421 protein-coding genes, 6 tRNA genes and 2 pseudogenes (1 of these 429 only partly in view) are annotated in these 455,178 nt (G+C 69.1%); 180 read left to right on the forward strand and 249 right to left on the reverse strand.

Going from position 1 to position 455,178, the window contains the following annotated elements; all coding sequences use genetic code 11:
- The first annotated feature begins 486 nt into the window (after window positions 1-486).
- On the forward strand, window positions 487-2,193 hold the full coding sequence (locus AC4D2C_RS08240) for an HNH endonuclease signature motif containing protein (RefSeq protein WP_490914783.1): 1,707 nt from the start codon (window positions 487-489) through the stop codon (window positions 2,191-2,193).
- A gap of 26 nt (window positions 2,194-2,219) precedes the next feature.
- Here AC4D2C_RS08240 and AC4D2C_RS08245 read toward each other — a convergent pair whose 3' ends face one another.
- The 7 genes from AC4D2C_RS08245 to glmS form a co-directional block, all read right to left on the reverse strand.
- Window positions 2,220-3,425 carry a GGDEF domain-containing protein gene (locus AC4D2C_RS08245; protein ID WP_490914070.1) on the reverse strand — a complete coding sequence of 402 codons (1,206 nt, stop codon included), beginning with the start codon at window positions 3,423-3,425 and terminating at the stop codon, window positions 2,220-2,222.
- A gap of 190 nt (window positions 3,426-3,615) precedes the next feature.
- Window positions 3,616-5,373, reverse strand: a complete 1,758-nt coding sequence (gene treZ, locus AC4D2C_RS08250) for a malto-oligosyltrehalose trehalohydrolase (protein ID WP_490914072.1) — start codon at window positions 5,371-5,373, stop codon at window positions 3,616-3,618.
- Window positions 5,370-7,685: a malto-oligosyltrehalose synthase gene (treY, locus tag AC4D2C_RS08255; RefSeq protein ID WP_490914074.1), complete on the reverse strand. Its 2,316-nt coding sequence runs from the start codon at window positions 7,683-7,685 to the stop codon at window positions 5,370-5,372. The genes treZ and treY overlap by 4 nt, the downstream gene beginning before the upstream one ends.
- A gap of 112 nt (window positions 7,686-7,797) precedes the next feature.
- Window positions 7,798-9,984: a glycogen debranching protein GlgX gene (gene glgX / locus AC4D2C_RS08260; RefSeq protein WP_490914076.1), complete on the reverse strand. Its 2,187-nt coding sequence runs from the start codon at window positions 9,982-9,984 to the stop codon at window positions 7,798-7,800.
- A gap of 108 nt (window positions 9,985-10,092) precedes the next feature.
- Window positions 10,093-11,697 carry an NAD(P)H-hydrate dehydratase gene (locus tag AC4D2C_RS08265; RefSeq protein ID WP_490914077.1) on the reverse strand — a complete coding sequence of 535 codons (1,605 nt, stop codon included), beginning with the start codon at window positions 11,695-11,697 and terminating at the stop codon, window positions 10,093-10,095.
- 44 nt (window positions 11,698-11,741) lie between these two features.
- Entirely contained in the window at window positions 11,742-12,113 is a 372-nt protein-coding gene (locus AC4D2C_RS08270) for a holo-ACP synthase (RefSeq protein WP_490907513.1), read from the reverse strand.
- A gap of 54 nt (window positions 12,114-12,167) precedes the next feature.
- Window positions 12,168-14,108 (reverse strand): glutamine--fructose-6-phosphate transaminase (isomerizing), encoded by a 1,941-nt coding sequence (gene glmS, locus AC4D2C_RS08275; RefSeq protein WP_490914079.1) that lies wholly within the window; start codon window positions 14,106-14,108, stop codon window positions 12,168-12,170.
- A gap of 61 nt (window positions 14,109-14,169) precedes the next feature.
- On the opposite strand from glmS, the gene coaA reads away from it, so the two are divergent.
- Window positions 14,170-15,147 (forward strand): type I pantothenate kinase, encoded by a 978-nt coding sequence (gene coaA, locus AC4D2C_RS08280; RefSeq protein ID WP_334210659.1) that lies wholly within the window; start codon window positions 14,170-14,172, stop codon window positions 15,145-15,147.
- 2 nt (window positions 15,148-15,149) lie between these two features.
- Window positions 15,150-16,019 (forward strand): M15 family metallopeptidase, encoded by an 870-nt coding sequence (locus tag AC4D2C_RS08285; RefSeq protein ID WP_490914080.1) that lies wholly within the window; start codon window positions 15,150-15,152, stop codon window positions 16,017-16,019.
- 124 nt (window positions 16,020-16,143) lie between these two features.
- On the opposite strand, the gene AC4D2C_RS08290 is transcribed toward AC4D2C_RS08285, so the two are convergent.
- Window positions 16,144-16,902 (reverse strand): SDR family NAD(P)-dependent oxidoreductase, encoded by a 759-nt coding sequence (locus tag AC4D2C_RS08290; RefSeq protein ID WP_490914082.1) that lies wholly within the window; start codon window positions 16,900-16,902, stop codon window positions 16,144-16,146.
- A gap of 336 nt (window positions 16,903-17,238) precedes the next feature.
- On the opposite strand from AC4D2C_RS08290, the gene AC4D2C_RS08295 reads away from it, so the two are divergent.
- From AC4D2C_RS08295 to AC4D2C_RS08305, 3 genes are read left to right on the forward strand one after another with little or no spacing between them, the layout of a single operon-like run.
- Window positions 17,239-18,651 (forward strand): MFS transporter, encoded by a 1,413-nt coding sequence (locus AC4D2C_RS08295; protein ID WP_490914084.1) that lies wholly within the window; start codon window positions 17,239-17,241, stop codon window positions 18,649-18,651.
- Window positions 18,652-18,654: 3 nt separating this feature from the next.
- Entirely contained in the window at window positions 18,655-20,817 is a 2,163-nt protein-coding gene (locus tag AC4D2C_RS08300; RefSeq protein ID WP_490914086.1) for a molybdopterin oxidoreductase family protein, read from the forward strand.
- Window positions 20,814-22,382, forward strand: a complete 1,569-nt coding sequence (locus AC4D2C_RS08305) for an FAD-dependent oxidoreductase (protein WP_490914088.1) — start codon at window positions 20,814-20,816, stop codon at window positions 22,380-22,382. The genes AC4D2C_RS08300 and AC4D2C_RS08305 overlap by 4 nt, the downstream gene beginning before the upstream one ends.
- A gap of 45 nt (window positions 22,383-22,427) precedes the next feature.
- On the opposite strand, the gene AC4D2C_RS08310 is transcribed toward AC4D2C_RS08305, so the two are convergent.
- From AC4D2C_RS08310 to nirB, 3 genes are read right to left on the reverse strand one after another with little or no spacing between them, the layout of a single operon-like run.
- Window positions 22,428-23,549, reverse strand: a complete 1,122-nt coding sequence (locus AC4D2C_RS08310; protein ID WP_490914090.1) for a uroporphyrinogen-III synthase — start codon at window positions 23,547-23,549, stop codon at window positions 22,428-22,430.
- Complete coding sequence (gene cobA / locus AC4D2C_RS08315) at window positions 23,546-24,571, reverse strand: uroporphyrinogen-III C-methyltransferase (protein ID WP_490914092.1); 1,026 nt, start codon at window positions 24,569-24,571, stop codon at window positions 23,546-23,548. The genes AC4D2C_RS08310 and cobA overlap by 4 nt, the downstream gene beginning before the upstream one ends.
- 3 nt (window positions 24,572-24,574) lie before the next feature.
- Window positions 24,575-27,253 carry a nitrite reductase large subunit NirB gene (gene nirB / locus AC4D2C_RS08320; protein WP_490914094.1) on the reverse strand — a complete coding sequence of 893 codons (2,679 nt, stop codon included), beginning with the start codon at window positions 27,251-27,253 and terminating at the stop codon, window positions 24,575-24,577.
- Between the two features lie 228 nt (window positions 27,254-27,481).
- Here nirB and nirD point away from each other — a divergent pair, with 228 nt between their 5' ends.
- Together nirD and AC4D2C_RS08330 are read left to right on the forward strand one after the other, a co-directional pair.
- Window positions 27,482-27,844, forward strand: a complete 363-nt coding sequence (gene nirD, locus AC4D2C_RS08325; RefSeq protein WP_490914095.1) for a nitrite reductase small subunit NirD — start codon at window positions 27,482-27,484, stop codon at window positions 27,842-27,844.
- A 125-nt stretch (window positions 27,845-27,969) separates the two neighbouring features.
- Window positions 27,970-28,095: pseudogene (locus AC4D2C_RS08330) on the forward strand (sirohydrochlorin chelatase); the annotation flags it as partial.
- 134 nt (window positions 28,096-28,229) lie between these two features.
- Here the strand turns inward: AC4D2C_RS08330 and AC4D2C_RS08335 are convergent.
- The 4 genes from AC4D2C_RS08335 to rplM form a co-directional block, all read right to left on the reverse strand.
- Window positions 28,230-28,847 carry a DinB family protein gene (locus AC4D2C_RS08335; RefSeq protein ID WP_490914097.1) on the reverse strand — a complete coding sequence of 206 codons (618 nt, stop codon included), beginning with the start codon at window positions 28,845-28,847 and terminating at the stop codon, window positions 28,230-28,232.
- Window positions 28,848-28,906: 59 nt separating this feature from the next.
- On the reverse strand, window positions 28,907-30,265 hold the full coding sequence (glmM, locus tag AC4D2C_RS08340) for a phosphoglucosamine mutase (protein ID WP_490914098.1): 1,359 nt from the start codon (window positions 30,263-30,265) through the stop codon (window positions 28,907-28,909).
- 141 nt (window positions 30,266-30,406) lie between these two features.
- The gene (rpsI, locus tag AC4D2C_RS08345; RefSeq protein WP_490907459.1) at window positions 30,407-30,904 is read right to left on the reverse strand and encodes a 30S ribosomal protein S9; all 498 of its coding nucleotides are present in this window, start codon (window positions 30,902-30,904) and stop codon (window positions 30,407-30,409) included.
- A 40-nt stretch (window positions 30,905-30,944) separates the two neighbouring features.
- Entirely contained in the window at window positions 30,945-31,388 is a 444-nt protein-coding gene (gene rplM / locus AC4D2C_RS08350; RefSeq protein ID WP_334210673.1) for a 50S ribosomal protein L13, read from the reverse strand.
- A gap of 621 nt (window positions 31,389-32,009) precedes the next feature.
- On the opposite strand from rplM, the gene AC4D2C_RS08355 reads away from it, so the two are divergent.
- From AC4D2C_RS08355 to AC4D2C_RS08395, 9 genes are all read left to right on the forward strand, one after another.
- Window positions 32,010-32,258 carry a Flp family type IVb pilin gene (locus tag AC4D2C_RS08355; protein WP_490914100.1) on the forward strand — a complete coding sequence of 83 codons (249 nt, stop codon included), beginning with the start codon at window positions 32,010-32,012 and terminating at the stop codon, window positions 32,256-32,258.
- 80 nt (window positions 32,259-32,338) lie between these two features.
- Entirely contained in the window at window positions 32,339-32,731 is a 393-nt protein-coding gene (locus tag AC4D2C_RS08360) for a TadE/TadG family type IV pilus assembly protein (RefSeq protein ID WP_490914102.1), read from the forward strand.
- A 29-nt stretch (window positions 32,732-32,760) separates the two neighbouring features.
- Window positions 32,761-33,759 carry a pilus assembly protein TadG-related protein gene (locus AC4D2C_RS08365; RefSeq protein WP_490914104.1) on the forward strand — a complete coding sequence of 333 codons (999 nt, stop codon included), beginning with the start codon at window positions 32,761-32,763 and terminating at the stop codon, window positions 33,757-33,759.
- Window positions 33,756-34,520 carry a Flp pilus assembly protein CpaB gene (gene cpaB, locus AC4D2C_RS08370; RefSeq protein WP_490914106.1) on the forward strand — a complete coding sequence of 255 codons (765 nt, stop codon included), beginning with the start codon at window positions 33,756-33,758 and terminating at the stop codon, window positions 34,518-34,520. The genes AC4D2C_RS08365 and cpaB overlap by 4 nt, the downstream gene beginning before the upstream one ends.
- Window positions 34,517-35,713 carry a CpaE/TadZ family protein gene (locus tag AC4D2C_RS08375; protein ID WP_490914108.1) on the forward strand — a complete coding sequence of 399 codons (1,197 nt, stop codon included), beginning with the start codon at window positions 34,517-34,519 and terminating at the stop codon, window positions 35,711-35,713. The genes cpaB and AC4D2C_RS08375 overlap by 4 nt, the downstream gene beginning before the upstream one ends.
- Window positions 35,710-37,149, forward strand: coding sequence for a TadA family conjugal transfer-associated ATPase (locus AC4D2C_RS08380; RefSeq protein ID WP_490914110.1), 1,440 nt, complete (start codon window positions 35,710-35,712; stop codon window positions 37,147-37,149). Before AC4D2C_RS08375 ends, AC4D2C_RS08380 begins: the two co-directional genes overlap by 4 nt.
- 4 nt (window positions 37,150-37,153) lie before the next feature.
- On the forward strand, window positions 37,154-38,089 hold the full coding sequence (locus tag AC4D2C_RS08385) for a type II secretion system F family protein (RefSeq protein ID WP_490914112.1): 936 nt from the start codon (window positions 37,154-37,156) through the stop codon (window positions 38,087-38,089).
- Between the two features lie 10 nt (window positions 38,090-38,099).
- Complete coding sequence (locus AC4D2C_RS08390; RefSeq protein WP_490914114.1) at window positions 38,100-38,981, forward strand: type II secretion system F family protein; 882 nt, start codon at window positions 38,100-38,102, stop codon at window positions 38,979-38,981.
- Between the two features lie 103 nt (window positions 38,982-39,084).
- On the forward strand, window positions 39,085-39,462 hold the full coding sequence (locus AC4D2C_RS08395) for an Hpt domain-containing protein (protein WP_490914116.1): 378 nt from the start codon (window positions 39,085-39,087) through the stop codon (window positions 39,460-39,462).
- 48 nt (window positions 39,463-39,510) lie between these two features.
- Here the strand turns inward: AC4D2C_RS08395 and AC4D2C_RS08400 are convergent, their stop codons facing one another.
- The gene (locus AC4D2C_RS08400; protein WP_490914117.1) at window positions 39,511-40,302 is read right to left on the reverse strand and encodes a response regulator transcription factor; all 792 of its coding nucleotides are present in this window, start codon (window positions 40,300-40,302) and stop codon (window positions 39,511-39,513) included.
- Between the two features lie 196 nt (window positions 40,303-40,498).
- Between AC4D2C_RS08400 and AC4D2C_RS08405 the strand changes: the two genes are divergently transcribed.
- Together AC4D2C_RS08405 and AC4D2C_RS08410 are read left to right on the forward strand one after the other, a co-directional pair.
- Window positions 40,499-42,181, forward strand: coding sequence for a sensor histidine kinase (locus tag AC4D2C_RS08405; RefSeq protein ID WP_490914119.1), 1,683 nt, complete (start codon window positions 40,499-40,501; stop codon window positions 42,179-42,181).
- The gene (locus tag AC4D2C_RS08410) at window positions 42,182-42,805 is read left to right on the forward strand and encodes a prepilin peptidase (protein WP_490914121.1); all 624 of its coding nucleotides are present in this window, start codon (window positions 42,182-42,184) and stop codon (window positions 42,803-42,805) included.
- A gap of 25 nt (window positions 42,806-42,830) precedes the next feature.
- Here AC4D2C_RS08410 and AC4D2C_RS08415 read toward each other — a convergent pair whose 3' ends face one another.
- From AC4D2C_RS08415 to AC4D2C_RS08610, 40 genes are all read right to left on the reverse strand, one after another.
- Window positions 42,831-43,847 carry a tRNA pseudouridine synthase A gene (locus AC4D2C_RS08415; protein WP_490914123.1) on the reverse strand — a complete coding sequence of 339 codons (1,017 nt, stop codon included), beginning with the start codon at window positions 43,845-43,847 and terminating at the stop codon, window positions 42,831-42,833.
- 22 nt (window positions 43,848-43,869) lie between these two features.
- The gene (rplQ, locus tag AC4D2C_RS08420) at window positions 43,870-44,511 is read right to left on the reverse strand and encodes a 50S ribosomal protein L17 (protein ID WP_490914125.1); all 642 of its coding nucleotides are present in this window, start codon (window positions 44,509-44,511) and stop codon (window positions 43,870-43,872) included.
- Window positions 44,512-44,576: 65 nt separating this feature from the next.
- Entirely contained in the window at window positions 44,577-45,587 is a 1,011-nt protein-coding gene (locus AC4D2C_RS08425; RefSeq protein ID WP_104050943.1) for a DNA-directed RNA polymerase subunit alpha, read from the reverse strand.
- A gap of 148 nt (window positions 45,588-45,735) precedes the next feature.
- Window positions 45,736-46,137 (reverse strand): 30S ribosomal protein S11, encoded by a 402-nt coding sequence (gene rpsK / locus AC4D2C_RS08430; RefSeq protein ID WP_026531448.1) that lies wholly within the window; start codon window positions 46,135-46,137, stop codon window positions 45,736-45,738.
- Window positions 46,138-46,276: 139 nt separating this feature from the next.
- Window positions 46,277-46,654, reverse strand: a complete 378-nt coding sequence (gene rpsM, locus AC4D2C_RS08435; RefSeq protein WP_043440660.1) for a 30S ribosomal protein S13 — start codon at window positions 46,652-46,654, stop codon at window positions 46,277-46,279.
- A 163-nt stretch (window positions 46,655-46,817) separates the two neighbouring features.
- Complete coding sequence (gene rpmJ, locus AC4D2C_RS08440) at window positions 46,818-46,931, reverse strand: 50S ribosomal protein L36 (protein WP_043440658.1); 114 nt, start codon at window positions 46,929-46,931, stop codon at window positions 46,818-46,820.
- 21 nt (window positions 46,932-46,952) lie between these two features.
- Window positions 46,953-47,174 carry a translation initiation factor IF-1 gene (infA, locus tag AC4D2C_RS08445; protein ID WP_019481515.1) on the reverse strand — a complete coding sequence of 74 codons (222 nt, stop codon included), beginning with the start codon at window positions 47,172-47,174 and terminating at the stop codon, window positions 46,953-46,955.
- Window positions 47,175-47,402: 228 nt separating this feature from the next.
- Window positions 47,403-48,230 (reverse strand): type I methionyl aminopeptidase, encoded by an 828-nt coding sequence (gene map / locus AC4D2C_RS08450; protein WP_490914127.1) that lies wholly within the window; start codon window positions 48,228-48,230, stop codon window positions 47,403-47,405.
- A 9-nt stretch (window positions 48,231-48,239) separates the two neighbouring features.
- Entirely contained in the window at window positions 48,240-48,803 is a 564-nt protein-coding gene (locus AC4D2C_RS08455) for an adenylate kinase (protein ID WP_490914786.1), read from the reverse strand.
- A gap of 5 nt (window positions 48,804-48,808) precedes the next feature.
- Window positions 48,809-50,119: a preprotein translocase subunit SecY gene (gene secY / locus AC4D2C_RS08460; RefSeq protein ID WP_490907414.1), complete on the reverse strand. Its 1,311-nt coding sequence runs from the start codon at window positions 50,117-50,119 to the stop codon at window positions 48,809-48,811.
- 221 nt (window positions 50,120-50,340) lie between these two features.
- Window positions 50,341-50,838 carry a 50S ribosomal protein L15 gene (rplO, locus tag AC4D2C_RS08465; RefSeq protein ID WP_490914129.1) on the reverse strand — a complete coding sequence of 166 codons (498 nt, stop codon included), beginning with the start codon at window positions 50,836-50,838 and terminating at the stop codon, window positions 50,341-50,343.
- On the reverse strand, window positions 50,838-51,056 hold the full coding sequence (rpmD, locus tag AC4D2C_RS08470; protein WP_104050948.1) for a 50S ribosomal protein L30: 219 nt from the start codon (window positions 51,054-51,056) through the stop codon (window positions 50,838-50,840). Before rpmD ends, rplO begins: the two co-directional genes overlap by 1 nt.
- Complete coding sequence (gene rpsE / locus AC4D2C_RS08475; protein WP_334210692.1) at window positions 51,056-51,760, reverse strand: 30S ribosomal protein S5; 705 nt, start codon at window positions 51,758-51,760, stop codon at window positions 51,056-51,058. Before rpsE ends, rpmD begins: the two co-directional genes overlap by 1 nt.
- A 29-nt stretch (window positions 51,761-51,789) precedes the next feature.
- Window positions 51,790-52,173, reverse strand: a complete 384-nt coding sequence (gene rplR / locus AC4D2C_RS08480; protein ID WP_334210693.1) for a 50S ribosomal protein L18 — start codon at window positions 52,171-52,173, stop codon at window positions 51,790-51,792.
- A 2-nt stretch (window positions 52,174-52,175) separates the two neighbouring features.
- Window positions 52,176-52,712, reverse strand: coding sequence for a 50S ribosomal protein L6 (gene rplF, locus AC4D2C_RS08485; protein WP_490914131.1), 537 nt, complete (start codon window positions 52,710-52,712; stop codon window positions 52,176-52,178).
- Between the two features lie 18 nt (window positions 52,713-52,730).
- Window positions 52,731-53,129 (reverse strand): 30S ribosomal protein S8, encoded by a 399-nt coding sequence (gene rpsH, locus AC4D2C_RS08490; protein ID WP_043440638.1) that lies wholly within the window; start codon window positions 53,127-53,129, stop codon window positions 52,731-52,733.
- A gap of 87 nt (window positions 53,130-53,216) precedes the next feature.
- Window positions 53,217-53,792 carry a 50S ribosomal protein L5 gene (gene rplE / locus AC4D2C_RS08495; RefSeq protein WP_490907405.1) on the reverse strand — a complete coding sequence of 192 codons (576 nt, stop codon included), beginning with the start codon at window positions 53,790-53,792 and terminating at the stop codon, window positions 53,217-53,219.
- Window positions 53,792-54,166, reverse strand: coding sequence for a 50S ribosomal protein L24 (gene rplX, locus AC4D2C_RS08500; RefSeq protein WP_490907402.1), 375 nt, complete (start codon window positions 54,164-54,166; stop codon window positions 53,792-53,794). Before rplX ends, rplE begins: the two co-directional genes overlap by 1 nt.
- 3 nt (window positions 54,167-54,169) lie before the next feature.
- Window positions 54,170-54,538: a 50S ribosomal protein L14 gene (gene rplN, locus AC4D2C_RS08505; RefSeq protein WP_049829173.1), complete on the reverse strand. Its 369-nt coding sequence runs from the start codon at window positions 54,536-54,538 to the stop codon at window positions 54,170-54,172.
- A gap of 346 nt (window positions 54,539-54,884) precedes the next feature.
- Window positions 54,885-55,196 (reverse strand): 30S ribosomal protein S17, encoded by a 312-nt coding sequence (rpsQ, locus tag AC4D2C_RS08510; RefSeq protein ID WP_334210696.1) that lies wholly within the window; start codon window positions 55,194-55,196, stop codon window positions 54,885-54,887.
- The gene (rpmC, locus tag AC4D2C_RS08515) at window positions 55,193-55,534 is read right to left on the reverse strand and encodes a 50S ribosomal protein L29 (protein WP_104050955.1); all 342 of its coding nucleotides are present in this window, start codon (window positions 55,532-55,534) and stop codon (window positions 55,193-55,195) included. Before rpmC ends, rpsQ begins: the two co-directional genes overlap by 4 nt.
- 2 nt (window positions 55,535-55,536) lie before the next feature.
- On the reverse strand, window positions 55,537-55,953 hold the full coding sequence (gene rplP, locus AC4D2C_RS08520; RefSeq protein WP_049829176.1) for a 50S ribosomal protein L16: 417 nt from the start codon (window positions 55,951-55,953) through the stop codon (window positions 55,537-55,539).
- Window positions 55,954-56,799, reverse strand: coding sequence for a 30S ribosomal protein S3 (rpsC, locus tag AC4D2C_RS08525; RefSeq protein WP_104179309.1), 846 nt, complete (start codon window positions 56,797-56,799; stop codon window positions 55,954-55,956).
- Window positions 56,800-57,165 carry a 50S ribosomal protein L22 gene (gene rplV / locus AC4D2C_RS08530; RefSeq protein ID WP_105032923.1) on the reverse strand — a complete coding sequence of 122 codons (366 nt, stop codon included), beginning with the start codon at window positions 57,163-57,165 and terminating at the stop codon, window positions 56,800-56,802. It lies immediately after the preceding gene.
- Between the two features lie 37 nt (window positions 57,166-57,202).
- Window positions 57,203-57,484, reverse strand: coding sequence for a 30S ribosomal protein S19 (gene rpsS / locus AC4D2C_RS08535; protein WP_026549122.1), 282 nt, complete (start codon window positions 57,482-57,484; stop codon window positions 57,203-57,205).
- Between the two features lie 12 nt (window positions 57,485-57,496).
- Window positions 57,497-58,336 carry a 50S ribosomal protein L2 gene (gene rplB / locus AC4D2C_RS08540; RefSeq protein ID WP_104050959.1) on the reverse strand — a complete coding sequence of 280 codons (840 nt, stop codon included), beginning with the start codon at window positions 58,334-58,336 and terminating at the stop codon, window positions 57,497-57,499.
- 31 nt (window positions 58,337-58,367) lie between these two features.
- Window positions 58,368-58,673 (reverse strand): 50S ribosomal protein L23, encoded by a 306-nt coding sequence (rplW, locus tag AC4D2C_RS08545; protein WP_026531955.1) that lies wholly within the window; start codon window positions 58,671-58,673, stop codon window positions 58,368-58,370.
- The gene (gene rplD, locus AC4D2C_RS08550; RefSeq protein WP_104050960.1) at window positions 58,670-59,293 is read right to left on the reverse strand and encodes a 50S ribosomal protein L4; all 624 of its coding nucleotides are present in this window, start codon (window positions 59,291-59,293) and stop codon (window positions 58,670-58,672) included. Before rplD ends, rplW begins: the two co-directional genes overlap by 4 nt.
- A gap of 4 nt (window positions 59,294-59,297) precedes the next feature.
- Window positions 59,298-59,954 (reverse strand): 50S ribosomal protein L3, encoded by a 657-nt coding sequence (gene rplC / locus AC4D2C_RS08555; protein WP_104050961.1) that lies wholly within the window; start codon window positions 59,952-59,954, stop codon window positions 59,298-59,300.
- A gap of 16 nt (window positions 59,955-59,970) precedes the next feature.
- Complete coding sequence (gene rpsJ / locus AC4D2C_RS08560) at window positions 59,971-60,279, reverse strand: 30S ribosomal protein S10 (RefSeq protein ID WP_026531952.1); 309 nt, start codon at window positions 60,277-60,279, stop codon at window positions 59,971-59,973.
- Between the two features lie 420 nt (window positions 60,280-60,699).
- Window positions 60,700-64,461, reverse strand: a complete 3,762-nt coding sequence (locus AC4D2C_RS08565; protein WP_490914134.1) for a hypothetical protein — start codon at window positions 64,459-64,461, stop codon at window positions 60,700-60,702.
- 194 nt (window positions 64,462-64,655) lie between these two features.
- Window positions 64,656-65,846 (reverse strand): elongation factor Tu, encoded by a 1,191-nt coding sequence (gene tuf, locus AC4D2C_RS08570; RefSeq protein WP_490907375.1) that lies wholly within the window; start codon window positions 65,844-65,846, stop codon window positions 64,656-64,658.
- 185 nt (window positions 65,847-66,031) lie between these two features.
- Window positions 66,032-68,146, reverse strand: coding sequence for an elongation factor G (gene fusA, locus AC4D2C_RS08575; protein ID WP_490907373.1), 2,115 nt, complete (start codon window positions 68,144-68,146; stop codon window positions 66,032-66,034).
- An 87-nt stretch (window positions 68,147-68,233) separates the two neighbouring features.
- Window positions 68,234-68,704 (reverse strand): 30S ribosomal protein S7, encoded by a 471-nt coding sequence (rpsG, locus tag AC4D2C_RS08580; RefSeq protein WP_043440595.1) that lies wholly within the window; start codon window positions 68,702-68,704, stop codon window positions 68,234-68,236.
- 1 nt (window position 68,705) lies between these two features.
- Window positions 68,706-69,080 carry a 30S ribosomal protein S12 gene (gene rpsL / locus AC4D2C_RS08585; protein WP_087076907.1) on the reverse strand — a complete coding sequence of 125 codons (375 nt, stop codon included), beginning with the start codon at window positions 69,078-69,080 and terminating at the stop codon, window positions 68,706-68,708.
- Between the two features lie 368 nt (window positions 69,081-69,448).
- Window positions 69,449-73,342, reverse strand: coding sequence for a DNA-directed RNA polymerase subunit beta' (locus tag AC4D2C_RS08590; protein WP_490914136.1), 3,894 nt, complete (start codon window positions 73,340-73,342; stop codon window positions 69,449-69,451).
- 174 nt (window positions 73,343-73,516) lie between these two features.
- On the reverse strand, window positions 73,517-77,026 hold the full coding sequence (rpoB, locus tag AC4D2C_RS08595) for a DNA-directed RNA polymerase subunit beta (RefSeq protein WP_490907369.1): 3,510 nt from the start codon (window positions 77,024-77,026) through the stop codon (window positions 73,517-73,519).
- Between the two features lie 285 nt (window positions 77,027-77,311).
- Entirely contained in the window at window positions 77,312-78,931 is a 1,620-nt protein-coding gene (gene crtI / locus AC4D2C_RS08600) for a phytoene desaturase family protein (protein ID WP_490914137.1), read from the reverse strand.
- Window positions 78,928-79,827 (reverse strand): phytoene/squalene synthase family protein, encoded by a 900-nt coding sequence (locus AC4D2C_RS08605; RefSeq protein WP_490914139.1) that lies wholly within the window; start codon window positions 79,825-79,827, stop codon window positions 78,928-78,930. The genes crtI and AC4D2C_RS08605 overlap by 4 nt, the downstream gene beginning before the upstream one ends.
- Window positions 79,828-80,895 (reverse strand): polyprenyl synthetase family protein, encoded by a 1,068-nt coding sequence (locus AC4D2C_RS08610; protein WP_490914141.1) that lies wholly within the window; start codon window positions 80,893-80,895, stop codon window positions 79,828-79,830.
- A gap of 119 nt (window positions 80,896-81,014) precedes the next feature.
- Here AC4D2C_RS08610 and idi point away from each other — a divergent pair, with 119 nt between their 5' ends.
- Both idi and AC4D2C_RS08620 read left to right on the forward strand, forming a co-directional pair.
- On the forward strand, window positions 81,015-81,623 hold the full coding sequence (idi, locus tag AC4D2C_RS08615; protein ID WP_490914143.1) for an isopentenyl-diphosphate Delta-isomerase: 609 nt from the start codon (window positions 81,015-81,017) through the stop codon (window positions 81,621-81,623).
- A gap of 77 nt (window positions 81,624-81,700) precedes the next feature.
- Complete coding sequence (locus AC4D2C_RS08620) at window positions 81,701-82,900, forward strand: acetyl-CoA C-acetyltransferase (protein WP_490914144.1); 1,200 nt, start codon at window positions 81,701-81,703, stop codon at window positions 82,898-82,900.
- A gap of 132 nt (window positions 82,901-83,032) precedes the next feature.
- Here AC4D2C_RS08620 and rplL read toward each other — a convergent pair whose 3' ends face one another.
- The 8 genes from rplL to AC4D2C_RS08660 form a co-directional block, all read right to left on the reverse strand.
- Window positions 83,033-83,410, reverse strand: a complete 378-nt coding sequence (gene rplL, locus AC4D2C_RS08625; RefSeq protein WP_334210706.1) for a 50S ribosomal protein L7/L12 — start codon at window positions 83,408-83,410, stop codon at window positions 83,033-83,035.
- Window positions 83,411-83,467: 57 nt separating this feature from the next.
- A complete protein-coding gene (gene rplJ, locus AC4D2C_RS08630; RefSeq protein ID WP_490914146.1) occupies window positions 83,468-84,082 on the reverse strand; it encodes a 50S ribosomal protein L10 in 615 nt (204 codons plus the stop codon).
- 286 nt (window positions 84,083-84,368) lie between these two features.
- The gene (locus AC4D2C_RS08635) at window positions 84,369-85,475 is read right to left on the reverse strand and encodes a GNAT family N-acetyltransferase (RefSeq protein ID WP_490914148.1); all 1,107 of its coding nucleotides are present in this window, start codon (window positions 85,473-85,475) and stop codon (window positions 84,369-84,371) included.
- A 103-nt stretch (window positions 85,476-85,578) separates the two neighbouring features.
- Window positions 85,579-86,283, reverse strand: coding sequence for a 50S ribosomal protein L1 (rplA, locus tag AC4D2C_RS08640; RefSeq protein ID WP_104050973.1), 705 nt, complete (start codon window positions 86,281-86,283; stop codon window positions 85,579-85,581).
- A 147-nt stretch (window positions 86,284-86,430) separates the two neighbouring features.
- Window positions 86,431-86,862 carry a 50S ribosomal protein L11 gene (rplK, locus tag AC4D2C_RS08645; RefSeq protein ID WP_087030133.1) on the reverse strand — a complete coding sequence of 144 codons (432 nt, stop codon included), beginning with the start codon at window positions 86,860-86,862 and terminating at the stop codon, window positions 86,431-86,433.
- A gap of 122 nt (window positions 86,863-86,984) precedes the next feature.
- Complete coding sequence (gene nusG, locus AC4D2C_RS08650) at window positions 86,985-87,914, reverse strand: transcription termination/antitermination protein NusG (RefSeq protein WP_490907347.1); 930 nt, start codon at window positions 87,912-87,914, stop codon at window positions 86,985-86,987.
- A 92-nt stretch (window positions 87,915-88,006) separates the two neighbouring features.
- Window positions 88,007-88,264, reverse strand: a complete 258-nt coding sequence (gene secE, locus AC4D2C_RS08655) for a preprotein translocase subunit SecE (RefSeq protein WP_490907344.1) — start codon at window positions 88,262-88,264, stop codon at window positions 88,007-88,009.
- 153 nt (window positions 88,265-88,417) lie between these two features.
- Window positions 88,418-88,490, reverse strand: a tRNA-Trp gene (locus AC4D2C_RS08660).
- A gap of 258 nt (window positions 88,491-88,748) precedes the next feature.
- Here AC4D2C_RS08660 and AC4D2C_RS08665 point away from each other — a divergent pair.
- Window positions 88,749-89,984, forward strand: a complete 1,236-nt coding sequence (locus AC4D2C_RS08665) for a pyridoxal phosphate-dependent aminotransferase (protein ID WP_490914150.1) — start codon at window positions 88,749-88,751, stop codon at window positions 89,982-89,984.
- A 13-nt stretch (window positions 89,985-89,997) separates the two neighbouring features.
- Here the strand turns inward: AC4D2C_RS08665 and AC4D2C_RS08670 are convergent, their stop codons facing one another.
- Window positions 89,998-90,678: a LuxR C-terminal-related transcriptional regulator gene (locus AC4D2C_RS08670; protein ID WP_490914152.1), complete on the reverse strand. Its 681-nt coding sequence runs from the start codon at window positions 90,676-90,678 to the stop codon at window positions 89,998-90,000.
- A 159-nt stretch (window positions 90,679-90,837) separates the two neighbouring features.
- Complete coding sequence (locus tag AC4D2C_RS08675; RefSeq protein WP_490914154.1) at window positions 90,838-92,358, reverse strand: ATP-binding protein; 1,521 nt, start codon at window positions 92,356-92,358, stop codon at window positions 90,838-90,840.
- 124 nt (window positions 92,359-92,482) lie between these two features.
- Here AC4D2C_RS08675 and AC4D2C_RS08680 point away from each other — a divergent pair, with 124 nt between their 5' ends.
- From AC4D2C_RS08680 to AC4D2C_RS08695, 4 genes are all read left to right on the forward strand, one after another.
- On the forward strand, window positions 92,483-94,291 hold the full coding sequence (locus AC4D2C_RS08680) for a PspC domain-containing protein (protein ID WP_490914156.1): 1,809 nt from the start codon (window positions 92,483-92,485) through the stop codon (window positions 94,289-94,291).
- Window positions 94,288-94,533: a hypothetical protein gene (locus AC4D2C_RS08685; RefSeq protein WP_490914158.1), complete on the forward strand. Its 246-nt coding sequence runs from the start codon at window positions 94,288-94,290 to the stop codon at window positions 94,531-94,533. The genes AC4D2C_RS08680 and AC4D2C_RS08685 overlap by 4 nt, the downstream gene beginning before the upstream one ends.
- A 58-nt stretch (window positions 94,534-94,591) precedes the next feature.
- On the forward strand, window positions 94,592-94,831 hold the full coding sequence (locus AC4D2C_RS08690) for a PspC domain-containing protein (protein ID WP_490914159.1): 240 nt from the start codon (window positions 94,592-94,594) through the stop codon (window positions 94,829-94,831).
- 84 nt (window positions 94,832-94,915) lie between these two features.
- Window positions 94,916-95,731, forward strand: a complete 816-nt coding sequence (locus tag AC4D2C_RS08695) for a carotenoid biosynthesis protein (protein ID WP_490914161.1) — start codon at window positions 94,916-94,918, stop codon at window positions 95,729-95,731.
- A gap of 17 nt (window positions 95,732-95,748) precedes the next feature.
- Here the strand turns inward: AC4D2C_RS08695 and AC4D2C_RS08700 are convergent, their stop codons facing one another.
- A complete protein-coding gene (locus AC4D2C_RS08700; RefSeq protein ID WP_490914163.1) occupies window positions 95,749-97,263 on the reverse strand; it encodes a phytoene desaturase family protein in 1,515 nt (504 codons plus the stop codon).
- On the reverse strand, window positions 97,260-98,126 hold the full coding sequence (locus tag AC4D2C_RS08705) for a UbiA family prenyltransferase (RefSeq protein ID WP_490914164.1): 867 nt from the start codon (window positions 98,124-98,126) through the stop codon (window positions 97,260-97,262). The genes AC4D2C_RS08700 and AC4D2C_RS08705 overlap by 4 nt, the downstream gene beginning before the upstream one ends.
- 267 nt (window positions 98,127-98,393) lie before the next feature.
- On the opposite strand from AC4D2C_RS08705, the gene AC4D2C_RS08710 reads away from it, so the two are divergent.
- Complete coding sequence (locus tag AC4D2C_RS08710) at window positions 98,394-99,419, forward strand: 6-phosphofructokinase (RefSeq protein WP_490907322.1); 1,026 nt, start codon at window positions 98,394-98,396, stop codon at window positions 99,417-99,419.
- 3 nt (window positions 99,420-99,422) lie between these two features.
- Window positions 99,423-100,148 carry a GNAT family N-acetyltransferase gene (locus tag AC4D2C_RS08715; RefSeq protein WP_490914166.1) on the forward strand — a complete coding sequence of 242 codons (726 nt, stop codon included), beginning with the start codon at window positions 99,423-99,425 and terminating at the stop codon, window positions 100,146-100,148.
- Window positions 100,149-100,170: 22 nt separating this feature from the next.
- Here AC4D2C_RS08715 and AC4D2C_RS08720 read toward each other — a convergent pair whose 3' ends face one another.
- From AC4D2C_RS08720 to AC4D2C_RS08735, 4 genes are all read right to left on the reverse strand, one after another.
- Complete coding sequence (locus AC4D2C_RS08720; RefSeq protein ID WP_490914788.1) at window positions 100,171-100,638, reverse strand: ankyrin repeat domain-containing protein; 468 nt, start codon at window positions 100,636-100,638, stop codon at window positions 100,171-100,173.
- 41 nt (window positions 100,639-100,679) lie between these two features.
- The gene (gene ygfZ, locus AC4D2C_RS08725; protein WP_490914168.1) at window positions 100,680-101,765 is read right to left on the reverse strand and encodes a CAF17-like 4Fe-4S cluster assembly/insertion protein YgfZ; all 1,086 of its coding nucleotides are present in this window, start codon (window positions 101,763-101,765) and stop codon (window positions 100,680-100,682) included.
- A 79-nt stretch (window positions 101,766-101,844) separates the two neighbouring features.
- On the reverse strand, window positions 101,845-102,444 hold the full coding sequence (locus tag AC4D2C_RS08730) for a nitrobindin family protein (RefSeq protein WP_490907316.1): 600 nt from the start codon (window positions 102,442-102,444) through the stop codon (window positions 101,845-101,847).
- 198 nt (window positions 102,445-102,642) lie between these two features.
- Window positions 102,643-103,395 (reverse strand): hypothetical protein, encoded by a 753-nt coding sequence (locus AC4D2C_RS08735; protein ID WP_490914170.1) that lies wholly within the window; start codon window positions 103,393-103,395, stop codon window positions 102,643-102,645.
- 183 nt (window positions 103,396-103,578) lie between these two features.
- Here AC4D2C_RS08735 and AC4D2C_RS08740 point away from each other — a divergent pair, with 183 nt between their 5' ends.
- The 6 genes from AC4D2C_RS08740 (at window position 103,579) to AC4D2C_RS08765 (ending at window position 109,888) form a co-directional block, all read left to right on the forward strand.
- Window positions 103,579-104,286, forward strand: a complete 708-nt coding sequence (locus tag AC4D2C_RS08740) for a winged helix-turn-helix transcriptional regulator (RefSeq protein WP_490907310.1) — start codon at window positions 103,579-103,581, stop codon at window positions 104,284-104,286.
- 207 nt (window positions 104,287-104,493) lie between these two features.
- On the forward strand, window positions 104,494-105,450 hold the full coding sequence (gene mshD, locus AC4D2C_RS08745; RefSeq protein WP_490914172.1) for a mycothiol synthase: 957 nt from the start codon (window positions 104,494-104,496) through the stop codon (window positions 105,448-105,450).
- Window positions 105,451-105,537: 87 nt separating this feature from the next.
- Entirely contained in the window at window positions 105,538-107,757 is a 2,220-nt protein-coding gene (locus tag AC4D2C_RS08750; protein ID WP_490907305.1) for an RNA degradosome polyphosphate kinase, read from the forward strand.
- Window positions 107,757-108,722: an NUDIX hydrolase gene (locus tag AC4D2C_RS08755; protein WP_490914174.1), complete on the forward strand. Its 966-nt coding sequence runs from the start codon at window positions 107,757-107,759 to the stop codon at window positions 108,720-108,722. The genes AC4D2C_RS08750 and AC4D2C_RS08755 overlap by 1 nt, the downstream gene beginning before the upstream one ends.
- Window positions 108,723-108,856: 134 nt before the next feature.
- On the forward strand, window positions 108,857-109,102 hold the full coding sequence (locus AC4D2C_RS08760) for a hypothetical protein (protein WP_490914176.1): 246 nt from the start codon (window positions 108,857-108,859) through the stop codon (window positions 109,100-109,102).
- 45 nt (window positions 109,103-109,147) lie between these two features.
- Window positions 109,148-109,888: a 4'-phosphopantetheinyl transferase family protein gene (locus AC4D2C_RS08765; RefSeq protein WP_490914177.1), complete on the forward strand. Its 741-nt coding sequence runs from the start codon at window positions 109,148-109,150 to the stop codon at window positions 109,886-109,888.
- Between the two features lie 81 nt (window positions 109,889-109,969).
- On the opposite strand, the gene AC4D2C_RS08770 is transcribed toward AC4D2C_RS08765, so the two are convergent.
- Both AC4D2C_RS08770 and AC4D2C_RS08775 read right to left on the reverse strand, forming a co-directional pair.
- Window positions 109,970-111,376, reverse strand: a complete 1,407-nt coding sequence (locus tag AC4D2C_RS08770) for a M1 family metallopeptidase (RefSeq protein WP_490914179.1) — start codon at window positions 111,374-111,376, stop codon at window positions 109,970-109,972.
- Complete coding sequence (locus AC4D2C_RS08775; protein ID WP_490914181.1) at window positions 111,373-115,290, reverse strand: Pls/PosA family non-ribosomal peptide synthetase; 3,918 nt, start codon at window positions 115,288-115,290, stop codon at window positions 111,373-111,375. Before AC4D2C_RS08775 ends, AC4D2C_RS08770 begins: the two co-directional genes overlap by 4 nt.
- 132 nt (window positions 115,291-115,422) lie before the next feature.
- Between AC4D2C_RS08775 and AC4D2C_RS08780 the strand changes: the two genes are divergently transcribed.
- From AC4D2C_RS08780 to AC4D2C_RS08800, 5 genes are all read left to right on the forward strand, one after another.
- Window positions 115,423-116,244 (forward strand): thymidylate synthase, encoded by an 822-nt coding sequence (locus AC4D2C_RS08780; RefSeq protein WP_490914789.1) that lies wholly within the window; start codon window positions 115,423-115,425, stop codon window positions 116,242-116,244.
- Window positions 116,241-116,834: a dihydrofolate reductase gene (locus tag AC4D2C_RS08785; RefSeq protein ID WP_490914183.1), complete on the forward strand. Its 594-nt coding sequence runs from the start codon at window positions 116,241-116,243 to the stop codon at window positions 116,832-116,834. The genes AC4D2C_RS08780 and AC4D2C_RS08785 overlap by 4 nt, the downstream gene beginning before the upstream one ends.
- 181 nt (window positions 116,835-117,015) lie before the next feature.
- Window positions 117,016-118,155 carry an aspartate-semialdehyde dehydrogenase gene (gene asd, locus AC4D2C_RS08790; RefSeq protein WP_490914185.1) on the forward strand — a complete coding sequence of 380 codons (1,140 nt, stop codon included), beginning with the start codon at window positions 117,016-117,018 and terminating at the stop codon, window positions 118,153-118,155.
- Between the two features lie 98 nt (window positions 118,156-118,253).
- Window positions 118,254-118,700 carry a DUF6194 family protein gene (locus tag AC4D2C_RS08795; protein WP_490914187.1) on the forward strand — a complete coding sequence of 149 codons (447 nt, stop codon included), beginning with the start codon at window positions 118,254-118,256 and terminating at the stop codon, window positions 118,698-118,700.
- A gap of 71 nt (window positions 118,701-118,771) precedes the next feature.
- Window positions 118,772-119,200 carry a hypothetical protein gene (locus AC4D2C_RS08800; protein ID WP_490907271.1) on the forward strand — a complete coding sequence of 143 codons (429 nt, stop codon included), beginning with the start codon at window positions 118,772-118,774 and terminating at the stop codon, window positions 119,198-119,200.
- A gap of 112 nt (window positions 119,201-119,312) precedes the next feature.
- Here the strand turns inward: AC4D2C_RS08800 and AC4D2C_RS08805 are convergent, their stop codons facing one another.
- The 8 genes from AC4D2C_RS08805 to AC4D2C_RS08840 all read right to left on the reverse strand — a co-directional run bounded on the left by AC4D2C_RS08805 (window position 119,313) and on the right by AC4D2C_RS08840 (window position 125,090).
- Window positions 119,313-120,392: a UDP-N-acetylmuramate dehydrogenase gene (locus AC4D2C_RS08805; RefSeq protein WP_490914790.1), complete on the reverse strand. Its 1,080-nt coding sequence runs from the start codon at window positions 120,390-120,392 to the stop codon at window positions 119,313-119,315.
- Window positions 120,393-120,400: 8 nt separating this feature from the next.
- On the reverse strand, window positions 120,401-120,841 hold the full coding sequence (locus tag AC4D2C_RS08810) for a MaoC family dehydratase (RefSeq protein ID WP_490914189.1): 441 nt from the start codon (window positions 120,839-120,841) through the stop codon (window positions 120,401-120,403).
- Window positions 120,842-120,843: 2 nt separating this feature from the next.
- Complete coding sequence (locus AC4D2C_RS08815; protein ID WP_490907265.1) at window positions 120,844-121,293, reverse strand: FAS1-like dehydratase domain-containing protein; 450 nt, start codon at window positions 121,291-121,293, stop codon at window positions 120,844-120,846.
- A gap of 89 nt (window positions 121,294-121,382) precedes the next feature.
- Window positions 121,383-121,613 (reverse strand): hypothetical protein, encoded by a 231-nt coding sequence (locus tag AC4D2C_RS08820; protein ID WP_490914191.1) that lies wholly within the window; start codon window positions 121,611-121,613, stop codon window positions 121,383-121,385.
- A 34-nt stretch (window positions 121,614-121,647) separates the two neighbouring features.
- Window positions 121,648-122,592 (reverse strand): DUF2797 domain-containing protein, encoded by a 945-nt coding sequence (locus AC4D2C_RS08825; protein ID WP_490914192.1) that lies wholly within the window; start codon window positions 122,590-122,592, stop codon window positions 121,648-121,650.
- Between the two features lie 50 nt (window positions 122,593-122,642).
- The gene (locus AC4D2C_RS08830) at window positions 122,643-123,692 is read right to left on the reverse strand and encodes an ATP-dependent DNA ligase (RefSeq protein ID WP_490914194.1); all 1,050 of its coding nucleotides are present in this window, start codon (window positions 123,690-123,692) and stop codon (window positions 122,643-122,645) included.
- A 136-nt stretch (window positions 123,693-123,828) separates the two neighbouring features.
- Window positions 123,829-124,395, reverse strand: coding sequence for a type 1 glutamine amidotransferase domain-containing protein (locus AC4D2C_RS08835; RefSeq protein WP_490907251.1), 567 nt, complete (start codon window positions 124,393-124,395; stop codon window positions 123,829-123,831).
- A 110-nt stretch (window positions 124,396-124,505) separates the two neighbouring features.
- Window positions 124,506-125,090: a helix-turn-helix domain-containing protein gene (locus AC4D2C_RS08840; RefSeq protein ID WP_490914195.1), complete on the reverse strand. Its 585-nt coding sequence runs from the start codon at window positions 125,088-125,090 to the stop codon at window positions 124,506-124,508.
- A 90-nt stretch (window positions 125,091-125,180) separates the two neighbouring features.
- On the opposite strand from AC4D2C_RS08840, the gene AC4D2C_RS08845 reads away from it, so the two are divergent.
- From AC4D2C_RS08845 to AC4D2C_RS08870, 6 genes are all read left to right on the forward strand, one after another.
- Window positions 125,181-126,347: an NAD(P)/FAD-dependent oxidoreductase gene (locus AC4D2C_RS08845; RefSeq protein ID WP_490914197.1), complete on the forward strand. Its 1,167-nt coding sequence runs from the start codon at window positions 125,181-125,183 to the stop codon at window positions 126,345-126,347.
- Window positions 126,337-126,966, forward strand: a complete 630-nt coding sequence (locus AC4D2C_RS08850; protein WP_490914199.1) for a class I SAM-dependent methyltransferase — start codon at window positions 126,337-126,339, stop codon at window positions 126,964-126,966. Before AC4D2C_RS08845 ends, AC4D2C_RS08850 begins: the two co-directional genes overlap by 11 nt.
- 72 nt (window positions 126,967-127,038) lie before the next feature.
- Window positions 127,039-128,208 (forward strand): RtcB family protein, encoded by a 1,170-nt coding sequence (locus AC4D2C_RS08855; RefSeq protein WP_490914201.1) that lies wholly within the window; start codon window positions 127,039-127,041, stop codon window positions 128,206-128,208.
- Window positions 128,209-128,268: 60 nt separating this feature from the next.
- Window positions 128,269-128,730 carry a hypothetical protein gene (locus tag AC4D2C_RS08860; RefSeq protein WP_490914203.1) on the forward strand — a complete coding sequence of 154 codons (462 nt, stop codon included), beginning with the start codon at window positions 128,269-128,271 and terminating at the stop codon, window positions 128,728-128,730.
- Window positions 128,727-128,897, forward strand: a complete 171-nt coding sequence (locus AC4D2C_RS08865) for a hypothetical protein (RefSeq protein ID WP_490907229.1) — start codon at window positions 128,727-128,729, stop codon at window positions 128,895-128,897. The genes AC4D2C_RS08860 and AC4D2C_RS08865 overlap by 4 nt, the downstream gene beginning before the upstream one ends.
- 225 nt (window positions 128,898-129,122) lie before the next feature.
- Window positions 129,123-129,713 carry a dihydrofolate reductase family protein gene (locus AC4D2C_RS08870; RefSeq protein ID WP_490907227.1) on the forward strand — a complete coding sequence of 197 codons (591 nt, stop codon included), beginning with the start codon at window positions 129,123-129,125 and terminating at the stop codon, window positions 129,711-129,713.
- 200 nt (window positions 129,714-129,913) lie between these two features.
- On the opposite strand, the gene AC4D2C_RS08875 is transcribed toward AC4D2C_RS08870, so the two are convergent.
- Complete coding sequence (locus AC4D2C_RS08875; RefSeq protein WP_490914205.1) at window positions 129,914-130,078, reverse strand: hypothetical protein; 165 nt, start codon at window positions 130,076-130,078, stop codon at window positions 129,914-129,916.
- A 194-nt stretch (window positions 130,079-130,272) separates the two neighbouring features.
- Between AC4D2C_RS08875 and AC4D2C_RS08880 the strand changes: the two genes are divergently transcribed.
- Together AC4D2C_RS08880 and AC4D2C_RS08885 are read left to right on the forward strand one after the other, a co-directional pair.
- A complete protein-coding gene (locus tag AC4D2C_RS08880) occupies window positions 130,273-131,193 on the forward strand; it encodes a tyrosine-type recombinase/integrase (protein ID WP_490914207.1) in 921 nt (306 codons plus the stop codon).
- A gap of 788 nt (window positions 131,194-131,981) precedes the next feature.
- Window positions 131,982-132,758: a hypothetical protein gene (locus AC4D2C_RS08885; RefSeq protein WP_490914209.1), complete on the forward strand. Its 777-nt coding sequence runs from the start codon at window positions 131,982-131,984 to the stop codon at window positions 132,756-132,758.
- Window positions 132,759-133,235: 477 nt separating this feature from the next.
- Here the strand turns inward: AC4D2C_RS08885 and AC4D2C_RS08890 are convergent.
- The 8 genes from AC4D2C_RS08890 to AC4D2C_RS08925 all read right to left on the reverse strand — a co-directional run bounded on the left by AC4D2C_RS08890 (window position 133,236) and on the right by AC4D2C_RS08925 (window position 141,121).
- Window positions 133,236-133,309 (reverse strand) — tRNA-Met (locus AC4D2C_RS08890).
- A 955-nt stretch (window positions 133,310-134,264) separates the two neighbouring features.
- A tRNA-Met gene (locus AC4D2C_RS08895) sits at window positions 134,265-134,338 on the reverse strand.
- A 54-nt stretch (window positions 134,339-134,392) separates the two neighbouring features.
- Window positions 134,393-134,464: transfer RNA gene (locus AC4D2C_RS08900), tRNA-Thr, on the reverse strand.
- Between the two features lie 126 nt (window positions 134,465-134,590).
- Complete coding sequence (locus AC4D2C_RS08905; RefSeq protein WP_490907216.1) at window positions 134,591-136,510, reverse strand: DEAD/DEAH box helicase; 1,920 nt, start codon at window positions 136,508-136,510, stop codon at window positions 134,591-134,593.
- Between the two features lie 335 nt (window positions 136,511-136,845).
- The gene (locus tag AC4D2C_RS08910; RefSeq protein ID WP_490914211.1) at window positions 136,846-137,502 is read right to left on the reverse strand and encodes an MOSC domain-containing protein; all 657 of its coding nucleotides are present in this window, start codon (window positions 137,500-137,502) and stop codon (window positions 136,846-136,848) included.
- Window positions 137,503-137,547: 45 nt separating this feature from the next.
- Window positions 137,548-138,222: a response regulator gene (locus AC4D2C_RS08915; protein ID WP_490914212.1), complete on the reverse strand. Its 675-nt coding sequence runs from the start codon at window positions 138,220-138,222 to the stop codon at window positions 137,548-137,550.
- Window positions 138,219-139,784 carry an ATP-binding protein gene (locus tag AC4D2C_RS08920; RefSeq protein ID WP_490914214.1) on the reverse strand — a complete coding sequence of 522 codons (1,566 nt, stop codon included), beginning with the start codon at window positions 139,782-139,784 and terminating at the stop codon, window positions 138,219-138,221. Before AC4D2C_RS08920 ends, AC4D2C_RS08915 begins: the two co-directional genes overlap by 4 nt.
- Window positions 139,784-141,121, reverse strand: a complete 1,338-nt coding sequence (locus AC4D2C_RS08925) for a glycosyltransferase 87 family protein (RefSeq protein ID WP_490914216.1) — start codon at window positions 141,119-141,121, stop codon at window positions 139,784-139,786. The genes AC4D2C_RS08920 and AC4D2C_RS08925 overlap by 1 nt, the downstream gene beginning before the upstream one ends.
- 145 nt (window positions 141,122-141,266) lie before the next feature.
- Here AC4D2C_RS08925 and AC4D2C_RS08930 point away from each other — a divergent pair, with 145 nt between their 5' ends.
- Both AC4D2C_RS08930 and AC4D2C_RS08935 read left to right on the forward strand, forming a co-directional pair.
- Window positions 141,267-142,472 carry an amidohydrolase gene (locus AC4D2C_RS08930; RefSeq protein WP_490914218.1) on the forward strand — a complete coding sequence of 402 codons (1,206 nt, stop codon included), beginning with the start codon at window positions 141,267-141,269 and terminating at the stop codon, window positions 142,470-142,472.
- A gap of 9 nt (window positions 142,473-142,481) precedes the next feature.
- Window positions 142,482-142,898: a hypothetical protein gene (locus AC4D2C_RS08935; RefSeq protein WP_490914220.1), complete on the forward strand. Its 417-nt coding sequence runs from the start codon at window positions 142,482-142,484 to the stop codon at window positions 142,896-142,898.
- Window positions 142,899-142,965: 67 nt separating this feature from the next.
- Here AC4D2C_RS08935 and AC4D2C_RS08940 read toward each other — a convergent pair whose 3' ends face one another.
- The gene (locus tag AC4D2C_RS08940; RefSeq protein ID WP_490914222.1) at window positions 142,966-144,126 is read right to left on the reverse strand and encodes a cystathionine gamma-synthase; all 1,161 of its coding nucleotides are present in this window, start codon (window positions 144,124-144,126) and stop codon (window positions 142,966-142,968) included.
- Window positions 144,127-144,156: 30 nt separating this feature from the next.
- The gene (locus AC4D2C_RS08945; RefSeq protein ID WP_490914224.1) at window positions 144,157-145,533 is read right to left on the reverse strand and encodes a cystathionine beta-synthase; all 1,377 of its coding nucleotides are present in this window, start codon (window positions 145,531-145,533) and stop codon (window positions 144,157-144,159) included.
- Between the two features lie 154 nt (window positions 145,534-145,687).
- Here AC4D2C_RS08945 and AC4D2C_RS08950 point away from each other — a divergent pair, with 154 nt between their 5' ends.
- The 3 genes from AC4D2C_RS08950 to AC4D2C_RS08960 all read left to right on the forward strand — a co-directional run bounded on the left by AC4D2C_RS08950 (window position 145,688) and on the right by AC4D2C_RS08960 (window position 148,191).
- On the forward strand, window positions 145,688-146,770 hold the full coding sequence (locus AC4D2C_RS08950; protein WP_490914226.1) for a tartrate dehydrogenase: 1,083 nt from the start codon (window positions 145,688-145,690) through the stop codon (window positions 146,768-146,770).
- Window positions 146,771-146,916: 146 nt separating this feature from the next.
- Entirely contained in the window at window positions 146,917-147,891 is a 975-nt protein-coding gene (locus AC4D2C_RS08955; RefSeq protein ID WP_490914227.1) for a DNA-3-methyladenine glycosylase family protein, read from the forward strand.
- A gap of 9 nt (window positions 147,892-147,900) precedes the next feature.
- Window positions 147,901-148,191: a putative quinol monooxygenase gene (locus tag AC4D2C_RS08960; protein ID WP_490907188.1), complete on the forward strand. Its 291-nt coding sequence runs from the start codon at window positions 147,901-147,903 to the stop codon at window positions 148,189-148,191.
- 60 nt (window positions 148,192-148,251) lie between these two features.
- Here AC4D2C_RS08960 and trxA read toward each other — a convergent pair whose 3' ends face one another.
- A complete protein-coding gene (trxA, locus tag AC4D2C_RS08965; RefSeq protein ID WP_104051025.1) occupies window positions 148,252-148,641 on the reverse strand; it encodes a thioredoxin in 390 nt (129 codons plus the stop codon).
- A gap of 51 nt (window positions 148,642-148,692) precedes the next feature.
- Here trxA and AC4D2C_RS08970 point away from each other — a divergent pair, with 51 nt between their 5' ends.
- Complete coding sequence (locus AC4D2C_RS08970) at window positions 148,693-149,163, forward strand: DUF1810 domain-containing protein (protein ID WP_490914229.1); 471 nt, start codon at window positions 148,693-148,695, stop codon at window positions 149,161-149,163.
- A 54-nt stretch (window positions 149,164-149,217) separates the two neighbouring features.
- Here the strand turns inward: AC4D2C_RS08970 and AC4D2C_RS08975 are convergent, their stop codons facing one another.
- A complete protein-coding gene (locus AC4D2C_RS08975) occupies window positions 149,218-149,655 on the reverse strand; it encodes a MarR family winged helix-turn-helix transcriptional regulator (RefSeq protein ID WP_490914231.1) in 438 nt (145 codons plus the stop codon).
- A 93-nt stretch (window positions 149,656-149,748) separates the two neighbouring features.
- Here AC4D2C_RS08975 and AC4D2C_RS08980 point away from each other — a divergent pair, with 93 nt between their 5' ends.
- Window positions 149,749-150,267, forward strand: coding sequence for a DUF6314 family protein (locus AC4D2C_RS08980; protein WP_490914233.1), 519 nt, complete (start codon window positions 149,749-149,751; stop codon window positions 150,265-150,267).
- Here AC4D2C_RS08980 and AC4D2C_RS08985 read toward each other — a convergent pair.
- Window positions 150,194-151,384: an acyltransferase family protein gene (locus AC4D2C_RS08985; RefSeq protein ID WP_490914235.1), complete on the reverse strand. Its 1,191-nt coding sequence runs from the start codon at window positions 151,382-151,384 to the stop codon at window positions 150,194-150,196. The two genes, AC4D2C_RS08980 and AC4D2C_RS08985, sit on opposite strands and share 74 nt — an antisense overlap.
- A gap of 579 nt (window positions 151,385-151,963) precedes the next feature.
- Between AC4D2C_RS08985 and AC4D2C_RS08990 the strand changes: the two genes are divergently transcribed.
- Window positions 151,964-152,893 (forward strand): tyrosine-type recombinase/integrase, encoded by a 930-nt coding sequence (locus AC4D2C_RS08990; protein WP_490914237.1) that lies wholly within the window; start codon window positions 151,964-151,966, stop codon window positions 152,891-152,893.
- An 84-nt stretch (window positions 152,894-152,977) separates the two neighbouring features.
- Window positions 152,978-153,313, forward strand: coding sequence for a histone-like nucleoid-structuring protein Lsr2 (locus tag AC4D2C_RS08995; RefSeq protein WP_490914239.1), 336 nt, complete (start codon window positions 152,978-152,980; stop codon window positions 153,311-153,313).
- Between the two features lie 43 nt (window positions 153,314-153,356).
- Here AC4D2C_RS08995 and AC4D2C_RS09000 read toward each other — a convergent pair whose 3' ends face one another.
- From AC4D2C_RS09000 to AC4D2C_RS09010, 3 genes are read right to left on the reverse strand one after another with little or no spacing between them, the layout of a single operon-like run.
- The gene (locus AC4D2C_RS09000) at window positions 153,357-154,037 is read right to left on the reverse strand and encodes a hypothetical protein (protein ID WP_490914241.1); all 681 of its coding nucleotides are present in this window, start codon (window positions 154,035-154,037) and stop codon (window positions 153,357-153,359) included.
- 26 nt (window positions 154,038-154,063) lie between these two features.
- Entirely contained in the window at window positions 154,064-154,297 is a 234-nt protein-coding gene (locus AC4D2C_RS09005; protein ID WP_490914243.1) for a helix-turn-helix domain-containing protein, read from the reverse strand.
- A gap of 48 nt (window positions 154,298-154,345) precedes the next feature.
- Window positions 154,346-154,948, reverse strand: coding sequence for a hypothetical protein (locus AC4D2C_RS09010; protein WP_490914244.1), 603 nt, complete (start codon window positions 154,946-154,948; stop codon window positions 154,346-154,348).
- A 533-nt stretch (window positions 154,949-155,481) separates the two neighbouring features.
- Between AC4D2C_RS09010 and AC4D2C_RS09015 the strand changes: the two genes are divergently transcribed.
- Both AC4D2C_RS09015 and AC4D2C_RS09020 read left to right on the forward strand, forming a co-directional pair.
- Window positions 155,482-155,706, forward strand: coding sequence for a hypothetical protein (locus tag AC4D2C_RS09015; protein ID WP_490914245.1), 225 nt, complete (start codon window positions 155,482-155,484; stop codon window positions 155,704-155,706).
- Window positions 155,707-155,830: 124 nt separating this feature from the next.
- Entirely contained in the window at window positions 155,831-156,268 is a 438-nt protein-coding gene (locus AC4D2C_RS09020) for a hypothetical protein (protein ID WP_490914246.1), read from the forward strand.
- 773 nt (window positions 156,269-157,041) lie between these two features.
- Here AC4D2C_RS09020 and AC4D2C_RS09025 read toward each other — a convergent pair.
- The 3 genes from AC4D2C_RS09025 to AC4D2C_RS09035 all read right to left on the reverse strand — a co-directional run bounded on the left by AC4D2C_RS09025 (window position 157,042) and on the right by AC4D2C_RS09035 (window position 161,715).
- Window positions 157,042-158,808 carry a glycosyl hydrolase family 28-related protein gene (locus AC4D2C_RS09025; RefSeq protein WP_490914247.1) on the reverse strand — a complete coding sequence of 589 codons (1,767 nt, stop codon included), beginning with the start codon at window positions 158,806-158,808 and terminating at the stop codon, window positions 157,042-157,044.
- 452 nt (window positions 158,809-159,260) lie between these two features.
- Complete coding sequence (locus AC4D2C_RS09030) at window positions 159,261-160,781, reverse strand: FG-GAP repeat domain-containing protein (protein ID WP_490914249.1); 1,521 nt, start codon at window positions 160,779-160,781, stop codon at window positions 159,261-159,263.
- 652 nt (window positions 160,782-161,433) lie between these two features.
- On the reverse strand, window positions 161,434-161,715 hold the full coding sequence (locus AC4D2C_RS09035; RefSeq protein ID WP_490914251.1) for a hypothetical protein: 282 nt from the start codon (window positions 161,713-161,715) through the stop codon (window positions 161,434-161,436).
- A 647-nt stretch (window positions 161,716-162,362) separates the two neighbouring features.
- On the opposite strand from AC4D2C_RS09035, the gene AC4D2C_RS09040 reads away from it, so the two are divergent.
- Window positions 162,363-163,202: a tyrosine-type recombinase/integrase gene (locus tag AC4D2C_RS09040; protein WP_490914253.1), complete on the forward strand. Its 840-nt coding sequence runs from the start codon at window positions 162,363-162,365 to the stop codon at window positions 163,200-163,202.
- 71 nt (window positions 163,203-163,273) lie between these two features.
- Here AC4D2C_RS09040 and AC4D2C_RS09045 read toward each other — a convergent pair.
- Both AC4D2C_RS09045 and AC4D2C_RS09050 read right to left on the reverse strand, forming a co-directional pair.
- Window positions 163,274-163,355, reverse strand: a tRNA-Tyr gene (locus tag AC4D2C_RS09045).
- 88 nt (window positions 163,356-163,443) lie between these two features.
- The gene (locus tag AC4D2C_RS09050) at window positions 163,444-163,815 is read right to left on the reverse strand and encodes a hypothetical protein (protein WP_490914255.1); all 372 of its coding nucleotides are present in this window, start codon (window positions 163,813-163,815) and stop codon (window positions 163,444-163,446) included.
- 157 nt (window positions 163,816-163,972) lie between these two features.
- Between AC4D2C_RS09050 and AC4D2C_RS09055 the strand changes: the two genes are divergently transcribed.
- Window positions 163,973-164,461: a YajQ family cyclic di-GMP-binding protein gene (locus AC4D2C_RS09055; RefSeq protein ID WP_104051037.1), complete on the forward strand. Its 489-nt coding sequence runs from the start codon at window positions 163,973-163,975 to the stop codon at window positions 164,459-164,461.
- Window positions 164,462-164,575: 114 nt separating this feature from the next.
- On the opposite strand, the gene htpX is transcribed toward AC4D2C_RS09055, so the two are convergent.
- The 3 genes from htpX to AC4D2C_RS09070 form a co-directional block, all read right to left on the reverse strand.
- On the reverse strand, window positions 164,576-165,454 hold the full coding sequence (gene htpX / locus AC4D2C_RS09060) for a zinc metalloprotease HtpX (RefSeq protein WP_490914257.1): 879 nt from the start codon (window positions 165,452-165,454) through the stop codon (window positions 164,576-164,578).
- Between the two features lie 125 nt (window positions 165,455-165,579).
- On the reverse strand, window positions 165,580-166,866 hold the full coding sequence (locus AC4D2C_RS09065) for an MFS transporter (RefSeq protein WP_490914259.1): 1,287 nt from the start codon (window positions 166,864-166,866) through the stop codon (window positions 165,580-165,582).
- Between the two features lie 51 nt (window positions 166,867-166,917).
- The gene (locus AC4D2C_RS09070; RefSeq protein ID WP_490914261.1) at window positions 166,918-167,622 is read right to left on the reverse strand and encodes an esterase/lipase family protein; all 705 of its coding nucleotides are present in this window, start codon (window positions 167,620-167,622) and stop codon (window positions 166,918-166,920) included.
- 101 nt (window positions 167,623-167,723) lie between these two features.
- Between AC4D2C_RS09070 and AC4D2C_RS09075 the strand changes: the two genes are divergently transcribed.
- The 3 genes from AC4D2C_RS09075 (at window position 167,724) to AC4D2C_RS09085 (ending at window position 170,332) form a co-directional block, all read left to right on the forward strand.
- The gene (locus AC4D2C_RS09075) at window positions 167,724-168,185 is read left to right on the forward strand and encodes a Fur family transcriptional regulator (RefSeq protein ID WP_490914792.1); all 462 of its coding nucleotides are present in this window, start codon (window positions 167,724-167,726) and stop codon (window positions 168,183-168,185) included.
- A 28-nt stretch (window positions 168,186-168,213) separates the two neighbouring features.
- The gene (locus AC4D2C_RS09080; protein WP_490914263.1) at window positions 168,214-169,701 is read left to right on the forward strand and encodes a catalase; all 1,488 of its coding nucleotides are present in this window, start codon (window positions 168,214-168,216) and stop codon (window positions 169,699-169,701) included.
- 214 nt (window positions 169,702-169,915) lie between these two features.
- Window positions 169,916-170,332, forward strand: a complete 417-nt coding sequence (locus tag AC4D2C_RS09085) for a hypothetical protein (RefSeq protein ID WP_490914265.1) — start codon at window positions 169,916-169,918, stop codon at window positions 170,330-170,332.
- On the opposite strand, the gene AC4D2C_RS09090 is transcribed toward AC4D2C_RS09085, so the two are convergent.
- From AC4D2C_RS09090 to AC4D2C_RS09105, 4 genes are read right to left on the reverse strand one after another with little or no spacing between them, the layout of a single operon-like run.
- Complete coding sequence (locus AC4D2C_RS09090) at window positions 170,319-171,323, reverse strand: glycine betaine ABC transporter substrate-binding protein (protein WP_490914267.1); 1,005 nt, start codon at window positions 171,321-171,323, stop codon at window positions 170,319-170,321. The two genes, AC4D2C_RS09085 and AC4D2C_RS09090, sit on opposite strands and share 14 nt — an antisense overlap.
- Window positions 171,320-172,084: an ABC transporter permease gene (locus tag AC4D2C_RS09095; protein ID WP_490914794.1), complete on the reverse strand. Its 765-nt coding sequence runs from the start codon at window positions 172,082-172,084 to the stop codon at window positions 171,320-171,322. Before AC4D2C_RS09095 ends, AC4D2C_RS09090 begins: the two co-directional genes overlap by 4 nt.
- 58 nt (window positions 172,085-172,142) lie before the next feature.
- Entirely contained in the window at window positions 172,143-173,402 is a 1,260-nt protein-coding gene (locus AC4D2C_RS09100) for an ATP-binding cassette domain-containing protein (RefSeq protein ID WP_490914796.1), read from the reverse strand.
- A gap of 37 nt (window positions 173,403-173,439) precedes the next feature.
- A complete protein-coding gene (locus AC4D2C_RS09105; protein WP_490914269.1) occupies window positions 173,440-174,081 on the reverse strand; it encodes an ABC transporter permease in 642 nt (213 codons plus the stop codon).
- A 254-nt stretch (window positions 174,082-174,335) separates the two neighbouring features.
- Between AC4D2C_RS09105 and AC4D2C_RS09110 the strand changes: the two genes are divergently transcribed.
- Entirely contained in the window at window positions 174,336-174,974 is a 639-nt protein-coding gene (locus AC4D2C_RS09110; protein WP_490914271.1) for a YitT family protein, read from the forward strand.
- Window positions 174,975-175,038: 64 nt separating this feature from the next.
- Window positions 175,039-175,563, forward strand: a complete 525-nt coding sequence (locus tag AC4D2C_RS09115; protein WP_490914273.1) for an NUDIX domain-containing protein — start codon at window positions 175,039-175,041, stop codon at window positions 175,561-175,563.
- A 50-nt stretch (window positions 175,564-175,613) separates the two neighbouring features.
- On the opposite strand, the gene AC4D2C_RS09120 is transcribed toward AC4D2C_RS09115, so the two are convergent.
- Complete coding sequence (locus AC4D2C_RS09120) at window positions 175,614-178,202, reverse strand: MMPL family transporter (RefSeq protein WP_490914275.1); 2,589 nt, start codon at window positions 178,200-178,202, stop codon at window positions 175,614-175,616.
- 45 nt (window positions 178,203-178,247) lie between these two features.
- Window positions 178,248-178,895, reverse strand: coding sequence for a TetR/AcrR family transcriptional regulator (locus tag AC4D2C_RS09125; protein ID WP_490914276.1), 648 nt, complete (start codon window positions 178,893-178,895; stop codon window positions 178,248-178,250).
- A 171-nt stretch (window positions 178,896-179,066) separates the two neighbouring features.
- Between AC4D2C_RS09125 and AC4D2C_RS09130 the strand changes: the two are divergent.
- Window positions 179,067-180,050: pseudogene (locus AC4D2C_RS09130) on the forward strand (aldo/keto reductase).
- Between the two features lie 417 nt (window positions 180,051-180,467).
- Window positions 180,468-182,249 (forward strand): N-acetylglutaminylglutamine amidotransferase, encoded by a 1,782-nt coding sequence (locus AC4D2C_RS09135; RefSeq protein WP_490914278.1) that lies wholly within the window; start codon window positions 180,468-180,470, stop codon window positions 182,247-182,249.
- Here AC4D2C_RS09135 and AC4D2C_RS09140 read toward each other — a convergent pair.
- A complete protein-coding gene (locus AC4D2C_RS09140) occupies window positions 182,242-182,826 on the reverse strand; it encodes an ANTAR domain-containing protein (protein ID WP_490914279.1) in 585 nt (194 codons plus the stop codon). The genes AC4D2C_RS09135 and AC4D2C_RS09140 overlap by 8 nt on opposite strands.
- A 42-nt stretch (window positions 182,827-182,868) precedes the next feature.
- Between AC4D2C_RS09140 and AC4D2C_RS09145 the strand changes: the two genes are divergently transcribed.
- Window positions 182,869-183,783: a cation diffusion facilitator family transporter gene (locus tag AC4D2C_RS09145; RefSeq protein ID WP_490914281.1), complete on the forward strand. Its 915-nt coding sequence runs from the start codon at window positions 182,869-182,871 to the stop codon at window positions 183,781-183,783.
- Between the two features lie 2 nt (window positions 183,784-183,785).
- Window positions 183,786-184,136, forward strand: coding sequence for an ArsR/SmtB family transcription factor (locus AC4D2C_RS09150; RefSeq protein ID WP_490914797.1), 351 nt, complete (start codon window positions 183,786-183,788; stop codon window positions 184,134-184,136).
- A 51-nt stretch (window positions 184,137-184,187) separates the two neighbouring features.
- Here the strand turns inward: AC4D2C_RS09150 and AC4D2C_RS09155 are convergent, their stop codons facing one another.
- The 5 genes from AC4D2C_RS09155 to AC4D2C_RS09175 all read right to left on the reverse strand — a co-directional run bounded on the left by AC4D2C_RS09155 (window position 184,188) and on the right by AC4D2C_RS09175 (window position 190,914).
- A complete protein-coding gene (locus AC4D2C_RS09155) occupies window positions 184,188-184,616 on the reverse strand; it encodes a DUF779 domain-containing protein (protein ID WP_490907108.1) in 429 nt (142 codons plus the stop codon).
- Between the two features lie 8 nt (window positions 184,617-184,624).
- On the reverse strand, window positions 184,625-186,148 hold the full coding sequence (gene exaC, locus AC4D2C_RS09160; protein ID WP_490914799.1) for an acetaldehyde dehydrogenase ExaC: 1,524 nt from the start codon (window positions 186,146-186,148) through the stop codon (window positions 184,625-184,627).
- Between the two features lie 106 nt (window positions 186,149-186,254).
- Window positions 186,255-187,946 carry a M23 family metallopeptidase gene (locus tag AC4D2C_RS09165; protein WP_490914283.1) on the reverse strand — a complete coding sequence of 564 codons (1,692 nt, stop codon included), beginning with the start codon at window positions 187,944-187,946 and terminating at the stop codon, window positions 186,255-186,257.
- A gap of 131 nt (window positions 187,947-188,077) precedes the next feature.
- Window positions 188,078-189,430, reverse strand: coding sequence for an AfsR/SARP family transcriptional regulator (locus tag AC4D2C_RS09170; RefSeq protein ID WP_490907104.1), 1,353 nt, complete (start codon window positions 189,428-189,430; stop codon window positions 188,078-188,080).
- Window positions 189,431-189,492: 62 nt separating this feature from the next.
- Window positions 189,493-190,914, reverse strand: a complete 1,422-nt coding sequence (locus tag AC4D2C_RS09175) for an FAD-dependent oxidoreductase (RefSeq protein ID WP_490914285.1) — start codon at window positions 190,912-190,914, stop codon at window positions 189,493-189,495.
- Between the two features lie 191 nt (window positions 190,915-191,105).
- Here AC4D2C_RS09175 and rarD point away from each other — a divergent pair, with 191 nt between their 5' ends.
- Complete coding sequence (rarD, locus tag AC4D2C_RS09180; RefSeq protein WP_490914287.1) at window positions 191,106-192,068, forward strand: EamA family transporter RarD; 963 nt, start codon at window positions 191,106-191,108, stop codon at window positions 192,066-192,068.
- 22 nt (window positions 192,069-192,090) lie between these two features.
- Here rarD and AC4D2C_RS09185 read toward each other — a convergent pair whose 3' ends face one another.
- The 6 genes from AC4D2C_RS09185 to AC4D2C_RS09210 all read right to left on the reverse strand — a co-directional run bounded on the left by AC4D2C_RS09185 (window position 192,091) and on the right by AC4D2C_RS09210 (window position 198,124).
- Entirely contained in the window at window positions 192,091-193,311 is a 1,221-nt protein-coding gene (locus AC4D2C_RS09185) for a saccharopine dehydrogenase family protein (protein WP_490914289.1), read from the reverse strand.
- Window positions 193,311-193,460, reverse strand: a complete 150-nt coding sequence (locus AC4D2C_RS09190; protein ID WP_490914291.1) for a hypothetical protein — start codon at window positions 193,458-193,460, stop codon at window positions 193,311-193,313. Before AC4D2C_RS09190 ends, AC4D2C_RS09185 begins: the two co-directional genes overlap by 1 nt.
- A 49-nt stretch (window positions 193,461-193,509) precedes the next feature.
- Window positions 193,510-194,061, reverse strand: coding sequence for a MarR family winged helix-turn-helix transcriptional regulator (locus tag AC4D2C_RS09195; RefSeq protein ID WP_490914293.1), 552 nt, complete (start codon window positions 194,059-194,061; stop codon window positions 193,510-193,512).
- 219 nt (window positions 194,062-194,280) lie between these two features.
- Window positions 194,281-195,804 carry an APC family permease gene (locus AC4D2C_RS09200; protein ID WP_490914294.1) on the reverse strand — a complete coding sequence of 508 codons (1,524 nt, stop codon included), beginning with the start codon at window positions 195,802-195,804 and terminating at the stop codon, window positions 194,281-194,283.
- Window positions 195,801-196,694 carry a universal stress protein gene (locus AC4D2C_RS09205; RefSeq protein ID WP_490914296.1) on the reverse strand — a complete coding sequence of 298 codons (894 nt, stop codon included), beginning with the start codon at window positions 196,692-196,694 and terminating at the stop codon, window positions 195,801-195,803. Before AC4D2C_RS09205 ends, AC4D2C_RS09200 begins: the two co-directional genes overlap by 4 nt.
- Window positions 196,695-196,696: 2 nt before the next feature.
- Window positions 196,697-198,124, reverse strand: coding sequence for a flavin monoamine oxidase family protein (locus AC4D2C_RS09210; RefSeq protein ID WP_490914298.1), 1,428 nt, complete (start codon window positions 198,122-198,124; stop codon window positions 196,697-196,699).
- Between the two features lie 136 nt (window positions 198,125-198,260).
- On the opposite strand from AC4D2C_RS09210, the gene AC4D2C_RS09215 reads away from it, so the two are divergent.
- Together AC4D2C_RS09215 and AC4D2C_RS09220 are read left to right on the forward strand one after the other, a co-directional pair.
- Entirely contained in the window at window positions 198,261-198,932 is a 672-nt protein-coding gene (locus tag AC4D2C_RS09215) for a TetR/AcrR family transcriptional regulator (RefSeq protein WP_490907082.1), read from the forward strand.
- A gap of 233 nt (window positions 198,933-199,165) precedes the next feature.
- Window positions 199,166-199,762 (forward strand): GNAT family N-acetyltransferase, encoded by a 597-nt coding sequence (locus tag AC4D2C_RS09220; RefSeq protein WP_490907080.1) that lies wholly within the window; start codon window positions 199,166-199,168, stop codon window positions 199,760-199,762.
- Window positions 199,763-199,842: 80 nt separating this feature from the next.
- Here AC4D2C_RS09220 and gabT read toward each other — a convergent pair whose 3' ends face one another.
- Entirely contained in the window at window positions 199,843-201,225 is a 1,383-nt protein-coding gene (gabT, locus tag AC4D2C_RS09225; protein ID WP_490914300.1) for a 4-aminobutyrate--2-oxoglutarate transaminase, read from the reverse strand.
- Window positions 201,226-201,252: 27 nt separating this feature from the next.
- A complete protein-coding gene (locus tag AC4D2C_RS09230; RefSeq protein WP_490914302.1) occupies window positions 201,253-202,683 on the reverse strand; it encodes an aminobutyraldehyde dehydrogenase in 1,431 nt (476 codons plus the stop codon).
- 167 nt (window positions 202,684-202,850) lie between these two features.
- Here AC4D2C_RS09230 and AC4D2C_RS09235 point away from each other — a divergent pair, with 167 nt between their 5' ends.
- Window positions 202,851-204,371, forward strand: a complete 1,521-nt coding sequence (locus AC4D2C_RS09235; protein ID WP_490914304.1) for a PucR family transcriptional regulator — start codon at window positions 202,851-202,853, stop codon at window positions 204,369-204,371.
- A gap of 123 nt (window positions 204,372-204,494) precedes the next feature.
- Window positions 204,495-205,739, forward strand: coding sequence for a sensor histidine kinase (locus tag AC4D2C_RS09240; RefSeq protein ID WP_490914306.1), 1,245 nt, complete (start codon window positions 204,495-204,497; stop codon window positions 205,737-205,739).
- A gap of 39 nt (window positions 205,740-205,778) precedes the next feature.
- On the opposite strand, the gene AC4D2C_RS09245 is transcribed toward AC4D2C_RS09240, so the two are convergent.
- Window positions 205,779-207,458: a sensor histidine kinase gene (locus AC4D2C_RS09245; protein WP_490914308.1), complete on the reverse strand. Its 1,680-nt coding sequence runs from the start codon at window positions 207,456-207,458 to the stop codon at window positions 205,779-205,781.
- 222 nt (window positions 207,459-207,680) lie between these two features.
- Between AC4D2C_RS09245 and AC4D2C_RS09250 the strand changes: the two genes are divergently transcribed.
- From AC4D2C_RS09250 to AC4D2C_RS09260, 3 genes are read left to right on the forward strand one after another with little or no spacing between them, the layout of a single operon-like run.
- Window positions 207,681-208,781 carry a SpoIIE family protein phosphatase gene (locus tag AC4D2C_RS09250; protein ID WP_490914310.1) on the forward strand — a complete coding sequence of 367 codons (1,101 nt, stop codon included), beginning with the start codon at window positions 207,681-207,683 and terminating at the stop codon, window positions 208,779-208,781.
- Between the two features lie 60 nt (window positions 208,782-208,841).
- Complete coding sequence (locus AC4D2C_RS09255; RefSeq protein ID WP_490914312.1) at window positions 208,842-209,174, forward strand: STAS domain-containing protein; 333 nt, start codon at window positions 208,842-208,844, stop codon at window positions 209,172-209,174.
- A complete protein-coding gene (locus tag AC4D2C_RS09260) occupies window positions 209,167-209,622 on the forward strand; it encodes an ATP-binding protein (RefSeq protein ID WP_490914314.1) in 456 nt (151 codons plus the stop codon). Before AC4D2C_RS09255 ends, AC4D2C_RS09260 begins: the two co-directional genes overlap by 8 nt.
- Window positions 209,623-209,676: 54 nt before the next feature.
- Here AC4D2C_RS09260 and AC4D2C_RS09265 read toward each other — a convergent pair whose 3' ends face one another.
- The gene (locus tag AC4D2C_RS09265; protein WP_490914316.1) at window positions 209,677-210,645 is read right to left on the reverse strand and encodes an alpha/beta hydrolase; all 969 of its coding nucleotides are present in this window, start codon (window positions 210,643-210,645) and stop codon (window positions 209,677-209,679) included.
- Between the two features lie 162 nt (window positions 210,646-210,807).
- On the opposite strand from AC4D2C_RS09265, the gene AC4D2C_RS09270 reads away from it, so the two are divergent.
- The 3 genes from AC4D2C_RS09270 (at window position 210,808) to AC4D2C_RS09280 (ending at window position 212,409) form a co-directional block, all read left to right on the forward strand.
- The gene (locus AC4D2C_RS09270) at window positions 210,808-211,443 is read left to right on the forward strand and encodes a trimeric intracellular cation channel family protein (protein WP_490914318.1); all 636 of its coding nucleotides are present in this window, start codon (window positions 210,808-210,810) and stop codon (window positions 211,441-211,443) included.
- 64 nt (window positions 211,444-211,507) lie between these two features.
- Window positions 211,508-211,933, forward strand: a complete 426-nt coding sequence (locus tag AC4D2C_RS09275) for a hypothetical protein (RefSeq protein ID WP_490907044.1) — start codon at window positions 211,508-211,510, stop codon at window positions 211,931-211,933.
- A complete protein-coding gene (locus AC4D2C_RS09280; RefSeq protein ID WP_490914320.1) occupies window positions 211,933-212,409 on the forward strand; it encodes an HIT family protein in 477 nt (158 codons plus the stop codon). Before AC4D2C_RS09275 ends, AC4D2C_RS09280 begins: the two co-directional genes overlap by 1 nt.
- 41 nt (window positions 212,410-212,450) lie before the next feature.
- On the opposite strand, the gene AC4D2C_RS09285 is transcribed toward AC4D2C_RS09280, so the two are convergent.
- From AC4D2C_RS09285 to AC4D2C_RS09295, 3 genes are read right to left on the reverse strand one after another with little or no spacing between them, the layout of a single operon-like run.
- Window positions 212,451-213,542, reverse strand: coding sequence for a polyprenyl synthetase family protein (locus tag AC4D2C_RS09285; RefSeq protein WP_490914322.1), 1,092 nt, complete (start codon window positions 213,540-213,542; stop codon window positions 212,451-212,453).
- A gap of 9 nt (window positions 213,543-213,551) precedes the next feature.
- Window positions 213,552-214,868, reverse strand: a complete 1,317-nt coding sequence (locus tag AC4D2C_RS09290; RefSeq protein ID WP_490914324.1) for a geranylgeranyl reductase family protein — start codon at window positions 214,866-214,868, stop codon at window positions 213,552-213,554.
- Window positions 214,869-215,630, reverse strand: coding sequence for a demethylmenaquinone methyltransferase (locus AC4D2C_RS09295; protein ID WP_490914326.1), 762 nt, complete (start codon window positions 215,628-215,630; stop codon window positions 214,869-214,871).
- Window positions 215,631-215,741: 111 nt separating this feature from the next.
- Between AC4D2C_RS09295 and AC4D2C_RS09300 the strand changes: the two genes are divergently transcribed.
- The 4 genes from AC4D2C_RS09300 to AC4D2C_RS09315 all read left to right on the forward strand — a co-directional run bounded on the left by AC4D2C_RS09300 (window position 215,742) and on the right by AC4D2C_RS09315 (window position 219,725).
- Window positions 215,742-217,082 (forward strand): isochorismate synthase, encoded by a 1,341-nt coding sequence (locus AC4D2C_RS09300; protein ID WP_490914327.1) that lies wholly within the window; start codon window positions 215,742-215,744, stop codon window positions 217,080-217,082.
- Window positions 217,083-217,202: 120 nt separating this feature from the next.
- On the forward strand, window positions 217,203-217,991 hold the full coding sequence (locus tag AC4D2C_RS09305; RefSeq protein WP_490914329.1) for a transporter substrate-binding domain-containing protein: 789 nt from the start codon (window positions 217,203-217,205) through the stop codon (window positions 217,989-217,991).
- 184 nt (window positions 217,992-218,175) lie between these two features.
- Window positions 218,176-218,961, forward strand: coding sequence for an amino acid ABC transporter permease (locus tag AC4D2C_RS09310; protein WP_490914331.1), 786 nt, complete (start codon window positions 218,176-218,178; stop codon window positions 218,959-218,961).
- Window positions 218,961-219,725, forward strand: coding sequence for an amino acid ABC transporter ATP-binding protein (locus AC4D2C_RS09315; RefSeq protein WP_490914800.1), 765 nt, complete (start codon window positions 218,961-218,963; stop codon window positions 219,723-219,725). Before AC4D2C_RS09310 ends, AC4D2C_RS09315 begins: the two co-directional genes overlap by 1 nt.
- Before the next feature lie 6 nt (window positions 219,726-219,731).
- On the opposite strand, the gene menD is transcribed toward AC4D2C_RS09315, so the two are convergent.
- From menD to AC4D2C_RS09335, 4 genes are all read right to left on the reverse strand, one after another.
- Complete coding sequence (menD, locus tag AC4D2C_RS09320) at window positions 219,732-221,546, reverse strand: 2-succinyl-5-enolpyruvyl-6-hydroxy-3-cyclohexene-1-carboxylic-acid synthase (RefSeq protein WP_490914333.1); 1,815 nt, start codon at window positions 221,544-221,546, stop codon at window positions 219,732-219,734.
- Between the two features lie 129 nt (window positions 221,547-221,675).
- Window positions 221,676-223,793 (reverse strand): PhoX family protein, encoded by a 2,118-nt coding sequence (locus AC4D2C_RS09325; RefSeq protein WP_490907017.1) that lies wholly within the window; start codon window positions 223,791-223,793, stop codon window positions 221,676-221,678.
- Between the two features lie 131 nt (window positions 223,794-223,924).
- Entirely contained in the window at window positions 223,925-224,725 is an 801-nt protein-coding gene (locus AC4D2C_RS09330; RefSeq protein ID WP_490914334.1) for a gamma-glutamyl-gamma-aminobutyrate hydrolase family protein, read from the reverse strand.
- 123 nt (window positions 224,726-224,848) lie between these two features.
- Window positions 224,849-225,895: an o-succinylbenzoate synthase gene (locus AC4D2C_RS09335; RefSeq protein WP_490914335.1), complete on the reverse strand. Its 1,047-nt coding sequence runs from the start codon at window positions 225,893-225,895 to the stop codon at window positions 224,849-224,851.
- A 144-nt stretch (window positions 225,896-226,039) separates the two neighbouring features.
- On the opposite strand from AC4D2C_RS09335, the gene AC4D2C_RS09340 reads away from it, so the two are divergent.
- The 3 genes from AC4D2C_RS09340 to AC4D2C_RS09350 all read left to right on the forward strand — a co-directional run bounded on the left by AC4D2C_RS09340 (window position 226,040) and on the right by AC4D2C_RS09350 (window position 228,816).
- On the forward strand, window positions 226,040-226,957 hold the full coding sequence (locus AC4D2C_RS09340; RefSeq protein ID WP_490914336.1) for a phosphatase PAP2 family protein: 918 nt from the start codon (window positions 226,040-226,042) through the stop codon (window positions 226,955-226,957).
- Window positions 226,958-227,064: 107 nt separating this feature from the next.
- Complete coding sequence (locus tag AC4D2C_RS09345; protein WP_490906999.1) at window positions 227,065-228,213, forward strand: zinc-dependent alcohol dehydrogenase; 1,149 nt, start codon at window positions 227,065-227,067, stop codon at window positions 228,211-228,213.
- A 9-nt stretch (window positions 228,214-228,222) separates the two neighbouring features.
- Window positions 228,223-228,816: a hypothetical protein gene (locus tag AC4D2C_RS09350; RefSeq protein WP_490914337.1), complete on the forward strand. Its 594-nt coding sequence runs from the start codon at window positions 228,223-228,225 to the stop codon at window positions 228,814-228,816.
- A gap of 168 nt (window positions 228,817-228,984) precedes the next feature.
- Here AC4D2C_RS09350 and AC4D2C_RS09355 read toward each other — a convergent pair whose 3' ends face one another.
- The gene (locus tag AC4D2C_RS09355; protein WP_490914339.1) at window positions 228,985-230,226 is read right to left on the reverse strand and encodes an MFS transporter; all 1,242 of its coding nucleotides are present in this window, start codon (window positions 230,224-230,226) and stop codon (window positions 228,985-228,987) included.
- A 116-nt stretch (window positions 230,227-230,342) separates the two neighbouring features.
- On the opposite strand from AC4D2C_RS09355, the gene AC4D2C_RS09360 reads away from it, so the two are divergent.
- The 4 genes from AC4D2C_RS09360 to AC4D2C_RS09375 all read left to right on the forward strand — a co-directional run bounded on the left by AC4D2C_RS09360 (window position 230,343) and on the right by AC4D2C_RS09375 (window position 233,913).
- Entirely contained in the window at window positions 230,343-230,936 is a 594-nt protein-coding gene (locus AC4D2C_RS09360; RefSeq protein ID WP_490914341.1) for a sulfite oxidase-like oxidoreductase, read from the forward strand.
- Complete coding sequence (locus tag AC4D2C_RS09365) at window positions 230,933-231,649, forward strand: ferredoxin reductase (RefSeq protein ID WP_490914343.1); 717 nt, start codon at window positions 230,933-230,935, stop codon at window positions 231,647-231,649. The genes AC4D2C_RS09360 and AC4D2C_RS09365 overlap by 4 nt, the downstream gene beginning before the upstream one ends.
- An 11-nt stretch (window positions 231,650-231,660) precedes the next feature.
- Window positions 231,661-231,945, forward strand: coding sequence for a DUF6510 family protein (locus tag AC4D2C_RS09370; protein WP_490906991.1), 285 nt, complete (start codon window positions 231,661-231,663; stop codon window positions 231,943-231,945).
- 99 nt (window positions 231,946-232,044) lie between these two features.
- On the forward strand, window positions 232,045-233,913 hold the full coding sequence (locus AC4D2C_RS09375) for an HNH endonuclease (RefSeq protein WP_490914345.1): 1,869 nt from the start codon (window positions 232,045-232,047) through the stop codon (window positions 233,911-233,913).
- 155 nt (window positions 233,914-234,068) lie between these two features.
- Here the strand turns inward: AC4D2C_RS09375 and crcB (AC4D2C_RS09380) are convergent, their stop codons facing one another.
- From crcB (AC4D2C_RS09380) to AC4D2C_RS09395, 4 genes are read right to left on the reverse strand one after another with little or no spacing between them, the layout of a single operon-like run.
- Window positions 234,069-234,464 (reverse strand): fluoride efflux transporter CrcB, encoded by a 396-nt coding sequence (gene crcB / locus AC4D2C_RS09380; RefSeq protein ID WP_490914347.1) that lies wholly within the window; start codon window positions 234,462-234,464, stop codon window positions 234,069-234,071.
- Window positions 234,461-235,165, reverse strand: a complete 705-nt coding sequence (crcB, locus tag AC4D2C_RS09385; RefSeq protein ID WP_490914348.1) for a fluoride efflux transporter CrcB — start codon at window positions 235,163-235,165, stop codon at window positions 234,461-234,463. The genes crcB (AC4D2C_RS09380) and crcB (AC4D2C_RS09385) overlap by 4 nt, the downstream gene beginning before the upstream one ends.
- Window positions 235,155-235,901 carry a dienelactone hydrolase family protein gene (locus AC4D2C_RS09390; RefSeq protein WP_490914350.1) on the reverse strand — a complete coding sequence of 249 codons (747 nt, stop codon included), beginning with the start codon at window positions 235,899-235,901 and terminating at the stop codon, window positions 235,155-235,157. The genes crcB (AC4D2C_RS09385) and AC4D2C_RS09390 overlap by 11 nt, the downstream gene beginning before the upstream one ends.
- Window positions 235,898-236,305 (reverse strand): DUF1801 domain-containing protein, encoded by a 408-nt coding sequence (locus AC4D2C_RS09395; RefSeq protein WP_490914352.1) that lies wholly within the window; start codon window positions 236,303-236,305, stop codon window positions 235,898-235,900. Before AC4D2C_RS09395 ends, AC4D2C_RS09390 begins: the two co-directional genes overlap by 4 nt.
- A gap of 231 nt (window positions 236,306-236,536) precedes the next feature.
- On the opposite strand from AC4D2C_RS09395, the gene AC4D2C_RS09400 reads away from it, so the two are divergent.
- The 3 genes from AC4D2C_RS09400 to AC4D2C_RS09410 all read left to right on the forward strand — a co-directional run bounded on the left by AC4D2C_RS09400 (window position 236,537) and on the right by AC4D2C_RS09410 (window position 238,598).
- Entirely contained in the window at window positions 236,537-237,073 is a 537-nt protein-coding gene (locus tag AC4D2C_RS09400) for a GNAT family N-acetyltransferase (protein ID WP_490914354.1), read from the forward strand.
- A 159-nt stretch (window positions 237,074-237,232) separates the two neighbouring features.
- Window positions 237,233-237,571, forward strand: coding sequence for a hypothetical protein (locus AC4D2C_RS09405; protein WP_490914356.1), 339 nt, complete (start codon window positions 237,233-237,235; stop codon window positions 237,569-237,571).
- A 31-nt stretch (window positions 237,572-237,602) separates the two neighbouring features.
- Window positions 237,603-238,598, forward strand: coding sequence for an NAD-dependent epimerase/dehydratase family protein (locus AC4D2C_RS09410; RefSeq protein ID WP_490914358.1), 996 nt, complete (start codon window positions 237,603-237,605; stop codon window positions 238,596-238,598).
- Window positions 238,599-238,806: 208 nt separating this feature from the next.
- Here the strand turns inward: AC4D2C_RS09410 and AC4D2C_RS09415 are convergent, their stop codons facing one another.
- Window positions 238,807-239,328: an anthrone oxygenase family protein gene (locus AC4D2C_RS09415; protein ID WP_490914360.1), complete on the reverse strand. Its 522-nt coding sequence runs from the start codon at window positions 239,326-239,328 to the stop codon at window positions 238,807-238,809.
- Window positions 239,329-239,460: 132 nt separating this feature from the next.
- On the opposite strand from AC4D2C_RS09415, the gene AC4D2C_RS09420 reads away from it, so the two are divergent.
- Entirely contained in the window at window positions 239,461-240,114 is a 654-nt protein-coding gene (locus AC4D2C_RS09420) for a nucleoside/nucleotide kinase family protein (protein ID WP_490914361.1), read from the forward strand.
- 58 nt (window positions 240,115-240,172) lie between these two features.
- Here the strand turns inward: AC4D2C_RS09420 and AC4D2C_RS09425 are convergent, their stop codons facing one another.
- The 6 genes from AC4D2C_RS09425 to AC4D2C_RS09450 form a co-directional block, all read right to left on the reverse strand.
- Window positions 240,173-241,081 (reverse strand): aldose 1-epimerase family protein, encoded by a 909-nt coding sequence (locus AC4D2C_RS09425; RefSeq protein ID WP_490914363.1) that lies wholly within the window; start codon window positions 241,079-241,081, stop codon window positions 240,173-240,175.
- Window positions 241,078-242,589 (reverse strand): arabinosylfuranosidase ArfA, encoded by a 1,512-nt coding sequence (gene arfA, locus AC4D2C_RS09430; RefSeq protein WP_490914365.1) that lies wholly within the window; start codon window positions 242,587-242,589, stop codon window positions 241,078-241,080. Before arfA ends, AC4D2C_RS09425 begins: the two co-directional genes overlap by 4 nt.
- A 51-nt stretch (window positions 242,590-242,640) precedes the next feature.
- Window positions 242,641-243,564 (reverse strand): carbohydrate ABC transporter permease, encoded by a 924-nt coding sequence (locus tag AC4D2C_RS09435; protein ID WP_490906965.1) that lies wholly within the window; start codon window positions 243,562-243,564, stop codon window positions 242,641-242,643.
- Window positions 243,565-243,567: 3 nt separating this feature from the next.
- The gene (locus tag AC4D2C_RS09440) at window positions 243,568-244,518 is read right to left on the reverse strand and encodes a carbohydrate ABC transporter permease (RefSeq protein WP_490906962.1); all 951 of its coding nucleotides are present in this window, start codon (window positions 244,516-244,518) and stop codon (window positions 243,568-243,570) included.
- Window positions 244,519-244,618: 100 nt separating this feature from the next.
- A complete protein-coding gene (locus AC4D2C_RS09445) occupies window positions 244,619-245,971 on the reverse strand; it encodes an ABC transporter substrate-binding protein (protein ID WP_490914366.1) in 1,353 nt (450 codons plus the stop codon).
- A 307-nt stretch (window positions 245,972-246,278) separates the two neighbouring features.
- Window positions 246,279-247,295 (reverse strand): LacI family DNA-binding transcriptional regulator, encoded by a 1,017-nt coding sequence (locus tag AC4D2C_RS09450; protein ID WP_490914368.1) that lies wholly within the window; start codon window positions 247,293-247,295, stop codon window positions 246,279-246,281.
- A 167-nt stretch (window positions 247,296-247,462) separates the two neighbouring features.
- Between AC4D2C_RS09450 and AC4D2C_RS09455 the strand changes: the two genes are divergently transcribed.
- Window positions 247,463-248,740, forward strand: coding sequence for an FAD-binding protein (locus AC4D2C_RS09455; RefSeq protein WP_490914370.1), 1,278 nt, complete (start codon window positions 247,463-247,465; stop codon window positions 248,738-248,740).
- Window positions 248,741-248,822: 82 nt separating this feature from the next.
- Here AC4D2C_RS09455 and AC4D2C_RS09460 read toward each other — a convergent pair whose 3' ends face one another.
- From AC4D2C_RS09460 to yczE, 3 genes are all read right to left on the reverse strand, one after another.
- Window positions 248,823-251,165: a mannitol dehydrogenase family protein gene (locus tag AC4D2C_RS09460; RefSeq protein ID WP_490914372.1), complete on the reverse strand. Its 2,343-nt coding sequence runs from the start codon at window positions 251,163-251,165 to the stop codon at window positions 248,823-248,825.
- A 136-nt stretch (window positions 251,166-251,301) separates the two neighbouring features.
- The gene (locus AC4D2C_RS09465) at window positions 251,302-252,162 is read right to left on the reverse strand and encodes an MBL fold metallo-hydrolase (RefSeq protein ID WP_490914374.1); all 861 of its coding nucleotides are present in this window, start codon (window positions 252,160-252,162) and stop codon (window positions 251,302-251,304) included.
- 163 nt (window positions 252,163-252,325) lie between these two features.
- Window positions 252,326-252,946, reverse strand: coding sequence for a membrane protein YczE (yczE, locus tag AC4D2C_RS09470; RefSeq protein ID WP_490914375.1), 621 nt, complete (start codon window positions 252,944-252,946; stop codon window positions 252,326-252,328).
- 61 nt (window positions 252,947-253,007) lie between these two features.
- Between yczE and yczR the strand changes: the two genes are divergently transcribed.
- On the forward strand, window positions 253,008-254,417 hold the full coding sequence (gene yczR / locus AC4D2C_RS09475; RefSeq protein WP_490914376.1) for a MocR-like transcription factor YczR: 1,410 nt from the start codon (window positions 253,008-253,010) through the stop codon (window positions 254,415-254,417).
- 157 nt (window positions 254,418-254,574) lie between these two features.
- Here yczR and uvrA read toward each other — a convergent pair whose 3' ends face one another.
- Both uvrA and AC4D2C_RS09485 read right to left on the reverse strand, forming a co-directional pair.
- Entirely contained in the window at window positions 254,575-257,115 is a 2,541-nt protein-coding gene (uvrA, locus tag AC4D2C_RS09480) for an excinuclease ABC subunit UvrA (RefSeq protein ID WP_490914801.1), read from the reverse strand.
- 207 nt (window positions 257,116-257,322) lie between these two features.
- Window positions 257,323-258,096 (reverse strand): hypothetical protein, encoded by a 774-nt coding sequence (locus AC4D2C_RS09485; RefSeq protein ID WP_490914378.1) that lies wholly within the window; start codon window positions 258,094-258,096, stop codon window positions 257,323-257,325.
- 861 nt (window positions 258,097-258,957) lie between these two features.
- Here AC4D2C_RS09485 and AC4D2C_RS09490 point away from each other — a divergent pair.
- The 6 genes from AC4D2C_RS09490 (at window position 258,958) to AC4D2C_RS09515 (ending at window position 262,367) form a co-directional block, all read left to right on the forward strand.
- Window positions 258,958-259,560 carry a helix-turn-helix domain-containing protein gene (locus tag AC4D2C_RS09490; protein WP_490914379.1) on the forward strand — a complete coding sequence of 201 codons (603 nt, stop codon included), beginning with the start codon at window positions 258,958-258,960 and terminating at the stop codon, window positions 259,558-259,560.
- A complete protein-coding gene (locus AC4D2C_RS09495; RefSeq protein WP_490914381.1) occupies window positions 259,553-260,293 on the forward strand; it encodes a B3/B4 domain-containing protein in 741 nt (246 codons plus the stop codon). The genes AC4D2C_RS09490 and AC4D2C_RS09495 overlap by 8 nt, the downstream gene beginning before the upstream one ends.
- Window positions 260,294-260,340: 47 nt before the next feature.
- Window positions 260,341-261,162 carry an EamA family transporter gene (locus AC4D2C_RS09500; protein ID WP_490914803.1) on the forward strand — a complete coding sequence of 274 codons (822 nt, stop codon included), beginning with the start codon at window positions 260,341-260,343 and terminating at the stop codon, window positions 261,160-261,162.
- Window positions 261,163-261,190: 28 nt separating this feature from the next.
- A complete protein-coding gene (locus AC4D2C_RS09505) occupies window positions 261,191-261,391 on the forward strand; it encodes a hypothetical protein (RefSeq protein WP_490914383.1) in 201 nt (66 codons plus the stop codon).
- Window positions 261,384-261,998 carry a GNAT family N-acetyltransferase gene (locus AC4D2C_RS09510; RefSeq protein WP_490914385.1) on the forward strand — a complete coding sequence of 205 codons (615 nt, stop codon included), beginning with the start codon at window positions 261,384-261,386 and terminating at the stop codon, window positions 261,996-261,998. Before AC4D2C_RS09505 ends, AC4D2C_RS09510 begins: the two co-directional genes overlap by 8 nt.
- 96 nt (window positions 261,999-262,094) lie before the next feature.
- Entirely contained in the window at window positions 262,095-262,367 is a 273-nt protein-coding gene (locus AC4D2C_RS09515) for a hypothetical protein (protein WP_490914387.1), read from the forward strand.
- Here the strand turns inward: AC4D2C_RS09515 and AC4D2C_RS09520 are convergent.
- Genes AC4D2C_RS09520 through pdhA form a run of 3 tightly spaced genes read right to left on the reverse strand, consistent with a single transcriptional unit; the run spans window position 262,262 to window position 266,447 of the window.
- On the reverse strand, window positions 262,262-264,190 hold the full coding sequence (locus tag AC4D2C_RS09520; RefSeq protein WP_490914389.1) for a dihydrolipoamide acetyltransferase family protein: 1,929 nt from the start codon (window positions 264,188-264,190) through the stop codon (window positions 262,262-262,264). The two genes, AC4D2C_RS09515 and AC4D2C_RS09520, sit on opposite strands and share 106 nt — an antisense overlap.
- Window positions 264,187-265,269 carry an alpha-ketoacid dehydrogenase subunit beta gene (locus tag AC4D2C_RS09525; RefSeq protein WP_490914391.1) on the reverse strand — a complete coding sequence of 361 codons (1,083 nt, stop codon included), beginning with the start codon at window positions 265,267-265,269 and terminating at the stop codon, window positions 264,187-264,189. The genes AC4D2C_RS09520 and AC4D2C_RS09525 overlap by 4 nt, the downstream gene beginning before the upstream one ends.
- Window positions 265,266-266,447, reverse strand: coding sequence for a pyruvate dehydrogenase (acetyl-transferring) E1 component subunit alpha (pdhA, locus tag AC4D2C_RS09530; RefSeq protein WP_490914392.1), 1,182 nt, complete (start codon window positions 266,445-266,447; stop codon window positions 265,266-265,268). The genes AC4D2C_RS09525 and pdhA overlap by 4 nt, the downstream gene beginning before the upstream one ends.
- Before the next feature lie 205 nt (window positions 266,448-266,652).
- Here pdhA and AC4D2C_RS09535 point away from each other — a divergent pair, with 205 nt between their 5' ends.
- Window positions 266,653-267,096, forward strand: coding sequence for an Lrp/AsnC family transcriptional regulator (locus AC4D2C_RS09535; protein ID WP_334210860.1), 444 nt, complete (start codon window positions 266,653-266,655; stop codon window positions 267,094-267,096).
- 151 nt (window positions 267,097-267,247) lie between these two features.
- A complete protein-coding gene (locus AC4D2C_RS09540) occupies window positions 267,248-267,817 on the forward strand; it encodes a CE1759 family FMN reductase (protein WP_490914394.1) in 570 nt (189 codons plus the stop codon).
- A 126-nt stretch (window positions 267,818-267,943) separates the two neighbouring features.
- Here AC4D2C_RS09540 and AC4D2C_RS09545 read toward each other — a convergent pair whose 3' ends face one another.
- The 6 genes from AC4D2C_RS09545 to paaA all read right to left on the reverse strand — a co-directional run bounded on the left by AC4D2C_RS09545 (window position 267,944) and on the right by paaA (window position 272,569).
- Window positions 267,944-268,720, reverse strand: a complete 777-nt coding sequence (locus AC4D2C_RS09545) for an enoyl-CoA hydratase/isomerase family protein (RefSeq protein WP_490914805.1) — start codon at window positions 268,718-268,720, stop codon at window positions 267,944-267,946.
- 62 nt (window positions 268,721-268,782) lie between these two features.
- Complete coding sequence (gene paaE / locus AC4D2C_RS09550; protein WP_490914396.1) at window positions 268,783-269,913, reverse strand: 1,2-phenylacetyl-CoA epoxidase subunit PaaE; 1,131 nt, start codon at window positions 269,911-269,913, stop codon at window positions 268,783-268,785.
- A complete protein-coding gene (gene paaD, locus AC4D2C_RS09555) occupies window positions 269,913-270,419 on the reverse strand; it encodes a 1,2-phenylacetyl-CoA epoxidase subunit PaaD (protein WP_490914397.1) in 507 nt (168 codons plus the stop codon). The genes paaE and paaD overlap by 1 nt, the downstream gene beginning before the upstream one ends.
- Entirely contained in the window at window positions 270,419-271,243 is an 825-nt protein-coding gene (gene paaC, locus AC4D2C_RS09560) for a 1,2-phenylacetyl-CoA epoxidase subunit PaaC (protein WP_490914399.1), read from the reverse strand. Before paaC ends, paaD begins: the two co-directional genes overlap by 1 nt.
- A complete protein-coding gene (gene paaB / locus AC4D2C_RS09565) occupies window positions 271,240-271,587 on the reverse strand; it encodes a 1,2-phenylacetyl-CoA epoxidase subunit PaaB (protein WP_490906921.1) in 348 nt (115 codons plus the stop codon). The genes paaC and paaB overlap by 4 nt, the downstream gene beginning before the upstream one ends.
- 1 nt (window position 271,588) lies before the next feature.
- Window positions 271,589-272,569, reverse strand: coding sequence for a 1,2-phenylacetyl-CoA epoxidase subunit PaaA (gene paaA, locus AC4D2C_RS09570; protein WP_490914401.1), 981 nt, complete (start codon window positions 272,567-272,569; stop codon window positions 271,589-271,591).
- Window positions 272,570-272,688: 119 nt separating this feature from the next.
- Here paaA and AC4D2C_RS09575 point away from each other — a divergent pair, with 119 nt between their 5' ends.
- The gene (locus AC4D2C_RS09575; protein WP_490914403.1) at window positions 272,689-273,300 is read left to right on the forward strand and encodes a TetR/AcrR family transcriptional regulator; all 612 of its coding nucleotides are present in this window, start codon (window positions 272,689-272,691) and stop codon (window positions 273,298-273,300) included.
- Between the two features lie 61 nt (window positions 273,301-273,361).
- Here the strand turns inward: AC4D2C_RS09575 and paaZ are convergent, their stop codons facing one another.
- Genes paaZ through AC4D2C_RS09595 form a run of 4 tightly spaced genes read right to left on the reverse strand, consistent with a single transcriptional unit; the run spans window position 273,362 to window position 278,330 of the window.
- Window positions 273,362-275,449 carry a phenylacetic acid degradation bifunctional protein PaaZ gene (paaZ, locus tag AC4D2C_RS09580; RefSeq protein ID WP_490914405.1) on the reverse strand — a complete coding sequence of 696 codons (2,088 nt, stop codon included), beginning with the start codon at window positions 275,447-275,449 and terminating at the stop codon, window positions 273,362-273,364.
- Between the two features lie 54 nt (window positions 275,450-275,503).
- On the reverse strand, window positions 275,504-276,379 hold the full coding sequence (locus AC4D2C_RS09585) for a 3-hydroxyacyl-CoA dehydrogenase family protein (protein WP_490914407.1): 876 nt from the start codon (window positions 276,377-276,379) through the stop codon (window positions 275,504-275,506).
- Window positions 276,376-277,122, reverse strand: coding sequence for an enoyl-CoA hydratase/isomerase family protein (locus AC4D2C_RS09590; protein ID WP_490914408.1), 747 nt, complete (start codon window positions 277,120-277,122; stop codon window positions 276,376-276,378). The genes AC4D2C_RS09585 and AC4D2C_RS09590 overlap by 4 nt, the downstream gene beginning before the upstream one ends.
- Window positions 277,122-278,330 (reverse strand): thiolase family protein, encoded by a 1,209-nt coding sequence (locus tag AC4D2C_RS09595; RefSeq protein ID WP_490914410.1) that lies wholly within the window; start codon window positions 278,328-278,330, stop codon window positions 277,122-277,124. The genes AC4D2C_RS09590 and AC4D2C_RS09595 overlap by 1 nt, the downstream gene beginning before the upstream one ends.
- Window positions 278,331-278,511: 181 nt before the next feature.
- Here AC4D2C_RS09595 and AC4D2C_RS09600 point away from each other — a divergent pair, with 181 nt between their 5' ends.
- Window positions 278,512-280,707, forward strand: a complete 2,196-nt coding sequence (locus AC4D2C_RS09600) for a S9 family peptidase (RefSeq protein WP_490914412.1) — start codon at window positions 278,512-278,514, stop codon at window positions 280,705-280,707.
- Here AC4D2C_RS09600 and AC4D2C_RS09605 read toward each other — a convergent pair.
- From AC4D2C_RS09605 to AC4D2C_RS09625, 5 genes are read right to left on the reverse strand one after another with little or no spacing between them, the layout of a single operon-like run.
- On the reverse strand, window positions 280,638-281,717 hold the full coding sequence (locus tag AC4D2C_RS09605; RefSeq protein ID WP_490906899.1) for a LacI family DNA-binding transcriptional regulator: 1,080 nt from the start codon (window positions 281,715-281,717) through the stop codon (window positions 280,638-280,640). The two genes, AC4D2C_RS09600 and AC4D2C_RS09605, sit on opposite strands and share 70 nt — an antisense overlap.
- Window positions 281,717-283,183 (reverse strand): GH1 family beta-glucosidase, encoded by a 1,467-nt coding sequence (locus tag AC4D2C_RS09610; protein ID WP_490914414.1) that lies wholly within the window; start codon window positions 283,181-283,183, stop codon window positions 281,717-281,719. Before AC4D2C_RS09610 ends, AC4D2C_RS09605 begins: the two co-directional genes overlap by 1 nt.
- Window positions 283,180-284,094 (reverse strand): carbohydrate ABC transporter permease, encoded by a 915-nt coding sequence (locus AC4D2C_RS09615; protein ID WP_490906897.1) that lies wholly within the window; start codon window positions 284,092-284,094, stop codon window positions 283,180-283,182. The genes AC4D2C_RS09610 and AC4D2C_RS09615 overlap by 4 nt, the downstream gene beginning before the upstream one ends.
- Window positions 284,091-285,080: a carbohydrate ABC transporter permease gene (locus AC4D2C_RS09620; RefSeq protein ID WP_490914415.1), complete on the reverse strand. Its 990-nt coding sequence runs from the start codon at window positions 285,078-285,080 to the stop codon at window positions 284,091-284,093. The genes AC4D2C_RS09615 and AC4D2C_RS09620 overlap by 4 nt, the downstream gene beginning before the upstream one ends.
- 3 nt (window positions 285,081-285,083) lie before the next feature.
- A complete protein-coding gene (locus AC4D2C_RS09625; protein WP_490914417.1) occupies window positions 285,084-286,376 on the reverse strand; it encodes an ABC transporter substrate-binding protein in 1,293 nt (430 codons plus the stop codon).
- Between the two features lie 457 nt (window positions 286,377-286,833).
- Between AC4D2C_RS09625 and AC4D2C_RS09630 the strand changes: the two genes are divergently transcribed.
- Both AC4D2C_RS09630 and AC4D2C_RS09635 read left to right on the forward strand, forming a co-directional pair.
- Entirely contained in the window at window positions 286,834-287,265 is a 432-nt protein-coding gene (locus AC4D2C_RS09630) for a PaaI family thioesterase (protein WP_490914419.1), read from the forward strand.
- A complete protein-coding gene (locus AC4D2C_RS09635; protein WP_490914421.1) occupies window positions 287,262-288,143 on the forward strand; it encodes an SGNH/GDSL hydrolase family protein in 882 nt (293 codons plus the stop codon). Before AC4D2C_RS09630 ends, AC4D2C_RS09635 begins: the two co-directional genes overlap by 4 nt.
- A 120-nt stretch (window positions 288,144-288,263) precedes the next feature.
- On the opposite strand, the gene AC4D2C_RS09640 is transcribed toward AC4D2C_RS09635, so the two are convergent.
- Window positions 288,264-288,944 carry a TetR/AcrR family transcriptional regulator C-terminal domain-containing protein gene (locus AC4D2C_RS09640; RefSeq protein ID WP_490914423.1) on the reverse strand — a complete coding sequence of 227 codons (681 nt, stop codon included), beginning with the start codon at window positions 288,942-288,944 and terminating at the stop codon, window positions 288,264-288,266.
- A 107-nt stretch (window positions 288,945-289,051) separates the two neighbouring features.
- On the opposite strand from AC4D2C_RS09640, the gene AC4D2C_RS09645 reads away from it, so the two are divergent.
- The 5 genes from AC4D2C_RS09645 (at window position 289,052) to AC4D2C_RS09665 (ending at window position 293,491) form a co-directional block, all read left to right on the forward strand.
- Window positions 289,052-289,792 (forward strand): DUF4386 domain-containing protein, encoded by a 741-nt coding sequence (locus AC4D2C_RS09645; protein ID WP_490914425.1) that lies wholly within the window; start codon window positions 289,052-289,054, stop codon window positions 289,790-289,792.
- Between the two features lie 178 nt (window positions 289,793-289,970).
- Window positions 289,971-290,408: a VOC family protein gene (locus AC4D2C_RS09650; protein ID WP_490914427.1), complete on the forward strand. Its 438-nt coding sequence runs from the start codon at window positions 289,971-289,973 to the stop codon at window positions 290,406-290,408.
- 49 nt (window positions 290,409-290,457) lie between these two features.
- Window positions 290,458-291,411, forward strand: a complete 954-nt coding sequence (locus AC4D2C_RS09655; RefSeq protein WP_490906888.1) for a 1,4-dihydroxy-2-naphthoyl-CoA synthase — start codon at window positions 290,458-290,460, stop codon at window positions 291,409-291,411.
- A 7-nt stretch (window positions 291,412-291,418) separates the two neighbouring features.
- Window positions 291,419-292,549, forward strand: a complete 1,131-nt coding sequence (locus AC4D2C_RS09660) for an AMP-binding protein (protein WP_490914429.1) — start codon at window positions 291,419-291,421, stop codon at window positions 292,547-292,549.
- A 57-nt stretch (window positions 292,550-292,606) separates the two neighbouring features.
- Window positions 292,607-293,491: a 1,4-dihydroxy-2-naphthoate polyprenyltransferase gene (locus tag AC4D2C_RS09665; RefSeq protein WP_490914430.1), complete on the forward strand. Its 885-nt coding sequence runs from the start codon at window positions 292,607-292,609 to the stop codon at window positions 293,489-293,491.
- A gap of 21 nt (window positions 293,492-293,512) precedes the next feature.
- On the opposite strand, the gene AC4D2C_RS09670 is transcribed toward AC4D2C_RS09665, so the two are convergent.
- Window positions 293,513-293,818 carry a DUF4229 domain-containing protein gene (locus AC4D2C_RS09670; RefSeq protein WP_490914432.1) on the reverse strand — a complete coding sequence of 102 codons (306 nt, stop codon included), beginning with the start codon at window positions 293,816-293,818 and terminating at the stop codon, window positions 293,513-293,515.
- Window positions 293,819-293,848: 30 nt separating this feature from the next.
- Between AC4D2C_RS09670 and AC4D2C_RS09675 the strand changes: the two genes are divergently transcribed.
- The gene (locus tag AC4D2C_RS09675; RefSeq protein WP_490914433.1) at window positions 293,849-294,310 is read left to right on the forward strand and encodes a PLD nuclease N-terminal domain-containing protein; all 462 of its coding nucleotides are present in this window, start codon (window positions 293,849-293,851) and stop codon (window positions 294,308-294,310) included.
- A 289-nt stretch (window positions 294,311-294,599) separates the two neighbouring features.
- Here AC4D2C_RS09675 and ccsB read toward each other — a convergent pair whose 3' ends face one another.
- The 5 genes from ccsB to AC4D2C_RS09700 form a co-directional block, all read right to left on the reverse strand.
- Window positions 294,600-295,634: a c-type cytochrome biogenesis protein CcsB gene (gene ccsB / locus AC4D2C_RS09680; protein WP_490914434.1), complete on the reverse strand. Its 1,035-nt coding sequence runs from the start codon at window positions 295,632-295,634 to the stop codon at window positions 294,600-294,602.
- Window positions 295,634-297,352, reverse strand: coding sequence for a cytochrome c biogenesis protein ResB (resB, locus tag AC4D2C_RS09685; RefSeq protein WP_490914435.1), 1,719 nt, complete (start codon window positions 297,350-297,352; stop codon window positions 295,634-295,636). Before resB ends, ccsB begins: the two co-directional genes overlap by 1 nt.
- A 52-nt stretch (window positions 297,353-297,404) precedes the next feature.
- Window positions 297,405-298,121, reverse strand: coding sequence for a cytochrome c biogenesis CcdA family protein (locus AC4D2C_RS09690; protein ID WP_490914807.1), 717 nt, complete (start codon window positions 298,119-298,121; stop codon window positions 297,405-297,407).
- 114 nt (window positions 298,122-298,235) lie between these two features.
- A complete protein-coding gene (locus AC4D2C_RS09695) occupies window positions 298,236-298,856 on the reverse strand; it encodes a TlpA family protein disulfide reductase (protein ID WP_490914437.1) in 621 nt (206 codons plus the stop codon).
- Window positions 298,857-298,895: 39 nt separating this feature from the next.
- Window positions 298,896-299,570 (reverse strand): histidine phosphatase family protein, encoded by a 675-nt coding sequence (locus AC4D2C_RS09700; RefSeq protein ID WP_490914439.1) that lies wholly within the window; start codon window positions 299,568-299,570, stop codon window positions 298,896-298,898.
- 232 nt (window positions 299,571-299,802) lie between these two features.
- Between AC4D2C_RS09700 and AC4D2C_RS09705 the strand changes: the two genes are divergently transcribed.
- Window positions 299,803-300,360: a YceI family protein gene (locus AC4D2C_RS09705; RefSeq protein ID WP_490914440.1), complete on the forward strand. Its 558-nt coding sequence runs from the start codon at window positions 299,803-299,805 to the stop codon at window positions 300,358-300,360.
- Window positions 300,361-300,604: 244 nt separating this feature from the next.
- Window positions 300,605-301,270, forward strand: a complete 666-nt coding sequence (locus AC4D2C_RS09710) for a hypothetical protein (RefSeq protein ID WP_490914441.1) — start codon at window positions 300,605-300,607, stop codon at window positions 301,268-301,270.
- A 40-nt stretch (window positions 301,271-301,310) separates the two neighbouring features.
- Here the strand turns inward: AC4D2C_RS09710 and AC4D2C_RS09715 are convergent, their stop codons facing one another.
- Entirely contained in the window at window positions 301,311-302,018 is a 708-nt protein-coding gene (locus tag AC4D2C_RS09715; protein ID WP_490914442.1) for a redox-sensing transcriptional repressor Rex, read from the reverse strand.
- Between the two features lie 135 nt (window positions 302,019-302,153).
- Window positions 302,154-302,408: a glutaredoxin family protein gene (locus tag AC4D2C_RS09720; protein WP_490914809.1), complete on the reverse strand. Its 255-nt coding sequence runs from the start codon at window positions 302,406-302,408 to the stop codon at window positions 302,154-302,156.
- A gap of 90 nt (window positions 302,409-302,498) precedes the next feature.
- Here AC4D2C_RS09720 and AC4D2C_RS09725 point away from each other — a divergent pair, with 90 nt between their 5' ends.
- Complete coding sequence (locus tag AC4D2C_RS09725; RefSeq protein WP_490906868.1) at window positions 302,499-303,311, forward strand: HAD family hydrolase; 813 nt, start codon at window positions 302,499-302,501, stop codon at window positions 303,309-303,311.
- 148 nt (window positions 303,312-303,459) lie between these two features.
- Here the strand turns inward: AC4D2C_RS09725 and AC4D2C_RS09730 are convergent, their stop codons facing one another.
- The 4 genes from AC4D2C_RS09730 to AC4D2C_RS09745 form a co-directional block, all read right to left on the reverse strand.
- Window positions 303,460-303,558 (reverse strand): 30S ribosomal protein bS22, encoded by a 99-nt coding sequence (locus tag AC4D2C_RS09730; protein ID WP_003792170.1) that lies wholly within the window; start codon window positions 303,556-303,558, stop codon window positions 303,460-303,462.
- A gap of 185 nt (window positions 303,559-303,743) precedes the next feature.
- Window positions 303,744-303,956, reverse strand: a complete 213-nt coding sequence (locus AC4D2C_RS09735; protein WP_490906867.1) for a helix-turn-helix domain-containing protein — start codon at window positions 303,954-303,956, stop codon at window positions 303,744-303,746.
- Window positions 303,957-304,159: 203 nt separating this feature from the next.
- Window positions 304,160-304,684: an ArsR/SmtB family transcription factor gene (locus AC4D2C_RS09740; protein WP_490906865.1), complete on the reverse strand. Its 525-nt coding sequence runs from the start codon at window positions 304,682-304,684 to the stop codon at window positions 304,160-304,162.
- A 54-nt stretch (window positions 304,685-304,738) separates the two neighbouring features.
- A complete protein-coding gene (locus tag AC4D2C_RS09745) occupies window positions 304,739-305,935 on the reverse strand; it encodes an acetoin utilization protein AcuC (RefSeq protein ID WP_490914443.1) in 1,197 nt (398 codons plus the stop codon).
- A 173-nt stretch (window positions 305,936-306,108) separates the two neighbouring features.
- Between AC4D2C_RS09745 and AC4D2C_RS09750 the strand changes: the two genes are divergently transcribed.
- Genes AC4D2C_RS09750 through AC4D2C_RS09760 form a run of 3 tightly spaced genes read left to right on the forward strand, consistent with a single transcriptional unit; the run spans window position 306,109 to window position 309,560 of the window.
- Complete coding sequence (locus AC4D2C_RS09750; RefSeq protein ID WP_490914445.1) at window positions 306,109-307,521, forward strand: TrkH family potassium uptake protein; 1,413 nt, start codon at window positions 306,109-306,111, stop codon at window positions 307,519-307,521.
- Window positions 307,514-308,182: a potassium channel family protein gene (locus AC4D2C_RS09755; protein ID WP_104116380.1), complete on the forward strand. Its 669-nt coding sequence runs from the start codon at window positions 307,514-307,516 to the stop codon at window positions 308,180-308,182. The genes AC4D2C_RS09750 and AC4D2C_RS09755 overlap by 8 nt, the downstream gene beginning before the upstream one ends.
- A 31-nt stretch (window positions 308,183-308,213) precedes the next feature.
- Window positions 308,214-309,560 carry a glycosyltransferase 87 family protein gene (locus AC4D2C_RS09760; RefSeq protein WP_490914446.1) on the forward strand — a complete coding sequence of 449 codons (1,347 nt, stop codon included), beginning with the start codon at window positions 308,214-308,216 and terminating at the stop codon, window positions 309,558-309,560.
- Here AC4D2C_RS09760 and proC read toward each other — a convergent pair.
- The 6 genes from proC to trhO all read right to left on the reverse strand — a co-directional run bounded on the left by proC (window position 309,526) and on the right by trhO (window position 317,902).
- A complete protein-coding gene (gene proC / locus AC4D2C_RS09765; protein WP_490914448.1) occupies window positions 309,526-310,383 on the reverse strand; it encodes a pyrroline-5-carboxylate reductase in 858 nt (285 codons plus the stop codon). The two genes, AC4D2C_RS09760 and proC, sit on opposite strands and share 35 nt — an antisense overlap.
- A gap of 233 nt (window positions 310,384-310,616) precedes the next feature.
- On the reverse strand, window positions 310,617-311,417 hold the full coding sequence (locus AC4D2C_RS09770; RefSeq protein WP_490906860.1) for a sugar phosphate isomerase/epimerase family protein: 801 nt from the start codon (window positions 311,415-311,417) through the stop codon (window positions 310,617-310,619).
- Between the two features lies 1 nt (window position 311,418).
- Window positions 311,419-312,432 carry a Ppx/GppA phosphatase family protein gene (locus tag AC4D2C_RS09775; RefSeq protein WP_490914449.1) on the reverse strand — a complete coding sequence of 338 codons (1,014 nt, stop codon included), beginning with the start codon at window positions 312,430-312,432 and terminating at the stop codon, window positions 311,419-311,421.
- Window positions 312,433-312,491: 59 nt separating this feature from the next.
- Entirely contained in the window at window positions 312,492-315,239 is a 2,748-nt protein-coding gene (gene topA / locus AC4D2C_RS09780; RefSeq protein WP_490914451.1) for a type I DNA topoisomerase, read from the reverse strand.
- A 120-nt stretch (window positions 315,240-315,359) separates the two neighbouring features.
- Window positions 315,360-316,976, reverse strand: a complete 1,617-nt coding sequence (locus AC4D2C_RS09785; protein ID WP_490914453.1) for a DUF7059 domain-containing protein — start codon at window positions 316,974-316,976, stop codon at window positions 315,360-315,362.
- Window positions 316,976-317,902, reverse strand: a complete 927-nt coding sequence (gene trhO, locus AC4D2C_RS09790; RefSeq protein WP_490914455.1) for an oxygen-dependent tRNA uridine(34) hydroxylase TrhO — start codon at window positions 317,900-317,902, stop codon at window positions 316,976-316,978. Before trhO ends, AC4D2C_RS09785 begins: the two co-directional genes overlap by 1 nt.
- An 86-nt stretch (window positions 317,903-317,988) precedes the next feature.
- Here trhO and AC4D2C_RS09795 point away from each other — a divergent pair, with 86 nt between their 5' ends.
- From AC4D2C_RS09795 to AC4D2C_RS09810, 4 genes are all read left to right on the forward strand, one after another.
- Window positions 317,989-318,639: a GNAT family N-acetyltransferase gene (locus AC4D2C_RS09795; RefSeq protein WP_490914456.1), complete on the forward strand. Its 651-nt coding sequence runs from the start codon at window positions 317,989-317,991 to the stop codon at window positions 318,637-318,639.
- A 48-nt stretch (window positions 318,640-318,687) separates the two neighbouring features.
- Complete coding sequence (locus AC4D2C_RS09800) at window positions 318,688-321,054, forward strand: DEAD/DEAH box helicase (protein ID WP_490914458.1); 2,367 nt, start codon at window positions 318,688-318,690, stop codon at window positions 321,052-321,054.
- Window positions 321,055-321,296: 242 nt separating this feature from the next.
- On the forward strand, window positions 321,297-322,628 hold the full coding sequence (locus AC4D2C_RS09805) for a BTAD domain-containing putative transcriptional regulator (protein ID WP_490914460.1): 1,332 nt from the start codon (window positions 321,297-321,299) through the stop codon (window positions 322,626-322,628).
- Between the two features lie 15 nt (window positions 322,629-322,643).
- Window positions 322,644-324,053, forward strand: coding sequence for a sensor histidine kinase (locus AC4D2C_RS09810; protein WP_490914461.1), 1,410 nt, complete (start codon window positions 322,644-322,646; stop codon window positions 324,051-324,053).
- A gap of 339 nt (window positions 324,054-324,392) precedes the next feature.
- Here the strand turns inward: AC4D2C_RS09810 and AC4D2C_RS09815 are convergent, their stop codons facing one another.
- From AC4D2C_RS09815 to ssd, 7 genes are all read right to left on the reverse strand, one after another.
- Window positions 324,393-324,779: an Rv3654c family TadE-like protein gene (locus AC4D2C_RS09815; protein ID WP_490914462.1), complete on the reverse strand. Its 387-nt coding sequence runs from the start codon at window positions 324,777-324,779 to the stop codon at window positions 324,393-324,395.
- Window positions 324,772-325,134 carry a TadE family type IV pilus minor pilin gene (locus AC4D2C_RS09820; RefSeq protein ID WP_490914463.1) on the reverse strand — a complete coding sequence of 121 codons (363 nt, stop codon included), beginning with the start codon at window positions 325,132-325,134 and terminating at the stop codon, window positions 324,772-324,774. The genes AC4D2C_RS09815 and AC4D2C_RS09820 overlap by 8 nt, the downstream gene beginning before the upstream one ends.
- Window positions 325,135-325,298: 164 nt before the next feature.
- Window positions 325,299-325,847, reverse strand: a complete 549-nt coding sequence (locus AC4D2C_RS09825) for a DUF4244 domain-containing protein (RefSeq protein ID WP_490914464.1) — start codon at window positions 325,845-325,847, stop codon at window positions 325,299-325,301.
- Between the two features lie 146 nt (window positions 325,848-325,993).
- Entirely contained in the window at window positions 325,994-326,605 is a 612-nt protein-coding gene (locus AC4D2C_RS09830; RefSeq protein WP_490914466.1) for a type II secretion system F family protein, read from the reverse strand.
- Window positions 326,605-327,393: a type II secretion system F family protein gene (locus AC4D2C_RS09835; RefSeq protein ID WP_490914468.1), complete on the reverse strand. Its 789-nt coding sequence runs from the start codon at window positions 327,391-327,393 to the stop codon at window positions 326,605-326,607. Before AC4D2C_RS09835 ends, AC4D2C_RS09830 begins: the two co-directional genes overlap by 1 nt.
- The gene (locus AC4D2C_RS09840) at window positions 327,390-328,703 is read right to left on the reverse strand and encodes a TadA family conjugal transfer-associated ATPase (protein WP_490914470.1); all 1,314 of its coding nucleotides are present in this window, start codon (window positions 328,701-328,703) and stop codon (window positions 327,390-327,392) included. The genes AC4D2C_RS09835 and AC4D2C_RS09840 overlap by 4 nt, the downstream gene beginning before the upstream one ends.
- Window positions 328,700-329,776 carry a septum site-determining protein Ssd gene (gene ssd, locus AC4D2C_RS09845; RefSeq protein ID WP_490914471.1) on the reverse strand — a complete coding sequence of 359 codons (1,077 nt, stop codon included), beginning with the start codon at window positions 329,774-329,776 and terminating at the stop codon, window positions 328,700-328,702. The genes AC4D2C_RS09840 and ssd overlap by 4 nt, the downstream gene beginning before the upstream one ends.
- Before the next feature lie 103 nt (window positions 329,777-329,879).
- Between ssd and AC4D2C_RS09850 the strand changes: the two genes are divergently transcribed.
- Entirely contained in the window at window positions 329,880-331,577 is a 1,698-nt protein-coding gene (locus AC4D2C_RS09850) for a bifunctional 3'-5' exonuclease/DNA polymerase (protein ID WP_490914810.1), read from the forward strand.
- 8 nt (window positions 331,578-331,585) lie between these two features.
- On the opposite strand, the gene AC4D2C_RS09855 is transcribed toward AC4D2C_RS09850, so the two are convergent.
- From AC4D2C_RS09855 to AC4D2C_RS09865, 3 genes are all read right to left on the reverse strand, one after another.
- On the reverse strand, window positions 331,586-332,290 hold the full coding sequence (locus AC4D2C_RS09855; RefSeq protein WP_490914472.1) for an NUDIX hydrolase: 705 nt from the start codon (window positions 332,288-332,290) through the stop codon (window positions 331,586-331,588).
- Window positions 332,283-333,086, reverse strand: coding sequence for an endonuclease III (nth, locus tag AC4D2C_RS09860; protein WP_490914473.1), 804 nt, complete (start codon window positions 333,084-333,086; stop codon window positions 332,283-332,285). Before nth ends, AC4D2C_RS09855 begins: the two co-directional genes overlap by 8 nt.
- 66 nt (window positions 333,087-333,152) lie before the next feature.
- Window positions 333,153-334,655, reverse strand: coding sequence for a hypothetical protein (locus AC4D2C_RS09865; RefSeq protein ID WP_490914475.1), 1,503 nt, complete (start codon window positions 334,653-334,655; stop codon window positions 333,153-333,155).
- A gap of 258 nt (window positions 334,656-334,913) precedes the next feature.
- On the opposite strand from AC4D2C_RS09865, the gene acs reads away from it, so the two are divergent.
- Window positions 334,914-336,872 (forward strand): acetate--CoA ligase, encoded by a 1,959-nt coding sequence (gene acs, locus AC4D2C_RS09870; RefSeq protein WP_490914477.1) that lies wholly within the window; start codon window positions 334,914-334,916, stop codon window positions 336,870-336,872.
- Window positions 336,873-336,928: 56 nt separating this feature from the next.
- Here acs and AC4D2C_RS09875 read toward each other — a convergent pair whose 3' ends face one another.
- Window positions 336,929-337,351 carry an organic hydroperoxide resistance protein gene (locus AC4D2C_RS09875; protein ID WP_490906815.1) on the reverse strand — a complete coding sequence of 141 codons (423 nt, stop codon included), beginning with the start codon at window positions 337,349-337,351 and terminating at the stop codon, window positions 336,929-336,931.
- A gap of 112 nt (window positions 337,352-337,463) precedes the next feature.
- Between AC4D2C_RS09875 and AC4D2C_RS09880 the strand changes: the two genes are divergently transcribed.
- The 5 genes from AC4D2C_RS09880 to AC4D2C_RS09900 all read left to right on the forward strand — a co-directional run bounded on the left by AC4D2C_RS09880 (window position 337,464) and on the right by AC4D2C_RS09900 (window position 343,064).
- Window positions 337,464-338,045 (forward strand): TetR/AcrR family transcriptional regulator, encoded by a 582-nt coding sequence (locus tag AC4D2C_RS09880; protein ID WP_490914479.1) that lies wholly within the window; start codon window positions 337,464-337,466, stop codon window positions 338,043-338,045.
- Between the two features lie 149 nt (window positions 338,046-338,194).
- Window positions 338,195-339,520 (forward strand): MFS transporter, encoded by a 1,326-nt coding sequence (locus AC4D2C_RS09885; protein WP_490914481.1) that lies wholly within the window; start codon window positions 338,195-338,197, stop codon window positions 339,518-339,520.
- 7 nt (window positions 339,521-339,527) lie between these two features.
- Complete coding sequence (gene aroQ, locus AC4D2C_RS09890; protein WP_490914483.1) at window positions 339,528-340,055, forward strand: type II 3-dehydroquinate dehydratase; 528 nt, start codon at window positions 339,528-339,530, stop codon at window positions 340,053-340,055.
- Window positions 340,056-340,111: 56 nt separating this feature from the next.
- The gene (locus AC4D2C_RS09895; protein WP_490914484.1) at window positions 340,112-341,986 is read left to right on the forward strand and encodes a dipeptide ABC transporter ATP-binding protein; all 1,875 of its coding nucleotides are present in this window, start codon (window positions 340,112-340,114) and stop codon (window positions 341,984-341,986) included.
- An 82-nt stretch (window positions 341,987-342,068) separates the two neighbouring features.
- The gene (locus tag AC4D2C_RS09900; protein ID WP_490914486.1) at window positions 342,069-343,064 is read left to right on the forward strand and encodes a DUF5996 family protein; all 996 of its coding nucleotides are present in this window, start codon (window positions 342,069-342,071) and stop codon (window positions 343,062-343,064) included.
- Window positions 343,065-343,227: 163 nt separating this feature from the next.
- Here the strand turns inward: AC4D2C_RS09900 and AC4D2C_RS09905 are convergent, their stop codons facing one another.
- The 3 genes from AC4D2C_RS09905 to AC4D2C_RS09915 form a co-directional block, all read right to left on the reverse strand.
- Window positions 343,228-344,169: an ABC transporter permease gene (locus AC4D2C_RS09905; protein WP_490914488.1), complete on the reverse strand. Its 942-nt coding sequence runs from the start codon at window positions 344,167-344,169 to the stop codon at window positions 343,228-343,230.
- Window positions 344,166-345,170: an ABC transporter permease gene (locus tag AC4D2C_RS09910; RefSeq protein WP_490914489.1), complete on the reverse strand. Its 1,005-nt coding sequence runs from the start codon at window positions 345,168-345,170 to the stop codon at window positions 344,166-344,168. The genes AC4D2C_RS09905 and AC4D2C_RS09910 overlap by 4 nt, the downstream gene beginning before the upstream one ends.
- A 99-nt stretch (window positions 345,171-345,269) precedes the next feature.
- Window positions 345,270-346,964: an ABC transporter substrate-binding protein gene (locus AC4D2C_RS09915; protein ID WP_490914491.1), complete on the reverse strand. Its 1,695-nt coding sequence runs from the start codon at window positions 346,962-346,964 to the stop codon at window positions 345,270-345,272.
- Between the two features lie 210 nt (window positions 346,965-347,174).
- On the opposite strand from AC4D2C_RS09915, the gene AC4D2C_RS09920 reads away from it, so the two are divergent.
- Complete coding sequence (locus AC4D2C_RS09920) at window positions 347,175-348,179, forward strand: DUF2332 domain-containing protein (protein WP_490914492.1); 1,005 nt, start codon at window positions 347,175-347,177, stop codon at window positions 348,177-348,179.
- A gap of 15 nt (window positions 348,180-348,194) precedes the next feature.
- Here the strand turns inward: AC4D2C_RS09920 and AC4D2C_RS09925 are convergent, their stop codons facing one another.
- A complete protein-coding gene (locus tag AC4D2C_RS09925) occupies window positions 348,195-349,394 on the reverse strand; it encodes a MarP family serine protease (protein WP_490914494.1) in 1,200 nt (399 codons plus the stop codon).
- A gap of 235 nt (window positions 349,395-349,629) precedes the next feature.
- Here AC4D2C_RS09925 and AC4D2C_RS09930 point away from each other — a divergent pair, with 235 nt between their 5' ends.
- Window positions 349,630-350,307 (forward strand): Crp/Fnr family transcriptional regulator, encoded by a 678-nt coding sequence (locus tag AC4D2C_RS09930; RefSeq protein ID WP_104050098.1) that lies wholly within the window; start codon window positions 349,630-349,632, stop codon window positions 350,305-350,307.
- Between the two features lie 159 nt (window positions 350,308-350,466).
- On the opposite strand, the gene AC4D2C_RS09935 is transcribed toward AC4D2C_RS09930, so the two are convergent.
- Genes AC4D2C_RS09935 through sp36 form a run of 3 tightly spaced genes read right to left on the reverse strand, consistent with a single transcriptional unit; the run spans window position 350,467 to window position 352,031 of the window.
- Window positions 350,467-351,381: an NUDIX hydrolase gene (locus AC4D2C_RS09935; RefSeq protein WP_490914495.1), complete on the reverse strand. Its 915-nt coding sequence runs from the start codon at window positions 351,379-351,381 to the stop codon at window positions 350,467-350,469.
- Between the two features lie 3 nt (window positions 351,382-351,384).
- Entirely contained in the window at window positions 351,385-351,873 is a 489-nt protein-coding gene (locus AC4D2C_RS09940) for a RidA family protein (RefSeq protein ID WP_490914497.1), read from the reverse strand.
- Window positions 351,874-351,875: 2 nt separating this feature from the next.
- Entirely contained in the window at window positions 351,876-352,031 is a 156-nt protein-coding gene (gene sp36 / locus AC4D2C_RS09945; RefSeq protein WP_108724255.1) for a Sp36 family protein, read from the reverse strand.
- A gap of 35 nt (window positions 352,032-352,066) precedes the next feature.
- Here sp36 and AC4D2C_RS09950 point away from each other — a divergent pair, with 35 nt between their 5' ends.
- The 5 genes from AC4D2C_RS09950 to AC4D2C_RS09970 all read left to right on the forward strand — a co-directional run bounded on the left by AC4D2C_RS09950 (window position 352,067) and on the right by AC4D2C_RS09970 (window position 359,292).
- A complete protein-coding gene (locus AC4D2C_RS09950; RefSeq protein WP_490914499.1) occupies window positions 352,067-354,370 on the forward strand; it encodes a transglycosylase domain-containing protein in 2,304 nt (767 codons plus the stop codon).
- Between the two features lies 1 nt (window position 354,371).
- Complete coding sequence (locus AC4D2C_RS09955; RefSeq protein ID WP_490914500.1) at window positions 354,372-355,319, forward strand: metallophosphoesterase; 948 nt, start codon at window positions 354,372-354,374, stop codon at window positions 355,317-355,319.
- A 111-nt stretch (window positions 355,320-355,430) separates the two neighbouring features.
- On the forward strand, window positions 355,431-357,266 hold the full coding sequence (locus tag AC4D2C_RS09960; RefSeq protein WP_490914502.1) for an ABC transporter ATP-binding protein: 1,836 nt from the start codon (window positions 355,431-355,433) through the stop codon (window positions 357,264-357,266).
- Window positions 357,263-359,131 (forward strand): ABC transporter ATP-binding protein, encoded by a 1,869-nt coding sequence (locus AC4D2C_RS09965; RefSeq protein ID WP_490914504.1) that lies wholly within the window; start codon window positions 357,263-357,265, stop codon window positions 359,129-359,131. Before AC4D2C_RS09960 ends, AC4D2C_RS09965 begins: the two co-directional genes overlap by 4 nt.
- Window positions 359,132-359,218: 87 nt before the next feature.
- A tRNA-Pro gene (locus AC4D2C_RS09970) sits at window positions 359,219-359,292 on the forward strand.
- 55 nt (window positions 359,293-359,347) lie between these two features.
- Here the strand turns inward: AC4D2C_RS09970 and AC4D2C_RS09975 are convergent.
- The 3 genes from AC4D2C_RS09975 to purD form a co-directional block, all read right to left on the reverse strand.
- Window positions 359,348-362,476 carry a hypothetical protein gene (locus AC4D2C_RS09975; protein WP_490914506.1) on the reverse strand — a complete coding sequence of 1,043 codons (3,129 nt, stop codon included), beginning with the start codon at window positions 362,474-362,476 and terminating at the stop codon, window positions 359,348-359,350.
- Window positions 362,477-362,674: 198 nt separating this feature from the next.
- Window positions 362,675-363,574, reverse strand: a complete 900-nt coding sequence (locus tag AC4D2C_RS09980) for a phosphoribosylaminoimidazolesuccinocarboxamide synthase (protein WP_490914508.1) — start codon at window positions 363,572-363,574, stop codon at window positions 362,675-362,677.
- Complete coding sequence (purD, locus tag AC4D2C_RS09985) at window positions 363,571-364,863, reverse strand: phosphoribosylamine--glycine ligase (protein WP_490914510.1); 1,293 nt, start codon at window positions 364,861-364,863, stop codon at window positions 363,571-363,573. Before purD ends, AC4D2C_RS09980 begins: the two co-directional genes overlap by 4 nt.
- Window positions 364,864-364,966: 103 nt before the next feature.
- Between purD and AC4D2C_RS09990 the strand changes: the two genes are divergently transcribed.
- A complete protein-coding gene (locus AC4D2C_RS09990) occupies window positions 364,967-366,673 on the forward strand; it encodes a molybdopterin-dependent oxidoreductase (protein WP_490914512.1) in 1,707 nt (568 codons plus the stop codon).
- 114 nt (window positions 366,674-366,787) lie between these two features.
- Here the strand turns inward: AC4D2C_RS09990 and AC4D2C_RS09995 are convergent, their stop codons facing one another.
- Entirely contained in the window at window positions 366,788-370,117 is a 3,330-nt protein-coding gene (locus tag AC4D2C_RS09995) for a S8 family serine peptidase (protein ID WP_490914513.1), read from the reverse strand.
- Window positions 370,118-370,326: 209 nt separating this feature from the next.
- On the opposite strand from AC4D2C_RS09995, the gene AC4D2C_RS10000 reads away from it, so the two are divergent.
- From AC4D2C_RS10000 to purM, 6 genes are all read left to right on the forward strand, one after another.
- Window positions 370,327-371,331: an asparaginase gene (locus tag AC4D2C_RS10000; RefSeq protein WP_490906783.1), complete on the forward strand. Its 1,005-nt coding sequence runs from the start codon at window positions 370,327-370,329 to the stop codon at window positions 371,329-371,331.
- 12 nt (window positions 371,332-371,343) lie between these two features.
- Window positions 371,344-371,709, forward strand: coding sequence for a sterol carrier family protein (locus AC4D2C_RS10005; protein ID WP_490906781.1), 366 nt, complete (start codon window positions 371,344-371,346; stop codon window positions 371,707-371,709).
- A complete protein-coding gene (locus AC4D2C_RS10010) occupies window positions 371,706-373,208 on the forward strand; it encodes a DUF2079 domain-containing protein (protein WP_490914515.1) in 1,503 nt (500 codons plus the stop codon). The genes AC4D2C_RS10005 and AC4D2C_RS10010 overlap by 4 nt, the downstream gene beginning before the upstream one ends.
- Window positions 373,209-373,227: 19 nt before the next feature.
- Window positions 373,228-373,665, forward strand: a complete 438-nt coding sequence (locus AC4D2C_RS10015; protein ID WP_490914517.1) for a hypothetical protein — start codon at window positions 373,228-373,230, stop codon at window positions 373,663-373,665.
- A 116-nt stretch (window positions 373,666-373,781) separates the two neighbouring features.
- A complete protein-coding gene (gene purF / locus AC4D2C_RS10020) occupies window positions 373,782-375,341 on the forward strand; it encodes an amidophosphoribosyltransferase (protein WP_490906778.1) in 1,560 nt (519 codons plus the stop codon).
- Complete coding sequence (gene purM, locus AC4D2C_RS10025) at window positions 375,338-376,450, forward strand: phosphoribosylformylglycinamidine cyclo-ligase (protein ID WP_490914519.1); 1,113 nt, start codon at window positions 375,338-375,340, stop codon at window positions 376,448-376,450. Before purF ends, purM begins: the two co-directional genes overlap by 4 nt.
- A gap of 102 nt (window positions 376,451-376,552) precedes the next feature.
- Here the strand turns inward: purM and AC4D2C_RS10030 are convergent, their stop codons facing one another.
- Window positions 376,553-379,588: an endo-1,4-beta-xylanase gene (locus tag AC4D2C_RS10030; RefSeq protein ID WP_490914521.1), complete on the reverse strand. Its 3,036-nt coding sequence runs from the start codon at window positions 379,586-379,588 to the stop codon at window positions 376,553-376,555.
- Window positions 379,589-379,749: 161 nt separating this feature from the next.
- Complete coding sequence (locus tag AC4D2C_RS10035) at window positions 379,750-380,895, reverse strand: endo-1,4-beta-xylanase (protein ID WP_490914523.1); 1,146 nt, start codon at window positions 380,893-380,895, stop codon at window positions 379,750-379,752.
- 179 nt (window positions 380,896-381,074) lie between these two features.
- On the opposite strand from AC4D2C_RS10035, the gene AC4D2C_RS10040 reads away from it, so the two are divergent.
- The 3 genes from AC4D2C_RS10040 (at window position 381,075) to AC4D2C_RS10050 (ending at window position 384,960) form a co-directional block, all read left to right on the forward strand.
- Window positions 381,075-382,112: a LacI family DNA-binding transcriptional regulator gene (locus AC4D2C_RS10040; protein WP_490914525.1), complete on the forward strand. Its 1,038-nt coding sequence runs from the start codon at window positions 381,075-381,077 to the stop codon at window positions 382,110-382,112.
- Between the two features lie 121 nt (window positions 382,113-382,233).
- A complete protein-coding gene (xylA, locus tag AC4D2C_RS10045; protein ID WP_490914527.1) occupies window positions 382,234-383,424 on the forward strand; it encodes a xylose isomerase in 1,191 nt (396 codons plus the stop codon).
- A 3-nt stretch (window positions 383,425-383,427) separates the two neighbouring features.
- Window positions 383,428-384,960 (forward strand): FGGY family carbohydrate kinase, encoded by a 1,533-nt coding sequence (locus AC4D2C_RS10050; protein WP_490914528.1) that lies wholly within the window; start codon window positions 383,428-383,430, stop codon window positions 384,958-384,960.
- A gap of 104 nt (window positions 384,961-385,064) precedes the next feature.
- Here AC4D2C_RS10050 and AC4D2C_RS10055 read toward each other — a convergent pair whose 3' ends face one another.
- The gene (locus AC4D2C_RS10055; protein WP_490914529.1) at window positions 385,065-385,967 is read right to left on the reverse strand and encodes an alcohol dehydrogenase catalytic domain-containing protein; all 903 of its coding nucleotides are present in this window, start codon (window positions 385,965-385,967) and stop codon (window positions 385,065-385,067) included.
- A 102-nt stretch (window positions 385,968-386,069) separates the two neighbouring features.
- Between AC4D2C_RS10055 and AC4D2C_RS10060 the strand changes: the two genes are divergently transcribed.
- Complete coding sequence (locus AC4D2C_RS10060; RefSeq protein WP_490914530.1) at window positions 386,070-386,561, forward strand: MarR family winged helix-turn-helix transcriptional regulator; 492 nt, start codon at window positions 386,070-386,072, stop codon at window positions 386,559-386,561.
- Between the two features lie 135 nt (window positions 386,562-386,696).
- On the opposite strand, the gene AC4D2C_RS10065 is transcribed toward AC4D2C_RS10060, so the two are convergent.
- Window positions 386,697-387,314 (reverse strand): hypothetical protein, encoded by a 618-nt coding sequence (locus AC4D2C_RS10065; protein ID WP_490914531.1) that lies wholly within the window; start codon window positions 387,312-387,314, stop codon window positions 386,697-386,699.
- Window positions 387,315-387,635: 321 nt separating this feature from the next.
- Between AC4D2C_RS10065 and AC4D2C_RS10070 the strand changes: the two genes are divergently transcribed.
- The gene (locus AC4D2C_RS10070; protein ID WP_490914533.1) at window positions 387,636-388,460 is read left to right on the forward strand and encodes a DUF2382 domain-containing protein; all 825 of its coding nucleotides are present in this window, start codon (window positions 387,636-387,638) and stop codon (window positions 388,458-388,460) included.
- Between the two features lie 229 nt (window positions 388,461-388,689).
- On the opposite strand, the gene AC4D2C_RS10075 is transcribed toward AC4D2C_RS10070, so the two are convergent.
- From AC4D2C_RS10075 to AC4D2C_RS10090, 4 genes are read right to left on the reverse strand one after another with little or no spacing between them, the layout of a single operon-like run.
- A complete protein-coding gene (locus AC4D2C_RS10075) occupies window positions 388,690-391,026 on the reverse strand; it encodes a beta-xylosidase/alpha-l-arabinosidase (RefSeq protein ID WP_490914534.1) in 2,337 nt (778 codons plus the stop codon).
- A gap of 2 nt (window positions 391,027-391,028) precedes the next feature.
- The gene (locus AC4D2C_RS10080) at window positions 391,029-391,847 is read right to left on the reverse strand and encodes a carbohydrate ABC transporter permease (RefSeq protein WP_490914535.1); all 819 of its coding nucleotides are present in this window, start codon (window positions 391,845-391,847) and stop codon (window positions 391,029-391,031) included.
- Window positions 391,847-392,794, reverse strand: a complete 948-nt coding sequence (locus tag AC4D2C_RS10085) for a carbohydrate ABC transporter permease (protein WP_490914537.1) — start codon at window positions 392,792-392,794, stop codon at window positions 391,847-391,849. Before AC4D2C_RS10085 ends, AC4D2C_RS10080 begins: the two co-directional genes overlap by 1 nt.
- 8 nt (window positions 392,795-392,802) lie before the next feature.
- Window positions 392,803-394,104, reverse strand: coding sequence for an ABC transporter substrate-binding protein (locus tag AC4D2C_RS10090; RefSeq protein WP_490914539.1), 1,302 nt, complete (start codon window positions 394,102-394,104; stop codon window positions 392,803-392,805).
- Window positions 394,105-394,269: 165 nt separating this feature from the next.
- Here AC4D2C_RS10090 and AC4D2C_RS10095 point away from each other — a divergent pair, with 165 nt between their 5' ends.
- Window positions 394,270-395,328, forward strand: a complete 1,059-nt coding sequence (locus AC4D2C_RS10095) for a LacI family DNA-binding transcriptional regulator (protein WP_490914541.1) — start codon at window positions 394,270-394,272, stop codon at window positions 395,326-395,328.
- 84 nt (window positions 395,329-395,412) lie between these two features.
- Window positions 395,413-396,576: an ROK family transcriptional regulator gene (locus tag AC4D2C_RS10100; RefSeq protein ID WP_490914542.1), complete on the forward strand. Its 1,164-nt coding sequence runs from the start codon at window positions 395,413-395,415 to the stop codon at window positions 396,574-396,576.
- A 149-nt stretch (window positions 396,577-396,725) separates the two neighbouring features.
- Here AC4D2C_RS10100 and AC4D2C_RS10105 read toward each other — a convergent pair whose 3' ends face one another.
- Window positions 396,726-396,965 (reverse strand): DUF3073 domain-containing protein, encoded by a 240-nt coding sequence (locus AC4D2C_RS10105; RefSeq protein ID WP_490914545.1) that lies wholly within the window; start codon window positions 396,963-396,965, stop codon window positions 396,726-396,728.
- Between the two features lie 300 nt (window positions 396,966-397,265).
- Here AC4D2C_RS10105 and AC4D2C_RS10110 point away from each other — a divergent pair, with 300 nt between their 5' ends.
- Window positions 397,266-398,654, forward strand: coding sequence for a septum formation family protein (locus tag AC4D2C_RS10110; RefSeq protein WP_490914546.1), 1,389 nt, complete (start codon window positions 397,266-397,268; stop codon window positions 398,652-398,654).
- Between the two features lie 68 nt (window positions 398,655-398,722).
- Here the strand turns inward: AC4D2C_RS10110 and clpB are convergent, their stop codons facing one another.
- On the reverse strand, window positions 398,723-401,347 hold the full coding sequence (gene clpB, locus AC4D2C_RS10115) for an ATP-dependent chaperone ClpB (RefSeq protein ID WP_490914548.1): 2,625 nt from the start codon (window positions 401,345-401,347) through the stop codon (window positions 398,723-398,725).
- 211 nt (window positions 401,348-401,558) lie between these two features.
- On the opposite strand from clpB, the gene AC4D2C_RS10120 reads away from it, so the two are divergent.
- The 5 genes from AC4D2C_RS10120 (at window position 401,559) to AC4D2C_RS10140 (ending at window position 409,865) form a co-directional block, all read left to right on the forward strand.
- The gene (locus AC4D2C_RS10120) at window positions 401,559-403,511 is read left to right on the forward strand and encodes a penicillin-binding transpeptidase domain-containing protein (RefSeq protein ID WP_490914549.1); all 1,953 of its coding nucleotides are present in this window, start codon (window positions 401,559-401,561) and stop codon (window positions 403,509-403,511) included.
- Between the two features lie 143 nt (window positions 403,512-403,654).
- Window positions 403,655-405,142, forward strand: a complete 1,488-nt coding sequence (locus AC4D2C_RS10125; protein WP_490914551.1) for a flotillin family protein — start codon at window positions 403,655-403,657, stop codon at window positions 405,140-405,142.
- Window positions 405,143-405,395: 253 nt separating this feature from the next.
- Window positions 405,396-406,946: an APC family permease gene (locus AC4D2C_RS10130; RefSeq protein ID WP_490914553.1), complete on the forward strand. Its 1,551-nt coding sequence runs from the start codon at window positions 405,396-405,398 to the stop codon at window positions 406,944-406,946.
- A gap of 157 nt (window positions 406,947-407,103) precedes the next feature.
- The gene (locus AC4D2C_RS10135; protein WP_490914812.1) at window positions 407,104-408,135 is read left to right on the forward strand and encodes an agmatine deiminase family protein; all 1,032 of its coding nucleotides are present in this window, start codon (window positions 407,104-407,106) and stop codon (window positions 408,133-408,135) included.
- A complete protein-coding gene (locus AC4D2C_RS10140; protein ID WP_490914555.1) occupies window positions 408,135-409,865 on the forward strand; it encodes an amidase in 1,731 nt (576 codons plus the stop codon). The genes AC4D2C_RS10135 and AC4D2C_RS10140 overlap by 1 nt, the downstream gene beginning before the upstream one ends.
- Before the next feature lie 20 nt (window positions 409,866-409,885).
- Here the strand turns inward: AC4D2C_RS10140 and AC4D2C_RS10145 are convergent, their stop codons facing one another.
- Window positions 409,886-410,287 (reverse strand): YccF domain-containing protein, encoded by a 402-nt coding sequence (locus AC4D2C_RS10145; protein WP_490906754.1) that lies wholly within the window; start codon window positions 410,285-410,287, stop codon window positions 409,886-409,888.
- A gap of 100 nt (window positions 410,288-410,387) precedes the next feature.
- Window positions 410,388-412,064, reverse strand: coding sequence for a DEAD/DEAH box helicase (locus tag AC4D2C_RS10150; RefSeq protein WP_490906753.1), 1,677 nt, complete (start codon window positions 412,062-412,064; stop codon window positions 410,388-410,390).
- Window positions 412,065-412,438: 374 nt separating this feature from the next.
- Between AC4D2C_RS10150 and trmB the strand changes: the two genes are divergently transcribed.
- Entirely contained in the window at window positions 412,439-413,317 is an 879-nt protein-coding gene (gene trmB, locus AC4D2C_RS10155) for a tRNA (guanosine(46)-N7)-methyltransferase TrmB (RefSeq protein WP_490914557.1), read from the forward strand.
- A 173-nt stretch (window positions 413,318-413,490) separates the two neighbouring features.
- Window positions 413,491-414,522 carry a DUF695 domain-containing protein gene (locus tag AC4D2C_RS10160; RefSeq protein WP_490914559.1) on the forward strand — a complete coding sequence of 344 codons (1,032 nt, stop codon included), beginning with the start codon at window positions 413,491-413,493 and terminating at the stop codon, window positions 414,520-414,522.
- 302 nt (window positions 414,523-414,824) lie between these two features.
- Here AC4D2C_RS10160 and AC4D2C_RS10165 read toward each other — a convergent pair whose 3' ends face one another.
- A complete protein-coding gene (locus tag AC4D2C_RS10165; protein ID WP_490914561.1) occupies window positions 414,825-415,964 on the reverse strand; it encodes an EAL domain-containing protein in 1,140 nt (379 codons plus the stop codon).
- A gap of 26 nt (window positions 415,965-415,990) precedes the next feature.
- On the reverse strand, window positions 415,991-416,167 hold the full coding sequence (locus AC4D2C_RS10170; RefSeq protein ID WP_490906741.1) for a DUF1059 domain-containing protein: 177 nt from the start codon (window positions 416,165-416,167) through the stop codon (window positions 415,991-415,993).
- 354 nt (window positions 416,168-416,521) lie between these two features.
- Here AC4D2C_RS10170 and AC4D2C_RS10175 point away from each other — a divergent pair, with 354 nt between their 5' ends.
- Window positions 416,522-416,917 (forward strand): iron chaperone, encoded by a 396-nt coding sequence (locus tag AC4D2C_RS10175; RefSeq protein WP_490914563.1) that lies wholly within the window; start codon window positions 416,522-416,524, stop codon window positions 416,915-416,917.
- A 197-nt stretch (window positions 416,918-417,114) separates the two neighbouring features.
- On the opposite strand, the gene AC4D2C_RS10180 is transcribed toward AC4D2C_RS10175, so the two are convergent.
- Both AC4D2C_RS10180 and AC4D2C_RS10185 read right to left on the reverse strand, forming a co-directional pair.
- Window positions 417,115-418,602 carry a glutamine synthetase beta-grasp domain-containing protein gene (locus tag AC4D2C_RS10180; protein ID WP_490914565.1) on the reverse strand — a complete coding sequence of 496 codons (1,488 nt, stop codon included), beginning with the start codon at window positions 418,600-418,602 and terminating at the stop codon, window positions 417,115-417,117.
- A gap of 349 nt (window positions 418,603-418,951) precedes the next feature.
- Complete coding sequence (locus tag AC4D2C_RS10185; RefSeq protein ID WP_490914567.1) at window positions 418,952-419,176, reverse strand: DUF6480 family protein; 225 nt, start codon at window positions 419,174-419,176, stop codon at window positions 418,952-418,954.
- Window positions 419,177-419,570: 394 nt separating this feature from the next.
- Here AC4D2C_RS10185 and AC4D2C_RS10190 point away from each other — a divergent pair, with 394 nt between their 5' ends.
- From AC4D2C_RS10190 to AC4D2C_RS10235, 10 genes are all read left to right on the forward strand, one after another.
- Window positions 419,571-420,029 carry a hypothetical protein gene (locus tag AC4D2C_RS10190; protein ID WP_490914568.1) on the forward strand — a complete coding sequence of 153 codons (459 nt, stop codon included), beginning with the start codon at window positions 419,571-419,573 and terminating at the stop codon, window positions 420,027-420,029.
- Window positions 420,029-421,705 (forward strand): sensor histidine kinase, encoded by a 1,677-nt coding sequence (locus tag AC4D2C_RS10195; protein WP_490914570.1) that lies wholly within the window; start codon window positions 420,029-420,031, stop codon window positions 421,703-421,705. Before AC4D2C_RS10190 ends, AC4D2C_RS10195 begins: the two co-directional genes overlap by 1 nt.
- Window positions 421,702-422,361 (forward strand): response regulator transcription factor, encoded by a 660-nt coding sequence (locus AC4D2C_RS10200; RefSeq protein ID WP_490914572.1) that lies wholly within the window; start codon window positions 421,702-421,704, stop codon window positions 422,359-422,361. Before AC4D2C_RS10195 ends, AC4D2C_RS10200 begins: the two co-directional genes overlap by 4 nt.
- Window positions 422,358-423,893, forward strand: a complete 1,536-nt coding sequence (locus AC4D2C_RS10205) for an SLC13 family permease (RefSeq protein WP_490914574.1) — start codon at window positions 422,358-422,360, stop codon at window positions 423,891-423,893. The genes AC4D2C_RS10200 and AC4D2C_RS10205 overlap by 4 nt, the downstream gene beginning before the upstream one ends.
- Before the next feature lie 41 nt (window positions 423,894-423,934).
- Complete coding sequence (locus AC4D2C_RS10210) at window positions 423,935-425,152, forward strand: glycerate kinase family protein (protein ID WP_490914576.1); 1,218 nt, start codon at window positions 423,935-423,937, stop codon at window positions 425,150-425,152.
- A gap of 234 nt (window positions 425,153-425,386) precedes the next feature.
- The gene (locus AC4D2C_RS10215) at window positions 425,387-426,070 is read left to right on the forward strand and encodes a DUF2306 domain-containing protein (RefSeq protein ID WP_490914578.1); all 684 of its coding nucleotides are present in this window, start codon (window positions 425,387-425,389) and stop codon (window positions 426,068-426,070) included.
- Window positions 426,071-426,299: 229 nt separating this feature from the next.
- Entirely contained in the window at window positions 426,300-426,719 is a 420-nt protein-coding gene (locus tag AC4D2C_RS10220) for a hypothetical protein (protein ID WP_490914579.1), read from the forward strand.
- A 119-nt stretch (window positions 426,720-426,838) separates the two neighbouring features.
- Window positions 426,839-428,326, forward strand: a complete 1,488-nt coding sequence (locus AC4D2C_RS10225) for an alanine/glycine:cation symporter family protein (RefSeq protein ID WP_490914581.1) — start codon at window positions 426,839-426,841, stop codon at window positions 428,324-428,326.
- A 415-nt stretch (window positions 428,327-428,741) separates the two neighbouring features.
- Entirely contained in the window at window positions 428,742-429,239 is a 498-nt protein-coding gene (locus tag AC4D2C_RS10230) for an SRPBCC family protein (protein WP_490914583.1), read from the forward strand.
- Window positions 429,240-429,407: 168 nt separating this feature from the next.
- Window positions 429,408-430,505: an alanine racemase gene (locus AC4D2C_RS10235; RefSeq protein ID WP_490914585.1), complete on the forward strand. Its 1,098-nt coding sequence runs from the start codon at window positions 429,408-429,410 to the stop codon at window positions 430,503-430,505.
- 149 nt (window positions 430,506-430,654) lie between these two features.
- On the opposite strand, the gene AC4D2C_RS10240 is transcribed toward AC4D2C_RS10235, so the two are convergent.
- Entirely contained in the window at window positions 430,655-431,605 is a 951-nt protein-coding gene (locus tag AC4D2C_RS10240) for a DMT family transporter (RefSeq protein ID WP_490914587.1), read from the reverse strand.
- A gap of 91 nt (window positions 431,606-431,696) precedes the next feature.
- Here AC4D2C_RS10240 and AC4D2C_RS10245 point away from each other — a divergent pair, with 91 nt between their 5' ends.
- A complete protein-coding gene (locus AC4D2C_RS10245) occupies window positions 431,697-432,572 on the forward strand; it encodes a LysR family transcriptional regulator (RefSeq protein WP_490914588.1) in 876 nt (291 codons plus the stop codon).
- Between the two features lie 205 nt (window positions 432,573-432,777).
- Here AC4D2C_RS10245 and AC4D2C_RS10250 read toward each other — a convergent pair whose 3' ends face one another.
- Complete coding sequence (locus tag AC4D2C_RS10250; protein ID WP_490914589.1) at window positions 432,778-433,266, reverse strand: GNAT family N-acetyltransferase; 489 nt, start codon at window positions 433,264-433,266, stop codon at window positions 432,778-432,780.
- A 317-nt stretch (window positions 433,267-433,583) separates the two neighbouring features.
- On the opposite strand from AC4D2C_RS10250, the gene AC4D2C_RS10255 reads away from it, so the two are divergent.
- The 3 genes from AC4D2C_RS10255 to AC4D2C_RS10265 all read left to right on the forward strand — a co-directional run bounded on the left by AC4D2C_RS10255 (window position 433,584) and on the right by AC4D2C_RS10265 (window position 435,140).
- Window positions 433,584-434,009 (forward strand): GNAT family N-acetyltransferase, encoded by a 426-nt coding sequence (locus AC4D2C_RS10255; protein ID WP_490914591.1) that lies wholly within the window; start codon window positions 433,584-433,586, stop codon window positions 434,007-434,009.
- A gap of 139 nt (window positions 434,010-434,148) precedes the next feature.
- Window positions 434,149-434,520: a hypothetical protein gene (locus AC4D2C_RS10260; RefSeq protein WP_490914592.1), complete on the forward strand. Its 372-nt coding sequence runs from the start codon at window positions 434,149-434,151 to the stop codon at window positions 434,518-434,520.
- Window positions 434,521-434,633: 113 nt separating this feature from the next.
- Window positions 434,634-435,140, forward strand: coding sequence for a GNAT family N-acetyltransferase (locus AC4D2C_RS10265; protein ID WP_490914594.1), 507 nt, complete (start codon window positions 434,634-434,636; stop codon window positions 435,138-435,140).
- 486 nt (window positions 435,141-435,626) lie between these two features.
- On the opposite strand, the gene AC4D2C_RS10270 is transcribed toward AC4D2C_RS10265, so the two are convergent.
- Window positions 435,627-436,877: an MFS transporter gene (locus tag AC4D2C_RS10270; protein WP_490914596.1), complete on the reverse strand. Its 1,251-nt coding sequence runs from the start codon at window positions 436,875-436,877 to the stop codon at window positions 435,627-435,629.
- Between the two features lie 74 nt (window positions 436,878-436,951).
- Between AC4D2C_RS10270 and AC4D2C_RS10275 the strand changes: the two genes are divergently transcribed.
- Window positions 436,952-437,509: an ArsR/SmtB family transcription factor gene (locus tag AC4D2C_RS10275; protein WP_490914598.1), complete on the forward strand. Its 558-nt coding sequence runs from the start codon at window positions 436,952-436,954 to the stop codon at window positions 437,507-437,509.
- A 115-nt stretch (window positions 437,510-437,624) separates the two neighbouring features.
- Here the strand turns inward: AC4D2C_RS10275 and AC4D2C_RS10280 are convergent, their stop codons facing one another.
- Entirely contained in the window at window positions 437,625-437,942 is a 318-nt protein-coding gene (locus AC4D2C_RS10280) for a hypothetical protein (protein WP_490914600.1), read from the reverse strand.
- Between the two features lie 154 nt (window positions 437,943-438,096).
- On the opposite strand from AC4D2C_RS10280, the gene AC4D2C_RS10285 reads away from it, so the two are divergent.
- Entirely contained in the window at window positions 438,097-438,372 is a 276-nt protein-coding gene (locus tag AC4D2C_RS10285) for a nucleotidyltransferase domain-containing protein (RefSeq protein ID WP_490914814.1), read from the forward strand.
- 261 nt (window positions 438,373-438,633) lie between these two features.
- Here AC4D2C_RS10285 and AC4D2C_RS10290 read toward each other — a convergent pair whose 3' ends face one another.
- The 5 genes from AC4D2C_RS10290 to AC4D2C_RS10310 all read right to left on the reverse strand — a co-directional run bounded on the left by AC4D2C_RS10290 (window position 438,634) and on the right by AC4D2C_RS10310 (window position 441,978).
- Window positions 438,634-439,230, reverse strand: a complete 597-nt coding sequence (locus AC4D2C_RS10290) for a hypothetical protein (protein WP_490914602.1) — start codon at window positions 439,228-439,230, stop codon at window positions 438,634-438,636.
- Between the two features lie 49 nt (window positions 439,231-439,279).
- Window positions 439,280-439,939 carry an ATP-binding protein gene (locus AC4D2C_RS10295; protein WP_490914605.1) on the reverse strand — a complete coding sequence of 220 codons (660 nt, stop codon included), beginning with the start codon at window positions 439,937-439,939 and terminating at the stop codon, window positions 439,280-439,282.
- Between the two features lie 190 nt (window positions 439,940-440,129).
- The gene (locus tag AC4D2C_RS10300; protein ID WP_490914606.1) at window positions 440,130-440,408 is read right to left on the reverse strand and encodes a putative quinol monooxygenase; all 279 of its coding nucleotides are present in this window, start codon (window positions 440,406-440,408) and stop codon (window positions 440,130-440,132) included.
- Window positions 440,409-440,445: 37 nt separating this feature from the next.
- Complete coding sequence (locus tag AC4D2C_RS10305) at window positions 440,446-441,339, reverse strand: SDR family oxidoreductase (protein WP_490914608.1); 894 nt, start codon at window positions 441,337-441,339, stop codon at window positions 440,446-440,448.
- Window positions 441,340-441,519: 180 nt separating this feature from the next.
- Window positions 441,520-441,978, reverse strand: coding sequence for an Lrp/AsnC family transcriptional regulator (locus AC4D2C_RS10310; protein ID WP_490906677.1), 459 nt, complete (start codon window positions 441,976-441,978; stop codon window positions 441,520-441,522).
- 93 nt (window positions 441,979-442,071) lie between these two features.
- On the opposite strand from AC4D2C_RS10310, the gene AC4D2C_RS10315 reads away from it, so the two are divergent.
- The gene (locus AC4D2C_RS10315; RefSeq protein ID WP_490914610.1) at window positions 442,072-442,500 is read left to right on the forward strand and encodes a rhodanese-like domain-containing protein; all 429 of its coding nucleotides are present in this window, start codon (window positions 442,072-442,074) and stop codon (window positions 442,498-442,500) included.
- A 373-nt stretch (window positions 442,501-442,873) separates the two neighbouring features.
- Here AC4D2C_RS10315 and AC4D2C_RS10320 read toward each other — a convergent pair whose 3' ends face one another.
- The 6 genes from AC4D2C_RS10320 to AC4D2C_RS10345 form a co-directional block, all read right to left on the reverse strand.
- Window positions 442,874-443,191, reverse strand: coding sequence for a winged helix-turn-helix domain-containing protein (locus tag AC4D2C_RS10320; protein ID WP_490914612.1), 318 nt, complete (start codon window positions 443,189-443,191; stop codon window positions 442,874-442,876).
- Window positions 443,188-443,550, reverse strand: a complete 363-nt coding sequence (locus tag AC4D2C_RS10325) for a hypothetical protein (RefSeq protein WP_490914614.1) — start codon at window positions 443,548-443,550, stop codon at window positions 443,188-443,190. Before AC4D2C_RS10325 ends, AC4D2C_RS10320 begins: the two co-directional genes overlap by 4 nt.
- A 1,174-nt stretch (window positions 443,551-444,724) precedes the next feature.
- On the reverse strand, window positions 444,725-445,606 hold the full coding sequence (gene ppk2 / locus AC4D2C_RS10330) for a polyphosphate kinase 2 (RefSeq protein WP_490914616.1): 882 nt from the start codon (window positions 445,604-445,606) through the stop codon (window positions 444,725-444,727).
- Between the two features lie 151 nt (window positions 445,607-445,757).
- Complete coding sequence (locus AC4D2C_RS10335; protein ID WP_490914618.1) at window positions 445,758-446,591, reverse strand: polysaccharide deacetylase family protein; 834 nt, start codon at window positions 446,589-446,591, stop codon at window positions 445,758-445,760.
- Window positions 446,591-448,165, reverse strand: coding sequence for a YcaO-like family protein (locus AC4D2C_RS10340; protein WP_490914622.1), 1,575 nt, complete (start codon window positions 448,163-448,165; stop codon window positions 446,591-446,593). The genes AC4D2C_RS10335 and AC4D2C_RS10340 overlap by 1 nt, the downstream gene beginning before the upstream one ends.
- A 62-nt stretch (window positions 448,166-448,227) precedes the next feature.
- Window positions 448,228-448,911: an SDR family NAD(P)-dependent oxidoreductase gene (locus tag AC4D2C_RS10345; protein ID WP_490914623.1), complete on the reverse strand. Its 684-nt coding sequence runs from the start codon at window positions 448,909-448,911 to the stop codon at window positions 448,228-448,230.
- Window positions 448,912-448,999: 88 nt separating this feature from the next.
- Between AC4D2C_RS10345 and AC4D2C_RS10350 the strand changes: the two genes are divergently transcribed.
- Window positions 449,000-449,578 carry a DUF5655 domain-containing protein gene (locus AC4D2C_RS10350; RefSeq protein WP_490914625.1) on the forward strand — a complete coding sequence of 193 codons (579 nt, stop codon included), beginning with the start codon at window positions 449,000-449,002 and terminating at the stop codon, window positions 449,576-449,578.
- Here the strand turns inward: AC4D2C_RS10350 and AC4D2C_RS10355 are convergent.
- The 6 genes from AC4D2C_RS10355 to dnaK form a co-directional block, all read right to left on the reverse strand.
- Complete coding sequence (locus AC4D2C_RS10355; RefSeq protein WP_490914627.1) at window positions 449,535-450,236, reverse strand: PspA/IM30 family protein; 702 nt, start codon at window positions 450,234-450,236, stop codon at window positions 449,535-449,537. The two genes, AC4D2C_RS10350 and AC4D2C_RS10355, sit on opposite strands and share 44 nt — an antisense overlap.
- 51 nt (window positions 450,237-450,287) lie before the next feature.
- Window positions 450,288-450,854 (reverse strand): hypothetical protein, encoded by a 567-nt coding sequence (locus tag AC4D2C_RS10360; RefSeq protein WP_490914629.1) that lies wholly within the window; start codon window positions 450,852-450,854, stop codon window positions 450,288-450,290.
- Window positions 450,855-450,985: 131 nt separating this feature from the next.
- The gene (locus tag AC4D2C_RS10365; RefSeq protein WP_490914631.1) at window positions 450,986-451,414 is read right to left on the reverse strand and encodes a heat shock protein transcriptional repressor HspR; all 429 of its coding nucleotides are present in this window, start codon (window positions 451,412-451,414) and stop codon (window positions 450,986-450,988) included.
- Between the two features lie 50 nt (window positions 451,415-451,464).
- Complete coding sequence (locus AC4D2C_RS10370; protein ID WP_490914632.1) at window positions 451,465-452,472, reverse strand: DnaJ C-terminal domain-containing protein; 1,008 nt, start codon at window positions 452,470-452,472, stop codon at window positions 451,465-451,467.
- Window positions 452,473-452,684: 212 nt separating this feature from the next.
- A complete protein-coding gene (locus tag AC4D2C_RS10375) occupies window positions 452,685-453,344 on the reverse strand; it encodes a nucleotide exchange factor GrpE (protein ID WP_490914634.1) in 660 nt (219 codons plus the stop codon).
- A gap of 2 nt (window positions 453,345-453,346) precedes the next feature.
- Window positions 453,347-455,178, reverse strand: partial view of a molecular chaperone DnaK gene (dnaK, locus tag AC4D2C_RS10380; protein WP_490906664.1) — the 3' portion only. It continues 40 nt past the right edge of the window; the window shows 1,832 of its 1,872 coding nt (coding positions 41-1,872); its start codon lies off the right edge, out of view; its stop codon occupies window positions 453,347-453,349.

Below are 455,178 nucleotides of genomic sequence, written 5' to 3' on the forward strand. Positions count from 1 at the left end.
ATCGAAGCATAACGAGTCTCAACAGGCACAAAAGTCATGTCCTCATCCTAGGTCGACCGCTCCGGAGTAGCCGGGGCGGTCGAGTCGGGGGTCGCTGCTTGCTCTGCGGGCCGTTGCACCCTTCCGGCTGCCCAGCCGCCTCCACTCGTCCGTCTCCTGACGCCCTCGGATCAAATCCTCCGGCCAGTTTCCTGGCTGCTTCCCTGGCCCACTCCTCCGGCCCGCACTCCAGCCACCTGCGCCAGTCCCCTCCTCAACCTGCTCGCTCGGCCCACCTCCCCCGGCTCGTTCTGACAGAGCGCGACTTATCCACATAGCGACATGGGAAGAATATTAGTAATTCCGTTCTAATAAAATTGGCTCATGTCACTCGCACTCGCTGATCCTGATGCCGGCACGGAGGAATCGTTGACCTCGCTCGTGCCCGTGCTGGAAGCGGCCGGCCGACGATTCAGCGCACTGGCAGACGTCCTACCGACAGCTGAAATGGTGACGTGTCTTGAATCGGTGGAGGCCCTTTCCCGGACGCTGGAATACCTCCAGGCCGTCGGAGCTGCTGCCGCCGAACGGCAGCGGGTCGCGGGAATCGGCGGGCGGCTCCAGGCAGAATCGGCGGTGGGCTGCGACTCGGGCTGGGGCCAGGGCTGGAGCTCCGGTTTGGGCTCGGACTCAGGCTCGGGCTCAGGCTCAAGCTCCTGCTCATCGAGAAACCAGAACGCCCTTCGGCAGCGAAGTGAATTCCGAGACACGGCCGATTATCTTCGTGCTCGGCTCCGGATCACGAGGGCCGAAGCCCGGCGTCGGGTGCGGCTGGGCCTGGCGGTGACCGGGCAGCCGACCCTGACAGGTGACGTCTGTCCGCCCCGCTACGAAGTACTTGCGGCCGCTTTCGCGGCAGGCGATCTCGGTGCGGATGCCGCGCTCCAGATCCATGACGGCGTCGATCGTGCCCGTACGAACGCCGAACCCGCGGCGGTGCTCGCCATGGAGGAATGCCTCACGGCTCAGGCGGTCGAATCCGACGGCGACCTTCTCCGCGTCGTGACTCGGCGGTGGGAATACGCGCTGGATCCTGATGGCCGTGAACCCACCGAGGAGACGCTGCGAGCCCAACAGGGCGTCTTCGTCAGGGGCCGACGGCGCGGCCTGCAGCGACTCGAGATCGCAGCCGACGACGAACAGTTCGAGTACCTCCTGACCGCCATGAACACTGCGGCCAATCCGCGCCTCAGGACAATGGCTTCCGGTTCTGCCCCTTTCGGCGAGGGCAACCCGGGCACTGGAAGTCTCAGTGCAGAGGGTTCCGGTCCGGAGAGTACCAATCCAGGGTGTTCCGAACCAGGAAGTCCCGATCCAGGCCGTTCCGTCTCGCCCGGCAGTGCCGAACCGGGCCAGGACAACAGTGCCTCGGCAGGCGCCGCCGTGGGAGCCTGCGACCTCCCCGAGACGCGCACGCGGCCCCAACTGCTCCTCGACGGGCTGGTCGGCGCGTGTCAGGTCGCCCTTGCGACGGACACGCTACCCGCCACGGGAGGTCATTGGCCTCAGGTCATGGTCACCATCGACTACCGGACTCTCGTGGGGCAACTCGATGAACGAGCGGGTGGCACCTCCCGGGCGCGCGGGCATCGTCCGCACCTTCCCTCGATGGAACGCCTGATCGTCCGCAGTGGCAACGACGGCACCTTCGCCACCGACGGCGAATGTTGCGATCTCGTCTCCAAACCATCGATCAGCACAGTGGAGCGCCTCGGGCCCACCACGCTGGGTGGCGGTTACAGCGTATTCGGCGGGCCGATGAGCGCGAGCGTGGTGCGGAAGATGGCCTGTGATGCGGACATCATCCCGATCGTCCTGGGAGGACAGGGCGAGATCCTCGACGCCGGTCGTGCCCAGCGTCTCTTCGGCGTAGCCCAGCGTCGAGCACTCGTGGCTCGGGACAGGGGGTGCGCCTTTCCCTCCTGCACCATCCCGGCGGTCTGGACCGAAGCGCACCACATCACACCCTGGGCGGACGGCGGACCGACCGATGTCTCCAACGGCTGCCTGCTCTGCTCCTTCCATCATCGCCTGATCGAGCAGGGCAACTGGGTCATCGAGGTGAAGGAAGGACTGCCCTGGTTCATCCCGCCGCCCTATCTCGATGCCGAACGGGTCCCGCGACGGAACGAGCACCGGGAGCTGGCGTCGTGACCACCTGCGACCGGCTGTCCGTCAGCTCACACGCCGGGAGGTCCGCCCGGTGGTCCCGTCGGCGAGTCACGCCCCTTCTCCATCGCCGGACCGATCGCCCGGACGGACTTGTCGCGACCACTGGCCTTCGCGGCATAGAGCGCCCGGTCGGCCGCCGCGATGGCCGCATCCAGGTCGTACTCGCTCGCCTCGATAGCGGCGATGCCGTAGCTGACGGTCGGCATCTCGAAGCCGCCCGGGGTCGAATGACCCCGAAGAGCCATGCTCACAGCCCGGGTGATGTCCTCGCTCCTCGAGACCGACGCGCCCGGCAGCAGGAAGATGAACTCCTCGCCCCCGTAGCGTCCCACCAGATCCGTGGAGCGGACAGTCTCGGTACAGGCCTCCGCGAAGGCCCTCAGCACTGTGTCCCCCGCCGCGTGCCCGTGCGTGTCGTTCACGGCCTTGAAGAAGTCGAGGTCCGCGAGGATCAGCGTCCCGGGACGATCGGCCCGGGACAGCCGGTCCGCGTGCGTGGCGGCGAGGTCGAGGAAACCCGATCGGTTGAGCAGCCCGGTGAGCGCGTCACGGTCGGCACGGGCCCGCAGATCGGTGGCGATCTGCTCGGCACTGAGCGCCGCCGCGCTGAAGGAGACGACGACGAGCAGCAGCATGGTGACGAGCGTCGTGATGCCCGAGCCGAAGTAGGTGGTGAAGACATGGCCGTCGGGACCTCCCACGACGAACGCGAGACACCGCGCGAGGTACAGGATCGCCACGAAGCCGGAGGAGACCGCGAGGGGAGCCTGCACCTTGCTGTAGCTGCTCGGCAGGCGCCACAGCTCCCACGACGCGAGGCCGATGGCCAGGGACATCATCCCGAGGAACACCGGACCGCCGGACCACGAATCGGCGGCGGGGCCGCCGAGTGCCGAGGCCGCCAGTGTGAGCAGCGGTGCCGCTGCCAGCTGCAGCCACGCGGGCCTGCTCGTGCGCAGGGTCCGGGCTCCTGCCCAGACACAGACCGCTCCCATGACCAGCAGCGTGTTCCCCAGCGGATTGGCCCAGACCTGGTGCACCGTTCCGTCCAGAAGGTAACTGGTGGTCCCCGTGAAGAAGAGGGCGATCGCCGCGCACCACCAGGCGCTGTATGCCGAGCGCGTCTGCCGGAACGACACCGTGTAGAAGAGCACGAAGAGCGTGATGGAGATAGCCCCGAATGCCGCCTGCAGGGTTGTCGTGTCCAGTGTCATGTGTCCTTGCCGCCTCGTGCTGTCCGCGTACCGCTTCCGGCGGACCCGGGCCCCGCCACCGATGGCGTCGGGACCCGATTCAGCGCAGGGAAGAGTGTCCCGCCCAGTATGACCGGGAGCACCGACCCTTCAGCGCCCCCGGTGCCAGTCCTGTCCGAACCCTTGCACAGTCCTGAACTACTCCCCGGGACTACGCCCTGCCCGGGCGGAGGACGAGCGACGCGTGAGGCGGAAGCTGCACCGTGTCGTCGAGCAGTCCGACGCCGTCGACCGTGGACAGCAGCACCTCGGCGCCGGCGCCACGGACGGGCACCGTCACCATGGCGTCACTGAGGTTTAGGACGACATCGGTGCTGCCCCTGTGCATGACGATCCAGCGGTTCTCCTCGTCGAAGTCCACCGAGATGCTCCCGAAGTCGGCGTCGTGCAGTTCGGGGTGGGAGCGACGGAGGCGGATGAGGTCGCGGTAGGTGGCGAGCAGCTCGGCATGGTGCCCCTGCTCGATCTCGGCCCAGTCCAGCTTGGCCGACGCGAACGTCTCCGGGTCCTGCGGATTGGGCACGTCCTCCGGGCGCCAGCCCATCCGCTCGAACTCCTTCAGCCGCCCCTCGGCAGTGGCCTTGCCGAGCTCCGGTTCCGGATGGGAGGTGAAGAACGGCCAGGGCGTGGAGGCACCGTACTCCTCGCCCATGAAGAGCATCGGGGTGAAGGGCCCGAGGATGTTCAGGACGGCAGCCTGCGCGAGCTGCGCCGGGTTCAGGGTCGCGCTGATGCGGTCACCTGCGGCCCTGTTGCCGATCTGGTCGTGGTTCTGGGTCGCGACGACGAGCTGGAGCGGCGACACACGCGACGGGTCGATCTCGCGACCGTGGTGGCGTTCCCTGAAGGACGAGTAGGTGCCGTTGTGGAAGAACCCCTTCTCGAGAACCTTCGCCAGTGCTCCCACGGAGTTGAAATCCAGGTAGTACCCCTCGGTCTCGCCCGTGAGGTTGACGTGCACCGCGTGGTGGAAGTCGTCGCTCCACTGCCCGGCGAGGCCGTACCCGCCGACGTCCCGGCCCTGGATCAGGCGTGGGTTGTTGAGATCCGACTCGGCGATGAGGAACAGCGGCTTGCCGAGTTCCTCGGCCAGCTCGTCGGTCCGTGTCGCCAGTTCCTCGAGGATGTGGACGGCACGCTCGTCATGGAGGGCGTGCACGGCGTCGAGCCGGAGACCGTCCACGTGGTAGTCCCTGAACCATTGGGTGATGTTGTCGACGACGTACTGCCGCACCTCGTCCGACTGCGGGCCGTCGAGATTGAGGGAGTCGCCCCATGTGTTGGACATCCCCTCGGTGAGGTACGGACCGAAGAGGCCGAGGTAGTTGCCGCTGGGTCCGAGATGATTATGGACGACGTCCTGGATGACGCCGAGACCTTTCCGGTGCGCCGCGTCGACGAAGCGCTGGTAGGCCGCAGGACCGCCGTAGGTCTCCTGCACCGCGTACCAGAGGACGCCGTCGTAGCCCCAGTTGTGGGTGCCGTTGAAGGCGTTGACGGGCAGCAGCTCCACGAACTGCACCCCGAGGTCCACGAGGTAGTCGAGCTTGCCGATTGCAGCATCGAGCGTCCCCTCGGGCGTGAAGGTGCCGATGTGCATCTCGTAGATGACCCCGCCGGTGAGCCCCGGTGACTGCCACGACTCGTCCTGCCATGCGTGGGCCGCCGGGTCGAACGTCCGGGAGAGCCCATGGACGCCCTCGGGCTGGCGGCGTGAGCGGGGGTCGGGCACCGGCGTCTCGGAGCCGTTCACCAGGTAGCCGTAGGAGACATCGGACGAAGATGACGGCGGCGCGTCGGTCGGGTGCCACCAGCCGCCGTCACCCTGAGTCATCGGGTACCGGGCGCCGTCGGCAACGAGGGTCAGGGACTCGGCGCGGGGCGCCCAGACATCGAACGTGGAACTCATGCTGCGTCCTCCTGGACCAGTAGGGCTGCGGGGAAGGTGGAGAAGATGTCGGCCGCACGCACGGTGCCACCGCTGACGGCTGTGCCGGTCAGCGCACAGGTGTAGCTGCCGGCGGGGATCTCCAGGGTGGTGTCACCCCACCCGCCGCGCTGCACGAGCCCGAAGGGTAACCGCGTGATGAGGGTGACCACGCCGCCGCGGTCGAACCCGAATACGTGCTCCGCGGCCTCGCCGGAGGCGGCGACGGCGGTGTAGCCGGTGAACAGCTCCGGCCGGTCACGGCGCAGCTTGAGGGCACGCGAGACGACGAGCAGCTTGGCATGGGCGTCAGCCCCGACCGGCGGCAGCGCACCGAAGTTCAGATCTGTCAGCACCTGGCGTCGGGCGTCGTAGTCCACCTCGCGGCGGTTGTCGGGGTCCACCAGCGACGTGTCCCAGAACTCGGTGCCCTGGTACACGTCCGGGACGCCCGGCATGGTCAGTTGCAGCAGCTTCAGTCCGATCGAATTGGACCACCCCGCTGCCTGGATGCGTTCCACGAAGGCGGTGACGATACCCGACACGGCGGCATCGTCGAAGGCTGCGTCCACGGCTGCATGCATGCCGCGTTCGAAGTCCTCGTCCGGGGCGGTCCAGTGCGTGCTGAGATCGGCCTCACGCGAGGCCTTCTCCGCGTAGGCGTGGGCCCGTTCCCTGCTCAGCGGCCACGCACCGATGAGCGACTGCCAGAGCAGCGGCGCGAACGTGGGGTCCTTGATGGGCGCCAGGTCCTCCAGCTGCGCGAGGATCGCGGTCCACTCGTCGGCGACCTCGGAGATGACCGAGATGCGGGTACGGGTGTCCTCGCTGCGCTTCGTGTCATGCGTGCTGAGCGTCGTCATGGCCAGCGGGCTATCCGTCTCGCGCTGGAGCAGGCGGCGGTGCAGTTCGAGCGGGTCGATCGCGAAGATCCCCGGGTCCGCGCCTACCTCGTTGAGCGAGACGAGCCTCGAATACCGGTAGAACGCGGTGTCCTCGACACCCTTCGCCATCACCATGCCGGAGGTCTGCTGGAACCGCCGGGCCAGCTCCGTGAGCTCCCCCGAGCCGCCGTCGAGGAACGGGTTGAGGAGCGGGTGGAGCGCCGTGATGGTTTCCGCGAGGTCCGGGCGACGCACCTGGGCATCGCGAACCGCCTCGGTGAGGTACTCCGCTCCGCCCGGCAGGTAGCTTCGGTAGACGGGAAAACAGGTGAGCAGCTCGGCGATGGCGTCCGCCGCTGCATCGTCGTCGAGCCCTGCCCCGGACGGGACGAGCCGTGCGAGCCGCAGGACCTCGGAGCGCAGGATGCCGTCGGCGATGCCGCGCTTGGTCCCGTGGATCATCTCGTGGAACGGGTCGACGGGGACGGTGGCCGTCAGCGCGTGCTCTCCCGCCGGATCCGTGAAGAGGCGGTCGATGTCCGCAAGGGCGTCGTACCCCGTGGTTCCCTCGGTGGCCCAGTCGCCGGGGAGCTTCTCCCCCGGCTCGAGGATCTTCTCGACGAGCACGTAGGCACCGCCGGTCAGGCTGCGCAGGTCGTCGAGGTAGCCCTTCGGATCGGCGAGGCCGTCCGGATGGTCGATGCGCAGTCCGTCCACGAGGCCCTCGTCGAACCACCGCTTCACCTCGCTGTGACTCTCCTGGAAGACCCACGGCACCTCCACGCGGAGTCCAGCCAGGGTGTTGACGCCGAAGAAGCGCCGGTAGTTCAGTTCGCTGTCGGCTCGGCGCCAGTTGACCAGCTCGTAGTGCTGGCGGTCGTGCACCTCGGCGCCGGTGTCGCCGGGGTGGGCGGTGCCGTCCGCGATCGGGTAGCGGTTGTCGTAGTAGTGCAGCTCACCGTCGACGACGGCAAGCTGGTCCAGTTCGTCGTCGCCGTCGCCGAGGACCGGCACGCGGATGCGGCCGCCGTTGGCATCCCAGTCGACGTCGAACGCCTCCGCCATGCGCGAGGAGGGGCCCTCCTTGAGCAGTTGCCACCACCAGGCGTTGTCAGCGGGGGTCTCGATGCCCATGTGGTTGGGGACGGTGTCCACGAGCACACCCATGCCCGCCGACCGCGCGGCCTCACTGAGCGCCGCGAGGCCGTCGGGGCCGCCGCGGTCGGGGTCGACGGTGGTGGGGTCGGTCACGTCATAGCCGTGGCCGGACCCCTTCTCCGCCGTCAGGATCGGTGACAGGTAGACCCAGTCCACCCCGAGGTCATGCAGGTACGGCACCAGGGCCGCGGCCCGATGCAGGTCGAACTCGCTCCGGATCTGCAGCCGGTAGGTCGATGTCGGTGTCAGCACGGTGGAGTCCTCCTGGAGGGGCGGTCGGGGGTCGAGCGGGCGGGAACGGGCGGCGACGGATGGGATCCGGGGGTGCACCCCTTCGGGTGCACCCCCGGTGGTGCGGTTACTGCTACTGGGTGCCGGTCTTGGACGTGACCTCGTTGGCGAGGATGGCCAGGGACGCCGCGACCGAGTGGTCGAGATCCTCGACCTCGGAGTGGGCCCGGAGGACCACCATGGACTTCGCCTCGACGGACACCACGGCGCCCGACGGGATCGCCTCGCTGTCGGCGTACTTGCCCGCCGTGTCGATGACCTCGTCCCACGACGTGCCGTACTCGTCCGAGGGGATCGTGAAGTTCACGGCCTCGTCATGCGCGTTGAAGTACAGCAGGAAATTGGCGTCCACGATCCGCTGGCCGCGTGCGTCCCGGCCCTGGATGCCCTGGCCGTTGAGGAAGACTCCGATCGAGCGGCCGAAGCCGCTGTTCCAGTCCTCGGGTGCCATGAGCTCTCCGGAGGTATCGAGCCATACGATGTCCGGCAGCGCCTCGCCCTCGCCGCGGCGCACGGGGCGGCCGTCGAAGAACCGGCGACGGCGGAACGTGGGGTGCTCGGACCGCAGGCGGTTCACCGCCGCGGTGAATTCGAGCAACGGCTGGTCCATCTTGTCCCAGTGCACCCAGCTGAGCTCGGAGTCCTGGCAGTAGGTGTTGTTGTTGCCTTCCTGCGTCCGCCCGAGTTCGTCGCCGTGCAGCAGCATCGGCACGCCCTGCGAGAGCAGGAGGGTGGCGATGAAGTTGCGCTGCTGCCGGACGCGGATCGCGAGCACCTCGGGATCGTCGGTGGGGCCTTCGATCCCGCCGTTCCAGGAACGGTTGTGCGATTCGCCGTCGTTGTTGTCCTCGCCGTTGGCCTCGTTGTGCTTCTCGTTGTAGGACACGAGGTCCCGCAGCGTGAAGCCGTCGTGGGCGGTGACGAAGTTGATCGACGCGACGGGACGCCGCATCGAGTGCTCGTACAGGTCTGCCGAGCCGGTGAGGCGTGAGGCGAACTCGCCGATGCTGGAAGGCTCCCCACGCCAGAAGTCGCGGACAGTGTCGCGGTACTTGCCGTTCCACTCGGTCCACTGCGGCGGGAAGTTCCCCACCTGGTAGCCGCCGGGTCCGACGTCCCACGGCTCGGCGATGAGCTTCACCTGCGAGACGACCGGGTCCTGCTGCACGAGTTCGAAGAAGGCCGAGAGGCGGTCCACCTCGTAGAACTCGCGGGCGAGGGCGGAGGCGAGGTCGAAGCGGAAGCCGTCGACGTGCATCTCGGTGACCCAGTAGCGCAGCGAGTCCATGAGCAGCTGCAGGGAGTGCGGATTGCCGACGTTGAGCGAGTTGCCGGTACCCGTGGTGTCCATGTAGTACTGCTTGTCGTCCTCCACCAGGCGGTAGTAGGACGCGTTGTCGATACCGCGCATCGAGAGCGTCGGCCCCATGTGGTTGCCTTCGGCCGTGTGGTTGTACACGACGTCGAGGATGACCTCGATGCCCGCGAGGTGCAGTTCGCGCACCATCGCCTTGAACTCCTGGACCTGCTCGCCCTGGTCGCCCGTGGAGTTGTACTTGTTGTGCGGCGCGAAGAAGCCGATCGTGTTGTAGCCCCAGTAGTTCGAGAGGCCCTTCTCCTGCAGGGTGCTGTCGTTCACGAACTGGTGCACGGGCATGAGTTCGATGGCCGTGACGCCGAGCTTCTGCAGGTGCGCGATGACGGAGGGGTGCGCCACGCCGGCGTAGGTGCCGCGCTGCTCCTCGGGGATGTCCGGGTGGAGCTGCGTGAGTCCCTTGACGTGGGCCTCGTAGATGACGGACTGGTGGTAGGGTGTCCGCGGCATGCGGTCGCCGTCCCAGTTGAAGAAGGGATTCACGACGACGCCGAGCATCATATGCGCGGCGGAGTCCTCGTTGTTGACGGAGTGCTCGTCGCCGAAGTTGTAGCCGAACAGCGCCTGGTCCCAGTCGAGGTCCCCGGAGATCGCCTTCGCGTAGGGGTCGAGGAGCAGCTTGTTCGGGTTGCAGCGGTGTCCCTCGGCCGGGTTGTTCGGGCCGTGGACACGGTAGCCGTACTTCTGTCCGGGGGTCACGTGGGGGAGGTAGCCGTGCCAGACATAGCCGTCGACCTCCTTGAGCTCGACGCAGGTCTCGGTACCGTCATCGTCGAAGAGGCACAGGACGACGGAGTCCGCGATCTCGCTGTAGAGCGCGAAGTTCGTCCCCGTTCCGTCGTAGGTTGCTCCCAGGGGATACGCATCGCCGGGCCATAGTTCCATCAGTTCTCCTTGGTGTTCCGTTCCGTGCGCGCCCTCTCGGCGGTCACGGTGATACTCGCCGGCTTCGGGGTCCTGGTGCCCCGGCCGCTTGATCCATACATAGCGCATTCAACTGTCGGTACGGTTAACTGCGTCGCCACCCCTCGTGTGACGCGGCCCCGTGTCCGGCAGCCGACGCTCGTCGAGAAGTCCCGCCACCACCGCACCGATCTCGGCGGGCAGTCCGGAGACGACGACGGGCCCCCGCTGTGCGGCGCGCTGCCCGGCCCTGCCATGGATCAGCGCTCCCGCGGCGGCGACCGCCGCCCACAGGTCCTCCTCGGCGACGCCCACGCGCCGGGCGGCGCCGTCGTCCTCCGCGAGGGTGGCGGCAAGCGCCCCGATGATCCCGGACAGCGTGTCGCCGGCTCCCGCCGTGGCGAGCCAGGGTGTGGCGTCGGCCTGGACGAAGAGGGTGCCCGACGGTGCCGCGACGACGGTCGTGAACCCCTTGAGGAGCACGGTGGCACCGGTCAGCTCCGCGGCACGCAGGGCGAAGCGCGCGGGGTCCGCCTCGATGGCCGGCCTGCCGACGTCGAGTCCGCGAGCAGCGAGCAGGTCACGCAGCTCCCCTGCGTGGGGTGTGAGGACCACCTGGATGCCCACACGATCGGGCACCTCGGCGAGGGCTCCGGCGTCGACGACGACCGGCAGGCCGGAGGCCAGGGCCTCGACGGCGCGACGGCGCTGGTCGTCGTCGTCGACGGCCCCTGGCCCGACAACCCACGCCTGGGAACGGGCGTCGCCGATGGACCCGGTGGAGGCCACCGCCTCGGGTGTCCGCTGGTGGATCAGCGCGGCGACCGCGGTCGGTCCGAGGTAGCGCACCATGCCGACGCCGGTCGCGAGGGCGGCCCCCACGGCCAGGACGGCGGCTCCCGGGTAGCGGTCCGATCCGGCGGCGACGCCGAGCACCCCGCGTGAGTACTTGTGGTCATGCGCGCCGGGCGGACGCAGCAGTGCCGCGGCGTCAGCATCGAGCAGGCTGCGGGCCGCGGGCGTGAACGGCGAGAGGTCGAGGCCGAGGTCCACGACGTTGAGCTCACCCGCGGCCACGGCGCCGTCGCCGATGAGCAGTCCCGGCTTCGCCGCACCGAAGGTGACGGTGGCATCGGCCTGGAGTACGGGACCCTCCACGAGCCCGGAGTCGACGCCGATGCCGCTCGGCAGGTCACAGGCCACCACGAGCGCGGACCGGCGGCCGCGGGGACCGGCGGTGTCGTTGAAGGCCTGCACGAAGGCCGCATCGGCGCCCCGGAGGCTTCCGGTGGCGCCGGTGCCGAGGATCCCGTCGATGAGGAGGTCGGCGGAGGCGGCGTGCGCCGCGAGCCCCGGGACGCCGGCGTCGTCGAGCAGGACGCTCCTGCCGCCGGCGGCGAGGAAGGTCTCGAGGGCAGCGGCGTGGACACGCTCGGAGGTGAGGACGGCCGTGGCCGCGACACCGCGGCGCAGCAGACGCTCCCCCGCGTACAGCGCGTCGGCGCCGTTGTTGCCGCTGCCTGCCAGCACGACGGCGGTGGCACCGTACGTCCCGCGGCCGGCCTCGCGCAGCAGGCCCAGGGCCACGCCGAACAGGCCGTGGGCGGCCTTCTGCATGAGGGCATGCCCCTGCCCCGCGTCGATGAGGGGGGCCTCCGCAGCGCGGACGTCACCCCCGGAAAAGGCAAACAGCATATGGTCGAGCTTAGCGGTAAGCCGACCGGTAATCAGCACGGTTACTATTTTGCGCTCGGCGGTGCTGTGCCTTCCGCAACCACCATCGCCGTGGCGAGGCCGCCGTCGTGGCTGATGGACAGGTGCCAGGTCTCGACGCCGCGGGCCCGGGCGGCATCCGCGACGGTCCCGTCGACGACGACGGACGGCGCACCGGCGTCGTCCACCTCGATGGTGCAGTGCTGCCAGTTCATGCCGACGGGGGCGCCGATGGCCTTCGCGATGGCCTCCTTGGCGGCGAAACGCGCGGCGAGGGACCGTATGGTGAGCCCGCGCTCGGAGGGGACGAACAATCGCTCGACGAGGGCCGGCGTGCGCTCGAGCTGCTGACGGAAGCGCTCGATGTCGACGACGTCGACGCCGATACCGACGATCACGCCGAGGCCCTGCCCGGTGCCGCCGTGCTGCTGCACGGCGGCACCCGGAGGGGACTACTCAACCGTGACCGACTTCGCCAGGTTGCGCGGCTGGTCCACGTCGTAGCCCTTGGCGCTGGCGAGGGCGAGCGCGAAGATCTGCAGCGGCACGGTGGTGAGCAGCGGCGCGAGGAGCGTCGGGGACGCGGGCACGTAGAAGACGTGTTCCGAGTACGCCTCCACGGAGGTGTCGCCCTCCTCGGCGATGACGATCGTGACCGCTCCGCGTGCCCGGATCTCCTGGACGTTCGAGACGACCTTGGCGTGCAGCGAGTCGCGGGTGCTCGGTGACGGCATGACCACCACGACGGGCTGGCCCTCCTCGATCAGGGCGATCGGGCCGTGCTTCAGCTCGCCGGCGGCGAAGCCCTCGGCGTGGATGTAGGCGAGCTCCTTCAGCTTGAGCGCGCCCTCCATCGCGACCGGGAAGCCGACGTGCCGGCCGAGGAACAGCACCGATTTCGCGTTCGCCATGTCGGCGCCGAGCTGCTTGACCTTGTCGGCGTCGTCGAGGATGGACTGGATCTTCGCGGGGATCAAGGAGAGGTCGTTCAGCACGTCCGCGATCTCGTCGCGGTACTTGTTGCCGCGCAGCTGCGCGAGGTAGAGACCCAGCAGGTAGGCGGCGGTGATCTGCGCGAGGAACGCCTTCGTGGAGGCCACGGCGATCTCCGGACCGGCGTGGGTGTAGATCACGGCGTCCGACTCCCGCGGGATGGTGGAGCCGTTGGTGTTGCAGATCGCCACGACCTTGGCGCCCTGCTCGCGGGCGTACCGGACGGCCATGAGCGTGTCCATGGTCTCGCCGGACTGCGAGACCGCGACCACGAGCGTCTTCTCGTTGACGATCGGGTCCCGGTAGCGGAACTCGTGGGACAGCTCCACCTCGGTGGGGATCCGGCACCAGTGCTCGATGGCGTACTTGGCCACCTGCCCGGCGTAGGCGGAGGTGCCGCAGGCGAGGACGACGATCTTGTCGACGGAGCGCAGGATCGCCTCGTCGATGCGCAGCTCGTCCAGTACGAGGTTGCCCGAGACGTCGGAGCGCCCGAGGAGCGTCTGGCCGACGGCGTCCGGCTGGTCGTGGATCTCCTTCTCCATGAAGGAGTCGAAGCCGCCCTTCTCGGCGGCGGCGGCGTCCCAGCTGACGTGGAACTCGGTGCCCTCGGCGGGTGCACCGAAGAAATCCGTGATGGTCACCTCGTCGGGCGTGATGGTGACGATCTGGTCCTGGCCGAGCTCAACGGCGCGGCGCGTGAAGTCGATGAAGCCGGACACGTCGGAGCCCAGGAAGTTCTCGCCGTCACCGAGGCCGACGACGAGCGGGGAGTTGCGGCGGCCCGCGGCGACGGTTCCGGGCTGGTCCTGGTGGATGGCGAGGAGGGTGAAGGCGCCCTCGAGGCGCTGGCAGGCCTGCTGCAGCGCGAGGGTGAGCAGGTCGCCCTCGGTGCCGCTGTTCACGAGGCCGCGGTACAGGTAGCCGACCAGCCCGGCGGCCACCTCGGTGTCGGTGTCGGAGATGAAGGTGAGGCCCTCACCGGCCAGTTCGGCCTTGAGCTCGGCGTAGTTCTCGATGATGCCGTTGTGGATCAGGGCGAGCCGGCCGTCGTCGGCCAGGTGGGGGTGGGCGTTCTGGTCGGTGGGTCCGCCGTGCGTGGCCCACCGGGTGTGTCCGATCCCGGTCAGCGAGCGCGGCAGCGGGGACGCTGCCAGTGCACCGACGAGGTTGGTCAGCTTGCCGGCCTTCTTCCGCGACTCGATGCCCGCCGGCGTGATGACGGCGACACCGGCGGAGTCGTACCCGCGGTACTCGAGCCGGCGAAGGCCCTCCATGACGACGTCGAGCGCCCCGTGGCGCGCCTCCGACGGTTCCTGATCGAACGCCGGGGCGACCGAGTCAAGCGCCGACGATCCTTGGCCGTGGTCCCGGCCTACATAGCCCACAATTCCACACATGTCACCTAGCGTACCGGTGGCCGCGTTTGTTAATGCGCAAGGCACCGGGCAGAATCGTGAGGTGAGTGACACAAGCACGGGCACGCAGCAGTCCACCAGTGCCGAATCCTTCACACCTTTCGTCGAACTGGACCGCCAGATGTGGTCCCGCCTGTCGCACGAGATCGAGAGTCCGCTGAACGTCGAGGACGTCCAGCGCCTCCGCGGCCTCGGCGACGCGCTGAACCTCGACGAGGTGCGCGAGGTCTATCTCCCCCTCTCCCGCCTGCTGAACCTATACACCGCCGCAGCGGGGCAGCTGCACGCGGCCACCAACACGTTCCTGGGAGAGACGACCACGAGGACGCCGTTCGTGATCGGCGTGGCCGGCTCGGTGGCGGTGGGCAAGTCGACGACGGCGCGCGTGCTGCGCGAACTGCTGCGGCGCTGGCCTGACACCCCGAACGTGGAACTCATCACCACGGACGGGTTCCTGTACCCGAACGCGGAACTCCACCGTCGCGGACTCATGCAGCGCAAGGGTTTCCCCGAGTCCTACGACCGCCGCCGGCTGCTCCGCTTCGTCAGCGAGGTCAAGAGCGGGGCCGCCGAGGTCCGGGCGCCCTCGTACTCGCACCTCACCTACGACATCGTGCCCGGCCGGGAGATCGTCGTGCGCCGACCCGACGTGCTGATCGTCGAGGGCCTCAACGTCCTGGCCCCGGCACGGCCGAGGACCGACGGCATCACCGGGCTCGCCGTGAGCGACTTCTTCGACTTCTCGATCTTCGTGGACGCGAAGACCGCGCACATCGAGCAGTGGTACATCGACCGCTTCCAGTCCCTCCGTTCCAGTGCGTTCGCCGACCCGGAGTCCTACTTCCACCGCTACGCGGGCCTCAGCGACGAGGAGGCGCAACGGACGGCCAGGGGCATCTGGGAGCGTATCAACGAGCCCAACCTGGTGACGAACGTGCTGCCGACGCGCGGCCGGGCACAACTGGTGCTGACCAAGGACGCCGACCACTCCGTGCGCCGCATGCTGCTCCGGAAGACCTGAGGGTGCGCGTCAGGGGGTCGGTGGCGGTGATGCTGCTCGCGCTGGCGCTTCCCGCCTGCTCGGGCGCAGACCCCGCGGCGACGGTGTCCACCACCGTCGCGTCGGGCCCTGCCGCCACCGGATCCTCGGCCGCCTCCGATCCCTCGTCCACAGCGGGCTCGAGCACGCTCCCCGCTCCGGTCCAGCGGGAGCCCGTCCCTGCGCCCACGACGTCCGGTGCGGCTGCCGGCCCCACTGCCGGCCCCACCGCGGGTCCCACCGCGACTGCCCCGCCGGCCGGTGCACACTCGGACGCGGGCGCCGTCGACGTCGTCGTGAACAAGCGCCGCCCCCTCGTGCCCCTGGACTTCGCGCCCGCCGACCTGCGGCAGCCCGACGCGGCGACGGCCGCGGAGAACGCCCTGCTGCGCCCCGACGTCGCCTCGGCCGTGGAGGAGATGTTCGGGGCGGCAGCGAACGACGGCGTGGCGCTCACCCTGGTCAGCGGCTACCGGTCCTTCGCAACCCAGGAATCGACGTACGCCTCATGGGTGGCGCAGTACGGCGACGCAGCGGGCGCGGACACGGTCTCGGCGCGGCCCGGGTATTCCGAGCACCAGACAGGGCTCGCGTTCGACATCGGGCAGGCGGACGGAGCGTGCACGCTCGTCCTCTGCTTCCGGGACACCCCCGCCGCACAGTGGACAGCTCTTCATGCCGCAGATTTCGGCTTCATCCTCCGCTACCCGCTGGGATCCCACGAGATCACGGGTTTCTCCGCGGAGTCCTGGCATTTCCGGTACGTGGGCAGGGACGTCTCGCTCGCGATGAGGGCGGCGGGCACGCAGACCCTCGAGGAGCATTTCGGCCTGCCGGCAGCGCCGTCCTACTGACCTGGGCCGGCGACGATCCGTCCGGGCGCCAGAGGCTCGCGGAGCACTCCCACCCCGGTCGTGCTGTGTCCGGTCGTCGAGCACGTCAGCGCGGGTGCGCGACCAGGACCACCCCTCGCCAGCGCTAGGACGTGCCGCCGCTCGCCCGCCCGGGACCGGCCGGCAGGGGTACGCCGGTCTCGTCGGCCAGCACCCGAAGCAGGTCGTCCTGGAACCCCGTGTCGTGCACGGCATCGTGCGGCTCGCGCCTCTGCCGGTGGTACCAGTAGCCGCCACTCGTCAGCGCATCCGGGTCGTCGCTCGTCGCCAGCCACACCTGGGTCCGGTGGCCGAGGTCGAGGTCGTCCGGTGCGTTCGGCCCGCCCATCCGGGTGGGCACCCAGCCGGGATCGACGGCGCTGGCCAGCAGGTCGGGACGCGTCCTCGCCAGTGCCGCGACGAGCGTCGTGACGAACAGCTTGCTGTCGCCGTAGGAGCCGGGGGCGGTCCCTCGCCAGTCCACCCCCTGCAGCGTCGCGCGTCCGCCGTAGTGCGAGCCGCTGCTGAGGTAGACGTGGCGGCGCGGGCCGTGCAGTAGCGCGGTGAGGAGGTACGGCGCGATCACGTTGACGGGCATCACGGGGCGGCCGGTGTAGACGCCGGCGTTGTGGATCACGGCGTCGAGCGGCTCCGCAGCATTCAGCTCGTCGGCGATCCGTCCGACGGCGTCGCGCTGTTCGAGGTCGCCCACCACGAGTCCGGCGCCGCGCGCAGTGAGCGCGGCGAGACCGGCGGCACGGTCCTCGTTGCGGGCGTGCGCGACGACGTCGTGCCCCTGCGCGAGCAGGGTCTCCACGGCAGTGAGGCCGAGGCCCTCCGCCGATCCCGTGACCAGGATTCTCATGATCGTGCTCCTCCGTAGGACCGTGCGTCCGCTGCGTGCATCGTCCGGCTCCGTCGTCAAGTCCCCACCGCGCGTCCGTCGCGGCGTCGTGGGCCCAGCATCCCCCGCCACCGGGCGGTCCGCAACACCGGGCTCCCCACCTTGCGGCCTGCCACCGGACCCGCAGCCGCAGCCGTAGCGGGACCGGCACCCGGACCGGACCGCGCACGACCTCACGGCGCCGGACCGGCGCGGATAGGTGAACGTCACGGAGCGTTTACGCAGCACGCAGCGAACGGAAACGCGCGCTCACTAGCGTCGGGGGGAAGCAGCCACACCAGCCCCTGGAGGACTTCCGTGAGCATCGACGAAGCAGCATCTCCCGCACTGGCGACAGCGGCTCCGGCACCTGTCGCGAGCGCACCCCCGCTGATACACCGCCCCGGGCGGTGGATCGACAACTGGGACGCCGAGGACACCGCCCAGTGGAACAGCGGCGGCAGGTCCATCGCCAAGCGCAACCTCCAGTGGTCCATCGCCTGCGAATTCCTGGGATTCGTGGTCTGGCAGCTGTGGTCCATCGTCGTCGTCTACCTGCCGGCCGCGGGCTTCACCTTCTCGACATCGCAGATCTTCTGGCTGATCTCGATGCCGTCCCTCGTCGGTGCGACTCTGCGCATCCCGTACACCTTCATGGTGCCGCGGTTCGGTGGCCGGAACTGGACGATCGCCTCCGCCCTCCTCCTGCTGATCCCGACCATCGGCCTCGCCGTGTGCGTCTCGAACCCGGAGACGCCCTTCGGCGTGATGCTGGCGGTCGCGGCACTCGCCGGCTTCGGTGGTGGCAACTTCGCCAGTTCGATGGCGAACATCACCTTCTTCTACCCGGCCCGGGAGAAGGGGTGGGCCCTCGGGCTGAACGCCGCCGGCGGCAACCTCGGCGCGGCCGTCGCCCAGCTCGTGGTGCCGATCGCCGTCGTGCTCGGTGCCGCCGCGACCGTGAACCTGCCGCTCGCCGGCTGGCTCTGGGTACCGCTGATCCTGGTCGCCGCCTTCGGCGCCTGGAAGTACATGGACAACCTGTCCAGCGCCAGGAGCGACCTCGCGGGTTCGCTCGCCGCCGTCCGGGAGCCGCACCTGTGGATCATGGCGTTCCTCTACATCGGGACGTTCGGCTCGTTCATCGGCTTCGCCGGAGTGTTCCCGAAGCTGATCGTCGATTCCTTCCCCGCCTTCTCCACCATCACCATGGGCGGGGTCACCCTGGGCCTGGCCTTCCTCGGCCCGCTGGTCGGTTCCCTCGCCCGCCCCTTCGGCGGACGCCTGGCGGACCGCTTCGGCGGGGCACTCATCACGGTGATGGCTTTCGCCGTCATGGCGGCCATCGCACTCACGGTGGTCTGGACCCTCCCCCTCTCGAACTTCTGGCTCTTCCTCGGCCTCTTCCTCGTCCTCTTCGCCGCTGCGGGAGCGGGAAACGGTGCCACGTACAGGATGATCCCGATCATCTTCGCCCGGCGCGGCGCCGCAGCAGGGTCCGAACTCCGCGAATCGGTGAGCACCGCCCGCAAGTCCGCCGCTGCCCTCGGGCTGATCTCCGCGGTCGGCGCCTACGGCGGCTTCCTCATCCCGCAGGTCCTCAACGCCTCGAAGGGCGCCTCGGGCAGCTACGACGGAGCGTTCTACGGCTTCGTCGGCGGATACGTCCTGATGCTCGCCGTCACGTGGTTCTTCTACCTCCGCCGCTCCTCGACCCTCGGCAAGGTCTGACCGATGCAGCAGGCAGGGACCGGACAGCCCACGCACTGCCCCTACTGCGCCCTCCAGTGCGCCATGACGGTCACCGCATCGGGCGCGCACGACGACGGCGCCCGCATCGACGCCCGCGACTTCCCCACCAACCGCGGCGGACTGTGCCGCAAGGGCTGGTCCGCCGCGGAACTGCTCGACCACCCCGACCGCCTCACCGCACCGCTCCTCCGGGACGCCGACGGCGTCCTGCGGGAAGCCGCGTGGGACACCGTCCTGCGCCTCATCAGCGACCGTGTCCGAAGCATCCAGGCCCGGCACGGCCGGGACGCCGTCGCGGTGTTCGGCGGCGGCGGCCTCACCAACGAGAAGGCCTACACGCTCGGCAAGTTCGCCCGCCTCGCACTGCGCACGTCCCGCATCGACTACAACGGGCGGTTCTGCATGTCCTCGGCGGCCGCCGCGGGCAACCGGGCGTTCGGCGTGGACCGCGGGCTCCCCTTCCCCCTCGAGGACCTCGGCGCGGCCTCCGTGGTCCTGCTCCTCGGTTCGAACGCAGCGGACACCATGCCGCCCTTCATCCAGCACCTGCGGGGCGCGCAGGCCGCGGGCGGCCTGGTCGTCGTCGACCCCCGACGGTCCGCGACCGCCCGCCTCACGGACCAGGGCAGGGGCGTCCACCTCCAGCCGACACCCGGCACGGACCTCGTCCTGCTGCTGGGCCTGGCCCACGTGGTGGTGGCCGAGGGGCTGGAGGACCGCCGCTTCCTCGAGGCGCGGACGAGCGGGTACGACGACGTCACCCGCGGCCTCGCACGGTGGTGGCCCGAACGCGTGCAGGGCATCACTGGTGTTCCCGCCGCCTCCCTGCGTGCCGTGGCGAGGCTCCTCGCCGCCGGCGCCCGTCGCGGCGCCGACGGTGGGCACGGTGCCTACATCCTGACCGGCCGGGGGATCGAGCAGCACGCGGACGGCACCGACACCACGACGGCCGCGATCAACCTCGCACTGCTCCTCGGACTGCCGGGCACGGCGCACAGCGGCTACGGGACCCTCACGGGACAGGGCAACGGCCAGGGCGGCCGGGAGCACGGGCAGAAGGCCGACCAGCTGCCCGGATACCGGAAGATCACCGACAAGGCGGCACGAACCCACGTCGCCGGCGTCTGGGGGGTGCCGGAGGAGGCGATCCCCGGGCCCGGGCTGCCCGCCGTCGAACTCCTCGCCTCGCTCGGCGAACCCGGCGGGACGCACTGCCTCTTCGTGCACGGCGCGAATGTCGCGGTCTCCGCGCCCGACGCCGCGACGGTCATCGAGGGCCTGCGCTCCCTCGACCTCCTCGTCGTGTCCGACTTCTTCCTGTCGGAGACCGCCGCCCTGGCGGACGTCGTCCTGCCGGTCCTGCAGTGGGCGGAGGAGGAGGGCACGGTGACGAACCTGGAGGGCAGGGTCCTGCGACGGCGCCCGGCCGTCGGGCCGCCACCCGGCGCCCGCAGCGAGCTGTGGATCATGCAGGAGCTCGCGCGCCTGCTGGAGGCGCCCTCCCTGTTCAGCGAGGACCCGTCCACCATGTTCGACGAACTCGCCCGCGCCAGCGCCGGCGGCCTCGCCGACTACTCCGGGCTGGACTACGGCGTGCTCGACGGCGCCGACCCCGCGTACTGGCCGTACCCCCCGGGCAGCACGGGGACGCCGCGGCTGTTCCTCGAGGCGTTCGCCCACGCCGGCGGGCGCGCCGTGCTGGTCCCCGTCGTCCCGCGACCCAGCACTACCGCGGCGCGCCTGCCCGCCCCGCTGCTCCTGGCGACCGGCCGGCTCCTCGAGCACTACCAGTCGGGCACCCAGACACGCCGCGTCCCGGCGCTGCTCGCGGCACAGCCGGCCCCACGGCTCCAGCTCCACCCGTCCACCGCGCAGGACCTCGGGATCGCGCAGGGTGATCACGTCGTCGTGACGAGTGCTCAGGGCGAGACCCGTGCACTGGCCGACCTGACCCCCGACATCCGCCAGGACACCGTCTTCCTCGCGTTCCACTTCGCGGACGCCGGCTCGGCGAACCGCCTGACCGGCAGCAGCACCGACCCGGTGTCCGGCATGCCCGAGTTCAAGACGACGCCCGTCGGCGTGGCACGTCTGGCCCCCGTCCCGCACGTCCTGCACGCCGACGGACTGGAGGTCGGCGCATGAACCCCTCCGGGCCCTCCGTCCCGGCCCGCGTCGTCGTCGTCGGCTTCGGGCCCGTCGCGGCGCGGCTCGTCGAACACCTCGAGCCCCTCGTCGCCGCCGGACGGGTCGCGCTGACCGTCCTCGGGCAGGAGCCCGACCCCGCCTACAACCGGGTGCTCGTCGCCGACGTCGCTGTCGGCCGTACCCGCGCAGCCGCCATCGGGCTCGCTGACACGGACGCCCTCCGCGCGGCGGGCGTCGATGTGCGCCTCGGCGCCCGCGTCGACCGGATCGACCGGCCCTTCCGGCGCGTGCTGCTGGCCGACGGCGAGGCGGTCGAATACGACCGGCTGGTCCTCGCGACCGGGTCACGGCCCGTCCGTCCGCGGCTCACCGGCCTGGAGGGGCCGGCCGGGTCCGACGACACGCACCTGCTCCCGCCGGGCGTGAGCTTCCTCCGCGACCTCGCCGATGCCCGGGCCGTGGCCGCCGCGCTCGCCGCGCAGCAGCGGATCGTGGTGCTGGGCGGCGGCATCCTCGGCATCGAGGCCGCCCTCGCCGCGGCGGAGGAGGGCGGCCGGGTGGCCCTCGTGCACCACGGCCGTTCCCCCATGGAACGGCTCCTCGGGGACGGTTCGCGGGTGCTGGCGACGGCGCTGCGGCAGGCCGGCATCACCGTCGTGGCCGGTACGTCCACCGGGATCGAGCTGAAGAACGGGCACTTCGCGGGCATCGGCCTGGAGGGCGGCACCCGGGTCGACGGCGGGGCACTCGTGCTCGCCTGCGGCGTGCGTCCACGCACCGAACTCGCCGAGGGCTGCGACCTGGCGGTCGCGGACGGCATCCTGGTGGACCACACGCTGCGCGCGGTCGGCACGGACGACATCTGGGCCATCGGCGACTGCGCGGAGGTGTGCTGCCTCCGCAGCTCCTGCAGGGCATGCGCGGGCACCACCGCACCCCAGGGCCTCATCGGCCCGGGCTGGCAGCAGGCGGACGACGTCGGCGCGGCCTTCGTAGCCGAGCTGTCGGGCGACGGGAGGGGGCCTGTGCCCGGACTCCGACCCGCGCCCGGCTCCGACCCCGGCGTGCGGCGCGACCCCGTCGTCGTGCTGAAGGCCCGGGGCGTCGACGCCGTGGCCGCAGGTGAAACGGACGCCGATCCCTGGACGGTGGAGCCCGGACTCACGGTGGCGGAGTGGGCCGACCCCGGGCACGGACGTTACGCGAAGATGGTCACCCGTGACGGTGTCCTGACCGGACTCGTCTGCGTAGGGATGCCGCGCACGGGTGCCGAACTGGTCCTGCTGTTCGAGCGGGGCAGTGAGCTCCCGGCGGACCGCTCCAGCCTGCTGCGGCTCGACAGCGCCGAGGGTCTGCTGACGGCATCCCCTCCCGGACCGGCCGCCACCCTGTGCCGGTGCGCGGGAGTCACCCGAGGTACGGTCCAGGACTCCGTGACGGCCGGCTGCGCCTCCGTCCAGGACGTCTCGACCGTCACGCGGGCCGGTACCGGGTGCGGCGGGTGCCACGACGGCATCCGGGCCGTCATCGAACAGCACTTCGCCGCGGCGGTCGCATCGTGACGCGGTCTTCCGCCCAGCGGCCCGCGCATCGCAGGCGGCCCCGGCTCAGACGTTCAGCCGGTACCCCCGCTTGACGACCGTCTCGACCAGGGCCGGGTCGGGCAGTGACTTCCGCAGGCGGTTGACGCTCATGTCGAGCGCATGAGCCGCGCCTGCCGGAGTGAGGAGATTCGTCAGGGCCTCCCGGCTGAGGACCGCGCCGCGAGCCGACAGCAGGGCCTTGAAGAGCACGAGCTGCGCGGGTGCGAGGTCCACCTGGGTGTCGTCCACCCGCACGGACCGTCCCCGGACCTCGACCTGGCCGGAGCGTGTGCGGAGCTGCTCCACGTGGTGCTCGGCGAGGTGGTCGCAGACGAGCCGGATCAGCGCGCCCATGCGGAACCGCTCGGGAACGATCGGCGTGATGCCGGCGTCGAGCAGCGGCTGCGCCGTCACCGGGCCGACGGCGGCAGCGAGGACGCCGTGCCGGAACCTGTGCACGAGGTCCTCCTGCATGCCCTGCTCGGCCGCGGTGCTGAACATGGCGTCGACCGCCGGGGCGCTCGTGAAGGTGACGCAGTCCAGCTGCCCTGTGCACACGGCCTCGATGAGCCGGGGCAGACGTTCGGAGCCCTCCGGCTTGATCCACCGGTAGGGCGTGACGGTGAGCAGTGTGGCGCCGGCGTCCCGGAGCCGTTCGAGCTGGTACTCGTCGGCGTAGGCATGCAGCTGGACGCCGATCGTGAGGCCCGCGAGGTCCTCCCGCAGCAACTGGTCCACGAGGGTCGCCGTCGTCTCGTCGGAGCTGATGCCGGCGTCGTCCAGCCCCGCCGCACGCACCGCTCCCCTGGCCTTCGGACCGCGGACGTAGATCCTGCCGCTCCCGAGGACGTCGAGGAGGTCGTCGCCCAGCCCTGCGGCGTCGGCGGCCTCGAACCAGCGGCGCATCCCGTACGCGGTGGTGATGATGAAGAGGTCAGGGCGTGCCGACACCACGGCGGTCGTGTCCGCGAGGAGCGCCACGTCCTCCGCGATCGGCGCGATCTTGAGCGCCGGTGCGTGGAAGACGGATGCGCCCCGCCGCTCGAGCGCATCGATCAGGTCGCCCGACCGGCGGTCCGACGTCACGCCGATGCGGAATCCAGCCAGCTGGCCGCCGGCCCCACCGGAACGAATGGCCTCGGTCATGAGGCCAGCGACTCGGTGAGCCGCGCAAGGTGCGCGGCGCTGCCCTGCAGCTCGAGGCCCACGCGCACCACCTCGCCGATGACCAGGACCGCGGGAGACTGGCAGCGTGCCGCGCCTGCAGCCGTGACGATCGTGGACAGCGTCCCCGACGTCGTCCGCTGCGAGGCGCTGTACCCGCGCTCGACGACGGCGACCGGCATGTCCTGGCGCATCCCCGCCCGGCCGAGACCTGCGACGAGCTGCGGCAGTGTCGAGACGCCCATGAGCACCACGATAGTCCCGCCGAGGCCGGCGAGGTGCAGATGCTCCTCGTCGGTCAGCGGCGCGTGTCCGGAGACCACGGTGAAGAGGTGGCTGACGCCGCGGTGCGTGACGGGGATCCCCGCGGCTGCCGGAACGGCGATCGACGAGCTGATCCCCGGCAGCACCGTGCAGGGCACCCGCGCCTCCAGGCACGCGGCGAGCTCCTCGCTGCCGCGTCCGAACACGAAGGGGTCGCCGCCCTTCAGCCGCACGACGTGCCGCCCTGCGAGGGCGTGCTGCACCAGGAGGGCATTGATGCCGGCCTGCGGTACGCGGTGGTGGCCGGGCAGTTTCCCGACGTCGACGAGCTCCGCCGACGGTGCGACCTCGGCCAGCGACTCCGTGGGCCCGAGCCGGTCGTAGAGGACGACATCGGCGTCCCTCAGCGCGGCAGCCGCGTCGAGGGTCAGGAGCCCCCGGGCGCCGGGGCCGCCACCGACCAGGCTCACGTGCCCGGAGCCGGAGGCGGCCGGCTCCCGGGTCAGGAGCGCGCCGGCCTCCCGACACCGCTGTTGCAGGAGACCGTCGTCGTCCGTGCACGAGCCCTCCACCAGGATGACGAGGGCCGCACCGTCGAGCGCGCCGGGGGCGGAGGCGACCGTGTCGAAGCGGTTGACGTCGGCTCCGGAGGCGCGGTACCGGGCGACGATCCGCCGTGCCGCGCCCGCGGCTCCGAGGACCACCACGCGGCGTCCGGTCAGATCGATGTCGAGGTGCACGGCTCAGCCCTCCAGGTTTCCTGTTGCCGGTCCCGTCGGGACGCGGACGGGGATCACTGCTCCCAGACCGACGCGTGCGGCTCCGGCGTCGATCTCCTCCTGCGTCGCAGGTCGGCGCTGGCCGCGCTCCTCGACGAGGACGATCGACTGGTCGGCGGCATCCGGGGCGTTCACGAAGGACCGGAAACGGCGGAGCCTGTCCGGGTCCTTCAAGGTGGCAGCCCACTCGTCCTCGTAATGCTCCACGTGGCGGGCCATCGCGGCCTCGAGGTCCGCGGCTATCCCGAGCGAGTCGCCGACGACGACGTCGCGCACGTGGTCGAGGCCCCCGTCGAGGTCTTCCATCCAGCGCGCGGTCCGCTGCATCCGGTCGGCGGTGCGGATGTAGTACATGAGGTAGCGGTCGATGTACCGGATGAGGGTCTCGCCGTCGAGGTCCTGGGCGAGGAGCTGGGCATGAGCCGGCTGGAAGCCGCCGTTCCCTCCGACGTAGAGGTTCCAGCCCTGGTCGGTGGCGATCACGCCGACGTCCTTGCTCCGGGCCTCCGCGCACTCGCGGGCGCAGCCCGACACGCCCATCTTGAACTTGTGCGGGGCCCGCAGCCCGCGATACCGCAGCTCCAGGTCGATCGCCATCGCCACGGAGTCCTGCACGCCGAACCGGCACCACGTCGAACCCACACAGGACTTCACGTTCCGCAGCGCCTTGCCGTAGGCCTGGCCGGACTCGAACCCGGCCTCGACGAGGATCTTCCAGATCTCCGGCAGCTGCTCCAGCCGGGCCCCGAAGAGGTCGATGCGCAGTGCGCCGGTCAGCTTCACGTACAGACCGAACTGCTCGGCGACCTGCGCGATGACCGCGAGTTTCTGCGGCGTGATCTCGCCGCCGGGGATGCGGGGCACCACGGAGTAGGTGCCGTTGCGCTGCATGTTCGCGAGCGCACGGTCGTTGGTGTCCTGCAGGGTCCCCCGCCCGCCGTCGAGCACGTACTCCCCGCGCTGGGTGGCGAGGATGGAGCCGATGGCCGGCTTGCAGATGTCACAGCCGTAGCCGGCCTTCGCCTCCTCGGATGCCCCGAAGCGGCGGAGGACCTCCTGGAAGGACGCGAGGTCGAGGGCCTGGATGGCTTCGAACAGTTCGGGCCGCGACATCGCGAAGTGCTCGCAGATACCCTTCGGGACGGCGCGTCCGGCCTTCGTGAGCTCGCTGTCGAGCAGCTTCTTGAGCATCGGGACGCAGGAACCGCACTGCGTCCCGGCGCGCGAGCACGCCTTGAGGGACGCGATGTCGAGCGCGGGCTCGACGGCGGACCCGTCCGGGTCGAGGCCGTGGACGGCGGACCGACAGGCGCCTGCGGTCACGTTGTTGCAGGAGCAGAGGATGATGTCGTCGGGCAGGTCGGACGGCGGGGCCTCGCCTCCCGCGGCGGAGGCGAGGTAGGCGCCGGGTTCAGCGGGCAGTTCGCGTCCCAGCAGTGGCCGCAGCGCGGAGTAGGGTGCGGCGTCGCCCACGAAGATACCGCCGAGAAGCGTCCTGGCGTCGTCGGTTACCACGAGCTTCTGGTACAGCCCCCTGGCGGGGTCGGCGTAGACGATCTCGAGGCTGCCGTCCGTCTCCGCGAGCGCGTCCCCGAAGCTCGCGACCTCGACGCCTGAGAGCTTGAGCTTCGTGGCGGTGTCGAAGCCGGGAAAGGTGGAGAGTCCTCCGAGGATGCCGTCCGCGCAGACCTCGGCCATGGCGTTCGCCGGGGCCACCAGGCCCATGCTGACGCCCTCGTAGCTCGCCACCTCCCCGATCGCCCACACACCGGGCATCGCCGTCTCGCATGCCGCGCTGATCACCACTCCGCCGCGGGGTGCCACCTCGAGCCCTGCGGCCCGGGCGAGCTCGTCCCGAGGCCGGATGCCGACGGCGAAGACCACGAGGTCGGCCGGGAGGACGGCCCCGTCGCTCAGTGCCACGCCCGTGACGCAGCCGTCGTCGTCCGTGTTGATGGCGACGGGCGCTCCTCCGCAGTGGATCCCCAGTCCCTTGGCGCTGATGAGCCGCCCGAGCGCCTGGCCGCCGCCCTGGTCGAGCTGCGCGTTCATGAGCCAGCCGGCACGGTTCACCACGGTGGACGCGGCACCGAGCTGCTGAAGCCCGCCGGCGGCCTCGAGGCCGAGGAGGCCGCCGCCGACGACGACGGCACGGGGTTCCCTGCCGAGCCTCACCGCGAGTCGAGCCGTCTCGGAGCGCAGCCACTGCACGTCGGCGAGCGTCCGGTAGACAGCGGCATGCTCCCCACCCGGCAGGGGCAGGCGCACGGCGTCCGACCCCGTCGCCAGCACGACGTCGTCGTAGGTGTACTTCTCCCCTGACGCGCCTTCGACGCACCGTGCCGCGAGGTCGAGGCGGACCGCTCGCTCCCCCGTCACGAGCCGGATCGCCGGCTCCTGCCACATGAGCGGCTCCCCGAGTCCGAGGTCCACGTCACCGGTCAGGGCGCTGCTCAGCGCCACGCGATCGTACGGTGCGTGGGCCTCCTCGGCCAGGACGGTGATATGCAGTCCGTCGGTGCCGCGCCGCCACAGCGCCTCGACGAACCGGTGGGCGGCGGGCCCACCGCCCACGACGACGACGCGCCGTTCGCGTGGCGCGGCACCCGCCTCGGCGTGCCGGGGTGATCGGGTCTCGCTCATGTGGTGCCTTCCGTCCGGACCGGGGCGCTCCCGCTGCTCTCTTCCTCCACGGTACGAACAGGCAATTTCCCGCGTGTGTCGCCGATGTGTCGCAAGGTTAACTTCGGGCTCACGGGCCGGAACCCCCACCGTGAGACGGACGTTACCGCGGCGCAACAGCGCCGGGACGTCGATGACACCTCGGCGGCCTAGCGTTGCAGGAACGCATCCGCCACCGAGGAGAACGCCATGACCGAGCTCATCCTGCAGCGTCCTGCCCCCTCGGATACCTCATGGGTCGCCGTCTGCCGCCTCGACGACCTCGAGGAGTGCTGGGGTGAGGCGGCCCTGGTGGGCCAGGAGCAGATCGCCCTGTTCCGGCTGCCCGGCGACCAGGTGCACGCTGTCGGGAACATCGATCCCCGCACCCGGGCAGCCGTCATGGCACGGGGGATCGTCGGGTCGCGGGGGACGGCACCCACCATCGCCTCGCCCCTCCACAAGGAGGTCTACGACCTGGTGAGCGGGGCCTGCCTTTCAGGAGGGAAGGGCCTCCGCGCCTATCCGGTGCGATGCGTGGACGGCGTCGTCGAGGTCGACGCGGCCGCCTGAGCGGTGGAGGGTGCTTCGACGGCCGGCATGACCGCGAGCCGGGCACTCGACGGCCCACCCGTCCTCATCGCCGGCTGCTCTCATGGCACCGACAACGCCCGGGGTCGACGGGAGATCGACGCCGTGCCCCGGGCTACTTCCACGACCAGCTGGCGAAGGCCGATGCCGACGTGGTGAGCGCTCCGCTGCTCCCGAGCCCGGTGATCGCCGAGATGGCGCTGTCGCGCTACGACGACGCCGTCGAGCGCCTGCTCGTCGGATCCTCGAGCCGTGCGGCGGGCTGCGACAGACCGTGCGGGCACAGGTCTCGTCGTGCGTCCGCAGCGGCACCGCCCGCGTGGACTGACGGCGGCCAGCCGGGCAGGTTACGCGCCCCTGGAGCGCTTCAGCCCGGCATGTCCGCCGCGGCTCGTGCGGCGGCTTCGACACGGCTCGCATATCGCGCCCGCTCCTCGGCGCCGAGGTCCCCGAGGTTGGGGTCGCCCGGCCCGCGGCCGATCGATCCGTCGATGAGTTCGCGCAGGATGTCGGCGTGCCCGGCGTGCTGGGCGACCTCGGAGACCACGTGGACGAGGACCGTGTGGAGGGTGACCTCGCGCCGCTCCTCGGGCCACCACGGGACGGTGCCCCGTGCGTCGAGCGGCAACGCCTCGATGGTGGCATCGCTGTGGGCGGCTGAGAAGGCGTGGAAGGCGAGGATGGCGTCGCGGGGCTCACCGGGCGTCGCCCACATGTCCGCCTCAGCCTCGGCGTCCTCGCTCATCCAGGGGAACGACCGCTCACTGGGACGCCCGAAGACCTCGCCGAAGTACTCGAGCTGCACCGACGCCACGTGCTTGACGAGCCCGAGCAGATTGGTGCCCGACGGCACCAGGGGCCGGCGGACGTCGTACTCGCCCAGCCCGTCGAGCTTGCCGGCGAGCTCGGCGCGTCGTCGTTGCAGGACCAGGAGAAGGGTCGCCTTCTGCTGCTCCTGATCGTCGTCGGAAGTGCTGGTGTCCATGCGGGCACTGTAGCCGGGCAGGGCAGGCGACGGAAGGAGACCCTCCGACGGCCGGTCCGTCAGACGGCGGGCTCGAGGGACAGCCGGTCCTGTACGGTCGCGGCGAGTTCCTCGGCGATGCGCTGGGCGGTCGCGATGTCGGTCGCCTCGACCATCACCCGCACCACGGGCTCGGTACCGGACGGACGCAGCAGCACACGGCCGGCCTCGCCGAGCAGGGCCTCGGCCTCGCGCACGGCAGCCTGCACCCCCTCGTCGGAGTTCGCCGCCGTGCGGTCGACGCCCCGCACGTTGATGAGCACCTGCGGGAGCCTGGTCATGACCGCCGCCAGTTCCTTGAGGCTCTGGCCGGTGCCGGTGATGCGTGCCGCGAGCTGCAGGCCGGTGAGCACGCCGTCACCAGTGGTGGCGTGCTCGGCGAAGATCACGTGGCCGGACTGCTCGCCGCCGAGGCTGTAGTCGCCGTCGCGCATCCCCTCGAGGACGTAGCGGTCGCCCACTGCGGTCTCCTTGATGGTGATGCCGGCGTCACGCAGGGCGAGCTTCAGTCCGAGGTTGCTCATCACGGTGGCAACGAGCGTGTCCTCCCTGAGCTTCCCGGCGTCCCGCATGGCAAGCGCCATGACGGCCATGATCTGGTCTCCGTCCACCACGGTGCCCTCGTGGTCCACGGCGAGGCAGCGGTCGGCGTCGCCGTCGTGTGCGATGCCGAGATCGGCACCGTGCTCGACGACGGCCGTCTGCAGCTTCTCGAGGTGTGTGGAGCCGTAGCCGTCGTTGATGTTGACGCCGTCGGGAGTGGCGCCGATGACCACGATGTCCGCACCGGCGTTCCGGAAGACCTCGGGTGAGCAGCCGCTGGCGGCTCCGTGGGCACAGTCGATGACGACCTTCAGCCCATCGAGCCGGTTCGGCAGGGTTTGGAGCAGGTGGACCACGTAGCGGTCCTCGGCGTCGGCGAAGCGCTGGATACGTCCCACGTCGCCGGCCACCGGACGGCGCACGGGGTTGGCCATCTCGGCCTCGATGGCGTCCTCGAGGGCGTCGCTGAGTTTGTTGCCGCCGCGGGCGAGGAACTTGATGCCGTTGTCGGGCGCCGCGTTGTGGGAGGCGGAGATCATGACGCCGAAGTCGGCGTCGAGGTCGGCCACGAGGAAGGCAGCAGCAGGCGTGGGCAGCACACCTGCGTCGAACACGTCCACACCGGAACTCGCCAGACCGGCCTCGACGGCAGCCGCGATGAACTCGCCGCTGATACGGGGGTCACGGGCGATCACCGCGGTGGGGCGGCGTCCGCCCTCGACGGCGTTATGGCCGAGGACGACAGCGGCCGCCTGGGCCAGCTGCAGGGACAGTTCGGCCGTGATCAGGCCGTTGGCCAGGCCGCGCACGCCGTCGGTGCCGAATAACTTGCTCATCGTTGATCATCCTAGGTGAGGAACAGAAAACCGCTACTGGTGTTACTAATGAGGTTAAAGCACAATGCCCGTCCGGAAGCCCGGACGGGCATTGAAACTTGTCCTGCCCCGAAGGGATCTGGGTCCCGGGGTAGGCAGGATCTAGCGCTTGGAGTACTGAGGCGCCTTGCGTGCCTTCTTGAGACCGGCCTTCTTGCGCTCGATGACGCGGGCGTCACGGGTCAGGAAGCCCGCCTTCTTGAGGGCGGGGCGGTTGTTCTCGCGGTCGATCTCGTTCAGCGTGCGCGCCACACCGAGGCGGAGGGCACCGGCCTGGCCGGAGGGTCCACCACCGTGGATACGGGCGATGACGTCGTAGGCGCCGTCGAGCTCGAGGAGCTTGAAGGGGTCGTTGACTTCCTGCTGGTGCAGCTTGTTCGGGAAGTAGTCGGCGAGCTCGCGCCCGTTGACGATCCACTTGCCGGTGCCGGGGACGAGGCGCACGCGGGCGACAGCTTCCTTGCGGCGTCCTACGGCTCCGCCGCCGACGGTCAGCGCGGGACGCTCCTTGACGGCCGTCTCGCCACCTTCGGTGGACTCTGAGGTGTAGCTCGTGAGCTCCTCAGTCGGTTCATTCAGCTCTTCAGTGTTCTGAGCCACGGTTCTCCTTGAAGTGATTTCTTAGTACTGGTGGCCAGGACTACTGGGCGACCTGGGTGATTTCGAACGTCTGGGGCTGCTGCGCGGCGTGGGGGTGCTCGGCGCCGCGGTAGACCTTCAGCTTGCCGATCTGCTGGGCGGCGAGCGAGTTCTTGGGAAGCATGCCGCGGATAGCCTTCTCGACTGCGCGCTCCGGGTTCTTGTCCAGGAGTTCCACGTAGCTGGTCGACTTCAGGCCGCCCGGGTAGCCCGAGTGGCGGTAGGCGCGCTTCTGCTCGAGCTTGGAGCCGGTGAGGGCCACCTTCTCGGCGTTGATGATGATGACGAAATCGCCCATGTCCATGTGGGGAGCGAAGGTCGGCTTGTGCTTACCGCGGAGCAGGATTGCGGTCTGGCTGGCAAGACGGCCGAGGACGACGTCGGTTGCATCGATTACGTGCCACTGGCGGTTGATGTCGCCTGGCTTCGGGGTGTACGTACGCACGGTTATGGCCTTCGTTTCTATTTCGGTGTCGCCCGCATCCACGGAGATCTCCGTGCCCGCGGGCTCAGCTTATTCATGCGCTACCGGAACTTCAGGTGAGGGCTGAAATACGACCAGTCATCCCGTGAATCTCGGCTCCGCCTCCGGGCCAGGTGGTTCTGCAACTGAACCGCTCCGTAAGGCGCAGACGTATCGAGAAGGGATACGCACAACGACTTCCAAGGATAGCGTGCCGCGCTGCCATGGGTCAAAATGAGCCGGAACCCGTGGAACTGCCGGATGGGCGTGGCTTCCTCCCCGTGCTGTCGCCGGACCTCGCGATCCTGTCGGCAACGCTGATCGGGCGTGTTGTGCTCGTCGTCGGCGGATTCATCCGTGGTGGCACCGCAGTTGGTCGTTCAGGCCGGCACGCCTGTCTGCGCGTTCCACAGGGATCGGACAGCTCAGCCGGCGGAATCGAGGCTAAGGGCAGCCTGAGCGCAGATTCTGCGCAAGGACAGTGCAGTAGTGCGAGCGTTGGATCAGGATCAGGGCAGGGACGGTCTCGCGTGGCCGGGGGTTGCTAATTTTCTGGCAGTGCTGGCGCTGGGCCAGTCGCACCGTCCACTCAGGAGTCTCATCATGTTCCTCGTCTCGAACACCCGGATGCACATCCTCCCCCGCCTGGTCCGCAAGGAAGACGGCGCCACCGCCGTCGAGTACGGCATCATGGTCGCCCTCATCGCCGTCGTCATCATCGCGGCCGTAACGCTGCTCGGTGGGGGCCTGAAAACCTCCTTCGAAACAACTGCCTGCTCAATGAAAGGTGGGACCCTTTCGACTGCCGCCGCGACCCCCGGGGGCCCCGCGGCAGGCACCTGCAGCAAGTAACGAATAGTCCGACGGGACGCGCGGCCGGGTAGGGCGGCGCGTCCTCTCGTTTAGAGATCGCTTAGGCCGTGAGGTGCTCTATGACCGACGACAAGAGTCGCGGAGCAGTTGCTGTCGAGATGGCTCTTGTTCTGCCGCTACTCATCCTCCTCTTACTAGGAATCATGGAGTTCGGCCGCGCTTTCAATACACAGGTGATGCTGACCAACGCGGCACGCGAGAGTGTCCGAGTCATGTCCATCTCGAAGGACATGACAAAGGCCAGTTCCGCCGCCATCGCCGCAGCCGGCACCTTGGCGCCGGCTCTGGAGACGTCGGACATCGCCATCTCGGTTCCCGGAGCAACAGCCGCAGATCCCTGCCCGTCCGGCGTTACGGCCACCGTCACCATCACCTATACCTTGAGCACGCTGACCAAGATTGCGGGGCCGTTCCCAATGACAGCCAAGGGAGCCATGCTGTGCGGCGGTTGAGGCGGTCGCGCAAGGATGAACGCGGTGCCGTGTCCGTCCTCGTGGCCCTCCTCATGGTCGTGCTTCTCGGTTTCGCGGCCCTGGCGATCGACGTCGGGATGCTTGTGTCAGAGAAGGCCCAGTTACAGAACGGTGCCGACGCCGCAGCGCTCGCCACAGCGCAGAAGTGCGCGAAGAGTCTGGCTGATCCCGACTGTGCGGTGAATACCTCTCTGGCTCGCACCATGACCGACGGGAACGCCCTCGATGCCACGAGCGGGATCAGGGCTACCACCCTTAACAAGACCGCCGGCCGCGTGACGGTCGAGGCCGGGGCACGGGAGGCCGGGAGCGGCGCCAATCACGTCAGCCTGCTGTTCGCCAACGCGCTGGGAATAGCTTCCGCTGACGTCACAGCGACCGCCTCCGCAGCCTGGGGCGGTCCTTCGAAGGTCGAGGCGCCTTTCTCCATCACCTTCTCGAAATGCGAAATCGATTCGACTCAAACTGCGGACGGCGCTCTCCAGTTCCTGATGTCCCACGGCATCGGTGAAACGAGCAAGACCTGCCATGGAACATCGTCCGGTCATGAGATCCCGGGTGGCTTCGGCTGGCTCATCCAGGACACCTCCGGCTCCTGCCAGGCGACAGTCTCGCTGAGCACACCATGGGTGACCTCGGACACGGGCAGCAACCTCAAGGCCGGTTGCGGACCACGTCTCGAGCAGTGGAAGGCAAAACTGGCTGCAGGAGAAAAACTTGTACAACTCTTCCCTGTTTTCGATGACACGTCCGGCACCGGCACCAGTGGCAAGTTCCGAATTGTTGCCTTTGCTGCCATTGATATCCGAGGTTGGAACTTTCAGGGACACGAATACATGCTCGATGACGCCGCTACGCACTTCAAGGACAACAAGTACAACAACAGCGATCGCGGCTTCATCGGCCGTTTCATTCGCTATGTAGCCTTGGACGCCGTCGAACTCGGCGGCCCGACGACTTACGGCGCAACAGGCGTCAAACTCACCCTTGAGGAAGCAACACCATGAAATCCCGTCTCCTGGCCGGCGTCGCCGCCGTCGTGCTCGCCCTCGTCGGGGCGATGATGCTCTACGGCTACGCGCAGGGCGCCGAAGCACGCGCCGTCGAGGGCCTCAACCCTGTCGACGTCCTCGTCGTCGCGACCGCTGTTCCAGCCGGTACGCCGACGGAAGAGCTCATGCCCTTCCTCACCACGCAGCAGCTGCCGGCCACCGCCGTCGGCGCCACCGCGCTCAAGGACCTCGATGCATCCACCGGGAAGGTCACCACCGTGGAGCTCATGCCTGGCGAGCAGCTGCTCACGGAGCGGCTCGTGGACCCGGACGAGGTCGCGGTGAGCGGCAGTGTCGAGGTGCCCGAGGGCCTGCAGGAAGTGTCGTTCACGATCGAACCCGACCGCGCTGTGGGTGGGAAGGTCGCACCGGGCGACACCGTCGGGATCTTCATCTCCCTGGAGAGCGGAGGCCTCGAGGAGGCGCCGGATGTCCCCACGACGAAGCTCGCCCTTCACAAGGTCCTCGTGACGTCGGTCCAACGCGCACCCACCGCCGTCGCCGCCGATCCCGCAGCCGACCCCGAGGCCCAGGCACGCGCGGAGGCCGAGGCCCTCCCGAGTGGATCCCTGATGCTCACCGTGGCGGTCGACACCGCGCAGGCCACGCGGCTCGTGCACGCCAACCAGAACGCCACCCTCTGGCTGAGCAAGGAAACAGAAGCGACCGTCGAGGGCGACTCTCCGGTCGTCGAGAACAAGGAGCTCTACCGATGAGTCGATTCGTCCTGATCACCCCGAGCTCCGACTTCGAACAGAAGATGCGGCTCGCCATCGCCGGCGGACTGCAGGGCCACGTCAAGAGCCTGCCCTCCAGTGTCCTGGACGGTGATACGGACGCCGTGCTCGACCAGCTCGCCCTCGAGCGGCCGGAGGTCCTGGTCTTCGGTCCCGGCGTCGCCATCGAGGACGCGCTCCGGCTCGCCATCATCGTGGACGTGACGTTCCCCGAGATCAGCGTGGTGCTCGTCCACGACGACCACCCCGACATAGCCCTCCAGGCCATGCGGGCCGGTGTGCGCGACATCCTCAGCCCTCTGGCCGACGTGCCCAGCATCCGCGTGCAACTCGAGCGCGCCTGCCAGGCGTTCGCGACCCGCCGCCGCACGGAGTCCCAGACTCCCCGCGAGCAGCAGAGCGGCTTGGTGATCGGCGTCTTCTCGCCGAAAGGCGGAGTCGGCAAGACGACCATTGCCACCAACCTCGCGGTGGGGCTGGGTCGCATCGCTCCGATGAGCGTCGTCATCGTCGACCTCGACCTGCAGTTCGGCGATGTCGCGACAGGGCTGTACCTCAACCCCGAATACTCGGTCCTCGACGCCGTCACGGGCGCCGCGACACAGGACTCGATGGTCCTCAAGGCGTTCCTCACGGCACACCCGTCAGGCATCTACGCCCTCTGCGGCCCGCGCAACCCGGCCGACGCCGACCGCATCTCCTCCGAGCAGATCACACGCCTCATCCAGCAGCTCGCGCTCGAGTTCCGCTACGTCGTCGTCGACACCGGGCCCGGTCTCACCGAACCCAGCCTCGCCGCATTGGAACAGTGCACCGACGCCGTCTGGGTCACGGGCATGGACGTGCCGAGCGTCCGCGGCCTGCGCTCCGGACTCGACGTCCTGAACAAGCTCAACCTCCTCCCCGAGACACGCCATGTGGTCCTCAACTTCGCGGACACGAAGACCGGACTCTCCGTCCAGGACATCGAGGCGACCCTCGCCGCTCCCGTCGACGTGTCGATCCCCCGATCCCGCGCCATCACGCTGGCGACGAACCGCGGGGTCCCACTCCTGCAGGACAAGGTCCGAGACCCCGCGACGACGAGCCTCAACGAGCTCGTCAAGCGCTTCGACCATGCATGGCGCGCCGCAACGCAGCGGAAGACCCACCGCCGGGTCGTCGTCCGATGAAGTTGTCCGCACGTATTCAGGCGGCGGCCCTGCCCTCCGCCGCCACCGGCGTCGAGCCCGCCACTCCGGTAGCGACGCCCGAGGAGAGCCGCCCGCCCACGCTGGCTCCCGCCGTCGTACGAGAAGCCCCTATCAAGCCCGGCGCCGGCAGACTGGATGTCTTCGCGGGCCTCAAGCAACGTGCCGCTTCGGCCCTCTTCGAGCGCATGGGCGTCCGCGCGAGCGACACCTCGATCAGCGAAGACGACCTCAAGGCAGTGGCCCGCGAGGAGCTGAGCCAGATCATCGACGCCGAACAGGTGCCGCTGAGTCCGGACGAACGGCGCCGCCTCATCCAGGATGTGGCCGACGACGTCCTCGGCCTCGGTCCGCTGCAGCGTCTCCTCGACGACGCGACGATCACCGAGATCATGGTCAATCGCATGGACCAGATCTACGTGGAGCAGAAGGGCCGCCTGACGCTGAGCGAATCGCGATTCAGTTCCGAGGAGCACCTGCGGCGCGTCATCGAGCGCATCGTCTCCAAGGTGGGCCGGCGCATCGACGAGTCGTCGCCTTTCGTCGACGCCCGGCTCGAGGACGGTTCGCGCGTGAATGCCGTCATCCCACCGCTGGCCGTCAATGGCTCCTCCCTGACCATCCGAAAGTTCAGCAAGGTACCCCTCACCGTCCAGAACCTCATCGATTTCGGGACCCTGACGCCGGAGATGGCCGAACTGCTGGACGCGTGCGTCAAGGCGAAGCTCAACATCATCGTCTCGGGCGGAACCGGTACCGGGAAGACCACGCTGCTCAACGTGCTCTCGTCCTTCCTGCCCGACGACGAACGCATCGTCACCATCGAGGACGCGGTTGAACTCCAGATCCAGCAGCAGCACGTCGTCCGCCTCGAGAGCCGCCCCCCGAACACCGAGGGCAAGGGTGCCGTGACCATCCGCGACCTCGTCCGGAACTCGCTGCGTATGCGGCCCGACCGGATCGTCATCGGCGAGGTGCGCGGCGGCGAATCGCTCGACATGCTGCAGGCCATGAACACCGGGCACGACGGCTCGCTCTCGACCGTCCACGCCAACTCGCCGCGCGACGCCGTCGCCCGGCTCGAGACCCTCGTGCTCATGGCCGGTATGGACCTGCCCCTGCGCGCCATCCGCGAACAGCTGGCGTCCGCCGTCAACCTCGTGGTCCAGATCTCGCGGCTCCGGGACGGAAGCCGCCGCATCACGCATGTCACCGAGGTACAGGGTATGGAGGGCGACGTCGTCACCCTCCAGGACGCCTTCGTCTTCGACTACTCGGCGGGCATGGACCACAAGGGCCGTTTCCTCGGCAAACCCGTCCCCACGGGCATCCGTCCCCGCTTCATGGAGCGGTTCGAGGACATGGGCATCACGGTTTCCCCCGCCGTTTTCGGGTCCGTCCCCCCGCGCGGGCGATAGCCGCATGACCGTCCTCCTCCTTGCCGGGCTCGCGCTCGTCATCGGCGCCATCGTGCTCGCCCTTATTGCACTGAGGCCACTGCAGTCACCCGTGCCGCTCGATCGTCGCCGACCGCCGGTGGACCAGCCGGACTCGCAGCTCTCGCGCTTCGCGGGAGCAGTCGGGCGGGCGATGGACCGCTACCTGCAGCGCCGTCCGATGCGCTTCCTGAACCAGCAGGTCCTGGAGACCGCAGGTGTGAAGCTGAGCCAGGCCGAGGTCTACCTGCTCGTCATCCTCGCCGGTGTCACCGGTCTCCTGCTCGGCTGGGCCCTGCTCGCACCCGTCATCGGCGTCCTCCTGCTTCTGCTCTCCCCCGCCGTCGCGCACCTGGCGGTCTCCTTCCTCACCGGACGAAGGCGCCGCCGCTTCGACGCACAGCTCGGGGATACCCTGCAGCTGCTCACCGGCGGCCTGCGGGCGGGCCACAGCATCCTGCGGGCCATCGACGCCGCCGCGACCGAGGCCGACAGCCCGACGTCCGAGGAGATGCGCAGGATCGTCGCCGAGACGAGCCTCGGCAAGGACCTCCTCGCCTCGCTCCTCGATACCTCGCAGAGAATGCAGAACGAGGACTTCGCCTGGATCGCCCAGGCCATCCAGATCAACCGGGAGGTCGGTGGCGATCTCGCCGACGTGCTCGACCAGGTGGGCCACACCATCCGCGAGCGCAGCGAGATCAAGGGCCACATCAAAGCCCTCGCAGCGGAGGGCAAGTTCTCCGCCTACATCCTCGCGGCCCTGCCTTTCGGCATCGCGCTCATCCTGACCGTCATCAGCCCCGGGTACGTGGATCCGCTCTTCACCAAGCCGCTCGGCTGGGTCATGCTCGGCGGTGCTGCCGTCATGATGACCATCGGCGGGCTGTGGCTCCGCAAGATCATCGACCTGAAATTCTGAGGAGGACAACGTGGACCCGATCCTGCTCGCCTCACTGCTCCTGACCACCGCTCCAATCGGCTACTTCACCTGGTCTCTCCTCACCTCGGACACGAAGGTGCGACGGACGGTGCAGCACAACCTGAGCCAGGGCATGGGGCTGACCGCTGCCGCCATAGAGCGCCGGAACCCCCTGCTGCAGCTCGGTCGTCGGCTCACCCCGGACGCCTACATCGCGAAGCTCGATCGCCTGCTGAGCCTCGCCGGACGCCCAGTATCCATGCCCCTCGCGAAGGTGCTCACCGCCAAGCCTCTTCTGGGCCTCGCCGGTGGCCTGGCCGGCTTGCTCCTGCTGCAGGCCAATCCGAGCAGGCTCTTCGTGCTGGTGTCCATCTTCATCACGGTGCTGGGGTACTTCGTGCCGGACCTCCTGCTCTACAGCAAGGGCCAGGAACGACAGAACGCCATGGCACTGGAACTCGCGAACACCCTCGACCAGATGCTGATCTCCGTCGAGGCTGGCCTCGGGTTCGAAAGTGCGATGCAACGTGCGGGTGAGACCGGCAAGGGTCCGCTCGCCGAGGAACTCGTGCGGACCTTGCAGGACATGCAGGTGGGCCGCAGCAGGCGCGAAGCGTATCTCGCTATGGCCGAGCGGAGCACCATCCCGGAGCTGCGCAGTTTCGTGAAGGCCATCGTCCAGGCCGACGCCTACGGCATCGCCCTTTCGGGGGTCCTGCGGACGCAGGCCAAAGTGATGCGTGTGAAGCGCCGCCAGCGGGCCGAGGAGAAGGCGATGAAATTGCCCGTCGCCGTATTGTTCCCCCTGCTGTTGTTCATTTTTCCCGTGCTGTTCATCGTGATCCTCGGACCTGCCGTGCTCAACGTGATCGATACGTTCGCCGGCCAGTGAGCGGGGACTCAGGATACGCATCCGGATCAGCGCTTCCGCATTTCTCGCTCAGCATCGCCCGACTTCACGGCGAACCGTCAGATCCCGGTCGTAGCCTGAGGGAGTGCCGTCAAATAGTGCCCCGAAGAGTCTCCCGCTGCTGGACCTGGCCGTCCTGTCCCACCTCGAGCGGCAGCTGAACGACGCCCAACCGGCCCGCGCCTTCGCACGCGACTACATCACCGGGTTCGAGGACCGACTCCTCCGGCTCGAGAGTTCCGTCAGCAACCGCGACGTCCCCGCAGCCCTCGACGCCGCCCTCAGCCTCCGCAACTCCTCCGCCATGATCGGAGCCTCACGGCTCTCCGCCCTCGCCGCGGACTTCGAGACCGCGGTGGCCTCCTCCGACCTCGACACCGCCTTCAGGGCCCTGCCCGGCATCGAACGCTGCGGACTGGACACCATCCTCGAAATCGAGGCGCGCTACCTGGCATCCGCCTGACGCTGCCGGCGAAACAGGCCGAAACAGGCCGTCAGGAGTTGTTCGACGTCAGGAACGGGTGGACGTGAGCCTGTAGCCGACACCGCGTACCGTCTGCAGCCAGCGCGGGTTCTTCGGGTCCTCGTCCAGCTTCCGGCGCAGATTGCCGATGTGCACTTCGATGGCGCGCTCGTCCGAGTCGCTGATGTAGGTGTCCTCGTCGTAGTAGTCCCCCCGGACCACGCGCACCAGATCCGCCTTGGTCCTCACTGCACCGTTGCTCTTGAGCATCTCGTTGAGCAGGTCGAACTCGCTCCTGGTGAGCGGCAGGTCACGCCCGTCCAGCACCACGGTGCGGGCGGCCGCATTAAGGGCGAGGCCGTTGTGCTCGACGACGGCGGGCTGCGCAACGGGCACAACCGGCGCAGCGGGCTCTGCCGGAGTCACTACCGCAGCAGGCACGGGGACCCCTGGCACCTGGTTCGGGGCAACACGCGGACGGCGCAGCATCGCGGCAATCCGCGCCCGCAGCTCCCGCGGCCGGAACGGCTTCGTGAGGTAGTCGTCGGCTCCCGACTGCAGGGCAGTGAGGGTATCCAGTTCGTCGCCCCGCGAGGTCAGCATCACCACATAGCAGGTGCTGAATGCACGGATACGCCGCAGCACCTCGTAACCGTCGATATCGGGGAGCCCGACATCGACGGTGACTACCGCCGCGTCATGGGCCCGGACCAGATCGACGCCTGCCCTCCCGGCCGGCGCCACATGGACGACGAATCCCGACTGCTTGAGGACGGCCGCCACGAGGTTCCGCACATCGGGGTCGTCCTCGATGACCACTGCCACGCCCGGATCACTCATTCGCCACCGACCCCCCTCTGACCTGCACTGCAATCTTTCCGACTCCTCATGATTCCCATTGTGCATTGCCCGGACAGATAATCGCGTCGGCTTGCATTCCAAAACGCGGGCCGGGCTACATAATGGGAGCAGTACGTAGGTCTCAGCGTCGGAAAGTTCTTCATCATGCAGTTCCTCCTCTTTCCCCGGAAAGTGCGTGCCTAGGGATGCCGGTGCCGCGCGGCTGCGCGCGGTCGCCTCGAAAGTGAGCATCGGCCGCTCCGTGGTGCTCTGCCAGATCCCCCTGACCCTGATCGTCGTCGTCATCGGCGTGACGGCACCCCTTCTTCGACCCGGCCTGGTGACCGACCCCACGTTCGACCTCGGCTTCTCGATGATCCTGGTGCTCCTGGCGCTCTCGGTCATCGTCCCGTGGCGTGAACTGCCGCGAGGAAGCCTGCTCATCGTCCCGATCCTCGACTTCGTCGCGATCGCCCTGGTCCGTGCCGGCGCGATGGAGACGCAGCCCGCCCTCGGCGTCCTGGTGGTCTTCCCCGTCCTGTGGCTGATGCGCTCCTCGCTGTCCCCCTGGGCCTCGCTGCCGCTCACGGTGCTCGGTTCGCTGCTCGTCACGTCCTGGCCGGTGCTCGGTTCCTTCGATCCGGCCCACCTGCGGTCCTACCTGGGCCTGCTGCTGCTGCCGATCGTGATGCTGTGCATCGCCGTCACCATCCGCGTGACGAACGCCGGCGCACGGGCCCGCGAGGTCGAGATCGAGCGCAAGGACCGCGAGCTCAACGAACTCCTGCGTGCGGCCATCGACCGCGAGCGTGTCCTCACGGCGATCCTCAACACCGTCGACGTCGGCCTGACCGCCGTCGACGCCCACGGCAACACCACGCTGACGAACCGCCAGCAGGAGCTGTTCAACCGGCTGTCCGACCACGACGACGCCCACGGCGGCCTGTTCTTCGGCGCGGACCGCGTGACGCCGCTGCCGGTCGACAGGCAGCCCGTCTACCGTGCCCTCACCGGCGAGACCTTCGCCGACGAGCTCATCTGGGTGGGCGACGGCGACGCGCAGCGTGCCCTCTCGACAGCCGCACGGCCCATCAAGAACGCCGATGGCAGGATCGCCGGCGCGCTGATCGCCTGCAGCGACGTCACGGAACTCGTGGAGGCCGTCTCCGCGAAGGACACCTTCATCTCGAACATCTCCCACGAGTTCCACGCCCCGCTGACCTCGGTGCTCGGGTACCTCGAACTGGTGCTCGAGGACGAGCATCGGCTGCCGAGCCACCTCAGCGGGTACATCGACGTCGCCGGCCGCAATGCCGAGCGCGTGCTCCACCTCGTCGCCGACCTCCTCTCGACCGCCGGTGACCGCGTCCGGGTGCACCCCCGACCCGTGGACCTCGCGGCGCTGATCGAGATGAGCGTGCGGTCCAACAGGCTCCGGGCCCAGAAGAACGGCGTGAAGCTGAAGACCGACGCCCAGAATCCCCTCTGGACGCTCATCGATCCCCTCCGGATCTCGCAGGTGCTCGACAACCTGCTCTCCAACGCCATCAAGTACTCCCCCGGCGGCGGTGTGGTGACAATCCGCGCGGAGGAGTCGGAGTCCGAGATCGCCCTGCACGTCGAGGACAGGGGCATGGGCATGACCGAACAGGAAGCCCGGCAGGTCTTCTCCCGCTTCTACCGCACGCCATCGGCCCGCCACGCCGCCATCGACGGTGCAGGTCTCGGGCTGGCGATCACCAAGTCCATCGTCGAGAGCCACGGCGGGTCGATCTCCTGCGTCAGTGAGCCGGGCAAGGGCAGCCGCTTCACGGTGACCCTGCCCGTGAACGGCGAGGTGGGCCGCGTGCCGCAGGACTCGATCGGCGAGTCCGTCTAGATGCTCCTGAGCCTCGCGGTCGGCGTCCTCGCCGCGGCCCTCGCCTACGCCCTCTTCTCCCTGCCGCAGAAGGATCCCCGCACGGTGCTGCCGCCCTCCTGGCGCGTGCCGCTCACGGTGCTCGCCGGCCTCCTGGCAGGCGCAGGGAGTGCGGTGGCCGATGAAGCCTGGAACGGCCCGCTCGTGGCCGTCCTCGCGGCGTTCGGCGTGGTGCTGGGCGCCGTCGACCTGCAGTCCAAGCTGCTGCCGAACGCCATGCTGCTGCGGTTCACCGCCGTCACCGTTCCGGTACTGCTCGTCGCGGCGCTCGGGACCGGCGACTGGAGCGGGCTGCTCGGTGCGGCGGCCGGCAGCGCGACCCTGTTCACCGTGTACTTCCTCCTGGCCCTCATCTCCCCCGCGGGCATGGGCATGGGCGATGTGAAGCTCGCGGCCGTGCTCGGCCTGATCGGTGGTTGGGCAGGGGCCGCCGCGTGGCTCGGGACCCTGCTGGGCGGGTTCCTGCTCGGTGGCGTGGCCGGTATCGCGGTCCTCCTGCTGCGCCGCGGCTCGCGCGGCTCGACGTTCCCGTTCGGCCCCGGCATGCTGCTTGCCGCCTTCGCGAGCCTGGTTCTGCTGGGCTGACGCCCCTGCCCGGGCGGCGTGGGGCCTAGGCCTCCGGGTGGCCCGAGGATCCCTCGAGCGGCGACACCGAGGCGTCCTCCGGCGACCGGGCCGCGCGCGTGTCGGGGACGGCGAGGTGGTCCACCGTCCGGCGGGAGCGGGTCAGGTCGGCGCGGGCGGCGAGCTCCCCGTTCCCGGGGTAGGCGATCTCCTCGAGGACGAGGGGATGCGGTGCGGCGAGGACGGACCGTGCATCCTTGAGCCGGGCGGCCAGTCGTTCGGCGAGCCAACCGGGCGGCATCTCGCCCGAACCGACCCGCAGCGTCGATCCGATGAGGGCGCGCACCATGTTGTGGCAGAAGGCGTCGGCCTGCACGGTCGCGGTGATCACGCCGTCGTGCCCGCGGGTGAACTCGTACCGCTGCAGCTCGCGGATGGTGGTGGACCCTTCGCGAGGCTTGCAGAACGCGGCGAAGTCCTGCATGCCCAGCAGGTGCCCCGCGCCCTCGTTGAGCAGCGCGACGTCCAACGGTGCCGGGTGCCAGAGGGTGGTGTGTCGGCGCAACGGGTCCTGTCCGGTCGCCGTATCCGCGATGGCGTAGCTGTAGCGGCGCCAGAGTGCGGAGAAGCGTGCGTCGAACCCGTCCGGCGCCTGCGTGGCGGAGCGGACGACCACGGCGGGCACGGAGTTCCTGACGGAGCGTCCTCGCCCTGTGACGCCGTCCGTCAGCTCGCGGTTGATGGTACCGGTGAGCCGTCGGAGGAAGGCGTCGGCGGGGTCGACGTCGCGCCCTCTCGCCATCGCGTGCCACTCGGCCGGTGTGAGGTCGATATGCGCCACCTGACCGCGGGCGTGGACGCCGGCGTCGGTCCGTCCCCCGACGGTCAGGCGCACCTGCCGACGCAGGAGCGTGAAGAGCGCGCCCTCGAGGACGCCCTGCACGGTGATGAGCCCGGGCTGCAGGGCCCAGCCCGAGAACAGGGAGCCGTCGTACGCGATGTCCAGCCGGACACGCAGGAGCCCGCCGTCCCTCGGGGGGACGGCGGGCTCCTGGGTGATCATGGTGTGCGTGGCGAGGGAAGAATTACTTCTTCTCGTCCTCGACGGTGCCCTCGACGACGACGACCTCATCGGCGACGCCGGCTTCGGCGTCGACCGTGGTGTCCTCGGCTGCGACCTCGTCGGCGGAAGCCGCGGACTCAGCCGATTCGGCCGACTCGGCGGAATCCACCGAGTCCACGGAATCCACCGAGTCCACGGAGTCGACGGAATCGACTGCGTCGGACTCGGGCGATGCCGGTGCTGCTGCAGCGGCGGGGCCCGATGCTGCGCGCTCGGCCTCGGCGACCACGGACTGCTTGGCGGACATGGGCTCCAGCACCAGTTCGATGACGGCCATGGGGGCGTTGTCGCCCTTGCGGTTGCCGATCTTCGTGATGCGGGTGTAGCCACCCTCGCGGTTGGCGACGGCGGGAGCGATGTCCGTGAACAGCTCGTGGACGATGCTCTTGTTGCTGATGACGGCGAGGACGCGACGGCGCGACGCGAGGTCGCCCTTCTTCGCGAAGGTCACCAGGCGCTCGGCGTAGGGCCGGAGGCGCTTGGCCTTCGTCACCGTGGTGGTGATGCGCTTGTGCTCGAACAGTGAGGCGGCCAGGTTGGCGAGCATCAGGCGTTCGTGCGCCGGACCGCCTCCGAGACGTGGGCCCTTAGTGGGTGTGGGCATGGTTCTTTCTCCTCATTAGGGGGTCCGCCCGCCGCAATGGGCGCGGCGGGCGGACAGGTAGCGTGTTAGAGCTCTTCGTCGCCGTAGACGACGTCGTCCTCTTCGATGGCGGCAGCGCGGGCGGCAAGGTCGAAGCCTGGAGGGGAATCCTTCAGGGACAGACCGAGCTCCACGAGCTTCGCCTTGACCTCGTCGATGGACTTCGCACCGAAGTTGCGGATGTCCATCAGGTCAGCCTCGGAGCGCGCGACGAGTTCACCCACGGAGTGGATGCCCTCACGCTTGAGGCAGTTGTACGAGCGGACCGTGAGTTCGAGGTCCTCGATCGGCAGCGCCATGTCGGCAGCGAGTGCTGCGTCCGTCGGCGACGGGCCGATCTCGATGCCCTCGGCCGCGGTGTTCAGTTCGCGGGCCAGACCGAACAGCTCCACCAGGGTGGTGCCGGCGGACGCGACGGCGTCGCGCGGGGCGATGGCGTCCTTCGTCTCGACGTCGACGATCAGCTTGTCGAAGTCGGTGCGCTGCTCCACACGAGTGGCTTCGACGCGGAAGGTGACCTTGAGGACCGGCGAGTAGATGGAGTCGACCGGGATGCGGCCGATCTCCGAGTCGCCGGACTTGTTCTGCGACGCCGACACGTAACCGCGTCCACGCTCGATGGTCAGCTCGAGCTCGAACTTGCCCTTCGAGTTGAGGGTCGCGATGTGGAGGTCCGGGTTGTGGAACTCGACGCCTGCGGGAGGCGCGATGTCAGCGGCCGTGACGACGCCGGGTCCCTGCTTGCGCAGGTAGGCGACGACGGGCTCGTCGTGCTCCGAGGAGACGGCGAGGTTCTTGATGTTCAGGATGATCTCGGTGACATCCTCCTTCACCCCGGGAACCGTGGTGAATTCGTGCAGGACGCCGTCGATGCGGATGCTCGTGACGGCCGCACCCGGGATGGAGGACAGGAGCGTGCGGCGGAGCGAGTTGCCGAGGGTGTAGCCGAAACCGGGCTCGAGGGGCTCGATGACGAACCGCGAGCGGTTGTCGGCGACTACTTCTTCAGTCAGGGTGGGGCGCTGTGCAATAAGCACTTACATATCCTTTCAGGAAGCATCCGCTATATGACGCTTCGAAATGGGCGGGACTGCGGGTCAGCCGGCAAAACTGCTGGGACGGCACCGAACCGCCCTGCCGGACCACGTGGGTTCCTGCAGGGCGGCACGGTGACGGCTCGCTTCGTTAGACGCGGCGACGCTTCGGCGGGCGGCAGCCGTTGTGAGCGCTCGGGGTGACGTCCGAGATGGATCCGACCTCGAGGCCCGTGGCCTGCAGCGAGCGGATGGCGGTCTCGCGGCCCGAACCCGGGCCCTTCACGAAGACGTCGACCTTCTTGACGCCGTGCTCCTGTGCGCGCTTCGCAGCGGCCTCGGCGGCCATCTGCGCGGCGAACGGGGTGGACTTGCGTGAGCCCTTGAAGCCGACCTCGCCGGCCGAGGCCCAGGAGATGACCGCACCGCTCGGGTCCGTGATGGACACGATGGTGTTGTTGAAGGTGCTCTTGATGTGCGCCTGACCGAGCGCGATGTTCTTCTTGTCCTTGCGACGCGGCTTACGGACCGCTCCACGAGTCTTGGGGGGCATTACTTCTCCTACGAAGGTATTGGGTAAAGCATTGATTCGGATCGAATCCCACGGGAGTCCCACGAACAGGGGCCTCCGCTGGCGAGGGTCCCCTGGCGTGACGAGCGCTAGCGAGTCACGTTAGGGAGCCAGTGGGGATCTAGCGTCCGACCTTCTTCTTGCCTGCGACCGTACGCTTCGGGCCCTTGCGGGTACGGGCGTTCGTCTTCGTACGCTGTCCGCGTACGGGAAGGCCGCGGCGGTGCCGGATGCCTTCGTAGCTGCCGATCTCCACCTTGCGGCGGATGTCGGCGGCGACCTCACGGCGGAGGTCACCCTCGACCTTGAAGTTGCCTTCGATGTAGTCGCGGAGCTGGACCAGCTCGACGTCGGAGAGGTCCTTGACGCGCGTGTTCGGGGAGATCCCCGTGTCGACGATCGTCTTCTCTGCACGGGTCTTGCCCACGCCGTAGATATAGGTAAGCGCGATGACTACCCGCTTTTCGCGGGGGATGTCTACGCCAGCGAGACGTGCCATGGTGGCGGTGCTCCTTTGGTGTTGCCGGAGGTATGGAGCAGAACGTCCCCAGGACCTGTGTCCCGGTCCCCGGCCTCCGTGCCGGGGGTGTACGCCCCTGACGGGGCGCTGTTCTGCCGTTGAATGTACTTCTACGCGCGGGAAGAGCCTCTAGGAGAGGTTCTCAGCCCTGGCGCTGCTTGTGGCGCGGGTTCTCGCAGATGACGAGAACGTTGCCTTTGCGGCGAACCACCTGGCACTTCTCGCAGATCCGCTTCACGCTCGGGTTGACCTTCATGGTTTTCCTTCGAGTTGATTCTTATTTGTAGCGGTAGACGATACGGCCCCGGGTGAGGTCGTACGGGCTCAGTTCCACTACGACCCGGTCCTCAGGAAGGATTCGGATGTAGTGCTGGCGCATCTTTCCCGAGATGTGGGCGAGGACAATGTGACCGTTGGCCAGCTCAACGCGGAACATCGCGTTGGGCAGCGCCTCGTTCACAGTGCCTTCAATCTCAATGACACCGTCTTTCTTGGCCATATCCTCCGCTAACGTCTATGCCCGCCACTTGCATGGCGGACGGGTTCTGGGTTTTGATCGTCGGACCCGCGACGAGCCGGAGCTCGTTCGGCGGGAAGGTCTCCGGGGCCCGTTTGGGCACGGAAAGCAGAGACAACCAACAGATCACTCTACGCTACAGTCCGTCGATCGTTAAATCAGGGCCGGCCGGATGGCCGTCCCGGGCTGTAATGGGCGGTCCTGGGAGGTTCAGCTCTCCAGCGGGACCGGCGTGACGCCGAGGGGTCCGAGCCGGGACGCTCCCCCGTCGGGTGCCGTGAGCACCCAGATGCCGCCGTCGTGCACCGCGACGCTGTGCTCCCACTGGGAGGCACGCTTGCCGTCGGTGGTGATGACGGTCCAGTCGTCGTCGAGCACCGCGGTCTCGAGACCGCCCTGCACGAGCATGGGCTCGATCGCGAGGCACAGACCTGGCCGGACCTTCGGTCCGCGGTGGGTGCTGCGGTAGTTGAGCACGTCGGGCGCCTGGTGCATCTGCGTGCCGATGCCGTGCCCTACGTAGTCCTCGAGGATCCCGAGGGCCGGCCCGGGGACGGAGGACACGTAGTCGTCGATCGCCGAGCCGATGTCGCCGACGAAGCGGGCGGACCCCAGTGCCGCGATCCCCCGCCACATCGCCTCCTCGGTGACGTCCGAGAGGCGGACGTCCTCCGGCCGCGGGGTGCCGACGATCACGGTGCGTGCGGAGTCGGAGTGCCAGCCACGCACGACGGCGCCGCCGTCGATCGAGATGATGTCCCCGTCCTGCAGCGTGTAGCCGCCGGGGATGCCGTGGACCACTTCGTGGTTGACGGAGGTGCAGATGCTCGCCGGGAAGCCGTGGTAGCCGAGGAAGTTCGACGTCGCACCCTCCTCCTGGAGGACGCCCTCGAACACGTCATTGAGCTGGGCCGTCGTGACGCCCACGCGCGCGGCGGCCACCGTCTCGTCGAGGGCCCTGGACAGCACCAGCCCGGCCTCGCGCATCACCAGCATCTGGCTGGTGGTCTTGTACTCGATCTTGGGCTGGCGGAACATGAGGGGGTCCTAGCTCGGAACGGTGAGTGCTGCCATGACGCGTTCGGTGACCTCGTCGATCGACCCGAGGCCGTCGACCTGGGTCACGATGCCGCGCTCTGCGTACCGCGAGACCACCGCCTCGGTCTGGTCGTGGTAGAGCCCCAGGCGGTGGCGGATGACCTGTTCCTTGTCGTCGGTACGCCCGTCGAGCGAGGCACGCCCGAGGAGTCGCTTCACGAGCTCCTCGTCGTCGGCCGTGAGCTGGAGGACTACGTCGAGTTCGAGGTCGTTCTCCCGCAGGATGTCGTCGAGCTCGGCGACCTGCGCCGCGGTGCGCGGGTAGCCGTCCAGGAGGAAGCCCTCCTGCACGTCGTCCGCCGCGAGGCGGTCCCGGACCATGCTGTTGGTGACGCTGTCCGGGACGAAGTCGCCGGCGTCCATGTACGTCTTGGCCTCGACGCCGAGGGGCGTCTCACGCTTGACGTTGTCCCGGAAGATGTCGCCGGTGGAGATGGCGACGACCCCGAGGCGCTCCGAGATGCGGGCGGCCTGCGTGCCCTTGCCCGAGCCGGGAGGACCGATGATCAGCATTCTGGTCAACGCAACAACCCTTCGTAGTGACGCTGCTGGAGCTGGGCGTCGATCTGCTTCACTGTCTCGAGCCCCACACCGACCATGATGAGGATCGACGTGCCACCGAACGGGAAGTTCTGGTTGGCTCCGATGGCCACGAGGGCGATCAGCGGGATCAGCGCCACGAGTCCGAGGTAGATGGCACCCGGCAGTGTGATGCGGGAGAGCACGTACTGCAGGTACTCCGCCGTCGGCCGGCCGGCGCGGATGCCGGGGATGAATCCGCCGTACTTCTTCATGTTCTCGGACACCTCGTCCGGGTTGAACGTGATGGCCACGTAGAAGTAGGTGAAGAAGACGATGAGCAGGAAGTACATCGCCATGTAGAGGGGGTGGTCGCCACTGGTGAGGTACGTGGTGATCCAGTTGACCCAGCCGGCGGGCGCGGTGCCGTCCTGGGGCGTGTTGAACTGGGCGATCAGGCTCGGCAGGTACAGCATCGAGGACGCGAAGATCACGGGGATGACACCCGCCATGTTCACCTTGATCGGGATGTACGTGCTGCTGCCGCCGAGGGTACGGCGACCGACCATGCGCTTGGCGTACTGCACCGGGATGCGGCGCTGCGACTGCTCCACGAAGATCACGAGGGCGACGACGACGACGCCCATGGCGAGCACGAAGGCGAAGACGGTGGCGCCCTGGGTGCGGAAGATCTCGCCGAGCGAGGTGGGGAAGCCTGCGGCGATGGCCGTGAAGATGAGCAGCGACATGCCGTTGCCCACGCCCTTCTCGGTGATGAGCTCGCCCATCCACATGATGAGGCCGGTACCGGCGGTCAGTGTGATGATCAGCAGGACGATGATGATCAGCGAGTCGTCCGGGATCAGGGGCACGGGGCAGTTGCCGAGCAGCGCGCCGGAACGTGCGAGCGAGACGAGGGTGGTCGCGTTCAGCAGGCCGAGCGCGATCGTGAGGTAGCGCGTGTACTGGGTCAGCTTGGACTGGCCCTGGGCGCCTTCCTGGTGGAGCTCCTGGAAGCGGGGAATGACCACCCGGAGGAGCTGCGTGATGATGCTCGCCGTGATGTACGGCATGATGCCCAGCGCGAAGATGGAGACCTGGAGGAGGGCGCCGCCACTGAAGAGGTTGACGAACTGGTAGAGACCGCCCTCGGTGTTACCGAGAGCCAGGCACTGCTGGACGTTCCCGTAGTCGACGCCCGGAGCGGGGATGAAGGCCCCGAGACGGAAGATGGTGATGATTCCCAGCGTGAACAACAGCTTGCGCCGCAAGTCTGGCGTCCGGAATGCCCGGCCAATAGCGCTAAGCAAGCGTCCTCCTGAAGGTCTGTTGGTCCTGACGCGGACCGTACACAACAACCGAGTCTAACGGTTGGTCACCGGTGCTCGAGAACCGGCGGGTGATGGGTGGCTGTAGCCGAAAAAAGACTCCTGGCGGGCCGGCCGAGCCAGCCCACCAGAAGTCTAGTTCCTAAGTGCCACGGATCACAGCCACCCTCCCCCGGACGCGCCGGGAGAGGGAGGCGCATGACCTACAGCTCGGTGACGGTCCCGCCGGCTGCAGCGATCTTCTCTGCAGCGGATGCGGAGAACGCGTCGGCCGAGACGTTCACGGCCACCGTGATCTCGCCGGTCCCCAGCACCTTGACGGGCTGGTTCTTGCGGACGGCACCGTTGGCCACCAGGCTCTCCACCGTGACGTCGCCGCCGGCCGGGTAGAGCTCGGACAGCTTGTCCAGGTTCACGACCTGGAACTCGACGCGGAACGGGTTCTTGAAGCCGCGCAGCTTGGGAAGGCGCATGTGCAGCGGCAGCTGGCCGCCGGCAAATCCTGCCTTCACCTGGTAGCGGGCTGCGGTTCCCTTGGTACCACGGCCTGCGGTCTTACCCTTCGAACCCTCACCACGGCCGACACGGGTCTTCGCCGTCTTGGCACCCGGTGCGGGGCGGAGGTGGTGGACCTTGAGCGCGTGGACGCGCTCGGCCTTGCCCTCGGTTGCGGCCGGAGCCGCGCTGTTGTTCTCTGCCATTAGTTGGCCTCCTCAACCTTCAAGAGGTGCGGAACCGTGTTGATCATGCCGACGGTGACGGCATCCGCTTCACGGACCACGGTGTGGCCGATCCGCTTCAGGCCGAGCGACCGCAGCGTGTCGCGCTGGTTCTGCTTGCCGCCAATGGCGGACTTGATCTGGGTGATCTCCAGCTTCGCGGTGCTGACGCGCACGCGCTTGGGTGTGATCGCGGTCATCACGCACCTGCCTTCTGAGCTGCGATCGCGCGCAGCATCTGGTGGGATGCGACCTCGTCCAGCGGCAGGCCACGGCGGGCCGCGACTGCCTGGGGCTCTTCGAGGCGCTTCAGCGCATCAACGGTCGCATGGACGATGTTGATGGCGTTCGCGGAGCCGAGCGACTTGGAGAGGACGTCGTGGATGCCGACGCACTCCAGGACCGCACGCACCGGACCGCCGGCGATGACGCCGGTACCCGGGGAGGCGGGACGCAGGAGGACGACGCCGGCTGCTGCCTCGCCCTGCACCAGGTGCGGGACGGTGCCACCGATGCGCGGAACGCGGAACATCGTCTTCTTGGCTTCCTCGACGGCCTTCTGGATGGCGGAGGGAACTTCCTTCGCCTTGCCGTAGCCGACGCCGACCATGCCGTTGCCGTCGCCGACCACCACGAGGGCGGTGAAGCTGAAGCGACGGCCGCCCTTGACGACCTTGGCGACACGGTTGATGGTGACGACGCGTTCGATGAACTTGTCCTTGTCGTCGTTGCGTCCGCCGTCGCGGCCACCGCGGGAGTTGCCGTCGCGGCCGCCGCGGGCGTTGCCGCCACGCTCGCCGCCGCGGGCGTTGCCGCCGCGGCCACGGTTCGCGTCAGCCGACGCGGTGTCCGTCGTGCCTGCAGCCGGAGCGTCGGCCGCGGGCTGCTCTGTAGCCGTATTCAATGGGGCTTCCTTTGCCTTGTTCTCCTCGGTCACAGTGCCAGCCCACCTTCACGTGCGCCGTCTGCGATTGCTGCAACGCGACCGTGGTACTTGTTGCCGCCGCGGTCGAAGACGACCGCTTCGACACCGGCAGCCATGGCACGCTCTGCAACGAGTTCGCCAACGCGCTTGGCCTTGGCGGTCTTGTCACCGTCGAATGCACGGAGGTCCGCTTCGAGGGTGGAGGCCGACGCTACGGTCACGCCCTTGGTGTCGTCGACGACCTGCACGAAGACGTGGCGGGCCGAACGGTTGACGACCAGGCGGGGACGGACGGCCGTGCCCGATACGCGCTTGCGCACACGGAGGTGGCGGCGCCCACGCGAGGCGGACTTGCTCTTCGAGCTGCGCTTCTTGTTGATGCTCAGACCCATGGTTACTTACCAGCCTTTCCGACCTTGCGGCGGATGATCTCGCCTGCGTAGCGGATGCCCTTGCCCTTGTAGGGGTCGGGCTTGCGCAGCTTGCGGATGGTTGCAGCGACCTCGCCGACCTGCTGCTTGTTGATGCCTGCGACCGAGAGCTTGGTGGGGCTGTCGACGGTCAGGGTGATGCCCTCGGGTGCCTCGACGGCGACCGGGTGGCTGTACCCCAGTGCGAACTCGAGGTCGCTGCCCTTGGCCTGGACACGGTAACCCGTGCCCACGATCTCGAGGTTCTTCTTGTAGCCCTCGGTGACTCCGACGATCATGTTGGAGATCAGCGTGCGGGTCAGGCCGTGCAGCGACCGGGATTCGCGCTCGTCGTTCGGGCGCGTGACGGTGAGCGTGCCCTCGTCCAGGGTGACCTCGATGGGGCTGGGAACCGTGTGGCTCAGCTCGCCCTTCGAGCCCTTGACGGAGACCTCGTTACCGTTGACCTTGACCTCGACACCGGCGGGAACGGCGATGGGGAGACGTCCAATACGTGACATTATTCTTTCCCTTTCCCGTTACCAGACGTAGGCGAGGACTTCCCCACCCACACCCTTCTTGGATGCCTGGCGGTCGGTGAGCAGACCGGAGGACGTGGACAGGATGGCGATGCCGAGGCCGCCGAGCACGTGCGGGAGGTTCGTGGACTTCGCGTACACGCGCAGACCCGGCTTGGAGATGCGGCGGATGCCGGCGATGGAGCGCTGGCGGTCCGGTCCGAACTTCAGGTCGATGGTCAGCTTCTTGCCGACCTCCGCTTCCTCTTCCTTCCAGCCGGCGATGTAGCCCTCGGCCTTCAGGATGTCCGCGACGCGGGCCTTCAACTTGCTGTACGGCATGGACACGGAATCGTGGTAAGCCGAATTGGCGTTGCGCAGACGAGTGAGCATGTCTGCGACAGGATCTGTCATTGTCATGTGGGCTCTTGCCCTTCCTCGAAACGGTTTCCGTTCTCCGGTCGGCGCGGGAGGCGCCGCCTGGAGAGGACCTGAGACGTAGTTAGATTAATCTTCGGATTTGAAGGGGAAGCCGAGCGCCTTGAGGAGCGCGCGGCCCTCGGCGTCGGTCTTGGCGGTGGTGACAACGGTGATGTCCATGCCACGCACCCGGTCGATACGGTCCTGGTCGATCTCGTGGAACATGGACTGCTCCGTGAGGCCGAAGGTGTAGTTGCCGTTGCCGTCGAACTGCTTGCCGTTGAGGCCGCGGAAGTCGCGGATACGGGGCAGGGCGAGGGAGATCAGGCGGTCCGTGAATTCCCACATGCGGTCGCCACGCAGAGTCGCGTGCGCGCCGATCGGCATTCCTTCGCGGAGCTTGAACTGTGCGATGGACTTGCGGGCCTTCGTGACCTGGGGCTTCTGGCCCGTGATCGCGGTGAGGTCCTTGACGGCTCCGTCGATCAGCTTGGAGTCCTTTGCGGCGTCACCGACACCCATGTTCACGACGACCTTCACCAGGCGCGGGACCTGGTTGACGTTCGAGTAGTTGAACTCTTCCTGCAGGGTGGCCTTGATCTCGGACGCGTAGCGCGCCTTGAGACGGGGAAGAACCCGGGTTTCTGCGGTTTCGACAGTCATTACAGATCCTTCCCTGATGACTTGGCCACGCGGATGCGGACAACACGCTCGCGGCCGTCGCGCTCGACGGTCTCGGTGCGGTATCCGACGCGGGTCGGCTTCTTGGTCTCGGGATCGACGACCGCGACGTTGCTGATGTGCACGGGGGCCTCGACCACCTCGATGCCACCGGTCGTGGTGCCGCGCTGCGACTGCCCGACCTTGGTGTGCTTGGTGATCCGGTTGATACCCTCCACGAGCACGCGGTTGGTGTCCGGGAACACCTTCAGTACCTTGCCCTGCTTGCCGCGGTCTCCGCCGCGCTCCTGCCGGGCTCCGGTGATGACCTGGACGAGGTCACCCTTCTTGATCTTGAGCTTTGTCTTCTGTGCCATGGACTACAGCACCTCCGGCGCCAGCGAGATGATCTTCATGAAACGCTTGTCGCGGAGCTCGCGACCGACAGGGCCGAAGATACGGGTACCGCGGGGGTCGCCGTCGTTCTTCAGGATCACTGCTGCGTTCTCGTCAAACTTGATGTAGGAACCATCCGCACGGCGGCGTTCCTTCTTGGTGCGGACGATGACCGCCTTGACGACGTCACCCTTCTTGACGTTGCCGCCGGGGATCGCGTCCTTCACGGTGGCGACGATGACGTCACCGATGCCTGCGTAGCGGCGCCCGGATCCTCCTAGAACGCGGATGGTCAAGATCTCCTTGGCACCCGTGTTGTCGGCGACCTTTAGCCGCGACTCCTGCTGAATCACTTATTACTCCTGTCGTCGCGCCGGTTCTCTCATCGAGCCTTGCGGAACGGATATGGGTGGGCCCCGTAATACTGGTACTCAGCACGTGCACGCCTGGGCGCGCGGCTGTGCGTGGATCTTCTGCACAGTGGATTCGTGGTGAACAAGATTATCGGGCTTTTGCCTATTTGCCCGGTGTGAAGGAACCCTGAGAAGGAGACCCGGCGAGGGTGACCTCGAGAGGGCATGCGCCAGCCCACCAGACAGACAAGATTCTCATGGTATCGCGAAAATGCCCCGGACACGAAATCGTGTCCGGGGCATCCCGGGTGGGGCCGGGTGAACCGGCCCCGGTACTGCTCGGGTGCTACTTGGCCTTCTCGATGACCTCCACCAGGCGCCACCGCTTGGTGGCGGACAGGGGGCGGGTCTCGCTGATCAGGACCATGTCGCCGATGCCGGCGGTGTTGTTCTCGTCGTGCGCCTTGACCTTGGAGCTGCGGCGAAGCACCTTGCCGTACAGGGCGTGCTTCACGCGGTCCTCGACCTCGACGACGATGGTCTTCTCCATCTTGTCCGACACGACGTAGCCACGGCGTACCTTGCGGTAGCCGCGCGAGTTGGCGTCGTGGACGGCCTTCTCGGTTCCTACGGTCGTCTCACTCTGCTGCTCACTCATTTGGCGTCCTCCTCAGAAGCCTCGGTGTCCACGGACGGTGCGTCCTTGGAGGCCTTCTTGGCTTTCTTGGGCTTCTCCTCCTTCGCGGGCTTCGCTTCCTCGACGGGAGCGACGACCTCGGGGCGGATGCCCAGTTCACGCTCGCGCAGCACCGTGTAGATGCGGGCGATGTCGCGCTTGACCGAACGAAGGCGCCCGTGGCTTTCGAGCTGGCCGGTGGCCGACTGGAAACGGAGGTTGAACAGCTCCTCCTTGGCCTTGCGCAGTTCTTCCACCAGACGGTCCTTATCGAAGCCGTCCAGCTGGTCTGTTGCCAGTTCCTTTGAACCCAGAGCCATAACTATTCACCACCCTCACGACGCACGATGCGTGCCTTCAACGGCAGCTTGTGGATCGCGAGGCGCAGGGCTTCGCGGGCTACCTCTTCGGAAACGCCGGACAGTTCGAAGAGAACACGCCCCGGCTTGACGTTGGCCACCCACCACTCGGGCGAACCCTTACCGGAACCCATACGGGTCTCGGCGGGCTTCTTGGTCAACGGACGGTCCGGATAGATGTTGATCCAGACCTTGCCGCCACGCTTGATGTGACGGGTCATGGCGATACGAGCGGACTCGATCTGGCGGTTGGTGACGTAGGCCGGGCTCAGAGCCTGGATACCCCACTCACCGAAGCTGACCTCGGTACCGCCGGTTGCAGCGCCCGAGCGACCCGGGTGGTGCTGCTTACGGAATTTGACGCGACGTGGGATAAGCATTTAAGCCTGTCCTCCTTCAGCCGCAGCCGGAGCTGCGGCGGTCTCGGCGGGTGCCGAGGCACCCTGGCCCTCGGAGCGCTCAGGCGCACGACGACGACGGTCGCCTCCACGGTCGCCACCACGGTCGGCGCCGGCAGGGCCACGGCCCGGACGGTCTCCACCGCGGCCGCGGGAGGGAGCTGCTGCAGCCTGGGCTGCGAGTTCCTTCGCCGTGACGTCACCCTTGTAGATCCAGACCTTCACGCCGATGCGGCCGAAGGTGGTCTTCGCTTCGAAGAAGCCGTAGTCGATGTTGGCGCGGAGCGTGTGCAGGGGAACGCGTCCCTCGCGGTAGAACTCCGAACGGCTCATTTCTGCGCCGCCCAGTCGACCGGAGCACTGGACACGGATGCCCTTGGCGCCGGCACGCTGTGCGGACTGCATGGCCTTCTTCATCGCGCGGCGGAACGCCACACGTGAGGAGAGCTGCTCGGCGATGCCCTGGGCCACGAGCTGAGCTTCGATCTCGGGGTTCTTGACCTCGAGGATGTTCAGCTGGACCTGCTTGCCGGTGAGCTTCTCGAGCTCGCCGCGGATGCGGTCAGCTTCTGCTCCGCGGCGGCCGATGACGATGCCGGGACGTGCCGTGTGGATGTCCACGCGGACGCGGTCACGGGTGCGCTCGATCTCGACCTTGGCGATGCCGGCGCGGTCCATGCCGGTCGACATCAGCTGGCGGATCTTGATGTCTTCGCGGACGAAGTCACGGTAGCGCTGGCCCGGCTTGTTGCTGTCGGCGAACCAGTGTGACCGGTGGTCAGTGGTGATGCCGAGTCGGAACCCGTGCGGGTTTACTTTCTGTCCCACTTAGCGGACCTCCACTTTCTGAGGGGTAGCGACGACAACCGTGATGTGGCTGGTCCGCTTGTTGATGCGGAACGCGCGGCCCTGGGCACGCGGACGGAACCGCTTCATCGTGGGGCCTTCATCGACGAATGCTTCGCTGATGATGAGGTTGTCCTCGTCGAATGCGACGCCGTCACGGTCCGCGAGGACGCGGGCGTTGGCCATCGCTGACTGGACCACCTTGAATACCGGCTCTGAAGCAACCTGTGGGGCAAACTTCAGAATAGCCAGAGCCTCATTCGCCTGCTTACCACGAACAAGGTTGACGACGCGCCGGGCCTTCATAGGCGTTACGCGGATATGACGCGCAATAGCCTTGGCTTCCATTGCTTTCCTTCTCTCGTCTTAGCCGTAAGAGCAGCGCCTAGCGGCGCTTGCCCTTGCGGTCGTCCTTAACATGGCCGCGGAAAGTCCGCGTGGGAGCGAATTCGCCGAGCTTGTGCCCGACCATCGACTCGGTGACAAACACCGGGATGTGCTTGCGTCCGTCGTGCACCGCGATCGTGTGCCCGAGCATGTCGGGGACGATCATGGAGCGGCGGGACCACGTCTTGATGACGTTCTTCGTGCCCGATTCGTTCTCGCGAGCGACCTTTACGTAAAGGTGCTGATCGACGAAGGGGCCTTTCTTCAGGCTGCGTGGCATGTCTCCAGGCTCCTATCGCTTGTTCTTGCCGGAACGACGGCGACGCACGATGAGTGAGTCGCTCTCTTTGTTGGGGCGACGCGTACGGCCTTCGGCCTTACCGTTCGGGTTGACCGGGTGACGTCCACCGGAGGTCTTGCCCTCGCCACCACCGTGCGGGTGGTCAACCGGGTTCATCGCGACACCACGGACGGTCGGGCGGATGCCCTTCCAGCGGTTACGGCCGGCCTTGCCCCAGTTGATGTTCGACTGCTCGGCGTTGCCGACCTCGCCGATCGTCGCGCGGCAGCGGACGTCGACGTTGCGGATCTCGCCGGAGGGCAGTCGCAGCTGGGCGAAGCGGCCTTCCTTGGCGACGAGCTGCACCGACGCACCGGCGGAGCGTGCCATCTTCGCGCCGCCGCCCGGGCGGAGCTCGACGGCGTGGATGACGGTACCTACGGGGATGTTGCGCAGCGGCAGGTTGTTGCCGGGCTTGATGTCGGCCCCGGCCCCGGCCTCGACGAAGTCGCCCTGCTTGAGCTTGTTCGGCGCGATGATGTAGCGCTTGGTGCCGTCGACGTAGTGCAGGAGGGCGATGCGCGCGGTGCGGTTCGGATCGTACTCGATCTCCGCGACGCGGGCGTCGACGCCGTCCTTGTCGTGACGGCGGAAGTCGATCAGACGGTACTGACGCTTGTGTCCACCGCCCTTGTGGCGGGTCGTGATCTTACCGGTGTTGTTACGTCCACCCTTCTTGGGAAGGGGACGGACCAACGACTTTTCCGGCGTCGACCGTGTGATTTCAGCGAAGTCGGCAACGCTCGAGCCGCGACGGCCCGGGGTTGTCGGCTTGTATTTACGGATTCCCATAACTCAATTCCTCGTTAAAGTGGTCTCCGCTCTAGGAGAGCGGACCGCCGAAGATGTCGATCGAGCCCTCTTTGAGGGACACGATGGCACGCTTGGTGCCCTTGCGCTGGCCCCAGCCGAATTTGGTGCGCTTGCGCTTGCCAACCCGGTTGATGGTGTTGATGGAGTCGACCTTCACGGAGAAGATCTTCTCGACCGCCAGTTTGATTTCTTCCTTGTTCGAGCGGGGGTCGACCAGGAAGGTGTACTTGCCTTCGTCGATCAGGCCGTAGCTCTTCTCCGACACGACGGGTGCAATGACGACGTCGCGCGGATCCTTTGCGATGGTGCCGCTCACTTGGCATCCTCCTCGGAGATGACATCAGCCGAGCCGACGAACTGGTCGTAGGCGGCCTTGGTGAAGATCACGTCGTCGGAGACCAGCACGTCGTACGTGTTGAGCTGGTCTACGTAGAGGACGTGCACAGCGGGGACGTTGCGCACGGACAGTGCTGCGACGTCGTTGGCACGCTCGATCACGACGAGCAGGCGGGGCCGCTCGGAGATCGCGCGCAGGGTCTCGATGGCACCCTTGGTGGACGGCTTGCCGCCGGTCACCAGGGACTCGAGGACGTGGATACGACCGTTGCGTGCCCGATCCGAGAGGGCTCCGCGCAGGGCGGCGGCCTTCATCTTCTTGGGGGTGCGCTGGCTGTAGTCGCGGGGCGTGGGCCCGTGGACGACGCCGCCGCCGGTCATGTGGGGGGCGCGGATCGAACCCTGGCGGGCACGACCGGTTCCCTTCTGCTTGAACGGCTTGCGACCTGCGCCACTGACCTCGGCGCGGGTCTTCGTCTTGTGCGTACCCTGGCGGGCGGCAGCGAGCTGGGCGACGACGACCTGGTGCAGCAGCGGCACGTTGGTCTGTGCGTCGAAGATCTCCGCGGGGAGATCGACCTGGACAGTGTTGGCAGCCATGTGGCTATGCTCCCTTCACGGCGGTGCGTACGAGGACGACCTGGCCGCGGGCGCCGGGGACGGCGCCCTTGATCAGCAGCAGCGACTTCTCGGCGTCGACAGCGTGAACCCGCAGGTTCAGCGTGGTCTGACGAACGGCACCCATGCGGCCTGCCATTTTCATTCCACGGAAGACGCGGCTGGGGGTGGATGCTCCACCGATGGAACCGGGCTTGCGGTGGTTCTTGTGGGCACCGTGCGAGGCACCGACGCCGTGGAAACCGTGGCGCTTCATGACGCCGGCGAAGCCCTTGCCCTTGGTGGTGCCGATGACGTCGACCGTCTGGCCGGCCTCGAACATCTCGACGGAGAGTTCCTGACCGAGTGAGTAGGAGTCGGCGTCGGACGTGCGCAGCTCGACCACGTGACGGCGGGGCGTGACGCCCGCCTTCTCGAAGTGGCCGGCGAGCGGCTTGGTGACCTTGCGGGGGTCGATCTGGCCGAAGCCGATCTGCACGGCCGTGTAGCCGTCCTTGTCCGCGCTCAGCAGCTGCGTGATGACGTTCGAGTCCGCCTGGATGACGGTGACGGGGATGAGGATGTTGTTCTCGTCCCAGACCTGGGTCATGCCGAGCTTGGTGCCCAGCAGGCCCTTGACCTGACGCGTAAGTGAAGTAGACATGAGTATCCGCTCTCCCTTACAGCTTGATTTCGATGTTCACGTCCGCGGGCAGATCGAGACGCATGAGCGAATCGACGGCCTTGGGCGTGGGATCAATGATGTCGATCAGACGCTTGTGAGTACGCATTTCGAAGTGCTCACGGCTGTCCTTGTACTTGTGCGGGGACCGGATGACAACGAATACGTTCTTCTCCGTGGGCAGAGGCACAGGGCCCACTACCGTTGCGCCTGCGCGCGTCACCGTCTCAACGATCTTCCGGGCTGAAACATCGATGACCTCGTGGTCATATGACTTCAGCCGGATGCGGATTTTCTGTCCCGCCATGGCGTCTCGACTCTCTCTCTCACTGCCTGAGCAGTTCCGGTACATTCGTACATTTCGTGCGCCCGTTGTACGGCGCTTCCTGAACAGGCTGAATCCGGAGGAATCCGGGTTCCTCACCCTGCCAGGGCTCCGACCCCCGCGCTCGGGCGTGTCGCCCTGTGTAGAAATAGAACACAGTGTGGACACGCACGCTCCGCGTATTCCGGCCGGGCCGGACGGGGTGGATCTATTTTTGGGCTCCGCGTTTCGGTGGACCTGATCCCTGCATCGGGCATTATCCCGACCGGGATGAAGTCTCGGACCGCGCGCGCGAGCACTTGAACAACTTATCCAGTCTCGCAGATCACCGGCGCGATTGCGAACCGGGCCGGCTCCGCGCGGCGTGATCTCCGTGACGCGGCGCCGCTCCCAAGCCGCGCATCAGGACGGCGGAGCGAGCCGGCTCGCGGGCGTCGGGCCCGGCTCAGCCATCGGGTCGCCGACGCCTGCGACCTGGCCCGGTGTCGGATCATGCGGTGCCGTCGGGACATCGACTCCGGTGTCGAGGCTGGGGGGCGGGCCCTGCGACTGGCGATTGAGTCTCCAGACGGCGAACCCCAGCAGCAGCAGTGCGGCCACCGTCAGCAGCAGGAAGGTGAAGCCCCGCAGGAACCAGAGCAGTGCGAGGGCGATACCGACGGCGCCCCACAGGCTGAACCGGCGCCTCGACAGGGCGACACCGGCGATCAGGAGCACCACGTGGCCGCAGAGGGCCCACACCTGTTCGGCGGCCGTGCCACCGGCCACGGTCATCAGGCCGGTGGCCGAGAGGATGGCGGCCGAGGCCGTGAGCCAGCGGGTGCCCCTGTCCCGGGTACCGCGGGTGAAGGACCAGGCCGAGAGCAGGGCGAGGGCCACCACCCACCATTGGGCCGCCCAGAACACGTCGATCCCGTCGAGGAGGAGCCAGGCCACACGCTGCGCACACAGGACCACGACGAGGAAGGCCGCCTCGCAGCACAGGGTACGGACCCGTGCGGGCACCTCCCCCAGCGCGAGGACCGCCACGGCCGTGAGGGCCACCGAACCGGCGACCGCCGAGGAGTCCGCCGGCATGGCGAGCAGCGCCGCGGTCGCGGTCCAGCCGAGTGCTGCTGCACCGAGGATGCGGTACCGGAGGCCGCCCTCGTCCTCGCCCGGCAGGAACACTCGGGCGAGATGGAGGATGGCGGCGGCCAGGACGGCGCCGCCCAGCACGCGCAGGGCACCGGTATCGAGTACCCGACCGGTGGCATGGTCCAGCTGATCGATGAAGGCCGTCGCGGCGACGATGACCGCTACGGCTCCCCCTGCGTCCAGCACGGCCGGTGCTTCCCGCTGCGCGAGGGCGAAGCAGGCACCGGCGACGACCGCGGCGACCAAGACGCGGTCCCAGCCGTCACCGTCCTCGAAGGCGAACAGGATCGCCTCGAGGACGAACACCCCTGCGCCGACCCGACCCGGCCGGCGGAAGCGGGCTGCAGCGGAGCGGAGGCGCACCACGACGATCGCGACCGCACAGGCGGCCGCGATGAGCGCGGCGACCGGCTCCGACAGCGGCGCGACGGGCAGGAGCCCCGCCCGATCGGTGGGTAGCACCCCGGTGAGCAGGGCGATGAGCGCGACGACGGCGTAGAGCGCAGGGTAGGCCGCGGCGTCCATGCGCTGGACCAGGAACAGGACGGTGGCCACGGCGCCGAGCAGCGCCAGGTGCAGGACGATCACATGCAGCTGCACCTGCGGGTTCGCGAACACCAGGTAGGCCAGGGGCAGGACCGCCAGCACACCGACGCTCAGCCAGGCCGATGGACCCTGCAGCCCCGCCTGGCGCAACCTGGAGCGCAGGACCACCCGCACCACTTCCTGCAGGGCGACGCTTGCTGCGATCGCCGCGAAGACTCCGTGCACCGTCAGCTCCAGGTCTGCGGAGATGGTGGCCGTGAGGGTGGTGAAGCACAGCTGGGCGGCCAGGAGGTAGGCCCCGCGGCGCGTGCGGCCGGTCGCCCGCCGCGCCAGGAGGGCGCCGTAGGCGATGCCGACGACGAGCAGCACCTCGTAGGAGTGGATCCCGAAGCCCGCCGCGGCGCCCGCCATCGCGGCCACCAGGAGCGAGGCGGGGCCGATGGCCTCGACCAGCGCACCCGGCGCAGCCGGAGGACCAGGATCCGGTCCTCTCGCCGGGCTGCTTGCCGGCGGCGGCGTCGCACCCGCGAGGGGCAGGACCAGCGAGGTGATGCAGCCCGCGAGGACACAGCTCCAGATACCGGGCGCGGCGATGGCGAAGGTCCCGCCACCGGCCGCGAATGCGACCACCGACACGAGGGACGCCCCGCCGGCGACGCACACCACCCAGCTGCCGTAACCGCCCCTCGGGTGTCGCCGGGATCGGAGGACCTCGACGAGCTGGTTGACCACGAGGGCGACCACGAGGGCGAGTCCGGCGATCTCCCCCACGCGCCCGGCCGGCACCGACGGGGTCTGGACGTGGACCAGCACGGCGACCGGTGCGAGAGCGGTGACCGCAGCGCGTGCCGCCAGCATGAAGCGTTCCCGGCGCAGACCGGCGGAGCGGAGGGCCCGCACGAGGAGGTGGACCGCGGTGAGGGCCAGGACCGTCTCCGTGCGCCATGGATCATCCCAGTGTGTGACGGCGCTGAGCGCCACGCCCGGAAGGACGAGCACCTCGAACGCGCCCGCACAGCGCACGGCGATCGTCATGCCCGTGACCAGCACGAGCAGCATCGGCAGCAGGGCGTCGGGCGAGCCGCTCGAGCCCGCACCGGCCAGGACGACGGATGAGAGGACGACCGCGGTTGCCGCGAGGGTCATCACGGAGAACGTCACGACGACGTCGAGGGCGTAGCGGGACGCACCTGCAGGCCGTTCGGAGTCCTGTGCGGACTCCGAGGGCGGGCGCGCGTTGTCGAGGAAGCTCCGGATGCGGTCCCGAGCGGCGAGCAGACCCGCCACCTGGAGCGCGAGACACACGGCGAGGATGAGGGCTGCCCACGGCGTCGAGCATCCTGCTGCCCACGCGACGAGGACGGCGGCGATGCTCCCCACGAGCCTCAGCGCGTAGAAGTGCTGGATCCTCGACAGTTCGAAGAACGCCAGCAGGGCCGCATAGTAGGCGGTCGCCACCACCCACAGCTGGGCGCGATCGGCCGTGGTCAGGAGCCCGCCGAGCAGCAGCGACGCCACGAGGGCGGTCGGTGCCAGCAGCCGATGCGTGTCCACCACCGCACGGGAGATCACCGAGGGCAACCACCGCGGAGCAAGGCGCAGCAGCACCGCCAGGATCGCGGCCACGCCGATGGAGCACGTGAAGTACCAGACGAGCGCGCCACCGAGGAGCGACACCGAGGACAGCGCGATGGAGAGGAAGAACGGCAGTGCCAGGAAGGCGACGACCCGGCTCTGCAGCCGGACCGCAGCCGCGACGTAGGCGACCGTGCCGACCAGCGCCGTCGCGAACCAGGCGGACGCCCCCTGGTCCGTGAGCACGCCGAAGAGCAGCCCGGCGACCGGCAGCAACGCGAGCCCGGTTCCCGTGAAGGCCACAGCGGCAGGCCGGAGTCGCGGCAACCGCGTGTACAGGACGAGGCCGCCGACGTAGAACAGGGCGACGACGACACCGATCGTCACCGCCTTGGCCGCCCCGGGCACGGCCGCTCCGATGAACAGACCACCAGCAGCCACCAGCAGCAGGCTGGCCGAATACAGAGCGATGTTGATGTTCCGCAGTTCCCGGGCGGCCCGCTGTGCAGCAAGTTCCTCGGCGCTGGGCGCCGGAGGAGCCTGGACACCGAGCAAGGGAGGAGGCCGGCGGGCATCGCCCGGGGGATCCGTCGACCGTCCACCCGCGACGAACGTCGTGGCGGCATCCTCCGGTCCTACCGGCGGCCCCGACGCCGGCACCGGTGCGCCCGGATTTTGCGAGCCTGGGTGCTGCTCCCCCGCTCCTGCGGGGGCGCCCGGCCCGCCCGCCCACGAGCCGGCCGCCGCAGCGCCACTGCGGTAGCCCTGGTCGTACGCGACTGCCAGGGCCTGCGCGCCCGGCTCGCCGTGCCGTGCACGGCGCCGCGTGATGGCGCTCCCCGTGACGTATCCGGCACCGAAGATGCCCAGCACGATCGCCAGGAGTACCGCCAGAACCAGACCCAATGCCGCTCCCCCATGTGACCGGTCGGCTGCCCGCCCTTCAGGTCAGTATAGGCAGGACGCGCTGCGCCTGATCGGACCCGCGGTGCCGTGTGGACAACCGGTCCGTCACCGGGCGGGACCCGTTAACCAAGGAACCCCCGCCGCGGACGGCAGGGGTTCCTTCGTGCTTCAGCAGTGCTGAGCGATCCGGAAGACTACTTCAGGATCTTGGTGACGCGTCCCGAACCAACGGTGCGGCCGCCTTCGCGGATTGCGAAGCCGAGGCCCTCTTCCATGGCGATCGGCTGGATGAGCTCGACGCTCATCTCGGTGTTGTCGCCGGGCATGACCATCTCGGTGCCCTCGGGGAGGGTGATGACGCCGGTCACGTCCGTGGTACGGAAGTAGAACTGCGGGCGGTAGTTCGAGTAGAACGGGTTGTGACGCCCGCCCTCGTCCTTGGCCAGGATGTAGACGTTGGCCTCGAAATCGGTGTGCGGGGTGATGGAACCCGGCTTCACGATGACCTGGCCGCGCTCTACGTCCTCGCGCTTGATGCCGCGGAGGAGCAGACCACAGTTCTCGCCGGCCCAGGCCTCGTCGAGCTGCTTGTGGAACATCTCGATACCGGTGACCGTGGTCTTCTGGACCGGACGGATGCCGACGATCTCGACCTCGGAGTTGATGGCGAGGGTTCCACGCTCGGCGCGGCCGGTGACGACGGTTCCACGACCGGTGATCGTGAAGACGTCCTCGACGGGCATGAGGAACGGCTTGTCCTTGTCGCGGATCGGGTCAGGAACGTTGTTGTCAACGGCTTCCATCAGTTCCTCGACGGACTTGACCCACTCGGGGTCGCCCTCGAGGGCCTTGAGGCCCGAGACGCGGACGACAGGAGCGTCGTCACCGTCGAAGCCCTGCGAGCTGAGCAGTTCGCGGACCTCCATCTCGACGAGGTCCAGGAGCTCCTCGTCGTCGACCATGTCGGACTTGTTCAGCGCGACCAGCAGGTAGGGGACGCCGACCTGGCGGGCGAGCAGCACGTGCTCGCGGGTCTGGGCCATGGGACCGTCGGTGGCGGCAACAACGAGGATGGCACCATCCATCTGGGCCGCACCGGTGATCATGTTCTTGATGTAGTCAGCGTGACCGGGAGCGTCTACGTGTGCGTAGTGGCGCTTCTCGGTCTGGTACTCAACGTGCGAGATGTTGATCGTGATGCCGCGCTGCTTCTCCTCGGGAGCCGAGTCGATCGACGCGAAGTCACGCTGCTCGTTGAGGGTGGGGTACTTGTCGTACAGCACCTTGGAAATGGCAGCCGTCAACGTGGTCTTACCATGGTCGACGTGACCGATGGTGCCGATGTTAACGTGCGGCTTAGTCCGCTCGAACTTTGCCTTCGCCACGGGTTCCTCCTAGAACGTTTGAGAAGATCTGCTTCCCAGCCGCGCTTTTCGCAGCTGAAACTCATGCAAGTCTACTGGGGGCTTTTGGTTTTGATGAAATTGCGGGTTCGCTGCCGGACCGGCGGTCCGGCGGCGGGAGGACGGGCCGGCCTGCCCTTGAACAGGCCGGCCCGTCTGCGGGATGACTACTCGCCGCGCGTCTTCTGAATGATCTCGTCGGCCACTGCCTTCGGGACCTCGGAGTAGCTGTCGAACTTCATCGAGTAGACCGCGCGACCCTGGGTCTTCGATCGCAGATCACCGATGTAGCCGAACATCCCGGACAGGGGGACATGAGCGGTGATGACCTTCACGCCGCTCGCATCCTCCATGGACTGCATCTGGCCACGGCGCGAGTTCAGGTCGCCGATCACTTCGCCCATGTACTCCTCGGGGGTACGCACCTCGACCTCCATCAGGGGCTCGAGCAGGACGGGCTTGGCCATCCGCGCGGCTTCCTTGAACGCCATGCGCCCGGCGATCTTGAACGCCATCTCCGAGGAGTCGACGTCGTGGTACGCACCGTCGAGCAGCGTCGCCTTGATGCCGACCACCGGGTAGCCGGCGAGGACGCCGTCATTGAGCGCGTCCTGGATGCCCGCATCGACACTCGGGATGTACTCGCGGGGCACGCGTCCACCCGTCACCTTGTTGTCGAACGCGTACATGACGCCTTCTTCGACCTCCATCGGCTCGATCGCGATCTGGATCTTCGCGAACTGGCCGGAACCACCGGTCTGCTTCTTGTGCGTGTAGTCGTGCTTGGCGACCTTGCTGCGGATGGTTTCGCGGTAGGCGACCTGGGGCTTGCCCACGTTGGCCTCGACGCGGAACTCCCGGCGCATGCGGTCCACCAGGATGTCCAGGTGGAGCTCGCCCATGCCGGCGATGATCGTCTGCCCGGTGTCCTCGTTCAGGGACACCTGGAAGGTGGGATCCTCGGCCGAGAGCTTCTGGATGGCCGTGGACAGCTTCTCCTGGTCACCCTTCGTCTTCGGCTCGATCGCCACCGAGATCACAGGAGCGGGGAAGCTCATGGACTCGAGAACGATCTGGTTCGATGCATCGGAGAGGGTGTCCCCGGTCGTGGTGTCCTTCAGGCCGATCGCCGCGTAGATGTGGCCCGCTGAGGCCTCCTCGACGGGGATCTCCTTGTTGGCGTGCATCTGGAACAGCTTCCCGATGCGCTCCTTCTTGCTCTTCGTCGAGTTCACCAGCTGCGTTCCGGCGGTGACGTGCCCGGAGTACACGCGGATGAAGGTCAGCTGACCGAAGAACGGGTGCGTGGCGACCTTGAACGCGAGTGCCGAGAACGGCTCCTCCGTGCTGGGCTTGCGCGTCAGCTCGGTCTCCTCGTTCCGGGGATCGTGACCGATCATCGGGGGCACGTCGAGGGGCGACGGCAGGTAGTCGATGACTGCGTCGAGCATCGGCTGTACACCGCGGTTCTTGAACGCGGAGCCACAGAGGATCGGGTAGAGCTCCGAGTTGATCGTCATCTTGCGGATGCCGGCCTTCAGCTCCTCGATGGAGATCTCCTCGCCCTCGAGGTACTTGTCCATGAGCTCGTCCGAGGACTCGGCGACGGTCTCGACGAGCGTCGCGCGGTACTCCTCGGCCTTCTCCTTGAGATCGGCGGGGATCTCCTGGACCTCGTACTTGGCACCCATGGTCACGTCACCCTTGGAGTCACCGGGCCATACGAGAGCGCGCATGTGGAGCAGGTCCACGACACCGATGAAGTCGTTCTCGGCGCCGATCGGGAGCTGCAGCACGAGGGGCTTGGCGCCCAGGCGGCTGATGATGGTGTCGACGGTGAAGTAGAAGTCCGCGCCCAGCTTGTCCATCTTGTTGACGAAGCAGATGCGGGGGACCTCGTACTTGTCGGCCTGGCGCCAGACGGTCTCCGACTGGGGCTCGACGCCCTCCTTGCCGTCGAACACGGCGACGGCGCCGTCGAGCACGCGGAGCGAACGCTCCACCTCGACGGTGAAGTCGACGTGCCCGGGGGTGTCGATGATGTTGATCTGGTTGTTCTCCCAGAAGCAGGTCACGGCGGCAGACGTGATGGTGATGCCGCGCTCCTTCTCCTGTTCCATCCAGTCGGTGGTGGAGGCGCCGTCGTGCGTCTCGCCGATCTTGTGGTTGACACCCGTGTAGAACAGGATGCGCTCGGTAGTAGTGGTCTTGCCGGCATCGATGTGGGCCATGATGCCGATGTTGCGGACCTTGTTGAGGTCGGTAAGCACGTCCTGTGCCACGGTGTCTCCCTTTTGACGAGAATGGAGTTCTGCTGGCCTAACGGTCGGACCGTCCCTTGTGGGTGACGGCCCGACCGGCAGTTCTGACTACCAGCGGTAGTGTGCGAAGGCCTTGTTCGACTCGGCCATCTTGTGCGTGTCCTCGCGGCGCTTGACGGCGGCACCGAGGCCGTTCGATGCGTCGAGGATCTCGTTCTGCAGGCGCTCGGTCATCGTCTTCTCGCGGCGGGCCTTGGAGTAGCCGACCAGCCAGCGCAGGGCCAGGGCGGTCGACCGACCGGGCTTGACCTCGACGGGCACCTGGTAGGTCGCTCCACCGACGCGGCGTGAGCGGACCTCGAGGGTCGGCTTAACGTTGTCCATGGCCTTCTTGAGCGCTGCGACGGGGTCGCCGCCGGACTTGGCGCGGGCACCTTCGAGGGCGCCGTACACGATGCGCTCTGCGGTGGACTTCTTGCCGTCGACGAGCACCTTGTTGATCAGCTGCGTGACCAGGGGGGAGCCGTAGACGGGGTCTACAACGAGCGGCCGCTTCGGGGCCGGGCCCTTACGTGGCATATTACTTCTTCTCCATCTTTGCGCCGTAGCGGCTGCGAGCCTGCTTGCGGTTCTTGACGCCCTGGGTGTCCAGCGCGCCACGGATGATCTTGTAGCGGACACCGGGAAGGTCCTTCACACGACCGCCGCGCACGAGCACGATGGAGTGTTCCTGGAGGTTGTGTCCGACACCGGGGATGTACGCGGTGACTTCGATACCACCGTTGAGGCGCACACGGGCGACCTTGCGGAGAGCCGAGTTCGGCTTCTTCGGGGTGGTGGTGTAGACGCGGGTGCAAACGCCGCGCTTCATGGGGCTGCCCTTGAGTGCGGGCGCCTTGGTCTTGGAGACCTTAGGTGACCGGCCCTTGCGGACCAGCTGGTTAATCGTAGGCACTTTCGTGTTCTCCGTAATGTCCGAGAATGAGATTCCTGTCGCCCTACTCCGCGGTCACGGCGGCTTCGCAGGGCCGTACCGTCCGGAGATCGGGATGATCAGTCGTTTGGCGCATCACCAACTGACAAGCTGCCGCAGAACGACTGTAGGCGTGCGAAAATGTGGCATTCGCTGTACAACTTACGTACAACACGGAGATACGTTTCGCAACGCCGATCCACTGCCACACAAACAATTGGTCCCAAGTCTACCAGAGATCGAGTGCCGTCCCGTGCGGCCGGCACTCCCCCGTGTGGTAGGGCGCTCCCGTACCGACGGGAAAGGCCCCGGACCGCAGGGTCCGGGGCCTTTCCTGATGAGGCGTGCGATCAGCGGAAGTCGCTGTTGCCCATGTCGTAGTCGTCCAGCGGGATGGCGTGGAACTCGGGGCTCAGGCCACCCTCCACACCGGCGTAGTCGAAGTCGCTGAACGCGCTCGGACCGGTGAAGAGGTTCGCCTTGGCTTCCTCGGTGGGCTCGACCGTGACCTTCGTGTAGCGGTCCAGGCCGGTACCGGCCGGGATGAGCTTACCGATGATCACGTTCTCCTTGAGGCCGAGCAGCGGATCGCTCTTGCCTTCCATGGCGGCCTGCGTGAGGACACGCGTGGTCTCCTGGAAGGAAGCGGCCGACAGCCACGACTCGGTGGCGAGCGACGCCTTGGTGATACCCATGAGCTCGGGACGGCCCGAGGCCGGCTTCTTGCCCTCGGACACCACGCGGCGGTTCTCGTCCTCGAAGCGGCGACGCTCGGCGAGCTCACCCGGGAGCAGGTCCGACTCGCCGGACTCGATCACGGTGACGCGACGCAGCATCTGGCGGACGATGACCTCCACGTGCTTGTCGTGGATGCCCACACCCTGGCTGCGGTACACGCGCTGCACCTCGTCGACCAGGAATTCCTGGGCCTTGCGGGGGCCGAGGATACGCAGGATCTGCTTCGGGTCGACAGCACCGAAGACGAGCTGCTGCCCGACCTCGACGTGCTCGCCGTCGGCGACCAGGAGGCGTGCACGGCGCAGGACCGGGTACGCGATCTCCTCGGAGCCGTCGTCGGGGGTGACCACCAGGCGAAGCTGCTTCTCGGCATCCTCGATGGTGACGCGCCCTGCGACCTCGGAGATCGGGGCGACACCCTTGGGGGTACGCGCCTCGAACAGCTCCTGGATACGGGGCAGACCCTGGGTGATGTCCTCCGCGGAGGCCACACCGCCGGTGTGGAAGGTACGCATGGTCAGCTGCGTGCCGGGCTCACCGATCGACTGCGCGGCGATGATGCCGACGGCCTCTCCGATGTCCACGGTCTTGCCGGTCGCGAGGGACCGGCCGTAGCAGAGCGCACACGTTCCGACGCTGGACTCGCAGGTGAGCACGGAGCGCACCTTGATCTCCGAGATACCGGCCTCGAACAGTTCACCGATGAGCACGTCTCCGACGTCCGAGCCCGCAGCGGCGAGCACTGCACCATTGGAGTCGACGACGTCGGTGGCCAGCGTACGGGCGTAGGCCGAGTTCTCGACCTCCTCGTGCAGCACCAGCTCGCCGTCGGCGTTCGGCACGGCGATCGTGACCTTCAGGCCACGCTCCGTCCCGCAGTCGTCCTCACGGACGATGACGTCCTGCGAGACGTCGACCAGGCGGCGGGTCAGGTAACCCGAGTTGGCCGTACGCAGCGCGGTGTCGGCGAGGCCCTTACGGGCTCCGTGCGTCGCGATGAAGTACTCGAGGACCGACAGACCCTCGCGGTACGAGGACTTGATCGGGCGAGGGATGATCTCGCCCTTCGGGTTGGCCACGAGACCACGGATACCGGCGATCTGGCGGACCTGCAGCCAGTTACCACGTGCACCGGAGGACACCATGCGGTTGATGGTGTTGTCCTTCGGCATCGCGGCGCGCATGGACGCGGCAACCTCGTTGGTCGCCTTGTTCCAGATGTCGATGAGCTCCTGGCGGCGCTCCTCGTCGGCGATGAGGCCCTTGTCGAACTGCGACTGCACCTTGGCGGCCTGCGTCTCGTAGCCCTCCATGATGCCGGCCTTGTTGATCGGCGCGGAGATGTCGGAAATCGCGACGGTGACGCCCGAGCGGGTGGCCCAGTAGAAACCGGCGTCCTTCAGGTTGTCCAGCGTCGCCGCCGTGACCACCTTCGGGTAACGCTCCGCAAGATCGTTGACGATCGTGGAGAGCTGGCCCTTGTCGGCGACCTTCTCCACCCAGGGGTAGTCCAGGGGAAGCGTCTCGTTGAACAGGACCTGTCCGAGGGAGGTCTCGATGAGCGCGGGCGTACCCGGCTCCCAGCCCTCGGGAGCGGCGATATCGGCGCTCGGCACGAAGTTGTCCACGCGGATCCGGACCACCGAGTTGAGGTGGAGCGAGCCCATGTCGAAGGCCATGATGGCCTCGGCCATGCTGGTGAACACGCGACCCTCGCCGGCACTTCCCTCACGCTTGGTGGTGAGGTGGTGCAGGCCGATGATCATGTCCTGCGAGGGCAGGGTGACCGGACGGCCGTCGGACGGCTTCAGGATGTTGTTCGAGGAGAGCATCAGGATGCGCGCCTCGGCCTGGGCCTCGGGGCTCAGCGGCAGGTGCACCGCCATCTGGTCGCCGTCGAAGTCCGCGTTGAAGGCACCACAGACCAGCGGGTGGAGCTGGAGTGCCTTGCCCTCGACGAGCTGAGGCTCGAACGCCTGGATGCCGAGACGGTGCAGGGTGGGTGCACGGTTCAGCAGCACGGGGTGCTCGGTGATGATCTCCTCGAGCACGTCCCACACCTGGGGGCGGTAACGCTCGACCATGCGCTTGGCGCTCTTGATGTTCTGCGCGTGGTTGAGGTCCACCAGGCGCTTCATCACGAACGGCTTGAAGAGCTCCAGCGCCATCTGCTTGGGCAGGCCGCACTGGTGCAGCTTCAGCTGCGGGCCGACGACGATGACCGAACGGCCCGAGTAGTCGACACGCTTGCCGAGGAGGTTCTGGCGGAAACGGCCCTGCTTGCCCTTCAGCATGTCCGAGAGGGACTTCAGGGGACGGTTGCCCGGCCCGGTGACAGGGCGGCCGCGGCGGCCGTTGTCGAACAGGGAGTCGACGGCTTCCTGCAGCATGCGCTTCTCGTTGTTGACGATGATCTCGGGGGCACCGAGATCGAGCAGGCGCTTGAGGCGGTTGTTGCGGTTGATGACGCGGCGGTACAGGTCGTTGAGGTCGGACGTCGCGAAACGGCCGCCGTCGAGCTGGACCATGGGGCGCAGTTCCGGCGGGATCACCGGCACGGCGTCGAGGACCATGCCCAGGGGGCTGTTGGTCGTCGTCAGGAACGCGTTGACCACCTTGAGGCGCTTCAGGGCGCGCGTCTTCCGCTGGCCCTTGCCGTTCTGGATGATGTCGCGCAGCAGCTCGGCCTCGGCGGGCATGTCGAAGTTCTCGAGGCGCTTCTTGATCGCCTCGGCTCCCATGGAGCCCTCGAAGTACAGTCCGTAGCGGTCGCGGAGTTCGCGGTACAGGCCTTCGTCACCCTCGAGGTCGGCGACCTTGAGGCTCTTGAAGCGGTCCCACACCTGGACGAGGCGCTCGATGTCTGCGTCGGCACGCTTGCGGACGTTCGCCATCTGGCGGTCGGCCGAGTCGCGGGCCTTCTTCTTGTCGGCAGCCTTCGCGCCTTCGCCCTCGAGGCGGGCGAGCTCGTCCTCGAGGTCCCTGGCGATCGCGGCGATGTCCGCGTCGCGCTGGTCCGTCATCTGCTTCTTCTCCAGGTCGTGCTCGGCCTGGAGGTTCGGCAGTTCGGCGTGGCGGTTCTCCTCGTCGACCGAGGTGATCATGTAGGCGGCGAAGTAGATGACCTTCTCGAGGTCCTTGGGGGCAAGGTCGAGGAGGTAGCCGAGGCGGGAGGGCACACCCTTGAAGTACCAGATGTGCGTGACCGGAGCGGCGAGCTCGATGTGGCCCATGCGCTCACGGCGCACCTTGGCACGCGTCACCTCGACGCCGCAGCGCTCACAGATGATGCCCTTGAAGCGCACGCGCTTGTACTTGCCGCAGTAGCACTCCCAGTCCCGGGAGGGGCCGAAGATCTTCTCGCAGAAGAGGCCGTCCTTCTCGGGCTTGAGCGTGCGGTAGTTGATGGTTTCCGGCTTCTTGACCTCGCCGTAAGACCAGCCGCGGATTTCGTCCGCGGTGGCAAGGCCGATTCGCATGAGGCCGAAGGAGGATTCGCTGGACATAGGGTCCCTGTTCTCTCTTTGTTCTCTAAATTCTTGAAGTCTTACGGGGTGCGGCGGGGAGCCAGGCCCACACCGGGCCGGTGTTCGAGGAAGCGGCCCTTAATATTTCAAGGCCGTCCGCGGCCGCAGAAATTTCGTTGGCCGCGTTCGAACACCGGTTCGGCGTGGTGAAACCTAGACTTCCTCGACAGAACTCGGCTCGGCCCGTGAGAGGTCGATGCCCAGTTCCTCCGCGGCCCGGAAGACTTCTTCATCCGAGTCACGCATCTCGATCGTCGTGCCGTCGGTGGAGAGGACCTCCACGTTGAGGCAGAGCGACTGCATTTCCTTGATGAGGACCTTGAAGGACTCGGGAACGCCCGGCTCGGGGATGTTCTCGCCCTTGACGATGGCCTCGTACACCTTGACGCGTCCGTGGATGTCGTCCGACTTGATGGTCAGGAGTTCCTGCAGCGTGTACGCCGCGCCGTAGGCCTCGAGGGCCCAGACTTCCATCTCACCGAAGCGCTGTCCGCCGAACTGTGCCTTACCACCCAGCGGCTGCTGCGTGATCATCGAGTACGGGCCGGTGGAGCGCGCGTGGATCTTGTCGTCCACCAGGTGGTGGAGCTTCAGGATGTACATGTAGCCGACGGAGATCGGGTCCGGGAACGGCTCGCCGGAGCGGCCGTCGAACAGGCGCGCCTTGCCGGATTCACCGATGAGGCGGTCGCCGTCACGCGTGACGTTCGTGGAGCCGAGCAGGCCGACGATCTCGTCCTCGGTAGCACCGTCGAACACGGGGGTCGCGACGGTGGTCGAGGCGATCTCCCGGGGGAGGTTCGGGAGGTTCTTCAACCACTCGGGCTCTCCCTCGATCTTCCAGCCCTGCTTGGCTGCCCAGCCGAGGTGGATCTCGAGGACCTGGCCCACGTTCATGCGGCCGGGGACGCCGAGCGGGTTCAGGACGATGTCGACGGGCGTGCCGTCCTCCAGGAACGGCATGTCCTCGATCGGCAGGATCTTGGAGATGACGCCCTTGTTGCCGTGGCGGCCTGCGAGCTTGTCGCCGTCCGTGATCTTGCGCTTCTGCGCGACGTACACGCGGACCAGCTGGTTGACGCCCGGGGGCAGCTCGTCGTCGTTGTCGCGGTCGAAGATGCGCACACCGATGACCGTGCCCGACTCGCCGTGGGGCACCTTCAGCGAGGTGTCGCGGACCTCGCGGCTCTTCTCACCGAAGATGGCACGCAGCAGGCGCTCCTCGGGGGTCAGTTCCGTCTCACCCTTGGGCGTGACGCGACCGACGAGGATGTCGCCGGCCTCGACCTCGGCACCGATGTGGATGATGCCGCGCTCGTCGAGCGCGCCGAGGACCTCCTCGGAGACGTTCGGGATGTCACGCGTGATCTCCTCGGCACCGAGCTTGGTGTCGCGGGCATCGACTTCGTGCTCCTCGATGTGGATCGACGTCAGGACATCGTCGGAGACGATGCGCTGCGACAGGATGATCGCGTCCTCGAAGTTGTGACCCTCCCAGGACATGAACGCCACCAGCATGTTCTTGCCGAGCGCGAGCTCGCCCTGGTCCGTGGAGGGACCGTCGGCGATGATCGTGTTGTACTCGACGCGATCGCCCTCGGAGACCAGGACGCGCTGGTTGTACGCGTTGCCCTGGTTCGAGCGGGCGAACTTCATGATCGGGTAGTTCGTCTCGGTGCCGTCGTCGTTGAGGATGCTGACCAGGTCGGCCGACACCTCGTTGACCACGCCGGCCTTCGTCGCGGTGACGGCGTCACCGGCGTCGACGGCTGCGTTCTTCTCCATGCCGGTGCCCACGAGGGGACGCTCGGAACGGAGCAGGGGCACGGCCTGGCGCTGCATGTTCGCACCCATGAGGGCGCGGTTCGCGTCGTCGTGCTCCAGGAACGGGATCATCGCGGTCGCGACGGACACCATCTGGCGCGGGGAGACGTCCATGTACTCGACCTCACCGGGCTCGACGAGCACGGGCTCGCCCGAACCACCACGCGTCCGCACGAGGACCATGTCCTCGGTGAACGTGTTGTCGGCGTCGAGGGGCGCGTTCGCCTGGGCGATGAGGCGCTCCACCTCGTCGTCGGCGGTCAGGTAGTCGATCTGGTCGGTGACGAGTCCCTCGACGACCTTGCGGTACGGGGTCTCGATGAAGCCGAACGCGTTGATGCGGCCGTACGAGGCTAGCGAACCGATGAGGCCGATGTTCGGGCCTTCAGGGGTCTCGATGGGGCACATGCGGCCGTAGTGCGACGGGTGGACGTCACGGACCTCCATGCCGGCACGGTCACGGGACAGACCACCCGGGCCCAGCGCGGACAGACGACGCTTGTGCGTGAGTCCGGCGAGCGGGTTGTTCTGGTCCATGAACTGCGACAGCTGGGAGGTTCCGAAGAACTCCTTGATCGCGGCGACGACGGGGCGGATGTTGATCAGGGTCTGCGGCGTGATCGCCTCGACGTCCTGCGTGGTCATCCGCTCACGGACGACGCGCTCCATGCGGGACAGGCCCGTGCGGACCTGGTTCTCGATGAGCTCGCCCACGGCGCGGATACGGCGGTTGCCGAAGTGGTCGATGTCGTCGACCTCGACGCGCAGCTCGACGTCGCCGCCGTCGCGCTTGCCGCCTAGGGTCTTCTCGCCGGCGTGCAGCGCCACCAGGAACTTGATCATCGCGACGATGTCGTCGATGTTCAGCACCGAGGCGTCGGAGTCCGTAAGGTCCTTGTCGATGCCGAGCTTGCGGTTGATCTTGTACCGGCCGACCTTCGCGAGGTCATAGCGCTTCGGGTTGAAGTACAGGTTGTCCAGGAGGGTCTGGGCAGCCTCGACCGTGGGGGGCTCGCCCGGTCGCAGCTTGCGGTAGATGTCCAGGAGAGCGTCCTCGCGGGTCTCCGTGGCGTCCTTCTCCATGGTGGCGCGGATGGAGTCGTACTGGCCGAACTCCTCGAGGATCTGGCCTTCGGTCCAGCCGAGGGCCTTCAGCAGCACGGTGACGGACTGCTTGCGCTTGCGGTCGAGGCGCACGCCGACCTGGTCGCGCTTGTCGATCTCGAGCTCGAACCATGCTCCACGCGACGGGATGATCTTCGCGCTGAAGATGTCCTTGTCGCTGGTCTTGTCGGCGGTGCGCTCGAAGTACGCACCGGGCGAACGGACGAGCTGCGACACGACGACACGCTCGGTGCCGTTGATGACGAAGGTGCCCTTGTCGGTCATCAGGGGGAAGTCGCCCATGAACACGGTCTGCTGCTTGATCTCGCCCGTGTTGTTGTTCATGAACTCGGCCTTGACGTACAGCGGGGCGGAGTAGGTCGCGTCGCGATCCTTGCACTCGGCCATGGTGTACTTGGGGTCCGCGAACTCGGGCTCGGAGAAGCTCAGGGACATGGTGCCCTGGAAGTCCTCGATCGGGGAGATCTCCTCGAAGATGTCTGCCAGGCCGGAGGTGGTGGCTACACCCTGCAGTCCCTTTTCCAGCGCTTCCTCGACACGCGCCTTCCAGCGCTCGTTGCCGACCAGCCAGTCGAAGCTGTCCGTCTGCAGGGCGAGGAGGTTGGGAACATCAAGCGGTTCGTGAATCTTTGCGAATGAGAGCCGGGGTGCGGCGCCGTCGGCGTCGACCTGGCTGGTAGCGGTTGCATTATTAGAGGTGCTCGGGGCGACCAAGAGGGATCCTTCCACAGACCGTCAGGCTTGTCAGCGTTTTCGCCTCAGCACCGCCACCGCAGTATGCTGCGGGGATCTCAGTGCTTACCGGGTCTGCCCGCGTGCTTCCCGACCGCGGGGCCAGGTTAAACGACGAGAGCAGAGCTAAGCCCACCGCTATATGAAGGCTACCGCTTTTGAAACAACCACGATTAGAGGGAAGACGCAAAGACCTACACTACGGCATCAGTAGCGTAAAGTCCAATAGCGCCTCTCCCCCGCATGCGTCAAGCCGGGCGCCCCGTCCTACCCCGCTGCGGGCTCCGGGAGCGGCCCGGTGCTCGTGTCGCCGCGCAACCGCTTGACGATCAGTTCCGCACTTATCAGGCACATCGGGATGCCGATCCCCGGCACGGTGGAGCTGCCCGCGTAGAACAGGTTCTCGACCTTCGCGCTCCGGTTCGAGCCTCGGAAGAACGCACTCTGCTTCAGGATGTGCGCCGGGCCGAGGGACGTTCCGCGCCAGGCGTTGAGGTCGTCCGCGAAGTCCTGCGGGCCGTAGCTGCGCCGCACCACGATGCGCTCCGCGAGGTCGGGGATGCCTGCCCAGGTGGAGATCTGCCTGATCACGGCGTCGGCGATCTCCTCCACGCGCGCGTCTCCCCCGCGGGCCAGTCCGCCCCTGCCGATGGTGACGTCGGCAGGGATGGGCACCAGGACGAAGACGTTCTCGTGGCCCTCCGGCGCCACGGAGTCGTCGGTGGCGCTGGGGCGGCAGACGTACAGCGACGCCGGCGAGGGCACGGAGGTCTCCTTGCCGAAGATCCGGCCGAAGTTGTCGCGCCAGTCGGTGGTGAACAGGAGCGTGTGGTGCTCGAGTTGCGGCAGCCCGCCCCGGACACCCAGGTACAGCAGGAGCGCGCTCGGTCCCGGGACGCGCTTCTCCCAGTACTTCTCGGGATACGTCTGCAGGTCGGCCGGCAGCAGCGTGGTCTCGGTGTGGTGGAGGTCCGCGGCGGAGACGACGATATCGGCGTCGATCGACGTCGTGGTGCCGTCGGTGCGGTAGGTGACCGCCCGCACGCTCGCCGCCTGCCGGTCGAGCGGGGAGCGTCCAGTCCCCCGCGGCGTGGTGTCGATCGCGACGACGTCGGCGCCCGTGCGGATCTGCACGCCGGCCGCCACGGCCACGCGGCGCATGGCCTCGATGAGGGTGGTGAAACCGCCCATCGGGTAGAGCACGCCGTCGTCGAGGTCGAGGTGGCTCATCAGGTGGTACATGCTCGGGGCGTCGAAGGGCGAGCTCCCGAGGAACACGGCCGGGTAGCCGAGGATCTGCCGGATGCGGGGGTCGGTGAAGCGCTTCTCCACGAAGGACTGCAGGGGCTGCAGCAGCAGCGAGCCGATGCGCGGCAGACGCTTCAGCACATCGGGCCGCAGGAATGGCAGGAACGACTGGTAGGTGGAGTAGAGGAAGCGCTTCTTGGCGATCTCGTAGGCGTCCTCGGCCGAGTCGAGGTAGTGCGAGAGCTGCTCCCCCGCTCCCGCCTCGAGGGACTCGAAGAGCTTCGTGACGGCCTCGCGGTCCGCGGGGACGTCGACGGCTCCCCCGGCCTCGAACATCACGCGGTAGCCGGGGTCGAGCTTCACGAGGTCCAGCTGCTCGGCGGCGCTCGTGCCCATGAGCCTGAAGAAGTGGTCGATGACCTCGGGCATCAGGTACCAGGACGGGCCGGTGTCGAAGCGGAAGCCGTCCTGCTCCCAGGACCCAGCGCGCCCGCCCACCTGGTCGCGCTTCTCGAGCAGCGTGACGCGGTGGCCCTCCCGCGCCAGCAGTGCCGACGTCGCCAGGCCGCCGATCCCGCCACCGATGACGACGACGTCCTGTGCACCTACCCGGTGACGCTCGCTCTGCTGTGCGGTCATGCCGTCCTCTCCTGCGCGGTGGCTTCCGGTATCGCGCGACCGGTGAAGGCTTTCGCCAGGATGCGGAACTTCACCGGGTTGGGGACCCGGACGCGTGCGCGGAGCAGTTCGTCGGCCGGGGTGCGCCGGAGCCTGGCCGCGAGTTCGGTGAACAGCCCCTGCGCGAGGGCGACGGCGCGGCGCGGCGCCGCGGGCAGGCCGGGCAGTGCCGCGGCGGAGATCCGCAGGTCCGCGTCGATGTCGTCCAGCAACCGCATCTTGTCGGCCTCGCCGAAGCTGCCGGGGCGCACGCCGGGGAAGTAGCTGCGACCGAGGGTCGAGAAATCCTCGGCGAGGTCCCGCAGGAAGTTGATCTTCTGGAAGGCGGCGCCGAGGTGCCGTGCGCCGTCCACGAGGACGGCGTCCTCCGCCGGGGTCACGGGTCGTCCGACGAGGAAGACGCGCAGGCACATGAGCCCCACGACCTCCGCGGACCCGTACACGTACAGGTCGAAGGACTCCTGCGTGTGCTCGCGCTGCGTGATGTCCGCGCGCATCGAGGCGAAGAAGGGCCGCGTCAGGTCCGTGCCGATCCCCGTGCTCCTCGCGGTGGCCGCGAAGGCGTGCACCACGAGGTTGGCGCTGTAGCCCGTCGCGATCGCCCGACCGGTCTCGCGTTCGAGGTCGTCGAGGAGCCGCTCCACGTCGGGGGGCGGGATCCCCGCCCCCGCAGCGGCGCCGTCGACGATCTCGTCGGCCACCCGGACGAGTGCGTACACCGCCTCGATATGCGCCCGTGTGCTGCGGTCGAGGGTGCGCGCGGCCATCCCGAACGACGTCGAGTAGCAGCGGATCACCTCGGCCGACGTCCGATAGGCGGCCGCGGTGTAGCGCGCGAGCGAGTCGTCGATACCCACTCAGCGCACCCGGTCCACGACGGCGGTGACCACGGGCTCGAGGGCGGTCCGCAGCGCCGGCGGCACCGCGCCGGACTCGAGGTGGGTCCGGGCCCGGGAGGCGTAGTCCGCGGCGAGGCCGGCGGAGTAGTCCTTGGCGCCGCTGTCGACGAGGACACGACGGACGTAGTCGGCATCGGCTGCGGACATGCCGGGACTGCCGACCAGCGAGGAGATCCTGTCCCACTCCGGGCGTGCCGCGACGAAGGACATCAGCGCCGTCCGCTTGCCCTCCCGCAGGTCGCCCCAGTTGGTCTTCCCGGTGCGCGTCTCGTTGCCGAACACGCCCAGCAGGTCGTCGGCGATCTGGTAGGCGATGCCGGCGTCGCGGCCGAACTCGCCGAGCCGCACGATCACCTCCTCGTCCGCCTCCGCGAGGACGGCGCCGGCCTGCAGCGGTCCCTCGAAGGAGTACACCGAGGTCTTGAGGCGCGCCATCTGGACGATGTCCTCGAGCGGGGGCATGGCGGGATCGAGCGAGGACTCGATGTCGAGGAACTCTCCCGCGGCCGAAGCGAAGACCGCCTCGTCGAGGATGGTCCCGAGGCGGCGCCGCGTGACGGCCGGCGCCTCGACGCGCTCGAGCAGCCGGTAGGCGTTGGACAGGGCGAGATCGCCCGCGATCACACCCGCCGAGAGCCCGACATGGCGTGCACCGTCAGGCGACATGCCTGCGCCCTCGGCGACGCTGCGGTAGTGGCCGGAGACGTTCGGGATGCCGCGGCGGACGAAGTCCCGGTCGATCACGTCGTCGTGCACGATCAGCGCGGTGTGCAGCAGTTCGAAGGCCGCGCCCAGTTCGGCGGCGTTCTCGAGGTCGCGGCCGCCGAGCATCTGGTAGGCGGACATGACCATGCGGGGGCGGAACCGCTTGCCGCCGGCGGTGCATCGCTCGAGGGTCTCCCACAGCGTGTGGTAGCCGGGGCCGATCTTCGCCGCGCGGACCTTGGACTCCTCGAAGAACCGCCCGAGGGCATCCTCGACCTGCTCGAGCCCGGCGGGCTCGACCAGCAAGGTGTCCATGTCCATAGGTAAAGTAAACAACGGATAGGGTGCCCCTGACGAAATGCGGGGCGCAGGCAGCCGGACGGGCTGCCCGGCAGTGGCGGACCCGCCGGCCGGATCATCAGCGAATAAAGGGTGCCACGATGGCGAGCGAAGCAGGAACCACGCGGCAGGACGCGGCAGCCACGGGGCGGACGGGCCCGGAGACCGAGCTCGTGGTGCTGCTCGCCGAGGACGGCACGCCGCTGGGGACGCACGAGAAGTCGACCGTCCACACGCTCGAGACGCCCCTGCACCTGGCCTTCTCCACGCACGTGTTCGACGATCGGGGCCGCATCCTCGTGACCCGCCGCGCCCTGTCCAAGAAGGCCTGGCCCGGCGTGTGGACCAACTCCTTCTGCGGGCATCCCGCGCCCGGGGAGGCCTTCGAGGACGCGGTGAACCGCCGCGCGGCGCAGGAGCTGGGCTTCACCATCCGGGACATCCGGCCGGCCGTGCCCGATTTCCGGTACCGCGCGGTCGATGCGTCGGGCATCGTCGAGAACGAGATCTGCCCCGTCTACACCGCCGTCGCGGACGGCGCCGTGGATCCCCTGCCCGAGGAGGTCATGGACTTCCAGTGGGTGGACGCCCCGCAGCTCGTCCGCGCGGTCACGGCGACACCCTGGGCCTTCAGTCCCTGGCTCACGCTGCAGCTCCCCCTGCTCTACCCGCAGGGCGCCGACGGACCGGGCCCGCGCGCGTCCGCCTGACCCCGGAGGCGGGTCCGGCCCGCCGCAGCGCCTACGCTTGGAGCGGCACCATTTCAACGATGAAAGAGAGTCCCACCATGGCGACACCCACGCCGACCCCCGACGACGTCGTCCTCGTCGGAGGTGCCCGCACACCCCTCGGGCGCCTCAACGGACAGCTCGCCTCCTTCACCGCCGTCGAGCTCGGCGCGCTCGCGATCACGGCGGCGCTGGACCGCGCGGGCGTCGACGCAGGCACCGTCGACACCGTCATCATGGGGCACGTGGTGCAGGCGGGCTGCGGCCAGAACCCCGCACGGCAGTCGGCCGTGAAGGCCGGCATCCCGTGGAACGTCCCCGCCGTCACCCTGAACAAGGTCTGCCTCTCCGGTCTGACGGCGGTGATCGACGCCGCCCGCCTCATCCGCAGCGGTGAGGCCCGCGTGGTCGTGGCCGGCGGGCAGGAGTCGATGACGCACGGTCCCCACCTGCTGCCGGGCTCCCGGCAGGGCTGGACCTACGGCTCCCTGCAGGCTCTCGACTCCGTGGCCCACGACGGCCTGACCGATGCCTTCGACGACGAGTCGATGGGAGCCTCGACGGAGCGCGGGAACGTCCGCCTCGAGATCCCCCGTGCAGCGCAGGACGAGGTCGCGGCGGCCTCCCACCGCCGTGCCGCGGACGCGACCGACGGCGGTATCCTCGCCGAGGAGATCGTCCCCGTCACCGTGCGCCGGCGGAAGGGCGGCGACGTCGTCCTCACCACCGACGAGGGCATCCGCCCGACGACCACCGTCGAGTCGCTCGCGGCGCTACGCCCCGCATTCAATCCCGACGGCGCCATCACGGCCGGCAACTCGTCGCCCCTGTCCGACGGCGCCGCGGCGCTCGTCGTCACCACGCGGTCCTACGCCGAGGAGGCCGGGCTCACCGTCCTCGCCGTCGTCGGGCGGCCCGGGCAGGTCGCAGGCCCGGACAACACCCTCCACTCCCAGCCCTCGGCCGCGATCCGGCAGGCCCTGGACCGTGCCGGCTGGACGACCGGGGAACTCGATTTCATCGAGATCAACGAGGCCTTCGGATCGGTGGCCGTCCAGTCGCTCAAGGATCTCGACTACCCGCTGGAGAAGTGCAACATCCACGGTGGCGCGATCGCCCTCGGACACCCGATCGGCGCGTCCGGCGCGCGCCTGGCCCTCCACGCCGCCCTGGAACTGGCGCGGCGCGGGAGCGGGAAGTCGGCCGTGAGCCTGTGCGGCGGCGGCGGGCAGGGCGAGGCGCTCCTGCTCTGGCGCTGACCGTCCCCGCCCCGCGGAGGCGACGACGCCCGTCCCCACCCCGGGAAACGAAGAAAGAGCCCCGCTTCGCGAGAAGCGGGGCTCTTTCGTCCTGCGGCGGTCCGGCGTCTGCCGGCCGCGGGTGCAGGGGTGTTACTTGAGGGTGACGGTGGCGCCGGCGGCCTCGAGGGCCTCCTTGGCCTTGTCTGCGGCTTCCTTGGTGACGCCCTCGAGGACGGCCTTGGGGGCGCTGTCGACAACGTCCTTGGCTTCCTTGAGGCCGAGCGAGGTGAGCGCGCGAACTTCCTTGATCACTGCGATCTTCTTGTCACCGGCAGCCTCGAGGACGACGTCGAACGCGGTCTGCTCCTCTTCGACGGACTCGGCGCCGCCACCGGCGGGGCCTGCGACTGCAACGGCAGCAGCGGTGACATCGAAGGTCTCCTCGAACAGCTTCACGAAGTCCGAGAGTTCAATGATGGACAGTTCCTTGAAAGCTTCGATGAGCTCTTCGTTGGTGAGCTTCGCCATGGGAGGCGTCCTTCCTTTAGTGGTGCAAGCACCTTCAGTGTGTGGGGCGAAGCGAAACTAGTTCGCTTCGGTTGCTGCGGCTTCCTCGGTGGGAGCATCCGCGGCGGGAGCCTCCGTGACGGCCTCTGCGGGAGCAGCGGCCTCCTCGGCTGCAGGAGCGCCGGCGTCGGCTGCAGGTGCAGCGCCGCCTTCCTCCTCGAGCTTGACGCGCAGTGCGTCGACCGTGCGGGCCAGGGCGGACATCGGTGCCTTGAGGACACCTGCCACACGGGCCAGCTGGAGCTCACGCGACTCGAGGGCCGCCAGGGCGATGACCTCGGAGGCGTTGAGGGCCTTGCCCTCGAAGATTCCGGTCTTGATGACGAGCTTCGGGTTGGCTTTCGCGAAATCCGTGAGGCTCTTGGCTGCAGCGACGGCGTCACCCTTGATGAAGGCGATCGCGGTGGGTCCGGACAGCTGGCCGTCGAACGCGTCGATGCCCGCCTCCTTCGCCGCGATGCCGGTCAGGGTGTTCTTGACGACGGAGAACTTGTTGTCGTTGCCGAGGGCACGACGCAGGTCCTTGAGCTGAGCGACGGTGAGCCCGCGGTATTCGGTCAGGACAGCGGCGGTGGAATCCTTGAAATCGGTGGCGATCTCATCCACTGCAGAAACCTTTGTTGGCGTTGCCATAACCCTCCTTCCGGGGATATGCGCCGGCTTTCCAACTCCCAATAAAAAACGCCCCGCGCAGATGCACGGGGCCTTGCTCGACACGGGCGCGGGGCCGGTGGAGAGGAGCTTCGTATCACCTGCGTAGGCCGTCCCTGACGGGAACTTTCGGATCCTGATCCTTTTTCCGATCGGCGCACGGATGCACCGGGTGGAAGCGGAGGAGGATCGACCGACGGTCTTTGGTCCTTCCAGCGTACGCGACGCGGGCGGGCCGGCCAAATCGGACGGCCGGCCCACTCCCCCGCTAGGACAGGACCTTCTGCCAGCCGGCGGTGCGGCCGGACGGCCGGAAGCCGAGTGCCACGTTGACGGCGAGCATGAAGGTGTTCTCCTCGGCGTTCCACGTGTAGACGCGCCGAGCGTCCGGCCACTCGTCGAGGGTGCGCCGGAGATTGACCGCTTTCAGCCACATGCCGAGCCGGTGCCCGCGGTGCTCCTCCAGCACGAGCGTGTCCTCCTGGTACACCACGGCCGGTCTCGCCCCGAAGCGCTCGAGGATGGTGTGCCCCACCAGCCGTCCCGTGGCGGCGTGCCGTACCGCGCAGACGAGGCTCGATGCACCGCCGGCGAGGGATGTCTCCTCCTCCCGGCGGATGCGCCCGACGTCCCACAACTCCTCCTCCTGGACGAACCCGCCGAGGGGAGGATCGGTGCTCATCCGCTGCCGCAGGAGCGCATAGTCCCCGATCAGGTCCTCCGGACAGCGGTCCGTCCAGCCGAGAAGCGTGTACTCGCCCGACCCTGCCGCAGCGGCCGCGGACTCATGCGCCCCCAGGCTGCCCGGTCCGTCCGGGTCCTGTCGCAGCAGGTCCAGGTCGAGGACGCTCTGCCGATCGACCTGGACCAGCTCGAATCCCCTGCGCAGGGCGAGGACCGCCGAGGCGTCGTCGGCTGGGAAGCTGCCGGCACCGGTCGGCGGGGCGAGCATCCGTCCGTCCCGTGCATCCTGCCGGTCGGCGCGCGCATCGCTCCAGGACATGATGATGCTCCTGCCGCGGAACGCCGCCTGCTGCTCCATGAAGGCGAGCAGCGCGGTGGCCGTACCCCGCCGCCTGTGCGAGGCCAGCACCTCGATCTGGAGATAGGCCGTCCGCAGATTGTCGCGCTGCGGGATGCTGAGGCGGGCGTTCGCAACGATGTGCCCGTGCTCCCGGGCGATCCCGAGGACGCGTTCGCGGTCCGGCGTGGGCTGCATCATGGTGAGGCGTTCCCGGAGGTCCAGCAGGAAGTCGTCGTGACCCCACAGGGCCCGTTCCACCTCGTTGCTGACGGCGGCGCTCAGCGCGAAGTCCCTGCCCCCGGGTGCGTCGAGGGTCGCCGGGATCGGGAGTTCGTCGATCGTGATGGTCATCCGCCCAGCATAGGCGCACTGATTGGGTTATCCCAACCAGTAGGGCGGACTGGCACGAAAAAGCCCCGCGGCACGGGCCGCGGGGCTTCATCGGGAGGTCTGCCTAGACGGCGAAGACCTTGGTGACGTTCGGGTCGACGGAGATGCCGGGACCGAAGGTCGTGGACACGGTGGCCTTCTGGATGTAGCGGCCCTTGGAAGCCGAGGGCTTCAGGCGGAGGATCTCCTCGAGCGCCGCGGCGTAGTTCTCGCCCAGCTTCTGCTCGTCGAAGGAGACCTTGCCGATGATGAAGTGGAGGTTCGAGTGCTTGTCGACACGGAAGTCGATCTTGCCGCCCTTGATGTCGGTGACAGCCTTGGCGACGTCCGCCGTGACCGTTCCGGTCTTCGGGTTCGGCATCAGGTTGCGGGGGCCGAGGATCTTTCCGAGGCGGCCCACCTTGCCCATGAGGTCAGGGGTGGCGACCGCGGCGTCGAAATCGGTCCAGCCGCCGGAGACCTTCTCGATCATGTCGTCCGAACCGACGAAGTCGGCGCCGGCCGCGATGGCGGCCTCGGCCCGGTCACCGGTCGCGAAGACCAGGACACGGGCGGTCTTGCCGGTGCCGTGGGGGAGGTTCACGGTGCCGCGGACCATCTGGTCCGCCTTGCGGGGGTCCACTCCGAGACGGAAGGACACCTCGACCGTGGCGTCGAACGTCGAAGGGTTGGTCTCCTTCGCGAGGACTACCGCTTCGAGGGGGGCGTACTGCTTGTCCGCCTCGATCTTCGCGGCAGCTCCCTTGTATGCTTTGCTGCGCTGTGCCATCTGCTTGTTCTCCTTATGCAGTCGTGGTCATCGGACCGCGCTGGGCCCTGCCACTCACGACAGTCCCGCGGGGCGGCGGCGTCGTGCTGTGAAATGGTGGTGTGCCCTCGTCCGGCGGTACCGGACACGGGCGGGTGGTGGGGGCTGTCAGCCCTCGACCGTGATGCCCATGGAGCGGGCGGTGCCGGCGATGATCTTCGCTGCTGCCTGCACGTCGTTGGCGTTGAGGTCTTCCATCTTCATGGTGGCGATCTCCTCGACCTGGGCGTTGGTCAGCTTCGCGACCTTCACCGTGTGGGGCGTGCCCGAACCCTTGGCGACGCCGGCTGCCTTCTTGATCAGCTCGGCTGCCGGAGGGGTCTTGGTGATGAAGGTGAACGAGCGGTCCTCGTACACCGTGATCTCCACGGGGATGACGTTTCCGCGCTGGGACTCCGTCGCGGCGTTGTACGCCTTGCAGAATTCCATGATGTTGACACCGTGCTGGCCAAGCGCGGGACCGATCGGAGGAGCCGGGTTGGCGGCGCCTGCGTTGATCTGCAGCTTGATGAGGCCGGTGACCTTTTTCTTGGGGGCCATGAAAGGGTCCTTCTCTTGCATTGCGTTCCCGCCGGACAGGAGCGTCCTGCGGGGTGGTGGCCGTTCTGGCGTGACGGCCTGACGGTACTCCCCGGCCAAGCAAGCCGGGAGGCGCCGAAGCTTTACTGGATCTTGGTGACCTGGTTGTAGGAGAGCGTGACCGGGGTCTCGCGCTCGAAGATCGAGACGAGCACGACGAGCTGCTGCGACTCGTGCTTGATCTCGGAGATGGTCGCCGGGAGGGTCTCGAAGGGACCCTCGTTGACGGTGACGGACTCGCCGACCTCGAAGTTGACGGTGGCCGGGGTGAACTGCGGCTGGACCGGCTTGCCCGACTCCGCGTCGGTGTGCACGATGGTGTGCTCGAGCATCGAGAACACCTCGTTCAGGCTCAGCGGGACGGGGTTGTGGGCGTTGCCCACGAAGCCGGTGACGCCCGGGGTGTGGCGCACCGCGCCCCAGGACTCGTCGGTGAGATCCATCCGGACGAGGACGTAGCCGGGGATACGCACGCGGTTGACGATCTTCCGCGTGGTGTTCTTGATCTCCACGACCTCTTCCATGGGCACCTGGATCTCGAAGATGTAATCCTCCATGTCCAGGGTCTGGATGCGGGTCTCGAGGTTCGCCTTCACGCGGTTCTCGTACCCGGCGTAGGAGTGGATGACGTACCAGTCACCCTCCTGGCGTCGGAGCTTGGCCTTGAAGTCGGCCACCGGGTCGGGGGCCTCCTCGGCGGGGGCGTCGTCGCCCTCCGAGGCGGCTGCCTCGTCGATGGAGCCTGCGGCCTCGTCGACGGCATCCGTGGCCGTGGCCTCGATGTCGGCGTCAGCGGCGTCGGACTCGATGTCGGCGTCAGCGGCATCGGACTCGTCGGCCTCGACGTCGTCCGCGAGGAGTCCGTCCTCGGCGGAGACGTCCGTGGCGGAGGGCTGCGCGTCGGAGTCCTCAGCAGGCACGTCGAGGTCGGACGCGTCCGCCCCCGCTCCGTACTCCTCGTTCTCCAGACCATCTTCGGGAGTGATCTGCCGTTCGAGTTCTTGCTCGGACACCTAGCCGCCTGCTTTCGAGAGTTGTCTTGCTTGCCTGTAATCGACCCGACACGTCAACAGCCGTAACGGAGCGTGCATTCCTGCGGTCGGGGTCAGTTGTCGCCGAAGACCCAGACCGCGCCGGCCCCGAACAGGAGGTCCAGGGCGGTCACGATGAGCATCATGATGACCACGAAGACGAGGACGGTGATGGTGAACCTGACCAGTTCCCGGCGGGTGGGCGTGACGACCTTCCCGAGTTCCGCGAGCACCTGGCGGATGAACAGCATGATGCGTCCGAAGAACCCGCGTCGGGGAGCCTTCTTCTCGGCAGGGCTTCCCTTGGAGCTGCTCGCAGCCGTATCGGTCACCGTCAACCTCATCAATCTGTGTGGTGTTCCAGCCGGACCACCAGTGGCGCCCCCAGCTGATCATGTTTACCGCCGCGCGGGGCCTGTGCCTGCGCCGGGGCTTCGTGATCTGTTTCTGCCGTGCCTTCGCGAGCTTTCCGCGAAGGCCACGCGCAGGGCAGACAGGACTCGAACCTGCAACCTGCGGTTTTGGAGACCGCTGCGCTACCAATTGCGCCACTACCCTTTGGCTTTGAACACGTACTGCTTCCACTCCGGAGGTCCCCGCGAGGGCACGAACCAGCATGGTGTTTCAACACCGAGGGTCAAGTCTACGCATTCACCGGCAGAACGTCGAACCGGGCCGCCGGGCCGATGCCCGGAAGCCTCGTCGCCGCGGTTCCCGTGCGATGCGCTGCGCCACCGCCGGGCCCCCGATCGGGGCCGTCCGGGCCCCAGCGCCTAAGCTGGAGCCTGACAAGAGACCCTCACGGAACGGGACCCGATGAACGCGACGACCGACGACTCACTCCGCGCAGCACTTCCCCGGATCTCCCGGCGGATCGATTCGATCGCGGAGTCGGCGACGCTGGCGGTCGACGCGAAGGCCAAGGCACTGAAGGCCGCGGGGCGGCCGGTCATCGGATTCGGCGCGGGCGAGCCGGACTTCCCCACGCCGGACTACATCGTGGAGGCGGCGATCGCGGCCGCACGGCAGCCGAGGTTCCACCGCTACTCCCCGGCCGGCGGCCTCCCGGAGCTCAAGCAGGCGATCGCCGAGAAGACCCTGCGCGATTCCGGCTACGCGGTGGATCCCGCCCAGGTCCTCGTGACGAACGGCGGCAAGCAAGCGGTCTACGAGTCCTTCGCGGGCCTGCTGGATCCGGGCGACGAGGTCCTCGTGCCCACACCGTTCTGGACCACCTACCCGGAGGCCATCCGGCTGGCCGGCGGCGTACCCGTCGAGGTGTTCGCAGGCCCGGAGCAGGGCTACCTCGCGACCGTGGACCAGCTCGAGGCCGCCCTGACGCCGCGCACGAAGGTGCTGCTGTTCGTCTCGCCGTCGAATCCCACCGGGGCCGTGTACGGTGCCGACGCGGTCCGGGAGATCGGGGAGTGGGCCGCGGCGCGCGGGCTCTGGGTCGTGACGGACGAGATCTACGAGCACCTGACCTACGACGGCGTGCCGTTCACGTCGATCGCGACGGCTGCCCCGTCGCTCGGCGACAAGGTGGTCGTCCTCAACGGCGTCGCGAAGACCTACGCGATGACCGGTTGGCGTGTCGGCTGGATGGTGGGCCCGAAGGACCTCGTGAAGGCGGCCACGAACCTGCAGTCGCACGCGACGTCGAACGTGTCCAACGTCCCTCAGATGGCGGCGCTCGCAGCGGTCTCGGGACCGCTGACGGCCGTCGACGAGATGAAGGTGGCCTTCGACCGCCGTCGCCGGGCGATGGTGTCCGCACTGAACGAGATCGAGGGCGTCGAGTGCCCCACGCCGCACGGCGCCTTCTACGCCTACGCGGACGTGCGCGCACTGCTCGGCCGCAGCTTCGACGGTGCCACCCCGACGACCTCCGCGGAGCTCGCGACGCTGATCCTCGAGAAGGTCGAGGTCGCCGTCGTGCCCGGTGAGGCGTTCGGACCGAGCGGGTACCTGCGGCTGTCCTACGCCCTGGGGGACGAGGACCTCGCGACCGGCGTCGCCCGTCTCCAGGAGTTCCTCGGCTCGGCGCACTAGTCCGGGCGCGGGCTCAGAGCAGCTTGCGCTCCGTTGCCCAGCGCGTGAGTTCGTGTCGCGAGGACAGCTGGAGCTTCCTCAGCACCGCGGACACGTGGGTCTCCACGGTCTTCACGGAGATGAAGAGCTCCTTGGCTGTCTCCTTGTAGCTGTATCCGCGGGCGATGAGCCGCATGACCTCGAGCTCGCGGGCCGAGAGGCGGTCGAGCTCGTCGTCGACGGCGACCGACGCGGTCCCGAACGCATCGAGCACGAACCCGGCGAGGCGCGGTGAGAACACGGCGTCGCCCGAGGCGATGCGCTGCACCGCGTCGGTGATCTCCGGACCGGAGATGGTCTTGGTGACATAGCCGCGAGCGCCGGCCCTGATGACGGCGACGACGTCCTCGGCGGAGTCCGAGACGCTGAGGGCGAGGAACCGCGACGTGGTTCCGCGCCGGGCGCAGCGGTGGATGACCTCCGCCCCGCCGCCTCCCCCGCCCCCGGGCAGGTGCACGTCGAGGAGGACGACGTCGGGCGCCGTAGCGGTGATGACGGCTTCGGCCTCCTCGACCGTGGCGGCCTCGCCGAGTACGCGGATCACCGGACCGAGCGCCGCCCTGAGGCCGGAGCGGAAGATGCCGTGGTCGTCGACGATCACCACCGACACCGTCCCGGGCATCGCCGCTTCCGTCAGCGGGTCGTCGCTGTTCATCGCTGTCCTTCCCCTGGCCGTCCTGCCGGCCGTCCGTCATGCCTGACCTGACGTGCGTGGTCCGTCTGCATGGTTTGTCGTGCGTGCGGACCGCGGTACCTCCGCGCCCGTGCTGCCGCCAGCCTAGACGAACGCCCCTCGGCGGGTGGGACGGACGGATCAGGCACTGCGGCGGACGGCGGTAGGCAACCTGAGCCGCACCTCGGTGCCGTCCTCGTCGCTGCGCAGGTCCGAGGACCCGCCATGACGGGCCATCCGGCTGTGGATCGATTCGCGGATCCCGAGGCGGTCCCCGGGGACGGACGCAGGGTCGAACCCGGGGCCGCGGTCCCGGACGAAGACCTCGACGGCGTCGGTGCCCGCCTCGAGGTAGACGGACACAGCGACGCCCGCGTGCTTCGCCGCGTTCAGCATGGCCTCCCGTGCCGCCTGCGCCAGGGCGTCCTCCGCGGGCCCGAGGGCGGCGTCCCCCACCGCGACGACGGCGACCGGGTGGCCGTACAGGTCCTCGATCTCGCCGGCCATGACGCGCAGGCGCTCGGCGAGGCTGCCCGGATCTCGCGCGGGATCCGCGAACAGCCACTGGCGCAGTTCGCGCTCCTGCGCACGGGCCAGGCGCAGCACGTCCGTTTCGGAATCGGCGCGGTTCTGGATGAGCGCGAGGGTCTGCAGGACGGAGTCGTGCAGGTGGGCCGCGATCTCCGCGCGCTCCGTCTCCCGCACGCGGCCCGCCCGTTCCCGCTCGAGATCGCGCCAGAACTTCAGGCCCCAGGGGGCGAGGACCAGCCCGACGCCCGCGAGGACGGCGAGGACGGCAACGAGAGTAGCGACCGTCAGAGTCCATGAGCCGCTGCTGGACAGGGCGACGAGCACACCGACCACCACGAGCACGATGCCCGCGATCAGCCGCAGCGTCCCTCCGACCCGCCCGGCCCCTGCGCGGTCCATGACCCTGGCACGGCGCACCTCGTCGAGCTGGGCCCAGGCCAGGGCGGCACCCGTCGCCACGACGGCGATGGGCAGGAGGAAACCCCAGTTGACCTGGACGCCGAGCAGCTGCACCACGAGTACGGCCGCGGCCAGCAGCAGGGCGGTGCCGAACAGGATCTCACGGCGGCCGGCGCTCATGGAGCGGTCACGCCAGGAGTCGGCGTCGAAGAGAAGCGCGGTGCCGGGGCCGACCGGAGCGAGGGAGCCCCGGGGCGACGCTCCCTGAGGATCGCCGGTGCCGCCCGCGTTGCCGCGGCCGACGGAGCCAGGGCCGCCAGGGTTTCCTGAGCCGCCAGAGCCGGCCAAGCCGGCTGGGGCGGGTGGGCTGCCCGGGCTGCCCGGGCTGCCCGAGCTGGCTGTGCTGCCGGGATGGGTACCGCGAGCGCCGCGCGGAGGGACGGGCCCATAGGCCAACCCGGTACCGACGGGACGTCTTATGCCCGGGCCGTCACCGACACGGTCCATGAAGGCAGCGGGGCCGCTCTTCCTGCCCGCCTCGGCCGCCTTGTCCGCAGCGGTGGGGACGAAGACCCAGAGCCAGGCATAGAGCAGGATCCCGGCACCCGAGGCGAGGGTCAGGACTGCCATGCCCACGCGGACCCAGGACGGCGAGATGCCCAGGTGCACCGCGAGTCCGGCGCAGACTCCGGCGATCACGCCGTCGGATCTGCGCAGCAGCGGAGGTCTCATAGCAACATCACAACATACAGAAGCCCTGAGCGGACCGCTCCCTGACAGGAATCAGGGCGTTCTCAGGGTTCAATCAGGGTCGGCCCCGATACCGCGCACCCGGTGCGGGAGGAAGCATGGAGGCATGACCTCAGCACCGAACCCAGGCGGGCCGTCCTGGCAGCAAGAACCGGCCGCATCCCATCCGACGGGGCACCCCACGTCGTCGTCGTTCTACCGCTGGATCCGCAGCCTGGACATCACCCGGACGCCCGACCGCTGGCTGGGCGGGGTCTCCGGCGGTGTGGCCCGCCGCACGGGTCTGGACCTGGCCCTCGTCCGCGGACTGATCGTCGTCCTGGCGGTCTTTGGCGGAATCGGCGTGCTGCTCTACGGCCTCGCCTGGGCGCTGCTCCCGGAGCCCGACGGGCGTATCCACCTGGAGCAGGCCCACCGCGGATCGTGGACGTCCGGGCTGACCGGCGCGGCGGTCCTGGTCACGGTCGGGCTGTGGGGTCCGAACGTCCCCTTTCGGGGGGAGGGCGGCGGGCTCCTCTGGACCCTGTTCTGGATCGGCGCAGTCATCCTCTTCGTCTACTGGATCGTGAATCGCTCGAGTGGCGGCAAGGCTCCTGCAGGGACGCCGGGCGGCGGCCCCCAGGGCTTCGGCGGCGGTCCGGGCGGTGGCCCTGTGCCACCCACCGGACCTGGTTTTTCCGGGCCCGGACCTACCGGACCGACCGGACCGACCGGCGGATCGGTTCCCGGGGGTCCGAGCGGTTTCGGAGGTCCGAGTGGTTTCGGAGGTCCTGCGGGTCCCACCGGATCCACGGGTCCCACCGGATCCACGAGTCCCACCGGGTTCGGGGGTCCTACCGGCATCGGGGATCCGGCCGGCACCACCGGCGACAAGGACTCCCCCGGTACCGGTCCTGCCGGCTCCTCAGCTCGTACCGCTTCCGATACACCGGCGGATACAGACGGTCCCGGGAACGCAGGCGTGGGGAACGACGCGCAGGACATGGCGCAGGACGAGGACACCTACCGGACCGTCCCCCTGCCGTACCGGCCCGACACGGCCGTCGCAGGAACCCGGGACTACACGCAACCGTACGAGCCGTATCAGCCCTACCAGCCGTACCAGGGCTGGACCGACGCCTCGGCCTACCCTGGACCAGGGGTCCTCGACACCAGGACCCCTCCCACCAAGGGCCGCAGCATCGACAACCGTCAGCCCCGCCCCTCCGGACCCGCCACGGCGCTCCTCATCGGTGGTGCCCTGACGGTCGCCGCCATCGTCCTCGCGCTCGACTACACGAACGTGCTCGACGTCGCCGATGCGGCCGTCGTGGCGCTCGCGACGGCCGCGATCGTCCTCGCCCTCGGCGTCGTGGCGCTCGGCATCCGGGGACGCACCTCGGGGCTGGTCGGGGTGACGGCAGCCCTTGCGACGATCGGCGCGCTCATCGCCTCGTTCACCGTGGCCGGAGGGGCATGGATCGTCGCCCAGGAGTCCAGGACCGCGCCGACATCGCTGCAGGCGGCCTCCGACGGGTACAGCGTCCTGGTGGCCCAGACGACGATCGACCTCGCCGACCTGCCCAGGCCGGCGCGCGACGTCGTCGTGCCGGTCAACTCGCTGGCGAGCGACGTCACCGTGATCGTCCCCGAGGACGTCCCCGTCGAGGTGCGCACCCGGATGGCACTTGGCAGCGCCGACGCACAGGGGGCACCCTCCATCGTCGACTCCGCGTCGCCCCGGTTCGAGAGCGACGGCGGCGTACTGCAGTTGAGCAGCAGTGAGTTGAACCCCGACGCGACCGGCGCCGCCCTCATCCTGGAGGTGCGCGGCGCCCTGAGCGACGTGACGATCAGGACCACCGCCGGCGCCGACGCCGACCCCACCCCCAGCCCCGTTCCCAGCCCCAGCACCTCCGCAGGAGACACCCCATGAGCACCTCACTGACCCGACCGAAGAGGCGGGCACGCGTCGTCACGATCGTCTGGGGGGCCGTGCTCCTCGCCGTCGCCGTCCTGCTCCTCGTCAGCCAGTTCGTCGCCCTCGCCATCGACCCGGTGATCGTGGCCCTCGGCCTGCTGGTCGGCGTCGGACTCTCCCTGGTGGTAGGTGGCATCCTGTCACTGCGGACACGACCGACTCCGGACGACCGCGACGACGACCTGCCGACCTACTGACCGCGGCACACCAGCTCCGACCGAGCGGCGCACCAGCCCCTCCTATGAAAGGCACACCATGGAATCCTTCTACCGCATCCTCCGCTCCTCCCCCGTCAAGCGGGCCCCCGGCGGTATCTTCGGCGGTATCGCGTCCGGCATCGCCCGGCAGTACGGCTGGCGCGTGAGCTACGTACGCATCGCGATGCTGCTGAGCTTCCTGCTCCCCTTCATCGGCCTCCCGCTCTACCTGGTGCTGTGGCTGCTGCTCCCGGCGACCGACGGCACGATCGTCCTGCAGAAGGTCGTCGGCCGCTAGGGCTCCACGACCCGCCCCGGGGAAGGGGCATCCGCGCACACCGCGGGTGCCCCTTCCGCCGTGTGACCTGCGAGGATGGAGAGCGTGCCGAAACCCACCGCCCGCCGAGTCCCCCGCCGATTCCCCCGCCTGCTCATCGCGTCCTGTGCCTTCCTCTTCGTCTCCGGCTACTTCGTGGTCCGGTTCCCCGACGTCGAGGGTGCCGAGTACGCGTCCTACGGCTTCAACCTGCTGATCGCACTGCCCGCGTTCGTGGCGCTCGTCCGGCAGTTCGGGGCCGCACGCGGGGTGGCGGCACTCGTCGCCGTGTCCGTCTTCGGCTACCTCATCGAGGGCTTCGGGGTGGCGACGGGCTACCCCTACGGCGAGTTCTACTACGGCGACCCGCTCGGCCCCACGATCCTCGGCCTGGTGCCGTACCTGCTGCCGCTCTCCTACGTCCCGCTGGTCATCGGCGCGGTGGCCGTGGTGTCCGGGACGGGCACGGCGCTGCGCAGGATCGTCCTCGGCGGGCTGCTGCTGGTCGTCGTCGACGGCGTCCTCGACCCGGGCGCAGCGGCGCTCGGCTTCTGGATCTGGCCGGGCGGCGGTCCGTACTACGGCGTTCCGCTCTCCAACTACGCCGGGTGGCTCGTCTCCGGGCTGATCGCTTCGGCGATCATGGTCCGGATCGGCGGCCGCCGGCTCACCGAGGAACCCCTGCGGCCCGGACTCGTCGACAGCCTGCTCGTCTCGATGTTCCTGTGGCTGGGCGTGTGCGTGTTCTCCGGGCTCGTGTTCCCTGCCGTCCTGGCGGCCGCGCTGATCGTCCTGCTCGTCCGGCGTCGCCTGCAGCTGGCAGGGACCGCACCCACCGGGCGGACGACGACGGAACCCGTGGAAGCCGCTCCGCGCGGCTGAGGCCGAGCGCGCGGCGGCTACGCCGGACCGAGCCGAGCCAGGAGCTTCTGCGTGGACATCATCGCCCCGCCGAGCACGGCCGGCAGCCCTCCGCCGGGGTGCACCGATGCCCCCACGCGCCACAGCCAGGGCCTCACCGGATCCGAGTAGGGCGGTACGTGGAAAGGTCCGCTCATCCACGCGGGATGCACCGCTCCGTACAGGGCCCCTCCGGCCGAGCCCTGCTCACCGAAGTAGCCGGGATCGAGGATCTCGTGGCGCGCGAAATAGTCCTGGATCGGCTCGGGCAGTCCCAGCACGCGCGTGGTCCTGTCGAGTTCGCGCCGCACGAAGGGGTCCTCGAGCGAGTACGTCTTCCCGTTGGCCGGCGCGGTCAGGAGCAGCGCGAGCGTGGCCGACGCATTCGGGTAGACCCCGTGCGCCGGGTAGTAGTTGGCGAACGCCATGGTCTGCTGCGGCTCGTCGCCGGCCTCGAGGCTCGCGTACAGCGCCGCAGGGTCGTCCGGCATGATCACCCCGTGGCGGCTCGTCCCCTCGGGCAGCGGCCGGGCGAGCACGGCGTAGATACCGACGGCGGAGCAGGTGAGCTTCCGCGGGGTCCGGGGCGGGCGGCCCGTGAGCAGTCCACCGAGGCGGTGGGCGTCGAGCGCACCGACGACGGCGTCGGCCGGGTAGGTGCCCGAGGCGGTGATCACCCGCCGCCGTCCGATGCGCTGCGCGGGCTCGCCCGTGCGGATCTCGACGCCGGCGTCGACCGCGAGCCGTTCGAGGGCCAGCACCAGCTCGTAGATGCCGCCCTCCGGGATCCAGACGCCGTCCTGCGCCATGATGGCGGGCATGCTCGCGTACAGGGCGGGTGTGCGGGTGGGGCTCACGCCGGCGTTGAGGGTGTGGATCGCAATCACCTCGCGCAGGCCGTCGGGGAGCCACGGCAGGCTGTCGAGGTAGCTGCGGGTGGTGAGTTTCCGGCCGTACAGCCTGCCCAGCCGGCTCAGCGCCGGATAGGCCGACGGGTCGAGCGGAGCCGTGGTCAGCAGGCGCGACACGTCTCCGCCCAGGACGCCGTGCTCGGCCGCGAAGCGTACCCACGATTCGTGCCAGGGGTGGCCCTCGGGCACGGGCAGCGGGCACGCCTCGCCCCGGTGGTAGTAGGTGCCGACCTCCTCGAGCCGTTCGAGGCGGAGGTCCGCGATGCCCGCGGCGTCGGTGGGCCGGGACGGCGAACCGGACGGCAGACGGGTCGACGAACCGGCACTGGAACCGGCACTGGAACCGGCACTGGAAGCCATGGTCGAAGCGGGTGTCCCGGGGGCGACGGTATCCAGCAGCGCCAGGAGCTCCTGCCACACGCCCGGGAAGGTGAGGAGCGACGGCCCGGTGTCCATGCGCTGCCCCGCCACCTCGATGCGGCGGCTCTTGCCGCCGACGTGGTCGGCGGCTTCGAGCAGGGTCACGCTGTGGCCCGCGCGGCCGAGCAGCGCCGCAGCGGTGAGGCCGCCGATCCCGCCGCCGACGACGACGACCCGGCTCATCGGTACAGGCCCAGCGTCAGCGCGACGACGAGCTGGACGCCCGCGACGGTGCCGGCGACATACGGGAACGCGATCGAGTAGCGGTACAGCCGGTGCCCCGTCTCGGGACGCGGGTCGCGGTACAGCCCCCACAGGAGCCAGCCGGCGATCAGGGCGTTCACGACGGCGACGGGGATGTTCACCAGCGCGAAGCACACGGTCGAGGCGGCCCACCACGCACCGCTCCAGGCGACGACGCCGCGCACGCCGAGACGCACGGCCGTCGTGGTGATGCCCACTCCCCTGTCCTCGTCGATGTCCTGCACGGCGTCGTACGTGTGCTTCGCGGCGCTCCAGGCCATCAGGCCGAGCGCGGCCGCCCACACCGGCCTGTCAACGAGTGCGTAGGGGACGAAGACGAGCGGGAACGCGTAGGCGGCGTTGCTGATCGAATCGAGGTACGGCCGCGCCTTGAAGCGCAGCGGCGGGGCGGAGTAGAAGACGAAGACGAGCGCGTAGAGCGCGATCCAGGCGAGGGCCGCCGGCGGAAGGGTCAGCGCGAACCAGGCGAGGAACGGCACGTTCGTGAGGAGGACCGCGAGCCAGATGGCACGGACCTCCGAGGCCCTGATGCGGGCGCCTTCGAGCGAACCCTTGCGCGGGTTGAGGGCGTCCGTGTCCTGGTCGAATATGTCGTTGACGCCGTAGATGAGCAGGTTGAACGGCAGCGTGAGCCAGACCAGGAGCGCGAGTGCCTCCGCCTGCCAGAACGTGCCTGTGAGCCACATCCCGACGACGCCGGTGCCCAGGGTGTTGATCCAGAGGACGGGGCGGGAGATGTGGACCATGCGCAGCGCCGCTGGCGCAAAACCTGCCTGGGGCACTGCGGGTGTCCTCCTCGGACCGGCTGGGCGCGCATCGGACGGGCTCGAGCCCTCGTGCGCCGGACGGTCCCCAGCCTACGTGGTCGGCGGCACGCCTCCGCCCCCGCCCTCGTGCCCGCGGGTCCGAGGGTCCGAGGGTCCGAGGGTCCGTGGGTCCGAGGGCCAGCCGTCGGCCGGCGGACCGGTGTGTGTCTAGAATCATAGTCGGGCCCGACGGCGTGCTCCCGCTGGACCATCCACCTCCTCGTCAAAGGAACCCCACGCCATATGAAGATCGGAATCCTCACCAGCGGCGGCGACTGCCCCGGGCTCAACGCCGTCATCCGCGGTGCCGTGCTCAAGGGCATCAAGGTGCACGGGCAGGAGTTCGTCGGCTTCCGCGACGGGTGGCGCGGGGTCGTCGAGGGCGACGTCGTCGACCTCCCGCGGCACGCGGTCAGGGGCATCTCGAAGCAGGGCGGCACTATCCTCGGGACGTCCCGCACCAATCCCTTCGAGGGCAAGGGCGGCGCGGACGCCATCCGCGAGAACCTCGACCGCCTCGGCATCGACGCGGTCATCGCGATCGGTGGTGAGGGCACCCTGGCCGCCGCCAAACGGCTCACCGACCTCGGCCTCAGGATCGTCGGCGTCCCCAAGACGGTCGACAACGACCTCGACGCCACCGACTACACGTTCGGGTTCGACACGGCCGTGCAGATCGCCACGGAGGCCATCGACCGGCTCCGCACCACGGGCGAGTCCCACAGCCGCTGCATGATCGCCGAGGTGATGGGCCGCCACGTGGGCTGGATCGCCCTGCATGCCGGTATGGCCTCGGGCGCGCACGCCATCCTGATCCCCGAGCAGCAGACGAGCATCGAGCAGATCGCCGAATGGGTGTCGACGGCGAACGCCCGAGGACGCGCCCCCCTCGTCGTCGTCGCCGAGGGTTTCGTCCCCTCGCACATGGAGCAGGCCCACTCCGAACGCGGGCTCGACACCTTCGGCCGGCCCCGCCTCGGCGGGATCGCCGACCAGCTCGCGCCCGAGCTCGAGGCACGCACGGGTATCGAGACCCGCGCCACGATCCTCGGCCACATCCAGCGCGGCGGAGTCCCGACGTCGTTCGACCGCGTGCTCGCCACGCGCCTCGGCATGGCCGCCGTCGACTCGGTGACGGACGAGCTGTGGGGCACCATGGTGTCCCTCAACGGCACGGAGATAGCGCACGTGGGATTCGAGGCGGCGCTCGGCAACCTCAAGCGGGTCCCCCAGCACCGCTACGACGAAGCCGCCATCCTCTTCGGCTGAGCGATGCACCTCGATCCGGGCACGGTCTCGATCATCCAGCTCGCCTGGTCCCGCCTGCTCGGGCTCGACGACGGTGCGCTCGGCGACGGCGGCTCCGAACGCCTCTACAGCACGAACGGCGACGCCTCCCTGCTGACATTCGTGACCCTGTTCGGGCGGGAAGTCCTCAGGGGACCGGCCTGGGCCGTCGAGGCAGGGCGGGACCTCGCCGGGCCGGAGCTGCGGAGTGCCTCGACGCTGCTGACGCTCACGCGCGATCACGGGGGGCGTGCTCTCGGCGAGGCCCAGCTGTACTTCTGCGATGCGCTGCCGCAGTTCGACGGGCCGCCCGCCGTGGTCTCGAGCGAGGCCGCGCTCGTCCGCGCACTCGAGCGCAGGTGCCCGCCGGACGACGTCGCCGAGGCGGATCTCGGCGGGGTCGAGCACCCGTTCGTCCTGGTGGACGGGAGCGCTGACGCAGCAGATGCGCAGCCGACGCCGCTGGCGGGCGCCGGGTACGACATCTGGGAGGGCATCCTGGCCCACATCGCCGCCATCACACCGCCGGAGGAACGGCGCAAGGGCTACGCGGGGCGCGTGGCCGCCGTCGCCATCGAGGAGGCCATGGCCGCGGGCCTCGTGCCCCAGTGGCGTGCGAGGACGGACAACACCGCGTCCCAGCGGACGGCTCGCCGCGCGGGGTTCCTGTACGCGGGGACGCAGACCTCGGTGGCCCTCGGCCGGCGGTGAGCCCGGGCACGGGATCCGGGCCCTACTCGCCGAACAGCCCCACGAGGTCCGTCCGCCCGAACATCTCCGCGGCGGCGCGAGCCGACGGCGTCCCGGCATCCGGATCGGCTCCTGCCTCGACGAGGAGTCCCGCCACCTCGGTGTGGCCCTTGAACACGGCACCAGCGAGCGGTGTCTGTCCGCGGTCGTTGGCCTGGTCGGCGTCGGCGCCCCGGGCCAGGAGATCACGGACGATCGCCGGGTGCCCGTTGTACGCGGCGAGCATCAGCAGGCTGTCCCCGGCCGTGTTCGTCAGCGTGAAGGGGACGCCCGCGTCGAGGTACCGCACCAGCGTCGTGGTGTCGCCCTGCCGGGCGGCGTCGAACAGCGCATGGGCCAGGGCGATCGCGGCCGCTGCGTCCGCGTCGGACTGTCTGTCGCTCTGCTGTGGGTCACCGGCTGCTGCGCCGGCGTCGGACTGCCCGCCGGCGTGCACGCCGGCTCCCGGCATCAGGCTCCCGTCCCGTGGCGTGACGCCGTCGTCCTCCTTGCTCATCGCGGCGCCCTCAGGAACCCGGTCGCGCGTCCGACCACCTGGCCGGCATCGGGCGCGACGATGACCTCCTGGCCGGCCGCGTACCGCTCCTCCCCGTCCTGGACGAGCAGGTCGGCCGAGGCGTCGACGGAGCGCTTGAGGACGGCGAGGGCGATCGGACCCATCTCGTAGTGGTGGCCCACCGAGGTGACCCGGCCGACGGTGCGGTCCTCGCTGATCACCGGGCTGCCCACCGCCGGGAGGGTGTGCTGGCTCCCGTCGAGGTGCAGGAAGGTGAGCCGACGGGGCGGATGGCCGAGGTTGTGGACCCGCGCGATCGTCTCCTGGCCCTTGTAGCAGCCCTTCGCGAGATGCACGGCCGTGCGCATGAGGTCGAGCTCGTGCGGGATGGTCTTCTCATCGGTCTCGAAGCCGGGCCGCGGCCGCCACGCGGCGATCCGCAGGGCCTCGGCGGCGAGCGAGCCGGCGAGGGCCAGCCCGGTCGAGGCAACGGCGGCCTCGAGCGCGTCGCGCGGCACGAGATGCTCGAACCACGGCCGTTCGCGCCCGGGGTGCGTGTCGTCGACGGTCGAGTAGGCGTAGCCGCCCGTCCCGACCGTGGGCCATGGGTCCTCCCACACCACGGCGTCGCCGAGTTCCGGCACGGCGCGGGTGGCACCGAGCACGGCCCAGGTGCCGGTGGCATCGGCGACGTCGACGCGGAGCATGAACTTCATGCGCTCAAGGAACGCGGTGAGCTCAGCGGCCTCGCCGCCCTCGGTGACGAGCCACGTGGTGGTGCCGTCGTCCACGACGTGCGCGGCATGCTCGATGCGGCCCTGCACGGTGAGGAGCAGCGTCTCCGAGCTCTGCCCCGGCTGCAGCCCGAGGAGCAGCTGGGAGGAGAGCGTGTTGAGCCAGCTGAGGCGGTCCGGCCCGGAGACCGTCACCACGCCCCGGTTCGAGAGGTCGACGACGGCCTGCCCGTCGGCCAGGAGGCGCTGCTCGCGGAAGGGGTCGCCGTAGTGGGAGGCCACCCCGGCGTCGGCGCCGCCGCCCTCGACGGCACCGGGTCGGTTGAGGAGAGGGCTGCGCGGGATCATGACGGTATAACGCCTTCCGGGCGGGACTATTCCGCGGTGCTCGTGGTCGTGCTCGTGGTCGTGCGCCCTTACGGGGCGCTCAGGACACTTTCTTCAGGATGGCCGAGGCATGGGCCTCGAGGGAGTTGCCGTCGGCCGCGACGTCCCAGCGCCAGTAGAGGTTGCCCTCCACCAGGCCGAACAGGCGCGTGGCCGCGGTGTACTCCTTGGAATGCTGACCGCGCATCACGAGGTCCGTGCTGAGCTGGATCTGCGGGCCCTTGATGCTGCCGTAGTACAGCTCTGCGATGCCTCCGGGGTGCACGATCGTCGCGGTGATGTCGAAGCCACCGGCGTCGTTGCGGAACTGCTCCACCTCGTCCGCCGTCTTGAGCGCCGGGACGATGTCCGCGGGGCTCAGTCCGGGACCGACGTCGGCGTCGTTGAGCTTGCGGTCGAGGGCCCAGAAGCCCGTCTCGACGGAGAGCGGTCGCAGCTGCGCCCCCTGCTCGTCGATGAGCCAGGACTCCGCGCTGTACTGCAGGTAGGGAAGGCCGTTCTGCGAGAACGTGACCCGCTGGGAGAAACGCTCCGACTCGGCGGTACCCTCACCGAGCATCCCCGTCCCCTCCCAGGTTCCGAGGAGCCACGACAGCGGAACGAGCTCGGGCGTGAGGTCGGTGGGCAGGTCAATCGACATGGGGGCTCCCGGTCGGTCGGCTACTTCTGGCCCTTGTACAGGCGCGTGATGACAAGGGCTGCGAAACCTGCCATGCCGAGACCGGCGACGACCAGCAGCGAGATGAAGAAGATTTCAAGGGCAAGGATGGACATGCTTCCATCCTAACGCCCGGTCCGGACGGTGCCCGACAGGATCTGCTTGCCCCGTCACACGCGCTCAGGCGAGGAACAGCTTGTCGAGGAGGTACACGACGGCGCCGATGGCGAGCACGGGAGCTATCCCGGCGGCGACCGCCGCGACGACCGCCAGCGGTGCCTCCCGGCCGACGAGCAGGCGGCGCGTCCCCGCGATGACCACACCGCAGGCGAGCCCGACCACCGCGGCGGCGAGCGCCGGCACGTCCGTGAACAGGAGCGCCCCGAGGGGACCGGCCAGTGCGGCGAGTGCGACGGCGACGGGTGCGACGATGCGGTCGGGGAAGGGCAGGAGGCTGACGGCGATCGCGACGAGGACGCTGACCCCGGTGACGAGTGTCATGCCGGAGTCGGCGGCGTTCGCGACGAGGCGATCCGCGGCAACCCAGCCCGACCCCATACCGACGATCACCGCTCCCGCGCTCGCCCCGAGCGTCGACTCGAGCCGGAGGCTCTGCCCGGTGCCGCGGAGGAGCTGGATCATGAAGACGGCCCCCACGCCGAGGGCCACCGAGGCGGGGAACCAGGTGAGGAAGGACGGACCGGGGGTGGTGCCCGCGAGGACGACGGCGAGCAGGGCGCTCAGCCCGATGGCCGCCGACAGGCTCTTCCGGGCGGGGACGCGCAGGACGTAGGGCCAGCCGACGGCGGTCAGGAGGCAGGCGACGGCCGTGACGATCAGGACCGCCGTCGGGGAGATGTAGGAGGACGCGACGATCGCCCCGGTCGCCAGCGCCGCGGCCCCGGCCGCTGCGGCCACGCTCGTCCTCTTCACCCGAGCAATACTGCCCTACCCGCACAGGGGCTGCGAAAACCTGCGTACGGAGGGAGTAGGCGCGCGTGGGCCACCTCACAAGGGGGCGGCTATACTTGTGCAAATCTCTACCGCCCTCGGATCCCGGCCGGACCCGAGGGCATCCCTGCCCGATGATGCGCATCCCCGACCCGTGGAGGACACATGCCGCACATCCTGATGCTGACCAACACCACCGGCTCGTCCGTCGAGATCCTGCCGGCGCTCGAACTGCTCAATCACAAGGTGCACACCCTGGCGGCCGAGCCCACGGCCCTGCTGGACACCGACCCGTGCGACGTCGTCCTGGTGGACGCACGGAAGGACCTGGTCGGCGCCCGCTCCCTCACCCAGCTCCTCAAGGCCACGGGCCTGAGCGCACCCCTCGTCCTCGTGCTCACCGAGGGCGGCATGGCGGCGGTGGCGGCCAACTGGCTCGCCGACGACGTCGTCCTCGACTCGGCCGGCCCTGCGGAGGTGGAGGCGCGACTGCGCCTCGTCATCGCCCGCTCCACGGCGGCCGGCGCAGAGACGAGTACGGAGATCCACGCCTCGGGTGTGGTGATCGACGAGGCCAGCTACACCGCGCGGGTGGGCGGCGAGCCGCTGAACCTCACGTACAAGGAGTTCGAGCTGCTGAAGTACCTGGCCCAGCACCCCGGCCGCGTCTTCACCCGGGACCAGCTCCTGCACGAGGTGTGGGGCTACGACTACTACGGGGGCACGCGCACCGTGGACGTGCACGTGCGGCGCCTGCGCGCGAAGCTCGGGTCCGACCACGAGCAGCTGATCGGGACGGTGCGGAACGTGGGCTACCGCTTCACGCTGACGCGCCTGCCCGAGGACCGCAGCTCGGTCGACCAGAACGCCTGAGTCCGGGACGGCCCCGGCGCGCAGAAGCCCCCTCCACCCGCGGGTGGAGGGGGCTTCTGCGTCGTTCGTCGCGGAACAGTGGTGGAGGACATACGGGTCGAACGTATCGCGGGCGCCCCACTGGCGCATCCCCCTTGAGCGTGTTCCACACTAGCGCACGGTCCGCAGGGCGCCAAACCCCTCGGCGGGCGGGGCTAGGCTGGGCACATGACCGCCGCGCAGCCTCTTCCCACCTGGTCCGTCGAGAGGACCGCGGGCGCCCCCGGGCCGGCCGTCCTCGACGACATCCGACGGCTCGCCGCCGCAGCGGCGGAGGCGGACGGCAACCCGCCCCTGTCGGAGCAGACACTCCTGACCCTCCGCGCACAGGACGCCGGCGACCGACTGCTCGTCCTCACGGCACGCACCCCCGGGCAGCAGGAGGCCGAGCTCGCCGGCGTCGCCGTCATCACCCGCAGCACGGACGGCGCGGTCCTCGAACTCGTCGTCGGCCCCGACTGCCGCGGGGAGGGAGCCGGCACCGCCCTCGTCGAGGCGGTGCTGGCCGAGGGGATCGACGATCTGCAGGGCTGGTCGCACGGCAACCATTCGGCTGCCGCGGACCTCGCCGCCCGCTTCGGCTTCGTCCCCGTGCGCGAGCTGTGGCGCATGCGCCTGACGCGCGGGGCCGCCGAGCAGTCCCTCCCGGAGGTGCGCCTGCCCGACGGCGTGGCGCTGCGGGCGTTCGTCCGCGGGCAGGACGAGGAGGCGTGGCTCGCCGCCAACGCGGCGGCGTTCGCCCACCATCCCGAGCAGGGCGCCACCACGCGGGCGGACCTCGAGGCACGCATGGACGAGGAGTGGTTCGACGCCGAGGGCTTCCTGCTCGCCGTGCGGGAGGAGGACGGCGCACTGCTCGGCTTCCACTGGACCAAGGTGCACCCCGGCATCGGTGCGCACCCGCCCATGGGCGAGGTCTACGTGGTGGGCGTGACGCCCGAGGCGCAGGGCCTGGGGCTCGGCAAGGCGCTGACGATCGCGGGCATCGAGTACCTCCACGGCAGGGGCCTGCAGGCCATCATGCTGTACGTCGACGCGGACAACACCGCCGCCGTCGCCCTGTACCGGAAGCTCGGATTCACCCGCTGGGACGTCGACGTCATGTACGCGGGCAAACGGGCGTAACCCACCTTGTAAGGTTGTTTCCGAGGCGTGTCCAGGCCCGGCGGGCGTGGACACGCGCCCATGCCCGCCCACGCTGCAGGAGACGCAATGGATGAGACACGACGCCGGAGCGCGTCCCTGTACGGATCTTCCGAGACGGCTCCGGCCCGGGCGACCCAGGACCGCATCGACATCCCCGACTTCGCCCCGAGTCTCCTGCCCACCGGCGACATCCGCCCCGACCGCTTCCTGGACCGCGAGATCAGCTGGCTCGACTTCAACGCCCGCGTCCTCGAACTGGCCGAGGACCCCGACCTGTTCCTGCTCGAGCGCGTCAACTTCCTCTCCATCTTCGCGTCCAACCTCGACGAGTTCTTCATGGTGCGCGTCGCCGGCCTGAAGCGGCGCATCGCCACCGGCCTGGCCGTACCCTCCGCCGCGGGACTCAGCCCCATCGAACAGCTCGAGAAGATCATGAGTGACGGCTACCAGCTGCAGCAGCGCCATGCGGCGGTGTTCGCCGAGCACATCCGGCCGGCGCTCGCCGAGGAGCAGATCCACCTCACCACCTGGGAGGAGCTGGACGAGACCGCCCGCGCCGAGCTGCACAAGATGTTCGCCGAGAAGGTCTTCCCGATCCTCACGCCGCTCGCCGTCGACCCGGCACATCCCTTCCCCTACATCTCGGGGCTGTCCCTGAACCTCGCGGTCGTGGTCCGCAACCCGGTCAGCGACAAGGAGCTCTTCGCGCGCGTCAAGGTGCCCGACCAGCTGCCGCGCCTGATGTCCGTCGACGGACCGCGTGCCGGGAACGTCGCCGGGCGCATCGCACGCTTCATCCCGCTCGAGGAGGTCATCGCCGTCCACCTCGACCAGCTCTTCCCCGGCATGGAGGTCCTCGAACACCACCTGTTCCGGGTCACGCGCAACGAGGACCTCGAGGTCGAGGAGGACGACGCCGAGAACCTCCTCCAGGCCCTCGAGAAGGAGCTCCTGCGCCGCCGGTTCGGTCCGCCCGTGCGCCTGGAAGTCACCACGGACATCAACCCGAGCATCAGGGCGCTCCTGTCCCGCGAGCTCGGCGTGGAGGAGGACGAGGTCTACACGCTCCCCGCTCCCCTGGACCTGCGGGGCCTCAGCGTGATCGCCGGGATCGACCGCGGCGACCTGCACTACCCGAAGCACGTCCCGCACACGAGCCGCCACCTCAACGAGAGCGAGACCTCGAAGGCCGCGAACGTGTTCGCCGCCATGCGGCGCCGCGACATCCTGCTGCACCACCCGTACGACTCGTTCTCGACGTCCGTGCAGGCGTTCCTGGAGCAGGCGGCCGCCGATCCGAAGGTCCAGGCCATCAAGCAGACGCTCTACCGGACCTCGGGCGACTCCCCGATCGTCGATGCACTGATCGACGCCGCCGAGGCGGGCAAGCAGGTGCTGGCCCTCGTGGAGATCAAGGCCCGCTTCGACGAGCAGGCGAACATCTCCTGGGCCCGGAAGCTCGAGCAGGCCGGCGTGCACGTGGTGTACGGCATCGTGGGCCTCAAGACGCACTGCAAGCTCTCGCTCGTGGTACGGCAGGAGATCGACGGCCTGCGCCGCTACTGCCACATCGGCACGGGCAACTACCACCCGCGTACGGCCCGGTACTACGAGGACCTCGGTCTGCTCACCTCGAACGAGCAGGTGGGCCAGGACCTCTCGCGTCTGTTCAACCAGCTCTCCGGCTACGCCCCGAAGTCCACGTTCAAGCGACTGCTCGTCGCTCCGCGCTCGGTGCGCTCAGGCCTGATCGACCGGATCGAACGGGAGATCGCCAACAAGCAGGCGGGCCGCGCCGCTCGCGTGGTCATCAAGGTCAACTCGATGGTGGACGAGGCGATCATCGACTCGCTCTACCGTGCCTCGCAGGCCGGCGTGAGGGTGGACGTGATCGTCCGCGGCATCTGCTCGGTCCGGCCGGGGGTCCCCGGGCTCAGCGAGAACGTGACCGTCCGCTCGGTCCTGGGCCGGTTCCTGGAGCACTCGCGCGTCTTCGCCTTCGCGAACGGCGGCGAGCCTGCGGTGTTCATCGGCTCGGCGGACATGATGCACCGCAATCTGGACCGCCGCGTGGAGGCCCTCGTGCAGCTCAGTGCGCCCGAGGACATCTCCTACCTGATGAGCCTCATGGACCGCTACATGAACCCCGAGGTCTCCAGCTGGCACCTCGACGAGACGGGCTGCTGGACGCGCCACCACAAGGACGACGACGGCGCACCCCTCGAGGACATCCAGTCCTGGCTGCTCGCGTCCAGGGCACGGCAGCGAGCGGTGTCACGCCGCTGATGGCCGCACCGATCGACGACACCACCGCCGCTCCGACCCAGGGTGCGGGCCAGGTCATCGCCGCCGGGACGCTCTGCTGGCGGCTGGAGAAGGGCCGCCTCCAGGTCCTGATCATCCACAGGCCCCGGTACCACGACTGGTCGTGGCCGAAGGGCAAGCTCGATCCGGGCGAGACGACGCCCGAGTGCGCCGTCCGCGAGACCTTCGAGGAGGTGGGGTTGAGCGTCAAACTCGGCATCCCCCTCGCCACCATCAGTTACCCGGTGTCCTCGGGCGAGAAGGTCGTCCTGTACTGGGCCGCGCGGACGGACCGTCTGCGTCCCGTCCCGGACGGCAAGGAGGTCGACCGGGTGCAGTGGGTGTCGCCGGAGAAGGCCCGCGACCTGCTGAGCAATCCGTCCGACGTCGAACCCCTCGACGCCCTCGTCGCGGCGCACGACGCGAAGGATCTGCAGACCTGGCCCCTGATCGTGGTACGCCACGCGAAGGCGAAGCCGCGCTCCTCCTGGAGCCGGGCAGAGGGCGACCGGCCCCTCGCCGCCACGGGTCGACGGCAGGCGATCGCGGTGAGCCGCCTGCTGCAGGCGTGGAACCCGGAACGCGTGGTGAGCAGCCCGTGGGAGCGCTGCGTGCAGACCATCTCCCCCTACGTGAACCAGCGCAGCGCGAAGCTCAAGCTCGTCGACGCCCTCACCGAACGCGACGCCGCCCGCAGGCCGGGACGCACCAGGGCTGCGGTGGAGCGGGTCCTGGACAAGCGCCGGCCCGTGGCCCTCTGCACGCACCGGCCGGTGCTGCCGCTCGTGTTGTCGGTGCTGGGCGATCACATGCCGGCCGCGCTGCGGGAGCTGTTGCCCGTCGACGACCCCTACCTGGCCCCGGGCGAGGCGGTCATCTGCCAGGTGAGCAGTTCGAACCAGGGGCGCATCGTCTCGGTGGAGCAGTTCCGCGCGTACGACGACTGACCTGCCGGTTCGGCGGGGAGGAGCAGTTCACGTGGAGTCAGCGCCGATACGGCCTCCGTTCACGCCCTGTTCATCCCGCGTGCCTAGTGTCGGACCCTCACCCACGGAGCGGCAGCGACGACAGGACAGCACCCATGGCCGATGTGAAGGGCCTCGTTCGGGCACTCGCACCGCACGAGATCGAGCAGATCCACCGGATCGGGCCCTCGGGGCCATTGACGCCGAGGCTCCTGCACGCCATCGATCGTGCTGCCGGCGGTCCCGGGGAGGGCCGTGGTTATTACGTCTACGGCCGTTCGGCGGATATCGACCGGCCCCGGCCGTTCGTCCTGCGGGACGATGTGTGCGCCGAGCTGTTCGGCCACCACCAGGGTCGGTGACGACCGGACCCGACCCCCTGCATGGTCGTCCATGGCAGTGACGGGATGACGCCCTCCCCCGGGACCTCCGCCGCCCGCGCCGCTCCGGCCGGTCTGCCGCCGCGTGTGTCGCTCCGCCTGAGGGCTGTCGGGTCCGCTGCGGTGCTGCCGGAGGTCGGTGCGATGTTCGCGCTCCTCGACGATGTCGAACGTGCACGGGCGGTGCGCACCGGTGACCTCGCGACGGCCGGGTCCTTCATCGCGGGCCGGTACCTCCTGCGCCTGCTCACCGCCGAACTCCTCGGTGTACCCGCGGGGGACCTCGTCCCGTGCTTCGCGTGTCCGCGCTGCGGACCGGTCTCCGGAGCCGACCACGGGCGGCCCGCGTACCAGCTCGACGGCGAACCGGTGCCCCTGGCGCTCAGCCTCTCGCGGGCCGGGGGGTTCGCCCTCCTGGGGGCGCTCGACCTGCGTGGCATCGTTCCTGCCGGGGCTCCCCTGCCGTCCCTCGGCGTCGATCTCGCCACCGCGACCACCGTGGCATTCGACGGCTTCGACGACGTCACCCTGACTCCCGGCGAGCGGCTCGCCGTCCAGCGGCTGCCCGCCGCCCACCGGGATCGGGCACGGGCACGCCTGTGGACGCGCAAGGAGGCCCTGGTCAAGGCGCTGGGTACCGGCTTCGCGGAGCGCGACCCGGACACGGTCGGGGTGCTGCAGGACGGCAGGATCACCGACCTCCACGCCGTCGACGGTGCCGTGCTGGAGCCGCTCGGCCTCGTGGCGGCGGTCGCCGTCGTCCCGTGAGACCGAGGGAGTGTCGTTCCGCGGGGCTCGGGGCCACCGGCCCGTGGGGCCCGAGGGCTACCGGCCCGTGGGGCCCGAGGGCTACCGGCCCCCGAAGAGGTGCTGGATCATCCCGCCGGTCCGCAGGGCGGGCAGCGCCGCCGAGAACAGCCACGGCTCCAGCAGGTCTTCGACGGCCACCCCCGGGAGCTCGCGTGCCGCGAGCGCGATGAAGTCGGGCGTGGTGACCGTCCCGAAGCGGTACTCAGCCGTCCAGGTGCGCAGCAGCCCGAAGAAGGCGTCGTCCCCGGCGGCGGTGCGGAGCGCATGCAGCGTGAGGGCGCCGCGCTTGTACACCCGGTCGTCGAACATGTCCCGGGCACCGGGGTCACCGACCAGGAGGTCCTGGGGTTCCCGGGCGAGACGCTGGTGGGTGGACCGCGCATGGGCGTCCGCCGTCGTCGCTCCGCTGGCCTCCGACCAGATCCACTCGGCGTAGCAGGCGAAGCCCTCGTGCAGCCAGATGTCCTGCCAGCCCGCCGCCGTCACCGAGTTGCCGAACCACTGGTGTGCGAGTTCATGGGCGATCAGCCGCTGGGCGTCCCAGCCCTGGTGGAGGTGGTTGCGGCCGATGATCGAGAGTGTCTGAGCCTCCAGGGGGATCTCGAGCTCGTCGTCGGTGACCACCACGAGGTACTGGGGGTAGGGGTAGGGCCCGAACCGCTCTTCGAACGCGGTCATCATCTCGTGGTTCCGGGCCAGCGACGCCCGCGCGGCGGGAACGAGCGAGGCCGGTACGGCAGCGTACTGGGGCACAGGGCTTCCCTGCCCACGGGGCGCCGCGCGGGCGGGGAGGGCGACGGCGGGCCGTGCCGGATCGTTCAGCGCCACGAGGTCGTAGCGGCCGATCTGGACCGTCGCGAGGTACGTGGCCATGGGCTCCGCCTGCTCGTACACCCAGCTGGTCCGGCTCGACCTGTCGATGCGCGACACGAGCACGCCGTTGCAGATGGCCCGGTACCCGGAGTCGGTGGTGACCGTGAACCGGTAGGCGGCCTTCTGCGAGGGGTGGTCGTTGCAGGGGAACCAGGACGGTGCTCCGGTGGGTTGCCCCGCCACGAGGACGCCGTCGGTCAGTTCCTCCCAGCCGACCTCGCCCCAGATCCCGGAGAGCGGTGCGGGGTTGCCCTCGTAGCGGATGTCGAGGCGGAACTCGGCGTCGTTCGGCACCGGATCGCGGAAGGCGATCACGAGCTTGCCGGCCCGGTCCTTGAAGGACCGGATACGGACGGTGTCGGAGGTGACCTTGGTGGTGCGGAGCCCGCTGAGGTCGAGTTCGAGCTGCCGCAGTTCGCGGTGCGCAGTCAGCGTGAGGACGGCGCGAGCCGCCAGGCGGTTGCTGGCGAGCCGGTAGTCCAGGCTGAGGTCGTAGTGGCCCACGCGGTAGGAGGTACTGCCACTGGCCGGGGTGTACGGATCCGGCGCCGGGCCTTCGGGACCACTGCTCACGCAGGATCTCCCGGACCGGACCAGAAGCTGACCGGGTTCCCCATCCAGTAGGTCCCTGCCGGGACGGTCTCGCCGCGCATCACGAGCGACGCCGGTCCCACGGTGGCGCCCGCGGCGATGTCCGCTGCGGGGAGGATCACGCTGTGGGGTCCCAGGGTTGCGCCTGCGGCGAGTTCCACGGTGTCCATGCTCATGATCCTGTCATGGAAGAGATGCGTCTGCACGACGCAACCGCGGTTGACGGTCGACCCGGGACCGAGCGTGACGAGGTCCGCCTCGGGCAACCAGTAGCTCTCGCACCACACGCCGGCGCCGATCTTCGACCCGAGGGCACGGAGCCACCACACGAGGGCCGGCGTGCCGCTGGCCGCACGGGCGAACCAGGGCGCGGTCACGCTCTCGATGAAGGTGTCCACCACCTCGTTGCGCCAGATGAACGAGCTCCACAGTGGGTGCTCCCCCGCCGCGATCCGGCCCACGAGGAGCCACTTCGCGGCAACGGCGCTGCCTGCCGCGACGGCGCCGAGCACCATGAAGACGACGCCGCTCAGCAGCGCCGCCATGAGGTAACCGCCCTGCCGGGCGAGCGCGTCGAAGATCACGAGGGCGGCGGCGGCGATCAGCACTGTGAGGACGACCGGCACCCCGCGGCAGAGTTCCCAGAAGGCGCGGGCGACCTTGAGCCGGCGGGGCGGCCGGAAGGTACGGCTCTGGTCCCCGGTGACGGCGAGCCGCCGCAGGCGCGACGGCGGACTGCCCAGCCAGGAGCTGCCGGCCTTGGCCTTCGCGGGCGTGGCCGACAGGACGGCGACGAGCGAGTTCTTCGGTACGCGCCGTCCTGCGGAGGTCATGCCCGAGTTGCCGAGGAACGCCCGGCGCCCGATCTTCGCCGGGGCGATCCGCACGTAACCGCCGCCCAGTTCGTAGGAGGCCACCATGGTGTCGTCCGCGAGGAAGGCACCCTCACCGATGGTGGTCATCTTCGGGATGAGCAGCACCGTGGAGGCCTCGACGTTGCGGCCCACGCGGGCTCCGAGGAGCCGGAGCCAGACCGGGGTGAACAGGCTGGCGTAGAGGGGGAACAGGAGGTCCCGTGCCATGTCGAGGGTCCGCTCGGTGGCCCAGATCTGCCAGCCAATGCGGCTGCGGGCCGGGTAGTAGCCCTCCTTCAGGCCGATCCCCAGCAGTCTGACCGTCCCGAGGACGAGGACGGCGTTGACGACGAGCCAGAGGATCGCGGCGAGGATCACCGGCCCCGCGAGGGACGGCCAGGCCCCCGAGAGCGATGACGCCCCGCGCAGTGCCGCCACGACGGGCAGCGCGGCGACGACGGCGGCCAGGTACGGGATGAGCGCGAGCACACCCGATGCTGCGGCGAAGGCCAGGAAGGTCAGGCGCGACCGCCCCGCCGAGCGTGCGGGCGGTGCGGCGGGCCAGTCCTGCTTGGCCTTCCCCGCCCGCGTGGCGGGTGAGCCCGAGAACAGCTGGCCTGCCTTGACCGTGCCGTGCACGGCCGATCCGGGGGCGACCTCCGCCCCGGACCCGATGCTCGCGCCCGGCATGAGCGTGCTGCGCGCACCGATGACGGCTCCGGCTCCGACGGCGATACCTCCGATGTGCACGCGGTCGCCGTCGATCCACCAGCCCGAGAGGTCCACCTCCGGTTCCACGGACGCCCCGGCGCCCAGGGTCAGCAGGCCGGTGACGGGCGGGACGGAGTGGAGGTCGACGTCGGGCCCGATGCTCGCGCCGAGCGCCCGCGCGTAGACCGGCACCCAGGGGGCGCTCGCGAGGCCGACCGCGCCCACGCTGTCGGAGATCTGCTCGGCGAGCCAGAGCCTCAGGTGCACCCGGCCCGACCGCGGGTACACGCCGGGCCGCACACCGCCGAGCAGGAGGCGGGCCGCGACGACGGACAGCCCCATGCGGCCGACCGGGCTGACGAAGACGAGCCACGACGCCGCCACCCACCACCAGGACAGGGTGGGTGCGGCCGTGAGGATCCCCAGGGCGGCGAGCGCGTTGTTCGCGATCATCGCGTAGGTCAGCCAGCGCATGCCCGCGAGGAACTGCAGCGGGATGCCCATGACGGTCTGGAAGACCTGCGACCTCCGGGCAGTACGGCGCACGCTGCGGACGGGGGCGGCGGCCTGCTCGCCGCCGTCGCCCGTGCTCGCCGCGAACGCCGCGAGCGCGCCGAGCCGTGGATGCGCGTAGATGTCCGCGACGGTGATGACGGGATAGCGCCCGCGGATCAGGGACACCAGCCGGGCGGCGGCGAGCGACCCGCCGCCGTGCAGGAAGAAGTCGGCGTCCTCGTCAGCGGGGACGGTGCCGAGGACGGCGGCCCACTGGTCGGCGATCCACTGTACGCGCGGATCGAGGTCCTCGAGCGCCGTCGCGTCCCCGGCCTCGCCCACGCCGGCGAGGGGCCAGGGCAGGGCATTCCGGTCCACCTTGCCGCTCGTCTTGGTGGGCAGCGCGTCGGTGACGGCCAGCAGCGGCACGAGTGCCGCGGGGAGCTGCTCCGCGAGCAGGGTGCGGAGCGCCGCGAGGTCGGGCTCGGGCCCTGCCGGGACGAGGTAGCCGACCAGGAGCTGGTTACCCGACGGGGTCGTCTGCACGGCAGCGGCCGCGCCGGCGATGCCGGGCAGGGCCTGCAGGGCGGCGTCCACCTCGCCGAGCTCGATGCGGCGGCCGCCGAGCTTCACCTGGTCGTCCGCACGCCCCATAAACACGAGCCCGGCGGCCTCGAGCTGCACGAGGTCGCCCGAGCGGTAGGCCCGCTCCCACCCGAGGGTGGGCATCGGCGCGTACTTCTCGGCGTCCTTGGCCGCGTCCAGGTAACGGGCCAGGCCCACTCCCCCGATGATGAGTTCGCCGATGCCGCCCTCCTGCACGGGCAGTCCGGACTCGTCGACCACGGCGAGGTCCCAGCCGTCCAGCGGCAGCCCGATGCGGACGGGCCCCCCGCCGCCGAGGCGGGCGGCGCAGGCGACGACGGTCGTCTCGGTGGGACCGTAGGTGTTCCAGACCTCGCGGTCGTGGACGGCGAGGCGCTGTGCGAGCTCCGGCGGGCACGCCTCCCCGCCGAAGATGAGGAGGCGGACGTTCTCGAGGGAGTCGGCGGGCCAGAGTGCTGCGAGGGTGGGGACGGTGGACACGATCGTGATCCCGCGGGCGATGAGCCACGGTCCGAGGTCGACGCCGGTGCGGACGAGCGCGCGGGGGGCCGGGACGAGGCAGGCGCCGTGCCGCCAGGCCAGCCACATCTCCTCGCAGGACGCGTCGAACGCCACGGACAGTCCGGCGAGCACGCGGTCGGTGGGCCCGATGGGGTCGTCCTGCAGGAACAGGCGTGCCTCGGCGTCGACGAAGGCCGCAGCGGATCGGTGGCTGACCGCGACACCCTTCGGCGTCCCCGTCGAGCCCGACGTGAAGATGACCCAGGCGTCGTCGTCAGGGGTCGGGTCCCCCGTGCCTCCCCGGCGTCCGCCCGTCCCGGTGGTCAGCGACAGTCCCTGCCCCACGACGACGGCGGCCTGCGACTCCGCGAACACCACGCGGGCGCGCTCGTCGGGGTCGTCGGCGTCGACCGGCACGTAGGCCGCGCCTGCCGTGAGCACGCCGAGGATCGCGATGTAGAGCTCGTTCGTGCCCGAGGGGAGGCGCACACCCACGGTGTCGCCGCGCCCCACCCCGGCGTCGCGCAGGACGGCGGCGAACTGCTCGGCGGCCGTCACCAGCTCGGCGTAGCTGAGCGCGGAGGCGCCGTCGTCCAGTGCCGACGCACTGGGATGGTCCGCGGCCGTGGCGCGCAGGACGTCGAGGAGCGTGCGGGGCGTCGGCGCGAGTGCGGAGGCGGCGAACTGGGGGGCCGGTGCGGCCGCGGTCTCGGTCGGGGGTGTGGTCACGCTGGGATTCTCCCGGTGGAATATGAACGGCAGGTGACCAGCGCCGGCGGGCCGCGGGCTCCGGGGCAGTCTACCGGGGGCACGGGCCGCTCCTCCCGGCCGCCCGGCACGTCCTAGACTGGCTTGGTGAGCATTCCCATCCCCACCCCGTACGAGGACCTGCTGCGCGACGTCATGACGAACGGCGCGGCGAAGAGCGACAGGACGGGCACCGGCACCCGGAGCGTCTTCGGACGGCAACTCCGCTTCGACCTCACCGATTCCTTCCCGCTCATCACCACCAAGCGCGTGCACTTCAAGTCGGTGGCGCTCGAACTGCTCTGGTTCCTGCGGGGCGACTCGAACGTCCGCTGGCTGCAGGAGCGCGGCGTCTCCATCTGGAACGAATGGGCGGACGACGACGGCGAACTGGGACCCGTCTACGGCGTCCAGTGGCGTTCCTGGCCTACGCCCGGCGGCGGCCACATCGACCAGATCACCCAGGTGGTCGAGGCGCTGAAGACCGATCCCGATTCCCGCCGGCACCTCGTCTCGGCGTGGAACGTCTCCGAACTGCACGACATGGCGCTGCCGCCCTGCCACGTGTTCTTCCAGTTCTACGTGACGCCGGGAACCGACGGCGGTCCCGGGCGGCTGTCCTGCCAGCTGTACCAGCGGTCGGCCGACACCTTCCTCGGCGTGCCCTTCAACATCGCGTCGTACGCCCTGCTGACCCTCATGGTGGCGCAGCAGACCGGGCTCGAACCCGGCGAGTTCATCTGGACCGGCGGTGACGTCCACGTCTACGACAACCACGTGGAGCAGGTAGCCGAACAGCTGTCGCGGGAACCGTACCCGTACCCGCGGATCGAGCTGAAGCGGAAGCCGGACAGCATCCTCGACTACACCCTGGAGGACTTCGAGGTGGTCGACTACCAGCACCACCCCACGATCAAGGCACCGGTGGCGGTATGAGCGAGGCGCGCTCGCACAGCAGCCTCAGCGTCTCCGAGGCTGTCGGCTCGCGCCCGGTGATCGGCCTGATCTGGGCACAGACCGAGAACGGCGTGATCGGCAGGGACGGCGGTATCCCCTGGCACGTCCCCGAGGACATGGCGCACTTCAGGGCCACCACCACGGGACACCCCGTCATCATGGGTCGCCGGACATGGGAGTCCTTCCCGTCGAAGTCGCGACCCCTGCCTGACCGTACGAACATCGTCGTGTCGCGTTCCGGTGCCGACCTGCCGGGCGCCGTGGTCGTCGGGTCGCTCGATGCGGCGTTCGAGGCGGCGCAGGCCGCGCCCGGGTCCGAGGAGATCTGGGTGATCGGTGGCGGCCGGGTCTACGCCGACGCCATGGAGCGGGCCAACGCGGTGCTCGTCACCGTCGTCGAATCCGATGCCCACGGTGACACCGTGGCACCGACGCTCGGTACCGAGTGGGCGCTGGCGGCGCTGACGCCGGAGTCGGGCTGGCTGGAGTCCACCAACGGGACCCGGTACCGCATCAGCCTCTGGACCAGGACATCCCGCGCGGACGCGGGGCGCTCGGGCGCGGTCTGAGCGCAGGGGGACGGGCAGGTCCCCGTCCGGCTCGATCGCATCGCCGCCCCCGCTGCGGCGGTGGCACGACCCCGGAAGGGACGCGCCCCGGCGGCCCGAGCGTCGGGCCGGTGCGTCCGGCCGGCGCGAGGCACAGTCACAAAGCGGCCGCTCCACGAACACACCGCCTAAGCTGGAACACATGACATCAGCACCCCAGAGCTCTGCCCTGCCGTCCGTCGGATTCGTGGGCTGGCGCGGCATGGTCGGTTCGGTCCTCATGCAGCGGCTCCAGGACGAGGGCGACTTCGCCCGCGTCAATCCCGTGTTCTTCTCGACGTCGGCCGCAGGCGGTGCGGCGCCGTCGTTCGCCGAGGGTGCCGGCACGCTGCAGGACGCGTACGACGTCGAGACCCTCGCCAAGCTGCCGATCATCGTGACGGCGCAGGGCGGCGACTACACCTCCGAGGTCTACCCGAAGCTGCGCGACGCCGGGTGGTCCGGCCTGTGGCTCGACGCCGCGTCGACGCTGCGCATGGAGCAGGACAGCGTGATCGTGTTGGATCCCGTCAACCGGTCCGCCATCGATGCAGGACTCGCGCGCGGGGTCCGGGACTTCATCGGCGGCAACTGCACGGTCTCCTGCATGCTCATGGGGCTCGGCGGGCTCTTCCGCAACGGCCTGGTCGAATGGGGAACCTCCATGACCTACCAGGCGGCATCGGGCGGCGGAGCGCGTCACATGCGCGAACTCCTGAACCAGTTCGGTGCACTGCACGGGTCGGTCGCCATCAACCTCGACGATCCCGCCTCGGCCATCCTGGACATCGATCGGGCGATCCTCGCCAAGCAGCGTCACCCGAGCCTCGAGGCGTCGCAGTTCGGGGTTCCCCTGGCGGGCTCGGTGATCCCATGGATCGACAGCGACCTCGGCGACGGTCGGTCCAAGGAGGAGTGGAAGGCCGGTGCGGAGACGAACAAGATCCTCGGCACCGAGAGCCGCATCCCGTTCGACGGCCTGTGCGTCCGGGTGGGAGCCATGCGCTCGCACTCCCAGGCGCTGACCCTGAAACTGACCCAGGACCTGCCCGTCAGCGAGATCGAGTCGATCATCGCAGCCGACAACGAGTGGGTGCGGGTCATCCCCAACACGAAGGTGGACACACTCGCAGGGCTGACCCCTGTCGCTGCCACCGGTTCGCTGGAGGTCCCCGTTGGCCGTATCCGCAAGATGGAGATGGGCCCCGAGTACATCAGCGCCTTCACCGTGGGCGATCAGCTCCTGTGGGGTGCGGCCGAGCCGCTCCGGCGCATGCTGATGATCGCCACCGGCAACCTCTAGCGCCGCACCGAGGGGCGGCCGTCGGCGTCCCCCGCATCCTCGGCCGGATCGGGCGCCGCGACCGTCAGGACAGGGTCGACGGAGGTGATACTGGTGTCATGGGTATGGACGACATCCTCGGGGACATCAGGGCGTTCGACGGGGTGGTGGAGGTGGCACCCCGGGACGGCGATGACGCCCCACCGATCGCGTGGGGCGATCACTTCTTCTATTACTCGCCCGACGGCACCGTGCCGGAGAACATCCAGCCCTACGCGACGATCGTCACGAAGGACTACCCCGACGACGCTCAGTCCGACCTGGCTGCCGAGGGCCGATGGCGCCTGAACATCCACGTGGGGTCAGCCAGAGCCCGGGACCTCGTGGGTGACGGAGGTGATCCCGACTTCAGCGAGGTGGACACGATCCTGCCGCACCCGGTCTACGGCCGGCTCGGCTGGGTGGCCGTCGTGAACCCGGGGAACCGCACGCGGGCGACAGTGCTGCGACTCCTGCACGACGCGCATGAGGACGAGCGACGGCGGGCCGGCCGCCGACGCCCCTGACCGGCGCCTCCGACCTTTTCGTCGGACCCGGTCCCACGAAAAGGTCGGAGGGCGCATGCAGGATGAAGCGCATGGACCCCGTGAACGCAGACACCATCCTCCGGCGTTTCTTCGCTGCGAGCGGTCACGTACAGCATCCCGAGAGCCTGCTGCGGTACGAGCGTGTGCAGGACCATCTCCGGGACTACCTCGAGCACATCGCTGCGGCCGGGCTGACGGACGCCGAGCAGGAGCTGCTCGCCCTCGAGCGGCAGTTCGGGACCGACAGCCCCTACGTGCAGGTCATGGGCGCCCGGGACCTTCTGCACGCCCTGCCCGACTTCCTCGCGGGTCCACAGCTCCTCCCCGACTTCCACGACCGGCTGGCGCAGATCAGCGTGGCTTCGCGCCTCGCGCAGTGGCTGTGTTCACGGCAACTCGTACAGCGCGAGGACAGCTGGCACGACGTCGTCCTGACCCGCGCTGCGGCCGAGCAGGCACGCCGCTCCCCCGCACTGTGACACGTGCCGGCCTCCGCGGGCGGGCCGCAGCAGCTGGGAGGACGCACAGGACGCATCCGCCCTGGGGCACGCGGACCCGGCCCGCCCGCCGGGCCCACCGGTGGACGAAGGGCTACAGGGCGCAGTTGATCAGCAGCGGTTCCGGCTCCAGGCGGATCCCGAACGCCTTCTCGACGCCGTCCCGCACCAGCCGTGCCACGGCCAGCAGATCGGACGCCGACGCACCTCCCCGGTTCGTCACGGCGAGGGTGTGCTTCGTCGACAGCGACGCACGGCCTCCCGCCGCCGCATGCCCGGCGTCGTCCATCAGCCCGAAGCCCTTGGAGAACCCGGCATGCTCGATCAGCCAGGCCGCACTGAGCTTCACCTGGCCGTCCGCCCCTGCCGGGTACCGCGGGGCGTCCTCCGGCAGACGGTCGGCGACGTCCTGGCCGACGATCGGGTTCGTGAAGAACGAGCCGGTGCTCCGGGTGTCCGCATCCGGACCGTCGAGCACCATGCCCTTGCCCCTGCGCAGCTTCAGCACCTCACGCCGCACGTCGTTGGCGTAGGCACGTGCTCCGACGTCGATGCGCAGCGCGCGGGCGAGCTCCGCGTACCGGACGGGTTTGCTCAGGCGCCCCAGCCCCAGTTGGAACTCGACGGACAGCACCACGTAGCGCGGCGAGCCGTTCACCGTGCTGCGCTTCAGGAGGGAGTCGCGGTAGCCGAACTGGAGCTCGAAGTTGGTGAAGCTCCTGATGCGGTCCGTCTCGCGATCGTAGGTCCGCACCGTGGCGACGGTCTGGGAGACGTCGGACCCGTAGGCTCCGACGTTCTGCACCGGCGTGGCCCCGGTGGAGCCCGGGATGCCCGAGAGCGCCTCGAGCCCCGAGAACGCATGCATCACGGTGTAGCGGACCAGGTCGTCCCAGTCGTGGCCGGCCTGGACGTTGACCATGACGCCGCCGCAGGTCGCGTCGTCGTCGTTGACCGTGAAGCCCGTGGAGCGGATGTGCACCACGGTGCCGTCGAACCCGTCGTCGCCGATCAGGAGGTTGGACCCTCCGCTGATGATGAGCAGCGGCTCTCCGGCGGCGTCGGCCGCACGGACCGCGTCGACGATGCCCTGCTCGGTCGAGGCTTCGACGAGGGTCCGCGCCGGACCTCCGACGCGTGCGGTCGTGAGGTCGGCCAGGCGGGTCCCCGTCATCGGGACCGTCACGGGAACCTCACCACGGCCTGCGCCTTCACGAGGACCTTCTGCCCCGCGTACGTCACGGTGAGGTCGATGCGGGCGGTGGAGGCATCGGTGTCGATCGCGCCGACCACGCCGGTCACCTCGACGACGGCCCCGGGCTCGCCGGGCTGCGCCGTGGTGTCCTCGACGATGACGGGTTTGGTGAAACGTGTCTGGTAGTCGACGACGGCCGCCGGGTCACCGATCCAGTCGGTCACGAGCTGGACGGCTGCACCCATGGTGAACATGCCGTGGGCGATGACGCCGGGCAGGCCGACCCCCTCGGCGAAGGCCTGGTTCCAGTGGATGGGGTTCAGGTCTCCCGACGCCCCGGCGTACCGCACGAGGTCCTGCCGGGTGATGTGGAGCGTGGTGGACCCGATCTGCTGCCCGACCTCGGGGGTCGCTGTCGATACTGCCATGGCTACTGGTCCTCTCCGCGCACGAGGAGGGACGACGTCGTGGTGGCCGTCCGCTCGCCGTCGATGGTGGTGATCTCGGCCCGGGTGGTGATCATGGCCCCGCCACCCATGGACCGCACCTGGTCCACGTGCAGCTCGGCGACGAGCTGGTCCCCCGCGATGATGGGCCGGTGGTGGACGAAGCGCTGGTCCGCGTGCACCACGCGCGTGAAGTCGATGCCGGCATCCGGGTCGCCGATGAGCTGTGCATCGGCACGCTGGGCGACGATGATGGCGAACGTCGGCGGTGCCACGAGGTCGGCATGACCGAGAGCCGCAGCGGCCTCGACGTCGTAGTGCGCCGGGTGGGTGGCCTTCACGGCCCGGGCGAAGTCGCGGATGGCCTCGCGTCCCACGGAGTAGGTCTCTCCCGCGGGGTAGCTGCGCCCCTGCAGGTCGGGATTGATGGTCATGGATCCTCCGATGGAAGCGGCGTACGGCAATACCTGCGGTACGTGGGCGGTGGGCGGCACGACGGCGCGCGCCGTCGTGCCGTTCGAGGTCAGCGCTGGTCCTTGATGCGGCGCCGGACGTCGCGCGAGCGGACCACCATCCCGGCCAGGTGGCAGACCATGCCGGCCACGATGATCGGGATGCCCGTGAACACGAGGGCACCCTGGCCGGTGGCGGCGCCCGTGACGGCGATGAGGATGCCGAGCGTCGTGGTCACCAGCGCGGAGACCACCAGCTTGCGGTACAGGTCCGAGCCGGTCTCCCAGGGCGTATTCAGCATGATCCGATTCTACTGCCGCGTGCGGACCCGACGCTCAGAAGAGGGCTTCCTGGACCGCGGGGACGGGCGTGCTGAAGTCACCGAACCGCAGGCGCCTCCCCCTGAGCTGCGCGAGGTCCGCGACGAAGGAGAGATCGGTGCCGTCGATCGCGACGACGGCCGAGGGCCCGATGACCTCGGTCACGCTGAAGCCGTGCCGTCCGCGGTCCAGCGGTTCCGGGTAGGGCTGCAGGCCGCTGCGGGCCAGCACCGCCGACCAGGCCGGTGGCGGTTCGTACTCCTCGTGCACCACCTCGAAGCCCGCGACGTCCACGCCGCCCTTCAGCAGCCCCCTGGCCGCCAGGGCGGAGCCGTCGTTGAGTCGTTCGAGCTGACGTGCCGGCAGGGGTGCGCAGAGGGACGCGGCTTTCGTCCCGGATCTCACGGCCTGCTGGAGGCCGACGCTCCGCGTGACCTCGTCCTCGAGGATCCGCACGATCCGCCCGTCGTCGGCGAGCGCCACGAACTGCGCGACGACGGCGCCCTGCTCCACGAGCCGCGCCCGCTTCCTGAGGTGCGACGCCGTGCCCACCTTGGTGGAGCCGTCGGCGAAGGTCGCGACGTACAGCCAGTGGGGCTGGTCGAGGTAGCGTTTCAGGCCTGCCGGCGCGATCCCCGAGCGGTGGACGTCGTGCATGAAGCGGACGTCGTCCTGGGCGAGGCACCGGCCGCACTGATAGCCCCGTTCGGCCGGGAGCTGGTCGGCGCAGGGCACCCAGGTGCGGTCGTCGCGTCCATGCACGCGGTGGAATCCGAGGCAGTAGCGGCCCGTCGCCGACACCTCGAACCCCAGCCTCGTGCCCGGCGCGAGGGAGACATCACGCAGGCCCTGCTCCTCGGCGGGGGCACCGGCGACGGACCCGGAGGGCACCTCGCGCAGCGACAGGACCGGCTCGGTCCCGTGCCAGGTCACACCGCTGCAGAGATAGGTGAGGCTCACGGTCCCAGCCTAGGCGCGGGCACCCCCAGTATCGGCCGGGAGCCGGCGCATCAGGCGAGCACCGTGCTGAGGTCGTACGCCGCGGGGAGGTCGAGCTGCCCGAACGTGCAGGAGCGCGCCTCCCGGTCGGGCCGCCACCGCTCGAACTGCACGGTGTGCCGGAAGCGGTCCCCCTCCATCTGGTCGTACCGCACCTCGACCACGCGCCGCGGCTGCAGCCTGACGTAGGAGACGTCGCGCGCGGAGGCGAAGCGGCTGCGCTCGGTCTCGCCGAGCTCGGCCTGTCCTTCGCTGTTGCGCAGCACGTCGGCCTCGAGCTCATCGACGAGTTCCAGCCTCCGCTGGTCCGAGAACGCCGAGATTCCGCCGACGTTGCGCAGCTCGCCGTCGTCGTCGTACAGCCCGAGCAGCAGCGAACCGACCCCCTGGCCGGACTTGTGCACGCGGTACCCGAGGACCACGGTGTCGGCGCTGCGGTGGTGCTTGACCTTGAGCATGCGTCGCTTGTTCGGCTCGTACGCGGCGCCCAGTGGCTTCGCCACCACGCCGTCCAGGCCCGCACCCTCGAACTCGACGAGCCAGCGCCGCGCGAGGTCGACGTCGTGCGTGATCTGCGAGAGGTGGACCGGCGCCGAGAAGGACGCACCGACGGACTCCAGCGCGCTGCGCCGCTCGCCGAAGGGGACGCCCGTGAGGTCGTCGTCGCCGAGGGCGAGCAGGTCGAAGGCCACGAACGACGACGGCGTCTCGCCGGCGAGGAGGCGCACCCTGCTCTCCGCCGGGTGGATGCGCTGGGACAGGGCATCCCAGTCGAGCCGTTCCGCGCCGGGTTCGCCCCGCCGCACCACGATCTCGCCGTCCACGACACAGCGCCCTGGCAGGATCCGCAGCAGGGCCTCGACGAGTTCGGGGAAGTATCGCGTCAGTGCCTTCGAGCCGCGGCTGCCGATCTCGCAGGTGCCGTCCTCGATCTTGACGACGGCGCGGAAGCCGTCCCACTTGGGTTCGTACACCAGACCGCCGGGTGCACTGTCGGGTTCGGGGACGGCGCCCACGGCCTTGGCGAGCATCGGCTGGATGGGGAAGGGCAGGTCGGTCATGCCCTGATCGTGCCGTACGGGTCGTGCTCCTGGCTATCCGCGCTCCTGGGCTGCTCGCGGGCGCCTGGCTGCTCGCCAGCCGTGGCACGCGCTGCGGCGGCCCGGAGTGGCCGGGCCGCCGGTACGGGGCAGGCGGCTACGCGGTCTGGCCCTCGTGCGGGCCCTCCGCGATCTCCTCGAGGAGCTTGTCGTTGAAGGCGTCGAGGTCGCCCGGGTGGCGGCTGGTGACCAGGCCCTGGTCCACCACCACTTCCTCGTCGGTCCAGTTGGCTCCGGCGTTCTTCAGGTCGGTGGCGAGCGTGTGGTAGGAGGTGAGGTCGCGCCCGCTGACCACCCCGGCCTCGATGAGCAGCCAGGGTCCGTGGCAGATGGACGCGACGGGCTTGTGCTGCTCAAAGAACGCCCGCGTGAAGGCCTGGGCGTCCTTGTCGACGCGCAGGAAGTCGGCATTCACCACCCCGCCCGGCAGGACCAGGGCGTCGTAGTCGTCGGCGGACGCATCGGCGACCGCCAGGTCCACCTCGAACGTCTGGTCCTTGTCCACGCCGTCGAACCCCTGGAGCGTCCCCGTCTTGGGCGACACGAGCGTGGGGACACCGCCCGCCTCCTTGATCGCGTTCCAGGGACTGGTGAGTTCGATCTGCTCGACCCCGTCCGTCAGCAGGAATGCGACCTTCTTGCCTGAGATGTCGTGTTCGGACATGCTGTTCTCCCTTGCGTAGAGCGTGCGTGTCGTACGCATTCCACCCTAGGAACCCGCCAAACGATAAGCAAGCTGAGCAATCGGCCCTGCAGACACCCGGGAGTGGCGGCTCAGGACCGCTTCGGGCGGGCGCGCACGTGCATCCGCTCCCCCTGCTGGCCGAAGAGGCTGATGAGCTCGACGGGCTTCCCGTCCGCGCTCGCGAACCAGTGGGGGGTCCGCGTGTCGAACTCGGCGGCCTCCCCGGGGCCGAGCACGAAGTCGTTGTCGCCCAGCACGAGCCGCAGGGATCCGTCGAGGATGTAGAGCCACTCGTAGCCCTCGTGCACCTGGGGGTCGGGCTCCGTGCCGCGTGCGTCGCCCGCGAGCACCATCTTGTAGGCCTGCACCCCGCCGGGGCGGCGCGTCAGCGGGATCGCGGTCATGCCGTGGTGCGTGATGGGACGCAGGTGCACGCGGGGGTCCCCGGTGGGAGGCGCGCCGACGAGGTCGTCTAGCGGCACGCCGTACAGCCGGGCGATGGGCAGCAGGATCTCCAGGTTGGGGCGCCGCTGGCCCGACTCCAGGCGGGACAGCGTGCTCACGGAGATGCCGGAGGCGGCGGATACATCGCCGAGCGTCAGGCTGCGCTGGGTCCGCAGTGCGCGGAGGCGGGGTCCGACGGCGTCGAGCACTGTGTCGAGGTCCGATGACATACGACCATCTTGCCATAGCAGCAACAAAGATTGCTACTCTCACCACGTCCTGCGCATGCTTGATCCATCAGCACGAGAGAGAGGGATCCCATGACACCCACCAGCAGACCCCCGAAGGACCGGTACGACGTCGTCGTCATCGGAGGCGGAGCCGCGGGCCTGAGCGCCGCCGTCACGCTGGGCCGCGCACTCCGGTCCGTGGTCGTCCTCGACGACGGCAGGCCCCGCAACGCACCCGCCGAGGGGGTGCACGGCTTCCTGACCCGCGAGGGCATGAGCCCGCACGCCCTGCTCGACGTCGGCCGCGCCGAGGCCCGGTCCTTCGGTGCGACCCTCATGGATGCCTCCGCCGTCACGGCATCGCGCAGCAGCGAGGGCTTCACCGTGGGAATGGCCGACGGCGGGAGCGTGATCGGCCGGCGTCTGCTCGTCGCCACCGGCCTCACCGACGGACTGCCGCCCATCCCGGGGTTGCGGGAGCAGTGGGGTGCCGGCGTCGTGCACTGCCCCTACTGCCACGGGTACGAGATCCGCGGCCGGCGCATCGGCGTGCTCGGCACCGGCCCCCTGTCGGTCCACCAGGCCCTCCTGTTCCGGCAGTGGTCGGACGACATCACGCTCTTCCTCCACGACACCGTCGCGCCGACCGACGAGGACTGGGACCGGCTGGCAGCCCGCTCCATCCGCGTGGTCGACGGGCGCGTGGTCTCGGTGGATGCGGCCGATGGCGTCCTCACGGGTGTCACGCTGCAGGGCGGCCGTCAGATGGACCTGCAGGCCCTCGCCGTCGGGACCCGCATGGAGGCGCGCAGCGCCCTGCTCGAACCGCTCGGGCTCACGGCCCAGGAGCACCCGTCCGGCATGGGACATGCGCTCGACGGCGGTCCGATGGGGTCGACGGAGGTGCCGGGCCTCTACGTCGCCGGAAACGTCGCCAACCTGGCCGCGCAGGTGGTCGTCGCAGCGGCCGAAGGGACCATGGCGGGTGCCGCGATCAACGCGGACCTCGTGCAGGAGGAGACGGCGTGGGCCGTCGAAGGACTCCGCGGACCGTTCTCCGCCGCGCTGGAGGCGGAGGTCTCGGACCGCGTCCTCGGCGTGCGCCGGCACGGTCTGGGCGGCGATCTACCTGATGATCCGGCTGACGGTCTGGATGGCGGGGTGCATGATGGGGTGCATGACGGGGTGGCCGGCGTCGCCGCGCCCGCCGCACCCGCCGGGACGAAGGCTCGGGAAGGAGTCCGCAGTGCTGGTTGAGTACACGCAGGAGTTCTGGGACGACCGCTACCGGCAGCGGCCCCACATCTGGAGCGGCGAACCGAACCGCCAGCTCGTCGCCGTCGCGGAGGCACTGCCTCCTGGCAGGGCGCTCGACGTCGGCTGCGGAGAGGGTGCCGACGCCGTCTGGCTCGCCTCCCGCGGGTGGGACGTCCTCGGCGTCGACGTCTCCGAGGTGGCGATCGACCGGGCCCGCGCACAGGCGGAGGAACTCGACCCGTTGGTCGCGGGACGGCTCGACTGGCGTCGGGTGGACCTCCTGGCCGAACCGGACCTCCCGTCCGGCCTCGACCTCGTGTCCGCCCAGTTCCTGCACCTGCCCGAACCGGAGCACTCGAAGGTCTTCCGCTCGCTCGCGACGCTCGTCGGGGTGGGCGGCAGCTTCCTCGTCGTGGCCCACGACCCGTCGGACCTCCACTCCGGGGTGGGACGCCCCCACCAGGCCGACCTCTTCCACACACCGCAGGAGATCGCCGCGCTGCTCGACGACGCCTGGGACATCCGGGTCTGCGAGTCCCGCCCCCGCGTCGAGCGGTCGTCGGACGGCCGCGACGTGAGGATCAGCGACGCCGTGCTGCACGCGGTGCGCATCCGCTGAAGCATCCGCAAGATCCCGGGTGGGAGTGGGCACCGCGTGCACTCCCGCCCGGCCCGTCGGTACCCTCGACGGATGCAGTGGATCACCGAGCAGTACGTCAATTTCGCCAGCGTCATCGACGACGTGACACTCGCCCAGAACCGGATGACGAGCTCCATGCCGTTCGTGTACCCGCACTTCGCCTCGATGCCCGATGCCCACCTTGGCCTCGGCTGCGCCGTCGGGTCCGTCCTGCCGACCCTCGGCGCGATCATCCCGGCGGCGGTCGGCGTCGACATCGGCTGCGGCATGGTGGCCGTGCGTACGGACCACACGGCACAGGACGTGGCGCGCCTGGACCGCCGCGCGCTGCGGGAGGCCATCGAACGGGCCGTGCCCCTCTCGGCCGGCAACAACAACAAGCGCGTGAGCGCCACGGCGCAGCCGCGCATTGACACCCTCGAACAGGACGCCCGGTCCGCCGGCTTCGACCCGGCGAGCTACGTGAAGCAGTGGCGGCTGCAGCTCGGGACGCTCGGTTCGGGCAACCACTTCATCGAGGTCTCCCTCGACGAGGAGGACAACGTCTGGCTGTTCCTCCACTCGGGGTCGCGGGGCATCGGGAACCGGATCGCCCAGCACCACATCAGGGCGGCCCAGGACTACTGCGCCAGGCAGTCCATCACCCTCCCCCACCAGGACCTGGCCTACCTCGAGGAGGGGACGCCCGAGTTCGACCGCTACATCAGCGAGCTCCTGTGGGCGCAGAGGTTCGCCCTGCTCAACCGCGAGGAGATGATGGACCGCGTGGTGCGGCAGCTCACCGATTGGGTGGGCGTCCCGGTGATCGAGCGCGAGCGCATCAACTGCCACCACAACTACACGCACCGCGAGACGCACTACGGCAAGGACGTCTGGCTCTCCCGCAAGGGTGCCATCGCCGCCGACCCCGGACGCCCCGGACTCATCCCGGGATCCATGGGCACCCGCTCCTACGTGGTCACGGGCAAGGGCAACAGGGAGGCCATGAACTCCGCACCCCATGGGGCAGGCCGCGAATACTCCCGCAACAGGGCCCGCAAGACGTTCACCCAGGACCAGCTCCGCGCAGCGATGCGCGGCATCGAGTTCAGGGACACCCCGGCGTTCCTCGACGAGATCCCGGCAGCCTACAAGGACATCGACGTCGTCATGCAGGACGCGCGGGACCTCGTGGACGTCCGCCACACGCTCCGCCAGATCATCAACGTCAAGGGCGACTGACCGGCCCCGCCGGCGATGGGGGTGGCCGGTGATGGGGGTGGCCGCCGTTACGCTGACGCGATGTCCGTCCCGAGCGTGTCCTCATCCGATCCGATCGTCGTGGAGATCGCGGCGTCCGGCCCGCCGTGGTGGGAGATCGTCGGGGCCCTGGGGCCGTTCGCGGTCCTGCTCGCGGCGGCCCTGGCCACGGTGTCCGCCTTCGCGACGCTCAATCAGCGCGCGGCGGCGGACCGCGCCGCGCTCGAGCAGAAGAGGCGCGCCGACGACCGCGCGGAGTGGTGGCGCCGCACCCAGTGGGCCATCGACGCCGCCACGTCCCTCGATCCGATCCGGCAGGAGGCGGGCGTGGAGGCGCTGCTGCAGCTCTCCTACAGCGAACTGGCCACCGAGGAGGACCGGCTGATCCTCGACGCGATCTGGGTGGGCAATCCCGTGGTCAACCCCGAGGACCAGGGTGCTGGACTGCCCCGGGGCGGTGCCGGACAATGGGACGAGGGCCGGCGACCGGAGGAGGACCGATGACCGATACGGCACGGGCACCGGAAGTGCCTGCCGGTCAGGGCGACCGGCGACCGGCCGACACCCCCCGCGTGACGGCGGCGAAGGCGCGCCTCCGCGTCGCCCTCGATGAGCAGCTCGGCCGCGACACCCCGCAGTCCGTCAAGGACGCGGCGGCAGCCAAACGTTGACGGCCCGATGACATCGGGCTGACATCCCCGACGGCTTCCCAGTCGAGCCCGACAGGCTCAGGGGCCGCGTCGCGTTGTACTGGTCAGTTGTCCGGGGTGGGCAACGATGATGCGGCCGAGCAGGAGGATGCGGCGGTGGCACGTTCCAGTCCGCGATGATTGTGCGCGCCCCATTCCGTCTGAACGGTTGGACCAGGAGGACACTCGAGCGACGGGATGCAGGACATGGGACGGATCAGCGTTACCGAGAGCATCACGCTGGACGGCGTCATGCAGGGCCTCGGCCGGCCTGACGAGGACACACGCGGCGGCTTCACCCATGGTGGGTGGGGCGATGGCTATCAGGATCAGGTGTCCCTGCAGTTCATGAGCGAAGGCATGGCCGGAGGCGGGGTGATGCTGTTCGGGCGACGGACCTATGAGGACGTGCTCGGCCACTGGACGTCGGTCACCGAACCCAATCCGTTCACCGACTACCTCACGCAGGTGCAGAAGTACGTGGTGTCCCGCTCGGCCGCCGCCGGGCTGGAGTATCCGAATTCGGTCTTGCTCGGTGGCGATGCCCGTCGGACGGTGCGCCGACTGAAGGACGACACGGACGCGGACATCACGATCCTCGGAAGCGGCGAGCTGGTCCGCGCCCTGCAGGAGGCGGATCTCGTGGACGAGTACATCCTCCAGATCCATCCGATCGTGCTCGGATCGGGCTCCACGCTGTTCGGGGCCTCCGACCGCAGGAACCTGACGCTCCTGCGGTCGGTCACCACGACCACCGGCGTCATCATCGCGCACTATGCCGTCGACCGGCCCTCCTAGGGGACAGCGCCGGGAGCTGCCGGATTCGAGCCGGAACATGACTATCGGGTTCGAACGGGGCCGGAAGAGCGTGGGGTAGGAACAACCTGTGGGATATTGCCGAAGTGCTCGGGGCGCCAGTGCAGGAACTGCTCGATCCGACTGGGAGTGATCGACTCAGCCCGGAAGTCACGTGAGGCCGTAGCACCCTCCCCCGGGGGTCACCGCTTGCGCCTGGGCCTGGGCTTCCGCTTCCGCGTCCGCGTCCGCGTCCGCATGGTGTGGATCAGTCCGAGTACGGCGTTCGTCAGGTGCACCGTTGCGCCGACTGCGCGTAGCCATTCGCGCAGGTGCGTCGGGTCGATGGTGTTCAGGAGGTCGAGCATGGTGTTCCGATGTTCGTTCGGGTAGGGGCCCAGGAGGAGAGGGCCAACCGCCGCTGACCTACCCATCCCTTCCCTCTCAAACATGCGTAGACGCTCCGACCACGGCTCTCAGACCCTTCCGATCGACTTCCGGTCACGGCTGTCAGACATTCCCGCTACCATATCCACACGATAATGTTCGTTATCGTGTGGATATGGATCTAGAGACGCAAGTCGCCCGATACGCCAACACCCGGTGGCACGAGCGGACGCTCGCAGCATGGAAGCTCTCCCTCCCCTCATCACCGCACACCCGCCGCGCGTACACGCGAACCATCTCGCAGTTCTGTCAGTGGCTCGATGAGCACGATCTGGACTTGCTCCATGTGGAGCGGGTACACGTGAATAGGTACAGGCACTTGCTGACCGGGGCGCCGGCCACCGTGGCACAGAAGCTCGCAGCGGTCTCGAGCTTCTACCGCTACGCGGTCTCAGCCGACCTGATCGTGTCCAACCCCGTGGAGTCGGTGCAGCGCCCCAAGGTCCCTACTGATCACTCGGCTGTCCCGGGTCTCACCACGACCCAGGCTCGCGCGCTCCTGAACTCGGCACGATCAGACGGCGCCCGCTCCCACGCGCTGGTGAGTCTGCTTCTGTTCACCGGAATTCCCCTCAGTGAAGCCCTCAATGCGAGAGCCTCGGATTACGGGAACGACGGCGGCCATCGGACACTGGCGGTCCGGCGCAGGGGTGAGATGCGCGCCAAGGTGGCCGTGCCGGCTCCCGCCGCCGAAGCCCTCGATGCCTATCTTGGAGGAACCGGGCAGGAGCTGATGGCTGCGCCAGAGGCGGACGTGCCGATCTTCACCACGGCAACAGGCAAGTGCTGGGCGGCGTCAGAAGCATTCCGAACCGTGCAGCGGCTGGCCCGCCTCGCGGGCATCGACGGAACAATCAGCCCTCGCAGTCTTCGGCACGCATTCGCCACTATCGCCCTGGACTCGGGCACTGCGCTCCACGATTTGCAGGACAGTATGGGGCACGCTGATCCACGCACCACGCGCCGGTACAATCGGGCACGGCACAACCTTATGAATTCAGCTGGATACGACGTGGCGAAAGCGCTTGCTCGCTGATGGCATGCCCCTTACCCACTTGAATCGACCAGTTCGCGCCCTCCGTCAGACACCGATGTTGCGTGACCACCTCACTCCCTGCTGAAGATCCCGAGACTGGACTAACAGTGGTAGTAGGTTGCCTGCTGCTGAGAGTATCCACTGTCGGCGCGGGCATCGCCTGAAGAAGGCATCGCCCGACTTGTCATAAAAGGGACCATAGGCGCGAAAACTCGTCCACCAATCTCTCCTGGCGGCTGTCGAGAATCTCCGGTGTCCACTCGGACGTTGCGTTGACTTGAATCGTCGAGGTGAATAGGGGGAATCATTAGGCCCAGAAGAATACTTTGACTTCTTGTGATCGAACTCGCGATCGGACGCCTCGGCATTCCCCGCCATTGAAGACGCCGCCCGGACCGGTACGCGTATCGAGGTTGCCGCATGGACCGACGGAACCGGGTTCAAGGGCAGCCTCGCCACGGCGCCGGCCGCCTCGGGTTGCAATGCCGGCGTGCACTCGAAGGCGAACCGTCCCTGCGCATAAGCGAAGCATGGGATGCAGTGACCTGAGTATGGATCCGCAGGACGCAGGACCCTGCTCCCGCCAGCACAAGGTCCTGAATCGTTGATGCGCAAGGGCATTCGACCGTGCGCTTCTGGCCTGAGCGCCCCCGCCGTGCAGTATGAAGTTCCCTCGACGATTCCTCAGGAAGATCACCGGCCAAGAGCAGGGGCAGGCTTCGGCGGTAGGCCTACATCCGGTCTCGAGCAGGACCGTCTGCAGGTTCCTATCCGGTGCATACTCGAACATGTCCAATCTTCCGTGGGAAGCACTGGTTGCTCTGTTGGGCGTCATTGCGGTTTCCCTCCCACAGGTGACATCGCGAGCTAGGCTGACACACCGGATCTCCTTTTGGACATCACAGGTGCAGGCGTTGAAGCCCGGACACGAGCGAAAAATCGCCGACAGCCTGCGTCGTGACGCGACCGCCCGTCTGCTGGCGTTAGAGGCCTATCCCGCTGTGCGTCTTCTCGGACCGCTATACCTTGCCGTCGTAGGAGTTTCCATCAGTATCTTGATCGGCATGTCAGCGTCAGAATCATACGATTTTCTTGATAACACGTACATGACGGAAAAGATCATACACCTCGGCATAATGCCAGCCTTCTTGGGCATGCTGGTTGGAGTAGCTGTAATGAATATCGGGAAAGTGATCCGCCTGCGTCAGCTTGTCGTAACGCAGTATCTTCAGGGCGATATAGTCATCCGACCCGAGCAGCAACAAGACGAGTTGGTGACGACAGCCCAGGTGAATGGCAGCGTCATAGGCTCGATTGGCTTATGCGTGTTCCTAGTCGATCGGACAGCGTGGATTGTCGACCCAGATCGCCCTCCAGTAGTTCTTAACTTCTTTTCCGTCCTTGGAGGCCTATTCCTCATCGGTGGCTACGTGGTGGCTCAGTCGCTCTTCACGGATAAAGCTTTGACACGTGAATATCCCCGGACTCCCGACGTCAAGGTGCCAGCCAGGAGCAGTACAAAGAAGGACAGTGCGACGAAAGACCAAGGCCTCAATGGGTCCTAAGCCTCGTCTTGTTCGTGGACTTACGAAAAAGACGCAATTCATCCACCCATTCGATCAGGCCGCTGTTCTTATAGGCGATACGAGGACTCCGGTAACAGTAGTAACCCCCGACATCGACGGCTCTCCAGCACCAACATCCGCCCGGCCACCGAACGGACTCCATGGTGTAGGTCCTCCATGTGTGAATGAGCCACACCATGACCCTATTGACTGCTACAGCTACGCCAACCAACGGCACGCACAGCACCCTTGCCTGTAACGGGTTGGAGCCGGAGCTACCCTCAAGCAACCCGTCTCGCTGGAACCGATTGCACTGTCCCGCCCGGTCGCGCCATATGCGCCGTTATCGGCAGTGATCGGGTGCGGGACCTGAGGCGGCTATGGGGGGGCGACAGGGCACTGATCGGGTGCCACCGTGAATCCGGCTTTCTGCAGTTCAGGCACCTACTCACCATGATCGTGAGTAGTGCCCTGCTGTTGCAGGGACAGGATTTGAACCTGTGACCTCTGGGTTATGAGCCAAGCGAGCTACCGAACTGCTCCACCCCGCGGCGCATAGTCGACCCTACGCACTACACGAGGAAGACACCAATCAAGGCCACTCCAGGAGCCAGAGCGTTCGAACTGATTCCCGAGGATCCGGTCACGTTCAGGGACGGCGGGAGTATTCCCCGCCCGGAGAGCTCTCCTCGAGCCGACGGTGGACGCGCACCGCCTCTACCGCCGCAGGCTCAGTCCGACGTTGCTGTGAGGGATTGGAGCCAATGCAGCATCAGTGGTGCAACTTCCCGCAGTGACTCGAATGACGCTGAGCTGGTCCTCGACATCACTCCTCGACCCGGGCGTCTGCGCTTTGGTTCTGCGCCGGCAACCCACCCGCCCGGGCTACGTACGCCGTCATGGCGGTGCAGTGTTCCCACCACACCTGCTCCCGACTCCGCCGGAAGCGGCGCCGGTCGCTACTGAGTGCGTACCGGTCGTGGATCGACCAGCATCGGTCGAACCATCCCCGGATCCCGGCCGACCTGCCGGCAGACAGCCCAGTGCACCACGGAGGCTCGCCCGGGCCGTGTGGTGCGGGCGTACCTGCGCGAGAAGTATCCGGACCATGTTCTGGGCGAGCATTGGGAACTCGATGAGGACCAGGCTGCTGACGTCCTGGCCCATGCTTCCCGGAGCCGGGCACTGTGACGAGCGAACGAGTTGAGATTCCTCGCTGACAGCTCCCCTGAGGCGATGAGCGCCCGGATGGTGTTGTGCTTGGTGTTGAGCTCGTCAGCGACCCGCTGCAGGGTGAGGACGCGCAGCGTCCCGGGCGGCTCCTCGCTCGAGATGTGGACTTTCATGGCACCGGATGCCGTCCCCGATGACCAGAACATCCTGAAGCCAGCCACCACCTGAGGAATCTGCAAGATCCTCAGGGATCGTGTTGCGCTTCGACGCGCCTTCCAACCCGGGGAAAAACAGAAAGACCCCGGAATCTCGAGGATTCCGGGGTCTTGCCTGTAGCGGTGGTGGGACTCGATCCCACGACCTCACGATTATGAGTCGTGCGCTCTAACCAGCTGAGCTACACCGCCCTAAATGAGGCTGCCCGCACCGATCGGATGATCGTCACGGGCCCCTCATTCATGAGCCCCCCACCGGAATCGATCCGGTGACCTCGTTCTTACCAAGAACGCGCTCTACCACTGAGCTAGGGGGGCAACAGCAAGAAACTTTACCAGTTCCCTGCCGCTGGTGTGAAATCGACAGCCGCCCCGAAGGACGGACCCCTGATTCCGCATCGGACCCGTGCACGCACGGGTCCGATGGGGTTGCCTAGCTAGGTTCTACCACTGCTCGGACTGCGCGGAGGAGCGTCCCGAGCCGGCACCGGCGCCCTTCGCGGAGCGGGGCTTGCGGTTGGCGTCCCCGGAGAACCGGGTGTCGCCGTCGCGCTTCGGGAAGTCCTTCTTGAAGGGCTTCTTGAACTCGCCCGCACCGCGGTTGCCCGCGGGCTTGCGTCCCTTGTCGAGCTCGAGGTGGATGAGCTCCCCGCCGATGCGCGTCTTGGAGAGCGCCCGCAGCTGGTCCGTGGACAGGTCCGCGGGCAGCTCCACGAGGCTGTGGTCGGCGCGGATGTCGATGCCGCCGATCTGCGAGGAGGACAGTCCGCCCTCGTTGGCGATCGCACCGACGATCGAGCCCGGCATCACCCGCTGGCGACGGCCGACCGCGATGCGGTAGGTGGCGTTGCCCTCGGTGAGCGTGCGCGTCGGGCCACGGGAGCCGAAGGCGTCCTTGCGGCCCTCGGCCCGCTCGCGCTGTCCGGCGGGAGCGACGGGGATGTCCTGGACGAGGATCGGCTGGCCGCCCTGCGCCATGACGGCAAGGGCTGCAGCGATCTCGCTGGCCGGGACGTCGTGCTCACGCTCGTACGTGGCGATGAGGTCGCGGAACAGTGCGACGTCCTTGCCTGCCAGCGTCTGGGTGATCTTGTCCGCGAACTTGCTGAGGCGCAGTTCGTTGATCTTCTCCGTGGAGGGCAGCTGCATCTGCTCGACCGGCTGGCGCGTGGCCTTCTCGATCGAACGCAGCAGGTACTTCTCGCGAGGCGTGATGAAGAGGATCGCGTCACCTGAACGTCCTGCACGGCCGGTGCGGCCGATGCGGTGGACGTAGGACTCCGTGTCGTTCGGGATGTCGTAGTTCACGACGAGCGAGATGCGCTCCACGTCCAGCCCACGGGCGGCGACGTCCGTGGCGACGAGGATGTCGATCTTGCCGTCGCGGAGTGCCTCGACGGTGCGCTCGCGCTGCTGCTGGGGAATGTCGCCGTTGATGGCCGCGGCCGAGAAGCCCCGTGAACGCAACTTGTCCGCCAGGTCTTCGGTGGCCGCCTTGGTGCGGACGAAGGCGATGATGCCGTCGTAGTCCTCCACCTCGAGGATGCGGGTCATCGCATCGAGTTTGTGCGGGCCCATGACCTGCAGGTAGCGCTGGCGCGTGTTGGTGCCCGTCGTGGTCTTGCCCTTGACCGAGATCTCGGCCGGATCGTTCAGGTACTTCTTCGCGATGCGGCGGATGGCCGGCGGCATGGTCGCGGAGAACAGTGCAACCTGCTTCTCCGCCGGCGTCGAGGCGAGGATCTTCTCGACGTCCTCGGCGAAGCCCATGCGCAGCATCTCGTCGGCCTCGTCGAGCACGACGTACTCGAGGTTGGAGAGGTCCAGGGACCCCTTCTCGATGTGGTCGATCACGCGGCCGGGGGTACCGACGACGACCTGCGCGCCACGGCGGAGGCCGTTGAGCTGGGGCCCGTAGGGTGATCCGCCGTAGACGGGGAGGACGGTGAAGCCCTCCATGTGCTTTGCGTAGGACGTGAAGGCGTCGGCCACCTGCAGCGCTAGTTCACGGGTCGGTGCGAGTACCAGGACCTGCGTGTTCTTGCTGGGGCCACCGTTGACATCGGCCAGTTCCGCCATCTTCGACAGTGCCGGGACAGCGAACGCGGCGGTCTTGCCGGTACCGGTCTGCGCCAGGCCCACGACGTCGCGGCCTTCGAGCAGCGCGGGGATGGTCGCTGCCTGGATGGGTGAGGGCTTCTCGTAACCGAGGTCGGTCAGCGCGGCGAGGATGCGGCCGTCGAGGTTGAGCTCCGTGAAGCGGATGGTCACGCCGTCGTCGTCGGACTGCGCTGCGGGAACCGCTGCGGTGGTCTCGGAGACGGGAGTGGTGTCGATGATCTGCTCGGACAGGTTTTCAGGCACGGAAAGAATTCCTTCAGGTAGGTGCCGGACGGCCTGACAGGAAGGAGCCCGCAGTGCCGAATGAACATGGAAATCCGGCGCTGTTTCAATCCCGAGGCCGAACTTCCTCGTCACACCGTGGTCTCTGCTCTCACAGCAGTGATGTGTGACTTTTCTTCGCCGGCGCTCCCTGATGAATCTGCTCGCGAGTCTGTGCTCCGAGCCCCAACACAACCTATCCGGCCCCGAGGGGCGGAAATAAAGGGAATACCGGTGTGGGGGATATCTCCAGTCTACGGCACGCCCGCCCCCGGCCCGTCATCGGGGACGGCGTCGGACGCGTGACCTTCGGCACGTCAGGCCGGCGAGGCGACCCGGAGTCCCTGCAGTGCGGCCTTCCGCACCTGCGGCGTGAGGGCGAGAGACCCGGCCGCCGCGGCGTCGAGCAGCCGCTGTGCCTGCTCCCCGTCGAGTCCCGCGTACACCTGCGCCGCCGTGATGCCGTGGTCGGGGACGCTGATGAGCCTGACGGCGTCGCCCGCCGCGATGCTGCCCTTCGTCACGACGCTGAGGTACGTTCCGACGCGGTTGGCTTCGGCGAAACGCCGCACCCAGGACCGCTCCCCCAGGTAGCGGGCGAAGTTCACGCACGGCGTGCGCGGCATGGTCGTCTCGAGCACAACCTGGTCCCCGATGGCCCATCGCTCGCCGATCACGGCGTTCGAGGCGTCGATGCCGGCCACGCGCAGGTTCTCCCCGAAGAGCCCCGGCGGGATGTCGCGGCCGAGTTCACGGGCCCAGAACTCGGCGTCGTCCTGCGCATAGGCGTAGAGGGCCTTCGTGGGGCCGCCGTGGTGCTTGCGACTGGCTTGGACGTCGCCGGTGAGTCCGAGTGGGTGCACGGTGACCGGACCGTCGACCGGCCGCTTGTCGATCGCGGTCACCCCTGTGGAATCCTTCGTGGGCAGCAGCGCGTGCACGCGGCAGACGGCGAGGAGGGAGCCAGTGGTCATGGCGACCATCCTAAGCGGCGCCGTGCGCGTCAGGGCCCCCGCCGTTCACGGCTCGAACCGGTAGCCCATGCCGCTCTCGGTCACGAAGTAGCGGGGCGCACCAGGATCCGGCTCGAGCTTCTTGCGCAGCTGCGCCAGGTACACGCGGAGGTACTGCACGTCCTTCGCGTAGGCGGGCCCCCAGACATCGAGCAGCAGCTGCTGCTGCGAGACGAGCCGGCCGGGATGCGCGATCAGCCTGTCGATGATCTTCCACTCCGTCGGCGTGAGCCGGACGTCCTTCCCGTCCCTGACCGCGCGCCGCGCACCGGCGTCGAGGGTGAAGTCGGGGGTCGTGACGACCGGCGCCTCCGCCTCGACGGCCACGCGCCGGGCGGCAGCCCGGAGGCGCGCCAGCAGCTCGTCGAGACCGAAGGGCTTCGTCACGTAGTCGTCTGCACCGGCGTCGAGCGCGTCGACCTTGTCCTGCGATCCGTGCCGCGCCGACAGCACGATGATGTGCACCTGCGACCAGCCGCGGATGCGGCGGATCACCTCCACGCCGTCGATGTCCGGCAGGCCGAGGTCCAGCACGACGATGTCCGGGTGGTACCCCGACGCCGCGGCGAGCGCCGTCTCCCCGTCGACGGCCGTCACGCACTGGTAGCCGTAGGCGCGCAGGTTGATCTCGAGGGCGCGGAGGAGCTGCGGTTCGTCGTCGACCACCAGGACACGGGTCACAGGCCCGCTCCCGTCGAGATGGGCAGGCGGATCACGAGGGTCAGGCCGCCCCCGGGCGTCTGCTCGGCGTCGAGCACCCCGCCCATCACCTCGGTGAAACCCTTGGCCACGGCCAGGCCGAGCCCCACGCCCGCCCCCGACGGGGCGTCGTCGAGGCGCTGGAACGGGCGGAACATGGCGGCGACGTCGTCGCGGGAGACGCCGTGGCCGTGGTCGATCACCCGCAGTTCGCCGGCCGGGAAACCGTTGACGAGGGCCTTGCCCGTGCCGCCGATGGAGGCGGTGACCTCGATCGGCGCATCGGGTGCGTACTTGACGGCGTTCTCGACGATGTTCGCGAGCACACGTTCCAGCAGGCCGGGATCCGCCTCGATGGCCGGCAGGTTCGGCGGGATTCTCACGCGCACGCGGTCCTCGGCCACATCGGCGAGGGCGGGCCTGACGACGTCGGTCCATCTCAGCGGCCGCAGGTGCGGGTTGACGGCGTCACCGGTGATGCGTGACATGTCGAGGAGGTTGTTCACGAGCGTGTCGAGCCGGTCGGAGTAGACCTCGATAGTCTCGAGCAGTTCGTCCTCGTCCTCCTGGGAGAAGCTGACGTCGGACCGTCGGAGGCTGCTGACGGCGAGCTTGATGCCGGCGAGCGGCGTGCGGAGGTCATGGGACACCGAGCGCAGGATCGCCGTGCGCATCACGTTGCCCTCGACGAGCCTCCGGTTGGTCCGGGTGCTCGCCAGCAGCTCCTGCCGCTGGAGCATGGACCGCAGCTGTCCGGCGAACGCGGTCACCAGGCCGCGCTCCCGTGCCGACAGCTGGCGCCCGTACAGCGCGAGGGAGAAGTCGCCGTCGACCGGTTCGAGCACCGTGGCGCCGTCCGGTGTCCAGGTGACCGCGGACGCCCGGATGGCGGGTGCACCCGCGGCGTCGGGGCGGGGACGGGCACGGACGGCGAGCGCCTTCCGTGCCCGGGTGACCGCGGCCGCCGGGGTGCCCGGGGTACCGTCGGCCGGACCGGCCGGAGCGGCCGGACCGGCCGGACCGGCCTCGGGCTCCGCCGGCCCGAACAGGGCCACCGCCTCGACGTCGAACTGCACCTGGACGTGGTGCAGGAACCCCTGCAGCGTGTCCTCCTCCGCCAGCACACCGCGCGCCAGCTCGCCGAGCAGGGCGGCCTCCTGCTGCGCGAGGACCGCCTCGCGTGACCGGCGGGCCGAGAGCCCGACGACGAGCGACACCGTGGTGGCGACGGTGATGAAGATCAGCACGGTGACCACGTCCTCCGCGTCGGAGATCTCGAGGGATCCGAAGGGCTCCGTGGAGGTGTAGTTGAGGATGATGCTGCTCCACAGGGCTGCGAGCAGGGCGGGCCACAGCCCTCCGAGGAGCGCGACGGCGATGACGCCGGCGAGCTGGAACAGCACATCGACCGCGAGCAGCGAATTGCCCACCGCGAAGACGGCGGCCTCGAGCAGCGGCGGGAGGATCAGGGCGACGGCGCAGCCCGCGACGACCCGCGGCCGGCTGACGGGGGCCGCGAGGGTGCGCCGGGCCGCGGCGGCCATCAGCGGGTGCGGGCGGCGTTGCCGGGCAGGAGGCCTGCCCCCGTGTCGGCTGCCGTGCCCGCGGTGGCGGCGTCGTCCGGCAGGTGCCCTGGCCCGCCCGCCGACCGCAGGTGCAGGGTCCGTGACAGGAGGACCCAGAAGACCGTGATGGCGAGGGCGCAGAACACACCGGCGCTGGAAGCCATGAGCCAGCCGGTGGTCAGCTGCGAGTCGAGGTCCTCGGCACCGAACAGCAGGCCGATGGTCTTCGGCGAGTAGATGAAGACGGGCAGGGTGACCACGAGGAGGATGGCCGCCGTCGTGCGGTGGGCCCGCAACTCCGCGGGCAGCCCCGCGGCCTGACCGGCGAGGACCGCCAGGACCACGACGATCCACACCCAGTGGTGGGACCAGGAGATGGGCGAGATGAGGAGCATGAGCAGCGACGTCATGGCGATGGGCAGGAAGCGGTCACCGCGGCGCGCCGACGTCCTGATGACGTACGCGGTCGCGGCGACGAGCAGGAGGGACACGACGAGCCAGGGCACGGTGGAGGGGAAGTCGGGGCCGAGGAAGTGGAGGATGGCGCCGCGGACCGAGAGATTGTCCACGTAGCCCTCACCGCCGATCCGCCCGGTGTCGCGGAGCATCTGCAGCCAGTACGTCGCCGATTCACCCGGCAGGAGGAGGAACCCGAGCGCTATGGTCCCGAAGAAACCCGCCGCCATGGTGAACAGCTGCTTCCACTCGCCGCGCACGAGGAAGTACAGGCCGAAGACCAGGGGCGTGAGCTTGATGCCGGCGGCGATGCCCGTGAGCAGGCCGGTGGGCATCCGCCGGTGCGGGCCGGAGAGCAGATCGGCGGCGATCATCGCGAAGAGCAGGATGTTGACCTGCGAGAAGGCCATCGTCTCGCGCCACGGACCGAGCAGGCAGACCAGGCCGGTCCCTGCGATCGCGAGGGGCAGTGCCGTGGGATGGACGGCCACGTCCCTGAGGCGGCGGAAGCCGCCGAGGTACCGCGTGACGAGCAGCGACGTCGCGGCGGCGATGAGCACCGACACGCCCACGAAGAGGATGGCTCCGGTCTCCGCGCTCACGAGCGTCAGGACGGTGAAGGCCAGGGCCGCGAACGGCGGATAGGTGAACAGGAGCGAGCCCTTGCCCTCGCCGAAGGAGCGCGTGTAGAGCGAGCCGTCGCCGTCGACCACCGACTGTCCGCCCATGCGGTAGACCCTGAAGTCGAGGCCGATGAAGTCGGCCCAGGTGAACGCCCAGAGGGCCAGGGCCGCGGCCACGACCACCGAGGCGACGAGGCCCAGCGCCCGGACCGTCGCCGGAGAACTGCGCTGGCTCATGCTTTCCTTCCGAAGGGCGTGCTGCTCGGACCGGCCGCGGGAAGCCCGGGAACGGCTCATCCAGTGTAGGCACGGCCCCGGAGTGCCGCCCGCGTGCGGGTATGTTGGAAATCACCCTGCCCTCCTGTGAAAGGCCCCTGCCCCGATGTCCTCCCCCAGCGGATCCACCCCTCCCGCTCGCCTCACCGCCGTCACGAACGCGCACGTCGTCCCGATCGACGGCGAACCCTTCGACGGCACGGTGGTCGTCGAGGGCGGCCGCATCACGGCCCTCGGCCCGTCGGTGGCCGTGCCCGACGGCGCCACCGTGATCGACGCGGGCGGCAAGTGGCTGCTGCCGGGCTTCGTCGACGCCCACGTCCACCTGGGCACGCACGAGGAGGGTGAAGGCGCGGCCGGCGACGACACCAATGAGATGACCGAGCCGAACACCGCCGGCGTGCGCGCCATCGACGCCATCAACCCCTACGACCCCGGGTTCGACGACGCCCTCGCGGGCGGCGTCACCACGGTCAACGTGAACCCCGGGTCGGGCAACCCGATCGGCGGCCTCGCCGTCGCGCTCCACACTCACGGGCGCTACCTGGAGGAGATGGTGCTGCGCTCCCCCAGCGGCCTGAAGTCGGCGCTCGGTGAGAACCCCAAGCGCGTGTACGGCGCCAAGAACAAGATGCCGTCCACGCGGCTCGGCACCGCGCTCGTCATCCGCGAGGCGTTCATGAAGGCCCAGAACTACATGGGCAAGGCGGACGAGAACGCACGCGATCCGCACCTCGAGGCCCTCGCCATGGTCCTGCGGCGTGAGATCCCGTGGCGCCAGCACGCGCACCGCGCGGACGACATCGCGACCGCGCTGCGCATCGCCGACGAGTTCGGGTACGACCTCGTGCTCGACCACGGCACCGAGGCGCACCTGCTCGGCGACGTCCTGGCGGAGCGCGGCACGCCCGTGCTGATCGGCCCCCTCTTCACCACGAAGTCCAAAGTGGAGCTGCGCGGCCGGTCCCTCGCCAACCCCGGCAAGCTCGCGCGGGCCGGCGTGGAGATCTCGATCATCACGGACCACCCCGTCATCCCGATCAACTTCCTGGTGCACCAGGCCACGTTCGCGATCAAGGAGGGCCTGGACCGGGAGACGGCGCTGCGCTCCATCACGATCAATCCCGCGAAGGTCCTGGGGCTCGCGGACCGCCTCGGATCCCTGGCCGTCGGCAAGGACGCCGACCTGGTGCTGTGGAGCGGTGACCCGCTCGACGTCATGCAGCGCGCCCTGCAGGTGTGGATCGGCGGTACGGAGGTCTACTCCTACGACACGGGGACGCGCCGCGGCACCGTCGCTCCCCGGGGCTAGGCGCCACCCTTGGCGAAGCCCCTGCCGCCCCGACCCTTCACCCTGCGCGCTGCCATCGTCCTGTGGCTCGTGACCGCGGTGCTGCTGCTCGTCGCAGCCGGCACGTTCATCACGTCGGCTGCGGTGCAGGACCTCGAACGCGCCGGGTTGATCGGGCTCGGCGCGCTCTTCGGGGCGCTGGCCGTCCTCCAACTGCTCCTCCTGCTGCCGCTCCGCCGGGGCAGGAGGGGCGCACGGGAGCTGCTGAGCACCATCGGGATCATCGTGGGCGTACCGATCGTGGTGCGCGGGACACCGGGCCTGTCGCTGATCGCGGGGGCGATGCTCGTCGCCGTGCTGCTCATGTGGCTACCGCAGAGCAGCGACTACTTCCAGCTCACCCAGCCGAAGGCGAAGAAGCGCTTGCGGTGGCCGGGGGCGCGCTAGCACCGGCGCGGCGGCCCGGATATACGGAAGGCCCCTCCTGCGGGAGGGGCCTTCCGTATGTCCGAGCTCAGCGCAGGGCCGAGACGGCCTGCTCGAGATCGGCGATCAGGTCCTCGATGTCCTCGATGCCGACGGACAGCCGGATCAGGTTCTCCGGCACCGCCAGCTCGGTGCCCTTGACCGAGGCGTGCGTCATGTCGGACGGGTAGTTCATCAGCGACTCGATGCCGCCGAGGGACTCGGCGAGCAGGAAGACATGCGTCGATTCCGCGACCTTCTTCGCGGCCTCGGCCCCGCCCTTGAAGGTCACGGAGATCATGCCGCCGAAGTCCTTCATCTGGGCGGCCGCGAGGTCGTGCCCCGGGTGCTCGGGCAGCCCGGGGTAGTAGACGCGCTCCACCTCGTCCTGCTCCTGCAGCCAGCGGGCGATGGCCGTCGCGTTCGAGGAGTGGCGGTCCATCCGGACCCCGAGCGTCTTGAGCCCGCGCGTGGTGAGCCAGGCCTCCATGGGCGCCGAGACGGCTCCGACGGCGAACTGCACGAAGCCGATCTTGTCGGCGAGCTCGTCGTCGTCCACGACCACCGCGCCGCCGCTGGCGTCGGAGTGCCCGCCGATGTACTTGGTGGTCGAGTGGACCACGACGTCGGCACCGAAGGTGAGCGGCTGCTGCAGGTACGGCGACGCGAACGTGTTGTCGACGACCAGGAGGGCCCCGGCGTCGTGCGCCAGCTGCGCCGTCGCGGCGATGTCGGTGATCTTCATCATCGGGTTCGACGGCGTCTCCACCCACACCATCTTCGTGTTGTTGCCCGCGATGGCAGCCTGCACGGCAGCGGGATCCGCCATGTCGACCGCCGTGTTGGTGATGCCCCACTGGGACAGCACGCGGTCGATGAGGCGGTAGGTGCCTCCGTACGCGTCATTACCGAGGACGATGTGATCGCCCGGTCGGAGCGCTGCGCGGATGAGCGCGTCCTCGGCGGCGAGGCCGGACGAGAAGCTGAAGGCGTGCTTGCCGCCCTCGAGTGCGGCGAGCTGCACCTGCAGCGAGTCGCGGGTGGGGTTGCCGCCGCGACCGTACTCGTAGCCGTTGCGCAGCTTGCCGATCCCGTCCTGCGCGAAGGTGGTGGTCTGGTACAGCGGTGGGATCACCGCCCCCGTGGCCGGGTCGGGGGTCTGGCCGGCGTGGACGGCGCGGGTGTTGAAGCCCTGGGCGGAGTGGGTCACGATGCTCCTGGAATTCGGGGGGAGTGGTGGTTACTTGCTCATGTATGTCAGCAAGTCATGGCGCGTAAGAATTCCCACGGGCGACCCGACGAACGTCACCATCAGCGTGTCGCTGTCCTGGAGACGCTCGCGTGCCGTGCCGATGGATTCGAGCGACCCGATGATGGGCAGTTTCGCGTCCATGTGCTCCGAGATCTTGTCCGTCAGCTTCGCCTCGCCGTGGAAGATCTTCGCGGTGAGGGACCGCTCGTCCACCGATCCCAGCACCTCGCCCATCTTCACGGGCGGTTCCTGCGACAGCACGGGGATCATGGAGACGCCGTACTCGTCCATGATCGAGATGACGTCGCGGACGGTGTCCGTGGGGTGGGTGTGCACGAGATCGGGCATGGCCCCGCTCTTGGTGCGCAGCACGTCACCCACACTCGTGTCGACGCCGCTGTCCATGAAGCCGTACGACCTCATCCAGTCGTCGTTGAAGATCTTGCCGAGGTAGCCGCGGCCTCCGTCGGGCAGCAGGACCACGACGACGTCGTCCTCGGTGAGGTCCTTCGCGACGCGCAGCGCCGCGACGACGGCCATGCCGCACGACCCGCCGACGAGCAGGCCCTCCTCGCGGGCGAGGCGCCGGGTCATCTCGAAGCTCTCGGCGTCGGTGACCGCGTGGATCTCGTCGGGCACGGAGGGGTCGTAGGAGTCCGGCCACATGTCCTCGCCGACGCCCTCGACGAAGTAGGGGCGCCCGGTTCCGCCCGAGTAGATCGAGCCGTCCGGGTCGGCGCCGATGATGCGCACGGGGCCGCCCTCACGATCGGCCGAGACCTCCTTGAGGTACCGGCCGGTGCCTGTGATGGTGCCGCCGGTGCCGACGCCGGTCACGAAGTGCGTGAGCCTGCCGTCGGTGTCGTCCCAGATCTCGGGGCCGGTGGTCTCGTAGTGGCTCAGCGGCCCATTCGGGTTGGAGAACTGGTCGGGCTTGTAGGCGCCGGGGATCTCGCGGACGAGACGGTCGGAGACGCCGTAGTAGGACTGGGGGCTGTCCGGTGGGACGGCGGTCGGCGTGACAACGACCTCGGCTCCGTACGCTTTCAGGACGTTCCGCTTGTCCTCGCCCACCTTGTCGGGCACCACGAAGACGCACTTGTAGCCCCGCTGCTGGGCGACGAGGGCGAGCCCGACGCCGGTGTTGCCGGAGGTCGGTTCGACGATGGTGCCGCCGGGTGCGATTCTGCCCTCGGCCTCCGCGGCGTCGATGATCTTCGCCGCGATCCGGTCCTTCACCGACCCGCCCGGGTTGAGGTATTCGACCTTCGCGAGGACGGTCGCTCTGATGCCGTCGGTGACGGAGTTGAGCTTGACCAGCGGGGTGTTGCCGATCAGGTCAACGATGGAATTGGCGTACTTCATGCGTACAACGCTACCGGCTGCTGCGCCCGCCCCCGCGCCCCCGTTACGCCGCGGGACGCTGGATGGTCGGTCGGACACTGCCGCGGGCCCCGGGACCCCAGGGCCCGCGCCTAGGCTGGGACGGTACGCCGGACGCACACGAGGAGACCCAGCCATGACGAACACCTACAGGATCGCGGTCATCGCGGGGGACGGCATCGGCAAGGAGGTCATGCCGGAGGGGCTGCGGTCGCTGAACGCGGCGGCAGACCGGTACGGGTTCACGGTCGACGCCGTCGAGTTCGACTACGCCAGCGCAGACTACTACCTGGAGCACGGGAAGATGCTGCCCGACGGCTGGTTCGAGGAGCTGCGGGGCTTCGACGCGATCTTCTTCGGTGCGGTCGGCTGGCCCGACGTCGTCCCCGACCACGTGTCGCTGTGGGGCAGCCTGCTGCAGTTCCGGCGCCACTTCGACCAGTACGTCAACCTGCGCCCCGTGCGGCTGCTCCCGGGGATCACGAGTCCCCTGGCGGGCAGGGAGCCGGGCGACGTCGACTTCTACGTGGTCCGCGAGAACACCGAGGGCGAGTACTCGAGCGTCGGCGGGCGCATGTTCGAGGGCACCGACCGAGAGACCGTCATCCAGGACACCGTGATGACCCGCACGGGCGTGGACCGCATCCTGCGCTACGCGTACGACCTCGCGCGGAAGCGGGAGAAGAAGCACCTGACCTCGGCGACGAAGAGCAACGGCATCTCGATCACCATGCCCTACTGGGACGAGCGGGTGGAGGCGATGGCAGCCGACTACGACGACGTCCGGACCGACAAGTTCCACATCGACATCCTCTGCGCGAACTTCGTCCTCCATCCCGACTGGTTCGACGTCGTGGTGGCCAGCAACCTCTTCGGGGACATCCTCTCGGACCTCGGACCCGCCTGCACAGGGACGATCGGTGTGGCACCGAGCGGCAACATCAACCCGGACCGCACCTTCCCCAGCCTCTTCGAACCCGTCCACGGCTCCGCCCCGGACATCGCGGGCCAGGGCATCGCCAATCCGGTGGGCCAGATCTGGAGCGCCTCGATGATGCTGGAGCACCTCGGCGAGGCGGATGCCGCCGCCGGGATCCTCGCAGCCATCGAGTCGGTGCTGGCCACCGGCGGTGACGCACTGACGCGCGACCTCGGCGGGACGGGCACGACGTCGTCGCTCGGCGCGACGATCGCATCCGCCGTCGCGGACACGGCCTAGCGCCCGGCGCCCCCGGCGGGGAGGTCCCGGTGGCGGGCTCCGGCAGCTGCTGCGCCGAGGGATTCGAGCACGCTCCCTCCCGCGTGGGACGGGATGACACGCCGTCGGAGCCCGATCCGCCCCCGGCATCGTGACACCATGGATGCATGACAATCGCCCCCGCCGTCGTGCCGTCGGGCGCGGAGGCCGCGGAGTGGCTCCCCGACGGCCCCTACAGCCTGGCAGGCACGGTCGGCACCCTGCAGTGCGGTCCGCACGACCCCTCCTTCATCGTCCAGGGCCCCGACCACTGGCTCGCGTACCGCACGGCGGACGGGCCGGTGACGCTGGTCCTGCGGCAGCGGGGCTCCCTCAACGACTGTCGCATCCAGGCGACGGCGTGGGGCCCCGGGGCGGCCCTGGCCCTCGAGCGCGTCCCCCGCCTGCTGGGCGCCGATGACGACTGGAGCGGGTTCGACGACGTCGCGTTCTCGGTGACGCTGCCCGATCTCGCCCGGAAGGGCAGGTACCTCAGCCCCGGCGTGCGCCTGCCGGCATCGGGCCGCATGCTCGACACCATCGTGCGGGCGATCCTGGAGCAGAAGGTCACCAACCTCGAGGCGAAGCGTTCCTGGCGTTACCTGCTCACCCGCTACGGCGATCCCGCCCCCGACGCCGGCGGTCTGGCGCCCGCAGGGCTCCGCCTGCCCCCGACCGCGGAGCAGTGGCGCCGCGTCCCCTCCTGGGACTGGCACAAGGCCGGGGTGGACGCAAAACGATCGACGACCATCCTGAAGGCCGCCCTCGTGGCGAGCGGCCTCGAACGGCTCGGCTCCAGGCCGGGCGGTGATGCCGTCCGCGCGGGCCTGCGCTCCGTCCCCGGTATCGGCGTCTGGACGGTGGCCGAGGTCGTCCAGCGGACGCACGGTTGCCCCGATTCCATCTCCGTGGGCGACTACCACCTCGCGGCCTTCGTGGGCGCTGCCCTCACGGGACGGCGCACCGACGACGCCGGGATGATCGAGCTCCTCGAGCCATGGAAGGGCCAGCGCCAGCGCGTGGTCCGGACCCTGTACGCGAGCGGCTTCCGGAAGCAGGCCTACGGTCCCCGTCTGTCCCCCGAGGACCACCGCCGCCGCTAGGGTGGGAACATGACCCGACCCGTAGACGTCACCGCTGTGTTCACCCCCCTCGACGGCGAGTTCTTCCGCGTGAAGCTCGCCCTGGACATCGCCATCGAACAGGTGGTGCAGGAGCCGGGCTGCATCCGCTACGAGATCACCGAGGCCCGGGAGGACCGGATCGTCCTGACCGAGCAGTGGGAGTCCACAGAACTGCTGGACACGCACCTGCAGGGACCCGCCGTCCAGGACCTCGGCGAATCGCTGAGCGCGCTGCTCGCCGGGCCCGCGGACATCGTCCGTTCGGACCGCGCTGCGTGACCCACGACGAAGAAGGCCCCGCACTCGATGAGTGCGGGGCTTTCGTGGTTCTCGGGACGCCTACTGGGCGTCGGCGGCGGGCGCGCCGCCGGCTGCCTGCTGCGCGATCTGCTCGTGCACGGCCTTCATGTCCAGGCCCTTCACGGCCTCGACGAGCTCACCGAACTGGGTCGCGTTGAGAGCGCCGGGCTGGGAGAAGACGAGGACCTTCTCGCGGAAGGCCATGAGCGTGGGGATCGAGGTGATCCCCGCGGCGGCGGCGAGCGACTGCTCGGCCTCGGTGTCCACCTTCGCGAAGGTGACGTCGTCGTGCTGCTGCGACACGGCGTCGTAGACCGGCGCGAACTGCTTGCACGGCCCGCACCAGTCGGCCCAGAAGTCAACGAACACGATGTCGTTGCCCTCGATGGTTTCCGGGAAGCTTGCCTCGGTGATATTGATTGTCGACATCCCTTAACGCTAGCGACCCGCGCATCCCCTTGTCAGGCCTGTTCGCTACCAATGAAGAATCCTCCCTACCGACCGAAGGAAGTACGCGTGACCGACGACCCCTATGATCTCGTGCGATTCGTCGAGGCACAGGACGCCCAGGGCACCTACCCGCAGGCGCTCGCCGAGCTGCAGCGTGGCCGCAAGACCGGCCACTGGATGTGGTTCGTCTTCCCCCAGATCGCGGGGCTCGGGAGCAGCCCGACGGCGGTGCGGTACGCCATCGGCTCGCTCGACGAGGCCCGTGCCTACCTGGCGCATCCCGTGCTCGGACCCCGGCTGCTGGAAAGCGTCCATGCACTGCTCAACCTGGACGGGAACGATCCGGTCGCCGTGTTCGGCGAGATCGACGCCCGCAAGCTGCAGTCCTCCCTGACGCTCTTCGATCGGGCCGCCCCGCAGGAGCCGTGGTTCACGGCGCTGCTGGACCGGTACTACGGCGGGGCGGAGGACCAGGCGACGACGTCGATCCTGGCGGGCTGACGCCCTCGGCCCGTCCTGCCCCCGGATGCTCCCGAGAGGGCTCCCGGCGCTGACTCAGGTGCCGGAGGTGAGTTTCTCGATGACGGGCAGGGCTGCAGCGAGCATGGCCCTCTCGTCGTCGTCGAGCCGGTCGAGCAGCGTGGCGACGCGCTCGTTGCGGCGCGTGCCCGCCGCCGTCCAGGCATCGCGGCCCTTGTCGGTGAGCTGCACGAGGACGGCGCGCAAGTCGGTGGGGTCCGGCTGCCGGCGGACGAGGCCGGCCTGCTCGAGCTTGATGATCTGCTCGGTGGCGGAGGGCACCCGGATGCCGAGGTTGGCGGCGACGCGACTGACGCGCAGCGGCTCCTCGGCGGCCATGCTCAGCGTACTCATCTGCATGGTGGTGAGCTCTCCGTCGCTGTCCATGGAGCGGCTGAGGTAGACGGCATGCCGCAGGGTGGTGCGGAAGGACTGCGCGAGCTCGAGCAGCCTGGAATCCGTGGAGAGGCTCATAGTTAGGCAGCCTAACATTTGGAACCCCGCAAGGCAAGATGCGCCGTCGTGCGGTCCGGGTTAGCGTGGGGTGGACCGACGGGGAGGGGGACCATGCAGGAGGCTGTGCCATCCGGCGGACCGCTCCCTGTCCCCGATCCGATCGCCTTCCTCGCCGGGACGTGGTCCACCCGGAGGGAGCTCCTGGACCGGTCCACCGGCACGACAGGCACGTTCTCGGGGACCACGACCTTCACACCCGACGTCGGCGGCCTGCGGTGGGACGAGGAGGGGACGGTCTGCTGGGCGTCCTTCCAGGGCCCGGCCTCACGCTCGTACCGCATCGACACCGGGGATTTCGGGGACCCCGAAGCGACCGTCACCTTCCCGGACGGACGGGTGCTGTGCCACCTCGACCTGCGGTCGGGTACGGCCCGCGACGAGCACGACTGCTACCCGGACACCTATCGCGTGCACTTCACCGTCACGTCGTACGGCACGATCGACTACTCCTGGGACGTCACGGGGCCCGCGAAGGACCACCTCCTGACGACCGTCCTCACCCGGACCGGAGCCCCCTCCGGGCCCTCGACCGACGGACACGGGGCACCGACGCCACAGGACGCCGCTTGAGGGCGGGCAACTCGAACAGCAGATCGACCGACGCATGCGCCCTTGTGGAGTACACCCAGGCCACCCCGAGCGGTACCCCGACCCCCACCGCCAGCAGCAGCGGCAGCAGCCACGTCCCCGCGAGCCCGGCGGCCTCGGCGAGGGCGAGCGTCACCATGATCGGGCCGAGGTGCACCACGTAGAAGACGATCGAGTACCGCCCCACGAACTCGAGGGCCGCCGTCGCGCGGTTGGCCCCGAGCCGTGGGAAGATCCAGCACACCACACCGAGGGCACCCACCACGCCCCACACGAACTCACCCCGGTACAGGACGTCCCGGCCCGCCACGTTGAGGACACCCACGGTGACCGCCGAGGCCGCCGCCAGCGCCAGCACCCACGGCCTGTCGATGGTCCGCTCCACCAGGCGTGCGTGACGCGCGCACCACGCGCCGAAGAAGAAAAAGGCCGCGAGGAACGCCAGGGTCTCGGGGCGGCCGGCATCCGGCAGCACGAAGGACAGCGCAAGCCCCGCGCCCGCGATCACCAGGGGTGGGACGCGCCGCAGCGGATAGGCCAGCGCGTAGAAGACGAGGATGAACCACAGGTACCAGAGGTAGGTGGGCGACAGGTAGAGGATCTCCGCCAGCCGACCGGGGCCGAGGTCGTCGCTGGCCGCGAGGATGATCACCGACCACAGGAGGTAGGGCCACGCCACCATGGAGACCTTGCCCGCGAAGTACTCGCGCCCGGACTTGGCGACCGACCGCGGCAGCAGGATCCCCGAGAGGAACATCAGGACGGGCATGCGGAACGGCTCGAGGAACAGGTTGAACTGGTCGAGCCCCGGGGTCGGGCCGACGGTGACACGGAGGGCCTCCCCCGCGTGCAGGACGACGACGAGGAGGATGGCGGCACCGCGCAGGCTGTCGAGCCAGCCGATGCGTGTGTCTTCGATACTGCTGATGGTGGCCTCCCCGGCGTCGAAATTCCACTGTAGGCATGCGCATCGGTACTTCGGTGGGTGGCCCTTCCCGGATGGCCGCTGCGGGATTCCCTCAGCACGGCCACCGGCTTCCCCGTGGTGCTCGAGAAGGACGTCGCGGCCACGGCGGTCGCGGAGATCTGGGGCAGGCACTCCGACTCCCCGCACGGCGGACATCGGGGGGGGAAGGGACCACGCTGGGAACCGACGTAAGAGCCGTCGGGGCGGCCTGCACGGTCTTCGACAAGTCGATCTCGCCCGATCCGCGGCGCCTGCTCCTGGAGCATCAACGACGAAGGACCCGCTTCCGATGAAGCGGGTCCTTCCTTGCTGTGGCAGATGAGGGATTCGAACTCTCTTTCATACCTTGGGCGGGAAGGAATTTCCCGTAATCCCGCGAAATTTCATCAGGCGGAATCACTAGAACTCACCGCGGATGTGGGTGAAGTGTGGGCAAAACGTGGGCGCTAACCGGAGCGCGGATCAGGTGGCCATTGGCGTAACAAAGAATGGATCGGCGTCTATGCACGGGAACAGCGACATGACGCCTCGTGGACCCTCGCTACGCATAAAAGCGAAAGCGCCTTACGGGCCAGGTGAAACTAGCTCCGCTCGGCGTGTCCATCTGCTCAATCTGCCGCTGCTTGCGCCCCTCGTAACACGAGTTGGCTGGGTGGTTGATCCCCCGTCGTTGGCGAGACGATCCTTTCTCACCAAAACGATGGAGGAACCTTGAAGAAGAACAAGACGGCGACCCTAATGGACCTGCTGGAGAAGCACATTGAACTTCGTACGGCGGTCGGCGGGTACACGCTGACTCGCTATGAGAGGAGCCTGAACTTCCGATTCGGGGGCGACATCGGGGCAACTCTTGTGAAGGACATCGACTTCGAATGGGTTGCTCGGTGGGTCAATACGCTGTCGATCAACGAGGGACTAGCTCCAAAGACGGTCCGCAACTACTTCGGGTTTCTGTCTTCCGCGTTCAAGACAGCCATCTGCTTGGGATGGCGCCGAGACGACCCTTGCTACGGGATCCGGCTTCCAAGCTCGAGCAGTATCGAGGCTCCTGTGAGAGTTATCAGCGCACCCGAGTGGGGGCGAATCATGTTCCACCTTCATCCGCACTACCAACTCTTCTTTCAGTTCCTACGGGTCACGGGCATGCGGTTTGGTGAGGCTACTGCCCTGCGTGGGAGCGACTTTGAGTATGGCGCTGCAACAGTGCTGGTGAGCGTGTCGAAGGCTTGGAAGCGTGACGGGCAAGGTGGCCGCGTTGTTGGACCACCAAAGACGGCCAGTTCCCGCCGCAAAGTAGCGCTCAACGCCTCCCTGGCAACAATGCTGGCCCCACTTGTGCAGGCAGCCAGCGACGGACTGGTGTTCACCAACATGATTGGCACGGCCATACGGTCATCGGCCATCCACAAGCACTGGGGACCAGCGTGCATCGCTGCCGGCTTCACTGAGGACAACAAGCCCAGGATCCATGACATCCGGCACACCAGCTCGAGCATGTTCCTTCACACCAGCGCTGATATGCACTCCCTGTCTCGCAGGCTGGGGCACAAGGACATCAAAATGACTGTCAACGTCTACGGGCATCTCATGCCTGAGGAGCACCGCAGAATGGCTGAGATAGCCGATGAGATATTCGACTGACTCATCTGCTTTGTCCCCAGTCACGCAAGCCTGTAACGTCGATAAATGTGGGGGTTAGAAAACCCGACTACTTAGGAGTTTGTTATGGCGCAGCGCGTGCAGGTGCAACTGGTGGATGACCTCAATGGTGAGGAAGCTCAGGAGACAGTTCGATTTGGTTTCGAGGGCAACGAATACGAGATCGACCTGACGACGGAGAACGCCGAGAAGCTGCGTTCGGCCCTGTCTGAGTACGTAGAGAAGGGCCGGAAAGCTACCGGTGGGAAGCGCAGCCAGGCGAGCACGAAGCCGGCAAGCAGCAACAAGCGTGAGAACACCGCTCAGATCCGCCAGTGGGCCCAGGAGAACGGACACAACCCAAGCTCCCGTGGGCGCATCAACCAGTCAATCGTCGACGCCTACAACGAAGCGCACGCATGAGTCGCCAGGGCGCCTCGTCTTAACCCTCCGGGCCTCCAACACCTCAACTGCGGACTGCTTCCGTGTCGCCGCAATACCAGTGCTGAACGGTTCGTACCGACGGACGGTCTCTTGCCTTCGTGAGACGGCGCACCGCTTCTGACGCCAACTCCTTGGCCGGGCCAGATTCGCGAGCCCAAGTCGCTACCAAATCTGGGAGAAGGCGCAAGCGGTGACGAAAAGTGGGACTATCTATGTCGCTGGATGGCGTAACCACTAGTTCGAGATTCTCTAGGAAGCGGAGTTCAGAAGCTGAGACATCCATTTTCGCGATCCCAAGACGAACTATCAGCGGCGAAGCTGAAGGCACAACCGGCTCAGGGTCACCAATAAGCGTTCCTTTCAACAACAACCGCTCGTAGATTCGGTGCTCTTCAAGGTTGACCGCCAACTCACCCAAAAAAGCACTCAGAGCAGTATTCAATCGCTGGCGTCGCTCGTTTTCCAGGCGGTCACTCTCGGCTTTGATCCGTGCTGCTTCCGATCGCTCCGCTTGCTTCTCAGCAGCGCGAGCCGTCCTCACTGAAAAAACAAGCACCCCTATCGATGCAAGCGCTGACAGGAGAGGAATCACACCGAGTGCTAGCCAGTCGAAGAACGATGGTCCACTCTGAACTCCTCGTGCGACATCGTTGATCGCGCAAACCAGAGTGCTGCGTTCGACGCAGGAAGAAGCTGGGTCCATTGGAGAAGTATCGCTGACCTGGCTGGCTACTGTTCCGGCAGGTCAGCGGGATTGAGCTTCGCCCGCTGCTTCTCGGCTTGTTCGTACGTGCGGGCGATGTACTCCTCGAGCTTGACGCGCTCGACTCGCCACTGACCGCGGCCGCCTACTTGGATTGCCGGTAGGTCACCTGACTTCACAAGGGCGTACATCTGCGACTGGCTCACCGCCAACTCCTCAGCGACGTCGGGCAGGGTTAGGAAACGGGGTGAGCGTGACATGATCCGATCTTAGTGCGAGATCAGACGCACTACACGATCACTCAATTCCTAAATGCTGCCCGTGGACTCCACCAAAGCAGCTCGCAGGTCATCAGACAGCGGGATTAGTGCCGAAATACTCACGGCGTGCGGCCCATATATAAGCTCGTCGCGGTTCAGAATAGCTTCCTGATCAAACGCCGAATCTGCATCAGGGTGGATTTTCGTTCTGACCCTGCCTAACGCGCGGTCCTCGATGTGCTCGAACGCATTCCTGATGTCCTTCAAGGGGCCACTCAGAGAGATCGCCGCGGCCGGAACTACAACTGGAATGCCAACTTCTTTGTGCATGTTCAGAACCATCTGGAGAACCTTTTCAACAGCAATTATCGCCATTTCAACGTTCGCTATTAAACTGAATGCGTTGTAGCGTATTGTCGGCCCAGATTGCTCGTCTGGGTTGAGACCTGCTCGAATCTGCTGCACCTCATCCAGTAGCAACCGCGCTACGTCGAGTCTCCGGGCTGCGGCTCGTAAGTATCGATCCTGCGCGATAGCCCTTGCGACACCGATGTCGAGCCAAGTATTCACAGTAGGAGTGACCGGGACGTAGCCTGACGCACTGGGGCGTGTGAGAGAGTCAATGTAGGCTATTTCAACCGTCAACTCCACTCGCATTTGATACCCGGGCCTAACGTGCACGCGGCGGCCGTCATCGGTTTCGCCATGCCTAAGTGTCCTAGCGACAACAACCCCTTGTTCCTCTCGCACCGGAACGACCCGTTGACCGAAAAGAAAGTCCTTGGTACTCCCAACTTCCGAGGTCAAATGAACGCCGGAATGGGATATCGCTGTGCACAGAGCAACTTCATCCCCAGGGAAGATGTGTATTCGTGGGGTGTCGATGTCGCATGGGTCGGATTGCCGCACGATGACTACATTCTCTTGACGCTCGATGAGTATTGCGCGAACTGCTCCGACACTTCCCTCGGGAGTGATTGTATCGAGCCACACTGGTTCCGACAGATCATCTGGCATTTTGTACCCGCCTCAATACGCTCGCATGGGTGGAGCCCCAAGTTTGACCAGTTCTGTCACTGACGTCACCTACGCTCCCTCGTGTCGGTCAAAACAAGCGGTATGCCGAGCACTACGGCCGCTTGATGGATGAGCGGATCGGTGAGCGGGTTATGCGTGAGGAACCCATGCTCCTGACCGCCGCAGAGTTGCAGCTTCGTCAGAACCCGCCGAAGGACTTCGACAAGCCCCGCCGCGTGTACGCCTGGGTCCGCTACCCCACCCAAGCCGTCCGGGTCCAGGCCATGGCGATCTCCTGGACGGCTACAGCAGTGAAGATCCGGTTCCTCGAGCCTCACATCGATGCTTGGCGGGAAGGTTGGGTGTGGCGCAACGCCGTCACACCCGCCTAACCTCAGCAATCGCGCCGTATTCGCCCAAGTTGAGGCCTACATGGACTTCTGACCAAGCCGTTGACGTTATCTTCTTTTCCGCACCCCCACAGAAGCCCGCAAGGGCCCTCACCCGAAGGAACCAATGAGCAACGAAGATAGAGTGACGAGCTGGGCAACCGAAGGCCTGTCACCTCAACAGATCGTACGGAAGCAGAAACCGAATGGGAATCTGATGGACGAGTTTCAAAGCATGGGATACCAGGAGCGACTTCTTCTAATCGGACGCGTACGTGAGGCCGACGAGCACTTCAACGTCAAAGCTGCTCCGATGGCCATGCCCATTATCATGATTGCGCTCGGGATCGTCATCGGCCAATGGTCGAGCTCAGACAGCATATCGATTGTTGTTCCGCTGCTCGTCGCGGCATTTCTGCTTGTCCTCCTCGTCGGGATGCGTATATCAAGGAGGCAAGAGAGCGCGTACGAGGGCTGGAAGTTCATCCTCGAAGATCTTCATAAGACAGTGACCGCGGCAGAGCAGAAAGATCCAAGAACAGCTGAGGTCCTACCAGGCCGGTAGGAACGAGCTGGTCGCTACCGCGGCGCTAATCCAGCCGCACTGCTCAAAGCCATCAGTTGCTCCCCACCTCTTCGGAGGTGGGGAGCAACTGCGCTAGGCCGGGTGTATGGGCTCCTCTCGAACGGCCCCGAGTAGTAGCAGGACGTGGTGGAGTACCGCACACGCTGTTGAGATGCTAGCTCCGAGCTTTAGCGTCAGTGCATGAAGCGGCTACTTGAAGCAGTGCACCGGTTCGTGGAGCACAACATCGTGTGCGATGACCCGTCTCCTGTGCTGTCGCGCCTAGACCAGGAAGACCTTCTAGCCCAGGCAAGGTACCGGCTCGACCGACTTTACTAAGCCAGCGCTTTCTGGGTTGTCCAGTACACGCTCGGTATGGGTTCACCGCAGCGAAGGTTATCGGAGCGCGACACGGCTCGAAGGCTAATGCTGTTCACCTAACGGTCTTATGCTTCCTGCATCGGCTTGCACAGCAGCCGCTGGTCTCACACTTCCCCTCGCACGATTGGTCTCTGCCATGACGGAATCTGTCACCCCCATTGAAACGGGCCTTGAGTCCCCGCACTGGGCCAAGATGTACCCAAAGCTTGCTTCGCTGTTTCTGCTCTCACTACCTCGTGCCATCGGCGAGGACGGGTGGCAGGACCAGCCATAACTCGAGAGACTCAGAAGCGCCCCACCTCCGAAGAGGTGGGGCGCAACTGCACTAAGCCGGATTTATGCGGGGCCGGTCAGGCCGTGACGGTGTAGTTCATGAAGTAGCGACTCACCGCTTAGGACCCAGCCGGCGCGGCAGGGACGAAAACGCTGAACCCCGTCGTGGTCGCGTCGACGTAGGAAGCGCCCAAAGCCGCGGTCGTGGCGTTGCCAGGCGTTAGGTTGACGATCGGGGCGCGGTCGTAGGTTTTGCGGAACGCTACCTTGACCACTTCCCCTGCGGCGGGAGTCGTCCCGGAGCCGAAGAAGAACGCGCCGCGCCGGTCTGTAGAGCCTGCTCCGGCCGCCGGGGCGGGTGGCGTAGTGCCAGCCTGAGCCCCAGCTGTCATCGTCGGGCGGAGGTCCCGGCCGTCTGTCACTGTCTTCGTAGTAGCGAGGACTGAGTTAGCCCCGATGCTCACGTCATCGCCGAAGCCCGCTGCGACGCTGATCGCTTGACCGCTGGCAGTTCCGAGCCGTGTTCCGGTGACCGCGAAACCGTTGCCGGTGACCAACTCAACGAGTGATATGGGCTTGTTCGCGGCGTCTTCGCGCCCGAGGAGCGTGCCACCGATGACCTGCACTCCTCCGAGCACGCTGCCGAGGGCGCTCTGCGACCGCTGGTATTTGATGAGTGGACCTGGGCCTGACACGATGAACGGGTTGATGAAGGACACCGAGCGGGCGTTGCTGACGAGGACCATCGGCTTGGTGTTCGCCGGGTTGCCGGTTGTCAGGTTGTCGAGTTCGATGTGCAGGTTGGTGATGCGGACGAACTCGGGGTAGCTGGCGAACTGGTCGACGCCAATGTCCAGTGCCACGCCTCGGGGCTGCTCGATGGTCAGCCCGTAGAAGTCCATGGTGTTGACGCTGACGCCAGCCGGGCCGGAGTTGATGCGGACGGCGGGCAGAGTGTCCGAGCCGCAGCGGTTGACGAACACGTCGCGGTAGGACGTGTTACAGGAGCCCTGGAAGTCTATGCCGATGCCGCCTCCGTGCTCCACGAAGACCTTGTCCAGCTTGCACTCGAAGCCCCGGTCAATCTGCAGGACGGTGCCGGGGCCGTCGCTGCCGTCAAGAAAGAGGTTCTCGAGCGTGACCCCGTTGGCCACCATGGTCAGCAGTCGGTTCGTGGAGCCTGCCTTGCGCTTCAATACGGCGCCGGCCTTGGTTACGGTCGTGCCGTTGGCGATTCCTGCGATGCCCGAGCCGAGGCCGATCCAGCGGCCCTTGGTGTTCGGGATGCGCAGGTCATCGACGATGTAGGGCTTCGCTAAGCCGGGGACGACCACGGTCCCGTTGACCTGTGCGGCCCAGTCGTTTGCCGCCACGAACGCTGCAGTGTCGTCCGTGACTCCGTCACCCTTGGCGCCGTAATCGCGCACGTTGAAGTACAGCTCATCGCTTCCAATAGCTCGCTTGCCGTTACTCGGCTTGTCCGCAAACGTGGCACTTAGTGCAGTGTTCGCCGGGGTGCCAGGGGTTGTGAGTGAGGAGGCGATTGCCTGATCCGTTGGGACCACGTTGGACCCGTCGCGCCCATCCTTTCCGTCCGTGCCGGGATCACCCACGTCGCCCTTGGGCCCTTCGAGCGGCTGGGAAGTGACGAGGGGGAACACGTACGCCTCACTGCGCCAGTTCACGGCGGGTGCGGTCGCATAAAAGCTGGGCAGGATCCCGTCAGCGTTCGCCGTCAACGGGATCGGGTTACCAGTCGCATCCGTCGCAGTCAAAGGGCTAGCGAACTGGGTGTCAGCAGGCGCATAGATCTGCCCTGTAGCCCCCTTAGCGGCCATAAGAGTAACGGGGTCGACCGCGAGGGTTACAACATACGGGTAAAGCATCAGAGGTGCCTCCTAAAGGCATAGAAAAGCCCCGCCTCCACCGGGTAGGCGATGACGGGGCGTACTGGTTGTTCTAAGCGAATACGTGCGCCGAGACGACGTCGTTCTAAGTCTTGCGACGCCTTTTCGCGTCGAACCTTCGGACCGCTTCTTGCCTTGCTAATCTCTTGTGTTCGTCACACCTGACCGCCACTGGCCCGGGCCCGTGTTGATCAGTTCGGTTGAGCAGTCGAGGCAATGAGACACGCGGGGCCCCTTACGAGCTGCGGCCCTGCCTTTCGCCCGGCGCTTCGCGGCGCGCTTCGGCTCACACGTGTCAAAGAGGCGGCGCGTGTGATGGACGTGCACCATGACCCCCGCAATCGATGCACGGCTTGTCCTGGTAGACGCCCGGAACGCCAGCAAGGCTGCCGGGATGGCCACCGGTTGTTGCGGCAGAACTGAGCCGAAGCTCAGAAGATCGAGTCGATCCCATTCCACCCGGTGCCCATCTGCACTCGGGGCAGCCATCCACCCACACCATTGCCCAGATACAGCCAGAGGTTGCCCTGGGGGTCGCGCCCCACCACGTCGGCGGTACGGTCCCCATTGAAATCCCCGGGGCTCATCAACGCGGTCAGTACATTCCAGCCGGATCCCACCCGCAGGCGTGGCAGCCACCCGCCCCTGCCGTTCCCCGGATACAGCCAGAGGTATCCAGTAGCAACTTCCCGTGCCAGGAGGTCCACCTGTCCGTCGCCGTTGAAGTCGCCCGGACCCATGAGTGAGTTGAAGGTATTCCAATTGCTTCCCACCGGTACCCGCGGAAACCATCCGCCCTTGCCGTTGCCCGGATACAGCCACAGGGTACCGGTCGCCCGCTCCCGGGCGAGAACATCGACGAACTGGTCGCCGTTGAAATCACCTGGCCCCACGATGGAATTCATGATGTTCCAGTTACTGCCCACCCGCACCCGCGGCAACCATCCGCCGGCCCCGTTCCCTGGATACAGCCACAGGATCCCGGTCGCCGCTTCACAGGCCAGCACGTCGGCCTTCCCGTCACCGTTGAAATCCCCCGGGGTCTCAAGTGCGTTCATCGAAGCCCAGCCCCCTCCGATACGCACCCCGCTCCACACCGTACCGTTCCCCTTCCCCCGATATAGCCGCAGATCAGCGGTCACGGCGACGCGTGCCATGATGTCGTTGTTCCAGTCGCCGTCCAGATCGGCGGTGGACCGGAAAAGGGTCGAGGCCGGGATGGCCAGGGGCGTGAAGGCGTAGGGCTCGCACGTCAGATCGTAGTCCCGTGTGTCGTCATACCACTGGGCGAGGTAGACCCGGCCGCCGGAGAAGCTGGGCTGCCGGCACCGGTCGAGTGCTTCGCCCGGATAGTCGAGCCTCCCCGCGGTAGCCCACACCGGCACCCCGGGTAGCCGCCACGATCCGGTGATTTCAGCCCAACCCGACGCATAGGAGTACAGGCCGTAGGAGAACCCCGCGTCGCGGAGGCCGCGCATCATTCCCTCGATGACGAGCCGGTTGTTCCTTTGCTGGGCGGCGGCGCTCGTTGGCCAGGGTTGGGCGGGGCGCGGCTCGACATCGATCCATACGACCGGCGGACGGAAGCCGACCTTGTTCATGCTCGCCACGGCGAACTGTGCCTCCGCGTATCCCACATTGGACAATCGCGCGGCCGGGGTGGTCGCGACCCATGGCCCCCGGGAGCCGTAGGTGCTCAACTGCGCGGGGGTGGGATACGCAGCCATCGCGTAGCCGTGAGTCTTCTTGTTGTTGGTCCTGGTCCAGGCGACCTGGCTTGCCAGGCAAGGATTCTCCGTAAAGGGCAGACCTTTCGTCAGCCCGATAATGACGAACTGGGTGGAAGCCGGTGGCAAGGGCAGACCGAACCCGCCGACGGCGACCGGGCACTGAGGCCAGGACACATCGTGACCATAGAGGGGTGTGGCGTGGACAGGCGGCGCGACGGTCACGAATCCGAATAGGAGCGCAAGTGCTGTCCCGACAGCTACTGCCATCCGCCGGAGAGAGCTAACCATCATGGCGACCACCTCATCGAAGATGACGATTTTACCGCCGACTGCGGGTCTCTAGTCGATCGGAGAACATCACAATTGAGGGCGTAGCTGAGGTCAAGCCGCTCAAGCCTAGGAGCCATTCAGCGACATAGTTGGAGAAGATTGAAATTAAGTGGGCCACGCCATCCTGGGCTCTCTAGAGCAGCTACACCGCGGTAAGGGGGCGTAAGTCCCCTCTCCGGTCCGAGGGCACTCCTCTGGCATAGCGCCTATCTTTCTAGTCCTGCACCACGCCCAGCAGCAGGGGTCACCCCCTCCCTCCCCCACCCACGGCGGCACTTATGGCATAGGGCCTGCCACCGTGTATAAAACTCGAACCTTGCTCACGCGCGTGAGGGGTGGGGTTCATCCCCTCCCCCTTCAGGGATCGCTCCTCTGGCATAGCGACGTTCCCACTCATCGCGTTTTTCCACAGGAAGAAAGTCCAACTGCCCTTCCTGTGGGCGTGTGGCGTGGAAAGAAACCTGTGGGGGATATATGTCGCTATGCCAGAGGAGCGAAGTCTGGGTAGGAGGAAGGGTGTTACCCCTACCCCCTACCGTCCGACCTAAAACCGGTTACGGTGCGCGATCTCAAGAGGAGCAGAGACTGAGTAGGTCATAGCGTTGTTCATGAGACAGCCGATGTCGTTCTCGTCGACCTGTGAGTCGCGGAGGTCCTTGAGCTGCTTGCTCTTGTACGGGTTCCGCTCACTCCATGACTCGAGGACCGAACCCCATCCGGCTTCGATGGCACGCTGCACGAGTGCCTGAGTAAGGATGTCGTCATTGCTGAGGTGTGCTCGCTCGAGCCGGCGGAGCGCATCATCTTCATTCGACAGGCTGGCCACGCGGTCTTCTGCATCTCGGTAGTTGATGGTGGTTCGTGCGTCGGTGTAGCCACTGAGCCCGAACAGGGACTTGCGCAGCGACTCGACCTTCGCAACCCTCGTCTGCTTCTCTTCGGCCTCAAGGGTCTTGAGCTGCCCACTGAGCTGCTCGTAGTGCTGCTGGATGGCGCCGGCTTGCCCTCGGGTGCGAGGTTCTTGTCGGCTCGGATGCCTTCGACGGTGGCGTTGAAATCCCCGCGGAGATTGTTGGCGGTCTCCCCCTGGGATGTGTGAACCGGTCAGGTATGACAGTGGGTGCTCCTATGCTGGGCGGAGCGCGAGGCCGCAACAGTTGCCCTGATTGAGAAGGCAATGCGGCATGGCGAGCGTTGAGCCATACGAGACGAGGGCGGGCAAGCACTACAGGGTCCGTTACAGGAAGCCTGACCGCACTCAAACGGACAAGCGCGGGTTCAGGACCAAGCGCGACGCCGAACGGTTCCTAGCCTCTGTGGAAGTTTCCAAGGCCCGCGGGGAGTACATCGACGCTACCGCCGCGAGGGTGACCGTTGGATCGCTGGCAGAGGCGTGGCTAAGCCGTCAGAGCCATTTGAAGCCATCGTCGTATCGTCCCGGTCACTACGGCCTGGCGAGTCCATGTAGAGCCCGTGTGGGGCAACACAGCGGTCTCTGAGGTGCGGAAGACGGCGGTGCAGCAGTGGGTTTCGGACCTGTCACGCGGGGATGAGTCAACAACACCGCCCAAACCGCCGAAGAGCGCGACGGTCGTTATGCGGGCTTACGGCGTTCTTGCATCCATCCTCGATGACTGCGTGGACGACAGGCGCTTACTGTCGAACCCGGCCCGAGGCGTCACCCTCCCGCGAAAGAACAAGAAGCCCCATATCTACCTGTCGCACGATCAGGTTCACGCCTTGGCTTGGGAGAGCAAGTACCCGACGCTGATCCTTGTACTGGCCTACTGTGGCCTGCGGTGGGGTGAAGCTGTTGCTTTGCGGGTGCAAGATCTTGACATGCTCAAACGACGCATCCTCGTGACAGAGAACGCTGTGGAGGTCGCGGGCCGCATTGAGGTGGGCACCCCGAAAAATCACAAGCGCCGCTCGGTGCCCTTCCCGCGGTTCCTGGCCGAACGTCTCGCCGCACAGTGCGAGGGCAAGACGCGGGACCAGTTGGTGTTTCCCGGGGAAAATGGCGACTACCTGCGTTCCACAAGGGTGCAGGAGGATCGCGGAGGCTGGTTCTCGGGTGCTGTGAAGCGGGCCGGCATCCCGCGGATCACACCGCATGATCTAAGGCATTCGGCAGCGAGCTTCGCTGTAGCGTCCGGTGCGAACGTTAAAACGATCCAGCGGATGCTCGGGCACAGCTCCGCTGCCATGACCCCCGACGTCTGTGCGGACCTATTTGACGGGGATCTTGACGAGGTTTCCGATGCTCTAGATCGCGCCGTCTCACAGGCGAGTGTGGGCAAACTGTGGGCATGAGCCTGAACGGTTAAACACGAGAGGCCGGTACTTCCCCTATTTCTAGGGGAAGTACCGGCCTCTCCTTGCTGTGGCAGATGAGGGATTCGAACCCCCGTAGGCGTTGCCAGCTGATTTACAGTCAGCCCCCTTTGGCCGCTCGGGTAATCTGCCGAACGTCTTCACAGGAAGACCGCCCGCAGCAAGCGCGGGCAAGACAACTTTACAGACAAACCGCCCCGGAGACGAATCGGGCCGCCGATCAGCGTCCTGCGGCCACTCGGCGCTCGATCTGCGCATAGAAGGCGTCGGCCTGCCCGGGGGTGACCATGCGCAGCAGGACGGCCCGGTCGAGGTCGGCGCGGACACCGGCAAGGCGTTCCGTCGAGGACTGCGCCGGAGCCGCGACGGCGGTCGGCGAGGCGACGGTGGCGGCCGGGTCCAGCGCGAGGGTGATGTCGCTCGACTCGTGGTCCGCGGTGTCCGTGCTCGTCGCCAGGACGCGTGGGGGCACGGCGAGCACCGGGGCCGCGGCGAAGCCCGTGAGGGTCGCCGCGATGGCAGCAGCGAGGAAGGACCCCGCCATGGCCTTGCGGAGTCGGATCTGGTAGCGGCGGCGTGGCGTCTCGGACATCGGGCTCCTCGGGGTGCGGTGGATGCTCACCACCGTGCCACCGGCACTTGTGCAGGTCCCCTGCGGTTCCTGAGCACCCGCTGGAAGATCGGCGCGGCCTCCGGATGGTTGCGGATATTCTTGGAGTCAAGAGACCCAACCACCCCGAGGAGGCACCGTGGCGAGCGAATCCACGTTCGACGTCGTAAGCAAAGTGGACAAGCAGGAGGTGGCCAATGCGCTGAACCAGGCGCAGAAGGAGATCGCCCAGCGCTACGACTTCAAGGGGGTCGGCGCCGAGGTCGACTTCAGCGGCGAGAAGATCCTCATGAAGGCGAACTCGGAGGAGCGCGTCCTGGCCGTGCTCGACGTCCTGCAGTCCAAGATGATCAAGCGCGGCATCTCCCTGAAGTCCCTGGACACCGGCGAGCCGTTCCCCTCGGGCAAGGAATTCCGGCTCGAGACCTCCATCAAGGAGGGCATCGCGCAGGACATCGCGAAGAAGATCAACAAGCTCATCCGCGACGAGGGCCCCAAGGGTGTCAAGTCCCAGATCCAGGGCGACGAGCTGCGGGTCAGCTCGAAGTCCCGGGACGACCTGCAGGCCACCATGGCGCTGCTCAAGAACTTCGACGAGGCAGACCTGCAGTTCGTGAACATGCGCTGACACGCTCGACGTGATCGCACCGTACGACGGCGGCCCCTCCCGAGGTGGGGCCGCCGTCGTCGTCTGCCGATTTTGGGCCTACCCTTCCTGAGCCTTCCCGTCGAGGCGGGCCGTTCAGTTCAGCGGACGCTGCGCCATGCCCTCGAGGCGTGCGATGCGCTGGTCCATCGGCGGGTGGGTCGCGAACAGCTTGGCCACGCCGCCGCCCTTGAACGGGTTGGCGATCATCAGGTGCGAGGTGTTCACGAGGCGCTGGTCCTGCGGGAGCGGGGCACGCTGGGTTCCGCTCGCGAGCTTCCGGAGTGCCGACGCGAGGGCCAGCGGATCATCCGTGAGGATGGCGCCGTCCTCGTCGGCGTCGAACTCACGGGTTCGGCCGATGGCGGTCTGGATGAGGCCCGCGGCGAGGGGAGCGAGAATCGCGAGCAGCAGTGCGCCGATCGCACTGCCACCCTGGTTCCGGTTGCCGCCCATCATGCCGGTGAACGCGAACATCTGCGCCACCGAGGTGATGACGCCGGCGACTGCCGCAGCGATGGACCCGGTGAGGATGTCCCGGTTGTAGACATGCATCAGTTCGTGGCCGAGGACGCCGCGCAGTTCGCGCTCGTTGAGCAGCTGCAGGATGCCCTGGGTGCAGCACACGGCGGCGTTCTCCGGGTTGCGCCCCGTGGCGAACGCGTTGGGCGCCATGGTGGGCGACACGTAGAGCCTGGGCATGGGCTTGTTGGCCCGTGTGCTGAGTTCCCGCACGATTCGGTACATCGCGGGCGCCTGCTGCTCGGTGACCTCGACGGCCTTCATGCTGCGGATCGCGATCTTGTCGCTGTTCCAGTAGCTGTAGGCGATGGACCCGACGCCGAACAGGGCGAACAGCCAGATGAACATCGAGCTGCCGGTCGCTCCCGCGATGACTGCGCCGAAGACGAGGAAGATCCCCATGAGGGCGCCGAACAACAACGCCGTCTTGGCACCGTTGAAATGGTTGTGCACTGCTACTCCTTGCGCTGGATGGGCCGGGCAGCCCATATGTACCCATTGGTACAACGGAATCTCCCAACGGCCTGTTCCACTCATCGTACGGGGGCAGGCTGCGGTGTCGCCGGGGACATTCCTCCTCAGGGCTCGGGCCGGCGGGAGTCGTACTCGAGGAAGCGGGGCTGCCGGCGGGCGACGGCGAGGACCAGCACGGCGCACGCGATCCCTCCGACGACGGCGGTCCAGCCCTCGCCCAGCCACGCGGCCTGGCCACCGGCCACCATGTCCCCGAGCCGCGGACCACCGGCGACGACGACGATGAAGACGCCCTGAAGACGGCCGCGCATCGCGTCCGGGGTGGCGGACTGAAGGATCGTGTTGCGGAAGACGCTGCTGATCGAGTCCGCGATGCCGGCGAGGACGAGGCAGAGCGCCGCGGGCAGCAGCCAGAGGGAGAACTCTCCTTCGCCCGGCGTCGGGAGCGAGGACGAGCCGGCCATGACGACGACCAGCCCGAAGCCCGCCACGGAGGCACCCCAGCCCACGATCGACCACACCACCGCCTGACCCTGTTTGTGGACGCGGCCGAGCGGTCCCGAGAACAGCCCTGCCAGCACCGAGCCGAAGGCGCTGGCGGCGAGCAGGATGCCCACCGTCAGTTCCCCTCCCCCGATGAGCACGGCGCCCACCGCGGGCAGCAGTGCCCGCGGCTGGGACGTGATCATGGCGATGAGGTCCACGACGAAGGTCATGCGGATGTTGGGCCGGGTCCCGAGGAAGCGGAATCCCTCGAGCACCGTGGCGAGTCCGGCGCGGCGGGTGGGCCCCTCGGGCGGCAGGGGCGGGAGCCGGAACACGGCCCACAGCGCGAAGGTGAAGGTGACGACGTCGATCGTGTACGTCCAGGCGTAGCCCACCTGCGCCACGAGCAACCCGGCGAGCAGCGGGCCGACGGTGAACGCGAGGCCGAACGTGATCATGCTGAGGGCGTTGGCCGCGGGCAGCAGTTCCGGCCGGACGAGCCGCGGGATGATCGAGCTCCGTGTGGGCTGGTTGATGCCGGCGGCACCCGACTGGATGGCGATCAGGAGGTAGAGCAGCCAGACGCTGTCCACGCCGATCCAGGCCTGCGCGGCGATGGCCATGGTGGTGCCCCACAGCGCGATCCCGGAGTACAGCGCGACCGTGCGGCGGTCCTGCGCGTCGGCGATCGCACCGCCGTACAGCCCCGCGACCACCAGCGGGACGAGCGCGAAGAGGCTGAGCAGACCCACGCTGAGGGTGGACTGCGTGAGCGAGTAGACCTGCAGGCTGACGGCGACGATGGTGAGCTGCGTGCCGATGGCCGAGAGCGCCGTGCCGACGTAGAGCCGGCGGAAGGCCGGCGACTCCTTCAGCGGGGTGATGTCGGCGAGGAGTCGGGGCACGGGAGCAGTCTAGCGCGGGAATGATTCGCTACGGCAACGAATCAGGACCCCTCAGGCGGGGTCCCGGTCGCCGGCCTCGATGGCGCGGTCGATCTCCTGGAGCACCCGGCTGTCGGCGATCGGCCGGAAGTGGCCCATCGTCTCGAGCTGGACGTTCCGGGCGCCCTGCACGAAGCTGCCGCCCGGGATGTGGGGGTCGAACCGCCCGAAGATCGAGGTGATGCGCTGGTTCGATTCGAGGTCGGCGCGCAGGCGCTTGAGGGTGGGATCGTGCGGGGAGAACGCCCGGATGCTCGGCAGGAGGAAGAAGTCGGCGTAGACGGACCCGGAGAACGGGGTGTTGACCGCCACGAGGCGGGTGATGCGCGGCCCCGCACTGGACATCGTCATGAGGAACTTGCCGATCAGGCCGCCCTTGCTATGGGCGACGACGACGACGTCCGTGAGGTCGTGGTCCTCGAGGTAGCCCGCGGCGAGCTGGGCCATGGCCTCGACCGTGCCACGGTTGTAGCCGAGCTTCTGCACCACGTGGATCGGGTGACCGGCCCGGTGCAGGTGGTCCGCGACGGGCCGCATGAACTGCCAGGTCTCGTAGATCCCGGGGATCAGGAGCACGGGGGCCTTGCCCTCCGGCGCGTCCGGGGCCGGCGTGAGGTACTGCGCGGGATCCACCCGGAAGAGGAAGCCCTGCACCTGCCAGAAACCGACATACGCGTAGTCCAGCACCCAGGCCCTGCCCCGCTTCAGAAGATCCATTCTGTCCACGGTACCGACCGGACGCACCGCGTGGGGCGCAAGTTAGTGCGTCCTTATTATGAGTTTCTCAGATTTACTGCTTGACTGGCGGCATGATGCAGATGAGCGCGACGCCCGGAACCCGGGATGCCCGCTGGTCCGCCGCACTGCACGCCGCGGACCGGCGCGTGACGCGCCAGCGCCTCGCCGTCCTCGCCGCCGTCGAGCAGTCGCCGCACGCCACGGCCGACGACGCCGCGACCGCCGTCCGCGCCGACCTGCCGCACATCACGGTGCAGTCCGTCTACGTGATCCTCGCCGATCTCACCGACATCGGCCTGCTGCGCCGCATCGAGACCCCGCACTCCCCCGCACGCTACGAGACCCGCGTGGGCGACAACCACCATCACGCCGTCTGCACCGGATGCGGCCGGATCGAGGACGTCGACTGCGCGGTGGGCCACGCGCCCTGCCTGACCCCCGAGTGGTCCCCCGGAGCCTCGCGCATGACCATCCAGATTGCCGAGGTCCTCTACCAGGGCCTCTGCGACGACTGCCGCACGGCAGCCCCCAGCCACCACTGATCCCCCAACCCCTAGGAATAGGAGCACTATGTCCGCGAACTTCAGCACCACGCAGTCCGGCGCCCCCGTCATCGATGACAGCAACTCGTCCGCCCTCGGCCGCGACGGCGCCATCCCACTGACCGACCACTACCTCATCGAGAAGCTGGCCCAGTTCAACCGCGAGCGTGTCCCCGAGCGCGTGGTCCACGCCAAGGGTGGCGGAGCATTCGGCGTCTTCGAGACCACCGAGGACGTCAGCATGTACACGCGCGCCGCGCTCTTCCAGAAGGGCACGACGACGGAGACCCTCCTCCGCTTCTCCTCCGTGGCGGGCGAGCAGGGCTCCCCCGACACGTGGCGCGACCCCCGCGGCTTCGCGCTCAAGTTCTACACCTCCGAGGGCAACTACGACCTCGTGGGCAACAACACCCCGGTGTTCTTCATCCGCGACGGCATCAAGTTCCCCGACTTCATCCACTCGCAGAAGCGCCTTCCCGGCACCAACCTGCGCGACGCCGACATGCAGTGGGACTTCTGGACGCTCAGCCCCGAGTCGGCCCACCAGGTGACCTGGCTGATGGGTGACCGCGGCCTGCCCAACTCGTGGCGGACCATGAACGGCTACGGCTCGCACACCTACATGTGGATCAACGAGTCCGACGAGAAGTTCTGGGTGAAGTACCACTTCAAGTCCAACCAGGGCCACGAGGTGCTGACGGTCGACCAGGCCGAGGCGCTCGCCGGCTCGGACGCCGACCACCACCTGCGCGACCTCTCGGAGAACATCGCGAAGGGCAACCACCCGAGCTGGGACCTCAAGGTCCAGATCATGCCCTACGACGACGCCAAGACCTACCGCTTCAACCCGTTCGACCTCACGAAGGTCTGGCCGCAGGGCGACTACCCGCTGATCCCCGTCGGCAGGCTGACCCTGAACCGCAACCCGGAGAACTACTTCGCGCAGATCGAGCAGGCCACGTTCGCGCCGTCGAACTTCGTGCCCGGAATCGCCGCGAGCCCCGACCGCATGCTGCAGGCGCGCATCTTCTCCTACGCGGACGCACACCGCTACCGCGTCGGCACCAACCACGCGCAGCTGCCGGTGAACATGCCGAAGAACGAGGTGCGCAACTACTCGAAGGACGGCGCGGCGCGCTACCACTTCAATGCTGCGTCCACGCCGGTGTACGCACCGAACTCCGTGGGCGGTCCCGCTGCGGATCCCGCCCAGTACGGTGCGCACGGCGGCTGGGAGAACGACGGCGACCTCGTCCGTGCAGCCCACTCGCTGCACGCCGAGGACGACGACTTCGGCCAGGCCGGGACGCTGTACCGCGAGGTGTTCGACGACGCTCAGCGTGCGCGCTTCCTCGAGACCATCACGGGTGCCGTCGGCGGCGTGCAGAGCGACGAGATCCGGGCGCGGGCCGTCCAGTACTGGGCCAACGTCGATGCGGAGCTCGGCGCGAAGCTGGCCGCGAACCTCGGCCGCGGCGTCACGCCGGCCACCGAGTCGGAGGCCGCCCTCTACTAGGGGCCGGCACACGTACGGGAAGGGCGGATCCGCACGGGTCCGCCCTTCCCGCATTCCGTCGGGATGCGGGGGACCATCCGCTGCCGGGGATGCTCGCCGAGGTCGGGGCGTGGCGGATCGCAGGGCGTGCCCGGGGGCCGGGTAGGACGAACGTGCCAACGGTGGAAGACTGCACTGGGAGCGGCCGGGCAGGCGCCGACGACGAGAGGCCACCATGCACGGTTCCACCGATAGCGACGGCGTGATGATCCGCCGCGACTTCACGATCCTGCACGACGACGGCATCCTCGAGGTCGTCTGGCGCCCCGGCATCGAGGTGGGCCCCGCGGTACTCGACGTCCTCGCGAACACCATCACGCACTTCCCGGACTGGCATCGGGCGCCGATGCTCGTGCATCTCAACGTGATCCGGCACATCACCCCGCAGGCACGGCAGATGCTCATCGCCTATCGCCACGTCGGCCTGATCGGGCTGACCGGTCGCGATCCCGTGGACCGGGTCCTGGCCGCCTTCATCGCACAGTCCCGCAGCCGGACCCGCTACTTCCTCCAGACCGCGGATGCCCGCGCCTGGCTCTCCGCCGTGCCGGCGCCGGCCCCGCGGCGGTGCACCGTATCTACGGACGCGTGATGAACCCGTTGTCCACCATGAAGTCGAAGGCGACGTCGGCGGGCTCCTCGCCCTCGACGTCGACGCGCAGGTTCATGCTGCGCAGTGCCTCGTCCGTGAGGGACGGCGCGATCGCGTCGAACACGTCCTCGAGCTCCGGGAACTCCTCGAGCGTCTCGCCGAAGTACACGGGAGCGGCATTGTAGGCGGGGAAGAACCCGAGATCGTCCTCGAGGAGGGTCAGCCCCAGGGCGTCGATGCGCCCGTCGGTGGCGAATACCTCCCCGAAGTTGCAGGCGCCGGTATCGGTCGCACCGTAGATGGCGCCGGTGTCGTAGATGCCGATGTTCGCGTCCGGGACGCCGGTCGCGGCCCCGCGTTCCAGGCCGTAGTGCTGCAGCATGGGCGTCATGCCGTCCGCGCGGGAGTTGAACTCTGCCTCCACGCAGAACGTCCTCTGCTCGGGCGGCAACTGCGCGAGACCGGACATGGTGGTGATGCCACCGAGCTCGGGGACCGCCTCGGTCCGCACGGCCATGGCGTAGGTGTTGTTCAGCGGCGCCGGGTCACCCCAGACGAGGCCGTTGGGCACATCTGCGTCGCGGACGGCCGTCCACTGCTCCTGCTGCTCCGCGATCCCGGCCTCCTTGCCGAGGAACGCGAGCCAGGCCGTGCCGGTGTACTCCCACGTCACATCGGCCTCGCCCGACACGATGAGGTCGCGGACGGGCTGGGACCCGGGCGCGTTCGTCAGGTCGGTGACGTCGAACCCCGCCGCCTGCGCGGCCAGCACGGAGATCTTCCCCAGGATCAGCTGCTCCGTGAAGTTCTTGGAGGTCACCGTGAGCGGGGCGCCCTCGACCCCCTCGATCGGCTGGATGGAGCCCAGGCCGGACGCGGGGACGTAGGACGTGGCGGGCTGCAGCCCGCATCCCGCCAGGAGGGCACCGGCTGCGACGCTGCCGGCCAGCACGATGGCGCCGCCCGCGCGTCCGCCCCGGACGCGGCTCATGCGAGTCCTTTCGGGCGGGCCAGGAGCTCGACGACGCGCCCGGCCCAGTCCACGAGCAGGGCCAGGAGGGCGACGATGACGGCTCCGGCGACGAGGACGCGGGACAGGTTCAGGTTCACGCCGGTGGTGATGAGGATCCCGAGTCCGCCGCCGTTGATGAAGGTGGACAGCGCCGCGGTGCCGACGAGCAGCACCAGCGCGGTGCGGATCCCCGCGAGCATGATGGGGACCGCGAGCGGGAGTTCCACCCGGAGGAGGACCGCCGCGGCGCTCATGCCCATCCCCCGGCCCGCCTCGACCAGCCGCTCGTCCACCTGCCCGATGCCGACCATGGTGTTCCTCAGGACCGGCAGCAGTGCGTAGACCACGAGCGCCGTCACGGCGGCCCGGAAGCCGAAGCCGAGCCAGGCGGCCAGCAGGACCACGAGCCCGATCGCGGGCGCCGACTGGCCGATGTTCACGATGGCGAGCACGGGGCCCGCGATCCGCCGGAAGGGCGGGCGGGTGAGGAGGATGCCGAGCGGGACGGCGATGGCGAGGACGATCACCGCGGAGAGCAGGGTCAGGGCGAGGTGCTCGCCCGTGTAGGTGAGCAGCGAGGCGGGGTTGAGGGTGATCTGCTCGGTCGGAGTCAGTTCGGCGCTCAGGAGCCAGGCGGCCAGGAGGGCGCCGGCCACCAGGATGACGGCGAGCTGCCGCAGGAGCGGGACCCAGCCACGATCGGTGCTGACGAGGAGGGGGTCGTTCGCTCCGCTCGGCAGGGCGGCCCCCTGCGCGGCGCCGCGCGCACCCCCGCCGGCGACGGCGACGCCGGAACGCTCACTCACCCTGGTCGCCCCCGCCCGTCGATCGCGGCCGCACGGGCTCGCCCGGAGCACCGAGCGCGGTCAGCGCGCCGGTGTTGATGCCCACCGGTCTGCCCTCGGCGTGGGACGTGCGGGCCCGCGCGTGTGCCTGGCTCATGGCCACCATGATCGTCTCGACATCGATGACACCACGGAAAGTGTCACGCCCGCCGATGACGAGTGCCGCGCCGACGCTGGAGACGAGCATGATGTCGAGCGCGCCGTTCAGGGTCGCGCGCTCGCCGACGAGGGGCAGGCGCGGGTCCCGGTCGGTCCCGATCCGCTCGAGCCGGGCGAGCTGCCGTCGCGACAGCCACTGCAGCGGCCTGTTGCGGTCGTCGATGATGACGGCATGGTCGTGCCCCTCGGAGTCGAGGCGCGAGAGGACGTCCGAGGAGAGGTCTCCGGGCGACGCCGTGACGGCCGACTGCAGGTCCACCTCGTTCACGCGGGTCAGGGTCAGCTGCTTGAGCCCGGCACCGGCGCCGATGAAGTTCTCCACGAACTCGTTGGCCGGCTCGGCCAGGATCCGTTCGGGCGTGTCGTACTGCACGAGCTGCGCACCCTCCGTGAAGATCGCGATCCAGTCCCCCAGCTTCACGGCCTCGTCGAAGTCGTGCGTCACGCAGACGATCGTCTTCTGCAGTTCCTTCTGGATGCTGATGAGCTCGTCCTGGAGCCGCACCCGGGTGATCGGGTCGACGGCGCCGAACGGCTCGTCCATGAGCAGCACGGGCGGGTCCGCAGCCAGTGCGCGGGCCACGCCGACGCGCTGCTGCTGCCCCCCGGAGAGTTCGCGGGGGAACCGGTCGCGGTACTGGGCCGGATCCAGGGAGACGAGTTCCAGGAGTTCGTCGACACGTGTCGCGATGCGCTCCTTGCTCCAGCCGAGCATCTTCGGCACGATCGCGATGTTGGTGGCGACGGTCATGTGGGGGAACAGCCCGCCGGCCTGGATGACGTAGCCGATCCGGCGCCGCAGGGCGTCGCCGTCGATGCCCGTGACGTCGTCGCCGTCGAGCACGATCCGACCCTCCGTCGGTTCGATCAGCCGGTTGATCATCTTGAGGGTGGTGGTCTTGCCGCAGCCGGAGGGACCGACGAGCATGACGATCTTGCCGGCGGGGATCTCCATCGTGAGGCCGTCGACGGCGGCCCTCGCCTGACCGGGATACCGCTTGCTGACCTGGTCCAGCAGGATGCTCGCACCGGTGATGCCGGGCGTCGGGACCACCGGGGTCGCCGATGCCGCAGGGGCTGCGGGGTTTCTCTCAGACACGGATACCTCGCGGGATTGTTAGCCGGCCGAGGCCGAGCAGGAGAAGATCCAGCACCAGGGCCAGGATGATGACGGCGACGATGCCGGTGACGACCGATTCGAGCGCGTTGGCCCCTCCGAGCCGGGCGAGCCCCGTGAAGATGAAGCCGCCGAGGCCCGGGCCGAGGACGTACGCGGTGATCGCGGCGATCCCCATGACCATCTGGGCGGATACGCGCACGCCCGCGAGGATGACGGGCCAGGCCATGGGCAGCTCGATCCGGCGGAACGTCTGGAAACGGCTCAGCCCGACACCACGGGCGGACTCGACGACGGAACGGTCGATGCCCGCCAGCCCGACGACGGCGTTTCGCAGGATCGGCAGGACGGCGAAGAAGACCACCACGATCACGGCCGGCGGCACACCGAAGCCGAACGGCGCGATCAGGAGGCCCACGAGGGCGAAGGCCGGGATGGTGAGGCCGATCGCCGAGATGTTGTTGGCCACGGCCGTGAGGGCCGGCCTGCGGTAGACGAGCGCGGCGATCACGACGGCCAGGACTGTCGCGATCAGGAGGCACTGGACCACGAGCGAGAAGTGCTGCCAGCTGGCGAAGAGGATCTGATCGAACCTGCTGGTCACGTACTCGAGCACCGTCCACCTCCTCGCCGCGGCCACGCCGCATCCCCTGGAACCGCTCAGGGCGCGGAGACCACGACGCTAAGCATGCTGATGGTCCAACGGTACCGCATGAAGGTTGCACGGGGGCGGCCTTCCGCTTTCGGGGCGTCAGCCCCGCCGTGCACACAGTGCCCTCCGGTCCGCCACCGCGCCGGTACCCTGTGCGTTGCCCCACATCCACGGGGATCCGTGCCTTCGGCCCGGTCCACCGGTGGTAGCTTGCCGCCATGGACACCACAGCGCCCCGCCCCGGCCTCGAGGAGGAGGACGGCGTCGTCCGGCATTCCGTAGTGGAGGACGTCCTGGGGATCGTGACGGGCACCTTCACGGTGTCGCTCGGCCTGTTCCTGCTGAAGACCAGCGGCGCCGTCACGGGCGGGACCGCGGGCCTCGCCCTGCTGCTGAGCTACGTCGGCGGGCTGCCCTTCGGCGTCCTGTTCTTCGCCGTCAATGTGCCGTTCTTCGCCCTCGCCGTCTGGAAGAAGGGCTGGGACTTCACGCTGCGGACGATCGCCGCCGTGGCACTGGTCTCGGGACTGTCCGCCCTGCACCCGGTCGCACTCGGGGATCTGACGGTGGACCCCCTGTACGCGGCGCTCGGAGGGAATCTGCTGGCCGGCGTCGGGCTCCTGATCCTGTTCCGGCACAAGGCGAGCCTCGGCGGGTTCAACATCCTGGCCCTCATCCTGCAGGAGCGCCTGAACTGGCGCGCCGGCTACGTGCAGATGGTTCTCGATACGACCGTCGTCCTCGCCGCCTTCACCGTCGTCGCACCGGGAAGCGTCCTGCTGTCCGCCGTCGGGGCCGTGCTGCTGAACCTCGTGCTGGCCCTCAACCACCGGCCCGGGCGCTACCTCGGCACGTGACCGTGCCGTCGGCGGTGCCGCCGACGGCCGGCGCCCGCAGGGACACCGGGGCTACCGTGGAGCGATGGACGACCAGGCGCCAAACCCAGCACCCACAGCACCCGGCACAGCACCTGACGCAGCCCCCGACGGTTCTCAGCCCAGGCCGCGGGTCCGGGCGGCGACCTACGTCCTCCGGGGGCGGGGCTCCGGGCGCGAGGTCCTGGTCTTCGACCACGTCCACCACCCCGACGCCGGGACGCAGGTGCCCGGTGGTGGTGTGGACGCGGACGAGACGCTCGACGACGCCGCCCGGCGGGAGGTCCTCGAGGAGACCGGTCTCGTCCTCACCGGCCCGCTGGTGGAGGTCGGCGTCGCGCACCTGGCGGCGGACGACGCCGGCCCCGGCGCCGTCACGGTCTTCTTCGCCGCGGAGACCGACGACCCGCGGTCGTCCTGGGACCACAGGGTGACCGGGGGCGCCGGCCCCGGGTCCGGCGGGCCCGGCTCGGACACGGGTCTGCTCTTCCGGTGCTACTTCGTGCCGCTCTCCCGGGTTCAAGGCGCCCGGGAGAACCACCACTTCAGCTGCGCGCACCTGCTGCGCTGAAGCCAGGCGTCGAGCAGTACGTCACGTCGCGACGCCGACGAGCGGCGCTCCTAGACGTTTACGGCGACCGATTTCCTGTCGTCCTCGCCGCGGTCGTGAGCAGCCGGGTTCCCGGCCTCGTCGCGCTGGAGCTTCGCGCCCTCGACGTCCACGTCGGGCAGGATCCGCCCAAGCCACGCGGGCAGCCACCAGGCGTGCCGCCCGAGCAGGTACATGGCCGCCGGTACGAGGGTCATGCGCACCACGAAGGCATCGAGCAGCACGCCGAACGCGAGCCCGAAACCGATGGGGCGCACCATGGCCAGGTGGGAGAACACGAAGCCCGCGAACACCGAGACCATGATGATCGCCGCCGCCGTGACCACGCGCGCACCGTGACTGAACCCGATGCGCACCGCGGCCTTCGGATCGTCGCCGTGGACGTAGGCCTCGCGCATGCCCGAGACCAGGAACATCTGGTAGTCCATCGCGAGGCCGAACAGCACACCGATCAGGATGATCGGCAGGAAGCTCAGGATGGGGCCCGGGTTCGTGACCCCGAAGACGTCGCCCAGCCAGCCCCACTGGTAGATGGCCACCGTCGCACCGAAGCTGGCCAGCAGCGAGAGCAGGAACCCGGCCGTGGCGATGACGGGCACGAGGATCGAGCGGAACACGAGCAGCAGCAGGATCAGCGACAGCCCCACGACGATGCCGAGGTAGAGCGGCAGCGCCTCCATGAGCTTCGCGGAGACGTCGATGTTCGCCGCGGTCTGGCCTGTGACGGCGATGGGCACGCCGGTCTGCTCCTCCACGTCGTCGGTGGCCGCACGGAGATCCCGGACGAGGTTCTCCGTGGTCTCGCTGGCCGGTCCCTCCTCGGGGATGACCTGGAAGATCGCCGTCCGGCCGTCCTCGCTCACGGTCGCGGGCACGGAGGCTGCGACATCGGGCATCTCGCTCAGCACATCGTTCACGTCGAGCCGCAGGGCCGTGAGTTCCGCCTCGTCGGCCGTCTCCGGCAGTGATCCGACGACGATCAGCGGGCCGTTGGTCCCTGCGCCGAACTTGTCCCCGATGGTGCTGTAGGCCTGGAACGCCGTCGAATCGGCGGGTTCGGTGCCGCCGTCGGGCAGCCCCACGCGCAGTTGCGTCGCCGGGACGGCGATGACGCCCAGCAGGAGCACGCCCGCGAGGACCGTGAGGATCGGCTTCCGGGTGGCGAACCCGCCCCAGCCGGCGCCCTTCGCCGCGCGCTCGTCGGCCCGGGACTCGCCGGCCTCCGTGTCCAGGGGAGCGGCAGCGGAGTGCTTGTGCCCGTGGGCCTTCGCCCAGCGCCGCTTCGAGACGACCCGCCGTCCCATCAGGGCGAGCAGGGCCGGTGTGAGGGTGAGTGCCACGAGGACGGACACCGCGACGGTGCCTGCGGCGGACAGGCCCATGACGGTGAGGAACGGCAGGCCGGGTACTGCGAGCGCGGCGAGCGCCACGATCACCGTGATGCCGGCGAACAGGACGGCGTTGCCGGCCGTCCCGGTGGCCCGGGCGATCGACTCCTGCATCTCCATGCCGCGCAGCAGCTGGGTGCGGTGCCGGTTCACGATGAACAGTGAGTAGTCGATGCCGACGGCGAGGCCGAGCATGAGGGCGAGCACCGGCGAGATGCTGTTCATCTCGATCAGGCCCGACAGGGCGAAGGTGATGCCCACGCCGACGCCGACCCCGACGATGGCCATGAGGAGCGGCAGCCCGGCGGCGATGAGGGTGCCGAGCATCAGGATGAGCACGACGGCGGCGACGGCCAGCCCGATGATCTCCGTGGCGCCCACGATCCCCGAGACGTCCTCGACGATCTCCTTGCTGTAGTCGACCGTGACGCCGGCGGACGAGGCACCGTCCGCCTCCTCCTGCACGGCCTCGCGAAGTTCGGGCGAGACGGCGTTGATCTGCTGGTCGAACTGCACGCTGGCCACGGCGGTTGTGCCGTCCTCGGACAGCAGGCGCACGCCGGAGCCGGCGTCCAGCTGACGCTGGGCGAGCTCGAGTTCGGTGCCGGCGGACTCGAGCTGCTCGCGCCCCGCCTCGAGCTCGGTGCGGCTGGCGTCGAGCTGGGCCTGGCCCTGCTGGAGCTGCTGCTCCGTGGCCGCGGCCTGCGCGGGCGGGAGCTGTGCACTGGCCTGGTCGAACTGGGCGCGCTGGGCGTCGAGCTGGGCCTGGCCCTGCTCGAGCTGCTGCTCGCCGGCAGTCAGCTGCTGCTCGCTCGCCTCCAGTTCGGCGCGCCCCGCCTCGAGCTCGGCGGCGCCGGACGCCACCTGGTCCGACACGTCGAACGGATCGACGACGCCCCGCACGCCGTCGAGCTCCGCGATCGCGGCCAGCGCCGACGTCACGCCGTCGCGCTGCTCGGGTGAGAAGGCTGCGCCGTCGTCGGTGGTGAACACCACCGTGCCCGTGCCACCCACGGCCTCGGGCAGTTCCTCCCGCAGCCGGTCCGAGATGCGCTGCGACTCCGTGCCGGGGATGGTGAAGTTGTTCGTCAGGGTGCCGGAGAAGGCGACGGCGGCGCCACCGACGGCGAGCATGATCGCGAGCCACGCGGAGACGACCCACCACCGCCGCCGGAAGGCGAACGAACCGAGTCGGTAGAGCAGAAAGGCCATTGGGGAAGTCCTAGCGGGAAGAAGACGGACGAGGGGCGGGAAGGGTCAGGCGCCGGGGAGGGAAGCGGCGTCGGGTGCGGGATCGGAGAAACCGTCGCGCAGCATGGTCAGCGCCGAGAGGATGCGTCCTTCGAGCTGCAGCCCGGAGTCGGCGGCGGATCCGGGCGTGTTGGCCGCCCAGTCGCGCATGGCGGCCTTGGTACAGGACAGCACGCTGCCCACGAGGGCCGTGAGGTAGAGGTCGGACGCGCCGGAGCCGAGACGCCGGCGCAGCCCTTCGACGATCCGCGCCTCGGCGCGCTCCCACGCGTGCAGCTGCGCCCGCAGGAGGTCCGGGTTGGTGCTGGCCATGCGGAACAGGGCGCCGTGCTGCGAGAGGCCCTCCATTCGGGTGGTCTCCCCGAAGGCCCGGACGATGGAGTCGAACAGGGGTTCGTCCTGCGGCATCCGGCCGAAGACCTCGAGGGCCAGGTCGAGGAACCCGTCGGTGCGGACCGTCAGGGCGTCCTCGGCGCTGTGGAAGTAGTTGAAGAACGTGCGCCGCGAGACCCCGGCCCGCTCCGCGATCTGGTCCACAGTGAACGAGCCCGGCCCCACGGACAGGGCGAGGTGGAAGGCGGCGTCGGCGATGGCGCGTCGGGTGTCGATCTTGTTCTGCTCGCGGCGCCCGACCGGCTCCGCGTTCTCGGTCATCTCCAGCACCGTTCCAGAGTAGGGGAAATATTGCACACCGTGCAACGAAAGCTCCGCCGCGAACTCCCGCCCACGATCCCCCGCGGCGGCGTACTCTGGCCCAGGCACGACATCCCCGGCGACTCCCCTGCGCGATTCCCCCGGGCGACTCCCTCCTGGAAGGCGGCTCCCATGAAGACCATCACCCTCGGTTCCTCCGACTCCGGTCTGGATGTCTCCCGTCTCGGCCTCGGCTGCATGGGCATGTCGGCGTTCTACACCGGCAGTGGTACGGACGACGCCGGCTCGACCGCCACCCTGCACCGGGCCCTCGATCTCGGCGTCACCTTCTTCGACACCGCCGAGATCTACGGCCCGTACACGAACGAGGAACTGGTCGGCCGGGCCTTCCAGGGCAGGCGCGACGAGGTGGTGCTGGCCACGAAGTTCGGCACCATCCGCCACACCGCCGATGGCGGGCGGGGCCTCGACGGCAGCCCGGAGAACGTGCGTCTGTCCGTCGAGGGGTCGCTGCGGCGGCTGGGCACGGACCACATCGACCTGTACTACCAGCACCGCATGGACCCCTCGGTGCCCGTCGAGGACACCATGGGTGCCCTGGCGCAGCTCGTGCAGGACGGCAAGATCCGTCACATCGGCCTGTCCGAGGCGGCGCCCGGCACCATCCGGAGGGCACACGCCGTCCACCCGGTGACTGCGCTGCAGACCGAGTACTCGCTGTGGAGCAGGGACCCGGAACACGAGATCCTGCCGCTGGTGCGCGAGCTCGGCATCGGTTTCGTCCCCTACTCCCCCCTCGGGCGCGGCTTCCTGACGGGGACCATCCGCTCGGTCGACCAGCTCGACGCGTCCGATTTCCGCCGCAACAATCCGCGCTTCGCCGGGGAGAACCTGCAGGCGAACATCCGGATCGTCGAATAGGTGGACGACGTCGCGCGACAGCTCGAGGCCACGCCGGGCCAGGTCGCGCTAGCCTGGCTGCTCGCGCAGGGCACGGACATCGCGCCGATCCCGGGCACCAAGCAGGTGCGGTACCTGGAGGAGAACGTGGCGGCGGACGGCCTCGTGCTCTCGCCGGGGCAGCTCGCGCAGCTGGACGCCGTGGCCGCGCCCGTCGGTGACCGCTACGAGGACATGTCCGGCGTCGACCGCTAGCCGGGGCCAGCACGACGGACGGTCCGCAAGCGCAATCTTCCCGACCGCCCGCCACCCCCGGGTGCTAGACAGTAAGCATGCTTCACAATTCGACGGGGGGACCGTTCCGATCCCTTGCGCAGCTCGGGCGGGCTCCACGAGGCCAACCGCTTCCAGCGGGGGGGATTCCTCCGCCTCCCGCTGGTGCTGACCGCCGCCTTCTGCCTCGTGGCCGTCGGGGCGGATCGCCGTGTCGGCGCTGCTCGTGGGGGCGTCGGAGTCCCGGCAGGCCCGGACGACGGTGCAGTTGATGCCCAAGCCCTCCGACGAGCCGGACGCCGTGCACCCGCGCGGCTGACGGTGATGGCGACGGTGACGGGCCGGTTGCCAGCAGGAGCTCCGTGACGGTGGAGCCCGGGTACAGGGAGAGGTGAACGAATGTGTGGGATCGCCGGTGAGATGGCCCTCCGTGGTGCTCGCGCCGAAGAACAGCCCGTGGCGCGTATGGCCGCCGCCATGGAGTCGCGGGGCCCGGATGGGCACGGGAGCTGGACCAACGGCTGGGTCGCCCTGGGACACCGGCGCCTGACCGTCATCGACCTCACCGACGCCGGGGCCCAGCCGATGCACGATCCCGCCTCGGGACTGTGCATCGTGTTCAACGGCTGCATCTACAACTACCCCGAGCTCAGGGCCGAACTGGGCGGTGACGCCGTGTTCTCCTCGACGAGCGACACCGAGGTCATCCTGCGCGCGTACGTCTGCTGGGGCGAGGACTTCGTGGATCACCTCGTCGGCATGTTCGCCGTCGTGATCGTGGACGAGCCCCGGCAGCGCGTCGTCATGGCGCGGGACCGCCTCGGGATCAAGCCCCTGTACGTCGCGGACCTTCCCGGGAGGGTGCGCTTCGCCTCGACCCTCCCCGCCCTCGTGGCCGGAGGCGGGACCGACACGTCGATCGACGACGTCGCCCTCCACCACTACCTGAGCTGGCACTCGATCGTGCCCGCCCCCCGGACCATCCTGAAGGGCGTACGGAAGCTGCCGCCGGCCACGGTGCGGGTCATCGACGCCGACGGCGGCCGGCGCGACCGCGTGTACTGGAGGCCCGACTACGTCCGCGACCCCGACAAGGCCGACTGGACGGCAGGCGACTGGCAGGACGCCCTCCACGACTCCCTCACCATGGCCGTCCGCAGGCGCCTCGTCTCGGACGTCCCGGTGGGAGTGCTACTCTCGGGCGGCGTCGACTCCAGCCTGATCGTCGCCCTGCTCGCCGAACTCGGGCAGGAAGGGCTCAGCACCTTCAGCATCGGGTTCGACGGCGCGGGCGGGGAGGAGGGCGACGAGTTCCGCTACTCGGACCTCATCGCCGAGAGGTACGGCACCCGGCACCACAGGATCCGTATCGACGGCAGCGAACTGGTACCCGCCATCCAGGACACGATCGCCGCGATGACGGAACCCATGGGCACGCAGGACGTCACCGGGTTCTACCTGCTGTCGAAGACGGTCTCGGAGCACATCAAGGTGGTGCAGTCCGGCCAGGGCGCCGACGAGGTGTTCGCCGGCTACGCCTACCACCAGCCCGCCGGCACTGTCGCCCGCGACGCGGCGCTGGACGCCTTCACCGGAGCGTTCCTCGACCGGACGCACGAGGACATCGCCGACGTCGTCGAGCCCGAGTGGCTCGTGCCGACCGACGTGAGCCGGGCCCTGCTGGCAGCGCACCTCGGTGCGCCCGGCGCGGAGACGGCGCTCGACGCCGTGCTGCGCCTCGACACCCACCTGCTGCTCGTGGACGATCCCGTCAAGCGCGTGGACAGCATGACCATGGCATGGGGCCTCGAGGCACGTATGCCCTTCCTCGACCAGGACCTCGTGCGGCTGGCAGCGCAGTGCCCGCCCGAGCTGAAGGCGACGCAGGGCGGCAAGGGCATCCTGAAGGACCTTGCACGGAGGTTCATCCCTGCCGAGGTCATCGACCGGCCGAAGGGCTACTTCCCCGTGCCTCCGGTCAAGTACCTCGCCGAGCCGCTCCTCACCACTGTGCGCGACGCCCTCCGGGCACCCGAGGCGAAGGACCGGGGGCTGTTCCGCGCCGAGTACGTGGACCACCTGCTCGGAAGCCCCAACGTCCACTACAGCCCCGGCGGCAACAACATGCTGTGGCAGCTCGGCGTCCTGGAACTGTGGCTGCAGCAGCACGACATCACCTGACGCACAGCTCGCCCCACGGCTTCCCGCGGGTGCGTACCGGGAGGCTGCCCGTGGTGGCCAGCTCCTCGGCGACCGCAAGGAGCTTCAGGTTCGACGCCGTGGAGACCTGCACCAGCATGATGAATGCCTGACCGGCCGTCAGGCCGTACCTCTCCATGAGGATTCCCTTGGCCTGGCCGATCAGGTCCCTGGTGGCGATGGCGTCCTTGAACTGGTGGAGTTCCTGCGCATCGGCGACGGCGGCATGGGACGCGACCAGCGCCCCGACGTACTCGGACTCCCGGGACTGCACCCCGCGGCGGCCGGTCACCAGGGTGATCGATGCCTCGTCGGCGCCGGGCACGAGCATCACCGCGGTCCGTACGAGCCGTTCGAGGACGGCGTCCTCGGAGTTCTCCCTCTGGAGGGACCGTGCGAGGTCGCCCAGTCGGAGGGCGATGTCGTCCTGTGGTGCGATCCAGTTGCCGTCCAGGTCGTGCCCGTCCTTCATGGCCATGATGGCTCCCGTGCCTGGCACGGCACGGCGCTCGTGGAGCACGAACTGCCCGCCCAAGGACCGCCACCGTGCCAGTGACATCATTCAGCACCTAAGGTTCATGCTCCGCTGTACTATCAGGGTATGGGTTCCCATCACCACGCACCGGCAGATGCGGGCAGGCGGGGTCCGCTCGCCGGCGCTCTGGCCATCACGCTCACCGTGTTCGTACTGCAGGTCGGCGGTGCGCTGTGGACCGGCAGCCTCGCCCTGCTCTTCGACTCCGTCCACGTCCTGACCGACGCCGCCGGCCTGGCGATGGCCCTCGGCGCCGCGACCCTCTCGGTCCGGCCCGCCACGCCGCGCCGCTCCTGGGGATTCCGGCGGGCAGAGGTGATCGCCGCCCTGCTGCAGGCGGCCTTCCTGCTCGCGGTGGGAGCGTACGTGCTGATCGAGGGCGTCCGACGCCTCATCGCCCCGGAGGACGTCGCCGCTCCGGGGATGATCGTCTTCGGGGCGATCGGCCTCGCGGGCAATCTCGCCGCCCTCGCCCTCCTCTCCCGGCACCGCGCCGCCAGCTTCAACCTGAGGGCCGCGTTCCTCGAGGTGCTCAACGACGCGCTGGGGTCCGTGGCGGTGATCGTCGCCGCCGTCGTCATCACCCTGACCGGCTGGATGCGGGCCGACGCCGTCGTGGCCCTCCTCCTGGGCGCCCTGATCATCCCTCGCACCCTCAAGCTGCTGCGCGAGACCATCGACGTACTGCTCGAATCCACGCCCGCCGGGATCGACCTCGAGGAGGTGCGCGCCCACATCGCCCGCCTGCCGCAGGTACGGGACGTCCACGACCTCCACATCACGCAGATCGCCACCGGGCTGCCCGTGCTCACCGCGCACATCGTCGTCGACGACGAATGCTACCGCGACGGGTCCGCCCACGCGGTCCTCGACCAGCTCCAGGAGTGCGTGGCCGGACACTTCGCCGTGAGCATCGACCACTGCACCTTCCAGATCGAACCCCTGGACCACGTGCCCCACGAGACGGAGTTGAGCCACTGATGCTGCAGACACTGACCTCCACCTCGGTACTGCAGCGCGTGGGCACCGCACTGTCCGACCCGACCCGCGTGCGGATCCTGGTGGCACTGCGGGACGCGCCCGCCTATCCCAGCGATCTCGCAGGTCTGCTCGGTGTCAGCCGGCAGAGCCTGTCCAACCACCTCTCCTGCCTGCGCGGCTGCGGGCTCGTGGTGTCGGTACCCGAAGGCCGTCGGTCGCGCTACGAGCTCGTCGACCCGAAGCTCGGCCACGCGCTGACCGACCTCCTCGGCATCGTCCTCGCCGTTGATCCCGGCCACCCGGGACACCACGCGCACCCCGGACCCACGGTGGGCAGGCTCGCGGAGCACTGATGACGGAAGGGGCCGCCGCGACCTCCGCGCCGACCCCTTCCGGTGTACCTCCTAGCCCATGAGGCGTGAGCGGATCAGGAACCTCTTCCCCTCCGGCGCCTCCACCGAGAATCCGCTCCCCCGCCCGGGCACCACGTCGACCGTCAGGTGCGTGTGGCGCCAGTACTCGAACTGCTCCCGCGACATCCAGAAGTCGATGAGCCGGGGATCGTCGGCTGTCCCGTCCGGGGCGGCACCGGTGCGGCCCCGCGCACCGGGCGAGATGTCGAGGACGCCGAGCAGCACGTCCGCCTCGGCGGTGATGAACTCGCCCGCCGGGTAGCACATCGGTGACGAGCCGTCGCAGCATCCGCCGGACTGGTGGAACATCAGCGGCCCGTGGATCAGCCACAGCTTGTCCAGCAGTTCGACGGCGCTGTCCGTGAGGGCCACCCGGGAGAAGGTCTCCCCCGGGATGGTCACCGAGGCTTCGACGGTCATGGTGCCCCCTAGAAGAATCCGAGCTTGGATTCGGAGTAGCTGACCAGCAGGTTCTTGGTCTGCTGGTAGTGATCGAGCATCATGGCGTGGTTCTCGCGGCCGATGCCGGAGGACTTGTACCCTCCGAACGCCGCGCCCGCGGGGTAGGCGTGGTAGTTGTTCACCCACACCCGGCCGGCCTGGATCTCGCGTCCGGCACGGTAGGCGATGTTGCCGTTCCTCGACCAGACGCCGGCCCCGAGCCCGTAGAGGGTGTCATTGGCGATCTCGAGGGCCTCGGCGTAGTCGTTGAAGCGCGTGACCGAGACGACCGGGCCGAAGATCTCCTCCTGGAACACCCGCATGCTGTTGGTCCCCTCGAACACCGTGGGCTTTACGTAGTACCCCTCGGCGAGGTCGCCGTCGAGCAGGTTCCGTTCGCCGCCGATGAGGACCTTGGCGCCCTCCTGCCGGCCGATGTCCATGTAGGAGAGGATCTTCTCCAGCTGGTCGTTCGACGCCTGGGCCCCCACCTGCGTGTCGGTGTCCAGCGGGTTGCCCTGCACCATCTTCTCGACGCGGGCGATCGCGTCCGCCATGAACGAGTCGTAGATGGAATCCTGCACGAGGGCGCGCGAGGGGCAGGTGCAGACCTCGCCCTGGTTCAGCGCGAACAGCGCGAAGCCCTCGAGGGCCTTGTCGTAGAAGGAGTCGTTGCTCTCGGCGACGTCGGAGAAGAAGATGTTCGGGCTCTTGCCGCCGAGCTCGAGCGTGACCGGGATGAGGTTCTGGCTCGCGTACTGGCTGATCAGCCGGCCCGTGGTCGTCTCGCCGGTGAACGCGATCTTCCGGATGCGCTTGCTCGAGGCGAGCGGCTTCCCTGCCTCCACGCCGAAGCCGTTGACGACGTTGATGACGCCCGCCGGGAGGATGTCGCTGATCAGCTCCATGAGCACGAGGATCGACGACGGCGTCTGCTCGGCCGGCTTCAGCACGACGGCGTTGCCGGCGGCGACAGCGGGGGCGAGCTTCCACGTGGCCATGAGGATGGGGAAGTTCCACGGGATGATCTGCCCGACGACGCCGAGCGGCTCGTGGTAGTGGTAGGCCGTCATGTCCTCGTCCAGCTGGGACAGGTGGCCCTCCTGGGCGCGGATGGCGCTGGCGAAGTACCGGAAGTGGTCGATCGCGAGGGGAAGGTCCGCGGCGAGGGTCTCACGGATGGGCTTCCCGTTGTCCCAGGTGTCGGCGACCGCGAGCATCTCGAGGTTCTCCTCCATGCGGTCCGCGATGCGGTTCAGGATGAGGGCCCGCTCCGCGACGGATGTCTTGCCCCAGGAGGGAGCGGCTTTGTGGGCCGCGTCGAGCGCCAGCTCGATGTCCTCCGCCGTACCGCGTGCCACCTCACAGAAGGGCTTGCCCGTTACCGGGGAGATGTTCTCGAAGTACTGGCCCTTGATGGGAGGAACCCACTCGCCGCCGATCCAGTTCTCGTACCGCGGCTTGAAACTGACCTTCGATCCATCCTGGCCAGGCTGGGCGTAAACAGTCATCATCCAACTCCTTGAACTCCGGGTGTGCAGGACGTCGTCGTCCCTGGTGCACAGACTAGGAACCCGAAGGTTGCAACGACGTTGCACGCCCGGAGGACCCGTACCGCTAGCCCTGTTCGTGGGTCGGCGGCGCTGCTGCGAGCACCCGCGGTGCGGGAGCCGGCGTGGCCGGACCCTCCGGGCCCGTGCCGGGGGCGGGAGTGGGATCGGAATCCGGGCCGGGCGTGCCCGGCTCGTCGCACGAGGGATCGGTGGGATCCTCACCCGGTGCGGGGTCGGCACCCGGTACCGGCTCCTCGGATGCAGGGGCCGTCGGATCGGTGTCGCAGGACGGCTCGGGGGTCGATCCCGCCGGCACGGTGGTGCCCGGCAGGGTTTCGGGAGGAGGCGTCGCGCCCGGGTCCGGTGGCGTGACCGACGGTGTCGGGCCCGGTGTCGGGTCCGGTGTCGGGTCCGGCGTCGGCGTGACCGGCGGCGTGACCGGGGGCGTGACCGGCGGTGTCGGCTCCGGTGTCGGTGTCGGCGTCGGCGTGACCGGGGGCGTGACCGGGGGCGTGACCGGCGGCGTGACCGGCGGCGTGACCGGCGGTGTCGGCTCCGGCGTCGGCGTGACCGGCGGCGTGACCGGCGGTGTCGGGTCCGGCGTCGGCTTGACCGGTGTCGGCTTGACCGGTGTCGGCTTGGTTGCCTCAGGCGGCGTCTTTTCCGGTGTCGGGTTCGGCGTCGGCCTGACCGGAGGCGGCTTGGTCGCCTCAGGCGGCGTCTTCTCCGACGTCTTCACGTCCCGTGTCGGCACCGCCGGCGGTACGGGCGGAGTGCTGTCCTGGGCGGAAGCAGCACCTGCACCCCTCGACGGGCCGGGTGCCATGGGCAGCACATCCGCCATATGGTCGTGCTGATCGGAACGGGTCGAGGACCGCGCCCAGACGGGGATGTCGGCTGCGCCGTTGCCCCCGGGAGAGTAGTCCTGCAGCGCGCCACTGGGGGCGGTGTGCTGCGCAGAGACAAGCCTCCACCGCAGCGGGTCGACGTGCTCGCCGTCGAGGATGGTCTCGAAGTGGAGGTGGCATCCGGTCGAGGAGCCGGTGGTCCCGACCTCCGCGATCGCCTCGCCACCCCTGACGGTGTCGCCCTCCCTGACCGAGACGGCCCGGAGGTGGTTGTACGTGGTGATGAGGCCGTTGCCGTGGTCGACCTCCACGCGGTTGCCGCCACCCCACTGGTGCCAGCCGACGGCTCGCACGGTGCCGGCGTCGGCAGCGTACACCGGGGTGCCACAGGGCGCCGAGTAGTCCTGGCCCGTGTGGAACTCGCCGGCCTCGCCCGTGATGGGGCTCGTGCGGGATCCGAAGGGAGAACTCGAGGAGAGGCCGTCGAGGGGTGCGAACAGACTTCCCGCGGACGGTCGGGCCGAGATGCCGGTCGCCGTCGCGGCGGTGCCCTCACCCCTGGTGCCCCCTGCGGTCTCCGGGTCGGCGTCGGTGTCGGCGTCGGCGTCGGTGTCGGTGTCGGCGTCGGCTCGGACGGACCGGCGGTCGGGGAAGTCGGGTGCGTCGGAGCCCCCCAGCGGGAGGAGCATCGAGGGGCCCACGGTTCCCGTCGGATGGATGCCGTCCGACATGATCGCACCCGAGTTGGTCGAGGAGGCGGCGGCGGGGCCCGATGACTGCGGGACGATGCCCTGGAAGCCCACGAAGCAGACGACCATGGCCAGACTCGCGTTCACCTTCGTGCGGGAGCTACGGGGACTCCGGTTCTGCACCCTCGCCGTTTCCGGGTGCCGGCCTGCCTGGGTCACGAGAATTCCCTTGAGATTGCGCTGCGATCGGTGCGTTCGACCGACGGACGTTTTGGTCCGCCGGTTACCCGGCCCCCGGGGACAACGTTAGCCCGCCCACAGGGCCGATGGCGACCGATCATTGCGATTCGCTAACGAATTTTGGGAGAAGCTGCGAGTAACGACGGCGGAACCCCCAGTTCCGCCTCCAGCCACTCCGTGTGCGCGACGACGACGGCTCGCCGCGGTGAGCGCCGGGGCAGGACCCTGAGCGCCAGTTGCCATGCCTCGATGTCGTACTCGGCCTCGGCGAGCGCGAGATAGTCGAGCACCGTCTCGGGAGAGCCGTCGGTGAGGACGGCGTCCCGCAGGAGCGTGGACACCTCGCTGCGGAGGCGCCTGATGGCCGGCGCCTGCGACCGCGGGAGGACGGGACCACGGTAGATGGCGAGCGCCATGCGGTGCGCCCCGCGGTGGAGGTAGTTCAGCACCTGAACCGCGTCGACCACCAGCTCTCCCGGCAAGCGGTAGGGCCGGGACTGCGGCACGATCGCCTTGCCGTGCTCGGCCAGGACCTTGCGCAGCCGGAGCATCTCCGCCCGGACTGTCGTCCCCGAAGCGTCCTCCGGATAGGCCATCGTGGCGAGCTGGTCCGCGGTGAGGCCCTCCGGGTGCAGGGCCAGGAGGGTCAGCAGCTCCGCATGGCGGAGGCTGAGCTCCAGCGATGCTCCCCCCGCATGCACCACGCCGTGGTCCGACCCCAGGATCTGCAGGCTGTTCCGGTAGAGCGCGGCGGGCACACGCGCCGACCGGGCCCGCCGTGCCCTGGGCAGGCGGCCCTGGAGCCGGTGGATGCTCAGTTGCGCCTCCGCTGCGGCGACCGCCGCCTCCACGAGCGACAGCGTGTGGGTCCCGACGGCGTCGGCGGTCCCGGTGATGTCGATGACGCCCAGGACGGTGCCGGAGTCCGGGTCGTGCAGGGGCACCGCGGTACAGCTCCACGGGTGGACCTGCGGGCTGAAGTGCTCCGCGCCGGCGATCTGGACGCTGCGCTCGAGGGCCAGGGCCGTGCCCGGAGCGCTCGTGCCGACGGTGGCCTCCGACCAGTCAGCCCCGGGGACGAACAGCATGCCTTCCGCGCGACGCCGCAGCTCGCGGTCACCGTCGACCCAGAGGAGCCGGCCGTTCTCGTCGCCGACGGCCACGAGCATCCCGGATTCGAGGCTCGGCTGGACGAGCAGCCGGTCGATCACGGGCATGATGGCCGCAAGAGGGTGGCTCTGACGGTACGCCTCGAGCTCCTCCTCGGAGCAGAACAGGCGGGCCTGCGCCGTGGACGGGCTCGGGAGGAACGTCAGGGACCTCAGCCAGGATTCCCGCACGACCCCCCGGAGCTTCCCGTCGACGCTGGTGCCCTGGTCCAGGGCCTCATGGGCGGCCAGCGCCTTCTGCTGCAGCGCGACGGAGGACAACTCCGTGAGAGGGATTGAACGGGACGACGACATCGGCACTCCGCTTCGTGACCTGTCCCGCATGGCAGCGTGGGACAGGTCACAGTGTAGCGGGACTACTCGCCGCGAGAAATGGCAACCATGTCCTCACGGGGCACGAGCTTCACGCGTTCGCGCACCACCTCGGCGTTGCCGGACGTGTTCACGAAGTTCGCACCCAGCTTCAGCTCGTGGGCGTCCAGCTTCAGCCACCCGTCCCAGGTGGTGTAGTGGACGCCGCGCTCCTCGAGGAGGCCGATGATGGCGTCCTCGGACGGGTCCTCGGCCGGAGGAAGGTTGAGCCTGTCCTCGAGGAGGTAGCCGATGGTCTCGAGCGCATCTCCCTTGGTGTGCCCGATGAGGCCGACGGGACCACGCTTGATCCACCCGGTCGCGTAGATGCCGGGCACCGGCTGTCCCTGCTCGTCGATCACGCGACCGCCCTCGTTGGGGATGACGCCGCGCTTCTCGTCGAATCCGACCTCGGGCAGTTCCGAGCCGAAGTACCCGATGGCGCGGTACACGGCCTGGACGGGGTAGTCGATGATCTCCCCGGTCCCGCGCACGTTCCCGTCGCCGGTCAGCTCGGTCCGCTCGAACCTCATGCCCGCGACCTTGCCGGGCGTCTCCGGTGAGTCGTGGATCTCGACGGGCGAGTGCAGGAAGTGGAGGTGCAGGCGGCGGGACGCCCCGGTCGGCTCGTCCTCGACGAGCCAGTTGGTCAGCGTCTTCACCATGGTCTTCGTCTGGTTGTTGGTCGCGATCTGCTCCTCGGACCCCGCGTCGAAATCGAAGTCCTCGGGGTAGAGGACGATGTCGACGTCCCGCGAATGGGAGAGCTCACGCAGCTCCAGCGGCGTGAACTTCACCTGGGCCGGTCCTCGGCGTCCGAAGACGTGGACGTCGGTGACGGGCGAGGCCTTGAGCCCCTGGTAGACGTTGTCGGGGATCTCGGTGGAGAGCAGGTCGTCGGCGTGCTTGGAGAGGATGCGGGCTACGTCGAGGGCCACGTTCCCGTTGCCGATCACGGCGATCTCCCGGGCGTCCAGCGGCCACTCACGGCTGACGTCGGGGTGGCCGTCGTACCACGAGACGAAGTCCGCTCCGCCGAAGGAGCCGTCGAGCTCCACCCCGGGGATGTCGAGGTCGGCGTCGCGGATGGCACCCGTCGCGAAGATCACCGCGTCGTAGAAGCGGCGGAAGTCGGAGAGCGTCAGGTCCCGGCCGTAGTTGACGTTGCCGAGGAAGCGGATGTCCCCGCGGTCGAGCACCTTGTGCAGCGCGTTGACGATGCCCTTGATCCGCGGGTGGTCAGGTGCTACCCCGTAACGGATGAGACCGTACGGCGCCGGGTACTGGTCGAACAGGTCGATGCTGACGGCGAAGTCGCCGCCCTGCACCTCGTTCGACTTCGTCAGGATGTCGGCGGCGTAGACGCCTGCCGGACCGGCGCCGATGATCGCGACCCGCAGCGGTCGAGCCGCAGCTGAGGTAGACACTGATGAGCCTTCTTCCCGGGATGATCCTGGTGGATACCGTCGCGCACAAATAAGCGCATACTTCCCTATTCTAAATGCCCTCGCACGGCACCGGCGAAAACAGTGGCAGGGATCTCCTCCAGCCCCGGTGCGGTGCGAGGCAGGAACACCGACGCGGGAATAAACGTTCTCTGCGGCCGGTTCACGCCTGCGTGAGTGGATCAGGCACGAAGGTCAGTCGTCCGGCGCGGAGCGAGAACTCCGTCGGTATCCTCTTCGGCTTCGGCGCCTACGGGCTGTGGGGTCTGCTGCCGCTGTACTTCCTCGTCCTCGCCCCGGCGGGTCCCGTCGAGATCGTGGCCAACCGGGTGCTGTTCTCCCTCATCTTCTGCGCCCTCCTGCTGACCGTCCTGCGGTCCTGGCGGCCGGTGCTCACCGCCCTGCGCACCCCGCGGCTCATCGGCACGCTCACTGTCGCGGCCCTGCTCATCGCCGTCAACTGGCTCGTCTACACCTACGGCGTGACGTCCGGGCAGGCCATCGAGGCAGCCCTCGGCTACTTCATCAACCCGATCGTCTCGGTCCTGCTCGGCGTGATCGTGCTGCGGGAGAAGCTGCGTCCCCTGCAGTGGACGGCGATCGGCATCGGCGTCCTCGCGGTGGTCGTGCTCGCCGTCGGCTACGGCGCCGTGCCCTGGATCGCACTGTCGCTGGCGTTCTCCTTCGGCCTGTACGGGTTCACCAAGAAGAAGGTGGGTTCCCGCGTGGATGCGGTGTCCAGCCTGAGCATCGAGACGCTGGTGCTGACACCCGTAGCGGTGGCCGTCATGCTGTGGCTGGCCTCGACCGGCGACGCGACCCTGGTGACCGAGGGGACGGGACATTTCTGGATCATGGCCGCCTCGGGCATCATCACGGCCGTACCCCTCATCTTCTTCGGTGCGGCCGCCCGCCGCCTCCCCCTGACGACGATCGGCCTCCTGCAGTACCTGGCGCCCGTGCTCCAGTTCCTCATCGCCCTGCTGGTGCTCGGCGAGGACATGCCCTTCGAGCGGTGGATCGGGTTCAGCCTCGTGTGGGTGGCGCTGATCCTCCTCACGATCGACATGCTCCGGACCGTACGCCGCCAGCCCCGGCCCGCGAAGCGCACCGAGCCGGCGTCCGCCGCGGCCTGACCCTCCGCACGGGCCTCGCGGCTCAGCGCTCGTCCATCCCCCACGGCGACCCGTACCCCGCGGGGGCGTCGGCCGCCAGCAGTTCCAGGAACGGCCGCGCATCGAAGGCCTCCGGGCCGAGAACCCCCGCACCGTGCCAGCGGCCCGCGGCCAGCAGTTCCAGGGCGATCACGGGGTTGACGGCGGTCTGCCACACCACGGCCTGCGAGTCGTACTCGGCCATCGACCACGCATTGTCGACGACGTGGTACAGGTACACGGCCCGGGGTCCACCGTCCTTGCCCTGCCCGGTGACGAACACGCCCGCGCAGGTCTTCCCGCGCATACGGTCGCCGAGCGTGGCGGGGTCCGGCAGGGCTGCCGCGACCACGTCCCTGGGCGAGACGTCGACGCCCTTGACCCGGAGCGGCTCCGTCGAGTCGAGGCCCAGCGCATGAAGGGTCCGCAGCACACCGATGAACTCCTCCCCCAGCCCGTACTTGAACGTCACCCTGCGGGCCTGCGTCCACCGCGGCATCAGGATCACCTCCTCGTGCTCCACGTTGACGCATTCCACGTCCCCGATGCCCTCGGGGAAACGGAACAGCTCCGGCTCGCTGAACGGCTCGGTGGTGAACCACCCGCGGTCCCGTTCGAAGACCACCGGAGGGTTCAGGCACTCCTCGATGGTCGTCCAGATGGAGAACGACGGGGCGAAGTCATAGCCCTCCACCGTCAGGTTCGCCCCGTCGCGGACACCCAGCTCGTCGATGGACGAGAACAGCTCGTCCTCCGCGTAGCGGGCGAAGACGTCGGAGAGGCCGGGCTCGACGCCGATCCCCACGAGGGCGAGCCGCCCGGCCGCCTCCCACTGCGCGGCGGCGTCGAACTGCGCCTGCCCGAGCATGACCCCCGTCTTCTCGTACGGCTGGTCCGAGTGCTTCTCGGACAGGCTCATCGCCATGTCGAGGTACGTCGCGCCGGCGGCGAAGCAACCCTCGAAGACGGGCATCACGAACCGCGGGTCCACCGCGTTGAGGACGTGCGTGGCAGCATGCTCCCGCACGAGGTCGGCCACCGCCGCAGATGACGACGCATCCACCGAGGCCGCGACGAGGCGCGGGTCCTGCAGTCCGTCGACGAGCGCCTGCGGACGCCGGGCATCGTAGTCCGCGATCACCAGCTGCTCGAAGAACGTCCGCCGCACGAGGATGCGGACCGCGGCCGAACCCACCCCGCCCGCACCGATGATCAGGATCCGCATCAGGAGAGTCCGCCGCACACCGGTGCCGTCGAGGCGAGCCCCATCACCGCCGACTGCCACGGTCCCAGGGCGCCGGCCGCGAGGCCCTTGCCCTGCCCGTCCGCGCGACCCCCGTCGGACGGGCTGCCGACCGGGAACTGGCTCATCATGCCCCGATTCTCGAAGGACCGCCGCCACCGCGCGAGGTCTGGCGTCACTCTACTGACCGGCCGGTGGTCCCGGAAGCCCTTCGCCCGCGCGGTGCGCGTCGGACGGAGCGGGCGTCTCCGCGGCCGGTTCGCGCGTAGCGAGGTACGCCGCGCTGAACCGCGAGAGCAGACCCACCAGCTCGACGACGTCGGCCGGGTCCCACCCCTGGAGCTGCCGCCGGAAGGACCGCCGCCTGCTCCGGCGTGCCTCGTCGATGCGGCGGGCACCCTCCGCCGTGAGGACCACCGGGTGCGAACGGTCGTCGCCGTCCGACGGGCCGCGCTCCACGAGGCCGAGCCGCTGGAGCGCCGCCACATGGTTGCTCACGCCGGGGTTGCCCATACCGAGCGACGCGGCGAGGTCCGTGACGCGGCAGGGCCCGAGCATGCGCGCGGCCGCCAGGACACTGTAGGCGGCCGGTTCCATCGCGGGATCGATCCTGCGGGCGAGGATCCGGCACACGCGCTGCTCGCTGCGGCACATCAGGGCGGCCCTGTCCTCGACGGCGTCGAGCGCGGCGCGCCGTGCCGTGCCCGTCCCCTGCCCGCCGCGTTCCTCCATGCCGGAATGCTAGGCGCTGCCGGGCCCGGCCGGCACCGGTGCCCGACCGCATTTCTCTCCGTGACGTGCCTACCCCATGGCGCCGTCCGCCGTCGGGCGCGGTTCCCGCGTCCCGGGGCAGCCGGCCGTCTCGCAGGGCGACGCGCCGCCGTCCGTGCCGCGTGGACCATGGACGGCGGCGGGAACGGAGCGTGACGAGCGGTCCGGGCGCCCGGACCGCTAGGCGCGCGGGGCCGACCCGCGGGTCAGGACCTCCTGCCGGAAGAACGCAGGGTTGATGCGCGACCAGACGAGCATGAGCACCGCCCCGAGGAGGATCACGCCGATCCCGAGGATGAACACCATGCCGATCCCGAACAGCTCGGACCCGGAGCCGTACCCGGGATCCATGGAGTCGATGGCCGTCTTGACGAACATGACCAGGAGGATCACTCCGCCGAGCAGCGGTGCCAGGAACCGGAAGAGGACGTTCCGGAGGCTCGCGAAGGCCTGGGCCCGGAAGTACCAGACGCACGCCAGCGCGGTGATGCCGTAGTAGAAGCAGATCATCAGGCCGAGAGCGGTGATGGTGTCCCACAGCGCGTTCTCCGAGACGAGGCGCGTGAATACGTAGAACCCGGCGGCGGCGGCGACGGCCGCGGCCACGGTCGCGAAGCTGGGCGACTTGTGCTGCGGGCTGATGCGTCCGTAGCCCTTCGGCAGCGCCCGGTAGTGCCCCATGGCGAGCAGCGTACGGGCGGGCGAGACGAACGTGGACTGCAGGGACGCGGCCGAGGAGCTCAGCACGGCCATGGACATGAGGATGGCGAAGGGACCCATGACGGGGCCGGCGAGCGTCGCGAAGATGCTCTCCTGGTTGTCGGGGTTGCCGGCGCCGAGCTCGCCCTCACCCACTCCGGCGTAGGCGAGGGTCGCGAGCGCGACCGTGAGGTAGATGACCACGATCACGACGACGGTCAGCGCTCCTGCGCGGCCCGGGGTCCTGTCCGGATCCGTGGTCTCCTCGTTCATGGTCAGCGTCACGTCCCAGCCCCAGTAGATGAAGATCGAGAGCGAGACGCCCGCGGCGAAGGCGGAGAACGAACCGACGGCGAAGGGGTTGAACCAGTCCGCGCTGATGCTCGTGGCGTCGAAGGCCGTGCCGTTGCCGACGTGGATGAACGCCGCGATGGCGAACCACGCGAGGACCACGAGCTGGAAGGTGACAAGCACGTACTGCACCATCTTCGTGGCTTCCATGCCGCGGTAGGAGACGTAGCACGCGAGCGCGATGAACACGAGCGTCGTCGCGATGTTCACCGGCAGGTTCAGGGTGAGCTCGGCCACCGAGGGATCGTCCATCACCTGCGAGAGCAGGAGGTAGAAGAAGTCGACCGCGACGGCGGCGAGGTTGGACAGCACGATCACGGTCGCGGCGATGAGGCCCCACCCGCCCATCCAGCCGATCCACGGGCCGAAGGCCCGCGTGGCCCAGGTGAAGGAGGTCCCGGAGTCCGGCATGGCGCTGTTGAGCTCGCGGTAGCCGAGGGCCACGAGCAGCATGGGGACGAAGCCGATCAGGAAGATGGCGGGGAGGTGCACCCCGACCTCGGCGACCGTGGGGCCGAGGGCCGCGGTCAGCGTGTAGGCGGGGGCCACGCAGGACACCCCGATGACGACGGCGCCCAGCAGGCCGACGATCCCCGAGTCGAGGCCCTTCCTGCTGAGCCCTGATCCGCTTCGTGTTGTCTCGTCGATACTCATGCGTCCGCCTCTGTGGGTGAGGCGTCCGGGCCGGGAGTGGTGCCGGGGGTTGCATACGTACGTGGGACGACGACCATGGGGATGGTCAGCGTACGCAGGATCTTGGCGGCCGTGGACCCGAGGAAGATCCGCGCGTGCTGCGCGAGGCGACTCGATCCGACCAGCAGCACCTCACCCTCGTCCCAGGCCATGGACTCGACGGCTTCCTCGACGGAAGCACCGCGCGCCGTCTCGACGCTCACGCGGCCGCCCGCCGCCAGCGACGACGCCGCCTCCGCGAGCCGACGGTTCGCCTCGTCCTCGGCGCTGCCCGGGTCCGGCTGGCCGGCGTCGAGAGCGATGAGTGAGACCAGGCGCAGCGGCAGGGCGCGACGGCCGGCGGAGGACACCGCGACGGAGATGACGGCGTCGGCCCCGGCCCGCCGGCCCACCGCGCAGGTGAGGCGCGTGACGGGGTCCGTGCGCCGATAGCCCCGCGGTGCGAGGGCCACGGGCACGGGTGAGGCGTGCAGCAGGCTGCGTGCCACGTTGCCCACGCTGAACCGGCTGGCGAGGCCGCGCGAGCTCGCCCCGATCACGATCAGGGAGGCCTCGGTGTCCTCGGCCGCCTGGATGAGGCCCTCGGCGTTCGAGTCGGCGCGGACGACGACGCCGCGCGCGGGAACGTCGTCGGGTACCAGTGCGAGTCCTTCGTCCATCCACTCGGTCATCTGATCCGACAGAAGGCTGTCGAAGCCCTTGTCCGGCGGATAGGTGCCCGCGTAGAGCGAGTGCTCGGGCGTCACGAGGACGAGGTCGAGGGTGGCGTCCTGACGCCGCGCGAGGGCGACGGCGAGGCACACGGCGTCGTGCCCGCGTTCGTCCGCGGTGTACCCGACGATGTAGCGCATGGTCAGGCCCCCTTCGCGGTGCCGGCCGACTGCAGCCCGGAGGCGAGGGCACGGTGGACGTCGGCGGCGGTGCGCCGCCCCATGCGGATGGCGCCGTCCACGTGCTGGTAGCCCTCGGCCGCGATGTCCGAGCAGGACCAGTAGATGGGACCGACCGGCGTGCGCTGGTCGCGGCCGTAGCGGTGCAGGCCGCCGAGGTCGTAGCTGGAGGCGTACGCACCGCGGGTCCACTCCTCGGAGGCCCAGTCCGATTCGTAGTAGACCTCGGGGTCGAGGGCCTGCGGGCCGAGGAAGCCCGCGATCGAGCCGAGGATGCGCTCGCGGCGCTCGTGCGGCGGGAGCTCGAACATCGCGTCCGCCTTCTCGTCGGAGACGAACCCCACCAGAGTGCCGCGCGGGTCCTCGTAGTTGCTGTTGTCGTAGACCTCCTGGACGATCGAGCCTGCACTGAAGCCGGTCCCGGAGAGCCCTTCCGCGCGCCAGAACGGTGTGGCGTAGACGGCGTGCACCTTGATGACGAGCCCCAGCGACTGGTGCTGGTGCATCTGGTGCTGGCGTCGCGGGAGCGGCGGCTCGTAGCTGATGCGCGAGTACAGGTTCGGCGGGACGGCGACGACGGCGTACCGGGCGTTCACCGTCGTCGTGTCCGACACGACCGTGACGCCCTCGGCCGTGACGCCGCCGGCACTGCCGTGCCCGTCCATGCCGCTCCAGCGGAGGGTGCGCACGGGACTCGAGAGGATGACGTCGTCCCCGAGTTCGGCGGCCATGCGCTCGGAGACGGACTGCATGCCGCCGACCACGCGCCGGTCGAGGATGAAGTCCTCGTCCACGAGGTTGGAGAAGGACCCGGCGGTCGCCGCCATGAGGATCGCCTGCAGGACGGAGAAGGAGTGCGCGGGCTTGGTCAGCATGCCGCCCGCGATGAAGAGCCCGGTGTTGTCGCACGCCTCCTCGTCGTCGGACTGCTGCCGCAGCCAGTGGTGGAAGGAGATGGTGTCCAGGGCACGGGCGTCGGGGTGGTTCCACGGCGCTTCCGGGCCGGCCTCGGCCACGAGCCGGTCGAGGATGTCGATGAGCCGCGTCATCTCCTCGCGGGTGTAGTCGCTGACGGGGAACATCTCCCCCGAGTACCGCACCGGCCGGTCATCGGGACCGATGTAGACGGAATCGCCCTCGCGGTACCGGGGGAACGTGTCCATGCCGAGTTCGTCGAGGAGCCCGATCAGCGCGGTCTGGTCGGGAGACACCCACTGGCCTCCCACCTCGAGGACGGCGCCGTCGATGACGTCCGTGTGGGTGCGCCCGCCCACCCGGTCCCTGGCCTCGACGACGGCGACCGAGTGGCCCGCCCTCCTCAGTTCGCGTGCTGCGGTCAGGCCCGAGGGCCCCGCTCCGATGATGACGACGTCGCGCTCGATGATGTCCATGAGATCCTCCCGCCCCGCATGACGCGGGCCACAAAATGAATGTCATTCATTATTTTGCCCTACTATAGCCATGGGCGCCCCACGTGGGAAGGGAGCGGCCGAGGAGTCGACGGTACCGGACCAGGAGGCAGCTTCCATGACCACAGCAGCGCCGGAGCCACGGCGCGCCGGACGTCCCCCCAGGAGCGTGCTGTCGAAGGACCGCATCACGGACGCGGCACTCGACCTCATCGCCAGCGAGGGGTACGAGGGGCTCACGATGTCGGCCGTCGCCCGACGCCTCCGCGTGGCGCCGTCCGCGCTCTACAATCACGCCGGGTCCAAGCAGGAGGTGCTCGGCTGGGTGCAGGACCACGTCATGACCATGGTGGAGTTCGACGCCTTCGCGGATCAGCCCTGGGACGAGGCCGTGCGGCGGTGGGCCTGGTCCTACCGCGAGGTCTTCGCCCGGCATGCGCCACTCGTCCCGGTCATCGCCGTCCTGCCCGTCACGGACGCGCCGGACACGCTGCGCATGTACGAGGAGGTGGCCCGGGGGTTCCAGCGGGCGGGGTGGCCTGAGGAGCGCATCGTGCCGGCGATCGTAGCCCTGGAATCCTTCATCTACGGCTCAGCACTCGATGTCACCGCTCCCGGCGACATCTTCGACTCGGGCCCCCTGGCGGACCGCTTCCCCGTCTTCACCGCCGCCGTGCGCAGCGCCACCGCAGCCGCGGGCACCGGGAGCACTGCGGACGCCGCATTCCGCGCGGGCCTCGACGGGATCATCGCCGGGCTCCGCCAGCAACTCGCGGCCTACACGTCCTGACGCGCACACACGGGCCCGCCCGGACGGACACCATCCCGCCCGGCCGCAGGAGTCCGCCCGGCCGGCTCCGGATGCCCCGCAGGACGGCGCCCCTGCGCGGAAGCCCGCAATCTGATCGGACGGTGAGAGTGCTGATTGCTAGACTATCTAGCTTTACGGACGGCGAGCTAGCTGCTATGTTCAGGGAGCGGTCAAGCAGCGGCCACGACGAATTCCAGATGTACGAGGTCGCCATGACACTTGCACCGCTTTCCCCCGATACCCTCTCCCGGCTCGGCGAGCCTGCCGGACGGAGCACGCCGTCCGATCTGCAGGGCATCGAATTCGCGGACGCCCCCGTCGAGCCCGTAGGCCCCGAGGCGCCCGAGGTCCCGTTCGACCTGTCGGACGTGACCACGCGCGAGCTCCGCATCCTCTGCAACCAGCTCTACCGCGTCCTCGACACCGACTTCCCACCCTTCGGCGTGCGGGAGGACTACGAGGCCGTGATCCACGCCCTCGAGGGGCGCGAGGCACGCGCCGCGGAGCAGATGGAGAGCGCGAAGCTACGCGAGAAGTTCCGCGACAACACCGTGAGCTCGCGCTTCGAACTGTTCCACGACGGCGTCATGGTCGGGTACGTGAAGTACGACATGCGGGCCGGCCGCATCCGCCTCCTGGAAACCGTCGTCGGCCCCTCCTACGGCCGCTCCGGCCTGGAGCCCGTACTCATCCGCCACGCGCTGCTGGACGCCCACAGGCGTCGCCTCTCCCCCGTGCCCTACTGCCCGCACGCTCAGGCCTTCCTGGCGGAGAACCCCCGGTTCCGGGCACTCATCCCGGTCGGCTGACCCGACCCCTCCCCCATGACGAAGGCCCCGCAGCAACGCTGCGGGGCCTTCCTCGTACCGGTGCTGTCCCGCGGAAGCGGTCAGCCGGCGTCGACGGTGCGGATGGCACGCTCGAGCACGTCGAGGCCGTCCGTCAGCAGCTCGTCGGTGATGACCAGCGGCGGCAGCAGCCGGATCACGTTGCCGTAGGTACCGCAGGTCAGGATGATGACGCCCTCGCGGAGGCACTGCGCGGCGATGGCCTTGGTGGCCTCTGCGTTCGGCACCTTGCCCCCGTGCTGCACGAACTCGATCGCCAGCATCGCGCCACGGCCGCGCAGCTCGCCGATGATGCTCTGCTCCCCCAGATCGGCCTGCAGGGCGGTGAAGCGCTCGGTGACGACCTCCTCGATGTGGCGGGCACGTCCGGCGAGGTCCTGCTCCTTCATGGTCTCGATCGCGCCGAGCGCCGCGGCGCAGGCCACGGGGTTGCCGCCATAGGTGCCGCCGAGCCCGCCGGCGTGGACGGCGTCGAGCAGGTCCGCCCGGCCGGTGATGGCCGAGAGCGGCATGCCGCCCGCGATGCCCTTCGCCATGGTGATGATGTCCGGCACCACGCCCTCATGGTTCACCGCGAACCATTCACCGGTGCGGCAGAAGCCGGACTGTACCTCGTCGGCGATGAACACGACGCCGTTCGCCGTGGCCCACTCGGCGAGTGCGGGGAGGAACCCGTCGGCCGGCACGATGAACCCGCCCTCGCCCTGCACGGGCTCGATGATGATGGCGGCGACCGACTCGGCGCCGATCTGCTTCTCGATCATCGTGATGGCACGCTGCGCCGCCTCGGGACCCGTGATGGCGGGGTTCTCCTCGCGGAAGGGGTAGCTCATGGGCACGCGGTAGATCTCGGGCGCGAAGGGCCCGAAGTTCGTCTTGTACGGCATGGCCTTGGCCGTGAGCGCCATGGTGAGGTTCGTGCGGCCGTGGTAGGCGTGGTCGAACGCGACGACGGCGTCCCGGCCGGTGGCCAGGCGTGCCACCTTCACGGCATTCTCCACGGCTTCCGCACCCGAGTTGAACAGGACGGTCCGCTTCTCGAAGTCGCCGGGAGTCAGCTCGGCGAGCTGCTCGGCGACGGCCACGTAGCCCTCGTACGGCGTGACCATGAAGCAGGTGTGGGTGAAGTGGGCCACCTGCTCCTGGACCGCCCGGACGACGGCGGGGTCGGAGGCGCCGACGCTGTTGACCGCGATGCCCGAACCAAGATCGATGAACGAGTTGCCGTCCACATCCTTGATGATGCCGCCGTCGGCGTCGGCGGCGTAGACCGGCACGCCCGAAGCGACGCCCTTGGCCACGACGGCGGCGCGGCGGGCGGCCAGCTCGGTGGACTTGGGGCCGGGGAAGTCGCCCGTGATACGTCGCTTCTGCTCGAGCCGGAAGCGCGGCGCGGTCTCGGGGGTGGTTGCGAAGGTGGTCATCGAAGTTCCTTGTCTCGAGGGGACGGGCTAGGCGTCCAGCACGCTCATGACGTGCTTGATGCGGGTGTAGTCCTCCACGCCGTACATGGAGAGGTCCTTGCCGTAGCCGGAGTTCTTGAAGCCGCCGTGCGGCATCTCGGCGGTGAGCATGATGTGCGTGTTGATCCAGACCGCGCCGAAGTCGAGCTCGCGGGAGACGCGCATGGCGGTCCCGTGGTCCGTGGTCCAGACGCTAGACGCGAGGGCGTAATCCACACCGTTGGCGAGCTCCACGGCTTCCTGCTCCGTGGAGAAGGTCTGCACCGTGACGATCGGCCCGAACGTCTCCTGCTGCACCACGGGGTCGTCCTGGCGCGCGCCGGTGATGATCGTGGGCTCGAAGAAGTAGCCCTTGTCGCCGGCGCGCTTGCCTCCGGTAGCGATGCTGCAGTGTGCGGGCAGCGCGTCGATGACGGCGTTGACGGCGTTGAAGTGGTTGATGTTGTTGAGCGGACCGAAGTAGTTCTCGGAGTCGTCGGAGTTGCCGGTCCTCAGCGTGGCCGTGTGCTCGACCATGGCGGCCACGAATTCGTCGTGCGCCTCCTCCTGCACCAGGATGCGCGTGATGGCCGTGCAGTCCTGACCGGCGTTGAAGAAGGCGAACTCGGCGATGGCCGCAGCGCTCCTCTTCAGGTCCGCATCCGCGAAGACGACGGCGGGCGCCTTGCCACCGAGCTCGAGGTGGGCCCGCTTGAGGCCCTTCGCCGCGCTGGTGGCGACGGCGATACCCGCACGCACGGAGCCCGTGATGGACACGAGGCCCGGGACGGGGTGCTCGATCATCGCGGCACCGGTCTCGCCGGTGCCCAGCACCACATTCAGGACGCCGTCGGGCAGGATGCCCTGCGTGAGCCGCGCGAGGACGAGGGTCGATTCGGGGGTTGTGTCGCTGGGCTTGAGGACGACGGTGTTGCCGGCGGCGAGCGCAGGCCCGATCTTCCAGATCGCCATGAGGAACGGGTAGTTCCACGGCGCCACCTGGGCGACGACGCCGATGGGCTCCCGGCGCACGTACGAGGTGTGGCCCTCGAGGTATTCACCGGCGGACTTGCCCTCGAGGACACGGGCGGCGCCCGCGAAGAACCGCAGCTGGTCGGCACCGACCGCCACCTCCTCGGCGGCGATCATCTCGCGCACCTGGCCCGTGTTGCGGTGCTGTGCCTCGACGAGCTCGTCGCTCGCGGCCTCGACGGCGTCTGCGAGCTTGAGCAGCATGAGCTGTCGCTGGCTCGGCGTGGTCCGCTTCCAGGTGGTGAAGGCGCGCGCTGCGGCCCGCATGGCGTCGTCGACATCGGCGGGCGAGGACACGGGCGACTGGGCGACCACCTCGCCGTTGGTCGGGTTGACGATGTCCAGGAGCTCGGTGCCGGCGGGCGACACGAACGCTCCGTCGATGTAGTTCTGAAGGGTCTCAGCCACGATGCAGTGCCTTTCACGAGATCAGGTCCACGCAGAGCCCGGACGGATGCGGGCGGGGGATATCGAAAGAACGTTACCGGGCGGGAGGCGCACCAAGCCACGGATACCTGCACAGTGGAAACCGGTGTCGTCCGTGCAGGCGTACAGCCGCGTCCTATGCTGGACGCATGGCCATCACCCTTACCGACCTGCTGGCGGATACGGCGCTCGGGCTCGTCGCGGAGGGCCGAGCGGCCGCTCCGCCCCATCCCATCGAGTGGGTGGCGGTGACCGAACTCGAGGATCCTCGCCCGTTCCTCAACGGCGCCGAGGTGGTCCTGACCACGGGCGTGCGGCTCGGGACCGGAGCGGCCCAGCGGGCCTTCGTCCGTCGGGCCCACGAGGCGGGCGCGCTCGCCATCGGCTTCGGGGTGGGCCTGACGCACCAGCGGATCCCGGCCGCCGTCCTCGCCGAGGCGGACGACGTCGGGCTGCCCGCCTTCCGTGTGCCCTACGAGGTCCCCTTCGTCGCGATCGGCAGGAAGGTGGCCGACGCCCTGTCCGCCGACCGGTTCGCGGGCCTCGAGGAACTCCTCGAGGGCCATGCGGTCCTCGCCTCGGCGCTCCTCGGACCCGGTGGACTCGGAGCCCTCCTCGGGGAGCTCGCCCGCATGCTCGGCACCGACGTCGCGCTGTTCCAGTACGGTGCCCGGATCGCCGGTGCAGCCGGTCCGACCTCGTCAGGTACCCGCTCGTCAGGTACCGGCGTGTCCGGCCCGGATCCGAGCAGTGCCCGCGCGTCCGCTCCGGCCTCGTCGGCTGCCGGCGCGTCCGGGCCCGAGGCCCGCGCCTGGCATCACCTGCCCATCGCGACCGGGCTCAAGGACCGCTGCACGCTCGCCATCGCCGAGCCCTACGGCCGCGCGGCCGTCGTCGAGTACGCCCAGAACCTGATCTCCGTCGAGCTGACCAACCAGGCCAGGAACCGGACGGGCATGCGGAACGCCGTCGGCCAGCTGCTCGAGGACGTGGTGCGCGGGACCCTCGCGGGCGCGGAGGCCGCAGCGAGGCTCGCAGGTGCCGGCATCGATACGGCGGTGCGCCACGGCGTGCTGATCGTCGACGTCGCCTCCGGCCAGCGGCGGGCCCTGCGCACGCTGCCCCTGCCCGACGGCTGGAGCGGCGTGCCGGCCGGCCTCGTCGACGAGCGCCTCGTGCTCGTCCTGCCCTCGGCCGCCACGCCGGCCACGCCCGAGCCGGCCGAGCTCGGCCGCTACCTGCACGGCGCCGGCCTCACGGCGAGGATCGGCGTCGGCGGGACGTACGCCCAGCCCAACGGACTGCGGTGGAGCTACTTCGAGGCCCGGGAGGCCCTGCAGCGGGGCCAGGCCCTCAATATCGCGGATCGACTGAGCCTCACGTCCCTGCTCATGACCAGCGCCGATGTACCGCTCGCCGACCTCGCCGCCGAGACCCTGGAGCCGCTCGAGGCCTTCGACGAGGCCCACGGCGCGGGCCTCCTCGCCACCCTCCAGCGGTACCTCGATCTCGACGGCTCGGTGGCCGCCGTCGCCGCCGCCCTCGGCCTCCACCGCAACACCGTCCGCTACCGGCTGCAGCAGGTCGTCACGCTCACGGGCTACGACCCCGCCGTCACCGCGGACCGCGTGCACCTCTACCTGGCACTGCGCATCCGGGCTCTCGGCTGACACTACGACGGCCGCCCAGGCCGGTCGGGATCCGGCATCGACCGGCGGCTATTCCACCCGCTATCCGGTGCATGGAATAGTTTGACCCGTACATACCGGTCTCAAGGTTCTTCGGGGGTTCTCATGTCACTGCTGTCTGCCGACGATGCGGAGTTGCAGGAGCTCGCCCGCCAGGCGATCCTGCAGGAGTACCGCCTCCCCTACGGTGAGACCGACCGCACCCCTGTGGACCGGCTCGGGTACGAGACACCCCCCGAACTCCTGGACCTGGTCAGGCTCGCCGTGCGCATGAGCGGGATGGACGCGGGTGTCATCAACATCATCACCGCGGACCAGCAGCACCAGATCGCCGCCGTCGGCGTGGACCCCGCGGTGTGTTCGCGGGACGATTCCATGTGCTCGAAGGTCTTCACCTCGGGGTCCATCACCGCGTTGGCCGACGCGTCCCGTGATCCCCGCTTCGCCGACAACCCCTTCGTCAACGGCGGCATCGCCAAGGTGCGGTCCTACGCCTCCGTACCCCTCGTCACGCACGAGGGGTACGCCCTCGGGTCGCTGTGCGTCTTCTCCCCCGTGGTGTCCGAGCTCGACGTCGAACAGCGGGAGGGCCTGGAGATCCTCGCCCGGCAGGTCGTGGAGGTGCTCGAACTGCAGTTCACCACACGGCAGCTCGTGGACGCCCTCGAGGTGGTGCGGCGCAGCAACGAGGACCTCGCAGGCTTCGCCGCACGCGTGAGCCACGACCTGAAGAACCCGCTGACGGCGATCCTCGGGTACACCGAGCTCGGTGAGCTGGACACCGCCGTCGAGTCCTCCGGACCGGCGGCCCGTTACCTGAGCATCATCCGCGGCAGCGCCAGCCGGATGCTCGCCACGGTGGAGGACGTCCTCGAGTTCTCCCGTATCGGCGGGTCGATCAATCGCAGCACGATCCGCCTCAGCACCGTCATGAGCGCCGTGCTGCAGGACGTCCTGCCGCTCAGCAGCGCGTCCGATGCCGTCATCTCGGTGCAGGACACCCAGCTGCAGGTGGACCGGGCGCAGGTCACCGCTCTCCTGCAGAACCTCGTCTCGAATGCGATCAAGTACTCCACGCCGGGTGTTCCCCCGCGCGTCGAGGTCGTGGCGAGTGTCGGCGAGACCCAGGTGCTGCGCGTCATCGACCACGGCAAGGGGATCGATCCTGCCGACCGCCGGCGGGTGCTCGAGCCGCTCGTGCGGCTGCACCGCGACGGGGATCCCGCGGGCAACGGGATCGGGCTCGCGACGTGCGTCCGGATCGCGACCGCGCATGACGGGTCGGTCAGTGTGACGGAGACGCCGGGCGGCGGGACCACGGTCGCGGTGGATCTCGGACCGGCGGTCTGACGGCCACCGGCCCCGAGCTGGGCCCGGGCGTCGGCGTCGCTACTGTGCCTGGAGCTGCTGGTCCTGCCCTATGTGCGCGAGCGGCAGCCGGAACGTGAAGGTCGACCCGGCGCCCTCGACGCTCCGGCACGTGATGGCGCCGCCGTGCCGTTCGACGATCGCCTTGGAGATGGCCAGCCCGAGACCGACACCGGGGATGGCCGCGTTGCGGGCGCCTGACGTGCGGAAGAACTTCGAGAACACGCCCTTCAGCTCCTCGGGGGACATGCCGCTGCCCTCGTCCGTGACGCTGCACTCCACCTCGCCGTCGACCTCGGCGGCACTGACCGTCACGCGCCCTCCGCCCGGTGAGTACTTGATGGCGTTCGAGAGCAGGTTGTCCAGCACCTGGCTGATGCTGGAGGCATCACACAGGGCGACGAGGCCGGGCTCCGTACGGTCCTCGAACCGCACCAGGGGGTTGCTGTTGCCCTCCTGCGCCGTCGCGATCCGCCGGCCCACGAGGCCGGAGAAGTCGGTGGGCACCGGGGTGATCTCGGGCGCACCCTCCGCGGTGGACAGCAGGTCCACCACGAGCTTATGCAGGCGCTCGGAATTGCGTGACACCACCTCGAGGCCGGACGCGACCGCCGGCTCGAGGTCCGGCGTGGTGGTCAGCAGCTCGAGATAGCCCCTGATCGCGGTGAGGGGCGTCCGCAGTTCGTGGGACACCGTCGCCACGAACTCGTCCTTCGCGTTGAGTGCGGTGACCAGCTCGGTGACGTCGTTGAAAGTCACCACGGATCCCTCCCGGGTGCCGGCCTGGTTGGTCATCAGGCGCGACGACGTCGAGAGCACGCGCTGGCCGGGCTGTTCCCCCCACCACAGGAGGTAGTCGGAGAACACGTGGCCCTCGGCAGCCCGCCGTGCGGGTCGCCGTGCCGCGGGCACGGCCGTCCCGCCGTCCTGCTGGTAGATGCGCAGGTCCTCCTCCGCGGTCCCGCCGGAACCACCCGCGAGCGTGCGGAGCTGCTCGAGCTTGCGGTTGCCGAGGACGGTCCGGCCCGTCTCGTCGAGCGCCATCAGTCCGATGTCCACGCTGTTGACCACGGTATGGAGCAGCCGCTCTCGGCGGGCACTGTCCTCGAGGAGCCCCTGCAGAGCGCGGTCCTTCTCCTCGACCATCGCCTGCTGGGCCATCATGCTCGCGGTCATCACGCGGATGGTCACGCCGACGGCGAGCATGATGAACGGCAGCAGGAAGGACTGCGTGAGGGACTGGGAGTTGACCTCGGCGGAGGTCACGAAGACCGGCACCCACACGACGCCCAGCGCGCCCAGGAAACCGGCCGTGAGGGCTGCGCGCGGGAACAGGCCGGAGGCGGCGAGCCAGATGACCGGGAACACGGTGAGGAGCCCCACGCCGGTGATGACGGTTCCCGCGCCGTAGCGCATGAAGCCGATGGGGATGAAGTCGAGCAGCGGGATGACCAGGAAGGTCGCGTGCGGGAGGCGGTCCCACGGCACGGCGACGCACAGCACGAGCAGTACGGCCTGCAGGCCCACGCCGATGAGGAAGGCCTGGCTCGCGAAGAGGTCGCGGTGGAACATGAGGCCGCCCGCCAGGACCAGCAGCACCGTGAGTGAGAGCGGGAGCTGGCTGAGGATGACGCGCATGCGGAGGGTCAGCTCGTGGAACTGCCGGGTGTTGAGCGTCAGATAGGAGAGCACCTTGTCCATTCCCCGGCCTTCCCTGTCGATCGTCGAGTTGCTCCGCCCCTGCCTGACGGGCTGCGAGCCCCGGCCCCCAGCCTCAGGATAACGCGGCAGCCCCTTGCTTCCGGGGGGAAGCAGCGCTCCGCCCCTCAAGATCCCATCAAGTTCAGCGCAACGGATCGGCGGTTCCGGCTGCGGATCGTCACCGGTCCGGAGCATGCTGCCGCGTAGCGTTTAATGAGCATCATGACTGTCGCCCCTCAGGTTCGCCGCGCACTGGTCGTCGAGGATGACGGCGACATCCGGGGGTTGCTCGTCCAGGTCCTCAAGCGGGAGGGCTTCCAGGTGAGTGAGGCGGCGACTGCGCGCGAGGGTCTGGAGAAGGCCCGGGCCGGTACCGACCTCATCACGCTCGACCTCAACCTCCCGGACGGCGACGGCGTGGACCTCTGCCGGGAGGTGCGCACCTTCTCCGATGCGTACATCCTCATGATCACGGCGCGCACCGACGAGATCGAGCGCCTCACGGGTCTCGAGACCGGTGCGGACGACTACATCCTCAAGCCGTTCAGCCCGCGGGAGCTCGTGGCTCGCGTGAACACGCTGTTCCGCCGCCAGAGCCGGCAAGCCGCGGCGGACATCGCCAATGCCGATGATCGGCTGCGGGCCGCGGAGGTGCAGCAGAATCTGCTTCCCCGCGACAATCTCACGCTCCGGGACTACGAGCTCGCGGGGCGGTTCCGGCCATCGAGAAGCGTCGGTGGGGACTTCTACGACTGGTACAGCACTCGGGATGGGTTGCACCTGACGGTCGCCGACGCCATGGGCAAAGGCATGGGGGCAGCACTGATTGCGGCGACGGTGCGGGCAACCCTCCGGTCCGTCGCGAGGCAGCCGGGCATCGAGACCGCGTTCGCCACAGCGGCTCGCGCAACGGAAGCCGATCTCGAACAGACGAAGTCCTTCGTGACGCTCTTCCACGGCCGCCTCGATGCGGCGACCGGTGTCGTCGACTACGTCGATGCCGGCCACGGACTCGCGCTGCACGTCGCAGCGGACGGGAGTGCGACGCGGCTCCCCTCGGCCGGGCCGCCGGTCGGAGCATGGCCTGACCAGACATGGCGTGCAGGGGTGGTCCAGCTCGGATCCGGGGACCAGCTGGCCATCGTCAGCGACGGGCTGCTGGACGTCTACGAGACGGTCGAACAGTTCACGGAGGCGGTGGCGGGCGTGGTGACGGCGGCCCCCAGCGCCGAGGCCGCCTGCGCAGCGCTGCTGGACCTGGCCGATGTCCCGGAGGTCGCCGATGACGTCACCGTCGTCATCCTGAGGCGTTCCACGACCTGACCCCGAGGCCCGGCGCCGTCGCCCCGCTGACCCGGAGACCCATCGGAAGAGGAAATGGACATGGAGTTCACCACACAGGACAAGGGACGCTACACGGAGGTAGCGGTCACCGGCCGCCTGAACATGGTCGCTGCACCCAGGCTGCGGCAGGTAATCGGTGAGGTCGTCAGCGCGGGCGGGAAGCGGATCGTGGTGAATCTCGCGGGTACCAGCTTCATGGACTCCTCCGGGCTCGGCGCCCTGATCGGCTGCCTCAAGCTGGTACGGCAGTCCGGCGGCGATCTGCGCATCGCCGCCGTCCAGCCACAGGTCACCATGGTGCTGGAACTGACCAGCATGCACCGGGTACTGACGCCGCACCCCACTCCCGAGGAGGCCTTCCTCAATGAATGACGTCCTGGCACAGCGCACCCTCGAGGAGCCCGCCACCGAGGAGTCCATCGAAGAACTCCACGGCATCCTCGATCAGCTCTGGGCCGACGCGGCCTTCGTCCCGGCACTCGACCAGATGGCGTTCACCACGGCGGTGATCGAGGCCGCCAGCAACGTAGTACAGCACGGTGTCCCCGCCCAGGGGGCCACCCTGGTCCTCGGCGTCGACCTCACCGTCTGCACCGGTCGGCTGAGTGCCGTGATCAGTGAGATCGGCGCCGAACCGATCGACCCGCTCCCCGACCTCGACCCGCCTTCGGGGCCGGCCTTCCCTGATGACGGCACACTGCAGGACGACGAATCAGGCCGAGGGCTCGCCATGATCCGTGCACTCGTCACCACCGTCACCGTCGAACGCCAGGACGACACCAATGTCTGGGTCCTGTCCCGGGACTCCGGCTCAACCTGACCGCGACCCGGTTGCCCTGCCCCTGAGGCGTGCCTCGGGGCAGTGCTGCGGCGCCTAGGGCAGGGCCGGCCGGCCGAGGAACGCCTCGATATCCGCGTAGACATCCCTGGACTCCGGCAGGCGCGGGAACGCGGGGAACACGTGGAAACCGCCCGGGTAGACCCTCAGGGTGACATCCGCCCCTGCAGCCACGGCCCGGTCCCGGAACACCACCGCGTCCGCCATGCAGACGTCCCGTGTGCCCTGGTAGATGCGCGTGACGGGCACCTCGGCCAGCAGGTCCTCGGGCGCGCAGGCCGGGCTCACCAGGGGTGTCCTCGGATCGTCGCCGTCGGACCACCACAGGCCCGCCCGGACACCGCCGGGCACCGAGAGCATGGGGTCCACGGCGTCGTACTTCGGGATCTCCGGGTTGGTGCCCGTGACGTCGAGCCACGGGGAGAAGGCGATCACGCGGCCGGGTGCGGGCAGTCCCGCGTCGCGGAATGCCCATGACTGCGCGATGGCGAGTGCTCCGCCGGCGGAATCGCCCATCAGCGTGACGTCGTCGGGCTCCGCCGTCGCGAGGACCTCCCGGTAGACCGAGACGAGGTAGGGGAACGCCTCCCGGTAGGTGCTCTCGGGCGCCAGGCGGTAGAGGGGCACGGTGACCGCGGCGCCGGTGCGCTTGGTGAGTTCGGCGATGATCCACCAGTGCGGGCGCCCGAGCTCGTTGATGTAGATGCCGCCGTGCGTGTAGATGATGTGAGAGCGCGTCGCTCCCAGCAGGGGCCGGACGGTGATGGTGCGGACCCCGTCGATCCGCTTCTCCTGGATGGTGTGCGTCTGCCTGAACGTCCACGGGATGGCCGCCACCGAGGGGTACGTGCGGCCCGGGTACCTGGCGTCGACCCAGTCCGTGCCGCTGAGGTTCCTCTTGGTCGGCAGGACGCCGATCAGCCGGGACGCGACGCGCATGGCCCGGGAGCCGTCCCGTGCACTCGGTTCGACGGTGTCCGTGCCTGCTGCGTGTGCGCTGGTCATGGAGGCCAGCCTAGTCCCGGGCATCCCGTCGCCGCGGGTGGATCCGCACGGCCGGCACCGGGCGGATCGCCGCCTCTGTCATGCTGGTCAGTGCCCTGTGGCGCGGCCGGCCGTCCGACGCGCGCATCCGGCCGCTGCAGCACCGTTCCGCCGAAGGAAGACATGGATACCGCCTCACACATCGCCCTGGCCGCCGACCTCCTCGGCGTCTTCTTCTTCGCCGTCTCGGGCTCGCTCCTGGCCGCACGGAAGGGCTTCGACCTCGTCGGGTCCCTCCTCCTCGCCTCCCTCGCGTCGCTGGGCGGAGGGGTGGCCCGTGACCTCATCATCGACGTCCCGCCGGCGGCCTTCACCGAGCCGGTGTACCTGCTGCCTCCGCTGCTCGCCACCGTGCTGGTCTACTTCGTCGTCTCCGGCGTCGAACGCGTCAAGCGGGTCCTGGTCCTCTTCGACGCCGCCGGCCTCGCGCTGTTCTGCATCACCGGGACCGTGAAGGCGCTCGACGCGGGGCTGCACCCGGTGTCGGCCATCCTGCTGGGCGTCACCACCGCCGTCGGCGGAGGACTGCTGCGCGACGTCGTCGCGAACGAGATCCCGCAGCTCTTCGACCCGCGGGACATCTACGCCCTCCCCGCGATGCTGGGCGCCAGTATCGTCACCGTGCTGTACCTGACGGGGTCCTTCACCCTCGTCACGGGGACCGTCGCGGCGTCGCTCGTGTTCTCCCTGCGCGTCCTCGCCTGGCGGTACGGCTGGCATGCACCGCTGGCGGCGAGGACTCCGGCAGGTCGAAAGTAGCCCGCGCCCCCCGACCCGCCGGGCTAGGATGAGAGCATCCCCCACCACCTCTCCTGGAGTACTAGTGACTGAGCTGTTTTCCGACAAATTCCGCGCCCTGGTGCCTTCCTACTTCGAGGACGAGTGGGTCGAGGAGGACGGTCTGTCCGAGGACGAGCTCGCCGAGCTGCTCGAGGGCAAGGACTTCCGCCTCCCGCTCGCCCTGCACGAGTTCTACCGTGCGGTCGGCGCCACCGAGGACATCATGGAGGCGTTCCACTTCTTCTGGGACCCGGACGAGCTCGAGATCGAGGACGGCTACCTGCTCTTCCTCGAGGACGAGGACGAGCAGTTCACGTGGGGCATGAAGGCCGACCAGCTCGATGTCCCCGACCCGATCGTGTGGCGGCGCAACAACGCGCGCGGTGAGTGGCAGAGCGAGGAGGGGACCTTCAGCGAGTACGTGCTCGACCTCTTCGAGTGGGTCTTCGAGGAGGACGAGGACAACTGATGGAGTTCGCCCACCACGCGCCCGAGAGCTACCGGTGTCCCTTCTGCGACCTGGCGCGCGATGATTTCAGCAACCCCGGGAACCTCTGCCGCCCGGGCGACGTCATCCACTCCGACGACCTCGTGCTGGCCTTCATCGCCTCGCACGGCTTCGAGCCGAACCCCGGCCACGTGCTCATCACCCCCCGCGAGCACGTGGAGCTGCTGTACGAACTGCCCGACGACGTCGCCGCCCGCATCATGACCCTCACCCGGGACATCGCGATCGCGATCAAGCTCGCGTGGACTCCGGACGGCGTCTCGACGCGCCAGCACAACGAGCCGGCGGGCAGCCAGCACGTCTGGCACTACCACCAGCACGTCCTGCCGCGCTGGCACGACGACGGCTTCTACTTCACGCCGAGGCGTCCCGTCGTGGACCCGGCGGTGAGGGCGCGGAAGGCCGACGAGCTGAGGGCGTTCCTTCCGGCCCGGTAGCCCTGCGGGTCCCGTCGGCCGTGCCGCCGCACCGGGCGGGGCTAGACGTCCCTGCTGACCACGGCCTGCGCGAAACTGGCCAGCGCCCGCTTCACGACGCTGTCCGGCAGCGGACCGAGGGCGGCCACGGCGTCGTCCGCCCACCGCTGCGCCACGGCCCACGCCTCCTGCGTCTGCGGGTGCGAGCGGACCGCGGCGACAGCCTCGGCCAGGGCCTCGTCGGAGGAGAGGTCGCCGTCCACCAGCGCGACGACGTCGGCCGCCGAGAGGTCGCCGGCGGCTGCGGCACGGCGGAGCAGGATGACCGGCAGGGTGGGCACGCCCTCGCGGAGGTCGGTGCCGGGGGTCTTGCCGGACTTCACCTTGAGTCCCGTGACGTCGATGACGTCGTCGGCGAGCTGGAAGGCGACGCCGACCTTCTCGCCGTAGGAGACCATGACGTCGACGACCTCCCGCGGGGTGTCCGCGAAGATCGCGCCGAGCTGCCCGGACGCGGCCACGAGGGATCCGGTCTTGTCCGCGATGACGGAGAGATAGTGCTCGAGGTCGTCCTGGCCCTCGCGGGGGCCGACGGTCTCGTGGAGCTGGCCGAGGCACAGCCGCTCGAACGTGCGCGCCTGGATGCCGAGGGCTTCGCCGCCGAGTTCGGAGACCAGGATCGATGCCCTGGCGAAGATGAGGTCGCCGGTGAGGATGGCCACGGAGTTGCCCCAGACCTCGTGCGCCGTCGGGGCGCCGCGGCGGTAGGGGGCGGAGTCCATGACGTCGTCGTGGTACAGGGTGGCCAAGTGTGTCAGCTCGACGACGACGGCCGCCTGCACCACCTTGGCGCGGGTGGGGTTGCCGAGGTGGGACGCGAGGATGGTCAGGAGGGGACGGATGCGCTTCCCGCCGGCCTCCACGAGGTGGCGGCTCGTGGCGTCGGCGAGCGGATCGGAGTTGGCGATGGCGCCGCGGAGCTGCTTCTCCACCTCCGCGAGGCACGACGAGACGGACGGCCCCAGCTCCGGGTCCTCGGCGATGAGGGCGAAACCGGGAGGCAGGCGCAGTGCACCGGCGTCCGGGACGTCCGCGGTGTCCAGCGCGCTGGCGTGGCCCACGCTGGTCCACCCGGAGTTGAAGGATTGTGTCACCGTCTAAGCCTAACCAAGTGGGGCGGCGCTTTGCGCACGCAGGTAGCCCGCCAGGGACGGCTGGTTGGACGTGGGTGGCACGAGCGACTCGAGCAGGTGGATGACGCGGTCCTCGAAGCCGCGACCGCCCGCGTCGGTGAGGTTGGCCAGCATCCGCACCACGAACCGCATGAGCACCGGTATGGGCATGCCGGTGCGGAGGGCCAGCGACATGACGGCAGGCTTGCCGATCAGCTGCGCGAACACCCGGCCCAGCGTGAAGTGGCTCCCCCACTGGGCCCTCACGTGGGGCGCGTAGCCGGACATCACCTGGTCGCGTCCCAGTGCCGAACCGATGCCCTGCGCGCGTTCGATGAACTCGGCCGCATAGCGCGCGGACTCCATCGCGTAGGAGATGCCCTCACCGTTGAACGGCGAGACCATACCCCCGGCATCGCCGAGCAGCAGCAGGCCGGGGCTGTAGTGCGGCGTGCGGTTGAAGCCCATAGGGAGCGCGGCACCGCGGATCTCGCCCACCTGGTTCCCGGGCGTGAACCCCCATTCCGGGGGCATCCCCGCGGTCCAGTCCCGCAGGACCTGCTTGTAGTCCAGCTTGCCGAACTCCGCCGACGAGTTGAGGATGCCGAGGCCCACGTTGGAGGTGCCGTCGCCCACCCCGAACACCCAGCCGTAGCCCGGCAGCGGCCTCCCGGTGGCGTCCGGCAGCTCGAGCCACCCTTCCATCCAGTCGTCGTCGGTCCGCGGGCTCGTGAAGTAGGTGCGCACGGCGACACCGAGCGGACGGTCGTCGCGTTTCTGCATCCCGAGGCTGACCGCGGTGCGGGTCGAGTTGCCGTCGGCGGCGAGGACGACGTCGGCGGTGAAGGTGCGGGTCTCCCCCGTCCTCCGACCCTCCGCGTCGAGCAGGTTCGCCGTCACCCCTGTGACACGGCCGGCGCCGTCGCGCAGCGCGGCGGTCACGGAGTGGCCCTCGAGGATCGTGGCGCCGGCGGCGCGCGCGTGCTGCGCCAGGGCCTCGTCGAAGCCGAGGCGCGTGCGGACCAGGCCGTAGTCGGGGAAGTCACTGAGCTCGGGCCAGGGCACCTCCACGGTGCGCCTGCCCGCGATGAGGCGCAGGCCCCTGGTGCGGCGCCACCCCTCGTTCTCGTCGTGCGGCAGGCCGAGGAGCTGGAGTTCGCGGGTGGCGCGGGGGGTCAGCCCGTCACCGCACACCTTCTCGCGGGGGAACCAGGTCTTCTCGAGCACCGTGACCTCGATGCCCGCGCTCGCGAGGTAGTACGCCGCGGTGGAGCCCGCCGGACCCGCGCCGACGATCAGGACGGTCATCTACACGGCCGCAGACGTGCGGCGCAGGCGGACCTGCCCCGGCAGGAGCGGTTCCTCGCCGGGTGCTGCCGGTGCCTTGGTGGCCCGGTGGACGGCGACGATCCCGCCGTTCAGGTTGCGGTACGCCACGTCGCCCCAGCCGGCCTCGCCGATCCAGGTCGCGAGTTCGTCCTGGTTCGGCCACGCGCGGATGGACTCCGCCAGGTACACGTAGGCGTCGGGGTTCGAGCTGACCTTCCGGGCGATCGCCGGCAGCGCGCGCATCAGGTACTCGGTGTAGGTGGTGCGCCAGAGCGCCACAGTGGGTTGCGAGAACTCGGCGATGACGAGCCGGCCGCCCGGCCGGGTGACGCGCAGCATCTCGGCGAGCGCCTTCCTGGGCTCGTTGACGTTGCGGAGCCCGAAGGAGATGGTCGACGCGTCGAAGGAGTCGTCAGCGAAGGGCAGGTCCGTCGCATCCCCGGCGACGAAGTCGATGTCCGGGCGGCGGCGCTTGCCGACCTTCAGCATGCCGAGGGAGAAGTCGCAGGCGACGACGTCGATGCCCGCGTCCGCGTACGGCTCGCTCGAGGTGCCGGTACCGGCCGCGAGATCCAGCACGCGCTGGCCGGGCTCGGCACCGACGGCGTCGACCACGATGCGCCGCCAGCGGCGCGTCTGTCCCATCGACAGGACGTCGTTGACGACGTCGTACCGGGGGGCCACGTCGTCGAACATGGCTGCCACTTCGTCAGGACGCTTCTCCAGGGATGCACGGTTCACCTCGCCATTGTCTCAAACAACGACGCAGCACCTAATCTGCCCGGTGGCCCGACGCACGCACCCCGACCCGCACCGATCCGCCGGGTTACCGCGGAGTACGCTTGAAGCATCATGAGCACACCGTCCCTCACCGCGCTGCCGCCTGCGCCCGGACACTCCCGCGGCCTCCGCAGCATCACGGTGGCGCGCGGCACCATGGACCCCCGGACGGGCCTCCTCGAATACGTGGTCCGCAACGACGCCCACACCTGGATCCGCCGCGGCAGCGGGCTCGTCGCCTACGGGGAGACCGCGCGGTTCACCGTCACCGGCCCGGACCGCTTCACGCGGGCCCAGGAGTGGTGGCGCCGTGAACTCGCCGGCGCCGAGGTGCTGGACGAGCTGTCCGTCCCCGGGTCCGGGCTGATCGCCTTCGGGTCCTTCGCCTTCTCGAAGACCTCCGCGCACGAGTCCCGCCTGATCGTCCCCGAGGTGGTGGTGGGTTGCAGCGACGGCATGAGCTGGCTCACCTTCATCACCGACGACGCCGGGGCGGAACTCACCGCCGAGGCGGCCGAGGCCGCCCTCGCCGCCTACCTCGCTGAGCCCGACGCCGACCGCTCCCCCGGGCCGGGCGACCGGCTCGGCCCCGGTGTCCTCACCGAGGACCAGTACAAGGTCGCCGTCGCCGAGGGCGTGGAGCACGTGCAGGCGGGCGAGCTCAGCAAGCTCGTGCTGGCCCGCGACATCGTCGCGCACCTCGAGACGCCCGTCGCGACGGCGCAGGTGCTGCGCGACCTCGCCGTCCGGTACGAGGACTGCTGGACCTACGCCGTCGACGGCCTGATCGGGTCGACACCGGAGATGCTCATCAAGGTGGAGGACAACACGGCGCGGGCGCGTGTCCTCGCCGGCACCCTCGACCGTGCCAGTGCTCCCGCGGACGACCCCGGCTACGCGACCCGCGTGCTCGCGGGCTCGGAGAAGCAGCTCCACGAGCACCAGATCGCCATCGACTCCCTCACCGCGACGCTCGGGCCGTTCACGAGCTCGATGACCTCCCACAGCGAACCCTTCGTCCTCCAGCTGCCCAATGTGTGGCACCTGGCCTCCGACGTGATGGCGCAGCTCACGGTGGACGAGGACGGGCAGGTCCCCACGTCGCTGGCCCTGGTCCAGGCGCTGCACCCCACGGCCGCTGTGTGCGGCACGCCGACGACGGTGGCCGGCGCCCTCATCCGCGAGCTCGAGCACCTGCAGCGCGGGCCGTACGCGGGACCCGTGGGCTGGATCGACGCCGGGGGCAACGGCGAGTGGGGCATCGCCCTGCGTGGCGCCGTCGTCGAGACCCCCACCCGGGTGCGGCTGTACGCCGGATGCGGGATCGTCGAGGGTTCCCAGCCGGAGGCGGAGCTCGCCGAGACCTGGAGCAAGTTCCGCCCCATGATCGAGGCCCTCGGCCTGTCCCGCTGACACGGGCGGTGACGGTGGCCGACGGGCACCGGCCGCAGCCCGTGATGCTCATCCTGCTTTCGTCGTTAGAATCAGCAGGACATTTTTCACCTGCATCCCGTCTGCCCTAGTGAGGAACCCATGCTTTCCAAGAAATCCGCAATGCTGGCCGCCATGGCCGCCGGCACCCTTGCCCTGAGCGCGTGTGGTGGAGGCTCGGACGACGCCGGCTCCGGTGAGGCCGGCGGCCTGGACCTCGTGTCCGAGGGTTCCCTGACCGTCTGCTCGGACATCCCCTACCCGCCCTTCGAGTACGAGGAGAACGGCGAGTACACCGGGTTCGACATGGACCTCATGAAGGAGATCGCCTCGGGCATGGGCCTCGAGCTCGCCGTCCAGGACGTCGGGTTCGACGGCCTGCAGAGCGGTGCCGTCCTCGGTGCCCGCCAGTGCGACATCGGCGCCAGCGCCGTCACGATCACCGAGGAGCGCAAGGCGAACCTGGCGTTCTCGGACCCGTACTACGACTCGCTGCAGTCCATCCTCGTGCCGACCGACTCGGACATCGCGTCGATCGACGATCTCGCCGGTAAGCAGGTCGGCGTGCAGCAGGGCACCACCGGCGCGACCTACGCCGCGAAGAACGCGCCCGAAGCGGAACTGGTCCAGTTCCCCTCGGACGCAGAGATGTACGCCGCCATCCAGGCAGGCAACGTGGACGCCCTGCTGCAGGACCTGCCGGTGAACCTCGGCCACACCGAGGACGGCGCCTACACGATCGCCGAGGAACTGCCCACGGACGAGCAGTACGGCTTCATCATGGCCAAGGAGGGCAGCGAGGAACTCGTCGCCGCCGTCAACGAGCAGCTCACGGCCCTGCGGGACAGCGGCACGTACCAGGAGATCTACGACTCCTACTTCGCGGAGTAGCCCCGTCCGGCCGGCGCGGCCCCGGATGTCCGAGGACACCGGGGCCGCGCCGGTTCCACNACGGACAGGGAGCTCCACACTTCCGGTTTCGGGGGGGACCCTTTTCGTTCGGGCGGGGCCTGGGGTGCCAGGAAACCCTGGGTCCGCGCCGGTTCCACCTGCCGAAGAAAGGTAGTCCCTCCGCGTGAAACGATCGACACGCAGACGCCTCATCCAGGGCGTCCTCTACGCGGTGTTCGCCGCCGTCGTCCTGTTCATCATCCTGTCCGCCGACTGGGCCACCATCCAGCCCTACTTCTTCAATCTGGACATCGCAGCGGCCGTGTTCCCCGAGATCCTCACGATCGCCGCGAAGAACACCGTCATCTACACGGCCATCGCGTTCGTCGGCGGCCTGCTGCTCGGTCTCCTGCTCGCGCTCATGAAGCTCTCGCCGGTCCTGCCGTACCGCTGGCTCGCGACCTGCTACATCGAACTGTTCCGCGGGCTGCCCGCCCTGCTGGTGATCTTCGGATTCGCCTACGCGATCCCCATCGCCTTTCAGTGGCGTCCGCCCGGCGGCAACGCCGGCGCCGGCCTGATCGCGCTGATCATCGTGTCCGCGGCCTACATCGCGGAGACCATCCGCGCCGGTATCGAGGCCGTCCCGAAGGGCCAGGTGGAGGCAGCGCGCTCCCTCGGCATGAACTCCGCATGGACCATGCTGACCGTGGTGCTGCCCCAGGCGTTCCGGATCATCACCCCGCCGCTGACCAACGAGCTCGTGATCCTCATCAAGGACACCTCGCTCCTGTTCATCGCGGGCATGGCGATCGGCGACCGCGAGCTGACGACCTTCGCGCGTGATGCGCTCACGAACCAGGCCAACGCCACCCCCCTCGTGGTCGCCGCGCTGCTGTACCTCGTGATCACGCTTCCGCTCACCCAGCTCGTGGCGAAGCTCGAACGACACAACAAGAGAGGCCGGTGATCCCTGTGGCCCATCCGGCAACAGGCGCTGCGGCAGTCCCCGCGATCGAGATCCGGGCGCTGCACAAGTCCTTCGGCAACAACGAGGTGCTCAAGGGCATCGACTTCCACGTGGACCAGGGCGAGGTGGTGTGCGTGATCGGCCCGTCCGGTTCCGGGAAGTCCACCCTGCTGCGCTGCGTGAACCGGCTGGAGGAGCCCACCAGCGGCACCGTCATGGTGGAGGGCGTCGACATCACGGACAGTGAGACGGACCTCGACGGCGTGCGGACGCGCATCGGCATGGTCTTCCAGCAGTTCAACCTCTTCCCCCACCTGAGCGTGCTGAGGAACCTCACCCTCGCGCAGCAGCGCGCCAAGAGGCGGGGCAAGGCCGAGGCGACGGAGATCGCCCGCAGGAACCTCGCGAAGGTGGGACTCGCGGAGAAGGCCGATGCCTTCCCCGCCCAGCTCTCCGGCGGCCAGCAGCAGCGCGTCGCCATTGCCCGCGCCCTGTCCATGGACCCGGACATGATGCTCTTCGACGAGCCGACCAGCGCCCTGGACCCCGAGCTCGTGGGTGACGTGCTCGAGGTCATGAAGCAGCTGGCCCGGGAGGGCATGACGATGATGGTCGTCACGCACGAGATGGGCTTCGCCCGTGAGGTCGGCGACCGCGTGGTCTTCATGGACGGCGGCGTGGTGGTGGAGCAGGGCAAGCCCGAGGACGTCCTCGGCAACCCGCAGCACGAGCGGACCAGGCTCTTCCTCTCGAAGGTGCTCTGAGTCCCCCTACCGGGTGGGCGTGTCCGCCACCACCTGCCGGATCCGCGCATGCAGGTCCCGGAGGGTGGTGCGGTCCGCGCGGACCTCGACGATGGAGCGGCCCACGATGGGCCGCTCCATCGCCGTATCCAGCGCGTCAAGGGTGGTCACCCGCTCGAAGGGCAGCCCGTGCGCGGCGGCGAAGGCCGCGAGGTCCACGGTGTGCGGGGTGCCGAAGAGACGCTCGACGGCGGCCCCGTAGCGCGCCGTCGTCGCCTCCGCGCCGTGTTCGAGCAGCCCGAAGATGCCCCCGCCCCCGTCGTTGAGGACCACGATCTGCAGGTCCGGCTGGGCTTCGCCGCTGCCGAGGAACAGGCCGCCGACGTCGTGCAGGAACGTGACGTCACCCATCAGGGCACGTGTCGGGATGCCCGCGGCGAGGGCGACGCCCGTGGCGGTCGAGATGGTGCCGTCGATCCCTGCGAGCCCGCGATTGGCGAAGACCTCCAGCGGATGCCAGTCGGTGGCGGCGACGAGGTCCACGTCGCGGATGGGATTGGAGGAGCCGAGCACCAGGTTGCCGTCCGTGTGCTCCCACACGGCGTCGGCGACGTGCAGCCCCGTGAGGTGCCCCTCGGCGGCGAGGAGGGACTGGATCGCGGCCTCGGCCGCCGCGCCCGCCTCCCGCCAGGACCGCAGCCAGCCGTCCTCGCCGTGTCCGGCGAACGCGAGCAGTTCGGCCAGGCCGTCGATGATGCGCTCGGGACGCCGCCCGTCCTCGAACCACGCGACGGGTTCGGGCAGGTACAGGGCATGCTCGACGTCGGGTCGGGCCAGCAGGGCGGTGACGGCACGCGACAGGGTGGGGCGTCCGAAGGTCACCACGCGCGTGATCGCCGGACCGAGGTGCTCCAGCAGCAGCCGGTACGGGGCGATGCCGCTGCTGCCGAAGCGCGCGTTGGACGACGGTTCGGCGAGCAGCGGGAGGCCGAGGTGCGCGGCGAACACCGCGGCGAGCTCGCCGGCCCCGTGCCCGGCCACGACGACGGTCCTGCTGCCGTCCGTGGTGCGGGAAGTCCCGCTCGTCGCCGCGGCTCCCGCGGTCCCGGCGGCAGCGATGCCTGCCGTCCCCGCGCCACTCCGCGCCGGAGCCGCAGGCGCGTCCCCGGGCACTACCGTGTGCCGATCGCCCTCAGGTCCCTCAGGTCCCTCAGGTCCCTCAAGGCGCTCGGGGCCCTCGGGGCCCTCGGGCACGAGCGGATCGCGGAACGCGAGATTGAGGTGGACCGGGCCCGGCGGCTGCGACGGCACACCCTGCACGGGCACGCCCACGGCGATCCGGAGGGTCTGCTCCACGAGGCGTTCCGGATCCTCACCGGCCGGGACGTCGACGCCGGCACGCACGTGCACGCCGAACAGGTCCGGCTGCACCGTGGTCTGGTTCGCACCGGTGCCGCGCAGCTCGGCGGGCCGGTCGGCGGAGACCACCACGAGCGGCACCGCGGCGTGGTTGGCCTCCATCACGGCGGGAAGCAGTTCACCCACGGCGGTGCCCGACGTCGTCACGACCGCGGCCGGACGCCGTGCGCCGAGCGCGAGGCCCAGTGCGGTGAAGGCGCCGGAACGCTCGTCGATCCGCACGTGCAGCCTCACCCGACCGGCCGCCTCGGCCTCCGCGAGGGCGTAGGCCAGCGGTGCGCTCCGCGATCCGGGCGCGACGACGACGTCGACGATGCCGGCCGCCACGAGGGCGCGGACCGCCCGGGCAGCCGAGGTCGCGGAGTCGAGGGGTGTCGGAGGTGCTGCCGGGTCGGTCACGGGGTCGGTCAGGGGGTCGGTCACGCTTCCATCCTTCCATCCCGGCCTCCCCCGCGCCGTTCCGGCCCGGGCTGCCCCTCCGGGGCCTCACGACGCGAACGCACCCCCTCCGGAAGGCGGGGGTGCGTTCGTCGATGCCTCGGGCGGGGTCGCCTAGCGGCGGGGCTTGCCCTTCTGGCGGTCACGCCCGCGGCCGTTGTGGTCCTCGTCGCGTCCCTCGTTCGCCCTGTACACCTGGACGACCGACGGGCGTGGCACGAGGGCCTCTCCCCGGGCGGGGCTGCCGCCGAGCGGCACGTAGTCGGGGAACATCGACGACTGCGCGGCCCAGCTGCCGTCCTCGCCCGGGTGCTGGACCGCCACGAAGACGCTGCCGTCCTGGTCGTGGATCACGGGGCCGCACGTCTCAGCCTCGCGGGGGACGGCGAGGAACTGCTGCACGCGTCCGCGCTCGGCGCCCTCCAGCCCCACCTTGAACAGGCCATCGGCGAAGCCCACCGTGCTCGGCTGGCCGTCCGTGGAGATCCAGAGGTTGCCCGCCGAGTCGAAGGCCACGTTGTCGGGGCAGGAGATCGGCGAGACCTTGTCCTTCGGGTAGCCGGCGAAGTAGGTGGCGGGGTTGCGCGCCGGGTCGCCGCAGACGAGCAGCAGGTTCCAGGTGAAGCGCGTGCCGGTCGCGTTGCCGCCCGCCTCCGTGAGTTCGACGACGTGCCCGTCGCGGTTCGCGGTGCGCGGGTTGGCCTCGTCGGCGAGCGCATTGGTGCCGACGCCGCGGTTGGTGTTGTTGGTGCACGCCACGTACACCTTGCCCGTCCGGGGGTTGGGCTCGACGTCCTCGCAGCGGTCCATCTTGGTGGCGCCCATCTTGTCCGCGGCGATGCGCGTGAATACGGCGACCTCGGCGGCGGTCATGCCCGCGACCACGGACGTGTTGTCGATGAGCAGCGGCAGCCACTCGCCCACGCCGTCGAACGCGCCGTCGGACGGGAGCGTGCCGGAGCCGTCGATCTCGGCCACCGAGTTGCCCTGGAAACGCGCCACGTACAGCGAACCCTCGCTGAGCAGCGTCATGTTGGCACGGCGTGCAGCGGGGCTGGTGCCCGGCTGGACCTTGTTCTTCGACACGAACTTGTAGAGGTAGTCGAAGCGCTCGTCGTCGCCCATGTAGGCCACGACCCGGCCGTCGGCGGCGACGGTCACGTTCGCGCCCTCGTGCTTGAAGCGGCCCAGGGCAGAGTGCTTCTTCGGCGTGGAGGTGGGGTCGAAGGGGTCGACCTCCACGATGTAGCCGAACCGGTGCTTCTCGTTCTCGTAGCCGGCGGTGCGGGTGTCCCAGCGCGGCTCGTCGATTTCCCACCCACGGGCCGTGGGCCTGCTGGTGATGCCGTAGCGGCGGTCGCCGTCGCTCGTGCCGGCGGCCACGAAGTAGCCGTTGAAGTTCTCCTCCCCCGAGAGGATGGTGCCCCAGGGGGTGGTGCCGCCGGCGCAGTTGCCGAGCGTCCCGAGGACGGTGCGGCCGGCGGGGTCGTCCTTGGTCTTGAGGAAGTCGGAGCCGGCGGCGGGGCCGGTGACCTCGTAGGGGGTGGTGGTGAGGTACCGGCGGTTGAGCGGTGCGCCCTGCACGTAGGACCACGGCTTGTTCTTGTTCTTGCGCTCGAGCTCCACGACGGTCAGTCCGTGGGCGGCCTTCCCGATGCCGCGCACCTCGGCGGCCGGCGTGGTCGGCGGCACCATGATGTTCTCGTTGGTGTACTCGTGGTTCGCGAACAGGACAGCGCGGCGGCCCTTGCTCTCCGCGATCTCGAGCACGTCGGTGTAGTCGCAGTTGTACCCGAACTGCAGCGCCTGCGCGGCTGCGGTCTGGTTGTTCGCGTCGAAGGCGGGCGAGGTGCTGAAGAGCGGATCGCCCCAGCGGATCACGGGCTTCCAGCCGTAGCCCTGCGGCACCGTCATGTCGTCCACGAGCGCGTCCACCGGCGCGATCGCGTCGAAGGCCAGCCCGCTTCCCTTGGCACCGCCGGGAGCGGCCTGTGCGGAGCCGGCTCCGGTCTGGCCCGCGACGAGGAGCGTCAGCGCTCCTGCCGCTCCCGCGCCGAGGGCGCTGCGGCGGGAGAATTCGCGCGAGACGATGTCGCGGAAGTAGTTGTTGCCCGACGTGTTGCAGACGGCGTCGGAGCACGCGTTGTCACACTTGAGGGCACAGGTGACGGCGCTCCGCTTGCCCTTGGTGTGGCCGAGCATGGGCAGCAGCCGGCGCGTGGTTTCAGTCATGGGGGTGGTACCTCTCGACAGGGTGAACGGTCTTCGTCCTCACCCTGCCGAGGGCACCTGAACAGGCGAGGGGCCGCCCGGTGAACGCCGCGTGAACGGCGTCCGAACAGGAACGGCCCCGGACTGTGCGCCTAGCTCGCCGGGAGGGTGGCCTCCAGAGCCGTGTCGAGGTGCAACGGCAGGGAGCGTGCCAGCTGCCGTTCGCGGGCGGCCTGCACGAAGGCGTCGAACAGGGCCGTCTCGGTGGGGCTCTGCTCCGGGTGCCACTGGACACCGATGCAGAAGCGGTTGTGCGGCAGTTCGACCGCCTCCACCACGCCGTCGGCGCTCCATGCCGACGCGAGCAGCCCGGAGCCCAGCCGGTCCACGGCCTGGTGGTGGGAGACCGGGACGGCGTCGAGCCGGGTGGCTCCCATCACCTGTGCCACCCGCGAGCCCGGGCGGAGGTCCACCGGGATCGGGTTGAAGCGGTGGTCCCCGAGCTGGTAGACGACGCCGCCGTCGAGATCGGGCAGGTGCTGGTGCAGCGACCCGCCGAGCGCCACGTTGAGCATCTGCTCGCCCCGGCAGATGCCGAGGAGCGGCAGGTCCGCCCGCACGGCCTCGCGCACCACGGCGACGTCCCAGGCGTCCCGGAGCCGGTGGGGAGCGTCCGTCTCCGCGTGCGGCTCGGCGCCGTAGCGGGCAGGGTCCACGTCCCATCCGCCGACGACGATCACGCCGTCGAGCCTCGGCAGCAGCTGCTCGACGACGCCGCCGTCGGTCCCCTGGGGCGGGAGCAGGACCGGGATGGCGCCGGCCGCGAGGACGGGCGAGAGGTAGTTCGAGGGCAGGAAGGCCGCCTCGACGGTCCCGCAGCCCTCGGTGACGGCAGGATCGAGATAGGACGTCAGTCCCACCACAGGGCGGGGAAGCACCTCCGAAGGTGTCAAGGGTGTGTTCCTCTCATGGGGATGCATTGCATACGGGCCGGCGACCATCTCTGGCCGCCCGCAATCGTATCCAGCCCACGTTGTACCCGTGTTTCGGGGATGTGATGTTCCCGTATCGGTCCCTCAGGTCGCCCTGCCCGGTGTGCCACGATGCGCTGCGGCGAGGACGGCATGGGTGCGGCCGAGGCGTTCCAGCCACCACCGGGTCCGCTCGGGGGTGGCGGCGAAACGGTCCAGGAGGTCGGCGGCGACGTCGACGTCGCGGACCGGCAGGTGCCCTCCCTCGGGCACGAGCGACCTCCGGGTGATGTCGCCCGCCATGAGGGACACCGTCGCGAGCCCGCACGCGTAGGGCAGCTCCGGCAGGGCTGCGGCGAGGGCCACCCCGGCACGGATCCCCACGGACGTGTCCAGCGCGGAGCTCACCACCGCCGGGAGGCCCGCGGCGTCGATGATGGCGAGGGCCCTGCGGACTCCACCGAGCGGCGGCGCCTTGATCACGAGGAGATCGGCGGCATCCTCGCGCGCCACCCGCAGCGGGTCCTCCTGGCGCCGTACGCTCTCGTCCGCGGCGACGAGGACCCCCTCCCCCCGACGACGAAGCTCCAGCCGCACGGTCCGCAGTCCGGGGATGTCCGCCACGGGCTGTTCGACGTACTGCAGACCGAAGGGACCCAGCGCGTCGAGGGCCTCGAGGGCCTCCGTCACGGTCCACCCGCCGTTGGCGTCGATCTTGATCCCGGCGTCGGGCAGGAGCCGCCGCACCTCCGCGACCCGCGCGACGTCGTCCGCCAGTCCCTGCCCCTTCTCGGCCACCTTGACCTTGACCGCACCCACGGCCCCGAAGCGGGACAGCACTTCCTCGACGCCGGACGGTCCGACGGCGGGGACGGTCGCGTTGACCGGGACGGACGCACGGACAGGATCCGGGAACCCGTGCCATGCGGCCTCGACGGCGCACGCCAGCCAGGCGGCGGACTCGGCGTCGTCGTACTCCAGGAAGGGGCTGAACTCGCCCCATCCGGCCGGGCCGTGGACCAGCAGGACCTCGCGGTCGAGGACGCCGCGGAACCGGACACGCATGGGCACCGACACCACGCGCGCCGACGCGGTCAGCTCCTCGAGGGCGGGCAGGGGCAGCGGGGACGGGGAGGGCGTTTGCTGGGGCACGACCTCAGGCTACGGGAGGCCGCGGACGGTGGTCGTGCGGTCGGCAGGCGATCGGCAGGCGGTCGGTGAGTGGTCGGTGAGTGGTCGGTGAGTGGTCGGCGAGGGGTCAGGGGACGGTGAGGATCCTGTGACAGCATGGAGGCGATGTCGTCGCAACGAACCACCACGGGACCGGACCGGGCAGCGCGTTCACCGCTGCTGTTCGTCCTGGCCGCCGCGGCCTGCGCGGTGGCGCTCGGTTGGACGTACTGGGCGTTCGTCCGCACCACCACGGGCCAGTTCGCGGACGAATCCGCCTGGCGAGAGGCCGGCGTGGCGGCGCCCGACACGCAGCTGCCGTTCCTGCGGTTCCTCGACACGCTGCCCGCCATCTCCGTGGTCCTCGCGGCCGCGGCCATCCTCTTCGTCGCCCTCCACCGGAGGCGGTACGGTGCCGCTGCGATGGCCGTCGCGGTCATCGTGGCATCGAACCTCACCACGCAGCTCCTCAAGAACGTGGTCTTCGACCGGCCGGACCGCGGCGTGGCGACACTCGACTTCAACTCATTACCGTCAGGGCATACGACGCTCGCGGCCTCTGCCGCGGCCGCGGTCTTCATCATCGCGACCCCCCGCTGGCGTCCTGCGGCGGCGGCCCTGGGTGGCGCCTACTCCGTCCTTGCGGGGGCCGCCACCTTCATCAACCTCTGGCACCGGCCCGCGGACGTCGTCGCAGCCCTCCTCGTGGTCGGCACGTGGACGCTCCTCGGCGGCCTCGTCGTGATGAGGACGGGCGAGAACTGGAACAACTGGGAGGGCTTCGGCGCGCACTGGGCGTCGTCGCGTGGCTGGCTGGTGCTGTGCTGGGTGCTGGGACTCGGGGGGCTCGTCGTGTCCGGGATGCTCTACCTCTCCGTCCAGGCCATCGGCCCCGCGCCCGACCCCGGGACGGCGAGCGTGCCACTGTTCTTCTGGTGGGGCCTGATGTGGATCATCGGCGTCGGATTCACCCTCGCAGCCGCTGCAGGCTGGCTCTTCGCGGCGCAGGCCGGGAGGACTGCTGGCGTGGGAGCGCGTCCGTAACACCCCCCGGGCCGCTCCGCACGCCCTTTTCCGCGGACCCGCCGCCCGTTGAAGCACCGGCGAGACGGTGCGACGCTGGCCGGACCAGCGACGGAAAGAGGCGATCGATGAGAGCCATGGTGTACCGCGGACCCTACAAGATCAGGGTCGAGGAGAAACCGATGCCCAGGATCGAGCACCCGAACGACGCGATCATCAAGGTGACCACGGCGGCGATCTGCGGGTCCGACCTGCACCTCTACCACGGACTCATGCCGGACACGCGGATCGGCCACACCTTCGGCCACGAGTTCATCGGCGTCGTGGAGGAGGTGGGGCCGTCGGTCCGGAACCTGAAGCGCGGCGACCGCGTGATGGTGCCCTTCAACGTCTACTGCGGCTCCTGCTACTACTGCGCGCGTGGCCTGTACTCGAACTGCCACAACGTGAATCCCAACGCGACGGCGGTGGGCGGCATCTACGGCTACTCGCACACCACCGGCGGGTACGACGGCGGACAGGCCGAATTCGTGCGGGTACCGTTCGCCGACGTCGGGCCCACGATCATCCCGGACTGGATGGACAGCGAGGACGCCGTCCTGCTCACCGACGCCCTGGCCACCGGGTACTTCGGTGCGCAACTCGGCAGCATCGCCGAGGGCGACACCGTGGTGGTTTTCGGTGCAGGCCCCGTGGGCCTCTACGCCGCGAAATCCTCCTGGCTCATGGGGGCGGGCAGGGTGATCGTCATCGACCACCTCGAGTACCGGCTCGAGAAGGCACGCACGTTCGCGCAGGCGGAGACCTTCAACTTCGCGGAGTACGACGACATCGTGGTCGAGATGAAGAGGACCACCGACTTCCTCGGTGCCGACGTGGTGATCGACGCCGTCGGCGCGGAGGCGGACGGCAACTTCCTCCAGCACGTCACGGGCACCAAGCTGAAGCTCCAGGGAGGCTCGCCCATCGCCCTGAACTGGGCCATCGACTCCGTGCGCAAGGGCGGGACGGTATCCGTCGTCGGCGCCTACGGCCCCATCTTCAGCGCGATCAAGTTCGGCGATGCACTCAACAAGGGACTGACGCTCCGGATGAACCAGACGCCCGTGAAGCGGCAGTGGCCCCGCCTCTTCGAGCACATCCAGAACGGGTACCTGAAGCCCAACGACATCGTGACGCATCGCATTCCCCTGGAGGACATCGCCGAGGGGTACCACATGTTCTCGGCGAAGCTCGACAACTGCATCAAGCCGCTCATCATCGCGAACCCAAGCTAGGAGACCACCATGGCCGCATCCGGGCCTTCGACGCCCTATATCGCGAACAAGCCCAAGGACGTCCCCACCGCCGAGGCGCTCCGCGCACGGATCCCCGGCTGGGGTGTCGACCTCGACCGGAAGGACCGCCCCTCGTATCCCCGCGAGGTCTACGACCCCGGAAGCACAGGGGCCCACTGGGACTACCCCGAGGAGCAGCCCGGCAGGGAGGGCCGTGAGCGGTCGATCGAGCACGGTCAGCTGACACCCGTCTTCGGCACCAGTTCTCCGCTGCACGGTGTCTCCGGCAGCATCAGGCGCTACGCCTACCGCTACAGCGAGGGGCGTGCAGCGCACTGGCTGCTGCTGTTACTCGGCGACCGCGTGGACGCCTGGGGTGCGCACGCAGCCTCCTTCGCCTCGTTGCGCCCGGACAACCCGATCACCGAGACGGGCGTGCTGTCCGAGGGTCGCAGGCATGGCGTCGCGTCGCGCTTCGGCAAGAAGCGTGTGGACGTCAACCACCAGTGGATCGACCCGATCGTCGTGGCCGGGCCGTGGGTCGCTGCGGCGGCGGGGGCTGTCCTGGGGGTCCGGGCGATCGCGCGCCGCGGACAGCGCTGAGGTCGCCTTCCGGGTCCTTCGGGCGCCTGGTTCACGCCCCGGCAGTGTGCCGGGGCCCACGTCCGATGGGGACCGTCGCCGGACGCCCGCCCCGTGGGCGCTTTCGACGCACTGGTGGCGGCGGCCGGGGCTCGACGACGTGATGCGACGCCGTCAGGCACGCCGTCGTCAGCTGTGCGTCACCGCCGGCTCCGCCGACCCGGGTGCAGCGCGCGGGATCCAGTACCAGAGGACCGCGGCGCCGAGGAAGCCGAGCACCGCCGTCGCCCAGATGCCCGCCGAGAGCGTGGCCAGCGCCGTCACGAGTGCGAGGAGCGCGGGCCCGCCCATCGTCCCCGTGTCGGTGAGCAGGCGCCAGATCCCGAGGAACTGCGGACGTCCGGGTGAGGGCGACAGGTCCGCGCCGAGCGTCATCACGATGCCCGAGCCGATCCCGTTGCCGAAGCCGATGAGCAGCGCGACCAGGAGCAGTCCCACGGCGTCGTCCGTGAAGGGCAGCAGGGCGAGGGCGGCACCCATGATGAGCATGCACGGCACGGCGATCCAGCGGCGGCCCCTCACATCCATGACCTTGCCGGCCGGGTAGAAGATCAGCATGTCGATGGCTCCGGAGAGCCCGTAGATCAGGGCGGTCGAGGAGGCATCCAGCCCGATGTTCTCCGCCCACAGGGGCAGCACCGCCTGGCGGGTGGCCCGGACCGCGGCGATGAGCAGCACCCCGAGGCCCACGGTGACGAAGATGCGCCTGTGACTGCGCATGATCGACCGCACGGTCGGCGCCAGGGCCGGTACCGGAGCGTCCGCGAGCGCGACCGACCGACCGCCGCCCGCCGTGCGGCCGGACGCCTCGAGTTCGGGGACACGCCAGCTCAGGGCGGCGGCGACCAGGCTGGCGGCACCTCCCACCCAGTAGGCACCGTCCAGCCCGAGCCGGCTCATGGCGAGGGCCGCCGCGAAGGGACCCACGAAGACGCCGATGCGCGTGACGCCGCCGAGCGTCGACAGGGCGCGCGCCCTGAAGTGCTGAGGTACCGCCTCGGTCAGATAGCTCTGGCGCGCGAGGCCGAACACCGCTCCCGCCATACCCACCATGAAGACGGCTGCGGCGAACACCGGGAGGGTGGGTGCGGCGAGCGCCAGGAACATCGCCATCGCACACCACAGCGCCGCCCCCACGAGTGCTTTCCGCTCGCCGAAACGCGTGGTGATCAGCGTGGCGGGGACGTTGGTGACGAGCGAGCCGATGCCGGACAGGGTGATGATCAGTGCTGCAGTGGCCACATCGGCGCCGAGGTCGCGGGCGGTCAGGGCGATGACGGGCAGGATGGCACCGGTGGAGACCCCGTACAGCAGTGACGGGCCGTAGGCTCCTACCGCGATCGCGCGCAGATCGAAGGTTTCCTTGGGCACTCTTCCACCCTAGCCGGGAGGGCGACGGCCGGTCGTGCCGCTCTGGACAGCGTGAAGCGGTTGCACTACGTTTCGTACCATCGAACCGGCGCGCCCTACCCTGGCGGGAGTACCGCATGGCCATACCCACCTCAGGCTTCACCGGCAGACGGCAGAACCGGAACGCGAACCTGCCACCGGGCCAGTACCTCACCGACAGTTTTCCCGTACTGTCCGCGGGTCCCACTCCCCACGTCCTCCTGGCCGACTGGACCTTCCGGATCGACGCCGGTCCGGGCCAGAGCCACCTGTGGAACTGGGTGCAGCTGCAGGCCTTGCCGCAGGAGGACGTCACCACGGACATCCACTGCGTGACGCACTGGTCCAAGTTCGGGACCACCTGGCGCGGAGTCTCCCTCGACACCCTGTTCGAGGACGTCGAGTCCGAGGCCGAATACACGATGGTCCACTCCTATGGCGGGTACACGACGAACGTCCCGCTCGAGGACCTCCTCGACGGCAAGGCGTGGATCGTCCACGAGTTCGACGGCGAACCCCTCTCGCCGGCACACGGCGGCCCGGCGAGGCTGCTGGTACCGCACCTATACTTCTGGAAGAGCGCGAAGTGGGTCAACGGTATCCGTCTGATGGACCAGGACCTGCCCGGCTTCTGGGAGACCAACGGCTACAACATGTACGGGGATCCGTGGCGCGAGGAACGCTACTGGTGAGGCGGTCGTGGCAGACCGTCGAGGTCAGTGCGGCGCGTCCCGAGACATCCCGAGCACGGACGCTGCGGCTCCGCTTCCCCGACGTGGTCACGGGGGTGCCGGGTCAGCACGTGGACCTGAGGCTCACTGCGGAGGACGGCTACCAGGCAGTGCGCTCGTACTCTGTGGCGGCGTGGGTGCCGCCGCGCGAACTGGAGCTGACGGTCGAGGAGCTCGACGACGGCGAGGTGTCCCCCTTCCTCGTGGGTGTCCTGTCCGAGGGTGACCAGCTGGAGGTCCGGGGCCCGGTAGGTGGGTGGTTCACGTGGACACCGGAACTCGCAGGTCCACTGCAACTGATCGCCGGAGGGTCGGGCGTGGTCCCGCTCATGGCGATGCTCCGGGCGCATGCCGAGGCCAGGTCGGACGTACCGGCGCGGCTGCTCTACTCGGTCCGCAGCCCGGACCACGTGTTCTACCGGGGCGAGCTCGACGTCGTCGGGCAGGAGGACCCGCAGGTCACGGTCGACATCGCCTACTCCCGTGAGGCACCCGACGGACGGCCGGTCGGACGCCTCACGCACGAGGCGGTCACTGCGTCCTGCTTCCCACCGGACGATGCGCCGTCCGTCTACATCTGCGGCTCGACGGGCTTCGTCGAGGCCGTCGCCGCATGGCTCGTCGAGGACGGGCACGACGCCGCGCGTATCCGCACGGAGCGGTACGGCGGATAGGAAGGATCACGATGGACAGCACGGAGCAGTATCCCCTCGATCAGGACCACCTCGACGGCAACGCCCTTGCCGGGGCCCTCGACCAGTTCGTCTCCGACCTCACGAGTGCGGAATGCATGTGTGCGGGCTGCGGGTCCTCCGGTCCCCTGGCTGCCGCGCTCCTGTACACGAAAGCACCGGGCATGGTGCTGCGGTGCCCGACCTGTACGGCCGTACTGCTCTGCCTCACGGATCAGGGTGACCGGCAGGTCCTCACCATCGACGGCGTACGGCACCTGGTGGTCGCCAAGCCCTGAGCCTCACCATCGGGCCTGTGGAGATCGAGTCCCCCACTACCCCTCCACACCGGCAGCTCGGCCGTGATTAATAGAACACATATTCGATACGATCATGTCATGCCCGTCACACCGATCAAGCGCTACTCCGAGCCGGGGTCCTCCCTGGACGAGGCTCACTCCCTCCTGAGCGACTGTGCACTCGGGTTGGCCCAGTACCACCACCTCCTGTCACGGCAGGACGCCCTGCGGTTCGTCCTCGAGGTTGAGCAGGTGTCGAAGGTGATCGATCAGCTCCAGGTCCTCGCCGCGCGCGTCGCGGATCAGCACGGCCTCGCCTCCGGACCCGAGAACGGTTCCACCGCGTCCCGTCCTGCAGGCCCTGTCTCAGCGCAGGATCCCGCGCCCGCATCGTCTGCCGATACCGGCCACGGCTTCAGGAACTGCGCGGATTTCCTGAGGGAGACACTGGGCATCAGTCGCATCGAGGCGAAGCGTCGGCTCAAGCTGGCCGCCGTCGTGTTGCCGAGCATGTCGCCGACCGGGAATCCCGTTCCTCCCCCGCTGGCGGCACTGGGGGAAGCCGTGGGTTCCTTCATCGTCAGCGGCCGGGCGGCAACCGTCGTCGCGCAGGCCCTCGAACGGGTGCAGTGCGTCGCGACGCCGGAGCAGCTCGAATCGATGGAGCATCATCTGACGAGGCAGGCGATGGAGTCCGACGAGGACATCCTCCGTGTCCTCGCGCGCCGCTGGGAGGCCGTACTCGATCAGGACGGGCAGGAACCCACGGAGAAAGTGCTGCGTGCACGGCAGGGCGTCTTTCTCAAGGGCCGGCGTGACGGGCTGAACGTCCTGGAGATCGGCGCCACGGACGAACAGTTCGAACAACTCGCGACCGTCATGAACGCAGCCACCAATCCGCGGGCATCCACTGGACGCGGTGAGGATCCGATCGGGGGCGGAGCACTGCACTCGGCAGGACCTGCGGGCTCCGGGGCGACAACGCCTCGAACACCGGCAGGGGTGGGTCAGGCAGTGGTGGGTCAGGCAGTGGTGGGTCAGGCAGAGCCGGCGGGCTCCGGGGCGACAACGCCTCGAACACCGGCAAAGGTGGGTCAGGCAGAGCCGGGCACGGTGGGCCGGGCAGGACCCGGAACGGCGGGCGGAGTAGAACCGGGCACGGCCGCCGCAGGGGTGCCTGACGTGGCCGCCGGAGCGTCGCTCGAAGCGGCAGGAGGCCCGTCACGCATCGGTACGCTCGGATGTGCGCCCGGTCGTCCCGTGAGCGGTGTGTCATCGGGCTCATCAGCCGATCACGGCGGCCCGACGCGAGCGCAGCAACTCCTCGAGGGACTTGTCTCGGCGTGCAGTATCGCCCTGTCGACAGGCGGCCTGCCCGCGACGGGCGGGCATCGCCCGCAGGTGATGGTGACCATCGGGTACGAGGACCTGATCGGCGAGACCGCGCAACCCGGTGACGCCGTCTTCTCGGAGCAGATCGGTGCACGGAACATCAGGAGGATCGCCTGTGATGCGGACATCATCCCGCTGGTCCTCGGTGGTGCGGGGCAGATCCTGGATATGGGACGTGCGCAGCGGTTGTTCCCTCCGCACCTTCGGCGGGCGCTCGTGGCCAGAGACAAGGGCTGTGCCTTCCCGGACTGTTCCATCCCGGCCAGCTGGTGCGAGGCACACCACCTCACGCCGTGGTCTCGAGGTGGCTCGACGAGCATCGACAACGGCGTGCTGCTCTGCTCGCGACATCACCACGTCCTCCACCACGACTCGTGGACCGTCGAACTCCGTCGTGGTATCCCGTGGTTCACCGCGCCCACCGGTCGGAAACGGAGCGGCAACCCGCGGAGGAACCTCTACTGGCAAGCAGGAATCGCAGTTCAGAGCGAGATCGTCGGTACGCCCGATCATGTCCTGGCTCCTCCGAGCACTGTCTCCAACGGGCGGGGACACGACCTGGACGAGCCTGATTGAGTGACTAGCGTTCGAGTACCACAGACCCGGGTCCACCGGGTCGAGGGGCATTGCCCGAGGTCACCGGGCTCGAGATCACCGGGCTCGAGGTCACGGGTGGTGGGTCGTGCCGGAGCTCAAGGCCAGGCTTGGAGAGGGGTGCCCGCAGCCGGGCCTCAGGATGCACCCGTTCCGGCCACCAGGAACCCGATCACGAGGCCGAAGGCTGCTGCCGCAAGCGCCACGACCGCCGTTCCGATCCCTGACATGATTGCCGCGCTCGTGTGACCCGCCCGCATCAGACGCACCGTCTCGCTGCTGGCCGTACTGAATGTGGTGTATCCGCCAAGGAACCCCGTGCCGCCGATCACCAACCACGAGGGCGGAAGCGCGGACGCAAGGACCAGTCCGGTCAGCAGCCCGAGCAACAGCGAACCACTGATGTTGACGGTCATCGTACCGATCGGCACCATGCCTCGGACCGACGCCCTGATGACGCCCTCGAGCATGAACCGGGTGACCGCCCCGAGCCCTCCGGCGGCGCCGAGCACGAGGACGCCGAACACGCTCACGAGGTCATCCCCCTCGACGCGTCCGGGCCAGGCTCATGACGGGGCACCGGGCCCGACCCCGGGCGGGACCGCCGACCAGCCCTCGGACCACGGCGAGCGCGCACCCCGACAGCGATGCCCACCGCGGTCGCGATCAGGCCCAGGAGGACGGACCCTGCGAGATAAGCGATTCCCTCCGCCACCCTGCCGGAATCGAGGAGAAGGGCGGAGTCGACAGCGAGGGCGCTGTAGGTGGTGAAGCCACCGAGGAAGCCCGTGCCGAGGAGCAGGCGGATCGCTCGACGACGTCCTTCGTCGGGACCGTACTGCGCAAGAGCCTCGAGCAGGAGTCCGAGCACGAAGGCGCCGGCGATATTGATCAGGAAGATCCCGAGCGGCAGGTCTGCGGGAGTCGGGAGTGCCTCGGCGAGACCGAACCGGGCAAGGGTCCCGCTCATCCCGCCGATGAACACCAATAGCAGGTAGCTGGGCGTGAAGTGAAGAGGTCTGCCGGCTGGTGCGGGCGTCAGTATTGCCGGCGCCTGGGACGATCCGGATAAGGCGGGTGATTCGAAGGCGGGCGATCCAGCCGAATCGATCGACCCGCGCGATGCCACGGGCACCCCCCACCCGGGCGATCCAGCCGACTCAGACGGCTTAGACGCCCCAGGCGACTGAGGTGATTCAGACGCCCCAGATGACCCAGCCGACTCAGACGACATGCCGAGCGAGGAACTCCAGGGTCAGGTTCCACGCGTCTCCAGCAGGCCCCGGGCGATACGCGAAGCGATTGGAGTCGTTGAAGAATGCGTGACCGGCGTCCGGGTAGACCTTGGGCGTGAAGTCGACACCTGCGACGTCCATCGCTCCCTCGAGCGCCGGCAACGCCGCGATGAGTGGGTCGTCGTCCTGACCGTAGAAGGCCAGGACGGGTGCCTCGATGCGCGCCAGTTCCTCATCCGAGAACGACGCATGACCGTAGAAGGGAACGCACGCCATCAGACGCGGTTCTTCGATGGCGAGGGAGAAGCTGTAGGTTCCGCCGAAGCAGAAACCGACGATGCCGACGCGCCCCGCGACGTCAGCATCGTCATACAGGAACTCGAAGCACGCCCGGACCCGCTCCGTGGTGAGTGCCCCGAACTCGGGGTTCCGCAAGGGCGCCAGGAGTGCCCTGAGCTTCGGCTGCGCCTCGTTACGCGCTGCCTCGTCCGGGCCCGCGATCGCCTCACCGATTCCTGCCGTGTTCTCCTCGGTGATGCCCTGGTCGGCGAGGAGATCCGGTGCGACGACGACATACCCTTCCCCGGCGAACCGGTCAGCAACATCGCGGGTATGGCCGACGAGCCCCCATACCTCGTGGATCAGCACGAGTCCGCCCCGCACGGGCCCAGCCGGACGCACCACGTACGCGGAAAGGGCGCCCGCAGGCATGGCGACATCCTGGATCGGGCTCATTCGCCTAGGCTTGCACGCTTCTTGATGCTGCGCCAACCGCCTGCACGGTTGTCCGCGATGATGGCCCTGAATATCTCTCGCAGTGCATCCTCGTCGAACGGCCCGTCCTCGTAGAGCGCGACCGTCCGCCCCGTGGAGTTGGAGGTACCGCCCGTGATGATGCCGTGCGGATCGGGCGCCAACCCGCCGTCGTACAGGAACACGTTGACGTGGTCCTTCGTGGCGAGCAGCGCACAGACGTTGCCGTCGAGGACGAAGTAGGGCTGCCGGGTGCGCTTGATCGTCTCCTGCACCTCGGGGTCCGCCTCGTGCACGAGACGACGGACCGTGTGACAAATGTCCTGCTGCCAGCGCGGTAGTGCTGCGATGTAGTCGTCCACCCGGGTGTCGGGTACTCCTGCCATGGAGACAGTGTGCCAGTGGACACATCGGGCCCGAAGTGTCTCGCGAGCACAAGGGCCACCAGGAGGGAGGCCCGACAGTTCAGCTGGGCGTGAGGACGGGAGATACCGCCCGGAGTTCGCGCAGTGGCGGGGTGAAGCGGGCGTCGCCCCTGGTCACGCCGCGACCTCGTCCCGCATGACTCTTCCGCACCTTCCGCACCAGCTCGGCGTACGTCCACTACTGTTGCGCAGGTGTTCCCTCCGACCCTGCCATCCCCGGTACGCATGCGTCTGCTCGCCGCGACCGATTCGACCGCACTCGCTCGGGCCCACCAGGACAACCGCGGCCACCTTGCTCCATGGGAGCCGTCCCGCGACGATGCCTTCTTCACCCCGGCAGGCCAGTCGGAGCAGATCGCCACCCATCTCGCAGGTCTGGCGGCCGGTACCGAGGTTCCATGGGTGATGACGACGGAGGAGCGCATCGTCGGCGCCATCACCCTCACCGGAATCGTGCGGGGTCCTTTCCTCAGTGCGCACGTCGGCTACTGGGTCGACGTCGGACTGCAGGGCCAGGGCGTGTGCTCGAGCGCACTCGGGGCAGCGTTGCTCCACGCGCGCGAGGAGCTCGGGCTGCACCGCGTCCAGGCGTCGGTCCTGCCCCGGAACGCGCCCTCGAGGGCCGTCCTGGACCGGACCGGCTTCACGGTGATCGGTCTGGCGCCGTCCTACCTGCGGATCGCGGGGTCCTGGCAGGACCACCTGCTGTACCAGCGCATCCTGACCTGACCTGACGCGAACCCACGCGCTGCGACCCCGCAGAACCCACGAGGACCGCACGCCATCCGCCTCCTGTGGCGAGGTGACACGGCCAGGCGGGTGGGACGTCCCGCACTGTGGGGAGTACTATCGGTGCCACCACAATCAGTCAACGACGACGGACGTGTGATGATCACCAGGTTTCTTGTTCTGCTCGGCACACTCAGCATCTCCCTCGGAATCCTCGCCCAGATCACCGGCGCCCGGGGCTATCCCCTCCTCCTGATCGCCGCCGGCGGCGTCGTGCTCGCACTTCCCTGCGTGCATCGCAGCAGTGGGAAGTCCGTCTCCCGGCACGACGACGGCGACGTCGCGTTCTCGATGCCACCTGTGGGGACCTGCCCTCCGGAGCGGCTACGCGAGGCCCGTCTGCTGGCGGCTCGCGTGGTCGAATCGTCGAATCCGCCGGGAACTGCCAGGACCGCCGAGGCGCCGGACACCGTGGAGACCCCGCAGCAGGAACGGTGACAGGGAGGGCCCCTTCCTGTTGAGTGGAGGCATGAGCCGCATCCTGATCCTCGGTGGTACCGCATGGCTCGGCCGGGAAGTGGCCACCCAGCTGGTCGCGGGCGGTCACCACGTCACCTGCCTCGCCCGCGGTACGGAAGGACCACCTCCACCCGGTGCCGGTCTTGTCGCCGCCGACCGCTCGGCTACCCGCGCGTACGACGCCGTCAGCGACACCGACTGGGACGAGGTCATCGAGGTCTCGTGGAACATCGACCACGTCGCCGGTGCGCTCGCAGCCCTGGCGGAACGGGCAGCACACTGGACGCTGATCTCCTCCTGCTCCGTCTACGCTTCCAATGCCGAACCGGGCGCGGATGAGACCGCGGCACTGGTCGACGTCGCGGCCGACACGACAGGCGACGACTACGCCTCGGCCAAGGTGCTCTGCGAACGAGCGACTGCCGACGTCCTCGGGGACCGCCTCCTGACGGTCCGCGCCGGCCTCATCGCAGGGCCTGGTGACGGCAGCGACAGGTTCGGCTACTGGGTCTCGCGGTGCGCGCTCGCCGGCGACGAAGACGTCCTCGCGCCGACACTCTCGCACCGGTTCGTCCAGGTCATCGATGTACGCGATCTCGCTGCCTGGACCGTCAGCGCAGGTCTGGCCGGAACCGTCGGTGTCATCAACGCCGTCGGCGATTTCCATGGGTTCGACGAGGTCATTGCACGGGCATGCTCCGTCGCGGGGCACTCGGGCGCAGTGGTGGAGGCGTCACCCGAGTGGCTGGTCGAACAGGGCGTGGCCTACTGGTCCGGTCCGAGGTCACTGCCACTATGGCTCCCGGAAGAGTTCACGGGGTTCTGCCGACGCAGCAACGCGGCCTTCCGTGCAGCGGGCGGCGAACTCAGGGACCTGACCGAGACGCTCCGGGACACGCTCGACGACGAACGCGGCCGCGGGCTCGAGCGCGACCGGAAGGCCGGGCTGACGAGGAATGAGGAACTGGAGTTGCTCGCTGCGCTCCCTGAGGCCGGGGCCACCTGACCAGAGGCAGGTCCGCGTTGCGCAGTGAATACCGAGCGATGGGTACCGCGCCGCGACCAGAGCGCCTCAGTACCGAGTCGCGAGCGATGCAAGCCGTTATGCGTAGGTCTGCTGACGAATAGCGCCGAGCAACCTACGTGCCGCCGGACGATCCCGTCACGGACCGGCACCGGCACCGGCACCCCGAACCAGAACGCCCAGACGTCCCTCAGACCAGCAGGTGTGCCAGCAGGAGAACACCGCCCAGCGCCGACACGACCGCACGCGCCAGGTTCAGCCTCGACCATGGACCAACGAACACGGCCCACGCGGCATCCTCGTCGTCCGAACCGCCCGGACCGCCGAAGCCGCCCGAGCCACCCGAGCCACCCGAGCCACCCGAGCCACCCGAGCCACCGGAACCCGCACGAGCAAGTGCGTCGTTCAGGGGGACATTGCCGACAACGGTGATGACCACGCCGACCAGGTAGCCCGCAGCTCCCAGACCCAGGAGAGGATCGCGCCCGAGGACGCCGAGCACGAGCAACACGATGCAGAGGAGCGCCGTGCCGAAGAAGAGAGCGATGAAGGGCGGACGTACCGCCCAACGGTTGACCTCACGCATGACTCTCGTGCCGGCCCGCGGGTCCGGTGTCAGCGCCGGCATCACCATCACGGCGAAGGCGACGTAGACACCCGCGGTCAGGAGGCAGCCGACGACGGCTGCGGCCGTGATGATCGTGTCCGGCATGGCTCTCCGCTCCGTCCGCTGGGGTTCGTGCAACCCGACACTACCGCGGGACCATCGACATCGGGCTGCCCGGGAACGAGCCAGAGGTCCGTCCCGTTGGAAGGGGGTACACCTCCTCGAAAGGTCCACCCCGTGCGTATCCTCCTGACCGGCATCGACGGCTCCGGCAAGAGCACCGCAGCCCGTGATCTCGCAGCCGTCATCACGGCTCGCGGCGGCACAGCGCTCGTGCTGAAGAACCCTGCCGGCCGGAGGACCATGAGCGGCTGGTGGGATGCCCTGCAATGGACGCCCGGATCCCGGGTACAGGACCTCCTGGAGACCGTCATCCGCGTGGTCAACGTGCTGGTGAACGAGGTACGGCTGGTCCGGTTCGACGGCTTCGCCATCCTCGATCGCGGACTCGACTGCCAGCTCGCACTGCGGGAGACACGCGGCCTCCCGCACGGCGTCGTCGTGCCGTGGCTCCAGCGTGTCCTGCCGGCTCCCGACCTCGTCGTGCACTTCGAGCTCCCGATCGACGTCGCCCTCGAACGGGTGCGCCGGCGCGCCACTGACCGCGAGACACGGTCGGGTCTCGAGGCGCTGCAGTCCGCCTACCGGCGCCTGCCGGCCTACCCGTCGTTCCACATCCTGCAGTCCGCCGGTACGCGCCAAGCGATAACCGACGAGTTGCTCGCCCTGACAGGCGGCGACACGCTCACAGGCGACACACTGACCGGCGGCGACGCCCCGGCACGCTGCCATGAGGTCCCCGGACAGGACCGGCTCCCCACGTACAGCTGACGAGTGCCAACCGGCACGGCGGCCGGCCGGGCCCGGGCCTCTAGAGAGCGGTGATCGTCTAGAGAGCGGTGATCGTCCAGCCGGTTCGGTGCGTCGCACCCGGCTCGAGGACCACGAGGTCCTCCCCCGTGGTGAACGCCGCAGGCGGGCACGTCATGGGTTCCACGGCGAGGCCCAGGCGGGTGTTCTCGGGCTTCAGCGGGAGGTCGGCCGTATGGATCTGGACCCATGGACAGCTCTCGTCCCACACCATCGCGGTGCCGGTCCCGTGCGCCGGATCGGTGACCCTGACCGTCGCAAGGCCGGCTGCGTCGCGACCGATGCCCGTGAAGGCGTGATCGATCTGCACGTCGCCGAGGGGGTGGGCCGGCCGGAAGTCGAAGGGGGTTCCCTCGACGGGCTCCTTCGCCACGGGCAACAGGCGATCGGGGGTGACGGTCAGGACGGTGGAGGCCGGGAGTTCGAGCACCCACTCGTCGAGCGGCGACGGTCCCGCCACGAGGTAGGGGTGGGGGCAGACGCCGTAGGGCGCGCGCCGCGATCCCGTGTTCAGGGCCGTGACGTCGGTGCGGAAACCGTCGGGGCCGACGCTGAAGCGTGCATGCAGCGCGACCGTGAAGGGGTACGCCTCCGTGGGCTCGATGGTGCACCCGAGCGTCACGGCGGAGTCGGTGTGTTCCACGAGGGTCCAGGGGATGTCGAAGACGAGTCCGTGAAGGGCCGTGCCCCGCTCGGGTTCGTTGATCGGCAACTCGTAGTCGACGCCGTCGAACGAGTAGCGCCCGTCTGCGATGCGGTTGGGCCACGGAGCGACGAAGGCGCCCCGGAAGTTCGGCATCTCCTCACCCGCACCGAAGCCGACCACGAGAGGTCGTCCCTCGTGCGTGAGCTCACGGACGGCGGCTCCGAGACCGAGGACGACGGCCGCATAGCCGTCGCCCTCGATCCTGTATTCGGGGTGGCTCATGCGAGGGAGACGGCCGTCCACGACACGGGTGGCAGCGTGACGGTGACGGCGCCGCCGTCGAACGTCGCGGAGGTGTTGGGTTTCATGGTCACGCGCTCCGGCTCCTCAAGGGTGTTCTTGGCGTACACGTCCGTATCGTACAGCGACTCCGCGCTGACGCCCGTGAAGCCGTCGAGCGCCGCGATGTCGATGGTCACCGTGATCTCCTCGGTCTGGGAGCGGTTGACCAGGAAGACGGCGGCGGTGCCGGCGACGTCGTCGTGCGTCGCCACGGCGTCAACGAGCGGGACGACGCCGTACTCGCCGGTCTCGTAGGTCCCGGCGTCGAGCTTCAGCTCGAGGACGGAACCCTGCGCCAGGCGCGAGGTGATGGCGAACGGGAAGAAGGTGGTCTGGCGCCACGCCGGACCGTTCGGCTCGGTCATGATCGGGGCGATCACGTTCACGAGCTGCGCGAGGGACGCCGAGGTGACGCGGTCCGCGTGCTTGAGCAGCGAGATCATCAGGTTGCCGAACACGACCGCGTCCGCCACCGAATAGCAGTCCTCGAGCAGGCGCGGGGCGACCGGCCAGTTGTCGATGCCCTTGATCTTGTCGACGTTCTCGAAGCGGCTGATGTACCAGACGTTCCATTCGTCGAAGGAGATATTGATGGTCTTCGAGCTGCCCCGGACGGCCTTCACATGGTCCGCCGTGGCGACGACCGACTCGATGAAGGAATCCATGTCGACGGCTGAGGCGAGGAACGAGCCGAGGTCGCCGTTCTTCTCCTCGTAGTAGGCATGGCAGGAGATGTAGTCGACGTCGTCGTAGGTGTGCGAGAGGACCACGCGCTCCCACTCGCCGAAGGTCGGCATGTGGGCGCTGGAGGACCCGCAGGCCACGAGTTCGATGGACGGGTCGAGCTGACGCATGGCCTTCGCGGTGCGCGAGGCGATCTTCCCGTAGTCATCGGCCGACCGGTGGCCGAGCTGCCAGGGACCGTCCATCTCGTTGCCGAGGCACCAGATCTTCACACCGAACGGATCCGGACGCCCGTTGGCCATGCGCTGGTCCGCGAGGGCCGTGCCCTTCGGCAGGTTCGAGTACTCGAGGAGCTCGAGGGCCTCGAGCGTGCCGCGCGTGCCGAGGTTGACCGCGAGCATGAGGTCGCTGTCCACCTTCCGCAGCCATGAGGCGAACTCGTGCATGCCCACCTGATTGGTCTCGGTGGAGTGCCAGGCCAGGTCGAGGCGCGTAGGGCGTTCGTCCCGCGGGCCCACGCTGTCCTCCCAGCGGAAGCCGGAGACGAAGTTCCCGCCCGGGTAGCGGATCGTCGAGACCCCCATCTCCTTCACCAGCTCGATGACGTCCTGGCGGAAGCCCTCGTCGTCGGCCGTGGTGTGGCCGGGCTCGTAGATGCCGTCGTACACGTGGCGGCCGAGGTGTTCGACGAACCCGCCGAAGATGTTGCGGTTGATCCGCCCGACCGTGAAATGGGGGTCGAGGGTGAGGCGTGCGTTCTGCATCGAACTACTTTCTGTGCGGGTGTCGTGGGTAGGTGAAGGCGGTTCCGCGGGCTACTTGAGCGAGCCCAGGGACAGTCCGCCCTGCCAGTACTTCTGGAGGGAGAGGAACGCGATGATCAGCGGGATGATCGAGATGAAGGCGCCGGTGGTGATGAGGTTCCAGAGCGCCTCGCCACCGCTGCCGGCGTTGGACAGGGCGGTCCAGCCGTTCAGTCCCACTGTGACGGGGAGCAACAGCGGGTCGCTGAGGACCGCCAGCGGCAGGAAGAAGTTGTTCCAGGTGCCGACGACGGAGAGCAGGAGCACCGTGACGATGGCCGGGCGCAACAGCGGCAGCGCGATCGTGAAGAACGTGCGGAGCTCCCCGGCCCCGTCGATCCGGGCGGCATCCAGCAGTTCGTCCGGCACGGCTTCCTGTGCGAACACCCTCATGAGGTAGACGCCGAAGGGGCTGAGGAGCGACGGGAGGATGACGGCCCAGATGGTGTTGACGAGGCCGACCTCGCTGAGCAGGACGAAGGTCGGGATGACGAGCGCCGTCAGCGGGACCATGACCGCGCCGAGGAGGATGCCGAAGAAGGCGCCCCTGCCGCGGAACCTGTACTTGGCGAACCCGTAGCCGGCGAGGACCGCGAGGACCGTGGCACCCACGCCGCCCGAGATCGCGTACAGGAACGAGTTGCCGAGCCAGCGCCAGTAGATGCCGTTCTGGCGGTCGAACAGGCCCTGGACGTTGTCGAAGAAGTGGAACTCGTTATCGAACCACAGCGGCCCGCCCGAGCCGCCGAAGAGGCCCGCGGTGTCCTTGGTGCTCGCGACGGTCAGCCACCAGATGGGCGTGATGAAGTAGATGACGAGGATGAGCAGGAAGATGTGCGAGCCGATGCGCGGTCCGCCGCTGCGGGCCCTGGTGCGCGATGCCGCGCTGCGGCCCCTGCCGCCCTGCTGCTTCGGTGAGTCTGTGACGAGTGCCATGGCTTATTTCAGTCCGCTCTGCTTGCGGGTAAGGAAGAGGAAGAAGAAGGAGAACACGAAGACCACGATGCCGAGCGCGAAGGAGATGGCCGAGGCGTAGTTGAACTGGCTGTAGGAGAAGGCCAGCGAGAACGCGTACATGTTCGGTGTGTAGTCCGTGGGGATCGCACCCTGCGCCACGCCCCGCAGCACTTGCGGTTCGGTGAAGAACTGGAGGGTCCCGATCAGGGCGAAGATGACCACCATCACGAGCGAGGAGGAGATCATCGGGACCTTGATACGGGTCGCGATCTGCCGGTCCGAGGCACCGTCGAGCACGGCCGCCTCGTAGATTCCCGGGTCGATGCCCCTGAGCGCGGCGTAGATGATGATCATGTAGTAGCCGGCCCACTGCCAGGTCACGATGTTCACGAGACTTCCGAAGATGCTGTCCTGCGAGAGGAAGTTCGGCGCCTCGGCCCCGAACAGGGCGAAGAGCGAACCCGCGGGGCCGAAGCGCGGGCTGTAGAGGAAGCCCCACATGAGCGCGCCGATGACCACCGGCACGGCGTAGGGGATGAAGATCATCAACCGGGAGAACTTCGACGCCCAGGTGGCCAGGTTGTCGAGGACGAGCGCAGCGATCAGCGCCACGATCATCTGCGCCGGGATCATGATGAGCCCGAACTTCGCGACCGTGAGCAGTCCGTCGAGGAAGAGCGGATCCGTGAAGGCCTTGGCGTAGTTCGCGAAGCCCACGAACCTGTCCCCGGTGGCGAGCGTGCTCGTGAACAGGCTCATCCGGAACGCGAAGACGAGCGGGAGGATCAGGAAGGTCAGGAAGATCAGGGCGAAGGGTGCGACGAACAGCCACCCCCAGCGCTGGCGGCGCCGGTAGTTCCTGTCCGGTCGGTGCTTGACCTGCTGGTGTGCCTCGGCGCGGTGGGACGACGTCGGCGCGGTGGTCGTGGCCATGATGGTCTTTCCTCGGGGATCGGAACGGACGTGGGGCGGAGGTCTCCGCAGGGACCGGGAAGCAGGGTGCCCAACCTGGGGCGGGCACCCTGCCGGCGGGCTACTTGAGCGTGAAGCCCTGCTCGGTGGCGTACTGCTCGAGCGAGGCCTGCAGGTCGTCGAGCGCCTGGCTCGCGTCCTTCTCGCCCTGGACCATGGCGTAGATCTGGACCGTCAGCTGGTCGTAGGCGTAGTTCTGGAAGGGGCTGAACGTGGCGCCCTCGTAGCCGGCAGCAGCGTCGAGGAATACGTCCTTGTTGATCTGCTGTCCGCCGAAGAACTCGTACTCCTTGTTGGCGAACGCATCGGAATCGAGCACGGGGGCGTAGGACGGGAAGAGAGCTCCCTTGTCGACACCGAGGTTCATGCCCTCCTCGTTGCCGAAGATGCCCATTGCGACCTTCGCTGCGAGCTCCTTGTCCTTCGCCTGTTCCGTCACGGCGAAGGTGGAGCCGCCCCAGTTCACCTGGACGGGGTTGGCTGCGTCCCACTGCGGCAGCGGCGCCGCACGCCAGACGGCGGTCGGATCGGCGTCGGACAGGCCCTGCAGGTAGCCGGGGCCCCAGGCCGCGGCGAGGTAGACGGCGTAGGAACCGTCGACGAGCTTGGTGTTGTAGTCGGCCGTGAAGGCGTCATCGGTCGCGACGAGTCCGTCCTTCACGAGGCCGTCCCAGTACTCGAGGACCTTCTTGGCGCCCTCGTCATTGACCTTGATGCCGATCTCCTGCGGGTTGGCGGAGTCGTATTCGAACGGTACGGAACCGGCCTGGGCGAAGAGCGCCTGGTTGAAGGCACGGCCGTTGGTCGGGAAATCGCCGATGACCGCGCCATCGCCGGACTCCTTCAGCTTGCGGGCCGCTGCCTCGAACTCCTCCCAGGTGGTCGGCACCTGGATGCCTGCAGCATCGAAGAGGTCCTGGCGGTACAGCATGCCCATGGGCCCGCCGTCGACCGGGATGGCGTAGACGGCGTCACCGCTGCTCGCGTCTTCCCAGGCGCCCGCGGCGTAATCCGCCTTGACGTCGTTGGCACCGAATTCGGTGAGGTCGACGAGCGCGTCGCGGATGGTGAAGCTGGAGAGGACTTCGGATTCGAGCTGGATGACGTCAGGGGCTCCTGATCCGGACTCGATCGACGTCGAGAACTTGGTGTACTCGTCGTTGCCCTGACCTGCGTTCGTCCAGCAGATCTGGACGTCGTCATTGGCATTGTTGAACTGGTCGACGACCTCGTTGAATGCGGGGTACCAGGCCCAGACCGTGACCTGGGGCGCTTCGGCGTTGACGATGGTGTTGGTGCAGGAGGCAGCTTCGGAGCCCCCTCCGTCGCCACCCGCTTCCCCTCCGGAGCAGCCGGTCAGTGCTACGGCGGTGACGGCGACGATGCCGACCGATGCCAGGAACGTGGCTTTCATATCTTGTGCTTCCTCTCGCGGTGGCAATCCACCGTGGTCCGCCCGTGGGCGGCTGGTCCAGGTTCTGCAGGGAGGAGGATCGCCGGGGCACCCGAATGGCGTGCCCTCTCGAATCTTCCTTGATCCGGGTCCGTCCTCCTGCACCTGGACCTCAGGTTCGAGGGCCGGAGCAGGTCTCGGTTCCGTCATTTACATCGTTGTAGGTAAACGATGTAGAAGTAGCATGCAGAGTGAGGCGGGTCACTGTCAAGCGCGCACGGACGTAATCCCGCGTAGCGGCCGAACCGTTACGTGCAACGGCGGGGAATCACCCGGGCAGCGCCGAGGATTCACGCTCGATGACCTGGTAGCGCGCCTCGAACTCGCGGGGAGGCACATCGCCGTCGCGCCGCGAGATCCGCTCCTGCAGCACACGGACGGCGGTGTCGGCGATCTCGTCCCTGCCTGGATCGATGGTGGACAGCGTCGGCAGGGAGTACCGGCCCTCGTCGAGGTCGTCGAAGCCGATCACTGCGACGTCGTCGGGGATGCGGAGGCCCGCCTCCTGCAGGACACGCATGGCGCCGAGCGCCAGGGTGTCGTTCATGCCGAACATGGCGTCGAACTCCACGCCCGACTCGAGCAGTTCCCGCATGGACGTCGCGCCGTTGGCCCGGTGCCAGAACGTCGTGTAGCCGACGAGGGCCGGGTCGAACGCGATGCCGGCCTCCTCGAGCGCCTGCTGGTAGCCGCGCAGGCGCAGCCCGGCCGAGCCGATGACCTCGCCCCGGTGTCCGCCCACGACGGCGATGCGCCGCCGCCCCTTGGAGATCAGGTGCGCGGTCGCCGCGCGGGCGGACTCCACGTTGCTCATGGTCACGTGGTCCGTGGGGCCCTTGAAGATCCGCTCACCGAGGAGGACCAGCGGGAAGTTCACGTTGAGGTGGTGCGCGTCCTCGTTGGACATCCCGAGCGCGCTGAAGAGGAGCCCGTCGGTCATCTGGAGCCTGGGGCTCGAGAGGATCTCGAGTTCGTGGTCGCGATCACCGCCGGTCTGCTCGATCAGGACCTTGAGCCCGCGCCGCTCGGCGGCCTTGATGATCGAATCGGCCAGTTCCGCGAAGTAGCTCAGCGACAGTTCGGGGACGGCGAGCCCGATCACGCCGGTCCTGCCCGAGCGGAGGCTGCGCGCCGACAGGTTGGGGCTGTAGCCGAGCTCCGAGATCGCTTCCATGACGCGCTGCTTCGTCTCCGCGCGGATGTGCTCGTAGTCGTTGATGACGTTCGAGACGGTCTTGATGGAGACGCCGGCTGCCAGCGCAACGTCCTTCAGTGTGGCCGCCATGCCGCTCCCTCGGTCCTGCCGTGATGCCCTGCACCTCACGCGTGAGGTGAGTCTACAACGTTGTAGGATGAGCGGGCACCCTACCGGAGGGGTTGCTGCGGCCTCTCTTCCCAGCATCGAGCCCCTCCTCATCCCACCGGCGCGACACCGGCCAGACAAGGACCACCATGATCGAGGAACAGGTACGGGACAGGCTCAACTGGGCGGGCAACTACGAGTACCGCGCCCGGACGATCGAGCATCCGACCTCACTCTCCGACCTCCAGCGGGCGGTGGCAGGAGCCACACGCGTCAGCGCTCTCGGATCGCGTCATTCCTTCAACGACATCGCCGACAGCCCCGGAACCCTCGTGTCCCTCGATGTCCTCGATCCCGCGGTCGACATCGACGAGGCCGCACTGACCGTCACGGTCAGCGCAGGCACCCGGTACGGCGTGCTCGCCGCGCACCTGCAGCAGCGCGGATTCGCCCTGCACAACCTGGCGTCCCTCCCCCACATCTCGATCGGCGGTGCCATCGCAACCGCTACACACGGTTCCGGGAACAGGAACGGGAACCTCGCCACCGCCGTCGTCGGACTCGAGCTCGTCACCGCGTCGGGCGACGTCCTCATCGTGGCCAAGGGCGACGACGACTTCGACGGCATGGTGGTGGGTCTCGGTGCGCTCGGCGTCGTACACCGCGTGACGCTGCGGATCGAGCCGACGTTCGACGTCCGCCAGGACGTCTTCACGGACGTGCCGTGGGACGCGGTGCTGGCGGATTACGACTCCGCCACATCCTCCGCCTACAGCGTCAGCCTGTTCACCGACTGGTCCGGCGACACCATCGTCCAGGCCTGGCTCAAGAGCCGTGTCGACAGCGGCTCCCCTGCGCCGTCGTCCTTCTACGGCGGGACTGCTGCGGACCGCCCCCTCCACATGGTCCCCGGTATGGCGGCCGACCACTGCACGCAGCAGTTGGGTGTCCCGGGCCCGTGGTCGGAGCGGCTCGCACATTTCCGGCTCGCCTTCACCCCCAGCAACGGCGAGGAACTGCAGACCGAGTACCTCGTGGGTCGGGAACACGCCGTCGCGGCGATCGATGCCATGCGGGCCCTCGCGCCGCGCATCTCTCCCCTGCTGCAGGTCTCCGAGGTGCGGTCGATGGCCGCCGACGAGTTGTGGCTCAGTAACAACTACCGCCGCGACGGGATCGGACTCCACTTCACGTGGAAGCCGATGCAGCCCGAGGTCGAGGCTCTCCTGCCCGAGCTGGAATCCGCACTGGCACCGTTCGCGGCACGTCCGCACTGGGGCAAACTGTTCGCGGCCGACGCCACCCAGCTCGCGCCGCTCTACCCCCGCTTCGACGATTTCCGTGCGCTCGCCCGACGCATGGACCCCGAGGGGAAGTTCCGCAACGTCTTCCTCGACCGGACGGTGTTCGGGAACTCCGCCGGCTGATCGCCCCCGCGGCCCCCGGTCAAGGAACCGGCCGGCCGCGGGGACGCAGCCGGTCGGCCGCCTCTCGCCTGAGCTACGGCGCTCAGCCGGTGGCGCCGGCGCTGACGGCGGGCTCCAGTGCGAGGAGTTCGAGCAGCTCCGACCAGGACTCGACGACCGCGACGACTCCGACGTCCTCGAGCTGGCGTCGTCGTTCCTCGCGCTCCTCGGGTGCGACGAAGCAGACGTTGCCGATGGTGGGGCACCCGGCTGCGACCGCCGACGTCGCACCCGTCACCGAGTCCTCGATGGCGAGCGATGCGTCAGCGGACACCCCGAGCTGATCGAGGGCGAACAGGTACACAGCGGGGTCGGGCTTGCTGATGGGCTCCGGCATCGAGTCCTCGGCGCTGAACACACGGTTCCCGGGGAAGAAACGCCCGAGGTCCGTGGCCTCGAAGGAGGCCTGGAGCCGTGAGGTGGCGCTCGAGCTGACCACCGCGAGCTCGAAGCGGCGGCTGAGTTCCTGGAGGGCGTGACCGATCTCGGTGTCGGGCTCGAGGGTGGTGCGCAGGTGTTCGCTCACCACGTGCTTCTCCTCGGAGATCCACTGCTCCAGTTCCTCGTCACCGAGCTGTCGGGCCGGACCGGGCCACTCGCTGTCCGGTTCGGTCAGCTCCGCGGCCACACGCCGGAAGTTCTTCCCGAGCGTCGCCTGGCGCAGTTCCTCCGGCTCGAAGCGGACGGGCACGCCGACGCCCTCGGCGAGCCGGTTCGTGACGTCCGTCGACGCCTCGAAAGCGACGTCCTCGGAGGGGAACAGGTTGCCGTCCGCATCGCACAGGACAGCGCGGACGGCAGCCGGATCGAGGCGCGACGGGGCGGCCGCACCGGCAGAACCCACGCCCACGCCCGCGTCGGACGGGGCCCCGGTATCGGGGCCGGCATCCGCACCAGCAGACGCACCGGTCTCGGTGTCGAGGACGGCACGCACCCCCCGTGCGTCCAGCCGTTCCACGAGCTCCTGCAGCTCCTCCACGATGTCCTTCCGGTCGGCGAGATCGGCGAAGACCGAGGCGTCGGCGATCCACTCGCCGAACCGTCCGTCCTCGGCGAGGGGTCGCATCTCGTCGACCCGAGCGTCCTGCACGTCGTAGTCGTCGCCCTGCTCGTCGACGCCGCGCAGGTAACGGAACCAGCCTGCGATGGTCAGCAGCAGCATGCGGTGGGCGCTGTCCTGATCGAGCGCCGCCAGCAGGGACGGCAGCACGTAGTCGGGGACCTTCGTGGAGCTGCGACGCGTGAGCCGCTCGAGCTGGTCCTCCATGGAGGCGTTCGACAGCCGGCCGAGCAGGGAGTCGCGGTACTCCCCGAGATCGATCCCGGGGACCGCCGGCAGGAGCGGGATGACCTCGTCGAGGAACGCGGTCAGGAAGCCGCGGACGACGTCGTCGGCCATGGCCTCCGCCGTGGTGCGGTGCCCCAGGAGGAGGCCGTGATAGCCGAGCGCGCAGTGGCCGGCGTTCAGCAGGCGGGTCTTCATGAGTTCGAAGGGTTCGACGTCGCCGACGAAGTGCACGCCGACCTCGTCGAGGGGAGGCCGTCCGTTGCAGAAGGAGTCCTCGATGATCCATTGTGCGAAGGGTTCGGTGAGCACGGGCCAGCCGTCGTCGAGTCCGAACCGGTCCACGACGGCGTCCCGCTCCCCGGGCGACGTGGTCGGGGTGATGCGGTCCACCATGCTCGAGGGGAACGCGCCTTCGCGGTCGATCCAGTCGGCCAGGTCGGCGTCCCGCAGGCGGGCGAGGGAGACGACGGCGGTGCGCGCCACGTCGCCGCCGCGCTGCATGTTGTCGCACGACAGGACGGTGAACGGCGGGAGGCCCTGCTCGCGGCGACGACGCAGGGCCTCCACGATGTAGCCGAACACGGTGGCGGGCCGCTCGGGGTGCGCGAGGTCCTCGGCGATGGCGTCGTCGTCGGCCTGGAACTCCCCGGTCACGGGATCCACGTGGTAACTGGAGCCGGTCACGGTCAGGGTCACGAGCCGGGTGCGCTCGCTCGCGAGCGTGGCGAGGACGGCCTCGGGGTCCTCCGGCGCGTACAGGTAGTCCACCAAGGAGCCGATGACGCGCGCGGAGTCCTCCTCCGCGCCCCGCTCGATCACGGTGTAGAGATTGTCCTGCTGCTCGAGCACGTCCTTTATCTCCCGGCGGTGCAGGCCGACACCGATCACGCCCCAGTCCATGGCGAGTCCCCTGCCTGCCAGTTCGTCGAAGTAGACACCCTGGTGGGCACGGTGGAATCCGCCGACCCCGAAGTGGACGACGCCGTGTCGCAGGTCGGCGGGGTTGTAGGCGGGGAGCTGCACCGGCAGGTCGGCGGTGTGGTGCCCGGGGTTCTCGAGAACCTGGGGCAGGGGTGTGGGCATGGGGCGTTCCGACATAGCGGCTCCTTCAGGAGAACTTCGAAGGGCCGCTGCTAACCCGTCCGTCTGTGATTCCAGCGTAGGAACGCGGCCGAGACCGCCACAACAGCCCTCGGCGCGATCAGGATCACAGGCCGGATCCCGGCTGTACGTGCTAATGCTTGCGTGTCAGCCAGCTCCAGTGGGCGAGCGTGCGCAGGCGGATCAGGAGCGCCCGGGACTGCTCGGGGCCGTACGGCAGGATCGGGATGGCCTTGGTCATGTCCACGGAGGCCTCGTCCATCGCCGTCCTCGTCACACGGATGGCGCTGCGCATCTTGTTCATCTGCGTGATGACCTCACCGACCGCGACCGGCTCCCCGTGACCGGGGACGAAGACGTCGTAGAGGTCTTCGAGGGCCGCCATCTTGCCGAGCGTCCGCACCCAGTCGATGGGGAAGGAGTCCTCGAAGACCGGGTCCGCGCCCTCCTCCACGAGGTCGCCCGTGAAGAGGACGTTCCCGGCGCCGATCAGCAGGTCGTGATCCGTGTGGCCCCGTCCGAGGTGGAACAGCGTCACCGAGACACCGCCGAGATCGAGATCCACGGGCTTGCCGTCCACCAGGCGGTTGGCCGGCAGGATGGCGGCGTGCGCGCCGTCGCCCGCTCCCATTGCCGGCTCGACGGCGGCGACCAGCCCCCGCTGCTCCTCGCCGGTCTCCGCCTGGACGGCACTGCACCGCGACGTCGCCCAGAACTCCTCGACGTGCTGTGCGGCGAAGTAGCCGTTCCCGAAGAAGTGGTCGGCATGGGCGTGCGTGTTGACGACGATCAGCGGCAGCGCCGTGACGTCACGGACGTGGGAGTACACCTCGGCGGCGCTGACCGGTCCGGCGCCGGTGTCCACGACGAGCGCCTTCTCCGTGCCGACCACGAGCCCGACGTTCATCCGGAACCCGGTCCGGAGCACGTAGATGCCCGGTCCAAGCTCGCGCCAGGGGCTGCGGGTCTCGGCGCTGGGGACGTCGGTGCTCATGGATTCCTCTCGCTGACGGCAGGGGTTCCAGTCTAGGTCGGCATCCCGCGCCACCGATCACCCACCGTCCCGGCGCGTGCCTTGCGCGTCGCACGGCGTTGCCGGGTTCGGTCGGGGCTCCGACGTGGGGCGGCTCCGGTCGAGGCTCCGGTCGAGCCTCCGGTCAGGCGATGACGACGTCCGGCGTCGGACGGGAACGCTCCGGGATGCGGAAGATCGGCAGCGCGATGTTGATCAGCGGGCCGATGAGCAGCGCGAAAGCCACGGTGCCGAGACCGACAGACCCGCCCAGCAGCCAGCCGAGTACCAGCACCGTCCCCTCGATCGCCGTCCGGACGAGCCAGATCGGCAGGCCGAACCGGGCGTGGAGGCCTGTCATGAGACCGTCGCGCGGCCCCGGACCCAGACGGGCCCCGATGTAGAGCCCGCTCGCGACCGCCAGCAACACCAGGCCACCCGTGAACAGGAGGATCCGCGCCCAGAGCGGGCTCGGTTCAGCCAGGAGCGCCAACCCCACCTCGGCACTCGGTCCCACCAGCAGGACGTTGAGGACGGTCCCGACCCCGGGGCGCTGCCTCAGCGGTATCCAGAGCAGCAGCACGATCAGCCCGATGATGTTGGTCATGAATCCGAAGGGGATGCCGGTCTGCAGCGATCCGCCCTGACCGAGGACGTCCCAGGGTGACACTCCGAGCGTGGCACGGATCATCATGGCGAGCGAGAACCCGTAGAGGAACAGGCCGATGAGGAGCTGCAGGCCACGCCGGGCACCGAGGAAGGTCATTGATCCAGTAGATCGGCTGATTGGACTTACTTCAAGAGGCCAATTGTGTCATCGTGGCCTGATGATCGTTCTTCCGGCCCGCAGGCTCGCCCTGGAGCTCGGCACCTGGCGTACGTCCGGGCCCGCCTATGTCGCCCTGGCGGACCGCATCAGGCTGCTCACCCTCGACGGACGGATCCCGCTGGGCACCCGCCTCCCGGCCGAGCGGGAGCTCGCCGCGCACCTGGGTGTCAGCAGGACACTGGTAGCCGCCGCGTATGCACGCCTCCGGTCGGCGGGTTACCTGGAGAGCACACGGGGCTCGGGCAGCGTGGTCGCCATGCCCGGGCAGGGCGCACCGGACCTCGACGGCGGCGACGGCGTCGTCCTCGACTTCAGCAAGGCGGCGCTCCCGGCAGCACCGCAGGTCGGCGAGGCTGCCGCCCGGGCGGCCCGTGACCTCCCCGCCTACCTGAACGGCGACGGCTATGACCCGCTCGGGCTCCCTCGGCTCCGCCAGGCTCTCGCCGACAGGTATTCGGCACGCGGCGTCCCCACGTCTCCCGCTCAGATCATGGTGACCCTCGGTGCACAGCACGCCATCTCGCTCCTTGCGCGCATGCTCCTGACCCCGGCCGGCACCGCGCTCGTCGAGGCGCCCAGCTATCCGCACGCGTACGAGGCGCTCCGCTCGGCCGGGCGTCGGCTCGTCCCGGTGTCCGTCGATGCCGCGCGGGGCTGGGACGACGACGGCCTCGAGCAGGCGTTCCGGCAGGGGCGCCCGGCCGTCGCATACGTCATGCCGGACTTCCACAATCCGACCGGCGCCGTCATGCCCGCCGACCAGCGCGCACGACTGATGGCGGCCGCCCAGCGGCAGGACACCGTCGTCGTCGCGGACGAGACGATGGCCGAGCTGCGGATCGACGGCGAGGCCCTGCCACCCCTCGCCGCGTTCGGCCCTGCCGTGCTGATCGGCTCGATGGGCAAGACCGTGTGGGGCGGGCTGCGGATCGGCTGGATCAGGGCGGACGAGGGTCTGATCCGCCGGCTCGTGCAGTCCCGGTACGCGCAGGACCTCGGGACACCCGTCCTCGAGCAGCTCATCGCCCTCGACCTGCTCGGCAGCTACGACGAGCTGCTGCGGTTCCGCGCGCGGCAGCTCGCCGAGGGCCGCAGCCGGCTCGAGGAGCTCCTTCGTGGCGTGCTGCCGGAGTGGGAGGTACCGCACGTGGCGGGTGGTCTTTCCACCTGGGTGAACCTCGGCGCGCCGGTCAGCTCACAGCTGGCGCTCGCCGCCCGCGACCGCGGGCTGCTGCTGGGTGCCGGACCGCGCTTCGGGATCGACGGCGTCTTCGAGCGTTTCCTGCGTGTCCCGTTCAGCTACCCGCTCGAGGACACGCGTCTGGCCGTCGGGATCCTCGAGTCCGCGTGGAGGTCGCTCGACGATCGGGCTCCGACCCGCACCGACTTCGCGCCGGCACTCGTGTAACCGGCACGCGGACAGCCGGCACGCGTGTAATGGGCACGCGTGTAGCCGGAACTCGTGCAGCCGGAACTCGTGCAGCCGCCACCCGTGCAGCCGGCACCCGTGCAGCCGCCCTGCCCTGTCAGGCCGCCCGCTCAGGCCGCCCGCTCAGGCTGCCCTGTCAGGCCGCCCGAGGGCCGCCGTCGGGACGGGCCTCCAGATGCGCCGCCAGGTAGCGGGCCGTGACGCTGGTCCCGGCATCGAGCGCCGCCACGTCCCGGGGCGTGCCGGTCGCGACGATACTCCCGCCCGCCGACCCGCCGCCGGGGCCCAGGTCGATCACCCAGTCGGCCGCTGCCACGACCGCCATGGTGTGCTCGACGACGACCACCGTGTTGCCGGCCTCCACGAGTTTGCGCAGCTGCCCGAGCAGCAGGACGACGTCCGCGGGATGCAGGCCCGTGGTCGGTTCGTCCAGCAGGTACAGGGTGTGCCCGCGCCGTGCGCGCTGCAGTTCGGTCGCGAGCTTGATGCGCTGGGCCTCGCCTCCCGACAGCTCGGTGGCCGGCTGCCCGAGGCGCAGGTATCCCAGTCCCACCTCCCTGAGTGTGGCGAGCGAACGCGCCACGCCGGGGAGATCCGCGAAGAACGGGGCGGCGTCATCGACCGTCATCGCGAGGACGTCCGCGATGGTGCGTCCCCGGAGCGGCACGGTCAGCGTCTCCTCGTTGTACCGGGCGCCGTGGCACACCGGGCAGGGACCGTAGCTCCCGGGGAGGAACAGGAGCTCCACCGCGACGAAGCCCTCGCCCTGGCAGGTCTCGCACCGGCCGCCCTGCACGTTGAAGGAGAAGCGGCCCGCGCCGAAGCCCTTCGACCTCGCCTCGGGGGTCGCCGCGAAGGCCTTCCGAACCGCGTCGAACAGCCCTGTGTAGGTGGCGAGGTTCGAGCGTGGCGTCCGCCCGATCGGCTTCTGGTCCACGCTGACGAGGCGGTCGATGTCCTCGATACCGTCGAGGCGCCCCACGACGGTGGTCACCGCGTCGTCGTCGTCGGCCGTCCCGCCGCCATCGCTCGGCGTCTCGTCCCGCACCCGGGCACCGACCGTCTCAGCGAGCACCTTGCCGACCAGCGTGGACTTCCCCGAGCCCGAGACGCCGGTCACGGCGGTCAGGACCCCCACCGGGACGTCGGCGTCGAGCCCCCGCAGGTTGTGGCGGTGGATCCCTTCGAGGCGCAGCCAGCCGGCGGGTTCACGCGGTTCCCGTGACGCAGCACCGTCGGGTGCGGTCCGGGCGAGGAAGGGAGCCGTGACGGACCCGGGCACATCGGCGAGCCCGTCGGCGGGTCCGCTGTAGACGATGGTGCCGCCACCCTCCCCCGCCGCAGGACCGACGTCGACGATCCAGTCCGAGCGCCGCACGACGTCCATGTTGTGCTCCACCACGAACACGGTGTTCCCGGCGTCCTTGAGGGCTTCGAGGACGGCCAGGAGCGGCTCGACGTCGGCCGGGTGCAGTCCCGCGGACGGTTCGTCGAGCACGTAGACGACGCCGAAGAGGCCGGACCGCAGCTGCGTCGCGATCCGCAGGCGCTGCATCTCGCCCGGTGAGAGGGTGGGCGTCGCCCGGCTGAGGCTGAGGTACCCGAGTCCGAGGTCCACCAGGACACCGAGCCGCTGGACCAGGTCCCTGCTGATCGTGACCGACACCTCCGTGCCCTCACCCGAGGTGGAGGAGCGGTACGCGGCGGTGGGATGCTCGAGCGTCGCAGCAGGTTCCAGGTGCGCGGCCAGGTCCTCCAGCGGCAGGGCGTTGGTCTCGGAGATCGAGAGCCCGCCGAACGTCACGGCGAGCGCTTCGGGCCGCAGCCCAGTGCCGCCGCACAGCCCGCAGGGGCCGGATTCCATGAACGGCAGCACGCGGTCACGCATCTGCTGGCTCTGGGAGTCGTGCAGGGTGTGCATGACATAGCTCTTCGCACTCCAGAACCGTCCCTTGTAGGGTTTGGCCACGCGGTCGCGCTGCGGCGTCACCTGCACCACCGGCTGCTCCTCCGTGAAGAGGAGCCACGTGCGCGCCTCCTCCGGGAGCTCGCGCCATGGGACGTCGATGTCGTAGCCGAGCTCGCTGACGACGTCGCGCAGGTTCTTGCCCTGCCAGGCGCCGGGCCAGGCGGCGATGGCGCCCTCGCGGATGGTCAGGGACGGGTCCGGGACGAGCGTCTTCTCGGTGACGTCGCGCGCCACCCCGAGGCCATGGCAGCGCGGGCACGCACCGGCAGCGGTGTTGGGCGAGAAGGCGTCGGACTCCAGCCTGTCCGGGGTGTCCGCGGGATAGGTCCCGGCACGTGAGTACAGCATCCGGAGCGAATTGGAGAGCGTGGTCAGGGTGCCCACGGTGGAGCGCACACTCGGGGTCCCGCGGCGCTGCTGCAGGGCGACGGCGGGAGGGAGCCCGGTGATGGAGGCGACGTGCGGCATGTTCCCCTGCTGGAGGAGCCTGCGCGCGTAGGGTGCGACCGATTCGAGGTACCGGCGCTGGGCCTCCGCGTAGATGGTGCCGAAGGCCAGCGAGGACTTCCCCGAGCCGGACACACCCGTGAAGGCGACGACGGCGTCCCGTGGGCAGTCGACGTCGACGCCGCGCAGGTTGTTCTCGCTTGCACCCCGGACCCGGACGAAACCGTCGCGGGTACTCGTGTCCGAGGGGAGACTGTTCATCGGTTCGATCACCAACCCCACCCTACGGTCGTCGGAGCGCGGGGAGGACACGGGGTGGGGAGGACGGGAGGCGCGGTGGCCTCGGAAGACAGGACAGCGGCTGCCGCGCACCGGGGGTGCGCACGGCGGCCGCTGTGCGTCGCGTCGGTCCGCCCCGCCGGACCCCGGGGGGAGCGGCAGGGCGGACCGGACGTGCGGCAGCCGGTGTCAGGCCTTCGCGTGGCTCCGGCGCACCGCGTACGTGCCACCGACCGCAGCCGCGAGCACCAGGCCCCCGCCGAGGGCGATCATGCCGGCCTGGCTGGAGGAGGGCTCCACCGTGGCGCCCGTGCCCGCCCCGCCGGACGGCATCGCGCCCATCTGGGTCTTCACGAGGGTGCCGCACAGCGCGGTCGACGTAGCACCCAGGGGCAGTGACGGGTCGAGATCGCTGGGCGCGTTGAACGCCTCGGGCGTCGACGGCGTCGTGGCGGGATCGAGGCCGTGCACGTTGAACACGGCCCTGCCCGCTTCGAGTTCCGCCAGGGTGGCGGCGTCGACGGTGAAGGTGCGCTGGATGGCGTAGTTCCCACCCTGCCCACCCAGCTGGAGGTTCAGGGCCTCCGCAGGGCTCGTGGGGCCCGACGTCGTGACCGTCGCCAGGATGCCACCGTAGACGGGGGCGCTCTCGGTGACGCTGACGATGCCATCGGCGTTGGCGTCGTTCGCGGGCGTGGGACAGGTACCGGTGGCTCCGCCGTGGATGTGCTGCACGTGCGGGTACGGGGCACCCTGGAACGTCTCGGCGAGGCCGGACACCTGGAGGTTGATCGTGGCCTGGTCGCCCACGACGTCGAGGGTGACGGTGCCGGTGCCGGTGGTGCCGTTGAGCTGACCGAGGGTCGACGAGTAGCTGCCATCGGCGGCCACCGCCGGGGACCCTGCCAGAGCGACGGCGCTGATGGCGAGGGCGGGTACTGCGAGGAGGCGCATCTTGTTCATGGGATTTGTATCCTTCACTGTGCGATCACTGCGTGGTGAGAACGGGCCCGGAGTCGAACCCGCGGGTATTGCTCGAGCGCTTCGTCGCGTGCGTGCACTTCCCAGCAAGCGGATCCCGATCGGGATCCCGCCGCGGCGCAGCTTCCTCGTTCCCCATCCTCCACCTGCTGTCGCTGATCGCGACAGCGGTTGCCGTTCAGGTCGGTGGTCTTTACAATCCCTGGGTTCTCGTCCGGAGCTTCGGTCGTGGACGTGCCGCCGACGTCTTCCCATGCGCCGGCTGCTTGACGGACGGAAAGACTCCCACGTTCGTGCACGAGGCTCGTCGGTGTATCCGGCGGAGTCCCGCGAACGGGTCGGGGACATCTTTCAGGGTGCTTCCACTATGCACCGCCGCGATTCACGCCCACCCGGTGCTTCCCATCAAGATTTCCGTGGCAGAGCCGCGGGGAAGGGGCGTCACCGGTCGGCAGGGGTCCGGTCGGGCAGGTTGGGGGCGACGGCAACCCGATTCCCGGCGGCCGCACGGGCCGCGCCTGGCCGGCACCCCCGCGATACTGGAGAAGCGGGCGGAGTCCTCGCGGGAGGGGACGTTCCTCGGACCGCCGGCTGCTTGACGGCCCGAGGAGATGCCCGGCGGGCACACCGCGAGGCGTGTCCCTTCGACAGGATCGTCCGCATCACCAGGATGAGCCCGATCTGATGTCTCCAGTATGGGCGCATCCGGGCCGCCCGGAGCCCATGATCTTCACCACGTGCGCACGCCAGGAACGGATGAACCCCGGAGAGGAGCACATGGCCCGGAACCCCTGTCGAACCTCCTCCTCGCCCAATGCACTTCAAGTGCACTATGCTGCACTTATGGATGAGAACGCGACAGGACTTGCAACAGCGATCGGCGAACGGGTGCGGCTCGAACGTCAGGGCCGGCGCTGGACACTCGATCAGCTCGCCGACGCAGCCGGCGTGAGCCGTCGCATGGTCGTCAACGTCGAGCAGGGCGCCGTGAATCCGAGCGTGGGCACACTGCTGAGAATCAGCGACGCCCTCGGCGTCGGCCTGCCCGCACTGGTCGAACCCCCACGGTCCCGGTCGCTGGCCGTCACGCGTAACGGCGACGGCGCCGCACTGTGGACGGGAGAACTCGGGGGTCGGGGGACTCTGGTCGCCGGCACGCAGTCACCCGACGTCGTGGAGCTGTGGGACTGGATCCTCGAACCCGGCGACCACCATGCGAGCGAGGCCCACGCGGCCGGGACGAAGGAACTCCTGCACGTCCGGTCCGGCAGCGTCACGGTCTCCGTCGGGGAGGACACGGTCTCCCTGACGGAGGGGGACGCGATGACGTTCCCCGGAGATGTGGCGCACTCCTACAGCAACCGGGGTGCAGAGGCGGTCAGATTCTCCCTCGCCGTCTTCGAACCGGGTGTCGGATCCGCCCGTCAGGAGGTGTCCCATGCGTGACGCCGCTCCCCTGCGCGACTTCCTCGACACCGCCCGGGTCGACGACGCCGTCCTCACGCTGCGCCCTGACTACCGGGCGCTGCTGATCGCCGTCGACGGACTCGTCCCGGGACCGGGCGACGCGAAGAGCGAGGCACTGCTGCAGGCGGCCGAAGCCGCGATCCTCGCCGTGGACCGGCCGGTGGCCGACCTGCCGGCCGTGGCGGCATGGCGTGAGGCGTACCAGGCCTTCGGTGCCAGACCGAACCGCACCCGCAACAGCCTCGAAGCCCTCCTGCGCCGCGGCCCCTCGGGCCTGCCGCGCGTCAACCGGCTGACCGACATCTACAACGCCGTCTCCGTGCTACACCTGATCCCGCTCGGCGGCGAGGACCTCGGCCGATACCGTGGCGCTCCCGCCCTCGTCCGTGCCACCGGAGAGGAGGTCTTCGACACCTCGAGCAACGGCGAGCCCGTCGTCGAGCACCCCGAGCCGGGCGAGGTCGTCTGGCGCGATGACGAGGGCGTCACCTGCCGCCGCTGGAACTGGCGCCAGGGCCGCCGCACCCGGCTGACCGACGACACCACGACGGCGCTGTTCATCCTCGACGCCCTCGCACCCAGCACCGACGACGACCTCACCGCGGCCGCCGACGACCTCGCGGGCCACCTGCTCCGTCTCGGACCGGACGTCACCGTCGCCCGCCGCGTCCTCGGCCGCCGGCAGACCGACCCGACCGGGAGCACCCCGTGACCGGGGCGGCACGCACGGTACCGCCGTGGGGGTTCGCTGTCACCGCGATGCTGTCGGTGCAGCTGGGCTCGGCACTCTCGGTGGGTCTCATCGCCGAGGTGGGTGCTGCCGGTACCGCATGGCTCCGACTGACGATGGGCGCAGTGATCTTCCTGATCATCGCCCGACCACCCCTGTCCCGGATCCGGCGGACCGATGTGCCCGTGCTGCTCGGGCTGGGCGTCACCACCGGACTCATGACGGTCGGTTTCCTCTCCGCGCTCGAGCACATCCCACTCGGAACGGCTGTCGCCATCGAGTTCCTCGGTCCGCTCACCGTCGCGGCCCTCCGCAGCCACTCCCTGCCGGCGCTGGCCTGGCCCGGCCTCGCGCTGTGCGGGGTGGTGCTCCTCACCGAGCCGTGGCACGGTGAGGTGAATCTGGAGGGCGTCCTGTACGCGGCACTCGCCGCCGTGGGCTGGGGGGTCTACATCATGCTGACGCAGCGCATCGGCGACCGTTTCACCGGGATCTCCTCGCTGTCCCTGACGATTCCCGTCGCCGCCATCACCGCCGCCGTCGTCGGCATCCCGCAGGCGGCAGGGCACGTGACCCTTCCCATCCTCGGGGCCGCGGCCGGCCTCGCCCTCCTGCTTCCGGTCCTGCCCTTCGCGCTCGAGATGCTGGCGCTGCGGCGGATGACGGCTGCCGCGTTCGGGACGCTCATGGCGCTGGAACCCGCCCTGGGTCTCCTGCTGGGGCTGGTGATCCTCCACCAGCAACCATCCCCGTTCCAGGTCCTCGGGATCCTCCTCGTGGTCCTGGCCGGCGCGGGCGCGCAACGCCGCGGCCGCCGGCCTGCCCCCGTCGAGACCGCGGCACGGAGCTGACGCGAGCGCCGCCCGCTAGATTGGTGGGATGGGCAGGATGACGGTCAGGCCGACGACGGAGGGCGACTGGCGTGAGGCCGGGGACCTCCGGCTCGGAAGGATCAGGGACATGCCCCAGGCTTTCGCCCCGGAACAGCGCGGGCTGATGATGGTCCGGGCCCTTCCGCAGGTCATCCCGCCGCACCCCGCCCGCGAGGCGGACTTCTGGCGGACCCCCGGCGATGGGTAGCGCCGGCGCTGTTCCCCCGTGGCCCCTGCTCGCCCCGACCCACGGCCGCGTCGAGTTGCGGCAGTTCCGCCGGGACGACGCCGATGCTGCCAGGGAGCTCTCACAGGATCCGTACGTGCCGATGATCGGCACCCTCCCTCCCCGTGCCACGGCCGGGCAGGCCGGATTGTGGGTGGAGCGGCAGAGGGCACGCCACGCGGAGGGTGCGGGATTCTCCTTCGCCGTCGTCGATACCGCCCAGGGGCGGTGCGTGGGCTTCGTGGGCCTCTGGTTACGGGAGTCCGGAGCGGGTCGCGCGACGGTCGGCTACGCGATCGCCCCGTCCTTTCGCGGCCGAGGCCTTGCCGCCGACGCCGTGCGGGCGGTGACCGGGTTCGCCTGGTCCCTTCCGGCGATCCACCGGATCGAGCTCTTCATCGAGCCGTGGAACACGGCATCCGTCAGGACCGCGGAGCGGGCCGGCTACGTCTGCGAGGGTCTGCTGAGGTCCCACCAGGAGATCGGCGGCGAGCGACGGGACATGCTGCTGTATGCCAGTGTCCGCGAGCGGACCACGCCGGCCCCACCCGACAGCGCTCGGGCATCCGCCACGGCCACCGGACCATGAGCCGCCGGACCATAGGCCGCCGGGCCTGCCTGCGGAAGCCGAACACTGCCCGGTACCCCGGTGGACCCCCGCGCGGTGCTTTCCTAGGATGGGAGGATGGCTGATATCAACGAAGAGTTCCCCACCCTCGACGATCTCAATCCCGACAACGACGCCCTGCCCCGCCCCTCACGCCGGACCCACGGGAAGTCCGACGACCATGTCGACGACGATGCCCTCGCCCTCGCCACCGAGCGGGAGGAAGTGGCCGTGGGCCTCAAGGACTACGTGTCCGAGGACGTGCCGCCCGCGACGGATCCCCTGCCCGAGGAGTCGTCACCCGACGCTGACCTCGCCCAGCGGGGGCTGCTGCGCGACCCCGACGAGTAGCAGCCGGGCCCCGGGGACACGACAGTGGCGGACACGACAGTGGCGGACACGACAGCGGCGGACGACGGGTCCGACGACTCCAGGTCGGCGAGCATGCCCCCGGGATTCTCCATCGCATCCGCGACGAAGCGCAGGAAGCCTCCGGCCGTGCCGCCGTCGCACACGCGGTGGTCGAAGGCGAGCGTCAGCTCGGTCACCTTCCGCACCGCGAGCTGACCGTCGACCACCCACGGACGGTCGATGATCCGGCCCATGCCGAGGATCGCCGACTCCGGGTAGTTGATGATCGCCGCACTGCCGTCCACGCCGAAGACCCCGTAGTTGTTCAGCGTGAAGGTGCCGGAGGACAGGTCCGACGGCGTCGCCCTGCCACTGCGGGCGAGGGTGGCCAGGCGGCGGATCTCGGCGTCGAGCTCGCGCGCCGACAGCGTGTCCGCCCGGCGCACGCTGGGGACCACGAGCCCCCGGTCGGTCTGCGCGGCGATGCCGAGGTTGACGCCCTCGACGTGCACGATCTCCAGGCTGCCGTCGTCCCGCGTGGCGATCCTGGTGTTCAGTTCCGGGTAGCGGGCGAGACCGGCGACGACGAAGCGTGCCACGAAGGCCAGCATGCCGGGTACGGCCTCGGGCGTCCTCCGCTTCATCCCCTCCCGCAGCTCGACGAGGGCCGTCACGTCCACGTCCACCCACACGGTCGCTTCCGGGATCTCGCGCCGGCTGCGGGACATCGCGTCGGCGATCGTCCGGCGCACACCGCGGAGGGGGGTACGGTCGAGGACCGCGAGCCCTGATCGGGGGTCGACAGTGTCGACAGTGTCTACAGGGTCGGCCGGTCGGCCGGCTGCCTGCGTGCCGCTGCCTTCGGGGCTCCCGTCCGACGGCGACTGCCCGGCGGCAGGCGACGTCCTGGGTTCCGCGACGGCCTGCTCGACGTCGCGGCGCAGGATCAGCCCCTTCTCCCCCGATCCGCGGATGTCGTCGAGGCGCAGACCGTGGTCGCGGGCGAGTTTGCGGACGAGCGGCGACACGCACAGGGGCGCGGCGGCCGGAGCGTCAGCCGATGCCGTGGCCCGCTCGACTCCAGGCGCGTCGATCGGCCGGGACGCACCGGCCACCCCGGGCACGGAGGGAGCGGCCTGAGCAGTGGCCGGAGCAGTGTCACGTGTAGTGGCCGGAGCAGTGTCATGTGCAAGGGCAGGCGCATCGGCGTCCACCGGCGTCGCTCCCGAGCGGGGTGGCGCTCCCCGCCGAGGGCGCCGCCGCCCGCCCGCGAGCGCGCCGGGCGTCCCGTAACCGATCAGGACGTTGCCGGAACCCTCGGCCTCGGCCGGTCCCTCGCCGCCGCCCTGCGTGGCCGCCGTGGGTACACCGGCATCCCCGCGCAGTGCCGCTGCCGCCGCAGCGACAGACGACGCTTCAGTAGCAGACGGCGATCCAGCGCCGGACGACGCTTCAGTAGCAGACCGCGATCCAGCGACAGCCGCCGGGTTCCCCTGGGCCGTCGGGGCGGAGACTGCAGCGGGAGCGCCGGACACGGGGCCTCCGGCTGCGGGCTCGACGCCCTCCGGTCGGACGGACAGGAACGGTGCCCCGACGTCGAGCACCTCGCCCGGCCGACCGTGCAGCACGGCGACGGTGCCGGCGAAGGGCGACGGCACCTCGACCACGGACTTGGCGGTCTCCACCTCGGCGACGGGCTGGTCGACGACGATGGTGTCACCCTCGGCCACGAGCCAGGACACGAGCTCCGCCTCTGTGAGGCCTTCACCGAGGTCGGGCAGGCCGAACACGAGGAGCCCCGACGCGATGGTCGGCACGCTCACGGCCGATCCTCCCACTGGAGGGCGTCGACGGCGTCGAGGATGCGGTCGACGCTCGGCAGGTAGAAGTGCTCCAGCTTCGGCGACGGGTAGGGGATGTCGAAGCCGGTCACGCGGAGCACCGGTGCGGCGAGCGAGTGGAAGCAGCGTTCCTGCACGCGGGCCACGATCTCGGACGCCACCGACGCGAAGCCGGGGGCCTCGGCCACGACGACGGCGCGGCCGGTCCTCCGGACACTCGCACAGACGGTCTCGTCGTCGAACGGGACGATGGAGCGCAGATCGATGACCTCGATCGAACGGCCCTCCTCGGCAGCCGCCGCAGCTGCGGCGAGCGCGGTGGGGACGGACGGCCCGTAGGTGATGAGGGTCGCGTCGGTGCCCGGGCGGGCGACGACGGCGCGGCCGATGCGCCGCGGCGCCTGGCCGTCGTCGAAGGTGCGGCGGAGCTCGGCGAGATCCACCTCCTCCTTCGACCAGTACAGCTTCTTGGGCTCGAGGAACACCACGGGATCGGGAGAGGCGATGGCCTCGCGCAGCATGAAGTAGGCGTCGCGGACCGTGGCCGGGGCGAGCACCGTCAGGCCGGGCGTGTGGGCGTAGTAGGCCTCGGAGGAGTCGCAGTGGTGCTCCACCCCGCCGATCCCACCGGCATACGGGATACGGATGACGATCGGCAGGCGCACCTTGCCCTTCGTCCGGTTCGGCATCTTCGCGACGTGGCTGACCACCTGTTCGAAGGCCGGGTAGGCGAACGCGTCGAACTGCATCTCGACGACGGGCTTCATGCCGTTCATCGCCATGCCCACGGCCATGCCCATGATGCCGGCCTCGGCGAGCGGCGTGTCGAAGCAGCGCTCCTCACCGAAGCGGGCGGTGAGGCCGTCGGTGATGCGGAAGACGCCACCCAGCGTGCCGACGTCCTCGCCGAACATCAGGACGGCAGCGTCGGCCTGCATCGCGTCGGCGAGCGCGGCGTTGAGGGCCTTCGCGAACGTCGTGGCCCGGGGAGCGGGGCGCGCACCGGTCCCGGGACTGCCGTCGGTGCCCGGCGCAGGAGCGCCGAGTGCTGTCTGCGTCATCGCTGGTCCCCTCCCGTCGAACCGTCGGTCCCGGCCGCTGCCGCGTCCCGAGCCAGTTCCTCGCGCAACAGCGCAGCCTGCTCACGCAGCTGCGACGTCTTCTCCGTATAGACGTATTCGAAGAGTTCTGCCGGGTTCACGTCGACCTCCGTATTGAGTCCGCTGCGGATCGCCGCGGCGACAGCGTCCGCCTCGTCGGCGAGCACCCGCTCGCCCTCCTCCGTCAGCAGGTCCAGTGCCCGCAGGTAGGAGCGCATCCGCGCGATCGGGTCCCTCGGCACCCAGCGCTCGACGTCCTCGGCGGAACGGTAGCGGGTGGCGTCGTCGGCGTTGGTGTGCGCCTGCATGCGGTAGGTGTGTGCCTCGACCAGCGAGGGCCCGCCACCGTCGCGCGCCCTGTCCACCGCGGCGCCGAGCACGGCGAGGAGTGCCGCGAGGTCGTTGCCGTCCACACGCTCGCCCGGCATGCCGTAGCCGATGGCCTTGTGCGCCAGGGAGGGAGCCACCGTCTGGTTCTTCAGCGGTACCGAGATCGCGAACTCGTTGTTCTGGATGAAGAAGACCACGGGGACGTGGAAGACGGCGGCGAAGTTCAGGGCCTCGTGGAAGTCCCCCTCGCTCGTCGCACCGTCGCCGCACATCGCCAGGGCCACGGTGGACTCGCCGCGCAGCTTCGCGGCATGGGCGACGCCGACCGCGTGCAACAGTTGCGTGGCGAGCGGCGTGGCCTGGGTGGCGACACGGTGCTGGTACGGGTCGTAGCCCGCGTGCCAGTCCCCGCGCAGCAGGGTGAGCACCTCGAGGGGGTCGACGCCGCGCGTGATGACGGCGACCGTGTCGCGGTAAGTGGGGAACAGCCAGTCCTCCCCGCCCAGCACGACGGCGGCCGCGACCTGGCACGCCTCCTGCCCGTGCGACGACGGGTAGACCGCGAGACGCCCCTGGCGCACGAGCGCATTGGCCTGGTCGTTGATGCGGCGCCCTGTGACCAGGCGAGCGTAGGCATCCAGCATCCGCTCGCCGTCCGGCATCGGGTAGCGCTCGTCGTCGGTCGGCTGCCCGTCCTGGTCGACCAGCTGCACGGGCTCGGCCGAGGGAAGCAGTGCGTGCGCCGACGGTGTTCCGCCGGGCGCTCCGCCCATCAGGCTTCCACGTCCCTTGTTCGTTGCCGTACTCATTCCGCCTCCATCACGCGCCGCAGGAGCGGCGCCTCTTCCAGCTGGGAGCGGTAGCTCCGGCGCTGGATGCTGTGTAGATCAAGTATGGTCAGCGGCCTCTTTTGTATCCACGAAGTTGCAGGACTCTGGATGATGACGATCGATAGGCGGTATTCTTTGGACGAATTGGCAGTGTGAGCTGGATTACGCGAAGGAGCGTTGACACGTGGCGGACGGAACCCTCGACGACGTCGACCGGAAGATCCTCGCCGAGCTGACGAGGGACGGCCGGCAGTCCGTCACCTCCGTGGCCGAGCGGGTGCATATCTCCCGCGCGCACGCTTACTCGCGCATCGCGAGGCTCACCGAGGACGGGGTCCTGACGCGCTTCACCGCGATCATCGACCCGACGAAGGCCGGCCTGCGGTCCTCCGCCTACGTGACCCTGAAGGTGCGGCAGCACTCGTGGCGGGAGCTCAGGGAGAAGCTCCGGAACGTCCCGGAGATCCACCACATCGCGCTCGTGGGCGGTGACTTCGACGTGATCCTCCTGGTACGGGCCGAGGACAACGTGGGACTGCGGCGCGTGATCTTCGACCAGCTCCAGTCGATGCCGGGAGTGCTTGACACCCAGACCTTCCTCGTCTTCGAGGACCTGGACACGCGCTGAAACCCCCCGGTCGGGGAGCACCGCGTACTTCCCTGCGGGCCCTGCGGAGCTGGAGGTCCTCCCCACGCCCCGGTCTCGGCCCGGGAATGGCGGACCGCGCCATCGCGTTCACCAGAACATGCAAAGCTATGGAACTGGGCCGGCACAGACCATGCCGGAGAGGGTCGGGCTCGTGGTGGTGGCGGCAGGGGTGAGCACGCCGTCGTCCAGCAGGCTGCTGGCCGACCTGCTCGCCGACGAGGTAGCGGCCGCCCTCGCCCCGGCCGGCACGCAGGTGGACCCCACGGTGATCGAGCTCCGCGACCTGTTCGGCGACATCGCCGCGGCCTTCACCGGCCCGGTCAGCGCCCGCCTCGAAGAAGCCCTCGCGACGGTGGGTGCCGCCGACGCGCTCGTGGTCGTCACGCCTGTCTTCGCAGCTTCCTACAGCGGGATGTTCAAGGCGTTCATCGACCTGCTCGATCCCACGGCGATCACCGGGACCCCGACGATCATCGGCGCGACGGGCGGCAGCCTCCGCCACGCGCTGGTGCTGGATCATGCGCTGCGACCGCTGTTCTCCTACCTGCGCACACCAGTGGTGCCGACGGCCGTCTTCGCGACGGCGTCCGACTGGGCGGTCGAGGCGGATGCGCTGGCCCTGCACGAGCGTGCACGCCGAGCGGCGGACGAACTCGCGCGGGCCCTGGGCAGCAGCGCGGCACTCGCGCTCGCGGGCTGATGCCCCGGACCGGGTCCTGACCCGGTCGCCGTCGACCGGCCCGGGAAGTATCGCTGCGCGCACACGGGCGGGATGGACGACCCGCAGCGTCCGCCGGACACCGGACGCTGCGGAGCCTGCCGTCCGTCAGTGGAAACGCGGCGGCCGCTTCTCCCTGAACGCCTCCAGGCCCTCGCGGTAGTCGTCCGAGGTACCGAGCACGCCCTGGACGTCGTTCTCCCCCCGGATGGCATCCCACAGGCCGAGGCGCTCGTCCCGGATCCGGCCGACGAGCTGCTTCGAGGCGACGAACGCCTGCAGCGGACCGCTCGCAGCGCGCACGGCCTTCGACCGCGTGAAGTCGACCAGGTCCGCGGCGGGGACGGCCCGGCTGAACAATCCTCCCGCGACGGCCTCGGCACCGCTCATGAGGTCGCCCGTGTACATGAGGTCGAGGGCGCGGTGCGGGCCCAGCCGCTCGGTGAACAGCCAGTGCCCGCCCGAGTCGAGGACGAGCCCGAGGTTCGCGAAGGGCGAGCCGATCTTCGCGTCCTCCGCCACGTACACGACGTCCGTCGCGAGGAGCAGGCCGAGTCCGACGCCGAGGCACGCCCCCTGGGCGGCGGCGAAGGTCGGCGCGGGGAAGTCCGCCATCGTCCGCAGCAGGGGCGTCAGCGCGGCATCGAGGAAGCCGTAGGCGTCGTCGGATCCCGGGTCGATGGAGCCGAGGTCCCGTCCGGCGCAGAACGCCCGACCCTCGCCGCGCAGCACGAGGGCCCGGACGGTCCCCTCGCGGACACCGGCAGCCGCTTCGGCGTACACCGAAGCGAGATCGGTGAGCGCCTGCTCGTCCATGGCGTTGAGCCGGTACGGGGCGGCCAGGACCACCTCGGCGATACCGTCCGCGATGCCCAGCCGGACCATGCCGGTGGCAGCATCGGTGCTCGACGACGCCGGGATCTCGGATTGTGCGGACATGGGCGCTCCTAGGCGTCGTAGTCGACCGCGACGGCGTCGCTGGTCGGGTGGGCCTGGCAGGTGAGGACGAAGCCGGCCGCCACCTCGTCGGGTTCCAGGGCGTAGTTCTCCTCCATCGCCACGGACCCCTCGACGACCTTCGCACGGCAGGTCCCGCACACTCCCCCGGCGCAGGCGAACGGCACGTCCGGGCGCACCCGCAGCGCGGCGTTGAGGATCGATTCGCGCGCATGCGTCGGGCTCTGCACGGACCCCTGGAGGCCGTCGAGGTTGAAGGAGATGGTGTAGTTCTCACCGGCGGCGTCGGCCACGACCGGCCGGCCGATGCTTCCTTCGGGCCGGGCCGGCTCACCGGTGGTGAACAGCTCGAACCGTACCGAGTCCGCGGGTACGCCCCGCGCGGCCAGGAAGTCCCGGCACAGCTGCACGAGCTCGAACGGTCCGCAGAGGAACCACTCGTCCACGCGGTCGGTCGCGATGACCGTGCCGAGCAGCTGCTCGAGCTTCCCGGCGTCGATCCGGCCCGAGAGCAGCGGCGAGATGCGCTGCTCGCGGGACAGGACGTGGTGCACGGCGAAACGGGAGGGGTAGCGGTCCTTCAGGTCCGCGAGCTCCTCCAGGAACATGACGTCCATGGCGGCCCGGTTGGCGTAGACGAGGTCGAACCGGACGTTCGGGCCACCCGCGAGCATGGCCCGGGCGATCGAGATGACCGGGGTGATGCCGGACCCGGCAGCGACGGCGACGAAGGAGACGGCCTGCTGCCCCGGCGTCGTGCGGGACGTGAACTGGCCGAGCGGGCTCATCACGTCGAGGGTGTCCCCGGCCTTCAGGGACTCGTTGGCCCAGGTGGAGAAGACCCCGCCGAGATCTCGCTTGACCGCGACCCGCAGTTCACCGGGACGCGGATCGGCGCAGATCGAGTAGCTCCGCCGCACCTCCTTCGGCTCGCCGTCGATCTCGAGCGTGGTGCGCAGCGCGACGTACTGCCCGGGGAGGTAGTCGTACTTGTCCTGCAGGTCGGCGGGTACGTCGAGCGTGACCTCGACGGCGTCCTCCGTGAGGCGACGGACGCTGCGGACGGTGAGGCTGTGGAAGGCGCTGCGCCGTTTGGTCGAGGGGGCGAGGACGACGGCCATCAGTGCACCTTGAAGTAGTCGAAGGGTTCCCTGCAGGCGTTGCAGACGTAGAGCGCCTTGCAGGAGGTGGAGCCGAACCGCGTCATCTCGCGGGTGTCCAGGGAGGAGCACTGGGGGCACTTGACGCTGAGCCCGATCCGCACGGGACCGGCGGCGGCCTTCCCCGTGGGCGGGGCGATGCCGTACTCGGCGAGCTTGGCCTTGCCGTCGTCGCTCATCCAGTCGGTGGTCCAGGCCGGCGAGAGCGTGAGCCGGACGGCGACGTCGTCGTACCCCGCGCGGTGGAGTGCCGCCGTCACGTCGTCGCGGATGGCGTCCATCGCGGGGCAGCCCGAGTAGGTGGGGGTGATGGTCACCCGGACCTGTCCCGACTCCGTCACGCGGGCGTCGCGGAGGATGCCCAGGTCCTCGATGGTGAGCACGGGGATCTCCGGGTCGCAGACGGTGGCCGCGACGTCCCAGACGGCGGCGTGGGTCCCGGCCACGGGGCGCAGGTCGGCGACCATCACCACGACGCTCCCGGATGCTCGCGGGCGAGGACCTGCATCTCGGCGAGGATGTAGCCGAGGTGCTCGCTGTGGCGGCCGAGGCGTCCCCCGCCGACGGCGCCGGGCACGGCAGGGAGCTCGAGTTCGGCCTCGCCGAGGACGGCCTGCATCGCTGCATCGAACGGCGTCCTGAGGCTGCTGGGGCGCACGCCGGCGTCGCCGAGCCCGTCGATGAGCGGGTAGTCGGCGAACAGCTCCTCGACGTAGGGCCAGGTGAGCGTGAGCCCGGCGATCATGCGCCGGCGCGACTCCTCGGTGCCGAGCGCGAGCCGGAGCACCCACTGGATGCTGTGGTCGCGGTGGTAGTCGACCTCCTTGACGGCCTTCGCTGCGATCGCGGCGAGCGTCGGGTCGGTGGACTCGGTGAGCCGCGAGTACAACTCCCACTGGTAGAGGGCGACGACGAGCTGCCGCGCGATGGTCCGCGCGAAGTCGCCGTTGGGCTGCTCGACGAGGTGCACGGAGCGGAACTCGGGCTCCCGCCGGAAGTAGGCGAGGTCGTCCTCGGTCCTGTCCCAGGCCCGCCCGGCGTAGGTCAGGAAGGACCGGGCGTGGCCGATCTGGTCGAGGGCGATGTTCGCGAGGGCGACGTCCTCCTCGAGCTCGGGAGCGCGGGAGATCCACCAGCCGAGGCGCTGCGCCAGGATCAGGGCGTCGTCGCCCAGCCCCAGCGCGTACTGCGCGACGGCGTCGGCGGGTCGGGTCTCGAGCAGCGCGATGTCCTCGGGGCGCAGCGCGTTGCCCGGGGTGATGCGGGTGGCGCTGGCGTTGGCCTCGCTCACAGGTGCTTCACCCCCTCGCTCTTCGTGTAGTACGTGGCATGCCGGTAGTCCTTGCCCTGCGGCGATTCGAAGAAGGTGTCCTTCGCATCGGGGTCGCTGGTGACGATGGACGACGCCGGGACCACCCAGAGGCTCACGCCCTCGTTGCGCCGCGTGTAGAGGTCCCGCGCATTGCGGACGGCCATCTCGGCGTCGGGTGCATGCAGTGATCCCGCGTGGACGTGCGAGAGGCCGCGCGAGGACCGCACGAAGACCTCCCAGAGCGGCCAGGCGGCGCGTGCCTCCTGCGGGCCCGTGGACGGTGCCGTCGCGCCGTCGTCACCCGTCGTCGATCCACCGGTCACCCTAGGCCGCCTTCGCCGTCGCGACGGCACGCTTCGCGGCGTAGGCTGCCGCGGCCTCGCGCACCCAGGCGCCCTCCTCGTGGGCCTCACGACGCCGCTCGATGCGCTGCGCGTTGCAGGGGCCGCGGCCGGCGAGGACCTCCTTGAACTCGTTCCAGTCCAGCGGCCCGTGCTTCCAGCGTCCGGTCTCCTCGTCGTAGCGGACGTCCTCGTCCGGCAGCTCGAGTCCGAGGACCCTGATCTGCTCGACCACCATGCCGACGAAGCGCGAGCGCAGCTCGTCGTTCGAGAAGCGCTTGATCTTCCACTCCATCGACTTCTGCGAGTTCGGCGACTCCTCGTCCGGCGGGCCGAACATCATGAGCGACGGCGCGTACCAGCGGTCCACGGCGTCCTGCGCCATGGCGCGCTGCTCGGGGGTGCCGCTGGCGAGCTCGAGCAGGATCTCAAAGCCCTGCCGCTGATGGAAGGACTCCTCCTTGCAGATGCGGACCATCGCGCGCCCGTAGGGTCCGTAGGAGGCACGGCAGAGCGGCACCTGGTTGCAGATCGCGGCGCCGTCGACGAGCCAGCCGATCGCACCGATGTCCGCCCACGTCAGGACGGGGTAGTTGAAGATGCTCGAGTAGCGGGCCTTGCCGGCGATCAGGTCCTCGGTCATCCTGTCGCGGGGCGTTCCGAGGGTCTCCGCGGCCGAGTAGAGGTACAGGCCGTGGCCCGCCTCGTCCTGCACCTTGGCCATGAGGACGGCCTTGCGCTTGAGGGACGGCGCCCGCGTGATCCAGTTGGCCTCGGGCTGCATGCCGATGATCTCGGAGTGCGCATGCTGGGAGATCTGGCGGGTCAGCGCCCTGCGGTAGTCCGCCGGCATCCAGTCGCGGGGCTCGATCCGGGAGTCCCGGGCGATGAGTTCGTCGAAGAGCCGCTCGCCGTCGGCGTCGTGGTCCGCACGGCCCTCCGTGGTCGTCACTGTCGTCGTCATGGTGCCTGGCTCCCTCGTCTCGGCCTCCGGTTTATTTACCGACCGTTCGTTCAGTATAGGGAGGGCTTCCGGGGAGGGTCAACGGCCGGCCGACCGAACGGTCGTGCAAAAATAACAGCATGACCGTTGCCGAGCCCACACCGCCCCCCACCCGCCGCGGGCGCCCGGGCTACGATCAGCAGTCGGTCCTCGCCGTCGCGGTCACTGCCTTCAACCGTCACGGCTACGAGGCGACGTCGATGGGGATGCTGGCCGAGGAGCTCGGCATCAGCAAGTCGGCCATCTACCACCACGTCCCCTCGAAGGGCGACCTGCTGCGGCTGGCCCTCGATCACGCGCTCGGCGGGCTCGAGGCGGTGCTCTCCGCCCCCGGGGCGGCCGCCGGCGCCGCGGACACGCGCCTGGAGTTCGTGCTGCGCGGGACCATCGCGGTGCTGACCGAACGGCTCCCTTTCGTCACGCTGCTCCTGCGGCTGCGGGGCAACACGGAGGTGGAGCGTGAGGCACTCGAGCGCCGGCGCACGTTCGACCGCGAGGTGGCCGCGCTGGTGGACGCCGCGCGCCACGAGGGTTCCATCCGCAGCGACATCGACCCCCGCACCACCACGCGCCTGATCTTCGGCACCATCAACTCGATCGTCGAGTGGTACCGGCCGGGCGGACCGCTGACGGCCGGGAAACTGGCCGACGACGTCATCGTCATGGTGTTCGACGGGCTCCACCGCCGCTGATGCCCCTTCCCACCGGCCCTGACCGGACGGCGGGGCCCTCCGGCCGGGACCTGCGCGGGCGCTACTTCTCCACGAGGGTCAGGACGTCGTAGGTCGCCACGATCTCGTCGTCCTGGTTGTACAGGACGGCGTCCCAGGCCACCTCGCCGTACTCGTCCGTCTCCCGCGGCGTGATCCGCTTGGCCGTCAGCGTCACGCGGATCGAATCACCGGCGGCGACCGGCGTGACGAACCGCAGGTTCTCCAGACCGTAGTTCGCCAGCACCGGTCCCGGCGCGGGGTCCACGAAGAGACCGGCCCCCCAGGAGAGCAGGAGATAGCCGTGGGCCACGATGCCCGGGAAGAAGGGATTGGCAGCGGCCGCCGCCTCGTCGGTGTGGGCGTAGAAGGTGTCGCCGGTGGTCTCGGCGAACGCACTGATATCCTCCAGCGTCACCTGCCGCAGTCCGGAGCGGACGGCATCGCCGATGCGCAGCGTGGCGAGGTCCTTGCGGAACGGATGGACGGCGTCGAACCGTCGGTCCGCGCCGGCGTGCCACTCCCCCGTGATGCTGGTGAGCATGTTCGGGGACCCCTGCACCGCGGTGCGCTGCATGTGGTGCAGCACCGAGCGCATGCCACCGAGCTCCTCGCCGCCGCCCGCACGCCCCGGTCCGCCGTGCACGAGGTGCGGCACGGGCGAGCCGTGCCCCGTGGAGGTCCGGGCGTCCTCACGGTTGAGGATCAGGACGCGGCCGTGGTGCGCCGCGATGCCCAGCACGAGGTCCTGCGCCACCGCCGGGTCGTTCGTGCAGACCGTGGCTACCAGGGAACCCGAGCCGAGGGCTGCGAGGCGGACGGCATGCGGGAGGTCGTCGTAGCCGATGACGGACGCGACCGGGCCGAAGGCCTCAACCGAGTGCAGCGCGCCGGCCTCGACGTCCTTCCAGGTGAGCAGCACGGGCTCCATGAAGGCACCTCCCGGTGCCTTGCCGTGGGTGTTGTCCGCGAGCACGACGTCGGGGGCGTCGAGCGAGCCGAACGCCACGGATGCGCCTCCGGCGATCAGCTCCCGGACGGCGTCCTGCACGCCCTCGAGCTGCGCGAGCGAGGCGAGCGCACCCATCGTGACGCCATCGGCCCGCGGGTCGCCCAGGGTCACCCGCGAGCGGATCCGCTCACCCGCGGCCAGCACGACGTCGTCGACGAGCGCCTCGGGCACGATGGACCGGCGGATACTCGTGCACTTCTGGCCGGCCTTGACCGTCATCTCCGTGACGAGGGACTTCACGAACGCATCGAACTCGGGTGTGCCGGGGACGGCGTCGGGACCGAGGATCGCGGCATTGAGGGAGTCGGTCTCGCACGTGAAGCGCACCCCGCCGCGCGCCACGGACGGATGTGCCTTGAGGAGGTCGGCGGTGGACGCGGAGCCCGTGAAGGACACGAGGTCCCGGTAGTCGAGGTGGTCGAGGACGTCACGCGCCGGACCGGAGATGAGCTGCAGCGAACCCGCCGGCAGGATCGCGGAACCGACGATGAGCTTCACGACGGCGGCCGTCAGGAAGCCCGTGGGCGTCGCGGGCTTCACGATGGTCGGTACGCCGGCGAGGAAGGCGGGGGCCAGCTTCTCGAGCATGCCCCAGACGGGGAAGTTGAAGGCGTTGATCTGGACGGCGACGCCGGGGATGCGCGTGTGGATGTGCGTGCCGAGGAAGGAGCCGTCCTTCGAGAGCACCTCGGGCGGACCGTCGACGATCACGTGGGAGTTCGGCAGCTCGCGGCGCCCCTTCGACCCGAACGTGAAGAGCACGCCGATGCCGCCGTCGATGTCCACCATGGAGTCGACCTTCGTGGCACCGGTCTTCGCCGACAGCTCGTACAGGGGTTCGCGGTGCGCGTTCAGGTACTGCGCGAGCTCCTTGAGCTTCAGGGCGCGCTCGTGAAAGGTGAAGCGTCCGAGTTCGGCCTGGCCGGTGCCGCGGGCGAACCGGACGGCGGCGGCCGTGTCGATGCCGACCGTGCTGACGACAGCGAGCTCCTCGCCGGTACTGGCGTCACGGACCACGGTGCCGTCGCCGTCCGCAGCGGTGCGGTCCGGCGTCCACCAGGCATCCTCGATGAAGCTGGGGACGACGTCGATCTGTACTCGTTCCGGGGCGGTGGTCATGTCCGCTCGCCTTTCACTGGTGCTGCTGGGGATGGGTGTCGCGGTGTGGCCGGGTCATGACGCGGACGACGGTGGGGCATCGTCCCACGCGAAGAAGCCGCGCCCGGTCTTGCGTCCGAGATGGCCGCGGGCCACCTTCTCGCGCAGGATCGCCGGCGGGGTGAAGCGCGGCCCGAGGGTCGAGGTGAGGTAGTCCGCGATGCCGAGCCGGACGTCGAGGCCCACGATGTCGGTGGTGCGGAGCGGCCCGACCGGGTGCTTGTAGCCGAGGACCATCGCGGCGTCGATGTCCTCCGCGCTCGCCACGCCCTCCTCGAGCATGCGCATGGCCTCCAGGGCGATGGCGACGCCCAGCCTGGAACTCGCGAAGCCGGGAGAATCGCGCACGACGACGGGTGTCTTGCCGAGCGCGGTCGCCCAGGACCGCGCGGCGGCCTCGAGCTCCCCGGACGTCCGGGCTCCGAGCACCACCTCGATCAGGGTCGACGCCGGCACGGGGTTGAAGAAGTGAAGGCCGCAGAACCGGTCGGGGCGTCGCAGGACGTCGGCGAGCACGTCGACCGAGAGGGACGAGGTGTTCGTCGCGAGCCATGCGCCGTCGTCGAGGACGTCCTCGACCGCCCGCAGCGCCTGCCGCTTGAGTCCGAGGTCCTCCGGCACCGCCTCGACGACGAGACCGCGGGAGGCGAACGACGCGTAGTCCGTGGACACCGCCACGCGGCGGGTCAGCTCGGCCGGCGGTTCCGCCGTCGTGCCGCGGTCCACGCTGCGCGCGAGGGCCTGTGTGACGCGGGCGAGGCCCGCCTCCGCCGCGTCGTCGTCGCGTTCGACGACGACGACGTCCGACCCTGCGAGGCAGAACGCATGCGCGATCCCCGCGCCCATCCGGCCGCCGCCGAGGACGCCGACGCGTGCCGGCACGGCACTCATGAGCTCTTCCTCCGGTCCAGGAACTGCTGCATGCGGTCGAACTTGGCGTCCGACTCGAAGAGCACGGCCTGCGCGAGCTGGTCGATCACAGGGTGCGCTTCCCTCGGTGCGTGGAACACGCTCTTGGTGATCCGCACGGCCAGGGGATCCTGTCGGCCGATGCGGTCCGCGAGAGCGTGGGCCGCCTGCAGGAGGTCCTCCGGTGCGTGGATCTCGGTGATGAGCCGGGCGTCCAGGGCTTCCTCTGCGGTGAGGACGCGCCCGGCGAGGAGGATCTCCTTCGCGAGCGGCTCCCCCACCAGCTCCTTCAGCCGCCAGGTGGCACCGGCGGCCGGGAGGATGCCGAGGCCGGTCTCGGGGTTGCCGATCCTCAGCCGGGGCGTTCCGAGCCGGAAATCGGCGGCGAACGCGAGTTCGGCACCGCCGCCGAGCGCGTAGCCGTCGAGAGCCGCGATGACGGGCATGGGCAGGGCTGCGATGCGGGCGAAGAGCGTCGAGTTGATACCCGCCAGGGCGTCGTCGCGCCGGCGCGCGCGCAGTTCGGCGATATCGGCGCCCGAGGCGAAGACGCCGTCGGACCCGGCGAGGACGAGGATGCGCGGTGTCCGCTCGAGGTCCGCGCAGACGGCGTGCAGCTCGTCGACCATCCCGCGGTCGATCGCGTTGCGCACCTCGGGACGGTGCAGTTCGACGACGAGGACATTCGAGCCGGCGCCCTCGGTGAGCTTCAGCGACGACGGCATCAGACGGCCTCGACGAGCATCGCGGTGCCCTGGCCTACGCCGACGCACATCGTCGCGAGGCCGAGCCGCCGGGACGCTCCGGTGAGTTCGCGCTCCATGCGCCCGAGCAGGGTCACGGCGATGCGCGCGCCCGAGGAGCCGAGGGGGTGGCCGAGGGCGATCGCTCCGCCGTCGCGGTTCACGATGCTCTCGTCGAGCCCAAGCCGCCGGATGCAGGCGAGCGACTGCGTGGCGAAGGCCTCGTTGAGTTCGACGGCGCCGAGGTCGGAGACGGCGAGACCGGTACGCTCGAGGACTTTCTGCGTGGCGGGCACGGGACCGATGCCCATGATCTCCGGCGGCACGCCCGCGGAGGCGCCGTCGAGGATGCGGGCGCGCGGGGTCAGGCCGTACCGTGCGAGGGCGGCTTCCGAGGCGACGATGACGGCGGAGGCGCCGTCGTTGAGGGAGCTCGAGTTGCCGGCCGTGACGATCCCGTCCGGGCGGACCACGGGACGGAGTCCCGCGAGGACGTCGAGGGTCGTGTCGGCGCGCGGGCCCTCGTCGGTGTCCACGGACGTCGACGTCTTCCCGCGGTTGACCTGGACGGGCACGATCTCGTCGGTGAAGCGTCCGGCCTCGATGGCCGCGAGCGCCCGCTGGTGGGAGCGGAGCGCGAACGCGTCGGCGTCGTCGCGCGTGATGCGGTCCAGGGCGGCGAGCTCCTCGGCGGTCTCGGGCATGGAGTACGTGGCCTTGTCCCGCGCGGCGAGCTTCGGGTTGGTGAAGCGCCAGCCGATCGAGGTGTCCAGTACGGCCCCGGGCCTGGCGAAGGCCCGATCCGGTTTCTCCATGACCCAGGGTGCGCGGCTCATCGACTCGACGCCGCCCGCGACGACGATGTCCGCGGCCCCGGACCTCACCATGTGCGAGGCCATGATGATCGCCGAGAGCCCGGAGGCGCAGAGGCGGTTGACGGTGATGCCGGGGACGCTGTCGGGGAAGCCCGCGAGCAGCGCGGCGAGGCGCGCGACGTTCCGGTTCTCCTCGCCGGCGCCGTTCGCGTTGCCGAGGATCACCTCGTCCACGACGGCCGGGTCCAGGCCCGCGCGCTGCACGACGGCGTCGAGCACGAGCGCCGCGAGGTCGTCCGGCCGCACGCCCGAGAGCGCCCCGCCGTACCGGCCCACCGGCGTGCGGACACCGCCCACCAGGAAAGCCTCGGCCATGATCGTCTCCCTCGTCGTCTCAGGTCCAGCATGTCGCTCTGCGGACGAATTACCGAACGTTCGTTCTGTAAAGGCCCGCTCCAGAATTGCATGCCGGTTCGGCACGGTCAACCAGGGCGCCCCGCACCACCGCTCCTGCGCCGCCGCGGACGCCCGGAGCGGCAGTGGCAAGATGGGAACCATGACCGTCGACGCCACCGCGCTCCAAGTCCCTGTTCCTCCCCCGGCCAGGAAGGTGCCGCACGAGCGCACCCACCACGGCGACACCTTCGTGGATCCCTACGAGTGGATGCGCGAGAAGGAGGACCCCGAGCTGATCGGGTACCTCGAGCGCGAGAACGAGTACACGGAGGCCGTGACCCGGCACCAGGAACCGCTGCGCGAGGCCATCTTCAACGAGATCAAGGACCGCACCCAGGAGACCGACCTCTCCGTCCCCGCCCGCAAGAAGGGCTGGTGGTACTACTCGCGGACCGAGGAGGGGAAGCAGTACGGGATCCAGTGCCGCGTGGCCGCGGAGGACACGGGCGACCTGGGCCGTGACTGGACACCGCCCGAGGTGGTCCCCGGCCGGCCGGTGCCGGGCGAGCAGGTCATGCTCGACGGCAACGAGCTCGCCGAGGGCAAGCCGTTCTTCTCCCTGGGCGGCCTCTCCGTGACGGAGGACGGCACGCGGCTCGCGTACTGCGAGGACAACGCGGGCGACGAGCGCTTCACGCTGCGCATCAAGGACCTCACGACGGGCGAGCTGCTGCCCGACGAGATCCCCGGCGTCTTCTACGGGCTGTCCTTCTCCCCCGACGGCAGTCGCGTCTACTACACCGTCGTCGACGACTCCTGGCGCCCCTACCAGGTGCGCTCCCACACCCTCGGCACGCCCGTGGCCGACGACGTCGTCGTCTACCAGGAGGACGACGTCGCCATGTGGACGGGCTTCGAGGTGTCGGCCGACCGCACGCAGCTCCTCATCAGCATCGGCTGCTCGGAGTACAGCGAGTACCGGGTACTCGACCTCGAGCACCCCGAGGCCGGGCTCACGCTGCTGATCTCCCGGGACGAGCGCATCCTGTACGACGCCGAGCCCGTTCCCGTCGACGGCGTACCGCACTACCTCCTGACCCACGACCGCGACGCCAAGAACTCCATGGTGAGCCTCGTCGCGGCGGACGAGTTCTCCCGGCCCCTCGCCGAGCAGCAGTGGACGACGGTCATCCCCCACGACGACGCCGTCCGGGTCGAAGGCCTCTCCATCACGCGGACCCATCTGGTGCTCTCCGTCCGCAAGGACACCATCGAGCGCGTCCAGGTCCTCCCGCTGGCCGGTCTCGGCACCGCGGACCAGGGCCTGCCCGCCGAACCCGACTTCGACGAGGAGCTCTTCACGAGCGCCCTCGCCAATGCCGAGTTCGACTCCCCGATCATCCGCCTGTCCTACACCTCGTACCTCACGCCGCCGCGGGTCTACGACTACGTGCTCGAGGACGGCTCGCTGGAACTGCGCAAGGAGACCGAGGTCCGCGGAGGTTACGATCCCGCCGCGTACGTCGCCGAGCGCCAGTGGGCACCGGCCGCCGACGGGACGCTGATCCCGCTGTCCGTGATCCGCCGGGCCGACCTCGCCCAGGACGGCACCAACCCCGCGGTGATCTACGCGTACGGCAGCTACGAGGTCAGCATGGACCCGGCCTTCTCGGTCGCGCGGCTCTCCCTCCTGGACCGCGGCATCGTCTTCGTCACGGCGCACATCCGCGGCGGCGGCGAGATGGGCCGTGGCTGGTACGAACAGGGCAAGAAGCTCGCCAAGAAGAACACCTTCACGGACTTCGTCGACGCCACCACGTACCTCGGCGGGTCGGGGTGGGTCGACCCCGCACGGATCGCCGCGATGGGCGGATCGGCGGGCGGCCTGCTCATGGGCGCCGTCGCGAACCTGGCGCCGGAGAAGTACCGGGCGATCGTGGCGCAGGTCCCCTTCGTGGACGCCCTCACCACCATCCTCGACCCCGACCTGCCGCTCTCGGCACTCGAGTGGGAGGAGTGGGGCAACCCGATCACCGACCCGGCCGTGTACCGCTACATGAAGGAGTACACGCCCTACGAGAACGTGCGGCCCGTGGCCTACCCCCGGATCGCCGCCGTCACGAGCTACAACGACACCCGGGTGCTCTACGTGGAGCCCGCGAAGTGGGTCGCACGGCTGCGCGAGACGGCGACCGGCACCGAACCGATCGTGCTCAAGACCGAGATGGACGGCGGCCACGGCGGCGCGAGCGGCCGCTACTCCCGCTGGCGCGACGTCGCCTGGGACTACGCGTTCGTCGCGGACGCGGTGGGGGCCGCGGAGGTGCTGGCGCGTTCCACGAGCTCCGTGGAGTAGATGACGGGCTCCGGGTGCGAACCCGGAGCCTCGATCTCCTCGAGGAGCATCGTCCCCGCCTTCACGGCCATCTCGACCATGGGCTGCGTGATCGTGGTGAGCGGCGTGGCGGCCGTCTCGGCGACGGCATGGTTGTCGTAGCCCATGAGCGCGATGTCGCCGGGCACCGTCCTGCCGGCGGCGTGGAGCGCCTCCAGCACGCCGAGCGCCATGAGGTCCGAGGCCGCGAAGATGCCGTCGATGTCGGGGTCCTCGGCCAGCAGCCGGCGAGCCGCCGCGGCTGCCCCGTCCGTGGTGAAGTCGGCGTGGACCACGGGCCCCTCGGGCAGTCCGGCCTCGGCCAGGCCCGCCTTCCAGCCGCGCAGGCGGTCGACGGCGGCGGTCATGTCGGCGGGCCCGGCCACCGTGGCGAGGCGGCGCCGGCCGATGCCCGCGAGGTGCTGGGCAGCCAGGCGCCCGCCGCCCACGTTGTCGGTATCCACATACGTCACGTCGAAGGTCGTGTCCCACGGCCGTCCGATGAAGATGGTGGGAAGACCCGTCTCCGCGAGCGACCTCGCCCACGAGTCGGCCTTGTGGTGCGAGACCACGATCGCCCCGTCCACGTGCCCCCCGCGCAGGTAGCGCAGGGTGCGGGACGAGTCGTCCTCGGTCCTCGACATCAGCAGCACCAGCTGCACGTCGGTCTCCCGGAGCGCCTCCGTGATGCCGGTGATGACGACGGCGAAGAAGGGATCCATCATGACGCGGACGTCCGGCTCCGGGATGACCAGCGCGATCGAGGACGTCCTGCGGGTCACCAGGCTGCGGGCCGCCCGGTTCGGGATGTACCCGAGGTCGACGACCGCACGGTCCACCGCTGCCTGGGCCTCGGGGCTGACACGCTCACCGCCGTTGATGGCGCGGGAGGCGGTGGACCGTGATACCCCGGCGGCCACGGCGAGGTCCTCGAGCGTGGGGCTCGAGCGTGCGGTGACCTGACGCAGCGGTCGGGGCGGGGAGGCCTTCATCACCTCGACAATACGACACCGGCCCTCTCGGCGTCCGGCGACGAGGCGTCCGGCACCGTGTTGGAGGCTGCCAGGCGCGCGTACCAGAGGGCGCTCGCCTTCGGGGTGCGCTCCTGCGTCTCGTAGTCCACCCGCACGAGGCCGAAGCGCTGGTGGTAGCCCCAGGCCCACTCGAAGTTGTCCATGAGGGACCACGCGAGGTAGCCGCGCAGGTCCACGCCGTCGTCGATCGCGTCCTTCATCGCCCGCACGTGGACGTCGAAGAAGCCGAGGCGGTCCTGGTCGTCCACGAAGCCGGAGTCGTCGGGGCTGTCGTTGTAGGCGGCGCCGTTCTCCGTGATGTAGATCGGGATACCCGCCGGGCCCGTGTACTCGTCCTGCAGCCGGTTGAGGAGGCGGCGGAGGCCGTCGGGCTGCACCTCCCAGCCCATGGCGGTGACGGGCAGGCCGCGCGGCACGGAGCGCACGCCGTGTGCAGCGACGTAGGGCGAGGAGACGGGACGCTCGAGGGGCGCGTGGCCCTCCTGCGGCGCAGCCTCACCCGACGGGGACTTGGTGACGGCCTCGCCGTGGTAGTAGTTCACGCCCAGCACATCGATCGGGGTCCCGATGATCTCGAGGTCGCCGTCACGGATGTACTCTGCCAGGCCCAGGTGCTCGACATCGCGGAGCACGTCCTCCGGGTAGGCTCCGCGCAGCACCGGGTCGAGGAAGATGCGGTTGAACTGCCCGTCGATGCGGCGTGCGGCGTCGCGGTCCTCCTCGCTGTTCGAGTCCACGGGATCCGGCACGGTCAGGTTCAGCGTGATGCCGAGCGTCACGTCGGCGTCGCGCCGGCGCAGCTCCTGCGTGGCGAGCCCGTGCCCGAGCAGCAGGTGGTGGGCGGCTGCGAGGGCCGCCGTCGGCTCCTGCCGTCCGGGAGCGTGCACGCCGGCCGCGTAGCCGAGGAACGCCGCGCACCAGGGCTCGTTCAGGGTGGTCCAGATCCGGACGCGGTCGCCCAGGGCCTCGTGCATGACGGCGGCGTACTCGGCGAACCGGTACGCGGTGTCGCGGTTGGTCCAGCCACCCTTGTCCTCGAGGGCCTGCGGCAGGTCCCAGTGGTACAGGGTGAGCCACGGCTTGATGCCGGCCTCGAGGAGCCGGTCGACGAGCCCGGAGTAGAAGCGGATGCCCTCGGGGTTCGGCGTGACGCCGTCCGCCATGCAGCGGGACCACGACGTCGAGAAGCGGTACGCCTGCAGGTTGAGGCTCTTCATCAGCGCGACATCGTCCGCCGACCGGTGGTAGTGGTCGCACGCGACGTCGCCGTTGTGCGCATCCGCCACCGCTCCCGGGACACGGGCGAAGGTGTCCCAGATGGACGGCCCCCTGCCGCCCTCCTGCGCCCCGCCCTCGATCTGGTACGCGGCGGTCGCCGCACCCCAGAGGAAACCCTCGGGAAAGGTGATCTCGGTGCTGCTCATCCTTTGACTGCTCCTTGCATGATTCCTGATACGAGTTGACGTCCCGCCACCGCGAAGAGCAGCAGCAGGGGGATGGTGGAGAGCACCGCTCCGGCGAGCACGATCGAGTAGTCGACGAAGTGCGCGGCCTGGAGCAGCTGCAGTGCCACCGGGAGGGTGGGGTTGGACGGATCCAGCACGATGAACGGCCAGAAGAAGTTGGTCCACGTGGCGACGAACGTGAACAGGGCGAGCATCGCCGCGGCCGGCCGAGCGGCCGGGAGGCCCACGTACCAGAACGCCTGGATCATCGACGCGCCGTCGATCCGGACGGCCTCGATGAGCTCGTCCGGCAGCGCGTCCCTCAGGTACTGCGTCATCCAGAACACCCCGAAGGCCGTGACGACGCCGGGGATGATCACCGCCCAGAGCGACCCGGTCCAGCCGAGCTTCGCCATGACGATGAACAGCGGCACCACGCCGAGCTGGGTGGGGACCGCCATGGTGGCGATCACGAACACCAGGAGGCCCTTGCTGCCGCGGAAGCGGAGCTTCGCGAACGCGAACCCGGCGAGGGTGGAGAACAGGACCACGGACACCGCCGTGACGGTGGAGACGATGATGCTGTTGCCGAGCGCCTTCCAGAACGGGATCGTGTCCAGCACACTGGCCGCGTTGGCGAAGAAGTTGCCACCCGGCACCAGGGGCACACCCTTGCTGATGACCGAGCTGTCGTGACTTCCCACCAGGAACGACCACCAGAGGGGGAACACCGAGCCGAGGATCACGGCTCCCAGGAACCCATAGGTCAGGAATCCGGGACGCCGCATCGTGCCGCCGGTGGCGCCGCGGCGCCGGGAGCCGAGGCCCCGCTGGGCCGCACGGGCGGCCCCCTTGCCCGCAGTCTGTTCGATCATGGGGATGGAGCTCATCGTCGGCCTCCCTGGGTGGCGATGCGGCGGGTGATGAGGAAGTTGGCCATCGCGATGATGACGATGATGAGGAACAGCAGCCAGGCGACGGCCGAGGCCCTGCCGAAGTTGCGCTGACCCCAGCCGAGCTCCCAGATGTACATGGTGAGCGTCTGCCACTGGCGGTCGGCGCCGCCGAGGCCCGCCTGGTCGAACACGCGTGCCTCGTCGAAGATCTGGAGGCCACCGATCGTCGCAGTGATCACCACGAAGATGATGGTGGGGCGGAGCATCGGCACGGTCACCGAGAAGAACTGGCGGAGACGCCCGGCGCCGTCGATCGTCGCCGCCTCGTAGACGTCCCTGGGGATGGCCTGCATGGCGGCGAGGAAGATCAGGGCGTTGTAGCCCGTCCAGCGGAAGTTCACCATGGTGGCGATCGCCGTGTGACTCGCGAGCGAGTCGGAGTGCCAGCGGACCGGGTCCAGCCCTATCCCCGTCAACAGCTCGTTGAACAGGCCTGCCTGATCAGCGAAGAGGTTGTTGAAGATCAACCCAACGGCCACGGGGGCCACCACGAACGGTACGAGGACGCCCATCCGCCAGAACGTCTTGGCCCGGAGGTTCGCATCGAGCACCGCCGCGATGGCGATGGCGAGGACGACCTGGGGGACGGACGAGAGGAGGAAGATGCTGAACGTATTGCCTACCGCGTTCCAGAAGAACGGCTGCGCGAGGACGAACTCGTAGTTCTCGAGTCCCGTGAACTTGCCCTGGCCCCCGATGAGGTTCCAGGAGTGGAGCGAGACCCATGCCGTGTAGGCCAGGGGGAACAGGCCCGTGATCGCGAAGAGCACGAAGAACGGCGAGATGTAGATATACGGGGACAGCTTGACGTCCCACTTCGACACCTTCTGGGAGAAGGCGAGTCGCTTCACACTCTTGTCACGTGAGGCACGCTGGTTCGTGTTGGGGGGTGGGGTTTGGACCCGGTCCGTGACGGCCATGGGCTACAGAGCGCCTACAGCGGTGACGAACTTCTCCCAGGAGGAGGCGGGGTCGTCGGTCTTGTCGACGTCGACACGGGTGAGGGCCTGCTGCATGGCGTCGTTGACGGCGAAGTACTTGGGACCCTTGAACGGCGTGACCTCGACGGCGGTGGCCCGGTTGGCGAGGATCTCACCGGTCGGGGCGTCGTTGAAGAACGCGTTGGTCTGGCCCAGGAGTGCGTCGCTCTCCAGCGCGTCGACCTGGCTGGGGAAGGTGCCCTTGGACTCGAAGGCCTTGATCTGCTGCTCCGGGGCGGTGAGCCACTCGGCGAGCTTCTTGGCCTCGGCCTGGTTGGCGCCCTGCGTGGGGACGGTCAGGTAGGACCCGCCCCAGTTGCCGCCGCCGCCGGGGAAGACATCGGCGATGTCCCAGCCCTCGACGCCCTCGGCGTTGCCCTCGATGACGCCGAGCATCCAGCCCGGGCAGAGCTTGGTCGCGAACGCGTCGGACTGGAAGCTGGCCACCCAGTCGTCCTCCCACTGCGTGAGGTGCGCGGAGAGACCGTCGGTGACGGAGGCCTGCAGGACCTGCTCGTAGATGTCCTTGACGTCGGGATTCTCGGTGGCGATGAGCGCGCCGTCGTTGTCCTCGTACGCGTTCTGGACCTGGTTGATCATGCCCTGGTAGGTGGCTCCGGCGGAGTCGAACCAGGCCGTGCCGCCGCTCGCGGCGACGAACTTCTTGCCCGCGTCGAAGTAGTCCTGCCACGATCCGTCGAGCATCTCCGCGACGGACTCACGGTCGCTGGGGAGCCCGGCCTTCTCGAACAGGTCGGCGCGGTAGCAGACGCCCTGGGGTCCGGCGTCCGTGCCGTAACCGATCAGCTGGCCGTCCTCGGTGGTGGCGGCGGCGGTCTTCCAGTCGAGCCAGCGTCCCTCGACGGCGGGGTCGCTGAGGTCGGCGAACTGGTCGGGGTACTCGAGCAGCTCGGGCAGCCAGTCGACCTCGATGCCCTCGATGTCGGACAGTCCGGAGCCGGCGGCGAGCCTCGTGGTGAGGTTGTCGCGGGCCTCGTTCGAGGTCGCGGCCTTCTTGTGTTCGATGGTGACGTTGGGGTTGAGCTCCTCGTATTCGGTGAAGAGCTCCTCGTAGCCGAATTCGTTGAACGTACCGACGGACAGGGTGACGTCCTCGGTGCCGGTCTCGCCTTCGACGCCGGCGTTGTCCGAACCGCCGGATCCGCAGGCGGTGAGGGCCAGGGCGAGGCATGCCGCCGTGGCGGACAGTGCGGTGATACGTGCTCTGCTGTGCACGGATGACTCCTTTGTCAGGGTTGGATCCCACCGCCGGGTGCAGCGGGTTCAGGGTGGTTCTTCCCGGGGCTCGGCGTCCGGACGGGACACGGGCCGGGGCCCGTCGATCGGGCCCGGTCCAGGACTGGAGTGGCGGCGGCAGGTTCCGGGAGCACCCGGAACCCACCGCCGGTGCGAGTGGGTACTGCAGACCGAGACCGGGATCCGACCGGGAGATCAGACCCGGTGGGAGCGCTCTCACGCTGTCGCACCATCCTGACTGTGACGCACGGCACTGTCAAGTGGGAGCGCTTCCACGGCCGGCTGATTCCTGACCTAACCTGCATCGTTGCAGGTCAGGGGCCGAGCCGATCGCGTCGCGTGATCGGATCGTTACCCGATTGGCACTCTTCGCCGCTCCCGGCACGCCGCTAGAGTGGCGCATGCCCCGCTTCCCGAGCCAGGAGAACCAGTTCCGATGACGCAAGAACCCTCCTCCCCCTGGACCATCGTTCTCGGGGAACTCGACGAGAAGATGGGCGTCCGGATCGTGGAGCAGTCGGTCGAGCGCGTGGTGGCCACCATGCCGGTGGCCGGCAACCGCCAGTCCTTCGGCCTCCTCCACGGTGGCGCCTCCCTGGCGGTCGGCGAGGCCGTCGGTTCGTGGGCGGCCGTGATCCATGCCTCGACGCTCGGGAAGACCGCCGTCGGAGTGGATGTCTCCGCAACACACCACAGGGGTGCCCGTGAGGGCACGGTGACCATCACGGCGACGCCCATCCACCTGGGCCGCACCCTGACCACCCACGAGGTGCTGCTCACCAACGAGGTGGGGCAGCGCCTCTGCACCCTTCGCATCACCAATCTGCTCCTCGACAGGCCCATCCCGGCCGGTAGCGTGGAGGGATGAGCAGGCACTGGCCATCCGGGTTCCGCGCAGCCCTCCTCGCCGTCGTCGCTCTCGGCGCGACCCCGATGCTCGGTGGTGCCGCCGGCCCCGCCGCAGCACCGCCGCGGGACGCGCTGTCCTACGTGGCGCTCGGCGACTCCTATGCCTCCGGATTCGGTGCCGGGTCCTACTCCGACGACTGCGGCCGGTCCCCGCTCGGCCTGCCCGGCCTGCTCGACGACAGGGAACAGGTGGACCTGATCGCGGATGCCACGTGCGCCGGCGCGAGGGTCACCACGGACCCGGGCGAAGCCGGCGGCCCTCGCGACCTGCCCGAGCAGGTCGCGCAGGTCGTCGCCGGCGGCGCCCTGTCCGCCGACACCGATCTGGTGAGCATCTCGGCCGGCGGGAACGACGCGGGCTTCGGTGAGGTGGCAGCGGTGTGCGCCTCGCAGCCTCCGGCGGTCTGCTCGGAGGTGATCGCCGCGCGCAACAGGACGTCGCTTCCCGTGCTGGCAGGAGCTCTGGACGCGCTCCACGGAGACATCCGTGCCGCGGCACCGGATGCCACCGTCCTCGTCACCGGGTACCCGCACCTCTTCTCCCCAGCGTTCGGCAACGAGGTCATTCCTTTGGCCTCGCAGGAGGCGTTCAACGCCGGCACGGACGAACTCAACGCCGTGGTCCGGGAGCGCGCCGAGGCCGCCGGTTTCGTGTTCGTCGATCTCGTGCCGGCCTTCGAAGGTCACGGCCTCGGCTCCCCCTCGCCGTGGATCACCCTCCGGGCCGATGCGATCGACAACCTGCACCCCACGGCCGAGGGCTACCGGGACGGGTACTACTCCGCGGTGCGCGGCACCGTGGACCTCGACCGGCTCCGGTGCCAGGCACCCCGGTGACAGGGCCGCGAGCGGCGCTTACGGGGCTCCTCACGTGGCGCGCCATGCTCGACCCGGAGGGCAGCGAGTTCTGCATCACGTGACCTCGGCCGGCGGGGCCGCCGACGTGTCGACGCGGACTCAGACCGCGCGCCACGACTCCCGCAGCACATCGATCCCGTCCAGAAGTACGTCCAGCCCTACGGCGAACTCCTCGTCGTAGTCGTAGCCGGACCGCGCCAGTTCGACGACCACCTCCATCAGGTAGGGGTACAGCTCCGCGGCCTCGGAGACCTGCCCCTCCCGTGTCGCGGCAGCCACCTCGGCGGACTCCTCCGGCGTCTCGAACGACAGGGTCTTCTGCTGCAGGGCGAAGCCGTACACGTAGGCGTCCAGGACGGAGGTGACGTGGACGGTGGACCGGAAGGAGAAACCGCTCTCGCGCAGGCACCCCATCATCGCGTTGTGCTGCCGCAGGTTCTCCGGTCCCGGCGGGCCGTGGGCCTCCATCAGGCCGATGGCCCAGCGATGGCGGGTGAGCGCGGCACGCAGGGAGACGGCGCGCTCGCGCATGGCCCGCTTCCAGCCCCGTTCGGCGCCCGGCTCGGTCACCTCGCCCCAGACGATGTCCACCATCCCGTCGAGCAGGTCCTGCTTGTTCGCGACGTGTTTGTAGAGCGCCATGGGGACCACTCCGAGGCCCTGGGCGAGCGTGCGCATCGTGAAGCCGTCGATCCCCACGTCGTCGGCGAGCTCGATGCCTGCGCGCAGCACAACCTGCCGATTGAGGCGGCGCCGCCCGGGCTCCTCCTGCTGGGCCACGACTGCTCCTTCCCCTGATACGGACCGGACCGTTGACAAAGTGTACGTGATACACCTACGGTCATCTCCCAGGTGTACGACGTACACATCAAGCCGACAGGAGCATCATGACATCCGACGACAGGACTGCCCGCATAGCCGGGATCTTCTTCCTCCTCACGTTCATCTCGGCGATCGCGGGTGCCGTGCTCTACGCGCCGGCGCTCACCGATCCCGGTTACGTCGGCGGACCGGGGGCTGATGTCCGTATCCTCCTCGGCGTCGTGTGCGAGATCGTGCTGGTCATCACGAACATCGGCACGGCGATCGTCCTCTTCCCCGTGCTCCGGAGCCACCACGAGGCGGCGGCCCTCGGCTACGTCGCCGCGCGGATCATGGAGTGCGCCCTCATCGTCGTCGGAACGCTCGGCATGCTGACCGTCGTCACCCTCCGCCGGTCCGCAGCCCAGGGGGACGGCGGGGACAGCGAGTCCTACCTGCCCGTGGCCCGCGCCCTCGTTGCTCTCCATGACTGGACGTTCCTCCTCGGCCCCGGCTTCGTCGTCGGGATCGGGAACGGTCTGCTGCTCGGGTTCCTCCTGTACCGGTCGGGCCTCGTGCCTCGTCGCATGGCGCTGCTGGGCCTCATCGGAGGGCCCCTCATGTCTGCCTCCGGGATCGCCGTGCTCTTCGGCGCCTACGAACAGACATCGGTCTGGTCCGGGTTGGCCACACTCCCGGAGATCGCCTGGGAGGCATCGCTCGGGATCTACCTCGCGTTCGTGGGGTTCCGGCGGAAGGGCCCCGAGGGCGTCGAGGGCGCCAAGGGTCCCGCTGGAACGGCAACGGCATCGCACCTCGCGCCGTGACGGTACCCGCAGGCGCCCCGGGGAGCACCCTGACTGCATCTCGGACGCACCCGGGAGACACGTCGGCCGCGGTCCCCGGGGCAGGGCAGGCCGACCGGTTCCGGTGCCACGCGCCCCGGACGCAGTACGCCGCCTCCCGGATCTTCCGGAACCGCGCCGTGGGCCCTACCCTGTCGCCATGCCCTTCTCCATCCAGATCTCGGTCGACTGCAAGGATCCACACGCCCAGGCGGACTGGTGGGCGGAGACCCTCGACTGGGTGGTGGAGCCTACCGACGAGGCATTCCTCGACAGGATGATCGCCGAGGGCCATGCCCGTGCGTCGGACGTGATCGAGCGCCACGGCAGGCGTGTCTGGAAGGACGGCACGGCGATCTGCCGTGCGGACGACGTGGGGCGACCGGGCCGCGAGCGCATGCTCTTCCAGCCGGTCCCTGAACCGAAGACCGTGAAGAACCGCATGCATATCGACATCGACCTCGCCGGCTCGGACCGGGACGAACAGCGTGCACGGCTCGAGGCGAGGGGCGCCCGCTACGTGGAGCGGCACTCACAGGGTCCCCTCACGTGGTACGTCATGCTCGACCCGGAGGGCAACGAGTTCTGCATCGCGTGACCGCGGCCACCGGAGCCGCCGCCCGCTGCCGCGCGGCTAGACTCGACGGGTGACTTCAGAGCTTCCCGCCAAGGTATCCGACATCTTCGACCCGACCCGCTGGCGGGTCGTGACGGGATTCGAGGACTTCACGGACCTGACGTACCACCGGGCGGTGGAACGCGACGCCGCAGGCGCCGTGGTCCGCGACCTCCCCACAGTGCGCATCGCCTTCGACCGACCCGAGGTACGCAACGCGTTCCGCCCGGGCACCGTCGACGAGCTCTATCGGGCGCTCGACCACGCCCGCATGTCTCCCGACGTCGCCACCGTCCTGCTCACCGGCAACGGCCCGAGCCCCCGCGACGGCGGCCACTCCTTCTGCTCCGGCGGGGACCAGCGCATCCGCGGCCGCGACGGCTACCGGTATGCCGGGGGCGAGACGACCGAGACCATCGACCCGGCGCGTGCCGGCCGCCTCCACATCCTCGAGGTCCAGCGGCTCATCCGCACCATGCCCAAGGTCGTCATCGCCGTCGTCAACGGCTGGGCGGCCGGAGGCGGGCACAGCCTCCACGTGGTCGCGGACCTGACCGTCGCCTCCGCACAGCACGGCCGGTTCAAGCAGACCGATGCCACCGTGGGCAGCTTCGATGCCGGCTACGGCTCAGCCCTCCTGGCCCGGCAGATCGGCCAGAAGAAGGCGCGGGAGATCTTCTTCCTGGCACGCGAGTATTCCGCGCAGGACATGGTGGAGATGGGCGCGGTGAACGAGGCCGTGGACCACGCGGTCCTCGAGGAGACCGCGCTCGCATATGCCGCGGACATCGCCCGCCAGAGCCCGCAGGCCATCCGCATGCTCAAGTTCGCCTTCAACCTCCCCGACGACGGCCTGGCGGGTCAGCAGGTGTTCGCGGGCGAGGCTACCCGCATGGCATACATGACGGACGAGGCGGTGGAGGGCAAGGAGGCGTTCCTCGAGAAGCGGGCTCCCGACTGGTCCCCGTTCCCCTACTACTTCTAGGAGCGGCGTGGAACTCCTGCCCGTCCACACCCCCGATGGCTTCGACCCCCTCGGGCTGCTGAAACCCCTCGCCGCGGCCCTCGCGGGCGAGGGCCCCGCGGTCGCACCTCATGTTCGGCCGGACCAGACTTTCGACGGCACACTGCCGAACGACGAGATCGCAGCGGTGATCAGCACGTCCGGTTCCACGGGCGTGCCGAAGCAGACGATGCTCAGCGTCGACGCCCTGGCCGCGTCCGCCATGGGTACCGCCTTCGCCCTCAAGGCCGAGGGGCAGTGGCTGCTGACGCTCCCCGTGCATTACGTCGCCGGCTTCCAGGTGCTCGTGCGGTCCCTGTTCGCCGGTACGCAGCCGTGGGTGATGGACACGACCGCCGGCTTCACGCCGGAGGCCTTCACCAGTGCCGCGGGAGAACTGACCGACCGGGTCCGGTTCACCTCGCTGGTCCCGACACAGCTCCACCGGCTGCTGGCCGATCCGTCGCCGGGGACCCTCCGCGTCCTGCGCCGGTTCGACGGGATCCTCCTCGGCGGAGCTCCGGCCGGGGCGTCGCTGCGCTCCCTCGCCCGCAGCCACGACCTGAAGATCGTCGAGACGTACGGCATGAGCGAGACCTGCGGCGGCTGCGTCTACGACGGCACGCCCCTCGACGGCGTCGAACTCCGCTCGGTGGACGGCCGCCTGCGGATCGGCGGATCCGTGCTGGCCGAGGGCTACTTCGGCGCACCGGACCTCACCGGGGAGAAGTTCGTCTTCAACTCCGGTGAGCGCTGGTTCGTCACCGACGACGCCGGCGAGGTGGCACCCGACGGGTCGGTCACCGTGCACGGGCGCCTGGACGACGTCATCATCACGGGCGGCCTGAAGGTGTCCGCGACGAGGGTCTCCGACGTCATCGAGGCACTGGCCGGGGTGGAGCAGGCTCTGGTGCTCGGCATCTCCAGTGAGGAATGGGGCACGGCCGTGGCTGCGGCGGTGGTGGGTGACGTCGCCCCCGAGGTCATCCAGCAGGCCGTCCACGTCGAACTGGGAGCACACGCCGTCCCCAAAGCCATCGTCTCCCTCGATGCCCTGCCCCTGCTGCCGGGCGGCAAGCCCGACCGCCGCGCCATCTCCATGCTCCTCGAACGCGCCTAGGCGTTCCAGGCACCCCGCTTCCCGCTTCCCGCACGACCCGACGACAAGGACCTCCCCGTGGCGACTGCCGCACAGTGGCTTGAAGGAGCCCGCCCCCGCACCCTGCCCATGGCCCTCGCCCCCGTGATCATCGGGAGCGCGGCCGCGTTCGGGCTGGGCTCGTTCAAGCCGCTCAACGCGGTGCTCGCGGCGATCGTCTCGGTCCTGCTGCAGGTGGGCGTGAACTACGCCAACGACTACTCGGACGGCATCCGTGGGACGGACGACGAGCGCGTGGGCCCGCTGCGACTCACCGGATCCGGGGTGGCCCGGCCCCAGCAGGTGAGGAACGCGGCGTTCGCCTGCTTCGGTCTCGCCGTCCTCGCGGGCCTCGCGCTGATCCTGCTGTCGCAGGCGTGGGTGCTGCTGCTCGTGGGCGTGGGCTGCGTCGCCGCCGCGTGGGGCTACACCGGAGGCAAGAACCCTTACGGGTACCTGGGCCTGGGCGACCTGTTCGTCTTCGTGTTCTTCGGGCTCGTCGCAACGCTGGGCACCACCTTCACCCAGGCCGACCGGCTGAGCGCGGCGGCGTGGATCGGTGCGGTCAGCACGGGCCTGATCGCGATGGCCCTGCTCATGGCCAACAACGTGCGCGACATCCCGACGGACAGCGCGGTGGGCAAGCGGACCCTCGCGGTGCGGCTCGGGGACACCCCCGCTCGGATCAGCTACGTGATGATGCTCGCCGCCGCCGTCCTGCTGCCGCTGTTCCTCAGCTACGACTACCCGTGGGTGCTGCTCGTCCTGCTGCTCGTGCCGGCCTGCCTGATGCCGAGCTGGCTCATGCTCAAGGGCAAGAAGCGCAAGAGCCTCATCCCCGTCCTGAAGCAGACCGGCCTGATCAACCTGGCGTTCAGCGTCCTCTTCGCCGCCGGGATCGTGGTCACGACGGCCCTCGCCTAACTCCAGGCCGCAGCGTCCGTATCAGGCCGTGTTGCCGCGGGGCTTGCGGTCCGCGTTCACCGGGGTGTTGGGGTCCAGTGCATCCTCGGCGGCGGCGTCGTCGACCTCCACGGCCGTCCGCACGGGCGGGGCGCCCGGGGTGAACCGGCGCTGCAGCGTGGCCGCAGCAGCGTCGCGCAGGTTCCGCGCGAAGAGGTAGGTCACGCACCAGGCGAGGACCGCGGCGACCACCGCGGAGAGGAACAGTCCGAGGCCCAGCAGTACGCACGCCACGTAGAAGACGATGATCAGGAGCAGGCGCAGTGCTGTGAATTTGAGGAAGGCCACGCTCCAAGTTTACTCGCCTACAATTGGCGCATGCCCCGCCTCCTCCTCTTCGCCGCGATCCTGGCAGTCGCCGTCATCATCTATGCCCTGATCGATTGCGTCATGAGCCGAAAACACGAAGTGCGGAGCATCTCGAAGACCGCCTGGTTCCTCACCATCCTCCTGCTGCCGATCATCGGCGCCGGTATGTGGTTCCTGTTCGGCCGCCCCCGCAAGCAGGGGCCGTCCGGGCCGCGACGCCCCTCGCCGCGCCAGCCCACCGCCCCGGACGACGATCCCGCGTTCCTCCAGAACCTCGAGACCCAGCGCTGGCAGCGGGCCCGCGAGGAGGAGAGGCGCCGGCGCGAGCAGGAGCAGAAGGAACGCGACGCGAAGGCGCGCGACGGGAAAGCGCGCGAAACCGGCAAGGACTCCCCCGCCCGTGAGGACAAGCACGACGGCGAGGGCAACGACGACGCCGGGTCCGGTTCCGCAGGAGCCCGCCACCCCTGACGGGAAGTACCCGTCCCATCAGAACCGCCCCTCAGGACCGCCCCTCATGAGCGCCCCTCCGCGGTGATCATGCCCACCGAGCCGCCCGCTCGGTGGGCATCGTCGTTCCTGCAGAGTGTGCCGCCCGGCTCCGTGAGCGGTGTGGTCCCGAAGCGCTGAACCGCGCCGCTCGGTGGGCATCGTCGTTCCTGCAGAGTGTGCCGCCCGGCTCCGTGAGCGGCGAGCACATGTCCCGGACACACGAGAGCCCCGCAGCGGATGCTGCGGGGCTCTCGTGGAAGGCGCCCGATCAGACGCCGGAGTAGCTGTGCAGTCCCGAGAAGTAGATGTTCACGATCGTGAAGTTGAAGACGATGCAGAGGTACCCGACGATCGACAGCCACGCCGCACGCGTGCCCGTCCAGCCACGCGTCGCGCGGGCGTGGAGGTACCCGGCGTAGACCGTCCAGATCACGAAGGTCCAGACCTCCTTGGTGTCCCAGCCCCAGTACCGGCCCCAGGCCTGCTCGGCCCAGATGGCGCCCGCCATCAGGGTGAAGGTCCAGCCGACGAACGCGACGGCGTTGAGGCGGTAGGACAGGTTCTCCAGGCTCAGGGCGGACGGCACGAGGCGCAGGAACCGGGCGGTGTCGGCCTTGCCGGCGAGGAGCTTGGCCTCGCGCGAGGTCTGCAGGAGCTGCAGCACCGACATGGAGAAGGTGATGGTGAAGAGCGCCGAGGACGCCACCGCGATGGAGACGTGCACGATCAGCCAGTAGCTCTGCAGGGCCGGGATCAGGCGGGCGACGGGCGTCGGGAACCCGACGGTGGCGGCGCACAGCATGATGACCACGAGCCCCACCACGAAGGAGCCCACGAATCGGAGGTCCTTGCGCGTGAGCGCGATGAGGAAGATGAGCGCGACGAGGAATGCACCTGTGGTGCAGAACTCGTACATGTTGCCCCACGGCACCCGGTGCGCCGCGATGCCGCGCGTGATGACGGCGGCGCCGTGGATCACCGCGGCCAGGACGGTCAGCGAGACGGCCACGCGGGCCAGTCCGCGCCGGGGGCCGGAACCGTAGTCCATGGAGTCGTCGGCCGTCGCCGGTGTGGTGGGGACGGCCGCCGTCGACGACCCTGCCCCGCGCACACCGACCCCGGCGAGGGCACGGGCCGGAGCGGCCTTCTCGCCGGCGAGGCGCGACTCGAGCGCGCCGATGGTGGAGCTCGACTTCACGAGGTCGAGCACGAAGAAGACCAGGGCCACCACGTAGGCGATGGAGGCCAGGAGCATGAAGAGCTCACTGACCTGCCCGAGCTCGGCATTGACTGGTTGTGGCATCAGATGTCCTTTGCGTCGTGGTGCGCAGAGCCGGCTGCCGGCTGCGCGGCCCCCTGCTCCCTATGGTCCCCCGCGGGTGCGGACGGGACCAACCAGTGGTCCGCCAGCAGTTTCTCGACCGCCCTGCCCTCGGCGAGGAGCCGGGGGTCCTCGCCGCGGGCCAGCAGTCCGTATTCCAGCATGATGCGTCCGTCCGGATGCTCCCCGGTCCGTACCCACAGCCTGCGGCGCCCGATGAACAGGGAGGCCGTCAGCCCGAGCAGGGCCAGGGTCGAGAACACGAGGGCTCCCACCTGACCCGGGTCGTGGTGGATGTCCATGGCGATGTAGCGCTTGAGCCCGTCGAACGTGACCGATCCCTTGCCCTCGGGCAGGTCGTAGGTCTGGCCGACGCCGAGCACGATGCCGCCGTCGTCGTTGTTCCGGCTGTTGAGCTCGGTCAGGTTCTCCGTGTCGAGGACGTACACGTTCTCCGGGGTGCCGTCGTCGAGCCCCAGGTCCCCGTAGTAGGAGTTGAGGTTGAGCTGCGGATTGAAGGGGTCCGGGTCCCGTGAGAAGGACACGCCCTCCTCGTCGACGAACGCCGTGGGGAGGAAGAAGCCCACGAAGCCGAGCTGGTCCGGCTTGGCGTCCGGCGCCTTGAGGACGAACAGGGAGGTGTAGAGGGCGTCGGAGGGGACCGAGACGACGGGACCCTGCGACGCGATGTTGCCCTCGCCGTCGCGGACGGTCACGACGGGCGCATAGCCGTTACCCACGAGGTACACGTTCGTGCCGCCGATGGTGAGCGGTGCGTTGACCTTGAGGACCTGCTGCTCCTCGTCCTCGCCGGGGCCGTCCTGCGTGGTGACGGCGGCGGTGAAGTCGAGCGGCTGGCCGTAGTGGCTCTCCTGCTCGCGGTCGAAGCGGACGTCGAAGGAGTCGAGGCGGAGGGAGTACGGCGTGAGCCGGTCGTCGGAGAAGTTCGAGCCGGGGCTGAAGCTGTCGTAGCCGATCAGGGTGTTGACGAAGCTGTCGCCCTCGACGAGGACCTTCTGCCCGTTGTAGCCGAAGAGCCCGCCGACGGCCACCGAGACCAGCACACCGATCAGGGAGGTGTGGAACACGAGGTTGCCGAGCTCCTTGGCGAGGCCGCGCTCGGCACCGACGGACGGACGCTCCGTCCCGGCGTCGCGCACGTCCACGCGGTACCCGCGCTTCTTCAGGAGTGCGGCGGCCTGCTCGGCGGCGGCGGCGGGGGTGAGCCCTGCGTCCCGGGCGCGGTGAGCGGGCACCTCGAGCGTGCCGTAGACGGGCAGGCGCGAGAGCCGCTTGGGCGTCCGCGGGGGCTTCGAACGGACGGCCCTGAAGTGGGCGATGGCACGCGGGATCACGCAGCCGATGAGCGACACGAACAGCAGGAGGTAGATCGCGGAGAACCAGACCGACGAGTATACGTCGAAGAGCTGGAACCAGTCGAGGACGGGCCCGGTGTCGGGGTTGTCCTGGAGGTACTGCGTGACGACGGCGGGATTCGCGGGCCGCTGCGGGAACAGCGAACCGGGCACGGCCGCGACGGCGAGAAGCAGGAGCAGGAACAGTGCGGTCCGCATGCTCGTCAGCTGTGTCCATGCCCACCGCAGGGTGCCGAGGAACCCGAGCGAGGGCAGGACGACATCGGACCCGGCGCGCGCGGCGCCCGCCCTGTCCCTCGTGTCCTGCGAGACGTCCTGCTTCACTGTGCCCTTTCCATCGGTCGCGAGCCCTCGTGGCGTGATGCGGTGCTGCGTGTCATATCGGCAGGACCACGTTCCCGATCAGCAGATCCTGCAGCTGCGTGATGAGCAGGTTCCAGACGCCACTCACCATGAGGACGCCGACGAGCACGAGCATCCCGCCCCCGGCCCGCTGCAGGAGCAGCCGGTTCTTCCGGAAGAACGCGAGCGCACCCATGCCGCGGCGCACCCCGAGCGCGATCAGCACGAACGGCAACCCGAGCCCCATGCAGTAGACGAACGTGAGCACGGCGCCCTTGAGGGCCGTGGCATCGTCGCCGGAGATGGCGAGCAGCTGAACGGCGCCGAGGGTGGGCCCGATGCACGGCGCCCAGCCCAGGCCGAAGGTGACACCGAGCAGGGGTGCCCCCAGCAGGCCGGCAGGCACCCTGGCGTGCACGCGGCTCTCACGCTGGAACCAGGAGAAGCCGCCCATGAAGACGATCCCCAGGAGGATCACGACGACGCCGGACACCTGGATGAGCCACCCCTGGGAGACGCGCAGGAAGGCGCCGAGCTGACCGAACAGCGTGCCGTAGGCCATGAAGACCACGGAGAAACCGAGGACGAACAGTCCGATCCCCGCGACCATGCGCCCCCTCCTCTGCTTCTCGAGGTCCACCCCGGTCAGTCCCGTGACGTACCCGAGGTACCCGGGCACCAGCGGCAGGACGCAGGGTGAGGCGAAGGAGACGAGGCCTGCCAGCAGGGCCACCGGCAGGGCGAGCAGCATGGAACCGTTGAGGACGGCGTCGGCGAAGCCGTTCCCCGCGGCGAGCGGGACGGACGCCGGCAGGCCCGACGACAGGATGGTCGGGGGATTCATCGGCACGGCGCGACGGGCGCGCTACTCGGCGAGGGCATCGGCGATCAGGGCCTTGAGCGTGCTGCGATCCGCGAGCCCGAGGATCCGGGCGGAGACCCGCCCCTCGCGGTCGAGGACGATCGTCGTGGGAACGGCCTGCGGCGGCACGTACTGCGTCATGTCGAGCAGCACCCTGCCGTCCTTGTCGTCGAAGCTGCCGTAGGGGATGCCGAAGCTGCGTTCGAAGGCTTCGGCCGTCGCGCGCTCGTCGCGGATGTTCACGCCGTAGAAGGCGGCGCCCTGCGGGCCGAACTCGTCGTGAAGCGACACCAGGTCCGGCGCCTCCTCGCGACAGGGGGCACAGGAGGCGTACCAGAAGTTGAGGACGGTCACCTGGCCGTCCCACTCCTTGCTGGAGACGGACGTGCCGTCGAACAGGGCACCCTCGACCTCGACGGGCTCGCCCCGGTCCGATTCGGCATACTCGGTGACGGAACCGTCACCGGCGATGTAGTTCTTGCCGTCGCCCGCGGCCGCCTGCTGCGCGAGCGGGTCCTCGGCCGCACACGACGTCACCGCGAGCGAGACGGGCACGGTGAAGGCCAGGGCCATCCCCAGCGTGAGCAGGCGACGACGCTTCGTGGAGCGAATGCTTGAAGTCACGGCATCTTCCGTTGATTTCTACGACGTGTAGTAATTCTATTACGCGCCGGGGACATTCGCCGCACCGGGCAGCAGGTCGGCGCAGGGCTCGGCGTAGCGCACCCGCTCAATGGTGTCGCCCACGAAGTCGATCGACGTGATCGAGGTGAGGGTGCACTCGCGCTGCCGCGGGTCGTGCCACAGCCGGCGGCGCTCCGCGGCGAGCCGTGTGACCCAGATGGGGAGCTGGTGGCTGACCATGATGGCCTCGGCAGGGCGGTCCGAGGTGTCGCCGGCAAGTTCGACGGCGCGGCGGCGCGCGTCCTGCACGCCGGCGAGCACGCGCTCGGCCTGCAAGGCGTAGGGCTCGCCCCACGACGGCCGGAAGGGGTTGACGAGCAGCGGCCAGTAGCGCGGCTGGCGGAGGCGGCTCTTGATCCGTGACATCCCTTCGAACCGGTTCTCCGCCTCGATGATGCGCGGATCGGTGGTGATGGCGAGGCCGAGCGATTCCGCCACCGGCTGCGCCGTCTCCTGCGCGCGGACGAGCGGGGAGGCCACGAGGTGCACGATGTTGGCCCCGGCGCGACGCCGTTCCTCGAAGTGGCCGGCCATCTGGGCGGCCATCCGACGGCCGAGGTCGGAGAGGTGGAATTCGGGGAGTCTGCCGTACAGGACGCCCTCGGGGTTGTAGACCTCACCGTGGCGCACCAGGTGGACGGTTGATCGCTGCATTCCTCCAGTTTCCCGCATGCGCGCGCACTAGGGCGAATCGGCGAAGCGGCGAAGCGGCGAATCGGCGAATCGGCGAATCGGCGAATCGGCGAAGCGGCGAAGCGGTGAACCGTGCCTCGACCCGCTGTGCGGCGCGGTTTGTTGAACATTTGACCGATCCGTGGAATAAATCATGCATACGCATGCTTATCCATGGCGTACACATCGTCCGGCCCACCCTCAGGAGTTCATCATGACCGTTCCCTCCAGCCTCACCGCAGGCACCTGGTCCTTCGACCCCGCGCACAGCGAGGTCGGGTTCAGCGTCCGCCATGCCGGCATCAGCAAGGTGCGCGGGTCCTTCGGCGACGTCGACGCCTCCCTCACCGTGGGATCCTCGCTCGAGGACTCCAGCATCTCCGCGACCATCCGCACCGCCTCCTTCACCTCGGGTGACGCCAACCGCGACGGTCACGTCAAGGGCGCCGACTTCTTCGACGTCGAGGAGTTCCCCGAGATGACCTTCGTCTCCACCTCCCACGAAGGCTCGGGCGAGACCTACCGCATCCACGGCGACCTGACCATCCGCGGTATCACCAAGTCCGTGGTGCTCGACGCCGAGTTCAACGGCGTGGCCGTGGACCCCTTCGGCGCCACCCGCGCAGGCGTCTCCGCTTCCACGAGCATCTCCCGCAAGGACTTCGGCCTCACCTGGAACGCAGCCCTCGAGGCCGGCGGAGTGCTGGTGGGCGACAAGGTGACCATCACCATCGAGGCAGCCTTCGTGGCCCCCGCCGTCGCGACGGTCTGATCCACCCGGTCCGATCCACCGGTCTGATTCACCCAGCTGATTCACCCAGCTGATTCACCGCGGCCCTCGGGCTGCCCGCTCCAGCCGGCGCTGTCCCCGTGACGGCGCCGGCTGTTGCCGTTGGGCCCTGTTCCGGCCGGGAACCGACGAACTACGCTTGCAGTGACCACATCCGCGTCGGGTACGTCCAATGGGGGCACCGGCGCACGGATGACCGCACCGCAGCGCAACGGAGGACGCCGAGATGAGCACGCCACAGGACAACCCAGGAACCGGGCAGGGCGACGGGCCGGCCTGGAACCCGCCCGGAACGAGCGGCAGCCAGACGCCGGCGGGCCAGTACGGCCAGCCAGGGCAGTACGGCCAGCAGGGGCAGCAGGGCCAGGGCCAGTCCGGCTACCAGGCGGCCCAGCCCTACGCCTATCCCGGCGGCGGTGCGCTGCCTCAGCAGGCGGACAGGGGCCCGGCCCCCAAGGAGGTCATGAGGGCCTACTACCTCATCCTGGCCGCCGGCGCCCTGTACCTCGTCTCGTCCGTCATCACCTCGCTGACGACGGAGACGACAGGCCTCCCCGGCGCTTCCGCGGGTGTGGCGTTCGGCCTGGTGTTCGCCGTCGTCTTCACGGCCATCTACGTGGTCCTGGCCATCTTCATCCGGCGCGGCCAGAACTGGGCACGCATCACCGCCACCCTACTGGCGGCACTCGACGTCCTGGCGGTCGCCTCGACCCTGGTGCTCCTGCCGCTCGCGAGCGAGGCGGCCGCGTCGAGCGGCCAGACCATCCCGCCCACCTCCGGGCTCGCGACGGCCCTGAGTGTCGTCGTGATGCTCCTCGGCGTCGCCGGTGTCGTGATGACGTGGCTGAAGCCCGCGCGGCCCTACTTCGTGCCGCAGAAATTGGGTTACTGAGCGGGTAGGGACATGCCGCGGCGGTTCCGCCGCAGCATGATCACTGGGCGCGGGAGACCGGACCGAGGTCCGGCTCCTGCGCCCTCTGCGCGTGATAGGCCAGGATCTGCAGTTCCGTGGCCATGTCCACCTTGCGCAACTGCACGTGCGGCGGCACCTGCAGGACCACGGGCGCGAAGCTGAGGATGCTCGAGATGCCCGCTGCGACGAGCCTGTCGCACAGCTCCTGAGCGACCGCTCCGGGCACGGAGAGCACCGCCATGTTGGTGCGCGTCCTCTCCAGCACCGTCTCGAGGTCGTCGACTGCATTGACTCGGAGGTAGCCGACCTCCGCCCCCACCACGAGCTGGTCGGCGTCGAAGAGCGCCACGATCTCGAAGCCCCGTGACACGAAGCCGGAGTACCCGGCGAGCGCACGGCCGAGATTGCCGGCCCCGATGATGGCCACCCGCCAGTCGAGAGTGAGGCCGAGGGCGAGGGATATCTGGCGGTTGAGGACCTGCACGTCGTAGCCGACCCCCCGGGTGCCGTACGAGCCCAGGTAGGAGAGGTCCTTGCGCAGCATGGGCGAGTTCACTCCGGCCGCGTCCGCCAGTTCCTCCGAGGACACGCGTTCGGTGCCCTCCGCGAGCAGCGCGTTGAGTGCCCGCAGGTAGATGGTGAGGCGGGCCACGGAGGCGGGCGGGATGTGGCGGGCCCCGTCCCCCACGGGGTGGAGGCCTGGTATGTCCGGTGGTGTCACTGTCATCGGCTCCGTTGCTAGCGCCACCGTCCGCGGTGGGCGGGCGGGCCCTCCGGCACCTCGTCGGGGGGCGGAAGTACCCCCACTGTATGCCGCGCGTGCGGGGTCACCAAGCCGGCGGTCGGAACCCCGCGGTCGGGCTCAGGCACCCGGCGACGGGGACAGCAGCCGGCGGAGCCTTGCCTCGTCGATCGACCAGAAATCACGCTGCACGCCGTCGATGAACAGGACCGGCAGTTCCTCGGCGAAGCGCGCCCCGAGCGCGGGTGCCTCGACCACGGAGAGTTCCCGCCAGCCCAGCCCGACGTCGGTCGTCACCCGCGCCACCACCTCCCGCGCGTCCTCGCACAGGTGGCACTCGGGGCGGGTGAGGAGCACGACGCCGGGGCCCGGCATCTCGGCTGGCGTTTCCATCCTCCCACCGTACTGCCGCGCCGCGGAGAGGGTCGGAGAGAGGGCAGGGAAGGGAAGAACTACACTACGAACATGCCGGACGCCGCCCGGGCCACGAAGCCCCTCCCAGAGCACCCGGCACCCCTCAGGGGGGAAGCGGCGTTCTTCGACGTCGACAACACCATGATGCGGGGCGCGAGCCTCTTCCATGTGGCCCGGAAGATGTACCAGCGGAAGGCGTTCACCCTGCGGTTCGCCGCGGGCCTGGCCTGGAAGCAGCTCCGCTTCATCATGCGCGGCGAGACCATGACCGACGTGAACTCGGTGCGGGATGCCGCCCTCGCCTTCGCCATAGGCATCGCCCACGAGGACATCCTGGCGCTCGGCGAGGAGGTCTACGACGAGATGATCGCGTCCAAGATCTGGCCGGGCGCCCGTGCCCTGGCCGAACAGCACCTCTCCTCCGGCCGGCAGGTCTGGCTCGTGACGGGGACACCCGTGGAGGTGGCGGGCGTCATCTCCAGCCGGCTGGGCCTGACGGGCGCCCTCGGGACGGTGGGGGAAGTAGCCGACGGCCTCTACACGGGCAAGCTGGTCGGCGAATTCCTGCACGGCCCGGCCAAGGCGGCAGCCGTCCTGCTCCTCGCGGAACGCGAGAACCTCGACCTCGCACGGTGCTGGGGGTACAGCGACTCGTTCAACGACATCCCGCTGCTGAGCGTCGTCGGCCACCCCGTCGCCATCAACCCGGACAGCAGGCTGCGCCGCCATGCCCGCGCGAACAACTGGCCGGTGTACGACTTCCGCAGCGGCCGCCGCGCCGCCACGTTCGGCCTGCGCGCGGCCACCGTCGCCGGGTCCGTCTACGGGCTGTGGCGCGGCTTCTCACGTTTCCGGAGCCGCTGACCACGTCCCGCCGTCGCGGGGCCCGTCCTGCTCCCGCGTCCTGCCTCGGGAACGGCGACGGCCCGGGAACGACGACGGCCCGGGCCCCTGCCACATGGGCGGGGATCCGGGCCGGTCGGCACGCACCGGCTCTGGGCCGGGCGGCTGGCTACTTCTTGTTGCGGCGCTGGTGACGCGTCTTGCGAAGCAGTTTGCGGTGCTTCTTCTTCGCCATACGCTTGCGGCGCTTCTTGATTACTGAACCCATAGAGTCCTCACAGACTGTCGTGGTGCCAGCGCGGACCGCGGCCTGAAGCCGGTGAGCCAGCACTGGTGGCGGAAGGCACGTGCCTGGTGGCAGCTGCCCTGATGAAGTCAGGCGAGCCGAAAGCCCGCCCAAAACGCTCCTTAACAGCGTACATCCGTTTGGAGAACAGGCCGGACGGCCCGAACTCAGGCGCTCTCGGACTGCCCGTCCACCTGGGCGCCGCGCAGGAAGTTCCCGACGGCGGACTCGGGGACACGGTAGGAGCGGCCGAACTGCACGGCCGGCAGGTCCCCTGCATGGACGAGCCTGTACACGGTCATCTTCGACACGCGCATGAGATCGGCCACCTCCGCGACCGTCAGGAACTGCACATCCGAGAAGGAATTCCCGTCTGCCATCTCACCACTTTTCCTTTGCATGGGCCCGCTCTCCACCTGAGACCGGCATCGAGAAGCTTGCCCCGGGGCGACCCCGTGCGGCGTGTCGCCTTGTAGCAAAAGGATTATCCGTCTAGGGGATCACTCTAGTGGCTGGAGTGACAGATGTGGAAGCTCTTCGTCGACCTCCGCGGCGCCGACACCCCCGGGGCTCCGGGATGATCCTAGGAGGACGGATCGCGACGACGGCGCAGCTGCGAGAGCAGGTCGGCTGCCCGCTCGGCCGCCCGGCCCATGGTCCTGCCGATCTGGGGGCGCGGGATGTCCACCTCCGTGGGCCCCGGTCCTGCGAGGACCGCCGCAGCCAGCACCCCGGCGTCGGCCGGCTCGGGGTCGGCGGCGGCGATCGTCTCCGCGAGGGCTCCGGGCAGCGGACCGGGACGTTCGTGCTGCGCGCCGGGATCAGCCGGCAGGCCGTCCGGGGAACCCTCCTGGTCGAAGCCCGCGAGCCATTCCCGGACGTGGCCGAGCGGTGCGGTCTCCAGCGAGTAGTAGCGCTTCTGGCCCTGGGCCCGCATGGTGACGAGCCCTGCTTCCCGCAGGACCTTCAGGTGCTTGGACACCGTCGGCTGGCTCACCTGCAGTTCGACCACGAGCTCGCCCACCGCCATGTCGCCGTCGCGCAGCTGCCGCAGGATCTGCCGGCGGGTGCCTTCGGCGATGACGGCGAATACATCATCGATTCCCATTCGCCCACCCTAGCGATATATACGCCCTACGGCATCCTGCGGCGGCCGGCGCGTTCAATCGAACCAGGGGTCGAGCCCGTGCAGGGGGAACAGGGCCTTCCGCGTGGCCATCACCGTGCGGTCGAGGTCGTCGTTGGGGTCGTAGCCGACCTCCCATGAACGCCACCACGTGTCGGCCCCGTCGCCCATGAGGTCCGGGGTCTCCACGCCGTGCCGCTCGAGGACGTACTCCCGCCAGGCAGCCGGCACAGGGGTCCTGGGGCCCGTGGACGCCCCCGCCGCCACGGCGACGAGCAGGGCCCAGGACCGCGGGACGACGCTCGCGAGGGCGTACCCGCCCCCGCCCGTCGCGATCCACCGGCCCTCGCACAGGCGGTCCGCGAGCTCCCGGACGGCGAGCATCATGGCGTGCTGGGCGTCGACGCTGACCCGCAGGTTGGTGAGGGGATCCTCCCGGTGGGAGTCGCACCCGTGCTGGCTCACGATGACGTCCGGGGAGAAGGCTGCGGCGAGCTGCGGGACGACGGCGTGGAAGGCCCGAAGGATCGCGGCGTCCCCGGCGGTCGTGGGCAGGGCGACGTTCACCGCGTAGCCCTCCGCGTCCGGTCCCCCCGTCTCTGCCGCGAAGCCCGTGCCCGGGAAGAGGCTCATACCCGTCTCATGGAGCGAGACGGTCATGACACGGCGGTCGTTCCAGAAGATGCTCTGGGTGCCGTCGCCATGATGGGCGTCGACGTCGATGTAGAGGACGCGCTGCGCGCCGCGGTCGAGCAGGCGCTGAACGGCGGCCGCGGCGTCGTTGTAGATGCAGAATCCGCTGGCCCGCGACCGGGCGGCGTGATGCATCCCTCCACCGAAGTTCACTGCCCGGACGGCCCTGCCGTTGAGCACCGCGTCCGCTGCACCGAGGGATCCACCGGCGAGGCGGGCACTGGCCTCGTGCATGCCCGGGAACGCCGGGGTGTCCTCCGTCCCGAGCCCTCGGGCTGCGTCGGAGGCCTCCGGGTTGCGGCTCACGTGCCGGACGGCGCGGATGTAGTCGGGGCTGTGGACCGTCGCGAGGTCCTCGTCGGACGCGACGGACGGGTCGGAGACCACCACACCGTCGAGGTCGAGCAGGCCGCAGTCGCGGACGAGGCGTGCGGTGAGATGCAGCCGCTCGGGGTTCATGGGGTGGCCGCCGCCGAAGTCGTAGGCCAGCATGGATTCGCTCCAGACGACCTGGAGGGGCACTGCTGACCTGGAGTGCATAGACATCCCTGCAAGGGTACGCGATGGGCGATATCCCGACGACGCACCCGGATGGGATGCTTTACTACTGCAAGGACAATCCACCCGCATCGATCGGCCCCAGCGAGGATCGACGCGGGTGGACACGGTGCCGCTTCGGCGGGAGGACCAGTAACGGGGCAGAGCAGGCGTCAATGGTAAGTCAACAGCCACAGTGGCTGGCGGACGATCGACACGGGTACGTCAGGCTGCTGGCCTCGATCCGCGACTTCGTCGACTCCTTCGCGAACAGCTCGCCCGCCCGCCTCGCCCTCTTCATCTTCACCGGCGTCATCCTGTTCTTCACGGTGCTGCTCAGCCTGCCCATGGCGGCCGCCGACGGGCAGGTCACACCCCTCCATGACGCCTTCTTCACCGCGGTGTCGGCGGTCTGCGTCACCGGCCTCACCGTCGTGTCCACCGCCACACACTGGTCCTTCTTCGGCCAGCTGGTGATCCTGCTCGGCATCTTCATCGGCGGCCTGGGCACCCTGACGCTGGCGTCCCTCCTCGCCCTGATCGTGAGCAAGCGCCTCGGCGTCCGCGGCAAGCTGCTGGCGCAGGAGGCACTGAACAACGCCAGCCGCCTGGGAGAGATCGGTACACTGCTGCGGATCGTCATCACCACCTCGGTCGTGATCGAGATCGTGCTCGCCGTCGCCCTGGTGCCCCGTTTCATGATCCTCGGCGAACCGTGGTGGCAGGCGCTCTGGCACGGCGTCTTCTACTCCATCTCCGCCTTCAACAACGCCGGCTTCACTCCGCACAGTGATGGGCTGGTTCCCTACGAGACGGATCTCTGGATCCTGACGCCCCTCATGGTCGGCGTCTTCCTCGGCAGCCTCGGCTTCCCCGTGATCATGGTCCTCGTGCAGGTACGCCACCGCTTCAGCAAGTGGACGCTCCACGCGAAGCTGACCGTGGCGGTCTCGCTGATCCTCCTCGTGGCCGGAACCTTCGCCTGGGGTTTCCTCGAGTGGGAGAACGACCGGACCATCGCGAACCTCAGCGTCGTCGACAAGACCATCCACGCCCTGTTCGCCTCGGTCATGACGCGCTCCGGCGGCTTCAACCTCGTGGACCAGAACGACATGGGCAGCACGACGATGCTCCTGACGGACGCCCTGATGTTCGCCGGCGGCGGCTCCGCATCCACGGCCGGTGGCATCAAGGTCACCACGATCGCGGTCATGTTCCTCGCGATCGTCGCGGAGGCGCGTGGCGACGCCGATGTCCGCGCCTGGGGCCGGACCATTCCCCACGGAGCCATGCGCGTCGCCATCTCGGTCATCTTCATGGGCGCGACGCTTGTGCTGGTCGGCAGCGGCCTCATCCTCGCGATGACCGACGAACCGCTCGACAAGGTGGTCTTCGAAGTCATCTCGGCCTTCGCTACGTGCGGGCTCAGCACGAATCTCAGCGCCGAGCTGCCACCCGAGGGCAAGTACGTCCTGTCCGCCCTGATGTTCGCCGGGCGCATGGGCACCATCACCCTCGCCTCGGCCCTCGCGCTGAGGCAACGCAGCACGTTGTACCGCTACCCCGACGAGAGGCCGATCATTGGCTGAAAGACCCGCCCACAACGCACCCGTCCTCGTGATCGGCCTCGGCCGCTTCGGCGCGGCCACGGCCGAGCAACTGGTCCGGCAGGGCCGCGAGGTCCTGGCGATCGAGCGTGATCCGCAGCTCGTCCAGAAGTTCTCGAGTATCCTCACGCACGTGGTGGAGGCCGACGCGACGAACATCGACGCCCTCCGGCAGCTCGGCGCCCAGGAGTTCTCCGCCGCCGTCGTCGGCGTGGGAACCTCGATCGAATCGAGCGTGCTGATCACCGCGAACCTCGTGGATCTCGGCATCGACCACCTCTGGGTCAAGGCCATCACGCCCTCGCACGGCAAGATCCTCAAGCGCATCGGCGCCAACCATGTGATCTATCCGGAGGCGGACGCCGGGCAGCGGGCTGCGCACCTGGTCGGCGGGCGCATGCTCGACTTCATCGAGTTCGACGACGGCTTCGCGATCGTGAAGATGTACCCGCCGAAGGAGACGCAGGGCTTCACCCTCGCGGAGTCCTCCGTGCGCTCGAAGTACGGCGTCACCGTGGTGGGCGTGAAATCGCCGGGCGAGGACTTCACGTATGCCCGCCCGGACACGAAGGTCTCCGGCCGGGACATGCTGATCGTGTCCGGGCACGTGGACCTGCTCGAGCGCTTTGCCGGCCGGCCCTAGGGTGCCCGGCGCTGCTCCCCGGGCGGACCGCGTGACGGGCTCCGCCGGATCACGCCGGCGTGCACACGACGCAGCTGCCCGGCCACACCCGCTCGTCGGGCCCCTCGGACCGCTCGCACGCCTCGGACCCCTCGGCGCGGCAGTCGTCGCGCTCGCAGGAGCGCTGGTGCTCGCCGTCGTGGTCCTGGCTGCGCAGATCCACGGGCTGGACCTGTCCGTGTACCGGCAGGGTGCACTCGCGCTGCTCGGACGGGCCGGCGACAGCGAGCTGTACGACGACGCGCTCGTGCAGACGGACACGCGCGGGCTGCCCTTCACCTATCCGCCGTTCGCCGCGATCCTCTTCGTCCCGCTCGCGCTGGTGCCGGCGTCCGTGGGGCTCGGGATCGTCACTGCCCTCTCGTGCCTCTGCCTCGTCGGCGTGGCCGTCGTCGTCGTGCGCTACCTGCGTGCGGCGACGCCCACCGGCGCGGTCGCCCCCTGGCGCGCCCCCGCGGCGGTCCTCGCGGCGATGCTGCTCATCGGCATCAGCGGCCCGTGGCGGGAGGGGCTCGGCTTCGGTCAGGTCAACGCGCTCCTGATGGTCCTGATCCTCGCCGACCTGCTGCGGTCCACGCGCCTGCCGTCCGGCGTGCTGATCGGGATCGCCGCCGGCATCAAGCTGACGCCGCTGGCCTTCGGCCTGGTGTTCCTCGCCCGGCGCGACTGGCGGTCGCTGGCATGGATGGCGGCGTCGTTCGGCGGGACGGTGGCCGTCGGGTGGCTCCTGGCGCCCCGGGAGTCGGCGGCCTTCTGGCTCGATGCGCTGTTCGACGCCTCCCGCGTCGGCGCGACGGCGGACCTCTACAACGTCTCGCTCAACTCGATCGTCGCGCAGTCCGGGCTGGCTGCGACCGTGCAGCGTCCCGTCTGGCTTCTCGCGTCCCTGGCGGTGGTCGCCGTCGGCTACGTCGCGATCCGGCGGGCCGGCCGCGACGGCGACACCCTCCGCGCGATCACCGCCAACGCCGTCGTGATGCTCGCGATCTCACCCATCTCGTGGTTCCACCACTGGGTGTGGATCGCACTCGTCCTGCCGGTCGGCTACGTGGTCGCCCGGCAGCACGCCGGCGCCCGACGGACGGTCAGCCACGTGCTGCTCGCCGTCCTGGTGCCCGTGATGATGTTCTCCTCGATCACGGTCACCCTGACGCTCACCGGCACGGTCTCCGGCGAAGGGCCCTTGCCGCTGCGTCTCTTCACGGGCCTCGGCGTGGTGCTGCCGGTCGCCCTGCTGATCATCTGGGCGTCACTGCCCGCACGGTCCACCCGGTCCACCCGGTCCACCTCGTGCGCACGCCCTGTCAGGACGACGGCGGGGCCGCCAACCCGCGCGTGATCTCTGCAGCCCGCGCCGTCGCGGCCCGGGCCCCGTCGGCGATCACGCCCGCCAGCCCCCGTGCCTCGAACGTCTCGATGGCGGCCTGAGTGGTGCCGTTGGGGCTCGTGACGGCCCTGCGGAGGGCTGCGGCGTCAGCGCCCTCCTCGGCGAGCATGAAACCCGCCCCCGCGACCGTCTCCCGGGCGATCAGCGCGGCGAGTTCCGCGTCGAGGCCGAGCTCGACCCCGGCGGCGGCCATCGCCTCGGCCAGGAAGAATGCGTAGGCGGGGCCGGATCCGCTGACGGCCGACAGCACATCCACCTGGTCCTCGGGGATCTCGACGACGGTGCCGGCGGGCCGCAGGAGGTCGCGTGCCTGCTGCATGAGTTCCGGACCGGCGCTGGACCCGGCGGAGATCGAGAGCACTCCCCTGCCGAGCCGCGACGGTGTGTTGGGCATCGACCGGATGACGGGCTGGCCCTCGGGCAGGGCGGCCTCGATCATCGCGAGGGACACCGCGGCGGCGACGCTCACGACGACGGCTGACGGCTTGAGGGCGGCCGCGATCTCCCGGGCCAGCGGCACGATGCCCACGGGCTTCACGCCCAGCACGACGACGTCCGCGTCCTGCACGGCGGTGGCGTTCGCGGCGTCGTCGTCGGCGGTGGCGAGGGCCTTCACGCCGTGGCGCTCCGCCAGCTCCGCGGCGCGGGCGGACCGGCGTACGGTGGCGGTGACCAGCGCCGGGTCGAGGCCGGCGGCCAGGAGCCCGGCGAGGATGGACTCGTTCATCGATCCGCAGCCCAGGAAGGCGATATGCTGCGCGGCTGGAGGTGTCATGGCCCCATCCTGCCACGCGTGCGCCCAGCGTTCTCCCAGCATCCTCGGTGCTCCGGCACAAGGACGGGTCCTACTGTTGGGGATACCTCCTGAGGGTGCGAGTGAGACCGGACGTCCTGATCCGGTCAGGCGCCGGTGGAACCAGATGATCCCCCAACATCTGGACGGTCCATCGGCGCCACCGCTCTTCAACGCTGTTCCACCGGACCCGCCGGTCTCCCGAGCGAGATACCTCAGTGGCGCAGGTGTTCGCGCGCGAAGCGCAGCGTCTCCGCCAGCCACTCCTCGCGCTCCCCCGCGCCGCGCGCGCGGCGGGTGCTCACCTCCACGGCCACCACGCCGTCCCACTCCGACGCCGCGAGGTGGCCGAGGGCCTCGGCACACCGCTGCTCCCCCTGGCCCGGCAGCAGGTGCTCGTCCTTGCCGTTGGGTGTCCCGTCGGTCAGGTGCACGTGCGCCAGCCTGCCGCCGAGCGCGCGGATCTCCTCGTAGGAGTCCATGCCCGCGATCGCGGCGTGCGAGAAGTCCCACGTGATGCGCTCGTAGGGCTCCGGGATGGGGTTCCAGTGCGGCAGGTAGGCCTTCGCCTCGCGGCCCCGGACCTTCCACGGGTACATGTTCTCGACGGCGATCTCGACGCCGTACTCCGCAGCCACCCGCGCGATCCCCTCGGGGAACTCCTCCGCGTAGCCGGTCTGCCAGCGGAAGGGCGGGTGGGTGACCACGGTCCGGGCGCCGACCTCGGCGGCCATGGCCGCGGACAGCTCGATCTTCGTCCAGGCCTTGCCCCACACCTGCTGCGTCAGGAGCAGTGTCGGCGCGTGGATCGCGAAGATCGGCATGCCGTACCGCTCGCTGAGGACGGCGAGCTGGTCCGGGTCCTGGCTCACCGAGTTGTTGGTGACCATGACCTCCACGCCGTCGTAGCCGAGATCCTGCGCGAGTGCGAAGGCGTCATGGACCGCCAGCGGGTACACGGAGGCACTGGACAGGGCCACCGGGATCGCGGGCAGGCCGCCGGCGGTTCCGGCCATGTCAGGCCCCCCTGGGCAGGGACGTACGCCGCATGGAGTCGAGCTGGGCGTGTCCTACCCCGGCCCCCGGCAGCGGTTCCTCGGCGTCGAACATCTTGGCGTCGAAGCGCCGCAGCAGCAGTCCCTCGCGCAGCGCCCAGGGGCAGATGTCCATGGACGGCACCTTGAACAGTTCGAGGGCGCACTCGGCCACGAGGGCACCGGCAAGCAGTTGGGGCGCCCGCAGTTCGGAGACGCCGTCGAGGTTCGTGCGGTCGGCGGCGCTCATCGCGGCGAGCCGCTTGGTCCACAGCGTGAGGTCCCCGAGGCGCAGCTCCCTCCGGACGAACGGCCCGGCGGCCGACGGAGCGGCGCCGGCGATGCGTGCCAGCGACCGGAACGTCTTGGAGGTGCCTGCGACGAGGTGCGGTTCACCGAGGTGCGCGAACTGCGGCACGGCCTCCCGGAGCGTCGCCCTGATGTACCGGCGCAGCTCCTTCACGCTCTTGGCCGACGGCGGGTCGCCCTGCAGCCAGTCCCGGGTGAGCCGGCCGGCGCCGAGCGGCACGGACAGCGCCACCTCCGGGAGCTCGTCCGTACCCATGGCCATCTCGAAGGAGCCACCCCCGATGTCCAGGTTGAGGATGGACTCCGAACCCCAGCCGTACCAGCGGCGGACCGCCTGGAACGTGACAGCGGCCTCCTGGTCGCCCGAGAGCTCCTGGAGGTCGACGCCGGTCTCCTCCCGCACGCGGGCCAGGACCTCGCTGCCGTTCCCGGCCTCGCGGATCGCCGAGGTGCAGAACGCGAGGAAGTCCTCGGCGTCGTGCCCTGCGGCGAAGGCCCGGGCTTCGCGGACGAATCCGACGAGCTCGTCCTGTCCCCTCCGGGAGATCCTGCCCTGCTCGTCGAGGTACGCCACGAGCTGCAGGGGCTTCTTGTGGGACGCGAACGGCACCGGCCGTCCTCCCGGATGGGCATCCACGAGTAGCAGATGGACCGTGTTCGACCCTATGTCCAGCACACCTAGCCGCATTGTTCCCGCGCTTCCAGCTCTACTCCCGCTTGTGTCCAGTGTCCGCGTGCCGCGGGGGGCTACTTGCCCGCCGAGACCTTGCGCTTGGCGGGCGCCCGCCGGGTGGTCTTCTTCGGCGCCGGGCCCTTGGCCCGCTTCTCGGCGAGCATGTCGATCGCCTGCTCACGCGTCAGTTCCTCGATCGCCGTGCTGCCCGGCACCGTGATGTTGGTGATGCCGTCGGTGATGTAGGGGCCGAACCGGCCGTCCTTCACCACGATGGGCTTCTCCGTCACGGGGTCGTCGCCGAACTCGGCGAGCGGAGGGGTGACCGTGCGGCCGCCGCGCTGCTTGGGCTGCTTGTAGATCTCCAGCGCCTGCTCGAGGGTGATCGTGAAGATCTCCTCCTCCGAGCCGATGGACCGCGAATCGCTGCCCTTCTTCAGGTACGGGCCGAAGCGGCCGTTCTGCACCGTGATCTCCTTGCCGTCCTCATCCGTCCCGAGGACGCGCGGCAGGTTCATGAGCTTCAGGGCATCCTCGAGCGTGACGGTGTCCACGGACATCGACTTGAAGAGGGACCCCGTGCGCGGCTTGACCTTCGCAGGCTTCTTCGGGGGCTTCGGCTTGCCGTTCTTGTAGTACTCGACCGGCTGGCTGGCGAGGTCCTCCGCGGTGACCTCGGGGATCAACTCGATCACGTAGGGCCCGTAGCGGCCGTCGCGGGCCACGACGGTGCGCCCCGTCTCGGGGTCGGTGCCCAGCACGCGCTCCTGCGAGGTGGGGGCTTCCATCAGCTCGAGGGCCTTCTCGACGGTCAGCTCGTCGGGTGCGAGGTCCTCGGGCACGTTGGCCCGCTGCGGTTCGGTGCCCTCCGGGGCGTCCGCGGGCAGCGGCTTCTCGAGGTACGGGCCGAACTTGCCCACACGCAGCGTGATGCCCTCGGCGATCTCCACCGAGTTGATGCTGCGGGCATCGATCTCGCCCAGCTCGGAGACGATCGTGTGCAGCCCGGTGTCCTTGCGGTCGCCGTAGTAGAAGCGGTTGAGCCACTCCACGCGGCCCGCTTCACCGCGCGAGATGCGGTCGAGGTCCTCCTCGAGCTCCGCCGTGAAGTCGTAGTCGACGTAGTCGTTGAAGTGCTCCTCGAGCAGGCGCACCACCGAGAACGCGATCCAGCTCGGCACGAGGGCCTGCCCGCGGGCGCTCACGTAGCCGCGATCCATGATCGTGGACATCGTCGCCGCATAGGTCGACGGGCGACCGATGCCGCGCTCGTCGAGCACCTTCACGAGGGATGCCTCGGTGTAGCGCGGGGGCGGCGAGGTCTCGTGGCCGACGGCCTCGATCGCCGTCGCGCCCAGCGGGTCGCCCTTGGCGACCTCGGGCAGGCGCGTGCCCTGCGCGTCGTCGTCCGTGCCGTCCTCGGATCGGCTCGCGTCGCGGCCCTCCTCGTACGCGGCGAGGAAGCCGCGGAACGTGATGACCGTACCGGAGGCGGCGAACTCGGCGTCGCGGCCGTCGGTGCTCCGCGCACCGAGGCGCAGGGACGCCGTCGATCCCTTGGCGTCGGCCATCTGCGAGGCGACGGTGCGCTTCCAGATCAGCTCGTACAGGCGGAACTCGTCGCCGCGGAGGGACTGGGCCACCTGCGCGGGGGTGCGGAACGAGTCGCCCGCGGGGCGGATGGCCTCGTGGGCCTCCTGCGCGTTCTTGGCCTTGCCCTTGTACACGCGGCGCGCCTCGGGGACGTACTCCGGGCCGTACAGCTCGGAGGCCTGCCGGCGGGCAGCGTTGATGGCCTGGTCCGAGAGCGCCGAGGAGTCGGTACGCATGTAGGTGATGTAGCCGTTCTCGTACAGACGCTGCGCCACCTGCATGGTGACCTTCGAGCTGAAGCGCAGCTTGCGGGCCGCCTCCTGCTGCAGGGTGGACGTGGTGAACGGCGCCGCGGGACGGCGCGTGTAGGGCTTGGTCTCGACGGAACGGATCTCGAAGGCGGCGCTCTCCAGACCCGTGGCGAGTGAGCGCGCGGCGTCCTCGTCGAGCCGGACGGCGTTGGCGGCCTTCAGCTCACCACGGTCCGAGAAGTCCTTGCCGGAGGCGATACGGCTACCGTCCACGGCCACGAGCTTGGCCGGGAAGGCGCCGCCCTTGGCGGAGTCCTCGGGCGTGAAGGTGCCGGTGAGGTCCCAGTACGATGCCGCACGGAACGCCATGCGCTCGCGTTCCCGCTCGACGACGAGGCGCGTCGCCACCGACTGGACGCGACCGGCGGACAGGCCGCGGGCCACCTTGCGCCAGAGGACGGGAGAGATCTCGTAGCCGTAGAGGCGGTCGAGGATGCGCCGGGTCTCCTGGGCGTCGACCATGGGGATGTCGACGTCGCGCAGTTCCCCGAGGGCGCGGGTGACGGCTTCCTTGGTGATCTCGCCGAAGGTCAGGCGGTAGACGGGGACCTTCGGCTTCAGGACCTGCAGCAGGTGCCAGGCGATGGCCTCGCCCTCGCGGTCGGCGTCGGTGGCGAGGTAGAGCTCGTCGGCGTCCTTGAGCGCCGCCTTGAGCTCGGCGACGGTCTTCCGCTTCTCGGGGGAGACCACGTAGTACGGCTCGAAGTCCTTGTCGAGGTCCACCGCGAACTTGCCCACGGAGGACTTCTTCAGTTCGGCGGGGAGGTCGGACGGCTGGGGCAGGTCGCGGATGTGCCCCATGGACGCCGCGACCTGGAAACCCTCACCGAGGTAGCCCGAGATGCTCTTGATCTTGCTGGGGGACTCAACGATGACGAGCTTCTTGCCGTGCTTCTTGTCCGTGGCCTTGGTCGGCACTTCTCTCCTATGAATACGGGTGCGATGCCGCGGATCGAACGCGGGCATCCGGTCCGAATGCCGCTGGCCGCGCTCCCCCAGTATGCGTCATGAGTACCTGCACAAGGGTAACCGCTGGTTTCAGGGGGCCGGAATCAGGAACCCCTCGCGGACGAGCTGCTCGACATCCAGGAGCAGTTCCGAGGTGAAGGCCGCGTCGGGACGATCCAGCAGCATCGCCAGCGCGCCGGCGATCTGGCCCGCGGTCAGATCGCCGTCGCACGCGGACACGAAGCCCGCGAGCTCCGTGCTCAACAGGGTGGTGCGGCGCAGCCCGGCCCCCTGCCGCAGCAGGATGACGCCGGGGTGCTCCGCCCCGGGCCGCTGGTGCCGTTCCTCGGTGACGTCATCGGCCACGAGCAGGAACTCGTCGGCGAGCCCGATACCGGATGCGGCCTGCTCGGTGTGCTCGGCGAGCCAGTCCCCGCGTCCGACGGCGGCCGCCAGGTGCGGACCCACCGGCTGCTCGATCTCGTGCGTGATCTCCTCGAGCGCCACGCGGACGAGGTCGCTCGGCTTCCGGGGGCGCCGTAGCCACACCGACCCGAACCCGATGCCCTCGACGTCCCGGGAGGCGAAGTCCGCGAGGTAGTCGGCGAAGCTCCGCAGATAGGCGTCGCGGTCCCGGTTCTCGGCGGCGTCCCGCAGCCACGTCTCCGCGTACTGCACGGGCGTCAACTGCTCGCGCTGGATGATCCATGCGTCGACGCCGGGCGGCACGAAGCCGCGGATCCGCCGCTCCCAACCGGTGCCCTCGGTGATCTCCCAGTTACCGAGCAGCTGCGCCGCCCCACCCGGCGTGAGGATGCCGGGCAGCTCCCGGACCAGGGTCTCCACGATGGCGTCCCCGGCGAGGCCGCCGTCGCGGTAGGTGTAGGACTCGGCCGGGTCACCCGTGCGCGGGGTGATCACGAAGGGAGGGTTGGACACCACGAGGTCGAACCGCTCCCCCTCGACCGGCTCGAGCAGACTGCCGAGCCGCAGGCTGACCCGCTCGCCGGTTCGTTGCGCGTCGAGGCCGAGGGCCGGGGCGTTCAGCAGGAGGTTGAAGCGCGCGAAGGCGAGCGCACGCACGGAGATGTCGGTCAGGGTGACATGGCGTGCGTGCGACAGGAGGTGGAAGGCCTGGATGCCGCAGCCCGTGCCGAGGTCGAGCGCGCGGTCCACGGGTGCCCTCATCACGGCCTGCGCCAGGGTCAGCGACGCACCGCCGATCCCCAGGACGTGGTCGTGGGGCAGCGGCCCCGGGCGCTGCTCGGAGCCGAGATCGCTCGCCACCCAGAGATTGCCGCCGACGTCGGAGGCGTAGGGGCGGAGCTCGACGGCGGCACGCCAGGAGCGCAGAACCAAGGGCTCGATGAGCCTGAGCCCTTCGAGGCCTGCGACGCCGATGGTGGGGAAAGCTTTCGCGAGGTCGTCCTCGGCCACGGTCTCACCCAGGAGCCACAGCAGCACGGGGACGGCATGGCCGCCGCCGCCGGTCCCGAGGAGGCGCCGACCCTCCAGCAGCGCCGGCGCGGGCTGGTTGCGGCCGAGCGCCGCGTAGGCGGCGCTGCCGAGAAGCGCCTCGACGCCGTCGACCGTGTAGTCGAGCGCTGTCAGGTCGGCCGCGAGCGCCTCGAGCGCCGCGAGGTCGTGGCTGGACGGCGCCGAGGCGACGTCGTCGTCGAACTCCTCGCGGGCGGTGGCCGCCGGCATCAGGCGGCGCCCGCTGCCGTCGCCTCGGCCTCGTCCGGTTCGCAGCCCTGCGGGCAGCGCAGCGTGACGGGGTCGGCGGCACATCCTGCGCAGTACAGGGTGAGGTTGCGGCAGGCGGGGTTGGAGCAGTTCTCGAAGGCGCTCGTGGGCGCGTGGCACCGCACGCACTTGCCGAGGGTGACGGCGTCGTCGCTGAACTCCAGGTGCATGCGCCTGTCGAACACGTAGAGGGACCCCTCCCACAGCCCGCCGTCGCGGTACTTCTCGCCGTAGCGGACGATCCCGCCGTCGAGCTGGTAGACCTCCTGGAAGCCGCGGTTCACCATCAGGCTGGAGAGCACCTCGCACCGGATCCCACCGGTGCAGTAGGTGACCACGGGCTTGTCCTTGAGGTCGTCGTACCGGCCGGAATCGAGTTCGCGCACGAAGTCGTGGGTGGTCCGCACGTCGGGCACGACGGCGCCCCTGAACCGTCCGATCTGCGCCTCGAGGGCATTCCGGCCGTCGAAGAAGACGACCTCCTCCCCCGCCGCACGCTTGGCGTCGACCAGCGCGTGCAGTTCCTCGGGCGCCAGGTGCGTGCCGCCACCCACCACGCCGTTCTCGTCGACCTTCAGTTCACCGGGCGCGCCGAAGGACACGATCTCGTCGCGGACCTTGACGCTCAGGCGCGGGAAGTCGTCGGCACCGCCGTCGGACCACTTGATCTCCATGCCCTTGAAGGCCGGGTACTCGCGCGTGGTCTTCACGTACTGCTTCACCGCACCGATCTCGCCGCCGACGGTGCCGTTGATGCCGTCCTTGGAGATGAGGATCCTTCCGCGCAACCCCCACTTCTCGCAGAGGGCGCGCTGCCACAGCCGGATGGCTTCGGGATCGGGCAGGGGCGCAAAGGCGTAATACAGGGCAATACGGTTCATCGACACGTTTTAAAGCCTACTTTGCGTCTCGAAACCGTCACCCTCACGGCCGACTATGTGCATCCTCCCCGCCGGGAACTAGGGTTCAGCACATGGGCGCAGAAGCAGACAGGAAACTCCTCCGGACCTGGATCACCGGGTGGTCCGCGTGCAGGGGCTACGAACCGCACGACGACGGCCGCACCATCTCCGTGCTCCTGACGGACCAGCAGAACCAGACGGAACACTTCCTCTTCGAGCCCACCGACGAGCAGCTGCTCGACGTGGCGTCGGAGATCCGGGAGGACCCCCTGCGGCTGCTGACCGTCGTCACCAACCGGATGCAGGCCCTGATCGACGCCGTCGGGCCGCTCGGCATGCGCGTGACCGACCGCCAGCAGTCGCTGATGCGCGTGGACATGGGCGGACAGGACGTCGAGGATCCGCGGCCCCCCGGCGACGGTTTCGCCCTGGAGCGCACCCGCGAGGGAGCCTGCCGCCGCGTCACGGTCCGCTCCGACGGCGTCCTGGCGGCCCGCGGGTCGGTCTCGGTGGTGGGCGAGTACGCGGTCTACGACCGCATCGTCACCGAGCAACTCTTCCGGCGCCGTGGGCTGGCCAGCTACGTGATGCGCGATCTCACCGCAGCGGTGCTGGAGGATGACGTCACCGCAGGCCTGCTCATGGCATCCGCCGATGGGCGGGCACTGTACGAGTTCCTCGGCTGGCAGTACCTGGCCGACGTGTTCGTCATCAGAGGATAACGGCCGTTTCCGCCGTCCCCCCGCGTGTGCCGGTGCGATGATTGCGGCGTGGCTGCGCACTCCCTCATTCCCCTGCTCGGGGGTGGTCCCGACCCTGAGCAGCTGCTGCATGTCCGGGAGATCCCCGCGCGGGACGCCGAGCACGCCCCGTGGCCGGAGTGGGCCCACCCCGACGTCGTCTCCGCGTTCACCCTGCGCGGCGTCCGCGAGCCCTGGCGCCACCAGGTGGAGGGTGCCGCCTCCGCCCACGACGGAGCGCACACCATCATCGCCACGGGTACCGCGTCCGGGAAGTCGCTCTGCTACCAGCTGCCGGTGCTCGACGAGATCCACCGCAGCGAACTGGCGAACCGGGTCACGCTGGCCCCGAACGGATCGGTGGCCCTCTACCTCGCGCCCACGAAGGCGCTGGCCGCCGATCAGCTCTCGGCCATCAATGCACTGAAGCTGCCCACCGTCCGGGCCGAGACGTACGACGGTGACACGGAATCAGGCGCTCGGCGCTGGATCCGCGACCACGCCAACCTGATCCTCGCGAACCCCGACATGCTCCATTACGGCATCCTGCCGAACCACACGTGGTGGGCGCGGTTCTTCCGCCGGCTCAAGTACGTGATCATCGACGAGGCGCACAGCTACCGGGGGGTGTTCGGATCCCACGTCGCGAACCTCCTGCGGCGTCTGCGCAGGATCTGCGCGAGCTACGGGGCGCATCCCGTGTTCATCGGGGCGTCGGCGACCTCGGCGGCGCCCGCCGCGTCCTTCAGCAGGCTGATCGGCGCTCCCGCGCGGGCCGTCGACGAGGACTGCTCACCGCACGGTTCCACGACGGTGGCCTTCTGGGAGCCGCAGCTCACCGGGTTGAAGGGCGAGAACGGCGCGCCCTCCCGGCGGACCGTCATCGCCGAGACGTCCGACCTGCTCGCGAACCTGGTCTCCGCCCGGGTGAGGACCATCGCGTTCATCAAGTCCCGGCGCGGGGCGGAGAGCATCGCGCAGACCAGCCGGCGGATGCTCGAGGACGTGCACCCGAACCTGCCGCACCGCATCGCGGCCTACCGTTCGGGCTATCTCCCCGAGGAGCGACGAGCGCTCGAGTCGTCGCTGCGCAGCGGCGAGCTGCTGGGAGTGGCGAGCACCTCCGCCCTGGAACTCGGGATCGACATCTCCGGCCTCGACGCCGTCCTCGTGGCCGGCTGGCCGGGAACCCGCGCGTCCCTCATGCAGCAGATCGGCAGGGCGGGGCGGTCCGGCCAGGACGCCATCGCCGCGTTCGTCGCCAGCGACGATCCCCTGGACACCTATCTCGTGCACCATCCGGAGGCCGTGTTCGACCTCGCCGTCGAGGCCACGGTGTTCGACCCTTCCAATCCCTACGTGCTCGGACCGCACCTGTGCGCCGCAGCGGCCGAGCTCCCCCTCACGGGAGCGGACCTCGAACTCTTCGGGGCGACGTCGGAGGCCCTGCTCGGCACCCTGTGCGAGCAGGGTTTCCTGCGGCGACGGCCCGCGGGCTGGTTCTGGACCCACCCCCAGAGTGCGGCGGCGATGGTCAACCTCCGGGCCGACGGCGGCGGCCCGATCAACATCGTCGACGCTGACTCCGGCGCCCTGCTGGGGACCATGGACTCGCCGCAGAGCCATTACCAGGCGCACCCGGGTGCGGTGTACGTGCACCAGGGCCGGACGTTCGTGGTGCAGGAGCTCAACGAGCAGGACCACTGCGCGGTGGTGTCCCGCGCCCATCCCGACTACTACACGCAGGCGCGGGACGTCACGCAGATCGAGGTGATCGGGCGCGATGTCAGCGTCCTGTGGGGCGGCGTTCTCGCGAACTTCGGCGATGTGAAGGTCACCACCCAGGTGGTGTCCTTCCAGCGCAAGGCGTTTTCCTCCAACGAGATCCTGGGGGAGGAACCCCTCGAGCTCGAGGCCCGTGACCTGTTCACGAAGAGCGTGTGGTTCGAGATCAGCCCCGAGCTGCTCGAGGCAGAGGGCATCCTCGCGGAGGAGCTCCCCGGAGCGCTCCATGCCGCCGAGCACGCCGCGATCGGGCTGCTGCCGCTGGTGGCCTCGAGCGACCGGTGGGACATCGGAGGTGTGTCGACGGCGCTGCACGCCGACACGGGCCTGCCCACCATCTTCGTGTACGACGGGCACCCCGGCGGAGCGGGCTTCGCCGAGCGCGGATTCGAAGCCGCCCGCACCTGGCTGTCGGCGACTCGAGACGCCATCGAGGCGTGCGAGTGCGAGTCCGGCTGCCCCTCGTGCGTGCAGTCCCCGAAGTGCGGCAACAGGAACAATCCGCTGAGCAAGGGCGGTGCCGTGGCCGTGCTGTCCCTCATCCTCACCCAGGCCGCGGGTGCCGCCGGCGGGGTGGCCACCTCGAGTGCGGAGGGCCCCACGACGGCGTAGGTGCGTCGGTGGGCGAGGTTCGGGCATGGCTCCTCAGGGAACAGTTGATCACCTCTGCCCGGCTCATGGTCCCCGGATGTCGTCGCAGTAGCAGAGCGATCGGGTCGAGTAGCTCGACGGCCTCGTTCAGTAGCCGCCTCCGCGGATCGCGTAGGTACCTCTGTGGTGCTCGACGCTACCGCGGCCTTAGATGGAAACCACGGACTCGATGAACTGGGCAGGGCATTGTGATCACTTTGGATATGGCGAAGGAAGCACGCTTGTCAGGCGGCCCTTCGGTGGAGTGCGGCGACGTATCGCGGCTGACCATTTCAGTGCTGGGGCCGCTGACGGTTCGACGCGGTGAGACGCAGGTCACTGCCGGCGAGCTCGGTGGCCCGAAACCGCGCCAACTGCTCGAGATCTTTCTCCTCAACTTCGGTTCGGCCGTGTCCAAGACCCGGATCATGGATTTGTTGTGGAACGACAAGCATCCCGCGGTGGCATTGCCCACCCTGGAGAGCTACGTCAGCGTTCTACGGCGCAGCCTTCAGCCGGGCGCCGGCCGAATGGGCCCCCTACGCACCGTTTCGAGCGGGTACGTAATGGATCGCTCGCTGGTCGACCTCGATCTGGACCGATTCGAAGCGGCGACGAAGCAGGCGGAGTCCGCTCCGCCGCATGCAGCGCTCGAATTGCTGAGTGAAGCACTGGACCTTGCTTCCGCTCCGCTGTTGGGCGACGAGGTCCTGCCGACCTGGGCCGAAGAGGAGCGGGTCTTCCACGCCGAGCGGGTTCGTCTCGCCCGGGTTCTGGCTGCCGAAGCAGCAATCCAGGTAGGGGAGGTCGGCAGGGCTACCGCGTGGGGTGAGGTTGCGATCCGGGAGGACCCTTTGAACGAGAGGGCTTGGATGGCCCTGATACTGGGACTCGAGGGCCAGGGAGAAACCACCGCGGCGCTGCGCACTTTCGATCGCTGCCGAAGGGTCCTGGACGATGAACTGGGGTGTGCTCCGAGTGCGCGACTTCAGGAGGCACACGCCCGGTTGCTGGCTACGACTGCTCCGAGTCGTGAGACGGGCTTCCGGAACTCCCAGACCACCCGGGCCGACAACGGGTTCTGGGATTCTGCTGCACCCAGGCAGGAGAGCGAGCGCCTGAACATCCTGATCGTCGATGACCACACCACTTTCTCGGACCTCCTGGCCGGAGCGTTGGACAGGGAACCCGATTTCCGGAGTGTCGGCGCCGCGAAGACGGTGGACGAAGCCGCCATGATGTTCCACGAACTGCGGCCCGATGTGGTCGTCATGGATTTGTACCTTGCTGACGGATCAGGACTCAACGCGGCCGAGCGCATACTCTCCGAAGCTCCTGAGGCGCGGATCGTCATGCTTACGGGCAACCCGTCCCAAGAGGCACTGCGCGAAGCGGCACGCATGGGAATCTGCGGGTTCCTTCCCAAGGACGGCGCTCTGGGAGTCACGCTGGACACTTTGAGGCACGCCCGCCCGGGGAACATGATCGTTCACCCCTCGCTGGTAGCGAGGCTCGGAACCACGGCTGGACCCTCACCGGTTCCGACCGAAGCCTGACCAGGCACAGCCATCGTGGACGCACCTCCAGCGGGCGCTCCAGCTGATGACTCACCTGTTCGAGGAGTCGCCGAACGACGTGAGGTCCGATCAGCTGTCCTACGGTTCCTCACGGCTGGATTCCTTGCCCTCATTCTCGTCGCGACGCCGGTCGCTTTCTGGGTGCGGGCGGAAGCGGAGCGGCATGCCCTCGCCAATGCCCGAGACATCACCCAGCGGTTGGCCGACAACGTCGTCGCACCGCTGATCACGAAGGAACTCCTGGCTCGCGACCCCGCAGCCCTGCAATTGCTCGATCAGCGATTGGCGCCGTGGCTGAGAAGCGGCAGCCTCTTGAGGATCAAGGTGTGGGATGAAGACGGTCAGGTGGTCTACTCGGACATGGGATCGCTCATCGGACAGAATTTCGGACAGAGTGAGTGGGCGCGCCTGCTCCTCGAGGGCGGACAAGGAACAGCAACGCTGGAGTACCAGACGGCAGACGAGAACGAATTCGAGGCGGGATCCGGCGAACTCGTGGAGGTTTATGTCCGCTCCACCTCCCAGAACGGGTCGCCGATGATCTTCGAAACCTATTCCTCCGGGGACGTGGTGCGCCATGAACAGAACGCCGTCCTGTTGGGCATGATCCCTCCGATGGTGCTGTCATTGGGAGTCCTGCAACTGGCGCAACTCGTGCCGGCCGTTCGTCTGGCCCGCAGGATCCAGGTGCATCAGGCCACACGCAACGCCTTACTGCGTTGTGCAATAGAGGCGTCGGACCATGAGCGGCGGCAGATTGCCAGTGAGCTCCACGACGAAGTCATCCAGGACCTGTCCGGGCTGGCGTACGCCCTGGAGTCGGAGGAACGCTGTGGCGCGTCCGAGCTCCGCCCGGTGTTCACCCATGCGCGAACGATGCTGCAGCACGATGTCCGGAAACTACGTGCCATGACCAGTGAGCTCTACCCTCCGGATCTCGAGGAACTGGGGCTGGAGGCCTCTCTCCTACGGCTTGAGACGTTCCTGGTAGAGCGCGGAATCGCCTTCAGCATCCACATCCCGAACACTTTCGCCCTGGATCGGGAACAGGCCGTTCTGGTCTATCGTGTAGCGCGCGAGGCACTGGTCAACGCCGCCAAACACTCCTCAGCACAATCAGTGGAGATACACATCCGGCAATCCGGCCAGCAGACGCAGATCACGGTGTCTGATGATGGCGTCGGCTTCGATGCGACAGCGACCGGGCCTGAAGGCCACTTCGGCCTGAGAATTCTGGGGGACACTATCCGGCAGGCCGGAGGCTCCCTCAGTATCAGCTCCGCACCGGGACACGGAACATCGATTGCGGCCACGTTCAAGGTGTCCACCCCCACCGTGCGCTGGTCCGGAAAGCACTCGTCGAGATCCTCGGTGAAGGACATCGACGCGTTGAAGGCCCTGTGATCTTGAAGGCCCTGTGATTTTGTCGGCCGTCGTGCTTCGTGCTCAACCCTGAGGCCCGCAGGTCTGGAACTCCGTGCTTCCGCCCGAGGTGACCGTCAACCGGACGGTGAGTGGGTTGTGGGTCATCGGGGTCTCGTGGGTCGGCAAGGTGAACCAGGGCGCCGGGCCAGCCGATCGTCACGACCATGGGGGTACAGGTCAGACCTGTACCGACAATCCGTCGGACACCGAGTAGCGCAAGAACGGCTGCTGAGGACTGCGGGTGGCACCTCCGGGTCGGGCCGGCGACCGGGCCCGACGCACCCGGGTAGGTCTGCATCCGGGGCGGGACCACCCCGCTCACGGCGGTGGTCCCGCCTTCGCCACGCCGAAGGCGTCGGGCAGCAGACCGGAGCTGCTGACCGACACGCGGATCATGACCGTCCCGGAACCCGTGACGCCGATCGAGCACTCCTGCACGGCCGCCCCGTGCCGTTGCGCCACCGCCTCGGCGGCCGAGCAGGGGTCCCCGGTGGTGAGCCCTCGTGCCGCATCGGCGGCGGCCAGGGCCGCGAGGTCGGCGGCCGTCGCCGCTTTCGACGCCGCCGTCGCCGCCTGCAGCAGGAGGGCCGCCGATGCGATCAGGATGAGTGCCAGCAGCGCGAGTCCTGCCATCAGGACCGTCCCGGCACCGCTCTCGGCGTCGAGGTCCTGCCACCCGGCGCGTGCTCCCGGCTGCCTACTCACGGTGTTCTTCCTTCCCTGATGCCGAGGCATGCAGCTCGAGGCCCATCAGGCCGATGAACGGCCCCTCGACCCGCGATCGCACCTCGACGGTCGCCCAGCCCGATCCTGATTCGACCCGCGCCCGTGCGTTGTGCCCGGCGAGGCGCTGCACCGTCTCGGCCACTGACGCACTGCTCTCACCCCGCATGACCTCCCGGGCGCCGGCACGTGCCGCTTCCTCCAGCCGCAGTTGGACCGTCCCCACATGAGCCGTGCCCACCAGGAGGGCGAGCAGGACGACCAGGGCGGGCAGCACGACGGCGACCTCGGCGGTGACCGAGCCCCGCTGCGCCCGCTCCGGACGGTGGGTCCACAACCGGCGTCTGGACGACCGACCCGCCGACGATCGGCTCGTCGATGACCGGCGCTTCGGCGCCCGGCCCGTCCACGACCGACCCGTCCACATCCGGCCCTGTGACGACCGGCCCGGTGACGACCGGGCGCGGGGGCTGGCGGCGGATCCGCCCTGGTCGCCGCTCATCAGCCGAAGCTGAGCGCGGAGGTGATCAGGGACATCAGGAGCCCTCTGACCTCACCGCTCGACAGGACCGCGACGAGGAGCGCGGCGAACCCCACGGCGGCAAGCGTGGCGATCGCGTATTCGGCGGTCGCCATCCCGGCTTCCCGGTCGACCACCTCGTCCCCGCGGCGCCGGATCACCTGCTCGTTCGATCGTCTACGCCGCGCGTCCGCTCGGCGGGCGGACCGGCCGCCGCCGGGTCCACCCGTGGCGGGCATGGCGGGACTGGTCCTCCAGGTGACGTCCTCGGCCCTGACGGGTCGCGCCAGCAGGACGACCGACAGCGGCGACGGCACGGTGCACGCGGCCGGGTTGCCCGTGATCCTCCCGGCGCCTGGTGCCGTCCCTCCCCGCACCGGTCGGGGGTGCGCGTAGCCATGATCCGCCGCGCGGTCCGTGGCGTCCTTCGACGATGGGTCGATCGACGGACGAACGGCACCCTTGCTCCCGGCGTCGGTATCCCGGGATCCCGGATCCTCAACCTCCCTGTCGTGCGATCGCTGTGCCATGGCATCTCCTTCCATCGACGTGGAACCCGCTCCACGGGGCGTGAGCGACGGTCGTCGCAGGACCAACTCTGGGGGCGCCACCCGGGGTGCCGGGCGAGTGACGGGGCTAAGTGGATAAGCACTCGCTGCCTGGCGCGGCGGCCCTGTCAGAGGTCCGGCAGGAGGCCCAGCACGACGGGTACCACGCCCAGGCAGATGAACGCCGGCAGGGAACACAGACCGAGCGGCAGGACGAGCTGCACGCCAAGGGCAGCGGCCTTCCTGCCGATCTCGCGGTTGTGCCGTCGTCGTAGCTGGGCGGCGTGGGCACGCAGCAGCGCCGCTGACGGCGCTCCCGTGGAGGTGGCGAAACGGAGACCCTCGCGGATGTCCTCGACGCCTCGCCGCGGATCAGATCCGTGGCGGCGTCGGCGGCGCAGCGCGGGGCGTGTTGCGCCGGATGCCTGCGTAGCTGCCCCGACCCCGACATCCCAGGCCGCCTCCCACGATGCGCCCAGGAGTCGGGCCGCATGGACCCGGCCCAGGGGCGAGCCCACCCCGGCGTCGCACGCTTCGGCCATGACCAGGAGGGCGTTCTCGACCGAGGCCCCGGCCGACAGCAGGACCGCCAGCAGGTCGAGCACGAGCGGTACGTCCCGGATGCCCGGGGGCTCCGGCCGTCCCTCCACCGCCCGGGGTCGCGGCCGGGAGCGTCCCGACGGGGCGGACACCACGAGGGCTGCCGCGACGAGCAGGAGGGACACCGCCAGACCTGTCATCAGGGATCACCTCCGGCCCGACGGACGAGGGCGCGGGACCAGAGGCGCGACACGATCATGAGCAGGACGCCCGCGGCAAGGGCGAGCCGCCCGGGAAACGATCCCAGCAGTACCGCCAGGGGATTCAGGCCGAGGGCGAAGCCGAGGACCAACCCGACGGCCGGAAGCCACGCGAGCAGGAGCACGGTGGCCCGTGGCCCGGCCAGGGCGGTCTCGCGCGCCGACAGACCCTCGAGGTCGGCGTCGAGTTGCGCCGCGTATCTCTCGAAGATCCCGGCCAGGGGCGTCCCACTCCGTTCGGCGACGACGAGGCAGCCTGCCAGGTCCACCCACAGCCGATCGACCTGCGCCCGCTTCTGGCCTGTTCCGGGGCGGCCGTCGCCCGCCGTCGCCTGACGGAGGGCGTCGGGGACGCTCAGCCCCAGGTCGGCGGCCCGGCGGGCCGTTCCGAGCACAGGCAGGGCCGCCCTCGCGAACGTGCTCCGGCCGTCGGCGTAGATGCTCTCCATGTCCGCCCACAGGGAATGGGGCGGACGTCCCGCCCGAAGGAGCCCAGCCAGCTGATGGACGAACAGCGGAAGCTCGTGCGGGTCGACGGCGGCCTGCCGACCGCCGGACCGGGTCCTCGAGCCGCCCCGACCGGGCACCATCGGTGGAGGCCACGGGACGTCCTCGGCAGCCGGAGCGCGTCCCCGCACTGATGCCAAGCCCCCGGGCGGCACGGCCCGGGGCAGCGTCAGGATCATGCCTGCGCCCGCCAGCAGGAGAGCCACCGTCAGCCCCGTCACGGCGCAGGGGTTGCACGCCGCTGCCAGGACCCGGAGTCCGGCTCCGGTCCGGGCCAGTCGACGCGGTGTGCGAAGTCGTCCCAGCCGGCGGCGCGCCGGCAGTCCGTTCCGGAGTCGACGAGGACGGGCCGAACGATCAGACCGCCCGGATCGCCGCCTTCCAGGAGGTTGATGCTTTCCACTCGACGGCCCTGCCGGTCGCGGACGATATGGACCACGACGTCGACCGCACTGGCGGCCTGCAGCGCGAGGGCGTCCTGCGTCAGACCCGCGAGCGCCGCAAGCGCACTCAACCGCGCCGGCACCGCCTCCGCGGAGTTCGCGTGGATCGTCGCTCCCCCGCCGTCGTGCCCGGTGTTCATCGCCGCCAGCAGTTCACGCACCTCCGCCCCCCTGCACTCGCCGACCACGAGGCGGTCCGGCCGCATCCGCAGGGCCTGCCGGACGAGCTCGGTGAGGTCGAGCACTCCTGCGCCCTCGAGGTTGCCGTGGCGGGACTGGAGTCCCACCGTGTGCGGGTGCACGGGGTTCAGCTCGGCGGCGTCCTCGACCAGCACGACGCGCTCGCCGGGATCCGCCAGTCCGAGGAGGGCGGAGAGGAGCGTGGTCTTGCCCGTCCCCGTGGCACCGCTGACGAGGAAGTTGAGGCGGTGCCTCATCATCAGGGCGAGTGCGCCGGCCATCGTCACCGTCATGGTTCCGCTGGTGGTGAGCTCCGCGAGGGAGAACACCCGGGGGCGCCTGAGGCGGATGGACAGCAGGGTGCCCGTCGTGGAGATCGGTGGCAGGACGGCGTGGACCCTGACCCCGCCGAGGTGGACATCCACGGCGGGGCATCCGTCGTCGAGGCGGCGGCCTCCGGCCGCTACGAGGCGGACCGCCAGGGCGCGGACCTCCTCGTCCGTCGAGAAGACCCGGCCGATCCGCCGGAGCCCGACGTCGCCGTCGACCCAGACCTCGTCGGGGCCGTTCACGAGGATGTCCGTGACCGACTCCTCCGCAAGGAGGTACTCGAGCGGACCCAGCCCTTTCAGTTCGGCTCGCACCCGGTCGAGGGCCGAGAGCGTGCCCTCCGAACCGAGCAGCCGGCCACTGGAGCCGACCGCATCCGCGAATGCTGCGCCGGTCGGCCGGACGTCCCCCGCCAGGACTGCCCTGCGGACGGTGTCCACCATGGAAGCCGCCCGGGCAGCATCCGTCGGTGAGCTCCCGCCGCCGGCCCGTCCGCCTGCACCGGAACGGTGCGGAGGGTCGCCCAGTGCACGCAACTGGCGCCGCGTGGGCCCGTCCTGTCCGCTGCCGCCCCTCATCCCGCGCGCTCCAGCCCGGCACAGACGGAGTGGACGACGTTCCGTGCCCTCCGGGGGAGCTTGAAGCCGAGCATGCCGCCACCGGCCTCCGCCGTGGCGACTCCCCGGACGAAGGGAAGGTACGGCAACGGGCCGGGCCGTCCGGCCAGATCGGCCACGTGCCATGCGTCGAGCCCGTCGTGCACGGGGCCGCGCAGCACCACCGTGACGTGCACCGAGCCGTACTCCGGCAGGACGGCCTCCAGTGCCGCGATGCTGCGCGGACGTGAGGGCACCAGCAGCACGAGGTGGTCGCAGGCGGATACCAGGGAAGGGCCGGAAGGGATTTTTCCGCCGAGGTCCACCAGGCTCATGTCGAACGCGCCACGGGCAGCATCGAGCACCGCAGCCGCGGATTCCATCCCCTCACTCGTCTCACCCGCTTCGCCGGTGCCGGGACGGGCCGTGTGGGACAGCACCGAGAGGTTCCCGGCGGTCGGCAGGGCGGACTTCAGCTGCCCCGCGTTCAGGGTGCCCCGCAGCTCCCGGAGATCGTGCCAGCGCACGCCGGGGCGCTCCTCGAGCCCCAGGGCGAGGTCGAGCCCGCCGTGCGATGGCTGCCCATCCACCAGCAGCGTGGGCCGTCCCTGGCGGGCAAGGCGGCGCGCACACCAGAAGGCGAGCGTGCTGACGCCGCATCCGCCGGCCGTCCCGAGGAAGCCGACCACCGATCCGGCGGCCGCCGGGTTCAGGCACCGGCCCAGGTATTCGGCGAGCCAGCCGGAGCCGTGCGGCAGGATGACGACCCGGGACGACGCCAGGCTCACCGCGGCCGCCCAGACGCGTGACTCGTCATCCGGCGCGCCCACCACGATCACCTCCTCGTGCCCGGCCACCCCCTCCTGGGCCTGATCGGGCCCGACGAGCAGCACCGACGGATCCAGGGGCAGTGCGTCCGCGATTCCGTCCACGAAGGTCGGCGTGGCCCCGGCCGCCGCGCACGCCCGCGCCACCTGGTCCTGCACGTACTGGGAGCCGCCCGCGAGGACCACGCGTCCTCGCCGGGCCTCCGGTGTCCAGGTCTGCTGCCTCATCCACCAAGCCTCACCGCAGGGCCCGCGCCGCCGGCCCGCGGCGGCCGGTATGTGGACAACCATGGATTGCAGGAATGACACCGCCACCGCCGACAATATGGACATGTACATCGCCGTGGCACCGACGCCGTCGCATCAGGGCGGCAGCGGCAGCGTTTCGCTCCAGCGACTGGATCCGAGCGGCGTGCGGACGGGTGCTCCGCGAGTCGTGGAGCGAGGCGGCTTCCTGTCCGCCGTCGCCGAGGCCGAGGCCTCCCGCCCGCGCTGGGTCTGGGACCGCACGCGGCGCTGGTACCCCGAGCTGCTGGCAGCAGGGGTGACAGTGGACCGGTGCTGGGACGTGACGCTGACCCGTGCCCTCCTCGCTCATTCACCGGCGTGCCGCCCCTCCCCGTACATCGACTCCCTGCGGGCGACGGCACGGACGGACGACGGCACCGAACCCGCACGGGCCTCGCTGCCACCGCTTCCGCCCGCACCGAACCAGCAGTCGCTGTTCGACGAACCGCAGGCCACGGCGGGCCCGTTCCTCGACGACGTCGTCGACCAGTTCGGCCGGCAGCTCGCGGCCGTCACCGACGCCACGGAAGCGGCCCGCCTCAACCTGCTCGTCGCGGCCGAGTCGGCGGGAGCCCTGATCGCGGCCGAGATGGAGTTCTGGGGCCTCCCCTGGCGCCGGGACATCCACGAGGAGCTGCTCGAACGGAGCCTGGGCCCCCGGCCGGCGGAGGGCGCCCGGCCGAGGGAGCTGGAGCGGCTCGCCGGCGAGCTGCGGGCGGCCCTGGGGAACCCGGGGCTGAATCCGGACTCACCGCAGGAGGTCCTGCGTGCACTGCACCGGGCCGGGATCGAGGTGAAGACCACGCGGTCCTGGGAACTCGAGCGCCAGCAGCACCCGGCGATCGGTCCGCTCCTCGCCTACAAGAAACTCTCCCGGCTCCTGACCGCCAACGGCTGGACCTGGCTCGACACCTGGGTGCACGACGGCCGCTTCCGCCCGGAGTACGTGGTCGGCGGGGTCGTCTCCGGACGCTGGGCGTCGCGGGGCGGCGGAGCACTGCAGATCCCTCACCAGGTGCGCGACGCCGTGAGGCCGGACGAGGGCCATGTCTTCATCGTCGCCGACGCCGCGCAGCTCGAACCGCGGGTGCTGGCCGCCCTCGGGCAGGACTCGGCGCTCGCCGCCGCAGCACGCGGCCGCGACCTCTATCAGGGCATCGCCGACCAGGGCTTCGGCGGTGACCGCGCGAAGGCCAAGCTCGCGATGCTCGGCGCCATGTACGGCGCTACCAGCGGCGAGTCCGGCCGGCTGATGCCGCAGCTGACCCGCGCCTACCCGCGCGCCATCGGCGTGGTGGAGGCGGCAGCGCGGGCGGGCGAGGCGGGAGACGGCGTGGCGAGCCATCTCGGCCGCGGGTGCCCGCCCGCGTCCGAGGAATGGCGGGCCAGACAGCGCACCACGACGGCGGAGGAACAGCGCAGGGCGGACGGTGCCGCACGGGCGCGGGGCCGCTTCACGCGGAACTTCGTGGTGCAGGCCTCCGCCGCGGAGTGGGCCCTCTGCTGGCTCGCCGAGATCCGTCGTCGCCTCGCGGCGAGCACCATCCCGGAACCACGGAGCCGCATCGCGTTCTTCCTTCACGACGAGGTGGTGCTGCACGTCCCGACGGACCGGGCCGAGGAGGCGCGGATCGTCCTCGAGGAGGCCGCACGCGCTGCGACCCGCCTGATCTTCGGTGCCATCCCCATCGAGTTCTCCATCACGACGGTCACGGTCCCGTCCTACGCGGACGCGAAGTAGGCGCCGGTTCAGAGAGGTGCCAGGATCTCCTGCGACCGATCCCAGGGCATGGTCCAGCCGAGCCCGTCGAACACCGCGTCGAGGAGCAACGCCGTGAACCCCCAGATCACCGCGTCGGGGGTGATGAACGCGGGCGTCCGGCTCACGAAGCCGTTCCGCCGCACCACCGCCGTCCGACGATGCGCCGGGTCGAGGAGCATGGCCACCGGGCACCGGAAGACCGACTCCGACTCCGCCGCGTCCACCGCGTGCACGGGCGACTGCTCCGTCCACCAGGCGACGACCGGAGTGACCAGGAAGTTGCTGACCGGGAGGCCGACCTCCGGAAGCGTCCCCACGATGTCGACGCCGGCGGGATCCAGTCCCGTCTCCTCGTGCGCCTCGCGGAGGGCCGCCGCGCCCTCGTCGGCGTCGCCCGGGTCGATCGCGCCCCCGGGGAACGCCACCTGGCCGGGGTGGTTGGACAGGGAGGCGGCCCGCATCAGGAAGAGGATGTCCAGGTCGTCCCGGCCCGGACCGGTCGCAGCAGATGCGGACTCGACGCCGTCGCGGACGCCGAAGAGGACGAGCACCGCCGCCCGGCGGCTCCGGGCGGGATCCAGCGCGGCGAACTGCCAGCCGCCCGGACGGACCAGCGCCGACCCCGACGCGGCCTTCGCGCTCACCCACGCGGCCAGGTCGTCGTACACCGTGCCGACCGGAGGGCTAGGCACCCAGGCCGTGCCCGGCGTCTCGGAGCTCGGCGCGGGATCGTCCGGCGCGCATGAGCTCCAGCAGGTCCTCCCGACCCGGAGCGAGTTCGTACTTGAGCAGTTTCGCGGCCTTCATCGGGTCGGTCTCCCCCTCACCGAACGACGGGCACAGCGCGGCGACCGGGCATACGGCGCACGCCGGCTTCTTCGCGTGGCAGATCCGCCGCCCGTGGAACACCACGCGGTGGGACAGCATGGTCCAGTCCTTGCGGTCGAAGAGGGCCGCGACGTCCATCTCCACCTTCACCGGGTCCTCGGAAGTGGTCCACCGGAACCGGCGGGCGAGCCTCCCGAAGTGGGTGTCGACGGTGATGCCCGGGACCCCGAAGGCGTTCCCGAGGACCACGTTGGCGGTCTTGCGCCCGACCCCGGGCAGCGTGACGAGGTCCTCCAGGCGGGCGGGGACCTCTCCGTCGAACTCGTCGACGACGCGCCGGGACAGCGCGAGAAGGCTGTTGGCCTTGGCGCGATAGAAGCCTGTCGGCCGGATGATCTCCTGCAGTTCCGCCTCGTCGGCCTCGGAGAGGGAACGGGCGTCCGGGTAGCGTTCGAACAGCGCCGGCGTCGTCAGGTTGACCCTCACATCGGTCGTCTGCGCCGACAGGACGGTAGCTACGAGCAGCTCGAACGCGTTCCGGAAATCGAGTTCCGCCACCGCGTACGGGTAGGTCTCACCCAGGATCCTGTTGATCTTCCGCGCCCGGCGCTTGAGCGCGACCGGCGATTCCTCCTCGACCCCGGGCTTCCTGCCTGCCACGTGCGTGTCTCCTTCCAGCGGTACTTCTCGGACCAACTCGGGCAGTGGCAGGGGTGGCGCTCGGTCTCAGTCGCGGGGGGCGCGCTCGATGTTGCGCAGGTCGCGCAGGATGCCGACGGCACCCGTGCGCTTGTCCTGGACGAGGAACTCGCTGCCGCGGTCCTCGATGCCCACCTCCCAGTCGCCCGGCTGCAGCCGGAAGACCTCGCGGCCGGTCTGCTCGTCGTAGACCGGCCGCTGGGACCCGACGGCGAACCAGAACGCCTCGACGACGGGCTCCTCGTCCGTCGAACGGGTCGCCGTGATCGGTTCCTGGCGGGCCCGCTCCCCGGTGGAGGAGTCGGCCGGCGCGTAGGTCCGTGTCGTGTCGTCGCCGACGACGTCATGGACGCGCGTCTCCTCGGGCTGGACCGAGGCGGAGTAGGAATGGTCCGCCGTAGCGGGGCCGTCGGTCTCATCCGAGGTCTCACCCGAGGTCTCACCCGAGGAGTGGCCCACAGCGTGCGCGCCCACCTGGCCGTGCGCCGCCTGGTCAGGACGCCCGACGTCTCCTGCCGCGGTATCGGACGAGGCCGGGGCCGGGGTCGAGGGGCCGCGCTCGATGCCGGCCTGGCCGGCTGCGGCAGCGCCCGCGCCCACGGCCCCTGCACCGCCCGCACCGTACAGGCCCGCACCGTTCTGGCGGACACCGGCGGCAGCAGGATTGATGCCGGACGGGGTCGTCCGGCCCGCGCTGCCGGGAGCCGCCGCGGTGTCCACAGGAGTTGCCGGCTTGGCCGGCTTGGCCGGCTTCGGCGGACGGGGGCGGGCAGCGGTGATGGGGCGGGCCGCGGTGCGGGCGGGTACCTCGGGGCGGTCCGTGAAGTCGTCCTTGAGGACAGGCAGGAACGGGGCGACCACGCTCGCGGCCAGCATGCCGAGCGAACCGATCAGGGCTACGAGAGGGCCTACGTGGTACGCGGTGACGGTCTGCAGGAAGAAGAACGTCGCGGCGAGGACGGCGGTGACCGACGCGAACTGGTCGACCGACAACGACCCCACCCGCAGCCCGGAGCTGCCCAGCCGTCGTGCGGCGAGCAGTGCCAGCGCGATGACGGGCAACAGGATGCCGATACCGATGAAGAAGAGCGACGCACTGCTCCAGAAGTTGGTGTAGAGCACGTCCCCGCCGATGAAGGGCAGCAGCGTGCCGATGAAGACGAGCGCGACGCCTCCCCCGAAGATCAGCTCCCGCAGGGTGAACGGTCCCGCGACCGCCTTGCTCGGACCCGTCGGGGCATCCGTCGTCGAGGTGCCGGACGCTGAGGTCCCGGAAGTCCCGGCGAGCGACGTGCCGGAGCCCGCAGTGCCGGTGACCGACGTCCCGGCGCTCGGCATGCCGGCTCCCGCCGTCGAATCCTGGACGGGCGCAGCGTCGCTGTGCCCGGAGCCGGGCCGTGATCCCGCCGATGAGACGCCGGTGGCGCGCTTCCCCTCGGATGCTTCCGTCATGGTGTACTCCCGTTCGTAGCGCTCATCGCCCGCAGCCCTCGGCCGCCGGTCGTGGATACCTTCTTCCACCCTAGCCACCGGCCCGCGCCTTCTCCACCGACGAGGGGCGGTGAGCGGGCACCGCTCACCGCACAATCGCCCCAGCTCGGCTAGGCCCTGTGACGCTGGACACACAGGACTCGAAGGACTCGGTAATGTTCCCTTGAAGCGCCTCGCAGCGCGCACACGAGCACGCCAGCACGCGGACAAGCACACAGGCGCGCGGCCGCCCGACCGGGCACCGGGCGTCCCGTCTGCCGCCGCACACCATACGATCACGTCACAAAGGGGTAGAACATGAGCGCCGATCGCCAAGGCGACGCCTTCGAGAACCTGCTGCACGAGGAGCGCCGCTTCCCGCCGAGCGAGGAGTTCGCTGCGAACGCCGTCGCGCAGCCGTCCCTCTACGACGAGGCACGCGAACAGGGCACGGAGTTCTGGGCCCGGCAGGCCCGGGAGCTGCTCACCTGGGACCAGGACTTCACGGAGACCCTCGACTGGTCGGACGCGCCGTTCGCCAAGTGGTTCGTCGGCGGGACGGTCAACGCCGCCTACAACGCCCTCGACCGCCACGTCGAGGCCGGTCTCGGCGACCGCGTGGCGATCCACTTCGAGGGCGAGCCCGGCGACACCCGCACCATCACCTACGCGGAGCTCACCCGGGAGGTCAAGCGGGCAGCCAACGCGTTCGAGTCCCTGGGCGTCCGGAAGGGCGACCGGGTGGCCGTGTACCTGCCGATGATCCCCGAGGCCGTGGTCACGATGCTCGCCTGCGCCCGCATCGGGGCCGTGCACTCCGTGGTCTTCGGTGGCTTCTCCGCGGACGCGCTGCGCAGCCGCATCGACGACGCGGAAGCGAAGCTCGTCGTCACCTCCGACGGCACGTTCCGTCGGGGCAAGCCGAGCGCCCTCAAGCCCGCCGTCGACGGCGCCCTCGAGCGGGAGGGCCATACGGTCACGAACGTCGTCGTGGTCCGCCGCAACAACGAGCCGGTCGAATGGACCGAGGGCCGCGACCTCTGGTGGCACGACACCGTGGACACCGCCCCGGACGAGCACACGGCCGTCGCGCACGACGCCGAGCACCCCCTCTTCATCCTCTACACCTCGGGGACCACCGGAAAGCCGAAGGGCATCCTGCACACCACGGGCGGCTACCTCACGCAGACCGCGTTCACGCACAAGAACACCTTCGACCTGCGCCCGGAGACGGACGTGTTCTGGTGCACCGCGGACATCGGTTGGGTCACCGGGCACAGCTACGTCGCATACGCGCCGCTGGTGAACGGCGCCACGCAGCTGATGTACGAGGGGACGCCGGACACCCCCCACCAGGGCCGCTGGTGGGAACTCATCGAGAAGTACAGGGTGTCCATCCTGTACACGGCGCCGACGGCCATCCGCACGTTCATGAAGTGGGGCCGCGACATCCCGAAGAAGTACGACCTGTCCTCGATCCGCGTCCTCGGGTCCGTCGGAGAGCCCATCAACCCCGAGGCGTGGATGTGGTACCGCGAGGTCATCGGCGGCGGCAAGGCCCCGATCGTCGACACGTGGTGGCAGACGGAGACAGGCGCGCACATGATCGCCCCCATGCCGGGGGTCATCGCGACCAAGCCCGGCTCGGCGCAGGTGGCGGTCCCGGGGATCGCTATCGACGTCGTCGACGAGATGGGTGAGTCGGTGCCGGACGGTTCCGGCGGCTACCTCGTCATCCGCGAGCCGTGGCCCTCCATGCTGCGCGGGATCTGGGGTGACCCGCAGCGGTTCAAGGACACCTACTGGTCTCGTTTCGACGCGATGTACTTCGCGGGCGACGGCGCCAAGAAGGACAGCGACGGCGACATCTGGCTCCTGGGCAGGGTGGACGACGTCATGAACATCTCGGGCCACCGCCTCTCGACCACCGAGATCGAGTCGGCCCTGGTGAGCCACCCGTCGGTGGCCGAGGCCGCCGTCGTCGGGGCGAGCGACGAGACGACCGGCGAAGCCGTGGTCGCCTTCGTGATCCTCCGCGGATCGGCGAAGGACGACGACGACATCGTCACGACGCTGCGGAACCACGTGGCGAAGGAGATCGGCCCCATCGCCAAGCCGCGGAACATCCTGGTGGTCCCGGAACTGCCGAAGACGCGCAGCGGGAAGATCATGCGCCGCCTGCTGAAGGACGTCGCCGAGGGCCGTGAGGTCGGTGACGCCACGACGCTGTCCGATCCGACGATCATGCAGCAGATCGCGGTCTCCCTCCGGAAGTAGCCGGATACGCGAAAGGCCCCCGCCTGCGCGGGGGCCTTTCGCGCGTCAGCTAGGGATCAGCCGATCGTGGCGTCGACCGTGACCTCGATGTTGCCGCGCGTCGCATTGGAGTACGGGCATACCTGGTGGGCCTGCGCGACGAGCGCATCGGCCGTCTCCTGGTCCACCCCGCCGATCTCGGCGTGGAGGGCGACCGCGAGCTGGAACGCGCCGCCCTCCACCGGGTTGATGCTGACCTCGGCGGTGACCGCGGTGTCGCTGATCTTCGCCTTGCTGCGGCTCGCGACGAGCTTCAGGGCGCTGTGGAAGCAGGCGGAGTAGCCGAGGGCGAAGAGCTGCTCGGGGTTCGTGGCCCCACCGGTGCCCCCCATCTCCCTGGGGACCGCGAGGTCGACGACGAGCTGTCCGTCGTCGGTGTGCGCCTTGCCGTTGCGTCCGTCGCCCGTCGCCGTGGCCACTGCCGTGTAGAGAGCACTCATGCGTGTCAGACCTTCCTTCGGGGTGCCCGGTCGGCGACCCGCTTCCTAGTAGACTAACTAGTCACTCTACAGCGGCATAATCCACAGGTGCCGTGCGACGATCAGGAGCATGATGGACACCTCCCTGCCGGTCCGCGAGCGACTCCTCGCCTCCGCGACCCGATTGTTCGACGAGAACAGCATCCGCTCGGTCAGTGCGGACAAGGTCATCGCCGACGCAGGCACCACCAAGGTCACGTTCTACCGGCACTTCCGGTCGAAGGACCAGCTCGTGGTGGCGTACCTCGACGCCCAGCTCGAACAGCTGCAGACCGCCGTCGATGCCGAGCGGGGCGCCGGCCGGGAGGCGTGTGCCGTGCTGCTCCGCCTGGCCGCGGCCAACGGGAGCGCCGCGTGCCGGCCGGGCTTCCGCGGCTGCACCTTCATCAACGCCGCTGCCGAGTACCCGGCGGACGGCAATGTGGTCCGCGCCGCGGTCGGGCGGTACCGCGCCTGGCTGCACGGCGTGGTCGTCGGGCTGCTGGAGGAGCTGGGCGTGGACCGGCCCGAGGTCGTGGCGGACCAGCTCATCATGCTGCGCGACGGTGCGATGGTGCACGGGTTCATGGGTGATCCGGGCGCCGTCACCGGGCAGCTCGTGACCGCCGGACGGGCCATCGTCGCCGCGCACCTCGGCTCGCCCCTGCCCGCCTGACGGCGGACCCGTTCCCGGCGGGTGCCCCCCCGTCCGACGCCCGCCCGGATCATGCCGCAAGCGCGCCAGGATGATGCCGCAAGGACGGATGATGTGACGTTCGTCCTGAAACGTGGCCCGCATGCCGGGGCGGGAGGACAATCTTCACCGTGTCCACTACCGTCCAGCAGCCCCCCGTCACGAATCCACGCATGGCCCGCCGCGTCGCCGGAGCCTCCTTCGTCGGAACGGCCCTCGAGTCCTATGACTTCTACGTGTTCGGCACCGCAGCCGCGCTCGTGTTCAACGTCGTCTTCTTCACCGACCAGGATCCGCTGGCCGGGACCCTCTCGGCCTTCCTCGTGTTCGCCATGGGGTTCGTCGCCCGCCCGCTCGGCGCCATCCTCTTCGGCCACCTCGGGGACCGGATCGGCCGCAAGCGGACCCTGATCTGGACCATCACCCTCATGGGCCTCGCGACGGGGACCGTGGGCCTGCTGCCCGACTACAACACCATCGGCATCTGGGCGCCCATCATCCTCACCGCGCTGCGCTTCCTGCAGGGACTCTCCCTGGGCGGCGAGTGGGGCGGCTCCATCCTCATCGCGACCGAGCACGCCGAACCCCGCAAGCGGGCGCTGTACGCGTCCATCCCCCAGCTCGGCTCCCCCGTGGGCACCATGCTGATCTCGGCCATCTTCCTGGTGCTCGCCGTCGTGGCCCCCGACGTCATGACCACCTGGGGCTGGCGCATCCCGTTCCTGCTCGCGTTCCCGTTCCTCGCCGTCGCGATCTACCTGCGCCTCGCGATCGACGAGACGCCCGTGTTCAAGCAGGCGAGCGAGGGACACCAGCTGCCCCGTATCCCCTTCCTCGAGGTCCTGAAGTCCCAGCCGGTCGCGATCGTCGTCGCCATCGCCTCCGCAGTCCTCGGCATCGGCTCCTACTTCCTCATGGTCACCTACACCCAGGCGTACGGCACCGAGACGCTCGGCCTCTCCCAGGCCACGGTGCTCAACGCCGCCCTCGTCGGGTCGATCCTCCAACTCGGCACCATCCCGGCGTTCGGCTACCTCGCGATGCGCATCGGCTCCGCGAAGGTCGTCGCGGGCGGGGCCCTCGGGACGGCGCTGATCGCCTTCCCGCTGTACTGGGTCATCAGCATCGCGACCGAACCGATGTACATCGCCGCGATCATCCTCGGCGGGATCCTGCCCACGGCGAGCTGGGCAGCCCTCGGCGGCCTCATGGCGGACATCTTCAAGCCGGCGACGGCGTTCACAGCCCTCTCGTTCGCCTACAGCATCGCCGCGATCGTCGCCGGATTCGCGCCGTCGATCACGCAGCGCTTCGGTATCGCGACGGACGGCGCGTGGTGGCACCCCGGCGTCGTCCTCGCCGCCATGAGCCTCGTGACGGTGGCCGGCGCCCTCGGAGCGGTGCGCCTGCGGGCACGGCTCGCCGATCCGGTACCCGCCGGCACCCGTGCGGCATAGTGGGGGCATGACGCAGCGCACGCCCAGCATCCTCGTGATCAACGGCCCGAACCTGAACCTGCTCGGTACCCGTGAACCGGCCGTGTACGGCACGGCCACGCTCGACGACGTCGTGCACCTGGCCGACGACGCCGCGCAGCAGCGCGGGTGCACCACGACGGCGGTGCAGTCCAACCACGAGGGCGAGCTCATCGACGCGATCCACGCGGCGCGGGACACCGCGGACGGGATCGTCATCAACGCCGGAGCCTTCACGCACACGTCGATCGCCATCCGCGACGCCCTGGCCGGTATCGGCCTGCCCGTCGTCGAGGTGCACATCAGCAACGTGCACCGGCGTGAGGAGTTCCGCCACCACTCCTACATCTCGGGGGTGGCCGACGCCGTGATCGTCGGGGCGGGCATCGACGGCTACCGGCTCGCCGTCGACCACCTCGCCGGCCGGATCACCGCGGATGGCGGTGCCGCCACGCCGAGGGACGCCGACACCGGCAGCAACGCCGGCACCGGCGCGGCATCGTTCCCGAAAAGTTAGCGCCGCCCATCGCCGGGCGGAGGGCTTCGGACTCTCCCATAGGGCACCATGGTGCTATGACGGACATCACTCCTGCCGGTAGCGCGGTCGCCCAGCCCGAGAACCCCGACGCACCCCTGCTCGAGGTGCGGAACCTGGCGGTGACCTTCCGGACCACCCACGGCGAGGTCCACGCGGTCGAGGACGCGAGTTTCAGCCTGAAGCGCGGCAGCGCCCTGGCGATCGTGGGCGAGTCGGGTTCGGGCAAGTCGACGACGGCGATGGCCTGCATCGGCCTGCTGCCGGGCAACGGGCGAGTGACCTCGGGCAGCATCCTGTTCGAGGGCCAGGATCTCGCGACCCTGCCCGAGGCGAAGATGCGCGCCATCCGTGGCCGTGCGATCGGCCTCGTGCCGCAGGACCCGATGTCCAACCTGAATCCTGTGACGAAGATCGGCACGCAGGTCGCCGAGACGCTCCTGGTCCACGGCATGGCCACCAAGAAGAACGTCAAGCAGCGCGTCATCGAGGTCCTGACCGCCGCCGGGCTGCCCGACGCCGGCGAGCGCGCCAAGCAGTACCCGCACGAGTTCTCCGGCGGCATGCGGCAGCGGGCCCTCATCGCGATCGGCCTCGCATGCCAGCCGCGGCTCCTCATCGCCGACGAGCCGACGTCGGCCCTCGACGTCACGGTGCAGCGCACCATCCTCGACCAGATCGAATCGATGACGGAGCAGCTCGGTACGTCGGTGCTCCTCATCACGCACGACCTCGGCCTCGCCGCCGAGCGCGCCTCGCAACTCGTGGTCATGCACCGCGGGCGTGTGGTCGAGACCGGGCCGGCCGAGCAGCTGCTCAACGATCCGCAGCACCCCTACACGCAGTCGCTCGTGCGCGCGGCTCCCAGTGTCGCCGCGGTGCGCCTGCGGCCCGGTGCGTTCACGGCGGATGCCGCGTCGCGCCTGAAACTGGCCGAGGCGGTGTTCGCGGAACACGAAGCGGAACACGACGCCGGCCACGCGCCATCGGGCGCCCACGCCGCGACATCGTCGTCGGACCGGCCGACCGGGGCGGCAGAGGCGGCAGAGGCGGCAGGGGCCAACCCAACGTCCGCGACCTCCGGGGTCACGGGCAGGGCGGCCCACGGGGCTCCCCCGAACATCGTCGAGATCCGCGACCTCACGAAGATCTACAAGCGGCGCGGCAGCAAGGAGGACTTCTACGCGGCGAAGAACGTGACGCTCGACGTCCCGCGCGGGCAGACCGTGGCGATCGTCGGCGAGTCCGGCTCGGGCAAGACCACCACGGCGCGCATGCTGCTGAAGCTCATCGAGCCGACGTCGGGCACCATGACGTTCGACGGGATGGACGTGGCCACGCTCGACAAGGCGCAGCTCTCCGACTTCCGCCAGCGTGTGCAGCCGATCTTCCAGGACCCGTACTCGTCCCTGAATCCCATGTTCACGATCGAGCGCATCGTCGAGGAACCGCTCAATGCCTACCACCGTGGCTCGAAGAAGGAGCGCGCGGCGCGGGTCCGTGAGCTGATGGACCAGGTCTCCCTTCCGCAGAACACCCTGCGGCGCTACCCGGCCGAGCTCTCGGGCGGGCAGCGGCAGCGCGTCGCGATCGCACGGGCGCTCGCCCTGCAGCCCGAACTGATCGTGTGCGACGAGCCCGTTTCCGCGCTCGACGTGCTGGTGCAGGCGCAGATCCTCAAGCTCCTCGGCGACCTGCAGTCCGAGCTGGGCCTGAGCTACCTGTTCATTTCCCATGACCTCGCCGTGGTGCGCCTCATCTCGGACTACGTGTGCGTGATGAAGGACGGCGAACTCGTGGAGGCCGCGAGCTCCGAAGAGGTCTTCCAGAACCCGCGGCACCCGTACACACGCCGGCTGCTCGCCTCCATCCCGGGCAACGAGCTGAACATCGACGGGGAGCTCGCGTCCTGAGCGGGGCGGGACCGCGCCCCTGCTGTCCCCTGGGCGAGGCAGCCCCTACTGTGGTCTGATCCACCGGACAGCGGGAGGCACGATGAGCGAGCAGCACAGCACGGGCAGTACAGGCAGCACGGGTACAGCAGGCGGCATGATGACGGCGGACGGGGAGTCGGACGCCTGGCCGCAGCTGCGCGTCGCGGACTGGCAGGACACGCAGGCAACCCTGCACATGTGGCTGCAGGTGGTCGGCAAGATCCGCATGGCGCACGCCCCGCTGGTCAACCACTGGTGGCAGGTTCCGCTGTACGTGACGCCACGGGGGCTCGGCACGTCCGCGATCCCGTACCGCGCGGGCATGTTCGACCTCGAGGTCGACGTCGTCGCGCATCGCCTGCTCGTCCGTAGCAGTTCCGGCGAGGACCGCAGCGTGCCCCTCGAACCGCAGTCCGTCGCCCGGTTCCACGAGCGGACCATGGCGGCGCTGTCGGACCTGGGGATCGAGGCGCCCATCCGGCCCGTCCCCACGGAGGTCGAGCCCGCCGTCCCGTTCGCCGAGGACCATCACCACGCATCCTACGATCCCGGGGCGGTGACGGCGTTCTGGCGGCAGCTCGTCCAGGCCGAGCGCGTGCTCACCCGGTTCCGCGCCGAGTTCCTCGGCAAGGTGAGCCCCGTGCACTTCTTCTGGGGTGCCATGGACCTCGCCTGCACGCGCTTCTCGGGCCGACCCGCACCCCTGCACCCCGGTGGCGCTCCGAACTGCGCCGACTGGGTCATGCAGGAGGGCTACTCGCACGAGCTCTCCAGCTGCGGGTTCTGGCCCGGCGGCGGCGAGGAGGGCGCCTTCTACTCCTACGCGTACCCGGAGCCTGAGGGCTACCGCGACGCTGTGACCGGCGTCGTGGGCGCCTTCTACAGCGACGAGTTCCGCCAGTTCCTCCTGCCCTACGAGGCCGTACGCACCGCGGCGGATCCTGACGCCACCCTGCTCGAGTTCCTGCGCGCCACCTATCGCGCCGCGGCGACCACGGGCTCCTGGGACCCAGGCCTGCTGATCGATCCGCACCGCCTCGACCGGCACGCGCGGTAGGCGCAGTAGGCGGGTCCGCCCCAGGAGCCCCATGTGCCGGTGATAGTGCGGTCGGTGATCATGCGGTCGGTGATCATGCGGTCCGGGGAAGGCCCCGGACACGACAGCGGCCACCACCGTCGAGGGGTGATGGCCGCCGTCGTGCGCGGGTCCTGCGGCGGGACTACTTCCGCCGTGTCTTCGGGTCGAGCGCCTCGCGCAGCGATTCACCCAGCAGCGTGAAACCGAGCGCCGTGATGGCGATGCATGCACCGGGCAGGAAGGCGAGCTGCGGTGCGACCGCGAGCTCCGCCTGCGCGTAGGTGAGCATGCGCCCCCACTCCGCGGCCTGGGGCAGCCCGCCGCCGAGACCGAGGAAGGACAGGGCTGCGGCGTCGATGACCGCGGTGGCGAGCGTCAGGGTGGCCTGCACGATCACGGGTCCCATGCTGTTCGGCAGCAGGTGGCTCATGGTGATCGTCCGGCGGCTGAGCCCGAGCGTCTGTGCCGCCAGGATGTAGTCGGCACCGCGCTGGGACAGCATCGTGGAGCGCAGGAGCCTCGCGAAGATGGGGATCTGGGACACACCGATGGCGATCATGATGGCGTAGGAACTCTGCCCGAGCACCGCGGCGATGCTGACGGCGAGGAGCAGGTTCGGGACGGACAGCAGGATGTCGACGAAACGCATGATGACGTTGTCCACCCAGCCGCCGAGGCCGCCGGCCAGGATGCCGAGCAGCATGCCGCCCGCGAGGCCGAGCGCCGTCGAGACGACGCCGATCAGGAGCGAGGCCTGGGCGCCCCAGATCAGCTTGCTCAGGACATCCCCGCCGAAGCGGTCGAGCCCGAGGGGGAAGCCCTCGATCTCCCCGGGGCCCGGGATGGTGGTGGGGGTGATGAAGGTACGGCCCGGTAGGTCATTGCCGCCGTACGGCGCGATGATCGGGGCGAGGACGGCCACGAGCAGGAACAGGCCGATGATGACGGCGCCCACGACCGCCTGCGGGTTCCGGCGGAGGCGGAGGAACGCGTCCTTCCACAGACCGGTCCCTCCCCCGGTGTCGACCGCGGGGTCGGTGGGGGCCGCTGAACCGCCGGCGGCGGGAGGCAGGATGGCACTCATTGCACACGCACCCTCGGGTCGATGACGGAGTAGGACAGGTCGACGATCAGGTTGATCAGCGCGTAGAGGATCGCGATGAAGATGATGAAGCCCTGCAGCACGGGGTAGTCCAGCCCGAAGATGGCGTCGCGCAGGAACCGGCCGATGCCGTTGAACGCGAACACCGTCTCGGTGAGCACCGCCCCCGAGATGAGCAGGCCGAGCTGCAGGCCGATCGTCGTGACGACGGGGAGCATGGCGTTGCGCAGGATGAAGCTGCCGCGGATGCTGCGCTCCATCAGGCCCTTCGCCCGCGCCGTGCGGACGTAGTCGGCGTTCTGCACCTCGAGGACCGAGGCGCGGGTGATCCGCACGATGATCGCGAGCGGGATGGTGCCGAGCGCCAGGCCGGGGAGGATCAGGTGCAGGAAGGCGTCCCAGGCGGCGTCGTACTCGCCGGTCAGCAGTCCGTCCAGCACGTAGAACTGGGTGTAGTGGGTGGCGTCGATGCGGGGGCTCTGCCGGCCGTCGGGTGGCAGGAGGGACCACTGGATGGCGAACAGGTACTTGAGGATGAAGGCCAGGAAGAACACCGGGATGGTGATCCCGACGAGGCTCAGCACCACGGAGCTGTGGTCCAGGAACCGGCCGTAGTGGCGCGCGGCGAGGTAGCCGAGCGGGATGCCGACGCCGATCGCGAAGATGAGGGCGACGACGGTGAGTTCGATCGTCGCGGGGAACCGGGTGGCGAACTCCTCGAGCACCGGGCGGCCCGTGTTGATGGAGACGCCGAAGTCGCCCTGCAGCAGCTTGCCCATGTAGGTCAGGTACTGGGTGATGAGCGGGCGGTCGAAGCCGTAGAGCTCGTTCACCCGGGCGATGGCCTCGGGTGTGGCCTTCTCGCCGAGGAGGGCCGTGGCCGGGCCGCCGGGGAGGTTGCGCACCCACAGGAACAGCAGGATGGACAGGCCGAACAGGGTGGGGATGAGCAGGGCTATCCGTTTACCGATGACGCGTAACACTGGAGGTCCTTCCGGGTTGACCGGCGGCAGCCGGGCAGGGGTAGCACACGCACGGGCCGGCCACCGTGATCAGTGGCCGGCCCGTGCTGCGGGTCGCTGCTACTCGCTCAGCTCGATGTCGGTGAAGACCTCGTCGTTGACGGGGCTCGCCGGGTAGGAGGTGACGCGGGGCGCGAATGCCAGCGACGGAGCGGGGTGGGCGAGCGGGATGGCCGGGTTGAACTCGGCGATCTGCTCGTTGATCTCCTTGTAGAGCTCCGTCTGCTGCTCGCGGTCGCTGATCCCGCGGGCCTCGTCGAGGGCCGCGAACAGCTCGGGGTTGTCGAAGCCGAATTCCAGCTTCTCCTGGCCGAAGAACACGCCGATGAAGTTGTCGGTGTCGTTGTAGTCGCCGGTCCAGCCGAGCAGGTGCAGGCCGTGGTCCGGGGTGCCCTGGACCTGGTTCAGGTAGTCGGGCGACCAGGCGGCGGGGGCCGGCGTCACCGTGATGCCCACCTCGTCGAGCTGCGCCTGCAGGTTGGTGAAGACCTGCTCTGGCGTCGGCATGTACGGGCGGGAGACGTTCGTCGGGTAGTTGAACGTGACCTCGAAGCCGTCGGGGTAGCCCGCCTCGGCGAGCAGTTCCTTCGCACGCTCGGGGTCGTAGTCGTAGGTGGTGACGTCCTCGTTGTAGCCGTCGACGACCTCGGGGATGAACTGCGTGGCGACCTCCGTGCCCTCGGGCAGGGTCTGGGCCACGAGGGCGTCCTTGTCGATCGCGTGGGCGATGGCTTCGCGGACCTTCGGGTCCTTGAGTTCGGGGATGGCCTGGTTCATGCCCAGGTAGAGGATGGTGAACGGGTCGCGCGGCGTGATGTTGTAGCCGGCGTCCTTCAGCGACTGGGTGTCCGCGGGTGCCACGAGGTCGTAGCCGTCGATGTCGCCCGCCTCGAGGGCCTGGCGGCGTGCCTGCGGATCGTCGATGATGCGGAAGATCGTCTTGGTGATCTGGCCCTTGTCGCCCCAGTAGTCGTCGTAGATGGACAGTTCGAGCTGCTGGCCGACGTTCCAGGCGTCGAACTTGAACGGGCCGGTGCCGACGGGGTGGCCGAGCGCGTACTCGCTGAGCGAGGGGGCTTCGGCGGTGCCGCCGATCTCGTCGGCCGCGAACTCCTCGAGTGCGGTGGGGCTCTGCATGGCGAAGGCGGGCAGCGACAGCGCGGCGATGAACCCGGCGAACGGCTTGGCGAGGTTGATGGTGACTTCGTTGTCGCCATTGGCCTCGCAGGACTCGTAGACGGCCTTGTCGGGACTGTCGGCGAAGCCGCGGAACAGGGAGCCGTAGTAGTAGGAGGTCGTCTCGGCCTGCTGGATGCCCGTCCAGTTGTACCAGCGGTCGAAGTTGAAGCAGACGGCTTCCGCGTCGAACGGCGTGCCGTCGTGGAAGGTGACACCCTCCTTGAGCTGGAAGACGGTGGACAGGCCGTCCTCGGCGGTCTCCCAGGACTCGGCGAGCAGCGGGGCGGGGTCGGCGGTGCCGGGCTCCACGCCCACGAGCCCCTCGAAGACCTGGCGGCTGACCCGGAAGGACTCACCGTCGCTGGCGAACGCGGGGTCCAGCGACTTCGGGTCGGAGGAAGCGGCGAAGACGAAGGTGGAGTCGACGGCGGCGTCGCCCTCCGCCCCGGTGCTCTCCTCGCGCTGGCTCTGCACGCAGCCGGTGAGGAGGAGCGCTGCGATGGAGAATCCTGCTGTGAGCGCCGCGCGTTTCCTCGCGAAACCTGCGCCGTGCACGGATGTGCCTGGGTTGGACATGTAGTACTCCTGGTGGACGAGTGTTTCCTACCGGATGGACCGGTAGCCATGGGGACCACGACGGCGAATGCGCTGATCCGTGTGACGAGCCTAACTTCCGGGCAGCCCGCCAGCAGTATTTTGGCGGCATCAGTGGTTACGATTTGGCATCGCGGGCGCTACGGCCGACGCCGGTAACGCCCCGGAAACCGCTGCGAAACCGGAGGACCCATGAGCGGGACGGAAACGGCAACATCGGTACGCTACCGGCGCTTCGCGGAGGTCGATGCCCGCGGCTACTCGCCCCTGTACGACGAGTGGTGCATGGGCGTCAGCGAGGACGACGAGATCCTCGCCCTCCTCGACACCCTCCCCCCGGCACGCAGGCAGCCCGTGCTCTTCCTCGGGGCGGTGCGCTTCGTGGGGGTCCCCCTGGAGGGCTACAGCGTCTTCCGGGAGTTCGTCGTCGAGCGCTGGGCGGATATCCGCTCCGTCATGGAGACCCGGACCACCCAGACCAACGAGGCCGGACGCTGCGCCGTCCTGCTGCCGAGCCTCGCGGCGATCAGCGCGGAGGAGGGACGGCCGCTGGCCCTGATCGAGGTCGGGGCGTCGGCGGGTGCCTGCCTCTACCCGGACCGGTACGCGTATTCCTACTCGCCCGGCCCGTTCCTCGAGCCCGACGGCGGTTCACCCGTCCCTCCGCTCGCCTGCTCCGTGGCTGGGGACGTGCCCCTGCCCTCGACGCTGCCCACCGTTGCCTGGCGCGCGGGCATCGACCTGAACCCGCTCGACGCCCGCGACGACGACGACGTCCGCTGGCTCGAGGCGCTCGTCTGGCCCGGGCACGTGTTCCGCGCGGAGCGACTGCGGGCCGCGCTCGGCGTCGTCCGGCAGGATCCCCCGCTGCTCGTCCGCGGCGACCTGAACGAGCAGATCGCCCCGCTCGTCCGGCGCGCGCCGGACGACGCCGTCGTCGTCGTGTTCCACAGTGCGGTCCTCGCCTACCTGGACGCCGCCGGCCGGCGCAGGTTCCGCGACACCATGACGGGGCTCACGGCCGACCGGGACCGCCCCGTGCACTGGCTCTCCCACGAGGGCCACGGAGTCCTCGACGGCGTACCCGGTGCGATGGAGAAGGTGCCGGGCGAGCAGGACGGGAGGTTCGTGCTGCAGCACAACGGACGGTCGGTGGCGCGCACCGGGCCGCACGGCCAGTCCATCGAATGGCTCTAGCGGAACCTCCGCCGCCTAGCCACGCGTGCACTGTCCCGCCGAGACGGCGTCGGCAAGCTGCGGAGCGCTCTCGGCGATGGGCCGCAACTCCTCGAGGGACAGCGCGTAGCCCACCGGTGCGTCCGCCGTCGACTTCGCGAAGACCATGCCCGTCACGCGGCCCTGCAGGTCGAGCAGCGGCCCGCCGGAGTTCCCCTGCTGCACGTTCGCGGCGAGGCTGTAGACCTGGAGCGGCTGCGGGTCGGCGCCGTAGATGTTGTTGACCAGGACGGGCGAGAGTCCCTGGATGCTCGCGGGCTGGATCCGGTACGGACCGCCCGCGGGGTAGCCGGCGAACGCCGCCGTCGTCCCCTGCTCGAGTTCGCCGCCGAGCGGAAGCGGTGCGGCGGCCAGCTCGTCGACGGCGATCACCGCGATGTCGCGGGCCGTATCGAGCTGCACCACGCGGCCCGGCAGCGCACCGCCCCCGGGGACCTCGACCACGGGCTCGTCCACCCCGGCGACGACGTGCGCGTTCGTGATCACCCGGCCCGGCGCGACGACAAATCCCGACCCCGTCTGGTTCTGGCCGCACTGGAACGCCGTGCCGGTGATGCGGACCACCGAGGCGGCCGCCGCGCCGAGCTCGGGGGTGTCCACCGACGCGTCGGGTACCACCGCCGGCGTCGCGGGCCCCACGCTCTCGAGGATGGTCGGGATCCCGTCGTCGACCGCGATGGTGCGCAGCTGCGCCATCCAGGTGCGCACCGGGCCCGGGGTGGCCGTGTCGATCCCCTGGATCACCCGCGAGGCCGCCAGCGGCTGTGAGAGGAAGGGCACGCCCAGGGTGCCGACGCTGAACGCGAGCATCGACAGCACGAGGGCGGCGACGACGACGTTGACGACGCCGCCGAGGAGACGGTCCACGATGCGCAGGGGCGGGAAGTCCGACCAGCGCCGGATGGAGGCGCCGAGCGCCGACCCGACGGCCTGGCCGACGATGATCAGCACCACGACCGTGCCGATGACCGCGATGAGGCGCCACGGGTTGTCGGGCACCCAGGCGCTGACGAGCGGGATCGCGAAGAACGCCGCGACCGCCCCGCCGACGAACCCGGCGATGCCGCCGAGGGTCACCAGGAAACCGTTGCGGATCCCGGCCACGAGATAGGCAAGGAGGACCACCACCAGCACGACGTCGAGGAGCGTGAACTCCGCGAGGCTGAATTCGGGCACGTACGTTCTCCTGGCTCTGGACGGCGGGAGGATCGCGCACCTCCGGACACTGCGAGAGATTCTAGCCGCGCAGCATGGGAAGAAGCATGGCAGCGGGTGTGGACAGGCCCCGAGGAGCCCGGAAGACCGGGCCTCGGGACGTGTATCAGTCGTCACAGGCGCTCCGGTACGGCAAGATGGTCAGCAGAAGACAGCGGGGACCGCCGCGGAACGACGCAATTCATCAGGAGATTTCATGGACATCGAGGTACTGCGCCGAGCGCCCCTCTTCGCATCACTGGGAGACGACGTCTTCGCGGCGCTCACGGACGAGCTGATCGAGGTCGACCTCCCCCGTGGTTCGTCGGTCTTCCGTGAGGGCGACCAGGGCGACCAGCTGTACTTCATCGTCTCCGGCAAGATCAAGCTCGGGCGCACCGCGCAGGACGGGCGCGAGAACCTGCTCGCGATCCTCGGCCCCGGCGAGCTGTTCGGCGAGATGGCGCTGTTCGATCCCAGCCCGCGCACCGCGACGGCGACCGCCGTGTCCGAGACGCGCCTCGCGGGCCTGAAGAACGAGGACCTGCGGACGCTGCTCGAGACGCGCCCCGAGGTGTCGGCCCAGCTCCTGCAGGCGCTCGCCCGCCGCCTCCGCCGCACCAACGAGTCCCTCGCGGACCTCGTGTTCTCCGACGTCCCGGGGCGCGTGGCGAAGGCCCTGCTCGACCTCGCCGACCGCTTCGGCCGCCCCGCGACGGACGGCATCCTCGTGGCGCACGAACTGACGCAGGAGGAACTGGCCCAGCTCGTCGGGGCATCCCGCGAAACCGTCAACAAGGCGCTCGCCGAGTTCGTGCAGCGCGGCTGGCTCCGCCTCGAGGCGCGCGCCGTCGTCATCCTCGACATTCAGCGCCTGCGCCAGCGCAGCCGCTGACCCTGCCCCGCCCCGCTTGACGGAAGGCACCCGCCCTGCGGCGGGTGCCTTCCGTCATTCCGGGTGCGCAGCCATCGGTGGGTGCGCGACGTCTCGACCCACCACGGCCATCGGGCTGTCGATCCGAAGGCGGGCCGCTCCGGAAGCGGGACGACGGCGTCAGCGCCCCCGCTGCATCGACCCGCCCTCGGTGAGCTTCGGGCATTCGACCTGCAGCACGAGGTCGCCGTCGTGCTCCGCGAGCTGCGGGTGGTACAGCTTCACCGGGCGCTTGTGCGACAGGTAGGCGATGCACCCGCGGGAGGAGCCAATCTTCTCGAGGATGATCTCGACGGCGGGCACGGCCAGCTCGCTCAGGGTGCGGCCCACCGTGTTGGGCTGGCCCACCTGGTCGCCGAGCCTCGTGGTGTCGCGGTCCGCGATCTCCTGGGCTGCCCAGCGCCACTGCCCCCAGACGCCCTTGCTCGCAAGGATTCTCGGCTCCTGGTTCACGGGCTGCGCGGCCGCGAAGTAGTGCGTGTCGAAACGGCGGTGCGCGAAGTCGGGCGTCAACCAGTGCGAGAGCGGCTTGATGAGGTCGGTCCGGACGCCGAGCCCACGACGGTCGAGGATGTCCGTGAAGCGGCACTCGCCCTCGTTGATCGCCTCGCGCGCCTTCATCCACTCCTTGGCCTGCGTGCCCTCCACCAGCGAGGACGCGTCGGGGCCGGCGAGCAGCACCCCGGTCTCCTCGAACAGTTCGCGGATGGCGCACAGCACGTGCCGGCGGGCAACGCGGTGGTCCTCGACGCCGAGGGCCTTCGCCCACATCGCCGGCGTGGGACCGAACCAGCGCAGGTCGTCGTCGTCGGACTCCTCGATGCTCCCGCCGGGGAACCCGAGCACACCGAGCGGCGAGTTGCCCCGCCGGTAGGAGAGGTAGGTCTCCGTGCCGATCGCGCTGTCGCGCAGGAGGACCACCGACGACGCCGGCCGGGCCTTCAGGGGTGTGCGCTCCCCGTGGTCGATCCAGCTCTGCGCCGCCGTGCGCTGGTCCGGCGCGACGGGGAAGAGTCGGGTGCTGAGCCGGTCCACGGTCTAGACGAACTCCGCGATGACCTCGACCTCGACGGGCGAGTCGAGGGGGAGGACGGCCACGCCGACGGCGGAACGCGCATGGACGCCGGCCTCTCCGAAGGCGGCGCCGAGCAGGTCGGAGGCGCCGTTGACGACGCCGGGCTGGCCGGTGAACGAGGGATCGGACGCGACGAAGCCGACGACCTTCACGATCCGCGTGACGCGGTCGAGGTCACCGATCTGGCTCTTGATCGCCGCCAGCGCGTTCACGGCGCAGGTGGCGGCGAGGGACTGCGCCGTCGCGGCGTCGACACCGCCGTCGGCGCCGACCTTGCCCGAAGCTGTGAGTTTGCCCTCAATAAACGGGAGCTGGCCCGAGGTGTACACGTGGTTGCCGCTGATGACGGCGGGAACATATGCCGCGACGGGCGGAGCCACGTCGGGAAGGGTGATGCCGAGGTCCGCGAGGCGCGCCTCGACGGCGGAAACCGCCGTATTTCCAGCAGGCACTGCTAGCTCTTCTCCCTCTTCAGGTACGCGACCAGGCCGTTGCCGTCGGGTCCGGGGACCACCTGTACGAGCTCCCACCCGTCCTCGCCCCACTGGTCGAGGATCTGCTTCGTTGCATGGATGATGAGCGGAATCGTAGAGTACTCCCATTTCGTCATGGGGAAAGCCTAGCGCGTGCTTGTAAACTGGAATAATGGCTGCGCGTAAATCACCCCTCTTCGACACGGCAACCACCCTCGGCAAGATCATCGCGTTCCTCGGAATCAGCGGTCTTGCGGGTGTGCTCGCCGCAGGCCTCCTCGTGCCCGTGGCCGCCGCCGCCGGCACGGGAGCTTCGGCCTCGCTGCAGTTCTTCGAGCAGCTGCCCGCCGAGATGGAACGTGAGGCGCTCGCCCAGCCGACCACCATCCAGGCGTCGGACGGATCCCTCATCGCGACCCTGTACGAGGAGAACCGCCAGCCGGTGACGCTCGACCAGGTGTCCACGACGATGCAGGACGCCCTGATCGCGATCGAGGACTACCGCTACTACGAGCACGGCGGTGTGGACCTCGAGGGCATTCTCGGTGCGATCGCCAGCAACGTCTCCAGCGGCACGAGCCGTGGCGCCTCCACCATCACGCAGCAGTTCGTGAACAACGTCCTGATCGATGCCGCCCGCCAGAACGGCGGGACCGTCACGCTGAGCGGCGGCGGCAAGTCGGTCGGCGACAAGCTGCGGGAGATGAAGCTCGCCATCGCCGTCGAGAAGGAGATGTCGAAGGACGAGATCCTCGAGGGATACCTCAACATCGTGCCCTTCAGCGGCACCACCTACGGAGTCCAGGCCGCGTCGAAGTACTTCTTCAACACCGAGGCCAAGGATCTCAACCTGCCGCAGAGCGCGCTCCTGGCCGGCCTGGTCAACGGCCCGAGCGCCTACAGCCCCGAGACCAACCCCGAGGGAGCCCTCCAGCGACGCAACCTCGTCCTCGGAGCGATGCTGACGCGCGGCAAGATCACCGAGGCGGAGCACGACGCCGCCGTCGCGACCGATCTCGGTCTCACCATCACGCCGACCCTGAGCGGCTGCGTCGGCGCCGCGCAGGCACCGTACTTCTGCGACTACGTCACGCACCTCGTCCTCAACGATCCCGCCTACGGCGAGACGCCGGAGGAACGCAAGAAGGTCCTGTACCGGTCCGGCCTGACCATCAAGACGACCCTCGACTCCCGTGTCCAGGCCGCAGCCCAGACCGCGGTCAACGAGACCGCGAACCCCGACACCACGGACGGTGCCGTCGGTCACTCCATGTCCAGCCTCGAGCCCGGGACCGGCAACATCCTCTCCATGGCCCAGAACACCCGGTACATGCCCGGCGAGGCCGCCGGCGACTCGGTGCTCAACTTCAACGTGGACCAGTACCAGGACGGCGATCCCGCCAGGAGCCTCGGCGGCGTGGGCGGATTCCAGCCCGGGTCGACGTTCAAGCCCTTCACCGTGGCCGCGTGGGTCGACTCGGGGCGTTCCCTGAACACCGCGATCGACGGCCGCAAGCGCACCTACCCCGAGGGTGACAAGTGGCCCGCGAGCTGCCTCCCCGGCGGCTCGTACACGGTACTGAGCGACGACGGGAAGGGCTACACCCCCCAGAACTACGGCGACACGAACTACGGCACCTACACCGTGCTGCGCGGGCTGGCCCAGTCCTACAACACCATCACCATGGAGACCGCGCGCCAGCTGGACATGTGCAAGATCTTCGACATCGCCCACGACATGGGCGTGCACAACGGCAAGAGCGCCGACGGTTCCGCGGAGAAGCTCGACGTCCTCGCGCCGGGCCTCATCGGCGGCGTCCAGGACGTCGCCCCGCTGTCCATGGCGACGGCCTTCGCGGGCTTCGCGGCGGAGGGCAACGTCTGCCAGCCCCGCGCCATCACCGAGGTGACCGCCGCGGACGGCACCAGCTACCCAGTGGCTCCCGTGAACTGCAGGCAGACCATCTCGAAGGAGACCGCCCGGGGCACGAACTACGCGACGCAGGAAGTCATCAAGGACGGTTCGGGTCAGCTCCTCGAGTTCGGGGACATCCCGATGGCCGGCAAGACCGGCACCAACGACCAGCGGTCGCAGACCTGGTTCATGGGCTACAACTCGGGCATGGCGACGGCGAGCTGGATCGGCAACTGGAAGGAGGGCAACACCTCCCTGAGCGGCCTGCAGATCGGTGGCCGCACCTACCCCGAGATCGATGGTTCGCTGATCGCCGGCCCCTCCTGGGCACGCTTCATGCAGCAGATCCCCGGCCTGTACGTGGGCAAGCCCTTCGCGAACCCGCCGGCAGCCATGATCAACGGCACCCAGCGCGGCACCACGCCGACCAACCCCGCGCGCCCCTCCTTCCCGGGCAACGGCACCGGCGACACTGGCACCGGCACCGCGACGGGTGGTACCACTGGAGGTAGCGCCGGCGGCAACTCCGGTACCGACGGCGACAACGGAGGCAACGGCTAGCGTGAAATCGAATTCCACATCCCGGAGCGGAGCACCGCTCGGCTGGGCGGCAGGGCTGGCCCTGACCACTGCGGCCGCGACCCTCGCCTACGCTTCGACGGTGGAGCGCACGCTGTACCAGGTGCGGGAGGAGACCCTCCCGATCCTTCCGCAGGGCACCTCCCCCCTGCGGGTGCTGCACCTCTCCGACATCCACATGGTGCCCGGGCAGAAGTCGAAGGCGGACTGGCTGCACAGCCTTGCCGGCCTGAACCCCGATCTCGTGGTCAACACGGGTGACAACCTGAGCCACAGGAAGGCCGTGGGACCGCTCCTCGAAGCGCTGGAGCCGCTCCTGAAGGTGCCCGGCGTCTTCGTGCCCGGGTCCAACGACTACTACGCCCCGATGTTCAAGAATCCGCTGCGCTACTTCGCCGGCCCGTCGATCGCTCCCAAGGAGTCGGCGCCGCAGGATCTGCCGTGGGCCGACATGTTCAGCGCCTTCGGTGCCGGCGGGTGGGTGGACCTGACGAACAGGTCGCAGTCCATCGGCTTCCGCGGCCTCCGCATCGACTTCACGGGTGTCGACGATCCGCACCTCGACCGCGACCGGTACGCGCCCTACCCCTCGGGCAGCAGCACCTCGGCGGAGGCACCCCACATCCGCGTCGCCGTCGCCCATGCGCCCTACCAGCGCGTGCTGGACTACTTCACCGACGGCGGGGCGGACCTGATCCTCGCCGGCCACACGCACGGCGGCCAGGTCTGCGTGCCGGGCTTCGGAGCCCTGGTCAGCAACTGCGACCTGCCCACCTGGCGCGCCCGGGGGCTCACGCAGTGGGAGCAGAACGGCCGCTCCGTTCCCCTCAACGTCTCGGCGGGCATCGGGACGTCGCGTTTCGCGCCGATCCGCTTCGCCTGTCGGCCGGAGGCGGTCCTCCTGACCCTTACTCCCCGGAGCCCGCGCTAGCCACTCCTTCCTGCTTCTTCGGGTTCCCGTAACGTGATCGGCGTTACAGTCCTCCTGACCTAGGATGGTTGCTGAGGGACACCAATCACCATCGATGACCGAAGAGATGGCATGAAGAACCAGAACACCCTGTGGGAATCGCTCGGCCGGCTCTATCCGCACGTCCGGCCCATCATCCCGAGGCTCGTCCTCGGGCTGCTGTGCGCCCTCGGTGCGAGCGTGATGGCCCTCGCCATCCCCCAGGTGCTCCGCGTGCTGGTCAACGACGCACTGGCCGAAGGCGGGTCCGCCCGCACGGTGTGGATCGCCTCCGGCGTCGTGCTGCTCCTCGGGGTCCTCGAGGCCACCTTCGTGGCGCTGCGGCGCCAGTTCGTCATCACCCCGGCGACGACGGTGGAGACGAACATGCGCACGTCCTTCTACCGCCACCTGCAGAATCTGACGGTCGAGTTCCACGACCGCTGGGGCAGCGGCCAGCTCCTCTCCCGCGCCATGAGCGACCTCAACCTCATGCGCCGCTGGATGGCCTTCGGCCTCATCATGCTGGTGGTCACCTCGCTGACGGTGGTGATCGGCGTCGTGATCATGTTCTTCATGAGCTGGGTGCTGGCCCTGATCTTCCTCGCGGCCGCCGTGCCGCTGATCATCTACGGCTACTACTTCCGCGCCTCCTACAGCCGTGTCTCCCGCAAGAGCCAGGACCAGGCCGGCGACCTCGCGACGACGGTCGAGGAGTCGGTGCACGGCATCCGTGTGCTCAAGGCGTTCGGGCGGAGCCGCGAGGCGCTGGAGGACTTCGAGGAGCAGGCCGAGGAGCTCCGGCAGACGGAGATCTTCAAGGCGAGGTCCCTCGCGAACTTCTCCATGATCGTGACCCTGCTGCCCGAGCTCGCCCTCGGCGCGTCCCTCGTCGTCGGCATCATGCTCGCCGCGAGCGGCGACGTCAGCATCGGCGCGCTCGTGGCGTTCTTCGCCACGGCCGCGGCCGTCGCCGGACCGGTCGAGTTCATCGGTCCGCTGCTCGCCATGACGTTCACGGCGAAGACGGCCATCGACCGCCACTACGAGGTCATGGAGTCCGAGAACACCATCACCGACCCGGCCGTCCCGGTCCACCTCGGGGAACCGCGCGGCGCCGTGGTGTTCGACGCCGTGCACTTCCGCTACCCGGACGCCCCGGAGGACGCCGGCGACGTCCTGGACGGGATCGACCTGACCCTGCGCGCCGGAGAGACCATGGCGCTCGTGGGCGTGACGGGCTGCGGCAAGAGCACCCTCCTCCAGCTCGTGCCACGCCTCTACGACGTCACCGGCGGCAGCATCAGCATCGACGGCGTGGACCTGCGCGAGCTCACCCTCGGGGAGCTGCGCACGCTCGTGGCCGTGGCGTTCGAGGACACCACGCTGTTCTCCAGCTCCGTCCGCGACAACGTGCTCATGGGCTCCGACGCCACGGGCGCGGAGGGCGACCGGGTCCTCTCCGAGGCCCTCGAGGTGGCGCAGGCGCAGTTCGCCTACGACCTGCCCGAGGGACTGGACACGCTCATCGGCGAGGAGGGTCTCAGCCTTTCCGGCGGCCAGCGCCAGCGCATCGCCCTGGCACGCGCGATCGCCGCGCGACCGACGGTCCTGGTCCTCGACGATCCGCTCTCGGCGCTCGACGTCGCCACCGAGGAACGCGTCTCGGAAGCCCTTCGTGCGATGCTCAGCACGACGACCACGCTCATCGTGGCCCACCGGCCCTCCACCGTGGCCCTGGCGGACCGCGTGGCCCTGCTGCAGGACGGGCGGATCACCGACGTCGGCACGCACTCCGAGCTGCTCGCCCGCAACGACCACTACCGGTACGTCATCGCGAGCCTCGACGACGAGGAGATCGCCCAGCTGGGACGCACCGCGCAGCCCGCGCACCAACCCGCGCACGACGACGAGGAGGCGCTGGCATGAGCCGCACCACCGCGACGCCCGACGATGCGCCCAGGCGCAAGGGCAGGGGCACAGACGACACCACGTCGGCCGGTGTCCTCAACGAGGACGACGTCCTCCTCGACCGGGCCCGGAGCAGGTCCGTCCGCGCGCGGTCCTTCACGCTCCTCGGTTCCCTCATCCGGCCCAACCGCCGGCAGTTCGTCTGGACGGTCCTGCTGGTGGTCGTCTCGCAGGCGGCCCGCGTGGCCGGCCCGGCCATCATCGCCTTCGGCATCGACCGCGCCCTGCCCGCCCTGATCGCAGGTGATCCCCTCCTGCTGTGGACCGCCGGTGGTACGTACCTCCTGGCCGCGGTCCTCGCCTCGGTCCTGACGGCGGGTTACGTCCGCGCGACGGCACAGCTCAGCCAGGCCATGCTGCTGGACCTACGGCTGCGGGTCTTCCGCCACACGCAGCGGCTGAGCCTCGAGTTCCACGAGAAGTACACCTCCGGGCGCATCATCTCGCGGCAGACCTCCGACCTCGAGGCGCTGCGGGAGCTCCTGGACTCGGGCGTCAGCTCCCTCGCCTCCGGGGCCATCTTCATGCTCTTCACGGCCGCCACCATCTTCGCCCTCGACTGGCGGACCGGCTTCCTGATCCTGGCCGCGGCCGTGCCCATGTTCTTCCTCGCCCGCTGGTACCAGAAGCACTCCCAGATCGCATACCGCGAGTCCCGGGTGGTGTCCGCCCGACTGATCGTCCACTTCATCGAGACGATGACCGGCATCCGCGCCGTGAAGGCGTTCCGCCGGGAGGCGGTCAACGCGGAGCGGTACGACGAGCTGGCCGAGGACTACCGCACGGTCACCGTCCGCTCCATCAACCTCAACGGCGTCTTCCAGCCCGGACTCGTCCTGATCGGCAATGTGACCGTGGCCGTCGTGCTGCTGTTCGGCGGGTTCAGGGTCCTCGGTGGCACGCTCGAGGTGGGCGCGCTCCTCGCACTGCTCCTCTACAGCAAGCGGTTCTTCCAGCCGGTCGACCAGATGGCCATGTTCTACAACTCGTTCCAGTCGGCCGCCGCGGCGCTCGAGAAGGTCTCGGGGCTGCTCGAGGAGGTGCCGACCGTACGGCCGCCGAAGCATCCAGTCCCGCTGCCCCACCCCCGCGGGGCCATCGACTTCGACGAGGTGAGCTTCCGTTACGGGGAGGGCCCCGTGGTGCTGCCCACCCTGGACCTCTCCATCCCCGCCGGGCAGACCGTCGCCCTCGTGGGCCAGACGGGCGCCGGGAAGTCGACGCTCGCCAAGCTCATCGCCCGCTTCTACGACGTGTCCGAGGGCCGGCTGACGCTCGACGGCGTGGACCTCAGGGATCTCGCACCGAGGGACCTGCGGCGCGCCGTCGTCATGGTCACGCAGGAGGCCTTCCTGTTCAGCGGGTCCGTGGCGGACAACATCGCCCTGGGCAGGCCCGAGGCGAGTCGTGAGGAGATCGTCGCGGCAGCGCGGGCCGTCGGGGCCGAGGAGTTCATCCTCGACCTGCCCGAGGGCTTCGACACGGACGTGAACAAGCGCGGTGGCCGCGTCTCCGCAGGGCAGCGGCAACTCATCAGCTTCGCGCGCGCGTTCCTCGCCGACCCGGCCGTGCTGATCCTGGACGAGGCGACGTCCTCGCTCGACATCCCGAGTGAGCGGCTCGTGCAGGAGGGCCTGCAGAAGCTCCTCGGCAACCGGACGGCGCTGATCATCGCGCACCGGCTGTCCACCGTGGCGATCGCCGACCGCGTGCTCGTGGTGCACGACGGCCGGGTGGTGGAGGACGGGACGCCCGCCGACCTCATCGGTGGCACGGGCAGATTCGCGACGCTGCACGCCGCGTGGAAGGACTCCCTGGTGTGAGCCGGGCCGCCGGTTTTCCTCGCCGCTGATCCTCCGCTATTCTTGGACAGTTGCGGTTCGGGAGGTTCGACCTCCCGGGTGCGGCACCGGGGTGTGGCGCAGCTTGGTAGCGCGCGTCGTTCGGGACGACGAGGCCGCAGGTTCAAATCCTGTCACCCCGACCTTGCAGGACGAGAGAGGCCCGCCGGCACCCGCCGGCGGGCCTCTCCCGTGTCCTCAGGACCAGTGCTCGCGGACGAAGGGCGGCTCGGACGATCCTGCCGTGTCCCGCCGGGCCCGTGTCAGCAGCGCGAGCGCTTCCGGGGAGTCGACCTCGACCAGCGCGCAGGCACCGATCGTCCCGCGCCACCTCCGGGCGAATGCTTCTGCGTCGGCGCGCCGGCGTCCGAGGAGGGACGGCACGGGCAGCACCACCTCCCGGGGGGTGAGCAGATGGGCCACCCACAGGCCGAGCTGCAGGAGGGGCTGCCGACGAACGGACGCCGGCTCACCGCGCCCGATCCGGAGGAGGAACCTCGGTGTGCGGACGGGCCCGAACAGCTCGGCGAGCGCCGTCGCGACCACCCGACGTTCGGTGGCCGAGCCGCCGACCACCTCCATCTCGAACCGCAGCACCAGTTCGCCGCTCTTCTCGGGCGTGACCCGGATGTCCCCGTCGCCGAAGGCCGGCACGTGGCCGGCGTCGTGGAGCGCGTCCGCGGTCGCGCGGACCACCCGACGGTACGCTTCGGCAGTGCCGAAGGCCTGCCGCGCGGCGAGGCCGGACTGCCGGCACAGCGGCCAGGCCAGCCAGCCGGCAAGGCCGAGCGTGAGCGCCGTGCCGGCGAGGCCTGCCGCCACGTGGGACTGCCAGAGCTCGAGGAGCAGCCCTCCGAACCGGTACAGGACCACGACCAGCGTGGCCAGGATCCCGGCGAGGATCAGCTGGAGCGTCCATCCGGTCCGGAAGGCCCTCGGACGGGCCCGGGGCAGGACGGCTGACGCTCCCTCACGGTCGGCGTAGGGCTCCCCGATCCGCCAGGCCCGGTAGCTGTCCGCACGCGACGGCAGGGCTTCCGCGGTGCTCCCGTTGATGCCGTCCACGCTCTGCCGGCGGTCCTTGCCCTGGAGGGCGCGCAGCCGGGCCGCCTGCTCGTCGCTGAGCGCGATCGACGGCCCGCGCACCACCTGGGTGGAGTCCTCACGCCGCAGACCCCACACGCGATCGTGCTTGCGGGTCATCCGGCGGACGTCGGGCGCGGACACCAGGCCGATCCTCGCGGGGATCACGGCCGTGACCACCCAGTTGTGGGCCACCTTCTCCGGCCAGGCCGGGTCCAGGCGGAGGGTGCGCCCGCGGAGCTGCTGCGTGGAGGACGACGTCGCGACGGCGGTCAGGTCGATGAGCGTGTTGACCGCCGGGCAGTCCCACCCCTCCCCGAGCAGCCCGCGGGTGCCGACCACCACCCGTACCTGCCCCCGGGTGAGCAGGGCGGACACCGCACCGACGACGGCGGCGGAGCCCCGGCCCGCCGCGTCGAGTTCGAGGACCCCCGGCGACCCGTCGACCGGGGTGGCGGTGACGGCGGCGTCGAGGGCTTCCGACAGCGCCGGCACGAGGATGCCGGCGTCGTGCGCGGCGATCCGGAGATGCTGTGCGGTGACGAGGACGGGGCGCAGGCCGGCGAGGGTCGTGTCGGCCACGACGGAGTCGAACACGCGGAGCGCTCCTGCCGCCGGCCCGGCGGCACCGCGCTTGTTCCCGTGCACGGCGAAGTCGGTCACCACGACGGCGCGCACGAGCCCGCCGGTGGGCTGCTGGAGCTCGAGGCGCAGGATGTCGCCCACCGCGGCGTCCTTCGCCGCGGACGACGCGAGGAGGGTGTCGACGGGGTCCCGTCCCCGCCGCACGCCGCGGTCCGTCAGCGTGTAGCCGAAATCGGCGACCGTCCGCCTGATCCGGTCCCACTGGTCGGTCCGCGCGGTGTCGGGCAGCACCCGGTCGAGCGCGTAGCGGGCGAGCAGGCGCACGCTCTGCTCGGTCTCCGGGGGTGCGTGGAGGTCGTCGGGCAGCAACGCTTCGAGGGGATGCTCCGGTGCGAGGGAGAGCAGCATCCGGGCCGCCGATTCCGCGAGCGCGAAGTCGTCGGCGAAGGCGCGGGCGAGGCGCTGCTCGGCACGCCCGTCGCCGCCATCGGCCGTCCCGATCGACGGCTGGAGCAGCGCCACGAGGTAGGCGACGCCGTCGTGCCCGGCCAGCAGGTCGCGGACGAGGTCGGCGAGGCGTCGCTCGTGCTCGCGCAGGAACGTCAGCTCGTCCTCGAGCGGCTCCACGAGCCAGACATGGTCACGGTAGGGGGCGAGGTTGCCCTCCTTGACGACGGCCGGGGTCGGCACCTCGTAGTCCACCTCGCCGAGCAGCGCCTCGTAGGTGTCGTAGGCCCTCCCGTCCTCGGGGGACGGCAGCGTGGCCGTCAGGCCGATCAGCAGGGGCGTGCGCCCGGCAGCACGGATGCGGGAGGCCAGGTAGGCGGCGACCAGCGCCCAGTGGTCCAGGAGGTGGTGGCACTCGTCGAGGATGATCGTCTCGACGCCGTGCGCGACGAGCCGGTCCACGAGCTCGAGGGCGTTGGGATGCAGCGCCGTCGCCAGCACGTCCGCGTCCTCCTGTGCCAGGTGCCGCCGGAGCCTGCGGGAGCGGCGCTGGATCCCGTCACGGAACGCGCGCGGGTTGGCCGTGCGCAGGTCCTCGATCCAGCGCCCGGCGGCTGCCTCGCTGCGCCCTCCGGTGACGAGCTCCCGGGCCCACTCGGCCATGGCCAGATCGGTGAGCGGGTTCCCTCCCTCGACCACGCTGAGCATCTGGTAGGTCAGGGCGGTCAGGTCGCCGAGCCGGTGCGGGTCCTCGGACACTGCTCCTGCCGCGCCCTCGAGGCCCTCGGCGGTGCGGGCCCACTGGGAGCGGATCGTGGCCGTCGGCGCGAGCGCGACGGCGCGGGCACCGTGGCGCGCGGCCAGCAGCAGGCCGAGCAGCGTCTTGCCCGAGCCGGGCGGGGCGACGATGTGCAGGGGTTCACCGGCGACGACGGGCACGCGCTCGAGGACGTCGGCCTGGTAGGTCCGCAACCGTCCGGCGAACCGCCAGGACGCGAGAGGGGTGGTGCGGACCGCGGACCCGGGACGATCGGCGTCGGCGAACCGCCGGGCGAGGCGGCGGGCGAGGCCGGCGAAGTCGTCCTGCGCGGGCTCCGCCGCACCGGGATCGAAGAGGGTGGCCCACGCCCGCCAGGCGTCGGCGAGTGCCCGGGGGTCGTCGAGCAGCAGGGTGCCGGACCGGGTGATGACGAACTCCTCGAACCGCTGCACCGCGCTCCTCCCCCAGCCGTCGCACGCCCCATGCGCACAGACGTGCCCGCCGTCGGATGAGGCGTGGCAGCCCTATGCTAGTCGGCCCGCCGGCATCCGCCGGGGGCCTTCCGCATGTCGCTCCGGGGCGGCTCGGGACGGCGTAGCCGGTGTCCCCCTTCGCGAGGATGCGCCGGGCACCGGCAAAGGGAGCGGGCGTCAGGCGAAGGTGCTGCCCGTGAGGCGCTCGTACGCCTCGATGTAGCGGGCACGCGTCCGCTCGACGACGTCGTCGGGCAGTGCCGGCGGCTCGGAGTGCCGGTCCCAGCCGGACGCGTCAGAGGTCAGCCAGTCGCGCACGAACTGCTTGTCGAACGAGGGCTGCGCCTGCCCCGGCGCGTACAGCGCGGCGTCCCAGAACCGCGAGGAGTCGGGCGTGAGGACCTCGTCGCCGAGCGTGATGCGGCCCGTCGCGGGATCGAGCCCGAACTCCACCTTGGTGTCCGCGAGGATGATGCCGCGCTCCCTGGCGATGGCCTCGGCCCGCGTGTAGATGTCGAGGGTGAGGGCGCGCAGCTGGGCCGCGGCGTCGTCGCCCACGGCCATCACGACGGCGTCGTAGGAGATGTTCTCGTCGTGCTCGCCCACCTCGGCCTTGGCCGACGGCGTGAAGAGCGCGGGAGCCAGGCGGGAGCCGTCCACGAGCCCCTCGGGCAGCGGCAGCGAACAGACCGTCCGCGAGGACCTGTACTCCAGCAGCCCGCTGCCCGTGAGGTAGCCGCGGACGATGCACTCGATCGGGTACATGATGAGCTTCCGGCAGATCATCGCCCGGCCCTCGACCGCTGCCGGCACCCCGCCGGCCACATCGGCGGCGACCACGTGGTTCGGGATGCCGGAGAGCCGCTCGAACCACCAGAGGCTGAGCTGCGTCAGGACGCGCCCCTTGTCGGGGATCTCCATGGTGAGCACGTGGTCGTAGGCGCTGATGCGATCGCTCGCGACCACCAGGACGACGTCGTCGGGTCCGTCCTCGGGCTCGTACAGGTCGCGGACCTTGCCCGAGTAGACGTGCCGCCAGCCCGGCAGCTCAGGGTATGGAGGGGCGAAGCCGCTCACGCCGGCGCTCCCGCGGGACCGCTGACGGCGACCCCGGCCCGCGCCGCCTCGAGCGCGATGTCCGTGCGGGACTGCCCGCCCTCGAGTTCGATCCGCGAGAGTCCCTCGTACGCCGTGGCCCGCGCGTCCTCGAGCGAGTCGCCGAGCCCGACGACGGCGAGCACCCGCCCCCCGGCGCTGACCACCCTGCCGGCGTCGAGCCTCGTGCCCGCGTGCAGCACGTGCGCTCCGTCCACGCGCGCGGCCTTCTTCAGGCCCCGGACACGCCGGCCGGTCGCGGGGGTATCGGGATAGTTCTCGGACGCCAGGACGACGGCGACGGCGGCCTGCGGCGACCACATGAGCGGGTCGATCTGGTCGAGCGTGCCCTTGGCGGCTGCGAGCAGCACCCCGCCGAGCGGCGTCGTGAGGCGGGCGAGGACGGCCTGTGTCTCGGGATCGCCGAAGCGCGCGTTGAACTCGATGACGCGCAGACCCCGCGAGGTGAGGGCGAGGCCTACGTAGAGGACCCCGGCGAAGGGCGTCCCACGGTGCGCCATCTCGTCGATGACGGGCTGCGCCACGCGGGTGAGCACCTCTTCGACGAGCGTCGCCGGGACCCACTCGAGCGGCGAGTAGGCACCCATGCCGCCGGTGTTCGGCCCCTGGTCGCCGTCGTGGATGCGCTTGAAGTCCTGAGCGGGGGCGAGCGGCACCACGGTGCGCCCGTCGGAGAGCACGAACAGTGAGACCTCGGGGCCGTCGAGGTATTCCTCGATGACCACGGTGCCGCCGGCACGGAAGCACGCCGAGGCATGGGCGCGGGCCGCGTCGAGGTCGTCGGTGACCACGACGCCCTTGCCCGCGGCGAGGCCGTCGTCCTTCACCACGTAGGGGGCGCCGAAGGTGCACAGCGCCTCGTTCGCCTCCTCGTCGGTCGCGGCGACCCGGGCCATCGCGGTGGGCACCCCGGCGGCGGCCATGACCTGCTTCGCGAAGGCCTTGGACGCCTCGAGCTGCGCGGCGGCCCTCGTGGGACCGAAGACGGGGATGCCGGCAGCGATCAGGGCGTCGGCGACGCCGGCGGCAAGCGGTGCCTCCGGGCCGATGACCACGAGGTCGGCGCCGATCGTGCGCGCGAGGTCGGTGACGGCCGCCGGATCGTTCGCATCGATGTCGTGGGTGGGGACGTCCTCGGCGATCCCCGCATTACCGGGAGCCGCGTGCACCTCCCGGACGAACGGGTCGGCCAGCAGGGCGCGGACGAGGGCGTGTTCGCGGCCGCCGGGGCCCAGTACGAGAACCTTCACAGTAGGACAGCGTACTGGAGGGCACACCGCAGCACGCCCGGGGATCCACTGTTACGGCGACCCCTGTACCCATACCCCCTCCACCGCTCTCCGAATACTTTCCATGAGCAACCTCACCGAGCGCCGCCGCGGCACGTCCCCCCTCGCCGCCCTGGCCGGGATCCTCGCCGCGGGCGTGGTGCTCGGGATCGCCGAGCTCACGGGTGCCTTCTTCCGCGCCAGCGCCACCCCGGTCATCGCGATGGGCTCCACCTTCATCGACTTCACCCCGCCGTGGATGAAGGACTTCGCGATCGACACGTTCGGCACCAACGACAAGCTGGCCCTGCTGGTCGGCATGGGCATCACCATCACTCTCCTGGCGGCCGTGCTCGGCATCGTGGCGTTCCGGTCATGGGCCCTCGGCGTGGCGGGCGTGGTCCTCATGGGCGCCATCATCCTGGCCTGCGTCCTGACCCGTGCCGGAGCCTCCCTGCCCGACGCCGTCCCGACCGTGGTCGGCACCGCCGCGGGCCTGCTCGCCCTCCGGTGGCTCATTGCCCGTCTGCACCACGCCGCCGTCGCACCCTCCGCCGCACCCTCCGCAGTTCGCGATGCGTCCCGGCGTGACCGGCCCGGGGACCTCTCCGACGAGCACGCCTCGATCACCGGGTCCCGCTCGGACGACATCGACCCCTCCCGGGCAGGATCGGCGGCGACGGCCGTCGTGACCGCTGCCGCCCCTCCCGCGACCGTGCGTGCCACCTCGCGCCGCGGGTTCTTCGCCGCGGCCGGCGTCACCGCCGTCGTCGCGGCAGCGGCCGCGGGTGGCGGACGCCTCCTCGCGGCGACCCGCACCAACATCGCCGCCGTGCGGGAGGGCCTGCAGTTCCCCGCCCCGGCCAGCCCGGCAGCCGCCCTCCCCGCGGGAGTGCAGTCCCCCGTCGAGGGCGTGACGCCGTTCATCACCCCGAACGGCGACTTCTACCGCATCGACACCGCACTGAGCGTCCCGCAGCTCACCACCGAGGACTGGGTACTGCGCGTGCACGGCATGGTCGAGGAGGAGTTCGAACTCTCGTTCCAGGACCTCCTCGACGCCGAGCTGATCGAACGCCACCTCACCCTCACCTGCGTGTCCAATCCGGTGGGCGGATTCCTCGCCGGCAACGCGAAGTGGCTCGGCTACCCGCTCCGCGAGGTCCTGGCGCGGGCGAGGCCCCTCGACGGGGCCGACATGGTCCTGTCCACGAGCTCCGACGGCTTCAGCGCCTCCACGCCCCTGCCCGTCCTGCAGGACGACCGCGACGCCATCCTCGCCATCGCCATGAACGGCGAACCGCTGCCGGTGGAACACGGGTTCCCCGTCCGCATGGTGGTGCCCGGCCTGTACGGCTACGTGTCCGCCACCAAGTGGGTGGTGGACCTCGAAGTGACCCGCTTCGCGGACAGGACGGCGTACTGGACGGACCGTGGCTGGTCCGAGAAGGGGCCCATCAAGACGATGGCCCGCGTCGAGGTCCCGAAGCCCTTCGCCTCGCTCGGCAGCGGCTCCGTGATGATCGGCGGTGTCGCCTGGTCGCAGCAGCGCGGCATCACGCAGGTCGAGGTCTCGGTGGACGGCGGCGACTGGGAGGGCGTGACCCTCGCGGCCGAGGCGTCCGTGGATACCTGGCGCCAGTGGTCGCACGAGCTCACCCTCGAGTCCGGTCTGCACACCGTCCGGGCCCGGGCCACGGACCGCGTCGACGGGCTCCAGACCGAGGAGCGCGCGGACACGGTCCCGGACGGTGCGTCGGGCTGGCAGACGGTGCAGTTCACGGTCGAGTAGGCCTCCACGGGCCCGGCGCGACACCCCGATGCCTGCGCCCACCGGATGTCCGTTCCCTCCGGTGGGCGCAGCCGGGAGGTGGAAGAGCTTCCTCGCGCCCGGCGCCCGCCGCTCCTACGGACCGGACTCGACGGCGAGGACCTCGTCGCGGTCACCGGAGGCATTGTGGTGATGGAGGAAGAGTGCCCGGCTGGTGGTGTCCCCGGCCGTCCGATGGACGCGCAGTGACGATCCATCGGTGACGATGAAGCTGGTGTCGGAGGCGTTGCCCTCGAACCACAGTGCCGGCTGCGTGATGCTGAACGGGATCCAGTCCGTCACGTCCACCGGGACCGCCGCACCCGACTCGTCGACGCTGAACGCGCTCGACGTGCTCACGCGGTAGGAGATGGTGCCGCCCGCCGGCGCCGCGGGATCGAGGCCCAGCGCCGCCACCGGGAGCGGCAGGGTCACCACGTTCGTGTCGAGCAGGTTCGTGTCGACATTGCCGGCCACGTTGTTAGCCGCACTGCCACCGACGGCGACGGCGCCGACCGATCCGTCGTCGCCCACCGGGTACACGTTGAACAGGACCAGGTCGACGTCCGCCGCGCGGCCGGTCCGCGCGAGGAACTCCGGCTCGCCGTTGTTGTCCGTGTCGATCTCGACGATGATCTGGGGCGCGCTCGAGAGGGTGTTCCAGTTGGCCCAGGTGCTGATCCCGAAGGACACGGTGCCGTCGAGGGGAGTGCCGCCGGCCGCCACCACGCCGGGGACGGTCGACGACGCACCCACGGACTTCAGGTCGAGGGAGTACAGCGACTCGAGCGGCAGCGACTCCTGGCGGGCGCTCTCGGCGCCCAGGACGAACGGGGAGGCGACCGATGCGTACAGCGAGTCGACGCCGCCCTGCAGCAGGCCGCGGCCCGTGAACACGAGGTCGGTCTCGAGGTCGGCCGGGGTGTCGAAGGCGAGAACCGTGCCGGCGCTGAGGTCGGCTGTCGGCTTCGGCGCTGCATGGACAGGGACCCGGAGCGTCGACGCGGTGTCGCTGGTGAACTGCACGCGTCCCGAGGCGTCCGCGATGTACTGGCGCGGGAGGCCGAGCTGCACCCGCTCGGCGGCGGGATCGAGGGTCTTGGCCAGCTGCGTCGGATCGGCGATGGTCAGGACGACGTCGAACGTCGCCGAGCCGTCGGCCGGGACATCCGCCGTGGCGGTGCCGCTACCGGTGGCGGTGACCGAGATGTCGACGCCCGGCATGGTGGTGGCCGCGAGGTACTGGGCGGTGTAGCGCACCGGGGCGTCGGAACGGTTCTCGACGGTGATCTGCCGGGTCAGCGCGAGAGGGTCGGCGCCGACCTCGAGGACGCCGAAGACCACCGTGGTCAGCGCGGGGTCCTCGGAGGCGTAGGCGAGCGACGTCGCGTTCAGGGCGTCGAGTGCGTCCACGCGCCCGGACCCGGTGCGGTTCGGGGCGTGGACGACGCCGCCGGCGGTGAGGAGGTCGTGCGTCGCCGTGTTCATGATGACGCTCTTGACCTGCGAGGGGTCGTAGCCCGTGGCGGCCAGGACGAGCGCGGCGATGCCGGCGACGTTCGGTGCGGCCATGGAGGTGCCCGTCTTCACGGACGGCAGGTTCCCCGTGCCCACCTGCACCGAGCCGATGGACGTGCCGGGTGCTGCGACGTCGGGCTTGACCACGCCGTTGGAGCCGTGGACCCCGCGTGACGAACTGGCGCTCAGGGTGTCGAGCGCGTCCGATGCCCCGATCGAGGTGCCCTGGAGTCCGGCCGCGAGACGGATCCGGAGCGTGCCCGCGGTGGCGGCGGGGCGGAGCCTGTCGGAGGACGCCGCATTGAGCTGCACGCCCGGGATCCCCGCGTTGCCGGCGATACCGGCGACGAAGACCGATCGGGGCGAGTCGAGGACGACGCCTGCGGCACCGGCGGCCTGTGCGTTGTCGAACCGGACGCGCGAGCCGCAGGGCATCGCCCCGTTCTCCTCCCACTGCAGCCAGACCCACTTGCCCGAGAGGGATCCCGGGTCGAAGGGTGTGCAGCCGAAGTTGTTGGCAGCGGGCGCTGCGACGACGTCGCCCGTCAGCTGCTCCTCGGTGGCCGTCGCGTAGCCGGCGAAGTCGGCGCTGTACTGGCCGGCTGCACGGCCGGCGACGTCGGTCGGGGCGAGGACGTCCACCCCGTCCAGGGTGACCTGGGACCCGATCGAGTTGGCGACGGTCAGGGCCGATCCCGCGCTGCCGGGCGTCCCGCCGTTGTCGAAGACGTCCCCGCCGTTGCCGGACGAGACGACGGACAGGATGCCCTGATCGGTCAGGCTGTTCACGATGTCGATCTCGGGGTCGTCGTACGCGGGGAAACTCGATCCGAGGGACATGTTGACGATGCTCGCGCGGTCCGAGAAGTCGCCGTCCTGGTTCGGGTCGAGGACGTAGTCCAGGGCGAGGCCGACGAGTTCGCTCGATCCTTCGCACCCGAAGACGCGGAGACTGACGAGCCCTGCCTCCGGCGCGGTGCCCGGACCGATGCGCATGGCGTTGACCTGCTCGGCGGTGAGGCTCGAGTAGTCGCCGCGGAACGTGGTGCCGTCGGCGTTGACGCCGTAGCCGGCTGCGGTGCCGGAGACGTGGGAGCCGTGACTCTCGCAGTCGAGGGGGTTGGTATCGGGAACCGGCACGGGGCTATAGGTCGGCGACGACGGATCCGCGTTGTAGGCGTCTCCCACGAGGTCGTAGCCGCCGATGAACTTCGCGCGATCGTAGAGCCCTGAGGAGTCGTCCGGAAGGGTGGTCGAGGCCTTCGCGGCGTCGAAGGCCTCGATCGTACCGGGGCCGCCGAAGCCGGCGTGCGTGTAGTCCAGTCCGGTGTCGAGGACGGCGATGGTGACGCCCTTGCCGGTCTGGTCCCGCTGGACCCAGGACGCAAGGGCTTCGGTGTCGATGGCTCCGCCCTTGTTGTCCAGCGTCTTGGGGACGATCCCGGTGATCTTCCGGACGTCGGGCCGGGCGGCCAGTCCGCGGATCTGCGCCGCGTCACCGACGATGGCGACGCCGGGGATGGTGTCCGTGGTGGTGTAGAGGCGGGTTGCGCCGGCCGCGGCCGTGACCTGCGCCGCCCGCGCCTCGATGCCGGCCCGGATGCCCTGCACCTCGGCGACCTTCGGCACGGGCGCGGTGAGACCGGCACGCACGTCCGCCGGCTGGGTCTGCTCGAACGCTCCTGCGCCCTCGAACTGGACGAAGACCGAGACCGGCCCGCTCCGGGTCAGCAGGTCCTGCGAGATCTCGAGGTCCGGCCGGGCGAGCGGGCCGAGGCCCTGCGCGGTCGGCGCCTCCTGCGGCACGCCCTCCACGGCCGGGGCGGCGGTCACCGTGCCTGCTGCCAGAACGATGCCGGTGAGCGTTGCGAGCGCTGCCGTTCCGGCCCGGCGGTTCCACTTGCTCATGCTTCTCTCCTCCGTGGGGATCGATCGTGCTGACCGGGCGGAGACCGGGACCCGGGGAAGCCCGCCGGTACCGCCGAGAGACCTATGGGTGATGTATCGAAGAAGGCGCTACCAGCCGCGACCAGACGTGTCCCGTGAGGGGCGAAGCGAAGTGTTCCTACTGTCGCGGCTGGGGGCGGGAGAGTCAACGGGTAGGGAATACTGGAGACATGCCCTCCACCTTCACTACGGCCGACGCCGTGGACTTCGCCGTCCTCGAACGCAACGGTTTCATCGAGTCCCGCCACGTGGGCGCCGCCGTCGTCCTGGCCGCCGACGGCACCGTCGTGACCGAACTCGGGGACATCACGAGCCCGGTCTTCCCGCGCTCCACCCTCAAGCCCTTCCAGGCGCTCGCGAGCATGAAGGCCGGCGTACCGCTGCGCGGCCCCCAGGTGGCGCTCGCCGCGGCGAGCCACGTGGCCAGCGATCGTCACATGGACGTGGTGCGCACCATGCTCGACGCCGCCGGCGTCACCGAGGACGACCTCCAGTGCCCCGCGGACTGGCCCCAGGACGAGGAGGCCCGCAACGGCCTCGTCCGCGACGGCAAGGGCAAGCAGCGCATCGCGTTCAACTGCTCGGGCAAGCACGCCGCCTTCCTCTGGGCGTGCACGGAGAACGGCTGGGACACCGCGACCTACCTCGAGCCCACGCACCCGCTGCAGCGGTCCGTGGCCTCGGTCATCGAGGAGTACACGGAGGAGACCGTGGCGGCCTGGGCCGTGGACGGCTGCGGCGCACCCGTGGCCGCCGTCTCGCTGACGGGCCTCGCGCGCGGTATCGGCAGGATCGCCAAGGCCCCCTCCGACAAGCACGCGGATGCGCGGGCCGCGACGATCGCGACCGCGATGCTCGACTACCCCTGGGCCGTGCACGGCGAAGGCAGGGAGAACTCGGTGGTCATGGAGGATCTCGGGGTCATCGCCAAGAGCGGGGCGGAGGGCGTCCTCGTCCTGGCCGCGCCCACCGGAGCGTCGCTGGCCCTCAAGGTCCTGGACGGCAACTCCCGGGCCGCGACCCTCGTGGGACTGACGCTCCTCGCCGCCTCCGGCGCGATCGACGCCGGGAAGGTGGGCGAGGTGCTCGCCAAGGTGGTCCCGCCGGTCCTCGGCGGGGGCCGCCCGGTCGGCAGCCTGCGGCTCGCCGCCCCCGTCATGGCGCTGCTCGACTAGGCCGGCAGGACCGTGGCACGGCGACGCATCACCGCTGAGGACGGCCACCGGGCCCTCGCGCAGGTGGCCGACGGTTCGGCGGCCCGGGCGGAGCTGGCCACCGCGGTGCGCTTCGCCCTCGAGGAGCTCGCCGAACTGGCGCCCGGCAACAGCGTGGAGGTCCGGGTACCGCCCTTCGGCGTGACCCAGTGCGTCGAGGGCCCCCGCCACACGCGGGGCACTCCCCCGAACGTCGTCGAGACGGACGCGGCCACCTGGCTCGCCCTGGTCACCGGCGGGACGGACTGGCCGGCGGCGGTCGCTGCCGGCAAGGTGGCGGCATCCGGACAGCGCGCCGACCTCAGCGCATGGCTCCCCCTCTTCGGGCGCCGCGCGTGAGCACCGACCGCTCGGTGGACCCGCGCCGACCGGCAGACCCGGGAGAACCGGCAGCGCCGAGGCGCGGCTCCGGCGCGACGGGCGCGGAGGGCCGCCTGCGGAAGCTCCGCGTGCGGACCTCGGCGGCGGTGCGCCGCCAGCCTCCCGCAGCGTGGCTGACCGGTCTCGCCGCGGCCGCCCTCTACACCGTCTTCTCCGTCACCCAGTGGAACCAGCTCGGCTCACCGTCCTGGGACCTCGGGATCTTCACGCAGCTCGCGAAGGCCTACGCCGGGTTCGGCGCCCCGATCGTGCCGATCAAGGGCGAGGGCTTCAATCTCCTCGGCGACCACTTCCATCCGTTGCTCGTCCTGCTGGCGCCCGCCTACGCGCTCGCGCCGTCGGGCCTGACCCTCCTGATCGTCCAGAACCTCCTCTTCGGACTGTCCGTGGCCGTGGTCGCGCGCGCGGGCATGCGGCTCATCGGGCCAAGGTCCGGCCTGGCCGTAGGGATCGCCTACGCCCTGTCCTGGGGCCTCCAGTCCGCGGTCGCCGCACAGTTCCACGAGATCGCCTTCGCCGTCCCGCTCCTCGCCCTGAGCCTGGAGGCCGTCCTGATGCGGCGCGTGCTGCCCGCCGTCGTATGGGGCGGGCTGCTCGTCTTCGTCAAGGAGGACCTCGGACTGACCGTGATGGCACTGGGACTGGTGCTCGCCTGGCGGCTGCGGACGGTGGCCGGACTGTGGCTGACCGCCTGGGGTGCCCTGTGGCTGATCGTCTCCGTCCGCCTGGTCCTGCCCGCCCTCAACGCCGCCGGACAGTACGACTACTCGGACCGCATCGACGTGGGTGCGATGCTCGGCGATCCCGCGGGCGCCGTCGTCGGCCTCGTCTCCGGTGCCGCCAAGTACGAGACGCTGCTGCTGCTCCTGCTCGCCGGCGGGCTCCTGTTCCTCCGCTCCCCGCTCGGTCTCGTGCTCGTGCCGACGCTGCTGTGGCGGTTCGCGTCGAACGAGGAATGGTACTGGGGCCCCGAGTGGCACTACAGCGCGGTGCTCATGCCCGTGCTCTTCCTGGCCCTGGTGGACGGCGTCCGTCTCCTCCGGGCGAGTCCGCGCGCATGGATCCGGACCACGGCGCTCGTCGGCGTCCCCGCCGCCGTCGTCGCCTGCCTCCTGCTCCTGCCGGCCCAGAAACTCGCGGTCCTCGCCGACCCGGCGACCTACCGGCCGTCCGGGCGCTGGGACGCCGCCCACCGCATGATGGAGCTCATCCCCGCCGGGTCCACGGTGGAGAGCGGGGTGGTGCTCATGGCGTACCTCGCCCCCGAGACGCGCGTGTACTGGCTGGGCAACACCAATCCGGCACCGGACTACCTGATCGTCGACGCGGACGACTGGAGCTGGGGCGCCGTCCGGCCTGGCGACGCCGAGGCGCACGCCGAGGCGCACTATCCAGGGTCCGACTACACACTCGTGTTCAGCGAGGCCGGCTACCAGCTCGTCCGGCTCGAACGCTGACGCCCGCTAGCCTTGAAGCATGACCTCCGAGCAGCCCAGTAGCGCCCCCGAGCCGCCGAACAGCACGCCCGAGCAGCCCGACACGCGCGGCGCCGTCCCGGCGGACGGTCAGCCCGCTCCCGCTGACCGGGCCGTACCCGCCGAGGGACAGACCCAGGCACAGCCTCCCGCAGAGCCCGCCTACCGGGAGGTGACCATCCGGAGGGCACCGAAGTTCGTCCCGTTCATGCTGCTCGGCGCGTTCCTCGGGTTCCTCGCGGCGCTCGTCGTGGCCTACACCGGCCCGGAGGATCCCACCCTCACACGCGAGTCGATCCTCGGCTTCTTCACCGTGGCCTTCGCCCTGCCCGGGCTCCTGCTGGCGGCCCTGCTGGTGCTCGTCGTCGACCGCCGGAGCGTCAGGCGCGCCGAGCGCGCCCGTGCGGAGCGCACGTACGACGACGACGCCGCCGCCTGACAGGGGACCACCGGGGCCGCGGGTCGCGGGTCGCGCCTGAGGCGGCAGGGCTGCATGGGCCCGGCGGAAAGCAGATCCGCGCCGACGGCACCCGCACGCCGTGAGAGAATGACCGCATGGTGCGCGGTGACGGACAACTCTCCCACGATCTTCTCCCCGGCGAAAAAGGACCACAGGACGCTTGCGGCGTCTTCGGTGTCTGGGCCCCCGGTGAGGAGGTGGCGAAGCTCGCCTACTACGGCCTCTACGCGCTGCAGCACCGCGGCCAGGAATCGGCGGGGATCGCCACGAGCGACGGTCGCCGGATCAATGTCTACAAGGACATGGGCCTCGTGTCCCAGGTCTTCGACGAGTCCACGCTGAACACGCTGACCGGACACATCGCCGTCGGCCACTGCCGCTACTCCACCACCGGCTCGTCGCACTGGGCCAACGCGCAGCCCACGCTCGGTGCCACCGCCGCCGGCACCGTCGCCCTGGCCCACAACGGCAACCTCACCAATTCGGCCGAGCTCTACCAGATGGTCCTCGCCCGCCAGGGCAAGCCCCGTGCCGGTGAGATGGCGCAGGGCAACACCACCGACACGGCCCTCGTCACCGCGCTCCTGGACGGCGACGACGACCGCTCCCTCGAGCAGACCGCCCTCGAGCTGCTGCCGAGCATCCGCGGCGCGTTCTGCTTCGTCTTCATGGACGAGGGGACCCTGTACGCGGCGCGTGACGCCTACGGCGTCCGCCCCCTCGTCCTCGGCCGCCTCGAGCGCGGGTGGGTGGTCGCCTCCGAGCAGGCGGCACTGGCCACCGTGGGCGCGAGCTTCATCCGCGAGATCGAGCCCGGCGAGTTCATCGCCATCGACGAGGACGGCGTGCGCAGCAGCCGCTTCGCCTCCCCGACCGCCGCCGGCTGCGTCTTCGAGTACGTCTACCTGGCCCGGCCCGACGCCGCGATCGCCGGCCGCTCGGTCTACGAGTCCCGCGTCGAGATGGGCCGGCAGCTGGCCCGCGAGAACTCCGCCGTCGCGGACATCGTGATCCCGGTCCCCGAGTCCGGCACCCCGGCAGCCGTCGGCTTCGCCGAGGAGTCAGGCATCCCCTTCGCCCACGGCTTCGTGAAGAACGCCTACGTGGGCCGCACGTTCATCCAGCCCAGCCAGACGCTCCGCCAGCTCGGCATCCGCCTGAAGCTCAACGCCCTCGAGTCCGTCATCCGCGGCAAACGCATCATCGTGGTGGACGACTCCATCGTCCGCGGCAACACGCAGCGCGCCGTCGTCCGCATGCTGCGGGAAGCGGGGGCTGCGGAGGTCCACGTCAAGATCTCCTCGCCGCCCGTCCGCTGGCCGTGCTTCTACGGCATCGACTTCGCGTCCCGCGCCGAGCTGATCGCCAACGGTGCGGCTATCGACGAGATCAGCGCGTCCATCGGCGCCGACAGCCTCGCGTACATCTCGGAGGACGGCATGATCGACGCCACGCAGCAGCCGCGCGAGCGCCTGTGCACGGCGTGCTTCACCGGCACCTACCCCATCCCGCTGCCCGACGACGACCGACTGGGCAAGAACCTGCTCGAGCGGCTCGACCCCGCCGACAAGGCCGGAGCCACGGGATGCGACCCCGGGCCGGACGCCGAGTTCGAAGCCGTCCTGACCGACGAAGACAAGAAAGAGCGGGTATGAGCGTGTCCGGACCCATCACGTATGCCAGCGCAGGAGTGGACGTCGAGGCAGGTGACCGCGCCGTCGAGCTCATGAAGGACGCCGTCCGTGCCACCCACGGCGAGCAGGTCGTCGGCGGGGTGGGCGGTTTCGCCGGGCTCTTCGACGTCTCCCGCCTCCTCACCTACACGCGGCCGCTCCTCGCGACGTCCACCGACGGCGTGGGCACCAAGGTCGCCATCGCCCAGGCCATGGACATCCACGACACCATCGGTATCGACCTCGTGGGGATGGTGGTCGACGACATCGTGGTGGTCGGTGCGGAGCCGCTGTTCATGACGGACTACATCGCCTGCGGCAAGGTGGTCCCCGAGCGCATCGCGGACATCGTCCGCGGCATCGCGGCCGGCTGCTCGATCGCGGGCACCGCCCTCGTGGGCGGGGAGACCGCGGAGCACCCCGGCCTGCTCGGTGAGCACGAGTACGATGTCGCGGGCGCCGCGACCGGCGTGGTCGAGGCGGACCGCGTGCTCGGGCCGGAGCGTGTCCGCGAGGGCGACGTCGTCATAGCCATGGCGTCCTCGGGCCTCCACTCCAACGGCTACTCCCTGGTGCGCCGGGTCATCAACCAGGCCGGGTGGGCGCTCGACCGGCAGGTCTCCGAGCTGGGGAGGACTCTCGGCGAGGAACTCCTCGAGCCCACGCGCGTCTACGCCGCCGACTGCCTCGCGCTCGCCCGCAACGATGCGGCGCAGGTGCACGGCTTCAGCCACGTCACCGGCGGCGGCCTTGCGGCGAACCTGGCCCGCGTGCTGCCCCGCGGACTCGAGGCCACGGTGGACCGGTCCACCTGGGAGCTCCCGCCCATCTTCACGCTCGTGTCCCAGCTCGGCAGCGTGCCGCTGCCGGACCTGGAGCGCACGCTCAACCTCGGGGTGGGCATGGTCGCGGTCGTCGGTGCGTCCGGCGCCGATGCGGCCCTCGCCCAGCTGAACGCCGCCGGCGTGCCGTCCTGGGTCATGGGCGGCGTCCGCTCCGCGAGCGGCGGCAGCACCGACGGCCCGGACTACGTGCAGGGCGCCAAGGGCGTCGACGGCGGATCGGTGCGGCTGGTCGGCGCCTACGCCTGACCGGCACCTTCACTGACCGCCCCCCGGTCAGCCGGGCCGACAGCACGACGAAGCCCCTGCCTTCGGAGGAGGACAGGGGCTTCGTCGCGCAGGCGGGACCGGTCAGGGCTTCCCGGGCTGCTTGCGGGTCACGACGACGTCGAACGAGCTGGTGCGGGTGTTGCCCGCCTCGTCCGTGGCGGTGCACGTGACCGTCGTGACGCCGATGACGAAGCGTGAGCCCGACACGGGATCGCAGGTCGGTGTCACCGCGCTGTCGAGGGTGTCGATGGCCGACGGCAGGGTGTACTTCACCTTCGCGCCGCTGGCTCCGCTGGAGACGGCGGCGACGTCCGACTGGTCGGCGATCCGCGGCGGCAGCACATCGGCGGGCCGGGCGGGCAGCCTGGCCGGATCCACGATCCCCCAGTAGGCCGGCGTGACCTGCAGGTCGTCGTCGAAGGGCAGCGGCTGCTCCCAGGGACGGGCCATGGGCCAGGTCCGCAGCCAGGTGCGGGCGTTGCTGATCCCCCAGAAGGTCACCGAGTCCACGGACGCGTTGTGCTCTCGCAGCATCGCGAAGAGGTCGCGGTAGTAGTAGCCGACCTCCGCCGCCGCGTCCGCGTCGTCCTCGAAGGCGGGGCTGTAGGGGTCCACGGGAGCGCCGCTGACATCGGCGCCCTGGTTCTCCGTGGAGGCGTTGACGTCGAGTTCCGTGATGGCCTGCAGGAGAGCGGGGTCCACTGCCTCGACGGCCCTGATGGAGTCCTCGAGCCACTGCACCGGCCGGGCGACGTCCACGTGGGCCTGGTGCCCCACGCCGTCGATCGGCACTCCCCTGGCCTTGAGCGCGCGGATCAGGTCGAGGTAGTCGGCCCGCTTCTCCGGCATCTCCGTGTTGTAGTCGTTGATGAACAGTGCTGCGTCGGGGAAGTAGCGGTCCGCCAGGCGGAAGGCCTCGTCCACGAAGCCCTCGCCGAGGACCTGGAACCAGCGGCTGTCGCGCATGTCGTGCGGGTTCGCCGTGTCGCCGTCCGCGATGACCTCGTTCACCACGTCCCAGGCCCAGACGGGGCTGTCGCCGTCCGGGTAGCGGGCGTCGATGTGGTCCGCGATGCCCTTGATGTGCGCTTCCATGCGTGCCTTCAGGAGCGCCTGGTCGGCCGGACTGTTGGTGAGGTCGCGGGCGCCGTCCTTGAAGAACCACGCCGGGGTCTGCGAGTGCCAGGCGAGGACGTGTCCGTAGACCTCGGTGCCGTTGGCGTCCGCGAAGTCCAGGAGCTGGTCCAGCTGGGTGAAGGCGAACTGCCCCTCGACCGGCTGGACGCTCTCCGGCTTGCCCGCGTTCTCGGGGGTGAAGGCGTTGAAGTGCTTCCGCACGAGGTCCGCGGCCGTTCCCACGGTCTCCCGGGCATCGATCGCCACGCCGACGTGCTCGATCCCGTCCGCGCCGAGCACGTCCTTCAGCCCGGGGACGTCGGTCTGGATGGGCTTCCCGGTGACCGGGGCGAGGCTGAAGTCGTCCAGCAGGAAGTCCACTCCCACCGGGCCCTCGACGTAGACCTGCGCCTTGTCCGCGGCAGCACCGAGCGTGTAGGTGCCCTTCAGCCGGACCCAGCCGTCGGCGGTGACGGAGGCACCGGCGCCGGCAACCCCGTCGTATGCGCTTCCACCGCCGTTGTCACGCTGCACGGACACCTTGAGCGACGCCGGCGCCTGGCCCGGAGCGAGCTTCGCCCACACCGATACCTGCACGGCGGTGCCGACGGGCAGGCCCGCCGTGACGTCGAGGGCCGCGCCGTGCCAGGGCTGGGTGCGGTTCGTGACGAGCAGGCTGCCGGTGCCGGTGCGGGCGTCGCTGCTCGTGGCGACGGAGATGCCGTCGCCCCGTGCCGTCCAGCCGTCGGTGCCGGTCTCGAAGCCGGAGGTGACCTCCACGGGTGCAGCCACGACGCCGCCCTGCGGCAGCGTGAAGGTCCAGCCCTCGGCGAGCTTCTCGCTCACCACCGTCGTGACGGCCCGGACCGTGTTCGAGCGGTCGCCGCCGCCGTCGTGGGCGAGGACCACCGCGCCGGGGGCGAAGGCCGCACGGAGGTTGGCGGTCAGGTTCGCCTCGCTGAGGTCGTTGCCGTCCCAGTCGAAGATGACGTTGCCGAGGCCCAGCGGCTGCATGCCGAGCGCGGCGGCCACCTCGCCCGTGGCGCCCCAGCTGCCGTTCGGTGCGCGGAAGTACGGCACCTGGAGTGCGGGATCGCCTGCGGCCGCACGGATGATGCGCAGGTTCTCCTTCAGGTCGTTCTCGACCTGCGCCTGGGTCCACGAGCCCATGTCCGCGTAGGACGTGCCGTGGTTGCACAGCGTGTGCCCCTCGGCGACGATGCGCCGCAGGAGGTCGGCGCCGCCGTCCGCCTGGACGTTCTGCCCGATGATGCAGAAGGTCGCGGTGATGTCCTTGTCACGCAGGAGGTCGAGGACCGCGGCGGTCTCGCCCGGGTTGGGGCCGTCATCGAAGGTGAGGGCGACGGCGTCCCCGGTGCCGCGCGCCGTGGCGAGGGGCGTGGTGGTGGGGCTGGCCGCCCCGCCGGGGATGAACGCCGGGTCCGGCGTGGGCTGCCAGGTCCCACCGCCGGGACCGGCTGTACCGGTGATCACGACGTCGTCCACGAGGTAGTCGTAGGGTGCGCCGAGGTCTCCGGTCCCGAGGTAGGCGCGCAGGGTGGCCGGGTCCGCACCGGCGGGGGCGTTGAACGTCCCGCTCACCGTGGTCCACGCGTCGGCCGACACCGTGGTGTTGCCCACCCAGCTGTAGGCGGGTTCGACGACGAAGCGAGCCGACGTCGTCGTCCCGGCGGGGGCGGAGAGCTTTACCTGCGCGGAGAAGGAGTAGGTTCCACCGGCCTGCAGGAGATCGGCCGGCGTCTTCACGCCGTCGTAGTCGTTGGTCCTGCCCGTGACCAGCAGCGCCTTGTCACCGTCGGCCTCGACGACCGACAGCGCGGCTCCGCCGTTCGGGACCAGCGGCCCGAACGCGCCGTCCTCGAAATCCTCGCTGAGGAGCACGGCGGGCTCCTCGGCGCCCGCCGCGGGCAGCGCCAGGGCGCCCGCCCCGGCGACCAGGCCGAAGGCCGTGGCTCCTGCGATCAGACAACGTCGTCTCATGGTTCTCCTTGATGTCTCGCCCGGATCCCGGGGAAGGGCACGGGCGACGGCCGCGGACATTCCGCGGCCGTCGGTGGGTGCTGCTGTGCGTGGTGCTGTGGGTGCTGCTGTGCCTGCTGTGGAGCGGCCGGGCCGGCCGGTGACGAAGAGGTGCCCGCGGATCAGCGGTGGCCGCGCCCGGGCGTGGCCTGCTCGAGGGTGTCCTGCAGCGCGTAGTAGGCGGGCTTGCGGGTGAAGTCGTCCCACATGACGGTCGCCTCCCCCTCCCCCGTGAAGAACACCGGCACCCACGAGTACTTGTCGGTGAAGCCCCAGATGGTGAAGGAGTTGCACTCCTCGACGAGGACGCAGGCCTCGAGGGCCCGCTGGTAGTAGCTCGACTGCTTCTCCAGCTGCGCGGCGGTGGGCTCGGTCCCCGCGGCCACGTCCATCCGGACATCGATCTCGGTGATCGCCGTCTCGAGCCCGAGGTCGTCGAAGCGCTGGAGGTTGGCCTGGAGATCACCCGGGAACCCGTAGCGCGTGCTCAGGTGCCCCTGGATGGCGAAGCCGTCCACGGGGACCCCCTGGGCCTGCAGCCGGGGGATGAGCTCCAGGTAGGCGTTGCTCTTGGCGTTGATGCCCTCCACCCCGTAGTCGTTGAAGAAGAGCTTCGCCCTGGGATCCGCCTCGTGCGCCCAGCGGAACGCGTCGGCGATGATCTCCGGGCCGAGTTCGCGGATCCAGATGTTGTCCGTGGTGCGCAGCGTGCCGTTGTCGTTGAAGATCTCGTTGGCGACGTCCCACTGCTGGATCTTGCCCGCGTACCGGCCCACGACCGTCTGGATGTGCTCCTTGAGGATGGCGCGCAGTTCGTCCTTCGAGAAGTCGCCCTCCTCGAGCCAGGCCGGGTTCTGGCTGTGCCAGAACAGGGTGTGGCCGCGGACCACCTGCTTGTTCTCCTGTGCGAACTCGACGATGGCGTCCATCTCGGCGAACCGGTAGACGCCCTGCTCCGGGTGGACGAACTCCCACTTGAGCTGGTTCTCCGGCGAGACGGAGCTGAACTCGGCTGCGAGCCGCTCCCGGTACTCCTGGTCGAAGGTGAACGGGTCGGGGTAGGGCTGCGTCTCGTGGTGCCCGCCCCCGGCGACGGCCGTGCCGATCTCGAGGTCGCGCGGGGCCACCCAGCGGAGGGTGTCCTTCTTGTCGCTCGCCTTCTCGATGCCCGGAGCCCGGGTGGGCTGGGCTGCGTGGGCGGGGACCGCCACCGGCAGGATGACGGCGGACGCGAGGACTGCGGCGGCGAGGGTTGAACGGATCTGCATGAGCTCTCCTTTGAGGTACCTGCAATGCGGTGACCGATGCTTCGGTCGGAAGTTTTCCGGAAGTTTCCGGAAATACCGTTGCTGTAGGTTAGGAACATCGCATCCCGGAGGTCAAGGGGGCGTTTCGATTTCGCTCCGGGGATGCAGGACTGCAGCGTCGGTGCCCCGAGGAGGACGACGTGCAGGACAATGCGCAGGGCAACACCCGGCCGGCCGTGACGATCTCCGCCGTCGCCTCCGCGGCCGGCGTCTCGGTCCCCACGGTGTCGCGCGTCCTCAACGGCAGGTCCGACGTCGCACCCGCCACGCGCGAGCGGGTCGAGGCACTGCTGCGCGAGTACGGCTATCGGCGCCGTGGCGCGGTGGCCCCCGCGCCGTCGGGACTCGTGGACCTCGTCTTCAACGACCTCGACAGCCCCTGGGCGGTCGAGATCATCCGCGGCGTCGAGGAGGCGCTCAACGGGGAGGGCCTGTCGGTGGTCGTGTCCGCCATCCATCGCCGCGGCGGCACCGATTCGACCCGCAAGTGGCTGGACACGCTCGCCGACAGGGCGAGCGACGGCGCCATCCTCGTCACCACCGATCTCGATTCCTTCCTGCACGCGGAACTCCAGCGCCTCAACCTGCCCGTGATCGTCATCGATCCTGCGGGAGTCCCGGACCTCGAGGTTCCCACCATCGGCGCCACGAACTGGACGGGCGCCGTGACGGCGACCGAGCACCTCGTCGAGCAGAACCATCGGCGCATCGGCTTCGTCGCCGGACGGCCGGGCCTCTGGTGCAGCCGTGCCCGCCTCGACGGCTACCGGGCAGGGCTCGACGCCGCCGGCCTCCCCTTCGACCCCGCACTCGTGGTCCCCGGCGATTTCGACTATGCCTCGGGCTTCGCCGCCGGGGTGGAGCTGCTCGCCCGGGAGGACCGCCCGAGCGCGATCTTCGCGGCGAGCGACCAGATGGCTCTCGGCGTGTACGAGGCAGCGCGCCAGCAGGGCCTCCGCATCCCCGATGACCTCAGCGTGATCGGCTTCGACGACCTGCCCGAGGCGTCCTGGGCATCCCCGCCCCTGACCACGGTGCGCCAGCCCCTGTCCGAGATGGGGATGCTCGCAGCCCGTACTCTCGTGCGGCTCATGCGCGGCGAGCCGGTCGAGAGTCCACGCATCGAGCTCTCCACGAAGCTCATCCCCCGCGCGAGCGTCCGCGCTCTCGCCTCCTGACCGGACTGTGGTGCACCCCTCGCGCCGGGAACGCAAACAGGTGCCGCCCCCTTGACTCTGCGCGCAAACCTAATATGTTTGTAACGGCAACATATTGGTCACACACCCCCTGGAGCACTCAATGACGATCGAGCCCACCCGCGATGACAAATTCTCCTTCGGACTCTGGACGGTGGGCTGGGAAGCCCAGGACCAGTTCGGTTCCGCGACCCGCGCACCCCTCGACGTGGTCGAGGCCGTCAACCGCCTGAGCGATCTCGGCGCCTACGGCCTCACCTTCCACGACAACGACCTCTTCCCCTTCGGCTGCTCGGCCGCCGACCGCCAGCGCGAGATCGACCGGCTCACCGGCGCCCTGAAGTCCACCGGCCTGGTGGTACCCATGGTCACCACCAACCTGTTCAGCCATCCCGTGTTCAAGGACGGCGGGTTCACGAGCAACGACCGCGGCGTGCGCCGGTTCGCCCTCCGCAAGGTCCTGGAGAACATCGACCTCGCCGCCGAGCTCGGAGCGCAGACGTTCGTCATGTGGGGCGGGCGTGAAGGCAGCGAGTACGACGCCGCCAAGGACATCCGCGGTGCGCTCGAGCGCTACCGCGAGGCCGTCAACCTGCTCGGCGACTACGTCACCGACAAGGGCTACGACATCCGGTTCGCGATCGAGCCCAAGCCCAACGAACCACGCGGCGACATCCTCCTGCCGACGCTCGGGCACGCCCTAGCCTTCATCGAGACCCTCGAGCGTCCCGAGCTGGTCGGCATCAACCCGGAGACGGGGCACGAGCAGATGGCCGGGCTGAACTTCACGCACGGCATCGCGCAGGCCCTCTACCAGGGCAAGCTGTTCCACATCGATCTCAACGGCCAGCGCAGCATCAAGTTCGACCAGGACCTCGTGTTCGGGCACGGTGACCTCCAGAACGCCTTCTCCCTCGTGGACCTGCTGGAGAACGGCGGCCCCAACGGCGGACCGGCCTACGACGGCCCCCGCCACTTCGACTACAAGCCGAGCCGCACCGAGGACATGGACGGCGTGTGGGACTCCGCATCGGCCAACATGCAGACCTACCTCCTGCTCAAGGAGCGTGCCGCCGCATTCCGCGCGGACCCCGAGGTCCAGGCGGCGCTCCAGGCGTCACGTGTGTCCGAGATCAACGAGCCCACGCTCAACAAGGGCGAGGGTTACGAGGCCCTGCGCGCGGACCGCTCCTCCTACGAGGACTTCGACACCGAGGCGTACTTCAACGGCAAGGGCTTCGGCTTCGTGAAGCTGCAGCAGCTCTTCATCGAGCACCTGCTCGGGGCCCGCTGACCCATGGCCCTGGTCACGGGCGTCGACTCATCGACGCAGAGCTGCAAGGTCGTCATCGTCGACACCCTGACCGGCGCCGAGGTACGCAGCGGCCGCGCCTCCCACCCGGAGGGCACGGAGGTGGACCCGGAGGCCTGGTGGCGGGCATTGCTCGACGCCATCCGCGCCGCTGACGGACTCGGGGACGACGTCGACGCCCTCGCCGTCGCGGGCCAGCAGCACGGCATGGTGCTGCTGGGCCGCGACGGCCGCGTGCTCCGGGATGCGCTGCTGTGGAACGACACGCGGTCGGCAGGGGCGGCACGGGATCTGATCGCCGAGTTCGGCATCGACGCCCTCGTGGCACGGACAGGATCGGCGCCCGTGGCGTCCTTCACCGGCACGAAGGTGAGGTGGGTGCGCGACGCCGAGCCCGACGTCGTCCCGGCCGTCGCCGCCGTCGCACTCCCGCACGACTGGCTGACCTGGCGCCTGCGCGGCTTCGGTCCGGAGGGTGGATCACCCCTCGGGCCGGTCCTCGAGGAACTGGTCACCGACCGATCGGATGCGAGCGGTACGGGCTACTGGAGCCCTGCGGCGGACGGGTACGACCTCGACCTGTTCGAGCGGATGCTCGGCCGCCCTGCCCATGAGGCGCGGGGCGCCGATGCCGAAGCCGACGCCGCCGGAGCTGATGCGGAGTCCGTGGTCCTCCCCCGCGTGCTCTCCGCGGACGCCGTCGCCGGGACCGTGCACGCCTCCTTCCTCCCTTCCGGGGACCGCCGCATCGTCCTCGGTGCCGGCGCCGGGGACAATGCGGGAGCGGCCCTGGGCCTCGGAGCCGAGGAGGGCGACGTGGTCGTGTCCCTGGGCACCAGCGGCACGGTCTTCGCCGTGGCCGCCGACGCGGTCGCGGATACGTCCGGCGCCGTGGCAGGGTTCGCCGATGCGAGCGGGCTGTTCCTCCCCCTCGTGGCGACCCTGAACGCAGCCCGTGTCCTCTCATCCGTGGCAGGCATGCTGGGCGTCGACCACGAGGGCTTCGCCGAGCTGGCCCGGGCGGCCGAGCCGGGTTCCGGCGGCGTCGTCCTCGTCCCGTACTTCGAGGGAGAGCGCACCCCCAACCTGCCGACGGCGAAGGCGAGCTTCCACAACCTCAGCATCGCCTCGGGCACGCGGGAGAACCTCGCGCGGGCGGCGATCGAGGGCATGCTCTGCGGGCTCGCCGACGCCCTGGACGCGGTACGCGCGACCGGGACCCTCCCGCGGCACCTGCTGCTCATCGGTGGTGCCGCGCAGAACCCCGCGGTGCAGGCGGTCGCGGCGCAGGTGTTCGACCTGCCCGTGCGCATCCCGGCGCCCGGCGAATATGTGGCGCGGGGCGGCGCCGTGCAGGCCGCCTGGGCCCTGACCGGGTCGAGGCCCCGCTGGGTCGTGGGTACGGTGGAGGACCGTGCCGCCGACCACCGTCCCGTCATCCGCCGGCAGTACAGGACGGCGATCGGATCCCTGCGGTTCCAGGGCCCCGACGCCGACCGGACGGCGTCCGAGGCCTGACCGACCCTCCGCGGTGACGTGCGGACCCGCGGGCCACGCCGTAACGGCGGGGCCCGGGGTGCAGGCGTCACCGCGGTGCTGTCGGCCACTCCACGCGGTGGGGGTCAGGGCTGTGTGATGACAACCTTGCCACTGCCTTTCTCGGCCAGGGTGTGCGCCTCGACGATGTCGGCCACGGAGAGCTCGTGGTCGACGCGGGGCAGGTACAGCCCCTCCTGCCCGAGCGCGGCGGCATACCGCAGGAGGGCCGGGTCGTTGCGGGCGTCGACCTTCCTGACGCCGAGGCGCGCAGCCCCCTGATCGTCGATGACGGTGACGACCCGGGACGTGTCACCGACGATGTCCACCAGGTCCGGCAGCGAGTCCGACGGGGCCGAGTGCAGGGCAGCGTCCACGCCACCGGGCGCGAGCGCCTGTACGCGCCCGGCCAGTCCCGGACCGTAGGTCGTGGCGAGGACTCCGAGGGACTCCAGGTACGGGTGGTTGCCCTCGCGTCCCGTACCGATGACCGTGGCGCCGGCGGCGAGCGCGAAGGCCGCGGCGGCGCTCCCGACGGCCCCTGAAGCACCCTCGACGAGCAACGTCCTGCCCTTCAGGTCCCCGAACGCTTCGATGACGGCCGCAGCGGTGGCGGAGGCGAGCCCGGCAGCGGCGGCCTGTGCCGTCGTCCACCCCCGGGGCACAGGGCTCCACGCGGTGAGCACCGCGAATTCTGCCGTGGTGTCACTGATCCCGCCCAGGCCGAAGACCACGTCACCCACCTGCGTGTCCGTCACGCCCGGACCGACCTCGTCGACGACACCGACGGCGTCCCGACCGGGGATGGCGGGTAGCGGCAGCGGCAGGAACGGCGCGAGACGGCCGGCGCGCAGGAGAACGTCGATCGGGTTCACGCTCGTGGCGCGCACCCTGATCCGCACCGAACCCTTGTCGGCATGGGGTTCCGGCGCGTCCTCGATGACGAGGACGTCGGGGGCTCCGTAGGAGTGGAAGCGGGCAGCGCGCATGGTTGTTCTGCTTTCGGATGGACGAGGCGCAGCGAATACTTGCTGCGGAAAGTGACGCTAGCCTGAATTCCTTTCCGCGGCAAGGAAAGGTAATCTGTTTCCGTGCCAACAGCAGATCGCCTCTCGCCGCAGCAGGATCGGACCTGGTCATTGCTGGTGGGCATCATGATGTGGCTGCCGGCGGAACTGGATACCTACCTGGAGCGGTCCGCGGATCTCAGCCATGCCGAGTACGGGGTACTGCGCTGTCTGTCGCTCAGCGAGGTCCGCGAGGTCCACATGAGCCGCCTTGCTGCCACCGCCAGCGTGACTCCCTCGCACCTGTCGCGGATCGTCGGCCGGCTGGAGAAACGAAGCCTCCTGACCCGGAGCGCGGACACCACGGACGCGCGGAAGACCCTGGCGAGGCTGACGCCATCGGGGGCGCGCCTCCTGGCTGAGGTGGAGCCCGGATACGTCGCGGAAGTCCGCGCCCGGGTGTTCGGACTTCTCGGGGATCGGCAGCTCGAGCAGCTGGAGGACGTTGCCGAAGCGATCCTCACACCGCTCCGGGGAGAGTGTGTAGCCCTCCTGCCTCCACGATCGGCCCGGTAGGCTGCCGCGCACCCCGCGGCGGCCTTCGAAGGCCCTGCCCCACCGTCGTGGACGACGAGCGCGAGGTCCGTCCACGACGACGGAGGCACCACCCGTCAGGGCGGCACCTCCGTCGTCATGCGTGCTGCCTATCGGTCAGATACCGGCCTGGTGGTTGGTGCCCACCTGGTCCACCCTGCGGTGGAAGCGCATGCCGGCCTTGCCTCCGAGGACAGCGCCGACCAGCGGGACGAGGATCGCGATCGCCAGGGCGATCAGGCCGCTCGCGGTGAGGGCACTGCCGTCGACGGGGATGCTCGGGGCGCCGTTGAGGTTGGAGAGCACGTTGAACTGGTCGCCGGCCACAGCCGCGAGGATCGCGAGGACGATGGCGATGATGATGCCCCAGAGCCAGACGGCGACACCCTGCTTCGCGCCGTCGAACCGCGCCATGCGGCCGGCGACGTACCCGCCGCAGTAGTAGGCGACGAACAGGATGACGGCGAGGACCATCCCGCTGACGATCCCGATGGTTTCCGCGTTCTCCGTGGCCTGGTTCGCGGCCTCGTTGGCGCTGCCCGAGGTCGACGCCCCGATGCCGACGCCGATCGCCGTCGCCAGGGCACTGAGGATGACGGTCAGCCCGATGGCCGTCAGCCAGCCGAAGAACGCCGACCCGAACTTGATGCCGCCGAACTGCTCCTTCTCCGCGGCGACGACGTCGTTGCGCCTGCTCTTCGGGGTGCTCGCTCCGGATGTGTTCTCTGATGCCATGATGCTGCTCCTCCAGTGGTGGATGACCGCGCCGGCCGCGACGGATGCTGGCGGCCGCTGATCATCAGTCTGCTTACTACCGTGACCGGGGCGGAACCGTCGGCGCAACCGCTTTCTTTTGCCCGGGGTGCAAGAACCTGCCGGACGAGGGAGCGCCCCCGCACAGGGGCCACGCTTGGTGCGTCTGCGTGTCGCCGGTGCAGCGCCGGCCATGGCCGCGGGATTAGTAAGTGCCCTTGTTATCTCTTTGTCGCTTGCCTACAGTGAGGCGGAGTGCAGTCCCCGCTGCATGTTCACGATGGCAGATGCTAGGAGCGCTACATGATCACCTCGCACGATCTCGATCGCCTGACCACCGGCAAGGGCACGGTCTACACGAACGACGGCGACAAGCTCGGCTCGATCGGCGAACTGTACGTCGACGACAGCACCGGGCAGCCCAGCTGGGTGACCGTCAACACGGGGCTCTTCGGCACCAAGGAGACCTTCGTGCCGCTGCAGGACGCTTCCGCCGACGGCAACGATCTCCGCGTCCCGTACACCAAGGACCTCGTGAAGGATGCCCCGTCCGTCGAGCGCGACGGCCACCTGAGCCCGGAGGAGGAGGAACGCCTCTACCGGCACTACAGCATCGGTTCCGGCACGACGGCGACCACGACGACCACCACGTCCGACCAGGGGCGCGAGGCCCCCGGCTTCCAGCCAGGCGACGAGCGGGTGGACCGCTCGGACAGCCGCGGGGTCGTCGGACACGACACGTCCGGCCCGACGACCGATGACGCCATGACGCGCTCCAAGGAGGAGGTCCACGTCGGCAAGGAGACGCACGAGGCCGGCAGGGCACGCCTCCGCAAGCACGTGGTGACGGAGAACGTCAGCCAGACGGTCCCCGTGAGCCACGAGGAGGTCCGCGTGGAGCGCGAGCCCATCACGGAGGCCAACCGCGGCGACGCGTACGACGGCCCCGCCATCAGCGAGGAGGAGCACGAGGTGGTCCTGACCGAGGAGCGCCCGGTCGTCGAGAAGGAAGCCGTCCCCGTCGAGCGCGTGCGCCTCGACAAGGAGACGGTCACCGAGCAGCAGACCGTCAACGAGCAGGTGCGTGAAGAGCGCATCGAGACCGAAGGCGACGGCACCCGCCGCTGACCCTTCGCTGGCCTGCCGCCGGCCCGAGGGCCGACCGGAACAGCTCGACCGCAGGGCGCGCCGATCACGGCGCGCCCTGCGGTGCGTGGTCCTCGTCTGCGCAGCGGCCCACGCGCCCTTGCCCGGCAGCGGGGCGGATGGACGCGCAGCGGCCCGCTCCTCGAAGGAGCGGGCCGCTGCGTAGGGTGGCCGTGCGCCCGGCGTTGCCGGAGGCAGCGTCGGAGAGCCGTCAGAGGGCCGTGACCTGCACGTCGCAGTGCAGCCGCCGGGTGTGATCGACCCGCCGGACACTTCCGGTCAGGTCGAGCGGCACGGCGGACCGGATGTCGCCGCTCGACGCCCCGAGGCGCAGCTCGAGGGCACCCGGCTCGACGATCCGCCCCCCGTCCCGTCCGGTGAAGGACGCGACGTCGGCGGGCACGGTGAACGCGACACGCGCCGAGGAACCGGCCGCGAGCGGTACCCGCGCGTAGCCGACCAGCCGCTGTACGGGGCGCACCACCGAGGCCACAGGATCGTGCAGGTACAGCTGCACCACCTCGACGCCGTGGCGCTCCCCCGCATTCGTCACGGTGACCGCGAGGCCGACCTCGCCGTCGATCGCGATGGAGTCCGCCGTCGACGCCACGTCGCTCCACGTGAAGTGCGTGTAGCCGAGGCCGTGGCCGAAGGGGAACGCGGCCGTCGGGTCGATGTTGGACACTCCGCTGGACTGCGCCAGGGGCGCCGCCAGGTAGGTGGACGGCTGGGCGCCCGGCGACCCCGGGATGCTGACGGGCAGCCGCCCCTCCGGGTTGATGCGCCCGCTGAGCACCCCGGCGACGGCGCCGGCCCCCTCCTCCCCGGGGAAGAAGCCCTGCACGATCGCCGCAGCCTCGCCCGCTGCGGCCCCGAGCGCATACGGGCGCCCGGTCAGCAGCACCACGACGACGGGCTTCCCGGTGGCGAGCAGACCCTCGAGGAGCTGTTGCTGCACACCGGGCAGGTCGAGCGATTCGGCGTCGCACCCCTCGCCGCTGGTCCCCCGCCCGAAGAGGCCGGCCCTGTCCCCGAGGACGGCGACGACGACGTCCGCACCACGTGCGACCGCGAGAGCCTCGTCGAAGCCGGTCGTCGCGCGGCCATCGATGGTGCAGCCGGTCGCCGTCGTGATCTCGCTGCCGGGGAACTCGTCGCGGAGCGCGTCCGCGACGGTGGGGATCCGCAGCCCCAATTCGACCTCGGGGTGTTGCTCGCCGACGTGGGCCGGGAACGAGTAGCAGCCGAGGAATGCGCGGTGGGTATCGGCGTTCGGCCCGACCAGGGCGATGCGCGGTGCCCCCGCCAGGGGGAGGATGCCCGAGTTGCCCACCAGGACGATCGACTGCTCGGCCAGCCGGCGGGCGATGTCCCGGTTGCCCGCCGGGTCCAGGTCGACGACGGGCACCCCGCCACCCGCAAGGGCGGGCGGTACGGCGGACCAGTCGGCGTCGAGCAGCCCCAGGTCCAGCTTCTGCCGCAGCACGCGGCGCAGCGCCCGGTCGACGAGCGCCTCGTCGATGGTGCCACCGTCGATCTCGGCGAGGAGGTGGTCCCCGAAGGTGTGCACGGTGGGGAGCTCGACGTCGACCCCGGCGGTCAGCGCGGCGGCCGCGGCCTCACCGAGGGTCCCCGCGACACGGTGGAGCTCCTTCAGGAAGGCGATGCCGAAGTAGTCGGCGACCACCGTGCCGTCGAAGCCCCAGGTGTCGCGGAGCAGCGAGGTCAGGAGCGAGGCGTCGGCCGCGGTCGGCACACCGTCGATGTCCGTGTAGGCGTGCATCACGGAGCGGACGCCGGATTCCCGGATCGCCATCTCGAACGGCGGCAGGAGGACATCCGCCCGCTCGCGTTCGCCGATGGAGACGGGTGCGAGGTTGCGGCCGGCCTTCGACGCGGAGTACCCGACGAAGTGCTTGAGCGTGGCGACGATCCCGGCCCGCTCGAGTCCCTGCACGTAAGCCGTCGCGATGGTCCCGATCAGGTAGGGGTCCTCCCCGATGGTCTCCTCGACCCTGCCCCAGCGGGCATCGCGGACGACGTCGAGCACGGGGGCGAGGCCCTGGTGGACGCCGACGGAACGGAGGTCCGCGCCGATGGCCGAGGACATGGTCCGTACGAGGTCCGGGTTGAAGGTGGCCCCCCAGGCGAGGGGCACCGGGTAGGCCGTGGCCTTCCATGCCGCGAACCCGGCGAGGCATTCCTCGTGGACGAGGGCCGGGATGCCGAAGCGGTTCGCCGCCGTGATGCGCTCCTGGGTGCGCTGCAGCGACAGGGCGCCGAGTCCCGGTTCCACGGGGGCGGTGCCGAAGGGCCGGGTCAGCTGGCCGAGGCCGTGCGGGAGGAGTTCATCGAGGTCCACGGCCTCGTTCATCTCGTTCTGGTGAGGGGCCACCTCGCCGCCCTCGGTGTTGGCACCGACCCACACGCCGACCAGCTGGGCGACCTTCTCGCGCAGCGTCATCGCCTGGATGAGGGTCTCCACCCGGTCCTCGGGTGTGGCGGCGGTGTCCCGCCACGGGGCGTCGTTCAGTGTTGTCTCAGTCATGGTCACTTTCCGCCAGCGCCCATGAGGCCCTGGACAAGCGCGCGGCGCGCGAACAGGTAGACGAGCAGGACGGGCACCATCGAGAGTGTGACCGCGGCGAGCAGCCCCGGGATGTTGATGCCGTACTGCGTCTGGAAGTTGAAGAGGCCGAGCGTCACCACGCGGGTGCTCTCGGACTGGGTGAGGATCAGCGGGAACAGGAACCCGTTCCAGGCCTGCAGGGCGGAGAACACGGCGATCGTGGAGATCCCGCCCTTCGACAGGGGCAGCACCAGGCGGAAGAACGCCCGGGCGGGGCTGGCCCCGTCCATGGCCATCGCCTCGTACAGCTCGCCCGTGATGTCGCGCATGGTCCCGCTGAGGATCAGCGTGCAGATCGGCAGCGCGAACGCGGCAGTGGGCAGGATGATGCCGAGCAGGTTGTCGTACAGTCCCACGGCGTTGATCAGGTAGAAGACCGGTACGATCACCGCCTGGGCGGGGATCGCGAGGCCCAGGAGGAAGAAGCGGAACACGAACGACGCCGCCCGGCTCCGGCTGCGCACGATCGCGTAGCTGAGCGGCGGGACGAGCAGGAGGACGATGGCGACGACGCCGACGGTGACCACCACGGTGTTGAGGAAGTACCGGCCGAAACCGCTCGTGATCGCGTCCGCGTAGTTCTGCAGCGTGAAGCTGGTGGGGAAGGACAGCGGACCGTTGTCGCCGAACTCCTCCCGCGTTTGGAAGGTGCCCGAGAGCATCACGTACAGCGGGATGGCGACGATCAGCAGCCAGACGAACGAGCCGATGCCGGCGAAATAGTTGGGGCGGGTCTTCATCACAGGCCTTCCAGCGAGCTGTTCATCTTGTCGTAGCCGGACACCTTGACGACCACGAGGGAGATCAGGGTCGCGACGACCACGAGCACGAGGGCGATCGCACTGCCGACGCCGAAGTCGAAGCTCTGGAACGCCTCCTGGTACATGTAGAAGGCGGTGATGGTGGTGTCGGTCCCGGGCCCGCCGTTGGTCAGGATGAGCACGGTCTCGAAGGTCGTCAGGCCGCCGACCACCATCAGGATGATCGAGGTGATCGCCGTGTTGCGCAGCTGCGGCAGGGTGATGGAGAAGAACTGCCGCACCATGCCCGCGCCGTCGATGGACGCGGCCTGGTAGAGCACGGTCGGGATGCCCTTGGCGGCACCCTGGTAGATGAGGGTGTGGAAGGGCGTGAACTGCCACATCCCCACGAAGATGAGCACGCCGATGGCACCGCTCTGAGTTCCGAGCAGGTTGCCGTCACCGAAGAGCCAGGGCAGCTGCCCGGGAATGCCGAAGTTGGGATCCAGCAGCGCGCGCCACAGCACCGAGATGGCGGCCGAGGAGAGCAGCAGCGGGATGAAGTAGATGGCGCTGAGCACGGCCCGGTTGCGCTGGTTGCCCGCGGCCCAGACGCCGAGCAGGATGCTGAGCGGCGTCTGGGTCACGACGCCGAGGACGATGAACAGCAGGCTGAGCCACAGGCTCTTCAGCATCACCGGGTCGGCGGCCAGCGTCCTCCAGTTCTCGAGCCCCACGAACTCGGGGTCACCGAGCCCGCTCCAGGAGGTGAAGGACAGGACGGCGACGGCGATGAGGGGCACGAGCGCGAACAGGGCGAAGAAGATGGTGGCGGGCAGGGCCCAGGCGAACCCGGGACGCCCCACGTTGGAGGCACTCGAGCGGGCCGGGCGGCTCGATGTGGAGCCGCCCGGTGCTGCCGGCCTGCGGGTTGCAAGCGTTGTCATGGAGTGTCCTAGAGACCCTGCATGGCCTTGATGAAGCCGTCTTCATCGATCTGGCCGCTGAAGAACTGGGACACCGCCGTGTGGATGGTGACGGTCGCCTCGGGCGGGTACGCCTGGTCCCAGGAGAGCTGGAAGTTCGGCGCTTCCTTGACGAGGTCGAACTGGTACGTGGCGTACTCCGGGTTCGAGGCCTGGTCGAGGAACTGCTCGGTGTTGGTGGTGGTGGGCAGGTTGCCGATGGCGATCTGCTCCTGGACGAACTCGTCGGAGTACATGAGCTTCAGGAACTCCGCCGCCTCCTCGGGGTACCGGGTGTCCTTGTGGACCGAGTAGAAGTTGTTGGTGTTGCCCGCGAGGTTGTCGGGATCGCCCTCGCCGCCCTCGATGGCGGGGAACTCGCTGTAGCCGAGGACGTTCTCGGCGAACTCGGGGTTCGCGTCGAGGTGCGTCGCGTAGGCCCAGGAGCCCATCAGCTCGAAGCCTGCCCTGCCGCTGGAGAGCAGGGTCGGTGAGCCGCCGTCGGTGAACTTCACCGAGTCGAAGTTGGTGCCGAAGGCGCCGGCGTCGATGAGTTCGCGGAGCATGCCGAGCGCCTCGCGGCTCTCCTCGGAGTCCCAGACCTCGGTGTCGCCATCGAGCGCGGACTGGAACAGCTCCGGCCCGGCCACGCGGTCGAACACGTACTGGAACCACATCTGCGTGGGCCACTGGTCCGCACCACCGAGCGCGATCGGCGTGACGCCCGCCGCCTTCAGCTTCTCGACGTCCTCCAGGAGTTCGTCCCATGTGGTGGGGGGAGCGTCGATACCGGCCTGCTGCAGGACCTCGGAGTTGTTGAACAGCATGACGGGCTGGGTACCGCGCATCGGGATGCCGTAGCTCTTGTCCTCGACCACGGCCGTGTTGAAGACCGAGGGGAGGAAGGCGTCCTTGAGCTGGGGGTCCTCCTCGATGAAGTCGTCGAGGGGCAGGAGCAGGTCCGCCTTGACGAAGTTCGCGATGCTCCCACCGCCCCAGTTGAAGAACACGTCCGGGGCGGAATCGGTGTCGATGATGGTCTGCAGCTTGGTCTGGTAGTCCGCGCCGGGGATCGTGTCGAGCACGACCTTGACGTCGGAGGTCTCGTTGAACTTCTCGACCATGGCCTGCTCGACCTTGTTGCTGGCGTCTCCGTAGACCGCGACGTGCAGTTCGTTCTCGGGCCGGCTCGATGCGTCGCCGCCGCCGCCACCGCACCCCGCGAGGGTGAAGCCGAGCATCAGGACCGCGGTGCCCGCGAGGGAGCGGGACATCCAGGTTCGGTTGTTCATCGTTGAACGCCTCTCGAAAGTTTCGATCATATGATCGAAAGTAGTGTGGTGGCATGAGTGTATGTAGCGATCCTCGACAAATGCAAGGCCGAGTGTGCAGACGGTCACATTCTGCGATGAACAGCATCCGGCGGCCCGCGAATACGCGAGGGTAAGCTATCGCTCATGTCGATTCCGGCGGACGAACCGCGCGTCACCCTCGCCCACCTCGCCGCGAAAGCAGGGGTGTCCCTCTCCACCATCTCCAAGGTGCTCAACGGACGCACCGACGTGTCGCCGAAAACCCGGGCGAAAGTTGAGGAGCTCCTCGAGGAGAACGGCTACCGTCGGCGCAAGGTCTCCACGGCCAAGGCGGGCCTGGTGGAACTGGTGTTCCACGAACTGGAGAGCGCGTGGGCCCTCGAACTCATCCGGGGCGTGGAGAACGTGGCCCGCAGCCATGGCCTGAGCGTCGTCCTCACCGAGACCGGTTCGCGGCATGCCCCCGGGCCGGAGTGGATCGAGGGCGTCATGTCGAGGCGGCCGGCCGGCGTGGTCCTCGTGTTCTCGGAACTGCCCCTGGACTTCCGCGCGAAGCTCGACGCCCGGTCCATCCCTTTCGTGATCATCGACCCTGCGGGCGACCCCTCGCCCGACGTCCCCTCGGTGGGGTCGGCCAACTGGTCCGGCGGGATGATGGCCACACGGCACCTGATCGACCTGGGGCACACGCGCATCGCGGCGATCAGCGGGCCGGAGGACATGATGTGCTCCCTGGCGAGGATCGACGGATACCGCTCGGCCATGAACATGGCATCCCTGCCGATCGACCCCTCGTTCATCAGGTTCGGCAACTTCCATGTGGACGGCGGCCGGCACCACGCGTTCTCCCTCCTGCGCAGCCCCCACCCGCCCACCGCGATCTTCGCGGGCAGCGACCTCCAGGCTCTGGGCGTGCTCGACGCCGCCCGCCAGATCGGCCTGCGCGTCCCGGAGGAACTCTCGATCGTGGGATACGACGACCTGCCCGTGGCGCAGTGGTCGAGCCCCGCCCTGACGACCGTCCACCAGCCGCTCATCCAGATGGCGGAGGAGGCCACGCGCATGGTCCTGCGCCTGCGCGACGGCGAGCGGCCCGACAACCTTCGGCTGGATCTCGCGACGAGCCTCGTGGTGCGCCAGAGCACGTCCCCACCGTCGGACGGCGTCCTCACGGTGGACGGTCCGATCGGGCAGCGGGCCTGATCCCGGGGCCGCCCACCGCCCCGATACGATGGCAGTCAGACCAGGCGCACGGAGGCTCCTGCAGGACGAAGGAGGATCCGGGCTGTGCGGTCATCACCCGGCACGGCGAACGGCACCGAGGGCCTTCGCGCGCAGAACCTGTCCCAGATCCTCACCATGGTGCACCGGGACGGACCGCTGTCCCGCTCCGAGCTGACCCGCCGCAGCGGCTTCAACCGCTCCACCGTGGGCGCCCTCGTGCAGGCCCTCGTGGAGAAGAACCTCGCGCGCGAGTCCGAGCCGGCCGGCGCGGGTCGGGTGGGGCGTCCGAGCCCCATCGTGCAGGCGAACCCCGACGTGGCCGTGCTCGCGGTCAATCCCGACATCGATGCGCTGACCGTCGGCGTCGTGGGCCTCGGCGGACGCGTGCACCATCGTGTCCGCCGCGAGACCCGCGGCATCCCGTCGCTCGAGGACGCCGTCGGCCTCACCCGCGACATCGTGGCCGACCTGCAGCCGGCGCTGGCCGCCCTCGACCGGGTGCTCGGCGTCGGGATCGCGCTTCCCGGCCTCGTCAACGCGGGCACGGGCCGCGTGCTCGTCGCGCCGCACCTGGGGTGGCGCGACGCCGACCTCACCGGACCGTTCAGCCGGGCGCTCGGACTCCCGGCGGTCGCCGGGAACGACGCCTCGCTCGGGTCCCTTGCCGAGAGTATCTTCGGCGCGGCCCTCGGGGTGGGGGACTCGGTGTACCTGAATGGCAGTGCGAGCGGCATCGGCGGTGGGATCGTCACCGGAGGAGCGCAGCTCGTGGGCAGCCGGGGCTTCGGCGGGGAACTCGGCCACACCCTCGTCAGCCCGGGCGGGGCGGCGTGCCACTGCGGCCGCTCAGGGTGCCTGGACGCCGAGGTACGCCTGGAACGGCTGCTCGATGCGGCCGGCGAGGACGCCGGGGGCGGCATCGAGGCACTCGAGCGGGTGCTCTCGGAGGACCCCGGGCCGGCGGTCCGGGCCGAGGCCGAGCGCCAGAGGCAGTTGCTCACCGTCGCCCTGGTCGACTTCACCAATATCTTCGACCCCCGGCTGATCGTCCTCGGCGGATTCCTCGGAGCCCTCGTCGGGTTCCCCGGGGATCAGCTCAGCGGGACTGTCAACGCGGCATCGCTCGCGGGCGGGGTGGAGGTGCGCCGCGCGGCGCTGGGCCCGGAGCTGCTGCTGATCGGGGCCGCGGAGCTGGCGTTCCAGCCCTTGCTCTCAGCGCCGTCCTGACCTCCGGGAGGACGCCCTTCCGACGAGAAGGTGGAGTCGGGTCCGATGCAGCTGCGTCCATGAGGGGCCTGTCTGCGGGCGCACGAAACGGCGCATCGTCCCTGCTGGGCTGATGCGCCGTGGTGCACGGAAGGTCGGCGGATCGAGGGTCAGCCGGTGCGGCGCGAGCCGCTCTCCTCGCCTTCGTCCTCGACCTCGTCGGCGTACTTGTCCTCGTACGCCGAGTAGTCCGGTTCAACCGGCTCGACGGATTCGGTACGTCGGGTGGAAGCACGACTACCCGGGCCTGTGAGCTCTCGCTGCAGTGCCGAATAGTCAGTGGCCGGGCTGAAGTACTTCATATCCCGTGCCTGCTTGGTAGCTTTTGCCTTTTGACGGCCGCGCCCCATGGCGTGACCCCCTTTGTGCGTCGATCCGGAGGTGGTCACTGGGGCGCGAGGCCCAAGGCTGCAGCGAGGCCCCGGAGTATTTGGTCAAATTGTCGTAAGTATAGATTACATGCTTTCACCGTCGCCCGAGCCCGGTTCGGATCGGCGGTGCGCAGGCCGATGCGGCGGCGGTGTGTCCTGCCCGCCTGACGGGCCCGCCCTGCACCGGGTCCCTGCGGGGCCGAACTTGGATAGAGTCGGAGCCACGCCGGAGCGTCCCGGCGACGAGCGACCAGGAATGCAAGGAGACAGCGGCCCACCATGAGCAACGAGGAGCAGGCACCGAGGGAGCCCGGGACCGGTCGCGCGCCGGACAGCACGGACGCGCAGGACGGCCCGGCGCTGGTCGATCCCGACGACGTGGTCCTCGACGACGGGGACGTCTCCGCCGATGCCCTCGATCCGGAGCTGTCGGTCCCACCCGAAGCCCTCGACCTGGAGGAGCCTGCCCTCGGACCCGTGCGCATCAGCACCGACGCCGCGGAGGCTGCCTCGCTCGAGGAGGCTGCCGCCGAGGCACGCGCAATAGCCGCGGAGGCCGAGAAGACCGGGACGCTCGTCGGCGGGCCGATGCCCGCGGACGCCCCGCTCGTGCGCGCAGCCCCGGACGGCACGGCCCCGGCCGGGGGCGCCGCCGGCGACACGACCGACGACACGACCGGCGACACGACCGGCGATGCCGGCGACACCGCTGACATCCCTGGGACCGAGCCCAGGACCGGCAGCCACGGGGCCTCCGCCGTCTCGCCCCAGGGCACCGGGCGTCGCCCGGACGCCGGGCACGGCGGGGACGACGAGCCCCACGAGGACGCCGGGGTCCCGATGGGCGGGCACTATGCCTTCCCGCCCGAGGGCGGCGAGCCGGGCCTCGGGCACCCGGGCCTGTACCCCGGGACGGATCCGGCCTCCATCGGCGCAGGAGACGCCGGAGCAGCCGGAGGCGGCGGCGTTGCGGGGGCCGCAGGAACTGCCGGGGGCACGGGAACCGCCGGGGCCGCGGGAACCGCCGGGGCCGCAGGAACCGCCGGGGCCGCAGGAACCGCCGGGGACACGGGAACCGCCGGGCCGGACGACTCGCCCGGGAGCGGCGCCATCCCCGCCCGGGCCGGGTGGGTCCCCGAGGCGTCCGCCGACGGGAAGCACGGCGCCGCGCAGGATTCCCCCCGGCGTGACAGGAGCCGGGCCAGGAGCAGCAACCTGCCGCTGCTCCTGGTGATGGGCGGCGCCGTCGTACTCCTCGGACTCCTCGTCTGGCTGCTCGTATCCCTGTTCGGCGGATCGGACGACGAGCAGCGCGTCGATCCGTCGTCCCTCGCAGCCGGCGAATGCCTGGCGGAGTTCACGGAGATCACCGAGGACGCGGCCCGGGTGGACTGCTCCGAACCCCACAACGCGCAGCTCGTGGCGAGCGAGAACTACCCCGACGACGCCGCGTTCCCGGGCCGGGAGCAGCTCGGCCTGCGCGCCGAAGCGGCATGCGCCGACGCCTCGTCGAACATCGACCCGGAGGTCGTCACCGAGGGCCTCCGGGTCACCCTGCTCAATGCGGTCCCGACCACGCAGACGTGGTCCGACGGTGACCGCCGCGTGGACTGCTTCGCCGTCGTCGAGGACGGCGGCACCCTGAGCCGGAGCCTGTTCACCCCCTGACGGGGCAGGACGTACGAAGGGGAGGAACCGAATGGTCCCTCCCCTTCGTCGCATCCGGGATGGCGATGCTACCGTGCGGCCTGCACGAGAAGGCCCTCCGGCTCTGCGCCCGCGTCCCCGAGGGAATCCATGTCGGGCTCCGGACGGTCGACGACGACGGTGTCGCCGTCGACGATCTCGCCGGCAAGGATGCCCCGGGCCAGCCGGTCGCCGATCTCGCGCTGGACGAGTCGGCGGAGCGGGCGTGCTCCGTACGCCGGGTCGAACCCGGTGAGGGCGAGCCACTCGCGGGCGGCCTCACTGACCTCGAGCTCGAGCCTCCGGTCGTGCAGCCGGTCGCTCAGCGACTTCACCTGCAGCTCCACGATCCGCGACAGCTCGTCGAGGCTCAGCGGGTCGAACACCACGACGTCGTCGAGCCGGTTCAGGAACTCCGGCCGGAAGTTCGCGTTGACGGCGGACATCACGGCGGCGCGCTTCGCGGCGTCGTCGAGGGACGGGTCCACGAGGAACTGCGAGCCCAGGTTCGAGGTCATCACGAGGATCACGTTGCGGAAGTCGACCGTGCGGCCCTGGCCGTCGGTGAGGCGACCGTCGTCGAGCACCTGCAGCAGCAGGTCGAAGACCTCGGGATGCGCCTTCTCCACCTCGTCGAGCAGCACCACACTGTAGGGGCGGCGGCGCACGGCCTCGGTGAGCTGTCCACCCTCCTCGTAGCCCACGTATCCCGGAGGAGCGCCGACGAGGCGCGCCACCGAGTGCTTCTCCGAGTACTCGGACATGTCGATCCGGATCATGGCGCGCTCGTCGTCGAACAGGAAGTCCGCGAGCGCCTTGGCGAGCTCCGTCTTGCCCACACCAGTGGGGCCGAGGAACAGGAAGGAACCCGTGGGGCGGTTCGGGTCGGAGACACCGGCCCGGGCTCGCCGGACGGCGTCGGACACCGCGGACACCGCCCGCTGCTGCCCGATCAGGCGCGCGCCGATCACCTGCTCCATGGCCAGGAGCTTCTCGCTCTCGCCCTGGAGCATGCGCCCGGCCGGGATGCCCGTCCAGGCGGAGATCACCTCGGCGATGTCGTTCGCGGTGACCTCCTCGGCGACCATCAGCTCCGGGGCGTTGGCGCTCTGCTCCTCGGCGGCCTGCGCCTCGCGGAGCTCGCGCTCCACCTGCGGGATCTCCCCGTACAGGATGCGCGACGCCGCCTCGAGGTCGCCTTCGCGCTGGGCACGGTCGGCCTGCGAGCGCAGGTCGTCCAGGGATGCCTTCAGGTCGCCCACGCGGTTCAGGCCGGCCTTCTCCGCCTCCCACCGCGCATTCAGCCCGTCGAGCTCCTCCTGGCGGTCCGCCATCTCGGCGCGCAGGGCGTCCAGCCTCTCGCGGGACGCCTCGTCCTTCTCACGGGACAGCGCCATCTCCTCCATGCGCATGCGCTCGAGGGACCGGCGCAGCTCGTCGATCTCCACCGGCGCGGAGTCGATCTCCATGCGCAGGCGCGAGGCCGCCTCGTCGACGAGGTCGATCGCCTTGTCCGGGAGTTGCCGCCCCGGGATGTACCGGTGGGACAGCGTGGCCGCGGCCACGAGCGCGGAGTCGGCGATTGAGACCTTGTGGTGCGCCTCGTAGCGCTGCTTCAGTCCGCGCAGGATGCCGATCGTGTCGGGCACGGACGGCTCGCCGACGTACACCTGCTGGAACCTGCGCTCCAGTGCGGGGTCCTTCTCGACGTTCTCACGGTACTCGTCGAGCGTCGTCGCACCGATGAGCCGGAGCTCGCCGCGCGCCAGCATGGGCTTGAGCATGTTCCCGGCGTCCATGGACCCCTCGGACGCCCCGGCGCCCACCACGGTGTGCAGCTCGTCGATGAACGTGACGACCTGGCCGTTGGACGAGCGGATCTCCTCGAGCACCGCCTTCAGGCGCTCCTCGAACTCCCCGCGGTACTTGGCGCCCGCGATCATGGAGCCGAGGTCGAGGCTGATCAGGCTCTTCCCCCGGAGCGACTCGGGGACGTCCCCGGCCACCATGCGCTGCGCGAGGCCCTCGACGACGGCGGTCTTGCCCACGCCGGGCTCGCCGATCAGGACGGGGTTGTTCTTCGTGCGGCGGCTGAGAACCTGGACCACACGGCGGATCTCGGCGTCGCGGCCGATCACGGGATCGAGCTTGCCGCTGCGGGCCACCTCGGTGAGGTCCACGCCGAACTTCTCGAGGGCCTGGAAGGTGTTCTCGGGGTCCGGGGTGGTCACGCGCCGGTCACCCCGCACGCCGGGGAGTGCGGAGGCGAGGGCCTCACGCGTGAGCCCGGCGGAGCGGAGGATGCCGCCCGCGGCACCGGCGTCGGATGCGAGGGCCAGCAGGAGGTGCTCGGTGGAGACGAACTGGTCCCCCAGGGTGTCGGCCTCCTCCTTGGAGGCGTTGACCGTCTGCAGGGCGCCGCGGGAGAACTGCGGCTGCGCCACGGAGGATCCCGACGACGACGGCAGGGCCTTGATCGCGGCGCTGGCCTGCACGCTCACGGTATCGGGATCCGCGCCCGCGGCCTTGAGGAGCGCGACGGCGATGCCTTCCCGCTGATCCAGCAGTGCCTTGAGGAAGTGGGGGGTCTCGATCTGTGCGTTGCCCGCCGTGGAGGCATTCATGGCGGCAGTCGACAGCACCTCACGGCTCTTGGTGGTGAAATTGGTGTCCACGCGCGGTTCCTTTCCGTCCTGACACAGGGATGACGATCACATTGAGTGTACTTGACTCAACTTTGATACGGGGGTGGATATTCCCGAGGGACAAGCCCGCGCAGGTGCGCTACGCTCGCGGCGGTCGGCGGTCGGCGGTCGGCGACGGGCCGTGCGCGTTCCGGTGAGGCGCGGGGCCGGCGGAGGCTGCGTCTCCGACATAATGAGCCGTATGGGGAAACTTCACCGCGCCACGTCCGTGCTGACCATTGCCGTTCTCGCACTGAGCCTCGCCGCGTGCACGGACGACCGTCCCACGGCCGAGGACGCGGCCGGCACGCTGGCCGAGGGGCTGGGCCGGCTCGACGTCGGACAGTCCTCCTTCGACTCCCTGGAGTCCTCCGAGGTGACCCACCAGCTCGCCGTGATCACGGAGGGCTTCGCGCCCGGGGCGCCCCGGGTGACGGTGGCCGGTGTGGAGGAGACGGGCGAGGACAGCGCGAGAGCCACCCTCGACTACGTCTGGGATCTCGACGCCACGGACTCCGACTGGACGTACAGCACCACGGCGGACCTGACGCGCGTGGAGGACGTGTGGCAGGCCGCCTGGGACCCGGCGGTGTTCGTCCCGAACCTCCTGCCGGAGGAGAAACTGACGCTGACGCGCGTCCCGGGCGACCGCGGGGACATCACCGGCGCGCGCGGCGAGGTGATCGTCACCCAGCGGCCCGTCATCAGGGTCGGGATCGACAAGACGCGTGTCCCCGCCGAGCAGCAGGCGGCGTCCGCGCGGGCCCTCGCGACACTGCTCGAGGTGGATCCCGCCGACTACGAGCAGCAGGTCACGGACGCGGGCGCCGAGGCCTTCGTCGTCGCCCTCGTGCTGCGCGACGACGCCACCCGCACTGTGACGGACGCGCAGATCGACGCCATCCCGGGCGCCCTGCGGCAGGCCGACACCCTCGAGCTCGCACCGACCCGCACCTTCGCCCGCGAGCTGCTCGGCAGCGTCGGCGAGGCGACCGAGGAACTGGTGGACCAGTCCGACGGCGCCGTCACGGCCGGGGACGTCACCGGTCTCGGCGGCCTGCAGCTGCAGCACAACGCCCGGCTCGCCGGGACACCCGGCCTGGAGGTCAACGCCGCGCCCGTCGACGCCCCGGCCACACCGACGCAGCGGCTGTTCGCCAAGCCGCCCGTGGACGGCACCGACCTCGCAACCACGCTCGATCCCCGCCTGCAGAGCCTCGGCGAGCAGGTGCTCGCGGACGAGCCCTCGGCGTCGTCGATCGTGGCCATCCGCCCCAGCACGGGCGAGGTCCTCGCCGCCGCCAACGGCCCGGGCAGCGAGGGGCTGCAGACGGCACTGCTCGGGCAGTACCCGCCGGGATCCACGTTCAAGGTGGCCACGAGCCTCGCGCTCCTGCGGAAGGGCGTCACCCCGGAGACGCCCACCGACTGCGCGGAGGAGGTGACGGTGGACGGCCGGACGTTCAACAACGCGAGCACCTACCCCGCTCAGTTCCTCGGCACCATCCCGCTCCTGGAGACCTTCGCACAGTCCTGCAACACGGGGTTCATCTCGGCGCGGGACAGGATCACGCAGGCCGATCTCGCGGGCGCAGCCACCGACCTCGGCATCGGCGTCGAGGCGAGCATCGGTACGCCCGCGTTCTTCGGTTCCGTACCCACCGAGGCGGAGGGAACGGCGCATGCCGCCGCCATGATCGGGCAGGGCGAGGTCCTCGTCTCACCCCTCGCGCTCGCCACCATGGCCGCATCCGTCGGCGCCGGCTCACGCGTCACGCCGACGCTCCTGGCATCCGGCGGGTCCACGGACCTGGACCCCGGGTCGGAGGACGCCACGCCGTCGGCCACCGCCGGCCCCTCCGAGGAGGCGGCACCGAGCGCCTTCACGGCCGCCGAGTCCACGACGCTGAAGACCCTCATGGCCGCCGTCGTCGCCCAGGGCGGCGCGCAACTGCTGAAGGACGTGCCGGGCGAGCCCGTCCTGGCCAAGACGGGCACCGCGGAGTTCGGCAGCGAGACCCCGCCCCGCACCCACGCGTGGGTGGTCGCCCTGCAGGGCGACCTCGCCGTCGCCGTCTTCGTCGAGGAGGGCGAGCTCGGCTCCACGTCCGGCGGCCCCCTCATGCGGGCATTCCTCGCGGGAGCCGCCACCTAACAGCCACCGGTCCGCCGCGAAGGCCGGGCCGTCCACTTCGACGACATGGGGGTCGGATCAGCACAGTGAACGCAGTAGCTTGATCATCCCCCGGCGCCACAGGTGCGCCGGGGGCCATCCGAAGACCGTTGAAAGGGTCGCAAGTGGATCTCACGTTCATCCCGCTCATCATCGGCGCGGTGGTGTTGCTCGTCGTCATCGTCGTCGCCGTCGTGCTCGCCCGCATGGCGCTGCACATCGCCAGCCCGGACCAGGCACTCATCATCTCGTCCAAGGACAGCAAGGGGCAGCCGGACCCCGACAGCCAGCGCGTCGTCTTCGGCCGCATCTTCATCAACCCGTTCTCGCAGCGCGCCTACCCGCTGTCCCTCGCCTCACGCCAGGTGTCCCTGCGCATCGAGGGCATCTCCAAGAACGGCATCAAACTCCACCTGACCGGCGTGGCCCAGGTGAAGGTGGGCGGTGACGCCGACGCCGTCCGCAAGGCAGCCCAGCGCTTCCTCAACCAGCAGGACGCCATCGACCACTACACCCAGGAGACCCTCTCGGGCTCGCTGCGCTCCATCGTGGGCACCCTGACGGTCGAGTCGATCATCCGGGACCGCGCCACCTTCGCGAAGAGCGTGAAGGAGGAGGCGGAGCACTCCATGCACAACCAGGGCCTGGAGATCGACACGTTCCAGATCCAGTCCGTCGATGACGACTCCGGGTACCTGAAGAACCTCGGTCGGCCCGAGGCGGCGCTGGCGGAACGCAACGCGAAGATCGCCGAGGCCCGGTCCATGCAGGAGTCCGAGCAGGCCCGCGCCCTGTCCGACGAGCAGGTGGCCCTCGCGCAGCAGCAGCTGATCATCCGGCGCGCGGAGCTGAAGGAGGAGGCGGACGCACGCCAGGCACGTGCCGACGCTTCGGGTCCGCTCGCGCAGGCGGAACAGCAGGAGCAGGTCATCATGCGGGAGCAGCAGGTCGCCCAGCGGCGCGCCGAGCTCCGTGAGCGTGAGCTCGACACGGAGGTGCGCAAGCCCGCCGACGCCGAGAAGTACCGTCTCATCCAGCAGGCGGACGCGAAGCTCGAGGAACGTCGTCGCGCGTCCGAGGCCAGCGAGATCGAGGCCCGCGTCGACCTCTCACGGCGCAAGCTCGTCGCCGAGGGCGACCGCGTGGCAGCCGAGGCGGATGCTGCGGCGAACACCGCACGCGGCACCGCCGAGGCAGCGATCGACGAGGCCAGGGGCCGTGCGGACGCCGCCGTCATCGCGTCCCGCGGTGAGGCGGAGGCCGGGTCCACGGAGGCCCGCGGCAAGGCCGAGGCCGCCGGCATCGCGGCCCAGGCGGAGGCCTACGAGAAGTTCAACCAGGCCGCCATCCTGTCGAAGGTCCTCGAGGTCCTCCCCGCGATGGCCCGCGAGATCGCAGCCCCCATGTCGGCGATCGACACCATGACCGTGGTCTCGAACGACGGCGCGAGCCAGCTCAGCAAGAACGTCTCGAGCGGCGTCCACCAGACCACCCAGCTGGTCAAGGACACCACGGGGCTCGACATCATCGCCCTCCTCGGCGACCTGATGAAGAACACCGACAAGGTCGGGCTGAACGGCTCGGGCGGGTCCGGCGCCGCCGACGGCTCCTAGCCTCCACGAGAGGAAAGGGCCGTCACCGCCTGGTCGGTGGCGGCCCTTTCCGCTGTCCGGCGCCCCTTGCGGCGCCACGACCCCCTTCCCAAAACCGACGACGCCCCCTACAGTGATCCGAGTAAATGAATGCCATTCATTTTGAGGTGCGGGTCACTCCCGCCCATGGTCGGACACCCTCCGGCCGCACCCGCTCCCGGTGGACGTCGTCGATGACGAGGCGCGTCCACCCTCCTGAGGAAGGCCGACCATCGTGCCCACATCGCCCAGCCAGACCGCGACCTCGGGGGCCGGCTCCGCCGGCGGGACGGGGACCTCACCGAAGGGACTCGCCCGCGGCCAGCTCGGACTGCTCGCCATCGTCATCATCGGCATCTCGACGATCGCGCCCGCCTACGTCCTGACCAGCACACTGGGCCTCACCGTCGCCGAGATCGGCGTCCACCTGCCCGCCATCTTCATCGTCGGGTTCATCCCCATGTTCCTCGTCGCCCTCGCCTACAAGGAACTCAACGCCGACTCGCCGGACAGCGGGACCACCTTCACCTGGGTCACGAAGGCCTTCGGTCCCTTCGTGGGCTGGATGGGCGGCTGGGGACTGCTCGCGGCGAACATCATCGTCCTGTCCAACCTGGCCGGCGTCGCCGTCGACTTCTTCTACCTGTTCCTCGGACAACTCACCGGCGACGCATCGATCGCCGGCCTGACCTCGAACAGGGCCGTCAACATCGTCACCTGCCTGATCTTCATGGGGGCAGCGGTCTGGGTGTCCTGCCGGGGCATCCGCACCACGCGCACGGTTCAGTACGTCCTCGTCGGTTTCCAGCTGCTCGTCCTCGCCTGGTACACCGTCCAGGCCTTCGCACGGATCGCGGCCGGTAGCGCCTCCGGCCCCGCCTTCAGCTGGGAGTGGTTCAACCCCCTGGGCATCGAGAGCTTCTCCGCCTTCGCCGCCGGCCTGTCGCTGTCCATCTTCGCCTTCTGGGGCTGGGACGTCTGCCTCACCGTGAGCGAGGAGGCCACCGACGGACGCCGGACGTCGGGGCTGGCCGCCACCGTCGCGGCGGTCGCCATCCTCGTGATCTACCTCCTCGGGTCGATCGCGACCGTGATGTTCGCCGGCCTCGGCGCCACCGGCATCGGACTGAACAACCCGGACAACTCCGAGAACGTGTTCACCGGTCTCGCCGCGCCCGTGATGGGTCCGTTCGCGATCCTCCTGTCGCTGGCCGTCCTCTCGAGCTGCGGGGCGTCGCTGCAGTCGACCTTCGTCTCGCCGGCCCGCACGCTGCTCGCCATGGGCTACTACCGCGCCCTGCCGGGCCGGTTCGCGCACGTCAGCACCCGCTTCAACTCGCCGGTCTATGCGACGGTCTTCTCCGGTGTCGTCTCGGCCGCCTTCTACGTCCTGATGCGCCTCATCAGCGAGAACGTCCTCAACGACACCATCCAGGCGCTCGGCCTGATGATCTGCTTCTACTACGGGCTGACGGCCCTCGCCTGCGTCTGGTACTTCAGGGACTCGCTGTTCAGCAGCCTCCGGAACGTGGTCTACCGGCTCTGCGCGCCGCTCCTCGGCGGGATCGGGCTGATCGTCGTCTTCCTCCAGACCGCCGTGGACAGCTGGGACCCGGCGTTCGGCAGCGGGTCCGAACTCTTCGGGATCGGCCTCGTCTTCGTGATCGGCATCGGCATCCTCGTGGCCGGTGCCGTCGTCATGCTCGTCGTCCACCGGCGCAGCCCCGACTTCTTCCGCGGCCGGACCCTCACCAGGGACTCGTCGTCGCTCGTCCTCGACGACTGAGGCGCCTGCCGGCAGCCTCCGGTTCCGCCCCGACACTCCCCCGATCCAGCACTCCCGATCCAGAAGGACTCCCGTGAACCCCCGACACCACGACGACGCATCCACCCTCACGACGGAAGCGACCCCTGAACGAGCGATCCCCACGGGACGGCAGAGGATGCCCGCGGAGTGGGAGCCCCACGACCGCACGTGGATGGCCTTCCCCCCGGCCAATGACACCTTCGGCCCCGACGGAAGCCACACCCTCGCCCGGGCGCGGAACGCCTGGGCGCGCGTCGCGCAGGTCATCGCCCGCTACGAGCCGGTGACGGTCCTGGCCGATCCCGCCGACACCGAGGCGGCCGGCACACTCCTCGGAGAGGGCGTCGCGGTCGAACCGGTTCCGCTGGACGATGCGTGGCTGCGCGACTCCGGGCCCACCTTCGTCCACGGTCAGGACGGCGCGGTCGCCGGCGTCGACTGGGTGTTCAACGGGTGGGGGGCCCAGCACTGGGCGGCCTGGTCCAGGGATCGGGGCGTGGGACGCGCGGTGGCGGATCTGGCCGGAGTGGAGGTCCTCGGCAGCGGACTCGTCAACGAGGGCGGCGGCTTCCACGTGGACGGACGCGGCACGGTCCTGCTGACGGAGACCGTCCAGCTGGATCCGGGCCGCAATCCCGGGGCGACCCGGGAGTCCGTCGAGACCGAGATCCACGCCCGGCTCGGCACCCGTCACGCCGTCTGGCTCCCCCGGGGCCTGACGCGGGACTACGGGGAGTTCGGCACCCGCGGGCACGTCGACATCGTCGCCGCCTTCACCCCGGCGGGCTCGCTCCTCGTCCACCGGCAGGACGATCCGGGGCATCCGGACCATGAGGTGACCCGCGAGATCAGGGCCGTGCTCGCGTCCTCCACCGGCGCCGACGGCCGCGCACTGCCGATCATCGACGTGCCGGCCCCGACGGTCACCCATGACGACGACGGGATCGTCGACTGGTCCTACCTCAACCACTACGTCGCCAACGGCGTGGTGGTGCTCTGCGCCTTCGACGACCCGAACGACTCCGTGGCTGCGGGGATCCTGCAGGACGCGTATCCCGACCGCACCGTCGAGCTCGTCGATGCGCGCGACATCTTCGCCTTCGGCGGCGGCATCCACTGCATCACGCAGCAGCAGCCGGCCCCGCGGCGCGGGGATGGCGGTTCCTGATGGGCTTCGACGTGGTGGAGGCGACCATCGCGGAATCGCGGGAGGCCCTGCGGACGGGCGCGGCGACCAGCGAGGAACTCGTCACCGCCTACCTCCGGCGCATCGAGGCGTTCGACCGGGGCGGACCCCGCCTGAACTCCGTCGTCGTGCTCAACCCCGGCGCACTGGACGAGGCGCGCGCGTCGGATCGCCGTCGTGCAGCCGGGCGGGCGCTGGGCCCGCTCGACGGCATCCCCTACACGGCGAAGGACAGTTACAAGGTCGACGGCCTCACCGTCGCGGCCGGGTCACCCGCCTTCCGTGATCTGGTGGCCCGGCAGGACGCCTTCACCATCGAGCGCCTCCGCGGTGCAGGGGCGGTCCTGATCGGCCTCACGAACATGCCGCCCATGGCCAACGGAGGCATGCAGCGCGGACTCTACGGCCGCGCCGAGAGCCCCTACAACGCCGACTACCTCACAGCGGCCTTCGCCTCCGGCTCCTCGAACGGCTCGGGGACCGCGACGGCCGCGAGCTTCGCCGCCTTCGGCCTCGCCGAGGAGACGTGGTCCTCGGGCCGGGCACCCGCCTCCAACAACGGGTTGTGCGCCTACACGCCGTCCCGCGGGGTCATCTCCGTGCGCGGCAACTGGCCCCTGGTCCCCACCATGGACGTGGTGGTGCCGCATGCCCGCACCATGGCGGACCTCCTCGAGGTCCTCGACGTCGTCGTCGCGGACGACACCGTGACGCGCGGCGACTTCTGGAGGATGCAGCCCTGGCTCCCCATCCCCCCGGCGTCGGCGCTCCGGCCCGCCTCCTACACGGCCCTCCACCCGGACGGCGTCACCGAGGCGCGCCGGGTGCTTGCCGGCAGACGCCTGGGTGTCCCCCGCATGTACATCAACGCCGACCCGGACGCCGGGACCGGCGAGGCGCCGGGCATCGGCGGGCCGACCGGCCGGCGCATCTCCACCCGCCCGTCGGTCATCGCGCTCTGGGAGGCGGCCCGCCGCGACCTGGAGGACGCCGGGGCGACCGTGGTCGAGGTCGACTTCCCCGTCGTCTCCAACTACGAAGGCGACCGTCCTGGAGCACCGACCATCTCCACGCGCGGCCTCGTGAGCCAGGACTTCCTGCGCCGGGAGATCACGGACCTGTCCTCGTGGGCGTGGCACGACTTCCTGCAGGCCAACGGCGACCCTGCGCTCTCCAGCCTCTCCGACGTCGACGGCTCGGCGATCTTCCCCCCACCGGAGGGATCCCTCCCGGACCGCTATCACGGATTCGACGACGACATCACCGGATACCCGGCGCATCTCCGCGAGCACGCCATCAGCGCACTGACGGACATCCCGCACCTCGAGGAGGGACTCCGGGGACTCGAGGAGACGCGGCGGCTGGACCTCGACCACTGGATGGACCGGCACGGACTCGACGCCGTGGTCTTCCCGGCGGCCGCCGACATCGGCCCGGCCGACAGCGACCGGAATCCCGCATCGGCGGACATCGCCTGGCGCAACGGCGTCTGGGTCTCCAACGGCAACCTGGTGCCGCGGCACCTGGGCATACCGACGGTCACCGTACCCATGGGACTGCTCGAGGACCTGCGGATGCCGGTGGGCCTGACGTTCGCCGGAGCGGCGTATGCCGACACCGAGCTGCTGAACATGGCCGCAGCCTTCGAGCGGATCGGCTCGCCCCGTCGGGTGGAGCCTCCCCGGACGCCTCGTCTGGCCACGATCAGCTGATACCGGGCATCCGGCGAGCTTCAGCGGTAGGTGGGCAGGTACGTACCCGACGACGGGACGATCACCTTCCCGAGCGGCGCGAGTGACACCGGGATGAGCTTGAGGTTGGCGATGCCGAGCGGGATCCCGATGATGCTGAGGAACATCGGGATGGCGGTGAGCACATGGCCGATGGCGATCCAGATGCCGGCGACGAGCAGCCAGATCACGTTGCCGATGCTCGAGAGGACCGTGACCCGGTTGCCGCGATGGACGATCGTCTGGCCGAAGGGCCACAGCGCGTAGAGACCGATCCTGAACGAGGCGATCCCGAACGGGATGGTCACGATCAGCACGCAGCAGATGATTCCGGCCGCGAAGTAGCCCAGCGCGAGCCAGATGCCGCCGAACAGGAGCCAGATGACGTTCAGGATTGCGTTCATCGCCCCATTCTCGCCCATACCCCCGGGCCCCGCATCACCCGGGACGGGCGAAGGCCCCCTCCCCTGATCGGGGAGAGGGCCTTCGCTCGTCATCCGGATGTCAGCGCGGGCGACGGTCGTTCGACGCCGGCGCGCTGGCCCTGCGGGAACCGGCGGCGCGGCGTGCGCCCTCGGCCCGCGGTGCCGACGACGGCGCGTGGCTGCGCTGTCCACCTGCTGCGGGGGCTCCCGCGGCGGGGCGACGGACGGCGTCGCCGACGCGCTGGCCAGAGGCGGGACGGCGGCTGCGCGTCGAGGTCTCGGACGCGGTGCGGGGCTCGTCGGCCCGGCGGCGCGAGCCACCGGTCTTCGCGGCAGCACCGGTGTCGGACCCGAACCGGGGTGCCTGCGGCTGGTCCTTGCGACGGTCGGCACGGTTGCCCTGCGCCGCCTGGGGATCGGCGGAGACGCGACCGCGTCCACCCCGTCCTCCACGGCCGCCGGCAGCCGGAGCAGCCGATCCGCGTCGGGCGCGCTTGCGCTCGGCGTTGGCGCCGGTCGAGGTACCCTCGCCGCGTGAGGATTCACGGGATGCCAGGAGCGCCGCCCGCGTGCGGGGATCGATCTTCTCCGCGAGGTCGCCGGTCAGGGACAGCACGAGCGGCGAGGTGGCCTTGACGGTCTCGAAGGCGACGTCGACGCCTGCGGCCTTCATCAGCTTCTGCACCTCGGACTTCTGCTCGGGCAGCGTGATCGTGACCACTGTTCCCGAGGAGCCTGCGCGAGCCGTACGGCCCGAGCGGTGCAGGTACGCCTTGTGCTCCGTGGGCGGGTCCACGTGGACCACGAGTTCGACGTCGTCCACGTGTACGCCGCGGGCGGCGACGTCGGTGGCGACCAGGACGCGCACGTCGCCGGAGGAGAACTCGGCCAGGTTCCTGTCCCGGGCGTTCTGGGAGAGGTTGCCGTGGAGATCGACGGCGGGGATGCCGGCGTCGGTCAGGGTCTTCGCGAGCTTCCTGGCGTGGTGCTTGGTGCGCATGAACAGCAGGCGGCGTCCGGTGCCCGAGGCGAGCTGCACGATGAGCTGCTTCTTCTGGGTCTGGTCGCCGACCATGAGCACGTGGTGCTCCATCGTGGTGACCGCGGCCTGCGGGTCGTCCACCGAGTGGGTGACGGGGTTGGTCATGTAGCGGTTGACCACCTTGTCCACGCCGTTGTCGAGCGTGGCCGAGAAGAGCAGGCGCTGGCCGTCCTTCGGCGTGGTGTCGAGGAGCTTCTTCACGACGGGCAGGAAGCCGAGGTCGGCCATGTGGTCGGCCTCGTCGAGGATGGTGACCTCCACGGACTCGAGGGTGATGAGCCTCTGGCGCATCAGGTCCTCGAGGCGGCCCGGGCAGGCGATGACGATGTCGACGCCCGCGCGCAGCGCCTTCTCCTGGCGCTGCTGGGACACACCGCCGTAGATCACCGTGGTGTTGAGCCCCAGCTCCTTGGCGAGGGGCTCGACCGTGGCGTTGATCTGGGTGGCGAGCTCACGCGTGGGAGCGAGCACGAGCGCCAGGGGACGCCCCGGCTTGCGACGGTAGGCCGCTTCCTGCTCGGCGAGGCGTGCGACCATCGGCAGCGCGAAGGCGAGGGTCTTGCCCGAGCCGGTGCGGCCGCGGCCGAGGACGTCGCGCCCGGCCAGGGAGTCCGGAAGGGACTTGACCTGGATGGGGAACGGTTCGGTGATCCCCTGCGCGGCGAGGTTCTCGACCAGCGCTTTGGGCACACCGAGGGCAGCAAAAGTAGTCATGAAGAGTACACGAGCTTTCTTCTCATACTCCCCGGCACCGGTCGGTGCGGGGGTTCGCCGAAGAAAAGTCAGACAGTGTCCACCGCGCTTCCGGATGCCGGAAGCTGGATGCGGGACAAAAGAATGCGTTCTAGCGACGCAGGCTGCGCATCTCACTGGCGGAACCGGTCCGCCCTGCGCAGGCAAGTGCTCCCAGTTTACCAGCAGGGCGGCCCCGATCCCGCATCGGCGCGGGACGGGACGCGGCGGCGAGCGCCCGCGGGCCGCTTCCCGGGACCTCGCCATGCCGCGGGTCGTCCGGCACATACCGCCATCCCCGCGGCGGACCAGCAGGTGCAGGGGCCGCCGATGTGCTGCCGGTAGCCTTGGACCTGATGGAGCCACAAGCACAGACCCCCGACCAGCCGCACCGCGCACAGCCCGTGTCCTTCGTCCGGCGGGGCTCGCGCCTCCAGGGACGGCGCCGCGAGGCGTGGGACGAACTTGCCGAGGCCTTCCTGATCGACGTCCCGCGCGTCGAGAATGCCGATACGTCCGTCGCTCCGGGGTTCGTGTTCGACGCCGCCACGGCCTTCGGGCGGACCGCGCCGCTCGTCGTCGAGGTGGGCTCGGGACTCGGCGAGGCCATCACGCATGCCGCGGAGCTCGACCCCGAGCGCGACTACCTCGCCCTCGAGGTCTACCGTCCCGGGCTGGCCCAGACGATGCTGCGCATCAGCCAGAAGGACCTGACCAACGTGCGGACCGCGCAGGTCAATGCGGCCGAGGCCTTCGGGGGCATGATCCCGGCGTCCTCCGTGGCCGAGCTGTGGACGTTCTTCCCCGACCCCTGGCACAAGGCCCGGCACCACAAGCGCAGGCTCGTCAAGGAGGACTACGTGGAGCTCGCCGCGCGTGTCCTCGAGCCCCGCGGCATCTTCCGGCTCGCCACCGACTGGTCCAGCTACGCGGTACAGATGCGCGAGGTCCTGGACGCGAGTGCACACTTCGAGAACCAGCACGACGGGGAGCGTACGGGTGCCGAGAGCCCTCTCACCCAGGTGTGGGAGAGCGGCGTGGAGTCGGTGGTGGGCGGCGCGCCGGTGCGCGAGGGCCGCGACCCGGTCAGCACCGGCAACACGGGCGTCAATGAGGGCGTGGACGAGCGCGGCGGGTGGGCGCCGCGGTTCGACGGGCGGACCCTCACGAGTTTCGAGAACAAGGCGATCAAGGCCGGCCGCATGGTCTTCGACCTCACCTACCGCCGCCGCTGAGCGGCCGCCGCTGAGCCGCCACCCGCGTGCCGCCGGAAGACGGGCGACACCGGCGGCGGACAGTTCCTCCGGCCCGGGCGCCGCTTCCCCGCCGCAGGCGTGACGCGGGTAGATTCTCTGGGGTCACAGCAACCGGACCGTCCCGGACGCGCACACCAGGGGAAGCAGGGACCATGGGACTCTTCAGCCGCCGGGTACGGCCCGGTCGGGCGCGCGGCAGGGACCCCATCGTCGCGTTCTGGCAGTGGTGGGCAGAGGACGGCGAGGAGCTGCTGACCACCGCCACCCGGGCCGGTGACTTCGGGGCCTACGTGGATGTGATGACCCGCAGGGTGCAGGCGATCGCCCGGGGCCTCGAATGGGAGACACGGACGGGCACCGACGCCGAGCACGCGCTCTGCGTCTCCAGCGGCGGCGACGCGGCGCTGCGTCCGGTGGCCGAGCGCTGGTACCGGGCGTCACCGCCGTCGAGCAGACGGTGGGAGTTCATCCCCGCCCGCAGCGCCCGCCCGGACATGCTCGACTCGACGATCACCTACCGCGGGAGGACGTTCGACCTGAGCCGCACCCGCGTGCACGCGGCGCTGACGCGCAAGGGTGACGGCTTCATCGTCTCCGTGTACAACCCCGGGTTCACGGGCCAGTGGGACGACGAGCACGGCCTGTGTGTCCTGCTGCTCGAGTGGCTGCTCGGCGAGGACGACGTGGAACGCTGGGTGCGCCGCGTGGACTGCATCGTGAACGACGTCGTCGACAGCATCCCGGCGGCGGACCTGCCCGCCCGGGTGGCCGGACTGGCGCAGACCCTGCCCGCTCCCGGCTGGCTCCTGATGCAGGGGACGCTCGGGGCCGGCGACCCGATCCTGGTGCGGGTCCTGCGTCCGCTGCGCTGGATCGACCATCCGCGGTTCGACCTCCACACGGCGCTGCGCGTCCCGTTCGACGCCGACGAGCAGGGCCTCCCCCTGCCGGCGGCCCTCGACGCCCTGCACGACCTCGAGGACTCCCTCGTGCGCGCCCTCGGTCACCGCGGGATGGTCGTCGTGGCCGAGACCTCGAAGGGCGTCAGGACGTTACATGTCTACTCGGACTCGGAGGACCAGAACGGCCGGGACGTCCTCGACGCCGCCGCGCGGGAGCGGCGCGGAGTGTCCGTCCGGCACGCGCTCGACCCTGGGTGGAGGAAGGTGCAGGATTTCGCGTGAGCTGACCCCGGAGGTCACGGGTCCACATCCTGTCCCCGCCAACTGACGAGTTCCCTTGGGATGATCATCTGACGGCCGCCGCTCAAGCACTCAGGAGCGCCATCGTTCGGGAAGGACCGGAGGCGGTCGAGAGCATCAAGCCCGCCACCGCTCGGCAGAGCCATCCACCGGTCCTGCCGGTCACATGACTTCACCTTGCAGCTGTCGCCGCACCCGCTATGAGCAGGACGGGGAATTGGTGCTCCCCGGAACTGGCCGGCGTGGAGGGCAGGACCGACCGTCGGACCTCGACTGTCCCGGTGTCATTGTCCGGCCGAGCTGAGGGTGGCGGCGATGAGGCGGTCCAGGGGGGGGATGCCTGTATATCGGCCGGCGTTATCGACGATCATCAGCGGGTCGTACCGCTGCCGGTCGTCGCGCGTGAGAGCGCGATGCAGGGCTTCCGTGAGCGGTGTGTCGAGGTTCAGGCGGATACCTGCGCTGACAACTCCGAGGTCGGCGTGCTGAGCGTCCAGGATGCAGAGGGGTCGCTGGTGATCATCGATGACGACCACGCGGCGCAGGTTCGGCTGGACGGCGAACAGGTCCGCGGCCGCCCGGGTGCTGGGCGCGCTGGGACAAGTCTCCAGGACGCTACGCAGTGTCTCCCCGCCGGTGTCGCGGGACCGCGCAACCATGCGGTGGGCCAGATCCAGGTCGAGTTCAGACCATGCGGTGTCCGGGCGTCCCAGTAAGTAGCCCTGCACGAGCGGCACTTTCAGGGCGATGAGCGCGTCGAGCTCCTCGACGCGCTCGATCCCCTCGGCGAGGATCCACGCGTCGATGCGACCGGCGAACACCCCGATCATCTCCACCAGGGCACGTTTCGCGGGGTCCTCGTCGATGTCCCGCACCAGTTCGCGGTCCAGCTTGATCAGGGCCGGCCGCACAGCCAGTAGATGGTTCAGGCCCGCATACCCGGCGCCGGCGTCATCGATGGCGATCATCGCTCCGGCGCTGCGCAGACGATGCAAGGCCGGCTCGAGTTCGACGTAGGAGTCGATGGGCGTCTGCTCGGTCAGCTCAACGATGATTCCGCCCAGATCGCCTTGATCCGCCCATACTGCCTGCACCTCCTCGGTCAGCAGCAGGGCGGGTGAGACATTCACTGTCAGGAAGCAGTTGACAGGCAGCGCCGGACGCCGGGCCAGAGCACTGCGCAGAGTGGCAGCCTCGAACGCAGCGGACAGGCCGAGTCCGCGGGCCGCGGCGAACCACGCCTCCGGATCGGATTGCTCATACCCGGGGAATCGCGCCAACGCTTCGTACCCGACGATGCTGCCCCGGGCAGTATCGAGGATCGGCTGGTACGCCGTCGTCGTGCCGTGCCCCTGACACGCCGCCAGGACCATCGCGCGGGTCACCGGCCCGGGCGGGGTGGCGGGAGCTGCCTCAGCTGCCATCTCGTCCTACCCAGATCGCTGTGGTGTCACCCGACCGGGATGATGGAGGACCGGACCTGCGCGATGACATCATCCGGCAGGACGTGAAGGTTGTGCGCCGACGCAGCATGCGCTGCGACCTGTGACAGAACCTCATCGTCCGAACTGCACACCCATCGCGCGTCGCATCCGGGTACTACGTCACCGCACGCAAAAGACTTCATCTCATTCTCCGTCCATGTCCTGCTTCTTCCCTGAAGCAACCTTCCTGAATATACGGACCGCGCCCTCCGATCGAGAACAGAATCAGCCAGTTCCTGGGAAGACAAAGCCTTTCATGCGCTGATCCTTCGTTGACTTCGTTGACTTCGTTGACGCGTTCTCGTTTCACCTTCTACGCCCGGATCTCGTCGGCCAGGGCGAGCGTGTTCGACGTCGACGCACCGAGACGATCGAGGGTCGTGACGGCGGATGGCGCGGGCTCAAGTGTGCCCGATGAGCATCGGATGCTCGAGGAAATGTAGGTTGATCGGCCGTAGGTCCGTATACGGGCGCGACTGTCATCGAACCGAGGATTCATGTCATCGAGTGACGACGCCTCGCTGCTGGATCATGATGGGATGACGATTACCGACCACGATGCCTACATCGCCTTGGCTCCGGAACAGTTCCGACCCCTGCTGGCAAGGTTGCGTGCACAATTGGCGCATATCCTTCCGGACGCGGAGGAAGTCATCGAATACAACATGCCAGGGTTCCGGACAGGGGGATCAATCGTCGCCAGTTATGCCGCCTTCAGCAAGCAGTGCGGCCTCTACCTCTCCCCGGGTGCCATCACCGCCCACGCCGAGGACATCACCGCCGCCGGGCTGAAGGCCACCAAAACCGGCATCACATTTCCTGTGAACAATCCCCCGCCGGACGACCTCGTAGAACGGCTCGTACTCACCTCGCGGAAGAACCTCGGGCTGTAAACCGGGGCGGCGTTGCCACAGACACTGCATCGCTCGAACATCATCCCCGCGGACATGCGAACCGACGGTGTTCGTAGGGCTCAGCACCTATTCGCGGTGCAGCTTTCACTGCAGGGCGCCCGCTATTTTCGCTGCCGGCAGGTCGCCGAGGTTCCGATGATCGCCCGCCGTTCCAACGACCCGAGAGCCAACCGTATTCAGCCGACGTGCCAGTGGCGGCGGATGAGCTCGTCACGAGCAGCGTCGTCGTTGGCGGGGTCTCCGCTCATTGTGGTGTCGTCTGCATCGTCGGTGTCGCGCAAGCCCACGAGCAGGGCGTCGATCAGCGTCCGGGGGAAGACGCCGTCGGCCTCGAACATGTCGCGCTCGGCCTCGAGGGCGTCGGCTGACTCCGCGCGCGAGGCAGGCAGTTGCTCGAAGTCGTCGTGATTGTCGGTGCTGAGCCGCTCAGCCAGCTCCAGGCTCCCGGGATCACTCAGCCCGCGCTTGGCCGCGACGGCCATACCGGCCAGGAGCAGGTGCACGTCAGCCGAGCCATCACCAAGGCGGAACTCGACGGTCTGAGGGTCCGTGGCAGGTTCGGGTATGGGCTCGGTGCTGCCAGGATTGGCGTGAGCAACCATGCCGGCCAGGACGCCGCCGCCCCAGGCCAGTGGGACCCGGACCAGACCGGTGCGGTCCTTCATACCCCAGCAAATGCCCTCGGGTGACTCGTCCCCGCCAGTGAACCGCAGGTAGGACGTGGGAACCGTGTTGCCGAACGCGGTCAACGCCCTGGCCGCCGAGAGGTAGCCCGCGATCAGCTGGCGTCCGGTGTCGTTGATTCCTTTCTCACCGACGATGGTACTGTCGCCGCCACGCACCAGGCGGCTATGGATGTGCAGGCCATTGCCTGCACCCTTACCGCCTACCAGAGGGGCGAAGGTCGCCTCCAGGCCGTGGGCGTAAGCGACCTCGCGGACCACCCACTTCGCCAGGACGAGGTTGTCGGCTGCCTGCTCCAAGGGCACAGGTTGGAGTTCGATCTCGTGCTGGACCAACTGCCGGTCGTCCTCGAGGATATTGCCGACCTCCCCATGGGCGTACTTCAACGCCACCCCCATGGCACAGAGGTACCCCAGCACCTGCTCCCGAACCCGCTCACCTTTCGAGAACGGACCCGACTCCTGATAGCCGCGCTCCTCCTCGACGGGGTAGATCCGCTCGGGCTCATCGACAAGGTAGTACTCCAGCTCACCGAACGCTTCCAACGTCATGCCGGTCTCCTCGGTCAGCACCTCGGCAGCGCGGCGCACGATCTGCTCACGCGCGTAGGACAGCGGCTTCCCGGACTCGTCGTAGAAGGAACACAACACGTCGAGCGAGTCCCGCTCACCGAAAGTGTTGAGGAAAGCGGTGCGGTGACGCGGAACGATGTAGACATCGCTGGCACTGGTATCCGTGCCGGCAAAGACACTCGAGCCGTCCACCCGTTCGCCCCGCGACAGCACCTCAACGAGGTGGTCCCGCGAATTGATGGGGAAAGCCACGGTCTTCAGACGCCCATCACCGCCGACATAACGCAGGTTCACCTGACGCAGCCCCAGCTGTTCGATCGCCTGCACAAGGTCATCGCAGGTGAACTCCGCCGAGGGCTTGCCGAGCAGGCGGACAATCGGATGAGGTTCAAGCGCGTCGATAGTCATACTCCCTTCTACCAGCCAACCGCTCAGCCGCGCTGCTTCAGACCAGGGACCTGAAGCAGCATCCGCACCAGGAATCTGTTGACGGTCAGGTATAGGCGATCGAGGTGGCTGCGGACCTTGTGCAGGGGACTTGTCTCGGTCTAGCTGTTCTCGGGACGTACGGGGCTGTCTTCTACCTCTTCCAGGACGGGCGAGTCTGAATCGAGGACGTCTTCTGTGCTCGATCCGGACTCGCCCGCTGGATTCGATGCGTCTTCACCATGAGCCGGCCGGTGCTCGGGTCTTCTCCCCTGCGCGGTCGGCTTGTCGTCGGGTGATGTGGAAGTAGTCGGGTGTGCAGCAGGTTCCTTCATGAGGCGTTCTCCCTATCTGTGAGGTGAGGGCTCGTCGTTTTCTCCGTGGCCCTGTTGCCACGTTGTACTTGCTTCAGCTGGTGGTGTTTCACCCGGGGCACTCCTCCGCCGGGCTCGAGTCCTGTGATGTTGTCCTCGTCTGGATCTGGATTTCCTGCGCTCACGCTACCCTCCACGTCGTCGTCGGCCGTCACCCGCGTTACCTGCTCAGTATTCAGCACGCTTGCTGTCCAGGGTCGTGCCCCTACCTGCCTTGACGGCGGGTCGTTCCGACAAGCGTCCAGACGAAACGTTCAGGCACATGGCATAGCGGCGTGGAGTAGGACGCGAGGCGCATGGGTGAGTGCGGGATAAGCAGAAGAGCATGAGGCCTGCTGTTCCCCTGGTCGGAGCGCCGGCGCGGACCTGGGGAAGCCCGAACCCGGGGAGACCAGCTCGCCGTGCTGGGGTGGCGCTGTGCGGGACCTAGATGAAGGAATTCTCATCTGCGCTTCATGGAGGTATCACGGGAGTGCGCAACAGTAGGTGGTAGATACGAAACGCCTGCTGTGGATGATCCTCCGCATCAGGAGCGCCGCCAGCAATCATCCCGCGCAGAATGACTCAGGAGTTCCGATGTCCCTCATCCCCCGCGTGCTCGCTGCAGGAGGGCTGCTCGCCGTTCCGGCCCTCCTAGCAGTCGGAAGCCAGGCCCTGAGCCGACCCGCGGAAGTGCCGCCGGTGGAACCGCAGACAGTGGTCGTGGATCTCGCGCCTACGGCCGAGGCTGGAACCGGGGTGGAGGACGGCGCGGACACGGGGACCCCTGGGTCCCGCCCTTCGTCGAACCAGCCGGCAACGCCGCCGTCTCCTCCTGCTCCTGCGTCGAGCCAGCCCGCCGTGCCGGGTCTCCCTCCTACACCCGCAGTTCCGGTCACTCCCGTGGACCAGGGAACTCCCGGTCTGGTGGAACGGCAGGTCATCGGCGACGACGGTGATGACGGGCCAGACGACGGGCCAGACGACGGCGACGGCGACGACGGCGACGACGGCGTGGAGGTCGGCGATGACGCAGGCACGGTCGGAGAGGACTGATGGCACCCGCACCGAGTGGGTCCAGCCCTACCTCTCCCCCGACGACGGGTCAGTCCTCGCCCGGACGGATCACCAAACCCCTCGGTGGATCGTCGGTGTCCGCGCGCTGGCGCATCGTGGGGTGGATCGTCCTCACCACGGCCCTCGCCCTGATCGCCCTGCTCGTCACCGTCCGCTCCCTCCTGATCGCCGGCGTGGACCGGGACTCGAACGACGACGTGGTGCAGGAGGTCCAGGAGTTCACCACATTCGCCGGCGAGGCTGTGGATCCGTTGACCGCGCGGCCGTACACCTCGGTCAGCGAACTGCTCGAACGATACCTGTCGCGCCAGAACGCATCGACAGGCGAGGTGATCCTCGGTATCACCGGCGACGAAGTTCTGTACCTCGGCTCGTCCGGACGCGGTAGCAATGAGGACTACCGGTTATCCACGGACACGGCCCTGCTGCGCGAGATCCGTGAGGACCCGGCGGCCTCAGGTGTCCGGGAGACCGCAGCAGGCATGATGCGCTGGGGCAAGGTGGAAGTGGAAGCAGGTGCCCAGAGCGGGACTCTCGTCATCGCTGCCTTCACAGGTGGCGGGTACGAGCAGGTTCAGGAGACCGTCACCGTGATCTTCTTCGTGGCGCTCGGTGGGCTGCTCTTCACGGCCGGCATTGCCTGGCTTGCGGCCGGGCAGATCCTGCGGCCGATCAGGGACGTGCGGCGTGTGGCTACCGAGATCACCGAATCCGATCTCACCGCACGTGTGCCGGTCCAGGGGCGCGACGACGTCGCAGCCCTCGCCTCCACCTTCAACGACATGCTGGACCGGCTCGAGCACGCCTACGTGACGCAGCGGACCTTCATCGACGACGCCAGCCACGAGCTCCGGACACCGATCACCGTGATCCGTGGACACCTGGAGCTCATCGATGACGATCCGGCGAGCCGCGCCGCGACTCTGGCCCTCGTCGACGGCGAACTCTCGCGCATGGCTCGGATCGTGTCCGACCTCCTGCTGCTGGTGAAAGCCGAACGTCCGGACTTCGTCCAGCGGGCACCGGTGGACGTCGCGGTCCTGATGCTCGACCTCGAAGCGAAGATGCAGGCACTGGGTGATCGGCGATGGCTGCTCATGGAGGTCGCGGAGGGTGTCGTCGCCCTCGATGGCCAGCGCATCACTCAGGCGGTGCTTCAACTCGGGGCCAACGCCGTGCAATACACCCCCGAGGATTCCGACGTCAGGATCGGCTCCGCCTTCGAAGGCACCGGCCCGGAACGGCAACTCCGTATCTGGGTCGAGGACAGTGGGCCCGGTGTCACGGAAACGGAAGCCGCCGTGATCTTCGAACGGTTCGAGCACGGGTCGGCCAACTCACTGCCCGCCGACAGGCGCAGCGTCAGCCAGCGCGGCGGCGCCGGTCTCGGTCTGGCGATCGTCCGGGCGATCGCCGACGGCCACAACGGCTCGGCATGGGTCCGCAGCGAACCGGGTCGCGGCGCGACATTCGGACTGCTCCTGCCCGCACCGGAGAACGCCGCCGTCCGGCCCGCGGTGGAGCCGCCGTCCCGTCCGCTCGAGCCACTCACAGGGCGAGCAGCCGGTGACGGCGCACCCGGTCACGCCGGTTCGACGCCCATCACCGCCTCGCTACCCGTCATCGGCAGCACCACATCACAAGGAGCACCATGAGCCGCATCCTGGTCGCGGAGGACGATCCCCACGTCGCGTCCTTCGTGCAGAAGGGCCTGCGGGCCGCCGGTTACTCGACCGAGCACGCCGCCGATGGGGAGACCGCACTTCTCCTCGCACGAGCGGCCGGCTTCGACCTCATCGTCCTCGACATCGGCCTGCCACTGCTGGACGGCTTCGAGGTCCTCGCCCAGATCAGGGGCGAAGGAGTGTCTACACCGGTGATCGTCCTGACGGCGAGGGACAGCGCCCTGGACACGGTGGCCGGGCTGGAAGGTGGTGCGAACGACTACGTCACCAAGCCTTTCCACGTCGCCGAACTCGTCGCCCGGATCCGCCTTCGCCTGGCCGATCGCGTTCCGGCCACGAGCGGCACTGTGATCGGGCACGGCGGCCTGTCCCTCGACCTCCACTCCCGGCGCGCGCGCATCGGCGACGAGGCCGTCGAGCTCACGGCCCGCGAATTCGCGATCCTCGAGGTGTTCCTGCGCAATCCCGACCGGGTCATCTCGCGGGAACAATTGCTGAACCACGTGTGGGGTTACAACTTCGATCCCGGGTCGAACGTGGTCGATGTCTACGTGCGGGCTCTTCGCGGCAAGATCGGCGCCGCGCGCATCGAGACCATCAGGGGAGCGGGGTACCGGCTGCCATGAGCGTGATCGAACACCTCACCGCACCTCCACCGCGCCCATCCGGGACAGCCGGTGTCGCGCCTCAGCTCACCGCCGACGCCAAGAATGCTGCCCGCCGCACCGTCGTCGTCCGGGCGGCGGCCGCCGGCATCGGCCTCGCGGTCGCCGCGGGCGTGGTTCTCGCCGCCCAGCAACCCGACACGGGGCTGTCCCCCCAGGGTGCGGTGACAATGATGGTCTTCGTCCTCGCGGTGTGGTTCTGGATCTTCACCGCGATCGATGACACCTACGTCGCACTGGGGGCGGCGACCATCCTGGTCCTCACCGGGACGATGGACACCGCTTCCCTCTTCTCGACCTTGGGCGAGGAGACCATATGGCTTCTCCTGGCCGCTTTCGTGATCGCGGCAGGGGTACAGGCTTCCGGGCTCGCCAACCGCGGAGCGGCCTTCATCATCACGGGCGCGACGACGCCACGGCAGCTCGCGCACCTGGCCACCCTCGCCCTCGTGGTCACCACTTTCGCGGTTCCCTCCACGTCCGGCCGCGCCGCCCTGGCACTGCCGGTCTTCCTCGCCCTGCGGCACGCCCTGGCGGAGCGCAAGGCCCTGATCAAAACCCTGGCGATCCTCTTCCCATCGGTCATCCTGCTCTCGGCGGTCGGGTCGTTCCTCGGAGCCGGAGCACACCTGATCACGAGCCAGATCCTCGAGACGGCAACGGGGAAGAGCTTCGACTTCGCCATCTGGCTCCTCCTCGGTCTTCCGCTTGCACTGGTCGCATCCCATGTCTGCGCGGAGATCGTGCTGCGCATGTTCACCTCGGCCGCTGACCGCTCCGAGCGACTGGGCATCAGCGCGACAGACCTCGAGGAGCATTCGGCCACCCCCGTCACAGGTCCCCTGACCGTCGCCGAATCACGGGCCGCCCTCCTGCTGGGCGCCGTCGTCGTCCTGTGGTGCACCGAGCCACTGCACGGGCTGGACCCCGCCCTCGTGGCACTGATCGGTGCTCTCATCGCAGCGTCGCCGAGCTACGGCTCAGTGCAGCTGGCCAAAGGGCTCAAGTCGGTGCCATGGTCATTGCTGCTCTTCATGGCCGCGACACTCGCCCTGGGGAACGCCCTGATATCCACCGGTGCAGCCGAGTGGCTGGCGAGCGGAGTCCTGGAGCCCATCCGGTCGCTGGGAGCGGCCGCGGCGCCCCTCTTCGTGATCCTCGTGGTGCTGCTGTCCACCTTCGCCCATCTGGTCATTCAAAGCAGGTCGGCCCGCTCGGCCGTCCTGATCCCCATCGTGATCGCCCTCTCCCCCGCCGTAGGCGTGGAGCCGATGGCTGCGGCGTTCGCCTCGACAGCCGCCGCAGGTTTCTGCCATACCCTGACGAGCTCGGCGAAGCCGGTGGCGATGTTCGCCGCAGTGGACGGAATCGAGACCTACACGGCCAAGGACCTCCTTCGCCTGTCCACGCTCCTGGCTCCCGTCAACGTAGCCCTCGTGCTGCTCTTCAGCTTCCTGGTCTGGCCGTTCCTGGGCCTGCCCCTTCTCCCCTGACCACCCGCTCTGCATATCCACCCCACTCAAGGAGAACCATCATGGCAGTCCCCCAGCGCGTGCTCATCGCTCCGAGCGGCTTCAAGGAATCCCTCAGTGCCGAGACGGTGGCCCGCTCGATCGCCGCCGGTGTGCGGCGTGTCCTGCCGGGCGTGCAGATCACGGCCGTGCCCATCGCGGACGGTGGCGAGGGCACCGCGGCGACCATCGCCGCCGCGACCGGCGGAGTGCTGGTGCCGGTGAACGTCACCGGCCCGGTGGGCGCGCCGGTGGAGTCCCACTTCGCCCGGCTCGGCGGGAGTGCCTCCGGCACGGCCGTGGTCGAGATGGCTGCCGCGGCCGGGCTCCGGCTCGTTCCACGCAAGCTCCGCGACCCGGGAGCGACCACCACCTACGGGGTGGGTGAACTGATTCGTGCAGCCCTCGACGAAGGCATCCGCACCATCGTCATCGGGTGCGGCGACTCCGGAACGAGTGACGGCGGCGCCGGCGCGCTGCAGGCCCTGGGCGCCCGGGTCCTCGACGGCGAGGGACGTGTCCTCCCGTTCGGCGGCTCCGCGCTCATCGACGCCGAACGGCTCGACCTGTCCGGCCTCCACCCCGCCGTGCGGGAGGCCACCCTGATCGTGGCCTGCAACCAGCACAACGTGCTGTGCGGCAAGAAGGGTGTTGCACGGGTCTTCGGTCCACAGAAGGGAGCTCCTCCGCACCAGGTGGAGGAGCTCGCCAAAGCCATGCGGCAGTGGGCGCGGGTGCTCGAGCGGGATGGCCTGCAGGCCGGATTCGACTACCGCTCCGGTCCGGGCACGGGGGCCTCGGGAGGACTCGGTGCAGGTCTCGCCGCCCTGGGAGCGAAGTTGGTACCGCGCTTCGATGCGCTCATCGACAGTGGACTCGCGGGGCTCGATCTCGACGCGCTGATGCGGGGAGCGGACCTCGTGATCACCGCAGAAGGCGCGATCGACTTCCAGACCCCGAACGGCAAGGTGCCGGCCGTGATCGCCCGTCGAGCGCAACTGGCCGGCGTCCCCGTCCTGGCACTCGCAGGATCCCTGGGTAAGGGAGCACCGGAAGTTCATGACATCGGCATCGACGCCATCGCCTCCATCATGACCCTCCCCATGAATCTCGAGGATGCCGTGGCAAACGGCGAGCAGCTCCTGATCGAAGCAACGGAGCGCACCATGCGTCTACTACTGCTGGGCGCGGCAGTATCCTCATCCATCGACGCACGGCACCTCGAGCTACGGGCTTCCTGACGCGATACTGACCATGACTGCCAATACCTGCGGCCAGAGCGACGAGTCCTCCATACGCACGTACGCTGACCCATCGGCCTACGGAGCCTGCCGCAGCTGTGGTCGACTCGATGACAGCCAGGGCGCTCGGACCCGCCAAGTATCAGGGCCCCCTCGACCGCTTCGTGGTGCACGAATCGCCGGTCCGCAGCATCGGGCATTGACCGCGAAGTTACGCTGTGTCAAGCTCCGCTGGTGACGGAGAACGTGACGATCGGGCGCCCCAAGCTCGTACGTAGTGCCGCGGTGTCGATGGGCGCGCTGGTGACCATCGTGCTGATCTTCGCGGCGATCCGGGTGACCGTCGACTGGCCCCACCTCCTCGCGGGCAGCACGCCCGAGGACGAATTCGCCAGGCGATACGTCGCCCACCCGTGGCTCGCCTACCTCCATATAGCGCCGGGCGTCGTCTATCTCCTAGGGGCGCCGTTGCAGCTGTCGCAGCGATTCCGCACCCGGCACTATTCCATACACCGGCGGCTCGGACGTGTACTCATCACCTGTGCGCTTGTCGGCGGACTGTTCGCGCTCCTCTTCGGTGTGCCCCACGCTTGGGGAGGCGCACCCGAGGCTGCCGCGACGATCGTGTTCGGCTGCTGGTTCCTGGCCTGCCTCGTGCTCGCATTTCAGGCAATCCGGCGTACTGACGTACGCCAGCACCGACGCTGGATGATCCGCGCGTTCGCCGTCGGCATTGGCATCGGCACCATCAGGATCTGGGTAGGAATCTTCGAGGGTGCCGAGCAAATGATTTCCGGTGGAACGACTCCTGCCACACCAAATACGACGATGTTCGGCGTCGCGTTCTGGCTGGCCTTCACGATGCACGTAGCCGTGGGCGAATGGTGGTTGCGCCGCACTCCCGCCTTGACCGGGTAGCTACGTGGTCATGTCCAGGTAAGCGACCGAGAGAAGCAGCCGGCTCATCCACGGCTGATTCGTCATCGATGACTCAACCGTGGCCTACGCCTGGTAAGTGGAAGTGTCCGTTGATCGATCCCGGTGCGTCCTGGTGCTGTTGCACTTCCGGTCACGCATCACATGCGCCTGTTCCCGTTGGTAGCGTCAGCACCGGGTAATGCTTCGGCGGCTATCGAGGGGGACGATCATGCACTCCAAGCAGGCAGCAGTCCTGGTTTCGACGCTGATCTTGATCAGCGGATGCAGTAGTGCAGAATATGGCATCGCGGCCCTGGACCGGGAGGCAACCGCTCAGGACCGGCTACCGAACGTCGTCGTTGATGACAGCGTGAATGTCGACTCGGTCAGGAAGGTCGCGGAGCAGAATCAGGTCGCCTACTTCATAGGGGCGATGAACGACGAGCAGGGCTACTGCGCATACGCGGTCGATAACGATGACAACAACTTCATTGGAGGTTGTGGCAGCGGCAGTGGTCAGCTAGTCACCGTCTCGCCAGGTGGAGGCTCGAATCTGCGCCAGATGACGCTGGTAATGGACTCGTACGACAGCGAAGACTTGAAGCGCGACAACTGGACTGAGGTCCATACCAACATCCTCATCCGGTAGAGCCGGACCGGACTGTACGCCGAAGCGCCGGACGTCATCGGTGAGCGGTCAACTTACCTTGACCGTCAACCGAGTTCGAGGTTTCCATCCGAGGCGCGGCGTGAGAGATACTGACCCGCATGGATTCTGTGAACGAGTGGCTACTGACCTGGGGCGACAATCTGTGGACGTGGATCATTCTGCCCGTCGTCGTGAGTCTGGGGATCTACTTCACAATCCGTTCCGGGGTGGTGCAGGTTCGTCTCATCCCGGAGATGTTCCGGACCCTGACGAACAAGACACCGCAGACGGAGTCCGGGCAGCCGCAGTCAGTCTCGGCCTTCCAAGCGTTCACCATCTCTGCGGCGTCGCGGGTCGGGGTGGGCAACATCGCCGGCGTCGCCACCGCGATCGCGGTCGGAGGACCCGGAGCGGTCTTCTGGATGTGGATGATGGCATTCATCGGTGGCGCATCGAGCTTCATCGAGTCGTCGCTTGCGCAGCTCTACAAGGTCCGCGACACAGACAGCTTCCGAGGCGGCCCCGCCTACTACATAGAGCGCGGATTGAAGGCTCGCTGGCTGGGGGTGTGGTTCGCGGTCATCCTCATCATCTGCTTCCCCTTCGCGTTCAGCTCGCTGCAGGCCAACACCATCGCGGCGACGGTCACCTCGAGCGTCGGCGGGGACCTGACGTGGCTGCCGTGGGCGATCGGTGTAGGGGTTGCGACCCTGACAGCGCTCGTCGTCTTCGGCGGAGTCCGACGTATCGCGTCCGTCACGCAACTGCTCGTGCCCATCATGGCGCTGGCCTACCTGCTGCTCGGGCTCGCCGTCGTCGCCCTCAACCTCGACCGGGTCGGTCCGGTGTTCGTCGACATATTCACTTCCGCGTGGGGGTTCAACGAGGTCGTCGGTGCTGCGTTCGGGTACATCATTCTCACCGGCGTGAAGCGCGGCATGTTCTCCAATGAGGCGGGGCTCGGATCAGCCCCCAACGCAGGAGCGAGCGCGGCCGTCACCCATCCCGTGAAGCAGGGACTCGTGCAGACACTCGGGGTCTACTTCGACACGTTCCTGGTCTGCTCCATCACGGCGTTCATCATCCTCGTCTCCGGGCCCGACCTCGCGGGAGCAGAACGAGGAATCGGGCTGACCCAGGGTGCACTGGTCGGCACTCTCGGTGAATGGTCGAACATCGCACTGAGCGTGATCGTCTTCATGCTGGCGTTCTCCTCCATCATCGGCAACTACTACTACGGCCAATCGAACATCGAGTTCATCACCAAGCGGCGCGCAGTGCTGACCGCATACCGGGTGCTCGTCGTCGTCGCAGTGCTCGCCGGGTCCGTGGTCGGTGCCGACCTCATCTGGAACTTCGCCGACGGCGTCATGGGGCTCATGGCCCTGACGAACCTGATCGCTATCGGTCTGCTCTCCGGGATCGCGTTCCGGTTGCTCAAGGACTACACGAGCCAGCGTCGCGAGGGCCGCGACCCGGTATTCACCCGCAACATCTTCCCCGACCTGACGGGCGTCGAATGCTGGGAGGACGAGCTCACCGTAACGGGTCCGATACACATCCAGACCATCAATAAGCGCCGCGATTTCCTCCCCACTGAGAAATAGGGGGCCTGACGCGGTTACCGAAGAAGTGGGCGGGCGCACGTCGTGCTCTTGTGTAGGGGCACCCTGATCCTCCGCAAGTTGGGCCGCCCCGGAGACCATCAGCCCGAAGCAGTAGTAGGCAGACGGCCGAACCGAGGTGAACGCTCGATTGCGTGCGTCGGGACTCACTGCTCGTGCGGGGATCCCCCTTACGGGACTGAAGATGCAGGAGAGCTGACGTGTCTCGTCGTTCCGTCCCGCATCTCACAGGTTGCGGGACGGTTCATGGTGATCTGGAAGGGTTGGGCAGGAGACCGCCCACCGATTGGAGTTCGCGCTGGGCATCGGCGAGTGGGCATTGACTCACCCGCGCATCGGGGTGATCCTGTAGGCCGCACCGTTCCGCAGGGAGGGCGCGGATCACGGGAGGCATCTGATGCAGACTCTGGACCGGGATGAGCTGAGTATCCACGTCGATGCTCCACCCCAGAGCGTCTACGACATCGTGGCCGACGTGACCAGGACACCGGAATACAGCCCGGAGGTAGCATCCTGCGTGTGGCTCGGTGGTGCTGTTGGTCCAGAGCTGGGTGCCCGGTTCAAGGCACAGAACAAGATCGGGAGATCTCGATGGAGCAACAAGCCGATCGTCACAGCAGTGCTGCCCGGCCGAGAGTTCGCTTTCGCCCGCACCGAACCACTGTGTGGCACTGTGCACTGGCGTTACAGGTTCGAACCTGAGAACGGGGGAACCCGCGTAACCGAGTCGTATGAAGTAGTGCGGCCCATCACCCGGGCCGGGTGGATCATCGTGAGCGGCTTCGGTCGTGACCGGGACCGTCGCAAGACCATGCATGACGGCATTGAGGAAAGCCTCCAACGGCTTCGCAGTGTCGCGGAACAGGCACAGAACGCAGCACCCACCACCCCCTAGCGGCCGATGCCGTTCGACTTGGAAACCCCGCAAACCGCGAGCGCCGTAGGCGCCAGAAATCGCAAGACGGCATCCGTCGGCTCGACGTGGGAATGCGCGCCTGCACGAAGGCCGGGGCCCCGGAACCTGTCGTGCAGAGGACTGCGAGAAACAACCTAAGCTTCAAGTGTGACCACGGGCCCTATTTCCTCCTCTGCCGAGAAACTCCGAGGTTCGCCTACGCCGGTTCTCGTCCTCGACGAGGGCGTACTCGATCGGAATATCGCGGCGGCCGCTGCGTCGGCTCACGAACAGGGCCTCGCCATGCGCCCGCACGCAAAGACGCACAAATCGATTGAGATCGCCCGCAGGCAGCTTGCCGTGGGCGCCGTCGGACTGACGGTCGCGACGGTGTCCGAAGCAGAGGTGTTCGCTGCCGGAGGCATACGCGATCTGTTCATCGCCTACCCTCTGTGGCTCGATTCCGATAAGACGCGGCGCCTGCGTCTTCTGCTCGAGATCGCCCGGGTCCGCGTCGGGGTCGACTCGGCCGCTTCGGCCGAGCGTCTCGCCGCGGCAATACCGGAGGCAGAGCGTGCCGCGCTCGACATCGTGGTGGAGATCGACTCCGGGCATCATCGCAGCGGGGTCTTCCCGGCAGAGTCCGGAGCCGTCGCGTCCGCCGCAACAGATGCTGGGCTCGACGTGGCTGGGGTGTTCACATTTCCAGGACACAGTTATGCCCTGGAGGGGCGTGCGGCTGCGGCGCGGGACGAAGCCGTAGCGCTCCGGGCAGCCGTTGATTCGCTGGCGGCGTCAGGTCTTGCTACGCGGGTGGTAAGCGGTGGCTCAACACCATCGGCTGCTTTTGCGGATTCCAACGTGTTGACAGAACTGAGGCCGGGGGTCTCGGCCCTGGGAGATGCTCAGCAGTGGGAGTTGGGCACGATTGAACCTGAGTCCATCGCGCTCACCGTGCTCGCCACGATCGTGTCGCGCAGGAGCGGACACCTCATCGCGGACGCTGGCAGCAAAGTGCTCTCCTCTGACCGCGGCCCGATGTCCACAGGGTTTGGCCGTCTGCTGCACTTCCCCGAAGCGCGCATCACTGTGCTTTCAGAGCATCACGCAACCATCACGGGAGTAGACCTACCAGTGGGAAGCCGGGTGAGTATTGTGCCGAATCACGTGTGCGTCGCGGTCAACTTGGCCGACACCTATCGGGTGCTATCAAGCGATGGTGACGTTACGTCGTGGCCCGTTGATGCACGCGGGCGCAATACCTGAGGTTCACCGCTCAGGGGCGTGAGGGCAGTGGTACGCACCCCGGAACGACGCGGGACGCTGCCCAGACGACTGCGAGAAGCGACAGACTCCTTCCACCCTTCCCACGAGCATTTAATTGTCCTCCCGAAGATGAGAATGAAGGACGCGTGTTAGTCCTCAAGGTGCCGGAGCCGGAGATGTGGCGATGTCAGTGTGAGTCGGCCTTGGCTGACGAGGACGGCGAGGATCACGATGATCCCGCCGACGATCTCGTTCCACTCGATGCGTTCGTGCAGGACGAGGACCCCGAGGAATACACCTCCTATGGGGGTCAGGTAGGTCACTGTAGAGGCGACGGTTGCCCCCCAGGCGTTGATGACGTTGGTGTACCAGATATATGCGAGACCGGTTCCGACCGCCCCGAGCAGAATGATGCTCACGAGGATCGCCGGTGTGAGATTGACCGGGTCACGACCGATGAGGGGCGTGAGGGCGGCTATCACGAGGGCTCCTGCGCCGATCTGGCTGGCAGCGACCGTGACGGAGTCGTAGTCGTGGGAGCGGAAGAACCTGCGGGTGTACGTGAATCCCAGCCCGTAACAGGTCGTCCCGCCCAGACAAGCCAGCTGCGCGAGGAGGTTCGCGTGCTGGACATCGGCCAAGGAATGCCAGGGTCCGACGACGAGGATGATGCCTCCGGCGGCGATGAACATTGCCACGGTCTTGATCCTGGTGAGGCGTTCTTCGGGCAGGACGGCGAGGGCGATGAGCATCGTCGCAATCGGGGTCGTCGCGTTGAAGATGCTCGAAAGTCCGGAGGGTAGGTATTGGGCCGCCCAGGAGAACATCAGGAACGGAGCTACGCACATCAGGATCCCGATCGCGAACAGGTGCAGCCAGGTCCTGGCACCGCTGGGCCACCGACGCCGGGTCAGAACCATGATGAGTGCCAGCAGGACCGCGCCTCCCATGAGCCGGCCGAGGACAACCTGCGCGGGTGAGAGCTCTTCGACGGCGACCTTGATGAACAGGAAACTCGAGCCCCATACAGCTGCGGCGGCGATGTACTGGGCCCCGATGGATAGTGATGCCCTGGCTGGTTTCTCGATGAGGGCAGACATGCAGTTACCTTTCGACTCGTTCCGCCTAGCGTGTCGACATAGGGCATGATGAGTCCAGTGCATCCACACCATCCATACATGAGGTGAGTTCATGGGCGTGACCTTGAAGCAACTGGCTGTCCTATCCGCTGTGGTCGAGCATGACGGGTTCGGGGCGGCGGCCGAGGCACTCGGCGTCGATCAGTCCTCCGTATCCCACAGCGTCGCGGCCCTGGAAAAAGCGGCGGGAGCGTCGTTGGTGAACCGGACGAGTCCGCTGCGTCCGACGGAGTTGGGCCGTGCTCTGCTGCCGCATGCCCGCACCGCGTTGGCCGCCTCACGGGCCATCGAGTCGCTCATCGACGAGCACCACCACAACAAGCTCACGGGAACGGTGCGGATCGCTGCCTCCCAGACTGCAGCACACCGCATGCTGCCGAAACTCATGAATCACTGGGCGGAGGTCTTCCCCGATGTCGACGTACGGGTCTTCGAAGGCGATGATGACGAACTCGAGGAGTGGCTGAACAGCGGCGTGGTGGACTGCGCCATCCTCATCGACCCCGAATCAGCCCCCTCTGAAGCCCTGGAACTTGCCACCGACAGGTTCCAGGCCGTGATCCGCAAAGACCACCCCTTCAGCTCCCAGGACCAGGTGGAACTCACTGACCTTCTTGAAGACCCGCTGCTGGTGTCCTCAGGCGGATGTGAACCCCAGATCAAGACGCTTCACACCATCAGCGGCGTCCGGTACAGCCCAGCACAACGCGTACGAGAGATCTCCACGCTCCTGAGCATGGTGGAGAACAATATTGGCGTGGCCATAATGCCGGCCCTCGCCGCGTCGATGCTGCCCGACACGCTCACCATGGTCGACTTACAACCACATCTGGAACGCCGACTAGTCCTCACCGGACCAGCGAACAGACCATGGCACCCACAAGTCACCCGCATGCTCGGACTGACCATGACCAGCCCCGGCAACTGAACACGACGCCGTAGCGAGTAGCATGGCCCCAATTAGCCTCGCTGGAAAAGGCGATCAATGATCAAGCAGCGAAGGGCTACCGGCTCCACACCATCACCACCTCGAGCAGCGGGAGCAAGGGGATCGGTGGCGGGGACCGCACCCAAGCCACGATGGTTTTCGAGAGCCTCGCATAGAGCGCTTCGGCTGATCCCCTACCGAGCGTTCACGTTACTTTGATCAGCTTGGTGTACCTGTCGAGTTTGTCGGAGTTTGAATCCAGTACGAAACCGCGTCGAAGAAGAACATGGGCAGAGGCCTTGTTCTCCGGGTCGACCTGCGCGATGAGTGTGGAAGTTCCGAATAGCTCGGGAAGGTTGGTGATGGCTTCATCCAGCATGGTTCCGGCGAAGCCCTTGCCCCAATGCTCGGGAGATACCCAGTACCCGATTTCCACTCCGTCGTCCTTACGGGTTGAGGCTACGAGCCCGACCGGATTGGTATCAAGCATGGCAATGAACCAGCGAACCGCCCCAACCTCCTCCACTGGAAGGTGTTCAAGGGCCAGGTCAATGCGTGAGGCCATGGCGTCTTCGTCCCAGGGCTGTCCGTTCCCTACGAATCGTGTCACTCGGTGGTCGCTGGCGAGAGAAGTGAAGAAGGGCGAATGTGCGCGCTGGAAGGGGTGAAGAGACAGCGTTGTAGCCTCTGGCATGAGGTGAGCTTTTCACAGAGGACGCAAGCCTCTCGACGAGGACGAGCCGCGCAGCTGAGAATCTGAAGCGCTGCTACCAAGGCGCATCCCGCTCGAGGATCCTCAGCGCGCATCGGCGACGACCCGAACTCTGCACGTAAAGCCACCGGATTGTGGGACGGCTTATGACCGGGGAGCGATGGTCGCCCGCTGTCGCTGATTGATAGGTTCGGGCGATGAGTAGAGCGCGTGTCGTGGTCAGACCACCGTTGGAGCAGGACGCCCTGTACCTGGCGGAAGTGCATGTAGCGGCCTGGCGCGCCGCGTACAGGGGTGTAATGACTGACGAGTACCTCGACGGATTGAATGCTGAGCAGATGAGCGGAGGATGGCGTCGGGGCATCACCGCGCCCGGCCAGGGAACGGCGCGCCTGCTTGCCGAGGTGGACGATGAAGTCGTCGGTTTCGCCATAGTCGGCCCGCCGGACGCGACCACAGATGCTGAAGCGGGGGCGGGGCAGCTGTACGCGATCAATGTCCACCCGGACCGGTGGGCACAGGGGGTCGGGTCCGTCTTGTTCGCCGCCGCGGAGCAGAAGCTGCGCGATCTTAGCTACCAGCGCGGCTTTCTCTGGGTGGAGAAGAACAACGATCGCGCCATCGGCTTCTACACCGGCCGCGGGTGGCATCCCGACGGCGGCGTCCTGGAAGACACCCGGTTCACGCCCCCAGTAATGGAAAGCCGTCACAGCCGGGTGTTCTGACCACGGAAAGCAGCAAAGAACTCGCGTTGGTTGCCTTCGACGATGCCCCAGCCGCATTCGGCCCGCCCGAGAAAGCGCCCGCTGACGGACCGGCTTACGGGCAGGAGTGCGCAGTAGTGTCAGCAGTAGTGTCAGTTGCATGGCGATGCACCAGGATGAGCTCGGTATCAGCGCCGTGACGGTAGATCAGCTCGTCCTCGAGCAGTTTCCCGAATGGGGCGGCGAAACCATTCGGCGAGTGGAGACCAGTGGCACGGTCAGCGCGATCTACCGTATTGGAAGTGCCACAACGGCGAGGTTTCCACGTCGCAGTTCTGATCCCACACTGCTGGCCGCGGACTTGCGTAGTGAAGCAGCGGCAGTGCGGGAACTGCTGGAGGCATTGGCTCAACCGAATGGCAGCGCGGTGCTCCATGGGTGTTTCAACAGGCCACGGGCCTGGTCTGGTACTACCGGAGGACCAATCCCTCAATGGCTGAGCTTGGCCGGAACACCCTTAGGCGCATCGTGACCCACGATGAGCTCGCGAGTACCCTTGCCTCTGTTCGGTGAAGCATCCACCGCCGCTCACGGGCCCGCGACTTCTGGCAGGACTCATCGGGCTGACCCGTAGCATGTGAACCCATGGAACTACGTCTTCTTTCCGAGTCCGATAAGGACCAGGCACTCCTCGCCCACAGGGAACTGGCCGCTGAACAGTTCGATTTCCTCTTCAGCTACGACGACGCCGTCGACTGGGCGGAGTATCTCGAGAAGGTCGAGGACACACGACAAGGCCGGAGTCTTCCCGAGGAATACGTTCCTGCCACCTTTTTCATCGCGGAGGTCGACGGGGACCTCGTGGGGCGGGTATCGATCCGACACAAGCTCAATCCTGTGTTGCGGACCGTCGGCGGGCATATCGGGTACGCCGTTCGCCCTCAGTTCAGGCGGCGTGGCTATGCCCAAGAGATGTTGAAACATGCCCTCGTCGAAGCGAAGCGACTTGGGATTGATCACGTCCTGGTGACCTGTGACGCGGACAACCTGGGGTCGAAGACAACTATCGAACGGTGTGGAGGAGTCTTCGAGGCGCCGCGGGCAGTCGATGGTTCTACGGCGGACAAGCTCCGCTACTGGATTACGACCTAAGCGCCGCTCGCACTGTACTCAGCGTCGCGAATAAGCAGCCCCTTTCGTACACGTCCCGATTTCCTCGGCGTAAGGCAGAGTAGGTGGTCGTGCACGCGCCCGTCGCTGTGGCCCTTCACCGCGCTCAAGCCGACGCAACGAGGGGAAGGTCGCGGGATCCTGAGTTCCGTGATGCAGCTCATGCACGTTTCATCGAGCGTCTCCCGGGTATACCTGCACATCTGTCCATCGACTCGTCGAAGTTCTCCCCCGCTGACATCGTCGCTGCTATCGAACGCCTGCTCATCCCTCAAGCTGCGACGTCAGTGCGTCGAGGATCCCCTTGTGGACGGAGACCGTTGGGCAGGGCGTACTTGGCTCAACGCCTCCCCCGCGACCACCTAACGCACGTATAAGGTGCAAACTTCCGGTGGCGTACGGGTGAGCTCCCTAGCGGACTTCGGAATCCGACATTCCAGAGGATGGTCGGGAAAGATCCGTGTCGGCTCATGGCTGGATCTCGGCGGCGGCGATTGCCTTGCTCGTCAGGATGGGCATCAATCCCAGCAGTGCCAGGGTCAGCATTCCCATGATGGCGAACATGGCTTGCAGGCCGACCCATTGGGCCAGCAGGCCGCCGGCTGCGGCTCCTAGCGGCATGGTGCCCCAGGCCAGCAGGCGGTAGGCGCTGTTGATTCTTCCGAGCAGGCGGTTGGGCGTGATGCGTTGGCGCAGGGACACGGTGATGACATTCCACAGCACGATCAGCATGCCTCCGACGAAGAAGATCGGTCCAAGGACGTAGGGGTTGTCGGTGATGGCGGGCCCACCGGCGAACAAGGCGGCCCCGAAGATCGTCAGGGTCAGAGATGCCGACCTGCCGAGCCTGGCTTCCACGCGTTCGGCGATGATCGAGCCGGCGAACGCGCCCAGAGCCGAGGTGGTCAAGAGCAGGCCGAAGCCCGTTGCGGACAGCCCCATCGGTGAAGCCGGGCCGACGACGAACAGCACCAGGACGGCGAAAGCGGCACTGGAGGCGAAGTTGAACACTCCGGTCATCACCGCGAGGGTGCGAAGGATCCTGTGGTTCCGGAGGAATCGCAGGCCTTCACCGATGTCGAACCTCAGTGTGGTCTTGTGCTCACGCTCGGTGCGGAAAGATCCTCGGATCAGGAGAAGGCCCCCGGCGGCGACAAGCCATAGTGCCGCCGGCACGGCGAAGCCGGCAACGACGCCGAGTGCCACCAGCAGCCCGCCCAGTGGCGGCCCGATGAACTGGTTGGTGAGGAGCTCGACGCCGTAGAGCCGGCCGTTGGCGCGCGAGAGCTGATCCTTGTGCACCACCTGAGGCAGGATCGCCTGGGCGGAGGTGTCATAAAGCGTTTCGGCCACGCCCACCATCAGCGCGACAGTGTAAAGAGCCCAGAGGGACCCCCCGTCGAGCAGAATGGCTCCCACCAGCAGCCCAGACAGTACGGCCCGGCCAAGGTTGGCCCACACCATCAGCCTGCGCCGGTCCAGCCGGTCGGCCAGCGCTCCGGCGGTCAAGGTGAATAGAAGCCAGGGAAGTGTCGCGGCGACACTGAGCCCGGCAATCAGGACAGGCGACTGGGTGAGCTGGATGGCCAGCAGCGGGAGCGCGATCTTGAAGACTCCGTCCGCGAGGTTGGAAAGCCCCGAGGAGGCCCACAGCTTCCAGTAGGAGGCCCCTAGCGGCGCCCGGCCCGTCTTGTTCGCCTGCACCGCATGAGGAGTCATAGGTGGACCATTCCACACTGATTTACAAAGTTCAAGGTGATGGATTGCAGTACATCAAACTGTAGGATGAGCTCATGACCACCACAGGACCGCTAGAAGCAGATGGGCAGTCGGGCGGAATCAGGAAGCCTGCCGCAACTGCCCGGGAGATCAAGGCTCTGGCCCATCCGCTGCGCCTGAGAATCCTGCGCCTGTGCGGACTTCACGAACTGACCAACAAGCAGCTCGCCGATCAGCTGGGCCAGGATCCAGGAACGGTGCTCTATCACGTGCGGCAACTACTCTCGACCGGGTTCCTCGAAGCGGCCGAGGTCCGCACCGGAAGCAGCGGCGCACTTGAAAAACCGTACCGATCCACGGGGCGGTCCTGGCATCTGGATACCGCCCCCAGCGACGCCGGACCTGACGGCCCCCTGGCGCCGATCGAGGCTTTCCGGGAGGAACTGACCGAAGCGGGCCCGGACGCGCTGGCGAGCCTCTCGCGCTTTGTTCTGCACCTCTCTGCGGAAGACGCCGAGGACCTCATCACACGCGTCCACGCCGTACTGAGCGAGTACACGGACAGCGACGGGCAACGAACCGACCAGCCCGCGTACGGGGGGATCTTCGTCCTTCACCGGACACCGGACTAGGACGTCGATCCCTTCAAGAACGAACCGGCGGAACTATTCACCTCAAGGTGTCCGGTAATGGATTGTTGGCCTCAAGGGATCGTCGATTGCGCAGCCCTTCGTTAGAGGCTCCCTTCTAGAACGGGGCGAGTCCAACGAAGAGGGACAGGAACAGGGCACAGAGGAGCCAGATGAACCCGAGGCCTGCGAAAAGAAGGCTTGCCTGCGAGGAACGGTTTTTGAGCACTGTCTGAGGTTTCACACACAGGTAGATGAGGACAAGGAAGGGTGCAAAGAGGAGAGCTGCAGCGGCAACCCTGAAGGTTTGGGCGTCGGAGGCGACCCCGAGCGCGAAACCCTGTTGGACCTTGGCCCAGAACCAGGCCCCTAAGAGGCCGGCAAACAGGATCGTCGCTGTTACGGCAGCGGGCTTCGCGGTAGCGGCTTTTCTCATGAGGCTTCCCTTGCGTTCGCCGCACCCGGCGGGCTCACCTAGAACCTACTGCGAAATGACCTGCGGACAAGAATGCGGGCAGCGTCCGGTGAAGGATCCTCCCACGGTGATGCGGTGACTTCTCAACGAGTAGCATCCCTCCATTACATCGAGACTGAAGGGACGCCGGCGAGCTGCTCATCAGATCATTGGCGAAGTTGCTGCATGGGCAGAGCAGGAAGACAGAGTGAAAGCCCTGGCTCTCGTGGGGTCTTGCGCCCGAGGAGCTGAGCGAATGGCCAGCGATGTAGACCTAGTGGTATTGACCGACATTCCCGAAAGTCTTGAAGACACGGCATGGTTTGAACAACTCGGTCCTGGCGCGCGTCTGATTCGCTCCGAGGAATGGAGCCAGTACGCGAACGCCGATTCCGGCTGGTATCAGGGCTGATCGTGGAATTGGGCATTGCTCCCTCGAGCTGGGCTGACCTCCCCTCGGACCAAGGAACGCGCCGCGTCCTCCGGGACGGGCATCGTGTTCTGTACGACACAGGTCTCCTTGGAAGAGCTGTCGCAACCGTCGCCGAGTAGGAACCCGGTCGCCGGACTGTCGCAGCAAGGGATTCCTCAGCGGGAACCGGTCATCGCTGCTGCTGACTTGTGAGCCGTCGACGCAATCACACTGGATCGGTCCACCACGGGACGCGTTGGTTCATCTGCGCTGCAATGATCGCGAGAGCTTTGTCGTCGACATCCACAGGCCCGGCTCCATCGACATGAATGGCCCTGGCTCCGATGGCTGGGGTGATAGGAACGCGAGCCGTTGGCCCGGAGCCCACACGTACTCGTCATCGCAGCGATAACCCCGCAGCCAGACCTGTCCTCCCACAACACGAAGGTAGAACCCCTTGGGGTACTCCAGATCCTCGCTCACGGGCTCGGACGCAATGTGAATCGCTCCGCTTGGGCCGCGGCCCTGAGAGAGGACCGAGTCCGGCGCGTCCGCCTGGTCCATCATCGCCAATCGGAGGTAAGGGCCGGTCACCAAGGGACAGAGTTCGAGGCCCTGATTCCTTGCACCCGCGAAGACCTGAGACTGAACGGCGCCTTGCTCGAATCCGAGTTGCTCTACGGTTCGCTCCACGATGTGCAGCGTTTGTTCCGTTGAGTCCTCGAACACGGGGTGAGCGAGCAGCGTTTCGGCGTGGACATTGAGATGCACATCAGCATTTCGTAGCGCGTCGATGATCGCGGCCCGTGCCTGCCCCCCGACTCGGACCGGGAGACCTCCAACATTCGCTGCGCTCATGAAGCCATCCTCCGTCACTGGCAGCAAGACAACGAATCGCAGTGGAAGTTCAGGGAGTCCGCTGAAGAATCCCCGATGATGCATGGGTTGGAGGTCGTTGGATGCCTGCGAAGACAGGGGCTCGCCCGGCTTCGACGTCATCGATCCAGGTAACGACGGCGGAACCGACAGCAGCTGGGCAGAGGTCGGTAGTGTCCAGGACGCGCATCGCCCACGAAGGGTCTCCGGTTTGCAGCTGCGTCCACCGTTCCCAGCGCATCGACTCGAGGCCTCCGTCCGTCAGGACGTGCTGCATGTGCTGGGGGTCTTGTGCATGGGCGCGCATCCACCGCGCGAATGCCACATGATGACCCAGCGCCTCGTCAGTCTCAGCGCGAACCCTTAAACGCTCTCTTTGAGTCCGCTCATCGGCGTCGAGCACGCAGACAGCGATACCCTCAAGACCGTCAGCTTCCGGTACCGCGAGGAGTTCACCGGCTGCGACGGGGTCGCTGGCGAGGACAAGGTGCTTGCCCTGTGCCTGGAGCTCGACTGCGAGGATCACGGCTTGGCGTGCTGCTTGTTGCCTGTATGCCTTATCAGGATCCGGTGGCGAGGGAAGGACGCCCTCGAGCTCGATGCAGGCGAAGTCCGAGGAAAGAGCCGCAGCTAAGAACACCCCCACGGTGGACTTCCCCATCCCGCTTGCACCGGACACAAGGAACATCATCACCCCAACTTAGGGAAGACGCAGCCACTCGGACAAGGGCACACGCGTTGGAATCGCCGTGGCAATCATTCGAACTGTTCGACACCGGGGTTCTACACGTCGTTGGTCCTCCACTGCGCACGCATCCGGATCCATCTACGGGCCACCTCGAGATGCTCGGAATCGGAGTCCGGCGATGAGTTGTGCTGAACTAGATGCCCTTGATCTCGTACTGTCGGGCGATACTCGCGGTTGCCCTACCCCATTCACTCTCAGCGACTCGCTGCTGGTGTGCCCGGAACGATGCCGCGTCCTGAAAGTGTTCGTCGACCTGCCACACCAGCGTGTCCTCGGTGAGATTCACCTCGAAGGAAAGGCAGCCTTGTTCAGCGCGCGTCAGCTCGATGTGGAGCGGAAGGAGCTCTGCGACGACCGCCGCCTGGTGTCGGTCGCTGCAGACGAGTCGACCACTCAAGAAGACGTTGCTCATGGAGGCGGTGAGGTGGTGGCCCCGAGTAGTGCAATTTTCATGCGGACTGCTCTTCGGGCGTGTCGGGGTTCCATGTATCGCGTTCCCGTCGGGCGAAGCCAGCAAAGCTGATAGGTTCCCGTCCCAGAACTTGGCGGACTGTATCTGTCAGTCCGCCGGCGAGGCCGAGCCGGGCTGCGGTGTAAATGGCTGCTGTAACGACGGCCATGCCCCACGGCATGCCCAGGACTCTGTGTGCGTGCCAGAGGTAGTAGAAGACTCCCGGACGGGTGTAGCGGATGGAACGGCCGAGCTCATGGGTGAGAATTGCGGCGATCTGCTCATAGGTCAGGGCTTCGCCACCGGTGACGGTCCAGGCGATGTCCCCGTGCCCGGCGGGGTCCAGCAGGGCTGCTGAGGCCACAGCGCCGACATCCACGGCGTCGACGAAAGCTGTGGCACCACGCCCGGCCGGGACCAGAATCTCGTCGCGGTCCCGGATGTCGGTCAGGTGCGTTGTTGAGAGGTTCTGATGGAAGAACGAGGCCCTCACGAACGTCCACGCCAGGCCGGACCCGCGCAGCCACGCTTCGATGGCGGCGTGGGGGACGACTTTGTTCTTCTCGGCCCCTTGAAGGGAGAGGAACACAATGTGCCCGACGCCGTGGCTGCGTGCGTATTCAAGTGCCGGAATGATCTGTGTTTTCGGTCTGCCCAGATGTGGTGGGCGCATGAGGAACATCCGCCGGACCCCATCGAACGCAGCAACCCAGGTGCTGTCGTCGGTGAAGTCAAGGGCAACAGCCTCGACCCTGTCGCCGAACATCCGGGTCACGGACTCCGAGGTGCGCCCGGCTGCACGAACGCGTGACCCGGCCGCCAACAGTTCTGCGACGACGACTCTGCCGACATTTCCCGTTGCACCGGTTACCAAAATTACGTCGCCTGCCATGCGGATATCTCTTTGTCTGCCGATTTTCGAAGAAGGACCAGGAGCGAGGATGGGTATACGTCCCGCCACTCCAGCAGGACATCGAAGGCTGGCAGCCCCTCACATCCGTTCAAGGATCTCTCCACGGACTCGCCTGATGAAATCGGTACAAGGACGCGCGAAGGGACGGTGCTTCCCATGTCAGGCAGGAGTTATATGTCGTGCGGGAATAGGGCTTGAGTAGACCACGCTGGTCGTGATTCCACCGAGGGTAGCGAGGCGACCAGTGATGCGTTCGAGGTCGCGCATCGAGCGGGCCAGGACCTTGATGATGAAGCAGTCCGCCCCGGTGACGTGGTGTGCTTCGATGATCTCGGGCATCGAGTCGACGAGGTCGTGGAACGGCTTGTAGTTGCCGGTCGGGTAGGCCAGTCGCACGAACGCCGTTACGGCGTACCCGAGAGCTTCAGGATCCACCGTGATCGAGTACCCAGTGACAACCCCGCCATCGGTGAGGCGTCGGAGACGATCGCTGGTCGCGCTCGGCGAGAGGTTGATGGCTCGAGCGAGTTGCGCAACACTTGTCCGTCCGTCCTGCTGCAGGTGATGGATGATCGCCTCATCAGTTGCATCAAGGTCCAGCCGTGGGTTCGATGGCATAACGGTGAATCTACCGCGGGATCATCCCTGCCAGCACTTCTACACGGTTGATGTGCAGTTCCAAGGAAGCGTGAGAAGAGATTCGATAGATGCATGTCTACTTCTCTTTCCGCCGCTGACTTCTTCGCTGCGAAGCTCGCCTATGAAACTGACCCTGCGGATCTCGCTGCTGAGCGTGCGTCTGGTCCTGGTCCGATCGTGATCGATACTCGCTCGGCCGCTTCGTGGAAGCAGGGCCGTATCCCGGGCGCCGCCCACATTACGAACGCAGAGCTCGAAGCACGCATCGCTGATGTCGCCCCCGCCCTGGATGCTGCGATCGTTGTCTACTGCTGGGGACCAGGCTGCAACGGCAGCACCCGCGGCGCATCGATTCTGGCGTCGATGGGCTATATGAATGTGCGCGAGCTGATCGGTGGTTTCGAGTACTGGTCCCGCGAGGGCCTCGCTACGGTGAGTGATGAAGGGCGCGGGCGTCGTTCACCCGATCCCCTGACAGCACCCGTCCACGCCCCGGCGTGACAAACGCGATACCGGGCGCTCGAGTACCAAGCATGCTAGGCCGCCCGTAGGCCGATCGTTCAGCGGGCAGTCGGGATGGGCGCCATATCCGGCCGTGGGTCGGCCTGGAGTCGGGCGTGCTTCTCCACATCGAACCGTTCGGGTCCGTACTGCAGCTTCTGTCGCTCAATTCCTTCGACGATGAGGGGAGCATCCCCGGGCGTCCAAGGTCGCAGTTCGATAGTCATCGCGCCCATCCTGCCCCATGCAGCCGCTGCTCAGCGATGCCTCGTAGGAGGATCGGCTACCGGGACGTCGTCTGGCACCTACCGAGGCGCAAAGGACATGTAGGTATCAGGGATCCTTTCGCTCGCTCGTTGGATCGATGCATCCTTTATCGGGACGGAGTGGTGGGGTCGTGGGCGGCTAGGAACGCGGTGAGTGTGTCGCGGTGTCGTGCATATGCGGTTCGGCCGGCGGGGGTGATGGAGTAGGTGGTGGTGCTGCCGCGGCCGCCGCCGCTCTTTCGTACGGTGACGTAGCCGGCATGGTTGAGCGCTGTCATGTGCCTGGACAGGTCTGAGTCATTGAGTTGGAGTTGGTCGCGGAGGAACGCGAAGTCGCAGGACGTACTCGCGGCGATCATGGCGATCGCGGCAAGGCGTTTGGGCTGGTTGAGTGTGGGATCGAGCCCGTCCAGGGGGGAGCTCATGCCAGGCGCTGCCGGACCTGCCGGGCAGCAGCAGGGTAGAGACGGAACTCGTACACCCACACCACCGTGAGGGCAGTGAGGAAGACTGCGACCAACCCGGCTGTGTCGCCGAGCCACACCCAGACGGCGCTGGAGGTGATGAGTGCGATGAGCGCCAGGACGATGAAGAGCCCGTAAGCCCGTTTGATCTCGAGAGGCGCGGTGGACAGGCGGGGCCATGTACCCAGCTTCGCGCGAAGGATCATGGTCAGGGTGCTCACCGCGATTACGGCTACGAGGAGCAATCCCGCCCCGAGGAGTATCCGGCCTTCTCGCAGGAGCGGGAAAGCTCCGGCGACGAGGGTGAAGTAACCGGCCATCGCGAAGGGGTACCACCCGGGAGTGCGGGGTAGCTCCGTATAAGGGGCCGCCGCTGCACGATCGGCAAGCCGGAGCGTTTCGTCATAACTTTCCATATCGGAAAGCATCGCACTCGCTTATCACTTTCGCAAGTGGAAAGCTTCATCGTCGTCGCGCGCGGTCCGCACTGCACAACAGCATCCACCCGGAAAGGGCTCCCTCAGCGGACAAGGCAATTGAGCTCGGGGTCGTGATGCGTCGTGGGTGGTCCCACGGATGATCCATGCCAGCACCAGCAGAGCGAGTGCGGCAACAGCGAGTCCTATCGCGATCGAGCCGGCAAGCAGAATGACCGGCGAAGGACCGGTGACGGGCAGACCTGCTGCCTCTGTCATGTTGCACTCGACGGCTGATGCGATCGTCGCCCCGGTGTATAGAACGATCGCCAATGCACCGAGAGCGATGCCAGCTCTGGCTACGGCAGGTAACTCGCGCGTCTTACGCTGTGAGTCGGGTGCCTTGAGATAACCAGACAGAACCGACTTGCGTCAGGTACTCGTCATAGCAGGCCCGCATATCCTCAGCGGTGGAGCCGCTCTCAGCACTATTCGAGGATTGGAACCCTAGCTGCTTCCCATCCTCCTCGATAGGCCCGACTCCCCAACCCTTGTCCTGAACACAGTCTCGTGTCGCACCAACAGCGGCACGATACTCGTCCTCACTCACCACTAGATCCTCGAGAACCGCCTGCTGATACTCAGTGGCGCTGTCTCGCATCTCTGCTTTTTCCTCCTCGGAGAAGGACGGAGAGATGCCACAGCCGCCCAGCAGAACGGCTGCACAAAGGACAGCAACTGCACGCGATCTGTTCCCCATGCGAGCATCCTGCCTCACGACACGACAAGCGTCCATGCTCACCGAGCAGGACCTAGCCGCTCGGTTCTTTCGGTACACCCCACGATCGTGGCGCCCTGACTGCTCACTGAGGATCCCTCGACGCCGCCCGGCTACTGTTTGAACTCGCTGCCCCCGCACATCCGAAAGCTCACCAGCGCCCGGTAATGGATCCCCACCGTACGGAACCAAATTCCGCTTGTGCTGTCCGATCGGACGCTGCGTCGCAGGAAGCCGCGAGTAGAGTCATCTCCCTTCGCACTCAGGGATGCGAGCACTCGCTCGAAGAGGTCCGTAGATTCAGTCCCCTTCTCGAGACTTTTGCTGGTCAGAATCCTTTTTCTTGCCCTTCAATGCTTTTTCCGACTTCTCGATCTCGTAGCGCTGGCGTACGAACCGCTGGCGGTCCAACGGCGGCCGCTCATAAGCCCGGTTCTGGCGCTCGGGCAACTCGATATCCGGCAACTCAGGTTGCTCGTAAGGCAGCAGCGACAACAGATGGGCCATCAGGTTGAGCCGCGCTTCCTTCTTGTTGTCGGCGTCCACCACCCACCACGGGTTGCGCTCGGTGTCACTGAACTCGAACATCTTGTCCTTCGCCTCGGCGTAGTCAACCCACCGGGCCTGTGCCTCGAGGTCCATCGGGCTCAGCTTCCAACGCTTGGCCGGATTGTCGATGCGGGCCTGGAATCGACGGCGTTGTTCGGAGTCGGAGAGGCTCAACCAGTACTTCACCAGCACGATTCCATCGGAGACTAGCGCATCCTCGAGCATGGGCACCGTGTCGACGAAGTCGGCATACTGTTCGTCAGTGCAAAACCCCATCACCCGCTCCACCCCAGCGCGGTTGTACCAGGACCGGTCGAACAGCACCATTTCCCCGGCCGCCGGTAGATGGGCGATGTAACGCTGGAAGTACCACTGTGATCGTTCGCGCTCCGTCGGCGCCGGGAGTGCGACAACCCGGCACGAGCGCGGGTTGAGCGCACCGCTGATGCGTTGGATGGTTCCGCCCTTACCGGCTGTGTCGCGTCCTTCGAAAATAACGACCAGCCGCGTCCCGGTTGCGCGCACCCACTCCTGCAAGGCGACCAGTTCCTCCTGCAATCGCAGCAGTTCCTTTGCGTACTCCTTCTTGGACAGGACCTGGGGGCTCGCCTCGTCGGGCGTTTTCTTGACCACACCCCATATCCTGCCCCAGACCTGAGCAATTCAGGAGGTGTTTCCACTCGTGGTACTCATAGCCTGGCAGGACGACCGACGTGACTCGGTTGCCAGTGCGAGCTGGTGAAGCGGTCAGTAGCTCAGCACGGCTGGTTCGAACAGTGTCCGCCTAGATGGTCTCCCAGGACCAGTTGGAGATGAGTCCGGTGATCCCTAGCTCCCGCAGACGCTGATTCCCGAGCAGGCGCTCGTCGAAGCGTGCTCCCCCGCACCACGCGCCCACGCGGGGAGCGCGGCCGGCCATTCCGGTGAGCCGGTGCACGACGTCGGTCACCTCGGCGGTCTCCGAGGCGGGCGTGATCTCGTCCGCCATGCGGTGGGTGAGCGTGTGGAAGCCGAGCTCGTGCCGTTGCGCCAGGGCGGTCAGCTCGTCGTCGCTCAGCGTCCCGGCGCGATCGTCCTCCACTTCGAGGGCGATGGGCAGGACCAGGACGGGCAGCGCGAGCCGTTCGCAGATCGGGACGACCATCTCCGCGGCGTCCCTGTACCCGTCGAACAGGAGGACCATGACCCGCGGGTGCGATTCCGCGGGCCCCCCGTCCTGCAGGAGGTTCCGCAGGCTCGCAAGCTTGTGCAGGCGCTCGTGGACGGCCTCGCGGTGGTCCTGCGCGACGTCGTGGAAGTTCAGGGTCAGGCGCGGGATGGCCGACAGCTCGTCCCGGGACCACCCGGCGCCGACACTCCCGAGCAGCAGTTCCCCGAGGACGCTCTGCAGGACGTAGGCCTCGTAGCTGAACGGAGCGGGCCGCCGGAGCACCTCGGGCAACGGATCGAGGATGGCAGGGATCAGCACGGACGGATCAGCACCGGCCGCGACGGCGGCGTCATCGAGCAGTACCACCGGGGTTCCCCCGGGGCGCTCGCCCTGGTCGAGGATGTAGGTCTCGAGTTCGTCGGCCTTCCCGTCGGCGTCGACCGGTCCGCCGGATCCCACCGGGGGCATCAACGCTCACCGAGGGCGCGTCGGGCGGCGTGCCGGCCGGGTTCCCGGTAGATCGGCAGCAATCCGTCGGCCGTCGCGTCGACGGCATCGCGGTCGAACCAGGCCGGACCGCCGAGCCGTTCCACGGCGTCGGGCGTCAGGATGACCTCGCGCCACCCGTCGCCGCCGGGCCGCCGGCCCACGCGTGCGAGATCGTCCCGGCCGTCCTCGACCAGCCTGCGGACGCCGGCCTCGCCGATCCGGCCGTAGGCCACCGTCTCCACCTCGGTCCCGGGCACCACGACCTTCACCGCGCGAGCCGCGCCGTTCCCGCCCACCTCCGGCGGGGTCAGGTCGGCCACGAGGATCTCGAGGCCGTGCCCGGCGAGGATCACCGACGGGTCTGCCGTCGGGTCGGTCGGCAGGTCACCGAACCGGACGGTCGACCGGCGGGAGAAGATCGTGGCATCGAGGCGGGCCCGCACCACCGCGTCCTGCTCCGCGCCAACGGTCAGCCAGGCCACGGTCGCATCGAGGACGCGTGGCTCCTCGGCGGTCGGGTCGACGACCGATAGCGCATCGTCGAGGTAGTCCTGCGGCGCGACTTCACGGACCGCGGTCAGTGGGCCGTGCATGAACGCCTTGCGGGCCCGGGCGGACGCGAACTCAAGGACCGCCTTCCGGAGCGCGACGTCGCGGTCGGGGTGTGCCGCCTCGCCGCAGGCCGTGGCGACGACGAGATCGTCCCCGGGCGCGTGCCCCACCACGTAGAGGTTCGGCACCCCGCGGTCCACCGACGCGATCTTCACGATGACGTCCACCCCGGCGGCGCGCAGGGCATCGAGCGCCTCGCGCGTCTCGCGGTCGCCGTCGTCCGGTCCCAGTTCGACGACGGCGCCGCGGTCGAGAGCCCGGAAGGAGAGGCCGTTGCCGTCGCGCTGGAGGATCTCGAGGACGCCGTGGAGGACGGCCTGCCGCAGGCTCGTCCCCGCGCCCATGCCGTTCGCCACCGGCATCAGGAGGCGCTCCCCCGAGTCGTGGTGGCCCAGCTCCGAGGGGCTGCTCGCCACGAGGTCCACCGGCACGAGCACCGTCTCCCCGTCGAGTTCGAGGATCGGCGGGCCCATGCTGCCGGTGCCGCCATCCCGGCCGGCGCGGTCCCCGGCCGGAATGGAGCGGGCGCGCCGCATCGGCACCCAGGTCAGTGCCATGTCGTCGCGGTAGGCGGAGCCCGCCGGCAGCCCGAGCGTCCTCGGATCGGCGACCCGCTCCACGCCGAGCCGCGACCGTAGATCGGTGTAGGACCCGGTGGTCCGTTCGAGGCGCGCGAACGCCAGGTGGGAGAAGACGCTCTCGACGGTCTCCCCCAGGGCGCCGACGCGCGCCTGTGCCGCCGAGGGGCCGTAGCCGACGCCACCCATCCCGGCACCCGAGTGCCCGCTCCGCCACCACGTGGCCCACGTCGGGACACCCGAACGGTCGAGGCCGTCGATGGCGAACTGTGCGCGCAACCCCGGCAGCGCGGCCTCGTACGCCTCCGCGGCCGCCGTGAGCGATCCGAACGTCGACGGCGAACCGGTGCTCCTGCGCATCATGCCCCCAGTAGAGCACACGCCCCTGGCGGGCCCAGGAGGCCGGGATCCGACGTCTGCCGGTGCTAGAACTCCGTGGAGGGCAGGTCCCGCTCGCCGTCGCGGATAGCGGTGACGATGCGGCCTGCGACGTCCACCGGGTCCTTGCCCTGCGGCAGCCGCGGTGCCTCGCCGGCGATGGGCCGGGTGGCGAGTCCGGTCTCGGTGTGTGGTGGACGCGCGTCGAGCACCCGGACGCCCTGCCGACGCAGTTCCAGTGTCAGCACCTTCCCGTAGGCGCTCAGCCCGGCCTTGGTGGCCGAGTACGCGGCCATGCCCGCCGTGGGGCTCTCGGCGACGACGGCGCTGATCTGCGCGATGAACGAGCCCTTTCCGAGAGAGGGGGCGACCGCGCGGATGAGCCGCATGTAGCCGAGGAGGTTGACGAGCACGAGTTCGTCGAGGGTGTCGTCGTCCACCTCGACAGCAGGACCGAAGGCCACGACACCGGAGGCGAACACCAGGCCGTCGAGGGGGCGCCCGTAGACGGCGGCGGCGATGTCCGCCGGTCCCGTGGGCCTGCCGAGATCCGCTGCTGCGTGAGCGACGACGGCGTCGCCGAGTTCCTCCGCGAGGCCCGCCAGTTTGTCCTCGGACCGGCCGGACAGGGTGAGCTGGGCGCCTTCCGCCGCGAGCTGCCGTGACAGTTCGGCACCGAGGACCCCGGTGGCGCCGACGACGAGGACATGGGCACCGCTCAGCTCGGTCATGCGCCGAGTGTAGCAACGCCCTCCGGTGCCCTCAGGGTGTGTGGTCCCGGACGGTTCCGCGCGGTGCCGGCCCCGTTACAGTGTGGGCATGGGTGAGATGCGGAGCTGGCAGGCCATGGTCGGGACGAACGCGGCGCGGCTGCTCCGCACCACGGGCCGGACCCCGGCGGACTGGGCTGCTGATGCCCGCTCGGCGGGGATCAGCACCCGCGAGGAGCTGTCCCGCTGGCTGAAGGACCAGGGGATCACCGGGTACAACCTGATGAGCATCGGCTGGGAGGTCTTCGGGCTCCCCGAGTTCTTCCGGCTCTCCGCCGACGAGCTCTACGCCGCCCAGTACGCCGACCGACCGGCTCTCAGGCCGCTCGCCGACCGAATCCCGCTCTGGGCCACGGAGACCCCGGAGGTCACCATCCAGATGCGCAAGACCTACGTCTCCCTCCAGACGCCTCGCCGGAAGTTCGCGCAGCTCACACCCAGCACCAGAACCGCGGTGGACGTGTTCTTCCGGCTGGCGGTGCCGGACCTGCCCGGCCTCGAACCGGTCCGCACCACGGATCCGTTCGCCTGGCGCATCCGTCTGCGGCACGTGGACGACGTCGACGACGCCCTCCTGCGGGCGCTCAGCGCTGCACGGGAGGATAGCCTCGGTCGTTCCTCCGCTTGAGCTCCTCGAGTTCCTGCTGGGCGGCCGCCTCCGCCTCGAGCTCCTCGAACGCCCGCTGCAGGCGCGGCGAGGACGGATCCGTCCACGACAGTTCCTCGCGGGCCTGCGCTTGCGCTTCGAAGCGCCGTACCTCGAGTTCCGCGTTGCGGCGTGCGGCCTCTATCGCCGCCGCCTCGCGGCTCGACGAGGCCAGCGCGTCATGGACGCCGATGGCGGCCTGCGCAGCAGCCCGACGCGCCAGCATGGCGTCGTACTCCATCGCGTTCTGCTGTACGCGCTGCTCGAGCCGTCGCACGTCGTCGTGGAGCCGGCGGGCCTGCTGCTCCGCCTCGCGCAACTGCCGGGTGAGGGTCTCGAGGCGGCGCCGTGCGGTCATCGACTCACGGATGGCGGCCCGGGCGGCGTCGTCGTCCCCCCGCTGCACCGCGGCGGCCGCTGCGGCCTCGACCCGGTTCACGTAGTCGGCGGCCTCGTTCGCGGCGAGGCCCACGCGGTGGTGGTGCGCCGCGACATCCGCCGCGCCGCGCCGCGCCTGGTCGAGCAGTGCCCGCTGGGCCTGCTGCGCGGCCTGCGCCTGCGCCCGCGGGTCCTCCTTCGACTCGGCCGCGGCGTAACGGTTGGCCTGCACGATGCGCGTGATACGGCGTTTGATCGTCACGGTGGGGACCCCCGGGTCGGTGAGTGGAGTGCGTCTACCTGGTCCAACCGGTCACCAGGCCTGCCGGTTCCCGTAGCTGTCCCGCCAGGTGGCCATGGCGGAGATCTCGGTGCGCAGGCGGTTCGTGGCCTGGTCCAGCTGGAGGGTGTCGATGGACCTGGAGGTCTGCAGCAGACACCGGCGCAGATCCGCCGAGAGCTCGTCGAGCGCCCGGGCCTGCGCTGCGAGGTCGGTAGTCCACTCCTGCTTCAGGGCGCGATTCGGCTCGCGGTCTGCCGCGCGCAGCATGGTCCCGAGCGAGGCCGCGGCCTGGTCGATCTCCGCCGCGGCGCGGGGCAGGTCGCCGACGGGGCGTCCCTGCGCCGCAGCCTCCGCGAGCGCGAGGTGGGTGGCGCGGGAGGAACGCTTCAGGTCGCCGATCAGCCGCGCGGGCTCCCGCGTCAGCTTGTCCGGCGCATAGGCGCGGGCGGCCAGCATGCCGCGGTCCCTGGTGCGCTCGATGATGTGCGATCGCCTCACCTTGCGCACCACGAGCCACCCTGCCACGCCCGTACCCGCGCCGAGGACGGCGAGCACGCCGGCCCCGATCGCGAGGGCCTCGACGAACAGCTCAAACATGACGTGCCTCCGGGAAGGGTTCCATCTTCCAAGTCTGCCCGCGCTCCCTGACAAATTCCACCGGCACCCGGTGGCGAAGACCTCCGGGGAGCATGTCCGGGTACGACAGCGGTCGCATCGGGCAGCAGCGGCTAGTTCGCGGTGCGCTCGGTGTCGGGGCGCCAGATGACCAGCGCCTGGCTGCGGGGGCGGGGACGCTGGCCGCGGGCCAGCGTGACGACGTCGCCCGCGAGGCCGGCGGCGAACACGCGGCTGGACTCGGCGTGGATCCGGCGGGAGGCCAGTTCGGAGGACAGCTCGGTCACGCGCGTCTGCAGGGCCGCCACCTGATTCTCGAGCTGGAGGATGCGGCGGATGCCCTCGAGGGACACGCCCTCCTGGGAGAGTTTCTGGATCTCGCGCAGCGTGCCGACGTCCTTCTGCGAGTAGCGCCTCGCCCGGCCGGGTGCCCGGCTGGGAGTGACGAGACCGAGCCGGTCGTACTGGCGCAGCGTCTGCGGGTGCATGTCGGCGAGCTCGGCGGCCACCGAGATGACATAGATGGGCATCGTGTAGTCCATGGCTGGCCTCCTTCCGTCACCGGTCCTCCGGCGGTTGCTCGAGCGTACTGTTACAGGCGCGCCTTCGCGGCGAGCCCGGCGCGCGGGTCGGCGTCCTTCGTGGCGTCGCGGAACGTTTCCACCGCGGCTTCGGCCTCCTTGGACAGGTTCTGCGGGACGACGACGTCGACGATCACGAGCAGGTCACCCGTGCCCTTGGACGTCTTCACACCCCGGCCCTTGAGGCGAAGGGTCCGGCCCGAGGGCGTGCCGGCGGGGACCTTCATCTTCACCAGTTCGCCTGTGAGCGTCGGGACCTCGATCTGGGCGCCGAGCGCCGCCTCGGGGAAGCTGACGGGCACGTGCACACGGATGTTGTCGCCGTCACGTTTGAACAGCGGGTGGTCCTTCACCGAGACGGCGACCATGAGGTCTCCCGGACCGGCCTGGCCCGGCTGCCCCTTGCCCTTCACGCGGACCTTCTGCCCGTCCCGGATGCCCGCGGGGATGCGCACGTCGATCTGCTCTCCCGAGGGTTCGCGCAGGCCGATGGTGGTGCCGTTGATCGATCCGGCGAAGGAGATGGTCGTGGTGGCCGTCCGGTCGGCGCCCTTCTGCGGACGCGTGGACTGGAAGCCGCCGGGGAAGCCGTTGCCGCCCACACCGCCCACACCGCCGCCGAACAGGTCGGCGAACTCGGGAGGCAGGTTGCTGTTCGAGAAGCCGGTGCGCTGGCGTGTGCCCGTGCCGGCGCCCTGGCCGAAGAGGTTCCCGAAGATGTCCTCGAAGCCCGCGCTGCCGCCGGCTCCGCCACCGGCGCCGCCGGCCGAGAACCGTGCTCCGCCGCCCATCGCACGGATGGCGTCGTACTGCTGGCGCTGTTCGTCGTCGGACAGCACCGAGTAGGCCTCCGAGACGTCCTTGAACGTCTTCTCCGATGCGGCATCACCCTGGTTCTGGTCGGGGTGGTACTTGCGGGCGAGTTTCCGGTAGGCCTTCTTGATGTCGGTGCCGGAGGCGTCCTTGGAGACACCGAGGATCTTGTAGAAATCCTTGTCGACCCAATCCTGACTAGCCAATGGGCGTCTCCTTTCGTAGGTGTTGCTAAAGATATAAGGGCCGGGGCCACCGGCCGAACCCCCGCCGTGCACCAGGTGTCTCATCGACACCCGGGTCAGTCATGGAGAGACGGGTGGGGCCGTCTTCTGTAGGGCCTTCAATATTCCGTAGCGAGCTCTGCGAGCGCAGGAATTTCGTTGGCCCGGGAAGACTGCCCCACCCGGCATTTCAGTTACTCCGGAACCGCCACGATGACCTGCGCGGCCCGGAGGACGCGCTCGCCCTTGCGGTAGCCCACGCGGAGGATCTGGCTGACGCTGTCGGCCTGGACGTCCGCACTCGGCTGCTGCATGAGCGCTTCGTGGATGTTCGGGTCGAAGGCGACGCCGACCTCGTCGATGCGGGTGAGCTCGTACGTCCTGAGGGCGTTCTCGAGCTTGCCCGCGATGGCCGCGAAGGGCCCCTCGGCGAGATCGCCGTGCTGGCGTGCGGCGTCGATGTCGTCGAGGACGGGCATCAGCGTGTTGATGACGCCGATGACCGCCTGATCACGGGCGACATCGCGGTCGCGCTCCACGCGGCGCCGGTAGTTGACGTACTCGGCCTGGAGGCGGAGCAGGTCGTTGCGCAGTTCAGCGACGACGTCCACCGCCGGGTTGTCCCCCTCGGCGCCGGCCTCGTTCAGGATCGCCTCGGCCTGGGCCAGGGCGTCCCCCTCGGAGGCGTCACCGGCAGGTGCGGCCTGCTCCCCGGCCGCGGATTCGTCCGCGGCCGGAGCGCCGGCGTCGTTCTGCTGCCCACGGACTTCGCCGGTCTCAGGGTCGATCTTCCGGTTGTCGCGGAAGCTCACCGGCTCTGACGCGTGCTCTTCTTCGTTTCCGTGGTGCGGCATGGCTACTTCTTCTCGTTGATGTCGTCGTCGACCACTTCGGCGTCGACGATGTCCTCGTCGGCACCTGCGGCGGCCGGCTGGTCGTCGGCGGGCGCGCTGCCTGCGGCGCCCGCGTCCTGCTGGGCGGAGGCGTAGATCGCTTCGCCGAGCCTGGACTGGGAGGCCTGCAGCTTCTCGAAGGCCGTCTTCACCTCGGCGTCGTTGTCCTGCGACTCGAGCGCCTTCTTCAGGGCGTCGACGTCGGCCTGGACCTCGGTCCGGACGTCCTCGGGCAGCTTGTCCGAGTTGTCGGCGATGAGCTTGTCCACCGAGTAGGCGAGCTGCTCGGCGCCGTTGCGCGTATCGGCGGCCTCGCGACGCTGCTTGTCCTCCGCTGCGTGCTCCTCGGCCTCGCGCACCATGCGGTCGATGTCCTCCTTGGAGAGGGACGATCCACCGGTGATGGTCATCGACTGCTCGGTGCCCGTGCCCTTGTCCTTGGCGGACACGTGCACGATGCCGTTGGCGTCGATGTCGAAGGTGACCTCGACCTGCGGGACGCCGCGCGGAGCCGGCGCGATGCCGGTCAGCTCGAAGGTGCCCAGCGGCTTGTTGTCGCGGGTGAACTCGCGCTCACCCTGGAAGACCTGGATGGCCACGGACGGCTGGTTGTCGTCCGCGGTGGTGAAGGTCTCGCTGCGCTTGGTCGGGATGGCCGTGTTGCGCTCGATGAGCTTGGTCATCATGCCGCCCTTGGTCTCGATCCCGAGGGACAGCGGCGTGACGTCGATGAGCAGCACGTCCTTGCGCTCACCCTTCAGCACACCGGCCTGCAGTGCGGCGCCGACCGCCACGACCTCGTCCGGGTTGACGCCCTTGTTGGGCTCCTTGCCGCCGGCGAGTTCCCTGACGAGTTCGACGACAGCGGGCATGCGGGTGGAACCGCCGACGAGGACGATGTGGTCGATGTCGCTGACCTTGATTCCGGCCTCGGCGATGACGTCCTGGAACGGCTTCTTGGTACGGTCCAGGAGGTCCTTCGTGAGGTCCTGGAACTTGGCACGGGACAGGTGCTCGTCGAGGTGGACGGGGCCGTCCGCGGTGACCGAGAGGTACTGGAGCGAGATGTTGGTGGACGTCGCCGAGGACAGTTCCTTCTTGGCCTGCTCCGCGGCTTCCTTCAGGCGCTGCAGGGCGATCTTGTCCTTCGAGAGGTCCGCACCCTTGGCCTTGGCCTGCGAGAGCAGGTAGTCGACCACGCGCTGGTCCCAGTCGTCGCCGCCGAGGCGGTTGTCACCGGAGGTGGAGCGGACCTGGATGGTGGAGAACGCATCCTCGTCCTTGCCCACCTCGAGCAGGGAGACGTCGAACGTTCCGCCACCGAGGTCGAACACGAGGATGAGCTCGTCCTCCTTGCCCTTGTCGAGGCCGTAGGCGAGGGCCGCCGCAGTGGGCTCGTTGACGATGCGCAGCACCTTCAGGCCTGCGATCTCGCCGGCCTCCTTGGTGGCCTGGCGCTCGGCGTCGTTGAAGTAGGCGGGCACCGTGATGACGGCGTCGGTGACCTTCTCGCCGAGGTAGCTCTCCGCGTCGGTCTTCAGCTTCTGGAGGATGCGCGCGGAGATCTCCTGCGGCGTGTACTTCTTGCCGTCGATGCCGACATTCCAGTCGGTGCCCATGTGGCGCTTGACCGAGGCGATGGTGCGGTCGATGTTGTTGACGGCCTGGCGCTTGGCGATCTCGCCCACCAGGACCTCACCGGACTTGGAGAAAGCGACGATCGACGGCGTGGTGCGTGCGCCCTCGGCGTTCGCGATGACGGTGGGCTCGCCGCCTTCGAGGACCGAGACGACCG

The sequence above is a fragment of the Arthrobacter sp. TJ-240 genome (assembly GCF_058269195.1).

Coding starts and splice junctions, on each gene's coding strand:
- AC4D2C_RS08240 (WP_490914783.1), top strand. CDS start 487: ATGGTGACGTGTCTTGAATCGGTGGAGGCCCTTTCCCGGACGCTGGAA.
- AC4D2C_RS08245 (WP_490914070.1), bottom strand. CDS start 3,425: ATGACACTGGACACGACAACCCTGCAGGCGGCATTCGGGGCTATCTCC.
- treZ (WP_490914072.1), bottom strand. CDS start 5,373: ATGAGTTCCACGTTCGATGTCTGGGCGCCCCGCGCCGAGTCCCTGACC.
- glgX (WP_490914076.1), bottom strand. CDS start 9,984: ATGGAACTATGGCCCGGCGATGCGTATCCCCTGGGAGCAACCTACGAC.
- AC4D2C_RS08265 (WP_490914077.1), bottom strand. CDS start 11,697: ATGCTGTTTGCCTTTTCCGGGGGTGACGTCCGCGCTGCGGAGGCCCCC.
- glmS (WP_490914079.1), bottom strand. CDS start 14,108: ATGTGTGGAATTGTGGGCTATGTAGGCCGGGACCACGGCCAAGGATCG.
- AC4D2C_RS08290 (WP_490914082.1), bottom strand. CDS start 16,902: ATGAGAATCCTGGTCACGGGATCGGCGGAGGGCCTCGGCCTCACTGCC.
- AC4D2C_RS08300 (WP_490914086.1), top strand. CDS start 18,655: ATGCAGCAGGCAGGGACCGGACAGCCCACGCACTGCCCCTACTGCGCC.
- AC4D2C_RS08305 (WP_490914088.1), top strand. CDS start 20,814: ATGAACCCCTCCGGGCCCTCCGTCCCGGCCCGCGTCGTCGTCGTCGGC.
- AC4D2C_RS08310 (WP_490914090.1), bottom strand. CDS start 23,549: ATGACCGAGGCCATTCGTTCCGGTGGGGCCGGCGGCCAGCTGGCTGGA.
- nirB (WP_490914094.1), bottom strand. CDS start 27,253: ATGAGCGAGACCCGATCACCCCGGCACGCCGAGGCGGGTGCCGCGCCA.
- nirD (WP_490914095.1), top strand. CDS start 27,482: ATGACCGAGCTCATCCTGCAGCGTCCTGCCCCCTCGGATACCTCATGG.
- AC4D2C_RS08335 (WP_490914097.1), bottom strand. CDS start 28,847: ATGGACACCAGCACTTCCGACGACGATCAGGAGCAGCAGAAGGCGACC.
- glmM (WP_490914098.1), bottom strand. CDS start 30,265: ATGAGCAAGTTATTCGGCACCGACGGCGTGCGCGGCCTGGCCAACGGC.
- AC4D2C_RS08355 (WP_490914100.1), top strand. CDS start 32,010: ATGTTCCTCGTCTCGAACACCCGGATGCACATCCTCCCCCGCCTGGTC.
- AC4D2C_RS08360 (WP_490914102.1), top strand. CDS start 32,339: ATGACCGACGACAAGAGTCGCGGAGCAGTTGCTGTCGAGATGGCTCTT.
- cpaB (WP_490914106.1), top strand. CDS start 33,756: ATGAAATCCCGTCTCCTGGCCGGCGTCGCCGCCGTCGTGCTCGCCCTC.
- AC4D2C_RS08375 (WP_490914108.1), top strand. CDS start 34,517: ATGAGTCGATTCGTCCTGATCACCCCGAGCTCCGACTTCGAACAGAAG.
- AC4D2C_RS08380 (WP_490914110.1), top strand. CDS start 35,710: ATGAAGTTGTCCGCACGTATTCAGGCGGCGGCCCTGCCCTCCGCCGCC.
- AC4D2C_RS08385 (WP_490914112.1), top strand. CDS start 37,154: ATGACCGTCCTCCTCCTTGCCGGGCTCGCGCTCGTCATCGGCGCCATC.
- AC4D2C_RS08400 (WP_490914117.1), bottom strand. CDS start 40,302: ATGAGTGATCCGGGCGTGGCAGTGGTCATCGAGGACGACCCCGATGTG.
- AC4D2C_RS08410 (WP_490914121.1), top strand. CDS start 42,182: ATGCTCCTGAGCCTCGCGGTCGGCGTCCTCGCCGCGGCCCTCGCCTAC.
- AC4D2C_RS08415 (WP_490914123.1), bottom strand. CDS start 43,847: ATGATCACCCAGGAGCCCGCCGTCCCCCCGAGGGACGGCGGGCTCCTG.
- rplQ (WP_490914125.1), bottom strand. CDS start 44,511: ATGCCCACACCCACTAAGGGCCCACGTCTCGGAGGCGGTCCGGCGCAC.
- rpsK (WP_026531448.1), bottom strand. CDS start 46,137: ATGCCCCCCAAGACTCGTGGAGCGGTCCGTAAGCCGCGTCGCAAGGAC.
- rpsM (WP_043440660.1), bottom strand. CDS start 46,654: ATGGCACGTCTCGCTGGCGTAGACATCCCCCGCGAAAAGCGGGTAGTC.
- rpmJ (WP_043440658.1), bottom strand. CDS start 46,931: ATGAAGGTCAACCCGAGCGTGAAGCGGATCTGCGAGAAGTGCCAGGTG.
- infA (WP_019481515.1), bottom strand. CDS start 47,174: ATGGCCAAGAAAGACGGTGTCATTGAGATTGAAGGCACTGTGAACGAG.
- map (WP_490914127.1), bottom strand. CDS start 48,230: ATGTTCCGCCAGCCCAAGATCGAGTACAAGACCACCAGCCAGATGCTG.
- AC4D2C_RS08455 (WP_490914786.1), bottom strand. CDS start 48,803: ATGCTGATCATCGGTCCTCCCGGCTCGGGCAAGGGCACGCAGGCCGCC.
- rplO (WP_490914129.1), bottom strand. CDS start 50,838: ATGGCAGAGAACAACAGCGCGGCTCCGGCCGCAACCGAGGGCAAGGCC.
- rpmD (WP_104050948.1), bottom strand. CDS start 51,056: ATGACCGCGATCACACCCAAGCGCGTGCGCGTCAGCACCGCGAAGCTG.
- rplR (WP_334210693.1), bottom strand. CDS start 52,173: ATGGGTCTGAGCATCAACAAGAAGCGCAGCTCGAAGAGCAAGTCCGCC.
- rplF (WP_490914131.1), bottom strand. CDS start 52,712: ATGTCACGTATTGGACGTCTCCCCATCGCCGTTCCCGCCGGTGTCGAG.
- rpsH (WP_043440638.1), bottom strand. CDS start 53,129: ATGACAATGACAGATCCTGTCGCAGACATGCTCACTCGTCTGCGCAAC.
- rplE (WP_490907405.1), bottom strand. CDS start 53,792: ATGACTGTCGAAACCGCAGAAACCCGGGTTCTTCCCCGTCTCAAGGCG.
- rplX (WP_490907402.1), bottom strand. CDS start 54,166: ATGGCACAGAAGACAAAGCTCAAGATCAAGAAGGGTGACCTCGTCCAG.
- rpsQ (WP_334210696.1), bottom strand. CDS start 55,196: ATGAGTGAGCAGCAGAGTGAGACGACCGTAGGAACCGAGAAGGCCGTC.
- rpmC (WP_104050955.1), bottom strand. CDS start 55,534: ATGGCTCTGGGTTCAAAGGAACTGGCAACAGACCAGCTGGACGGCTTC.
- rplP (WP_049829176.1), bottom strand. CDS start 55,953: ATGCTTATCCCACGTCGCGTCAAATTCCGTAAGCAGCACCACCCGGGT.
- rplV (WP_105032923.1), bottom strand. CDS start 57,165: ATGGAAGCCAAGGCTATTGCGCGTCATATCCGCGTAACGCCTATGAAG.
- rpsS (WP_026549122.1), bottom strand. CDS start 57,484: ATGCCACGCAGCCTGAAGAAAGGCCCCTTCGTCGATCAGCACCTTTAC.
- rplB (WP_104050959.1), bottom strand. CDS start 58,336: ATGGGAATCCGTAAATACAAGCCGACAACCCCGGGCCGTCGCGGCTCG.
- rplD (WP_104050960.1), bottom strand. CDS start 59,293: ATGGCTGCCAACACTGTCCAGGTCGATCTCCCCGCGGAGATCTTCGAC.
- rplC (WP_104050961.1), bottom strand. CDS start 59,954: ATGTCTACTTCACTTACGCGTCAGGTCAAGGGCCTGCTGGGCACCAAG.
- rpsJ (WP_026531952.1), bottom strand. CDS start 60,279: ATGGCGGGACAGAAAATCCGCATCCGGCTGAAGTCATATGACCACGAG.
- rpsG (WP_043440595.1), bottom strand. CDS start 68,704: ATGCCACGTAAGGGCCCGGCCCCGAAGCGGCCGCTCGTTGTAGACCCC.
- AC4D2C_RS08590 (WP_490914136.1), bottom strand. CDS start 73,342: ATGTCCAGCGAATCCTCCTTCGGCCTCATGCGAATCGGCCTTGCCACC.
- crtI (WP_490914137.1), bottom strand. CDS start 78,931: ATGACCGCACAGCAGAGCGAGCGTCACCGGGTAGGTGCACAGGACGTC.
- AC4D2C_RS08610 (WP_490914141.1), bottom strand. CDS start 80,895: ATGGACATGGACACCTTGCTGGTCGAGCCCGCCGGGCTCGAGCAGGTC.
- idi (WP_490914143.1), top strand. CDS start 81,015: ATGGCGAGCGAAGCAGGAACCACGCGGCAGGACGCGGCAGCCACGGGG.
- AC4D2C_RS08620 (WP_490914144.1), top strand. CDS start 81,701: ATGGCGACACCCACGCCGACCCCCGACGACGTCGTCCTCGTCGGAGGT.
- rplL (WP_334210706.1), bottom strand. CDS start 83,410: ATGGCGAAGCTCACCAACGAAGAGCTCATCGAAGCTTTCAAGGAACTG.
- rplJ (WP_490914146.1), bottom strand. CDS start 84,082: ATGGCAACGCCAACAAAGGTTTCTGCAGTGGATGAGATCGCCACCGAT.
- AC4D2C_RS08635 (WP_490914148.1), bottom strand. CDS start 85,475: ATGACCATCACGATCGACGAACTCCCGATCCCGGCGACCCTCGACGCA.
- rplA (WP_104050973.1), bottom strand. CDS start 86,283: ATGGCACAGCGCAGCAAAGCATACAAGGGAGCTGCCGCGAAGATCGAG.
- rplK (WP_087030133.1), bottom strand. CDS start 86,862: ATGGCCCCCAAGAAAAAGGTCACCGGCCTCATCAAGCTGCAGATCAAC.
- AC4D2C_RS08665 (WP_490914150.1), top strand. CDS start 88,749: ATGAACGCGACGACCGACGACTCACTCCGCGCAGCACTTCCCCGGATC.
- AC4D2C_RS08670 (WP_490914152.1), bottom strand. CDS start 90,678: ATGAACAGCGACGACCCGCTGACGGAAGCGGCGATGCCCGGGACGGTG.
- AC4D2C_RS08675 (WP_490914154.1), bottom strand. CDS start 92,358: ATGAGACCTCCGCTGCTGCGCAGATCCGACGGCGTGATCGCCGGAGTC.
- AC4D2C_RS08680 (WP_490914156.1), top strand. CDS start 92,483: ATGACCTCAGCACCGAACCCAGGCGGGCCGTCCTGGCAGCAAGAACCG.
- AC4D2C_RS08685 (WP_490914158.1), top strand. CDS start 94,288: ATGAGCACCTCACTGACCCGACCGAAGAGGCGGGCACGCGTCGTCACG.
- AC4D2C_RS08690 (WP_490914159.1), top strand. CDS start 94,592: ATGGAATCCTTCTACCGCATCCTCCGCTCCTCCCCCGTCAAGCGGGCC.
- AC4D2C_RS08700 (WP_490914163.1), bottom strand. CDS start 97,263: ATGAGCCGGGTCGTCGTCGTCGGCGGCGGGATCGGCGGCCTCACCGCT.
- AC4D2C_RS08710 (WP_490907322.1), top strand. CDS start 98,394: ATGAAGATCGGAATCCTCACCAGCGGCGGCGACTGCCCCGGGCTCAAC.
- AC4D2C_RS08715 (WP_490914166.1), top strand. CDS start 99,423: ATGCACCTCGATCCGGGCACGGTCTCGATCATCCAGCTCGCCTGGTCC.
- AC4D2C_RS08720 (WP_490914788.1), bottom strand. CDS start 100,638: ATGCCGGGAGCCGGCGTGCACGCCGGCGGGCAGTCCGACGCCGGCGCA.
- ygfZ (WP_490914168.1), bottom strand. CDS start 101,765: ATGATCCCGCGCAGCCCTCTCCTCAACCGACCCGGTGCCGTCGAGGGC.
- AC4D2C_RS08730 (WP_490907316.1), bottom strand. CDS start 102,444: ATGTCGATTGACCTGCCCACCGACCTCACGCCCGAGCTCGTTCCGCTG.
- AC4D2C_RS08740 (WP_490907310.1), top strand. CDS start 103,579: ATGCCGCACATCCTGATGCTGACCAACACCACCGGCTCGTCCGTCGAG.
- mshD (WP_490914172.1), top strand. CDS start 104,494: ATGACCGCCGCGCAGCCTCTTCCCACCTGGTCCGTCGAGAGGACCGCG.
- AC4D2C_RS08750 (WP_490907305.1), top strand. CDS start 105,538: ATGGATGAGACACGACGCCGGAGCGCGTCCCTGTACGGATCTTCCGAG.
- AC4D2C_RS08755 (WP_490914174.1), top strand. CDS start 107,757: ATGGCCGCACCGATCGACGACACCACCGCCGCTCCGACCCAGGGTGCG.
- AC4D2C_RS08760 (WP_490914176.1), top strand. CDS start 108,857: ATGGCCGATGTGAAGGGCCTCGTTCGGGCACTCGCACCGCACGAGATC.
- AC4D2C_RS08765 (WP_490914177.1), top strand. CDS start 109,148: ATGACGCCCTCCCCCGGGACCTCCGCCGCCCGCGCCGCTCCGGCCGGT.
- AC4D2C_RS08785 (WP_490914183.1), top strand. CDS start 116,241: ATGAGCGAGGCGCGCTCGCACAGCAGCCTCAGCGTCTCCGAGGCTGTC.
- asd (WP_490914185.1), top strand. CDS start 117,016: ATGACATCAGCACCCCAGAGCTCTGCCCTGCCGTCCGTCGGATTCGTG.
- AC4D2C_RS08795 (WP_490914187.1), top strand. CDS start 118,254: ATGGGTATGGACGACATCCTCGGGGACATCAGGGCGTTCGACGGGGTG.
- AC4D2C_RS08800 (WP_490907271.1), top strand. CDS start 118,772: ATGGACCCCGTGAACGCAGACACCATCCTCCGGCGTTTCTTCGCTGCG.
- AC4D2C_RS08805 (WP_490914790.1), bottom strand. CDS start 120,392: ATGACGGGGACCCGCCTGGCCGACCTCACGACCGCACGCGTCGGAGGT.
- AC4D2C_RS08810 (WP_490914189.1), bottom strand. CDS start 120,841: ATGGCAGTATCGACAGCGACCCCCGAGGTCGGGCAGCAGATCGGGTCC.
- AC4D2C_RS08815 (WP_490907265.1), bottom strand. CDS start 121,293: ATGACCATCAATCCCGACCTGCAGGGGCGCAGCTACCCCGCGGGAGAG.
- AC4D2C_RS08820 (WP_490914191.1), bottom strand. CDS start 121,613: ATGCTGAATACGCCCTGGGAGACCGGCTCGGACCTGTACCGCAAGCTG.
- AC4D2C_RS08830 (WP_490914194.1), bottom strand. CDS start 123,692: ATGACCGACCTGCCCTTCCCCATCCAGCCGATGCTCGCCAAGGCCGTG.
- AC4D2C_RS08835 (WP_490907251.1), bottom strand. CDS start 124,395: ATGTCCGAACACGACATCTCAGGCAAGAAGGTCGCATTCCTGCTGACG.
- AC4D2C_RS08840 (WP_490914195.1), bottom strand. CDS start 125,090: ATGTCATCGGACCTCGACACAGTGCTCGACGCCGTCGGACCCCGCCTC.
- AC4D2C_RS08845 (WP_490914197.1), top strand. CDS start 125,181: ATGACACCCACCAGCAGACCCCCGAAGGACCGGTACGACGTCGTCGTC.
- AC4D2C_RS08855 (WP_490914201.1), top strand. CDS start 127,039: ATGCAGTGGATCACCGAGCAGTACGTCAATTTCGCCAGCGTCATCGAC.
- AC4D2C_RS08860 (WP_490914203.1), top strand. CDS start 128,269: ATGTCCGTCCCGAGCGTGTCCTCATCCGATCCGATCGTCGTGGAGATC.
- AC4D2C_RS08865 (WP_490907229.1), top strand. CDS start 128,727: ATGACCGATACGGCACGGGCACCGGAAGTGCCTGCCGGTCAGGGCGAC.
- AC4D2C_RS08870 (WP_490907227.1), top strand. CDS start 129,123: ATGGGACGGATCAGCGTTACCGAGAGCATCACGCTGGACGGCGTCATG.
- AC4D2C_RS08875 (WP_490914205.1), bottom strand. CDS start 130,078: ATGCTCGACCTCCTGAACACCATCGACCCGACGCACCTGCGCGAATGG.
- AC4D2C_RS08880 (WP_490914207.1), top strand. CDS start 130,273: ATGGATCTAGAGACGCAAGTCGCCCGATACGCCAACACCCGGTGGCAC.
- AC4D2C_RS08885 (WP_490914209.1), top strand. CDS start 131,982: ATGTCCAATCTTCCGTGGGAAGCACTGGTTGCTCTGTTGGGCGTCATT.
- AC4D2C_RS08910 (WP_490914211.1), bottom strand. CDS start 137,502: ATGACCACTGGCTCCCTCCTCGCCGTCTGCCGCGTGCACGCGCTGCTG.
- AC4D2C_RS08920 (WP_490914214.1), bottom strand. CDS start 139,784: ATGGCCGCCGCGGCCCGGCGCACCCTCGCGGCCCCCGTCAGCCGGCCG.
- AC4D2C_RS08925 (WP_490914216.1), bottom strand. CDS start 141,121: ATGAGCCAGCGCAGTTCTCCGGCGACGGTCCGGGCGCTGGGCCTCGTC.
- AC4D2C_RS08930 (WP_490914218.1), top strand. CDS start 141,267: ATGTCCTCCCCCAGCGGATCCACCCCTCCCGCTCGCCTCACCGCCGTC.
- AC4D2C_RS08945 (WP_490914224.1), bottom strand. CDS start 145,533: ATGAAGTACGCCAATTCCATCGTTGACCTGATCGGCAACACCCCGCTG.
- AC4D2C_RS08950 (WP_490914226.1), top strand. CDS start 145,688: ATGACGAACACCTACAGGATCGCGGTCATCGCGGGGGACGGCATCGGC.
- AC4D2C_RS08955 (WP_490914227.1), top strand. CDS start 146,917: ATGACAATCGCCCCCGCCGTCGTGCCGTCGGGCGCGGAGGCCGCGGAG.
- AC4D2C_RS08960 (WP_490907188.1), top strand. CDS start 147,901: ATGACCCGACCCGTAGACGTCACCGCTGTGTTCACCCCCCTCGACGGC.
- trxA (WP_104051025.1), bottom strand. CDS start 148,641: ATGTCGACAATCAATATCACCGAGGCAAGCTTCCCGGAAACCATCGAG.
- AC4D2C_RS08970 (WP_490914229.1), top strand. CDS start 148,693: ATGAAGAATCCTCCCTACCGACCGAAGGAAGTACGCGTGACCGACGAC.
- AC4D2C_RS08975 (WP_490914231.1), bottom strand. CDS start 149,655: ATGAGCCTCTCCACGGATTCCAGGCTGCTCGAGCTCGCGCAGTCCTTC.
- AC4D2C_RS08980 (WP_490914233.1), top strand. CDS start 149,749: ATGCAGGAGGCTGTGCCATCCGGCGGACCGCTCCCTGTCCCCGATCCG.
- AC4D2C_RS08995 (WP_490914239.1), top strand. CDS start 152,978: ATGGCGCAGCGCGTGCAGGTGCAACTGGTGGATGACCTCAATGGTGAG.
- AC4D2C_RS09000 (WP_490914241.1), bottom strand. CDS start 154,037: ATGGACCCAGCTTCTTCCTGCGTCGAACGCAGCACTCTGGTTTGCGCG.
- AC4D2C_RS09005 (WP_490914243.1), bottom strand. CDS start 154,297: ATGTCACGCTCACCCCGTTTCCTAACCCTGCCCGACGTCGCTGAGGAG.
- AC4D2C_RS09015 (WP_490914245.1), top strand. CDS start 155,482: ATGCTCCTGACCGCCGCAGAGTTGCAGCTTCGTCAGAACCCGCCGAAG.
- AC4D2C_RS09020 (WP_490914246.1), top strand. CDS start 155,831: ATGAGCAACGAAGATAGAGTGACGAGCTGGGCAACCGAAGGCCTGTCA.
- AC4D2C_RS09025 (WP_490914247.1), bottom strand. CDS start 158,808: ATGCTTTACCCGTATGTTGTAACCCTCGCGGTCGACCCCGTTACTCTT.
- AC4D2C_RS09050 (WP_490914255.1), bottom strand. CDS start 163,815: ATGTCCGAGACGCCACGCCGCCGCTACCAGATCCGACTCCGCAAGGCC.
- AC4D2C_RS09070 (WP_490914261.1), bottom strand. CDS start 167,622: ATGGATCTTCTGAAGCGGGGCAGGGCCTGGGTGCTGGACTACGCGTAT.
- AC4D2C_RS09075 (WP_490914792.1), top strand. CDS start 167,724: ATGAGCGCGACGCCCGGAACCCGGGATGCCCGCTGGTCCGCCGCACTG.
- AC4D2C_RS09080 (WP_490914263.1), top strand. CDS start 168,214: ATGTCCGCGAACTTCAGCACCACGCAGTCCGGCGCCCCCGTCATCGAT.
- AC4D2C_RS09085 (WP_490914265.1), top strand. CDS start 169,916: ATGCACGGTTCCACCGATAGCGACGGCGTGATGATCCGCCGCGACTTC.
- AC4D2C_RS09090 (WP_490914267.1), bottom strand. CDS start 171,323: ATGAGCCGCGTCCGGGGCGGACGCGCGGGCGGCGCCATCGTGCTGGCC.
- AC4D2C_RS09110 (WP_490914271.1), top strand. CDS start 174,336: ATGGACACCACAGCGCCCCGCCCCGGCCTCGAGGAGGAGGACGGCGTC.
- AC4D2C_RS09115 (WP_490914273.1), top strand. CDS start 175,039: ATGGACGACCAGGCGCCAAACCCAGCACCCACAGCACCCGGCACAGCA.
- AC4D2C_RS09120 (WP_490914275.1), bottom strand. CDS start 178,202: ATGGCCTTTCTGCTCTACCGACTCGGTTCGTTCGCCTTCCGGCGGCGG.
- AC4D2C_RS09125 (WP_490914276.1), bottom strand. CDS start 178,895: ATGACCGAGAACGCGGAGCCGGTCGGGCGCCGCGAGCAGAACAAGATC.
- AC4D2C_RS09135 (WP_490914278.1), top strand. CDS start 180,468: ATGTGTGGGATCGCCGGTGAGATGGCCCTCCGTGGTGCTCGCGCCGAA.
- AC4D2C_RS09140 (WP_490914279.1), bottom strand. CDS start 182,826: ATGTCACTGGCACGGTGGCGGTCCTTGGGCGGGCAGTTCGTGCTCCAC.
- AC4D2C_RS09145 (WP_490914281.1), top strand. CDS start 182,869: ATGGGTTCCCATCACCACGCACCGGCAGATGCGGGCAGGCGGGGTCCG.
- AC4D2C_RS09155 (WP_490907108.1), bottom strand. CDS start 184,616: ATGACCGTCGAAGCCTCGGTGACCATCCCGGGGGAGACCTTCTCCCGG.
- exaC (WP_490914799.1), bottom strand. CDS start 186,148: ATGACTGTTTACGCCCAGCCTGGCCAGGATGGATCGAAGGTCAGTTTC.
- AC4D2C_RS09170 (WP_490907104.1), bottom strand. CDS start 189,430: ATGTCGTCGTCCCGTTCAATCCCTCTCACGGAGTTGTCCTCCGTCGCG.
- AC4D2C_RS09185 (WP_490914289.1), bottom strand. CDS start 193,311: ATGCGGATCCTGATCATCGGTGCGGGCGGGGTGGGTTCGGCCGCGGTC.
- AC4D2C_RS09190 (WP_490914291.1), bottom strand. CDS start 193,460: ATGATGAGCCAGTTCCCGGTCGGCAGCCCGTCCGACGGGGGTCGCGCG.
- AC4D2C_RS09195 (WP_490914293.1), bottom strand. CDS start 194,061: ATGGAGGAACGCGGCGGGCAGGGGACGGGCACGGCACGGCGCGCCGCG.
- AC4D2C_RS09200 (WP_490914294.1), bottom strand. CDS start 195,804: ATGAGTATCGACGAGACAACACGAAGCGGATCAGGGCTCAGCAGGAAG.
- AC4D2C_RS09205 (WP_490914296.1), bottom strand. CDS start 196,694: ATGCGCTACATCGTCGGGTACACCGCGGACGAACGCGGGCACGACGCC.
- AC4D2C_RS09210 (WP_490914298.1), bottom strand. CDS start 198,124: ATGGACATCATCGAGCGCGACGTCGTCATCATCGGAGCGGGGCCCTCG.
- AC4D2C_RS09215 (WP_490907082.1), top strand. CDS start 198,261: ATGACCACAGCAGCGCCGGAGCCACGGCGCGCCGGACGTCCCCCCAGG.
- AC4D2C_RS09220 (WP_490907080.1), top strand. CDS start 199,166: ATGACACTTGCACCGCTTTCCCCCGATACCCTCTCCCGGCTCGGCGAG.
- gabT (WP_490914300.1), bottom strand. CDS start 201,225: ATGACCACCTTCGCAACCACCCCCGAGACCGCGCCGCGCTTCCGGCTC.
- AC4D2C_RS09235 (WP_490914304.1), top strand. CDS start 202,851: ATGGCCATCACCCTTACCGACCTGCTGGCGGATACGGCGCTCGGGCTC.
- AC4D2C_RS09240 (WP_490914306.1), top strand. CDS start 204,495: ATGTCACTGCTGTCTGCCGACGATGCGGAGTTGCAGGAGCTCGCCCGC.
- AC4D2C_RS09245 (WP_490914308.1), bottom strand. CDS start 207,458: ATGGACAAGGTGCTCTCCTATCTGACGCTCAACACCCGGCAGTTCCAC.
- AC4D2C_RS09250 (WP_490914310.1), top strand. CDS start 207,681: ATGACTGTCGCCCCTCAGGTTCGCCGCGCACTGGTCGTCGAGGATGAC.
- AC4D2C_RS09255 (WP_490914312.1), top strand. CDS start 208,842: ATGGAGTTCACCACACAGGACAAGGGACGCTACACGGAGGTAGCGGTC.
- AC4D2C_RS09260 (WP_490914314.1), top strand. CDS start 209,167: ATGAATGACGTCCTGGCACAGCGCACCCTCGAGGAGCCCGCCACCGAG.
- AC4D2C_RS09265 (WP_490914316.1), bottom strand. CDS start 210,645: ATGACCAGCGCACACGCAGCAGGCACGGACACCGTCGAACCGAGTGCA.
- AC4D2C_RS09270 (WP_490914318.1), top strand. CDS start 210,808: ATGGATACCGCCTCACACATCGCCCTGGCCGCCGACCTCCTCGGCGTC.
- AC4D2C_RS09280 (WP_490914320.1), top strand. CDS start 211,933: ATGGAGTTCGCCCACCACGCGCCCGAGAGCTACCGGTGTCCCTTCTGC.
- AC4D2C_RS09290 (WP_490914324.1), bottom strand. CDS start 214,868: ATGACCGTCCTGATCGTCGGCGCGGGTCCGGCGGGCTCCACCGCGGCG.
- AC4D2C_RS09300 (WP_490914327.1), top strand. CDS start 215,742: ATGAGCACACCGTCCCTCACCGCGCTGCCGCCTGCGCCCGGACACTCC.
- AC4D2C_RS09305 (WP_490914329.1), top strand. CDS start 217,203: ATGCTTTCCAAGAAATCCGCAATGCTGGCCGCCATGGCCGCCGGCACC.
- AC4D2C_RS09325 (WP_490907017.1), bottom strand. CDS start 223,793: ATGACTGAAACCACGCGCCGGCTGCTGCCCATGCTCGGCCACACCAAG.
- AC4D2C_RS09340 (WP_490914336.1), top strand. CDS start 226,040: ATGTCGTCGCAACGAACCACCACGGGACCGGACCGGGCAGCGCGTTCA.
- AC4D2C_RS09345 (WP_490906999.1), top strand. CDS start 227,065: ATGAGAGCCATGGTGTACCGCGGACCCTACAAGATCAGGGTCGAGGAG.
- AC4D2C_RS09350 (WP_490914337.1), top strand. CDS start 228,223: ATGGCCGCATCCGGGCCTTCGACGCCCTATATCGCGAACAAGCCCAAG.
- AC4D2C_RS09360 (WP_490914341.1), top strand. CDS start 230,343: ATGGCCATACCCACCTCAGGCTTCACCGGCAGACGGCAGAACCGGAAC.
- AC4D2C_RS09370 (WP_490906991.1), top strand. CDS start 231,661: ATGGACAGCACGGAGCAGTATCCCCTCGATCAGGACCACCTCGACGGC.
- AC4D2C_RS09375 (WP_490914345.1), top strand. CDS start 232,045: ATGCCCGTCACACCGATCAAGCGCTACTCCGAGCCGGGGTCCTCCCTG.
- crcB (WP_490914348.1), bottom strand. CDS start 235,165: ATGTCGTCTGAGTCGGCTGGGTCATCTGGGGCGTCTGAATCACCTCAG.
- AC4D2C_RS09390 (WP_490914350.1), bottom strand. CDS start 235,901: ATGAGCCCGATCCAGGATGTCGCCATGCCTGCGGGCGCCCTTTCCGCG.
- AC4D2C_RS09395 (WP_490914352.1), bottom strand. CDS start 236,305: ATGGCAGGAGTACCCGACACCCGGGTGGACGACTACATCGCAGCACTA.
- AC4D2C_RS09405 (WP_490914356.1), top strand. CDS start 237,233: ATGATCACCAGGTTTCTTGTTCTGCTCGGCACACTCAGCATCTCCCTC.
- AC4D2C_RS09410 (WP_490914358.1), top strand. CDS start 237,603: ATGAGCCGCATCCTGATCCTCGGTGGTACCGCATGGCTCGGCCGGGAA.
- AC4D2C_RS09415 (WP_490914360.1), bottom strand. CDS start 239,328: ATGCCGGACACGATCATCACGGCCGCAGCCGTCGTCGGCTGCCTCCTG.
- AC4D2C_RS09425 (WP_490914363.1), bottom strand. CDS start 241,081: ATGAGCCACCCCGAATACAGGATCGAGGGCGACGGCTATGCGGCCGTC.
- arfA (WP_490914365.1), bottom strand. CDS start 242,589: ATGCAGAACGCACGCCTCACCCTCGACCCCCATTTCACGGTCGGGCGG.
- AC4D2C_RS09435 (WP_490906965.1), bottom strand. CDS start 243,564: ATGGCACTCGTCACAGACTCACCGAAGCAGCAGGGCGGCAGGGGCCGC.
- AC4D2C_RS09440 (WP_490906962.1), bottom strand. CDS start 244,518: ATGGCCACGACCACCGCGCCGACGTCGTCCCACCGCGCCGAGGCACAC.
- AC4D2C_RS09445 (WP_490914366.1), bottom strand. CDS start 245,971: ATGAAAGCCACGTTCCTGGCATCGGTCGGCATCGTCGCCGTCACCGCC.
- AC4D2C_RS09450 (WP_490914368.1), bottom strand. CDS start 247,295: ATGGCGGCCACACTGAAGGACGTTGCGCTGGCAGCCGGCGTCTCCATC.
- AC4D2C_RS09455 (WP_490914370.1), top strand. CDS start 247,463: ATGATCGAGGAACAGGTACGGGACAGGCTCAACTGGGCGGGCAACTAC.
- AC4D2C_RS09460 (WP_490914372.1), bottom strand. CDS start 251,165: ATGTCGGAACGCCCCATGCCCACACCCCTGCCCCAGGTTCTCGAGAAC.
- AC4D2C_RS09465 (WP_490914374.1), bottom strand. CDS start 252,162: ATGAGCACCGACGTCCCCAGCGCCGAGACCCGCAGCCCCTGGCGCGAG.
- yczE (WP_490914375.1), bottom strand. CDS start 252,946: ATGACCTTCCTCGGTGCCCGGCGTGGCCTGCAGCTCCTCATCGGCCTG.
- yczR (WP_490914376.1), top strand. CDS start 253,008: ATGATCGTTCTTCCGGCCCGCAGGCTCGCCCTGGAGCTCGGCACCTGG.
- uvrA (WP_490914801.1), bottom strand. CDS start 257,115: ATGAACAGTCTCCCCTCGGACACGAGTACCCGCGACGGTTTCGTCCGG.
- AC4D2C_RS09485 (WP_490914378.1), bottom strand. CDS start 258,096: ATGAACAAGATGCGCCTCCTCGCAGTACCCGCCCTCGCCATCAGCGCC.
- AC4D2C_RS09490 (WP_490914379.1), top strand. CDS start 258,958: ATGGATGAGAACGCGACAGGACTTGCAACAGCGATCGGCGAACGGGTG.
- AC4D2C_RS09495 (WP_490914381.1), top strand. CDS start 259,553: ATGCGTGACGCCGCTCCCCTGCGCGACTTCCTCGACACCGCCCGGGTC.
- AC4D2C_RS09500 (WP_490914803.1), top strand. CDS start 260,341: ATGCTGTCGGTGCAGCTGGGCTCGGCACTCTCGGTGGGTCTCATCGCC.
- AC4D2C_RS09505 (WP_490914383.1), top strand. CDS start 261,191: ATGGGCAGGATGACGGTCAGGCCGACGACGGAGGGCGACTGGCGTGAG.
- AC4D2C_RS09510 (WP_490914385.1), top strand. CDS start 261,384: ATGGGTAGCGCCGGCGCTGTTCCCCCGTGGCCCCTGCTCGCCCCGACC.
- AC4D2C_RS09515 (WP_490914387.1), top strand. CDS start 262,095: ATGGCTGATATCAACGAAGAGTTCCCCACCCTCGACGATCTCAATCCC.
- AC4D2C_RS09525 (WP_490914391.1), bottom strand. CDS start 265,269: ATGACGCAGACAGCACTCGGCGCTCCTGCGCCGGGCACCGACGGCAGT.
- pdhA (WP_490914392.1), bottom strand. CDS start 266,447: ATGAGTACGGCAACGAACAAGGGACGTGGAAGCCTGATGGGCGGAGCG.
- AC4D2C_RS09540 (WP_490914394.1), top strand. CDS start 267,248: ATGCCGGAGAGGGTCGGGCTCGTGGTGGTGGCGGCAGGGGTGAGCACG.
- AC4D2C_RS09545 (WP_490914805.1), bottom strand. CDS start 268,720: ATGGTCCGGCTGGGCATCGCGGACGGTATCGCCGAGGTGGTCCTGGCC.
- paaE (WP_490914396.1), bottom strand. CDS start 269,913: ATGGCCGTCGTCCTCGCCCCCTCGACCAAACGGCGCAGCGCCTTCCAC.
- paaD (WP_490914397.1), bottom strand. CDS start 270,419: ATGGTCGCCGACCTGCGCCCCGTGGCCGGGACCCACGCCGCCGTCTGG.
- paaA (WP_490914401.1), bottom strand. CDS start 272,569: ATGACGACGACAGTGACGACCACGGAGGGCCGTGCGGACCACGACGCC.
- AC4D2C_RS09575 (WP_490914403.1), top strand. CDS start 272,689: ATGACCGTTGCCGAGCCCACACCGCCCCCCACCCGCCGCGGGCGCCCG.
- paaZ (WP_490914405.1), bottom strand. CDS start 275,449: ATGACCACCGCCCCGGAACGAGTACAGATCGACGTCGTCCCCAGCTTC.
- AC4D2C_RS09585 (WP_490914407.1), bottom strand. CDS start 276,379: ATGAGTGCCGTGCCGGCACGCGTCGGCGTCCTCGGCGGCGGCCGGATG.
- AC4D2C_RS09590 (WP_490914408.1), bottom strand. CDS start 277,122: ATGCCGTCGTCGCTGAAGCTCACCGAGGGCGCCGGCTCGAATGTCCTC.
- AC4D2C_RS09595 (WP_490914410.1), bottom strand. CDS start 278,330: ATGGCCGAGGCTTTCCTGGTGGGCGGTGTCCGCACGCCGGTGGGCCGG.
- AC4D2C_RS09600 (WP_490914412.1), top strand. CDS start 278,512: ATGACCGTCGACGCCACCGCGCTCCAAGTCCCTGTTCCTCCCCCGGCC.
- AC4D2C_RS09605 (WP_490906899.1), bottom strand. CDS start 281,717: ATGAAGGCCTCCCCGCCCCGACCGCTGCGTCAGGTCACCGCACGCTCG.
- AC4D2C_RS09610 (WP_490914414.1), bottom strand. CDS start 283,183: ATGAGCAGCACCGAGATCACCTTTCCCGAGGGTTTCCTCTGGGGTGCG.
- AC4D2C_RS09615 (WP_490906897.1), bottom strand. CDS start 284,094: ATGAGCTCCATCCCCATGATCGAACAGACTGCGGGCAAGGGGGCCGCC.
- AC4D2C_RS09620 (WP_490914415.1), bottom strand. CDS start 285,080: ATGGCCGTCACGGACCGGGTCCAAACCCCACCCCCCAACACGAACCAG.
- AC4D2C_RS09630 (WP_490914419.1), top strand. CDS start 286,834: ATGACGCAAGAACCCTCCTCCCCCTGGACCATCGTTCTCGGGGAACTC.
- AC4D2C_RS09635 (WP_490914421.1), top strand. CDS start 287,262: ATGAGCAGGCACTGGCCATCCGGGTTCCGCGCAGCCCTCCTCGCCGTC.
- AC4D2C_RS09645 (WP_490914425.1), top strand. CDS start 289,052: ATGACATCCGACGACAGGACTGCCCGCATAGCCGGGATCTTCTTCCTC.
- AC4D2C_RS09650 (WP_490914427.1), top strand. CDS start 289,971: ATGCCCTTCTCCATCCAGATCTCGGTCGACTGCAAGGATCCACACGCC.
- AC4D2C_RS09675 (WP_490914433.1), top strand. CDS start 293,849: ATGCCCCGCCTCCTCCTCTTCGCCGCGATCCTGGCAGTCGCCGTCATC.
- ccsB (WP_490914434.1), bottom strand. CDS start 295,634: ATGCCACAACCAGTCAATGCCGAGCTCGGGCAGGTCAGTGAGCTCTTC.
- AC4D2C_RS09690 (WP_490914807.1), bottom strand. CDS start 298,121: ATGCTGCTCGCCCTGCCGGTGGCCCTGCTGGCAGGCCTCGTCTCCTTC.
- AC4D2C_RS09700 (WP_490914439.1), bottom strand. CDS start 299,570: ATGCAGCGATCAACCGTCCACCTGGTGCGCCACGGTGAGGTCTACAAC.
- AC4D2C_RS09705 (WP_490914440.1), top strand. CDS start 299,803: ATGACCGTTCCCTCCAGCCTCACCGCAGGCACCTGGTCCTTCGACCCC.
- AC4D2C_RS09710 (WP_490914441.1), top strand. CDS start 300,605: ATGAGCACGCCACAGGACAACCCAGGAACCGGGCAGGGCGACGGGCCG.
- AC4D2C_RS09715 (WP_490914442.1), bottom strand. CDS start 302,018: ATGACAGTGACACCACCGGACATACCAGGCCTCCACCCCGTGGGGGAC.
- AC4D2C_RS09720 (WP_490914809.1), bottom strand. CDS start 302,408: ATGCCGGGCCCCGGCGTCGTGCTCCTCACCCGCCCCGAGTGCCACCTG.
- AC4D2C_RS09725 (WP_490906868.1), top strand. CDS start 302,499: ATGCCGGACGCCGCCCGGGCCACGAAGCCCCTCCCAGAGCACCCGGCA.
- AC4D2C_RS09730 (WP_003792170.1), bottom strand. CDS start 303,558: ATGGGTTCAGTAATCAAGAAGCGCCGCAAGCGTATGGCGAAGAAGAAG.
- AC4D2C_RS09735 (WP_490906867.1), bottom strand. CDS start 303,956: ATGGCAGACGGGAATTCCTTCTCGGATGTGCAGTTCCTGACGGTCGCG.
- AC4D2C_RS09740 (WP_490906865.1), bottom strand. CDS start 304,684: ATGGGAATCGATGATGTATTCGCCGTCATCGCCGAAGGCACCCGCCGG.
- AC4D2C_RS09745 (WP_490914443.1), bottom strand. CDS start 305,935: ATGCACTCCAGGTCAGCAGTGCCCCTCCAGGTCGTCTGGAGCGAATCC.
- AC4D2C_RS09750 (WP_490914445.1), top strand. CDS start 306,109: ATGGTAAGTCAACAGCCACAGTGGCTGGCGGACGATCGACACGGGTAC.
- proC (WP_490914448.1), bottom strand. CDS start 310,383: ATGACACCTCCAGCCGCGCAGCATATCGCCTTCCTGGGCTGCGGATCG.
- AC4D2C_RS09770 (WP_490906860.1), bottom strand. CDS start 311,417: ATGGCCGGAACCGCCGGCGGCCTGCCCGCGATCCCGGTGGCCCTGTCC.
- AC4D2C_RS09775 (WP_490914449.1), bottom strand. CDS start 312,432: ATGCGGCTAGGTGTGCTGGACATAGGGTCGAACACGGTCCATCTGCTA.
- AC4D2C_RS09785 (WP_490914453.1), bottom strand. CDS start 316,976: ATGCCGGCGGCCACCGCCCGCGAGGAGTTCGACGACGACGTCGCCTCG.
- AC4D2C_RS09795 (WP_490914456.1), top strand. CDS start 317,989: ATGGGCGCAGAAGCAGACAGGAAACTCCTCCGGACCTGGATCACCGGG.
- AC4D2C_RS09805 (WP_490914460.1), top strand. CDS start 321,297: ATGGCGAAGGAAGCACGCTTGTCAGGCGGCCCTTCGGTGGAGTGCGGC.
- AC4D2C_RS09825 (WP_490914464.1), bottom strand. CDS start 325,847: ATGGCACAGCGATCGCACGACAGGGAGGTTGAGGATCCGGGATCCCGG.
- AC4D2C_RS09830 (WP_490914466.1), bottom strand. CDS start 326,605: ATGACAGGTCTGGCGGTGTCCCTCCTGCTCGTCGCGGCAGCCCTCGTG.
- AC4D2C_RS09840 (WP_490914470.1), bottom strand. CDS start 328,703: ATGAGGGGCGGCAGCGGACAGGACGGGCCCACGCGGCGCCAGTTGCGT.
- ssd (WP_490914471.1), bottom strand. CDS start 329,776: ATGAGGCAGCAGACCTGGACACCGGAGGCCCGGCGAGGACGCGTGGTC.
- AC4D2C_RS09850 (WP_490914810.1), top strand. CDS start 329,880: ATGTACATCGCCGTGGCACCGACGCCGTCGCATCAGGGCGGCAGCGGC.
- acs (WP_490914477.1), top strand. CDS start 334,914: ATGAGCGCCGATCGCCAAGGCGACGCCTTCGAGAACCTGCTGCACGAG.
- AC4D2C_RS09875 (WP_490906815.1), bottom strand. CDS start 337,351: ATGAGTGCTCTCTACACGGCAGTGGCCACGGCGACGGGCGACGGACGC.
- AC4D2C_RS09880 (WP_490914479.1), top strand. CDS start 337,464: ATGGACACCTCCCTGCCGGTCCGCGAGCGACTCCTCGCCTCCGCGACC.
- aroQ (WP_490914483.1), top strand. CDS start 339,528: ATGACGCAGCGCACGCCCAGCATCCTCGTGATCAACGGCCCGAACCTG.
- AC4D2C_RS09895 (WP_490914484.1), top strand. CDS start 340,112: ATGACGGACATCACTCCTGCCGGTAGCGCGGTCGCCCAGCCCGAGAAC.
- AC4D2C_RS09900 (WP_490914486.1), top strand. CDS start 342,069: ATGAGCGAGCAGCACAGCACGGGCAGTACAGGCAGCACGGGTACAGCA.
- AC4D2C_RS09905 (WP_490914488.1), bottom strand. CDS start 344,169: ATGAGTGCCATCCTGCCTCCCGCCGCCGGCGGTTCAGCGGCCCCCACC.
- AC4D2C_RS09915 (WP_490914491.1), bottom strand. CDS start 346,964: ATGTCCAACCCAGGCACATCCGTGCACGGCGCAGGTTTCGCGAGGAAA.
- AC4D2C_RS09920 (WP_490914492.1), top strand. CDS start 347,175: ATGAGCGGGACGGAAACGGCAACATCGGTACGCTACCGGCGCTTCGCG.
- AC4D2C_RS09930 (WP_104050098.1), top strand. CDS start 349,630: ATGGACATCGAGGTACTGCGCCGAGCGCCCCTCTTCGCATCACTGGGA.
- sp36 (WP_108724255.1), bottom strand. CDS start 352,031: ATGACGAAATGGGAGTACTCTACGATTCCGCTCATCATCCATGCAACG.
- AC4D2C_RS09950 (WP_490914499.1), top strand. CDS start 352,067: ATGGCTGCGCGTAAATCACCCCTCTTCGACACGGCAACCACCCTCGGC.
- AC4D2C_RS09960 (WP_490914502.1), top strand. CDS start 355,431: ATGAAGAACCAGAACACCCTGTGGGAATCGCTCGGCCGGCTCTATCCG.
- AC4D2C_RS09965 (WP_490914504.1), top strand. CDS start 357,263: ATGAGCCGCACCACCGCGACGCCCGACGATGCGCCCAGGCGCAAGGGC.
- AC4D2C_RS09990 (WP_490914512.1), top strand. CDS start 364,967: ATGAGCAACCTCACCGAGCGCCGCCGCGGCACGTCCCCCCTCGCCGCC.
- AC4D2C_RS09995 (WP_490914513.1), bottom strand. CDS start 370,117: ATGAGCAAGTGGAACCGCCGGGCCGGAACGGCAGCGCTCGCAACGCTC.
- AC4D2C_RS10000 (WP_490906783.1), top strand. CDS start 370,327: ATGCCCTCCACCTTCACTACGGCCGACGCCGTGGACTTCGCCGTCCTC.
- AC4D2C_RS10015 (WP_490914517.1), top strand. CDS start 373,228: ATGACCTCCGAGCAGCCCAGTAGCGCCCCCGAGCCGCCGAACAGCACG.
- purF (WP_490906778.1), top strand. CDS start 373,782: ATGGTGCGCGGTGACGGACAACTCTCCCACGATCTTCTCCCCGGCGAA.
- purM (WP_490914519.1), top strand. CDS start 375,338: ATGAGCGTGTCCGGACCCATCACGTATGCCAGCGCAGGAGTGGACGTC.
- AC4D2C_RS10030 (WP_490914521.1), bottom strand. CDS start 379,588: ATGAGACGACGTTGTCTGATCGCAGGAGCCACGGCCTTCGGCCTGGTC.
- AC4D2C_RS10035 (WP_490914523.1), bottom strand. CDS start 380,895: ATGCAGATCCGTTCAACCCTCGCCGCCGCAGTCCTCGCGTCCGCCGTC.
- xylA (WP_490914527.1), top strand. CDS start 382,234: ATGACGATCGAGCCCACCCGCGATGACAAATTCTCCTTCGGACTCTGG.
- AC4D2C_RS10050 (WP_490914528.1), top strand. CDS start 383,428: ATGGCCCTGGTCACGGGCGTCGACTCATCGACGCAGAGCTGCAAGGTC.
- AC4D2C_RS10055 (WP_490914529.1), bottom strand. CDS start 385,967: ATGCGCGCTGCCCGCTTCCACTCCTACGGAGCCCCCGACGTCCTCGTC.
- AC4D2C_RS10065 (WP_490914531.1), bottom strand. CDS start 387,314: ATGGCATCAGAGAACACATCCGGAGCGAGCACCCCGAAGAGCAGGCGC.
- AC4D2C_RS10070 (WP_490914533.1), top strand. CDS start 387,636: ATGATCACCTCGCACGATCTCGATCGCCTGACCACCGGCAAGGGCACG.
- AC4D2C_RS10075 (WP_490914534.1), bottom strand. CDS start 391,026: ATGACTGAGACAACACTGAACGACGCCCCGTGGCGGGACACCGCCGCC.
- AC4D2C_RS10080 (WP_490914535.1), bottom strand. CDS start 391,847: ATGAAGACCCGCCCCAACTATTTCGCCGGCATCGGCTCGTTCGTCTGG.
- AC4D2C_RS10085 (WP_490914537.1), bottom strand. CDS start 392,794: ATGACAACGCTTGCAACCCGCAGGCCGGCAGCACCGGGCGGCTCCACA.
- AC4D2C_RS10090 (WP_490914539.1), bottom strand. CDS start 394,104: ATGAACAACCGAACCTGGATGTCCCGCTCCCTCGCGGGCACCGCGGTC.
- AC4D2C_RS10095 (WP_490914541.1), top strand. CDS start 394,270: ATGTCGATTCCGGCGGACGAACCGCGCGTCACCCTCGCCCACCTCGCC.
- AC4D2C_RS10105 (WP_490914545.1), bottom strand. CDS start 396,965: ATGGGGCGCGGCCGTCAAAAGGCAAAAGCTACCAAGCAGGCACGGGAT.
- AC4D2C_RS10110 (WP_490914546.1), top strand. CDS start 397,266: ATGAGCAACGAGGAGCAGGCACCGAGGGAGCCCGGGACCGGTCGCGCG.
- AC4D2C_RS10120 (WP_490914549.1), top strand. CDS start 401,559: ATGGGGAAACTTCACCGCGCCACGTCCGTGCTGACCATTGCCGTTCTC.
- AC4D2C_RS10135 (WP_490914812.1), top strand. CDS start 407,104: ATGCCCGCGGAGTGGGAGCCCCACGACCGCACGTGGATGGCCTTCCCC.
- AC4D2C_RS10140 (WP_490914555.1), top strand. CDS start 408,135: ATGGGCTTCGACGTGGTGGAGGCGACCATCGCGGAATCGCGGGAGGCC.
- AC4D2C_RS10145 (WP_490906754.1), bottom strand. CDS start 410,287: ATGAACGCAATCCTGAACGTCATCTGGCTCCTGTTCGGCGGCATCTGG.
- AC4D2C_RS10150 (WP_490906753.1), bottom strand. CDS start 412,064: ATGACTACTTTTGCTGCCCTCGGTGTGCCCAAAGCGCTGGTCGAGAAC.
- trmB (WP_490914557.1), top strand. CDS start 412,439: ATGGAGCCACAAGCACAGACCCCCGACCAGCCGCACCGCGCACAGCCC.
- AC4D2C_RS10160 (WP_490914559.1), top strand. CDS start 413,491: ATGGGACTCTTCAGCCGCCGGGTACGGCCCGGTCGGGCGCGCGGCAGG.
- AC4D2C_RS10165 (WP_490914561.1), bottom strand. CDS start 415,964: ATGGCAGCTGAGGCAGCTCCCGCCACCCCGCCCGGGCCGGTGACCCGC.
- AC4D2C_RS10170 (WP_490906741.1), bottom strand. CDS start 416,167: ATGAAGTCTTTTGCGTGCGGTGACGTAGTACCCGGATGCGACGCGCGA.
- AC4D2C_RS10175 (WP_490914563.1), top strand. CDS start 416,522: ATGTCATCGAGTGACGACGCCTCGCTGCTGGATCATGATGGGATGACG.
- AC4D2C_RS10180 (WP_490914565.1), bottom strand. CDS start 418,602: ATGACTATCGACGCGCTTGAACCTCATCCGATTGTCCGCCTGCTCGGC.
- AC4D2C_RS10190 (WP_490914568.1), top strand. CDS start 419,571: ATGTCCCTCATCCCCCGCGTGCTCGCTGCAGGAGGGCTGCTCGCCGTT.
- AC4D2C_RS10195 (WP_490914570.1), top strand. CDS start 420,029: ATGGCACCCGCACCGAGTGGGTCCAGCCCTACCTCTCCCCCGACGACG.
- AC4D2C_RS10200 (WP_490914572.1), top strand. CDS start 421,702: ATGAGCCGCATCCTGGTCGCGGAGGACGATCCCCACGTCGCGTCCTTC.
- AC4D2C_RS10205 (WP_490914574.1), top strand. CDS start 422,358: ATGAGCGTGATCGAACACCTCACCGCACCTCCACCGCGCCCATCCGGG.
- AC4D2C_RS10210 (WP_490914576.1), top strand. CDS start 423,935: ATGGCAGTCCCCCAGCGCGTGCTCATCGCTCCGAGCGGCTTCAAGGAA.
- AC4D2C_RS10220 (WP_490914579.1), top strand. CDS start 426,300: ATGCACTCCAAGCAGGCAGCAGTCCTGGTTTCGACGCTGATCTTGATC.
- AC4D2C_RS10225 (WP_490914581.1), top strand. CDS start 426,839: ATGGATTCTGTGAACGAGTGGCTACTGACCTGGGGCGACAATCTGTGG.
- AC4D2C_RS10230 (WP_490914583.1), top strand. CDS start 428,742: ATGCAGACTCTGGACCGGGATGAGCTGAGTATCCACGTCGATGCTCCA.
- AC4D2C_RS10240 (WP_490914587.1), bottom strand. CDS start 431,605: ATGTCTGCCCTCATCGAGAAACCAGCCAGGGCATCACTATCCATCGGG.
- AC4D2C_RS10245 (WP_490914588.1), top strand. CDS start 431,697: ATGGGCGTGACCTTGAAGCAACTGGCTGTCCTATCCGCTGTGGTCGAG.
- AC4D2C_RS10250 (WP_490914589.1), bottom strand. CDS start 433,266: ATGCCAGAGGCTACAACGCTGTCTCTTCACCCCTTCCAGCGCGCACAT.
- AC4D2C_RS10255 (WP_490914591.1), top strand. CDS start 433,584: ATGACTGACGAGTACCTCGACGGATTGAATGCTGAGCAGATGAGCGGA.
- AC4D2C_RS10260 (WP_490914592.1), top strand. CDS start 434,149: ATGGCGATGCACCAGGATGAGCTCGGTATCAGCGCCGTGACGGTAGAT.
- AC4D2C_RS10265 (WP_490914594.1), top strand. CDS start 434,634: ATGGAACTACGTCTTCTTTCCGAGTCCGATAAGGACCAGGCACTCCTC.
- AC4D2C_RS10270 (WP_490914596.1), bottom strand. CDS start 436,877: ATGACTCCTCATGCGGTGCAGGCGAACAAGACGGGCCGGGCGCCGCTA.
- AC4D2C_RS10275 (WP_490914598.1), top strand. CDS start 436,952: ATGACCACCACAGGACCGCTAGAAGCAGATGGGCAGTCGGGCGGAATC.
- AC4D2C_RS10280 (WP_490914600.1), bottom strand. CDS start 437,942: ATGAGAAAAGCCGCTACCGCGAAGCCCGCTGCCGTAACAGCGACGATC.
- AC4D2C_RS10290 (WP_490914602.1), bottom strand. CDS start 439,230: ATGAGCGCAGCGAATGTTGGAGGTCTCCCGGTCCGAGTCGGGGGGCAG.
- AC4D2C_RS10295 (WP_490914605.1), bottom strand. CDS start 439,939: ATGATGTTCCTTGTGTCCGGTGCAAGCGGGATGGGGAAGTCCACCGTG.
- AC4D2C_RS10300 (WP_490914606.1), bottom strand. CDS start 440,408: ATGAGCAACGTCTTCTTGAGTGGTCGACTCGTCTGCAGCGACCGACAC.
- AC4D2C_RS10305 (WP_490914608.1), bottom strand. CDS start 441,339: ATGGCAGGCGACGTAATTTTGGTAACCGGTGCAACGGGAAATGTCGGC.
- AC4D2C_RS10310 (WP_490906677.1), bottom strand. CDS start 441,978: ATGCCATCGAACCCACGGCTGGACCTTGATGCAACTGATGAGGCGATC.
- AC4D2C_RS10315 (WP_490914610.1), top strand. CDS start 442,072: ATGTCTACTTCTCTTTCCGCCGCTGACTTCTTCGCTGCGAAGCTCGCC.
- AC4D2C_RS10320 (WP_490914612.1), bottom strand. CDS start 443,191: ATGAGCTCCCCCCTGGACGGGCTCGATCCCACACTCAACCAGCCCAAA.
- AC4D2C_RS10325 (WP_490914614.1), bottom strand. CDS start 443,550: ATGGCCGGTTACTTCACCCTCGTCGCCGGAGCTTTCCCGCTCCTGCGA.
- AC4D2C_RS10335 (WP_490914618.1), bottom strand. CDS start 446,591: ATGCCCCCGGTGGGATCCGGCGGACCGGTCGACGCCGACGGGAAGGCC.
- AC4D2C_RS10340 (WP_490914622.1), bottom strand. CDS start 448,165: ATGATGCGCAGGAGCACCGGTTCGCCGTCGACGTTCGGATCGCTCACG.
- AC4D2C_RS10345 (WP_490914623.1), bottom strand. CDS start 448,911: ATGACCGAGCTGAGCGGTGCCCATGTCCTCGTCGTCGGCGCCACCGGG.
- AC4D2C_RS10350 (WP_490914625.1), top strand. CDS start 449,000: ATGGGTGAGATGCGGAGCTGGCAGGCCATGGTCGGGACGAACGCGGCG.
- AC4D2C_RS10360 (WP_490914629.1), bottom strand. CDS start 450,854: ATGTTTGAGCTGTTCGTCGAGGCCCTCGCGATCGGGGCCGGCGTGCTC.
- AC4D2C_RS10365 (WP_490914631.1), bottom strand. CDS start 451,414: ATGGACTACACGATGCCCATCTATGTCATCTCGGTGGCCGCCGAGCTC.
- AC4D2C_RS10375 (WP_490914634.1), bottom strand. CDS start 453,344: ATGCCGCACCACGGAAACGAAGAAGAGCACGCGTCAGAGCCGGTGAGC.